At 37.1% G+C, this 461,373-nt stretch carries 436 protein-coding genes, 7 tRNA genes, 3 rRNA genes, 9 pseudogenes, 4 riboswitches and 1 other annotated feature (2 of these 460 only partly in view); of the genes and pseudogenes, 327 read left to right on the top strand and 128 right to left on the bottom strand.

The annotated features are described in order from the left end of the window. The 7 genes from mnmG to MUA88_RS10845 form a co-directional block, all read left to right on the top strand. Positions 1-1,044 carry the 3' portion of a tRNA uridine-5-carboxymethylaminomethyl(34) synthesis enzyme MnmG gene (gene mnmG / locus MUA88_RS10870; protein WP_262605575.1) on the top strand. Its footprint begins 831 nt before the window's first position, so 1,044 of the gene's 1,875 nt are visible here — the last part of the coding sequence; its start codon lies off the left edge, out of view; it ends in the stop codon at positions 1,042-1,044. Next, positions 1,045-1,764 (top strand): 16S rRNA (guanine(527)-N(7))-methyltransferase RsmG, encoded by a 720-nt coding sequence (gene rsmG / locus MUA88_RS10865; protein WP_262605574.1) that lies wholly within the window; start codon positions 1,045-1,047, stop codon positions 1,762-1,764. A 27-nt stretch (positions 1,765-1,791) separates the two neighbouring features. Further along, a complete protein-coding gene (locus MUA88_RS10860) occupies positions 1,792-2,643 on the top strand; it encodes a ParB/RepB/Spo0J family partition protein (RefSeq protein WP_262605573.1) in 852 nt (283 codons plus the stop codon). 294 nt (positions 2,644-2,937) lie between these two features. Next, complete coding sequence (locus MUA88_RS10970; protein WP_481906581.1) at positions 2,938-3,000, top strand: type I toxin-antitoxin system Fst family toxin; 63 nt, start codon at positions 2,938-2,940, stop codon at positions 2,998-3,000. A 366-nt stretch (positions 3,001-3,366) separates the two neighbouring features. Continuing rightward, positions 3,367-3,558: an AbrB/MazE/SpoVT family DNA-binding domain-containing protein gene (locus MUA88_RS10855; protein WP_262605572.1), complete on the top strand. Its 192-nt coding sequence runs from the start codon at positions 3,367-3,369 to the stop codon at positions 3,556-3,558. A 27-nt stretch (positions 3,559-3,585) separates the two neighbouring features. Continuing rightward, positions 3,586-3,807, top strand: a complete 222-nt coding sequence (locus MUA88_RS10850; protein WP_262604159.1) for a hypothetical protein — start codon at positions 3,586-3,588, stop codon at positions 3,805-3,807. Between the two features lie 28 nt (positions 3,808-3,835). Next, entirely contained in the window at positions 3,836-3,994 is a 159-nt protein-coding gene (locus MUA88_RS10845; RefSeq protein ID WP_262605571.1) for a hypothetical protein, read from the top strand. Positions 3,995-4,064: 70 nt separating this feature from the next. Here MUA88_RS10845 and MUA88_RS10840 read toward each other — a convergent pair whose 3' ends face one another. Then, positions 4,065-5,462: an aminotransferase-like domain-containing protein gene (locus MUA88_RS10840; protein ID WP_262604157.1), complete on the bottom strand. Its 1,398-nt coding sequence runs from the start codon at positions 5,460-5,462 to the stop codon at positions 4,065-4,067. Between the two features lie 101 nt (positions 5,463-5,563). Here MUA88_RS10840 and MUA88_RS10835 point away from each other — a divergent pair, with 101 nt between their 5' ends. Further along, complete coding sequence (locus MUA88_RS10835; RefSeq protein WP_262604156.1) at positions 5,564-6,451, top strand: DMT family transporter; 888 nt, start codon at positions 5,564-5,566, stop codon at positions 6,449-6,451. A gap of 53 nt (positions 6,452-6,504) precedes the next feature. On the opposite strand, the gene MUA88_RS10830 is transcribed toward MUA88_RS10835, so the two are convergent. Genes MUA88_RS10830 through MUA88_RS10810 form a run of 5 tightly spaced genes read right to left on the bottom strand, consistent with a single transcriptional unit; the run spans position 6,505 to position 13,578 of the window. Next, positions 6,505-7,251 carry a cyclase family protein gene (locus tag MUA88_RS10830; RefSeq protein ID WP_262605570.1) on the bottom strand — a complete coding sequence of 249 codons (747 nt, stop codon included), beginning with the start codon at positions 7,249-7,251 and terminating at the stop codon, positions 6,505-6,507. A 31-nt stretch (positions 7,252-7,282) separates the two neighbouring features. Continuing rightward, complete coding sequence (gene metE / locus MUA88_RS10825; protein ID WP_262605963.1) at positions 7,283-9,511, bottom strand: 5-methyltetrahydropteroyltriglutamate--homocysteine S-methyltransferase; 2,229 nt, start codon at positions 9,509-9,511, stop codon at positions 7,283-7,285. Continuing rightward, entirely contained in the window at positions 9,505-11,349 is a 1,845-nt protein-coding gene (locus MUA88_RS10820; protein ID WP_262604154.1) for a bifunctional homocysteine S-methyltransferase/methylenetetrahydrofolate reductase, read from the bottom strand. Before MUA88_RS10820 ends, metE begins: the two co-directional genes overlap by 7 nt. Continuing rightward, complete coding sequence (gene metC / locus MUA88_RS10815) at positions 11,303-12,478, bottom strand: cystathionine beta-lyase MetC (RefSeq protein WP_262604153.1); 1,176 nt, start codon at positions 12,476-12,478, stop codon at positions 11,303-11,305. Before metC ends, MUA88_RS10820 begins: the two co-directional genes overlap by 47 nt. Beyond that, positions 12,475-13,578, bottom strand: coding sequence for an aminotransferase class I/II-fold pyridoxal phosphate-dependent enzyme (locus MUA88_RS10810; protein ID WP_262605569.1), 1,104 nt, complete (start codon positions 13,576-13,578; stop codon positions 12,475-12,477). The genes metC and MUA88_RS10810 overlap by 4 nt, the downstream gene beginning before the upstream one ends. A gap of 69 nt (positions 13,579-13,647) precedes the next feature. Continuing rightward, positions 13,648-13,962, bottom strand: a binding site (T-box leader). A 188-nt stretch (positions 13,963-14,150) separates the two neighbouring features. Between MUA88_RS10810 and MUA88_RS10805 the strand changes: the two genes are divergently transcribed. From MUA88_RS10805 to MUA88_RS10770, 8 genes and pseudogenes are all read left to right on the top strand, one after another. Next, the gene (locus tag MUA88_RS10805; RefSeq protein ID WP_262605568.1) at positions 14,151-14,963 is read left to right on the top strand and encodes a ParB/RepB/Spo0J family partition protein; all 813 of its coding nucleotides are present in this window, start codon (positions 14,151-14,153) and stop codon (positions 14,961-14,963) included. A gap of 24 nt (positions 14,964-14,987) precedes the next feature. Beyond that, positions 14,988-15,875 carry a mechanosensitive ion channel family protein gene (locus MUA88_RS10800; protein WP_262605567.1) on the top strand — a complete coding sequence of 296 codons (888 nt, stop codon included), beginning with the start codon at positions 14,988-14,990 and terminating at the stop codon, positions 15,873-15,875. Positions 15,876-15,896: 21 nt separating this feature from the next. Next, positions 15,897-16,109 (top strand): DUF951 domain-containing protein, encoded by a 213-nt coding sequence (locus MUA88_RS10795; protein ID WP_262604149.1) that lies wholly within the window; start codon positions 15,897-15,899, stop codon positions 16,107-16,109. Next, positions 16,109-17,206, top strand: coding sequence for a redox-regulated ATPase YchF (gene ychF / locus MUA88_RS10790; protein WP_262604148.1), 1,098 nt, complete (start codon positions 16,109-16,111; stop codon positions 17,204-17,206). Before MUA88_RS10795 ends, ychF begins: the two co-directional genes overlap by 1 nt. 302 nt (positions 17,207-17,508) lie before the next feature. Continuing rightward, positions 17,509-17,805 carry a 30S ribosomal protein S6 gene (gene rpsF, locus MUA88_RS10785; RefSeq protein WP_262604147.1) on the top strand — a complete coding sequence of 99 codons (297 nt, stop codon included), beginning with the start codon at positions 17,509-17,511 and terminating at the stop codon, positions 17,803-17,805. 25 nt (positions 17,806-17,830) lie between these two features. Continuing rightward, on the top strand, positions 17,831-18,340 hold the full coding sequence (gene ssb, locus MUA88_RS10780; RefSeq protein ID WP_262604146.1) for a single-stranded DNA-binding protein: 510 nt from the start codon (positions 17,831-17,833) through the stop codon (positions 18,338-18,340). Positions 18,341-18,389: 49 nt separating this feature from the next. Then, positions 18,390-18,632: a 30S ribosomal protein S18 gene (gene rpsR, locus MUA88_RS10775; RefSeq protein ID WP_014614919.1), complete on the top strand. Its 243-nt coding sequence runs from the start codon at positions 18,390-18,392 to the stop codon at positions 18,630-18,632. Between the two features lie 502 nt (positions 18,633-19,134). Continuing rightward, positions 19,135-20,525, top strand: a pseudogene (locus tag MUA88_RS10770) (MFS transporter). 47 nt (positions 20,526-20,572) lie between these two features. Here MUA88_RS10770 and MUA88_RS10765 read toward each other — a convergent pair. The 6 genes from MUA88_RS10765 to MUA88_RS10740 form a co-directional block, all read right to left on the bottom strand. Further along, a complete protein-coding gene (locus MUA88_RS10765) occupies positions 20,573-21,748 on the bottom strand; it encodes a M20 family metallopeptidase (protein ID WP_262604145.1) in 1,176 nt (391 codons plus the stop codon). Between the two features lie 14 nt (positions 21,749-21,762). Then, a complete protein-coding gene (locus tag MUA88_RS10760; protein WP_262605566.1) occupies positions 21,763-23,154 on the bottom strand; it encodes an MFS transporter in 1,392 nt (463 codons plus the stop codon). A 184-nt stretch (positions 23,155-23,338) separates the two neighbouring features. Further along, complete coding sequence (aryK, locus tag MUA88_RS10755) at positions 23,339-25,612, bottom strand: transcriptional regulator AryK (protein ID WP_262605565.1); 2,274 nt, start codon at positions 25,610-25,612, stop codon at positions 23,339-23,341. A gap of 143 nt (positions 25,613-25,755) precedes the next feature. Continuing rightward, entirely contained in the window at positions 25,756-26,601 is an 846-nt protein-coding gene (gene gmpC / locus MUA88_RS10750) for a dipeptide ABC transporter glycylmethionine-binding lipoprotein (RefSeq protein WP_262604142.1), read from the bottom strand. Between the two features lie 19 nt (positions 26,602-26,620). Further along, positions 26,621-27,280: a methionine ABC transporter permease gene (locus MUA88_RS10745; protein ID WP_262604141.1), complete on the bottom strand. Its 660-nt coding sequence runs from the start codon at positions 27,278-27,280 to the stop codon at positions 26,621-26,623. Further along, positions 27,261-28,298, bottom strand: coding sequence for a methionine ABC transporter ATP-binding protein (locus tag MUA88_RS10740; RefSeq protein WP_262605564.1), 1,038 nt, complete (start codon positions 28,296-28,298; stop codon positions 27,261-27,263). The genes MUA88_RS10745 and MUA88_RS10740 overlap by 20 nt, the downstream gene beginning before the upstream one ends. Before the next feature lie 282 nt (positions 28,299-28,580). Here MUA88_RS10740 and bioB point away from each other — a divergent pair, with 282 nt between their 5' ends. Then, the gene (bioB, locus tag MUA88_RS10735; protein ID WP_262605563.1) at positions 28,581-29,558 is read left to right on the top strand and encodes a biotin synthase BioB; all 978 of its coding nucleotides are present in this window, start codon (positions 28,581-28,583) and stop codon (positions 29,556-29,558) included. A 197-nt stretch (positions 29,559-29,755) separates the two neighbouring features. Here the strand turns inward: bioB and MUA88_RS10730 are convergent, their stop codons facing one another. Further along, a complete protein-coding gene (locus MUA88_RS10730) occupies positions 29,756-30,583 on the bottom strand; it encodes a MetQ/NlpA family ABC transporter substrate-binding protein (RefSeq protein WP_262605562.1) in 828 nt (275 codons plus the stop codon). 170 nt (positions 30,584-30,753) lie between these two features. On the opposite strand from MUA88_RS10730, the gene MUA88_RS10725 reads away from it, so the two are divergent. After that, positions 30,754-31,704, top strand: a complete 951-nt coding sequence (locus tag MUA88_RS10725) for a DUF1002 domain-containing protein (protein ID WP_262604137.1) — start codon at positions 30,754-30,756, stop codon at positions 31,702-31,704. Positions 31,705-31,758: 54 nt separating this feature from the next. On the opposite strand, the gene ahpF is transcribed toward MUA88_RS10725, so the two are convergent. The 3 genes from ahpF to MUA88_RS10710 all read right to left on the bottom strand — a co-directional run bounded on the left by ahpF (position 31,759) and on the right by MUA88_RS10710 (position 35,252). Then, entirely contained in the window at positions 31,759-33,282 is a 1,524-nt protein-coding gene (gene ahpF / locus MUA88_RS10720) for an alkyl hydroperoxide reductase subunit F (RefSeq protein ID WP_262604136.1), read from the bottom strand. Between the two features lie 14 nt (positions 33,283-33,296). Beyond that, positions 33,297-33,866: an alkyl hydroperoxide reductase subunit C gene (gene ahpC, locus MUA88_RS10715; RefSeq protein ID WP_262604135.1), complete on the bottom strand. Its 570-nt coding sequence runs from the start codon at positions 33,864-33,866 to the stop codon at positions 33,297-33,299. A 609-nt stretch (positions 33,867-34,475) separates the two neighbouring features. Then, positions 34,476-35,252: a 2-keto-4-pentenoate hydratase gene (locus MUA88_RS10710; RefSeq protein WP_262604134.1), complete on the bottom strand. Its 777-nt coding sequence runs from the start codon at positions 35,250-35,252 to the stop codon at positions 34,476-34,478. Positions 35,253-35,385: 133 nt separating this feature from the next. Between MUA88_RS10710 and MUA88_RS10705 the strand changes: the two genes are divergently transcribed. Next, positions 35,386-36,141 (top strand): NADPH-dependent oxidoreductase, encoded by a 756-nt coding sequence (locus tag MUA88_RS10705; protein WP_262604133.1) that lies wholly within the window; start codon positions 35,386-35,388, stop codon positions 36,139-36,141. Positions 36,142-36,191: 50 nt separating this feature from the next. On the opposite strand, the gene MUA88_RS10700 is transcribed toward MUA88_RS10705, so the two are convergent. The 5 genes from MUA88_RS10700 to MUA88_RS10680 form a co-directional block, all read right to left on the bottom strand. Then, complete coding sequence (locus tag MUA88_RS10700) at positions 36,192-37,583, bottom strand: L-cystine transporter (protein ID WP_262605561.1); 1,392 nt, start codon at positions 37,581-37,583, stop codon at positions 36,192-36,194. Positions 37,584-37,665: 82 nt separating this feature from the next. Next, the gene (thiO, locus tag MUA88_RS10695) at positions 37,666-38,763 is read right to left on the bottom strand and encodes a glycine oxidase ThiO (RefSeq protein WP_262605560.1); all 1,098 of its coding nucleotides are present in this window, start codon (positions 38,761-38,763) and stop codon (positions 37,666-37,668) included. 114 nt (positions 38,764-38,877) lie between these two features. Then, positions 38,878-38,980, bottom strand: a riboswitch (TPP riboswitch). 81 nt (positions 38,981-39,061) lie between these two features. Further along, on the bottom strand, positions 39,062-39,661 hold the full coding sequence (locus MUA88_RS10690; RefSeq protein WP_262604130.1) for a DNA-binding protein: 600 nt from the start codon (positions 39,659-39,661) through the stop codon (positions 39,062-39,064). Between the two features lie 110 nt (positions 39,662-39,771). Then, positions 39,772-40,446 (bottom strand): hypothetical protein, encoded by a 675-nt coding sequence (locus MUA88_RS10685; RefSeq protein WP_262604129.1) that lies wholly within the window; start codon positions 40,444-40,446, stop codon positions 39,772-39,774. Between the two features lie 229 nt (positions 40,447-40,675). Then, entirely contained in the window at positions 40,676-41,086 is a 411-nt protein-coding gene (locus MUA88_RS10680) for a general stress protein (RefSeq protein ID WP_262604128.1), read from the bottom strand. Between the two features lie 179 nt (positions 41,087-41,265). Continuing rightward, a riboswitch (purine riboswitch) is annotated at positions 41,266-41,368 on the top strand. Positions 41,369-41,562: 194 nt separating this feature from the next. On the opposite strand from MUA88_RS10680, the gene xpt reads away from it, so the two are divergent. The 9 genes and pseudogenes from xpt (at position 41,563) to MUA88_RS10635 (ending at position 51,830) form a co-directional block, all read left to right on the top strand. Beyond that, positions 41,563-42,144: a xanthine phosphoribosyltransferase gene (xpt, locus tag MUA88_RS10675; protein WP_262604127.1), complete on the top strand. Its 582-nt coding sequence runs from the start codon at positions 41,563-41,565 to the stop codon at positions 42,142-42,144. Next, entirely contained in the window at positions 42,144-43,412 is a 1,269-nt protein-coding gene (gene pbuX, locus MUA88_RS10670) for a xanthine permease PbuX (protein ID WP_262605171.1), read from the top strand. Before xpt ends, pbuX begins: the two co-directional genes overlap by 1 nt. Before the next feature lie 34 nt (positions 43,413-43,446). Beyond that, a complete protein-coding gene (gene guaB / locus MUA88_RS10665; RefSeq protein ID WP_262605559.1) occupies positions 43,447-44,913 on the top strand; it encodes an IMP dehydrogenase in 1,467 nt (488 codons plus the stop codon). A gap of 20 nt (positions 44,914-44,933) precedes the next feature. Next, a complete protein-coding gene (gene guaA / locus MUA88_RS10660; protein ID WP_262605558.1) occupies positions 44,934-46,475 on the top strand; it encodes a glutamine-hydrolyzing GMP synthase in 1,542 nt (513 codons plus the stop codon). Positions 46,476-47,085: 610 nt separating this feature from the next. Next, positions 47,086-47,340, top strand: a complete 255-nt coding sequence (locus tag MUA88_RS10655) for a type II toxin-antitoxin system Phd/YefM family antitoxin (RefSeq protein WP_262604124.1) — start codon at positions 47,086-47,088, stop codon at positions 47,338-47,340. Next, positions 47,333-47,599: pseudogene (locus MUA88_RS10650) on the top strand (Txe/YoeB family addiction module toxin). The gene MUA88_RS10655 and the pseudogene MUA88_RS10650 overlap by 8 nt, the downstream one beginning before the upstream one ends. A 280-nt stretch (positions 47,600-47,879) precedes the next feature. Next, entirely contained in the window at positions 47,880-49,601 is a 1,722-nt protein-coding gene (locus MUA88_RS10645) for a trypsin-like serine protease (protein WP_262604123.1), read from the top strand. Positions 49,602-49,797: 196 nt separating this feature from the next. After that, positions 49,798-50,787, top strand: a complete 990-nt coding sequence (gene add, locus MUA88_RS10640; protein ID WP_262604122.1) for an adenosine deaminase — start codon at positions 49,798-49,800, stop codon at positions 50,785-50,787. A 224-nt stretch (positions 50,788-51,011) separates the two neighbouring features. After that, positions 51,012-51,830, top strand: a complete 819-nt coding sequence (locus tag MUA88_RS10635; protein WP_262605557.1) for an alpha/beta hydrolase — start codon at positions 51,012-51,014, stop codon at positions 51,828-51,830. Positions 51,831-51,883: 53 nt separating this feature from the next. Here MUA88_RS10635 and MUA88_RS10630 read toward each other — a convergent pair whose 3' ends face one another. Beyond that, positions 51,884-52,240: a cyclophilin-like fold protein gene (locus MUA88_RS10630; RefSeq protein WP_262604121.1), complete on the bottom strand. Its 357-nt coding sequence runs from the start codon at positions 52,238-52,240 to the stop codon at positions 51,884-51,886. Positions 52,241-52,527: 287 nt separating this feature from the next. Here MUA88_RS10630 and MUA88_RS10625 point away from each other — a divergent pair, with 287 nt between their 5' ends. Both MUA88_RS10625 and MUA88_RS10620 read left to right on the top strand, forming a co-directional pair. Beyond that, positions 52,528-52,710 carry a hypothetical protein gene (locus MUA88_RS10625; RefSeq protein WP_262604120.1) on the top strand — a complete coding sequence of 61 codons (183 nt, stop codon included), beginning with the start codon at positions 52,528-52,530 and terminating at the stop codon, positions 52,708-52,710. Positions 52,711-52,811: 101 nt separating this feature from the next. Beyond that, entirely contained in the window at positions 52,812-53,279 is a 468-nt protein-coding gene (locus tag MUA88_RS10620) for a 2-thiouracil desulfurase family protein (RefSeq protein WP_262604119.1), read from the top strand. Positions 53,280-53,301: 22 nt separating this feature from the next. Here the strand turns inward: MUA88_RS10620 and MUA88_RS10615 are convergent, their stop codons facing one another. After that, entirely contained in the window at positions 53,302-54,159 is an 858-nt protein-coding gene (locus MUA88_RS10615) for an oxidoreductase (RefSeq protein WP_262604118.1), read from the bottom strand. Between the two features lie 120 nt (positions 54,160-54,279). On the opposite strand from MUA88_RS10615, the gene panB reads away from it, so the two are divergent. The 5 genes from panB to MUA88_RS10590 all read left to right on the top strand — a co-directional run bounded on the left by panB (position 54,280) and on the right by MUA88_RS10590 (position 60,633). Beyond that, on the top strand, positions 54,280-55,092 hold the full coding sequence (gene panB / locus MUA88_RS10610) for a 3-methyl-2-oxobutanoate hydroxymethyltransferase (protein ID WP_262605556.1): 813 nt from the start codon (positions 54,280-54,282) through the stop codon (positions 55,090-55,092). A gap of 2 nt (positions 55,093-55,094) precedes the next feature. Next, a complete protein-coding gene (panC, locus tag MUA88_RS10605; protein WP_262604116.1) occupies positions 55,095-55,940 on the top strand; it encodes a pantoate--beta-alanine ligase in 846 nt (281 codons plus the stop codon). Positions 55,941-56,306: 366 nt separating this feature from the next. Then, positions 56,307-56,921, top strand: a complete 615-nt coding sequence (locus MUA88_RS10600) for a LysE/ArgO family amino acid transporter (protein WP_262605555.1) — start codon at positions 56,307-56,309, stop codon at positions 56,919-56,921. Between the two features lie 275 nt (positions 56,922-57,196). Then, positions 57,197-59,821: a pyruvate, phosphate dikinase gene (gene ppdK, locus MUA88_RS10595; RefSeq protein WP_262604115.1), complete on the top strand. Its 2,625-nt coding sequence runs from the start codon at positions 57,197-57,199 to the stop codon at positions 59,819-59,821. Then, entirely contained in the window at positions 59,818-60,633 is an 816-nt protein-coding gene (locus MUA88_RS10590) for a pyruvate, water dikinase regulatory protein (RefSeq protein WP_262605962.1), read from the top strand. Before ppdK ends, MUA88_RS10590 begins: the two co-directional genes overlap by 4 nt. A 71-nt stretch (positions 60,634-60,704) precedes the next feature. Here MUA88_RS10590 and MUA88_RS10585 read toward each other — a convergent pair whose 3' ends face one another. Further along, entirely contained in the window at positions 60,705-60,905 is a 201-nt protein-coding gene (locus MUA88_RS10585; protein ID WP_262605554.1) for a hypothetical protein, read from the bottom strand. Positions 60,906-61,088: 183 nt separating this feature from the next. Between MUA88_RS10585 and MUA88_RS10580 the strand changes: the two genes are divergently transcribed. Next, positions 61,089-62,417, top strand: coding sequence for a sodium-dependent transporter (locus MUA88_RS10580; protein ID WP_262604113.1), 1,329 nt, complete (start codon positions 61,089-61,091; stop codon positions 62,415-62,417). 59 nt (positions 62,418-62,476) lie between these two features. On the opposite strand, the gene MUA88_RS10575 is transcribed toward MUA88_RS10580, so the two are convergent. Further along, positions 62,477-63,817, bottom strand: coding sequence for a carboxylesterase family protein (locus MUA88_RS10575; RefSeq protein ID WP_262604112.1), 1,341 nt, complete (start codon positions 63,815-63,817; stop codon positions 62,477-62,479). A 152-nt stretch (positions 63,818-63,969) separates the two neighbouring features. Between MUA88_RS10575 and MUA88_RS10570 the strand changes: the two genes are divergently transcribed. From MUA88_RS10570 to MUA88_RS10560, 3 genes are all read left to right on the top strand, one after another. Then, positions 63,970-64,866 (top strand): PLP-dependent cysteine synthase family protein, encoded by an 897-nt coding sequence (locus MUA88_RS10570; protein ID WP_262604111.1) that lies wholly within the window; start codon positions 63,970-63,972, stop codon positions 64,864-64,866. A gap of 3 nt (positions 64,867-64,869) precedes the next feature. Beyond that, complete coding sequence (locus MUA88_RS10565; RefSeq protein WP_262604110.1) at positions 64,870-66,021, top strand: bifunctional cystathionine gamma-lyase/homocysteine desulfhydrase; 1,152 nt, start codon at positions 64,870-64,872, stop codon at positions 66,019-66,021. 395 nt (positions 66,022-66,416) lie between these two features. Then, the gene (locus MUA88_RS10560; RefSeq protein WP_262605553.1) at positions 66,417-67,622 is read left to right on the top strand and encodes a LysM peptidoglycan-binding domain-containing protein; all 1,206 of its coding nucleotides are present in this window, start codon (positions 66,417-66,419) and stop codon (positions 67,620-67,622) included. A gap of 49 nt (positions 67,623-67,671) precedes the next feature. Here MUA88_RS10560 and MUA88_RS10555 read toward each other — a convergent pair whose 3' ends face one another. Then, positions 67,672-67,944, bottom strand: coding sequence for a hypothetical protein (locus tag MUA88_RS10555; protein WP_262604108.1), 273 nt, complete (start codon positions 67,942-67,944; stop codon positions 67,672-67,674). A 293-nt stretch (positions 67,945-68,237) separates the two neighbouring features. Between MUA88_RS10555 and isaB the strand changes: the two genes are divergently transcribed. Then, positions 68,238-68,765: an immunodominant staphylococcal antigen IsaB family protein gene (gene isaB, locus MUA88_RS10550; RefSeq protein ID WP_262604107.1), complete on the top strand. Its 528-nt coding sequence runs from the start codon at positions 68,238-68,240 to the stop codon at positions 68,763-68,765. A 111-nt stretch (positions 68,766-68,876) separates the two neighbouring features. Here the strand turns inward: isaB and MUA88_RS10545 are convergent, their stop codons facing one another. Beyond that, complete coding sequence (locus MUA88_RS10545) at positions 68,877-69,686, bottom strand: YibE/F family protein (RefSeq protein WP_262604106.1); 810 nt, start codon at positions 69,684-69,686, stop codon at positions 68,877-68,879. Beyond that, a complete protein-coding gene (locus tag MUA88_RS10540) occupies positions 69,683-70,759 on the bottom strand; it encodes a YibE/F family protein (protein WP_481906597.1) in 1,077 nt (358 codons plus the stop codon). The genes MUA88_RS10545 and MUA88_RS10540 overlap by 4 nt, the downstream gene beginning before the upstream one ends. A gap of 209 nt (positions 70,760-70,968) precedes the next feature. Between MUA88_RS10540 and MUA88_RS10535 the strand changes: the two genes are divergently transcribed. The 3 genes from MUA88_RS10535 (at position 70,969) to MUA88_RS10525 (ending at position 73,464) form a co-directional block, all read left to right on the top strand. Continuing rightward, positions 70,969-71,061: transfer RNA gene (locus MUA88_RS10535), tRNA-Ser, on the top strand. Between the two features lie 524 nt (positions 71,062-71,585). After that, positions 71,586-73,214: a poly(glycerol-phosphate) alpha-glucosyltransferase gene (locus MUA88_RS10530; protein ID WP_262605960.1), complete on the top strand. Its 1,629-nt coding sequence runs from the start codon at positions 71,586-71,588 to the stop codon at positions 73,212-73,214. 13 nt (positions 73,215-73,227) lie between these two features. Continuing rightward, positions 73,228-73,464, top strand: a complete 237-nt coding sequence (locus MUA88_RS10525) for a hypothetical protein (protein ID WP_262604105.1) — start codon at positions 73,228-73,230, stop codon at positions 73,462-73,464. A gap of 168 nt (positions 73,465-73,632) precedes the next feature. Here the strand turns inward: MUA88_RS10525 and MUA88_RS10520 are convergent, their stop codons facing one another. Both MUA88_RS10520 and MUA88_RS10515 read right to left on the bottom strand, forming a co-directional pair. Next, positions 73,633-74,931, bottom strand: a complete 1,299-nt coding sequence (locus MUA88_RS10520) for an LLM class flavin-dependent oxidoreductase (protein ID WP_262605552.1) — start codon at positions 74,929-74,931, stop codon at positions 73,633-73,635. A 42-nt stretch (positions 74,932-74,973) separates the two neighbouring features. Further along, complete coding sequence (locus MUA88_RS10515; RefSeq protein WP_262604103.1) at positions 74,974-75,726, bottom strand: 3-oxoacyl-ACP reductase; 753 nt, start codon at positions 75,724-75,726, stop codon at positions 74,974-74,976. A gap of 225 nt (positions 75,727-75,951) precedes the next feature. Then, positions 75,952-76,052: riboswitch (TPP riboswitch) on the bottom strand. Positions 76,053-76,351: 299 nt separating this feature from the next. Here MUA88_RS10515 and nrdD point away from each other — a divergent pair. The 7 genes from nrdD to MUA88_RS10480 all read left to right on the top strand — a co-directional run bounded on the left by nrdD (position 76,352) and on the right by MUA88_RS10480 (position 87,288). Then, positions 76,352-78,202, top strand: coding sequence for an anaerobic ribonucleoside-triphosphate reductase (gene nrdD, locus MUA88_RS10510; protein WP_262605551.1), 1,851 nt, complete (start codon positions 76,352-76,354; stop codon positions 78,200-78,202). Continuing rightward, on the top strand, positions 78,199-78,738 hold the full coding sequence (gene nrdG / locus MUA88_RS10505; protein ID WP_262604102.1) for an anaerobic ribonucleoside-triphosphate reductase activating protein: 540 nt from the start codon (positions 78,199-78,201) through the stop codon (positions 78,736-78,738). Before nrdD ends, nrdG begins: the two co-directional genes overlap by 4 nt. Positions 78,739-78,853: 115 nt before the next feature. Further along, positions 78,854-78,952, top strand: a riboswitch (SAM riboswitch). Between the two features lie 109 nt (positions 78,953-79,061). Continuing rightward, on the top strand, positions 79,062-80,345 hold the full coding sequence (locus tag MUA88_RS10500) for an O-acetylhomoserine aminocarboxypropyltransferase/cysteine synthase family protein (protein ID WP_262605550.1): 1,284 nt from the start codon (positions 79,062-79,064) through the stop codon (positions 80,343-80,345). A 190-nt stretch (positions 80,346-80,535) separates the two neighbouring features. Next, complete coding sequence (gene adcA / locus MUA88_RS10495) at positions 80,536-82,152, top strand: zinc ABC transporter substrate-binding lipoprotein AdcA (RefSeq protein WP_262604101.1); 1,617 nt, start codon at positions 80,536-80,538, stop codon at positions 82,150-82,152. 374 nt (positions 82,153-82,526) lie between these two features. Continuing rightward, a complete protein-coding gene (locus MUA88_RS10490; RefSeq protein WP_262605549.1) occupies positions 82,527-84,359 on the top strand; it encodes an LTA synthase family protein in 1,833 nt (610 codons plus the stop codon). Between the two features lie 675 nt (positions 84,360-85,034). After that, positions 85,035-85,790, top strand: coding sequence for a 3-oxoacyl-ACP reductase FabG (fabG, locus tag MUA88_RS10485; protein WP_262604099.1), 756 nt, complete (start codon positions 85,035-85,037; stop codon positions 85,788-85,790). Between the two features lie 289 nt (positions 85,791-86,079). Further along, positions 86,080-87,288 carry an IS110 family RNA-guided transposase gene (locus MUA88_RS10480; protein ID WP_262604648.1) on the top strand — a complete coding sequence of 403 codons (1,209 nt, stop codon included), beginning with the start codon at positions 86,080-86,082 and terminating at the stop codon, positions 87,286-87,288. Between the two features lie 272 nt (positions 87,289-87,560). Here MUA88_RS10480 and MUA88_RS10475 read toward each other — a convergent pair whose 3' ends face one another. Together MUA88_RS10475 and MUA88_RS10470 are read right to left on the bottom strand one after the other, a co-directional pair. Further along, positions 87,561-88,496: a ketopantoate reductase family protein gene (locus MUA88_RS10475; RefSeq protein WP_262604098.1), complete on the bottom strand. Its 936-nt coding sequence runs from the start codon at positions 88,494-88,496 to the stop codon at positions 87,561-87,563. Between the two features lie 163 nt (positions 88,497-88,659). After that, on the bottom strand, positions 88,660-89,349 hold the full coding sequence (locus tag MUA88_RS10470; protein WP_262604097.1) for an SDR family oxidoreductase: 690 nt from the start codon (positions 89,347-89,349) through the stop codon (positions 88,660-88,662). Positions 89,350-89,633: 284 nt separating this feature from the next. On the opposite strand from MUA88_RS10470, the gene MUA88_RS10465 reads away from it, so the two are divergent. The 5 genes from MUA88_RS10465 (at position 89,634) to MUA88_RS10445 (ending at position 93,962) form a co-directional block, all read left to right on the top strand. Further along, the gene (locus tag MUA88_RS10465) at positions 89,634-90,935 is read left to right on the top strand and encodes an anaerobic C4-dicarboxylate transporter family protein (RefSeq protein ID WP_262604096.1); all 1,302 of its coding nucleotides are present in this window, start codon (positions 89,634-89,636) and stop codon (positions 90,933-90,935) included. 396 nt (positions 90,936-91,331) lie between these two features. Beyond that, positions 91,332-91,574, top strand: coding sequence for a hypothetical protein (locus MUA88_RS10460; RefSeq protein ID WP_262604095.1), 243 nt, complete (start codon positions 91,332-91,334; stop codon positions 91,572-91,574). Between the two features lie 43 nt (positions 91,575-91,617). Continuing rightward, positions 91,618-92,535 (top strand): ABC transporter ATP-binding protein, encoded by a 918-nt coding sequence (locus tag MUA88_RS10455; protein ID WP_262605548.1) that lies wholly within the window; start codon positions 91,618-91,620, stop codon positions 92,533-92,535. Further along, positions 92,528-93,256, top strand: a complete 729-nt coding sequence (locus MUA88_RS10450) for an ABC transporter permease (RefSeq protein ID WP_262604093.1) — start codon at positions 92,528-92,530, stop codon at positions 93,254-93,256. The genes MUA88_RS10455 and MUA88_RS10450 overlap by 8 nt, the downstream gene beginning before the upstream one ends. Positions 93,257-93,308: 52 nt before the next feature. Beyond that, positions 93,309-93,962 (top strand): hypothetical protein, encoded by a 654-nt coding sequence (locus MUA88_RS10445; protein ID WP_262605547.1) that lies wholly within the window; start codon positions 93,309-93,311, stop codon positions 93,960-93,962. 65 nt (positions 93,963-94,027) lie between these two features. On the opposite strand, the gene MUA88_RS10440 is transcribed toward MUA88_RS10445, so the two are convergent. Beyond that, positions 94,028-94,318 carry a helix-turn-helix domain-containing protein gene (locus MUA88_RS10440; protein WP_262604091.1) on the bottom strand — a complete coding sequence of 97 codons (291 nt, stop codon included), beginning with the start codon at positions 94,316-94,318 and terminating at the stop codon, positions 94,028-94,030. A 185-nt stretch (positions 94,319-94,503) separates the two neighbouring features. Next, positions 94,504-94,665, bottom strand: coding sequence for a hypothetical protein (locus tag MUA88_RS10435; RefSeq protein ID WP_262604090.1), 162 nt, complete (start codon positions 94,663-94,665; stop codon positions 94,504-94,506). Between the two features lie 614 nt (positions 94,666-95,279). Here MUA88_RS10435 and MUA88_RS10430 point away from each other — a divergent pair. The 3 genes from MUA88_RS10430 (at position 95,280) to MUA88_RS10420 (ending at position 97,012) form a co-directional block, all read left to right on the top strand. Then, positions 95,280-95,555, top strand: a complete 276-nt coding sequence (locus MUA88_RS10430) for a radical SAM protein (RefSeq protein WP_262604089.1) — start codon at positions 95,280-95,282, stop codon at positions 95,553-95,555. Between the two features lie 38 nt (positions 95,556-95,593). Beyond that, entirely contained in the window at positions 95,594-96,148 is a 555-nt protein-coding gene (locus MUA88_RS10425; RefSeq protein WP_262604088.1) for an SPASM domain-containing protein, read from the top strand. Between the two features lie 165 nt (positions 96,149-96,313). Beyond that, complete coding sequence (locus MUA88_RS10420) at positions 96,314-97,012, top strand: ATP-binding cassette domain-containing protein (RefSeq protein ID WP_262605546.1); 699 nt, start codon at positions 96,314-96,316, stop codon at positions 97,010-97,012. A 1,468-nt stretch (positions 97,013-98,480) separates the two neighbouring features. Here MUA88_RS10420 and MUA88_RS10415 read toward each other — a convergent pair. Then, complete coding sequence (locus MUA88_RS10415) at positions 98,481-99,422, bottom strand: nucleoside hydrolase (protein WP_262605545.1); 942 nt, start codon at positions 99,420-99,422, stop codon at positions 98,481-98,483. A gap of 158 nt (positions 99,423-99,580) precedes the next feature. Between MUA88_RS10415 and MUA88_RS10410 the strand changes: the two genes are divergently transcribed. From MUA88_RS10410 to MUA88_RS10400, 3 genes are all read left to right on the top strand, one after another. Beyond that, on the top strand, positions 99,581-100,342 hold the full coding sequence (locus MUA88_RS10410) for a class I SAM-dependent methyltransferase (RefSeq protein ID WP_262604084.1): 762 nt from the start codon (positions 99,581-99,583) through the stop codon (positions 100,340-100,342). A gap of 141 nt (positions 100,343-100,483) precedes the next feature. Next, positions 100,484-102,052 (top strand): MFS transporter, encoded by a 1,569-nt coding sequence (locus tag MUA88_RS10405; protein WP_262605544.1) that lies wholly within the window; start codon positions 100,484-100,486, stop codon positions 102,050-102,052. Positions 102,053-102,241: 189 nt separating this feature from the next. After that, on the top strand, positions 102,242-103,660 hold the full coding sequence (locus MUA88_RS10400) for an alkaline phosphatase (protein ID WP_262605543.1): 1,419 nt from the start codon (positions 102,242-102,244) through the stop codon (positions 103,658-103,660). 106 nt (positions 103,661-103,766) lie between these two features. On the opposite strand, the gene budA is transcribed toward MUA88_RS10400, so the two are convergent. After that, positions 103,767-104,471, bottom strand: a complete 705-nt coding sequence (gene budA / locus MUA88_RS10395; RefSeq protein ID WP_262604081.1) for an acetolactate decarboxylase — start codon at positions 104,469-104,471, stop codon at positions 103,767-103,769. 136 nt (positions 104,472-104,607) lie between these two features. Here budA and MUA88_RS10390 point away from each other — a divergent pair, with 136 nt between their 5' ends. Both MUA88_RS10390 and MUA88_RS10385 read left to right on the top strand, forming a co-directional pair. Further along, positions 104,608-105,306, top strand: coding sequence for an MOSC domain-containing protein (locus MUA88_RS10390; protein WP_262605542.1), 699 nt, complete (start codon positions 104,608-104,610; stop codon positions 105,304-105,306). 318 nt (positions 105,307-105,624) lie between these two features. Beyond that, entirely contained in the window at positions 105,625-107,232 is a 1,608-nt protein-coding gene (locus MUA88_RS10385) for a BCCT family transporter (RefSeq protein ID WP_262605165.1), read from the top strand. 36 nt (positions 107,233-107,268) lie between these two features. On the opposite strand, the gene cudC is transcribed toward MUA88_RS10385, so the two are convergent. Further along, positions 107,269-107,826: a choline uptake/conversion transcriptional regulator CudC gene (gene cudC, locus MUA88_RS10380; protein ID WP_262604079.1), complete on the bottom strand. Its 558-nt coding sequence runs from the start codon at positions 107,824-107,826 to the stop codon at positions 107,269-107,271. Positions 107,827-108,045: 219 nt separating this feature from the next. Between cudC and betB the strand changes: the two genes are divergently transcribed. The 3 genes from betB to MUA88_RS10365 all read left to right on the top strand — a co-directional run bounded on the left by betB (position 108,046) and on the right by MUA88_RS10365 (position 112,437). Then, a complete protein-coding gene (gene betB, locus MUA88_RS10375) occupies positions 108,046-109,542 on the top strand; it encodes a betaine-aldehyde dehydrogenase (RefSeq protein ID WP_262605541.1) in 1,497 nt (498 codons plus the stop codon). Positions 109,543-109,591: 49 nt separating this feature from the next. Further along, positions 109,592-111,298 (top strand): choline dehydrogenase, encoded by a 1,707-nt coding sequence (gene betA / locus MUA88_RS10370; protein WP_262605540.1) that lies wholly within the window; start codon positions 109,592-109,594, stop codon positions 111,296-111,298. A gap of 206 nt (positions 111,299-111,504) precedes the next feature. Further along, positions 111,505-112,437, top strand: coding sequence for an Abi family protein (locus tag MUA88_RS10365; protein ID WP_262604076.1), 933 nt, complete (start codon positions 111,505-111,507; stop codon positions 112,435-112,437). Between the two features lie 59 nt (positions 112,438-112,496). Here MUA88_RS10365 and hisIE read toward each other — a convergent pair whose 3' ends face one another. Genes hisIE through MUA88_RS10320 form a run of 9 tightly spaced genes read right to left on the bottom strand, consistent with a single transcriptional unit; the run spans position 112,497 to position 119,409 of the window. After that, a complete protein-coding gene (hisIE, locus tag MUA88_RS10360; RefSeq protein ID WP_262604075.1) occupies positions 112,497-113,126 on the bottom strand; it encodes a bifunctional phosphoribosyl-AMP cyclohydrolase/phosphoribosyl-ATP diphosphatase HisIE in 630 nt (209 codons plus the stop codon). Further along, positions 113,117-113,881 (bottom strand): imidazole glycerol phosphate synthase subunit HisF, encoded by a 765-nt coding sequence (gene hisF, locus MUA88_RS10355; protein WP_262605539.1) that lies wholly within the window; start codon positions 113,879-113,881, stop codon positions 113,117-113,119. Before hisF ends, hisIE begins: the two co-directional genes overlap by 10 nt. Then, on the bottom strand, positions 113,881-114,582 hold the full coding sequence (gene hisA, locus MUA88_RS10350; protein WP_262605538.1) for a 1-(5-phosphoribosyl)-5-((5-phosphoribosylamino)methylideneamino)imidazole-4-carboxamide isomerase: 702 nt from the start codon (positions 114,580-114,582) through the stop codon (positions 113,881-113,883). Before hisA ends, hisF begins: the two co-directional genes overlap by 1 nt. After that, on the bottom strand, positions 114,575-115,150 hold the full coding sequence (gene hisH, locus MUA88_RS10345) for an imidazole glycerol phosphate synthase subunit HisH (protein WP_262604072.1): 576 nt from the start codon (positions 115,148-115,150) through the stop codon (positions 114,575-114,577). The genes hisA and hisH overlap by 8 nt, the downstream gene beginning before the upstream one ends. Beyond that, positions 115,147-115,728 carry an imidazoleglycerol-phosphate dehydratase HisB gene (gene hisB / locus MUA88_RS10340; RefSeq protein ID WP_095117996.1) on the bottom strand — a complete coding sequence of 194 codons (582 nt, stop codon included), beginning with the start codon at positions 115,726-115,728 and terminating at the stop codon, positions 115,147-115,149. Before hisB ends, hisH begins: the two co-directional genes overlap by 4 nt. Further along, positions 115,712-116,722 carry a pyridoxal phosphate-dependent aminotransferase gene (locus MUA88_RS10335; RefSeq protein ID WP_262604071.1) on the bottom strand — a complete coding sequence of 337 codons (1,011 nt, stop codon included), beginning with the start codon at positions 116,720-116,722 and terminating at the stop codon, positions 115,712-115,714. Before MUA88_RS10335 ends, hisB begins: the two co-directional genes overlap by 17 nt. Continuing rightward, the gene (hisD, locus tag MUA88_RS10330) at positions 116,715-117,977 is read right to left on the bottom strand and encodes a histidinol dehydrogenase (protein ID WP_262605537.1); all 1,263 of its coding nucleotides are present in this window, start codon (positions 117,975-117,977) and stop codon (positions 116,715-116,717) included. Before hisD ends, MUA88_RS10335 begins: the two co-directional genes overlap by 8 nt. Beyond that, positions 117,967-118,581: an ATP phosphoribosyltransferase gene (gene hisG, locus MUA88_RS10325; RefSeq protein WP_262604069.1), complete on the bottom strand. Its 615-nt coding sequence runs from the start codon at positions 118,579-118,581 to the stop codon at positions 117,967-117,969. The genes hisD and hisG overlap by 11 nt, the downstream gene beginning before the upstream one ends. A gap of 21 nt (positions 118,582-118,602) precedes the next feature. After that, complete coding sequence (locus tag MUA88_RS10320; RefSeq protein ID WP_262605536.1) at positions 118,603-119,409, bottom strand: ATP phosphoribosyltransferase regulatory subunit; 807 nt, start codon at positions 119,407-119,409, stop codon at positions 118,603-118,605. A 378-nt stretch (positions 119,410-119,787) separates the two neighbouring features. Here MUA88_RS10320 and deoC point away from each other — a divergent pair, with 378 nt between their 5' ends. Together deoC and deoB are read left to right on the top strand one after the other, a co-directional pair. Next, a complete protein-coding gene (gene deoC / locus MUA88_RS10315) occupies positions 119,788-120,450 on the top strand; it encodes a deoxyribose-phosphate aldolase (RefSeq protein ID WP_262604067.1) in 663 nt (220 codons plus the stop codon). Between the two features lie 28 nt (positions 120,451-120,478). After that, complete coding sequence (gene deoB / locus MUA88_RS10310) at positions 120,479-121,657, top strand: phosphopentomutase (RefSeq protein ID WP_262604066.1); 1,179 nt, start codon at positions 120,479-120,481, stop codon at positions 121,655-121,657. Between the two features lie 70 nt (positions 121,658-121,727). Here the strand turns inward: deoB and yidC are convergent, their stop codons facing one another. Further along, positions 121,728-122,576, bottom strand: coding sequence for a membrane protein insertase YidC (yidC, locus tag MUA88_RS10305; RefSeq protein WP_262605535.1), 849 nt, complete (start codon positions 122,574-122,576; stop codon positions 121,728-121,730). Positions 122,577-122,831: 255 nt separating this feature from the next. On the opposite strand from yidC, the gene dhaK reads away from it, so the two are divergent. From dhaK to dhaM, 3 genes are read left to right on the top strand one after another with little or no spacing between them, the layout of a single operon-like run. Beyond that, positions 122,832-123,797, top strand: a complete 966-nt coding sequence (gene dhaK, locus MUA88_RS10300) for a dihydroxyacetone kinase subunit DhaK (RefSeq protein WP_262604064.1) — start codon at positions 122,832-122,834, stop codon at positions 123,795-123,797. Positions 123,798-123,809: 12 nt separating this feature from the next. Beyond that, positions 123,810-124,385 (top strand): dihydroxyacetone kinase subunit DhaL, encoded by a 576-nt coding sequence (dhaL, locus tag MUA88_RS10295; protein ID WP_262604063.1) that lies wholly within the window; start codon positions 123,810-123,812, stop codon positions 124,383-124,385. A 1-nt stretch (position 124,386) separates the two neighbouring features. Continuing rightward, positions 124,387-124,746, top strand: a complete 360-nt coding sequence (gene dhaM, locus MUA88_RS10290) for a dihydroxyacetone kinase phosphoryl donor subunit DhaM (RefSeq protein WP_262604062.1) — start codon at positions 124,387-124,389, stop codon at positions 124,744-124,746. A gap of 59 nt (positions 124,747-124,805) precedes the next feature. Here the strand turns inward: dhaM and MUA88_RS10285 are convergent, their stop codons facing one another. Continuing rightward, positions 124,806-125,156 (bottom strand): zinc ribbon domain-containing protein YjdM, encoded by a 351-nt coding sequence (locus MUA88_RS10285; protein WP_262604061.1) that lies wholly within the window; start codon positions 125,154-125,156, stop codon positions 124,806-124,808. Positions 125,157-125,322: 166 nt separating this feature from the next. Between MUA88_RS10285 and MUA88_RS10280 the strand changes: the two genes are divergently transcribed. The 3 genes from MUA88_RS10280 to MUA88_RS10270 all read left to right on the top strand — a co-directional run bounded on the left by MUA88_RS10280 (position 125,323) and on the right by MUA88_RS10270 (position 127,036). After that, positions 125,323-126,285 (top strand): alpha/beta fold hydrolase, encoded by a 963-nt coding sequence (locus tag MUA88_RS10280; protein ID WP_262604060.1) that lies wholly within the window; start codon positions 125,323-125,325, stop codon positions 126,283-126,285. Between the two features lie 32 nt (positions 126,286-126,317). Next, positions 126,318-126,587, top strand: a complete 270-nt coding sequence (locus tag MUA88_RS10275; protein WP_262604059.1) for a MerR family transcriptional regulator — start codon at positions 126,318-126,320, stop codon at positions 126,585-126,587. An 83-nt stretch (positions 126,588-126,670) separates the two neighbouring features. Then, positions 126,671-127,036 carry a hypothetical protein gene (locus MUA88_RS10270; RefSeq protein ID WP_262605534.1) on the top strand — a complete coding sequence of 122 codons (366 nt, stop codon included), beginning with the start codon at positions 126,671-126,673 and terminating at the stop codon, positions 127,034-127,036. A 127-nt stretch (positions 127,037-127,163) separates the two neighbouring features. On the opposite strand, the gene MUA88_RS10265 is transcribed toward MUA88_RS10270, so the two are convergent. Both MUA88_RS10265 and MUA88_RS10260 read right to left on the bottom strand, forming a co-directional pair. Next, on the bottom strand, positions 127,164-127,559 hold the full coding sequence (locus MUA88_RS10265; protein WP_262605533.1) for a type II toxin-antitoxin system HicB family antitoxin: 396 nt from the start codon (positions 127,557-127,559) through the stop codon (positions 127,164-127,166). A gap of 208 nt (positions 127,560-127,767) precedes the next feature. Further along, the gene (locus MUA88_RS10260) at positions 127,768-129,801 is read right to left on the bottom strand and encodes an amidase domain-containing protein (RefSeq protein WP_262604056.1); all 2,034 of its coding nucleotides are present in this window, start codon (positions 129,799-129,801) and stop codon (positions 127,768-127,770) included. A 190-nt stretch (positions 129,802-129,991) separates the two neighbouring features. Between MUA88_RS10260 and MUA88_RS10255 the strand changes: the two genes are divergently transcribed. From MUA88_RS10255 to MUA88_RS10245, 3 genes are all read left to right on the top strand, one after another. Next, positions 129,992-133,054, top strand: a complete 3,063-nt coding sequence (locus tag MUA88_RS10255) for a YhgE/Pip domain-containing protein (protein WP_262605532.1) — start codon at positions 129,992-129,994, stop codon at positions 133,052-133,054. Positions 133,055-133,316: 262 nt separating this feature from the next. Further along, complete coding sequence (locus MUA88_RS10250) at positions 133,317-133,535, top strand: YozE family protein (protein ID WP_262604054.1); 219 nt, start codon at positions 133,317-133,319, stop codon at positions 133,533-133,535. 113 nt (positions 133,536-133,648) lie between these two features. Then, on the top strand, positions 133,649-134,377 hold the full coding sequence (locus MUA88_RS10245) for an epoxyqueuosine reductase QueH (protein ID WP_262604053.1): 729 nt from the start codon (positions 133,649-133,651) through the stop codon (positions 134,375-134,377). Between the two features lie 53 nt (positions 134,378-134,430). On the opposite strand, the gene MUA88_RS10240 is transcribed toward MUA88_RS10245, so the two are convergent. Further along, a complete protein-coding gene (locus MUA88_RS10240) occupies positions 134,431-134,871 on the bottom strand; it encodes an Rrf2 family transcriptional regulator (RefSeq protein ID WP_262605531.1) in 441 nt (146 codons plus the stop codon). A 172-nt stretch (positions 134,872-135,043) separates the two neighbouring features. Between MUA88_RS10240 and MUA88_RS10235 the strand changes: the two genes are divergently transcribed. Together MUA88_RS10235 and MUA88_RS10230 are read left to right on the top strand one after the other, a co-directional pair. Further along, entirely contained in the window at positions 135,044-135,682 is a 639-nt protein-coding gene (locus MUA88_RS10235) for an NAD(P)-dependent oxidoreductase (RefSeq protein ID WP_262605530.1), read from the top strand. A gap of 278 nt (positions 135,683-135,960) precedes the next feature. Further along, on the top strand, positions 135,961-136,884 hold the full coding sequence (locus MUA88_RS10230; RefSeq protein WP_262605529.1) for an NAD-dependent epimerase/dehydratase family protein: 924 nt from the start codon (positions 135,961-135,963) through the stop codon (positions 136,882-136,884). A gap of 199 nt (positions 136,885-137,083) precedes the next feature. Here the strand turns inward: MUA88_RS10230 and MUA88_RS10225 are convergent, their stop codons facing one another. From MUA88_RS10225 to MUA88_RS10210, 4 genes are all read right to left on the bottom strand, one after another. Continuing rightward, the gene (locus tag MUA88_RS10225) at positions 137,084-138,727 is read right to left on the bottom strand and encodes a phospho-sugar mutase (RefSeq protein WP_262604049.1); all 1,644 of its coding nucleotides are present in this window, start codon (positions 138,725-138,727) and stop codon (positions 137,084-137,086) included. 17 nt (positions 138,728-138,744) lie between these two features. Next, complete coding sequence (gene galU, locus MUA88_RS10220) at positions 138,745-139,608, bottom strand: UTP--glucose-1-phosphate uridylyltransferase GalU (protein WP_262604048.1); 864 nt, start codon at positions 139,606-139,608, stop codon at positions 138,745-138,747. 225 nt (positions 139,609-139,833) lie between these two features. Further along, positions 139,834-141,291, bottom strand: coding sequence for an N-acetylglucosamine-specific PTS transporter subunit IIBC (gene nagE, locus MUA88_RS10215; RefSeq protein WP_262604047.1), 1,458 nt, complete (start codon positions 141,289-141,291; stop codon positions 139,834-139,836). A 171-nt stretch (positions 141,292-141,462) separates the two neighbouring features. Further along, positions 141,463-141,648, bottom strand: a complete 186-nt coding sequence (locus MUA88_RS10210) for a VraH family peptide resistance protein (protein ID WP_262604046.1) — start codon at positions 141,646-141,648, stop codon at positions 141,463-141,465. A 190-nt stretch (positions 141,649-141,838) separates the two neighbouring features. On the opposite strand from MUA88_RS10210, the gene lip reads away from it, so the two are divergent. Further along, positions 141,839-143,680 (top strand): YSIRK-targeted triacylglycerol lipase, encoded by a 1,842-nt coding sequence (lip, locus tag MUA88_RS10205; protein ID WP_262605528.1) that lies wholly within the window; start codon positions 141,839-141,841, stop codon positions 143,678-143,680. Positions 143,681-143,943: 263 nt separating this feature from the next. Here the strand turns inward: lip and MUA88_RS10200 are convergent, their stop codons facing one another. Further along, complete coding sequence (locus tag MUA88_RS10200) at positions 143,944-144,606, bottom strand: NAD(P)H-dependent oxidoreductase (protein ID WP_262605527.1); 663 nt, start codon at positions 144,604-144,606, stop codon at positions 143,944-143,946. 132 nt (positions 144,607-144,738) lie between these two features. Here MUA88_RS10200 and MUA88_RS10195 point away from each other — a divergent pair, with 132 nt between their 5' ends. Together MUA88_RS10195 and MUA88_RS10190 are read left to right on the top strand one after the other, a co-directional pair. After that, a complete protein-coding gene (locus MUA88_RS10195) occupies positions 144,739-145,602 on the top strand; it encodes a fructosamine kinase family protein (protein ID WP_262604042.1) in 864 nt (287 codons plus the stop codon). Continuing rightward, a complete protein-coding gene (locus MUA88_RS10190) occupies positions 145,589-146,041 on the top strand; it encodes a DUF1648 domain-containing protein (RefSeq protein WP_262604041.1) in 453 nt (150 codons plus the stop codon). The genes MUA88_RS10195 and MUA88_RS10190 overlap by 14 nt, the downstream gene beginning before the upstream one ends. A 314-nt stretch (positions 146,042-146,355) precedes the next feature. On the opposite strand, the gene MUA88_RS10185 is transcribed toward MUA88_RS10190, so the two are convergent. Further along, positions 146,356-146,967: a YIP1 family protein gene (locus MUA88_RS10185; RefSeq protein ID WP_262605526.1), complete on the bottom strand. Its 612-nt coding sequence runs from the start codon at positions 146,965-146,967 to the stop codon at positions 146,356-146,358. 180 nt (positions 146,968-147,147) lie between these two features. Here MUA88_RS10185 and MUA88_RS10180 point away from each other — a divergent pair, with 180 nt between their 5' ends. The 4 genes from MUA88_RS10180 (at position 147,148) to MUA88_RS10165 (ending at position 151,173) form a co-directional block, all read left to right on the top strand. Then, positions 147,148-148,206: an efflux RND transporter periplasmic adaptor subunit gene (locus MUA88_RS10180; protein ID WP_262604039.1), complete on the top strand. Its 1,059-nt coding sequence runs from the start codon at positions 147,148-147,150 to the stop codon at positions 148,204-148,206. Next, positions 148,203-148,889 carry an ABC transporter ATP-binding protein gene (locus MUA88_RS10175; RefSeq protein WP_262605525.1) on the top strand — a complete coding sequence of 229 codons (687 nt, stop codon included), beginning with the start codon at positions 148,203-148,205 and terminating at the stop codon, positions 148,887-148,889. Before MUA88_RS10180 ends, MUA88_RS10175 begins: the two co-directional genes overlap by 4 nt. Continuing rightward, a complete protein-coding gene (locus tag MUA88_RS10170; protein ID WP_262605524.1) occupies positions 148,882-150,057 on the top strand; it encodes an ABC transporter permease in 1,176 nt (391 codons plus the stop codon). Before MUA88_RS10175 ends, MUA88_RS10170 begins: the two co-directional genes overlap by 8 nt. Positions 150,058-150,228: 171 nt before the next feature. After that, a complete protein-coding gene (locus tag MUA88_RS10165) occupies positions 150,229-151,173 on the top strand; it encodes a cation diffusion facilitator family transporter (RefSeq protein WP_262605523.1) in 945 nt (314 codons plus the stop codon). 56 nt (positions 151,174-151,229) lie between these two features. Here the strand turns inward: MUA88_RS10165 and MUA88_RS10160 are convergent, their stop codons facing one another. Then, the gene (locus MUA88_RS10160; RefSeq protein ID WP_262605522.1) at positions 151,230-152,471 is read right to left on the bottom strand and encodes an aminoacyltransferase; all 1,242 of its coding nucleotides are present in this window, start codon (positions 152,469-152,471) and stop codon (positions 151,230-151,232) included. A gap of 222 nt (positions 152,472-152,693) precedes the next feature. Between MUA88_RS10160 and MUA88_RS10155 the strand changes: the two genes are divergently transcribed. Then, on the top strand, positions 152,694-153,116 hold the full coding sequence (locus MUA88_RS10155) for a universal stress protein (RefSeq protein WP_262605521.1): 423 nt from the start codon (positions 152,694-152,696) through the stop codon (positions 153,114-153,116). Between the two features lie 42 nt (positions 153,117-153,158). Here the strand turns inward: MUA88_RS10155 and MUA88_RS10150 are convergent, their stop codons facing one another. After that, complete coding sequence (locus MUA88_RS10150) at positions 153,159-153,533, bottom strand: DUF488 domain-containing protein (RefSeq protein ID WP_262605520.1); 375 nt, start codon at positions 153,531-153,533, stop codon at positions 153,159-153,161. A gap of 96 nt (positions 153,534-153,629) precedes the next feature. On the opposite strand from MUA88_RS10150, the gene cidR reads away from it, so the two are divergent. From cidR to MUA88_RS10095, 11 genes and pseudogenes are all read left to right on the top strand, one after another. Further along, positions 153,630-154,544 (top strand): cidABC operon transcriptional activator CidR, encoded by a 915-nt coding sequence (cidR, locus tag MUA88_RS10145; RefSeq protein ID WP_262605519.1) that lies wholly within the window; start codon positions 153,630-153,632, stop codon positions 154,542-154,544. A gap of 93 nt (positions 154,545-154,637) precedes the next feature. Further along, entirely contained in the window at positions 154,638-155,030 is a 393-nt protein-coding gene (locus MUA88_RS10140; protein ID WP_262605959.1) for a CidA/LrgA family protein, read from the top strand. Then, entirely contained in the window at positions 155,027-155,713 is a 687-nt protein-coding gene (locus MUA88_RS10135; RefSeq protein ID WP_262604029.1) for an LrgB family protein, read from the top strand. Before MUA88_RS10140 ends, MUA88_RS10135 begins: the two co-directional genes overlap by 4 nt. A gap of 232 nt (positions 155,714-155,945) precedes the next feature. Continuing rightward, positions 155,946-156,113 carry a hypothetical protein gene (locus MUA88_RS10130; RefSeq protein WP_262604028.1) on the top strand — a complete coding sequence of 56 codons (168 nt, stop codon included), beginning with the start codon at positions 155,946-155,948 and terminating at the stop codon, positions 156,111-156,113. Between the two features lie 271 nt (positions 156,114-156,384). After that, complete coding sequence (locus tag MUA88_RS10125) at positions 156,385-157,353, top strand: ABC transporter permease (protein ID WP_262605518.1); 969 nt, start codon at positions 156,385-156,387, stop codon at positions 157,351-157,353. Then, positions 157,343-158,302 (top strand): iron chelate uptake ABC transporter family permease subunit, encoded by a 960-nt coding sequence (locus tag MUA88_RS10120; RefSeq protein ID WP_262605516.1) that lies wholly within the window; start codon positions 157,343-157,345, stop codon positions 158,300-158,302. Before MUA88_RS10125 ends, MUA88_RS10120 begins: the two co-directional genes overlap by 11 nt. Further along, positions 158,299-159,120 (top strand): iron ABC transporter ATP-binding protein, encoded by an 822-nt coding sequence (locus MUA88_RS10115; protein ID WP_262604025.1) that lies wholly within the window; start codon positions 158,299-158,301, stop codon positions 159,118-159,120. The genes MUA88_RS10120 and MUA88_RS10115 overlap by 4 nt, the downstream gene beginning before the upstream one ends. Then, positions 159,120-160,160, top strand: coding sequence for a ferrated catecholamine ABC transporter substrate-binding lipoprotein SstD (locus MUA88_RS10110; RefSeq protein WP_262604024.1), 1,041 nt, complete (start codon positions 159,120-159,122; stop codon positions 160,158-160,160). The genes MUA88_RS10115 and MUA88_RS10110 overlap by 1 nt, the downstream gene beginning before the upstream one ends. A 157-nt stretch (positions 160,161-160,317) precedes the next feature. Next, positions 160,318-161,241 (top strand): hypothetical protein, encoded by a 924-nt coding sequence (locus MUA88_RS10105; protein ID WP_262605515.1) that lies wholly within the window; start codon positions 160,318-160,320, stop codon positions 161,239-161,241. 189 nt (positions 161,242-161,430) lie between these two features. Continuing rightward, a complete protein-coding gene (locus MUA88_RS10100; RefSeq protein ID WP_262605514.1) occupies positions 161,431-162,060 on the top strand; it encodes a nitroreductase family protein in 630 nt (209 codons plus the stop codon). Positions 162,061-162,195: 135 nt separating this feature from the next. Beyond that, positions 162,196-162,893, top strand: a pseudogene (locus MUA88_RS10095) (GTP pyrophosphokinase). 49 nt (positions 162,894-162,942) lie between these two features. Here MUA88_RS10095 and MUA88_RS10090 read toward each other — a convergent pair. The 3 genes from MUA88_RS10090 to MUA88_RS10080 form a co-directional block, all read right to left on the bottom strand. Beyond that, positions 162,943-163,407, bottom strand: a complete 465-nt coding sequence (locus MUA88_RS10090; RefSeq protein WP_262605513.1) for a M23 family metallopeptidase — start codon at positions 163,405-163,407, stop codon at positions 162,943-162,945. 366 nt (positions 163,408-163,773) lie between these two features. Then, positions 163,774-164,664 carry a CHAP domain-containing protein gene (locus MUA88_RS10085; RefSeq protein ID WP_262604021.1) on the bottom strand — a complete coding sequence of 297 codons (891 nt, stop codon included), beginning with the start codon at positions 164,662-164,664 and terminating at the stop codon, positions 163,774-163,776. A gap of 324 nt (positions 164,665-164,988) precedes the next feature. Continuing rightward, the gene (locus MUA88_RS10080; protein WP_262605512.1) at positions 164,989-165,729 is read right to left on the bottom strand and encodes a transglycosylase SLT domain-containing protein; all 741 of its coding nucleotides are present in this window, start codon (positions 165,727-165,729) and stop codon (positions 164,989-164,991) included. Between the two features lie 472 nt (positions 165,730-166,201). Between MUA88_RS10080 and MUA88_RS10075 the strand changes: the two genes are divergently transcribed. The 4 genes from MUA88_RS10075 (at position 166,202) to MUA88_RS10060 (ending at position 170,658) form a co-directional block, all read left to right on the top strand. Then, positions 166,202-167,620, top strand: a complete 1,419-nt coding sequence (locus MUA88_RS10075; RefSeq protein ID WP_262604019.1) for a phosphate--AMP phosphotransferase — start codon at positions 166,202-166,204, stop codon at positions 167,618-167,620. A gap of 107 nt (positions 167,621-167,727) precedes the next feature. Next, complete coding sequence (locus MUA88_RS10070; protein WP_262604018.1) at positions 167,728-168,603, top strand: alpha/beta fold hydrolase; 876 nt, start codon at positions 167,728-167,730, stop codon at positions 168,601-168,603. 191 nt (positions 168,604-168,794) lie between these two features. Then, entirely contained in the window at positions 168,795-169,409 is a 615-nt protein-coding gene (locus MUA88_RS10065; RefSeq protein WP_262605511.1) for a cyclase family protein, read from the top strand. A 40-nt stretch (positions 169,410-169,449) separates the two neighbouring features. Then, entirely contained in the window at positions 169,450-170,658 is a 1,209-nt protein-coding gene (locus MUA88_RS10060; protein ID WP_262605510.1) for a Bcr/CflA family efflux MFS transporter, read from the top strand. A gap of 48 nt (positions 170,659-170,706) precedes the next feature. On the opposite strand, the gene MUA88_RS10055 is transcribed toward MUA88_RS10060, so the two are convergent. Next, positions 170,707-170,913, bottom strand: coding sequence for a hypothetical protein (locus tag MUA88_RS10055; protein ID WP_262604015.1), 207 nt, complete (start codon positions 170,911-170,913; stop codon positions 170,707-170,709). A 479-nt stretch (positions 170,914-171,392) separates the two neighbouring features. Here MUA88_RS10055 and MUA88_RS10050 point away from each other — a divergent pair, with 479 nt between their 5' ends. The 4 genes from MUA88_RS10050 (at position 171,393) to MUA88_RS10035 (ending at position 175,275) form a co-directional block, all read left to right on the top strand. Continuing rightward, complete coding sequence (locus MUA88_RS10050) at positions 171,393-172,541, top strand: dicarboxylate/amino acid:cation symporter (RefSeq protein ID WP_262604014.1); 1,149 nt, start codon at positions 171,393-171,395, stop codon at positions 172,539-172,541. 93 nt (positions 172,542-172,634) lie between these two features. Further along, on the top strand, positions 172,635-173,516 hold the full coding sequence (locus tag MUA88_RS10045; protein ID WP_262604013.1) for an SDR family oxidoreductase: 882 nt from the start codon (positions 172,635-172,637) through the stop codon (positions 173,514-173,516). A 160-nt stretch (positions 173,517-173,676) separates the two neighbouring features. Next, on the top strand, positions 173,677-174,834 hold the full coding sequence (locus MUA88_RS10040) for an FAD/NAD(P)-binding protein (protein WP_346014887.1): 1,158 nt from the start codon (positions 173,677-173,679) through the stop codon (positions 174,832-174,834). Positions 174,835-174,888: 54 nt separating this feature from the next. Then, positions 174,889-175,275, top strand: a complete 387-nt coding sequence (locus tag MUA88_RS10035; protein WP_262604012.1) for an NUDIX hydrolase — start codon at positions 174,889-174,891, stop codon at positions 175,273-175,275. Between the two features lie 57 nt (positions 175,276-175,332). Here the strand turns inward: MUA88_RS10035 and MUA88_RS10030 are convergent, their stop codons facing one another. Further along, a complete protein-coding gene (locus tag MUA88_RS10030; protein ID WP_262604011.1) occupies positions 175,333-175,725 on the bottom strand; it encodes a hypothetical protein in 393 nt (130 codons plus the stop codon). 454 nt (positions 175,726-176,179) lie between these two features. Then, positions 176,180-177,307: a CdaR family transcriptional regulator gene (locus MUA88_RS10025; protein WP_262605509.1), complete on the bottom strand. Its 1,128-nt coding sequence runs from the start codon at positions 177,305-177,307 to the stop codon at positions 176,180-176,182. 454 nt (positions 177,308-177,761) lie between these two features. Between MUA88_RS10025 and MUA88_RS10020 the strand changes: the two genes are divergently transcribed. Next, positions 177,762-185,996, top strand: a complete 8,235-nt coding sequence (locus MUA88_RS10020) for a Rib/alpha-like domain-containing protein (RefSeq protein ID WP_262605508.1) — start codon at positions 177,762-177,764, stop codon at positions 185,994-185,996. A 243-nt stretch (positions 185,997-186,239) separates the two neighbouring features. Further along, positions 186,240-187,283, top strand: a complete 1,044-nt coding sequence (locus MUA88_RS10015; RefSeq protein WP_262604008.1) for a 2,3-butanediol dehydrogenase — start codon at positions 186,240-186,242, stop codon at positions 187,281-187,283. 47 nt (positions 187,284-187,330) lie between these two features. On the opposite strand, the gene MUA88_RS10010 is transcribed toward MUA88_RS10015, so the two are convergent. Then, on the bottom strand, positions 187,331-188,311 hold the full coding sequence (locus tag MUA88_RS10010) for a YeiH family protein (RefSeq protein WP_262605507.1): 981 nt from the start codon (positions 188,309-188,311) through the stop codon (positions 187,331-187,333). 605 nt (positions 188,312-188,916) lie between these two features. Between MUA88_RS10010 and MUA88_RS10005 the strand changes: the two genes are divergently transcribed. From MUA88_RS10005 to trpA, 7 genes are read left to right on the top strand one after another with little or no spacing between them, the layout of a single operon-like run. Further along, positions 188,917-190,320 carry an anthranilate synthase component I gene (locus tag MUA88_RS10005; protein WP_262605506.1) on the top strand — a complete coding sequence of 468 codons (1,404 nt, stop codon included), beginning with the start codon at positions 188,917-188,919 and terminating at the stop codon, positions 190,318-190,320. Next, positions 190,317-190,898: an anthranilate synthase component II gene (locus MUA88_RS10000; protein ID WP_262605505.1), complete on the top strand. Its 582-nt coding sequence runs from the start codon at positions 190,317-190,319 to the stop codon at positions 190,896-190,898. Before MUA88_RS10005 ends, MUA88_RS10000 begins: the two co-directional genes overlap by 4 nt. Next, the gene (trpD, locus tag MUA88_RS09995; RefSeq protein ID WP_262604004.1) at positions 190,885-191,889 is read left to right on the top strand and encodes an anthranilate phosphoribosyltransferase; all 1,005 of its coding nucleotides are present in this window, start codon (positions 190,885-190,887) and stop codon (positions 191,887-191,889) included. Before MUA88_RS10000 ends, trpD begins: the two co-directional genes overlap by 14 nt. Next, entirely contained in the window at positions 191,886-192,668 is a 783-nt protein-coding gene (gene trpC / locus MUA88_RS09990) for an indole-3-glycerol phosphate synthase TrpC (protein WP_262604003.1), read from the top strand. Before trpD ends, trpC begins: the two co-directional genes overlap by 4 nt. Then, positions 192,669-193,295 (top strand): phosphoribosylanthranilate isomerase, encoded by a 627-nt coding sequence (locus MUA88_RS09985; RefSeq protein ID WP_262605504.1) that lies wholly within the window; start codon positions 192,669-192,671, stop codon positions 193,293-193,295. A gap of 1 nt (position 193,296) precedes the next feature. Continuing rightward, on the top strand, positions 193,297-194,514 hold the full coding sequence (gene trpB, locus MUA88_RS09980) for a tryptophan synthase subunit beta (protein WP_262605503.1): 1,218 nt from the start codon (positions 193,297-193,299) through the stop codon (positions 194,512-194,514). Beyond that, the gene (trpA, locus tag MUA88_RS09975; RefSeq protein ID WP_262605502.1) at positions 194,507-195,238 is read left to right on the top strand and encodes a tryptophan synthase subunit alpha; all 732 of its coding nucleotides are present in this window, start codon (positions 194,507-194,509) and stop codon (positions 195,236-195,238) included. Before trpB ends, trpA begins: the two co-directional genes overlap by 8 nt. Before the next feature lie 66 nt (positions 195,239-195,304). On the opposite strand, the gene MUA88_RS09970 is transcribed toward trpA, so the two are convergent. Then, positions 195,305-195,730: a 6-pyruvoyl trahydropterin synthase family protein gene (locus tag MUA88_RS09970; RefSeq protein ID WP_262603999.1), complete on the bottom strand. Its 426-nt coding sequence runs from the start codon at positions 195,728-195,730 to the stop codon at positions 195,305-195,307. Between the two features lie 230 nt (positions 195,731-195,960). Here MUA88_RS09970 and MUA88_RS09965 point away from each other — a divergent pair, with 230 nt between their 5' ends. Together MUA88_RS09965 and MUA88_RS09960 are read left to right on the top strand one after the other, a co-directional pair. Continuing rightward, the gene (locus MUA88_RS09965) at positions 195,961-197,751 is read left to right on the top strand and encodes an ABC transporter ATP-binding protein (protein WP_262603998.1); all 1,791 of its coding nucleotides are present in this window, start codon (positions 195,961-195,963) and stop codon (positions 197,749-197,751) included. Further along, positions 197,735-199,522: an ABC transporter ATP-binding protein gene (locus MUA88_RS09960; protein ID WP_262605501.1), complete on the top strand. Its 1,788-nt coding sequence runs from the start codon at positions 197,735-197,737 to the stop codon at positions 199,520-199,522. Before MUA88_RS09965 ends, MUA88_RS09960 begins: the two co-directional genes overlap by 17 nt. Positions 199,523-199,593: 71 nt before the next feature. Here MUA88_RS09960 and MUA88_RS09955 read toward each other — a convergent pair whose 3' ends face one another. Next, on the bottom strand, positions 199,594-200,979 hold the full coding sequence (locus MUA88_RS09955; RefSeq protein ID WP_262603996.1) for an alanine/glycine:cation symporter family protein: 1,386 nt from the start codon (positions 200,977-200,979) through the stop codon (positions 199,594-199,596). Positions 200,980-201,470: 491 nt separating this feature from the next. Then, positions 201,471-203,426 (bottom strand): fructose-1,6-bisphosphatase, encoded by a 1,956-nt coding sequence (locus MUA88_RS09950; RefSeq protein WP_262603995.1) that lies wholly within the window; start codon positions 203,424-203,426, stop codon positions 201,471-201,473. 473 nt (positions 203,427-203,899) lie between these two features. Here MUA88_RS09950 and MUA88_RS09945 point away from each other — a divergent pair, with 473 nt between their 5' ends. The 5 genes from MUA88_RS09945 (at position 203,900) to MUA88_RS09925 (ending at position 209,161) form a co-directional block, all read left to right on the top strand. After that, the gene (locus tag MUA88_RS09945) at positions 203,900-205,171 is read left to right on the top strand and encodes a pyruvate MFS transporter (protein ID WP_262603994.1); all 1,272 of its coding nucleotides are present in this window, start codon (positions 203,900-203,902) and stop codon (positions 205,169-205,171) included. Positions 205,172-205,322: 151 nt separating this feature from the next. Continuing rightward, positions 205,323-206,531, top strand: a complete 1,209-nt coding sequence (locus MUA88_RS09940) for an MFS transporter (protein ID WP_262605500.1) — start codon at positions 205,323-205,325, stop codon at positions 206,529-206,531. Positions 206,532-206,720: 189 nt separating this feature from the next. After that, positions 206,721-207,314 (top strand): class A sortase SrtA, encoded by a 594-nt coding sequence (gene srtA / locus MUA88_RS09935; RefSeq protein WP_481906579.1) that lies wholly within the window; start codon positions 206,721-206,723, stop codon positions 207,312-207,314. Positions 207,315-207,447: 133 nt separating this feature from the next. Beyond that, positions 207,448-208,590, top strand: a complete 1,143-nt coding sequence (locus tag MUA88_RS09930; RefSeq protein WP_262605499.1) for a glycerate kinase family protein — start codon at positions 207,448-207,450, stop codon at positions 208,588-208,590. Between the two features lie 16 nt (positions 208,591-208,606). Further along, a complete protein-coding gene (locus tag MUA88_RS09925; RefSeq protein WP_262603990.1) occupies positions 208,607-209,161 on the top strand; it encodes an LURP-one-related family protein in 555 nt (184 codons plus the stop codon). 54 nt (positions 209,162-209,215) lie between these two features. Here the strand turns inward: MUA88_RS09925 and scdA are convergent, their stop codons facing one another. The 5 genes and pseudogenes from scdA to MUA88_RS09900 form a co-directional block, all read right to left on the bottom strand. Then, positions 209,216-209,890, bottom strand: a complete 675-nt coding sequence (gene scdA, locus MUA88_RS09920; protein WP_262603989.1) for an iron-sulfur cluster repair di-iron protein ScdA — start codon at positions 209,888-209,890, stop codon at positions 209,216-209,218. 300 nt (positions 209,891-210,190) lie between these two features. Next, positions 210,191-210,880: an amino acid ABC transporter permease gene (locus MUA88_RS09915; protein ID WP_262603988.1), complete on the bottom strand. Its 690-nt coding sequence runs from the start codon at positions 210,878-210,880 to the stop codon at positions 210,191-210,193. A gap of 13 nt (positions 210,881-210,893) precedes the next feature. After that, the gene (locus tag MUA88_RS09910; RefSeq protein ID WP_262603987.1) at positions 210,894-211,574 is read right to left on the bottom strand and encodes an amino acid ABC transporter permease; all 681 of its coding nucleotides are present in this window, start codon (positions 211,572-211,574) and stop codon (positions 210,894-210,896) included. After that, positions 211,564-212,421 (bottom strand): amino acid ABC transporter substrate-binding protein, encoded by an 858-nt coding sequence (locus MUA88_RS09905; RefSeq protein WP_262603986.1) that lies wholly within the window; start codon positions 212,419-212,421, stop codon positions 211,564-211,566. Before MUA88_RS09905 ends, MUA88_RS09910 begins: the two co-directional genes overlap by 11 nt. Next, positions 212,418-213,166, bottom strand: a pseudogene (locus tag MUA88_RS09900) (amino acid ABC transporter ATP-binding protein). The gene MUA88_RS09905 and the pseudogene MUA88_RS09900 overlap by 4 nt, the downstream one beginning before the upstream one ends. A gap of 170 nt (positions 213,167-213,336) precedes the next feature. Here MUA88_RS09900 and MUA88_RS09895 point away from each other — a divergent pair. After that, positions 213,337-214,407: a PTS sugar transporter subunit IIC gene (locus tag MUA88_RS09895; protein WP_262605498.1), complete on the top strand. Its 1,071-nt coding sequence runs from the start codon at positions 213,337-213,339 to the stop codon at positions 214,405-214,407. An 86-nt stretch (positions 214,408-214,493) separates the two neighbouring features. On the opposite strand, the gene pflA is transcribed toward MUA88_RS09895, so the two are convergent. Together pflA and pflB are read right to left on the bottom strand one after the other, a co-directional pair. Further along, positions 214,494-215,255, bottom strand: a complete 762-nt coding sequence (gene pflA / locus MUA88_RS09890; protein WP_262605497.1) for a pyruvate formate-lyase-activating protein — start codon at positions 215,253-215,255, stop codon at positions 214,494-214,496. A 458-nt stretch (positions 215,256-215,713) separates the two neighbouring features. After that, positions 215,714-217,963, bottom strand: coding sequence for a formate C-acetyltransferase (gene pflB, locus MUA88_RS09885; protein ID WP_262605496.1), 2,250 nt, complete (start codon positions 217,961-217,963; stop codon positions 215,714-215,716). A gap of 332 nt (positions 217,964-218,295) precedes the next feature. On the opposite strand from pflB, the gene MUA88_RS09880 reads away from it, so the two are divergent. Beyond that, positions 218,296-219,438 (top strand): hypothetical protein, encoded by a 1,143-nt coding sequence (locus MUA88_RS09880; protein ID WP_262605495.1) that lies wholly within the window; start codon positions 218,296-218,298, stop codon positions 219,436-219,438. 469 nt (positions 219,439-219,907) lie between these two features. Here MUA88_RS09880 and MUA88_RS09875 read toward each other — a convergent pair whose 3' ends face one another. Then, the gene (locus tag MUA88_RS09875) at positions 219,908-221,434 is read right to left on the bottom strand and encodes an SLC13 family permease (protein WP_262605494.1); all 1,527 of its coding nucleotides are present in this window, start codon (positions 221,432-221,434) and stop codon (positions 219,908-219,910) included. 485 nt (positions 221,435-221,919) lie between these two features. On the opposite strand from MUA88_RS09875, the gene MUA88_RS09870 reads away from it, so the two are divergent. Further along, complete coding sequence (locus MUA88_RS09870; RefSeq protein WP_262603980.1) at positions 221,920-222,102, top strand: hypothetical protein; 183 nt, start codon at positions 221,920-221,922, stop codon at positions 222,100-222,102. Positions 222,103-222,162: 60 nt separating this feature from the next. On the opposite strand, the pseudogene MUA88_RS09865 reads toward MUA88_RS09870, so the two are convergent. Beyond that, a pseudogene (locus MUA88_RS09865) lies at positions 222,163-222,981 on the bottom strand (formate/nitrite transporter family protein). Between the two features lie 158 nt (positions 222,982-223,139). On the opposite strand from MUA88_RS09865, the gene MUA88_RS09860 reads away from it, so the two are divergent. The 15 genes from MUA88_RS09860 to MUA88_RS09790 all read left to right on the top strand — a co-directional run bounded on the left by MUA88_RS09860 (position 223,140) and on the right by MUA88_RS09790 (position 241,420). Then, complete coding sequence (locus tag MUA88_RS09860; protein ID WP_262603979.1) at positions 223,140-223,685, top strand: GNAT family N-acetyltransferase; 546 nt, start codon at positions 223,140-223,142, stop codon at positions 223,683-223,685. 162 nt (positions 223,686-223,847) lie between these two features. Beyond that, positions 223,848-224,597, top strand: coding sequence for a sirohydrochlorin chelatase (locus MUA88_RS09855; protein WP_262605493.1), 750 nt, complete (start codon positions 223,848-223,850; stop codon positions 224,595-224,597). Continuing rightward, on the top strand, positions 224,569-225,030 hold the full coding sequence (locus tag MUA88_RS09850) for a precorrin-2 dehydrogenase/sirohydrochlorin ferrochelatase family protein (protein WP_262603977.1): 462 nt from the start codon (positions 224,569-224,571) through the stop codon (positions 225,028-225,030). Before MUA88_RS09855 ends, MUA88_RS09850 begins: the two co-directional genes overlap by 29 nt. Further along, positions 225,023-227,428 (top strand): nitrite reductase large subunit NirB, encoded by a 2,406-nt coding sequence (gene nirB / locus MUA88_RS09845; RefSeq protein WP_262603976.1) that lies wholly within the window; start codon positions 225,023-225,025, stop codon positions 227,426-227,428. Before MUA88_RS09850 ends, nirB begins: the two co-directional genes overlap by 8 nt. Before the next feature lie 5 nt (positions 227,429-227,433). Then, positions 227,434-227,742, top strand: coding sequence for a nitrite reductase small subunit NirD (gene nirD / locus MUA88_RS09840; protein WP_095117799.1), 309 nt, complete (start codon positions 227,434-227,436; stop codon positions 227,740-227,742). After that, complete coding sequence (gene cobA / locus MUA88_RS09835) at positions 227,733-228,677, top strand: uroporphyrinogen-III C-methyltransferase (RefSeq protein WP_262603975.1); 945 nt, start codon at positions 227,733-227,735, stop codon at positions 228,675-228,677. Before nirD ends, cobA begins: the two co-directional genes overlap by 10 nt. Before the next feature lie 176 nt (positions 228,678-228,853). Next, a complete protein-coding gene (locus MUA88_RS09830; protein ID WP_276580968.1) occupies positions 228,854-231,136 on the top strand; it encodes a 5'-nucleotidase C-terminal domain-containing protein in 2,283 nt (760 codons plus the stop codon). 250 nt (positions 231,137-231,386) lie between these two features. Beyond that, complete coding sequence (locus MUA88_RS09825) at positions 231,387-235,058, top strand: nitrate reductase subunit alpha (protein WP_262605492.1); 3,672 nt, start codon at positions 231,387-231,389, stop codon at positions 235,056-235,058. After that, positions 235,048-236,604 carry a nitrate reductase subunit beta gene (narH, locus tag MUA88_RS09820; protein WP_262603973.1) on the top strand — a complete coding sequence of 519 codons (1,557 nt, stop codon included), beginning with the start codon at positions 235,048-235,050 and terminating at the stop codon, positions 236,602-236,604. The genes MUA88_RS09825 and narH overlap by 11 nt, the downstream gene beginning before the upstream one ends. Beyond that, the gene (narJ, locus tag MUA88_RS09815) at positions 236,597-237,172 is read left to right on the top strand and encodes a nitrate reductase molybdenum cofactor assembly chaperone (RefSeq protein WP_262603972.1); all 576 of its coding nucleotides are present in this window, start codon (positions 236,597-236,599) and stop codon (positions 237,170-237,172) included. The genes narH and narJ overlap by 8 nt, the downstream gene beginning before the upstream one ends. Continuing rightward, the gene (narI, locus tag MUA88_RS09810; protein ID WP_262603971.1) at positions 237,165-237,842 is read left to right on the top strand and encodes a respiratory nitrate reductase subunit gamma; all 678 of its coding nucleotides are present in this window, start codon (positions 237,165-237,167) and stop codon (positions 237,840-237,842) included. Before narJ ends, narI begins: the two co-directional genes overlap by 8 nt. A gap of 15 nt (positions 237,843-237,857) precedes the next feature. Beyond that, entirely contained in the window at positions 237,858-238,322 is a 465-nt protein-coding gene (gene nreA / locus MUA88_RS09805) for a nitrate respiration regulation accessory nitrate sensor NreA (protein WP_262603970.1), read from the top strand. After that, on the top strand, positions 238,319-239,368 hold the full coding sequence (locus tag MUA88_RS09800; RefSeq protein ID WP_262605491.1) for a sensor histidine kinase: 1,050 nt from the start codon (positions 238,319-238,321) through the stop codon (positions 239,366-239,368). The genes nreA and MUA88_RS09800 overlap by 4 nt, the downstream gene beginning before the upstream one ends. Positions 239,369-239,379: 11 nt before the next feature. After that, positions 239,380-240,030, top strand: a complete 651-nt coding sequence (gene nreC / locus MUA88_RS09795; RefSeq protein ID WP_262605490.1) for a nitrate respiration regulation response regulator NreC — start codon at positions 239,380-239,382, stop codon at positions 240,028-240,030. Positions 240,031-240,253: 223 nt separating this feature from the next. Then, complete coding sequence (locus tag MUA88_RS09790) at positions 240,254-241,420, top strand: nitrate/nitrite transporter (RefSeq protein ID WP_262603968.1); 1,167 nt, start codon at positions 240,254-240,256, stop codon at positions 241,418-241,420. A gap of 55 nt (positions 241,421-241,475) precedes the next feature. Here MUA88_RS09790 and MUA88_RS09785 read toward each other — a convergent pair whose 3' ends face one another. Next, the gene (locus MUA88_RS09785) at positions 241,476-243,095 is read right to left on the bottom strand and encodes a M20/M25/M40 family metallo-hydrolase (protein ID WP_262605489.1); all 1,620 of its coding nucleotides are present in this window, start codon (positions 243,093-243,095) and stop codon (positions 241,476-241,478) included. Between the two features lie 165 nt (positions 243,096-243,260). Here MUA88_RS09785 and MUA88_RS09780 point away from each other — a divergent pair, with 165 nt between their 5' ends. The 3 genes from MUA88_RS09780 (at position 243,261) to MUA88_RS09770 (ending at position 245,882) form a co-directional block, all read left to right on the top strand. Beyond that, on the top strand, positions 243,261-243,617 hold the full coding sequence (locus MUA88_RS09780; RefSeq protein ID WP_262603966.1) for a DUF3139 domain-containing protein: 357 nt from the start codon (positions 243,261-243,263) through the stop codon (positions 243,615-243,617). Between the two features lie 138 nt (positions 243,618-243,755). Then, positions 243,756-244,829, top strand: a complete 1,074-nt coding sequence (locus tag MUA88_RS09775) for a M42 family metallopeptidase (protein ID WP_262603965.1) — start codon at positions 243,756-243,758, stop codon at positions 244,827-244,829. A 150-nt stretch (positions 244,830-244,979) separates the two neighbouring features. Beyond that, positions 244,980-245,882, top strand: coding sequence for an EamA family transporter (locus MUA88_RS09770; protein WP_262605488.1), 903 nt, complete (start codon positions 244,980-244,982; stop codon positions 245,880-245,882). A 72-nt stretch (positions 245,883-245,954) separates the two neighbouring features. On the opposite strand, the gene MUA88_RS09765 is transcribed toward MUA88_RS09770, so the two are convergent. Further along, positions 245,955-246,314 carry a DUF4889 domain-containing protein gene (locus MUA88_RS09765; protein ID WP_262603963.1) on the bottom strand — a complete coding sequence of 120 codons (360 nt, stop codon included), beginning with the start codon at positions 246,312-246,314 and terminating at the stop codon, positions 245,955-245,957. Positions 246,315-246,567: 253 nt separating this feature from the next. On the opposite strand from MUA88_RS09765, the gene MUA88_RS09760 reads away from it, so the two are divergent. Continuing rightward, positions 246,568-247,770, top strand: coding sequence for a CynX/NimT family MFS transporter (locus MUA88_RS09760; RefSeq protein ID WP_262605487.1), 1,203 nt, complete (start codon positions 246,568-246,570; stop codon positions 247,768-247,770). 260 nt (positions 247,771-248,030) lie between these two features. Here MUA88_RS09760 and MUA88_RS09755 read toward each other — a convergent pair whose 3' ends face one another. Continuing rightward, positions 248,031-250,145 carry a helix-turn-helix domain-containing protein gene (locus MUA88_RS09755; protein ID WP_262605486.1) on the bottom strand — a complete coding sequence of 705 codons (2,115 nt, stop codon included), beginning with the start codon at positions 250,143-250,145 and terminating at the stop codon, positions 248,031-248,033. 558 nt (positions 250,146-250,703) lie between these two features. Here MUA88_RS09755 and MUA88_RS09750 point away from each other — a divergent pair. Beyond that, the gene (locus MUA88_RS09750) at positions 250,704-252,152 is read left to right on the top strand and encodes a sucrose-specific PTS transporter subunit IIBC (protein ID WP_262605485.1); all 1,449 of its coding nucleotides are present in this window, start codon (positions 250,704-250,706) and stop codon (positions 252,150-252,152) included. A gap of 63 nt (positions 252,153-252,215) precedes the next feature. Here the strand turns inward: MUA88_RS09750 and MUA88_RS09745 are convergent, their stop codons facing one another. Continuing rightward, on the bottom strand, positions 252,216-253,154 hold the full coding sequence (locus tag MUA88_RS09745; RefSeq protein WP_262603959.1) for a magnesium transporter CorA family protein: 939 nt from the start codon (positions 253,152-253,154) through the stop codon (positions 252,216-252,218). 244 nt (positions 253,155-253,398) lie between these two features. Here MUA88_RS09745 and MUA88_RS09740 point away from each other — a divergent pair, with 244 nt between their 5' ends. From MUA88_RS09740 to MUA88_RS09725, 4 genes are all read left to right on the top strand, one after another. After that, on the top strand, positions 253,399-255,057 hold the full coding sequence (locus MUA88_RS09740) for a Na/Pi cotransporter family protein (RefSeq protein WP_262605958.1): 1,659 nt from the start codon (positions 253,399-253,401) through the stop codon (positions 255,055-255,057). Positions 255,058-255,257: 200 nt separating this feature from the next. Next, the gene (locus MUA88_RS09735) at positions 255,258-256,505 is read left to right on the top strand and encodes a copper resistance CopC/CopD family protein (protein ID WP_262605484.1); all 1,248 of its coding nucleotides are present in this window, start codon (positions 255,258-255,260) and stop codon (positions 256,503-256,505) included. Between the two features lie 19 nt (positions 256,506-256,524). Beyond that, positions 256,525-257,121, top strand: coding sequence for a YcnI family protein (locus MUA88_RS09730; protein WP_481906550.1), 597 nt, complete (start codon positions 256,525-256,527; stop codon positions 257,119-257,121). Between the two features lie 119 nt (positions 257,122-257,240). Further along, positions 257,241-257,660 carry a DUF2871 domain-containing protein gene (locus MUA88_RS09725; protein WP_262603957.1) on the top strand — a complete coding sequence of 140 codons (420 nt, stop codon included), beginning with the start codon at positions 257,241-257,243 and terminating at the stop codon, positions 257,658-257,660. 43 nt (positions 257,661-257,703) lie between these two features. Here the strand turns inward: MUA88_RS09725 and MUA88_RS09720 are convergent, their stop codons facing one another. Then, positions 257,704-258,732 (bottom strand): NAD(P)/FAD-dependent oxidoreductase, encoded by a 1,029-nt coding sequence (locus MUA88_RS09720; RefSeq protein WP_262603956.1) that lies wholly within the window; start codon positions 258,730-258,732, stop codon positions 257,704-257,706. A 95-nt stretch (positions 258,733-258,827) separates the two neighbouring features. After that, positions 258,828-259,823, bottom strand: a complete 996-nt coding sequence (locus MUA88_RS09715) for an oxidoreductase (protein ID WP_262605483.1) — start codon at positions 259,821-259,823, stop codon at positions 258,828-258,830. Positions 259,824-259,984: 161 nt separating this feature from the next. On the opposite strand from MUA88_RS09715, the gene MUA88_RS09710 reads away from it, so the two are divergent. From MUA88_RS09710 to MUA88_RS09700, 3 genes are all read left to right on the top strand, one after another. Continuing rightward, a complete protein-coding gene (locus MUA88_RS09710) occupies positions 259,985-260,521 on the top strand; it encodes a GNAT family N-acetyltransferase (protein ID WP_262603954.1) in 537 nt (178 codons plus the stop codon). 94 nt (positions 260,522-260,615) lie between these two features. Further along, the gene (locus tag MUA88_RS09705; RefSeq protein WP_262605482.1) at positions 260,616-261,266 is read left to right on the top strand and encodes a hypothetical protein; all 651 of its coding nucleotides are present in this window, start codon (positions 260,616-260,618) and stop codon (positions 261,264-261,266) included. Positions 261,267-261,617: 351 nt separating this feature from the next. Next, entirely contained in the window at positions 261,618-263,222 is a 1,605-nt protein-coding gene (locus tag MUA88_RS09700; protein ID WP_262603952.1) for an L-lactate permease, read from the top strand. A gap of 67 nt (positions 263,223-263,289) precedes the next feature. Here MUA88_RS09700 and MUA88_RS09695 read toward each other — a convergent pair whose 3' ends face one another. Beyond that, complete coding sequence (locus MUA88_RS09695; RefSeq protein ID WP_262605481.1) at positions 263,290-264,495, bottom strand: glycosyltransferase family 4 protein; 1,206 nt, start codon at positions 264,493-264,495, stop codon at positions 263,290-263,292. A 418-nt stretch (positions 264,496-264,913) separates the two neighbouring features. Here MUA88_RS09695 and mqo point away from each other — a divergent pair, with 418 nt between their 5' ends. Next, complete coding sequence (mqo, locus tag MUA88_RS09690) at positions 264,914-266,407, top strand: malate dehydrogenase (quinone) (RefSeq protein WP_262605480.1); 1,494 nt, start codon at positions 264,914-264,916, stop codon at positions 266,405-266,407. A 66-nt stretch (positions 266,408-266,473) separates the two neighbouring features. Here mqo and MUA88_RS09685 read toward each other — a convergent pair whose 3' ends face one another. Continuing rightward, positions 266,474-267,841 carry a sensor histidine kinase gene (locus tag MUA88_RS09685; RefSeq protein ID WP_262603949.1) on the bottom strand — a complete coding sequence of 456 codons (1,368 nt, stop codon included), beginning with the start codon at positions 267,839-267,841 and terminating at the stop codon, positions 266,474-266,476. Then, entirely contained in the window at positions 267,834-268,511 is a 678-nt protein-coding gene (locus MUA88_RS09680; protein WP_262605479.1) for a response regulator transcription factor, read from the bottom strand. The genes MUA88_RS09685 and MUA88_RS09680 overlap by 8 nt, the downstream gene beginning before the upstream one ends. 250 nt (positions 268,512-268,761) lie before the next feature. On the opposite strand from MUA88_RS09680, the gene MUA88_RS09675 reads away from it, so the two are divergent. Then, positions 268,762-269,826: an ABC transporter permease gene (locus MUA88_RS09675; protein WP_262605478.1), complete on the top strand. Its 1,065-nt coding sequence runs from the start codon at positions 268,762-268,764 to the stop codon at positions 269,824-269,826. Continuing rightward, complete coding sequence (locus tag MUA88_RS09670) at positions 269,823-270,494, top strand: ABC transporter ATP-binding protein (protein WP_262605477.1); 672 nt, start codon at positions 269,823-269,825, stop codon at positions 270,492-270,494. Before MUA88_RS09675 ends, MUA88_RS09670 begins: the two co-directional genes overlap by 4 nt. A gap of 47 nt (positions 270,495-270,541) precedes the next feature. Here MUA88_RS09670 and MUA88_RS09665 read toward each other — a convergent pair whose 3' ends face one another. Continuing rightward, positions 270,542-271,477 carry a YdcF family protein gene (locus tag MUA88_RS09665; RefSeq protein ID WP_262603945.1) on the bottom strand — a complete coding sequence of 312 codons (936 nt, stop codon included), beginning with the start codon at positions 271,475-271,477 and terminating at the stop codon, positions 270,542-270,544. A gap of 132 nt (positions 271,478-271,609) precedes the next feature. Between MUA88_RS09665 and tcaR the strand changes: the two genes are divergently transcribed. From tcaR to tenA, 3 genes are all read left to right on the top strand, one after another. Then, positions 271,610-272,083, top strand: coding sequence for a MarR family transcriptional regulator TcaR (gene tcaR / locus MUA88_RS09660; RefSeq protein ID WP_262603944.1), 474 nt, complete (start codon positions 271,610-271,612; stop codon positions 272,081-272,083). Between the two features lie 152 nt (positions 272,084-272,235). Next, entirely contained in the window at positions 272,236-273,591 is a 1,356-nt protein-coding gene (gene tcaA, locus MUA88_RS09655; protein ID WP_262605476.1) for a membrane-associated protein TcaA, read from the top strand. Between the two features lie 107 nt (positions 273,592-273,698). After that, on the top strand, positions 273,699-274,385 hold the full coding sequence (gene tenA / locus MUA88_RS09650; RefSeq protein WP_262603942.1) for a thiaminase II: 687 nt from the start codon (positions 273,699-273,701) through the stop codon (positions 274,383-274,385). A gap of 539 nt (positions 274,386-274,924) precedes the next feature. Here the strand turns inward: tenA and MUA88_RS09645 are convergent. Together MUA88_RS09645 and MUA88_RS09640 are read right to left on the bottom strand one after the other, a co-directional pair. Further along, positions 274,925-276,133 (bottom strand): IS110 family RNA-guided transposase, encoded by a 1,209-nt coding sequence (locus tag MUA88_RS09645; protein WP_262604648.1) that lies wholly within the window; start codon positions 276,131-276,133, stop codon positions 274,925-274,927. A 290-nt stretch (positions 276,134-276,423) separates the two neighbouring features. Continuing rightward, positions 276,424-277,032, bottom strand: coding sequence for a hypothetical protein (locus MUA88_RS09640; protein ID WP_262603941.1), 609 nt, complete (start codon positions 277,030-277,032; stop codon positions 276,424-276,426). Between the two features lie 263 nt (positions 277,033-277,295). Between MUA88_RS09640 and MUA88_RS09635 the strand changes: the two genes are divergently transcribed. From MUA88_RS09635 to MUA88_RS09605, 6 genes are all read left to right on the top strand, one after another. Next, positions 277,296-278,198: an alpha/beta hydrolase fold domain-containing protein gene (locus MUA88_RS09635; RefSeq protein WP_262605475.1), complete on the top strand. Its 903-nt coding sequence runs from the start codon at positions 277,296-277,298 to the stop codon at positions 278,196-278,198. Between the two features lie 392 nt (positions 278,199-278,590). Beyond that, positions 278,591-279,829 (top strand): MFS transporter, encoded by a 1,239-nt coding sequence (locus MUA88_RS09630; RefSeq protein ID WP_262603939.1) that lies wholly within the window; start codon positions 278,591-278,593, stop codon positions 279,827-279,829. Between the two features lie 566 nt (positions 279,830-280,395). Beyond that, the gene (locus tag MUA88_RS09620) at positions 280,396-281,427 is read left to right on the top strand and encodes a PTS sugar transporter subunit IIC (protein ID WP_481906549.1); all 1,032 of its coding nucleotides are present in this window, start codon (positions 280,396-280,398) and stop codon (positions 281,425-281,427) included. Positions 281,428-281,554: 127 nt separating this feature from the next. Next, entirely contained in the window at positions 281,555-281,770 is a 216-nt protein-coding gene (locus MUA88_RS09615; RefSeq protein ID WP_346014885.1) for a hypothetical protein, read from the top strand. Positions 281,771-282,011: 241 nt separating this feature from the next. Continuing rightward, positions 282,012-283,220, top strand: a complete 1,209-nt coding sequence (locus tag MUA88_RS09610) for an IS110 family RNA-guided transposase (protein ID WP_262604648.1) — start codon at positions 282,012-282,014, stop codon at positions 283,218-283,220. Between the two features lie 97 nt (positions 283,221-283,317). Beyond that, the gene (locus MUA88_RS09605) at positions 283,318-284,088 is read left to right on the top strand and encodes a lactate/malate family dehydrogenase (RefSeq protein ID WP_262603936.1); all 771 of its coding nucleotides are present in this window, start codon (positions 283,318-283,320) and stop codon (positions 284,086-284,088) included. Positions 284,089-284,184: 96 nt separating this feature from the next. Here MUA88_RS09605 and MUA88_RS09600 read toward each other — a convergent pair whose 3' ends face one another. Further along, entirely contained in the window at positions 284,185-284,661 is a 477-nt protein-coding gene (locus tag MUA88_RS09600) for a thioesterase family protein (protein WP_262605474.1), read from the bottom strand. 141 nt (positions 284,662-284,802) lie between these two features. Here MUA88_RS09600 and MUA88_RS09595 point away from each other — a divergent pair, with 141 nt between their 5' ends. Beyond that, positions 284,803-286,011: a GTP-binding protein gene (locus tag MUA88_RS09595; RefSeq protein ID WP_262603934.1), complete on the top strand. Its 1,209-nt coding sequence runs from the start codon at positions 284,803-284,805 to the stop codon at positions 286,009-286,011. 47 nt (positions 286,012-286,058) lie between these two features. On the opposite strand, the gene gltS is transcribed toward MUA88_RS09595, so the two are convergent. After that, positions 286,059-287,270 (bottom strand): sodium/glutamate symporter, encoded by a 1,212-nt coding sequence (gltS, locus tag MUA88_RS09590; RefSeq protein WP_262605473.1) that lies wholly within the window; start codon positions 287,268-287,270, stop codon positions 286,059-286,061. Between the two features lie 184 nt (positions 287,271-287,454). Then, positions 287,455-288,294: an AraC family transcriptional regulator gene (locus tag MUA88_RS09585; protein WP_262605472.1), complete on the bottom strand. Its 840-nt coding sequence runs from the start codon at positions 288,292-288,294 to the stop codon at positions 287,455-287,457. Between the two features lie 143 nt (positions 288,295-288,437). On the opposite strand from MUA88_RS09585, the gene MUA88_RS09580 reads away from it, so the two are divergent. The 4 genes from MUA88_RS09580 (at position 288,438) to MUA88_RS09565 (ending at position 291,115) form a co-directional block, all read left to right on the top strand. Beyond that, positions 288,438-289,139, top strand: coding sequence for a hypothetical protein (locus MUA88_RS09580; RefSeq protein WP_262605471.1), 702 nt, complete (start codon positions 288,438-288,440; stop codon positions 289,137-289,139). 286 nt (positions 289,140-289,425) lie between these two features. Beyond that, positions 289,426-289,746, top strand: coding sequence for a PadR family transcriptional regulator (locus MUA88_RS09575; protein WP_262603930.1), 321 nt, complete (start codon positions 289,426-289,428; stop codon positions 289,744-289,746). Continuing rightward, on the top strand, positions 289,743-290,303 hold the full coding sequence (locus tag MUA88_RS09570) for an HAAS signaling domain-containing protein (protein ID WP_262603929.1): 561 nt from the start codon (positions 289,743-289,745) through the stop codon (positions 290,301-290,303). Before MUA88_RS09575 ends, MUA88_RS09570 begins: the two co-directional genes overlap by 4 nt. Then, entirely contained in the window at positions 290,300-291,115 is an 816-nt protein-coding gene (locus tag MUA88_RS09565; protein ID WP_262605470.1) for a DUF4097 family beta strand repeat-containing protein, read from the top strand. Before MUA88_RS09570 ends, MUA88_RS09565 begins: the two co-directional genes overlap by 4 nt. A gap of 169 nt (positions 291,116-291,284) precedes the next feature. On the opposite strand, the gene MUA88_RS09560 is transcribed toward MUA88_RS09565, so the two are convergent. Continuing rightward, positions 291,285-291,893: a DNA-3-methyladenine glycosylase gene (locus tag MUA88_RS09560; protein WP_262603927.1), complete on the bottom strand. Its 609-nt coding sequence runs from the start codon at positions 291,891-291,893 to the stop codon at positions 291,285-291,287. A gap of 191 nt (positions 291,894-292,084) precedes the next feature. Between MUA88_RS09560 and MUA88_RS09555 the strand changes: the two genes are divergently transcribed. The 10 genes from MUA88_RS09555 (at position 292,085) to rpiA (ending at position 299,094) form a co-directional block, all read left to right on the top strand. Next, positions 292,085-292,777, top strand: a complete 693-nt coding sequence (locus tag MUA88_RS09555) for a DUF805 domain-containing protein (RefSeq protein ID WP_262605469.1) — start codon at positions 292,085-292,087, stop codon at positions 292,775-292,777. A gap of 170 nt (positions 292,778-292,947) precedes the next feature. Then, on the top strand, positions 292,948-293,148 hold the full coding sequence (locus tag MUA88_RS09550; protein ID WP_262603925.1) for a helix-turn-helix transcriptional regulator: 201 nt from the start codon (positions 292,948-292,950) through the stop codon (positions 293,146-293,148). Between the two features lies 1 nt (position 293,149). Further along, positions 293,150-293,656 carry a hypothetical protein gene (locus tag MUA88_RS09545; RefSeq protein WP_262605468.1) on the top strand — a complete coding sequence of 169 codons (507 nt, stop codon included), beginning with the start codon at positions 293,150-293,152 and terminating at the stop codon, positions 293,654-293,656. Beyond that, positions 293,646-294,161: a hypothetical protein gene (locus tag MUA88_RS09540; RefSeq protein WP_262603923.1), complete on the top strand. Its 516-nt coding sequence runs from the start codon at positions 293,646-293,648 to the stop codon at positions 294,159-294,161. Before MUA88_RS09545 ends, MUA88_RS09540 begins: the two co-directional genes overlap by 11 nt. A gap of 83 nt (positions 294,162-294,244) precedes the next feature. Continuing rightward, a complete protein-coding gene (locus MUA88_RS09535; protein ID WP_262605467.1) occupies positions 294,245-295,144 on the top strand; it encodes an ABC transporter ATP-binding protein in 900 nt (299 codons plus the stop codon). Continuing rightward, positions 295,137-296,399: an ABC transporter permease gene (locus MUA88_RS09530; RefSeq protein WP_262603921.1), complete on the top strand. Its 1,263-nt coding sequence runs from the start codon at positions 295,137-295,139 to the stop codon at positions 296,397-296,399. Before MUA88_RS09535 ends, MUA88_RS09530 begins: the two co-directional genes overlap by 8 nt. A 207-nt stretch (positions 296,400-296,606) precedes the next feature. After that, complete coding sequence (locus tag MUA88_RS09525; protein WP_262603920.1) at positions 296,607-296,939, top strand: YnfA family protein; 333 nt, start codon at positions 296,607-296,609, stop codon at positions 296,937-296,939. A gap of 25 nt (positions 296,940-296,964) precedes the next feature. Beyond that, positions 296,965-297,975, top strand: coding sequence for an aldose epimerase family protein (locus MUA88_RS09520; RefSeq protein WP_262603919.1), 1,011 nt, complete (start codon positions 296,965-296,967; stop codon positions 297,973-297,975). A 50-nt stretch (positions 297,976-298,025) separates the two neighbouring features. Continuing rightward, positions 298,026-298,232, top strand: a complete 207-nt coding sequence (locus tag MUA88_RS09515) for a helix-turn-helix transcriptional regulator (RefSeq protein WP_262603918.1) — start codon at positions 298,026-298,028, stop codon at positions 298,230-298,232. 178 nt (positions 298,233-298,410) lie between these two features. Further along, on the top strand, positions 298,411-299,094 hold the full coding sequence (gene rpiA / locus MUA88_RS09510) for a ribose 5-phosphate isomerase A (RefSeq protein ID WP_262603917.1): 684 nt from the start codon (positions 298,411-298,413) through the stop codon (positions 299,092-299,094). 57 nt (positions 299,095-299,151) lie between these two features. Here the strand turns inward: rpiA and sdpC are convergent, their stop codons facing one another. Beyond that, a complete protein-coding gene (gene sdpC, locus MUA88_RS09505) occupies positions 299,152-300,072 on the bottom strand; it encodes a peptidoglycan release complex CPBP-like subunit SdpC (RefSeq protein WP_262603916.1) in 921 nt (306 codons plus the stop codon). Positions 300,073-300,465: 393 nt separating this feature from the next. Here sdpC and hutG point away from each other — a divergent pair, with 393 nt between their 5' ends. Next, complete coding sequence (gene hutG, locus MUA88_RS09500) at positions 300,466-301,395, top strand: formimidoylglutamase (protein ID WP_262603914.1); 930 nt, start codon at positions 300,466-300,468, stop codon at positions 301,393-301,395. A gap of 48 nt (positions 301,396-301,443) precedes the next feature. On the opposite strand, the gene MUA88_RS09495 is transcribed toward hutG, so the two are convergent. Then, the gene (locus MUA88_RS09495; protein ID WP_262605466.1) at positions 301,444-302,316 is read right to left on the bottom strand and encodes a LysR family transcriptional regulator; all 873 of its coding nucleotides are present in this window, start codon (positions 302,314-302,316) and stop codon (positions 301,444-301,446) included. A 229-nt stretch (positions 302,317-302,545) separates the two neighbouring features. On the opposite strand from MUA88_RS09495, the gene MUA88_RS09490 reads away from it, so the two are divergent. The 7 genes from MUA88_RS09490 to MUA88_RS09460 all read left to right on the top strand — a co-directional run bounded on the left by MUA88_RS09490 (position 302,546) and on the right by MUA88_RS09460 (position 311,232). Then, positions 302,546-303,871 (top strand): YjiH family protein, encoded by a 1,326-nt coding sequence (locus MUA88_RS09490; protein WP_262605465.1) that lies wholly within the window; start codon positions 302,546-302,548, stop codon positions 303,869-303,871. 19 nt (positions 303,872-303,890) lie between these two features. Next, on the top strand, positions 303,891-305,558 hold the full coding sequence (gene hutU / locus MUA88_RS09485; RefSeq protein WP_346658229.1) for a urocanate hydratase: 1,668 nt from the start codon (positions 303,891-303,893) through the stop codon (positions 305,556-305,558). Then, on the top strand, positions 305,558-306,793 hold the full coding sequence (hutI, locus tag MUA88_RS09480) for an imidazolonepropionase (protein ID WP_262603911.1): 1,236 nt from the start codon (positions 305,558-305,560) through the stop codon (positions 306,791-306,793). Before hutU ends, hutI begins: the two co-directional genes overlap by 1 nt. Before the next feature lie 136 nt (positions 306,794-306,929). Beyond that, complete coding sequence (locus tag MUA88_RS09475; RefSeq protein ID WP_262605464.1) at positions 306,930-308,102, top strand: SulP family inorganic anion transporter; 1,173 nt, start codon at positions 306,930-306,932, stop codon at positions 308,100-308,102. Continuing rightward, positions 308,090-309,217 carry an amidohydrolase gene (locus MUA88_RS09470; RefSeq protein ID WP_262605463.1) on the top strand — a complete coding sequence of 376 codons (1,128 nt, stop codon included), beginning with the start codon at positions 308,090-308,092 and terminating at the stop codon, positions 309,215-309,217. Before MUA88_RS09475 ends, MUA88_RS09470 begins: the two co-directional genes overlap by 13 nt. Before the next feature lie 132 nt (positions 309,218-309,349). Continuing rightward, positions 309,350-310,660, top strand: a complete 1,311-nt coding sequence (locus tag MUA88_RS09465; RefSeq protein WP_262603908.1) for a Na+/H+ antiporter NhaC family protein — start codon at positions 309,350-309,352, stop codon at positions 310,658-310,660. A gap of 83 nt (positions 310,661-310,743) precedes the next feature. Then, positions 310,744-311,232 (top strand): SRPBCC family protein, encoded by a 489-nt coding sequence (locus MUA88_RS09460; protein ID WP_346014883.1) that lies wholly within the window; start codon positions 310,744-310,746, stop codon positions 311,230-311,232. 42 nt (positions 311,233-311,274) lie between these two features. Here MUA88_RS09460 and MUA88_RS09455 read toward each other — a convergent pair whose 3' ends face one another. Further along, complete coding sequence (locus MUA88_RS09455; RefSeq protein ID WP_262603907.1) at positions 311,275-311,799, bottom strand: hypothetical protein; 525 nt, start codon at positions 311,797-311,799, stop codon at positions 311,275-311,277. A 237-nt stretch (positions 311,800-312,036) separates the two neighbouring features. Between MUA88_RS09455 and MUA88_RS09450 the strand changes: the two genes are divergently transcribed. The 5 genes from MUA88_RS09450 (at position 312,037) to MUA88_RS09430 (ending at position 315,323) form a co-directional block, all read left to right on the top strand. Continuing rightward, positions 312,037-313,005: a bile acid:sodium symporter family protein gene (locus MUA88_RS09450; protein WP_262605462.1), complete on the top strand. Its 969-nt coding sequence runs from the start codon at positions 312,037-312,039 to the stop codon at positions 313,003-313,005. A gap of 161 nt (positions 313,006-313,166) precedes the next feature. Beyond that, the gene (locus MUA88_RS09445) at positions 313,167-313,439 is read left to right on the top strand and encodes a hypothetical protein (protein ID WP_262603905.1); all 273 of its coding nucleotides are present in this window, start codon (positions 313,167-313,169) and stop codon (positions 313,437-313,439) included. Between the two features lie 30 nt (positions 313,440-313,469). Then, positions 313,470-314,327 (top strand): VOC family protein, encoded by an 858-nt coding sequence (locus MUA88_RS09440; protein WP_262605461.1) that lies wholly within the window; start codon positions 313,470-313,472, stop codon positions 314,325-314,327. A gap of 175 nt (positions 314,328-314,502) precedes the next feature. Next, positions 314,503-315,147 (top strand): HAD family hydrolase, encoded by a 645-nt coding sequence (locus MUA88_RS09435; RefSeq protein WP_262605460.1) that lies wholly within the window; start codon positions 314,503-314,505, stop codon positions 315,145-315,147. Beyond that, a complete protein-coding gene (locus MUA88_RS09430) occupies positions 315,144-315,323 on the top strand; it encodes a hypothetical protein (protein ID WP_262603902.1) in 180 nt (59 codons plus the stop codon). The genes MUA88_RS09435 and MUA88_RS09430 overlap by 4 nt, the downstream gene beginning before the upstream one ends. 50 nt (positions 315,324-315,373) lie before the next feature. Here MUA88_RS09430 and MUA88_RS09425 read toward each other — a convergent pair whose 3' ends face one another. Genes MUA88_RS09425 through MUA88_RS09415 form a run of 3 tightly spaced genes read right to left on the bottom strand, consistent with a single transcriptional unit; the run spans position 315,374 to position 316,793 of the window. Continuing rightward, complete coding sequence (locus MUA88_RS09425; protein ID WP_262603901.1) at positions 315,374-315,550, bottom strand: hypothetical protein; 177 nt, start codon at positions 315,548-315,550, stop codon at positions 315,374-315,376. Position 315,551: 1 nt separating this feature from the next. Continuing rightward, positions 315,552-315,884 (bottom strand): hypothetical protein, encoded by a 333-nt coding sequence (locus tag MUA88_RS09420; RefSeq protein ID WP_262605459.1) that lies wholly within the window; start codon positions 315,882-315,884, stop codon positions 315,552-315,554. Positions 315,885-315,938: 54 nt separating this feature from the next. Then, the gene (locus tag MUA88_RS09415) at positions 315,939-316,793 is read right to left on the bottom strand and encodes a formate/nitrite transporter family protein (protein ID WP_262603899.1); all 855 of its coding nucleotides are present in this window, start codon (positions 316,791-316,793) and stop codon (positions 315,939-315,941) included. 477 nt (positions 316,794-317,270) lie between these two features. Between MUA88_RS09415 and MUA88_RS09410 the strand changes: the two genes are divergently transcribed. Further along, entirely contained in the window at positions 317,271-318,659 is a 1,389-nt protein-coding gene (locus MUA88_RS09410) for an amino acid permease (protein WP_262603898.1), read from the top strand. A gap of 73 nt (positions 318,660-318,732) precedes the next feature. Here the strand turns inward: MUA88_RS09410 and MUA88_RS09405 are convergent, their stop codons facing one another. Further along, the gene (locus tag MUA88_RS09405) at positions 318,733-319,089 is read right to left on the bottom strand and encodes a hypothetical protein (protein WP_262605458.1); all 357 of its coding nucleotides are present in this window, start codon (positions 319,087-319,089) and stop codon (positions 318,733-318,735) included. Between the two features lie 161 nt (positions 319,090-319,250). Between MUA88_RS09405 and MUA88_RS09400 the strand changes: the two genes are divergently transcribed. The 9 genes from MUA88_RS09400 (at position 319,251) to MUA88_RS09360 (ending at position 328,989) form a co-directional block, all read left to right on the top strand. Continuing rightward, on the top strand, positions 319,251-319,982 hold the full coding sequence (locus MUA88_RS09400; RefSeq protein WP_262605457.1) for a CPBP family intramembrane glutamic endopeptidase: 732 nt from the start codon (positions 319,251-319,253) through the stop codon (positions 319,980-319,982). Positions 319,983-320,321: 339 nt separating this feature from the next. After that, the gene (locus MUA88_RS09395; RefSeq protein WP_262603895.1) at positions 320,322-321,008 is read left to right on the top strand and encodes a helix-turn-helix transcriptional regulator; all 687 of its coding nucleotides are present in this window, start codon (positions 320,322-320,324) and stop codon (positions 321,006-321,008) included. A 112-nt stretch (positions 321,009-321,120) separates the two neighbouring features. After that, on the top strand, positions 321,121-321,915 hold the full coding sequence (locus tag MUA88_RS09390; protein WP_481906602.1) for an inositol monophosphatase family protein: 795 nt from the start codon (positions 321,121-321,123) through the stop codon (positions 321,913-321,915). Between the two features lie 145 nt (positions 321,916-322,060). Further along, positions 322,061-322,966 (top strand): LCP family glycopolymer transferase, encoded by a 906-nt coding sequence (locus MUA88_RS09385; protein ID WP_262605956.1) that lies wholly within the window; start codon positions 322,061-322,063, stop codon positions 322,964-322,966. A 220-nt stretch (positions 322,967-323,186) separates the two neighbouring features. Continuing rightward, entirely contained in the window at positions 323,187-326,123 is a 2,937-nt protein-coding gene (gene fdhF / locus MUA88_RS09380; protein WP_262605456.1) for a formate dehydrogenase subunit alpha, read from the top strand. After that, positions 326,123-326,587, top strand: a complete 465-nt coding sequence (locus MUA88_RS09375) for a helical membrane plugin domain-containing protein (RefSeq protein ID WP_262603893.1) — start codon at positions 326,123-326,125, stop codon at positions 326,585-326,587. Before fdhF ends, MUA88_RS09375 begins: the two co-directional genes overlap by 1 nt. Positions 326,588-326,743: 156 nt before the next feature. Beyond that, positions 326,744-326,992, top strand: a complete 249-nt coding sequence (locus MUA88_RS09370) for a hypothetical protein (protein ID WP_262605455.1) — start codon at positions 326,744-326,746, stop codon at positions 326,990-326,992. Positions 326,993-327,016: 24 nt separating this feature from the next. Next, positions 327,017-327,793: an N-acetylglucosaminidase gene (locus MUA88_RS09365; RefSeq protein WP_262605454.1), complete on the top strand. Its 777-nt coding sequence runs from the start codon at positions 327,017-327,019 to the stop codon at positions 327,791-327,793. Between the two features lie 68 nt (positions 327,794-327,861). Beyond that, the gene (locus MUA88_RS09360; RefSeq protein WP_262603890.1) at positions 327,862-328,989 is read left to right on the top strand and encodes an FAD-dependent monooxygenase; all 1,128 of its coding nucleotides are present in this window, start codon (positions 327,862-327,864) and stop codon (positions 328,987-328,989) included. Positions 328,990-329,296: 307 nt separating this feature from the next. On the opposite strand, the gene MUA88_RS09355 is transcribed toward MUA88_RS09360, so the two are convergent. Further along, complete coding sequence (locus MUA88_RS09355; RefSeq protein ID WP_262603889.1) at positions 329,297-330,250, bottom strand: NAD(P)-dependent oxidoreductase; 954 nt, start codon at positions 330,248-330,250, stop codon at positions 329,297-329,299. A gap of 196 nt (positions 330,251-330,446) precedes the next feature. Beyond that, positions 330,447-330,812, bottom strand: a complete 366-nt coding sequence (locus tag MUA88_RS09350; protein WP_262603888.1) for a DUF4870 domain-containing protein — start codon at positions 330,810-330,812, stop codon at positions 330,447-330,449. Between the two features lie 212 nt (positions 330,813-331,024). Here MUA88_RS09350 and MUA88_RS09345 point away from each other — a divergent pair, with 212 nt between their 5' ends. The 8 genes and pseudogenes from MUA88_RS09345 to MUA88_RS09310 all read left to right on the top strand — a co-directional run bounded on the left by MUA88_RS09345 (position 331,025) and on the right by MUA88_RS09310 (position 337,866). Beyond that, positions 331,025-332,101: an NAD/NADP-dependent octopine/nopaline dehydrogenase family protein gene (locus MUA88_RS09345; RefSeq protein ID WP_262605453.1), complete on the top strand. Its 1,077-nt coding sequence runs from the start codon at positions 331,025-331,027 to the stop codon at positions 332,099-332,101. 146 nt (positions 332,102-332,247) lie between these two features. After that, positions 332,248-332,586 carry a PH domain-containing protein gene (locus tag MUA88_RS09340; RefSeq protein ID WP_262605452.1) on the top strand — a complete coding sequence of 113 codons (339 nt, stop codon included), beginning with the start codon at positions 332,248-332,250 and terminating at the stop codon, positions 332,584-332,586. Between the two features lie 150 nt (positions 332,587-332,736). After that, positions 332,737-333,804 (top strand): LLM class flavin-dependent oxidoreductase, encoded by a 1,068-nt coding sequence (locus tag MUA88_RS09335; RefSeq protein WP_262603885.1) that lies wholly within the window; start codon positions 332,737-332,739, stop codon positions 333,802-333,804. Between the two features lies 1 nt (position 333,805). Next, positions 333,806-334,159: a DoxX family protein gene (locus MUA88_RS09330; protein WP_262605451.1), complete on the top strand. Its 354-nt coding sequence runs from the start codon at positions 333,806-333,808 to the stop codon at positions 334,157-334,159. A 350-nt stretch (positions 334,160-334,509) separates the two neighbouring features. After that, a pseudogene (locus MUA88_RS09325) lies at positions 334,510-334,856 on the top strand (transcriptional regulator, SarA/Rot family). 264 nt (positions 334,857-335,120) lie between these two features. After that, entirely contained in the window at positions 335,121-336,281 is a 1,161-nt protein-coding gene (locus MUA88_RS09320; protein WP_262603882.1) for an acyl-CoA dehydrogenase family protein, read from the top strand. A gap of 128 nt (positions 336,282-336,409) precedes the next feature. Then, positions 336,410-336,787, top strand: a complete 378-nt coding sequence (locus MUA88_RS09315) for a YbaN family protein (protein WP_262603881.1) — start codon at positions 336,410-336,412, stop codon at positions 336,785-336,787. 161 nt (positions 336,788-336,948) lie between these two features. Continuing rightward, the gene (locus tag MUA88_RS09310) at positions 336,949-337,866 is read left to right on the top strand and encodes an ABC transporter substrate-binding protein (protein WP_262603880.1); all 918 of its coding nucleotides are present in this window, start codon (positions 336,949-336,951) and stop codon (positions 337,864-337,866) included. Positions 337,867-337,900: 34 nt separating this feature from the next. Here MUA88_RS09310 and MUA88_RS09305 read toward each other — a convergent pair whose 3' ends face one another. Together MUA88_RS09305 and MUA88_RS09300 are read right to left on the bottom strand one after the other, a co-directional pair. Further along, entirely contained in the window at positions 337,901-339,421 is a 1,521-nt protein-coding gene (locus tag MUA88_RS09305) for a sodium:solute symporter family protein (RefSeq protein WP_262605450.1), read from the bottom strand. 180 nt (positions 339,422-339,601) lie between these two features. Next, on the bottom strand, positions 339,602-340,483 hold the full coding sequence (locus MUA88_RS09300) for an N-acetylneuraminate lyase (RefSeq protein ID WP_262603878.1): 882 nt from the start codon (positions 340,481-340,483) through the stop codon (positions 339,602-339,604). Between the two features lie 333 nt (positions 340,484-340,816). Between MUA88_RS09300 and MUA88_RS09295 the strand changes: the two genes are divergently transcribed. The 9 genes from MUA88_RS09295 to MUA88_RS09255 all read left to right on the top strand — a co-directional run bounded on the left by MUA88_RS09295 (position 340,817) and on the right by MUA88_RS09255 (position 348,480). Next, positions 340,817-341,500 (top strand): FadR/GntR family transcriptional regulator, encoded by a 684-nt coding sequence (locus tag MUA88_RS09295; RefSeq protein WP_262605449.1) that lies wholly within the window; start codon positions 340,817-340,819, stop codon positions 341,498-341,500. Continuing rightward, positions 341,481-342,344 carry an ROK family protein gene (locus MUA88_RS09290; protein ID WP_262605448.1) on the top strand — a complete coding sequence of 288 codons (864 nt, stop codon included), beginning with the start codon at positions 341,481-341,483 and terminating at the stop codon, positions 342,342-342,344. The genes MUA88_RS09295 and MUA88_RS09290 overlap by 20 nt, the downstream gene beginning before the upstream one ends. 101 nt (positions 342,345-342,445) lie before the next feature. Further along, the gene (locus tag MUA88_RS09285; protein ID WP_262603875.1) at positions 342,446-343,006 is read left to right on the top strand and encodes a biotin transporter BioY; all 561 of its coding nucleotides are present in this window, start codon (positions 342,446-342,448) and stop codon (positions 343,004-343,006) included. A 22-nt stretch (positions 343,007-343,028) separates the two neighbouring features. Beyond that, positions 343,029-343,781 (top strand): GNAT family N-acetyltransferase, encoded by a 753-nt coding sequence (locus tag MUA88_RS09280; protein ID WP_262603874.1) that lies wholly within the window; start codon positions 343,029-343,031, stop codon positions 343,779-343,781. 429 nt (positions 343,782-344,210) lie between these two features. Next, complete coding sequence (locus tag MUA88_RS09275) at positions 344,211-344,978, top strand: hypothetical protein (protein ID WP_262605447.1); 768 nt, start codon at positions 344,211-344,213, stop codon at positions 344,976-344,978. 78 nt (positions 344,979-345,056) lie between these two features. Continuing rightward, positions 345,057-345,488: an Rrf2 family transcriptional regulator gene (locus MUA88_RS09270; protein ID WP_262603871.1), complete on the top strand. Its 432-nt coding sequence runs from the start codon at positions 345,057-345,059 to the stop codon at positions 345,486-345,488. A gap of 76 nt (positions 345,489-345,564) precedes the next feature. Next, positions 345,565-346,401, top strand: coding sequence for an alpha/beta fold hydrolase (locus MUA88_RS09265; RefSeq protein WP_262605446.1), 837 nt, complete (start codon positions 345,565-345,567; stop codon positions 346,399-346,401). Between the two features lie 4 nt (positions 346,402-346,405). Then, positions 346,406-347,272, top strand: coding sequence for an SDR family NAD(P)-dependent oxidoreductase (locus tag MUA88_RS09260; RefSeq protein WP_262603869.1), 867 nt, complete (start codon positions 346,406-346,408; stop codon positions 347,270-347,272). Then, positions 347,269-348,480, top strand: coding sequence for an NADH:flavin oxidoreductase/NADH oxidase family protein (locus MUA88_RS09255; RefSeq protein ID WP_262603868.1), 1,212 nt, complete (start codon positions 347,269-347,271; stop codon positions 348,478-348,480). Before MUA88_RS09260 ends, MUA88_RS09255 begins: the two co-directional genes overlap by 4 nt. Positions 348,481-348,638: 158 nt before the next feature. Here the strand turns inward: MUA88_RS09255 and fdhD are convergent, their stop codons facing one another. Next, on the bottom strand, positions 348,639-349,466 hold the full coding sequence (gene fdhD / locus MUA88_RS09250) for a formate dehydrogenase accessory sulfurtransferase FdhD (protein WP_262605445.1): 828 nt from the start codon (positions 349,464-349,466) through the stop codon (positions 348,639-348,641). Positions 349,467-349,643: 177 nt separating this feature from the next. On the opposite strand from fdhD, the gene modA reads away from it, so the two are divergent. From modA to MUA88_RS09225, 5 genes are all read left to right on the top strand, one after another. Beyond that, positions 349,644-350,408, top strand: a complete 765-nt coding sequence (gene modA, locus MUA88_RS09245) for a molybdate ABC transporter substrate-binding protein (RefSeq protein ID WP_262605444.1) — start codon at positions 349,644-349,646, stop codon at positions 350,406-350,408. Positions 350,409-350,419: 11 nt separating this feature from the next. After that, complete coding sequence (gene modB / locus MUA88_RS09240) at positions 350,420-351,091, top strand: molybdate ABC transporter permease subunit (RefSeq protein ID WP_262603865.1); 672 nt, start codon at positions 350,420-350,422, stop codon at positions 351,089-351,091. Continuing rightward, on the top strand, positions 351,092-351,697 hold the full coding sequence (locus MUA88_RS09235; RefSeq protein WP_262609150.1) for an ATP-binding cassette domain-containing protein: 606 nt from the start codon (positions 351,092-351,094) through the stop codon (positions 351,695-351,697). It abuts the gene before it with no gap. Positions 351,698-351,952: 255 nt separating this feature from the next. Continuing rightward, on the top strand, positions 351,953-352,957 hold the full coding sequence (locus MUA88_RS09230) for a ThiF family adenylyltransferase (protein WP_262603863.1): 1,005 nt from the start codon (positions 351,953-351,955) through the stop codon (positions 352,955-352,957). Between the two features lie 21 nt (positions 352,958-352,978). Continuing rightward, positions 352,979-353,479, top strand: a complete 501-nt coding sequence (locus MUA88_RS09225; protein WP_262603862.1) for a MogA/MoaB family molybdenum cofactor biosynthesis protein — start codon at positions 352,979-352,981, stop codon at positions 353,477-353,479. A 253-nt stretch (positions 353,480-353,732) separates the two neighbouring features. Here MUA88_RS09225 and moaC read toward each other — a convergent pair whose 3' ends face one another. Next, entirely contained in the window at positions 353,733-354,209 is a 477-nt protein-coding gene (moaC, locus tag MUA88_RS09220; RefSeq protein ID WP_262605442.1) for a cyclic pyranopterin monophosphate synthase MoaC, read from the bottom strand. Positions 354,210-354,278: 69 nt separating this feature from the next. On the opposite strand from moaC, the gene MUA88_RS09215 reads away from it, so the two are divergent. From MUA88_RS09215 to MUA88_RS09170, 10 genes are all read left to right on the top strand, one after another. Then, positions 354,279-355,538, top strand: a complete 1,260-nt coding sequence (locus MUA88_RS09215) for a molybdopterin molybdotransferase MoeA (RefSeq protein ID WP_262603860.1) — start codon at positions 354,279-354,281, stop codon at positions 355,536-355,538. Continuing rightward, a complete protein-coding gene (mobB, locus tag MUA88_RS09210) occupies positions 355,535-356,020 on the top strand; it encodes a molybdopterin-guanine dinucleotide biosynthesis protein B (RefSeq protein ID WP_262603859.1) in 486 nt (161 codons plus the stop codon). The genes MUA88_RS09215 and mobB overlap by 4 nt, the downstream gene beginning before the upstream one ends. Further along, on the top strand, positions 356,017-356,475 hold the full coding sequence (locus MUA88_RS09205) for a molybdenum cofactor biosynthesis protein MoaE (protein ID WP_262603858.1): 459 nt from the start codon (positions 356,017-356,019) through the stop codon (positions 356,473-356,475). The genes mobB and MUA88_RS09205 overlap by 4 nt, the downstream gene beginning before the upstream one ends. Then, positions 356,472-356,705, top strand: a complete 234-nt coding sequence (gene moaD / locus MUA88_RS09200) for a molybdopterin converting factor subunit 1 (RefSeq protein ID WP_262603857.1) — start codon at positions 356,472-356,474, stop codon at positions 356,703-356,705. The genes MUA88_RS09205 and moaD overlap by 4 nt, the downstream gene beginning before the upstream one ends. A 9-nt stretch (positions 356,706-356,714) precedes the next feature. Next, positions 356,715-357,317, top strand: coding sequence for a molybdenum cofactor guanylyltransferase MobA (mobA, locus tag MUA88_RS09195; protein ID WP_262605441.1), 603 nt, complete (start codon positions 356,715-356,717; stop codon positions 357,315-357,317). Between the two features lie 24 nt (positions 357,318-357,341). Further along, a complete protein-coding gene (gene moaA / locus MUA88_RS09190; protein ID WP_262603855.1) occupies positions 357,342-358,364 on the top strand; it encodes a GTP 3',8-cyclase MoaA in 1,023 nt (340 codons plus the stop codon). Between the two features lie 157 nt (positions 358,365-358,521). Next, complete coding sequence (locus MUA88_RS09185; RefSeq protein ID WP_262603854.1) at positions 358,522-359,289, top strand: VOC family protein; 768 nt, start codon at positions 358,522-358,524, stop codon at positions 359,287-359,289. Between the two features lie 76 nt (positions 359,290-359,365). Beyond that, positions 359,366-360,625, top strand: a complete 1,260-nt coding sequence (locus MUA88_RS09180) for a lipid II:glycine glycyltransferase FemX (RefSeq protein ID WP_262605440.1) — start codon at positions 359,366-359,368, stop codon at positions 360,623-360,625. 137 nt (positions 360,626-360,762) lie between these two features. After that, positions 360,763-363,891: an efflux RND transporter permease subunit gene (locus tag MUA88_RS09175; RefSeq protein ID WP_262605439.1), complete on the top strand. Its 3,129-nt coding sequence runs from the start codon at positions 360,763-360,765 to the stop codon at positions 363,889-363,891. A 101-nt stretch (positions 363,892-363,992) separates the two neighbouring features. Then, complete coding sequence (locus tag MUA88_RS09170; protein WP_262603851.1) at positions 363,993-365,147, top strand: aminotransferase class I/II-fold pyridoxal phosphate-dependent enzyme; 1,155 nt, start codon at positions 363,993-363,995, stop codon at positions 365,145-365,147. A gap of 184 nt (positions 365,148-365,331) precedes the next feature. On the opposite strand, the gene mspA is transcribed toward MUA88_RS09170, so the two are convergent. Both mspA and MUA88_RS09160 read right to left on the bottom strand, forming a co-directional pair. Beyond that, positions 365,332-365,649, bottom strand: coding sequence for a membrane stabilizing protein MspA (gene mspA, locus MUA88_RS09165; RefSeq protein ID WP_262605438.1), 318 nt, complete (start codon positions 365,647-365,649; stop codon positions 365,332-365,334). Between the two features lie 130 nt (positions 365,650-365,779). Then, a complete protein-coding gene (locus MUA88_RS09160) occupies positions 365,780-365,944 on the bottom strand; it encodes an SE1832 family protein (RefSeq protein WP_262603849.1) in 165 nt (54 codons plus the stop codon). Positions 365,945-366,056: 112 nt separating this feature from the next. Between MUA88_RS09160 and MUA88_RS09155 the strand changes: the two are divergent. Then, positions 366,057-366,966: pseudogene (locus MUA88_RS09155) on the top strand (AEC family transporter). Between the two features lie 81 nt (positions 366,967-367,047). Here MUA88_RS09155 and MUA88_RS09150 read toward each other — a convergent pair. Next, entirely contained in the window at positions 367,048-367,908 is an 861-nt protein-coding gene (locus tag MUA88_RS09150) for a GNAT family N-acetyltransferase (protein ID WP_262605437.1), read from the bottom strand. A 360-nt stretch (positions 367,909-368,268) separates the two neighbouring features. Between MUA88_RS09150 and MUA88_RS09145 the strand changes: the two genes are divergently transcribed. Together MUA88_RS09145 and MUA88_RS09140 are read left to right on the top strand one after the other, a co-directional pair. After that, the gene (locus tag MUA88_RS09145) at positions 368,269-370,401 is read left to right on the top strand and encodes a DNA topoisomerase III (protein WP_262605436.1); all 2,133 of its coding nucleotides are present in this window, start codon (positions 368,269-368,271) and stop codon (positions 370,399-370,401) included. Between the two features lie 117 nt (positions 370,402-370,518). Beyond that, positions 370,519-371,853: an NCS2 family permease gene (locus MUA88_RS09140; RefSeq protein ID WP_262605435.1), complete on the top strand. Its 1,335-nt coding sequence runs from the start codon at positions 370,519-370,521 to the stop codon at positions 371,851-371,853. Between the two features lie 105 nt (positions 371,854-371,958). Here the strand turns inward: MUA88_RS09140 and MUA88_RS09135 are convergent, their stop codons facing one another. Beyond that, entirely contained in the window at positions 371,959-372,342 is a 384-nt protein-coding gene (locus MUA88_RS09135; protein WP_262603844.1) for a hypothetical protein, read from the bottom strand. Between the two features lie 343 nt (positions 372,343-372,685). On the opposite strand from MUA88_RS09135, the gene rpsJ reads away from it, so the two are divergent. The 35 genes from rpsJ to rpsI all read left to right on the top strand — a co-directional run bounded on the left by rpsJ (position 372,686) and on the right by rpsI (position 391,333). Beyond that, complete coding sequence (gene rpsJ / locus MUA88_RS09130) at positions 372,686-372,994, top strand: 30S ribosomal protein S10 (protein WP_001118667.1); 309 nt, start codon at positions 372,686-372,688, stop codon at positions 372,992-372,994. A 28-nt stretch (positions 372,995-373,022) separates the two neighbouring features. Next, positions 373,023-373,682 carry a 50S ribosomal protein L3 gene (gene rplC / locus MUA88_RS09125; protein ID WP_262603843.1) on the top strand — a complete coding sequence of 220 codons (660 nt, stop codon included), beginning with the start codon at positions 373,023-373,025 and terminating at the stop codon, positions 373,680-373,682. 26 nt (positions 373,683-373,708) lie between these two features. Then, positions 373,709-374,329 carry a 50S ribosomal protein L4 gene (gene rplD, locus MUA88_RS09120; RefSeq protein WP_262603842.1) on the top strand — a complete coding sequence of 207 codons (621 nt, stop codon included), beginning with the start codon at positions 373,709-373,711 and terminating at the stop codon, positions 374,327-374,329. Next, positions 374,329-374,604 carry a 50S ribosomal protein L23 gene (gene rplW, locus MUA88_RS09115; protein ID WP_095117618.1) on the top strand — a complete coding sequence of 92 codons (276 nt, stop codon included), beginning with the start codon at positions 374,329-374,331 and terminating at the stop codon, positions 374,602-374,604. Before rplD ends, rplW begins: the two co-directional genes overlap by 1 nt. A gap of 32 nt (positions 374,605-374,636) precedes the next feature. Then, positions 374,637-375,470, top strand: coding sequence for a 50S ribosomal protein L2 (rplB, locus tag MUA88_RS09110; RefSeq protein ID WP_262603841.1), 834 nt, complete (start codon positions 374,637-374,639; stop codon positions 375,468-375,470). A 64-nt stretch (positions 375,471-375,534) separates the two neighbouring features. Beyond that, on the top strand, positions 375,535-375,813 hold the full coding sequence (gene rpsS / locus MUA88_RS09105; protein ID WP_262603840.1) for a 30S ribosomal protein S19: 279 nt from the start codon (positions 375,535-375,537) through the stop codon (positions 375,811-375,813). Positions 375,814-375,845: 32 nt separating this feature from the next. Beyond that, the gene (gene rplV, locus MUA88_RS09100; RefSeq protein ID WP_037574789.1) at positions 375,846-376,199 is read left to right on the top strand and encodes a 50S ribosomal protein L22; all 354 of its coding nucleotides are present in this window, start codon (positions 375,846-375,848) and stop codon (positions 376,197-376,199) included. Positions 376,200-376,223: 24 nt separating this feature from the next. Beyond that, positions 376,224-376,877: a 30S ribosomal protein S3 gene (gene rpsC / locus MUA88_RS09095; protein WP_262603839.1), complete on the top strand. Its 654-nt coding sequence runs from the start codon at positions 376,224-376,226 to the stop codon at positions 376,875-376,877. Between the two features lie 2 nt (positions 376,878-376,879). Beyond that, complete coding sequence (rplP, locus tag MUA88_RS09090; protein WP_044359570.1) at positions 376,880-377,314, top strand: 50S ribosomal protein L16; 435 nt, start codon at positions 376,880-376,882, stop codon at positions 377,312-377,314. After that, complete coding sequence (gene rpmC, locus MUA88_RS09085; protein ID WP_014613220.1) at positions 377,304-377,513, top strand: 50S ribosomal protein L29; 210 nt, start codon at positions 377,304-377,306, stop codon at positions 377,511-377,513. Before rplP ends, rpmC begins: the two co-directional genes overlap by 11 nt. A 24-nt stretch (positions 377,514-377,537) precedes the next feature. After that, positions 377,538-377,801: a 30S ribosomal protein S17 gene (gene rpsQ, locus MUA88_RS09080; RefSeq protein WP_000004086.1), complete on the top strand. Its 264-nt coding sequence runs from the start codon at positions 377,538-377,540 to the stop codon at positions 377,799-377,801. 30 nt (positions 377,802-377,831) lie between these two features. Next, positions 377,832-378,200 carry a 50S ribosomal protein L14 gene (gene rplN, locus MUA88_RS09075; RefSeq protein WP_014613222.1) on the top strand — a complete coding sequence of 123 codons (369 nt, stop codon included), beginning with the start codon at positions 377,832-377,834 and terminating at the stop codon, positions 378,198-378,200. Between the two features lie 39 nt (positions 378,201-378,239). Next, complete coding sequence (gene rplX / locus MUA88_RS09070; RefSeq protein WP_095117614.1) at positions 378,240-378,557, top strand: 50S ribosomal protein L24; 318 nt, start codon at positions 378,240-378,242, stop codon at positions 378,555-378,557. 24 nt (positions 378,558-378,581) lie between these two features. Beyond that, on the top strand, positions 378,582-379,121 hold the full coding sequence (gene rplE, locus MUA88_RS09065) for a 50S ribosomal protein L5 (protein WP_262603837.1): 540 nt from the start codon (positions 378,582-378,584) through the stop codon (positions 379,119-379,121). A 21-nt stretch (positions 379,122-379,142) separates the two neighbouring features. Continuing rightward, on the top strand, positions 379,143-379,328 hold the full coding sequence (locus tag MUA88_RS09060) for a type Z 30S ribosomal protein S14 (protein WP_095117613.1): 186 nt from the start codon (positions 379,143-379,145) through the stop codon (positions 379,326-379,328). Between the two features lie 32 nt (positions 379,329-379,360). Beyond that, entirely contained in the window at positions 379,361-379,759 is a 399-nt protein-coding gene (gene rpsH, locus MUA88_RS09055; protein ID WP_262603836.1) for a 30S ribosomal protein S8, read from the top strand. Between the two features lie 28 nt (positions 379,760-379,787). Beyond that, on the top strand, positions 379,788-380,324 hold the full coding sequence (rplF, locus tag MUA88_RS09050) for a 50S ribosomal protein L6 (protein WP_262605433.1): 537 nt from the start codon (positions 379,788-379,790) through the stop codon (positions 380,322-380,324). A 30-nt stretch (positions 380,325-380,354) separates the two neighbouring features. After that, a complete protein-coding gene (rplR, locus tag MUA88_RS09045) occupies positions 380,355-380,714 on the top strand; it encodes a 50S ribosomal protein L18 (RefSeq protein ID WP_095117610.1) in 360 nt (119 codons plus the stop codon). A gap of 20 nt (positions 380,715-380,734) precedes the next feature. Next, positions 380,735-381,235 carry a 30S ribosomal protein S5 gene (gene rpsE / locus MUA88_RS09040; protein ID WP_095117609.1) on the top strand — a complete coding sequence of 167 codons (501 nt, stop codon included), beginning with the start codon at positions 380,735-380,737 and terminating at the stop codon, positions 381,233-381,235. Between the two features lie 15 nt (positions 381,236-381,250). Next, the gene (rpmD, locus tag MUA88_RS09035) at positions 381,251-381,430 is read left to right on the top strand and encodes a 50S ribosomal protein L30 (RefSeq protein WP_262605431.1); all 180 of its coding nucleotides are present in this window, start codon (positions 381,251-381,253) and stop codon (positions 381,428-381,430) included. A gap of 16 nt (positions 381,431-381,446) precedes the next feature. Then, complete coding sequence (rplO, locus tag MUA88_RS09030) at positions 381,447-381,887, top strand: 50S ribosomal protein L15 (protein WP_262605430.1); 441 nt, start codon at positions 381,447-381,449, stop codon at positions 381,885-381,887. After that, a complete protein-coding gene (gene secY, locus MUA88_RS09025) occupies positions 381,887-383,179 on the top strand; it encodes a preprotein translocase subunit SecY (protein ID WP_262605429.1) in 1,293 nt (430 codons plus the stop codon). Before rplO ends, secY begins: the two co-directional genes overlap by 1 nt. A gap of 18 nt (positions 383,180-383,197) precedes the next feature. Beyond that, positions 383,198-383,848: an adenylate kinase gene (locus MUA88_RS09020; protein ID WP_262603831.1), complete on the top strand. Its 651-nt coding sequence runs from the start codon at positions 383,198-383,200 to the stop codon at positions 383,846-383,848. Positions 383,849-384,010: 162 nt separating this feature from the next. Further along, positions 384,011-384,229, top strand: a complete 219-nt coding sequence (infA, locus tag MUA88_RS09015) for a translation initiation factor IF-1 (protein WP_001118443.1) — start codon at positions 384,011-384,013, stop codon at positions 384,227-384,229. A 32-nt stretch (positions 384,230-384,261) separates the two neighbouring features. Then, the gene (gene rpmJ / locus MUA88_RS09010; protein WP_002509257.1) at positions 384,262-384,375 is read left to right on the top strand and encodes a 50S ribosomal protein L36; all 114 of its coding nucleotides are present in this window, start codon (positions 384,262-384,264) and stop codon (positions 384,373-384,375) included. A gap of 22 nt (positions 384,376-384,397) precedes the next feature. After that, a complete protein-coding gene (gene rpsM, locus MUA88_RS09005; RefSeq protein WP_262603830.1) occupies positions 384,398-384,763 on the top strand; it encodes a 30S ribosomal protein S13 in 366 nt (121 codons plus the stop codon). Positions 384,764-384,787: 24 nt separating this feature from the next. Beyond that, the gene (rpsK, locus tag MUA88_RS09000) at positions 384,788-385,177 is read left to right on the top strand and encodes a 30S ribosomal protein S11 (RefSeq protein WP_014613235.1); all 390 of its coding nucleotides are present in this window, start codon (positions 384,788-384,790) and stop codon (positions 385,175-385,177) included. A gap of 75 nt (positions 385,178-385,252) precedes the next feature. Beyond that, positions 385,253-386,197, top strand: a complete 945-nt coding sequence (locus MUA88_RS08995; RefSeq protein ID WP_262603829.1) for a DNA-directed RNA polymerase subunit alpha — start codon at positions 385,253-385,255, stop codon at positions 386,195-386,197. A gap of 16 nt (positions 386,198-386,213) precedes the next feature. Beyond that, entirely contained in the window at positions 386,214-386,582 is a 369-nt protein-coding gene (gene rplQ / locus MUA88_RS08990; RefSeq protein WP_037567144.1) for a 50S ribosomal protein L17, read from the top strand. 408 nt (positions 386,583-386,990) lie between these two features. Next, the gene (locus MUA88_RS08985) at positions 386,991-387,800 is read left to right on the top strand and encodes an energy-coupling factor transporter ATPase (RefSeq protein WP_262605428.1); all 810 of its coding nucleotides are present in this window, start codon (positions 386,991-386,993) and stop codon (positions 387,798-387,800) included. Further along, the gene (locus MUA88_RS08980) at positions 387,797-388,663 is read left to right on the top strand and encodes an energy-coupling factor transporter ATPase (protein WP_262603827.1); all 867 of its coding nucleotides are present in this window, start codon (positions 387,797-387,799) and stop codon (positions 388,661-388,663) included. The genes MUA88_RS08985 and MUA88_RS08980 overlap by 4 nt, the downstream gene beginning before the upstream one ends. Continuing rightward, entirely contained in the window at positions 388,653-389,456 is an 804-nt protein-coding gene (locus MUA88_RS08975; protein WP_262603826.1) for an energy-coupling factor transporter transmembrane component T family protein, read from the top strand. The genes MUA88_RS08980 and MUA88_RS08975 overlap by 11 nt, the downstream gene beginning before the upstream one ends. 15 nt (positions 389,457-389,471) lie before the next feature. Further along, positions 389,472-390,278: a tRNA pseudouridine(38-40) synthase TruA gene (gene truA / locus MUA88_RS08970; protein ID WP_262603825.1), complete on the top strand. Its 807-nt coding sequence runs from the start codon at positions 389,472-389,474 to the stop codon at positions 390,276-390,278. Positions 390,279-390,483: 205 nt separating this feature from the next. Beyond that, the gene (rplM, locus tag MUA88_RS08965; protein WP_095117598.1) at positions 390,484-390,921 is read left to right on the top strand and encodes a 50S ribosomal protein L13; all 438 of its coding nucleotides are present in this window, start codon (positions 390,484-390,486) and stop codon (positions 390,919-390,921) included. A gap of 19 nt (positions 390,922-390,940) precedes the next feature. After that, positions 390,941-391,333: a 30S ribosomal protein S9 gene (rpsI, locus tag MUA88_RS08960; protein ID WP_229709397.1), complete on the top strand. Its 393-nt coding sequence runs from the start codon at positions 390,941-390,943 to the stop codon at positions 391,331-391,333. 204 nt (positions 391,334-391,537) lie between these two features. On the opposite strand, the gene MUA88_RS08955 is transcribed toward rpsI, so the two are convergent. After that, the gene (locus MUA88_RS08955; protein ID WP_262605427.1) at positions 391,538-391,765 is read right to left on the bottom strand and encodes a helix-turn-helix domain-containing protein; all 228 of its coding nucleotides are present in this window, start codon (positions 391,763-391,765) and stop codon (positions 391,538-391,540) included. Positions 391,766-392,659: 894 nt separating this feature from the next. On the opposite strand from MUA88_RS08955, the gene MUA88_RS08950 reads away from it, so the two are divergent. The 3 genes from MUA88_RS08950 to MUA88_RS08940 all read left to right on the top strand — a co-directional run bounded on the left by MUA88_RS08950 (position 392,660) and on the right by MUA88_RS08940 (position 394,680). Next, a complete protein-coding gene (locus MUA88_RS08950) occupies positions 392,660-393,046 on the top strand; it encodes a hypothetical protein (RefSeq protein ID WP_262603823.1) in 387 nt (128 codons plus the stop codon). A 429-nt stretch (positions 393,047-393,475) separates the two neighbouring features. Next, entirely contained in the window at positions 393,476-394,258 is a 783-nt protein-coding gene (locus MUA88_RS08945; RefSeq protein WP_262605426.1) for a hypothetical protein, read from the top strand. Between the two features lie 293 nt (positions 394,259-394,551). Then, the gene (locus MUA88_RS08940; protein WP_262603821.1) at positions 394,552-394,680 is read left to right on the top strand and encodes a hypothetical protein; all 129 of its coding nucleotides are present in this window, start codon (positions 394,552-394,554) and stop codon (positions 394,678-394,680) included. Positions 394,681-395,558: 878 nt separating this feature from the next. Here the strand turns inward: MUA88_RS08940 and MUA88_RS08935 are convergent. Then, positions 395,559-396,140: a TetR/AcrR family transcriptional regulator gene (locus MUA88_RS08935; RefSeq protein WP_262605425.1), complete on the bottom strand. Its 582-nt coding sequence runs from the start codon at positions 396,138-396,140 to the stop codon at positions 395,559-395,561. A 120-nt stretch (positions 396,141-396,260) separates the two neighbouring features. On the opposite strand from MUA88_RS08935, the gene MUA88_RS08930 reads away from it, so the two are divergent. The 10 genes from MUA88_RS08930 (at position 396,261) to MUA88_RS08885 (ending at position 405,268) form a co-directional block, all read left to right on the top strand. Continuing rightward, positions 396,261-397,256, top strand: a complete 996-nt coding sequence (locus MUA88_RS08930) for an NAD(P)H-dependent flavin oxidoreductase (protein ID WP_262603819.1) — start codon at positions 396,261-396,263, stop codon at positions 397,254-397,256. Positions 397,257-397,336: 80 nt separating this feature from the next. Next, the gene (locus MUA88_RS08925) at positions 397,337-397,693 is read left to right on the top strand and encodes an MmcQ/YjbR family DNA-binding protein (protein WP_262605424.1); all 357 of its coding nucleotides are present in this window, start codon (positions 397,337-397,339) and stop codon (positions 397,691-397,693) included. Between the two features lie 109 nt (positions 397,694-397,802). After that, positions 397,803-398,585, top strand: coding sequence for an amino acid ABC transporter substrate-binding protein (locus MUA88_RS08920; RefSeq protein ID WP_262603817.1), 783 nt, complete (start codon positions 397,803-397,805; stop codon positions 398,583-398,585). Further along, positions 398,566-399,285 carry an amino acid ABC transporter permease gene (locus MUA88_RS08915; RefSeq protein WP_262603816.1) on the top strand — a complete coding sequence of 240 codons (720 nt, stop codon included), beginning with the start codon at positions 398,566-398,568 and terminating at the stop codon, positions 399,283-399,285. The genes MUA88_RS08920 and MUA88_RS08915 overlap by 20 nt, the downstream gene beginning before the upstream one ends. Further along, positions 399,282-400,010, top strand: a complete 729-nt coding sequence (locus tag MUA88_RS08910; RefSeq protein ID WP_262605423.1) for an amino acid ABC transporter ATP-binding protein — start codon at positions 399,282-399,284, stop codon at positions 400,008-400,010. The genes MUA88_RS08915 and MUA88_RS08910 overlap by 4 nt, the downstream gene beginning before the upstream one ends. 157 nt (positions 400,011-400,167) lie before the next feature. Then, positions 400,168-401,343, top strand: coding sequence for a glycerate kinase family protein (locus MUA88_RS08905; protein ID WP_262603813.1), 1,176 nt, complete (start codon positions 400,168-400,170; stop codon positions 401,341-401,343). Next, positions 401,333-402,706, top strand: coding sequence for an SLC13 family permease (locus tag MUA88_RS08900; RefSeq protein WP_262603812.1), 1,374 nt, complete (start codon positions 401,333-401,335; stop codon positions 402,704-402,706). Before MUA88_RS08905 ends, MUA88_RS08900 begins: the two co-directional genes overlap by 11 nt. A 10-nt stretch (positions 402,707-402,716) precedes the next feature. Next, the gene (locus tag MUA88_RS08895) at positions 402,717-403,400 is read left to right on the top strand and encodes a response regulator transcription factor (protein ID WP_262605422.1); all 684 of its coding nucleotides are present in this window, start codon (positions 402,717-402,719) and stop codon (positions 403,398-403,400) included. Further along, a complete protein-coding gene (locus tag MUA88_RS08890) occupies positions 403,390-404,751 on the top strand; it encodes a sensor histidine kinase (RefSeq protein WP_262605421.1) in 1,362 nt (453 codons plus the stop codon). Before MUA88_RS08895 ends, MUA88_RS08890 begins: the two co-directional genes overlap by 11 nt. Continuing rightward, on the top strand, positions 404,744-405,268 hold the full coding sequence (locus MUA88_RS08885; RefSeq protein WP_262603809.1) for a hypothetical protein: 525 nt from the start codon (positions 404,744-404,746) through the stop codon (positions 405,266-405,268). Before MUA88_RS08890 ends, MUA88_RS08885 begins: the two co-directional genes overlap by 8 nt. Positions 405,269-405,361: 93 nt before the next feature. On the opposite strand, the gene MUA88_RS08880 is transcribed toward MUA88_RS08885, so the two are convergent. The 4 genes from MUA88_RS08880 to MUA88_RS08865 form a co-directional block, all read right to left on the bottom strand. Beyond that, positions 405,362-406,390 (bottom strand): sensor histidine kinase, encoded by a 1,029-nt coding sequence (locus tag MUA88_RS08880; protein ID WP_262605420.1) that lies wholly within the window; start codon positions 406,388-406,390, stop codon positions 405,362-405,364. Then, positions 406,391-407,074 carry a response regulator transcription factor gene (locus MUA88_RS08875; protein ID WP_262603807.1) on the bottom strand — a complete coding sequence of 228 codons (684 nt, stop codon included), beginning with the start codon at positions 407,072-407,074 and terminating at the stop codon, positions 406,391-406,393. Then, complete coding sequence (locus MUA88_RS08870; RefSeq protein WP_262603806.1) at positions 407,049-407,510, bottom strand: DoxX family membrane protein; 462 nt, start codon at positions 407,508-407,510, stop codon at positions 407,049-407,051. The genes MUA88_RS08875 and MUA88_RS08870 overlap by 26 nt, the downstream gene beginning before the upstream one ends. 110 nt (positions 407,511-407,620) lie before the next feature. Next, positions 407,621-408,082, bottom strand: a complete 462-nt coding sequence (locus MUA88_RS08865; RefSeq protein WP_262605419.1) for a DM13 domain-containing protein — start codon at positions 408,080-408,082, stop codon at positions 407,621-407,623. A 250-nt stretch (positions 408,083-408,332) separates the two neighbouring features. On the opposite strand from MUA88_RS08865, the gene hchA reads away from it, so the two are divergent. The 7 genes from hchA (at position 408,333) to arsC (ending at position 412,936) form a co-directional block, all read left to right on the top strand. After that, positions 408,333-409,199, top strand: a complete 867-nt coding sequence (gene hchA, locus MUA88_RS08860; RefSeq protein WP_262605418.1) for a glyoxalase III HchA — start codon at positions 408,333-408,335, stop codon at positions 409,197-409,199. A 246-nt stretch (positions 409,200-409,445) separates the two neighbouring features. Then, positions 409,446-409,988: an alkaline shock response membrane anchor protein AmaP gene (gene amaP / locus MUA88_RS08855; RefSeq protein ID WP_262603803.1), complete on the top strand. Its 543-nt coding sequence runs from the start codon at positions 409,446-409,448 to the stop codon at positions 409,986-409,988. A gap of 12 nt (positions 409,989-410,000) precedes the next feature. Next, a complete protein-coding gene (locus MUA88_RS08850; RefSeq protein WP_262603802.1) occupies positions 410,001-410,246 on the top strand; it encodes a DUF2273 domain-containing protein in 246 nt (81 codons plus the stop codon). A 71-nt stretch (positions 410,247-410,317) separates the two neighbouring features. Continuing rightward, positions 410,318-410,803 (top strand): Asp23/Gls24 family envelope stress response protein, encoded by a 486-nt coding sequence (locus MUA88_RS08845; protein ID WP_262603801.1) that lies wholly within the window; start codon positions 410,318-410,320, stop codon positions 410,801-410,803. Positions 410,804-410,921: 118 nt separating this feature from the next. Then, positions 410,922-411,239 carry an ArsR/SmtB family transcription factor gene (locus MUA88_RS08840; RefSeq protein WP_262603800.1) on the top strand — a complete coding sequence of 106 codons (318 nt, stop codon included), beginning with the start codon at positions 410,922-410,924 and terminating at the stop codon, positions 411,237-411,239. Continuing rightward, on the top strand, positions 411,236-412,525 hold the full coding sequence (gene arsB, locus MUA88_RS08835; RefSeq protein WP_262605417.1) for an arsenite efflux transporter membrane subunit ArsB: 1,290 nt from the start codon (positions 411,236-411,238) through the stop codon (positions 412,523-412,525). Before MUA88_RS08840 ends, arsB begins: the two co-directional genes overlap by 4 nt. A gap of 15 nt (positions 412,526-412,540) precedes the next feature. Further along, entirely contained in the window at positions 412,541-412,936 is a 396-nt protein-coding gene (gene arsC / locus MUA88_RS08830; protein WP_262603798.1) for an arsenate reductase (thioredoxin), read from the top strand. A gap of 55 nt (positions 412,937-412,991) precedes the next feature. Here the strand turns inward: arsC and MUA88_RS08825 are convergent, their stop codons facing one another. Both MUA88_RS08825 and MUA88_RS08820 read right to left on the bottom strand, forming a co-directional pair. Beyond that, the gene (locus tag MUA88_RS08825) at positions 412,992-414,167 is read right to left on the bottom strand and encodes an MFS transporter (RefSeq protein WP_262603797.1); all 1,176 of its coding nucleotides are present in this window, start codon (positions 414,165-414,167) and stop codon (positions 412,992-412,994) included. Between the two features lie 464 nt (positions 414,168-414,631). Continuing rightward, positions 414,632-416,590 carry an IucA/IucC family protein gene (locus tag MUA88_RS08820; protein WP_262605416.1) on the bottom strand — a complete coding sequence of 653 codons (1,959 nt, stop codon included), beginning with the start codon at positions 416,588-416,590 and terminating at the stop codon, positions 414,632-414,634. A 110-nt stretch (positions 416,591-416,700) separates the two neighbouring features. Here MUA88_RS08820 and MUA88_RS08815 point away from each other — a divergent pair, with 110 nt between their 5' ends. The 7 genes from MUA88_RS08815 (at position 416,701) to MUA88_RS08785 (ending at position 425,298) form a co-directional block, all read left to right on the top strand. Further along, the gene (locus MUA88_RS08815) at positions 416,701-417,870 is read left to right on the top strand and encodes an MFS transporter (RefSeq protein ID WP_262603795.1); all 1,170 of its coding nucleotides are present in this window, start codon (positions 416,701-416,703) and stop codon (positions 417,868-417,870) included. Next, a complete protein-coding gene (locus tag MUA88_RS08810) occupies positions 417,867-419,636 on the top strand; it encodes an IucA/IucC family protein (RefSeq protein WP_262603794.1) in 1,770 nt (589 codons plus the stop codon). The genes MUA88_RS08815 and MUA88_RS08810 overlap by 4 nt, the downstream gene beginning before the upstream one ends. After that, complete coding sequence (locus MUA88_RS08805; RefSeq protein WP_262603793.1) at positions 419,636-420,709, top strand: alanine racemase; 1,074 nt, start codon at positions 419,636-419,638, stop codon at positions 420,707-420,709. Before MUA88_RS08810 ends, MUA88_RS08805 begins: the two co-directional genes overlap by 1 nt. A gap of 102 nt (positions 420,710-420,811) precedes the next feature. Continuing rightward, entirely contained in the window at positions 420,812-421,759 is a 948-nt protein-coding gene (locus MUA88_RS08800) for an ABC transporter substrate-binding protein (RefSeq protein WP_481906578.1), read from the top strand. Positions 421,760-421,787: 28 nt separating this feature from the next. Next, the gene (locus MUA88_RS08795; RefSeq protein WP_481906601.1) at positions 421,788-422,819 is read left to right on the top strand and encodes a FecCD family ABC transporter permease; all 1,032 of its coding nucleotides are present in this window, start codon (positions 421,788-421,790) and stop codon (positions 422,817-422,819) included. Beyond that, on the top strand, positions 422,816-423,778 hold the full coding sequence (locus MUA88_RS08790) for a FecCD family ABC transporter permease (RefSeq protein WP_262605414.1): 963 nt from the start codon (positions 422,816-422,818) through the stop codon (positions 423,776-423,778). Before MUA88_RS08795 ends, MUA88_RS08790 begins: the two co-directional genes overlap by 4 nt. Positions 423,779-423,927: 149 nt before the next feature. Beyond that, entirely contained in the window at positions 423,928-425,298 is a 1,371-nt protein-coding gene (locus MUA88_RS08785; RefSeq protein ID WP_262605413.1) for a YjiH family protein, read from the top strand. Between the two features lie 112 nt (positions 425,299-425,410). Here the strand turns inward: MUA88_RS08785 and MUA88_RS08780 are convergent, their stop codons facing one another. Further along, entirely contained in the window at positions 425,411-425,671 is a 261-nt protein-coding gene (locus MUA88_RS08780; RefSeq protein WP_262603788.1) for a SunI/YnzG family protein, read from the bottom strand. 188 nt (positions 425,672-425,859) lie between these two features. Between MUA88_RS08780 and MUA88_RS08775 the strand changes: the two genes are divergently transcribed. From MUA88_RS08775 to MUA88_RS08700, 16 genes are all read left to right on the top strand, one after another. Next, positions 425,860-426,372 (top strand): metal-dependent hydrolase, encoded by a 513-nt coding sequence (locus MUA88_RS08775; protein WP_262605412.1) that lies wholly within the window; start codon positions 425,860-425,862, stop codon positions 426,370-426,372. A gap of 70 nt (positions 426,373-426,442) precedes the next feature. Continuing rightward, complete coding sequence (locus MUA88_RS08770) at positions 426,443-427,633, top strand: UTP--glucose-1-phosphate uridylyltransferase (RefSeq protein ID WP_262605157.1); 1,191 nt, start codon at positions 426,443-426,445, stop codon at positions 427,631-427,633. Between the two features lie 8 nt (positions 427,634-427,641). After that, entirely contained in the window at positions 427,642-428,340 is a 699-nt protein-coding gene (gene trhA / locus MUA88_RS08765) for a PAQR family membrane homeostasis protein TrhA (protein ID WP_262603786.1), read from the top strand. 118 nt (positions 428,341-428,458) lie between these two features. Further along, positions 428,459-429,784, top strand: coding sequence for a multidrug efflux MFS transporter SdrM (sdrM, locus tag MUA88_RS08760; RefSeq protein WP_262603785.1), 1,326 nt, complete (start codon positions 428,459-428,461; stop codon positions 429,782-429,784). Positions 429,785-429,814: 30 nt separating this feature from the next. Continuing rightward, positions 429,815-430,270, top strand: a complete 456-nt coding sequence (locus tag MUA88_RS08755) for a SepA family multidrug efflux transporter (RefSeq protein WP_262603784.1) — start codon at positions 429,815-429,817, stop codon at positions 430,268-430,270. An 80-nt stretch (positions 430,271-430,350) separates the two neighbouring features. Next, positions 430,351-431,826: an MDR family MFS transporter gene (locus MUA88_RS08750; protein ID WP_262603783.1), complete on the top strand. Its 1,476-nt coding sequence runs from the start codon at positions 430,351-430,353 to the stop codon at positions 431,824-431,826. A gap of 214 nt (positions 431,827-432,040) precedes the next feature. Continuing rightward, a complete protein-coding gene (salA, locus tag MUA88_RS08745) occupies positions 432,041-433,105 on the top strand; it encodes an iron-sulfur carrier protein/transcriptional regulator SalA (RefSeq protein WP_262605411.1) in 1,065 nt (354 codons plus the stop codon). Positions 433,106-433,640: 535 nt separating this feature from the next. Next, positions 433,641-435,191: ribosomal RNA gene (locus MUA88_RS08740) — 16S ribosomal RNA — on the top strand. Positions 435,192-435,550: 359 nt separating this feature from the next. Then, positions 435,551-438,475, top strand: a 23S ribosomal RNA gene (locus MUA88_RS08735). Positions 438,476-438,548: 73 nt separating this feature from the next. After that, a 5S ribosomal RNA gene (gene rrf / locus MUA88_RS08730) occupies positions 438,549-438,663 on the top strand. Together the 16S, 23S and 5S rRNA genes with 6 tRNA genes alongside form the textbook arrangement of a ribosomal RNA operon. A gap of 11 nt (positions 438,664-438,674) precedes the next feature. Then, positions 438,675-438,749 (top strand) — tRNA-Asn (locus tag MUA88_RS08725). A gap of 4 nt (positions 438,750-438,753) precedes the next feature. After that, a tRNA-Glu gene (locus MUA88_RS08720) sits at positions 438,754-438,825 on the top strand. 7 nt (positions 438,826-438,832) lie between these two features. Continuing rightward, positions 438,833-438,908 (top strand) — tRNA-Val (locus tag MUA88_RS08715). A gap of 16 nt (positions 438,909-438,924) precedes the next feature. Further along, a tRNA-Tyr gene (locus MUA88_RS08710) sits at positions 438,925-439,008 on the top strand. 4 nt (positions 439,009-439,012) lie between these two features. Beyond that, a tRNA-Gln gene (locus MUA88_RS08705) sits at positions 439,013-439,087 on the top strand. Positions 439,088-439,090: 3 nt separating this feature from the next. After that, positions 439,091-439,163, top strand: a tRNA-Lys gene (locus MUA88_RS08700). Between the two features lie 243 nt (positions 439,164-439,406). On the opposite strand, the gene MUA88_RS08695 is transcribed toward MUA88_RS08700, so the two are convergent. The 3 genes and pseudogenes from MUA88_RS08695 to MUA88_RS08685 form a co-directional block, all read right to left on the bottom strand. Continuing rightward, positions 439,407-439,769, bottom strand: coding sequence for a hypothetical protein (locus MUA88_RS08695; protein WP_262603781.1), 363 nt, complete (start codon positions 439,767-439,769; stop codon positions 439,407-439,409). Positions 439,770-439,787: 18 nt separating this feature from the next. Beyond that, a pseudogene (locus MUA88_RS10980) lies at positions 439,788-440,281 on the bottom strand (YqxI family protein). Between the two features lie 861 nt (positions 440,282-441,142). Then, a pseudogene (locus MUA88_RS08685) lies at positions 441,143-442,072 on the bottom strand (protein rep). Between the two features lie 483 nt (positions 442,073-442,555). Here MUA88_RS08685 and rocF point away from each other — a divergent pair. The 4 genes from rocF to glmM all read left to right on the top strand — a co-directional run bounded on the left by rocF (position 442,556) and on the right by glmM (position 446,653). Beyond that, positions 442,556-443,461, top strand: coding sequence for an arginase (rocF, locus tag MUA88_RS08680; RefSeq protein WP_262605410.1), 906 nt, complete (start codon positions 442,556-442,558; stop codon positions 443,459-443,461). Positions 443,462-443,538: 77 nt separating this feature from the next. Then, positions 443,539-444,345, top strand: coding sequence for a diadenylate cyclase CdaA (gene cdaA, locus MUA88_RS08675; RefSeq protein WP_262603778.1), 807 nt, complete (start codon positions 443,539-443,541; stop codon positions 444,343-444,345). Then, positions 444,346-445,278, top strand: a complete 933-nt coding sequence (locus MUA88_RS08670) for a CdaR family protein (protein WP_262603777.1) — start codon at positions 444,346-444,348, stop codon at positions 445,276-445,278. Positions 445,279-445,303: 25 nt separating this feature from the next. Beyond that, on the top strand, positions 445,304-446,653 hold the full coding sequence (gene glmM / locus MUA88_RS08665; protein ID WP_262605409.1) for a phosphoglucosamine mutase: 1,350 nt from the start codon (positions 445,304-445,306) through the stop codon (positions 446,651-446,653). Positions 446,654-446,700: 47 nt separating this feature from the next. On the opposite strand, the gene MUA88_RS08660 is transcribed toward glmM, so the two are convergent. The 4 genes from MUA88_RS08660 to MUA88_RS08645 form a co-directional block, all read right to left on the bottom strand. Continuing rightward, positions 446,701-447,804, bottom strand: coding sequence for a mannitol-1-phosphate 5-dehydrogenase (locus MUA88_RS08660; protein WP_262603775.1), 1,104 nt, complete (start codon positions 447,802-447,804; stop codon positions 446,701-446,703). After that, positions 447,804-448,238, bottom strand: a complete 435-nt coding sequence (locus tag MUA88_RS08655) for a PTS mannitol transporter subunit IIA (protein ID WP_262603774.1) — start codon at positions 448,236-448,238, stop codon at positions 447,804-447,806. The genes MUA88_RS08660 and MUA88_RS08655 overlap by 1 nt, the downstream gene beginning before the upstream one ends. A gap of 13 nt (positions 448,239-448,251) precedes the next feature. After that, complete coding sequence (locus MUA88_RS08650) at positions 448,252-450,294, bottom strand: BglG family transcription antiterminator (protein WP_262605408.1); 2,043 nt, start codon at positions 450,292-450,294, stop codon at positions 448,252-448,254. Positions 450,295-450,419: 125 nt separating this feature from the next. Further along, positions 450,420-451,940, bottom strand: a complete 1,521-nt coding sequence (locus tag MUA88_RS08645; RefSeq protein WP_262605407.1) for a PTS mannitol transporter subunit IIBC — start codon at positions 451,938-451,940, stop codon at positions 450,420-450,422. Positions 451,941-452,532: 592 nt separating this feature from the next. Between MUA88_RS08645 and glmS the strand changes: the two genes are divergently transcribed. From glmS to MUA88_RS08625, 4 genes are all read left to right on the top strand, one after another. Further along, positions 452,533-454,335, top strand: coding sequence for a glutamine--fructose-6-phosphate transaminase (isomerizing) (gene glmS, locus MUA88_RS08640; RefSeq protein WP_262605406.1), 1,803 nt, complete (start codon positions 452,533-452,535; stop codon positions 454,333-454,335). Between the two features lie 114 nt (positions 454,336-454,449). Then, positions 454,450-454,983 (top strand): ABC transporter ATP-binding protein, encoded by a 534-nt coding sequence (locus MUA88_RS08635; protein WP_262605405.1) that lies wholly within the window; start codon positions 454,450-454,452, stop codon positions 454,981-454,983. Next, entirely contained in the window at positions 454,980-455,210 is a 231-nt protein-coding gene (locus tag MUA88_RS08630) for an ATP-binding cassette domain-containing protein (protein WP_262605404.1), read from the top strand. Before MUA88_RS08635 ends, MUA88_RS08630 begins: the two co-directional genes overlap by 4 nt. 76 nt (positions 455,211-455,286) lie before the next feature. Next, positions 455,287-456,144: an HAD family hydrolase gene (locus tag MUA88_RS08625; protein ID WP_262603768.1), complete on the top strand. Its 858-nt coding sequence runs from the start codon at positions 455,287-455,289 to the stop codon at positions 456,142-456,144. A gap of 54 nt (positions 456,145-456,198) precedes the next feature. Here the strand turns inward: MUA88_RS08625 and MUA88_RS08620 are convergent, their stop codons facing one another. Then, the gene (locus tag MUA88_RS08620) at positions 456,199-457,065 is read right to left on the bottom strand and encodes a lytic transglycosylase (protein ID WP_262603767.1); all 867 of its coding nucleotides are present in this window, start codon (positions 457,063-457,065) and stop codon (positions 456,199-456,201) included. Positions 457,066-457,370: 305 nt separating this feature from the next. On the opposite strand from MUA88_RS08620, the gene MUA88_RS08615 reads away from it, so the two are divergent. The 4 genes from MUA88_RS08615 to nhaC all read left to right on the top strand — a co-directional run. Then, positions 457,371-458,069: a FadR/GntR family transcriptional regulator gene (locus MUA88_RS08615; RefSeq protein ID WP_262603766.1), complete on the top strand. Its 699-nt coding sequence runs from the start codon at positions 457,371-457,373 to the stop codon at positions 458,067-458,069. A 36-nt stretch (positions 458,070-458,105) separates the two neighbouring features. Further along, positions 458,106-458,339, top strand: coding sequence for a hypothetical protein (locus MUA88_RS08610; RefSeq protein WP_262605403.1), 234 nt, complete (start codon positions 458,106-458,108; stop codon positions 458,337-458,339). A 128-nt stretch (positions 458,340-458,467) separates the two neighbouring features. Beyond that, entirely contained in the window at positions 458,468-459,832 is a 1,365-nt protein-coding gene (locus MUA88_RS08605) for an EVE domain-containing protein (protein WP_262603764.1), read from the top strand. A 162-nt stretch (positions 459,833-459,994) separates the two neighbouring features. After that, positions 459,995-461,373, top strand: the 5' portion of a protein-coding gene (gene nhaC / locus MUA88_RS08600; protein ID WP_262605156.1) for a Na+/H+ antiporter NhaC. 49 nt of this gene lie beyond the right edge of the window; 1,379 of the gene's 1,428 nt are visible here — the first part of the coding sequence; it begins with the start codon at positions 459,995-459,997; the stop codon falls past the right edge of the window.

Below are 461,373 nucleotides of genomic sequence, written 5' to 3'. Positions count from 1 at the left end.
GAAGATAAGTTTGTCCGTTTCAATGATAAACCACGTCATCAGTTGTTCTTAGAGCCAGAAGGTCGTAATACGAATGAAGTATATGTTCAAGGATTGTCTACAAGCTTACCTGAAGCGGTTCAACGTCAAATGCTTGCGACAATTCCAGGGCTTGAGAAAGCAGACATGATGCGTGCAGGATACGCAATTGAATATGATGCGATTGTTCCTACACAACTTTGGCCAACACTTGAAACGAAAATGATCAAGAATCTTTATACAGCAGGACAAATTAACGGAACATCTGGATATGAAGAAGCGGCAGGACAAGGCCTAATGGCGGGTATTAATGCAGCCGGACGTGTTCTAGGTAAGGAAGAGAAAATCTTACGTCGTTCAGATGCGTATATTGGTGTATTAATTGATGACCTTGTAACGAAAGGGACAAATGAACCTTATCGTTTATTAACATCTCGTGCAGAATATCGTTTATTATTACGTCATGATAATGCAGACTTACGTTTAACAGATATCGGTCATGAACTTGGCTTAATTTCTGAAGAACGTTATGCCCGTTTTAATGAAAAACGTGAACAGATCAAAGATGAATTAGCACGTTTAGCAGGCATACGTATTAAGCCATCAGAACGTGTTCAAGCGATTATTGAACGTGAAGGTGGTTCTCGCTTGAAAGATGGTATCTTAGCGAATGAATTATTACGTCGTCCAGAGATGACATATGAGAAAGTCTTAGAAATTTTAGAAGAAGAACATGTGTTATCAGCAGATGTTGAAGAACAAATTGAAATTCAAACAAAATATGAAGGTTATATCAATAAATCCTTACAACAAGTTGATAAAGTAAAACGTATGGAGCAAAAGAAAATTCCAGAGGATCTAGATTATTCTAAGATTGATAGTTTGGCATCTGAAGCACGTGAAAAATTATCAGAAGTCAAACCATTAAATATTGCGCAAGCTTCACGTATTTCAGGGGTAAACCCAGCCGATATCTCAATCTTGTTGGTTTATCTGGAACAAGGGAAAATACAAAGGGTGAAATAAATGAGTGTAGAATGGTTAGCAAAACAATTAGATGAACATGGTATGACATTGTCAGACAAGCAGAAGCAACAATTTGAAACGTATTATGATATGCTTGTAACGTGGAATGATAAAATCAATCTGACAAGTATTACAGAGAAACATGAAGTTTATTTGAAACATTTTTATGACTCGATTACACTCAGTTTTTACTGTGACTTGAATGAACCATTACACATTTGTGATGTGGGAGCAGGTGCTGGTTTCCCAAGTATCCCACTAAAAATTGTATTCCCGCATTTACATGTGACGATTGTTGACTCATTGAATAAACGTATCCAGTTTTTAAACCAATTGGCGGATGCTTTAGAATTGGAAGGGGTCAGCTTTGTACATGATCGTGCAGAAACATTTGGTAAGAATGAAGACTACCGGGCGTCTTTCGATATTGTCACAGCACGTGCAGTAGCGAGATTGTCAGTATTGAGTGAACTGTGCTTACCACTCGTAAAAAAACATGGACTTTTCATGGCATTGAAGTCTTCAAAAGGGCAAGAAGAATTAGATGAAGCACGTTTTGCGATTGGTATCTTAGGTGGCCGTGTTGAAGATGTATATAGCTTTACATTGCCTGAAGAAGCAGGAGAACGACAAATCATTAAAATTCAGAAACGTAGTCAGACACCAAAGAAATATCCACGAAAACCAGGAACACCGAATAAAGCACCGCTCGTAGAATAGCAGCAGCTGAAAGTGAGAGATGCGCATATGAAGAAGCCTTTTTCTAAGTTGTTTGGACTTAAAAATAAAGATGCGTTGATGGAAGTATCGGAAACGGAACGACAAGGTGTTGAGACGATTCGTATAGAACGAATTGTGCCGAACCGCTATCAACCACGTCAGACATTTGATCGTGCACGAATTGAGGAACTTGCCGAATCGATTCGTGAACATGGTTTGCTACAACCAATTGTTGTACGTCCAATTGAAGAAAATATGTATGAAATCATCGCAGGAGAACGTCGTTTTCGTGCCTTACAGATGAATCAGATGACTGAAGCAGAAGTGTTAGTACGTCATCTTGATGATGAAGAGACAGCAGTTGTCGCATTGATTGAAAATATTCAACGTGAAAACTTGTCGGCAGTGGAAGAAGCTGAAGCGTATAAGAAACTCTTGGCATTTGAAGGCATTACGCAGGCCGAACTTGCGAAAAGTGTTGGTAAGAGTCAAAGCTTTATTGCGAACAAGTTACGCTTATTAAAGTTGACACCGTGTGTCTTACAAGCAATTCGTGACCACCAAATTACGGAACGTCATGGTAGAGCACTTGTTGGCTTGTCAGCTGAACGTCAAGAAGAGATGTTAGCATTGATTGTGAAACAACAATTGAACGTCAAACAAACTGAAGACAAGCTGAAAGAAACGGCTAAGTCAGAAGTTGTGGTAACAGGAGACAATGACGAAACAACACCAGAAATGGTATATGATATTTCTACAGCGCGTGACATTATCGCTGATAGCTTGTTAGAGATTCGTGCAAACGGAATTAAGTTTGAACAAAAAGAACAAGATCATGATGATTACTATGAGATTCGTGTGAAAATATATCGAAAATAAATATAACGGACAGTAGGGGTTGAGACATAATAAATTTGTGCTCTGGGAAACCGATTGTCAGTGTTCGAGAAGCAGAATTTTCGACAGAATTTCACGATTCGATAAAATCAAAAAGCGATTTTACTCATCGCTCGAATTCTGCTCAAATTCTAAGCGCTTCTCTCACAACCTCGTTTCAAACGGTGTCCCAAAAGTAGGATTTTCGGCAGAACTGCCACGATTTCGGCAAAATTTGAAAAGCAATTTTGCTCATCGTTCGGTTCTGCTTAAATCCTAAGCACTTTTGTTCCAACCTTGTTACTGTCCGTTTTTGTTGCGCTTTTTTCGCATTGGCTTCGAAAACGCGATGAAAAGTAAAAATAGGTGACTAAGCCATACTAAAAAATCCCCTTACTATTGCAATAGTAAGGGGATTTGGTGCTTAAAATGCAAGTATTCTTGTTACTTGTAGTGTAACATAAGTTGATGAAAAAGTACAAAAATAGTAAATTGAAGGACATAAAGTTAACAGGAAGTCTACACACTATTCATATAGTGTCGTGAGTATAAATAGAGACTGCGCTATTTAATAAGTGAGTGATACTACCCGTTTTTATAGATGTAGGGGTAGAACGTCATCACTTCTGTCTAGTGTGTTAATAAAGATACACAATTAAAAAAAGACTATGTCAATCAATATAAAAGATATTAGTAATAAAATGGAATGTATGGAGGTTGATTATTATGAATGTGCTTCTTCGTAAAAATGGGAACAGTGCAGTGATTACAATCCCCAATAAAATAAAAGAAATTCTTGGTGCCGAAATAGATGAAGAAATTGAGTTTGTTACTTCTAGAGATACTGTCGTAATCAAAAAAGCTGAGCCTAAATTTGATTTTGATAAAGAATTGGAAAAAGTCTATGGGACAATATGATGACCTTTTAAAAGCTTTGGTTGATAAATGAAATATTTATCAGTAGAAGAAATTATTAAAATCAATGTAATAGTCATAGGGGATTATTCTTCTATGGAGCGAGTGGGTATTGCTAATGTGAGTAGCCTTCAAATGATTGTTAATCAACCTAAGCGAGAAGTTTTTGGTAGAAAGTTATATCCCGATATTTATAGTAAAGCTGCTATCTTATGGATTAATATTATAAAAAAATCTGTTTTACAATGCTAATAAACGTACAGCAATCTTAGCGATGAATATGTTTTTGGCTTTAAATGGTTATCAATCTAACATTGATATGGAAGACGGATTGAATATGACGATGCAGATTGTTGAATACCAAGAGGACTTCGAAATACTTAAAGATATTGTTGTTGCTTTTTTTAAAGTGAAAGAGAGAATTTATGAAATTGAATAAAGCATAATGATATGTATTGAAAAGTAGGGGGAGGCATAGTTAACATGCTGGAACCCTACTTTTTATATTATTACAAGTATTGACGTATCTTTTTCAATACGAAAGAAATATTTTCAATACTTTCGAAAGCGTATGAAAGGCGTACGGTGTTCTCTTGACTACCATATATAAAACCAGGATTGATAAGTATCTTTTCTTTATCAATAAGTGTTGCAAAGAGTTGTTTGATATTTATATTGTTTGTAAAAGTGAGCCATACAAAGAAACCACCTTCTGGAATTTTCCATGTTGCAATATCCGTATAATACTGGTCTAAAGTTTTTAACATTGCGTCACGCTTTATTTTTAAGACATCACGCAGTTTTTGTAAGTGTTGATCGTAGTCACCATTTTTTAACATTTCATAGATGACCATTTGCGATAATATACTTGAGCCATAGTCGTTCTGCATACGAATATCCGCTAATTGTTCAATTATTTTTTCTGATGCAACTATCCAACCGATGCGAAGGGCGGGAGCAATAGATTTTGAAAAACTACTAATATGAAGCACAGTACCATGCTGATCTAGTAATTTCATGGGTGTATTTTCTGAGTGTTTAAACCAAATGTCTCGATAGATATCATCTTCAATAATAGGAATATGATGGCATTCACAATATTTAACGACTGCTTCTTTTGTGTGTTGTGAAAGTGACTGACCTGTTGGATTATTGAATGCTGGTTGAATATAGAGTGCTTTGTCTTGGTGACTGGGGAGTTGTTCAATCATACGATGAAAATGATGGAAGGTATTGTACGGTATCTTGATGTTTTTAGAGTGAAGGCTGCTAAACAGAGATGTGGAATCAATATATGAAGGCGAATGAGATAAGATGACCGTATGACGACTTAAAAAACCGGTTGTAATCAGTTGAATAGCGTGTAAGGCACCGGGTGTAATGAGCACGTTATCTTGTGTAACATTTATTCCTTGGTTACATAAACGTTGAGCAATCAATGCTCTTAGTTGGTCATAACCATAGCCGTTATAGTAGCCAAATGATAAGTCACCAATATAATGAGATACTGTTGTCATAGCTTTTTTCAATGCAATGTGCGGTATTAAATCTTTGCCGAGTTCTCCTTTACTAATGTGAAGATAGGTTGTATCTGTTTCTAATTTATTAATAAGCTGCACGGTATACTGATTTCTTGCACTTAATGACCACACCATCATGTCAGACCATTTTTGTGTAATAGCATCTTCGTTGAGATAGTCATTGACGTAAGTCCCACTTCCTTGTTTCGTATAAATAAATCCTTCTGCTTCTAATAGTTCAATACTTTTGATAATCGTAACTCTGTTGACGTGGAATTGCTTGGCTAATTGTCTTTGAGAAGGAATTTTCATACCATAAAACCAATTACCACTGATGATTTTGTCACGAATGTATGTTGCAATGTCTTTATATTTGATAGTTAGCACCTCCTTGAATATTGGTTGGGTAAACTTCCAGTTAATTGGTTGTACTCATTATAAAACACCTTCATTAATATGAGAACATACTATTTTAAGGATGTGTTCGTATGAATAATATGAAGAATAAATATCAGTATGATTGGACGATATATCTTGCATTTGGAGTGACGATTACATTATGGGCATCTGCTTTTCCAGTCATTAAGGTGGCGTTACAAGATTTTGAAGCGATACATTTGTCGACCCTCCGATTAGTAATTGCTAGTATTATGATGTTACTGATAGTTAGTATTAAAAAGATACCATTCCCAGATGTAAAAGATGTCCCACTTATCTTATTTCTCGGTGTTTGTGGTTTTGTAGTATATCATATGACGTTAAGCATCGGTGAATACTATGTTAGTGCAGGAATAGCAAGTTTACTTGTATCAACAACACCTATTTTCTCAGCGATACTAGCGGTATGTCTTCTAAAAGATTCATTTCCTAAAGTTGCTTGGATAGGATCTATCATCTCATTTCTAGGTGTTGCGTTAATCTCTTTGGCAAACGATACATCATTAACAAGTAGTGTGTGTGGTATTTTGTTAATTTTAATTGCTTCGTTCAGTGAAAGTATTTACTTTACATTTCAGAAATCATTGCTTGAAAAGTACGGGTTTATCCCTTTGACAATATATACAATGATTGCTGGAGGTTTGTGTATGTTGGTATGGCTACCAGGAAGTCTCAATGACTTACAACAGGCACATATCAATACTGTGATAGCGCTTTGTTATTTAGGTGTTGGTCCAACGGTGGTACCATATATTGCATTGGCATATACGATTCAAAGAGTTGGCGTGTCTGACGCAACACTTTCACTATACTTAACACCAGTTGTCGCATTAATTATCTCTTATATGCTTTTAAGAGAAATCCCAGCGTTTTTTGAGATAGTAGGCGGTATTATTACATTAATAGGTGTTGTCATGACGGCCTTTCGAACATCTTAATATAAGAAAAACAAGGTACACAGCGGGGAATGTGTACCTTGTTTGTGTATGTTTTATGATTGAGGGGCAATGGCGAAACTACGAACGGGGAAGCCGGGTGCGTGATCGGGTTTCGGGGCAATATTGTAAATCACGGCACCACGTGCTGGCAGTTGATCTAGGTTGGTTAAGAGTTCGATTTGGTATCGATCTTGACCAAGAACGTAGCGTTCACCAATAATGTCTCCATGCTTGGCGATGTCAACAGAAGCATCCGTATCAAATGTTTCATGACCTATCGCTTTCACATGGCGTTCTTCTAAGAGATATTTGAGGGCATCAAGTGACCAACCTGGTAAGTGTTGGTTACCGTCTGAATCTTTATTTTCAAATACTTCGTGATCTGGCCAGCGTTTGGACCAATCGCTGCGAAAAGCGACAAAGGTATCGGGTTCAATGATGCCATTTTCCGCTTCCCATTGTTCGATATGAGCACGTGTGAGTCGGAAGTCTGCATCCTTGGCTACTTCATCTGAAAAATCTAATACAATCAGGGGGAGAGCAAGTTCTTTCAGTTGAAGTTCATGCAAGTAGCGTTGATTTTCCACAAAATGTATCGGTGCATCGATGTGCGTCCCGTACTGTGTGACAAATGACCACTCTTGAACGAAAAAGCCGTCTTTTTCAACAGTGAAAGGTGTTTCAACACGTGCCCCTTCAAATGCGGAGAAGTGAGGGGAGTCCGCATTGAAGGTATGTGTTAAATCAATCCAACGTGCATCTTTGAGTGTTTGAAGCTGATGCCATAGTGCGTTTGTCATAGGCAAGCCTCCTTTCATAAGTCAATCATCATTATGCATTGCGAAGTTTTTTAGCGCTGTCTACAAGAACAGTTAAAGCTGCTTTTACTTCGTCTTCTTTACGTGTTTTCAAACCGCAGTCTGGGTTGACCCAGAAGAGTGAGCGATCGATTTGTTGTAAGGCACGATTAATCGCTGTTGTGACTTCATCTTCTGTTGGGATACGTGGGCTATGGATGTCATAAACACCAAGACCAATACCGAGATCATAGTTGATATCTTCAAAGTCCTGAATCAAGTCACCATGACTGCGTGATGTTTCAATTGAGATAACATCCGCATCCAATTCATGAATGGCATGGATGATTTGACCGAACTGTGAGTAACACATATGCGTATGAATTTGCGTATGATCTTCCACTGATGATGTCGCTAGCTTGAAGCTATGCACTGCGTTGCGTAAGTAATCTTCATGGAATTCTTTACGAAGCGGTAAGCCTTCACGCAATGCAGGTTCGTCTACTTGAATGACTTTGATACCTGCTTCTTCAAGTGCTAATACTTCTTCATTAATCGCAAGTGCAATTTGATTTTGAACTGTTTCACGTGGAATGTCGACACGTTCAAATGACCAGTTTAAGATTGTAACAGGACCTGTGAGCATACCTTTAACAGGCTTGTCAGTCAGACTTTGTGCATAAACTGTTTCTTTTACTGTTAATGGCGCTGTCCATTTTACATCACCATAAATGATTGGTGGTTTTACAGCACGTGAACCGTATGATTGTACCCATCCGAACTTCGTTACTAAGAAACCTTGTAGCTTTTCACCGAAGAACTCGACCATGTCATTACGTTCGAACTCACCATGTACAAAAACATCAAGACCAATGTCTTCTTGAATATCAATCCAACGTTTAATTTCATCTTTTAAGAATGTGTCATACGCTTCGTCTGTAATGCGTTGATTTTTCCAATCAGCACGGTATTTACGTACTTCAGGTGATTGTGGGAATGAGCCAATTGTTGTTGTCGGTAAGTCTGGTAAGTTCAGTCGTTCTTGTTGTGCTGCTTTACGCACTTCAAATGCTGAGGCACGTTGTGAACGCACACTGTCGAAATCATAGTCTAAATTTTTGAAATCTTGTTGTTGGAAACGGGCATATTGTTCAGCTAACTTATCAAATTTTGTTGTGTCATCTTGATTGAATAAGCGTTTCAATGCATCCAGTTCGTTTAACTTTTCAGTCGCGAAGCTTAAACCATCACGAATATCGCTATCTAACGTTTCATCGTCTAATGAGACTGGTACGTGTAATAATGAAGATGATGGATTGATATAAAGATCATCTGTATATTGTGTAAGTGTTTCAATCAATGCTTTTTTCGCTTCAATATCTGCTGCCCATACGTTACGGCCATCGATAATACCAGCAAATAAAGTTTTTGAAGCATCAAAATCGCCATTTTTAATTTGTTCTAAGTTATGCCCACGATCATGTACAAAGTCTAAACCGAGACCTTTTACAGGCAGGCTACTTAAAAACTTCACGTTTGCACGTTCAAAGTATGTTTGGATAATTAACTTGTCAGCGAGTTCCGCATCAGCGAACGCTTTATAAGCATCTTGAGTGACCGCTTCAAGTTCTGAACCTTTATCTGTTGCTAAAATGGGTTCATCCACTTGAATTAATTCTGCACCTGCTTGAACAAGTGATTCGAATACTTCGATATAAAGTGGTAATAATGTGCGCACTTTTTCTTCAAAAGATTGGTCGCCACCTTTTGATAAAGCCACGAACGTAATTGGACCAACAATGACTGGGTGTGCAGGAATATTAAGTGATTTTGCATAGTTGAAGCGTTCAAGTAATGTATTTTTGCTGACTTTCGGTGTCACATTGTTCCATTCAGGTACGATGTAGTGGTAGTTCGTATTGAACCATTTGATGAGTGCACTTGCGACGTGTTCTTTATTACCACGTGCGATATCGAATAATAGATCATCATCTACGTCACGTCCTTGAAAACGTTCAGGAATAATGTTGAATAAGAGTGATGTATCGAGAATGTGGTCGTAAAGTGAGAAGTCACCTACTGGCACACTGTCGAGTTGATGGTGTTTTTGTAATAAAAGATTTTCGCGATGTAAATCTTGAAGTGTTTCATCAAGTTCTGTTTTTGTGATTTTACCGTTCCAATAACCTTCAATTGCTTTTTTCCATTCACGTTTACGTCCAAGTCTTGGGAATCCTAAGTTAGTTGTTTTAATTGTCATAATATAGCCTCCTGATTTTGGTTTGTAATAGATTTTGAGTATTCTGCGAGTGCGAGTGAATAATCGACCCGCTCAAATGGTGTGATGAGATACAGTCCATTGAAATAGTGATGAACTTCATCGATTAATGATTTGCAGAGTGACAAGCTAAGTTCATATGTTGCCTCTTTGTCATCTGCGACAGCTTCAAACTGTGCGAGTACATCTTCTGACATCTTGATACCAGGCACCTCGTTATGTAAGAATAAGGCGTTTTTGTAGCTGGTGATTGGCATGATACCTATAAAGATAGGGACATCCAGATGTTTTGTTGCTTCATAAATTTCAGTAATTTTCTCTTTAGTAAATACAGGTTGTGTAATAAAGTAATGCATGCCACTTTCAATTTTTGTTTCCATTTTACGAACAGCGGCTTTAATATTTCGAACATGTGGATCGAATCCACCCGCGATGTTAAAGTGTGTTTCTGTCTTTAGCGCATCGCCGTTAGAATTAATCCCCCTGTTAAAGCGCAATGCTAATTCTGTTAATCCTTTTGAGTTCACATCGTATACATTGGTTGCACCTGGGAGATGACCTACTTTTGAAGGGTCTCCAGTGATGGCTAATATTTCATGAATGCCGAGTAATGATAAGCCGAGCAGATGAGACTGTAAGCCAATCAAGTTGCGATCTCGACAGGTAATGTGTACGAGTGGTTCAATATTAAATTGTTGTTTGATAAGACTAGCGGCCGCAATATTTGAGACACGCACGGTTGCTAGTGAATTGTCCGCCAACGTTACAGCATCAATTTTCGCTTCATCAAGAGCTTTGATATTGTCGAAGAACCGTGTTGTATCTAAGTGTTTTGGTGTATCTAGTTCAACGATAATCGTTGGACGTTGACGTACGCGTTCTGCAAGAGTTAGTCGTTGAGACGTTTTTTTCTTTCTTTCACGCTGTTTATGAATTGGAATGACTTTCTTTTCATTAATTGGTTTCAGTGATGCGACGGATGCTTTAATGTGTCGAATGTGTTCGGGTGTCGTCCCACAGCAACCACCGATGAGTCGAACACCTTCTTGAATGAGCTGTTCGGCTGTATCACCAAAGTATTGTGCATTGTTACTATATTTGATTGTGTCATTATCAATATCTAATAAGCTGGCATTTGGATAGCAGGAAAGATAAGCACTTTCAGGTAAAGCAATATGGCTAAATGAATTTTTCATATGCATTGGGCCATGATGACAATTGAGACCGACAATGTTGGCGCCAGCTGCAGTGACTTGTTGAAGTGCATCGTTAATCTCTGTTCCGTTGATTAGATAATTCGTATTTGAAGCGGTCAACTGTGCAATGATTGGAATATCGGTAAATCGTGCACGTGTTGCTTTGATCACTTTAAGTAATTCTTCTAGGTCGTAATACGTTTCGAATAACAGACCATCGACACCGGCGTGGACGAGTGCATCCACTTGAATTTCGGTATGGTAGAGGATGGCTGAGAGTGAAAGTTCGCCTTGTTTAACACCTCGGAATCCGCCGACTGTTCCGAGGATAAAGGTATCATCGTTAGCAGCTCGTTTCGCGATATCAACGGCAGCTTCATGAATGGCTTTCACTTTATGCTCTAGGCCAAATTGTTTTAACTTTTCAAAGTTGGCACCATACGTATTAGTTTGAATGACATCGGCCCCGGCTTGAATGTATGAACGATGAATCTGTTCGATTTTTTCAGGGTGTGTCAGGTTATAAGCTTCTGGGCAGGTATCTAATCCTTCAGAATAGAGGATGGTTCCCATGGCCCCGTCAGCCACTAGAACTTTGTGCTTCAATGTGTTTAATAAGCGACTCATCGTATACCTCCTTTAATGCATGGTCTAAGTCTGAGATGAGGTCATTGACATTTTCCAAGCCTACACTTAATCGGAAAAGGCCAAATGTAATCCCACGGGCTTCACGGATATTTTGTGGAATGGCTGCGTGTGACATTGTGTTTGGATGCGATAAAATGGTTTCAACACCACCTAAGCTGACTGAAACAAGTGGGATAGACAGTGCATCGACAAATTGTTGGGCTTTTGTTTCATCCGATAAGCGAAAACCGAGTACCGCTCCACCGTGATGGGCTTGTTGTAAATGTGTGTCACTATTTCCTGGGTAATACACTTCAGCAACAGCAGGATGTTCTGCTAGGAATGCTTGTATTTGAGCTGTACTTTCCACTGATTGTTTAAAACGAACATCAAGTGTTTTGAGATGTTGTGTGAGTGTCCAACTATCATATACAGATAGTGCAGTCCCTGTTCCGTTTTGAATGAGATAAAGCGATTCTGCAATGGCATCATCATTTGTGATAACCGCACCTGCAATGACATCGCTATGGCCACTTAAAAATTTTGTTGCGCTATGAATGACGATGTCGGCACCTAAGTCTAATGGCTGTTGTCCAAGTGGTGTCATAAATGTATTGTCTACAGCAACACGCAATTGATGACGTCTTGCAATATTGACTACTGCGCGAATATCAGTAATTTTAAATAGCGGATTTGAAGGTGTTTCAATGTATATCAACTGTGTGTTTGGTTGAATGGCCCGTTCAATCTCAGATGGCTTTTCAGCGTTCACTGTTGTAAATGAAATATTGAATTTTGATAGTATCTGTTCAGTTAAGCGAAATGTACCACCATAGACATCATCAGGTAAGATGACGTGATCGCCAGACTTTAGTGTAAGAAAGACGGCTGTAATGGCTGTGATGCCTGAGTTGAAAGCAAAGCCGTGTTTCGCATTTTCTAACTGAGCTAGTTTTGTTTCGAGATTTTCACGGTTGGGATTGCCGCTCCGTGCATAGTCATAATGCGCGTTACCACCCAGTTTTGTTTGACGATAAGTAGATGAGTAATAGAGTGGTTGATTCGCACTCTGATATGTCGGATCATGTTTGCTGTCATGAATTAATTGTGTTTGCTTTGTTAAAGTCATACAGTCACATCCTCTCTTGATTTTGATAATGCTTGAATCAGATCATTTTCAATGTCTTCGTAGTCTTCAATACCGATGGAGAGTCGAATGAGTTGTGCATCAATGCCACGCTTGTTCTTTTCGATATCTGGCATGTCAACATGTGTTTGTGTGTAAGGGAATGTAATGAATGTTTCTGTCCCCCCTAAACTTTCAGCGAATCGACAAACTTCAATGTGTTTGAGTAAGGCGCTAACAGAATAGCCAGTTGCCAGTCTCAAACTCAACATACCGGTTTGGCCGCTATAGAGTACTTCGTCAATTTCGTCTAACGTTCTACATCGTTCGGCGAGTCGTTGTGCATTACTTTCTGAGCGTTCCACACGTAAATGCAAAGTTTTGAGTCCGCGTTGTAATAAATAACTATCGAATGGTGATAGGGTTGCAACGATCATGTTGTGCAAGATACCTAACTGTTCAGCGAGGTTCTCAGCTTTTACCGTTACCACACCTGCAAGAACGTCGTTATGTCCACCGATATATTTTGTTGCAGAGTGTAAAACGATGTCTGCACCATCTTTAAGCGGTGTCGATAAGTAAGGTGTTAAGAATGTATTATCAACAATCGTTAAAATATTGTGTTGTTGTGCAAGTGTGTAATACGGTTCTAAGTCAATCGCAATCATCAATGGATTGGAGATCGGTTCGATAAAAAATGCGCGAGTGTTCTCATTGATATGTGCTGCAACATCATTAATATCTTCAAAGTGGACATATTTAAATGTCACACCATATTGTTGTTCGTAATATTGGAATAAGCGAAACGTTCCACCGTACAAGTCATATGATACGAGTATTTCATCTTCTGGTTTGAATAAACTGCAAATTAATTGAATACTTGCCATGCCGCTCGCTGTTGCGAAAGAGGCGATGCCGCCTTCAATCTTTGCGAATGCTTCTTCAAAAGCATTGCGTGTTGGATTCTTCGTTCGCGAGTAATCGTAACCTGTCGATGTTCCGAGCTCGGGATGCGCATAAGCAGTTGAAAGATAAATAGGATTTGCGATTGCACCCGTACAATCATCTGTCAGTGCAATTTGTGCCAATTCAGTTGCTTTCATCGTGATATAACCTCCTCAAACAAAATAAAAAAAGCTTCCGTCCTTTATAGCCGATGCATTGATCGGAATATAAAGGACGAAAGCTTTGTTCGCGGTACCACCTTTGTTCGTTACTTCATCACTAAAGCAACCTCTTCCAGTACGCCAAGTTGTATGAAGTACTATAGAGTATGCGTATACGTGAGGGTGTATACGTGGAATTCCAGTACGCCATTTAACAACATGTTAATACTGTATCGCTATAACGGGCGAACCCGGTGATACCTCATATTGGCATCAACACTCCAAGGCCATTTTCAAACGTGCTTTCAATATCTTCTCTCAGCAAATGAAGACTCTCTGTAATCGCAGGGGACGTTCTACTTTCCTTTTTACAGTGTTTCGAATATTGTGTGATTTGTTTTGGTAAATCACACTTTACACGACCACAAAAATAATGTCAATACATTTTTCAGAAAATTATGATTAGACGGTCATTTTAGTGTTTTATAATGTGACGGCTATCCCTTGTCTATCTAGGGAGCAACCAGTAAAATAGAGGAGTCAAATTTTTTTGAGAGCAGGTGAATGAAATGTCAGATGTGACATCTGAGTCAGGTAGTGAACAAGTCAAAATGTTATCACTGACAGAAATACGCCCGAATCCATATCAACCACGAAAAAATTTCGACCGCGACAAGTTATTAGAACTCTCTCAATCTATTGTCGAACATGGTGTGTTACAACCTATTGTCGTCACACCATCCATTCAAGGTTATTACATTGTGGCAGGAGAGCGCCGTTATCGAGCAAGTGAACAAGCGGGATTAACACACATTCCAGCAATTGTTAGAGAAATGACAGATCACGAGATGAGAGAACTTGCAATTATTGAGAATTTACAACGTGAGAATTTGAATCCCGTTGAGGAAGCAGAAAGTTATCAACAGCTGATGGAGGCACATCATATGACGCAACACGCAGTGGCCGAACGACTTGGTAAGTCACGTCCGTACATCGCGAATATGTTGCGTTTGTTAAAGCTCCCAACGTCCATTCGACAGTTAATAAGAGAAGGCACATTATCAGGTGGACATGGGCGGACATTATTAGGCTTGAGAGACCCTAAAAAGATGCAACAATATGCAGATTTAGCCGTCCGGGAGTCTTGGAGTGTACGCTATTTAGAACAACGTGTCGCTGAGGCACAACCATCTTCTACAACTAAGACGCCATCAGCTTCAACTAAGAAACCACAACTTATTCGACAACATGAACAGCAACTGAGCGAAAAGTATGGGACATCGGTAGACATTGCGACAAAACGTAACAAAGGGCGAGTGACATTTACATTTCATTCAGAAGCGGATTATCGACGACTGATTCAGTTGTTGAAAAAACAGTAGTAAATTCAAAGAAAGGGAAGGATTATGCAAAAATTTGAGTCGATTATTAAAGGAATGGTTCAACCATTTCTTGAACCTGAAACGTATTCAAACCTTTTAACACAATTAGTCATTGTTGGAATATACGTATTAGCTGCATTTATCGTGATACGTATCTTGAATAAAGTGATTGAACAATTCTTCAAAGTGAATAGTAAAGCAGATAGAACAAGTCGTGCTAAGCGTTCTCATACATTAATTACACTTGTTCAAAACGCAGCAGGATACCTTGTCTGGTTTATTACACTAACAACCATTTTAAGTAAGTTTGGTATCAGTGTAGAAAGTATCTTAGCCGGTGCCGGTGTTGTTGGTTTAGCGATTGGTTTCGGTGCACAAACTTTAGTTAAAGACGTTATTACAGGTTTCTTTATTATTTTTGAGAACCAGTTTGATGTTGGAGATTATGTCAGCATTAAGAACAGTGGTGCACCTATCGCAGAGGGTACAGTAAAGTCGATTGGTTTGCGTTCAACACGTATTTTATCAATTACAGGTGAGCTTTCTACGATCCCAAATGGTACAATGAGTGAAGTGACGAACTACTCTGTAACGAACGGGGTAGCAATTATTAATATCCCAGTATCTATTGATGAAAATCTTGAATTAGTAGAGAAAAAAATGAATCAATTTCTTAAAAAAATCCCAGAGAAGTATGATTTATTTTTAGAGGCACCGGAAGTCTTGGGTGTAGATGCGGTGAACGCATATGAAGTCAGCATTCGTATTGCTGGTGAGACGTTGCCGGGCGAGAACTTTACAGGTGCACGTATTTTACGCCGTGAACTGAAAGACTTTTTCCAAGTAGAAGGCATTAAAGCACCAGCACCTACACTTGTTCAAATGTACCAACAAAATAATGAGCAACCATAATTGAAAGGTGGCGTGACGAACGTGTCTGCAAAATACGGTTTAAATGATATAGTAGAGATGAAGAAACAGCATGCATGTGGCACAAATCGCTTTAAGATTATTCGCATGGGCGCGGACATTCGTATTAAGTGTGAAGCATGTCAAAGAAGTATCATGTTGCCACGTCAAACATTTAATAAAAAATTAAAAAACGTACTTGAATATGCAAGTACGCAGGATAAGGAGAATGAATAATGGCTTTAACAGCGGGTATTGTAGGTTTACCAAACGTAGGGAAGTCTACGCTATTTAACGCAATCACGAAGGCAGGGGCATTAGCAGCGAATTACCCATTCGCCACAATCGATCCAAACGTAGGAATTGTAGAAGTACCGGATAAACGTCTGGATAAATTAGCAGAAATTGTAAATCCAAAGAAAACATTACCAACAACTTTTGAATTTACGGATATTGCAGGTATCGTAAAAGGTGCCTCAAAAGGTGAAGGACTTGGAAATAAATTCTTGTCACATATTCGCGAAGTAGATGCAATTTGCCAAGTGGTACGTGCATTTGATGACGACAACGTAACACATGTTGCAGGTCGTGTGAATCCAATTGAAGACATTGAAGTTATTAATATGGAACTTGTTTTAGCAGACCTTGAGTCAGTTGAAAAACGTTTACCACGTATTGAAAAAATGGCGCGTCAAAAAGATAAAACTGCAATGAATGAAGTGCGTATTTTAAGCAAAATTAAAGAAGCGCTTGAAGATGGTAAACCAGTGCGTAGTCTTGAATTCAACGATGAAGATCAAAAGTACGTCAACCAAGCACATTTATTAACATCTAAATCAATGCTTTACATTGCCAACGTTGGTGAAGATGAAGTCAATGATGCAGAAAATGATAAAGTACAAGCGATTCGTGAGTATGCAGCAAAAGAAGATTCAGAAGTTATCGTGATCAGTGCCAAAATTGAAGAAGAAATTGCGACACTTGATGATGAAGATAAAGAAATGTTCTTAGAAGAATTAGGCATTGAAGAGCCAGGCTTACACCGTCTGATTCGCAAAACATACGACTTACTTGGACTTGCGACATACTTCACAGCAGGTGTGCAAGAAGTACGTGCTTGGACATTTAAAGAAGGCATGACAGCACCACAATGTGCGGGTATTATCCACACTGACTTTGAACGTGGTTTCATTCGTGCAGAAGTAACAAGCTATGATGATTTCGTTAATAATAACGGTGAACAAGGCGCGAAAGAAGCGGGTAAAATGCGTCTTGAAGGTAAAGAATATATCATGCAAGATGGCGATGTCGTGCATTTCCGCTTTAACGTATAATTATTTTATCCATCAAGCACTGCCTTTCGATATGATGAGAGGTAGTGTTTTTTTAGTTGAGTAATTTAACGAGAAGATACGTGTTAAAAAGTATCAACTGAAAAAGGCATATCGGCTATGCGAAACTAAAATTGAAACGTCATTCTAGGATGTACATAGTATATTTCAAAAAATAAGAGGTTGATGATTGTCAAAAGGCAAGGCGTATGATATAATTTTGAAATGTGAGTAATGAAAATTATTCCTTGCTTGTTGCAAAAGCGTAACAAGCCGCATAGACCACAAGGAGGTGCAAATATACAATGAGAAAATATGAAGTAATGTACATCGTTCGTCCTAACATCGAGGAAGATGCACGTAAAGCAGTTGTTGAACGTTTCAACGGAATTTTAGCTTCTGACGGTTCTGAAGTATTAGAAACTAAAGACTGGGGTAAACGTCGCTTAGCTTACGAAATTGAAGATTTCAAAGATGGTTACTACTACATCGTACGTATCCAAACTAAAAACAACACAGCGACTGACGAATTCCAACGTTTAGCAAAAATCAATGACGATATCATTCGTTACATTGTTGTTCGTGAAGACGAAGAAAAGTAATAGAATTTTAATGGGGGCGTGAAGCATGATTAATAGAGTTGTATTAGTAGGTCGATTAACTAAAGATCCTGAATACAGAACGACACCCTCAGGCGTAAGTGTAGCGACTTTTACTCTTGCAGTGAATCGTACGTTTACGAATGCGCAAGGAGAACGTGAAGCGGACTTTATTAACTGCGTTGTTTTCCGTAAACAAGCTGAGAATGTTAATAATTTCTTATTCAAAGGTAGCCTTGCAGGTGTTGATGGTCGCTTACAGTCACGCAGTTACGAAAACCAAGAAGGCCGACGCGTATATGTTACCGAAGTTGTTTGCGATAGTGTTCAATTCCTTGAACCAAAATCAGCAAATCAACGACATGCACAAGGCAGTCCTAACAATGGAAATGACTTCCAAAGTTATGGACAAAGTTTCGGTGGACAACAACAAGGCCAAAATTCGTCATATCAAAACAATCAACCACCACGTAATGACAACCCATTTGCAAATGCGAACGGGCCAATAGACATTAGTGATGATGATTTACCATTCTAAAATTACGAACTGAACAATAAAACATTTAACAAGAAGGGAGGCACACATCATGGCAGGTGGACCAAGAAGAGGTGGTCGTCGTCGTAAAAAAGTTTGCTACTTCACAGCAAATGGTATTACACACATCGACTACAAAGACACTGAATTATTAAAACGTTTCATTTCTGAACGTGGTAAAATTTTGCCTCGTCGTGTGACAGGTACTTCAGCTAAATATCAACGTATGTTGACTACAGCTATCAAACGCGCACGTCATATGGCATTATTACCATTCGTTAAAGACGAAGCTTAAGTTATATAAAACCTTACAGCTCATTAGAGTTGTGAGGTTTTTTCGTTTTTTAGAGAGATATTGAATTGAACCTTTTTAAAACTCTTAACCTTTTATGATGGGATGGCACGCATGCTGTTCCACTTTTTTATTATGTTTAAAATCCTCCCTTATATAATGAATACGTTTTCAGAATAGTATTTGTTCCTATATACTACAAAGATGTGCTAAAGTATTATTCATAAATAAGCTTGCACGATAAATAGAGACAAGGCGGTATGCCCTTATGTGCTATAAGGTTGCATATCTTAATCCTTCTAATATTAGTTGAATAGACTAACGTTATGTGGATGCATAGTGATACATAACAGCTATTTTCATAAATCAATATAAGGAGTGTTTAAGATATATAAGTTGTTGAGACGAGATGACGTCATGGTATCAACTTAAGTATTTCCCTTCGTCTAAATGAACATTAGCAACCGATCCATATATCTTATGGAAAACTTAGGAGGAATTAAGTATGGTTCAAGAAGAAAAGACACAAGTATATCAAGGGGATAATAAGTTAATACTGGGGATTGTCCTCGGTGTCATCACATTCTGGCTTTTTGCACAATCTCTATTGAATGTGGTACCTGATTTGCAGAGGACATATCACAGTGATCTTGGAATGATTAGTATTGCTGTGAGTATTACCGCACTCTTTTCTGGCATGTTTGTAGTAGGAGCGGGGAGTTTAGCGGATAAGGTCGGACGTGTGAAAATCACGTATATTGGTTTATGGTTAAGTGTTATAGGATCACTTATTATTATTGCCAGCAATATACCTGCATTTCTTATTTTAGGTCGTGTGATTCAAGGTTTTTCGGCTGCAGCTATTATGCCATTCACACTAGCAATTATGAAAACATATTACCATGGTAAAGACAGACAGCGTGCATTGAGTTACTGGTCTATTGGTTCATGGGGGGTTCTGGCGTTGCTTCTCTATTTGGTGGTGTCATCGCCACTTCTTTCGGTTGGGGCTTGATTTTTATTATATATATTATTGTCGCACTTACATCGATGATTTTAATAAAAGGAACACCGGAGACAAAAGCAACACACGAATCGGAATATCATTTTGACGTACGCGGGCTGATTTTATTTGTGTTGATGATGTTAAGTATTAATATTGTGATTACACAAAGTGGAACTTTTGGTATACTATCGCCAATTATTTTAAGTTTGATTTTAATGTTTCTTGTAACGACTTTTCTTTTTATCCAAGTCGAAAAACATCAAGATTCACCCTTAATTGACTTCAAACTATTTCAGTCTAAATCATACACAGGTGCAACCCTCTCCAATTTCTTGTTAAATGGTGTGGCAGGGACATTATTAGTTTCGAATACATTTGTACAACAAGGACTTGGTTTTAATGGTACGCAAGCAGGCATGTTGTCTATTACATATCTTGTTACTGTACTTACCATGATTCGAGTGGGAGAGAAAGTGTTACAGCATGTAGGACCTAGAAAACCAATGTTAATTGGTGCCGTTTCTAATATGATGGGTGTTATCCTTATCTCACTCACTTTTTTACCAAGTACAATGTATGTGATTGTCTGTGTTATCGGCTACTTGCTATATGGATTCGGATTAGGCTTTTATGCGACACCATCAACAGATACAGCTATTGCCAATTCGCCTTATGACAAAGCTGGTGCGGCATCTGGTATCTATAAAATGGCTTCTTCATTGGGTGGTGCGTTTGGAATCGCATTATCAGGTGCTGTTTATAGCGCAGTGACGACTGCAACAAATATTCAAGTGGGTGCTATGGCAGGACTTGGATTGAATGTTGTATTGGGATTACTTGCATTTGTCATTATTTTTATTACCATTCCTAAGTCAGAAAAACATGTATAAAAAATGAGAACCCCTATTTCTAATATTTTCAGAAATAGGGGTTTATCTTATGCTAAATATTTTAATACTGTAATGCCAACTGCTTCTGCCGCAACACGTAATGATTTTTCACTAATATCAAATTTTGGATGATGATGTGGATAATGCTCGCTCTCTTCAGGTGCCGCCCCTGCATAAATAAATGTGCTTGGCAGAGCTTTTGCGTAATAAGCAAAGTCTTCTGATGGTGGCTGTGGTTCACAACGCTCAATACCCTGGAGGGCATCTGTATCAGCATCTTCAATAGCTGATACAACGAATTGTGTGAATTCGGGATCGTTATAAAGTGCTGGGTAGTCATCATGGTAGTCTAAGTCACAAGTCACGCCATACATTGCTTCCAGACCATCTGATAGGCGTGTAATCTCTTTTTTGATTGTTTGTTTTGTGGCATCTGTTAAGGCACGTACATCCCCAGCGATTTCAACACTATCTTGGATAATATTGAATTGACCTTTACCATCAAAGGAACCAATCGTCACAACCCCTGTTTCAAATGGATTCAGACGTCTTGAAACCACTGTTTGAAGCGCTGTGACAAAGTAAGATCCTGCTACAATACTATCGTTGGCAGTATGTGGTGATGAACCATGTCCACCTTTACCATGAATTTTCAAGTTAAAGAAATCTCTGCCTGTTTGCACGTTACCTTCACGATAATAAATGTGTCCAACAGGCATGTGACTCATAACGTGAACCCCTAATACATGATCCACACCGTCTAGCACGCCGTCTTTAATCATTGCTTGAGCGCCACCTGGTGGTACTTCTTCTGCTGGTTGATGAATAACAATGACTTTACCATTGAATTGGTCTTTCATTTCAATCAAAGTCTCTGCCAAGATTAGCATATAGGCAGTATGTGCATCATGACCACATGCATGCATCACACCTTCATTTTTAGAGGCAAAAGGTAAACCGGTGTCTTCTTGAATAGGCAGTGCATCAAAATCAGCACGGATGGCAATCGTCTTGCCAGGTTTTCCACTATCAATCGTTACTTTTAAGCCATTTGGTCCGATATTTGTTTCTACCTGACAATCTTTACCTTTGTAAAAATCTGCAATATATTTTGGTGTTTCTTTTTCATGAAATGATAACTCTGGATATTGATGCAAATGACGACGGATATCGACCATGCGAGATTCCTTTTCTTTTAATGTATGAATGAGTGTTTGTAGCATCACGAGTCCTCCTTTTATGCCTCTTTTTTAAATGATGGCACAGTGATTAAGATAATAATGAATGATAAGAGTGCCATCATAACGTTAAGGCCTAAACCAGCCATTGCGCCGACTTGAACACTTGTTGCATTTGCTACTGCACCATATAGGGCACCTGACAATGCGATACCGAAAGCACCACCTAATGATGACGCCATTTTATAGATACCTGATGCAGCTCCGACTTTATCCTCAGGTGAGTTAGAGATAGCCATATCTGTTGATGGTGTTGCGTAAAATCCTAAGCCTAAACCATATAATAAGTAACCAACAATACATACAACAATATAAATGGCACTTGGTAAAAATGTGAGTGAAATTAATATGATACCAATCATATTGATGAAAGTACCAAGTAACATAGGTTTTTTAGCTCCTACTTTTTGTAACACTTTTTCACCAACACGAATCATCACTAATACAGCGATTAAATATGTGATAGAAAGAAGACCTGTTTGAGATTCATTAAATCCTAAACCTTGTTGTACGAATGTATTTGCGACAATAAGTACACCTGCCACACTGTTTAATAGGAAATTTGATAATGTTGCACCAGTGTATGGTTTGGATTGAAAAAGTTTAAAGTCAATTAATGGATTGGTATGGTTTTTTTCAAATTTAATAAATGTCACTGTTGCGATAATAAAGATAGCAATCAATCCTAAAATGAATGGCGACATTAGTCCGAGTGTGCTTGTTTGCGTAATGATAATATTGATACTTAACATCATCAATACGAGAAGTATCAAACCAGGAACATCAAACTTTGATTGTGTATTGCTGATTGATTTTGTTTCAGGTGTTCCTTTAATTAATAACATTGAAGCAATGGCAACAATGATTGAAATGATGAAAATCCAGCGCCAGCCAAAGTTGGTTGCGACAACACCACCAAATAATGATGCAAGTCCAGAACCGCCCCATGAACCGATAGACCAGAAACTCAATGCACGTTGTCGTTCTTCTCCTTCATAATAGGTTTTCACAATTGCCAATGTAGATGGCATAATCGCTGCAGCTGATAAACCTTGAATTATACGACCTAAAATTAATAAAGCAGGTAAGTTGCTTGAGATGATTAGTAGTGATCCGATGATACTGAGCCATAAACCGATATAAGTTGTTTTTACACGTCCAAATCTATCCGCAAAACTTCCTGCACCTACAACGAACATACCGGAAAAGAGAGCGGTAATACTTACGGCCGTACTGATTGTTCCGATATTACTATCGAATGTATTTTGTAGTGTTGGTACAACGTTGAGTAATGATTGCGCGAATAACCAGAATGTAATAACACCCAGTACAATACCGAGTATTAACTTATTATCTCCTTTATAAGGTTGTGTGTGTTGTTGTTGAACCATATAGACTCCTCCTAAGTAATGTATTTTTTATACGTATCTTTTTATTTACACTACTTATTTTAAAGAGGAGGGACTTTTCTCAATATCGTATTTCTGATATTTTACTATCTTATTTATCACTTAAAACACCTCAAAACTTAAAATGACAAAATAGTTATATCTATTTTTGTCTTTCTTTTAATCGTTATGATTCAATATATTTTTTGAATTCAATAATATGAACGGCATTAGTTAATAATTTGATATGGTATGTGAGCCCCTGTAACACTTCTACTTCACTAATTTCTAACTTAGGATAAGAGATACGATTGACATAGGAGATGGTTTCTTCGTCCATCCCATGTCGTGTATTGTACTGTTGCCACACTTTATAAAGTGCGCAATGGTTTTTATCTAATATATGGTGTTTCACTTTATATTTTCCAGGCGCTACATCCTCTATGTTAAGCTGATACTCTTTATGACTATGAATGCTTGAATGGGTATTTAAAATGAAGTATGGATTGTAATGTTCCGCATCCCAAATCACAACTTGAAAATGATGCGGTTCACCTAATACAATACAATGATCATTACGATATAAAATGTGTGTGAATAATTTATTGAAGAACATACTGGCAAAGAAGGCAGGACGCTTACCATCGAATTGATGATATAGATCAATACCGCTAAGTTGTGTCACAGCTCCGGCATGATTGTATTGTTGATGAATTTCATAATTCAACCAGTACCCAACTGTATCAATACGTTGGTTCATCTCAATTAATTGTTCAAAAATAATCCCTGCTCTAAAATATTCACCATTTGTTAAGTTTGTATCACCTGTTAGTGTATTCCAATTCAATAAAGTAAAAGGAAGTAACTTATCATTATTTAATGCCAACCAATCCATTAATTTTGTCAGTTGTAACGTGATATGTTTTTTAGCTTGGTCATATTGATCTTGTTCTATCGATTTAAAATCAATAATGTCGTTTTGATTTGCATAAAAGGCAATCGCATCAATTTGTGTTAATAATGATTTGGCAAGATTTGCTTCTTCAGGATGATTAATATCGACATTTAATACAATTGTTGTATTCACAAAGTAATACTTAAATAACGAAACGATTTTTTGGAAAGTTGATGGATTCAAGCAGTCGAGATAGACGACAAGTTTCAATTGTTTGTTATTTGGGACGATATTGTACATATGTTCCAATAAATACGTGAGTTTTGTAATATATGGTTTCAAATTTACTTGCGATTGTGGTGGATGGATTTCCATACCCAAGCCAATATCATAATTTAATAGGAAACTAAGACATTCATCTATTTTCATATATGGATGTACGTTTGGAATCATTTCATCACTTTCGATATTTTCACTAATAAGTCGATGTGTCTGTATCGGATCTTTGGTCAACACATGTCCTAAACCAAGGACATTTTTAATTTCAATGAGTTGTTTTCTGAACCTTTGGACGAGTAAAGTGTCTAAATTACCAATTTGTATGACATGGTTATAATGTGAGAGTTGTTCGTTTCGTTCATTGAATGTCATATTCAGAACTTTTTGTGCATCAGGCGATTGCATGACTGTTTCCATATTTGAATTGATAAATTGTGATAGATAGTATAAGTACGTTTGATGCGATACTTTTTGTTGTGTTTTAACTGATTGATTGGTCATGTTCTGTTTGTAGCGCTGTCGATATTCAGTCGGTGTTAGTTGCGTGTCTTGTTTGAAGTGTTTCAACAGCATATTAGAACTCGTAAAACCATGTTTATAGGCAATATGAGTAATCGGCTCATCGGTATCAATTAAGTCAGCTTTACAGTGTTCCAAACGGATTTGATTCACGTAATGATTGAAACCCGTGCCCATTTGTTTGCTAAATAACTTTGATAAGTATGCAGGACTTAAGTGAACCATATCAGCAACAGTCGTTAATGTGATAGGCTCTGCATAATGCGTTTCAATATAATGACATACCACTTCTAGACGTTGATCTTGAGACTTTTCTTGGTATGGTTGTGTTTGTTCAGTTGAGAGATAACGTCCTAAAATAAACATCAGATCCATCAGTTTTTGTTCAATATATAATCGATGAAATGCACCATGTCGAATATGAACAATACCAATATCGGCAATGGCATTTACCATCTGTTTATAAATGACTTCTTGCAAGGTTTCTTTCTTTAGAACGAAATATTTGTGAAAAGTGTCAGGAATATAGTGTTTTAAGTAGTGTGCATTTAACTGAATCGCAATGTAAAGTGTCTCTTCATTGACGGAACATCGATAGGTTTCATGGTGGTTGATCAAGAATAACTCTCCAGATTGATAGGACTGTTCTTGATTGTGTTTAAATACTTGCATGGCACCTTTTAGGACTAAGAAAATCTTTAAACCTTCATTTATTTTGAATTGTTCGGTGCTCTGATGATTGAGTTCAATAGTATATAAATTTTTCATAAGCTACCCCTCATCATAATAGTTTGCTGTCTTTTTATTTTATTTTAACAGTTGTGTGGTCAATGCGCTTATATGGAGAGGGGACAGGTATAACATGAAAGAAGCGGTACCATCACGTTTGGAAGGTACCGCTTTTTACGATATTATTTTAAACTGTCTTCAATTTCTTTAATTTCTGATGGTTTTAAGTCGATAACAATTTCACCGTCTTTTGTATCTTCTTTCAAAGCTTCTTTGGCTTCTTTAGAATGGTAAAGTTCAGCGATACGTTGGTATGTTTTGTTATCTTTATCTTTCGTATTTACCGCAATCAAGTTAATGAATGGTTTCGTTGTTTCACCTTTTGAATCTTCAAGGAAAATAGGGTCTTTCTTAGCGTCTAACCCTGCTTTTGTTGCAACACCATTATTTACAACAGAAATATCTACATCTGATAAAGCACGTGCTGTTTGTTGTGCATCTACAGCAGTGAATTCTAAGTTCTTAGGATTGTTTTTGATATCTTTAAGTGAGCTAGAGAGACCGAAGTCATCGTTTAACTCAAGCAAGCCAGCTTTTTCAAGTAACTTTAAAGAACGTGCTTGGTTTGAAACGTCATTTGGGATGGCGACTTTAGCACCATCTTTGACATCTTTAACGTCTTTTACTTTTTCCGAATAAATACCTAAAGGTGCGAGAACAGACGTACGAATTGGTGTGATCTCTGTGCCTTTATTTTCCTTTTTGAATGTGTCAAGGAAAGCAAAGTGTTGGAAAGCGTTCATATCGATATCCCCATCGCTTAGCGCTTTGTTTGGTACGTTATAATCAGAGAATTGTTTGATCTCTAAATCAATATCTTCTTCCTTAGCGAGTTCTTTAACTTTCTCCCATGCTTTAGAATCATTTGATGCGATTCCGATTGTTACTTTTTTGTGGCTGTCTGAATTTTGGCCACATGCAGCTAATACAAAAATAGCTGCGAGTAATACAGTGATTAATTTTTTCATATTTAAAATCCCCCTAAGATTAATTTCTTCTTACTTTTCGAGCGAGTACGTTACCGAGTGACTGAATTAGTTGCACAATGATGACTAAGACAACAACAGTGATCAGAATGACAAGTGTATCAAAGCGTTGATAACCATATACAAGTGCCATATCACCAATACCGCCGCCACCAACAGCACCAGCCATAGCAGTTGCCCCGATCAAGCCGATAATGGCAGTCGTAATAGATAAGATCAGTGAGCCAAGTGCTTCTGGCAATAAGAAGTAGCGAATAATTTGAACAGGTGAGGCACCCATAGCATTTGCTGCTTCAATAATACCGTCATCTACTTCTAAGAGAGAGTTCTCAACGAGTCTTGCGATGTACGGTGCAACGTAAACAGTTAGCGGCACAATCGCAGCTGTTGTCCCAATTGATGTACCTACTAATAACTTTGTAAATGGTACGATGGCAATTAATAAGATGATAAATGGTACAGATCTTAAAATATTGATAATTGTATTTAAGACATGGTGAATCACTGCGTTAGGCCAGATGCCATTTGGACGTGTGACAACGAGTAAAATGCCTAGTGGAATCCCAATCAATGCACCGATGACTAGAGAGACAGTTACCATATAAAGTGTTTGATAAAGTGCTTCAAGTAGTTGTGATGAATCAATGGATGAACCGAGCATCTGATGACACCTCCTCAAATTGAATGTGTTGCGTTGTTAAGTGAGTTTGAATGGCTTGTTGTTGGGTATGGTCTCCAATGACTTGTAACCATAGGTAGCCCACTGTGTCTGTTTGAATTTCTGCCATGAAAGCATGTATGATATTCACTTTTACTTGGAATTGTGCAATTAAATCATGCACAATCGCATGTGAAATTTGATCACTTTCGATGAATAATCGGTACACTTCTGCGTTATCTTCATGCGAAAGTTGTTTAATCACTTGTTCTGATGGTTCCGTATTAATAACTGTAGAAACGAAACGTTTGGCAGTTTCTGTTTTTGGATGACTAAAAACATTTTTTACGGAGTCTAGCTCAATAACACGACCTTGTTCCATTACTGCCACGCGATTACAGATTTTTTGAATAACACTCATTTCATGTGTAATAACAAGAATTGTAACGCCAAAAGTTTCATTCGTTTTCTTCAATAGATCGAGAATGGCATCTGTTGTTGCTGGGTCAAGGGCACTGGTTGCTTCATCACATAACAAAATTTTAGGGTTTGTGACAAGTGCACGAGCAATTGCGACACGCTGTTTTTGTCCCCCAGAGAGTTCGCTAGGATATTGTTGTGCTTTTCCTTCTAATCCTACGAAAGCAATCATTTCATCAACGCGCTTTTTAATTTCTGATGAACTCATGTTGCTGAGGATAAGTGGCATTGCAACATTTTTAAAAACTGTTTTTGAGTTGAGGAGATTAAAATGTTGGAAAATCATACCGATATCTTTTTTGACTTTGCGCAAGTCTGTTTGCGAATATGTATTTAAGTGATGATTATCCACATAGACATCACCGGATGTTTGTTTTTCGAGCTGATTCACGAGTCTTACTAATGTACTTTTACCGGCACCGCTATAGCCAATGACGCCAAAAATGTCGCCTTTGTCAATGGTGAAGCTAACATCATTTAACGCATGTACAGTTGTGTTCTTTTTACTGAATGTTTTGCTGACATTCTGAAACGTAATCATATGTGCCTCCTTAATTCCGACTTAATTGGTAATGATTGTTATTGTAGGTCACTTTTCACGTTACGTCAACACAATATTGATTATTTTCTGAAAATAAATGCTAAAATTTTGTAGAACTAATAAACAATGAGGTAAAAGTACTGGAATGTGTTCATTTTACTTTGTTAAAAATTAGATTTATATATGATTGAGTTAGTAATCTATCTCAATCATAAATTGTAAACTTATTTTATAAAAAGGTTACAATTATGCTATAATGCCTCTAGATGGGGAGGGATTGATGTGACAATTGCATCTCAAATACTTAAAGGAAATGAACTAACACGTCAAAAAGCTTTAGAATTATTTACAGATGAATCCTATGACACAATGTCATTGGTTTATGAAGCGTACCAACTTAGAAAGCATTATTATGGCCATAAAATAAAACTGAATATGATATTAAATGCCAAAAGTGGTATTTGTCCGGAAGACTGCGGTTACTGCGGGCAGTCTAGAGAAATGAAAGAAAAGCAACGCTATGCATTGATTTCAGAAAATCAAATTACGGAAGGGGCAAAGGTGGCAGCAGAGCATGAGATTGGTACATATTGTATTGTCATGAGTGGTCGAGGACCGAGTGATAAAGAAATTGACCATATTACAGCATCTGTTGAACAGATTAAAGCGGCACATCCCCAATTAAAAGTTTGTGCTTGTTTGGGATTAACAAACGATGATCAAGCAGCTAGATTAAAAGCAGCGGGTGTTGATCGATACAATCATAATTTGAATACAAGTGAAAGGTACCATGATGAAGTTGTTACCACACATACGTACCAAGATCGAGTTGATACGATAGAAACAATGAAAGCCCATCACATATCACCATGTTCAGGCGTGATATGTGGCATGGGTGAAACGGATGAAGATCTTGTGAATATGGCATTTGCATTGAAAGACATTGATGCAGACAGTATTCCTGTAAACTTCTTACATCCAATTAAAGGGACAAAATTTGGAGAGATGGCAGAATTAACACCTATGCGTTGTCTACGTATTTTGGCATTATTTCGCCTGGTTAATCCATCAAAGGAAATACGTATTGCAGGTGGTCGTGAAGTGAATTTACGTTCATTACAAGCAACAGCATTAATGGTCGCAAACTCTATTTTTGTAGGTGATTATCTCATTACAGGTGGTCAACCGAATCAATTGGACTATGACATGATTAAAGATCTCGGTTATGAAATTGATTATGGGGAAACAATGACTGTATGATTATCAAAATAAATAAGACCTGTGGCGCTCATTTGAGCACACAGGTCTTATTTACTACCAGTCTTACAATCTCGAGATGTCAGTGCTCAAGAAGCAGAATTTTCGACAGAATTTCGCGATTCGATAAAATCAAAAAGCGATTTTCCTCATTACTCTAGTTCTGCTCAAATTCTAAGCGCTTCTTTCACAACATCGTTCTAACATTCTGTTGGTTCGATATAGCCACTATATTCTTTATGGTCACGGAACCATTTTTTGAATTCTGGGTCATTATATGTGTCGCGTAGTGCTTTTGCCCACTCTTTATCTTTGTCTGATTCATTAATGCTTAACATCACTTTATGTTCATCAGGTGTTTTTTCTACAACGAGTGCATCACTGATTTTTTGGCCACTGTCAGCAATGTAGTTTCCGTTCACGACACCGTAATCAACATCTTCTAATGAACGAAGCACTTGTGGCGCTGCGACTTCGCTGAATTTTAAGTCATACTTACCAGGTTGAACGCTAGAAAGCTTAAAGTTAACACCTGTTGTTTTATTGTCTAATTTAATCCAACCAAGGTCCTCTAAAATTCTTAAAGCACGTTCTTGGTTAACTGGATCATTAGGAACTGCAATTGTTTGGCCGTCTTTTACATCATCAAGAGATTCGTGTTTTTTTGACCATAATGATTGTGGGGCAGTTGGGACATCATTGTTTTTGATCATTTTAGCATCGATTTTATCATTGATACTGTTCATATATGCTGTGCTTTGGAAGATAGACGCTTGAATATCGCCATCTTTCATAGCAGGATTGATTTGATCTGTTTGAGAGAAAGTTTTAATTTTCACATCGTAACCTTTCTTCTCTAAGATAGTCAATGCACCTTCACGGAAGATTTCTTCATATGTTCCCGGTCCAAAACCGACTGTAAATGATTTATTGTCTGATTGCTTACTGTCTTTTCCGTTGTCGCTGTTACCACACGCAACAAGTAAAAGTGCAAGCGCAAAAATAATACTGAATTTTAAGTATTTCATTGTAGTCCTCCTATAACCTAGTTATATGATAAGAATTAAAAGAATTATATCACAGATAGGGGGTTTTGGCGAGATGCTTTTTCAGAAATTTGAGAGTGCGTCTAAGGATTGATACGTAAATCTGTATCTCGTGTTAAAATAAGGTAAAGTGTGTATAAGGAAGTGAGTAAATGTACAAGAAATTATTAATCAGTGGTGTGGCAGCCTCTGTATTATTTGTAGGTGTTGCGCAAAATATCTATGCGGCGAACGACTTTAAGCCTAAAGAGGAGATCTTTCTTCAAGGGGCTGACTTGAATGAGAATCAATTAGAAGCAACCAAAGATAAGCTGGGTGTTGGCAAGAGCGTAACAACGTATCAAGTAACGAATACAGATGTCATTCGTTATACAGGGACGGAGTATGACTATATTCACTCAAGTGCACTGATTAAACCGAAACGATTTGGTCACGGGGTGGATGTCAAGATTGAAACACCTGAGAATATCACACGTATCACGAAAGAGCAGTATATGAATGCAGCCATTACATCTGGAATTCAAGATGCTACGATTCGAATTGCGTCTATTGATCAAGTGACAGGTGAAGGTGCACTGACAGGTATATACAAAGCCTACGAGTCACAAGGGAATGCTTTAAACAGTCAGGACATTCAAAACGCACATAGTGAATTGAATGACTTGGCACGCATTAGCGAAAATAATGCGGACAAAGAGGGTTATTCAGATGAAGCATTGAATGAAGCGATTGCGGATATGAAGTCACAAATTGCAGAAGCGAAGGCCTCTAATCAACAAATCAATGACGTGACGATTAATAATATTGTCAATCAAACGTTGAATGTACGTGGATTAGATAATGTATTGAGCAATAATGAGATTGCCGTGATTCAAAATATGATGATGAATGTTGCGCAATCAGAAGTATTAAATCAAGACCCAGAAGCATATCAAAAACAAGCGAATGAGTTGAAAGATACGATTCAAAAAACAGCAGGTGACAAATTAGAAGCGTTGAAATCATTAGATAATGAAGAGACACGTAACTTCTTGCAGAGATTATGGGATGAATTCGTTTCATTTATTACAAAAATCTGGCACTGGCTTGTATCATTCGTATAAAAGGGCATAAGAAAAGAAGGAGTTGAGGCATAGTACTCAGCTCCTTCTTTCTTATTAGTTACGGATAAGGTAATCAAAAGCAGATAATGCTGCTGTTGCGCCTGATCCCATAGAGATAATAATTTGTTTGTAGCGTTGGTCTGTACAGTCTCCGGCAGCAAAGATACCTGGGACATTCGTAGCACCTAAACGGTCAACTTCGATTTCACCCATTCTGTTGCGGTTAACTGTGTCACCTAACCATTCTGTATTAGGCGAAAGACCGATTTGAACGAAGACACCATCTAATTCAAGATGTTGCTGTTCTTTAGATTGTGTATCTTCATAAGTTAAACCATTCACACGCTCATCGCCAGTAATTTCTTTTGTCGCAGCGTTTGTAATGACTGTTGTGTTTGATAATGAGTTTAAGCGTTCTTGTAAGACTTTGTCTGCACGCATCTCAGCACCAAACTCAAGTAATGTCACGCTCTTACAGATACCTGCAAGATCGATGGCTGCTTCTACACCAGAGTTACCACCGCCGACAACAGCAACATGCTTGTCTTCGAATAATGGACCGTCACAGTGTGGGCAATATGCCACACCTTTGTTTGCAAGCTCTTGCTCACCTGGTACACCAAGTTGTCTCCAACGTGCACCTGTTGAAACGATCAATGTTTTTGTGTGAAGTACGGCACCATTATCTAATGTAAGATCAATGCTTTCGTCTGTCTTGTTTACAGATTCAGCACGAACACCTTTCATCACATCGATGTTATATTCGTTAATGTGTTCTTCAAGGTTAACAGCAAGTGCTGTTCCCGTTGTTTTCTTCACGCTGATTAAGTTTTCGATGTCTTGTGTATCGTTAACTTGACCACCGATACGATCTGCAACAATACCTGTACGTAAACCTTTACGTGCAGCGTAAATAGCAGAACTTGCACTTGCAGGACCACCGCCGACAACGAGGACATCGAATGTCTCTTTGCCTTCGAATTCTGAAGCATCAGGGCCTTGGCCAAGTGCGCTTAAAATATCAGTGACAGTCATACGACCACTACCGAATTGTTCACCATTTAAGAAGATAGATGGTACAGCCATGATATCTTCAGCTTCTTCTTTGAATGTTGCACCGTCAATCATTGTGTGTGTGATATTTGGGTTAAGGACACTCATTAAGTTTAATGCTTGAACAACATCCGGACATTTTTGACATGTTAAGCTGATATATGTTTCAAAGTTTAATGGTTTATCAATTGCTTTGATTTGATCGATTACAGATTGCTCTTCTTTTGGTGCGCGACCACTCACTTGTAGAAGTGCTAAAACGAAAGAGTTAAACTCATGACCAAGAGGAACACCGGCGAAAGTAACGCCAGTGTCCTCTCCGGGTCTATTCACGCTAAAGCTAGGTGAACGTTTTAAGTCTGCTTTTTCTACTGTAATGCGTGATGACATGTCTGCTACTTCATTCACAAGATCTTCCATTTTTTGAGATGATTCATCAGATCCTGTGCTTAGTTTGAAGACAACGTCACCTTCCATCAAATCAAGAAGTTGTGCAAGTTGATTCTTTAACTCTTGATTAAGCATTCAGTAATGCCTCCTTAAATTTTACCTACTAAGTCTAATCCTGGTGTTAATGTTTCGCCGCCTTCTTCCCATTTCGCTGGGCAAACTTCACCTGGATTTTGACGTACGTATTGAGCTGCTTTAATTTTGTGTACTAATGTGCTTGCGTCACGGCCGATACCGTCAGCATTAATTTCAGCTGCTTGAACAACACCATCAGGGTCAACGATGAATGTACCACGTTGTGCAAGACCAGCTTCTTCATCTAATACATCGAATAAACGTGTGATTTGTTGTGATGGGTCACCGATCATTGTGTATTTTAATGTGCTGATGGCATCTGAGTGATCGTGCCAAGCTTTGTGTACGAAGTGTGTGTCTGTTGATACAGAGAATACGTTTGTACCAAGTTCTTGTAATTTCTCATAATGGCTTTGAACATCTTGTAATTCTGTTGGGCATACGAAAGAGAAGTCTGCTGGGTAGAATACAACAACACTCCAGTTACCTTTTAAATCTTCTTGTGTTACCTCAACGAATTCGTCTGTTTTTGCATTGTACGCTTGTGCTGTGAATTCTCCAATTTGTTTACCGATTAATGACATGTTGAATAGCCTCCTAGGAATGTATATTAATTATTATTAGATTAGAATTAACGCAAAGCCTTCTTTGTTATAATTCCTTTTTAATAATAATTCTAATCTTAAGTGTTATTATGGCATGGAACGATACATACGTCAATTATTAAGCAGTAATAATTGAACATCAACTTTCATCATGCGAAATGACGCAATTGAATTGGTATAGAAAGTAGTTTTAAATGCAGTTCCTGCCTATCCTTATCATATCATTGATGGGGTCCAATTCTCAATTAATGACATCTTTATTGAAAATATATGAGCTCCCAGAGTGTCTACAGGCAATATCAAAAGAAGAGGGATATTCACCATTCATATACTCGGGAGCTGTGTTATGTGCGAGAGAAGTAGGGCGCAATGTCTAGGGGTTGAGACATAATAAATTTGCGCTCTGGGAAACCGATTGATTGTCAGTGTTTGAGAAGCAGAATTTTCAACAGAATTTCGCGATTCCGGCAAAATTTGAAAAGTAAGTTTGCTCATTGTTCGGTTCTGCTCAAATCCTAGGTGCTTTTGTCCCAACCTGATTTATTGCTGTTTAAATTTTAATGACTTCTCTACACATGGTTATATGCTTTATTCAAATGTTACAGTGACTTGACCCACATCTTTGTAGTCAACTGTGTAAGTGCCTTTTTCTGCCTTGATAGGTGGGATGAAAGTACCAGACGAGATGACATCGCCTTTTTTAAGTGACTTACCATGGCTTGCTAACTTTTGACTGAGCCATTGTACGGCTTTAACAGGGTTACCTAATACTTCAGATGCGACACCTGTTTTGACTTCTGAACCATTGTGTTTCAATGACATTGTGACTGCACCAAGTTTGTCATAATCTAGTTGTGCGACAGGTTCTCCAACAACGACAAGTCCAGTTGCTGTGTTATCGGATAATAAGTCACCTAATGTAAAGTTTGGAAACCAATCTTCATAGCGCGCATCAGGGACTTCAATAGCTGGTGCTAACTGTGAATGATTGAGGACATCCTCAACGCTTGGGTCAGAAGGCAAGTCTTCTGTAACGACAAATACCAATTCGGGCTCGATTAATGGCGCAAACATCTCTCCTAATTTGACAGTTGCACCGCTTTGTTTAATGACTGTTTTAAGTAATGTACCATAGGCAGGTTCATGTGTATTTGCATATGCTTGTGTTTCTGCACTTGTCATACTTACTTTATATCCTGCCACATCTGTCTGATGATGTTCTTTTAATTGTGCAATAAGTGCATCCTGTGTTTGATAGCCTAAAACCTCATCTACATTTTCTTCAGGATTGAGAAAAGGGATAGGTTGATGTGTTTTATAAGCTTGAAAAACTTGCTCTGCTAATTGTTGCGATGTTTGAGTCATAAAGACACTCCTTTGTCAGAAAATTGATACTTTTATGATAAAGGTTTGTGATTCAAGAATCAAGTGTGCAGTGTACATGCGTTTTAAGGTGTCATTTGATAACATAAAAATAAAGAATAGGGGAGTGAAACGAATGTCAGATTATGTATATCATTTAGCAAAGCAACATCACTCAGTGAGAAAGTTTAAAGCGGAAACATTAACGCGTGAAACAGTCGCAAAGTTGATTGAGGCAGGTCAGATGGCATCAACATCAAGCTATCTGCAAACGACGTCTGTGATTGGTGTAGAAGATGTTGAAAAGAAAATGGCTTTAAAAGAAGTATCGGGACAACCGCATGTGTTAGATAATGGCTACTTGTTAGTATTCGTCATTGACTACAATAGACATGATCTTGTGAGTGAACAACAAGGAAAGAACATGTCGACAAGTTTTGAATCTGCGGAAGGCTTGTTAGTTGGGACGGTGGATGCGTCATTGATGGCTCAAAATATTGCGTTAACAGCAGAGGATATGGGCTACGGCATTGTTTACTTAGGATCACTACGCAATGATGTGGCACGTGTTCGTGAAATTTTAGACTTACCTGAGCATACTTTCCCAATATTTGGTATGGCAATAGGTGTACCGGCAGATGATGAGAATGGCTCGCCTAAACCACGATTGCCATTAGAGCATGTCTTTCATGTGGATACGTATAACAATGATCGTGATGAGGCACGCCAACATTTAGCAGCATATGATCAAACGGTATCTGATTATTATAAAGAAAGAACGGATGGACGCCGAACAGAAACATGGTCAGAACAAGTCGCGAACTTTATGAGTAGTAAACAGCGCTTAGAGATGAGAGATTGGTTGCAAGAGTCAGGATTCAATAAAATATAGCCAAAAAAATACCACATGCGCAAGAGTGCGTATGTGGTGTTTTTGGATGATTAATGACTTGTTGTTAGCTCGTCATATTGATTGTCATTGAAGACATCTTCATCCAATTGTTTTGTTAATTTTGCTGTACCTGTTCCGGCTAATATTGAGTCATTAACATTTAATGCTGTACGTCCCATATCAATTAAAGGTTCGACTGAAATAAGAACACCTGCAAGACCGACTGGTAAGTTTAATGCAGAAAGTACGAGGATAGATGCAAATGTTGCACCACCACCGACACCTGCTACACCAAATGAACTGATGATCACAACGATGATAAGTGTTGCGATGAACTGTAGGTCAATCTCAACACCTGCAACTGGTGCTACCATGATGGCAAGCATTGCAGGGTAAATACCGGCACAACCATTTTGACCGATAGATAAACCGAAAGAACCTGAGAAGTTTGCAATCGCTTGTGGAACGCCTAAACGATTCGTTTGTGTTTGAATGTTAAGTGGTAATGTACCTGCGCTTGAACGTGAAGTGAAGGCAAATAGCATCACTTCTGCTGTTTTCTTCACATATTGGATTGTGTTAACACCTAAAACCAATAAGATGAGCAAGTGAATAATATACATTGTGATTAATGCAGCATAAGATGCGATAACAAATTTACCGAGTGTCCAAATCGCTGCAAAGTCACTTGTTGCCAATGTGTTTAACATAATCGCTAAGATCCCATAAGGTGTTAAGCGTAATACAAAAGTTACGATGGCCATAACAAGTGAGTACACGGCATCAATACCGCGTTTTAATACATGGCCATTTTCAGGTTGTTTACGTGCAACACGTAAATAAGCAAAACCAATAAACGCAGCAAAAATAACGACTGCGATTGTTGAAGTCGCACGCGCCCCTGTAAAGTCTAAGAATGGATTTGCAGGGAGTAATTCTAAAATTTGTGCTGGCAATGTCGTTGCTGTTAAGTCTTTTGCCGTTTGTGTAATTTCTGAACTACGTGCATTTTCAGCTTGGCCTAAATCAATCGTTGATGCATCTAGGCCAAATAACATCGCATAGGCAATTCCGACAATGGCTGAAACGGCAACAGTACCGATTAAAAACATGAAGATGTAACCGCCCATTTTGGCAAACTTCTCACCAAGGTCGATTTTTGTAAATGCTGCAATAATTGAAATAAATACTAATGGAATAACGATCATTTTTAAGAGGGAAATATATCCATTACCAATGATACCAATCCATTCAGTTGTTTGTGTTGTTATTTTGCTGTCTGCACCGTAAAGGAGTTGTACGACAATCCCGAGTACGATACCAAGACCGAGGGCAACAAAGACACGTGTTGGGAATTTAACGTGTTTCTTCGCCATCACCCATAGTCCAATCATGAACCCAGCAAAGATAATTAAATTAAGTATGATTAAAAATAAAGACATTTTGACGCTCCCTTCTAATTCCGACTTGTATTATAAGGATAATGGCAAGTGCTGTTAAAATCAACCCTTGTGCATGAAATTCTTATTTTATAGGGGAGAAAGGTCTTAATTGAGTTGCTGCCCTAGCATCTCCATCAATAAGCTGTGCCATACGTTCGCCAACAATAGGGGAGAGCAGGATACCATTTCGATAATGTCCGGTAGAGATGTAAAGATTATCGCGAAGTGCCCCCATAATCGGTACTTCATTCGATGTGATTGGTCGAATGCCTGTCCAAGTTTTAATGACATGATGTTCTCGCAGTTGTGGAATCATCAGTTGGCTTTCGCGATCTAACCATTGCAGGTTTTCCTCTTTATTCTGGGTACTCCAATTATCTCGTTCTGAAGTTGCCCCAATAAGATAGCGATTTGGTTTTTTAGGAACGATATAGCAACCATTCATATTAAAAATAGTTTCCTTCAGTCCTTTATAAGAAGAGGCGATTAGTTTTACGTCTCCTTTGACAGGGTGTGTCGGAAGGTGAATATCAAGTTGATGTAACAATTCCCCACTCCAAGCACCAGCTGCAATAATTAATTCATCTGCATTAAATGTTCCCTTAGAAGTTGTGATTTGATAATGTGATGCCTGTTGCGTGATATGTAACACTTCTGTATGTAAGTGTAGATCAATATGCGCACGTTTTGAGACAGATTGTAACAAAGCTTGCGTATATAGGTTGGCATTGATTTGACCGTCATCATGTATTTTGAACGCAGCGCAAGACGCCGTATCACAATAAGGGAAACGTTGACGTAATTGTTCAGGTGTTAATTGATAAATCTCATGGTCTTGTTGTGCTAGGAAAGCAAATTGTTTTTCAACTGCTGGAATGTCTTGTGGTGTCGTCGCCACTTTGATTAGCCCGTGAGATTGTAATTCAATATCCATATTTGTTTCTTTTAAAAGTTGTTGTGCTGTTGCTGGCATCATGGCACGACTTTCCATAGCCAAATGGTACAAAGGTGTATCTTCAAAAAACTCATTTTGTGCCCCCAACATACCACCAGCCGCGTAAGATGCATTCATACGTGGTGTGGAGCGATCGATGATATGAATGTGCCGATTTTGAGGGTTCAGTTGTCTGGCAATAGATAGCCCCATGACACCAGCTCCGATAATAACTGTCTGTAACATAAAAAAACCTCCTGCATGTGGGATGCAGGAAGTTGACATGTATGATTGAAATTGAGTCACATAAAATGCGAGCGTCAATGATATGATAGAACGTTGTATTTGCGTTGTGAAACGCGTGACAGATCATTGCTTCCCTTCGATGGTATTAACCATATCAGGTTCAAAGAGTTAAGAGTCAATCTTTCTCAGCTCACTTCGAGCACCCCTAGCATGTTATTTAATTTTAAGAGAGCGAGACAAAGGTTGGGAGCGTATTTATTGGCTCCCAACACAAAATTGATGTCTTATCTCTATTGTTCTAACCGCCGAACAAGCGTTGTAAAAAGCCTTTTTTCTCATTGCGTTCAATTGTATGTGCTAACGCTTTTTGTCCTTCGATTTGTGATTCAATATGTTTTTGTGTTGTACCAAGTTGTTCAGTTTGTTGTTTTTGTGCTTCTGTCAATGCTTCCATTGATGCACTATTTGATTTAAGTTGTTCTTCTAACTTGTTGTGTAATTGAGAGAGTGCTTCTTGTTGTTGATGTACTTGTGTCACCATTTGACCAAGAATTTGGCGTTCTTCACGCATTTGATTGATTTCATTATGCAACTCATTGAACAAGTTAGAAAGTTGTTGATCAGCAGGAAGTTGTTGTGAGTCTTCCTTTACAATCACTTGTAAAAAGTCTTTTTCCTTCTCAAGTTCTTCAAATGCAAGCTCGTAACTATTTGTTTGTCCAACACGCTCTGCAATCTCTTGGAAAAGTTCAATATCTTCTTCTTTGAAGTCAGTCGCTTCACGTCCACGGTATTCTGTTTTACCTAAATGGTAACCACGTTCTTCAAGATGCTGAACAATTTTTCGGACTTGCTTTTCGCTTAAGCCAGACTTTTGTGCGAATTCTTTTGTTAGCATATCATCGGATCCTTTCTCCTACAATTTAGACGACTGTCAGTGTTCGTTCAGTGACCCTTCAGTCTTACCTCCTCTTTATTGTAGCGACTTTATGGACCGATTTCAAGAGCTTATGCACTCGGTTCTTTTCGTAGGTCCATCTTCACAAGCAACGGATAGATCACTTTGCGTGGCAGTCTATTTGCGAAGACATACTTGAGGATATAGCAAGATTTGATGCTTGCTCCATAGATATCTTTTGTTAAAGGAATATTTGTCTTGATATATAAATCTAATGGGACAGGTTTTCCATTGCGGTTAAGTGATGGTTGTATATATGAAAGCTTCGTTTGCTTTTCAAATCCTTGCTGCGTTAAGAAACGTCTACGAAATGCAATGTCGTCTGCTGTTTTTGAATCTACATCTGGTGATTCAAAAGTAGATTCGAACATAAAGAAGTTAACATCACGACCATGAAGTTGTTGAGCCAGAGCGTTGATGTTTGTCTCAGTTTGATGAAGTGTTGCTTCAAGATACGATTCGCGTTGAGGGCCTTCCTCTGCAAGTAAATAAATAATAAAGCCAGCATTTGTCGTTGCTTCATAATGTGCAGTGGCAAAGCTAACAACACGGTCATCTTCAATACCGACTAAGAAGACGTAATCATTTTTCGTCTTTTCCGTTTTGAGTGATTGAACAAAGACGGACTCATCTTCAGTGACAAGATCGTCTAACTTTCCTAAATAAAAGTCTAATGTAGGTTGATACCATTGATCTTGTGTTGATTTAATTTGAATAAATTCCATAGTCTATCACCTCTTTGTAATGGCTTTAGTATAGCATAATCAATTCTACTAAATATATATGAGAAACCATATAAAAACATTCGAGCAGCATGTACGGCTCGAGTGTGATAGAACATATTCAAAAGTTTTTATGACAGTTGATGTTGCTTAAAAATGTAACTACAAAAGAATACGGCAATATTTAAAGCACTATTTCAATCGCATAGCGTACCTATCTTTTTAAATGAGCTTATTCAATGTCGCCTTTATGTTCAGATGGATGATGTTTAAATTCTTGTGTTTCGTATGAGCTATTTGTTTGTGATACTTCACTGTGGTTACCTGATTCAAAATGGCTCACAAGAATAACAATATCTCCATCAAGTACAGCTTGTTTGAGTTGCGCTTTATCGTTGTCAGCAAGATTGAAGCGTGTGAATGCTGCTTCTTCTGAATCTTCTCCAATAAAGAAGCGCATGAATTTATCGCTAATTGTGCCTGCTGTTGGCGTCTGTTTAACTTCTGAATCGTTAAAACGGTCTGTTGAGAGACGGTCTTTACTGATGATCGTAATTTCATGTTCTTTATAACCGTCACCTAATAATGTATTGACTGCTTCGATTGCAGCTTCTTCAGATTTTACTACTTTAAAATGAGTCATAGTGAATCCCCTCCGTCAAATCATTACTTATTTTGTCACTTACCCTTTAAATGAAAAGTTAAACGTTTACACCTATATTATGCTATGTGAATATAATGGTTGTAAAGTAGCTACAGTATTTCGGAAACTGTCCGATTTTCACACCAGTATTGCGAAAAAACGTCAAATTTGCTATTATCAGTTAATAATTTATATAGACTCATATAATCTGAAGAATATGGCTTTAGAAGTTTCTACCACGTCGCCTTAAACGATGTGACTATGAGTAATGACGGCATCAGTAATATGCGACTTTTGTTTTGTTCTACGTGATTGTGCTAGACTTGCACCGCAAATATCACGCATTCACGACACAGGACAGGATGACTGACAAAAGAACGTCCTTTACAACTGTATGACGATTACTCAAACACCTGAAACGATATTCTTTAGTTTTGGGTTTTTTTCATATCTTGAACTATCTAGGAGGAGTCGTTTTGGACGCATTAAAAAGAAAAGTCATCGAAGACGGTGTTGTGATTGATGAATCGATTTTAAAGGTGGATGGATTTTTAAATCACCAGATTGATGCAGGTTTAATGCATGAGATCGGTGAAGTATACCATTCACAATTTGGAGATCAAGGTGTTACAAAAGTACTAACAATCGAGGCATCAGGTATTGCGCCGGCGATTATGGTTGCGCATCGTTTTAATGTACCTTGTCTATTCGCAAAAAAAGCAAAGCCAAACACGTTGAATGAAGGATATTATCAGACAGATGTTCATTCATTTACGAAAAACAATACCAATCGTGTCATTGTTTCAACAGAATTTTTGTCAGACAAAGATAGAGTGCTTATCATTGATGACTTCTTAGCAAATGGTGAAGCGGCGCTCGGTTTACATCGATTGGCACAACAAGCAGGTGCAGAAACAGTTGGTGTAGGTATTTTAGTAGAGAAAAGCTTTCAGCCAGGACGTGCGCGCTTGGAAGAAGCAGGCTTAACAGTCTCATCACTGTGCCAAGTTGCATCGTTAAAAGGCAATAAGGTCACATTGCTAGGAGAAGATCAATGATCAAACGATTCTTGCTGAGTTTACAACACTTATTAGCCATGTATGCCGGAGCGATTTTAGTCCCTATCATTGTCGCAACAAGTTTAGATTTTACAGCGGAACAAACCGCTTATCTTGTAACAGTGGATATTTTTATGTGTGGGGTTGCTACCTTTTTACAAGTCTATAAAGGCATTGGTATTGGACTGCCGGTTGTCTTAGGATGTACGTTCACTGCAGTTGCACCCATGATTTTAATCGGTCAGACGAAGGGCATCGATGTCTTGTATGGTTCTCTATTTTTATCTGGACTGCTCGTTATTGTTATCGCACCATTCTTTGCTTCTCTTGTTAAGTTGTTCCCGCCTGTGGTAACAGGTAGTGTTGTAACAATTATCGGGATTACGCTTATGCCGGTCGCGATGAATTATCTTGCAGGTGGTCAAGGGGCTAAAGATTATGGGGATCCGAAACATCTTTTATTAGGTAGCGTGACACTGTTGATTATTTTACTTTTACAACGTTTTGCACGTGGATTTTTAAAGGCGATTGCCATTTTGCTAGGCTTGATTATTGGTACTATTTTTGCTGGCTTTTTAGGTGTGATCGATGCAGGAGAGGTTGCTTCAGCGCATTGGTTTGAACTGCCAAGACCGTTCCGTTTTACGGGGTTTGCTTTTGACTTTGGCGCAACGATTGTATTTTTCATTGTTGCATTGATCAGCTTAATTGAATCAACAGGTGTTTATCACGCTTTAAGTGAGATTACGGGTAAGACATTAACGCGTAAAGATTTCCGTAAAGGTTACATGGCTGAAGGGATTGCGATTACGCTAGGATCGATTTTTAATGCTTTTCCATATACAGCCTATTCTCAGAACGTTGGACTTGTGTCACTATCAGGCGCGAAAAAGAACGACGTCATCTACGGAATGGTTATTTTACTGATCATTTGTGGATGTATTCCTAAGTTAGGTGCATTGGCAAATATCATTCCACTATCTGTGTTGGGTGGAGCGATGCTTGCGATGTTCGGTATGGTGATGGCATATGGCATGCGTATTCTTAACGACATCAACTTCAAGAATCAAAATAACTTAATTATTATTGCTGTTTCGGTAGGTCTCGGTGCAGGGATTACAGCAGTGCCTGAAGCGTTCCAAGGATTGGGTGATCAGTTTTCTTGGTTAACGCAAAATGGGATTGTGTTAGGAACGATTTCAGCAATTGTATTAAATTTATTTTTTAATGGTCTAAACTATCAACAAAATCAAGAAAATGTGAAATAATGTAACTAATAATTTGAATGGAGGCTGTATAGAAATGTGGGAAAACAAGTTTGTAAAAGAAGCGCTAACGTTTGATGATGTATTACTTATTCCAGCTGAATCAAATGTATTACCAAAAGAGGTCGACTTAAGTGTGTCACTCTCAGATAAAATTAAGTTGAACATCCCGATTGTATCAGCAGGTATGGATACAGTAACAGAATCAAAAATGGCGATTGCGATGGCACGTCAAGGTGGTCTTGGTGTTATTCATAAAAACATGAGCATTGAAGATCAAGCAGATGAAGTACAAAAGGTAAAACGTTCAGAAAATGGCGTTATCACAGATCCATTTTATTTAACGCCTGAAGAAAGTGTCTATGAAGCAGAAGCATTAATGGGTAAATATCGTATTTCAGGTGTGCCTATTGTTGACAGCAAAGAGACGCGTAAACTTGTCGGCATTCTTACAAATCGTGACTTGAGATTTATTGAAGACTTCTCTATTAAAATTTCAGACGTTATGACAAAAGAAGACTTGATTACAGCTCCAGTTGGTACAACTTTAGAAGAAGCAGAAAAAATTCTTCAAACACATCGTATTGAAAAGTTACCATTAGTTAAAGATGGTGTTTTAGAAGGACTTATCACAATTAAAGATATTGAAAAAGTACATGAGTATCCTTATTCAGCAAAAGATGAGCACGGACGTTTACTTGTTGCAGCAGCAATTGGTATTGCGAAAGATACACCAATTCGTGCGAAAAAACTTGTAGAAGCAGGCGTAGATGCACTTGTTATTGATACAGCACATGGTCATTCACAAGGTGTTATTGATCAAGTGAGATTTATTAAAGAAACATACCCTGAGATTACAGTCATTGCTGGTAACGTTGCGACAGCTTCAGGTACAAACGCATTATTTGAAGCGGGTGCGGATGTTGTCAAAGTAGGTATTGGACCAGGTTCAATCTGTACAACACGTGTTGTTGCAGGTGTTGGTGTCCCTCAAATCACAGCAGTTTATGACTGTGCAACAGAAGCACGTAAACACGGTAAAGCGATTATTGCAGATGGTGGTATTAAATTCTCAGGAGATATCGTTAAAGCACTTGCTGCAGGTGGTCATGCAGTTATGCTTGGTAGCTTATTAGCAGGTACAAAAGAAAGCCCTGGAGAAGTTGAAATGTTCCAAGGTCGTCAATATAAAGTATATCGTGGCATGGGATCACTTGGTGCGATGGCAAGCGGTTCAAATGACCGTTATTTCCAAGAAGATAAAACACCTAAAAAATACGTGCCAGAAGGTGTAGAAGGTCGTATCGACTATAAAGGGCCATTACAAGAAACAATTTACCAATTAATTGGTGGTGTGAAGAGTGGTATGGGTTACACAGGTTCACACAACTTACAACAATTACGTGATGAAGCACAATTCACGAAGATGAGTGCAGCCGGCTTAGCAGAAAGTCACCCACATGATGTTCAAATCACTAAAGAATCACCTAACTACTCATTCTAAAATTAAAGGAGTACAACAGTATGGAAATGGCAAAAGAACAAGAACTGATTCTTGTCCTCGATTTTGGTAGTCAATACAATCAGCTGATTACACGTCGCATTCGTGAAATGGGCGTGTACAGCGAACTGCATGATCATGAGATTTCATTAGATGAGATTAAAAAAATGAATCCAAAAGGGATCATTTTATCAGGTGGACCAAACTCTGTTTATGAAGATGATGCGTTCACAATCGATCCAGCAATTTATGATTTAGGTGTGCCGGTATTAGGTATTTGTTACGGTATGCAATTAACAACAAAACTTTTAGGTGGTAAAGTAGAACGCGCCAATGAACGTGAATACGGTAAAGCCATCATTAAAGCGAAGTCTGACGAATTATTCCACGGCTTGCCAGAAGAGCAAACGGTATGGATGAGTCATTCAGACAAAGTCATTGAAATTCCAGAAGGCTTTGAAGTGATTGCAGATAGCCCAAGTACACAATACGCAGCAATTGAAGATAAAAAACGTCGTATCTATGGTGTGCAATTCCACCCAGAAGTACGCCATACAGAGTTTGGTAACGACTTGTTAGAAAACTTTGTACGTCGTGTTTGTGATTGTACAGGTCAATGGACGATGGAAAACTTCATCGACATTGAAGTACAAAAAATTCGTGAACAAGTGGGTGACCGTAAAGTCTTATGTGCCATGAGTGGTGGCGTAGACTCATCAGTGGTTGCGGTACTTTTACACAAAGCCATTGGTTATCAATTGACATGTATCTTTGTTGACCATGGTCTATTACGTAAAGGTGAAGGCGATATGGTGATGGAGCAGTTCGGTGAAGGATTCAACATGAACATTATTCGTGTGAATGCGAAAGAACGCTTCATGTCAAAACTTGAAGGTGTCTCAGATCCAGAGAAGAAACGTAAAATCATCGGTAATGAGTTTGTATACGTATTCGACGATGAAGCTTCTAAATTGGAAGGCGTTGACTTCTTAGCTCAAGGTACGCTATATACAGACGTGATCGAGTCTGGTACGAAGACAGCACAAACAATCAAATCGCACCATAACGTAGGTGGCTTGCCAGAAGATATGGAATTCGAATTGATAGAACCAATCAACACACTTTTCAAAGATGAAGTGCGTGCATTAGGTATCGAATTGGGTATTCCAGAACACCTCGTTTGGCGTCAACCATTCCCAGGACCAGGTCTTGGTATTCGTGTCCTTGGTGAAATTACAGAAGATAAACTAGAAATCGTTCGTGAATCAGATGCGATTTTACGTGAAGTGATTCGTGAAGAAGGTTTAGAACGTGAAATCTGGCAATACTTTACAGTGTTACCAGACATTCGCTCAGTCGGCGTCATGGGAGACTATCGTACGTACGACTACACGGTGGGTGTTCGTGCAGTAACATCTATCGACGGTATGACAAGTGACTTCGCGCGTATCGATTGGGAAGTATTACAAAAGATCTCAACACGTATCGTGAATGAAGTAGACCACGTTAACCGCGTTGTGTATGATATTACATCTAAGCCACCAAGTACCATAGAATGGGAATAAGCTTAAATAGATAAAATAAGACCTTGCAGCCAATGATGGTGTGCAGGGTCTTGTTTTTTGAGAAAATATAATTTTCTGTGGATACTTCAAAAATCTGAAAATCCATATTTACGCTACATATTGATATTTTATGATAAAGATATTATTGGATAAGGGGAGAAATATAAGTAGAACAGTTGCTATCGTTCTTTAGTAAGATACTGCTAAAAGAACTGTACTATTTGAATGATGTGAATGGTCTTATTTATAGTTTTACAAGAGGGAAAAAGGTTTTGAGGATGTTATAAAACTTTTTCTTTATGATTACTAATCAGTAAAGTGAATCCATATATAGTATTTTAGAGAGGTTTGGGTATGAATTTAGTGATATATTATAGATAGTGATTCAGCCTAGTCAGATACGTCTGGCAGGCGTTTTTTTACAAAAAGGTAGTGACGAAAGTGTCAGAGAAGGTTTATAGAACGGATGAAGTATGAATTGCTGTGGTGATTCTGTTGCAAAGATAATTTTATATTATAATTTCAGCAAAAAGAACGAGGGTTCTATCTTATTCACTAATTGTACAACGTACTGTACAATAGGTATAAGTTAATAAAGGAGGCTGTATTTATGACTGTACTAACTTATTCAAATGCACGTAAAAACTTTAGACGCTTAATAGATAAAGTAAATGAAGATAGTGATACGGTAACCATTACTACCAATAATAAAAATGCTGTATTAATGAGTGAAGCAGACTATAATTCAATTATGGAGACGCTTTACTTACAACAGTCCCCTGTCAATGCTAAACACCTTTCTCAATCAATTGCTGAAGCTGAGAATAAAAATATAGTAGATGTAGATATAGATTCATATGAGTAAGTTAAATATTACTTTCACACCTACAGCTTTTGAGGATTATGAATATTGATTAAAACAGGATAAGAAGTTATTAAGGGAGATCAACAGCTTGATAAAAAGGATACAACGTGATGGTCTTTTAGAAGGTGAGGGTAAGCCTGAACCTTTGAAAGGTAACTTAAGAGGATATTGTAGTAGAAGAATTAACCACGAACATAGATTAGTTTATGCGATTAAAGACAATCAAATGATAATCATTGCGTGCAGATACCACTATTAAAAAAAGAGCTCTAGGTTTATTTAAAATGGACCCTATAGATTAGATACTAAAAAAGTGTCAGTCTGTAGGGTCTATTTTAATGCATAATCATAATAACTAATCTAACAGCAGTTTTACGTCCTAATCTATTCTCTGTCTACCATGATATGTATATTGATATGACATAAAATTTAATGTTTTCCTAATTCCCCCTCGCATAAATTTTAGGTTAACCTAACAAATAAATTGATTTAAAATAAAAATATGGCTATACTACATGGGTAAAGAGAGGAGAATGACAATGCGTAAATTAAATTACATAAAGATTCCACTGGTTTTAACAGGTTTATATTTTGTTTATCCAACACAAGTGGCACATGCTGATGAGTTGGCAGAACCATCTCATCAAAATTCAATACTTCAAGAAGGTAGTCAGACATCACAGACAGGTGAACAAGAACAGGTTGATGCAGTGTCTCGTCATTCAAATGAAACGCAGACATCAACATTGGAAACGAATCAGCAAAATAAGGCAGATACATATGATACACAAGATGATGAAGCAGAGAATCAAGAAGCTAATGAAGTAGAAGAAAATAAGGGTTATGATACGTCACAGGATCCAAATTTTGATACTGATGGAGATCTGATTGATAATCGTCGAAAATTAACAGGTAATGAAGTAAAACCCGAAACGGCGGTTGTGCATACGGATAATGCAAATTATACGGGACAAATAGAAAGTCTGAAAGGTGGAGATGGAACGGGTGCTGTTATTGGTAAAAATTTAGTACTAACAGCCGGGCATGTATTATATAACAACAATTCACCGAGAGATTACATGACGGGCGGTTATGTCATCCCAGGTAAAGATGGCGATAAAGAGCCTTATGGTCGCTTTAAAATTAAGGCGATGCATGTACCTGAACGTTATGAAGAAACACCTTGGAGAAAGTACGATATGGGAATTATTGAATTAGAGCCGAATGAAAAAGGACAATCAATTGGTGATTTAATTCCACCTTATCGTATTAAGCAGTTTGATCGAAGTATGATTGGCCAGAAAGTGTATAGCCAAGGTTATCCGGCTGATAAGAATCCAGTTAAACAAAATCAATGGCATGCGGATGGTAAAATTATTCAAGTTCAAGATCAAGGAACAATTGAATATTCAATGCATAATTCAGAAGGACAGTCAGGAGGGCCGGTTCTATTAGATAAAACACGTGAGATCATAGCGGTACATACGTATGGGACACTTGGTAATCAGTACGGTACATTAGGAACGCCTATCACATCTGAATTATATGACTGGATTTCAAGTTTTATAGATAAAGAGGGACCCATCAAGTCTACAGAAGAGACTGAACCACAGCAGGCGAATTCTTCTCAAGAACAGAGTGAAACAAATCAAGAAGATCACTCTGGTGAAGTAGCAACTCCTGAAAAGAAAGTAGAAAATGCAGATGACGATATACATGCAGTAGCGCCAACTCAAGATAAAACTGAAGAAAACCATATATCTGGTGGTGTGACATCCTCTGAACAACAGGAAGAAAAAACGCAAGATGATGCATTTGTGCCAGAAAAATCATCTGAACATCAAAAAGAAAAAACTAAAGATAACAGAGAATTATCTAAGGTACAAGATAAAATATTGAAAACTGAGTCACAACAAACAGAAAATAACGTGCTATCTTCTGTTCAGGTAGCTAATGCATCTGACGTGGCTGTTAAGACAGTTCCTTTAAAACCTGTTCATGTTGTTGATTCTAATATGAAGCCAGTGACAACAGAATCGATGCCTCAATTTAAGCCAAAGATGATGCAGATATCATATCAAGCCTCACATATGTCAAGTATGCAAGGGGCACATATTACGAGCCATCATGATAAGACAACGGTCAAACAATTACCTCAAACAGGTGAGACGAATACAAGTCATTCCTTCTTGGCTGGCTTTTCTATAACGATTTTAGGTTTTATGTTGTTGCGATTTAGAAGAAAAATAAAAAACTTGTAGATGATCAAAGCTAGAATTTCCTAATAAGGATTTTCTAGCTTTTTTGAATATAATAGCATCATAAAATTTCAAAATTTATCCAATAATTAATGGTTAAGATGTGATAGAAATGTGGTATTCTAGTAAAAATATATTCTGTGGGACTGGAGATAGAAAGGCATTATTTCTTATTTTAACCCCGACGAAAGGAAAATATATGAATAAGACGATTAAAGAAATACCTAAAATAGAGTTACACTGTCATTTAGATGGCTCTGTCAGTCCAACCTATATACAAACGCAAGCAAAAGAGCAGAATATCGCGATTGACATGACAAAAATTTCAGCTAACGCTCAGTGTCAAAGTTTGGATGAGTATTTAAGGTGTTTTGATGAGATTTTGAAAGTGATGCAAACCTCTAAAAGTTTGTCAGATAGTGTTATAGATGTAGTTTCTCAAGCGCATCATGATGGTGTTAAATACATTGAACTAAGATTTGCGCCTAAATTTCATATGGATCAAGGATTATCATTATCAGAAGTGCTAAATGCAGTTGTACAAGGTGCTGTGCAAGCAGAGCATCAATATCCAGTCATAGTACGTTTATTAGTATGTGGGATGAAACACCATAGTAATGCGGAAAACATCGAAGTTTTTAAACAGATTCATACACAGCCGTCGATTCAAAAATATATTGTCGGTGTTGATTTAGCTGGTGGTGAAGAAGATGAGGCGATGATGCAATTTGCGGAATGTATCGAATATGCTCAAACACATAATATGAACTTAACTTTACATGCTGGAGAATGTGGTTGTAATAAAAATGTATATGATGCGATCAAATTGGGAGCGCAACGCATTGGTCATGGTGTGTCATCAATCAAAGATGTACAGTTGCTTGAAACATTAAAAACAGAAGATGTCTTATTAGAAATCTGCCCTTGCAGTAACCTACAGACAAAAGCGATTCGCCATATTTCAGAAATTGATCTACCGTTATTGAAAAAATTAGACGTTCCATTTTTAATCAATACTGATAATAGAGGTGTGACACAAACTAATTTAATTAAAGAATACACATTATTATTGGAAAATGAGTTATTAACAATGGAAGATATTGCGATAATTAATCGCAAGGCTTTGAAATATGCTTTTGTTGAATCTGAGGTAAAAGTGCAATTGATGAATCGTTACTTTAATGAATGAGTAAAAGAGATCTGAGGCATCATAAAATGAGTAAGGTTTTCGACATAATATCGTAATTCCTCAAAAAAGCTATTTTGAGAATTGCGACGTTCTGTTTGACCTAAATAGTTTCTTTCATGGCCGTGTTCCCTTCAATTTTAAGTAAGTATATGAAATGACAAATTCTAAAATATTCATTAACATTAAATGAAAGCGCTACACATTTTATTTGAGAGGTGGATATGATGAATTACATTAAACATTTAACATCTGAAGACGGTACGCAAATTTATACAAAAGTGAATGATATTGTCGGTGAACCAGCGAAAGCCAATGTGATTATTGTGCATGGTTTGGCAGAGTCGTTAGAGCGTTACGATGAAATTACGATCTATCTGAATGCGAATCAATTCAATGTCATTCGCTATGATCAACGTGGTCATGGTCGCTCTGGAGGAGAACAAACATTTTATAGTCGCATTGATGAAATTGTTGAAGATTTATCAGCAGTTGTGAACTATGTGAAAGAGACGTTCGAAGGGAAAGTGTATTTGCTAGGTCATAGTATGGGTGGATATACGGTAACGCTATTTGGTACGAAATACCCAAATACTGTGGATGGAATCATTACATCGGGTGCGTTGACACGCTACCAAAAAGAGTTGTTTGGATATCCAGATCGCAGTATTTCACCTGAAACATATGTGGATAATGAATTAGGGCAGGGTGTTTGTTCGGACCCGGACGTCATGAAAAAATATGAGCTCGATGATTTAAATGCGAAGCGTATTTCAATGGGGCTGATTTTCACGCTTTTAGATGGTGTGGAATACTTAAAATCACACGCTGAAAAGTTAACGGATAATATTCTTATCTTGCACGGTAAAGAAGATGGATTAGTAAGTTACAAAGATTCTTTACAATTATTTGATGAAATCGGATCAGAGCATAAATCAATTCATATCTATGATGGCTTACAACATGAAATCCTAAATGAAAGTTCATATAACCAAAATATCTTTGCGGAAATTGTGGCTTGGTTAGAAAATGAATTGAGAAGATAAAAGTGATATAGACATAAAAAGCTAGGACCCCATGGTGAGGTGCTAGCTTTTTGTTACTCAGCTTGTGCAATTGTTACGGTCACATCGCCATGTCCGAGTGTTTCACGTAGACCGTGATCATCTATCAAATGCCCTAATCGTGTGTAAGTATAAGGGGTCGAAAAGCTTTCATAAAACAAGACAATTGTATCAGAACCATATAACATCAAGTCACCGGATTGAATAGTTTCAACAGCTTCATGTTGTGTGGGCAATGATGTATCAAGTGTATGATATTTTTCATTGTGATGAAAATCTGACATAGAAATAGTGAGTGGCAATAATGTTAAAAGTCTTTGTGTGGCAGCATTGTCTAAGAGGGAAGCATGATATGTCTTATCTTTGATTGTTAGCGAAATATTCGTCATCATTTATCGCTTCTTTCGTTAAGTTTATATATATATTTTAAAGTTTAAAGGTAGATGGCTCAAAGAATTTGTATTCATTTACAATTATTGAAACAGAAGTCTTCAAAAAGGGTGTCGAGTATGTTAGAGTAATCGATGGACTTAATAACGGAAGCGTGTCAGCAACGACTGAATTGTCTCTTACAACCCCAAGTGAGATGAGTACGCATGATGCGCCATATATAAAATTGACGTGTAAACGCCTGAGATATAGAGTGGGCGTTTTTCATTTTGTAGTAGGAGGGAAAATAATGAAGATGTTTATCACTTTTTTAGTGACATCATTGCTTAGCTTCGTAGGTTTTGCAGTTGCAGGGTTTGTAGCAAGTGACGTGCAATGGGTACACATTACAGCGATGTCATTGTTAGTTGGTTTATTGATTACTTGGACATTCAATCCAATTGCGCCATTTAACTTTAAAAAACAGCATTAGTAGCCGATTTATCCTAAAGTCACCCATGATCTGGGTGGCTTTTTTATGTGGTATTGAGTATGCTAACATGAAAAGGAATTGAGAAGAATGGAAGTGATGGGATGATTGGGATTAGTGCATGTTTAATTGGAGAAGCGGTACGTTATGATGGCGGTCATAAACGACAAAATGACTTGAAGCGAATGATTGAGCGTGGAGAGGCAATCGCGATTTGCCCAGAAGTACTTGGTGGATTGTCCGTCCCACGCGAACCTTCCGAAATGGTTAGAGGGGATGGATTGTCTGTTTGGAGTGGACAAAGCGAAGTGGAGACGCGATCTGGTAGAAATGTGACGCATGCTTTTAAAAAGGGTGCACAAGAGGCATTAAACATTTTGAAAGAATATGATATTGATACAGTCATTTTGAAAGATGGCAGTCCATCTTGTGGCAGTACGGAAATCTATGATGGCCAATTTAACGGCACTAAAATGACAGGAGTGGGTGTCACGACAGCGTTACTTCAACAGTACGGGATTCGTGTTTATCATGAACATAATTGGCGAGAGATAAATCAAAATAAGGCATGAGCTCACAAGCTCATGCCTTTTGTTATCTTGTTGTATCAAGTTTTTTCAAATCTTGGTAACATCGATCAAGTGTCGGGGTGTGAAGCTGATGAAGTTGTGATTGGCGAGAAATATAGCCTTGTATCGCTTCCACTTCTAGTGGCTGTTTGTTTTTTACATCATAATACATACTTGTGCCCATATCATCAGGATACCCTACATAAATTTGCATAATATCATCTACAGTTGTTTCTGGGAATGTGATACCACATGATTGAGCGACAAGAAGCCCTTCAGTTAGAAGTTGACGGCATAGTTCATTCATATCTGAACGTTTAAGTACACGTGCAGTATCTTGAGTGAGTGCTGTCACAGTATTAATCCCTAAATTGACTAAGAGCTTGTACCAAATAGGCTGTTCAATATCATCTTCAAGAATCAATTCTAACTTAGACTGTGCGAGTTGTTGTATGAGTTGTTCCGTATTTGAATCACGTTGAATATGTATACGGCGATCACGAAAATGTGTGACGTGTTGTTTTTGTTTTTCACCACTAATATAAACGACGCCTTGATATGCGTGATAGTCTGTCAATAAGTCCAACTGTCCATAACCATTTTGCGCTAAGATAATACAGGTATTGGCGTGTGTGATCCGTCTTAAATATGGAATGACTGCTGCGAGTTGATGTGTTTTAACGGCGATAAAAATGACGTCAAATACATCTTGATGTGTGTTGAGTGGTTGCACATCAATTGTCGTTTGTGATTGTGTTTCTCGATCATTGTAAATACGTATCTCTTGCTGGCGTCCGAGAAGTGTGACAGAAGTGGTCGGTTGTATGAACATAGCGATAGATGTTCCAACTGCACCTGCCCCAATTACAGCAATATTTGTCATAATATCGCTCCTTTGCGTGTATTTATATTCACTATAGCGAGCGTTTAGGATAAAATCAAAGTAAATACAAATTAATTTTGTAAGCGCTTATTTTAAAATAAAAAATAAGAGGTGTCACAATTGAAAAGTTTAAGAGATTTACATCAAATGAAAGCGGCAAGCAAAAAGATTTCAATGGTCACAGCATATGATTATCCAAGTGCTAAGCAAGTAGAAGCAGCAGCAATTGATATGATTCTAGTTGGCGACTCACTCGGTATGACAGTCCTTGGTTATGAAAGTACGGTCGATGTCACACTGGATGATATGTTACATCATGCTAAAGCAGTGAGACGTGGTGCCCCGGATACGTATGTAGTCGTGGATATGCCGTTTGGTTCGGTAGGTATTGATTTACCGATTGACTTACAAAATGCAACAAAACTTTATCAACAAAGTGGTGCGAATGCGGTTAAAGTAGAAGGCGGACACTTAACATCATTCATTGAACAAGCAACATATATGGGCGTGCCGGTGGTCTCACACTTAGGATTAACACCACAAAGTGTGGGTGTAATGGGCTATCGTATGCAAGGTGCGACAAAAGCAGCAGCTGAAAAGTTAATTGCAGATGCCAAAGCGGTTGAACAAGCAGGTGCTGTTGTCCTTGTACTTGAAGCCGTACCAAGTGATCTCGCAGCGCATATTAGTGAACAACTAGATATACCAGTTATCGGTATCGGTGCAGGCAATGGAACGGATGGTCAAGTGCTTGTTTATCACGATATGTTAGCTTATGGCGTGGAACGTACAGCAAAATTCGTTAAACAGTATGGAGACTTTTCAACAGGTATTGAGGTGTTGAAACAATATGATGTGGAAGTTAAAAATAGCACATTCCCATCAGAAGAATATACGTATCAAAAACAAATTATGGATGAGGTGGACAAATAGTCATGACACAAGTCATTACTGAAGTTAAAGAAATGCAAGCGTTGATGAAAAAACAGAAACGTAAAGGAGTTCGTATTGGTTTCGTTCCAACGATGGGGGCATTGCATGATGGACATTTATCTATGATGCGCCGTTCGGTTAGAAACAATGACATGACGGTTGTAAGTGTTTTTGTGAATCCTTTACAGTTTGGACCGAATGAAGATTTTGATGCGTATCCAAGACAAATAGAGCAGGATGTGGCAGCGGTTGAAGCGGTCGGTGTAGATTATGTGTTTTATCCGAGTGTTGAGGAAATGTATCCAGATACGTTGGGCATCAATGTGACGGTCGGACGTCTCGCGGAAGTCTTAGAAGGCGCACAACGTCCAGGACATTTTGATGGCGTAGTCACAGTCGTAAATAAATTATTCAATATTGTACAACCAGACTTTGCATATTTTGGTAAAAAAGACGCCCAGCAGTTAGCAATTGTTGAAAAAATGGTTGCGGACTTTAATCATACAGTCAAAGTCATCGGTGTTGATATTGTACGTGAAGAAGATGGTTTGGCGAAAAGTTCACGCAATGTCTATTTAACAGAGGAAGAACGCCAAGAGGCACCATATCTTTATCAAAGCTTATTGTTAGCACAGGCGCTTTACGACAAAGGTGAACGTTCGAGTGATCAATTGGTGTCAGTGATACGTGAATATTTAGAATCAAATACATCTGGTCGTATAGAAGAAGTTGCAGTGTATAGCTATCCAGAACTAGAACCATGTGACACGATTGATGGTAGAGTCTTTGTTTCATTGGCCGTAAAATTTTCTAAAGCGCGATTAATTGATAATATTATTATTGAATAAATAGAGACACCTCAAAAGATAGGCAGAAAACCTTACTTTTGAGGTGTTTTTTGATGTGCTTAATTTTTAGGGACTACGGTGTATTTCCCCTTTATCAATGTAAGCATATGAAAGGCACATACTATTATTTGCTTGCGTATTCTATATTTTAATAAGTTGATTGTGATAACGCGTTGAAATAGCTTTACCTTGTTTATATGGATTGCCTAAAGTTTATCAGGGGATGTTTTCATGGTATGCATAATGTAGTATTCTTAAAAAGTAATTGAAGACTGTACTTTGTTTTTGATTATGGAAGATACTATCGAATTTTTCATATCACTATAGGTGCTTATGGATATTTCGATAACTAGGGGTGTGAGAGTTATGTTTCAAGCAATGTTACATGGTTTTTTACTAGCATTGGGTTTGATACTGCCTTTAGGTGCGCAAAATGTTTTTGTGTTTAACCAAGGTGCGAATCATAAAAGTTTGAAAAAAGTAATACCTGTGATTTTAACAGCAGGTCTATGTGATACACTACTTATTTTATTAGCTGTACTAGGCGTTTCTTTATTGTTAAATCAATATCCGTCCTTACAACTTGCTATCTATATCATTGGACTGCTGTTCCTGTTATACATGGCTTGGTCATTATGGACAGAGAAACCCGGAGATGCAACAGATCAACCCTCTATGTCAGCGCGTAAACAAATTGGTTTTGCTTTGTCGGTATCGCTCCTCAATCCTCATGCGATTATGGATACAATTGGTGTGATTGGAACGAGTGCATCGGTTTATATGGGAGAGGAGAAACTGGCGTTTACTTGTGCAACGATTGCAGTATCTTGGGTTTGGTTTATTGGTTTAGCAGTTATCGGCAAACAATTGGGACGCCTGGATGCGTCTGGAAAGTATATTGTGATACTCAACAAGGTCTCAAGCCTTATTATTTTAGCTGTAGCAGGTATTGTTATAAAAAATATGTGGACATTAATTTGAATGTGACATACAGAAAAAAGATGTGATACTTTTATAGAGAAGTATGACATCTTTTTTTATTGAAATAAGTTGTTCAAATATCTTTTTAAAATAGCGTGATGGGGACGCTTAGAGAATGTTCAAACACCTAACATTTCTCTAGTACCTCTATTTTATTTATGCCGAAATCCATAATTTTTAAGTTTAATTTATGTTTTTTATTGTCATTTTTCTATTAATATGCCATACTTTTTATTATTAGTATGACATATTAAACAGATGAGGTGACAGACAGTATGGCAAAATTAGTATACGCATTTGATGAAGGGCACAAGGACTTGAAAGATTTGTTGGGTGGTAAAGGGGCCAACTTATCTGAGATGAAGCGCTTAGGATTACCTGTACCTGATGGTTTTACGATTACAACAGAAGCATGTATCGACTATCTTCAACGTGGTCAAGCGTTATCTGATGAAGTGAAGACACAACTAGCAGAACAGTTACAGGCTTTTTCAGAACGTACGGGTAAGGCATTTTCTTCAGACGATCATTTATTACTCGTGTCTGTGCGTAGTGGTGCTAAGATTTCAATGCCAGGTATGATGGATACAATCTTAAACTTAGGATTGAATGATGAGAATGTTGAAAAATTAGCTGAGAAAACAAATGACGCACGATTTGCGTATGATTGTTATCGTCGTTTACTCCAAATGTTTGGTGAAGTTGTTTACAACATCCCAATGACAGCTTTTGATACATATTTTGATGGCTACAAAAAAGAACATGGCTATGTTAATGATGCAGATATTCCTGCAGAAGGTTTAAAGGAGATTTGTCAGCACTATAAAGAAGTGTATGTTGAAAATGTATACAAACCATTCCCTCAAGAACCGTTGAACCAACTGTTAGAGGCAGTTGAAGCGGTCTTCAAATCATGGGATAACGACCGTGCACGTGTTTATCGTGACTTGAACGATATTCCACACGATATTGGTACAGCAGTAAACGTACAAGAAATGGTATTCGGTAACAGTGGTCCGAAGAGTGGAACGGGTGTTGCTTTCACACGTAACCCAGCAACTGGTGAAGCAAAATTATTTGGTGAATATTTATTAAATGCCCAAGGTGAAGATGTTGTGGCAGGTATTCGTACGCCACAAGATATTGATACATTAAAAGAACAATTACCAGATGTCCATGCAGCATTTGTAAAAGTGACAGAACAACTTGAAGCACATTATAAAGATATGCAAGATATTGAGTTTACTATCGAAAATGAACAGCTTTATATTTTACAAACACGTAATGGTAAACGTACAGCGACTGCTGCAATCCAAATAGCGGTTGATTTGGTTGAAGAAGGGGTTCTGACAAAAGAAGAAGCTGTTACAAAAGTAGATGTAAAATCGATTGATACATTATTACATCCAACGTTCAAAGAAGAGGCGTTGGAAGCAGCAGAAGTCATTTCTAAAGCAGGTTTACCAGCGAGTCCAGGGGCATCAACAGGTCGTGTGGTATTCTCAGCAGAAGATGCAAAGTTGCGCGCTGAACAAGGGGAGAAAGTCATTTTAATGCGTCCTGAAACGTCTCCAGAAGATATTGAAGGAATGGTTGCCAGTGAAGCGATTGTGACAACACATGGCGGTATGACATCTCACGCAGCCGTTGTGGCACGTGGTATGGGTAAATGCTGTGTGACAGGCTGTTCAGACTTAGACATTGATACGGTGAATAAAACAGTGACATATGCTGGTGGTTTGATTCATGAACTTGATGAAGTATCTGTAGACGGTTCAAATGGTGATCTCTACGTAGGTGCTGTTGAAACAACAAGTGCAGAACATAGCGAGGCTTTCGATCTATTTATGTCATGGGCGAAAGAAGTAGCACGCTTAGATGTCCGTATGAATGCAGAAACAAAACCAGACATTGAAGCGGGTTATCAATTTGATGCAGTTGGTATTGGACTTGTACGTACGGAGCATATGTTCTTTGGTGCTGAGCGTCTAGTAGAAATGCGTCGATTCATTCTGTCATCAGATCATGAAACACGTATCCAAGCGTTAAACAAAATCCGCGACTACCAAACAGAAGACTTTGAACAAATCTTCCGTTTATCTGGGGAACGTCCAACGATTGTCCGTTTATTAGATCCACCATTGCATGAGTTCCTACCAAAAGCGGGTGATGAAGTACGCAATGTTGCACAACAACTTAATATTTCTGAACAACAATTGAATAAGCGTATTGCGGAATTACACGAAACAAACCCAATGTTAGGTCACCGTGGTTGTCGTTTAGCAATTACGTATCCAGAATTGTATGTGATGCAAGCTGAAGCGATTATGGGAAGTGTGGCACGTTTACAAGAAGAAGGCATTCATTGTAAGCCAGAAATTATGATCCCACTTGTATCAACAGTAGAAGAATTTAAGTTATTAAAAGAACAAATTGTAGCATGTATCGATAAACTTGCAGAAGAAACAGGTCAATCATTAACGTACTTAATTGGTACAATGATTGAAACACCACGTGCATGTATGGTAGCAGGTGCCTTGGCAGAGGAATGTGACTTCTTCAGCTTTGGTACAAACGATTTAACACAATTGACATATGGTTTCTCTCGTGATGATGCGGGTAAATTTATTAATGAGTATGTGACGAATCAAATTTTAGCGGTAGATCCATTCCAAACAATTGATAAAGAAGGTGTAGGTGCGTTAATTGATGTTGCAGTTACACAAGCAAAAGCAGTGAAACCAAGTATTAAAATCGGTGTCTGTGGTGAATTAGGTGGCGATCCGAAATCAATTGGTTACTTCAACGACTTAGCGATTGATTATGTATCATGCTCACCATTCCGTGTGCCAGGTGCGATTCTAGCCACAGCACAGAGTGAGGCTGAGAGAGGAAGATAAGAGTGAGTAAGCAGCAGTTAACTATTTTTATCGTGTCTGATGCGCTGGGTGAAACTGCTCAACGCATGACACAAGCAGTGATGGGACAATTTCCGGATGTCAAACAAGTACAGATTAAAAAGTTCCCCTTTATTAAGAGTGAAGATGATTTGCGAACAATTTTGGCGCTAGCAGTGGAAAAAGAGGCCATTGTTGTGACAACGATTGTTTCACGCAAATACAATGAAATGGCTAAGGCGTATGCTGAGGAACACCATATTCAGTATGTGGACTATATGACAGACTTCATGAATATGGTTCAAGAGAAAACGGGTATCGAACCCGTGTCGGAAACAGGAATGATTCATAAGCTAGATGATGATTATTTCAAACGTATCGAAGCAATCGAATACTCTGTAAAATATGATGATGGTAAGCATTTTACAGATATTGGTGAAGCGGATGCTTTGATATTAGGCGTGTCACGTACGTCTAAAACGCCACTTAGTATGTACTTAGCGAATAAAGGCTATAAAATCGCAAATATTCCATTAGTACCAGAAGTCGGTATTCCAGATGAAGTATTTAAACAAAAAAATCTGAAAGTATTCGGTCTTACAGCGAGTCCAGAATATATTATGAATATCCGTACAGAACGCGTGAAGGTACTCGGCATCTCAGGAAAGGCAACATACAATGACTTATCACGTATTAAAAAAGAATTGGCTTATGCTGAAGAAATGTTTGCGCGACTCAATGCAACAGTGATCAATACAGAATATCGTTCTATTGAAGAATCGGCTTTTTACATCGAGAAATTTTTACAAAAATAATAGGTGATTCCATAGGAAAAACGAAAAAACAGCGTGTTGTCCATTGTAGGAAACACGCTGTTTTTATGCTGTTACTTAATGCGTCTACCACGTTTGTCCGTTGTTGGTACTACAAAATATAGGACTGCGAATGTGACGACGGAGATAAATGTGACTGTAGCAGTAATCGCAGGATTTAGACTAAATAGTACAGAAGACAAGGCGCAAAGTGTACTGATAATAATCGCTATAAGATAGCAAAGTTCTTTTAATTTTTGAGTCATCTGATTCATCACCTCTTTATTCAACTTAATCATACCAAATGAAATGAAATATTCAACGCTTACATAAAATTTTCGTAATAATTTTCAGAAAAAAGAGTGATCGTATATTGCCGGGATTTTTATAGTATGTTATAGTTCTATAGATTACGTTAAAAAATACTTTATCGCTTTAACGCAGAAAGGGTGTAAAGGATGCCAAAAGAGTCGCAATGGAAAACATCAACAGGTTTTATATTGGCAAGTGCCGGTTCAGCGATAGGCTTAGGTGCGATGTGGAAGTTTCCGTATATGGCAGGTATGTACGGTGGCGGTGCGTTTTTGCTTATGTTTTTATTATTTACAATATTAGTTGGCCTACCACTCCTTGTTATGGAGTTCGTTGTAGGTAAAGCAGGTCGTACTTATACAACTGAAATATATGGTAAATTGACAAATAAAAAATGGCTGAACATCATAGGATGGAACGGTAATATTGCTGTTTTTGTATTATTTGGTTTTTACAGTGTTATCGGTGGTTGGATTGTCATCTATATCGGGATCGTTCTGATGCAACTGCTACACGTATTACCAACAGGTCTAACGGATATTACATTTGAATCAATTATTAGCAATCCTGTTTACACGATTATGGGACAATTTATTTTTATTGGGTTAACATGTGCCATTGTGATGTTAGGTGTAGAAAAAGGACTTGAGAAAGCATCTAAAATTATGATGCCGTTACTATTCATCTTTTTACTGATTATTGTAGCGAAGTCTATGTCATTAGAAGGTGCTGCAGAAGGTGTCCGTTTCTTATTCCAACCGCGTATTTCAGACATTACAATGGAATCGATGTTGTTTGCGTTAGGTCAATCGTTCTTCGCATTATCACTTGGGACGACAGGGATGATTACATATGCAAGTTATGCGTCTAAAGAAATGACGGTAAAATCATCTGCGTTATCGATTGTGATCATGAATATTTTCATCTCTATTTTGGCTGGTTTGGCAATTTTCCCAGCGCTACAAGCATTTGGTTATGAACCAACAGAAGGCCCAGGCTTATTATTCAAAGTATTACCACTCGTGTTCGATAAAATGCAATATGGGACATTATTCTATGTGATTTTCTTAATCTTATTCTTATTCGCTGCGTTAACGTCATCTATTTCATTGCTGGAATTGAATGTTTCAAACTTAACGCGCAACGATAACTCAAAACGTTCACGTGTTGCACTATTAACAAGTATTGGGGTATTAATGATTAGTATTCCGGCTATGTTATCATTTGGTACATTAAGTGATGTACAATTTGGAGCGGGAACAATTTTTGATAATATGGACTTCTTAGTTTCTAATATTTTAATGCCACTCGGTGCATTAGCAACCACATTAGTTGTCGGTCAATTATTAGATAAAGATTTACTCAAAGAAGGATTTGGAAAAGATCGTTTTAAATTCTTCTATCCATGGTATGCATTAGTGAAGTTTGTTTTACCATTCGTTATTTTAGCAGTATTTATTTTACAATTAGTCTAATAGATATACAGAAAAACACTTTCGTTACGGTCTCTTTAAAACCGCAGCGAAAGTGTTTTTTATTGATATTGATAATATTTTTGTGGCAGTTGACTGGTATAAGCAAAAGTATATAAATCATGAATCATTTGTTGACTTAACTGTTCTTCGTGCTGAGTCACCATTGCACCCTGTGCTTTGATGATGTCAAGACGCCCAAACCAAAATAACACGTCTAATATATGATAAGCACTATGGTATAAAGGATGTGCTGAATGCGACCAGTCAAATAAATATGTGTAGACATCAGTATGTGGCTTCAATAATTTAACATAATGATGAAAAGGGCTATGAAAGTAATGTTGGGTAATATAGTCACGCTGTTGCTGGGCTGTCTCAATCTCATGGACGTCTGGTAAAGGGAGACCAGCACGTGAAATGACTTTTTGAAATTGAATGGGTGCTAACACTTTTTGTGCATTTTTAATATAAATATCGCCTTCTGATGTTGTGATACCCATCCATATGGGACATGGTAAAGGCGCATTTTGATGTATCGGCATTTGATTCGTTGTAACGGGTTGATAAAGGAGTTCAAGTCCTTTTGATTTGCCATATTGTGCTTGGTGCTGCCCCATAAGGTCTAGGATTGTCTCGGATGATAGTTCTTCCCAAGGTGTATCAGGTGCGACCTGTAACTTTAATGATTGAAATTCTTGTGCTTTTTGTTGTGCATGTTCAGCAGTATCCGGTTGTAGAATGCCGCTCATCAGTACGGCGTTACGTACCAGTGGTTGCACTTGTGGGAGTTGTAATAATGCTTGAATACTCATTGCCCCGGCAGACTGCCCTACCAATGTAATGTGGGTCGGATCCCCACCGAATGCAGCAATGTGTTCATACACCCATTGTAAGGCACATATTTGATCGGATAGTCCGTTATTACTGTCCCATGTCTGATTGAGAGCAGACCAGTCTAAAAATCCCAATGCACCTAAGCGATAATTACATGTGACAACAATAACGGGTTCCTGCTTGACGATTGCTTCGGGTTGATAGAGGTCTTGTGCGCTGTGCCCGTTCACAAAGCTGCCACCATAAAAGTAGAGCAAGACAGGTAATGGCCTTTGATGGCGACTTGAATTTGGACGCCAAATATTGAGCGTGAGACAGTCTTCATTCTGTTCATAAGATGATTGATTGGCAGAGAAAAACGCTTCTAATGTGTTGGGTGGTTGGACGGGGACAGCACCAAAGGCACGTGCATCACGAGTCCCTTCCCAACGTTGGGTCCAAAGTTCGGCATGGCGAAAGCGCCGTTTACCAATAGGAGGAACTGCATAAGGAATGCCTTTGAAGACATCGAAGTCTTTGTTATGTATACCGTGAAGTTGTCCGAGTGATGTTTGAACAATGACCATAAGATTTACACCTTCCTATCATTAAAAAATGCGTTCATTTTGCTTATAAATAGTGTAACTGATATTTGCTATGAAGTTTATAGATTGAAATATTTAAAAACATCACATATAATTCTTATTGTTCAACTAGGTTTTATAAAGGAGTCCATGATGTGAATACGATAGATTTAATTGGTCAAACACCGTTAGTACAATTAAAACATTATAGTACAGAAGACGTCCGTATTTTTGCGAAGTTAGAGATGCACAATCCTGGAGGTAGCATTAAGGATAGGCTTGGTAAGTATTTAATTGAGCAGGCAATCACGCGTGGTGACTTACAACGTGGTGGTCGATTAGTAGAGGCTACAGCGGGTAATACGGGTATCGGTTTAGCACTTGTTGCGACACAGTATGATATTGAATGTGTGATTTTTGCGCCAGAAGGTTTTTCTGAAGAGAAGATTGAAATTATGCGTGCGATGGGTGCAACGATATATCGTACACCTCGATCAGAAGGCATGCTTGGTGCACGTCAAGCAGCACAAGACTACGCGCAAACAGAAGGTGCCTATTACACAAATCAATTTGAAACATTAGATAACCCAGCAGCGTATAGAGATACATTAGCGCAAGAATTGTTGGTGGCTTTACCATCAATGGATTACTTTGTAGCGGGTGCGGGATCAGGTGGTACGTTTTCAGGTGTGTCAGAAATACTTCAAAAACAAGGTGTCAAATCTGTAGTCGTTGAACCAGAGGGCTCTATTTTAAGTGGTGGCAAGAAAGGAAAACATGATACAGAAGGCATCGGTGTCGAAGTATGGCCGCCTTTCTTGGATGCATCGTGGATTGATCGAGTAGAAGTTGTATCCGATGAATTGGCCTTTCGTCATGTTCGCGAATTAGCTAAAAATGAAGGATTACTTGTAGGGAGCTCTTCAGGTGCTGCCTTAGAAGGTGCATTGCGTGTGGCTAAGCGCATAGAAAAAGGAGATATCGTTGTTGTATTTCCAGACGGTAGCGACCGTTATATGTCAAAACAAATATTTCAATATGGAGGCGTTTAAGCTATGAATAAAAAAACATTACTCATTCACGGAGGTAAGACAACAGATCCTTACACAGGAGCCGTGACAACACCAATTTATCAAACAAGTACATACGAGCAAGATGGCATTGGCTCTCTTCGTCAAGGCTATGAATATTCACGTACGGCCAACCCAACACGTACAGCATTAGAATCTGTGATTGCTGATTTAGAACATGGGAAACACGGCTTTGCATTTGGATCAGGCATTGCGGCAATTAGTGCAGTGATGATGCTATTAGATCAAGGAGATCATGTGATTGTAGGTTCAGATGTCTATGGTGGTACATACCGTGCGATGACAAAAGTATTTGAACGTTATGGTATTTCATTCGACTTTGTGAATACGACAGATGTACAAAACATTGCAGATAAAATTCAAGACAATACAAAAATGGTATTTATTGAAACACCATCTAACCCGTTATTACGTATTACAGATATCCGTGCAGTCAGCGAATTAGCACATAAGCATGAATTGCTTACAGTTGTAGATAACACATTTATGACACCTTATTTCCAAACACCATTAACATTAGGTGCAGATATTGTATTACACTCTGCAACGAAATACTTAGGTGGCCATAGTGATGTTGTAGCAGGGCTTGTCGCTGTTTCAGATGATGCGCTTGCAGAACGCATTGGTTTCATTCAAAACTCTACAGGTGGTGTTTTAGGACCACAAGATAGCTATTTAGTTGTACGTGGTATGAAGACGCTTGGTTTACGATTAGACCAAATTGAAAAAAATGCACTTGCTGTCGTGTCTATGTTAGAAGAACATCCAAATGTAGCGAAAGTATATCATCCAAGTCAAAAAGATCACTTGAACTACGATGTGCATCAAGCACAAGCAGAAGGGACGCCAGGTGTTGTCTCATTTGAAGTGGCAGATGTCGAACAAGCGAAACAATTAGTGACAGATACACGCTACTTTACATTGGCGGAAAGCCTTGGTGCGGTAGAAAGTCTTATCTCTGTTCCAAGCTTAATGACACACGCGTCTATTCCTGCAGATATCCGTGCAAAAGAAGGTATTGCGGATGGATTGGTTCGTTTATCTTTAGGTATTGAAGATACAGAAGATTTAGTAGCAGACTTGAAACAAGCATTAGATGCATTAACAGCGAAATAATGATTGAATACAAAGTTGAGGAGCACAGGTTAAAGATGCTTCTCAACTTTTTTGTGCTGTGTCATTTGTTATTGCTACATAGTGAAAAATATAAATGATATCGTGTGGATATATTTTGGGGAAATAGTGGTGAGGCGTTTAGGAGACTGACGCATAATAATGATTTATTGACATGTTTTATAAAAGTTTTTTACGTCTAGTCTACTTGGTTAGAGGGTGAGAGTGCTTATGATCAAGAAACTGCTAATGGGTGTTTAATTGCTGCACACCTTCCTTGTTACAAATAAGTCAACAGTATTTTGTAATATGAATGTCATATAACTGGTATGTATTTTGACATATGTGACGTGTATAATGTAAAAATGTAAAAAGTTATCGTTAAGGAGAGAGAGAGCGTGCGAAAAAAATTAATTGCAGCCGTTATCGGTACATCAGCAATTTCAACAGTGGCTGCAGTGAGTGATGCAGAAGCAGCAACTTATCGTGTGCAAGCAGGCGACTCACTATGGTCTATTGCTACCAAACACCAAATCAGCATTGCGCAGTTGAAGTCATACAATAATTTGAACTCAAACTTGATCTTCCCTAATCAAGTGTTAAAAATTTCGGGTGGCAGCACAACAGTTCGTCAGACAAACCAAACGAACAATGTAACATCTAATACATATACTGTTCGCAGTGGAGATTCACTAGCAGCAATTGCTGCACGATATGGTACAACATATCAAAATATTATGCGATTGAATGGATTGAACAATTTTTGGATTTATCCTGGGCAGCAACTTCGTGTAAGTGGTACAGCTACGACAAATCAAACAACATCAAGTCAAAACACTGCTAATACAGCTTCAAATTCATCATATTATACGGTACAACCAGGAGATTCACTAGGATTGATTGCGTCAAAATATGGTACGACATATCAAAATATTATGAACTTAAATGGTTTAAATAGCTTTTTAATCCATCCTGGTCAAAAACTACGTGTAAGTGGGACGGCAACAACAAACCAAGCAACTTCAAATCAAAATGCCAACACTGCTAACACAACTTCAAATTCATCGTATTATACGGTACAGCCAGGGGATTCATTAGGATTGATTGCGTCAAAATATGGCACGACATACCAAAACATTATGAACTTGAATGGTTTGAGTGGATTCTTAATTTTTCCTGGTCAAAAATTAAAAGTGACAGGTACAGGAATGGGTGCACAAACGCAAACACCAACAACTGCGACGACAACATATGGTTCAACATCAACATTCAATCATAGTAATTTATATGATTGGGGACAATGTACATGGCATGTGTTTAATAAACGCCAAGCAGCAGGACGTGGCATTAGTACATATTGGTGGAATGCCAATGTATGGGATGATAATGCGGTGAGAGACGGATATACAGTCAATTATCAACCAGCTGTTGGTGCGATTTTACAATCAGATCTTGGGTATTATGGGCATGTAGCATATGTGGAACGCATCAACGGAGATGGCAGTGTTCTCGTATCAGAAATGAACTATAGTGCAGGTCCGGGTGTATTGACATATCGTACAATTCCAAGCTATAGCGCAAATTCATTTAAATATATTCATTAAAACAAAAAGCAGTAAATCCTTAAAATGAGTGGATTTACTGCTTTTAACGTTATTGGTTCTTAATTGCCTTGTATTTCTCAGCTTGTGCGCGTAATTGACGACTAAGTGAAAATAATGACCAAGCTTTAACAGCCTTGTTCTTAGCACCGAATGAAAGATAGAAGTCGATTAACATATCAGCGGCACCAAGTCCTAATGACAAGTAACTTAATTGTTTGTTTTTTGAGCGGTAAACATAACGATTATAACCGTCTAATGCGATTGTTGCACCAGATAATACTGTAGACAGGATACTTAATCCTTTTTGAGATTTTTTAGCCATTTTAATGACACTCCTTATCCGTAATCTTGAATATATTATAATATATATCCTTTTTTCAACATTGTACACATAGATGCTACAATTTTTACTATAAAACGACTGTTTATGACGTTAGCTATTGAATTGCGTGTATTATAATAGTGAGTTTGTTACTATTGAGATAGGCGTTGGAGACAATATGTTTAATCAGAATGATTTCTTGAGATAGTATATCGTCAGTGATATGATGGGAAATGCATTTTAATAACTTAATGCATCAAATCAAATTTAAAGTAAGAAAAGGAGTGATTCAAATGAATAAATATATGAAAGTACTTGTTGCGACAGGTGTTTCAGCAGGATTGTTATTAGGTGGTGTTACACTTTCGGATGTGACAGACCAGACTGCACAAGCTGCGAAAGAAGAATCACAAAAGCCATATTATAATTATAAAGGGACATTCAACCATAAAGAAAATGATGCTTTGAAAGATAAATATTTCTATCAAGCACTTGCTGCAGATAATTTTAAATATGAAGGTTTAAAAGTAGGCCAATCAACAAAAGCTGATATGGATAAAGTGTTGGGTAAAAATGTGAAAATGATTGGCACGGAAGCTGGTATCTCATATTATGAAACAAATGATGTGATTCTAGGCTTTGATAACAACCAAAAACTTGTAGATTTGGTTCTTAAAGTTGAAAAAATTAAAGACAGCCAAAAAGATATTCAAGAACATGTTGATAGACAAGAATTTTATGATGCAGATACAACACAAGTAGCCTTCTTCCCAGATGAAGTGATAGCAATTACTGCAAAAGATCGTGTTGTGACAGAATAAATATATGAATAAAGATCACATTGAGATTGAGACAAAAGCTTGTTTTTAGGACACGACATATCGGTTTCCTAGAATACAAATTGAAGATGTCTGAATCCCTATGTGATCTTTTTATTTGTCATTTTTTGTGTGTTGCGCTATAGCCGATTGAGTAGGTTGATTCATAAATGGTGTGCGGTGCTTAAGTAGCCACGCTGTAATAAAGGCAGTAATAGGAATACATATTGCAATAGCAATGCCGCCAAGTGCGATAGTAATCACTTCTTGACTGAAAAGTTTTGTGTTAATTAAATGGCCTAAACGATAATCTAAGTTGAAAAACCAAAATAGTAATGTTAAAGAACCACCTAGAAAAGCAAGGTAGATGGTATTAGCTGAAGTTGCTAAAATTTCTCGACCCACACGCATACCTGAAACAAATAGTTGTCGTTGTGTTAATGACGAATTGGTTAGATGTAATTCATAAACAGGTGAACTGATAGTGATCGCCAAATCAATGACCGCAGCAATAACTGCTAATATGACGGTAAATATCATAAACTGAGTCATATTGATGCCGATATTTAAGGAATAAACATAGGTTTCATCTTGTTCTTCAGGTGTAAAGCCTTGCAAATGACCAACTTGCACAGAAAAATAAATAGCGCCTAGCATGAGTAGTGCCGTTATAATACTGGCAATAAAGGCGGCAATGGTTTTGATATTGACACCATTGAGCAAGAAAAGGTTCACTGCTGCAATCAAAAGGCTAAAGATTAGGCTCATCATATAAATGGGTGCACCAAAGACGATGAATAATAATGTTATAAACAAAATAATAAAGTTTAAAAAGAGTGTTAAAAAAGAAACAACCCCTGTTTTTCCACCAAAAAGACTCATTAATATGAATAGGATGACCATGAGTATAAAGATAGCATTCATGAGATACGTCCTCCTTTCCAGTGGTACCAAATTTGCATTAAGAGAATTGTAAGTGGCACAGTCAGTACGATACCAATCCCTCCTATAATGGCACGACATATTTCAAGTGACCAATTCATGGAAATACTATATGTTAATGTATTGCCATTTTTTAAAAATAATAACAACATGGGTAAACTTCCAGCTAGATAAGAAAAAAGTAAAATATTTGTCATCGTCCCCATGATATCTTTACCAATATTTTGTCCTGCCTTGATCCAACGTTGTGTTTGAATGTTGGGTGTGCGCTGTAAGATTTCATACATGCCACTAGAAATCGTGATGGCTACATCCATAACAGCACCGAGTGTCCCCACAAGAACAGAGGTTAGAAAAATCATTTTAGGTTGGACTGTTAAAAAACTCATTGTTTCGTATTTTATTCCCTGACTATTGGTGGAGGTAATCACAAGCCATGCGATGGCTACGCATATGAATGTACCAAGTAATGTGCTGACAATGGTGACAATTGTACGTGATTGCCAACCAGTGACGAGTGTGAGTGTTAAAATGGTTGCAAGCACGATAGCAAAACTCATTAAAAGAAACAAATTTAAGTTAGGGTACTTGTTATATATCCAGACAGCGACAAGGATAGCGCCTGTATTCATAGCGAGTGAAAGGACAGATTGGAAACCAATTCTTTGACCAATAATCAGTAAAGATAGTATGAATACACTCAATATCGTTACAACAAGGGTATCTCGTTTTTTCTCTACAATATAAGCTTCTTTTGTTGAGGGATTGATGTGCAGTAGCAGACGGTCTCCTGTGTGATAGGGTTGCGCCTCGGTGTGAGAGCCATTATATTGATGTTCGACTTTGACAGTCGTCCCTTTTTGATTTGTGTTCAACAATTTGATAGATAGCTGATCTGTGTAGTGCATATCTTTATTATGTTGGGCATTTAACGTTTTTTTACTCTGATGTGAGTTGATTTTTGTCACTTCTCCAATAGGAACTTGATAAAACGAAGCATTATAATATGTGAAACTAATCAGCGCGATTGTTAGTGCAAGGCAGACGCCAATCATAACATGCCATGGATTTTGGAGTAATCGCTGAATCAATAGAAGTCTCTCCTTTTGTGAATGAAATACGATAGAATAAAATAAGCGTAGCCTAGTGAGCAATGAATCGCAACCGCTAAGGGGTAAGGGGAGAGAAATTTCGAAAAAACTTTTAAATTTATGTTGACATTAGATAAGGTATATTATATTATGGTTCTTGTGTTCGATGACATGGAGGAATACCCAAGTCCGGCTGAAGGGATCGGTCTTGAAAACCGACAGGGGCTTAACGGCTCGCGGGGGTTCGAATCCCTCTTCCTCCGCCATTAAAAGTAAAATCCAAGACTAATAGATAAAAGAACTGGATGATTCCAGAACAAAAAAAGAAGTTTCTCATAATGATATGAGAAACTTCTTTTTTTGGATTCTTTACCTTTTGTGGTGGGATGGGGCTGAGACATAGTGCTCAGCGTGTTCCTTTTAAATATGGAAATCAGTATCATGTAGTAGATGTCTGAAGTAAAAAACATTTTTAAAAACTTCTAGTGACCTTGCAGGAGTGGGATGACGAAATCTTTATAGTGACAAAGATTTCTGTCCCACTCCCTTTTTTGATTGGAAGCAAAAAACTGTATAGATAACAAACTATTTTGAAATACTAAAAATAACCTCCTTATAAATATTTATTATCAAATTATTAAAATAGAAAATAATGATATATATTCAATTTAATGCTTAATAAAGGAGTTGAATATTTAGGTTTCTATTTGTCTTCTGCTTATTATTAATAATTGCAGAAATCTTAAAATACTTGTAAAGTATAGTAAATGGGTTTAAAAGGAGAAAAAGTATAACGTTAGAAAATAATATTCGAGAACTTGTTGAGAAGATTGAACAAGAAGGGCTAGCCTATGATTATGTTTTTATTAGCTTAGGGGTCCCTGATACAAAAGCCCAAGTCAATCTTTTTAAAAATCGTCGTTATCTTGATCGAGATATTTATAAGTTCTGTCAAAAATTTAGAGCAAAAGTGGGTAAGTTTCCGCAATGGATCAAAGTGGACATTGTTACAGAAACTAAAGAAGTGTTGTTCGATGACGTTGTAGAAGAACTGGTTAAAACGCGTCGAAACTACGTAGATTTTGGTATTGCATTAGATAAAAATTGGCATTTAACGTTCTTGCCAGAAGAAATCAATGCCAATGCATTTGTTCGTCCTGCAAAAGGAACTTCAAATATGTATTTCTCGGAAGAAAATGTTAATAATTATTTGAAGAAATATACGGGACATCATAGAAAGTTCAGAATGGCAGACTATAAAGGCCAAATGATTACAAAATTTTATGCGCGGGGATTTATTTTCGATGGAGAGGGTGTTTATGCACTTCACAACAAAGGTTATCAAAAGAATTTACGTCAAATAGATGATTTGAATGAAGAGATGGATCGTTTAATTGTGCATAGCACGAAATTTTTAAATAGCATGTTGGAACCTAATGGCCGATATATTTATGGCTATTTCCCACATTTTGATAATAAGATTAACTTCTATAATATGTTGCGTCATTTGTCATCAACGTATTCATTGATAGAGGGATTGTCTTATTTAGGAGAAGATTTCTCACCTGCTGAACGTGCGATTGAATATGTCATTGATCACTATATGATGACAGATGAGACAGGTGCTCAATTTGTCTTTGATGATACGGAACAAATCAATGAGATTAAGTTGGGACAAAATGCTGCGTTTATTTTTGCAATATGTGAATATCTAAAACACGGTGGCAAAAATACGCACTATTTAAAACACGCACAAGGTGTTGCGGAAGGTATATTAAAGATGATTGATGCATCAACAGGGGAAACGGTACATATTTTGAATTATCCAGATCTCTCGGTTAAAGAAAAGTATCGTATCGTTTACTATGATGGAGAAGCAGCACTTGGGTTATTGCGCCTATATCAACAGGATCATGATGAACGTTGGCTCAAAACTGTTCAAATATTGTTTGAGCATTTCATCAAAAATGACTATTGGAAATATCATGACCATTGGCTTGGCTATTGTACGAATGAATTGGTTCAAATTGTACCGGAAGAGAAATATTTTAGATTTGGTATCCAAAACGTCAGCTCACATTTGGATTATATGAAACAACGAGAGACGACATTCCCAACATTTTTAGAGATGTTAATGGCAACCTATCATCTTGTAGAAAAGGCGAAAACATCAGGGTATCAATATTTAGTTGATGAATTATTGGATGAAACAAAATTCATAGACAAGATTCACACACGTGCCGATTATGAGCGTACGGGCTTTTTCTATCCTGAAATTGCAATGTATTTTAAAAAGCCGAGTCGCATTGTGAATAGCTTTTTCATCAAACACCATGGTTATCGCGTAAGAATTGATGATATTCAACATTATTTGTCAGGATATATTCAATACCAACATGTGTTTAAGAAAGAAGGATAGGGAGATCATTGATATGCAAGATGAAGTGAAAAAAACAGATGTTGTCTCTAATGAACATGAAGATATTAATAAAGAGATTGAAGCGGAGTTATTAGCCTATTTGGAAAATGGTGAAGAGGAACAGAAGGAAGAAAAGAAAAAATATAAATCTGCGTTGTTTATTACAATGTTGATCATGCTTATTTTGTACTTAGTGAGACTCAGCAATAAAATATTTTTTATTTATGCAGGATTATTTTTACTGAGATGAAGGACCGTGTATTGAGGTTTGGGAATAAATAGCAATGAATCTATAAATGAGTCTTTTCTGATGTATTTTGATTTATACTAAAATGCAAAAATGAAGATTTTTAATATGATATGCACCCCTAAAAGTGATGTTTACAATCTCGATTTTAGGGGTGCGTTATTTTAATATTTAAAGGTTTAAATGTCCACGGAATGTTTGACTCGTGTACCTTTCACGATAAAGACCGCGACGTTGTAGTTCGGGTACTACAAGTTCAATAAAATCTTCAAGACTATGAGGAAGTGTAGGTGGCATCAAATTAAAACCATCTGCCACACCTTCATCAAACCATTGTGCCATTGTATCCACAATATCTTCAGGTGTTCCAATAAGTGTAAGATGGCCACCTCCTGCATTTAGATAGCCGAGTAATTCACGCACTGTTGGATCTTTGTCTCTGATAATTGTCAGGATGGTTTCGTATCGCCCAATAGGTCCCGTGAAATCTTCAATCGGTGGTAACTCAGGCACTTTATCATCAATATCCCATGCAAAACAATCTTGTTGGACGAAGGAGCTAAGCTGTTCCAAAGCTGTCTCAATAGGTAATGCGTGGTCTAAAGCGTGTTTTTTGGCCATTGCTTCTTCGCGTGTTTTCGCAACATATGTCACAAGACCTGGAAAGATTTTGATATGACGTTTTTCACCATTTTTAGCAAGTTGTTTGTCAAGTCGTTGGCGAAATTGTCGTGCTTGTTGAATATTCCAAGATACAGAATAAATGGCTTCTGCATATTTTGTAGCTAATGCAATGCCTTGAGGTGAAGCACCTGCCTGCATGGCGACTGGTTTCCCTTGTGGACTAGCAGGTGTCGTTGAAGGTCCCTTCACGTTAAAGTGCGTGCCGTGATGATGAAATGGTTGAATCATATCTGAATGAATAACTTGATTGTCGTCGCGTGAGTGGATGAAAGCTTTAGTATGCCAAGATGTGAAGAGTTGATTCATCACTTTGGCAAATTCATCTGCTTTAGCATAACGTGATTCATGATTAGGTAAAGCAGATATACTGTGATTTTGAGCTTCTAAATCAGTCATAGATGTCACAAGATTCCAACCAACACGACCACCTGTGACATGATCTAAACTCAGAAGTTGTCGAGCAGCTGTGAATGGGTTAGAAAAAGTACTTGAGATTGTTGAGACTAAGCCGATGTGTGCTGTCACTTGTGATATTGCGGTCAAATTGACAATAGGATCAAACCAAAAGGCTGGCAGTGCTGTATCTGTTTTGGCAGGGAAAGATTGGTTATCGGCAAAGAAGACAGCATCAAGTAAACCGCGTTCAGCAAGTTGTGCTAATGATTGATAGTAGCGTTTATCGCCGAGTCGTTTGATTGATGAATCTGGCATACGCCAAGCAGCTTGATGATGACCACATCCATAAATTAAGACACCTATATTCATTTGTTTGACTTTTGTTGTCATGAGTAAAAGAGGTCTCCTTTCGCTAATGATTGTGTATCTGTATTAATTCATTGTAAGTCCACCATCAACAGTAATATTTTGGCCGGTAATACCACGTGCTTGTTCGGAAGCAAGAAATGCAACCATATTTGCCACATCTTGAGGTGTTGTTACTTTGCGTAAAGGCGTTGTTTGAGTAATTAAGTCAAACACTTCTGGTGTTGTCACTGCGCTTGCATCCGTTGTCTTCAACAATCCACCAGACACTACATTGGCATTGATGCCGTACTGACCAAGTTCTGCTGAAATATTACGTGTAAAGCCAATCAACGCAGCTTTTGCGGTTGTATATTCATGATAAGGGACTACGGGATTTTGGTATAAATTTGTACCGATGCTAATAATCGTGCCGTTTTGACGTTCAATCATTTGCGGAATGACACTTTGTGTTGTGTTAAAAGCCCCTTTCAATGTGCCATCAATCTGCCCTTGATAGTCTGACCAATCTAACTCCCGAAATGGTTTTTGTGTTGTTGGATCAAATTTAAAATTAACTAATGCATTATTGATGACTACATCAATTTGCCCGAAGTACTCTGTGCCTTTAGCAACAAGTTCATCTACTTGTTTACGCTCTGTAATATCAGCTTGAATAACGAGTGCGCGGTTATCACCAATATCCTTTGCAACTTGCTCTGCTGCAGACTGATTTTTATGATAGTTAATAATGACATTGTATCCTTGTGCGCCAAGGGTACGTGCTATGGTTGCGCCAAGACCTCGACTTGCTCCAGTGATTAATGCAGTTTTTGCCATAAAAAACACTCCTTTTAGGGTTAAAATGTATAAAAAAATACGCAACTCTAGTAAGGAAAGTTGCGCTTCACATTTTATGAAAGGTAGTGATTATTTTGAGGGTAGAATTTGGTGACTGAAAAAGAAGCATGGCGATTATAAGATGAATTAAAATATACGTTAACGTACATACTCTTTATAAATGGAGTATGGTTACCCCAATGCCATCTCTTCTATATACCTATCTTAAATTAGCTAACACTTTCCTACGCTAGTATGACCTAGTTCAGGTACAAAGGGTTTGAGGTCGCCCTCATCTCAGTTCGTGAACACCCCTAGTGCGATTCTTTTATATACTTCAATGTATCGAACCTGATGTATATCGTCAAGTGAAGACAGGCTAGGGTACAGTTGTCTTATGGTCAAATCGAGGCTGAGTACCCCTGCAAAGATGATGAGATGTGTGACAAAGATTTCTGTCCCACGCCCACATCATAAAGAAGTTAAAATTGTTCAAAACACAAAGTTCACATAACGTTCTTAAAGAAATGACAAATCAGTTAACGGCTTTGTTTTGAGTTGAAAATACTATATATAGTATCTAACATAATTTATAGACACTATATATAGAAAGAGGAGTGAAATGATGAATCAATTAGAAAAAGATCTTGAAGGATTGATGACGAAAGATCCGACAATTGTGAATGAGAATGCGAACAAAGATAGCCAAACATTTGCGACAATGCGTGACCTGACAGCAGGTGTTTTATCGAAGTCTTATGGGTTAACGCACATATTACCACAACATGTTGCTTTGGCACATCAAGCTGGAGAGATTCACTTTCATGATCTGGACTATCATCCTTTTCAACCGCTTACGAATTGTTGCTTAATTGATGCGAAAGACATGTTGGAAAATGGTTTTCAAATCGGAAATGCGCATGTTACATCACCTAAATCCATTCAAACAGCAGCTGCACAACTTGTTCAAATTATTGCTAACGTCTCTAGTAGTCAATATGGTGGCTGTACGATTGACCGTATTGACGAGGTACTAGGTGTGTATGCTATACATAATGAACGAAAACACCGTGCGACAGCGAAGAAATATGTTCGTGAAGAAGATGTTGAGCGCTATGTAGATGAACAAGTCACACAAGATATTTTTGAAGCGATTGAGAGTCTGGAGTATGAAGTGAACACACTTTATACATCTAATGGGCAAACGCCATTTGTGACATTTGGTTTTGGATTAGGGACGGATGAGATGAGTCGAAAAATTCAACAAGCGATCCTACAAACACGTATTAAAGGATTGGGAAAAGATCGTATTACAGCTATTTTCCCAAAACTTGTTTTTTCTATTAAAAAGGGTGTGAATTTTGCCCCAACAGATCCAAACTATGATGTGAAACAATTGGCGTTAGAATGTTCGATGAAACGGATGTATCCGGATATTTTGAATTATGATAAAACGGTTGAACTTTTAGGGGACTTTAAAGCGCCAATGGGATGTCGATCATTCTTACCCGCTTGGCAAAATGAACAAGGAGAATATGAGAATAGTGGTCGTTGTAACTTAGGGGTTGTCACGTTGAATTTACCACGTATTGCGCTTGAATCGAAGGGTGACAAGGACCGTTTCTGGACCATTTTTAATGAGCGCATGGCGGTGTTACATGATGCGCTTGCATTTCGTATTGAACGTGTGAAACAAGCAGAACCGAATAATGCACCAATATTATATAAGCATGGCGCATTTAAATATCGTTTGGAAGAACAGGATGAGGTATTTACGCTTTTTAAGCATCAACGTGCAACGATTTCTATGGGGTATATTGGACTTTATGAAGTGGCGACTGTTTTCTATGGACCTGATTGGGAGACGAATCCAGAGGCCAAAGCATTTACAATTGATATTTTAAAGGCGATGCGTGACTATCAACATGTTTGGACAGAAAAGCATGACGTTTGGTTTAGTATTTACAGTACACCGAGTGAATCATTGACCGATCGCTTTTGCCGTATTGATCACGAGAAATTTGGGTCAATTCCAGATGTAACGGAAAAAGGTTATTATCAAAATTCTTTCCATTATGATGTGCGTAAAGATGTGACGCCTTTTGAAAAATTGGACTTTGAACAAGACTATCCGCATTATGCGAGTGGCGGTTATATCCATTATTGTGAATATCCGAAGTTGGACCATAATAAAAAGGCGTTGGAAGCGGTATGGGACTATTCATATGATCGTGTGAGCTATTTAGGAACGAATATTCCAATTGATCACTGTTATGACTGTGGCTTTGAAGGTGACTTTGATACGACAGATACGGGTTATCGCTGCCCAAATTGTGGCAATCAGAATCCCGAAACAGTGGATGTTGTGAAGAGAACGTGTGGCTACCTTGGAAACCCGGTACAGCGCCCAACGATTGAAGGACGCCATAAAGAAATTTGTGCACGTGTCAAACATATGAAGGTGCCCAAGTCATGAAGCTGGGATCAGTCATTCAAGGGTCTGGTTATATCGCAAAAATAGAAACGCATAGTTTTGTGGATGGAGAAGGGGTTCGCTGTAGCTTGTATGTATCGGGCTGCCCTTTTCACTGTCCAGGCTGTTATAATGTCGCAGCCCAACATTTTCGCTATGGTGAACCTTTTACGGATGAAATTATATCCGAAGTAATGGAAGCATGTACCCCATCGTATATCTCAGGATTGAGTATACTCGGCGGTGAACCATTTTGTAACTTAGCTGTCATTGCACCGCTGATTCGGGCGTTCCGTGAATGTTTTGGTCGTACGAAAGATATTTGGGTATGGACAGGTTATCAACTGGAATATTTATGGCATCAAAATGATGAACGCACAGCCCTTTTACAAGAAGTTGATGTCCTTGTAGATGGGATGTTTGTTCAGAAATTATATCGTCCAAATCTTGCATATCGAGGATCACTCAATCAACGAGTCATTCATATTCCGACGTATGCTGAAACGCAATCTATGAGTCACGCGATATATGTGGAATGATTTTCGGTTTAAAAGTGGAAGAGATTGATCAGAAATTAAGTGTCACCGGTTGACTTTCGAAATTTTCTGATATATTATAGCTTTACACTTAAAAGCAACACATTACAATGAATATTTCTTATCAAGATTGGTGAAGGGACAGGCCCTATGAAACCAGGCAACCTATTTAGTTAGGTGCTAATTCCTGCAGGTACATAAACCTGAGAGATAAGGCTTTATGGTTTGATCAAATAAAGATTATATCTATAGATGCACACAGGGATATCTTGATACACGTTGAGATGTCTCTGTGTGCTTTTTATTTTATTGAGGAGGGAATAAGAATGACAGAATCATTTGAGTTTGAAACATTACAATTACATGCAGGACAAGAGGTGGATGCGACGACTCATTCACGTGCATTACCCATTTATCAAACGACATCATTTACATTTGACGATACAGGACATGCGGGACGCCTCTTTGGTTTAGAAGAAGTTGGGAACATTTATACACGATTAACGAACCCAACGACTGCTGTGTTAGAAACACGTGTTGCTGAATTAGAAGGTGGTGTGGCAGGTGTCGCTGTGGCATCAGGTATGGCCGCTATTACATATGCAATTCAAGCTGTTGCACAAAACGGAGATCATATCGTTGCGAGTGATAAGTTATATGGTGGAACACATACGTTATTCAGTCATACACTTCCTAAGTTTGGTATCGAAGTGACATTAGTTGATACAACAAAAACGGAGAATATTGAAGCGGCGATTCGTCCGAATACAAAAGGTCTTTTTGTAGAAACAATCGGTAATCCAGAGGGTAACATTGATGACTTTGATGCCCTAGCGTCTGTGACAAAACAACATGGTATTGTGTTAATCGTGGATAATACATTTGCCTCTCCTTATTTATTCCGTCCAATTGAACATGGTGCGAATATTGTTGTCCACTCCGCTACAAAATTTATTGGTGGACATGGCACGTCTATGGGTGGTGTTATTGTAGATGCCGGTAACTTTGACTGGGATAATGGCAAGTTCCCAGGATTAACAGAACCAGATCCGTCATACCACGGTCTTGTATTCAAAGATGCTTTTGGTGAAGCGGCGTTAGCTTTCAAAATCCGTACAACACTCTTACGTGATACAGGTGCAGCCTTGTCACCGTTCAATGCCTTTTTATTAACACAAGGATTGGAGACGTTATCACTTCGCCTTGAACGCCATGTTGAAAATGCTGAAAAAGTAGCGCGTTACTTAGAGGCGCATGATCAAGTTGCATGGGTAAAATACGCTGGCTTAGAATCAAATGAATACTATGAAAATAAACAACGTTATTTACCAAAAGGGGCAGGGTCTATCTTTACATTTGGCGTTAAAGGTGGTTATGAAGCGGGTAAACAGTTCATCGAAGGTTTAGAACTCTTCTCATTACTCGCAAATGTAGGAGATGCGAAGTCACTAGTGATTCATCCAGCATCTACAACACATCAACAATTAACAGAAGAAGAACAACGTGCAGCAGGTATTGAGCCAGAAACAATACGCTTGTCTATCGGAATAGAACATATCAATGATATTATTGCTGACTTAGAACGTGGTTTTGAAGCCATTCAAAAATAATATCAATAATATATATATATGGGTCACTTTGGAGTCATTTCCTATACAGGATTTCTAAAGTGACTCTATTTTTTTATCTTATTGCTATAAAATAAGTTGACAAATTAATAAAAACGTCATTGCACATTTGTCTAGTCTCATGTATAATTTTAATCGTAATGATTACTATTTGAAGGAAGGCGTCCAATAAATGAAGAAAAGTTTAAAAGTAGTAGCGACGGCAGCACTTGCAAGCTCGTTATTAGTAGCATGTGGTCAGTCTGATGACAATAAAGATAATAAATCAGCTTCAGGCTCAGGCGACAAAATGAAAGTAACAACAACAGTTTATCCACTTCAATCATTTGTTGAACAAATTGGTGGGGAACACGTTGATGTAAAATCTATTTACCCTAAAGGTACGGACTTACATAGTTTCGAACCATCACAAAAAGATATTATTAACGCAAGTAAATCAGATGTATTCGTATACACAGGCGATAATTTAGACCCAGTCGCTAAAAAAGTAGCTGGCGCAATTAAAAAAGATGACCACAAGTTATCTCTTGAGGAGTCACTTGATAAGTCAGAATTATTAACAGACCAACATGAACATGGAGATGAAGGCGAAGAGCATGATCACGACCATGAAGGTGAAGATCACGATCATGAAGCAGAAGGACATGATCATGAGTCAGATGAGCACGGTCATGCACATCATCACCATGGTGGTTACGATCCACACGTATGGTTAGATCCAAATATGGATGAAGAATTTGTAAAAGCAATCCGTGATGACTTAAGTAAACGTGACCCAGAAAACAAAAAAGAATACAAAGAAAATGCTGACAAGTTATTAAAAGATTTAGACAAGCTTGATAACAAAATGGAAAAAGCAACAGAAGGTCATGATGGTCATGCAGTATTCGTATCACACGAATCTCTTGGTTACTTAGCAGATCGCTATGGTTTCGTTCAAAAAGGTGTTCAAAGCTTGAATGCTGAAGATCCATCACAAAAAGAATTAACTAAAATTGTAGATGAAATCAATGAAACTGGTGCGAAATACATCTTATACGAAGAAAATGTTGCGAACAAAGTAACAGACACAATCCGTAAAGAAACAGATGCAAAACCATTGAAATTCAACAACATGGAATCTGTATCTAAAGATCAAGCGAAAGATGCAACTTACCAAACATTAATGGAAGAAAACATCAAAAACATTGAAAAAGCATTAAACGATAAGATCAAAGTTGAAGATGAAAAAGCTGCTGACAAACACTCAAAAGCAATTCAAGACGGTTACTTCAAAGATAGCCAAGTGAAAGACCGTGAGTTATCAGACTACGCAGGTGAATGGCAATCAGTATACCCATTATTAAAAGATGGTACATTAGATGAAGTATTCGAACATAAAGCTGAAGAAAAAGGTGACAAATCAGCAAAAGAATATAAAGAGTACTATGATGTTGGTTACAAAACAGACATTGAAAACATCAAAATTACAGATGACACAATTACATTCACAAGAAATGGTAAATCTGTAACAGGTACGTACAAATATGATGGTAAAGATATCTTAGACTATGAAGGTGGTAACCGTGGTGTTCGTTACACATTCAAGTTAGACGGTGAAGCTTCTAAAGACTTACCGAAATATGTACAATTCAGTGACCACAACATTGCACCGGTTAAAACAGGTCATTACCATATCTTTATGGGTAACGACCGTGATAAAGTCTTAAAAGAATTAGACAACTGGCCAACATACTACCCTGCTGACCTTTCTAAAGAAGAAGTAAAAGATGAAATGTTAGCACACTAATATTGAAATGAGAACACCCCTGATAGGCGACTATTAGGGGTGTTTTTTATGGGGTTCTCGCTGTAAATTATTTGGATATAAAAAATGCTCATGCCTCTATCATTTTAAGTGACCAAACAAAAAATCGAGAGGAGACATGATGCGCCTATGTACTATGATATATAAAATCCACTAAAAATAAAGGCTAATTGCTTTTGAGAGAGCAATGTCAATGAAGCTCAAACCTTCAAAAATGATCAGAATAGACTGTTTTTCTTTTTGAGAAATATCGGAATGTTTTACTTAATTATTTTGTTATAAAAGTAAGTGACAAGATGGAGAAGACAACGTAAAATAAAAATGATTATTTAGACAACAGGAGGTATTCACATTACATGCAGTGGGTTATTTATCTTTTAGTAGGGGGACTCGTAACGGTTATGGATGTATTGCTTTTAAAGCAGCAACAATCACTACGACACCTCTTTTTTAAACTTATTTTTTATGTGATCACAATTAATATCATATCACTTGGCATATTCGTATTTTTACTACGACGTCCCGATAGCGTAGGAAGTGCAACGTATACAACCATATTTGCTGTCTATTATATCGGCGTGGCATTACTCGTTGGGATTGTATGGTTGTGTATAAAATATTTTATACAGCGCCAAACGTTGATTCAATTTCGTGAAACAGGTGTCAAACGTCAAAAGCTTGATGTCGTATTTAAAGTCTTCACGATGCTACTTGCATTAATAGGCTTACTAACTGTCTTTTTTGCAAATTGGTTTATCGGATATTTTGGTAATATTACCCCTGAGCAGTTCTTATTCAATCTCAAGTCACCAATCAAAGGGACGTCGGACGGGATGGTTGATGAAATCATTCGTACCCCAATCTTAACAGCATTATGTTTGGTAATACCGTTATTCATTTTAGTTGTGTATAACCGTTATGATATGATCAGTCAGAACCAACGCACTCTGCTGAAACGTACGACAATGAGAGCTCTATTATTAGTCGTTGCTGTTGTTGTTTTAATATCAGGTGTGACGTATGGTACACAAAAACTACGCTTAGTCGAAGTATATGAAGCATATGCGAAAGATTCACAATACATTAAGAAAAATTATGTGGCACCTACAGCTGAACAGTATCAATTCCCTGAAAAGAAACGAAACTTAGTGCATATCTATTTAGAATCTGTTGAGAACTCTTATTTATCAAAAGACTTAGGTGGCCATATGGATGAAAACCTTATGCCTGAGTTAACGTCATTGTCAAAAGAAGGTGTTCATTTTTCTGATTCAAACGATCCATTTGGTGGTCCACATCAATACGGTTCAAGCTGGTCTGTAGCTGGAATGGTAAATATGGGGATGGGTCTCCCACTCAAAATTCCAATGAATGGAAATAGTTATGGTAAGTCGGGTTACTTCTTACCAGGTGCTCGTGGTATAGGCGATATTCTGCATGAGGAAGGATATGAACAAACGATTATGTTTGGTGCCAATGCTGACTTCGGAGGTCTGACAACTTACTTCAAATCACATGGAGATTTTAATATTTGGGATTGGAAATACGCGCGTGAGAACGGCTATATTCCAAAAGACTACAAAGTTTGGTGGGGCTTTGAAGATGATAAGCTGTATGACTTTGCGAAACAAGAAATTACACGGTTGTCACAAACAGGGAAGCCATTCAACTTTACAATGGAAACAGCGGACACACATTTCCCGGATGGTTATGTATCTAAAAATACGCCAACACCACGAGACAATCAATATGCAAATGTCATTGCGTATTCGACGTCTGAAGCTGTAGAGTTTGTACGCTGGTTGCAACAACACCCTTACTATGAAAATACGACAATTGTGATTACTGGGGATCACCTGAGCATGGATAAGAAGTTCTTTAAGCATTTTGATCCAGATTACAAACGTGATATTTTCAATTTAATTATCAACCCTGCAAATGAACCTAAAAAAGTGCAGAATCGCCAATTCGCACCATTAGATATGTTCCCAACGATTCTATCGAGTATGGGCGTAGAGATTAAAGGAGATCGTCTTGGATTAGGAACAGATTTATTCTCAGATACGCCGACACTGATAGAGCGAGATGGACTCAAAAAATTTGACCATGAAATCAGCGTAAACAGCAACTACTATACGAAACAGTTTGTTGACGAACGTGGTTCTGGCAAGCAAAAAGTTGAACAATAATCAAATTGATACATGTTTTAAAACGAGAAAATAGGTAGTGAATACTGGTTAATGTTCAGAATGAAGAAGGGTAGAAAACGTTATTACAACATAGTTATTGACTTAAAATCTATTTTCCCGTTATACTGTAATTGTGTAATATATGATATATATCACAGTTACAATCAAAGACGTGATGCCATCTACTAGTGCGGCAAGTTAATAGTCATCAACGCTTGCGACTACTTAATCAATACTTGTAAGTCGCGAGAGCTATACCAACGATAATTGGTGCGAGCAGCGTATATTACGATTGTAGTCAAACATCTCCTATCCTGTCAGATTACAATAGTTGACATGTTGGCGATAAAATAATTATTTCGTGATAGTAGTATGGAGAGAATGATGTAGAAAAACAGGAGTTGAGACATGGTGCTCAGCTCCTGTTTTCGATGTGGAAATAAGTATAGCGTCAGTAGATGTCTGAAGTGAAAATATGTTTTTAAAAACTTTGAGAATACTATAGAAATCATAAACATTTACAATCAATGATTTTATTGTAGTTCCTCTTTAAAGATAATTTGTCACAGGATACTTTTTAAATGTTTCGTCATCGAATTGTCGTTATTTTCTTGTCTAACTTTTAAATTTTAGGGGATAAGATAAATAAGAACATTTAGAAAGGTGGACATTTTTATGATTCAATTATCAGATCAAGTAGCATTTGTTACAGGTGGCGCAAATGGAATTGGTAAAGGGATTGTAGAAGCACTCGCACAAGCAGGTGCCAAGGTCGTGATTGGTGATATTGATAGTGAGGCAGGCGAACAGACGGCTGAGACCGTGAACGGTGAGTTTTACCAGTTAGATGTGACAGATAAGTCTGGTGTAGAAACAGTTGTAAAGGAAATTGTTGAAAAGCACGGACGTATTGATATCTTAGCTGCAAATACAGGTGTCTACCCACAAATAGCGATTGAAAAGATGACAGAGGATGATTGGGACTACATTCAAAATGTGAACTTAAAAGGGACATTCCTTGTGACACAAGCGGTACTTTCTATAATGAAAGAACAAGGCTATGGTCGTGTGGTATTAACGTCTTCTGTGACAGGTCCAATCACAGGCTATCCAGGTTGGGCGCATTATGGAGCAACAAAAGCAGGGCAACTAGGCTTTATGCGCAGTGCTGCTTTGGAATATGCGAAGTATGGTGTCACAATTAATGCGGTACAGCCGGGCAATGTGTTAACTGATGGATTGAAGGCGCAAGGTGAAGCGTATTTGGAAGGTACACGTAAAATTATTCCAACACATGAACTAGGAGAGCCTGTGGATATTGGATATGCCGTAGCATTTTTCGCTAGTCCACTTGCGAAGTTTATAACAGGACAAAGTCTGGTTATTGATGGTGGACAAATCTTACCAGAAGAACCAGATGCGATTATTTAAAAAAAACATACTAAGATTAGTGGTGAAGAAATCTACGACGGTAGGTAACTTCACTACTTTTTTATTTACTAAAATTTGCCAATAGCGCATTATTTGAGTTTATGGAATAGTAGTAGAGAGAAGTACTCCGAACAGCTCCGAGGGTCAACGAATCCGTATAAAAAACTGGAGAACTTCACTCTCCTTATTAATTCGATTTTAGTATGTTGGGTCCAGTGAGATCGTGTATGGGAAAGTGAAAAAAATAAGGGTCAGTGAAGTTAAAGCTTCTTAGATAAAAAGAATAGGAGTGATTTATATCGAATATTTTGGTATCGATGTAGGGAAAGGGAAAAGCTTTATTGCACATTATTCAAACGAAACTTTTATAGACGAGTTTGAATTAATTCATAATAAAAGCGGCTTTGAAAATCTATTGAATTATGTAAAACAATATGCAGGGATTTATATCCTTCTTGAATCAACAGGTATATATTCCAAACCGCTAGAAAGATTCTGTAATGAAAATTACATCCCTTACAGTATAGTGAATCCGTTAGAGTCTAAGTTAATGACAAATACACTTAGAACATGGAAAACAGATAAATCAGATGCTCATAAGTTGGCAAATCTTGCGAAGCATTATAATAAGCAACCATCTCAAAATATGATAAAAGATATTCACATCAAAATAAGAGAAGTGACAAGATATTATGAAGAACTTTCTAATCAAATGACATACTTAAAAAGTACATTGATTCAGTTATTAGATATGACCTTTCCAGAACTACAAATTTTATTTAAAGACAGATACTCTAAAATCGCGTTGAGAGTTGCGAAGCTATTTCCACATCCAGATTATGTAGATGTTAATAATGTATCAAAATTGAAAGAGCTAATCGCTAATAGTACTAATAAACGATTGTCAGACAAAAAGGTAAATTCATATGTGGAGAAGTTAGTTTCTTATACGAATGAAAGTTATCCATCAGTACCCGCTGATTCATTCTTCGTAGATAAACTCATCTACACAATTGATGATTTACTTAATTCAATGGAAAGACAATTAGCCATTCAAACTCAACTTATTGACTTAGCTCAAACACTTGATGAATTTAAAATATTAACATCTATTCCAGGTATTGGAGAGTTAACTGCAGCTATGGTAATTGGAGAACTAGGTGATATACGTGCTTTCACTTCTCATAAACAGCTGAATGCTTATATTGGTATTGATATAAAAAGATATCAATCAGGAAAAACACATTACAAAGACAAAATAAATAAGCGAGGAAATAAACGTGCAAGGTCATTATTTTACATCATTGTACAAAACATGTTGAAAGTACAAAGACTATATGCCAACCACATTGTTGATTACTATTATAAATTAAAAGAACAGCCTTATGGAAAAGGCCATAAGACTGCAGTTATTGCTTGTGTGAACAAGCTGTTAAAAACTATTCATCACTTAGTTATTAACAATAAAGAATACGATTATCGAATGTCACCGCACTGATAACCTATCTACCATCATAATAACACATTCCAAAAATTTTTTACTAACATAGGTTTATTTAGTGATGCCTTTTTTAGCACTCACTTAAATAAAGTGCTTGACTAATCGTAGGAATGGAGCTGGGACATAGTGCTCAGCTCCTTCCTTTTGAATGTAGAAATAAGTTTAGTGGCAGTAAGTGTCTGAAGTGAAAATGCGTTTTTGAAAACTTTGGGAGCACTACAAAAATCATAAACATTTATAAATATTTCGTCGTCCCACTCTCATTTTTGCTATTTTACATATGTCATTTCTAATTGGTGAATTAAGTGCGTTAACATATCGTTATTCGGTGTTGGAATATTGGCTTCACGACCATATTTGCTGATTTGTCCATTTAAATAGTCTACTTCTGTGTAGCGACCATTGTATAAATCTTGGTGCATAGATGGATAGTGTAAGCCTTGTGTTTCTTTAGGGTAGGCAGCTTCAATTTTTTCAAGCAATGCGTTGCCATCAAGTTCAATACCACGTGCTTTCGCAACGGCAACAATTTCATCAATGACAGGGATAACCATATCACGAGCGTTTTCGTAACTACCGAATTCATAAATCGTTTTATTCAAAATACTACACAGTGGATTTAACACACTGTTTAAGGTTGCTTTAGACCAGATAGATTGGAATACATTGTCGCTGATCTTCGCATTCAGCCCTGCATCGTTAAAAATTTTGTTGATGCTTTCAGTACGCTCATCTGCCTGACCATCTGCACGTTGTAGTTCGATACTCCCTTGTCCTTCAAGTAAGATTTGTCCAGGGCCACGCATACCAGCTGTCCACATCGTTACAGCTAAAAAGACTTGTTCATGTGGGACAATTTTAGCGAATCGTTCATCATGTCCGAGACCATTCATCATTGTGAGAATTGCAGTGTCTTGATGAATAGCGCCTTTGTCTTTCAATTGGTGAATCATTTCTTCAGATTGCATAGATTTTGTAAGAATTACGATTAAATCAAATGTGTCTGTGACATCTGTTGGTAAAACAGCAGGAATGTCTACAGTATATGTATCCGTTTCTGTTTGGATTTCTAATCCTTTTTCATTAATAGCTTGAACATGATCTGGCCACGTATCAATCAGTGTGACATCATATCCCGCACGTTTGATGTAACTACCAATACGACTTCCCATCGCACCTGCTCCAGCAATAGCAATTTTCGTCATTTGACATCCTCCTTGTTTTAAAACCGTTTTAAAATAATTCTAGAATTTTCTGAAAGATATGTCAATTGTGTGAGAACAAAAAAATGGTGAGAGAAGTTGAGTGATCTACTCTTTCTTCTCAAACACCATATGATATACGACGGTATTTTGCGACCAAACTATTTTAGACAGGGCGCACTGTTATTTCATTTACATTGACATGTGCAGGTTGTGTGAGTGCGTAGAGTACCGCATCGGCAATATTTTGAGCCTCAAGCATTTTACGATCACCAAAGTCGTAGCCTTCATTGAGTGGTGTGTCTACCATACCTGGTGAAATACTTGTTGAGCGAATGCCTGTACGTGCTAACTCTTTTTCAAGGCCTTGCGTAATGGCATGAACAGCAGCTTTTGTTGCGCTGTAAAGTGTACTTACTTTTGTTACTTCAAATCCTGAGATAGAAGAAATATTGACAATATGACCACTTGATTGTGCTTGAAGATGTGGCATGACTGCGTTGATTGCATAGAGTGTCCCTTTAACATTTACATCGATCATTGCATCCCAGCCAGTCACATCGCCTTTTGTAATCGCTGAAGAAGTCATTAAGCCAGCACTGTTGATAAGAAAGTCAACTTGTCCAAAGTGTGCCATCGTATGTTCAATAGCTTGTTCAACCGCTTTACGATCTGTGACATCTGTTGGAATCATTAAAGCATCTGTAAAATCTTCTGCAATGTCATTCATTTTATCTTCATTACGTGAGAGTAAAGCAATCTTGACACCATTGTCATTCAGTTTTTGTGCGATGGCTGCACCGATTCCGCTACTTGCTCCCGTAATGACTGCGACTTTATCTTTTAAAATTTCCATGTTGTTTCCACCTTTCGAGAATGAAGCATCGTGTGATGTGTGTTTAACAAATTTATGAGGCATACTTCTTTAATATGGTTCAGTATCCCTCTTATTACTTCAATATCATGTTTTAATCACGTTCATAACCTAACATATCCCCAAAAGATAAGAAAATAAACTGCTCTTGTTAAAGTACTGAGATGTTAACAAATATGTCAAAAAGCGTATAAAAATGACATTATCAAGTAGATAGTATTATGTTAAAATATTCACATTATAAAGTGGAAAGAGGAAGAAAAAGAATGCTTCTTTTTAGTATAGAAATCATAATTATGGTCCTTGCAATTGTTCTTGGGTTGCGTACAGCAGGCGCCCTTGGTTGCGGGATCTTTGCGATTGTCGCACAGCTTGTGATGATATTTGGTTTTGGTTTATCACCCGGTTCAGCACCAGTAACAGCCGTGTTGATTATCCTTTCAATTGGGATTGCAGGTGGTACACTTCAAGCAACAGGTGGGATTGACTACCTTGTTCATTTAGCCTCTAAAGTCATTGAACGTTTCCCAAAATCAATTATCTTCATTGCGCCGATGATCGTCTTTTTATTTGTGTTTGGTATTGGGACAGCCAATATTGCACTTTCATTAGAGCCGATTATTGCGAAAACAGCTTTAAAAGCACGTATTAAACCGAAAAAGCCACTGACTGCATCGGTATTAACAGCTAACATTGCATTGTTATGTAGTCCGGCAGCCTCAGCGACAGCATATATGATTTCAGAATTTGCAGGATTAGGTATTACGATGGGCCGATATTTATCGATTGTCTTACCAACTGCATTGATTAGTATGGTCATCTTAAGTATCTTTATCACATTTGTTGGAGAAACAAAAATGGATGAGCGTCAAGCACAGACCATGTTACAAAAAATTGTAGAAGATGACACAGCAAAAACTTATTCAACACGTGTGAAGTTAGGCGTATTATCATTCATCGTTGCAGTGGGATGTATTTTAACATTTGGTATTTTCCCTGAGTTAGGCCCTTCATTTAAAATTGATGGTGAGATTGTGAAGTTACAGATGACGGATCTCGTACAACTCTTTATGTATATGAGTGCAATGATTAACTTATTATTGATTAAAATTCAGCCAAATGAAATATTAAATTCACACATCACACAGGCTGCAATTGGTGCATTATTTGCGGTATTAGGACCTGGTTGGTTAGGTGCAACGATTTTTAGTGCACCATCTAACCGCGATATTATGGAAACGCAAATCGGTGGACTCGTGGAACAAGCACCATGGCTTCTTATTTTATTTGTTGGCCTTGTATCGATGGTCGTGATTTCACAATCAGCAACAGCTTCTATCATGGTGCCGATTGTGATGACACTAGGCATTCCGCCAACATTCTTCCTAGCAATCGTACAAACATTGAATGTTAACTTTGTGATTCCAGCGCAACCAACTATTCTCTTTGCGGTTGATGTCGATGAAACGCGTTCAACAAAAACAACAAGCTTCCTATTACCAGGTTTCTTCTTAATTGCGACAACCGTCTGCGTTGGTTTATTGATTAAAACAATTTTAGGTGTTTGATAGATAGCTAATCACAAAACAAGTAGGTAGATGATGTGTTCTACTTGCTTGTTTTTTTATAGGCAAAATACTGGAATTGAGACAATATCTTTATGATATAATCTTAGAACATTAGTAAAAAAACATTCAATTTCTTGGACAAAATTGTATAATTTTAATATTAAATTGTGTTATAATAAAATTACAGTGTTAATTATTTTCATATTTTTAATTCTTTTGGCCTACGTTCTCCCCATAGTAACGTGGGCTTTTTTGTGTGTAATTTTATGTGCTAAATAGGTATTTTAGTATTTCAATTAACGAATATGTCTAAAATGTGAATAAAAAAATGAAAAAGGGTATACAGATGATGAAAACATTATTCATATGTATATCGATTTAAAGGAGATGAAGCAAATGGGTAGAAAAGTTTTAGGAGTTATTTTAGGGATTATAACGTTAATTACCGCATGGAGTATGATCAATATGTTTGTTGCACTCGCGCATGTGGACAATCACTTAATTTTAAGCTATGCGCCACTACCAATAGAGCTCACAAATCCAAATAGTACAGTCATCATTGTTTCAGCAGTTATTTATACGATTATTACGATTGGATTCGCTTTAATCACACTTAGATTATTCCAATCCAAACATTAATTAATGGCATATGATTATTGTTAATGACTGAGGAGGAAGTATATTGAATGTAGTTGAAACACAAAATGTGAGTAAGAGATTTGGAGATTTTCAAGCAGTTCAAGGTTTGAATATTCATATTCCGGAAGGGAAGATATGTGGCTTTTTAGGACCAAATGGTTCAGGGAAGACAACGACAATTAGAATGTTGTTGGGATTAGCCAAACCAACAGAAGGACACGTTCAAATATTTGATATGCCACTTGAAGACTATAAACAAGAAATTTTAAATCAAGTGGGTGCACTTGTAGACTCCCCATCTTTTTATGATCATTTAACAGGGTATGAAAACTTAAAAATTATGCAATATATTCATCATAATAGTGAAAAAGCGATTGAAGAAGTTTTAGAAACCGTTGAAATGACACATGCTGCACATAAAAAGGTTAAAGATTATTCGCTTGGTATGAAGCAACGATTAGGTATTGCCATTGCACTAATGAATAACCCGAAGTTGATTATATTGGATGAACCAACGAATGGCTTGGATCCAAGTGGCATTAAAAAGATGAGAGAATTATTAATAAAACTTGTAGAAGAACGTGGAATTAGTATTATCGTTTCGAGTCATAATCTATTTGAAATTGAACAGATGTGTCGCTATGTATGCGTGATTAATAAAGGGCAGTTATTATACCAAGGTGATATGCGTACATTATTAGAAAAATATAAACATGATTATATTTATTTCGTGACAGATGATAATGCCAAAGCACAATCATTATTAGAAGACATCGATACTGAGGTAGAAGATCAACGTCTAACTGTGAAAGCACATCGTGATGATATTCCTAAAATCAACAAAACACTCGTGAATCATGATATTAATGTATATGAAATTTATCATGAAAAGTCCTCTTTAGAAGATATCTTTTTGAAATTAACTAATCATGCCGATGAAAGAGATTTTGCTGATGAATAATTTAATGAAAGCAGAACTATTTAAGTTATCAAAAGTTTACTTTTTGATGGCGATGGTGATGACTGTTATGATCTCAGAAATTTTAGCATTCGGCTTATATATGTATAATATGCATTTTTCAAATATTGAGGGCTCATCTTTACACTATTTAGTTTATGCCATTGCATGGTTCACGCCAGCATTTTATTTATTATATGGTATTTTTAGTGCAAAAATCATATCGACAGAATACGAAAATAATATGTGGTCTGTGCTGCTTGTCAGTCAGAAGAGTAAAAATTCGATTATCTTTGCAAAATGGATGGTACTATTCATTTTAATGTGCTTAACAACACTCATCTTTATGTTGCTACATACGATCACAAGCATTTTTGTAACGAATGAATTACCACAATTGATACCACTCCTTTACATCATGATGGCATTCTTTATCGGTACATTGGCCATGCAAGCTATCCAGTTTTTGATTGCACTGATCATTGAAAATAGGGTTTATGTCATGGGACTTGGTATCTTATTTACACTATTGAGTTTACTGATGTCATCAGATACAATGCCATTTAAAATCCCCGAACATATCATCAACGCAAAACATATACTAGATCATGATCAACTGATGTACTTTGACACATCATTTTTTGTATATAGTGGCTATAGTATTTTTATTTTTGTATTCGTACTCATGATTTCGAGTGTTTATATTAAACGAAAGGAATTTTAGAATTATGTCATTTCTGAAAAGCCAATTTTTAAAAATGAAACATACTTCCATTATGCCAATTATGATTGTTTTCCCAATTCTGACGGTTGCGATGTTTTCATGTCTTGGATTGTTTGCCAAACAGACCGATGCACAAATCTTTCGTATTACAGCACTACAAATATTTTTAGAAATCGTTTTTCCGTTGACGATCACCTTAATTATTGGATTGATGTTTCGTATTGAAAGAAGACATCATGCATTTCAAAATACACTCATCTATTTTAAAAGTCTTAGATCTTATTACATGATTCATTTTGTATTTTATGTTTTTGTGGGCATATTAATGTTGTTATTTGCTTATGTAACGTATATTATGGGGTATTTTATATTCACGCAAAATGTGGAATTAGATAGCTTGTATCTGCTGTTTGTGTGGGTTGTCGTGTTATTACCAGTTGTAAGTTTTGTTTATATGCTGAATCATCTATTTCAAGGATTTGTTCTACCTGCTGTGATGAGCTTATTGTTAACGATCGGTAACTTCTTTGTGGGTGTTATGGGTATATATGCAAGTCATCTTTACTTTTATTCATTTTTAGTTTTTACATTATATAACGGTTATAACATATTTATTTTAATGCTGATTTCGTTATTATTGAGTATTGTCTTCTTGATGATAGGTTACTTTAAATTCTTAAAATCTATGGAAAAAGGGATATTATAATTTATAAGAAACTCTAATAGGATACTGCCTGTTAGGGTTTTTAAATAGTAATAATGAGAAATATATCAAAAAGTCTTACATATATAATTATTACAGTTTTCGCAAGGGATTAATTTTTTAATTTCCTCAATGGCATATATTTTTATGAATTGAGAAGAGGTATCTAAAATATTTTTATCTTTTAAATGTTTCATAATTCTTGCAACATTTTCTCTAGTTGTTCCGCAACATTGAGCAAGTTCTTCTTGTGTAATTTTTAATCTAATTATTACTACACCATTTTTCATTTCTCCAAATGTATTAGATAATCTAACTAGAATAGATAGTAAGCTACAGAATTTATCTTTAGTTAGCATATCTCGAATAAACATATCTTTTTTTATACTTTAAAAAGTGAGTAACTCTGTGTATCTGTTAAAAAGTTCTTTATTATTTTTGATGATATTGACAGGTAGTTTGTAGAATGTAACGTCTGACTTCCCACGAAAATATTTTGAGTTATTGCATAGAAATAAATTTTTGGGGCTTACAATTTTATATATTAAGGTTGTACCATCAGCGCTATCTTGTTGTACATATAAAACACCTGCATCAACAAAATATAAATAATTTTCAAAAGTTTCCTTAAAGTATTGTCTCTTACGTAAATTGATTTTTTTCCATTTTTCTTAATAAAATCTTTAATTATTAAAAAATTATCCATTAACTCGATCCTCCTCGAAAAAATTATAACATTTATGTCTTATTTTGTGATATATGTTACATGATTTTTTGTTTTTGATTGTTAAAATGAATTTGTAGTTCAAATTAATAATTAAGGAGGAATTTTTAATGGAAAAAGGGGATTTATAAATGGATAAATACATATATTTTAATGACAATTCTCGATTACATCAGTTACCTAATGGAGGAGTAATTGAGGTAAAAAAATGGTAATGTAGAAGATGAAATATTTGATTTCGAATATTTAGATCTTAATTCTTCTGCCTTTGAAGCGTGTACAAATTTTGATGGATCCCAAAAGGCTCTAGATATTTTAAATAGTATGTGCATCAAATATAATTGTGATGTAAGTGAGCATATAGAATGGTATTCAAATTTAGTTAATGAATTATATAGAAAAGGCCTTATTGATGTATCTGACTATCCAACTAAAAGAAGAATGAATATTAGTGGTTCAACAGACTACATTACTCCATTGCATGCTGTTTTTGAAATTACACATAAATGTAATTTAAAGTGTGAACATTGCTATTTGGAAAGCTCACCTTTTGTTCAAGATACACTTTCATTAGGAGAGTTTAAAATATTGCAGATATGATGTATGAAAATGGTGTGTTAACATGTGAAATTACTGGTGGCGAGGTATTTGTACATCCAAATGCAAAAGAAATATTAGAATTTGCTCTTAAAAAGTTTAAAAAAGTCGGGATACTCACTAACGGGACATTACTCAAGAAAGATATTCTTGAATTGTTGATTAATTATAAAGAAAAGATAGTAATAGGAATTTCATTGGACAGTATTAATTCTGAGAAACATGATAATTTTCGTGGCAAAAAAATACATTTAACCAAACTTGTAAAACTATAAAAAAACTTTCGGATAATGGCATTTTTGTAAGAGTGGGAATGTCTATTTATGAAGATAATATGTGGGAAATTGCCGAAATGGCCGAATTAGTAAGAAACTTAGGCGCTTCAGCTTTTTCATACAATTGGATAGATGATTTTGGTAGAGGAAAAGAAATGGATCAGCTTAAGTTGAATAAAATAGGTAATGTATCTTTTGCTGAATTTGAAGTAGAAGTTGTGAAAAATAATTCTGATATTATACCTTTAGTTCCAATAAATAAAAATAAAGCCGATAATTGTGGAGCAGGTTGGCGTTCAATAGTAATGGACCCTAATGGGAACATTAGACCGTGTGCGCTGTTCCCAAAAGAATTTGTAATAGGTAACTTAAAAAAACAATCTTACGAAGAAGTTTTTTCCTCAGAAATAGTAAATCATTTGTATTCATTACAATCTCCTCAAAAAAGCAGTTTTTGTAGTGATGAGTGTAGTTTTAAGGAATACTGTGCTGGGTGTTATCTAAAGGGTCTTAACACTAATAAGAGTTCTCGAAAGAATCACTGTGGTTGGATTAAAGGAGAAACTTTAGGGGAACTAGTAGAAAAAATATAAGTAGAGGGAAAGATATGAGTAGAAATACTATAACATTAATAATAGGTTTTATCTTTTTAATATCAGGAATAGTATTTGGATTTAAGCAAGAGTGGGTATTTGCATCTATATTCATTTTAATAGGTATTCTTTATCTATTGAAAAAATTTAGAAGAGATAAATCTAATGACGATAGTTCATTTAAATAATTTGAATATTTGGTACGAGCCACAGAATTTAATAATTAAAGATGCAAATTTAAATTTACAGCAAGGAAAAATTTATGGGTTGTTGGGTAAAAATGGATCGGGTAAAACGACTTTAATAAATACAATATGTGGTATTATCTCAACTTTTTCAGGTGATATTAAAATAAAAAAATTGGATATAGTGAAATCCAATTATGAAGCAAGGCTAGAAAGATTTTACGTACCAGATAATCCTCCAATTATCTCTCAAATGACAAGTCAACAATATATATTTTTTATTTTAAGTTCTTATGGACAATCTTTTGATAAAGACCAGTTAATAAACATTTCTCAAAAGTATAATTTTGAGAAATATTTAGATATAAAAATGAACAATCTTTCATTGGGAAACCAGAAAAAAGCTACTTTAATTTGTTCAATACTATTAGATGTGCCTCTCAAAATATTTGACGAGCCCTTAAATGGGTTGGATATAGAAGCAGTAGATATATTTATTCAGGATCTTTTTGAAATGATAAAGAGAGATACATGTGTAATTATTTCATCTCACTTATTAGATATTATAAAAAATTTAACGAAACATATTATTTATATAAATAATAATCAATGTCACCATTTTACGCTTGATGAAGAAAGTGATATAAGAAAGGTTTTATCTGAATATGATAAAAAATAATGGGTATCCCAAATTACTTTTTTCTTATTATGGAAGTAAATCCAGGAAAGGTATTATTTTTAGAAATTTAATCGGTATTATTATTTTATTAATTTTCGAGTTCTATATAATAGGAAGATATTCAGATAGTGTTAATATACTAACCTCTAATTATTTTAGATTTGCTATCATAATACCTTCAATTTTATTAACTAATATCTATTGGAATTCATTTCGTAAAAGTGATATATATAGACTTTTTAGTTATATACCTATTGAAAACAAGAAAGTTTTGACAACATTAAATATATATATTCGTTAATATAACAGGTAAAAGACTTATTTATTTATTTGTGTTACCTATATATGCTTATCTAATAGATAGTATTAGTTTATTTGAAAGTGTGTTAATGGTCTTAGTATTTATGGTTTTGATTATTATTTCTCAACACATTTGTATCTTACTGTATGAATATCAAAGAAAGTATATGGCACTTTTATTATTGATAACATTAATTTTAAGTATCTTTTTTTATCAAATAGCAAGTAATGTAATACTGTTTTTTATTTTAATAAGTACTTCTGCATTAATTAATGGTATCACCTTCAATAAGAACGGACAGAGGATAGTTCGAATAGTTAAAAAAAGAAAAATATCAATTTTTAAATGGGAGATTAAAAAGTTTTTTTCGGAAAAACCAAATATAATTGGAATAATAGGTATGTTAATCTTTCTTAATATCATAAATTACAATATAGAAATTATGAATGAAATTAATATAGAATTTGGAATAAAGTACTTTTTGTTATTATTAATTATATCTTCAATAAGTCCATTGAATCTCTTGTTTTCTTCGGATAAAGAATTACAAAGATTGGCAGGCTATATGCCATTTGTAAAGAGAAGAATCTTCATTTTTAAATTTTTATTTATGACGATAATATCACAGGTTCTACTAATCAGTATTGTGGTAACAAGTACGTTGTTATTTCAAGAAGAATTAGACCTATTACTTATTAAGCTAATTGTTATATTATCAATTGTGAACTTTATTAGATTGAGATTTGATATGATATTCCCTCGATTAAAAGTTCCTACAAAGCAACAAATACTACTAACACTTTTGATAAATGTGTTAGTATATGGAATTTTTATTAGTGTAGTATCGGAATTTAGGTTAAAAATTTCGCTTTACGAGTTCTTACCTATATCAATTGTATTTATAGTCACTTCTTACTTCATGCTATACAAATTCTTTAAACAGAAAATAAATCAAAAAATTCTAAGGTTATTAGTGCCTACTATTTTTCCAATTATAATTTTGATATATGTTAAGAGAGAGGTGGTCATATTTTTCCTCATACAGAATCTTATATTTTGGGTTATTAGTGTTTTACTAAAAAGGAAATGCAAAAAGGAAATTGCATAAAATTATATAAATAAAAATGGATTGTTGACATTACAGAATCAACAATCCATTTTTTTGTCTTAATCACGTGCTTTTTTAGCAAGATCAGTAATGTATGAGAAAAAGACATCGTGGTCAACATGATAGACGAGATTAAGTGGGCGTCCGTTTTCTTCGTCTAAATACGTACGTCCTTGACTAGGACCATGTGTGATCACAGAAGCATGAACCGTTTTTTGACGGACAAGGTCTGGTTTGCCGGTATAAGCTGTTGTCAGTACATCCCATAAGAAATATGTTGAGTTTGTTTGGAAGTGTGTTAATGGTGGAACTGCTGCATAACTTACACCTAAAAAGTCGACACCTGTATGTTCACGTTGGTCAGCCCAATACTGACGAATGGCTGTTGTGAGTGGCACTTGGTTAGTGCTTTCCAAAGCAACCATATCAATTGGGATATCTGTTTCAAAAACACGTGCGACAGCTTCTGGATCCCAGAAAGCATTCCATTCAGCGGTACCGTCATGTTCAGGTTCTTCCACATTGCCTCTTTCTAAAAATGTACCACCCATCCATACAAGACGTTCAATATTGTTTGCAATGTCTGATGCGACATCTAAAGCTTTTACAAGGTCAGTTAATGGTCCAGTGAATAACAATGTAACGGGTTGTTGAGATGATTGTACTTTTTGAATGATATCTTCATAAGCATGATTTTTTAGTGCTTGTGATTGGATAGGGTATCTTTCATTGATAATTGGTAAGGCATCCATAAAGAAGGCGTGCATGCGCCAATCTTTTGGGAATTGGTTTTTACCACGTTCATAAGAAGTTGCGACATCAATCGGATAATGGCTGAAGCGATTGATGATTTTGCGAGAGGCACTTTCAGCGGGCTCGACATAGCAGTCGGCCCCAATGGCACTAACGCCAATCACTTCGACATTCTCCATATGTAATAGTAAGAAGAGTGAGATTAAGTCATCTACGCCACCGTCATGGTTAAAGTAAACAGGTTTCATAAGTTAGCTCCTTTATTCGTAATACTTCTATCATAAGTGACTTGTTTCAAAAAATCACGAATTCATACGTTCATAAATTCGCCATAAAATAAGTAGGACAGATATTTTTTAGGCATGGTATAATAATGATAATCATTATCAATTAAGAGGGTGGTACGATGAGAAAAGAAGCAGGTCACACATTTTTAGCGAAACTTGGTAAAACAAGATTACGTCCAGGTGGAAAATTAGCGACAGATTGGTTAATTGATAAAGGACAGTTTACTTCAGAGAAAAAGGTGTTGGAAGTCGCATGTAACATGTGTACAACATCGATTCATTTAGCAAAGACATATGGATGCCAAATTGAAGGAATCGACTTGAATAAAACAGCATTGGCACAAGGTGAAAAGAATGTAGCGGCAGCAGGGTTGTCAGATAAGATTCATCTACAACAGGCAAATGCGATGAACTTGCCATTTGATGACAATAGTTTTGATATTGTATTGAATGAAGCCATGTTGACAATGTTGCCTGTTAAGGCGAAGCAGCAAGCGCTGAATGAATACTATCGTGTCTTAAAGCCTGGCGGTGTATTGCTAACACATGATATTGTTATTCAAGTCCCTTCTAAAGAAACAGAAATCATCAATGACTTGTCAGAAGCAATCAATGTGAATGTATCACCACAATTAAAAGAAAAATGGCATGAACTCTATACGCAAGCTGGTTTTAACAATATTGAAACACAACACGGACCGATGACATTAATGACGCCAAAAGGGATGATTTATGATGAAGGTGTCAAAGGGACATTGAAGATTGTTAAAAATGCACTTAAAAAAGAAAATAGACCGATGTTTATGCGCATGTTCAAAACATTTAAGCGTCACAAAGATGGCTTGAATTATATTGTACACGCAGCACATAAAGTACAATAGAAAATCCATAGTTCTATTTTAGAATGACTACGTTATCGTCGCAGGTGAAGCGGTGAAGAATGTAGTCATTTTATATATGTCTGTTCACAATACTATCGCAAAGTAGTAGTATTAAGACAAATGATGCGGGAGGATAGTCGAGTGGAATCAGTTAAAGAAACTAAGTTTAATTTTGTAGCACTACTATTACTTATCGGTGTATTTATGGCTGCACTGGATAACGGGATTATTAGTGCAGCGTTAACGAAGATTAATCAGTCGTTTGAAATACAACCTCAGATGGGGGCATGGGGGATTGCCATTTACACATTAGGGATGGCAGTCGCAACACCGATTGCCGGTAAGTTGGCGGATATGTATGGACGTAAGAAGGTCTATATTATTGAAGTGGCCCTATTCGGAGTAGGTTCACTACTTGTCGCGTTAAGCCCTAACTATACATTTTTCATTATCGCTCGTCTTATTCAATCACTCGGTGGAGGTGGCCTCTTCGTGATTGCGAGTGCCCACTTCATTTCAACCTATGATCGTACTAAGCAAGGAACGATGTTAGGGGCATTAGGTGCGATGAATGGAATTGCTTCTGTTCTTGGTCCGAACTTAGGAAGTTTACTTATCAAGCTAACAGGAACATGGCACTGGCTGTTCTTGATTAATGTGCCAATCGCAGTGTTTATTACAATATTTGTGATGTTGAAAATGACGGAAACACAACGCCCTGTACAAAAGAAAATGGATACCTATGCGATTATCATGTTCTCACTTTCTACATTATTCGTGATGTTCGGTATTTATAATATTCGAGCAGCAAGTGCGATGAGTAGTACAATGCGTTGGTCTGTTGTTGCTTTCTTCGTATTAGCTATTCTTGGATATGCCGTGATGATTTGGATTGAAAAACGTAATGAAGGTAAAAATGTCGATGCGTTTCTACCATACACATTATTACGTAACCCAACATTTTCAGCGATTCTCGTCATGGGTATTTGTTCAGGAATGTTGATTGGTGCCATTATCTTTATTCCATCCTTTGTAGAAAATGTTCTACATGTCAGTGCGGCAGACAGTGGCTTTTGGCTCACACCACTTGCACTTGCTTCTGGTGTTGGTGCATCGATGGGTGGCCGTATGGTCGATAAAAAAGGTCCCGTCTTTGCATTGGTGGTTGCCAGTCTGATTAGTATTTTAGGCTACGGTGGTCTAGCGCTACTCACAACAGGTGTTATGACATTCCTTATCTTTTCCATCATAGCAGGGTTAGGATTTGGTTTTACAATCGGTGCACCGATGACGGTATTAGCGACACGGACGGCAGGTTATGGTGATGATCGTAATAGTACAGTCATTGCGACGTTATCTGTTTCACGACAAATGGGGATTACCATCGCACCAACACTTTTTGCGACACTTATTCAATTAGGATTTAGTCAAACGGTGTTAAAAGTGACAGAAGCGTTAAAAGAACGACATCTATCACAACAAGATGTTCCGCAACAATGGATGTCTCAAGTGGAACAAGTGAATGGTAGTACGTATGCTTTGTGGCAGAAACTTGAAACAATGCCGAATACTCCAGTTCGTCAAGCGTTGATGCAAGGTTTAGATGCTGTGGCTACAACTGCATTTATGCCGGTATTTTTAACTGCTGCATTAGCTTCGGTTGTGATATTAATATTAACCATTATTTTTAGACGTTCATTTAGTGAATAACACATCATGAGGGGAGGCTACCGTCATAGAGCGGGGAGTCTTCCTTTTTGTATGGCTAGCTATAAATGTTTCATGTGGAACGTTATAGCAGCGCCGTCTTAACAAAATCTTTATATTTACTTCAAAGTTTCTTCAAATTATTTGATTACAATGACGTTGAATCTAATATTTGAAAAGGGGTTTTGAAGCATGAAGTTACGTTCAACTTTGAGTCATATCATGATTGCAAGTTCATTGGTGAGCGCATCAATCGTAGGAGCAGCACCTGAAGCGCAAGCCAATACGCAACAGAAAGATCAAGTACAGGTTTATGGTGATAAAGAAAATCCTAAGAATATTATATTTTTAGTTGGAGATGGCATGGGGCCGTCATACCAAACAGCTTATCGATATTTTGCTGATAATCCTGATACAGAAGAGATGGAAGAAACCGCTTTTGATGATTATTTAGTAGGAAGTCAACGTACATATTCTGCAGATGAAAAAGACAATGTGACAGATTCAGCTGCAGCAGGGACAGCAATTAGTTCTGGACATAAAACATATAACGGAGCAATTGGTGTCGATGCTAATAAGCAAAAAGTAGAGACCGTATTAGAACGTGCAAAGTCTATCGGTAAATCAACAGGATTAGTAAAGACAGCAGAGTTGACTGATGCAACACCTGCTGCCTATGCATCACATGTGGCAGATCGAGATCAAAAAAATGATATTGCCAAACAGTTTTATGATCAACGTATTCAAGGTGAACATAAAGTAGACGTACTACTGGGTGGTGGTGCGAAATATTTTGGAAAAGAAAATGGAAATTTGGATAAACAGTTTGAAAAAGATGGCTATGATGTCGTAACAAATAAGGAAAGCCTCGCTGAATCAGACAGTGAACAAGTGCTAGGTATTTTTGCAGATGAGAATATGCCACTACAAATTGATGCGCCAGATGATGATCCGAGCTTAGCAGAGATGCAAAAATCTGCGTTGGACCGTTTATCTAAAGATGGCGATGGCTTTTTCTTAATGGTAGAAGGTGCGTCTATTGATAAACAAGGACATACACATGATGTGACAGGTGTGATGTCAGAAATGTCAGGTTTTGAAAAGGCATTTGAAGATGCAATGGCTTATGCAAAATCGAATCCTGATACACTCGTTGTAGCGACAGCTGATCATTCAACAGGCGGATTGTCAGTAGGGAAAGACGGCGAATATGCATGGGATGCAGAGCCGATACGCAACATGAAACATTCAGCACAATGGATGACAGAACAGATTGCGGCAGGGGAATCAATAGAAGACACAGTGAAAGCTGGATACGGATTTGATGTAGATACAAAAGCGATTGAAAAAATGAAACAAGCAGCAGATAGACTTAGTAAATTGGACAAAAAGAAAGATGAAGAGGAATACGAACAACAGTATCAAGCATTACAAGATGCTATTCAACAGCCAATTAACGATGCTTCGAAAACAGGCTGGACATCATCTGGACATACAGGTGTAGATACGAATACGTATGCTTATGGACCGGGTGCTGAAGCTTTTCGCGGGAATATGAATAATGTAGAGAATGCACAACATATCTTTAGTTTTTACGAAAAAGAATCGTGAAACAAAGCCCATTCACACGTAATGAATGGGCTTTTGTTTATGAGGATATTGAAAGGGAATTGCTTAGGTTCTGCTTAACCCCAAACGCCTCCTTTCATAACCACGTTTATTCTGCTTGGCGGATGTCTTCGGCGATATCTTGATAGTCGAATGTTTTATTGAGGAAGCTTGGTTCGGTTGAGAGGTGTTGTTCAAAGGTTGCACAGTTTTGAATTTGGACGGTACCTTCCGCGAGATCAAAACCAAGAATATGTCCTACAAATGTTTGGTCTTCTGAGATAAAGTGTGCATGGAAGCCGGCAGCGCCAATACCGTGGAAGACTTCTGGCGTGTAAACTGCAACAATCGTACCTGAAATATGTTGACGATGATATTCAGGTTGCGCTTGAGCAGAGGTGATCAAACGCGTATATGGTGGATCTTGTTTTGGCATGATACGTACATGCATATGGCTAAATGTCCCTTTAATTTTAATCATTGCAAATAAGTTTTCACTGAGCATGCGTTCACGAATTTGTTGATATAAGGTTTCGTGATTTGAGGCAGTTGCTTCAAATGTCGTGTCTGCCGAGAATTTTGAGACAGATGCGTAAGGTGTGAGTGTGTCACCTGAAAGTAAATGTACGTTGTCATCCGTTGTTGTCGCGTGGAATGCTTGTCCATCCACAAAAATCACTTCTCCATCGGAACCGGTTAATGTCGCAATGCCATGATCACCATGTTGAAGTAGTGTGTCGATAGAGCACGTTCCTTCAAGTGCACCTGCCATTAAGGTGCCTAATGTGCCATGTTGATATAATGTGTGTTTCATAAGTTGTTGCCACCTTTAAATGTATTCGTTAATAATAGTGTATAAGGCATCTAAGTTGTATACAAGTTTTAAGTTTGTGAGATAATAGAGATATTCATGGTCTATTAAATTGAAAAGCAAAGGGAAGGTGATGTTGATGACACGTCAAATTCAAAAGCTTTATGTTGGAGGAGTAAAGGAACATGGGGACGCAAATGCGACAGATTTGATGTCGCAAAAATGGGTAACAGCGGCTTTTAAAGAAGCAACATCTGAACCAGTATGGCTTGGTAAAGAAGGACTTCAAGGTGACGCCGTTGGAGATACGCGTTATCATGGCGGCGTAGAAAAAGCCTTGTTTGCGTATGCAGAAGAACATTATGCTAGGTTTAGCACACAATATGAACAAGAGATTTCGGTTGGTAGTAATGGCGAAAACATCTCAGTGATTGGGATGAATGAAGATACTGTTTGCATCGATGATATTTATCAAGTTGGAGAAGCAGTCATACAAGTTTCTCAACCGCGACGCCCATGTTGGAAAACGAGTCGACGTTTAGGTATTCTTGAGTTTGCAAAAATGTTAGAAGAAACTGGGAAGACAGGCTGGTACTATCGTGTGTTGCAAGAAGGGTATATCCAAGCTGGTGATGCATTAGTACTGCAAGAACGTCCATACCCTGATTGGTCGATCCAACGCATGAATGATACGTTACAAGGTAAGGCGGATAAAGCCGATATAAAAGCATTACAAGAAGCGGAATTCACACCTGAAAGTTGGCAGAGTAGCTTAGAAAAACAATTGGCTGGTACACCGATTGATGACACTTCAAGATTATATGGCCCAAATATTTAAATATATACGCATATACCTACTTTTCTTAAACGCTGAGAAAAGTAGTTTTTTTTACAAATTTAAAATAAATAAATATTAGTGATTCATGAATAAAAATACGTTGTTAAGTTTTTTATTAACGTTATTAACCTACTTTGCACCGTTGTTTTACCAATGATTAAATAGTGTTTTAGTTATATATATTCATAATGAAATATGTATGTTATTGAATCTAATTTGCATTAAAATGTAAAGTTCGTTAGTCTTAAGCAGAAGTTATCTCAGATCATGCTACAGATTAATGAAGGGGGATTCACTGTGCATAAGGATAATAAATTAATGGATTGGATCGTCTTTTGCGGTGCAGCGTTTGTATTGTTACTCGCTGTTATACCGATGATGGTATTTCCAAAACAAAGCCGTTCCGTCGTTGTAGCGATGAATGATTTTGTTACAACAAATTTAGGTGCGACGTATCTCGTGTTAGGTCTCACCATTTTTTGTTTTGTATTATATATTGCGTTCGGTAAATATGGTTCGGTTACATTGGGACGTGCAAGCGATCGACCAGAATTTAGCGATTTCGCATGGGCATCTATGCTTTTTTGTGCCGGTATTGGTTCAGATATTTTATATTGGGGTGTCATCGAGTGGGCGTATTATTATCAAGGGCCGCCACAAGGTGCGGAACCCATGAGTGATACAGCGTTAAGCTATGCCACAATGTATGGCATGTTCCATTGGGGGCCGATTGCATGGGCGATTTATGTTTTGCCTGCGCTACCCATTGGTTATTTAGTCTTTGTTAAAAAACAACCGATTTTCAAAATTAGCCAAGCATGCCGTCCGATTTTAAAAGGACAAACAGATGGTTTTATTGGCAAGCTCGTTGATATTTTATTTATTTTTGGTTTAATCGGTGGGACTGCCACATCACTGGCACTCGGTGTCCCTATGATTTCTGCAGGACTAGAGAAATTGACTGGTGTCGATGGTTCCAGCATGGTTGTGAAGAGCTGTGTATTAATTGGAATTACGATTGTTTTTGCATATAGTTCGTATCGTGGACTGAAAAAAGGTATTCAAGTACTCAGTGACTTAAATGTATGGCTATCATTCCTATTACTTGGTTTTATTTTTATTATTGGACCGACAATTTTTATTATGGAAACAACGGTCACAAGTTTTGGTAATATGATTAAAAACTTCTTCCAAATGGCAACATGGTTGGAACCATTTGGCGGTGTGGGTGGTCGTGAAGAGACGAACTTCCCACAACAATGGACGATTTTCTATTGGGCTTGGTGGATTGTATATGCGCCATTTATTGGTCTATTCATTGCACGTATTTCCAGAGGGCGTACGTTGAAAGAAGTGATCCTTGGAACAATTGTCTATGGAACATTTGGCTGTGTACTATTCTTCGGTATTTTTGGGAACTACGCGACATATTTACAAATCACAGGTCAATTTGATGTTGTTTCATATTTAAATGCACATGGTACAGAAGCCACAATTATTGAAGTGGTCAATCATCTACCATTTGCGCCAGTATTGATTGCGTTATTCATTTTATCTGCATTTTTATTCTTAGTGACAACGTTTGACTCGGCTTCTTATATCGTAGCGGCAGCAACGCAATTGCGTGTCAAAGGAGAGCCACTTAAAATGAACCGCTTGTTCTGGGCGTTTGCATTGTGTTTATTACCATTCTCATTAATGCTTGTTGGTGGAGAGCGTGCGCTTGAAATCTTACAAACAGCTTCGATTGTCGCGGGTGTGCCACTCATCGTCATTTTCGTTATTATTATGATTTCGTTCATGATGATTTTATCTGGTGATCGCATTGCGCTACAAACACGTGCAGAACGCTTTAAGAAGATTGAGCGTCGTTCACTGCGTATTTTACAAGTGAGTGAAAAAGATGAGGAAGATAATAATTTATAACAAAAAAAGTCTGACATTCACCATGTCAGACTTTTTTTAAGCATCTTTGTTTTCATCTGGTATTGGAAAATACTTAAATATTTCTCCTGATTTAATGGCGTCACTGATTGAGTTGAGCCATTGATAATACAATCGTGAGTGTGTCATGTGTGCTTTGACTTCTTGGGCTTCTTGTCGCACATCATCTTCTACATCATCAGCTGCTATAATTGTATCAATCATTGCCTCTGCTTCTTGTAAGGCAGCCATATTGATTTTGATTTCACGATACCACTTTTGTGTGAAGAAATTGCTGAAAAAAGCAAAGAAATCTTTTTCAGCTTCAAAGTGTTGCTTACGACTCCCACGTGTAAAGCGTTGTTTGACCACAGCAAATTCCTGTAATTTTTTAACCCCTGCGCTCATACTTGGTTTACTCATCTGTAGTTCACTGCGCATCTCGTCTAGTGTCATGCTGTCTTCAAATAACATGGTGCCATATAAATTACCTGTACTACGGTTAATACCGTATAAATCCATTGTTTCTGCAATAGAGTTAATAACAATATCTTTTGCTGCTTCTAGTTGTGCTGCGTAACCTGTCCCATATTTCATTTTATGGTCACCTCCCTTAAGAAACCTATCGGCTAAATTGTACGACTCTTTTTAGCAGAAACACAAGTTTTTCCGAAAAAAATTAAAATTTTGAAATAACGCGTAAGCAATAAACAGTACTTATTAGGGAAAGTTGACACTATTTTAAAATCTGTGTTAGAGTTAACTTTGTGAGATTCGTTAAATATAAACTTAACAAACTTAACAGAGGTGTACAGGATGGAATCAATTAAAAATTTATCACACCGTCAATTTATCGATGGTGAGTGGGTTGAAAGTAGCAATCAAAATACACGCGATATTATTAATCCATATAATCAAGAAGTTATTTTAACTGTTGCTGAAGGTACAACAGAAGATGTAGAACGTGCCATTCTAGCCGCACGTCGTTCATTTGATGAAGGAGAATATGCACAAGCAACAGCTGAATATAAAGGTCAAAAAGTCCGTGAACTTGCTGACAAAATTAAAGAAAATCGTGAAAACTTAGCACAGTTAGAGACATTGGACACAGGTAAGACGTTAGAAGAGTCTCGCGCCGATATGGACGATATCCATAATGTGTTCATGTACTTTGCTGGTTTAGCAGATAAAGAAGGTGGCGAATTAATCGCATCACCTATCCCAAATACAGAGAGTAAGGTTGTGAAAGAGCCGATTGGTGTTGTGACACAAATCACACCTTGGAATTATCCATTGCTTCAAGCATCATGGAAGATTGCACCAGCGCTAGCAACAGGTTGTTCACTTGTGATGAAGCCAAGTGAAATCACACCATTAACAACAATTCGCGTATTTGAATTGATGGAAGAAGTTGGTTTCCCGAAAGGCGTTATCAACCTTGTATTAGGTGCCGGTTCTGAAATTGGGGACATCATGTCAACACATCCAGAAGTGGACCTCGTGTCATTTACAGGTGGTATCAAAACAGGAAAACGCATTATGAAACAAGCAGCTAACAATGTCACAAAAGTGGCATTAGAGCTAGGTGGTAAGAATCCAAATGTTGTGTTTGATGATGCAGACTTTGACTTAGCGGTTGACCAAGCATTAAATGGTGCGTATTTCCATGCAGGTCAAGTATGTTCAGCAGGTTCTCGTTTAATCGTTCATAATGCGATCAAAGATGAGTTTGAAGCGGCATTAATTGACCGTGTGAAACATATTAAAATGGGCAATGGCTTTGACGATACAACAGAAATGGGACCACTGATTTCAGCGGAACATCGTGAAAAAGTTGAAAGCTATATGGACGTTGCTAAAGAAGAAGGCGCAACAATTGCGATTGGTGGTAAACGCCCTGACCGTGAAGACTTACAAGATGGCTTTTTCTTTGAACCAACAGTGATTACAAACTGTGATACATCCATGCGTATCGTTCAAGAAGAAGTATTCGGACCTGTTGTAACAATTGAAGGATTCGATACAGAAGAAGAAGCCATTCGTCTCGCTAACAATTCAAACTATGGTCTTGCAGGCGGTGTATTCTCAAAAGATGTTGGCAAAGCACAGCGTGTCGCAAACAAGCTACGTATGGGAACGGTATGGATTAATGACTTCCATCCATACTTTGCACAAGCGCCGTGGGGTGGCTACAAACAATCAGGTATCGGTCGTGAACTCGGTTCTGCCGGTTTAGAAGAATATCTTGAAATGAAACATATTTTAACAAATACAAATCCAGAACCAGTCAATTGGTTTAAAAAAGATAAGTAGGTTTCACTGGAAAACAATCACTTAAAGTTAAATTTTAGGAGGATGTTCGATGGGTAAAGCATACGATAAAATGTACGACTATATTATTATTGGTGGCGGTAGTGCCGGATCAGTTTTAGGTGCACGCTTGAGTGAAGATAAAGATAAAAAGGTGTTAGTGCTGGAAGCGGGTCGCAGTGACTACCCTTGGGACTTATTCATTCAAATGCCTGCAGCACTCATGTATCCATCAGGTAATCGTTTTTATGATTGGAAATATGAGACAGATGGCGAGCCACATATGGGTGGACGTAAAGTCTTCCATACACGTGGGAAAGTACTTGGTGGATCAAGTTCAATTAACGGTATGATCTATCAGCGTGGGAATCCATTAGACTATGAAAAATGGGGAAGCCCTAAAGGTATGGAAACATGGGATTATGCACACTGTCTGCCATACTTTAAACGCTTAGAAACAGCATTCGGTGCAACACCAAATGATTCGATTCGTGGTTTAAATGGTCCAATCAAACTACGTCGTGGACCAGCCGACAATCCACTGTTCCATTCATTCTTTGATGCAGCAGTAGAAGCGGGTTACAAAAAGACACAAGATGTAAATGGTTACCGTCAAGAAGGCTTTGGCCCATTCGACAGTCAAATTCATAACGGCCAACGTGTATCAGCATCACGTGCCTATTTACGTCCAGCTATGAAGCGTAAAAATTTAACAGTGAAAACACGTGCATTTGTAGAAAAACTACATTTTGATGGAAATACAGTGACAGGCGTGACATATAAACGCAATGGTCGTTTGCATAAAGTATTGGCACGCGAAGTAATCTTATCAGGTGGGGCATTTAATACACCGCAATTACTACAACTTTCAGGTATTGGTGATACAGAATACTTAAAAACTTTAGGTATCGAACCACGCTTACATTTACCAGGTGTGGGTGAAAACTTTGAAGATCATCTTGAAGTATACATTCAACATACTTGTAAAGAACCAGTTTCAATGCAACCAAGCTTGAACAAGTTGAAAATGCCATTCATCGGTTTAGAATGGATAACACGCCGTACAGGTGCTGCATCAAGTAACCACTTTGAAGGGGGCGGATTTGTCCGTTCAAATGAGGATGTTGCATATCCAAACTTAATGTTCCATTTCTTGCCACTTGCAGTACGCTATGATGGACAAAAAGCAGAAACAGCACATGGCTATCAAGTTCATGTTGGCCCAATGTATTCAAACTCACGTGGTAGCTTAAAAATCACATCAACAAACCCATATGTGAAACCGAAATTTGTCTTCAACTACTTATCTACAGAAGAAGACAAGCGTGAATGGGTAGAAGCGATTCGTGTTGCACGTAACATCTTAAATCAACCAGCCATGGATCGTTATAACGGTGGAGAAATTTCTCCAGGACCAAGCGTTCAAACTGATGAAGAGATTTTAGACTGGGTACGTCGCGATGCAGAAACAGCCTTGCACCCATCATGTAGTGCAAAAATGGGACCTGCCTCAGACCCAATGGCAGTTGTGGACCCATTAACAATGAAAGTACACGGCATGGAAAACCTACGTGTTGTTGACGCATCAGTTATGCCAACAACAACAAACGGAAACATCCATTCACCAGTACTCATGTTAGCTGAAAAAGCAGCAGATATTATCAAAGGTGTCAAACCATTAGAGCCTGAACATGTGGATTACTATGTTCACGGTAAAAACGACCCAGAAGATGGCGCTGTAACATCATATCGTATTTAAAATTATAAAGCCTTTAACGGCACGCAGGATATGTGTCGTTAAAGGCTTTTTTGAGTTGTTAAATAAAAGAGAATAGGACATGATTGCTATTCGTATTATTATTGACTTTGTATCATACATAGATTATTATACAAATATAACGACAACGCCCCCACACCTTTTAGGCAGACATGTTCTGAGGTGGGGGTATTTTTTTGAGGTGAGACATGAATCCTAAACCATTAACATTTAAAGAACAGTTGCAGTTATTTAAGAAGCGTGGCATGATTATTGACAATGAAACACGAGCTATAGAAAAGTTAGAAAATATAGGCTATTATAAATTGAAAGAATTTGCATATCCTTTATCTAAAGTTGTTGAAAACGAGAATAAAGAACAGATGAGAGTTTACGAAAATGTGAATTTCAACGATGTTATTACTCGTTATTATCAAGATAAGAATTTAAGGCTAGGTTTATTACATGCAATAGAGAAAATAGAAGTTTCTCTAAAAACAAAAATATCTTACGTTCTTGGAGAATCTTATGGTGCCTTTGGATATTTAGATTTTTCTAAATGGTGTAACAAAGAGGAATACTGCAAACATTATCTGAATTATCAGCAAAATAGATTTAAAAAAGAGTTATTTACTAAAATAAAACTTTCAAGAAGCTTAGATTTGAAAGAAGAGAAGAACCTTAATTATCAAGGTTATCCAAGTGTTTGGTTAATGGTTGATGTTTTGATGTTTGGAGATATTGTTCATTTACTTACATTGATGTCACGTAAAAACTTGCAGAGAATCTCTGATTATTATAATTGTAGTAACAAAGAATTATTATCTTGGCTTAAATGCCTTAACTTTATGAGAAATATATGTGCTCATAATTCCAATATAGTCGATATTAAATTGACTACGGCCCCTGTAGTCAATGATAATTGGAAAAGTGATATATATCGATTTAAAGATGGTAATTATTCTAATAGGTTGGCAATTGTACTTTATATTATTCATCATTTTGTTAGACGCACTAATTCCAAATACCAGATTTATAAAGTGTCTCTCGCTATCGAAAAAATTGTTGGTAAAAATAAAAGGAGAATAAATCAACTGGGATTTATTTCGGAAGAATCGATTAATAAATTGAGAAATTTATAATGAATACTTAAAGACCCCCTCATGTTAGTAAATGTGAGGGGGTCGTTCCATGACGATTATCACCAGTTCTCGATATCTTGGCGTTCGCCTTTAAAGTTATTTTGTGTATTATGACGTTCACTGAGCAATGATTCAACCTCATTAATCGTTACGCCTTGTTCGTGCAAGAGGACAAACAGGTGATAGAGTAGATCGGCACTTTCTGCGATGAGTTCGGAACGGTCATTTTTCATAGCTGCAATCACGACTTCGAATGCTTCTTCACCAAATTTCTTAGTGATTTTTTCTTTACCTTCTGTCAGTAAATATTGCGTGTAAGACTTATCTGACTGCTCGCTTGCACGTTGTTGAATGGTTGTTTCGAGTTGTTGTAGTTGATAGGGCACTGGTGTGTTGAAACAACTTTGGGAGCCGGTGTGACATGTTGGTCCCTGTGGATTTACAAATAATAAAATTGTATCATCATCACAGTCCAGACGTATGTCGACAACTTGTTGTGTATGTTCAGATGTTTCCCCCTTCTTCCATAAGCGCTGCTTTGAGCGTGAATAGAACCATGCGACACCGTCATTGACCGTACGTTCAAATGCTTCTTCATTCATGTAGCCTAACATCAATACTTGTTGTGTTGTGGCATCTTGTAAAATTGCAGGTAAGAGTCCTTTGGAAAAGTCTGGTTTTAGTGCCATCTGACTGGAATCCCTCCTTGATCAAGTGTTGTTTTTATTTCTTTAACTGTAGTTTCTTTATCATGTAAAATACTTGCGGCAAGTCCAGCAGAGACGGGTGTTTCATTGAATAGTTCTACAAAGTGGTCAGCATTGCCGCCACCAACTGAAGCGATGATTGGGATATTCACCCGTTGTGCAATCCCGTTTAAGTGATCAAGATCAAAGCCGTTTTTCATGCCGTCATAGGCCATACTTGTCACGAGTAATTCACCTGCACCGAGTGCCTCTACTTCTTGAACCCACTCATACACACGCTTGTCTGTACGTTGCTTACCACCGTGTGTACAGCAGTAGTAATCATCTGTTTCAGGATCATATTGGCTATCAATCGCAATACAGATACATTGGCGCCCGAACTTTTCACTTGCTTGGCGAATAAGTTCGGGATTTTTGAGTGCAGCTGAGTTAAGCGATACTTTGTCTGCACCATGTCTGAGCAGCTGAGAAATATCATCAAGTGTTGAAATGCCGCCACCGACTGTTAATGGAATAAACAGTTGAGATGCTGTCTTTTCAATGATATCTAATGTTAGATCATGACCTTGTTCTGTCTTAGAAATGTCTAGAAAAACCAGTTCATCGGCACCGCTGTCGTTATAATACATCGCGAGTGCGACGGGATCACCAATATCGCGCAACCCTTTGAACTGAATCCCTTTAACCACACGTCCATCTTTAACGTCGAGGCAGGGGATGATACGTTTTTTAATCATCATAATCCCTCCCAGAATTCAGGTTGGTTTGCGGCTTTTCCTACAATAGCTGCTGCGACACCTGTCTCTTCAAGTTGGTGCAAATCTGCTTGATGACGAATCCCGCCTGATGCGATAACAGGAAGTTGGGTATGGGCTGCCAGTTGTGCTGTCCGTTCAAAGTTTGGACCTTGTAACTTTCCGTCTTTCGAGATGTCGGTATAAATCACACCGCCAAGTGGTAAGTGTTCAATAGCAGATACATAGTCAAATAAGTTCAGTTGCGCATCTTCTAACCAACCATTTATTTTGATATCTGTATCATATGCATCCACGGATACATACAGTTTCCCGGGAAATAATGTGGCCGTTTCTGTTAACCAGTCGATATCTTGAATGGCTTTCGTTCCGACAATACAGTAATCTACGCCATGTGAGAGATAGTTACGAATGGTATCCACATCACGGATGCCACCACCCACTTCAATCGGTTTCGTACTACTATTGATGAGTTGGCGAATGTAGTCCATTTCGACTGCGCGTTGTGACTTAGCACCGATTAAATCAATAATGTGAATACGATCAACACATTCAAACTGCTGATAAAATTGAATGCTGTCCTCTGCTGAACGTGTCATTGCCTCTGATGTATCATAATCTCCCTCTGTTAAGCGCACGCTTTGTCCTTCAATAAGGTCAATTGCTGGCCATAATTTAAGCATGTTGCCATCCTCCTTTGAGTGCTTGTGCAAGTATATTCAAACCACTTTCACCACTTTTTTCTGGATGAAATTGAATGCCGATATACGATTCGTGTTGCACAATACCTGGAATATCTGTGCCATATTCTGCATAAGCGATTACATCTTCATTCATGGGTGCTTGATAGCTATGAACGAAGTAAACATCTTGTGTTAAGTCAGCTTTCGATGAGATTAAATTATTCCAACCGAGATGTGGGACGGTGTAGGGTGTTTCTATTTCTGTAATACGTCCTTTGAGAAGCCCTAGTCCAGAAACATGACCTTCTTCACTCGCTTCATACATTAACTGCATGCCAAGACAAATGCCGATGATGGGTTTGTCGTATTGTTGCAGTATCTGATCAAGGTTATACTGACGTATTGCTGTCATCGCATCTTTAAAGTGTCCGACACCGGGTAAAATGAGTTGATCTGCGGCATGGATGGTTGCTGGATTGCGTGATAAAACAACTTCGTAACCTAAGTGTTCCACAGCACGTTTAACATTATGAATATTTCCTAGTCCATAGTCTACAATGACAATCATGATTCAATCACACCTTTGGATGAGGGGATACGTTGCGAGTCAGCAGGTGCAAGTGCTTGTTTTAACGCACGTGCAAAGGCTTTGAAAATCGCTTCAATCTCGTGGTGTGTATTGCCTTGGTGTAATAAATCAATGTGCACCGTTAAACGTGCATTGATGACAAATGCTCGGAAAAATTCTTCTACTAGTTCTGTATCAAACTGACCGACTTTCTCCTTACTGAATGTCGCATTAAAGTGAAGGTATGGACGACCACTAATGTCTACAACGGCACGTGCTAATGTTTCATCCATCGGTAAATATTGTTGACCATAACGTTCATAGTAAGGATTTTCTTGTGTGAGTTGTAAGAGCAATTGCCCTAAAACGATACCGATATCTTCTGTTGTATGGTGGTCGTCTACCCATGTGTCGCCTTGAACATCAATATTTAAAGTAAGCCCGCTGTGAAAGCTAAACAGTGTGAGCATATGATCTAAAAATCCGACGCCTGTTTGAATGTTACTTTCTTGATTGGATTGTGAGAGACGAATATCAATTTTCGTCTCTTTTGTTTCACGTTTAATTTGAAAGGTCATGTTGTTCACTCCATTCTTTCACAATACTTTCGAAACGGTCTAGATCTTCTTCTGTCGCAATAGAGTAGCGGACACAATCACTCATAGGCTGTTCAGTGATAGGGTCATAGAATCTTGGTTTAAATCCGCGATCATAGACATATTCACCCAGTGACACGGCATAAGAGCCTGCTGTTAAAATAAAGTTGGTTTCACTCGGATATAATTTGATTTTGTCACTTACGTAGCGTGAAAATATGTTTTTCAGACGGTCACTTAAGGCACGCTGTTGTGCAACGAATACTTTTGTTGAGTCTGGATGTTCAAATAAATATGTCGCAATGCGCAGAGATAAAATATTAAGTGGATATGGGTGTTCAATACGACGTACACGGTCGATGGTTGGCTCTGTTCCGATTAAGACACCGACACGTAAACCGGCAAGTCCAAATGCTTTTGATAAAGTGTGCATTACGACAATATGATCTTCCAATGTAATATCAAGTGGTGTTGAAAAGTCGATATATGCTTCATCAATCACAAGATAGCCACCCAGTGCTTTCATTTTATCTGCAATTTGTAAGAGATAAGTTTCATCAAAGCGTTGACCAGTTGGATTGTGTGGATTACTTAAAATAAAGAAACTAGGTTTGACTTCATCGATACGTGTTAATACAGCTTCAATTGGAAATTGTAAGTCTGTTGTTGCATCTACAAATTCAATAGGACGACCCACCTGTTCAGCAAATGCTTGATACATAAAGAAGTCAGGATTTAATGTCAGACAAGGTCCTTCCGGCATAATAAACATCAGCTTTTGAATGAGTTCATCTGAACCGTTTGCGGCACAAAATTGATCCTTTGTAAAACCACCAAAATAGTTCGCATATGCTGTACGGAAGCGGTCATAATCATCATCGTGGTAGAAGTTATAATCTTGCGCATTCAGTATTTCAAAATAGGTTTCCGGTGATAAAGGTGTTCCAGCACTTTCATTTTTATCCATTCTAATCATTTTGTTCCCCTCGCATTCTGACAGTTAAAGATTGTTGGTGATTGTATAATTGTTCATCCTGTGCAATCGTAGCGGCTGCACGATATGTTTGTTGGTACGTCTCCTGTGATAATTGAATAACAGTATGTTTTGTTAGAAAATCATTGACCGATAAACCATGTTGGAAACGGGCAGTACGATTGGTTGGCAGGACGTGACTCGGACCTGCAATATAGTCACCAATCGCTTCTGGTGCATATCCCCCTAAAAACAGACTGCCTACATAGTGAATATGTGGCACAAATTGTTCTGGTTGCTCCGTTTGTATGGATGCATGTTCTGGTGCAATTTCATTCATTAATTGGCAGCATTCATGAAAGTCTTCTGCATGAATTGCATAGTGATAATCGCGTAAACTCGCTGCAACAATTTCTTGGCGTTCGGATGTTGTAGTGAGTGCTTCCAAGCGGTTTTCCAATTGTTCCAGTAATGATTGATCCGTTGAAATCACATAAGTACGCGCCATTTCATCATGCTCGGCTTGTGCCAGTACATCGTAGGCAACGGCTTCTACATCACATGTCTTGTCGATAATAAGCGCAATTTCACTTGGTCCGGCAATCTGATCGATACCGACTTCGCCATATACATACTTTTTCGCATAGGCAACGTACTGGTTACCAGGACCGACAATTTTATCTACTTTTGAAATGCTTTCTGTACCATAAGCTAATGCAGCAATACTTTGTGCACCGCCCACTTGATAGACGTGATCGACACCCACAATATGACAGGCAGCTAATACACTTTGTGCAACGCCATTTTCTTGTGGAGGTGTCACGACAACAATGTCTTTCACGCCTGCCACTTTTGCGAGTGTTGCAGTCATTAATACAGTAGAAGGGTAGCTTGCTTTGCCACCAGGAACATAGACACCCACACGTTCGATCGGATGATACACTTCATACATTTCTTTATTGCTCTGCTGATTTTGATAGCGAATACTTGCTTGGTAGTCACGAATTCGTGTGTAACTGAGTTCTAAAGCTTGGCGTAAATCATCATCTAATGTGTCATACGCTTGTTGTAATTGAGCTTGTGGGACTTCAAGTGTTTCTACTGTGACACGATCAAACTGTTCATTATATTGATATAACGCACGGTCACCTTGTTGCTTAACAGTTTCACAAATGGTCGCAATTTGCTCATGCAATCGAGTATCTAATTTGGTTGTTGCTTGATATTGGTCAAAAAATTGTTGTGTATTATAAATCAATGAGCGACACTCCTAACATCTTAATAAAGGCATCAATCTCTGCTGACGCTGTAAAAAAGCTTTGTCGGTTTGTAATGAGTTGTGCTTGAACATCTGTAATAAATTCCTTCTCTACAAGGCCATTTGAGCGTAATGTATTTCCTGTTTGAACGATATCAACAATTCCATCCACCATGCCGATAACACAAGCAAGTTCAATCGATCCAGATAGTTCTATTAATGATACATCTCGACCCGTTTCTTGAAAGTACCGCTGTGCTGTTTTAGGAAAAGACGTCGCAATTTTACGGTATTCTGTCGTGTCTTCAAAGGCAGCTACTGAGAAATGGCAAGCACCAAATGGCAGGCGAATCAACTGGTTCACGTCATAAGATTGTTCGGCTAAAATATCGCTACCCGTAATGCCAATGTCTGCAATCCCTTGCTCTACATAAATCGGTACATCGTTGCCTTTCACAAATAGGAAGTGATACTGTTCTGTTTGAATTTGAAGTTGCCGATCGCGTGACTCGATCAATTGAACTAATTCATCTTCACCTTGTTGCTTCAAATAAGCGATAAAACTTTTTAATAATCGTCCCTTGGCTAATGCAATCGTAAGCATGCCAGAACCCCCTTTGTATCGTTATAAAGTCAGACCAAGTCCAAACCCTTCAAGCACGCCTTTGTAGTAACCACCATTTAATGTTGTTTGACGTTCTTTTAGCACCGCATTGATAAAAATCCCTTTGTAGTATGAGCGTGGTGGTTGAGGCGTTATGTCTAAATGGATTTTATTAATTCCGAGAGAACGGAAGAAACGATCCCAATGATTGAGTGTTGCCACAATTTGATGACTCGAATCAAAACGTGTATTGAGTTGCTGTAGTTGTTCGTGTGTAGGCGTTAACAACAACTGTACGAGTGGATGATCAACACCGAGTTCTGATTTCAAAGCAGAAATATTTCGTTGTGTAATCCAAGTCATGACGTCTTGTGTTTGTTGATCGCCTAATAATAAATGAACCAGTTCATAATGACCGATCACCACATAATCGATGTCATCAATTAATGTGTCACGAATATAGTCGTAGAATGTCGTGAAAGCTTGATGCATCGCTTGAATTGTCGGTTGATAACATTCGACCCCGAGTTGTGTGGAAACTTTTTGATGTCGAACAATGGGTCCAGAGTAAGCGACCGACTGATGTCGACGATCATACTGCTGATAGTAGCGTACAAGTTGATCTGTAAAGTCATTGCGTAGTGCAAACAGCTTCTCATGATCTTGCCACACACTCCGTTCTTGCATTTGTTTTGAATCATCGGAAGTTAACGTCTCCCAATTCAACGTTTCGATAAACGATGTATCAATGAGCTGAAAACCACGTTGCTCCGCTAAACGTAAAAAGTCAACTTCATTTAACTTCGACGTAATCAAAGCATTTTCCATTTTGCCAACCTCACTTTCACTCTCTACCAAACTAAAGTGTTTTTTATAATATGAATATCGTAGCACACAGCAATTGAGTTTTCAACAGAATAATCAGAAAAATATTTCAATTCTGTCTTGTAAGAGGTTAAATTTTGATTCGAGTTATGGAATGTTATAGTAAAAGTATTAATATAATCAAAAAGGGAAATAAGTATAGGTGACTGAATATCGTTTATTAGGTGGTGGAAAAGAAGTCTAAGGATTAAGAAAAAGATAGTGTAAATAAAATAAGCAAAATTCAGCTTGTAGAATTGTCCGATATACTCAATCAATCGGCTTTTACCATACACAATGTTATAATTGAAATATCAAATAGAGAAATAGGAGTAGGATAACATGAACTACGAAAAATATATTGATCACACATTATTAAAACCAGAATCAACACGTCAACAAATTGACAAGATTATTGAAGAAGCGAAAGAATACAACTTCAAATCAGTTTGTGTCAACCCAACACACGTGACATATTCAGCAGAAAAACTAGCAGATTCAGATGTACTTGTTTGTACAGTGATTGGTTTCCCACTCGGTGCCTCAACGTCTGAAGTAAAAGCATGTGAAACGAAAGACGCCATTTCTAAAGGCGCAGACGAAATCGACATGGTTATTAATATCGGCGCATTGAAAGATGGTCGTTATGATGATGTTCAAGCAGACATCGCGGCAGTTATGGAAGCGTCTGGCGACAAAACAGTCAAAGTGATTATTGAAACAGTGTTATTGACAGACGAAGAAAAAGTGAAAGCTTGTGAATTATCAAAAGCAGCGGGCGCAGACTTCGTGAAGACATCAACAGGTTTCGCAGGCGGTGGCGCAACATCGGAAGATGTGAAGTTAATGAAAGATACAGTAGGTGACGCACTTGAAGTGAAAGCATCAGGTGGTGTACGTAACTTAGCGGACTTCCAAGCGATGTTAGAAGCAGGCGCAACACGTGTCGGCGCAAGTGCAGGCGTACAAATTATGCAAGGATTAGAAGCAGACACAGATTATTAAGATTGAACACGAATAAGGAGTGATTGTGATGACAGCACCATTTCAACGTGTCCATTTAATCGTTATGGACTCTGTCGGTATCGGGGAAGCGCCTGATGCGAAAGCGTTCAACGATGAAGGATCACATACGTTAAAACATACATTAGAAGGCTTTGATCAAAAGTTACCAAACTTAGAACGTCTCGGTCTTGGAAACATTGATGACTTACCAGTCGTTGGGCGTGTCGATGCCCCATCTGCATACTACACAAAAATGAGTGAAGCATCCGTTGGGAAAGATACGATGACAGGTCATTGGGAAATCATGGGCTTAAACATTAATGAACCATTCAAAGTGTATCCAAACGGCTTCCCAGATGAACTTGTTGAGGAAATTGAACGCCTGACAGGACGTAAAGTTGTTGCGAACCGCCCGGCATCAGGAACACAAATCATTGACGAGTGGGGTGCGCATCAGATGGAAACGGGCGACTTGATTGTCTATACATCTGCAGACCCTGTGTTACAAATCGCAGCCCATGAAGACATTATTCCACTTGAAGAACTGTATGATATTTGTGAGAAAGTTCGTGAATTAACGAAAGATCCGAAGTACTTAATCGGACGTATCATTGCCCGTCCATATGTGGGTGAACCAGGTAATTTCACACGTACAAGTAATCGTCATGACTATGCATTGAAACCATTCGGTCGTACCGTGATGAACACATTGAAAGATACCGATCATGATGTCATTGCGATTGGTAAAATCAATGATATTTATGATGGAGAAGGTGTGACAGAAGCCATCCGTACGAAGAGCAACATGGACGGTATGGATCAATTAATGAACGTCGTGAAGAAAGACTTCAAAGGCTTAAGCTTCTTAAACCTTGTAGACTTCGATGCATTATATGGTCATCGTCGTGATAAACCAGGTTACGCACAAGCGTTGAAAGACTTTGACGAACGTTTGCCTGAACTATTAGACAATATGCGTGAAGATGACTTATTAATTATCACTGCTGACCACGGTAATGACCCAACAGCAGATGGGACAGACCATACACGTGAATATATTCCGGTATTGTTCTACAGCCCGAAATTCAAAGGTGCTGCAGCCCTTGAAGGCGACACAACATTTAGCTCAATCGGGGCAACAATCGCTGATAACTTCGGTGTTGAATTACCAGAATTTGGACGTAGCTATTTGAATGAATTGAAATAATATCAAGAAAACCTCTATCACTGTACGTACAGGATAGAGGTTTTTTGAATTTTAGCTGTCTAAAGAATAACTATTTTCTTTTTTTCTTAACAGTTTTTACAGGTTTATGGGTTGCATCATTTTTAGAGATTTTAACTTTAAGTTGATCTACCTTTTCATCAGCTAAATTAGAATAATATTGATTTGAAAGATACATCTGAATCACTAAGAAAAGTGCACTGACTGACCAATATAAGCCGAGTGCAGAGGCAGAAGTCAATGTGATAAATATAATAAATGCAGGAGACATAATCATTAACATATAACCCATTTGTCTTTGTTCTGGAGGCATATTCCCTAAACTCACAAGAGATTGTAAGAAATACAACACAGCAGCAATGATTGTTATGACAATATCAGGATGTGATAATTGAAACCATAAAAAATCAGGATACGTATTAATATGGTTGTAAATAGGCCATTTAAGTGCTGCATACAATCCAAATAAAATTGGCATTTGAACAATCATAGGTAAACAACCTAACATGTTCTTCATAGGATTAATGTGATATTTTTTATATACTTCCATCATTTCTTGATTTGCTTTTATGCGATCTTCTTGCGTTTTGGCATGTTTTACTTTTTCTTGAATAGGTGCAAGTTCTGGTTTAAGTAAAACAAGCGCTCTTTTCATAAATTGACTTTGTTTTGTTTGTGAGAGCATAAAAGGAAGCATAAGAATTCTAATTGTTAAAACCACGAGTATAATTGCTAAACCATAATTGTGGTTTAAATGTGTACCAAGCCAATCGAGTAATAAATCCATTGGTTTTGCAAATGTATTATAGAAAAAGCCACTTCTATTATCTGGATCGGCATAATTGCATCCCGATAGAATGACTGATAATAATACAATAAAGCCTAAGTGTTTTATCTTCATAAATTAATTCCTTTCCCCATAGCATTCAAAATGAAAGTGCAACGAGTGAAGTTGCCCAATAAAATCATTTAGTTAAATTATACAAAAGTTTGAGAATTATTGAAATAATACTCAAAAAAAAACGAAATTCACCAAAGCGTTTTCTATATATAAATGGTTTTAATTTCACTTTTAACTACAAACGTATTTGTGAAATATTATTCAAATTCAAAAGAAAGCGTTATACTAAAGAGGAAAAAAGAAAGGGTGACGTACATGAAAAAGTTAATCCAAGATAAAACATATTTTTTGAAGGACATGCTTGAAGGTATGAAATTAACGAACCCAGATGTAGATGTGATTGAGGATACAGTTGTTGTTCGTGCCGAGAAAAAACAAAAAGGTGTGGCACTGGTATCTGGTGGTGGCAGTGGCCATGAACCTGCCCATGCTGGATATGTAGCACAAGGTATGTTAGATGCTGCAGTATGTGGTGAAGTATTCACATCACCAACACCTGACAAAGTATTAGCAGCGATTAAGGCAGTTGATAATGGTGACGGTGTCTTATTAATTGTTAAAAATTATGCTGGAGATGTCATGAACTTTGAAATGGCACAAGAGATGGTGCAGATGGAAGACATCTCTGTAGAAATGGTTGTTGTCGCAGATGATATTGCGATTGAAGATGTTGATAAACGCCGTGGTGTTGCGGGTACAGTACTCGTACATAAATATGCAGGATACTTATCTGAACAAGGTGTACCATTGTCTGATTTGAAAGAGAAAGTAGCGTCATTATTAACGGGTATTCGCTCAATTGGTATGGCATTAACACCGCCACTTGTACCAACAACAGGTAAATATGGTTTTGATATCGAAGCAGATGAGATGGAAATTGGTATTGGTATTCACGGTGAGCGTGGTATTACACGAACGACTGTTGAAAGTGCAGAAAATATTGCACAGCGTTTGGTTACACGTTTAGTAGCAGAAGTGGAAGCAACAGAAGTCGTTGTGATGTTGAATGGCATGGGTGGTACGCCACTCTCTGAATTACAAATCATGACGAAGTATGTATCTGAACAATTGACTGCACAAGGCAAGAAAGTAACACATTGGCTTGTTGGCGACTATATGACAGCATTAGATATGCAAGGATTTTCAATCACACTTGCACCACATGATGATAGTTTGTTAACAGCAATTAAAGCAGATACGGAAAGCCGTTACTTCAACTAAGGAGAGATCATGATGAATACAGAGACATTAAAAGAACGTTTATTGGCATTAAGAGAAACATTTAAAGCAGAAGAAGAAACATTGACGGACTTAGACCGTGCTATTGGTGATGGTGACCATGGTGTGAATATGTTACGTGGTTTCGAAGCTTTACCAGATAAGTTGGATGATAGTTCAATGGCGAACTTATTAAAATCAACAGGAATGACACTTATGTCAAATGTAGGTGGTGCTTCTGGCCCGTTATATGGTTTCAGCTTTGTGAAGATGTCTCAAGTAGCACAAGATGAGATGGATCGTGAACAGTTAGGTGAGTTACTGAATGCGTTTGCGGAGGCTGTGGCGCAACGTGGGAAAGTAACACGTGGCGAAAAGACGATGTTTGATGTGATAGACCGTGCGCGTGAAGCCGTTCAAAATGGTGACAAAGTAACGTTAGAAACATTACAAGGTTATGCAGAAGATACGAAAGCATTAGAAGCAACAAAGGGACGTGCAGCTTACTTTAAAGCAGACTCTATTGGCCATATGGATCCAGGTGCACAAAGTAGTGTCTATATCTTGAATGCCTTGATTGGAGATGAATAGTATGACACAGATTGTACTAGTGAGTCATAGCGAAAAAATTGCACAAGGTACAAAAGAATTGCTTGAACAAATGGCACCGGGCGTATCAGTTATTGCGATAGGTGGATATGACGGTGGTATTGGGACATCTTTTGATACAATCTTTGCTACTATTGAAAGTTTAGAAGATGACGCGGTTTGTTTCTTTGATATTGGCTCATCTGAAATGAACTTAGATATGGCGCTTGAAATGTATGCAGGCAGTCAGCGAGTGGAAAAAGTAACAGCACCGATTGTAGAGGGAAGTTTTATCGCAGCAGTATCTATTTCAACAGGAAATGATATGGATACAGTCATTCAAGCAGTTAAAACAGAATTTTAAAAGTATAAAAAAGACATTGGTAAAATCGAAAGGACTGAATACCAATGTCTTTTTGCATATTAGTTTATCTTCTTTACAACTTCTGATTTTAAACCAATTTGGCCAAAACCAGGAATTTTACAATCGATGTCATGACCATCTTCTGGATCTACAAGTTTGATGTTTTTCACTTTTGTTCCTTGTTTAATTGTGTTTGAACTTCCTTTAACTTTCAAGTCACGAATAACTGTAACGGTATCGCCATCTTGCAGAACGTTACCATTCGCATCGCGTACAATCGCAGCTTCTTCTGCTTCAGCAACAGATTCAGCTGTCCATTCGTGTGCACACATTGGACATACATATAAAGCACCATCTTCGTATGTATATTCAGAGTCACAACTTGGGCAGTTTGGTAAAGCTGTCGTCATAATTTACTGAGACCTACTTTCATCATTTGATACTACTAATCTAGCATAATCATAGTGAAAGTACTAGTGTCTATATGACGAAATATAAATGCGAGATAATTTTGGAGCATAGATACGCATCATGTCGACCGCTATACCTTATAATAGAAGTGAATGGGGTGATGACATGAAGCGATATTCTGAACAAGATGGTAAACGTATATTAAAACAATATTTGACGATTAATGGTGTAAAGCAAGGGATTATTATTGAAACGCGTGACTTTTCGAATCCTATTCTATTCGTGATACATGGTGGACCAGGTTTCCCCCTTTATCCATTTTTTCGGGCACACGATATTGATTTAACACAATGGTTTACAGTTGTTTTCTGGGATCAGCGTGGGACAGGAATGTCTTATACCAAGCAGCCAGTTAAGATGGAGGAAGTCATTCAAGACGCAGAATGGCTCATTCAGTATCTATGTTATCACTATCATAAAGCACAAGTTTATGTCATGTGTCACTCTTTTGGAACAATTATCGGGGCGATGTTGGCACATAGACGTCCGTCTTGGATTACGGCCTATATTGGTGTGGGTCAGCTCGGAGATGTTTATCGTAATGAACGTGTGATTCTGGAGAGACTGCGAGAGTATGCACAGCGAGAAGACAATAAACGTGCCATACAAGCGCTACAAAAAGTCAATTTGGGTCGTTACTTTAATAAAGATAAGTATTATGACAAGGTGAGGATGCGTTATACAGAGCGATATAAAAGTGGATTTTCTCGAAAAGGATACTCCGCACTGAAAATGTTTAGAGCGATGATGTCCACACCTTATTACACTTGGAAAGAACGCTTGAATATTGTGAGAGGGAGTCTATCATCATTCGAACAATTAACGACAGAAATGGTTGAGACAAACTTGATGACAATTGCCCGGGAAATAACCATTCCATTTTATTTAATACAAGGTGAGTATGATCTACAAACAACAGATGTGGATAGTAAAGCGCTCTTTGAAAGTGTTGCATCACAGGATAAACGTTATTATTCTTTTAAGCAGAGTGCACATGCGCCTTTTATTGATGAACGTGAGAAATTTTTAAAAATTATGCGTGAAATTCTTGACCATCACGCGGCGTGATAGTTTATAACGAAGGTAGGAGGTGAAGATCCATGACAACCTATTCAATCGGTGATTTGGCACGCATGTTTGATGTTTCTACACGGACTTTACAATACTATGATGAGAAGGGTGTCTTGTCTCCTGCATATGTAAATGAGAACCACTATAGAGTCTATACGGAAATAGAAGTGGAAAAATTGAAGCTCATACAGATTATGAAAGCTTTGGGTATGCAGTTGAAGGAAATCAAAACATTATTTGCCACAGAAGGAACACTTGATACGGTACGATTAATTTTAGACCAAAAAATAAGACATTAGAAGAAAGTATCCAGAAACAACAAGCGCAACAAAAACAGATTCGCGCGATGCAAAGGATGATTCATGAAACCTCTCAGTCACCGGTGACTAAATTACAAGTGATGGATCGTATGCTTATGAAACATGAAAACCTTAAACCTTTAAGAATGAAAATGATGGTACTTGGAAGTGTGGGCACATTAAGTTTATGGTCAGGTATAGGGATGGGAACCAAGACCAATCAATGGTTATATCCTGCTTTGGGCGTTAGCGCAAGCATCGGTGTTGCAAGTTACTTAACACACACGTACTACCATCAAGTGCAGTATATGTGTCCCACTTGCCAACATGTATTTATTCCGAGTATGAAAGAAATGATATTTGCGTCACATACACCGTCAACACGTTATTTAACATGTCCAGCATGTCGATCTACAGGGCATTGCGTTGAAGTGTATGCACCACATTAGATATAGAAGAAGAGCGTACTATTGTGAAATCAATGTCAGTTGATATGATTTCCGTAGTACGCTCTAAGCTTTTAAATACATCTTCACTGTGATATGACGATGCTACTTTCATTCAGTATCTATCTGTTTACAAATGTAGTTCATCTTTTAAAGCACGTTGCAATGTTTGGCTAAAGTTAATATTCTTTTCCTTACCAAGTTTCACCAAGTATTGTGGGAGACTGACCATCTTATTAACAGTTTTATTGGCTTCTCTAAGTCTTACAATATGTGTATGAGCAGGAATTAATTGCAGTTGCTCATGGCTTTGGCATTGTACAGAGAGCGTCTGGAAGTCAGAAGGTTTAGGAATGGTATCATGATCGTCTTCCATTACCAACAAGTGTCCCTCTAATGCATCTTGTGCCATATCAAGCGCATCTTCAATATTATTTGCATAAGTAAAAATACCAGGTAAGTCTGGGAAGTAAATATTGTAAGCTGTACCTTCTTTTTGTAGGACAGCATAAAAATGATAAGTCATAAAAACCCCTCCAATCAATGGATTGTGTGCGAGTAGGGGCAGAGGTTATAAAGTTGAAATCGTATATTTGATGTCACAAGTGTAAGAGGTTTAAAACTTAAATTATAATATAGACTTAAAATTAAGAAATATAAAGCTTTTTCATAACAACAAAGGGTTGGAAGTCACTGCTTCCAACCCTTAAAACATAGATGTGTTTATAATTTATTTAGCGTACGATATAGTCTAAAGATTGTGCACTTGTCGCATCAATTGTACGATATGAAATCACACCGAGTCCTTTGACATTTGATTCAGAAATCACGATAGAGCCATCACTTCGTACGTCTTCTACAAAGGCAACATGTCCGTAATAACTATCTGCACCAAGTTGGCCAGGGCCAAATACGACAGCGCTATGCTTGGTCGGCTGATTTGTCACTTTATAGCCATTAGCATGTGCAGAGTTTGTCCATTCGCCACCATTTCCCATCGTACCTGAAATGGATTTACCAAATTGTGCCATGCGGTGGTAGACGTACCAAGTACACTGACCGTGTGGATATGGAGAGCTACCAGTAGTATGGAATGTTTTAAAGTCTTTGCTACTTGCATCTTTCGCGTCAGATACAATTTGAGATTCTAATAATTTAGGCATTTTTTTCTGATCGAAACGTGTTAAGTCATATGTCTGAATAAGTTGTTTCAGTTTCGTATCATAGTTAGGATCCGTCGCATATGTACCTACAAGTTTTGACGTAGCGGTACGATAGCTGCTACTTTCACTTTTCCACACACCTTTATAAATGTTAGGGTTGCCATCAATGCCACCTTTTATGAGTTTGGCATAATCTTCGAGAGAGGCTTTTTTATTTGGATATTTTCGGAAGTCGGCATGAATTTGATACATATGACTTCCATTGGATTCCAATGTGTTAAAACCAACTTTTTCTCCGTGATAGGCACCTTTCATACCAAATAAATTATAGTTCGGTGACTGAGCCAAGTCACTGCGACCAGAATCTGATTCTAAAATAGCCTGTGCAATCATGATAGAGGCGTAAAGGTCATTTTCTTGTCCAATACGGTGTGCATCTTCGGCAATATCATTAATAAATTTACGTGTTGACTGATTTGGGGCAACACGTATATCAGAAGGTGAACTTGCCTGATTTCCACTTAGCGCATACTCTTGGAACCAAGTTGTTTGACGCGTTTTAGAATGGTTCGGTAAGTCATCAAATGATTGTGCAGGTGCTTGTTCACGCCCTCCAGTGTAAGTTTCTTTTGGTGGAATTTGTGGATTGTTAGATGTTTGTTTTGAACTTTGTGATTTTTGTTGTTCTGTTTGTGTTTTTTTAGATTTATCACTATATTCATCTAATAATGCTTCAATCATAATGTCATCTTTCATAGATGTTTTGCCTTCTTGTGTTGCAGCATTTGTATCGTCTGTTGGCGTATTTGTCCCATTATCTTCATCATCTGTATTGGATGTCTCACTATCATTGTCGGGTGTGACTTTCTGTTCTTCTGTTTGTTCATCTTGTGTTGTATCAAGATCGTCCGTTTCATCTGTTGTATCTAATTGTCTCTCATCTAATGTTTCTTCCTCATCAGAGGTTTCATCATCATGTGTTTGTGTTCCTTGATCCATTGTGTCTTGTGAAAGACCATCAGCGGACTCGTCTTCTGAATTGAAATCCTCTGATGAAACAAGATCGTCAAATGGTGTTTCTTCATTTAGAATGGCATTTAGGTTATCAAAGAAGTCACGTTCATCCGTAGATAGGTTAGGTGATGGCGTCTGCGTTACTTCACTTTGTCCTGTATTATCCTGCACTTCTACACCTGTATTTTGCGTTGTTTCTTCTGGTGATTCTGGTACAGCAATGTCATGACCAGCTGTACTTGAGCTACCTATAGCTGTATTGTAGAGCCATTGGTCAAAGGGATCCATAAGTGATGAGTGAAGGTCATTTTGATCCTCTTTAGTAGAAGTTTTAATAGCATCTTTATTTTTTTCACTACGTTCTTTCTTAGATGGATTTGCTTTCTCTTTTGGTGTGACATCATCTGTTTCTTCTTCTGGTACGATATCGAAAGGATCTTCTGTTAATACATCTTCTGATTGTTTTGTAAGATCTTGTTCAAGTGCTGCTTGTGTCTTTTGGCTTGCAGCTTCAGCAAAGCTACTTGTTGTAGGAGATGCAACAAGCGCTGTGGATAATAGAGCGGTATAAAATACTTTCCTTTTCATCATGCTAGCCTCCTGAAGTTAACTATATTCCCATAATTTTTTATAAATGGTCTGAGTGTACAAATAAGATGTGAAATTGTATACTATGTTAGGTTACCTAGTTAGTTGATAAGTGTCAACTAAAATTCACTATAAAATAGAGATGTATTTTTAGAATAAATGATAAGATTGAAGATGAATAGAGGTGTAAAAAATGAAACAAGCATTCAAGCTGTTTTTAACGGATTTGAAAGGGATCGGTAAAGCACCTGGTGCATTGATATTATTAGCAGGGCTTGCTATTTTACCTTCATTTTACGCATGGTTCAATCTTGAAGCGACATGGGATCCATATTCTAATACAGGCAATATTAAAATTGCTGTGGTCAATGAAGACGAAGGGGATATGGTGCGTGATGATAAGATTAATGTTGGGAATAAGATTGAGGAAACGCTACATAAAGATGATCATTTTGACTGGCAGTTTGTGAGTCGTGATGAGGCAGATAAAGGCTTATATAAAGGGAAGTATTATGCAGCTATGTATATCCCAAAACAATTTTCACATCAAATTACAGGAACGTTAAGAAAAGACCCGCAGCAAGCGAAAGTCACTTATAAAGTGAATCAAAAGTTGAATGCGATCGCACCTAAGATGACCGATGCAGGTACGAGTGAAATTGTTAAAAAAGCAAATGAAAGCTTCGATAAAGTTGTGACGAAAGTATTGTTAGAAGAAGCGAACCGATTGGGTATTAAGCTTGAAGAACAAGTACCAACGTATGAAAAAATTCGTGATGGTGTGGATGCAGCATATCAAGCACTACCTAAAATCGAAAAGTTTCGTAAAGCAATTATTTATGTCGATGATAATCAAGGTAAGATTGATCAATATGCCGATGAGTTCCGAAACTTAGGCAATTATAAAGATGAAGCAGTCACTGCTGCGGAAAAACTGAACCAATTGAATGCGAGTATTCCGGCAATTAATGAACGTGCGAAGTTAGTGTTGAAATTGAACGACTATATGCCAGAGATTGAACGTGCTTTGCAAGTGGCGAGTGGTGTTCCGGAATATTTCCCACGTATTAATCAAGGCGTGGATACAGCAATTGCGGGTACGGAAAAAGGATTGCAAACACTTGATACAGCAAGTCAATTATTGCCAACGATTGAACAGCGTGTGAATCTTTATGAACAAGGTATCAATCAAGTACGTGATGTGAATCAAGGTTTCTCCGATCGTTTGACACAAAGCCAAGCACAAGGGAACCAGTCCATATCACAACAAAATGGTGGAAATCTTATTAATAATGGGGCAAATGTGCCATCATTAAATCAATCGACAGATCAGAATGGGCTTGTCAATCAAGCAGGACAAGCAGTCAATAATGCTATTCAAAATGGTGTAAATAACCCAAATAATATCCAAAATGGCATGAATAACCAAATTAACTTGCAAAATGGCATGAACAATCAGAACAATGTTCAAACAGCACCACAAAGTACACAAACAACACATTATCAAACGATGCAACTTAGTACGCAAACAGATAATCAGATGATGCCGTTACCAGATGGACAAGTCATTACAGAGAATGAAGCGGAACAAATGGGGACGGATTATGAACATGCTTTAAGTAGCGTGAATGATATGATGGCATCACAACTGGAAGCGACACAACAAGACCTTGATGCAGCGAAAAATATGAGTTTTGGTATTTTGAGTAGTAATCAACCGGATACATTTGAGCAGCCTCTAGCACATTTGATTGCACGTATGAATCATGCAAGTAAGACGTTGCGTGACTATCGCGATTGGTTGACAGAAGTGGAACAAGCAGAAGGCATTGATTTAACGAAAGAGCAAGAGCAGTTGAAAAATACGCAACAAGACATCAAAGCGATGACGAAACGCTTGAATGCTTTGCAAGATGCGATTACTGCTGGAAATACAGGTAAAGCAGAGGCTCAAGATGTGATTGATGCACTGGATTCATTACACAAACGTTTGGCTGACGTGAATGGAACAGTGAAAAATGATATTGCTAAAGCGTTATTAGATGTTTCAACACGTGTTGGATCAGCACTTGATAAAGGATCAGCCACAATAGATACCGTTCAAGAAAAATTACAGACAACAAAAGAAATCGTACGTAAAGGACAAGTGATTCTTTCCGATGCGAATACACGATTAGTACAGTTGCGAGATGTGTTGCCAACTGTAGAAGCGAAATATAATAAAGCCATGTCTATTGCCCAACAGTATTATCCAGAGTTTAAGCAAGGTGTGGCACGTGCAGCTGACTTTGTACGCAATGATTTACCGGAAGTAGAGGCCAATATTGCGAAGGCGACAGATACAGTGAATGCGAAGTTACCGGAAGCATTTGAGAAGTATGATACATTGAATGCGTTATTAGATCAAAATCAACCAAAAGCGAAACGTGTGTTATCTAATCTTGCAGACTTCGCACGCAATGATTTGCCACAAGTAGAACAAGACTTAGTTAAAGCTGAGAAAGTTTTTAATGAATTAGAAGAGGAAAATACGCTAGAAGATCTCATTAACTTATTGCGTAATGACTTGAAAAAACAAGCAGGTGTGATTGCGCATCCAATTGAAATTGATCAACATAATGTTTTCCCAGTGAAAGATTATGGTTCTGCAAGTACACCGTTCTACACAGCACTTGCGATATGGGTAGGAACATTGTTGTTAGTGAGCATGTTAACGGTACACAATAAACATGAAAAACTTAAACCATATTTAACCATTCGTGAAACATACTTAGGTAAAATGGGCCTCTTCATGATGATGAACATGATTCAAGCCTTTATCGTTTCAGTTGGTGATATTGTGATTCTGAAGGCATCTGTTGAATCTGCACCACTGTTCATTGCTATTAGTGTCTATTCAGCTGTTATTTTTACGACAATTGTTTATACACTCGTATCTGTATTAGGAAACCCAGGTAAAGCACTTGCGATTATTATCTTAGTCTTACAAATTGCAGGTGGTGGTGGGACATTCCCGATTGAAGTCACACCTGAGTTTTTCCAAAAATTACACCCGTTCTTACCATTCTCTTATAGTATTGATGCATTAAGAGAGGCAGTCGGTGGACCTGTTACTGAAATATTGGTACACAAGCTCATGATGCTGACGGTATTTGGTATTGTGTTCTTCTTAATCGGTATCATTGGTAAGCCATACTTGAACCCAGTTGTACACAAACTGGCTGAACGTGCAGAGAAGAGTAATCTTTTTGAATAGAAAATTTTCTGCTATAACAATAAAAGCCCTGTCGGATTATGTGTCCGATAGGGCTTTCGATATATCAATTAATAGAAATTGTGAGTCTGTTCAGTTTGTTGATCGCCTTCAATTTCTGACGACTGTTGTTGTGATGTTTATTGAATTAGTATCTAGGGAGATTTCTTCAAAATTTCATTGTTAAAATAGTAAAAAAATAGGCGAGTCTTTTAATATGATTATGATATAATATGAAATAGCTCGTAAATGAGGTGAAGTTAACTTGAGCTTTTATGAATATATGCAAATTTACATTGGTGATGATACCCCATTAGGTGATTTGGCGAGAAGCATTCATTTAGATTCTAAATTTCCTAAGGAGCTTCATAATTCCGATGAGATATTAGCTTGGTTTCGTGAAGGCTCTCGTCTTGGTCAATTGAATTTAGCAGACATTAAACGAGCGATTGCAATTTATATGCAATTTGGTGGTGCTAAGTGACGACCCAGCATAATCACATATAGTGAACATGTGTCACCTTTATAAGGCGTCTCCTACTACTCAAGTTGGGAGGCGTCGTATTTTAATGATCACACATAATAGGTGGAAATAAAATGATTCAAGCAGATACAATATTAGAAAAAATGAAGAATCAAAAAATCAATTATGATAAAGTTTTGCGTAAAATGATCGTTAACTGGACACAAAATGAAGAACGTCCAAGTATTTTGTTACATAGTTGTTGTGCGCCCTGTAGTACATATACGTTAGAATTTTTAACAGAACATGCAGATGTAGCTATTTACTTTGAGAATCCAAATATCCATCCAAAAAATGAATATTTGCGTCGTGCACGTGTACAAGAGCAGTTTGTAAAAGATTTCAATGAACGTACTGGGGCAAATGTAAAATATATTGAGGCACCATATAAGCCCCATGAATTTATGAAGATGGCTAAAACACGTGGCCTAACTGATGCGCCAGAGGGTGGCGAACGATGCTCAGCTTGCTTTGGGATGCGTCTTGAAATGGTAGCAGAAGCCGCTGTTGAGTTAGGTTACGATTACTTCGGCAGTGCGATTACATTATCTCCCAAGAAAAATGCACAGTTGATCAATGAGATTGGCTTAGATGTGCAACAACTTTACGATGTGAATTACTTACCGAGTGATTTTAAAAAGAATAAAGGTTATGAGCGTTCTATTACGATGTGCAATGACTATCATATTTTTCGTCAATGCTATTGTGGTTGTGTATTTGCAGCACAGCAACAAGGTATCGACTTTAAAGAAGTAAACCAACAAGCAAAAGCATTTTTAGATGCACTTGCAGAAAAACGATGAAATAAGTAAAACACCTCTCTCACGATCATGTGAAAAGAGGTGTTTTTTAGGTTTTAGCTTAATTGTTGTTTTTCACGAGATTCAACATCTTTGATAATCGCATCAATTGTCACGTTCTCAAGTACTTGTTCTAAAGCGTTTTGAGCGATATGAAAAATGGGTTCAATGGTCACTTGAATATTTCTTCCAACTTCGCAATTAGGGTTAGGGTTTTCATGTATGTTAAACAATTCATCGTCTTTCACAGCATCCACTGCTTTATAAATATCTAATAAAGTAATATCCGTTAAATTCTTAGAAAGTTGTGCACCAGCCACGCCAGGACGCACATCGATTAAACCCGCTTTTTTCAACATTCCCATAATTTTTCGTATCATCGCTGGGTTCGCATTGACACTACCAGCAATATATTCTGATGAAGCAACCTCATCTTTGGTCGTCTCTATTAACGTTAAGATATGAATACCAATAGAAAATCGACTACTAATCGACATAAAGAACCTCCTTTCATATGCCAACATGTAATGTTTTTAGTTACAAGAACAGTATAGCGTAAAGAATAAAAGAATACACTCAATTAAAATAATTGACAGTAAAGTTTCCTGTAACTATAATGATTACAAGTAAATGAATTGATTACAGGTTAAAATAAGGAGGAAATTTAAAATGAAATTAGGTATTATTGGAGCGACTGGGAAATTAGGTCAATTAATTACGAAAGAAGCGGTAGACAGAGGTTTTGACGTTACAGCAATTGTACGTAACAAAGCAAAAGTAACAAATTCTGATGTGGCTGTACTAGAAAAAGATCTTTTTGACTTAACACAAAATGATCTTAAAGATTTTGATGTAGTCGTGAATGCATTTGGTGCGCCTTTAGGTGAAGAACAAATCCACGTGGATGCAGGAAATGTTTTGATTGAAGCAGTGAAAGGGACAGATGTACTTTTAATCGTAGTAGGCGGTGCGGGCAGCCTATTCGTTGATGAAGAAAAAACAACACGCTTACTTGAGACACCTGAGTTTCCAGAAATTTTCAAGCCAACAGCAGTAGGATCACTACGCAACCTAGAAATTCTTGAAAAAACAACAGATGTTACATGGACATTCTTAAGTCCTGCAGCTGACTTTGACTATGAAGGAAAACGTACAGGTGCATACCAATTAGGAAAAGATCATGTGATTGTGAATACAAAAGGAGACAGCTATATTAGCTATGCTGACTACGCTATTGCCATTGTAGATGAAGTTGAGCAAGGTCAATTTATCAACACACGTTTCACAGTCGTTGGAGAAGTGGAATAAGATAGTAGAAAACATGATAATCATAGTAAAGGCTACTTATTTTCTATAAAGGAAAGGTAAGTAGTCTTTTTATATTTGTCTCCTTAAAGATTTCTTTATTCGTTATAATAATGATAAAATAAATGGGTATATAATTTGGAAAGATGAAGTGATGATAGAGGAGTATGTAAGTACTATAAATATGTGATACAGATTACTATTTAATAAAAGATGATATGATACATAGACCATATATAGTAAAAACATCATTTCAAAATATATTTAAAGGATTGAAGAATATGAAGATATTAATTACAGGTGGAGCTGGATTTATTGGCTCACATATTGCGAATTATTATAATGAAGAAGGACATGAAGTATTTGTATTAGACAATTTAGCATCTGGCTATAGAGAAAACATCTCTTTTATAGATGAATCACACTTTTTTAATGTGGATGTATGTGATAAAGAAAAAGTTGAAACATTGGTGAAAACACATCAATTCAATGTGGTGATTCACCTTGCTGCGGTAGTGAGTGTTGTTGACACGGTTAATGATCCAATATACTCAAATAAAGTAAACATTGATGCAACGCTGAATATGTTAGAGGTGAATCGTCAATATAATACGCAATTGAAAAAATTTATCTTTGCTTCTTCTGCTGCAGTATATGGCAATGATCCACAATTACCGAAAAACACACAAAGTTTAGTACAGCCAGAATCTCCTTATGCAATACAGAAGTATGCTGGTGAACAATATACAAAAATGTATCATCATCTCTATGATTTACCGACAACGGCATTACGCTTTTTTAATGTTTATGGTCCAAAACAAGATCCAAACTCACCATATTCTGGTGTCATTTCTATTATGAAACGTCAGTTTGACAATGATGCATCATTTACATTCTACGGTGATGGTGAACAGACAAGAGACTTCGTTTACATTAAAGACTTAGTTAATGCAATCACTCGTGTCGTAGAAAATGAAGCTACTCATGGTCAAGTGCTTAATGTTGGTACAGGTAACAAAACATCAGTTAAAGATATTTTTAATGCGTTTGAAAAAAGCTATCATAAATCATTGGCACATCAGTTTGAACCAGCACGAAAAGGTGATGTAAGACATTCTGTTGCTGATATTACACCGTTGAAAGAGATTGGATATACGCCACAATATACGATTAATAGTGGTTTAGAAGAATATTTAAATAGTTAAAAGGTAAGATGAGAGGGAAAGATAACAAGACATTACATTGTATTTTATGAACAGAAGTCTGGATTAAAAATAGTTTAAAAAAGTGTAGTGCATTTTTTATGACTTTTACTATCAATTGTATTACTTAAACAAATCCCTATCATATTTTAGAATATATATCAAAAAACGCCCGTAGCGCTTATGCTATGGGCGTTTTACGTTATAAATTAAATTTTCCACAAAAGCTATCAATGATCTGGTCTAAGTTATCTACATTTAATGAGAAATATAGCTTCATCTTTGGTTCGGTACCGGATGGTCGTACAGCGATAAAACCTTCTTCAAAAATGAATTTAATCAAATCTGTTTGAGGTAAATCGATCGGTGTTTTTTCACCAGTATGAATATTTAATGACTCTCTTGAACTGTAGTTCTCAATAAATAGAGGTGTTAAGTGCGCTATCTCAATGGTATCGAGTGCTTTAAGATGTGTCATCGTGTCTTCAATTTTTTGACGGCCTTCCACACCTGCAAATGTAGGAGAAAGCGTCCGATCTTGATAGTAACCATGTTGCTGATAAATGTCTGTCAAAACATCTTGGAACGTTTTATGCTCTTGAGCCAGGCGTTCTTTATACTGAATCAACAGTGGTGCAATCTGTATGGCATCTTTATCTCTAGAAAAGTCTTTGACTAAGTAGCCATGACTTTCTTCATAGGCTAAGACAAGCTGTGAAGGTTGTTCAGACATATTTTTAAGCTGTGCTGAAATGTATTTAAATCCAGTGAGTACATTTAGAATACTGATATTGAGTGGTGATGCAAGTTTTTCACTCAGTGCGCTGGTGACTACAGACTTAATCATATATAAATGATGATGATGTTGTAGCTGTTTGTGTCTCAAGGTCATTAATAATAAGCCGATTTCATTGCCATTAAAGTAACGTGTTGAGCCATCGTCATATCTTTCGACAATACCAATTCTATCTGCATCTGGATCGGTAGCAATAATCAATTGCGCATTTTCTTGTTCTGCTAAATCTTTCCCAACATCAAATGTGTCTTCGGATTCTGGATTAGCAATATTCACTGTTGGAAAATTTCCATCAGGTTGAGATTGTTCCTGTGCGATAACAAAGTTTGTATAAGATAATTCTGTTAAAATATCTGCCAATAAAGGAAGACTTGTGCCATGAAGGCTTGTCAGAATCGTTTTTGTTGTCGATGTTTGAATCGGGCCAGATAAAACTTTAACGGACTGTTTATATGCTTCTGTGACAGTCTCATCTAATGGTATGATCATGTTTTGAGCTTGTAATGTATCGAAGTCAATGGCTGGAATGTTGAGTATATCTGTGACAGCATGAATGTCATGACTAAGTGCCATGGAAGGTTCGGTTAACAATTGACCACCATCAGGACCATATACTTTAATACCATTATAATTTTTAGGGTTATGACTTGCGGTAATCATGACACCAGCTGTTGTTTTTAAGTATCGAACAGCAAAAGACAGCTCGGGTGTTGATTTGATTGTGTGAGGGAGGATGACTTTAATGCCATTTGTCCCCAATACCTTTGCAATTTCAATCGCGAAACCTTTAGATAAATGCCTTGTATCATAATGAATTACGACAGTAGGTGAGTCGGTGATTTTTAGTAAATATTTTGAAAAGCCCTGGGCAAACATTTGAATGGTGAACTTGTTTAAACGGCCAGGCCCTAAGCCGAAAGTACTTCTTATCCCGGCAGTACCAAAAGATAAAGAATCTGAAAAGCCATCGTTAATTTCTTGTTCTGATTGCGTCTTGTAGAAGGATTCTACAAGACTCTCAGATAGTTTTTCTTCCCATTGTGCTCTCAAAATACGGACCTCCTCATTTATAGATTTAGTGATTGAATATATTTTTTTATTTGTTCACGTGTCTCTTCATTTTTTAAAGCATATTCTATCGTAGTTTTGACGAATCCTACTTTTTCACCTACGTCATATCGTGTTCCTTCAAAGTCATAAGCATACACTTTATCATCTTTGTTTAATCGTTCAATGGCATCTGTTAGTTGAATTTCGCCACCGCTTCCTTCTGTCTGCGTTGCAAGATAGTCAAAAATCTTAGGAGAGAGTACATATCTTCCCATAATTGCGAGACTAGATGGGGCAGTGCCTTGTGCTGGTTTTTCAACAAACTTAGCCACATCATATAATCGTCCTTCTTGTGCTTGTGGTGCTATGATGCCGTAACGGTGTGTTTCTGAATCTGGGACAGTTTGAACGCCGATAACAGATTTACCAGTTGTTTCGTATTGTTCCATTAATTGTTGTATAGCAGGTGTTTCTGAATCTACAATATCATCACCTAATAATACCGCAAATGGTTCATCACCTATGAATTGCTTAGCGGTATAAATCGCATGTCCTAATCCTTTTTGTTCTTTTTGTCTGACATAAAAAATATTAGAAAGGTCTGTTGGGTACTGTACTCTTTCAAGTAAGTCTGATTTTCCTTTTTCTTGAAGTGTCATTTCCAGTTCTTTTTGCGTGTCAAAGTGATCTTCAATGGCACGTTTGTGCTTTCCAGTAACGATAATAATATCTTCAATGCCTGCTTTCGCTGCCTCTTCAACAATATATTGAATCGTTGGTTTGTCTAGTATCGGTAACATTTCTTTAGGCATTGCTTTAGTAGCAGGTAAAAATCGTGTACCCAAACCAGCGGCAGGTATAATTGCTTTTCGTATCGTCATTTTATTCACCTTTCTATATCAATGAAATCAGTTATAGGTTTTATGTATGGAAGTGACTGATAAGTAGCTAGTGTTTGAGCGCATCAATGGATGATGTTTATTTTTAGCCACTACTATCAGTTAAGTTATTCTATGTATGACTTACTATAAAAAATCAAAGGTCATCACTCATATACTATCATAGATGTGTATGTGATGACCTTGATTCATAATAAAATTTGAAATTTAATTTTCTAATTGGCGTTCCATTTCATCAGCAACTTGTTGTACATGTGTACCGATAATAATTTGTGCAGCGTGTTGTCCATTTTTTAGAACACCTGCAGCACCTGCTGATTTAATTTGTGCTTCATTTAACTTTGTATTGTCTGCGAGTTCTAAACGTAAACGTGTTGCACAGTTTGTTAAAGAAGTAATGTTTTCTTTACCACCAAGACCGTCAATGATTGTTGTGGCAGTTTGTGAATACTTACTTGTTGTTGCGTCTGTCGTCGCATCTGTATCTGTAACTTGTGATGTTGGAATATTTGTTCCACGTCCAGGTGTATTTAAGTTTAACTTAACAATAAGGAAGCGGAAAATCACATAATACAGTACAAAGAAGACAAGACCTTGAACAATCAACATCAGTGGATGGTTCGCAAATGGATTGATGAGTGATAGGACAAAGTCAATTAATCCTGCACTGAATGCAAATCCTGCAGTCCAGTGGAACAATGCTGCAATGAAAAGGGATAACCCTGTTAATAATGCATGCACGACATACAATAATGGTGCAACAAACATAAAGACGAATTCGATTGGTTCCGTAATCCCAACGATAAATGCTGAAATGGCACCTGCAAACATAATACTACCAATTTGTTTTTGGTATTTTGTTTGCGCAGTATGGTACATTGCGAGTGCAGCTGCAGGGATACCAAACATCATGATTGGGAAGAATCCTGCCATATAGCGACCTGTGATACCTTTTGTACCCGTTTGTGATTGGAAGTTTGCAACGTCATTGATACCAGCAATATCAAACCAGAATACAGCATTCAGTGCATGGTGAAGACCAAGTGGAATCAGTAAACGGTTGGCAACACCATAAATGCCGGCACCGATTGCACCTAAGTCGATAATACTCTTACCGAATGCAACAAGTGCGCTGTATACGAATGGCCAGATGAAAAGTAAAACAAATGCAAAAATAACTGAGAATAATGCTGTCATAATCGGAACAAGACGTTTACCACTGAAGAAGGCAAACGCATCTGGTAACTCAACAGATGAGAACTTGTTGTACGAATGTGCGGCGATAAGACCGACAGCGATACCAACAAAGACGTTACCAAAGCCGATATTCATAAAACCTGGGTTAACAGCTTTTTCAGCAATACCTAGGTAAACTGCAACGTTTTCTGGTTCGAGCATTTTATCAACCACTAAAAAGCCGACAATTGCTGCAAGTGCTGTGGCACCATCATTTTTCTTAGCCATACCGATTGCGACACCAATCGCAAAGAGCAGACCAAGATTTTCAAGAACACCCATTCCGGCATTAAAGAAAAAAGCATAAGCGGCGTTTTGTCCAATTGTCGCAGCGATAATGTTTGCAATAGCAACGAGAATCGCAGCAGCAGGTAGGACAGCGACGGGTAACATCAGAGACCGACCGATGCGTTGTAAATAATTAAGCATAAAATGACCTCATTTCATAGAAATTTCCGTGTGACGTAGCTGTGCTATTATATAATAATATTATGAACCATTTGATAAGTATTTGAAAGTGTTTACAAAGTGTTTATTTTAATAAATAAAGAAACCTACAAAAACTTAATTTAAATTTAAGTCTATGTAGGTTTCATTTTTTTAGTTATTTAGTTTGTTTTCAATGAGCCAGCCAGAGAATAGCAAGCCTACTGGAATACCTAATAGAGGTGTCATGATTGAGCTTGCAAAAAATGTAATCAAAGTAGTAATGATGACGTTTTTTGCATTGATTTTCATGTTTAATAGGTCATGATAAGCACTAGAAAGTATATCTTTTAAACGCATAGAGATCACTCCTTTGATAGTTATCTTAACTTCTATTATAGAGACATATATTGGTAATATCGTCAGTCCTCAGATTGATTTAAAACAGTTAGGCACTGAAAACGAACAGTTACGACATGGTGCACGCATTTAAGAACGTATTTGCTATAGTAGGAGTAAACGATTGATCCAAAAGTTGGGAGATGAATTTATGAAAAAACAAGATAATCGCTTTTCCATTAGAAAGTCTGTGTATGGCGCAGTATCTGTTGTGGTCGCAACATGCTTTTTTGTCATTGGCGCACCTCAAGTCCAAGCGGAAGAAACAGTACAAGCAGATGCATTGTCACAACACGTACAAGTGGAAAATATTTCACAACAAGATCAAACGCAACAGATTCAAGAGCAAGTGGCGTCACCTGTCATAGAAAATAAGGCACCGATAGATCACAAACAACTTGATCATATAGATGAAAAGGGAACGATGGAAGAAAGTCCATTTGAAGAGCAACAAATTCAAAAGAATATAGAAAAAACCACTCAGCACAACCATGTTGCATTGATAGAAGAAAACAAGCAAACATCAGATAAGAATGTTCAGCAATCGGATAGTGAAGTTGTACCTAGTCCTGAGAGCAAAGAAAAACAATCAGCAGTTGATCATCAATCAGAACCTATTCCAACGCCAGTGGATGATTCAGCAGATATACATAAAGAGATACAAGTCAAAAATACTGTGACAGATGTACCACGATTGGAAGAAAAGGATCAAGAGAAAGTTGCTTCTTTGGATGCGGTAAAGACATCAGAAGCTAAAGAAAATACTAAGCAAATTGATCAAGCACGTGTATTAAGAAAAGCAGAAACAGCTGTTCAAACAGCAAATCCAGAACAACCACAAAACCAACATCCATTTGTCTTTGTACATGGATTTATGGGATTGGTCGGAGATGTTGCACCTAAAGGAATGAACTATTGGGGTGGGACAAAAGCTAACTTACAAGAGTACTTACGTAACAAAGGCTATGAAACATATGAGGCGAGTGTGAGTGCCTTGGCAAGTAATCATGAGCGTATTGTTGATCTGTATCATTATATTGTAGGCGGCCGTGCAGACTATGGTGCAGCACATGCGGAGAAATATGGACATGAACGTTATGGTAAGACGTACAAAGGCATTCTACCTAACTGGCAACCTGGTCAACCGATTCATTTAGTGGGTCATAGTATGGGTGGACAAACCATTCGCTTATTAGAACATTATTTGCGTAATGGTAATCAAGATGAAATTGCGTATCAGCAGCAACATGGCGGTACATTAAGTCCGCTATATCAAGGTGGTCATGAAAATATGATTACATCCATTACAACAATTGCCACACCACATAATGGCACACATGCTGCAGATCAACTTGGAAATACACCATTCATTCGTCACTTGTTATATGGCTTTACTCGTACATTTGGGAATCATTTAGGCGATCTTGATTTAGGAATGTATCATTGGGGATTCAAACAGCGTGAAGGCGAGTCGCTGGTTGATTACGGCAAACGTGTCGCTAAAAGTAACCTTTGGGATTCCGAGGATACAGCACTTTATGATCTGACAACGACAGGTGCTGAAAAGTTGAATCAACAAACAACGGTAAACCCAGATATTTACTACAAGACATTTAACGGTCAAGCAACACATAAAACGCTATCTGGCAAGCATATGATTGATTTTGGTATGGCTTTTGCCCATGTGTTGACAGGGAATTTAATTGGGTCAGTGAAGGATGATATATGGCGACCGAATGATGGTTTAGTATCAGTTGTTTCAGCACAACATCCAACAGGAGAGGCGCATGTTGATGTGACTGCCACTTCTCCAATAAGAAAAGGAATTTGGCAGGTCATGCCGACAATGCTGGGATGGGATCATAGTGATTTTACAGGCAATGATGCCATTGATACAAAACATACTACAAAACAATTAACTGATTTTTATGATGAGATTACAACGTATCTGATGCGTATTGAAGCGGAGGAATCCAAAGCTCAAACAGCTTAAATAGCTTAAATAGCTATAAAAATAACCCCATTCATATATAGAATCGCTTCTAAGTATGAATGGGGCATATTGTTTTGATGATTAGAGGGGGCTAGGTTCTACTCAAATCCTAAGCACTCTTATCACAACCTCGAGATGTCAGTATTCGAGAAGTAGAATTTTCGACAGAACTTCGCAATTCGACAAAATCAAAAAGCGATTTTTCTCATTGCGCTCGTTCTGCTCAAATTCTAAGCGCTTCTCTCATAACCTCGTGGGTGTGATTAAATCCATTGGATGACTTCTTCGGCAGGACGACGTGTTTTCTCACGTTTTGGTTCTGCATCACGATAACCGAATGCAACCATCACTGATGGCCAGAATTCATCTGTATCAAGATAACCTTTGTCAGCTAATACTTTTGCGACATTTTCGTATTGGAAGCCTTCAATTGGACATGAATCAATGCCTAAGTATGCAGCAGCTGTCATCATATTACCAAGTGGGATATAAGTTTGTTTACTTGCCCAGTCCCATAACGCACGGTCGTTTTCATAGACGCGAAGATTGTCTCGTTGGAAGTTCGCTGTTTTCTCTACCATAGCTGAAACCATTTCTTCAGACATATGTCTAATTTCACGTACATGGTATTGGAAATAAGGTGATTCAGGACGAACATTTTTACGTGCTAACAGGATAACGAAATGGCTCGCTGTATCCAATTGTCCTTGTGCGCCCCAGCTGATTGGTTTCAATGCTTGGCGTAATTCAGGGTCTTGTACTACGAGGAACTTCCAAGGCTCTAAACCAAGAGAACTTGGTGATAGACGACCTGTTTCTAAGATCGTTTCAAAGTCTTTATCGTCAATTTTTTTGTTAGGGTCAAAGCGTTTTGATGCGAAGCGATAGTGGAATGTGTCTAATAATTGTTGACGTTTATTTGTCATAAAGAGCACTCCTTTACTAGTTATCTTTTACAAAATAAGTATAGCGAATCACATATGACTTTCAAACCAATCTGATTGCTCAGTGATAGAGTAGGGTATGGTTTTTTAAGAAGTCTTAAGGAGGAATCGTATATGGAACAGCAATGGTATGAAGCATTACCACTTGAAAATATGACAACCATCACACCAGTGAGCGGTGGGGATGTGAATCAAGCTTATCGTGTTGAAACAGTGAAAGAAACGTATTTTTTGCTTGTACAAGCACAGCAATCAGCTGACTTTTATGCGGCAGAAATAGCGGGCTTGAAAGCATTTGAACAAGCAGGAATTACAGCACCTAGAGTTATCGCAAATGGCTGTATTGATGGAGATGCATACTTATTACTAAGTTATTTAGAAGAAGGTATCACAGGAAGTCAAAAGGTATTAGGAAGATGTGTTGCACAACTTCACCAGGTCATGAGTCCCAATGGTCAGTTTGGCTTTGAACAGCCTTATCGAGGCAGTGCGATAAGTTTTGACAATCATTGGCAAACATCATGGCATGACTTGTTTCTCCATCAACGCATACAACCGTTAATACAACGTGTGGAAGCAGAAGCGTTGTGGTCTACAAGAGATGCATCAAACTTTGAACAAGTGTACGACATCATGAGTCAAACGTTGAAGGCGCACAAGAGCGAGCCATCGCTGTTACATGGTGACCTTTGGGCAGGGAATTATATGTTTTTGACAGATGGCACACCTGCACTTTTTGATCCCTCTCCGTTATATGGAGATCGTGAGTTTGACTTAGGTGCCACTAAAGTGTTTGGTGGCTTTGATCGAGATTTTTATACGGCTTATGATAAAACTTACCCTCTCCAAGAAGGGGCCGCATTTCGGATCCGATTTTATGAATTGTATCTATTACTCGTTCATCTTGTGAAATTTGGAACGGTGTATCTACCTGCAGTAAGAGAAAAAATGGAGGGGATTATCAATGAAAAAAGTTAACTTATGTATACCAATTTTATGGTTAGTAGCTGTGATTTATTTAACAGTTGTCTACGGGAATATCCCAAATCAAGTGGGAACACATTATGGTTATCAAGGGATGCCTGACCGATACGGTGCAAAGTCATTTTTATGGAGTTTGCCACTGATTTTCATGTTAGTTTGGGTGCTTATTACAACGCTACTTCATTACTTACCACGTCTTGAACGTAACATGAAAGGAAAGAATGAATCACAAACAACTTCCCACGCGACAGAGGTGCTCACTACGTTAATCATTGTTGAAGTGGGTGCTTGGATTATCTTTGTGACAAACGTCTATTATTTATCACAAGGTAAGAGCTATTTGCCACCATATCTATTAACGGGTATGCTCAGTATATTATTAATCTATTTTATCTGGCTATTCGTGAAGCGTCTTATGCGTGCACGAAATTAAAAAATTAGGGGAGTGGGGCAGAAATCTTTTTCTCTATAAAAGATTTCGTCGTCCCACCCCGGCAAGGGTGACTAGAAGTTTTGCAGTAGCTGATTGATATGTGACTACGTTTGCTTAATAAACTTGTCACACATCTAATCATCTTTGCAGGGGCACTACGACAAAATCATTATAAATGTTTATGATTTTTGTAGTGCTCCCAAAGTTTTCAAAAACGCATTTTCACTTCAGACACCTACTGCCACTATCCTTATTTCTATATTTAAAAGGTAGGAGCTGAGCACTATGTCTCAGCCCCCTCTTATGCAAATATATTAAACGAGCGCGAAAATAAGGGGTAGTCCCATGAATAATACAAGGTAAATGATTGTAATAATCCAAGACCAACGTTTGTTAATATGCATCGTTGAATGTAAGACCACACCAAGTAACCATGCAGATACGAGTGTTTTTAGGCTGATGGCACCTAAAGCTTGATTACCAGGGTCGAACACATTCAATGATGTGATTGAATATTGCATAAGATCTAACCCGACAATCCATTGAATCGTTGCTGCGACAAGTTGGATCAGTTGAATAACGATCGCACGTAAGAGCACAGATGCAAAGATACTTTTTGGTCGTGTTTCAGATTTGAAAATTTTATCAATGATGAATAGAACGAGGAACATAAAGCCAAGTGCAAACAATGCGCCGATAACGCTACCTATCAAGGCACCATATTTTGAAAAGGCTGCCATTTGTTCAGCATCAGCACCTTGAACGCTACCTTGTTCTGAAATGAGTGCGCTGAAGTCAACTGCAAATGCAGAAACAACTGTACTCAACGCAATAACAATAAGGAATATGACTAACTTGAGCCCTACTTTAGGTTCAAAACGCTCTTTCGTAAAACTTTCAATATGTAGTGGTTTTGAATAATCCATTAATTAAACACCCCTTTTAAAGAATAATAACATTATAACATAACAAAAATTCTTAAAAATATTTGTAATCGTATACAAATGTACGATATAAATGAAAAGGGGATAATAGCGCAATTGTTTATTTTAGATGTTAAAGTACTTATAGAATGATATTCAAATAATATTCAGGAGGTTTTTTCATTGAAGAAACGTACGTTAATCATTTTGGCAGTCGCCGGTTTTGTCTTACTGTTAGGCGTTGCTTTGGCAGTCAAGGCATTTGGTGGTGACAAGACAGAGAAAGACGGTTACGATACATATCAAGTGAAGGAGGACAATCCTATTCGTGTAACGGGTAAGGTTTCGCCTCATACCATTAAAACATATCAAAATAATAGTCAGTTAGGTGATTTTGTGAGTGTACAAGTAGAAGATGGCCAAAAGGTTCAACAAGGTACGCCATTAATCAATTATGCGATTGATGGGGCACAACGCCAATCACTCGTCGACCAAGTGAATCAAGCAGAATCCAAAGGGGATCAAAATGCGATTGATAAGGCATGGCGTCAGTTAAATCGTTATGATGGCCAAGTGAATAATAGTATTTATGCGACATTCCCTGGTACGGTATCACTAAAAAATACAGAAAACGTTGGGGATGGAGAACCGATTTTACAATTGATTGCAGAGAATCCTGAAATTAAAACAACTGTTTCAGAATATGACTTAGATAAAATTAAAGTAGGCGATAAAGTCAATGTTGAAGTGAACAGTACAGGTAAAAAAGGAACGGGTAAAATTGTTAAAATCAGTGAACTCCCAACAAGCTACCAACAACAAGAGGGTGGCGCTGGACAAGCAAGTGGTGCAAGTGCGCAACCCGCTGGTGAAGAAGGCGAAGAAGGTGGTACGTCACTCACAACAAATAATCCAGTTCAAAATAGTCCATCTGGTGGTAGTGCAAATGAAACTTCTAAATACGAAGTGATCGTTGGTGACCTAGACTTTAAAGTACGCAATGGTTACTCAGTCGAAGCGAAAATTCCACAAGAAACATTGAAATTACCAAAATCAGTTTTAACAAAAGATGACCACGTGTATGTTGTAGACAAACAAGGTAAAGCACGCAAAGTGAAAGTAGAATATGATGAAGAAAATGACACACTGATTGTGAAAAAAGGTGTGAAGAAAGGTGACAAGCTCATTAAAAATCCTGATAACAAAGTGAAAGATGGCAAAAAAGTTGAGGTGTCGGAATGATAGAATTGGTAGATGTTAACCGTCATTTTAAAAACGGTAACGAAACAAATCACATTTTGAAAGATATCAACTTACGTATAGAGGCAGGAGAGTTTGTGGCAATTATGGGGCCTTCTGGATCTGGGAAGAGTACCTTGATCAATATCCTTGGCTTTATCGATCGAGGATATGAGGGTGATTATTTATTTGGTGGATCGAATTATAAGGAGAAGTCAGATAACGCATTGGCTGAGATTCGAAATGAAACAGTCGGGTTCGTCTTTCAAAACTTCAAATTGATTCAAAACAACACCATTTTAGAGAATGTCAGTATTCCATTGTTATACGCGGGTTTAGGTGCCCGTCAAAGAAAACAACGTGTCATTGATGTACTACATCAGGTCGGATTATATGATAAGGAAAATCTCGTACCCAACAAGCTCTCTGGTGGCCAACAGCAACGTGTAGCGATCGCCCGTGCAATTATCAACCAACCAAAATTCATTATAGCCGATGAACCTACGGGTGCATTGGACTCTAAAACATCTCAAGATATTATGGATTTATTCTTACAGTTGAATAAGGAACGTGGAACAACAATGATTGTGGTGACACATGACCCAAGGGTGGCAGAACAAGCAGACCGTGTGATTCACATTCTAGATGGTCGTATTCAACGAGAAGAGGTGAATCACCATGAATAGTTTAGCAAATATCATTCATGTCTCACTATTGTCTATTATGAAAAATAAGCGCCGTAACATTTTTACCATGATTGGGATTATTATCGGAATTGCTGCGGTAATTACGATCATGTCATTGGGGAATGGTTTCAAGAAGACGGCGAATGAAGAGTTCAGTAATGCAGGTGCTTCTAAAGGAGCCGCATTGATTAATTATTTTGCCAAAGATCCTAATGCACCGAATCGTGACCCCTTTACGGATAGTGATATTGAGTTAGCACGTCAAGTCAAAGGTGTGAAGGATGCACATGTAAAGGAAGATGATACTTTTGGTCTTTCCTCTAAAGCGAGTACTGAGAAAAAGGAAACAGATATCGCTGTCGTAAAGAAAAAATCTGTAGAAAGCCCTGATGAAGGGAAAGGTTTTACAGAAGATGACAATATCATGGAAAGCCGTGTTGCGACCATCTCATCAAATGTTGCCGATGAGTTGTTTAAAGGTAAAGCAATTGGTAAAACTATCTATATCGATGGTATGGGTTTTGAAGTGGTAGGTATTCAAAACAATGGACAAATACAAAATGCAGTAAGTATTCCGACACGAACAGTGCAACACTACTTACCGAATCTTAAACCAGACGCGCCACAGTTAGAAATACAATTTGGTGAAAAGCAAAACAAGAAAAAAATAGCGAATCAAGTGGCTGAAAAACTGAATCGAAGCGGTTCGGCAGCTGGTTTGGGTGAATACCAATATACCGACTTAGAAGAAATGATGAAGAGTATCGGTAAGATCTTTGATTCCATCACATACTTTGTGGCAGCTGTTGCAGGTATCTCACTCTTTATTGCCGGTATTGGTGTCATGAATGTTATGTATATCTCTGTTGCAGAACGTACAGAGGAAATTGCGATTCGACGTGCATTCGGTGCAAAAAGTCGACATATCGAGTTCCAATTCCTCATTGAAAGTGTCATTCTCTGTCTGATCGGTGGATTAGTCGGTCTTATCTTAGGTATTTTGATTGCCTCATTAGTCGATGCTGTGACGCCAGAGTACATTAAGAGTGCGGTAAGTCTTGGTTCTATCTTATTAGCAGTGGGTGTTTCAACATTGATTGGTGTTGTTTTCGGTTGGATTCCAGCACGATCAGCATCTAAAAAAGAACTAATAGACATTATTAAATAAATTGTATGAGAAGAAAGTGGACTGATTTCATAGGTTCACTTTCTTTTTTAGGGTTAAATAAAAGGATGAGAATGTTTTTCGACACACGATTTTCAGTATTTCCCGAGCGAGTACCATCATCAACGCCTCTTTTTTATAGTATAGTAGAGAGTAATAAAAGGAGATGATGATATGGCAAGACATCAATATTTTCATCATGTCGAGCATCGAAAACAGCAATCACATTCTAAGTCAACATTATGGCTTTCTCTGATCATTACGCTCATATTTACGATCGTTGAATTCGTCGGTGGACTTGTTTCTAATTCACTTGCTTTACTATCCGATTCATTTCACATGTTAAGTGATGTCGCAGCATTGGGCTTATCCATGGTAGCCATTTATTTTGCGAGTCGTCCACCAACATCTCGCTATACATTCGGATCTTTACGTTTGGAAATACTTGCCGCTTTTCTGAATGGGTTAGCCTTAGTACTCATTTCATTATGGATATTTTACGAAGCCATTGAAAGAATGATTCACCCAAAACCAATCGATAGCCAGTTAATGTTAGGTGTTGCGCTTATCGGTTTATTGGTTAATATTATTTTGACGTATATTCTTGTACGCTCATTAAAAGCAGAAAATAATATTAATATTCAAAGTGCACTTTGGCATTTTATAGGAGATTTATTGAATTCAGTAGGCGTGATTGTAGCAGTTGTATTGATTCACTTTACAGGTATTCAGTTGATCGACCCAATCTTAAGTATCATTATCGCCCTCGTTATTTTGCGTGGTGGATACAAGATAATGCGCAATACTTGGCAAATCTTGATGGAGGCTGTACCAGAAGGACTAGATATTGATGATATTATGAACACGATGACTTCGGTTGAAGGCGTTTTGGATGTTCATGAATTCCATTTATGGTCTATTACAACCGAACATCATTCATTAAGTGCGCATGTGGTTTTAGAAAGCAGTAACAGTGTCGATGCTTATGAAACGATTAATGCGTTAGAACAGTTGTTGAAAGAGAAATATCAATTAGCCCATACGACGTTGCAAGTAGAGCATCTAGATATTAATCACTTGGATGGACAGTACTTTGATCATGTACGGACGAATCAATAATATGAGTGTAAAATAAAGAGAACAACAGGTGAAACATCCTGCTGTTCTCTTATTATTTAGCGTGATCTTAATTTATATAAGCGATAAAGCAACGGATGAACCGGTTTGATAAAGTCGCCCACTAACTCTTCAATATAGCCACCGAACCCTTTTTTGAAGTTGAGTACACCATAATCTGCAGAGTCTTCTGTGAAATCACCTGTTACACCATAAAAGTTATAGCGTGATAACCCTTGTTGTTTTGCATATTGAATCATTTCCCATTGTAGTGAATAACTCCCCATGTAACGATTGAATTCTGGATTCGAGCCACTATACATATAGACAAGTTCATGTGCATTCTCTACAAAAATAGATGCAGCAAGGTGAAGAATATTGCCATGTTTATCTTGGAGAGCTTCTGCGATTGCTTGACGTTTTTTAATACTCTTACAAATAGTTTCTTGATTTTCAAGACGCACACGGCGCTTTTTAGAGTTAGGTGTCTCATCCATATCCTTTTGAAATTGGATGCGTTGCTGTTCGGCTTGTTCAAGTTCTGCTTGTAAACCAGCCAAATGCTGGTCTAGATCAAGATATGCTAACTTCATCATACTTGTAGAAGCATACGTATCTAGGAAGCGACCGATATCTGCTTTTGAAAATGTTGAGAAGCCATGTTTTTCTTCTGCCATTTGATAGAGTGAATGGAAATCATCCAACTCATCACGTGTAAAATCACGTATTTGCACACCCATTTCGCGAGATTTTTTAATATTGCGAGCTGTGTTTCGATCTATTGCTTTTAATAAATCTGGCACCGTTTTATGTTCTAATGGTAGAACGGATAACCAACGTGCCTGGCTTAAGTTACTATAGCCAGTTGTAAAGCCTTGATGTTGATAGCCCAGTGCTTCGAGTTGGGATGTCCAATGACTGTTATCATAGCTTTCTAGCACATCGCCTTTGTGATCGCGTTTATTTTCGATAATATATGGATCAATCAATGCAAAAATACAGCGACGACGGCGAAGATATTTCGTTAATGATTTGAAGAAATAAGCAACCAAAGCTGTATTATGATAGTCCATAACAGGACCACGATGACTGTATACATAGTTGAAAAAACGGAAAAGGGGTGCAGCTGTAAAAAGACCTGCAGCAATAACATTTCCTTGATTATCTTTTACACCAAGTAAATAGACAGTTTTACTATGTTCTTTACGATAACGATAATGTTCAATAGACTGTGTGAATTGACTAAAATGTTGTGTAATAAATTGATGATATTCGTGTTCATTTAGTTCAGTAAAATGCAATAACAACACACCTTTATATGATTAAATTTTTGGATTTTATAGTACATAAATTATTATAAATGATTTAAAACTTATTTAATAGCGGAATCTTGTACTGGGAGGCAATTTGTGAAAGTGTTTTCAAAATGTTACAATAGTATTGAAGAGATGAACGCAATAAAAATTCAATCGTTCGCTAGCACTTTGAATATGAGCGTATGAAACATTTAAGGAGGAATTGCTATGTATAACAACATCCTTGTACCCTATGACTTTGGAAATAGCTTTAACAATGTACCGGAACAACTTGTGAACTTGACACAAGGGAATGAAAATAGTAACATTGTCATCTTCAATGTTATTTCTGAAACAGAACTTGCAAATTATGTACGTTATCAAGGCAAGCATTTTGAAGAAGTTGTTAAAGAAAAAGAAGAAGAACTTAAGCCTTTCTTAGAGAAGCTCGATGAATTGAACTTATCATACTCAGTTAAGTTCACAACAGGTGCCGCGACAAAAGAAATTGTCGTTGAAGTTGAAAAAGGTGACTATGACCTTGTTGTAATGAGTAACAAACGTTCAGAAGTAGATATTAAACACGTACTTGGACATGTGACACATAAGATTGCAAAACGTGTGAATATTCCAGTACTCATTGTAAAATAGGAAATTGAATGAATAAAACGCAGTAGACCTTGTATCAAGTGTCTACTGCGTTTTTATCGTGCCTTTTTCCAAACAGTCACGTAATATGATTGCGTGGTTGTAGGTCGTATCTTTTGCTGCATAAAGCAAAATGATTTTTTTATCAGTATCTGCAGCGATATCGGCAAGTTGCTGGTATGACTCATGTTGTGATGCGTTATTTTGAAGTTCTGCGATGTATTTTTCTTTAAAAGACTCAAACTTTTCTGGATCATGATCAAACCATTGTCTTAATTTTTTTGTAGGACCTACTTCTTTGAGCCAATGATCAAGTTGTGCATCTTTTTTTGCAACACCACGTGGCCATACACGATCGACTAAAATGCGTAAACCAGAACTGGGTTGTTTATCGTAAATACGTTCTATTTTGATTGTCATTATAAAGCCCTCCTTTAACAAAATAAATGACATCAATCATAAGATACCCTTATTATAAAATAATTAATGTAAAATGTTTAAAAGTGAGGTGGAAATATGGACATTAAACAAATGACTTACTTTGTAGAAGTTGTGAAACAAGGTGGCATGACACGTGCAGCAGAAACACTGTATATCGCACAACCAACGATAAGTAAGGCAATTAAAGAATTAGAGGCTGAATTAGGAGAGCCGTTGTTTGATCGAACGAAACGCCAATTGAGTTTGACGGATGTTGGGCATGTATTTTTCGACAAAGCATCTGAAATTTTATTGCTGTATGAAAATTTACCGAATGCTATTCAGAGTGTGTTAGGTATTAAGACGGGACATATTTCAATTGCGCTGTCTGCTATTATGGATATGCCGCGTTTTACAGAAGTTTTGGGGTTATTTCATCAAAAATACCCAAATGTTACATTCAGTCTTGTAGAAAATGGTGGGAAGACCATCGAAGCGAAAGTTTTCAATGGTGATATTAGCCTTGGCGTTACATCATTACCTGTCGATAGTACACGATTTGATGCATTCCCATTATACGCAGAACAATTCGAAGTGGTGGTACATCGATCACATCACTTAGCACAACGAGAATCCGTCACTTTGTCTGATTTGCGAAATGAAGATTTTATTCTTTTCAATGAAGATTTTTACTTGAATGACCGTATTATTGCAGCGACACGTAAATCGGGATTTGTACCGAACATCGTATCCCGTATTTCACAATGGCATTTTATAGAACATTTATTAACTGCAAAAATGGGCATTAGTATCTTACCAGAGACGATTTGTCGTATTATTCGTCAAAATGAAGATGTACGTGTGATTCAGTTGCAAGATGAGACATTGCATTGGGAGATGGGTGTCATTTGGAAGAAAGATACGCCACTTAACCATGCAGCTAAAATGTTTTTAGATTACTTGAATATTCACCTCCCTTTAATCGAAGCAGCACATAAAGATGATGTATAGATAAAAGTAATAGTTCGTATGAATAAGATGTATTTTTATAATGGATAACTCCGGTCTATAATGAATATATCGAAACGAAGAGAGGTGAGTTGGATGACTGCATTGAAATATCTGAATGTGATATGGCAAATTTCCCTGATTTACGGTATCACACGTTTAGGTAACTGGATTCAATCATTTTTCCACATTCCTCTTGCAGGAAGTATTGTAGGACTTATCTTGTTCTATACTTTGCTGCAACTCAAAATTGTACGCATCACGTGGGTTAAAGATGGTGCAAACTTCCTACTTGCGACAATGGTGTTTTTCTTCGTTCCATCTGTGATAGGTGTGATGGACGTTATCACTGAGATTGATTTGAACTTTATTATCTTTTTCTCATTAGTTGTCATCGGTACATTGCTCGTCGCATTAACTTCAGGAATAGTGGCTGAAAAAATGACGATGGGTAAAGTTTTCGATAAAGGACCCCATCGACACGTATGACATCATTACAGACAATAACAATGATTGCGCTCACAATTGTTATGTATATGGTGGCGAAAAAGCTTTATAACAAGTTCAAAACACCAATCCTGAACCCCGCATTGGTGGCATCACTCGGTGTGATAGCGATACTTCTTCTATTCCATATTGACTATCATACCTACATGGTTGGAGGTAAGTGGATTAACCACTTACTGAGTTGTACTGTGGTGTGCTTAGCATACCCCTTGTATGTAAACAGACATAAGATCGTAAAAAACCTTAAAACAATCCTGATGAGCGTGGTAACTGCTGTAATATTGAACTTTTCCCTGATTTTTTTCTCACTCAAATTACTCGGTTATCATCGTGAAGAAATCGTGACACTACTACCCCGTTCGATTACCGCTGCAGTCGGTATTCAAGTGTCACATCAACTAGGCGGTGAAGATACTATCACCATTATGTTTATCATCGCAACAGGATTACTTGGAAGTATGTTAGGTGCTTTTCTAATCCGTATGACGCATTTTAAATCTGCCATTGCGCGTGGTATGACTTTTGGAAATGCTTCTCATGCCTTTGGGACTGCCCGAGCCCTAGAGATGGATTTAGAATCTGGCGCATTCAGCTCTATCGGTATGATACTCTCTGCCGTATTGAGTTCAGTCATGCTCCCCGTATTATTAATGTTGTTTTATTAAATTGATTCGCATCACCATGGCAATCCCCCAAATTGCTGTGGTGATTTTTTATTTGAAGCAAATTTATGGATATAAACGAAATTGTCACAATTTATACATATTTTAAGTAAATAATATCATTTATTTCATAGAGAGAAGATCATTTGGGTGTTGCGTTTATCAGTCCCAATACTTATATATTTGTGGTAAGATAAGCAAGTAAAATGTGGAGAATGAGGAGTGTGTTGATGGCATGTCAGTGTTATTAATCGTGTTAGCCATTGCTGTGATCATCAGTTGGATCATTGCAGTTCGCTCATTAGTGAAAGCGACAAAAGGCAACAATTCAACAAACTTAGTGATTATTGCAGCTGTTCTAACAACAATATATTTGATGTTGTTATTTATTGGTAGAGGTTAAAAATAAAAGAAAATTATGTGTGAAATGGCGTACAGAAGATATTAAAAATGTACGTGATTTCACACTTTTTTTATTGCTATGAAAACGTTAAAAAAGTCAATATTATATTTGGATAAATTTAAAAATAAATTTTCGCAAAATAAGAAACTTAATGATTAATAATCAAAAAATACGATTGCGAATTATGGATAATGGTGGTAAAATTGAACTGATAATGATTTTCATTTACATTGTCATTATCATTGATTGTTTGTTAAAAGGAGACAGAGTGATGCGTAATTTAATGAATGGCTATGTGTTGTTTGCAGTACTCTGTGTTCTGACTGTGTGTTCTTTGTTTATTGGTGTGAGTAGTGTGCCAATCCGTGCACTATTTACGTTCAATGAGCATCAACTTAATATCTTGTTCGCAAGTCGAATTCCTCGTACGGTGAGTATTTTAATCTCAGGAAGTACATTGGCACTCTCAGGCTTAATTATGCAACAGATGATGCAAAATAAGTTTGTGAGTCCAACGACAGCCGGCACAATGGAATGGGCAAAGTTAGGGGTTCTTATTTCTCTACTCTTCTTCCCATCGCAACATATTCTGATAAAACTTGCTTTTGCAGTTGTATGTAGCGTAGGCGGTACTTTCTTATTTGTTCAAATGATTCAGCGCATTAAGTTCAAAGATGTTATCTTTGTTCCGCTGATCGGTATTATGTTGGGTGGCATTGTCTCAAGTTTTTCAACATTTTTAGCATTGCGTACCAATGCCGTCCAAAGTCTTGGAAACTGGTTAAACGGTAACTTTGCTGTGATTACAAGTGGACGTTATGAGATTTTATATCTCAGTATACCGCTATTGATCCTTACATATTTATTTGCCAACCAATTTACCATCGCTGGTATGGGACGTGATTTCAGTAAAAACTTAGGACTGAATTACGATCTTATTATGAATATTGGCTTGTTTATTACTGCGACGATTACAGCGTTAGTGCTTGTAACAGTAGGGACATTGCCATTTTTAGGCTTAATTGTGCCAAACATTGTTTCAATATTCCGAGGCGATCATTTGAAAAACGTATTGCCACATACAGCAATGCTCGGAGCTATTTTTGTACTCATCTCAGATATTTTAGGTCGTGTCATCGTGTATCCATACGAAATTAACATCGGCTTAACGATTGGTGTCTTTGGAACATTTATCTTTATCATTATGTTGATAAGGGGGCGACGTCATTATGTCCAATAAACCATTACAGAAGCTGTTGATATTAGCTGTGGTTACATTGATTGTTGCGGCGTGCTATTTGTTCATCGGTATTGACTATGAAATATTTGAATATCAAGTGATGAGTCGTTTGCGTAAGTTTATTCTGATTATCCTTGTCGGTGCAGCAATTGCAGCATCAACCGTTGTATTCCAAGCGATTACAGTGAACCGTTTATTAACGCCTTCGATCATGGGGTTAGATGCCGTTTATCTGTTTAGTAAAGTATTGATATTATTTGTCTTTGGTGCAGGTTCTATCTTTATTACAAACTTCTATTTAAACTTTACAATTTCGCTTGTTGCAATGGTGATTTTTGCACTTATTCTATTTGAAGGGATATTCAGAGTCGGGCAATTTTCCGTTTATTTTATTCTCTTGATTGGTGTTATACTCGGGACATTCTTCCGTAGTATTACAGGATTCTTTGAGTTATTAATTAACCCGGAAGATTTCCTTGTTGTACAGAGCGCCATGTTTGCTAATTTTGATGCATCGAATCCAAAACTTGTGACAATTTGTGGTGTGATTTTAGTTGTACTATTAATTGTAACTTTCGTGATGATGCCATACATGGACGTCCTATTACTCGGCCGTGCGCAAGCGATTAATTTAGGAATTTCATACAGCAACTTAACACGCTTTTTATTAATTATTGTGGCGTTAATGGTTGCGATTGCTACAGCTTTAGTGGGTCCTATTACATTTCTTGGGCTGCTAACAGTGAACTTGGCACATGAGTTGATGAAAACATTTGAACACAAATATATGTTACCGGCAACGATATTCATTAGCTGGATTAGCTTATTTATTGCACAGTGGATCGTAGAGAATCTCTTTGAAGCAACGACGCAAATTAGTATTTTAATTAATTTAATTGGCGGTATTTACTTTATTTATCTATTGATGAGAAGGAGGACAACAGCATGATAAGCATTCGTGGATTGAATCAATCAATTGACAATAAACAGATATTGACGGATATCAATGTCGATGTTCATAAAGGTAGACTCACTTCACTCATCGGACCCAATGGAGCAGGTAAAAGCACATTGTTATCAGCCATTAGTCGATTGAATGATTATGATTCAGGTGAGATCACAATTGAAGATAAACGCTTAGAAGATTATGGTGATAATGTCTTAGCGAAACAACTTTCAATTTTGAAACAAACGAATCATACAGAATTAAATATTACGGTGGAACAACTGGTAAACTTTGGGCGCTTCCCTTATTCAAAAGGTTATTTGAAGAAAGAAGATAAAGAAAAAGTGGATGAAGCTATTTCGTTGCTCAAGTTGGATGAGATTCGCCATCGATACTTGAAGACGCTATCAGGTGGACAGCGTCAACGTGCTTACATTGCGATGACGATTGCACAAGATACAGATTATATCTTACTCGACGAACCGTTGAATAATCTAGATATGAAACACTCTGTACAAATCATGCAGACGTTACGTGAATTGGCAGCTTTCCATGATAAAACGATTGTCGTTGTTTTACATGACATTAACTTTGCATCTGTTTATTCTGATGACATTGTGGCGTTAAAAGATGGAAAAATCGTCAAAGCAGCAGATAAACGAGATGTCATTAATTCGTCTGTTTTAAGAGAATTATATGAAATGGACGTTAAAATCGAAACAATTCGGGGACAACAAATTTGTATTTATTTTGATGAACTACCATGTATGTATCATCAAATCCAAAATAAGAATTTAGTTGAGCTAACAGGAGGAAAATGATGAAAAAGTTAGGTTTATTAGTTGTATTCGCAATGATGCTTGTATTAGTAGCATGCGGTAATAATAGTAGCAGTGATGAAAAAACAGAAAGCAAAGATAGTAATGAACAAAAAACAGTAGAAGTTAAAAATGACTTCATGATTGCTGGCGAAGCTGAAGACGGTAGTGAAGACAAAGAATATAAAGATACAGTAAAAGTTCCAGTGAACCCTAAGAAAGCGGTTGTATTTGATTACGGTACAGCAGATACAATGAAAGAACTTGGTTTACAAAGCAGCATTGCAGCATTACCAAAAGGGGAAGATGGTTCATCATTACCTGACTTTTTATCAGAATTTAAAGATGAGAAATATGAAAACGTGGGTACTTTAAAAGAAGTAAACTACGATGCAGTAGCAAAAGTAAAACCTGACGTTATCTTCTTATCATCACGTACAGCAAATCAACAAACAATTGATGAGTTGAAAAAAGCAGCACCAAAAGCAGCACTAGTATACATGGGTGCAGACTACAGCAAATATGTAGACTCAATGAAAATGAACGCTGAAACACTTGGTAAAATTTACGACAAAGCAGATGAAACGAAAAAATTAAACGAAGACATGGATAAGAAAATTGCTGAAATGAAAAAACATACAAAAGACTTAGATAAAAAAGCAATGTACTTATTAGTGAACGAAGGCGAGTTATCAACTTATGGTGCTGGTGACCGTTTTGGTGGTTTCGTATTTGATACATTAGGTTTCAAACCTGCAGACGACAACGTTAAATCAAGTGGTCATGGTCAAAATGTAACAAACGAATATGTAAGTGAGAAAAATCCTGATATCATCTTCGCAATGGACCGCGGTCAAGCAATCGGTGGTAAATCAACAGCAAAACAAGTACTTGGCAACGATGTTATCAAAGATGTTAATGCAATTAAAAATGGTGAAGTTGTAGAAGTAGATCCTAAATTATGGTACTTCGCATCAGGTTCAGTAACAACAACAGTGAAACAAGTTGATGAACTTGAAAAAGGTTTAAAATTAGATAAATAATGATCTAAAGGCTAGAGCGATATCGTTCTAGCCTTTTTGAATATTGGAATTTCTAAACATATAAGTTTATTTTTATTTAAATACCTTATATGTTTAAAGGACACTTTTATGTTTATTTAGCAGCTTATTTGAGAGTGTACTTTTAAATTTTGTTATAATGATGGTAATCAACCGATTAAATGAGAGTGTGAGTGAAATGGTAAAAGTATTAGTTTTAACAGATGGTCGTGCGTATACAGATCGTTATGTCAATGCGTTACTTGCAGATAGTCATGATGTCTATGTACAAGTCGCACCTGGTGTGACACAAGCTACACAGGGGAAAACGAAGGTCATTGATTTATTTAATGTGGCTGAAATTCAACACGCATTAACAGATATTGCATTTGTGGCTATCATCGGGGAACCTATACAGTCCTACACAGATTTAACACAGGCCAATCAACAAGATAGACGACAGTTAATCTATGAAAATATTGCAAGTGCAGTCAGCCAATCCTCAGTAAAACATCTGCTTGTGATACAATCAAAGCCAGTGAAGGTACTAAAAGAGATCGTTACAGCGTATGATTTGCCAGTGACTTATGAAACACGTCATACAAAACATTTGCGACAAGGTGGTAGTGTCTTATCACAAGTGACACGAGATATTCATACAGTTCGCTCAATACAAGGTTTAACGATACCAGAAGGCATTACAATGGAAGGGGCCTTATCGTTTTACGGTCGTTTCTTAAGAACTTTGAATGGACGACTCGTTAATGGTGTCTATGATGGTGAAAACTTTACTGTTGTATTAGCACCTTTTAGAATTCCTTTAATACGAATGAAGCATGCTGAACATAGTGATCGAATGAATGGTATCGTCATGAATATTACTGGTGGCTTACTCATAGGAGCAAGTGCACGTCAAGCGCGATTTGAAATACGCCGTTTTCGATATGATGCAACACAGTGCCTTATCGGATTGCATGATTTTGTACCACGTCTACCTTGGAATATCTATAGATTAACCCAAGCGCCCATTCATGTAGTTGTATCACTCTTATTCAGAAAATATTGGGAGAAGTTCCAACAATAATAGAAAACGTATTGGATATGAGATGATGAAATCTTTCGTAATAAGGAAGATTTTAATCCCAATTCCGATGCGTTTTTATTTTTAAATGTCGAGTGATTGTGTAAGCTTTTAAGTTTGAATGTAACGACTTGATAAAATATAATAATAGAGGACTTAAAACACGAGATATAAATAAAAGGAGTTATCATGATGACAGTAAGAAATGACTTTGAAGATATATTGATGGGGCGACGTTCTGTGAAAGTATTCGACCCAGAAGTTAAAATTCCACATGAGGAAATGGATGAAATCCTTCAAAAAGCAACGAAAGCACCCTCTTCAATTAATATGCAGCCATGGCGCTTTGTCGTTGTTGAATCTGAAGAAGGTAAAGATAAGTTACGACCACTTGTTCAGTTTAATACACGCCAAAATGATTCATCTGCAGCGATGATTGTTATTTTTGGTGATATGTTAAATTATGAATATGCAGAAGACATCTATGGTTCTGCAGTAGAACAAGGCTTTATGCCAGAAGAAATTAAAGATGAGCTTGTAGGCCGCTTTGTAGATATGTATAAACAACTTACACCAGCACAAATGAATGATATTGTTAAAGTGGATAGCAGTTTAGCAGCCATGCAGTTAATGCTTGTAGCACGTCAATATGGCTATGATACCAATCCAATTGGTGGTTTTGATCATGCACATATTGCAGAAACATTTAGCCTAGATCCAGAACGCTACGTACCTGTTGTGATTGTTGCAATCGGTAAAGGTGTTGAAGAAGGTAAACGTTCATCACGTTTACCAGTAGATAAGATTCGTACCTATCATTAGGTTATAAATCATATGAAGAGTCATTAGCGTATTGAGCGTTAATGGCTTTTTGTTTAGCAAAGTTGTACTTACTTTCATCTTTGTAAAATACATAGTAAGCTAAAGAAGAATATATTAAAGTTTGGAGTGAATGTCATGTTTGTTGAGAAAACAGCACCCCTGAATATAGAAAACTTAAAGAAATAGCAGCATATACAAATCAAAGTTTAGATATGACAGATAGTTTTGAACAAGTATTACAATTTGTAGAGTTAGAACATATATATGGTGCTGCTTTAGAAGAAATTAGTACGAAACTTCGTATTTTAGATGAAGATTTCCAATTGAAAACAGCGCATAACCCAATTCATCATATGGAACGTCGTGTAAAAAAATTACCGAGTCTCATCCAAAAGTTAAAACGTAAAGGATTAGCACTCAATGCAGATACTGCGAAAGATACGATTTATGACATAGCAGGTATACGTGTGATCTGTAATTATTTAGATGATATCTATACAGTGGAGAAACTTTTATTACAGCAATCAGATATTAAACTGTTAAAGCGTAAAGATTATGTTGCATCACCTAAAGAGAATGGTTATAAAAGTTTACATCTTGTTGTAACAGTACCTCTATTTTTAACAGATGGTGTTGTAGAGACACCAGTAGAGATTCAACTACGTACGATTGGTATGGATATGTGGGCAAGCTTAGAACATAAGTTACATTACAAGTCATTTAAAGATACAGGAAGCTACCGTCATTTATTAAAAGAATGTGCTGATGAAATCGCAAGTGTAGAAGATAAAATGCAACGTGTACATATGGATATTCAACAAGATGATTATTAATCATATCAATCAAAAACCCTCTTCAGTTCAAGGCTGGAGAGGGTTTTAGTTATTCAATACGAAAAAGACTATATTGTTTATCTGGTAGTGTTTCTACATAAGGTTCCGGGTCAATAGCATAATCATTACCAATCCCACCGTCCATGCGTTGAAAGTGTAGATGTGGACCTGTTGTAAACTCACCTGTATTTCCTGATTTTCCGATGACATCACCTTGATGTACAACTTGACCTTCTTTAACTGCAAAGGCATTAAGGTGTCCATACCATTGATAATGTGTCCCATTGGTTTCTTGTAGTTCAATCATTTTTCCACCGTACTTGTCGTTCATTGTTCTTGTAATCGTCCCATCTGAGGCGGCAAGGATAGGTGTATTCTCTGGTAAATAATAATCAACACCGTAGTGACGTGTATTTCCATTAAATGAAAGACCATTTTTGTAATGACCAAATGGTTGTGTTTGTCGATCAGGCTTTAGCATATGACGTCCCGTTTCTTCATACCAATCAGTCACGGGTTTAAAGAGTGTTTCATGATGTTTATAAACCCAGAGGCATACAGAAGAAATGAGCAGTATATAGAAACACGAAATAATAAAACGTTTCATAGATGTTTCCTTTATAAAGCGTTGTAATAAGATATGCGTTTCATTGTATAGGTATTCTCTGCTCATGGCAATTAAATCGCTTATAGCAGGGGAGATTGAGTAGAATGGATGAATGAAAACAATGTTTTGTCACCATTCATTTTAGCATCTTATTTTATTATATATATGAAAGAAACACCTTAATCCTTAAGAAAGTGCAGTATAAGGTGTGAGAGAAGACCAAAAAAGAGGCGAGACATCTGTCTCACCTCTTAGAATATTCTATGTTATGAATTAGTGAATGAAGTTATGTGAAGCTGCTTGGCTTGCTGATAAAGTACGTGTGCTTACTTGACCAACACCAGTGTAGTTCATTTCAGAAACTGTTACTGAACCGTTTGAACCTACATTTTCAACGTAAGCAACGTGACCGTAACCACCAGCTGTTGTTTGCATGATTGCACCAACTGCAGGTGTGTTGTTTACAGTGTAACCAGCTGAACGTGCTGCGTTAGCCCAGTTGTTTGCATTGCCCCAAAGTGAACCAACACGGCCACCTGAACGTTCGTATGCATAGTAAGTACATTGACCAGCTGTGTAAAGGTTACCTTGACCACCTTTACCATAAGTTAAACCAGTTGCTGCAGGAGCATTAGTAGCTGCTGGCGCTGTAGTTGTAGTAGTAGTCGTTGTTGTAGTTGTGTAGTTATATCCAGCGTTGTTTGCAGGAGCTGCTGCTGGTTGTTGTGTATAGTTAGCGTTTGAAGTTGTGTAAGGAACAGCTTCAACATAGTTTGCTGATTGTGCATTATAGTTGTAGTCAGCGTTATCAACACTTGTTGTGTTTTCAAATACTGGTGTAGCTACTGAAGTGTTTTCAGTTGCGTAGTCATAATCAGCATTTTCACTTGAATAATAGTAGTAGTTGTATGCACCGTTTTCGTCAACAACGTAGAATTTGAATTCGCCGTTATTGAACATTGATGGGTTCCAGTTACCATCTAAAGTGTGGTGTTTGTTACCATTCGCATCTACAGTTACGTAGTCACCTGTAGATTGAGAGTATGTAGTTGTATATTGATCGTTTGTGTTAAGTTGTTCAGCTGCTGATGCGTCATCTGCTGTAGCAGCACCGAATGTAACTAAGCCTAAAGTAGCGATTGTAGCAGTAGTTAATTTTTTCATGATTAAAAAGTCTCCTCTGTCGTTTCTTTTTCATATTGTCTGAAAGCATCATAGCATATAATATTTCCGAATTGAACACTTGTAAACATTTTTATGTCTGAATGTAACATAACTGAAACAAAAGAAAAAATACTGAATCATTTCATATTCAGAGTGTCATATAGCTATTTGATACTGTGATTTCGTAGTGCATAAGTGGCATAATAAAGTATCATAAAAGTGTTTTGTTCGTTTTATGATGAATAATATCTCGATTGAGTAGGGTTAAAACCCATAAAAAAAGAGCCTCTATCTCGAGACTCTTTTTAAGTTGTTAAAAGTTGCTTAGAAGCCCCAAGCACTTAAACCTTGCGCGTTGTAAGCTTTTGTAGCAGCAGCGATTTGTTGTTCATAAGAACCAGTTGGACCCCAACCTGGCATAGTTTGGAATAAACCTGAAGCACCTGATGGGTTGTAAGCATTTAATTGACCGTTAGATTCACGAGCAATGATTGCTTCCCAAGTTGATGCTGAAACGCCTGTACGTGAAGCCATTTCTTGTGCAGCACGTGATCCAACAGAACCAGCAGTGTTACCATTTGCTAATCTTACGTTAGAAGTTTGAGCTGTGTTGTAGTTGTAAGATGATGATGCAGGTGCTGATGTTTGAGTTGTTGGTGCAGCTTGTGCAGCTGGCTCATATGAATATGATTGTTGTTGTGTTTGAACATATGATGCATCGTTAGATTCTGATTGTGTCATTGCAACGTTACTTACGTCAGCAATTTCAGCAGGTTGTGCCATTGAAGTTGTTCCTTCAAATGTATCGTATGCACTGTATTCATAACCGAAGTATACACCATCTGACCAGAAGTGGTAGTTTACACCGTCTAAAGTGAATTTGTAGTCGTACGCACCAGCGTGGATAGCTTGTTCACTTAATGATGGGTCGTTATTTAAAGCTAATTGTGCTAATTCTGCTTTGTTAATTTGTTCTTCAGCTGCGTGTGCATCTGTTGTATGTGTAGCAACGCCTGTTGCTCCGATTGCTAATGCTAATGATGAAGCTAATAATGTTTTTTTCATAATAAATAAGTCCTCCAATAAATAGTTGCTTATTTTCATTTTCAAAAAGTTATGTGTAAAAAATTCAACAACCACACTCTACCAAGCAAAAAAGCTTTTGTAAATGGCTGTCTAGTAACAAAACATTACAAAAAGATTTCATTCAGAGCGATTGTAATCTGTATGTTATAAGATTTATAGTGAAAAAAGTAAACAGAATGAGTTTTAAAAGTTGGTATTAAAGGCTTTTTAGTAAAAAGTCGGAAATATCTGATATATTACGAATGTTACAAAGAAAAGTGGAATTGTAATGTAAAAATTCTTCATTTAAATAGCGAAATGATAAATTTTCTCTGGAATTTTAAATATAATTCGCATTTTTCAAGGAGGTTTTTAATGTAAAAACACCAATGATCAGTCATAAATGAAACTGGATTCGTCATTGCTAAGGAGATTTTTCTTTCAGTATAATAGAAGTAATAGGGGTGATAATATGAACGAAAAAATTGAACGATTACAATTGAAAGCAGCAGAATTAACACGAAAAACGCATGCATTAGGGATTCCAGTGATGATTGTTTTTGAAGGCGTACCAGCATCTGGAAAGACACGATTAGCCAATGAATTACTTCTCACATTAGATGCTAAATACACACATTTTATTGCAACAAAGACACCCTCTGACGAAGATTTGCGTTATCAGTTTTTACAGAAGTTTTGGGAGACATTGCCTTCTAAAGGAGATATTAATATCTATTTTCGTAGTTGGTATGCACAGTATATCGACTATAAAGTACATGGTATTAAACAATCCGTTCTAAAAAACTATGATCATTTGTATCATGATATCGAATCTTTTGAGAAGATGCTGATTGAAGATCATCATGAATTAATAAAATTTTACATCAATATAGATGAAGAAAAGCGTCAAGAACATATTACTCAAATGAAAGAAAATCCTTTGACGAATTGGAAAGCACAAGAATTTGAGCGTGTTATACCATCTAATGTCTATCGAGATACGTTTAAGCCATTGTTGAATGATGATTGGAAAATGATTGATTATACAGAACGTGAAAGTGCCATTGAACAGATGTATAATCATTTGATTAAGCGTTTGGAACGTGCAATCAAAGCTTATGAAAAGCGCGAACGTGTCGTTGAAGCTGATTTTACAGAAGGTTTTCAAACGGATATGTTCAATCCAGCAACAACCAAAGTTAAAAAACGAACATACGAGTCAGTGATTGAAGCATTACAAAAACGATTGAGAGAGTTACAATTCGCCTTATACGAACGAAAGATTCCACTTGTCTTAGTATATGAAGGTATGGATGCTGCTGGAAAAGGTGGAAACATTAAACGTGTACGCCAGTTGCTTGATCCGACTGGCTATGAAGTGAATACAACAAGTGCCCCAACAGATGTAGAATTGAATCATCATTATTTATGGCGTTTTGCTAAAGCGATGCCAAAGAGTGGACATATCAGTATTTTTGATCGTAGTTGGTATGGACGTGTATTGGTAGAACGTGTGGAAGGATTTGCCACTCAAAATGAATGGTCTCGTGCGTATGATGAAATTAATGAATTTGAAAAAATGTGGACGCATGATGGTGCTATTATATTGAAGTTCTTCTTGTCACTAGATAAAGATGAACAGTTGAAGCGCTTTGAAGATCGTCAAAAAAATCCAGATAAACAATGGAAGATTACAGATGAAGATTGGCGTAACCGTGAGAAATGGGATATGTACTTGGAAGCGAGTCATGATATGATTGTCAAAACGAATACAGCACATGCACCATGGCTTGTGGTACCGGCAGATCATAAGAAAACCGCACGTATTCAAGTATTGAAATATATCATTCAAAAATGTGAAGAAAAGCTTTGGGGTGTCAAACAATATTAAGAATTAAGTCTTTAGCAGCATTATCAAAATGACGAGTATCTACTATAATATATAAGTATTATATTTATTGAAAACAAATCATATTTTAAAGAGTAAGAGGATAGATTATGTCACTAAACAATTATGAACAAACAGTTATGACATTAAAAGATCATGACGATGCACAGTTAGAAATTGTGACGATGGGGAATACAGAGTCAGATAAAGCAGTCGTATTAATCCATGGTGCTGTGATGAATTACAAGATTATGACTGTATTTTCCAAGTACATACATGATGTACGTTTAATTTTTATTAATTGTCCAGGTCGTGGTGAGAGTAGTGAATTGGCACGTGCTTCACATAGCTTAGTCGACTATGCCACACGTATCAATGAAGCATTGGTATCTATTGTGAGTGAAGCAAAAATTCAAGAATTAGCGATTATTGGCTATTCAATGGGAGGACTCATCGCAACAAAACTGGCAGGTTATAATACATTACCGATTAAGCAACTGGTCTATCTGAATAGTGCTGCTAAGATTGATATTAAGGAATTGCGCATTTCTAAGCTGCTTTTAGAACTCGTTAAAGATATGAAGTCAGATAATCAAGATGGGATGGTTAAAAGTATTCCAGAGCTGGTGTTGGATCAAGGTATCTCTAAAAAACATGAAAATACGACAAACTTTACAGATTATTTTGCGCCAGTCGATGCCATGGTAACCGATTTGTTGTATACACTCGGCTCAGATTATTTGGCAGATATTGATAAAATTGTGCATATGCCAGATGTGTTGTTCTTATTAGGAGAGGATGATGTCATATTCCCGAACAAAGACTCTGCAGAAATACTTGAAAAGTTTGAATCATTGGGGGCCAGTGTGCGCAGTGTAATATATCCGGAAGTAGGGCATTTGGACTTTTTGCGTGTGCTCGATAAAACGCATGATGGTGCGTTACAAAGTATTGAATCAAATATTAATGAGTGGTTAAGCAACTAGTTCATAAGTTACGAATATAGAAAAGGAAAAGAGACGTGTTACAATAAAGTCTTTGAGTGAGAACAAAGATTTTTGTAGCACGTCTTTTGTCATATATAAAAATTTTAAACTTTTATTAAAATTTATGTTGTCAATATAGCTTTAGGCGTTTACTCTTATACATAAGATATTTTGGAAAAGAGGTGATGATCATGTGGGTGGATATTACACATACATTAGAAGAAACGATTGCACCATGGCCTGGAGACCCTGCTTTTAAGCTGCACTATTTTACAACGAAAGCAGAAAATGGCAGTGCCAATATCGCTGAAATCAAGGGCAGTAACCATATTGGGACACATATTGATGCCGCAAAACATGTCTCCGATGAAGGTTGGACTGTTGATCAAATAGATGTGCAACGTTTAATAGGTGATGCAACATTACTATCATTTACGGATAGGACGTTCATTACCCGGGAAGATTTGGTACAACAACAGATTGAAGGTACCATTCTATTGTTGAAAACACGCACAGTATCTGATCCGACTACTTTTCCATCTGTCATTACAACGTTATCGGGAGAGGCGATTGACTATTTAGCAGAAATTGGGATACAAGTGATTGGGGTTGATATCCCTTCAGTTGATACGCTAGATTCCGAAACATTAGACAATCATCATCGTTTAGCAAGTCATCAAATGTACCATATCGAAAATTTACGATTAGATGATGTAACAGCAGGACAGTATCGCTTTATCGGCTTACCACTGAAGATTAAAGATGGGAATGCCGCCTATTTGCGTGCAGTTGTTCAGAAAAAGTAAAATAGCATTTAGAGATTAAGAAAGATATGGGGAACTTTATATGATGAAATCAAAGATTAATTTATCACACTTATCATTTATTGTATTATTAGGGGCGATGACAGCATTCGGGCCAATGTTGTCAGATATGTATAGCCCTGCATTGCCACTTGTTCAGCAAGATATGGGGACATCAACGTCACAAGTGCAGTTAACTTTATCGATTGCAATGATCGGTATTGCATTTGGCCAATTTATATTCGGTGTCATTGCAGACCGTGTACCTCGAAAACCACTTATTTTAACGATCTTGTCGCTAGTCATTATTGCTTCATTAGCAAGTGCAGTTAGTAGTAGTGTGACGTTATTTATAGCAGCTCGTTTAGTACAAGGTTTAGCAGGTGGTGGTGCCATTGTGATTGCGCGTGCAACAGTGGCAGAACTGTATCACGGTGAAATTTTGAGCCGATTCTTTACCGCATTAATGGTCGTTAATGGTATTATTTCTATTTTAGCACCATTAGTGAGCGCACTTATTTTAACAGTAGCTGAATGGAGAGCTATCTTTGTTGCACTGGCAGTAATTGGTGCTGTTATGTTCTTAGTGGTATTAACGCATCCTAAGATGAAAACATTGAATACAACGCATGAAGCACACGACAATTTTGGTGACATTTTTAAAGATTTTGGTCGTTTATTGAAGACGCCACACTTCCTTGTACCGATGTTTTTACAAGGTGTGACGTATATTATGATCTTTAGCTACGGGGCAGGTGCACCATTCATTACACAAAATGTATATGGTTTATCACCGCAAAATTTTAGTATGTTAATGGTCTTAACAGGTATCGGTTTAATTATTTCGAGCCAAGTTGCTAATATTTTATTGCGTTTTTATGATCAATTAAACGTACTTGCAGGATTTATTGTTATTCAGGTGATAGGAGCAGCACTTGTGATCACAGTATTATTACTTCATTTACCTTTAATACTACTTATTGTTGGATTTATGCTATGTGTCGCACCAGTAACAGCGATTGGACCACTTGCTTATTCACTCGCTATGCAAGCAAGAACAGGTGGAAGTGGAAGTGCTTCAAGTTTACTTGGACTTTTCCAATTCGTACTTGGTAGTTCGGTCGCCCCATTAATTGGTGTGCAAGGTCCAGAAAGTGTGATACCTTACAGCATTGTCCTTGGTACAACGATTATTTTACTACTCGTATTAATGGTTTTAACGCGTGTTTTATTAAAACCAGCATTAAAATAGAAAAAATCCATACATTTTGAAATATCAAAGTGTGCGGATTTTTTTAATTTAAAATAAATCGGAAGGCATCACGTCGTCTAGTTCGAAGTTTTGAATATCTTGTATCGCCTTGCTATTTAAGAATTGTTGTATCGGTTCCTGTGATAGTAAGACATCTTTTGTTTCTGCTAATGCAATGGGATTGTCATCCGCTAGATAATTGGCAATTAAGAAAAGAATGCCAATAGCTAATACAGCTCTGATGATGACACGCATAAAGGTCAACTCCTTTTATGAATAATATGCTTCTATTTTACAAGGTGTGCCATACAGATACATTAGTCTTTAGTAGCGACAAGGACTCCAACTTTGGATGTATGATGGTGTGGTGGGAAGGTATATCGTGTAAAAGAGGTAATATTATAAAAGTGTCCCAATATTTTATGAATATAATATTAAAGGTAAGAATCATATAAATCGTGAAGCATTTTGAGACGCTATAAAGTATGTAGTTGTCCGCACCACGAGTACAATGGTTATCATGTTGTAAAAAGACCCTTATAAAATAATATTTCTAACCTCTGGAATGATACTCCTCGTGTTTTTGTCATGTGTACTAAAAATATAAATAAAATTAAAATAAATTCAAATAATATATTGATTTTTCAAACAATTTAATGCAATATATAACAAAAGCACATATATTTAAAGTGTATTTTAATTACATAGACAAGGTTATGGAGGGAGACAAACCGATGAAGCTAATTGGGAAGTTATTATTAGGGATTGTGGCAGGTATTTTAATTGGGATGTTAGATATTGAAATTCTCAATAAAATTCTTGTAACAGTAAAAGGTGTCTTTGGACAAATCATTAACTATATGATTCCATTGATTATCTTTTTCTTTATTGCTTCTGGTATTACATCGCTAGGCAAAGGGTCAGGACGACTTGTAGGTATGACAGTAGGTGTGGCTTATACATCAACAATTTTAGCAGGATTAATGGCACTAACAGTTGCATATAATTTAATGCCAATCATCGCATCAAGTGGTAAAGTGCCGGGGGAAGCACCTGAAATTGAAGCGTTCTTCTCATTTGAATTTGATCCATTAATGGGTGTATTAACAGCATTGATTACAGCATTTGCATTTGGTATTATTGCGCACAAAGTTGAAGCTTTCACGATGATTAAGTTAATCGATGAAGGTCAACGCATTGTAGAAGTATTAATTGAAAAGATTATCATTCCATTCTTACCATTCTACATTGCGACAATCTTTGCAGAGATGACAGCACAAGGGACAGTAATGAGTATCCTAAAAGTCTTTGGTATCGTATTAATTATTGCGATTATCATGCACTGGGTATGGTTAACAGTATTATATGTTGTGGCAGGTGTACTGAATAAGAAAAGTCCACTGGTACTCTTAAAAACAATGTTACCATCTTATTTCACAGCATTAGGTACAATGAGTAGTGCGGCAACGATTCCAGTGACATTGAGACAAGCGAAGAAAAATGATGTGACACCAGCAGTAGCGGACTTCAGTGTGCCGTTACTGGCAACAATTCACTTATCAGGTTCTACGATTACATTAGTCAGCTGTTCAGTAGCAGCAATGGTCGTACTACCTAGCTTATCATTAGTAAGTGTTCCAACAATGATTGGATTTATCTTTATGCTTGGTATTATTATGATTGCAGCACCAGGTGTTCCAGGTGGCTCAGTGATGGCAGCAAGTGGTATTTTAGGTTCAATCCTAGGCTTTAATGAAGCGGCCATTGGTTTAATGATTGCATTGTATATGGCACAAGATAGCTTTGGTACAGCAACTAACGTAACAGGTGATGGTGCAATTTCAGCTATTGTCGATCGTTTAGGTAAAAAGTACACAGAATAAGCGAGTATTCCACTCGGAAAAGCAAGTTGTTTTGCTTTTCTGAGTTTTTTTGATACTTTGAAAGAGAACATAATAGGAAAAGAGGTTTTTATCATGTCTAGCCAAAATCCATTAACACAATATTTTCACGATACGTACGAACAACAACCACAACCTTATCCAGGTATTCAACGCGAGATGACACCCGTTCCTGATTGTGGGGAAACATCTTATCGCGGTGCTGAAAAATTAGTCGGTAAAAAAGCACTTGTCACAGGTGGCGACTCAGGTATTGGACGTGCCGCAGCGATTGCATATGCAAAAGAAGGCGCAGATGTTGCGATTGCATATCATCCAGATGAGCAAGCAGATGCCGAAGATGTGAAAGAAGTGATCGAGGCAGCAGGACAAAAAGCAGTCTTATTACCAGGTGACTTACGTGATGCAGACTATGCACGTCAAATGGTAAAAGATGCCCATGAACAATTAGGCGGTCTAGATATTCTCGTATTGAATGCTGGTATGCAACAATTCGAATATGACATTCAAAAGTTAGATCCTAAACAATTGACTGATACATTTGAAGTCAATGTATTCTCAACTGTTTACTCAATTCAAGAGGCGTTGAACTATCTTGAACCAGGTGCGAGCATTATCTTAACATCATCTATCCAAGCGGTGAAACCAAGTCCGCATCTATTGGATTATGCGATGACAAAATCTTGTAACGTATCATTAGCTAAAGGATTAGCTACGCAATTAGGGCCTAAAGGTATTCGTGTAAACGCTGTCGCACCAGGTCCTGTTTGGACACCATTACAAATCTGTGGTGGACAACCACAAGAGCGTATTCCAAACTTTGGTAAAAACCAACCATTACAACGTGCGGGACAACCTGTTGAATTAGCAGATGTATATGTCTTACTTGCATCTGAAAGTGGTAGCTTTATTACTGGCCAAGTATATGGTATTACAGGTGGCGCACCAATCGTCTAATAACGTAACAAAAATCTTTATTCTTTTTGAGTCGTTTACTGAATGAATCGGTAAACGGCTTTTTTAGTAGAAAATTTCTCTTATAAACTTACTTGTCATATTAATTGATATCCATTATCATAAAACGTAATTATTGCGATTTAGAGAGAGGGTTATCATTATGTATGAATGGCTTATTATAGGTGGAGGCGTCCATGCCACAACGATTGGCTTACAATTACGCTATTTAGGTTTGCCTGTTGAACAATTAGCAATGATTGATCCACATGAAAAATTGATGGGGAACTTTAAGATGCAAACGTCTCGTCTCAGTATGCCGTACTTAAGATCACCACTAGTACATCATTGTCATCCTGAACCCTTTGATCTTAAAAAGTTTGCGAAACAACAACAGTATGCACAAGCGATGATTGGACAGTACCAACGTCCAAGACTGGATATGTTTTTTGATCATACAGACAAATGGGTAGAGGCGTATACATTGGAAGATACGCATATTCATCAAGAGGCTGTAGATATAGAACAAAAGGATAATCATTGGGAAGTGACATTAGATAATGGGCAGATAATGAAAGCGTGTCATGTTGTACTTGCAATGGGGACACATCGCACACCTTACTTACCAGATATGTATATAAATCAACCAGATGTGCAACATATTCACCAAAGAAATTTTGATGACCAAAAAATGGCTTCTCATGTCATTGGTAGTGGCATTTCAGCTGCACATTTAGTCATTAAATTATTAGGTGAAAAACGTGCTGAACCGATTCATTTATGGGTGAAAAAGTCATTAGAAGTTTTTGATTTTGATGCCGATCCAGGCTGGTTAGGCCCTAAGAATATGCGCGGTTTTCAATGTGAGAAAGACTTGTCTAAACGCGCCGAAATTAACTGCCAAGAACGTCATAAAGGATCAATGCCAAAAGAAATTTATATGAAACTCATGCATGCTCAAGATGCTGGGGAGTTAATCATACATGAAACACCGATTACTAAAATAGAAAATCATCAAATTCATACAGAGGATACATCTGTCGCTTATGATGGTATTTATTTAGCAACTGGGTTTAAGATGGACTTGATGCAACAACCATTGATTCAATCAATTATGAAACGTGATGATGCACAGATAATGGCTGGCTTCCCAGTATTAACGACATCACTTGAATGGGTGCCAAATATCTATGTGTCAGGCATGTTGGCAGACTTAGAACTCGGGCCATTTGCGCGCAATATTATGGGTGGACGTATGGCAGCACAACGTATTGGCGAAGTTTTCGTACAAGAACAAAAGAATATGAAAAAAGCAATGTAAGATCGTTATGTTATGCTATATATGTCATTAAAATATTGGATGGGAGTGTAACAAATGATTCGTTGTGTCTGTTTAGTCGAAAGAAAAGGGGACTACTTGCGATTAGTACAAGTGAGAAATAGAGAAAAGCTGTACTTTCCAGGCGGTAAAATAGAACAAGGAGAATCACTCGAAACAGCACTTGTTCGTGAGTTAAAAGAAGAGTTACAGTTGATATTGTTGGAAGATCAGTTGGAATATATTGGGACTGTCGTTGGTCCTGCCTATCCACAAGAAGGTGAATTAACGGAGCTAAATGGTTTTCGGACACATGTTCCTATTGATTGGTCACGTATCCATATTGATGCTGAAATTACGAATATTGATTGGGTGCATATTGCAGATCATACAAGAATTGCGCCTGCTGTTCGTAAATGGATTGATACCTTTGAAACTGTATAATATAAAAAGACTGAAATGAAAGCCTTCTGATAGGTCTTCATTTCAGTTTTTCAATGGCTATTCAATGTGATATAGGTTTGGATGCATTCCAAACTTTGGTGCATCAAAGCCAATCGTATATACTTTAACTTTCTGGCCTTCGCGTAGTGATTGTTGGATATCTTTGCTATTGAATTTGCCATGTAATAAGATATCATTATTTTCAATTGTTGTTTTCGTTTGTCCTTGCTGAATAACAATATAGCGTGTTGTACCAGTGGTCATCGTATGATTTTTAGCGTATTTTTCAACAATCTTTCCTTCATAGACGTGGCGATTCAATTCAGGAATAATAGTTCCCATCGCTAAGAATAGGACAAGAATAATACCACTTATCGCAAAAATGATTTTCATCACATGTGTTCCGACACGTTGAAATAAATTGTAAATGAACTCGTTTAGTTTTCTCATATTATCGCTCCTAATAAGTCGTATTATAACGAAAAAAGGAGAAGAATGATAAAATTTAAGAGATTTGATGATCATAGCGAAAAAGCATGTTTAAACCTTAACCTTTAATTACATATTACAATCCTTTTGTGCAGATGACTAAAATGAGAAAAATAGCACAAATTAGTGAAACTTTTAAAAGCCTTGAAAATAAAGTTTTTAAACTATTGTATTGTGCACTATATATAATTTTTGCATTCATATAAAAAATAGTTGGATAATCGTCTAAGTGTGGAATAATACTCATTGGTGTAGGCGTTATGGCAAAGCATATATTGATCAGTAGGAAGTGAATGCTTTGTTCATTGAGTATCAACGCATAAGGCTATATCTGCATATTACTGCTCGATAATTAGTAAAGAATTAATCATAGAGAAAACCGAGACCCTTCGTAAAGTGTCTCGGTTTCAACTTGCTATCGTCTTTTATAGAGATATTGTGCCATGCGCAATAACACGATGCCATCAATCGTATTGGGATCCCAACCTGTGATTTCATGGATTTTTTTTATGCGATAATTGAGCGTGTTACGATGTATAAAAAGGTCATTGGCTGTTTTCACAAGCTTACCATGATTTTTAAAGTAGGCTTCTACAGTTTTATTCAGATATTTGTCGCCACCAAAAGAAACAAGCTTATGATAATTGGCGATAAGCGATGTCTCCATATCTGGTGTGTAATGCTTAATATTTTGACCAATAAGTTCCAATTCATACTCTTTATAAATATATAATCCTTCAGTTTGATTCGATGACACTATCAAATTCTTAAGTGCTTTTGCCTCTTTATAGGATTGGATTAACCCTTTAATACCTGTATTAAAATCTCCCAGCGTAATCACAGTACGTTCAAATAAATCATCTTCCATTGACTTCTGAATAAAGCGTTTAAGTTCTTCCAGTGTGTTTCCACGGTTGGTATTAGCTTTAAAGACGAATACAAGTTCTTGTGGTGTGAGTTCGAGTAAATCATCATCGTGGAGTTGCCAGTTGTCCAGTATACTTTTCAATGCTTGTAGCTTAGACTTACTTGTACTATTAATAGAAATCGTCGCCACAGCAAGTCTACTATTTAAACCAAGCGATTCCACAATTTGTTTGCGATTATAACTATGTACGGTATTTTCTGTATTAAATAAAATATTCGAGAGTGTTTGTATTCGGGACATTTCATTTTTGAATCGAGTAGCACGTTCAAATTCTTGTTCAAGAATAAATTCTGCAGAGATTTTAAGGATATGAGCGTACTCCCTTATCTCTTCAGGTGGCCCGGAAATAATCAGTGCACCATATGTTTTATCATGATATTCGAAAGGCAGAATAATACCTGGTGCTTTCACTTTCCAAAAGTTTAAATCTTGCTCCTCAATCTCAATCGGTAAATGACGCTGAATAGAATGCAAGGCGGCATGATGAATTTCACCAAGACGTTTAGAATTGGTTGTCGCAATAATTTGCCCACTTCGATTTGTAACTTGAACGTTCTTCTTAATAATTGTTGCTACTTTTTTTACAACTTTTTGTGCCCAATGTTGGTTTACCATTACAAGCTAGCTCCCCCTAGAAATTAGTTATCGCTATGATAGTGTATCGCAATGATGAATTAATCCTAATGTGATATTTTTATATTTTCTTCATATTATATATCTATATGGTTTAAACCTTATAATAAATCTCACTCAATTTATAACACACGATAAACTTAATATAAATGTTAATTATATTTTGTTCACTCTAGTTGTGCATATGAACAAAGATACATACCCCAAAATGACATTTTAGCGCATTAAAGTGAAACGCTACCAATCCAATAGACACGCAACTTTTAGGGTCTATAATATTTGAAAATACCAATATTTAAATAAAATTCAAATTACTAAGATACTAAAAGATAATTTAGATTATAAATTGTATGTTAACATTTGAAGTGTAGTGCTCAATCTATCTATTTTTAACTTATTGTATTGAGCAAAGATTACATTAAAAGGGAGTAATGAAATGGCGAACAAAAAAACAAAAAGCTCAACGCGTTTCGACTTTTTGCCTAACAAGCAAAACAAATACTCGATTCGTAAATTCACAGTCGGCACAGCCTCAATCTTAGTAGGGGCAACACTTGTATTCGGCGCATATAATGATGCACAAGCGGCTGAATTAGATGAAAAAACTGCAGAATCTGCAGCTGCAACAGATGATGAAGTAGCTAAAGAGGAAGCAACTGCAACAGAAGAGGTAGCAGCAGAAGAAACTGCAGCAACTGAAGAAACTGCGGCAGATAGCACATCTGAAGAAGCGGTAGCCGAAGAAGCACCAGCAACAGAAGAAGCGGCAACAACAGCTGAAGAAGCTGAACCAACTGCAACAGAAGAAGCAGCAGTCGCTGAAAAACCAGCAAACGTAATAAAAGCAGCAGACACAGCAGAAGAAACTGTTACACCTGAAGCAACACCTGTATCTGAAGAAGCAACATCAGCTCCAGAAACAACAACTCCAGCTCCAGCAGTAGAAGCAACACCTGCAACTACGCCAGAAACAACAACTCCAGCTCCAGCAGTAGAAGCAACACCTGCAACTACGCCAGAAACAACTTCTAACACATCTACAGAAGTACCTGCAACTGACATTCAAACTGTAAAAGATCAAACATCAGCAGCAGACTATTTAGCAGCTGAAAAGAACATTTCTACAGAAGAAGCGAATAAAATTGCAAGTAACTTAAATGCAAACTTATCAGAAGTAACACCTGAAGCATTACAACAAGCAATTGTTGATTATTTAGCTAATGAGCAAAATAAATACAATGTTGATGGTACATTAGCTGCAGTTCGTGAAGAAACAGCATTAACAAATGAAGATGTTGTGACTGAACAACCAGTAGCAGGAACAATGTTACGTTCAGCAGCTACAACTGCAACTCGTGCGGCAGATGCAGAAGAAGCAATTTATGTACCAGGTGCAAATGATCAAGTTTATACTTACAAAGGTAAAGCATGGATTTATGATGCAGATTCTATGACAAGTGCAGCGGATAAAGTGATGCCAGCTACTAAAGTATATTTACAATGGGTAGATGGAAAAGGTGTTGTTTCACCAGTATTCTATACAACCACTAATCCTGATGGTACATTCGCATTTAATTTCTTGAATCCAGATTGGGACGGTAAAGATGTTGCTGATAAAGGATATCAAGTAAAAGATGAAGATGGCAATGTCGTGACTAAATGGCAAATTGCCGGCGATGGAGGTTTTGCTGTAAAAACATGGGTGGACAATCCAGATCCAGCAAAATACAACGTCATTAAATCAGGTGATAAAGTAACTGGATTCCACAGTCGATTAAACCGTACGAATGAATCTTGGAACTTTACTACAGGTGTAAATGTTGTTGAAAATTCACAAGTTATCTTACAAGAAAAACCAAACAGTAGTGATATGTTATTAGGATCTGAGGAAAACTGGACAACTTCACCGTCTCCAGATGGTATTTGGCCGAACACAGGAAACTACGGTATTGTTTCTGGTAAAGCTTGGTATGAAGCAGGGGATATTGCTGGTAGTCCGAACCATGTATACTACGGAACTGGTCGAGACGTATGGGCAGCTGGTACTAAAGTAGCAGCATCATATGTTAATGACGAAGTGACACGTAGATTCGATGCATGGAAAAATGATCCAGCAAATGCTAAATATACAAAAGAACAATTTAAAGAAGCACAAGCAAAAATCATTTCAGAGTATGAAGCTGAATTTGGTAAAGGCTCACATATTGCTGAAACAGTTGTTGCGACAGTAGACAATAATGGAGATTTTTATATTCCATTTAAAGGTTTATATGGTTATAGTGCATATAAACAAAACTTAGGGTTACCAATTTCTCATAAAGTTTCAGATGAAGAATATGGAACGCTTGTAAAAGACGAAGAAGTTAACCATAATCAGCTATTATGGGGATCTAATATTGGTCAAAAACATCGTCATATCAATACAGACTATGTTTATATGACTACATTAGTTGAAGACTATCCAGTTTGGTCAAATGCATATCAAGGTAATATGTTTGAATCAATCACTGATGACGATGCACAATCAGCAACAGCTGGATTGAGTAACTATGCTGTATTCTTTGCACTTATCGCAGATACACCTGAACATGACATTTTAACATATGATTCTGTTAATAATACTGCGACGGTAGGAGATACAGCTGAATCTAAAACATCAGGATTAATTCCTAACCAAGAATATCAAGTACAATGGTTTAAAGATGGCGAAGCTATTGGTGAACCGACTACTGTTACTTCAGATCAAAATGGTGTTGCACAAAGTGTGCCATTGACTGTACCAGAAGATATTACTGGTAAAACAGTTTATACTTCAGCAGTATTCTGGCAAGGTGAATCAACAAAATCTTTAACAACAGCACTTGCGATTGATTCATTTACAGCATATCCTCCACAAAATGAAGATACAGAACCAGCATATACTGACGAACAAGCTAAACCAGGAGTTGAATCAACTTCTACACCAACATTCACTAATAATGATGGTGAAAAAGTAGATTTAGCAGATGTACCGTTGTCAGATACTGAGCCTTTCAAAATTACTGGCGAAGCGATTCCAGGTGTTACAATTGATCCACTAACAGGTGAGATTAAGTTCAAGCCAACACCAGAACAAGCTAATAGTACAGTAGAGGTACCAGTTACTGTAACTTATGAAGATGGTACGACAGATACAGTAACAGCAAAATTCACTGTAGGACCATCACAAGCAGATGAAAACGATCCAACAGCTACAGAAGAAGTAGTAGAAAAAGGTGGAGAAGTTGATTTATCAGACAACGTTGATACAACTGACTTACCAGAAGGAACTAAAGTAACAGATGTAACACCAGCTGGAACAATTGATACAAATGTACCTGGAGAATACACAGGAACAGTAGAAGTAACATATCCAGATGGATCAAAAGATACAGTAGAAGTACCAGTAACAGTAAAACCATCACAAGCAGATGAAAACGATCCAACAGCTACAGAAGAAGTAGTAGAAAAAGGTGGAGAAGTTGACTTATCAGACAACGTTGATACAACTGACTTACCAGAAGGAACTAAAGTAACAGATGTAACACCAGCTGGAACAATTGATACAAATGTACCTGGAGAATACACAGGAACAGTAGAAGTAACATATCCAGATGGATCAAAAGATACAGTAGAAGTACCGGTAAAAGTAAAACCATCACAAGCAGATGAAAATGAACCAACTGCTACAGAAGAAGTAGTAGAAAAAGGTGGAAAAGTTGATTTATCAGACAACGTTGATACAACTGACTTACCAGAAGGAACTAAAGTAACAGATGTAACACCAGCTGGAACAATTGATACAAATGTACCTGGAGAATACACAGGAACAGTAGAAGTAACATATCCAGATGGATCAAAAGATACAGTAGAAGTACCGGTAAAAGTAAAACCATCACAAGCAGATGAAAATGAACCAACTGCTACAGAAGAAGTAGTAGAAAAAGGTGGAAAAGTTGATTTATCAGACAACGTTGATACAACTGATTTACCAGAAGGAACTACAGTAACGGATGTAACACCAACTGGAACAATTGATACAAATACACCTGGAGAATACACAGGAACAGTAGAAGTAACATATCCAGATGGATCAAAAGATACAGTAGAAGTACCAGTTAAAGTTGTAGACAAATTAACGGATGCTGATCAAAACGATCCAAAAGTTACAGAAGAAGTAGTAGAAAAAGGTGGAAAAGTTGATTTATCAGACAACGTTGATACAACTGATTTACCAGAAGGAACTACAGTAACGGATGTAACACCAGCTGGAACAATTGATACAAATACACCTGGAGAGTACACAGGAACAGTAGAAGTAACATATCCAGATGGATCAAAAGATACAGTAGAAGTACCAGTAACAGTAAAACCATCACAAGCAGATGAAAACGATCCAACAGCTACAGAAGAAGTAGTAGAAAAAGGTGGAGAAGTTGACTTATCAGACAACGTTGATACAACTGACTTACCAGAAGGAACTAAAGTAACAGATGTAACACCAGCTGGAACAATTGATACAAATGTACCTGGAGAATACACAGGAACAGTAGAAGTAACATATCCAGATGGATCAAAAGATACAGTAGAAGTACCGGTAAAAGTAAAACCATCACAAGCAGATGAAAATGAACCAACTGCTACAGAAGAAGTAGTAGAAAAAGGTGGAAAAGTTGATTTATCAGACAACGTTGATACAACTGACTTACCAGAAGGAACTAAAGTAACAGATGTAACACCAGCTGGAACAATTGATACAAATGTACCTGGAGAATACACAGGAACAGTAGAAGTAACATATCCAGATGGATCAAAAGATACAGTAGAAGTACCGGTAAAAGTAAAACCATCACAAGCAGATGAAAATGAACCAACTGCTACAGAAGAAGTAGTAGAAAAAGGTGGAAAAGTTGATTTATCAGACAACGTTGATACAACTGATTTACCAGAAGGAACTACAGTAACGGATGTAACACCAACTGGAACAATTGATACAAATACACCTGGAGAATACACAGGAACAGTAGAAGTAACATATCCAGATGGATCAAAAGATACAGTAGAAGTACCAGTTAAAGTTGTAGACAAATTAACGGATGCTGATCAAAACGATCCAAAAGTTACAGAAGAAGTAGTAGAAAAAGGTGGAAAAGTTGATTTATCAGACAACGTTGATACAACTGATTTACCAGAAGGAACTACAGTAACGGATGTAACACCAGCTGGAACAATTGATACAAATACACCTGGAGAGTACACAGGAACAGTAGAAGTAACATATCCAGATGGATCAAAAGATACAGTAGAAGTACCAGTAACAGTAAAACCATCACAAGCAGATGAAAACGATCCAACAGCTACAGAAGAAGTAGTAGAAAAAGGTGGAGAAGTTGACTTATCAGACAACGTTGATACAACTGACTTACCAGAAGGAACTAAAGTAACAGATGTAACACCAGCTGGAACAATTGATACAAATGTACCTGGAGAATACACAGGAACAGTAGAAGTAACATATCCAGATGGATCAAAAGATACAGTAGAAGTACCGGTAAAAGTAAAACCATCACAAGCAGATGAAAATGAACCAACTGCTACAGAAGAAGTAGTAGAAAAAGGTGGAAAAGTTGATTTATCAGACAACGTTGATACAACTGACTTACCAGAAGGAACTAAAGTAACAGATGTAACACCAGCTGGAACAATTGATACAAATGTACCTGGAGAATACACAGGAACAGTAGAAGTAACATATCCAGATGGATCAAAAGATACAGTAGAAGTACCGGTAAAAGTAAAACCATCACAAGCAGATGAAAATGAACCAACTGCTACAGAAGAAGTAGTAGAAAAAGGTGGAAAAGTTGATTTATCAGACAACGTTGATACAACTGATTTACCAGAAGGAACTACAGTAACGGATGTAACACCAACTGGAACAATTGATACAAATACACCTGGAGAATACACAGGAACAGTAGAAGTAACATATCCAGATGGATCAAAAGATACAGTAGAAGTACCAGTTAAAGTTGTAGACAAATTAACGGATGCTGATCAAAACGATCCAAAAGTTACAGAAGAAGTAGTAGAAAAAGGTGGAAAAGTTGATTTATCAGACAACGTTGATACAACTGATTTACCAGAAGGAACTACAGTAACGGATGTAACACCAGCTGGAACAATTGATACAAATACACCTGGAGAGTACACAGGAACAGTAGAAGTAACATATCCAGATGGATCAAAAGATACAGTAGAAGTACCAGTTAAAGTTGTAGACAAATTAACGGATGCTGATCAAAACGATCCAACAGTTACAGAAGAAGTAGTAGAAAAAGGTGGAGAAGTTGATTTAACAGATAACGTTGATCCAACTGACTTACCAGAAGGAACTACAGTAACAGACGTAACACCAGCTGGAACAATTGATACGAATACACCTGGAGAATACACAGGAACAGTAGAAGTAACATATCCAGATGGATCAAAAGATACAGTAGAAGTACCAGTTAAAGTTGTAGACAAATTAACGGATGCTGATCAAAACGATCCAACAGTTACAGAAGAAGTAGTAGAAAAAGGTGGAGAAGTTGATTTAACAGATAACGTTGATACAACTGACTTACCAGAAGGAACTACAGTAACAGACGTAACACCAGCTGGAACAATTGATACGAATGCACCTGGAGAATACACAGGAACAGTAGAAGTAACATATCCAGATGGATCAAAAGATACAGTAGAAGTACCAGTTAAAGTACAAGATACTACAGCACCAGATGCACCGAAAGTGAATACACCACAACCAGGTGGAAAAGAAATTACAGGTAAATCTGAGCCGAACGGCACAGTAGATGTAACATTACCAAACGGTGACGTTATCAAAGATGTACCAGTAGATGCAGATGGAAACTACAAAGTAGACGTACCAGAAGGTGTAGAGCTTAAAGAAGGCGACAAAGTTACAGTTGTAGCGAAAGATGGTAACGGAAACACATCAACACCAACAGAAGCAACAGTAACTGACACGGTAGCACCAGATGCACCAACAGTAACGAATCCACAACCTGGAGACAAAACAATCACAGGTACAGCTGAACCAAACGGAACAGTAGACGTAACATTACCAAACGGTGACGTTATTAAAGATGTACCAGTAGATGCAGATGGAAACTACAAAGTAGATGTACCAGAAGGTGTAGAGCTTAAAGAAGGCGACAAAGTTACAGTTGTAGCGAAAGATGGTAACGGAAACACGTCAACACCAACAGAAGTAACAGTAACAGACACAGTAGCACCAGATGCACCAAAAGTGAATACACCACAACCAGGTGGAAAAGAAATTACAGGTAAATCTGAGCCGAACGGCACAGTAGATGTAACATTACCAAACGGTGACGTTATCAAAGATGTACCAGTAGATGCAGATGGAAACTACAAAGTAGACGTACCAGAAGGTGTAGAGCTTAAAGAAGGCGACAAAGTTACAGTTGTAGCGAAAGATGGTAACGGAAACACATCAACACCAACAGAAGCAACAGTAACTGACACGGTAGCACCAGATGCACCAACAGTAACGAATCCACAACCTGGAGACAAAACAATCACAGGTACAGCTGAACCAAACGGAACAGTAGACGTAACATTACCAAACGGTGACGTTATTAAAGATGTACCAGTTGACGAAAATGGTAACTGGTCAGTAGATGTACCAAAAGATGTAGAGCTTAAAGAAGGTGACAAAGTTACAGTTGTAGCGAAAGATGGTAACGGAAACACGTCAACACCAACAGAAGCAACAGTAACAGACACAGTAGCACCAGACGCACCAACTGTTGACCCAGTTAAAGCTGGCGATAAAGAGGTAACTGGTAAAGGTGAACCAGGAACTACAATCACTGTTAAATTCCCAGACGGAAAAGAAGGAACAGCAACAGTAGATGAAAATGGTAACTGGACTGTGAAAGTACCAGATGGTACAGAAATTAAACCAGGTGATAAACTGATTGTGACAGCTACAGACAAAGCTGGTAACAAATCTGAAGTCACTAAAGTGAAAGTACCAGCTGATAAAGACACAGTTGCACCTGAAAAACCAGAAGTGAACCCTGTACAACCAGGCGACACAGAAGTAACTGGTAAAGGTGAACCAGGATCAGAAATCACTGTTAAGTTCCCAGATGGTAAAGAAGGAACAACAACAGTAGATAAAGATGGTAACTGGACTGTGAAAGTACCAGAAGGCACTACAATCAAACCAGGAGATAAACTGATTGTGACAGCTACAGATGAAGCTGGAAACACATCAGAACCAACAGTAGTTGTCGTTCCAGATGAAAAATCTGACGATAACACTGGTAAATCAGGTAACACTGGTAATACTGATAACACTGGTATGACTGGTAAAACAGGCAACACTTCTAACACTGATAACAGCAATGCTGGCGACATGGGTAACATGGATGCTACGCCTGCAGTGAAAGGTGATATGAGTGAAGCTAAAGACATGAACAACAACGGCAAAGAAGTGAATGAATTACCAGAAACTGGTAACGAATCAACAAATGCGCCATTGTTCGGTAGCTTAATCGCTGCACTTGGTTCATTGTTCTTACTTGGCAGACGCCGTAAAGAAAATGAAGAAAAATAATAAACGATGATTCGTTTAAAAGAGGGACTCGAGTTTAACTCGGGTCCTTTCTTTATGCGTTTTTTAGCTTTGGTCGGATGGTGAGAAATGCTGTCCTGCTTTTTTATATTTTTAAATATTTTTAAATCATTGCTAAAAGGAATTATTTTAATAAATAATTTGAATAGAATAATAAGTCATATTTCTTGAATAATATTCTGAAAAGTCATAATATTAAATTGTTAATAAAAGGAGGTTACATCTATGAAAGCAGCAGTATGGTATGGACAAAAAGACGTACGCGTTGAAGAAAGAGAACCAAAAGTATTGAAGGATAATGAAGTGAAAGTTAAAGTGACTTGGGCAGGTATTTGTGGGACAGACTTACATGAATACTTAGAGGGACCTATTTTCATTTCTACTGATAAACCAGATCCATTTTTAGGGCAAACAGCACCTGTGACATTAGGACATGAATTTGCAGGGGTTGTTGAAGAAGTAGGGTCAGATGTGACGAAGTTTAAAAAAGGAGACAGAGTGGTAGTGAATCCAACTGTTTCTAATGGTGAAAAAGAAGAAAATATTGACTTATATGATGGGTATTCATTTATCGGTTTAGGTGCAGATGGTGGTTTTGCTGAATTTACAAACGCACCTGAAGGCAATGTATATCGATTACCAGATAATGTATCAGATAAAGAAGGCGCCTTAGTGGAACCTACAGCAGTAGCCGTACAAGCGATTAAAGAAGGAGAAGTGTTATTCGGTGATACGGTAGCAGTCTTTGGTGCAGGTCCAATTGGCTTATTAACTGTTATTGCAGCAAAAGCAGCTGGCGCAAGTAAGATTTTTGTGTTTGACTTATCTGAGGAACGATTAGCGAAAGCAAAAGAACTTGGTGCAACATTTGCTGTAAACTCTGGTAAAGAAGATCCAAAAGAAGTGATTGCGAAACATACAAATGGTGGTGTAGATGTAACATTTGAAGTAGCAGGTGTTGCACCAACATTAGCAGCATCAATTGATGTCACAAGACCACGTGGTACGGTTGTCATTGTATCAATCTTTGGTCATCCAATTGAATGGCACCCAATGCAATTAACAAATACAGGTGTGAAATTAACATCAACCATTGCTTATACACCAACAACATTCCAACAAACGATCGACTTGATCAATGAAGGAAATTTAGATGTTAAAGGTGTTGTCACAGATGAAATCGAGCTTGATGACATTGTTGAAGCCGGTTTCGAGCAACTTGTAAACGATAAATCACAAGCGAAAATTCTTGTGAAATTACAAGGATAATCCATGCATAAAGATAGCTCCTCATGAACGCATGAGGAGCTATTATTTTACGATAACATGAAGTTTAAAACAATAAGGCTGACGATTGTAAGGCCACTCCATAAGAGGAGGCCGAATAATACAGGTTTAAAGCCAGCTTGTTTAAAGTGACGGAACTTTACAGTTAAGCCAACACCTGCTAAGGCAATGGTAATTAAGAAATGTGCGAGTTGACGGAATATCGTGATGATATTGTCTGAGAAGTTAAAGATAGAACTAATAGCCGCTGCCACTAAAAACCATAGAATAAAGTTTGGAATGGCTTGATACCACGGTTTACGTGATTGTTCTGAAGCTGTCTGCTGTTTAGCCATCCACAATGCAAGTCCAAGTGTGATAGGGATGATAAACAGTGTCCGTGTCAGCTTAACAATTGTCGCTACTTCTAACGCTTGTTGCCCATACACAGCACTGGCAGCCACAACACTAGAAGTATCATTGATGGCTGTTCCGGCAAAGAAACCAAATGTTTCCTGACTCATATGAAAGAAATGACCAAGTGGTGGGAATACAATCACACCGACAAGGTTGAATAAAAATACCGTAGATAAGCTGAGCGCAATCATTTCTTCTTTTGCTTTAATCACTGGGCTCGTTGCTGCGATGGCAGAACCACCACATATAGAAGTCCCGACGCCGATAAGTATGCCGAGAGATGTCTCTATTTTTAATAGTTTGATTAATAATATGCTCGCAATACCACAAAAAAGTAAAGTGACGATCAGAATCGGTAAAGATTTTAAACCGATAGTCCCAATCGCATGAAAGCTAAGTGTGAAGCCGAGCACTATGATACTATAATGTAACACTTTTTTACTACTATATTGAATACCAGGTTTGAATGAGTTGGATAATTGGATCATATTGTTGATAATCATCCCAATGACGATTGCAAAGACAGCACTACCCACAAGTGGGAATATGCGCCCTAAACCTGTCGCGACCAATGCAATGCTAATGGTGAGAATCAGTCCCTTAATTCGTGACATAGAAAGACCCCTTTTTAAAGATGTTAGCTCAAGTATAAGCGTCTCTATGGCGTTGTGCAATATGTCGCATTAAAACACTTTAAACGATGCAATGAATATTTTTACTTAAAAGTGTTGACATACTCATGAGATGCCTGTATAGTATGAATTATCAAAAAATAACGCGATTGATAAGTAGTATTTGCAATGTGTAGCATACAGAAAACTAACGGTAGATGTAAGTTAGTACACAGCAAAGATGAATTGGGCAATCGTTGGGAACAGAAGCATATTTAATGTCAAAGTGAACATGTAATCATGTTAATTAAGGTGGCACCACGGTAACGCGTCCTTAACAATGCGTTTTCTGTGGTGTTTTTTATTTGTTGTTAATTACTGTGAGGATAAAGGAAGTAGTCATTGGTCTTGGTAGTGTCAGAAAGTGAACGGGTGATGTGAGTTCGCACCAACCAATGATGAACTGGGTTTATCTGGAAGCAGCCAATAGTATATTTTTTGAGTGGGTAGCTGATAATAGCTGCCAAAAGAGGTGGTACCGCGTGTGAACGTCCTTTTATAGGGTGTGACATGCGGTTTTTATTTTGTAATGAAAAGGGATGATAAAGATGGAGATCTATTATCGAGTGATAGATGCACCGGTCAATCCGGAGACGTTAGCGCGTCATAAGCAACATAAAATATTATTTGAAAGTGCGACAACGAATCAAACGAAAGGGCGTTATTCTATTTTAGCGTTTGATGTTTGTGGTGAGATCGTTTTAACGGATAAAGCGTTAACGGTAAAAACACCACAGAAGACGGAAGTGATTGAACAATCGCCACTGGAGGCATTAAAAGCATATGTGGCGAAGAAGAAGGTAGACGTGACAGATGAATCATTGTCAGCGTTGCCATTTATCTCAGGCTTTATGGGTGCGTTTAGCTTTGACTTTGTTCGACATGCCTATCCAGTGTTGCAACAGTATCCTATTGAAGGTTCAGGGGCTGATGTGCATCTCTACATGGTAGAACAAGTGTATGTATTTGATCATTTCAAAGAATGTGTGTATGTGGTTGCGACAAATTTATTTTCAAATGTTTCAAGAGAAGTGCTGGAATCTCGTGTTACAGCGATGATAGAGGAGTTTCAACAAGTAGAGTTATTTGAACCACCACTTCAGAAACAATTACCTGCAAAAGAAATTAAAACGTCTGTAGATGATGAGACGTTTAAACAATATGTATCAGATTTTAAAGATTACATTTGCCAGGGAGATATGTTTCAGGCTGTACCATCACGTATTTATCACTATGAGCATCACTTTGAAGAACAACGTGATCGCTTGACGTTTCGATTATTTCAAAGACTTAAACGCAACAATCCAAGCCCATACTTATTCTATGTCAATATGGGGCAAGATATTTTAGTGGGAAGCTCACCTGAAAGCTTTGTGAAGGTTAAAGGATTGGAAGTGATGACCAACCCGATTGCAGGAACGATTCGTCGTGGTAAAGATGTTGATGAAGATACAAAGTTAGCAGAAACATTGTTAGCTGATGAAAAGGAATTAAGTGAACATCGCATGCTTGTCGATCTCGGACGTAATGATATTCTGAGAATTGCCGAACATGGATCACTTAAAATACCACAGCTAATGACGATTGAACGTTATGAACATGTCATGCATATTGTGAGTGAAGTCACAGGGCAATTGCCTCAAGATTATTCACCGATTGATGTCATTGCAAGTCTATTACCAACTGGAACAGTATCGGGTGCACCGAAGTTACGTGCCATTCAACGTATATACGAGCAACAACCTGTAAGACGTGGTGTCTACAGTGGTGGTGTTGGTTATATTAACTGTAATCATGATCTTGATTTGGCATTGGCCATTCGTACAATGGTCATTGACGAAACAAATGTCCGAGTTGAAGCGGGATGTGGTGTGGTATATGACTCTATTCCTGAAAAAGAATTAGAAGAAACACGCTTGAAAGCAAAGAGTTTATTGGAGGTGGAATTATGATTCTGATGATTGATAACTATGATTCCTTTACATACAATTTGGTTGATTTACTCAGTGCACATGATGAAGTGAAAGTGTGCTACCCAGATGATCCAAATGTATTGGACTATAAACCATCCGCAATTGTTTTATCACCTGGACCAGGGTACCCGAATGATAATGACTTATTACGACGCATCATAGACCATTACCATAATCTCCCAATATTAGGGATTTGTCTTGGTGCACAAGCATTGTATGACTACTATGGGGGTGTCGTTGACGTCGGTGAACGAATTGTACATGGAAAATTAGATCAGCTTGAGTTTGAAGCACCATCGATTTTATACAAAGATATATCAGAATATTCAGAAATAATGCGTTATCATTCGCTTATTTGTAAACGGGAGACATTGCCTCATGACTTAATTGTAACAGGACGTACAGAGGATAGTATTCAATCATTTGAACATCGCATACATCGACACTTTGGTGTTCAATATCATCCAGAATCATTTGCTAGTCCAGATGTAGCCCAAATTGTGACCAACTTCATCAATATCGCAAAACAGGAGGGGAAGAAAGATGACATTACTTAATCATTTGATGCACTATCATCCATTAAATACAACGCAAATCAATCAATTCACTGCGACATTATTATCGGAAAGCACCGAACTCTCTGAAAAACTTGCGTTACTCAACGCATTTACGATGAAAGGGGCAACTGCGGAAGAACTCTATGATCTTAGTCGTGTGATGATAGAGACGATGTATCCAGAACAGCCGCGTTTACAAGACAGTATTTGTGTATGTGGAACAGGAGGAGATGGTTCAAATAGTTTTAATATCTCAACAACAGTCGCATTCGTGACGGCTGCAGCTGGCGCAAAAGTAGTGAAGCATGGGAATAAAAGTGTGACATCACAGTCTGGTAGTGTGGATATTTTACAAGCCTTGGATGTACCGATTACACAAGTGGAAGATGTGGAACGACAAGTTACATTCAATAATCTTTCCTTCTTAAGTGCGACGAATACGTATCCGATTATGCGTCATCTACAACCGGTACGTCAGCAATTGCCGGTACCTACTGTGTTTAACTTACTTGGACCTATTATTAATCCATTTGCGCTGGATTATCAAGTCATGGGTGTATATGACAAAACGAAAATGCAAGATATTGCAGAGACGCTTTATAAGCTTGGGCGTAAACGTGCATTGGTCGTACATGGTGCCAATGGTATGGATGAAGCAACCCTGTCAGGAGATAACATCATTGTCGAGGTAAACCAAGATACAGGGATTCGTACTTATACGTTAAATGCACAAGAAGTTGGCTTACGTTATGCCGAGGATACGGAACTAGTAGGCGGCACACCTGAACAAAATAGAGATATTACGCTAAGCATTTTAAAAGGAGAAGATACATCTTGCCGTCGAGATGTGGTATTGCTGAATGCAGGCTTAGCACTTTATGCATCAAAACGTGTCGATACGATTGAAGATGGTATTTCACTCGCACGTCAAACGATTGATGAAGGCCGTGCATATGAACAGTATGAAAAGAGTAGGAGTGTAGCAGTATGACGATATTAGATGACATTGTTGTATATAAAAGGAAGTTATTAGCGTCAGGATATTATGAAAAGCTACAAGAACAGTTACCACATATTGATGTACGTCATAAACCGACATTATCATCACTGATTGCCCAAGATGAACAGATGGCTGTCATTGCGGAAGTAAAGTCGAAAAGTCCATCGGTATCAGATATCCCACCTCGCAATTTGGAAGATCAAGTGGCAACTTATACAGAAGCTGGCGCATCAGCTATTTCTATTTTGACGGATGAACAGTATTTTGGCGGAAGCTTTGAACGCTTAGTGACATTGACACAACAAACCTCTTTACCTGTGCTATGTAAAGATTTCATGATTGATAAGAAACAAATTGATGTGGCACATCAAGCAGGTGCTTCGATTATATTATTGATTGTTAATATTCTATCTGATACTGAACTTGCGTCACTTCATGAATATGCACAAAGTAAGGGACTCGAAGTGCTTGTAGAAGTACATGATCGAGAAGAATTAGCAAGAGCTTTGAAAATACAACCAACTTTTGTAGGTGTCAATAATAGAGATTTAAGAACATTTAAGACGGATGTAAAACATACAGCAGATATTTTAACATCACATCAACCAGGGATTCATTATATTTCAGAAAGTGGCATACGTACCGCAGAAGATGTATCTCAAGTAGCACGTGTCGGTGCAGAGGGAATATTGGTCGGTGAAACCTTGATGAAGGCAGATGATGTAGGTGAAACGTTGCGTAGCTTGAAAGTACTGAAGGGAGTGCATTAGATGTATGTGAAGTACTGTGGATTTACGCGTCAACAAGATGTTCAAGTAGCTTGTGACTGTGAAGTCGATGCGATTGGCTTTATCATGTATCCACCGAGTGCACGTTATGTAGATTTGACAACGATCAAGCAGCTTACCGAAAGCGTACCTGAATCCATCGATCGTGTCGCAGTGACAGTAAATATGCCACTTTATATGATAGAGAAGCTATTGAATGAAACACGTATCAATACAGTACAATTGCACGGTAATGAACCTGTTTCATACATCAAGTATTTAAAGGCAAAGTATCCACACATTCAGATTTTCAAAGCACTTCAAGGAACTGAGTCACTCAAACAACAATTTTTAAAATTTGAACCATATGTCGACAAATTATTAGTGGATACACCGACTGAAGCATATGGTGGTGCAGGGACAACATTTGATTGGCGTGTATTAACGGGAGTGCCATTAGATAAAGTCCTTATTGCAGGGGGATTGAATCAAGAGACACTATCCGCACTACTTAAACAAGTACCTCACGTGAATGGGATAGATATCGCCAGTGGTATTGAAAGTGAACGAAAAGGATATAAATCAAAAGATAAAATGATTGCGATTAAACACTTAATAGGGGGCATTTAGGATGACAAAAATACAATTACATGCAGACGAACAAGGATTTTTTGGTCAATATGGTGGACGTTATGTACCAGAAACATTGATGCCAGCAATTTTAGAATTAAAAGCAGCATATGAAGAAGCTAAAGAGGATAAAGAATTTCAAGCAGAATATCATCGTTATTTAAAAGAATATGTTGGGCGTGAGTCCCCATTGACATATGCAGCCTCATTGACTGAGAAATTAGGCGGTGCAAAAATCTATTTAAAACGTGAGGATCTCAATCATACTGGTGCGCATAAAATTAATAATGCACTTGGACAAGCGTTACTGGCACGACGCATGGGTAAGAAGAAGCTCGTTGCTGAGACGGGTGCAGGTCAACATGGTGTCGCAAGTGCCACTGTTGCGGCATTGTTTGATATGGAATTGATTGTATTTATGGGTGAGGAAGATATTAAACGTCAGCAGTTAAATGTTTTTCGTATGGAGTTACTTGGCGCAAAAGTGGTTTCTGTAACGGATGGCCAAGGCACGTTATCTGATGCAGTGAACAAGGCATTGCAATACTGGGTGGCACATGTCGATGATACACATTACTTGTTAGGTTCGGCACTTGGACCGGATCCATTTCCAACGATGGTACGTGACTTTCAACGTGTCATTGGTGATGAAATTAAAACAGCAGTATTAGAACGAGAAGGACGTTTACCAGACGCGGTGGTTGCATGTATCGGAGGTGGCTCTAATGCGATTGGCACATTCTACCCATTCATTGAAGATGAGGATGTAAAACTGTATGGTGTAGAAGCGGCTGGAGAAGGGGCTGAAACCAATCGTCATGCACTTGCTTTGAACTGTGGAGATGTCGGCGTATTACACGGTTCAAAGATGTATATCATTCAAGATGACAATCAACAAATCGCACAAGCACATTCTATCTCAGCTGGGTTAGACTACCCTGGTGTGGGACCTGAACATAGTTATTACCATGAAATTGGGCGTGTCGATTATGTGCATGCGACAGACGATGAAGCGATGCAAGCACTGATTCGTTTCTCACAAGCAGAAGGCATTATTCCTGCAATTGAAAGTGCACATGCAATTAGCTACGTAGAAAAACTTGCACCACAAATGTCAAAAGACGAGATAATTGTAGTGACGGTGTCTGGACGTGGGGATAAAGATATGGAAACTATTCGCTCATATATCAAAGAACAAGAGGGGGATACGCATGCCTAAACAATTTGTAGCCTATATTATGGGAGACCAACACTTTATTGAAAACTTAAAAACATTAGAGCGTACGGGTGCTGATTTTGTCGAAATTGGGATTCCATTCTCTGACCCAGTTGCAGATGGTCCAGTGATTATGGCGGCAGGTCAACATGCAATTCAACAAGGGATGACAGCGCAACGCATATTAGAAATGTTAAAAGCACATCAAAATGAATTACAAGTAAAGTATTTATTGATGACTTATATGCATACGGTGGAAGCATATGGTGAGGCAGACTTTATTCGTGATGCAGAAGCAGCGGGGGTATATGGCTTGATTATTCCTGATATGCCAGCAGAATATATTTCAGCAATGAAGGAACGTTACCCAGAACGAAAGGTGAAGTTGATTTCATTAATTGCCATGACAGCCAATACTAAGCGCATTGAAAGTATTGCGCGTCAGGCAGAAGGCTTTATTTATACGGTAACGATGAATCAAATTACTGGGCAGAATGGAGAATTTCATCCAGAGTTACGAGAAAAGTTAGCGTTAATTCAACAAAATAGTACAGTGCCTGTCTTCACAGGATTTGGAATTCGAACACCAGAGCAGGTGAAGCAGTTAAGTACGGTGGCAGATGGTATTATTATCGGCAGTGAAATTGTAAAACGCTTTGATTCGGAGGGGCAGGCGGAAGTAGAAGCTTATTTAACAAGTATCCGACGGGCACTGGATGAAGCTTAATATAGCAAGTTGTAAAGAGACCTTAAAACGGGATAACAGGGTGTTTTAAGGTCTCTTTGATATGTGTTAAGTGAGTAGATCATGTGTGAGTTTGATGCCTTGTTCGGGTGTTTCTTTTAAAACGAGTGTATGTAACATGACATCACTTGGCAGAACAGCCGTTAGTTGCTGCCATATCCAATAGGCAATATTTTCCGCTGTTGTACTCATCTCTGGAAGCGTGTCATTTAGTAGTTGCCCGTCAAGGTAAGGCGCTAAATGCGTGCGATAAAGTTTGTCAATCTCATGGAAGTCGACGGCGATACCTTGTGTGTTCGTGGTTGCTTGAAATGCAAGTTCTAATTGATACGTATGGTTCGGCAGGTTGATATATGCCTGATTTGTAAAATAAATACGATTATCACATGTGAATTGGTAATGTTTTAGCACGTGTACAGGTGACTGATGGAATGCGAATGTCTTGGGTGCTTGTAGATGATCAAATTGAGACATTTGGATACTCCTTTTCAGCTTTTTTTCAAGTTTAGCACAAACAACTATGCAATTCATTTTTGGAGAAATGTGTCATGGATATCTGCTATAATCATTGAACTGCGTAAAATTTAAAGCACCAATTACTTTTTCTAGGGAAATATTTTGTATATGATAGTATATAAAGGTTATTTTTTGTAACTTTACATAAAAGTTGAAAATAACGATGTATATCATGGGGGTGGTCAGTTTTGAAAGTATTTAGAGATTTAAGCTGGTTTTTTAAACAGGAGAGAAAGCGATATGTTATCGCATTGGTCGCAATGATTATTACGACTTTTTGTAGTTTAGTACCACCAAGAATGATTGGTTTTGTAATTGACCATATTACAGAAGGGACATTGACACCAAGATTATTAACGATATGTCTACTGATTATGATGGGGTTAGGGGTACTGATCTATTTATTACGCTTTGTGTCACGTATGCAATTATTTGGTGCTAGTGCAAAGTTAGGACGTATTTTACGTGAACGTCTGTATGAAAAATATACGCGTATGAGTCCCTCTTTTTACCAACAATATCGAACAGGGGATTTGATGGCACACGCCACAAACGATATTCGTGCGGTACAAAGTTCAGCAGGGATTGGGGTCTTAACGATTAGTGATGCACTGATCACAGGGGGCATGACACTCGCGATGATGGCAATCACAGTAAGTCCCAAATTGACACTGATCGCAATCTTACCGCTGCCTATTCTCGTGTTGGCTACAAACTATTATGGCCGTTTATTACATGAGACATTCAAGAAAGCACAGGCTGCCTTCAGTCAATTGAATGATAAAACGCAGGAAAGTATTTCGGGTATTAAAGTCACGAAGTCCTTTGGCTATGAAGATGATGATGAAGCGGATTTCCGTGAGTTAAGTGATGAAGTTGTTGGAAAAAATATGCGTGTTGCAAAAATAGATGCGCTTTTTGATCCAACCATTCAACTTGTGCTTGGTGCGAGTTACTTACTCAGTATGGTGTTTGGTGCCATCATGACACTCAATGGCGAAATCTCAATTGGTGAATTAGTCACATTCACAACATACTTAAATATGCTTGTTTGGCCGCTATTAGCACTTGGTTTCTTTTTTAATATTGTACAGCGTGGTCACGCCTCATATGATCGTATACGTCAAATAGAAAGTGTTGAGAATGATGTGAAAATGGTGGCCGATACACAGGCTGCACCATCGGGGGATATTGTGTTCAAGTTAGATCATTTCCAATTTCCTGATGAACAGTCGCCAAGACTACATGATGTTCACTTTACATTAAAAGAGGGCATGACATTAGGGATTGTCGGCAGCACTGGTTCTGGAAAAAGTCTGCTGTTACGCCTCTTATTACGTGAATTTGATACAGAGGGAGCAGAGGATATTCAATATGGTGGGCGTGCGATTCGTCATTATGACATTGATGAACTACGCGCACGATTTGGTTATGTTCCACAAGAACACTTTTTATTTTCAACAACAATACGTGGCAATATCGCCTTTAGTCAACCGGATATATCAGATGAAGTATTGTATCATGCTAGTCAGATGAGTCATATTCACCGTGATATTATGGCGCTACCAGACGGATACGATACAGTTGTTGGTGAGCGTGGTGTGTCATTATCTGGTGGACAGAAACAACGTATTTCTATTGCACGTGCATTGATCAAAGCACCGGATGTACTCATTTTAGATGATGCGTTATCTGCTGTAGATGCTGAGACGGAAGCAGCCATACTGCATAACTTAAAAGAGACACGTCAAGGCAAGACAAATATTATTACAGCACATCGTATGAGTGCAGTGATGCATGCGGATATGATTCTCGTAATGCGCGAAGGAACTATTGTTGAGCGCGGTACACATGATGAACTCCTTGCACAAGATGGCTGGTATGCGGAAACGTTTCATGCACAAGCAATGCAAGCCCGCTACAAAGAAGATTTAACACAGCAAGTAGAAAGGGGTGGTCAAGATGGCGAGACAGACTAAAGAAGTCGTACAATTATCTGCAAAAGAACAATGGCAAGTCCTTTTAAGACTTCTGAAATATACATTGCCATTTAAAAAATTGATTGCCCTAGCTTTAGTGACACTCAGTATTTCGATTGCTGCGAGTATGAGTATTCCATATATTGTGAAGGTTTTTATTGATGAATATTTATTACAATCAAGATTGTCGAATCAACAAGTGATTGGCCTTCTGATTGCTTTTATCGTTATACAAATCGTTGGGGCTATTACAACATATTTAAGTGTGTATTACTTACAATATCTTGCACTTAAAGTTATTCAGCAGCTACGTATTGATGCTTTCCATGACATTACACGATTGGGTATGGCATTTTTTGATAAAACGCCAAGTGGTAGTATTGTTTCAAGATTAACGAATGATACGGAAGCCATTATTGAAATGCTTACAGGTGTGTTGACGTCATTTTTACAAGCATTCCTAATGATTATAGCAAGTTTTGTCATGATGTTTGTACTAGATATTCGAGTGGCATTTTTTGCCCTAATATTTGTTCCAATCATTGTGGTGATACTCGCACTGTATCGTAAGTTTGCATCTGTGTACTTCAATGAAACACGTCAGCGTTTATCTGACTTGAATGCGAAGTTAGCAGAATCTATTGAAGGCATTAAAATCATTCAAGTATTCAATCAGCAACAACGTTTACGAGAAGAATTCGGTGCGATTAATGAATCACATTATGAAAAATCAATGAAGACAATTCAATTGGATAGCTTGATGTTACGTCCGGCTATGACGATGTTGGCGACCTTTGCAACGGTCATGATATTAGGTTACTTCGGTGTTTTGAGCTTTAGTGAAACAGTCACTGCTGGTGTGATTTATGCATTTATTCAATATATGCAACGCTTTTTTGAACCGATTAACCAAGTGAGTCAGAACTTGAATATCTTTCAACAAGCGATTGTTTCTGCAAGTCGTGTTTTCAAGATGATGGATAATGAAACACTTGCACCCGTACAAAAAGAAGAACATAATAAAGCAATTCAACAAGGGCGTATTGAATTTAAAAATGTGAGCTTTAGTTATGATGGTACAAATGATGTGCTATATAACATTTCATTCACAGCAGAACCTGGTCAAACAGTCGCATTAGTGGGACATACAGGATCAGGGAAAAGTACGATTGCAAACTTATTTATGCGGTTCTATGAGTTTGAACGTGGAGATATTTTAATCGATGGTGTATCGATTAAATCATATACGCAGAAGACGTTGAAACAAAGTATCGGGTTGGTATTACAAGATCCATTTATCTTTTATGGCACGGTTGCATCGAACATTCGACTATATCATCCAACCATGACATTTGAACAAGTAGAAGCAGCAGCGAAGTTTGTACATGCGCATGACTTTATTATGCAGTTGTCGGATGGTTATGATCATCAAGTAATTGAACAAGGACGTGCGTTTTCAAGTGGTCAGCGTCAATTGATTGCTTTTGCGCGTACGATGGCGATGGATCCTAAGATTTTATTATTGGATGAAGCTACAGCGAATATTGATTCTGAAACAGAGGAAGCGATTCAGGAATCCTTAGCTAAAATGCGTCATGGCCGAACAACATTAGCGATTGCTCACCGTCTCTCTACTATTCAAGATGCAGATCAAATCCTCGTATTGAATAAAGGTGTGATTGCTGAAAGAGGGACTCACGATGAATTGATTGCACAACGGGGGATTTACTACAACTTATATCAACTGCAACTAAGAGGAGAACTACTATAGTAAGAAAAAATGGGAGTGGGACGACGAAATCTTTTATAGAGAAAAAGATTTCTGTCCCACTCCCATTTATATTATGATGCTTTACGCAAAGATGGTTTGAAGTAATCTTCTGTTTCTTGTTTGATCACTTTGTATAAAAGTAAGATACCAATTAAGTTTGGAATCATCATCAATGCATTGGCAACATCGGCGAAAAGCCATACCGTACGTAAATCTGCAACAGTTCCTAAGAAAGTAGCTGCTACATAAACAACGCCGTATAACATGACGTATTTGACACCGAATAAGTATTCGAAACATTTCGCACCGTATACGAACCATGCAATAATTGTTGAGAAACCAAAGAAGATAACAGATAGTGAAACAACATATTCACCAACGACACCAAGACTAGAACCAAAGGCTACACTTGTTAAAGCACCTGCTTCTAATTTTGGATCATGTGTAACACCTGATAACAAGCCACCACTTGGATCCCAGTAACCTGTTACAAGTAATACAAGAGCAGTCATCGTGCATACAACGATTGTTACGATGAATGTACCTGTCATCGCTACAAGTGCTTGAATAGCAGGATGACCTGACTTCGCGTTACCTGAGATTAACGCCACAGTACCTAAACCAGCTTCGTTTGAGAAAATCCCTTTTGATACACCGTTTTGAACGGCTTGCATTACCATAATACCTGTAAAGCCCCCTGCAGCTGATACAGGTGTGAATGCATATTCAAAGATTAAACCAAATGCTGGGATGATTTTGTCATAATTAATCAAAATAATTGTGACAGCAGCACCGATATAGAAGATGGCCATCATCGGTACAAAGACTCCCGCTACGTTACTAATACGTTTTAGTCCGCCAAAGATAATTAATGAGATAAGAATGGCTAAAATAATCCCCGTAATAAAGCCACTCACATTAAATGAATTTGTCATGACGTCAGCAATCGTATTAGATTGTACGCTGTTACCAATACCTAATGCAGCAAAAGCGCCAAACATCGCAAAGGCAACTGCTAAAAATTTGAAACGAGAACCAAGGCCCTTTTCAATGTAGTACATTGGTCCACTTGAATATTCGCCATTGGCATTTTGCTCACGATATTTCATGGCCAATAAAGCTTCGGCATACTTTGTTGTCATACCGAGTAAACCTACAACCCACATCCAGAATACAGCACCTGGTCCACCAAGTGTAACGGCAGTCGCGACCCCTGCGATATTACCGTTCCCGATCATTCCGGCAAGTGATGTCATTAAAGCTTTAAAGTTACTAATGTCTCCTTCGCTTTCCTCTTGGCTTTTATCCGGTATAAAAGCAAGTTTGAAAGCATGTAGTAACTTTGTGAACTGCATGCCTTTTAAGACGAAAGTCAAAAATAGACCTGTCCCAGATAGTAAAATTAAACTTGGTGCCCCCCATAAGACACCACTAATTTTCTCTAGGATTTCTACCATGCATAACCCCTCCAGTATATTCACTTCATAAGTAAACGCTTTCATTATTATAGTATATATGAGTTCAAAATGTAAAATATGAGTGGTAAGTTGAGAAATGATTTATGAATCATCATATTTAAATAGGTAAGTTGATGAATTTCTCAACATAAGCATTCAATGATAAAGATCGTCTCATTATGAAATGGTACAACTTATTTTTTGAATTGCACTATAAAATTTTAACTCTTTCATGTTTAAAAATCTACTTAAAACTGAAAAAGAATAATGTGTATTTACAAATGATAAAAAGCTTGTCATTTCTTTTATATAAAAGAAATCACTGAGGCGTATATGAATCAAGGCCTTGAATATGTTGACACAATTTGATTTTTAGGTGCATTGAAATGGGGATTGTTTGTGTATATGCACTATCATAACGATTCAAAAAATAAAAAATAGACAATGAAATACTGTTATGAAAATAGTGTTTCATTGTCTGGAAAAGAGGGTTATTTCATATAGCGATATGTCATCAGTTCTTTTAACATATCAATCTCTTTTTGTAATTCAACGCCCTTATTTGTATCTTTAATCATTTTTCGTTCGAGTTCTTCATCAACAACACGACGAATAGATAATTCATCCTCACCGGTTTCGAGGACATTTTCTTTCGAGTTGAATTGTTGATGGGCTACAAGTTGCATACCAAATGAATTATAGAGCAATGTGTAGCCGGCAATCCCTGTTGTAGATTGGTAAGCTTTTGAGAAGCCACCATCAATAACAAGCATCTTACCGTTGGCTTTAATTGGATCCTCGCCATCACGCTCTTTGACAGGTGTATGGCCATTGATAATACGACCTTGTTCAGGGTCCATATCAAATTCTTTTAACATTGACTTCACATAAGATTCCTGCTCACGTAAATGATAGTAAGGATTTTTTTCTTCCTTATGTGTCGATTTATCTTTAATGAAGTAACGTTCAAATGTTGTCATGGCACGTTTACCAAAGAGTGATGAATATTTCCCGGTCCATAAGTACCATACTAAGTCTGTAGAAATATCATCTTGTTCATCTAAGTGTTCATAAGCATGGCGTACATGTGTTTCAAAAGCATCAATCAGTTCACGACCTGAGGCATATTGTCCATCAATGACCATGCCTTCCATTTCGCCAGACTCATCCACAGGAATACAACCATGAATGAGGAGGTTGCCGTTATAACGCAAGTAAAGATTCCCTTTTTTCATTAAGAAGTCGATATGACGGCGTAACTTTTCTGACTCTTGGAAAGCAATAATCAAGCGATCCATCACTTCTTGTTCTTCTTCTAAAAGTGCCGTCGGATTGCGTGGGTCAACCGTTTTGAAACATGTATTTTCTAATGGATAGACAGTACCGTTCAATTCAAGTGTTTGTTCACGATAGTTGACTTTGTCTAGTAACAGACGGGAATCCATATCAAATTCAGGGCGACGTTTAATGATCGGTCCTTCAAGTTTAAATTGAATCATTGCAATTGCTTGATGAATCTTAGTAATTTGTAGTTGTTCAGATGCCGATGGTGTTTTTTCAGGATGCTTTTTTGGACGGAAGGCAGGGTTATCATCATAGTATTTTTCTGCCAATGTAAGTAATGGTCGCAAGTTAATGCCATATGCATCCTCAATAATATCTAAGTTGTCATAACGTGCGCAGATACGCAATAAGTTAGCAAGACATACTTTAGAACCGGCATAGGCCCCCATCCATAAAACATCGTGGTTCCCCCATTGAATATCGACAGAATGATAGTCAATCAACGTGTCCATAATTTTGCCCGGGTGAGGCCCACGGTCATAAATATCTCCGACCACATGTAGGTGATCGACGACAAGTCTTTGAATCGTATTAGCAAGGCCAATGATCAACTTGTCTGCCTGATTTAATTCAATGACTTGGTGAATAATTGTTGAGTAATAGTTACTCTTATTGTTGTAGCGGTTTGTTTTATACAACAATTCTTCAATAATAAAGACGAATTGCTTTGGTAAAGCTTTTCTCAATTTTGAGCGTGTATATTTTGAAGAAGTGAATGTCACTAATTCTAATAATAAGTGAATTGTACGTTCATACCACTCGTTACGTGCTTCTTTAGAGTCAAAGTTAGCTTTAATTAATTTAATTTTATCTTCGGGATAGTAAACTAAAGCAATCAACTCATTGATGTCATCTTCAGAAAGACGTTCTTCAAAAATGTCGTGTATTTTTGATTGGATGTTACCAGAACCATTGCGTAACACGTGTTGGAATGCATGATATTCCCCGTGTAAGTCGCTGACAAAGTGTTCTGTCCCTTTAGGTAACTCTAAAATAGACGCTAAACTAATCAACTCAGTTGCGACTTTTTCTTCTGAATCATATTTTTCAGCAAGTAAGTCGAGATATTGCTTCTTGAGTTCTTCTTCTTTAGTTGAATACATGTGATAGACACCTCTTACTCAATCATTAATTTATTTTAAGCGCTTCCAACTATATTAAACCATATTATTTAAATTACGTTAATAAACAACATTTGAACTTTTTCACAATGATTGAGAGAGGATTGATTGGTTTATCCAAGTGAGAATATTAAGAGAGGGATTGAATGAAATTGGGGATGGAAGGCATTTTTTACAAATACAACACTAAAATAATGAAAAAACAGTCAAAGACACCACACTCTTTTATACTATTTCGTAATAATAAAAATTCTTCAGATATTCTTAATTTATAAGGACTTTTAAATAGGACAATGATGGTTTATGAAACTACTTTATTTGTGATAAAATGCACAAACTGGAACCGGTTACTTCACACTTAAAAATTTTCTTGTAAACGTTTTCGACCTGTGGTATATTCATATTGCTAATTTGATAAGGTCATCAGATGACCTAATGAAAGCGGGGTAAAAATTATGACAGGAAAGAGAACAAATGTCCGTTGGATGTTTGCAGGGCTTTTCTTCCTAATCGGGGTTATCGCTTATATGGACAGAGCGAACATCTCATATATCGCTGTTCCGATGATGGAAGATTTACATTTAACAAAGACGCAATTCGGGTTCTTAGCGTCATTCTTCTCACTTGGTTATGCATTAATGCAAGTACCTTCAGGGTTATTAGCTGAGAAGTTCGGACCGAAAAAAATGATTTCGGTTGCATTGATCTGGTGGAGCGCATTCACAATCTTAACAGGATTAGTGAAAAACCACGGTTTACTATACTTAGTACGTTTCTTATTCGGTGTTGGGGAAGCGCCGATGTACCCATCAAACGCTGTGTTCAACACACATTGGTTTGGTAAGAACGAAAAAGGTCGTGCATCAAGTGCATTATTAGCAGGTTCATACTTTGGACCAGTATTAGCACCATTCGTGACAGTGGCAATCTATACTACTTTTGGCTGGCAAGCTGTATTCTACATTTTTGGTGCAATTGGTTTCTTAATTGCCTTATTATGGATGATTATTGCAAAAGACTTACCTGAACATCACAAAATGGTAAGTGAAGCTGAAAAACAATTCATTATGGAAAACCGTGATGTTGTAACAACTGAAAAATCTTCAGCACCATGGGGAATCTTTTTCAAACGTTTTAGCTTCTATGCAATTGCAGCACAATACTTTATCGTACAATTCGCAATCACATTGTTCTTAATGTGGTTACCAACATACTTAATGGAAACATTCCATATTGATAACTTAACAATGAGTAAGATTGCGGGTATTCCATGGTTCGTCATGTTTATTTTAATTTTATCTGGTGGTGTGATTTCAGATAAGATTTTAAGTGCAGGTAAGTCACGTTTCGTAGCACGTGCAACAATCGCAATTGCTGGTTTCGTTGTCTTCGGTGTGGCATTAAACTTTGCTGTAAGCGCACAAACATTAACGATGAATATTTTCTGGATGTCACTATGTTTAGGTGGTATTGGACTTTCAATGGTTATGAGCTGGGCGTCAGCAACTGACTTAGGTCGTAACTTTGCTGGTACAGTATCAGGTTGGATGAACTTATGGGGTAACATTGGTGCGATGTTAAGTCCAATTCTTGCAGGTTACCTTGCAACAATTATGGGCTGGCCTACTACATTACGCTTAATGCTTATTTTAGTAGTGATCGCGATCATCTTATGGTTCTTCGTTAAACCAGACCACCCATTAATCAAAGATGAATCAGAAGCTTAATACAAATTTTATATATTGAAATCAAAGTCAGGATACGTGCAATATCCTGGCTTTTTTATGTGCTTCTCTTTTTAGGTTAAAACGATATTGAGTGTCTCAATGATTTATCATACAATTTTAGTGTATATTTATTTAAATTAAGGGGGACTATATGTATAAATTATCTAATAACTTCAAGCATTTATACTATAGTCAATTGTTTTCAAACATAGGGGATATTATCTATATTGTTGCACTTATTGCTTATGTGTATCAGTTAACGGGAGAAGCACGGTATGCTTCACTCATTCCAATTTGTGTGACCACCTTTTTGTTTTTAAGTGGCTTAATTGCAAATTATTGGTATATCAAATTTAATGAGCTAAATGTGATGCGTGTATCACAGCTACTTAAAACGCTTGTAATGACAGGAATACTATTTATTGTGGCTTTTAATATGAATATGATGCTGTTATTTTTATGTATTTGTATCAATTCTTTCTTAGATGGACTGATTAACCCTGTCAAAAATGCGATGATTCCAATGATTGAAGATAAGCAGCATATCGTACTGGCTAATTCCAAAATGAACGTCATGTATAATACGATACAAGTTATTTCTTGGGCTTTAGGTGGTATATTGATTGCGTCAATTGGCTATAGAAATGTGGTACTTGTGACAATTTTGACATATGTATTATCAGTGTATTTCATTTCTAAAATTAACATTCATAAGATACCGGATAGAGTGGCAGACAATCCATTCAAAGCTTTTTCTGATATGATTCATTTTAATCGTAGTAATAGACATAGTATTTATTTAAATGCGACAACAATTGTGGAATCATTGGCGCATAGTGCGTGGATTTCGGCGATACTTTTAGTGTTTGTGAGAGTGGTCTTAAAACGTGAAGAATATATGTTTGGTATGATCAATTCAGTCTTTTTTGCAGGTATTATACTTGCGGGGCTGATCGTATCGAAATACAGCAATGTTATTGAAGAAAAGGCGAAGGTCATTCTTATATACGGAGCGATGGTATGTGCCGTTTTAAATGTGCTATTTGGAGTTAATAATTGGGTACCTATCGTACTCTTAATTTCATTTGTATATGGTTTCTTTGATCAATTAAGAGCGATAATCATGCACTCAACGATACAAGTGAATTTAGAAGAAGTACATATCGTTAAGGTTTATACACTCAATAATATGGTCTATTCAGTAGGCTTTTGTATAGGTACATTATTTATTTCTTATATAGCTGACAAAATTGGTGTGACAACTGTTTATTTTGTAGCAGGTTTTGCTTATGTAGTTAGTGCATTTATTTCTATGTATTACATGAAGGGAAAAGATGGCTCATCAGAGGACATGGTGTAATAAGTTTGTCTACTGAGAATACAATAAACAATGTCTCAACCTCGCGATGTCAGTGTTCAAGGAGCAGGGATTTCGACAGGACCCACACTGCTCCTTTCCTACGATCCCATGTTCAATCAATTCATATAGGTATTTTTCAAGCAATGTGGTAGAATAGGTCTACATATTTAAGAGTGAAAGAGGAAACGAATCATGAAATTGAAGAATATTTTATTCCCACTACTTGGGGTTGTATTAATCTTAGGGGGATTATATTTAGTATTTAAGCCTAAAGTTGATAGCTATTTTGCGCAACGTGAGACAGAAGAAAAGATTGAACAATATGAGTCTAAACCAACTAAGGCGCAGAAAAAACAAGAAATACCGAAAGATAAATCTCAGGTTGTTGGTATTTTAAGCATTCCTTCAGTGGATATTAAGGAAGCAGTGTACCCAGGCGCTGCAACACCGGAACAGTTACAACGTGGATTAGCATTTGCAGAAGAAGATGAGTCGTTGACAGATCAAAACATTTCTATTGCGGGTCATACAGATTATAACTTATATAATCAGTTTACAGACTTACATAAAGCAAAGAAGGGTGACAAAGTAACGTTCAAAATAGGGGATGAGGAACGTAAGTATAAGATTACCTCTATTAAAGATGTCGATCCGACACAAGTGGAAGTATTGGAAGAAATGCAAAAAGATAAAGACCAGTTAACATTGATTACATGTGATGACTATGATCCAAATACAGGTCAATGGTTGAAACGTAGTATCTATGTGGCTGAAGCAGCATAAAGTTAATGGTGATATACGGCTTATGAGCAGGAAAACTGTTGATAAGTCGTTTTTTTGTCGTTTATCAGATAAATGATGTAGCAATTTTAGCGATATAATAGTACTAAAAGATAAATAAATGAGGTGTGACAACATGAAACGATTAGTAATTGCGCCCGATTCATTTAAAGGGTGTATGACAGCGATGGAGGCAGCGCAAGCCATTGAAACAGGTTGCCGTTCAGTAATGGGAGATATATGGTCTTATGATAAAGTCCCTATGGCAGACGGAGGAGAAGGATCAACACAATCATTGCATGACGCGCTGAATGGTGTATGGAAAACAGCAGACGTGACGGGACCATTGGGTCAGACAGTTCGTGCTGTATACAGCCTTGCATTTGGAGGGACAACAGCTGTGATTGAAATGGCTGCGGCATCTGGTTTAGACTTGTTAACACCAGATACATTGGACCCACTAAAAGCAACCACATATGGGACAGGTGAGATGATAAGAGATGCTCTAGATCAAGGCGTATCACGTATTATTTTAGGCATTGGAGGTAGTGCAACGAATGATGGTGGTGCAGGTTTATTACAAGCGCTAGGTGTACAACTTTTAGATAATCATGGTGCACCTATAGAACGTGGTGGTGCAGCGTTACAAAATTTAGCACATATTGACTTAACAGAGATGGATTCAAGATTGTCAGATGTGACGATTGAAGTAGCATGTGATGTAACAAATCCACTACTTGGAGAGACAGGTGCTACGGCCGTCTATGGTGCGCAGAAAGGTGTCACAGAAGAAACATTTCCAATTCTTGAGCAGGCACTTACGCAATATCATCAAGTGATACAGCGAGATTTACAAAAAGATGTTGCAAACATTCCGGGAGCCGGTGCTGCAGGGGGATTAGGCGCAGGATTACTGGCGTGCTTACCTGTTACATTGCGTAGTGGTGTGGATATTGTTTTGGGTGTGACGAACTTCAAACATCATGCATTGAATGCGGACTTGGTGATTACAGGAGAAGGTCGTATTGATGGACAAACAGCTTTTGGAAAAACGCCCGTCGGTGTGGCCCAAGCTGCTAAAAAGTATCATAAGCCAGTGATCGCTGTAGCGGGTAGTATTGGAACAGGTTATGAAGCGGTGTTTGAACAAGGTATTGATGCGGTATATAGTTTATCATCAGGACCTAATACATTAGAAGTGGCGTTAGCAGAAGGTCCAGCTTCATTACAGCGTTGGGCGGAGAATATGGCACGTTTTTATCAAATTGCACATACTTAATAAGGGGGAAAGTGCTATGACAACCTATCATTATAAAGAAAATTTTTGGGATGGTTCGACAAAAGAAATACCTGTCTATAATGAACAAGATACACAAGTAATGTCGTTACGCATTTTGCACAAAAAGAAGAAAAGTAAGATGTCGGCTTGGTTAAGTTCAATGAAACAAGAGTATGAGATTACAGACGGAAATGATTTATATACAGTACATCGTGAGAAATCGTTGCGCACATTATTTTTTCCAGAGTGGCAAGTGTCCCATAATGGAAAAACAATCGGCACGCTCAAAGTACGTTTTAGTTGGTTGAAACCGAAGATGCATTATACGGATATACACGGGAATGAATTTAAGATACAAACAGGATTGTTATCACATGGTATCGTCATAAAAGATGAACGTGAATCAGAATTATTAAAGTCTAAATCAAGTTACTTTAAAATTAGAACAGAGCATCATGTGACAATCAATACGGATCAGTACCCATCATTATTGATGATGTTACTTTTCCAAGTGGCATTTGAATATTTTGAAGTTATGCGAGAAAGTGCCTCATCAAGTGGTGCAAGTTAAATAAGAAAGCACAAAAATAAGACTGGCAAACGCCAGTCTTATTTTATATCGCAATTATGCACTTACTTTTGGGAAAAGTACGTGGTTTTCAAGGTGAACATGCGCGTGTGTTTCTGATTCTAATGCTTCTAAACGGTTGTAAACAAGACGCCATGTACCACATGCTTCTGCTGGTGGTTGGTAACCATTTGTCAGTTCGCGCATTTTTTCAAGTAATGCACCTGTACCAGTGTGATCGTCAACAAGTGATTGTACTGCTTCTTCAAGGTCAGGTACTTCTTCACCATTGTGTGCTTTGATTAATTTAGGGAATGTTTCTTTATCTTCTTCATCAGTGTGTGTTAACATACCTGATTTGTATGTGTCGTAAAGGTCTTTTAATTCCAATAAGTATGGATGGCTTGGACCGTGAACACGTGCTAATTTTGTCACGTAAGGTGTTAATTGTTTTAACTCCTCACGTAATGTTTCGTGATAACGTGCTTCGATATATTGAATAAGTGAAGGTACATCTAAGTAACTTGGGTTGATACCTTCTGCTTGGATTTTGCTTGCTTCTTCTAATTCTGGTAATAATGTATCTACTTCAGCGCGTTTGCTATTTGCAGCTGCTTCATCGATTGAGATTTGACCACCACAACAAAAGTCGATGCCATACTTACGGAAAACATCAGCCGTTTTTGGATATTTTGTAACTACATCTGCTACTTTTTCTGTTGATTGTATCATTTTGGAACATCCTTTCCCTATATGAGTGATAACTCTAGTATACGCCTATTGTGATAAAATGAACATTAGGGAAAAGGCTAAGTTTGTGACGGGAAAATGACTAATTGATTATCATTCTCAAAAAATAATTGCGAAAGTAAGGAGAATTGCCCTAAACAAGAGCCTTTATATTTCAAAGGTTTACAAGCATGACATAGGGAGAAAAGAAATAATCTAAATGAGAATATATCTAAAAAAGATGACCAGGATGTGAAAATAACGATGGCTTTCACATCTTGGTCTATATTTATTAAATAGGAATTATGCGCGTAGGTAACGTGTGGTACGTCCTTCGATTCGGTGGAAAAGATATTCTAATACAATGGCTAATGCCCAATAGAAAATGACAGCAATCGTATACACCTCAACAAAGCGATAACCTTCATTGGCAATCACAGCACTCACACCCATAATTTCTGGAATTTGGATGGCGAATGCGAGAGAAGTCCCCTTAATCAGTGCGATAAATTGGTTTTCGATATTTGGAAGCGCATAGCCATAAGCTTGTGGTAAGACAATGCGTGTATAGAGATGCCACTTGCTTAGTCCGATTGTTTGTGCAGCTTCATACTGGTCTTGAGATACGGCTAATAAGCCCCCTTTAATACTTTCTGACAAATAAGCTACTGCATGTAATGAAAAGGCGATGAGCGCAATCATAAGCGGATGAAACATATCCGGGTTGAGCTGCCAGTTAAAGCGTGCGTTAAGTCCAAGTATCAGTGCAGGTAAGCCATAATAAAAAATAAATAATTGTACAATCAGTGGTGTACTGCGCATGAATGAATTATATACAACGATGATCTGTGACAGTACAGGTACACGTTGAAATTGTATCAATGCAAAAAGGCTTCCAATCAACAAGCCGGCAATCATCGCAACGACTGCGACCGCAATAGTATAAGGAACGCCTTTTAAGACTTCTGTAAATGCTTCTATCATAAATGACATGTTTATTTCCTCCTTATACTTGGTATGGGCGACTTGAACGATGTGAAACAAATGACAATACACCTTGAACAATTAATGCAAGAGCCCAATAAATAATTGAGATGACAATATAGACTTCTAACATGCCCAGCCCATAGTTATTGCCGATAATCAGTTGAACTTGTCCCATCATATCGATAATACCAATTGTAAAAGCAAGAGAAGTATCTTTGATGAGTTCGATAATTTGTGTCGTTAAGTTCGGTAAACTATTGCGTAAAGCTTGTGGTACGATAATACGTCGAATAATTTGTGGGTAGGAAAGACCTACAGTTAAACCAGCTTCTACTTGTGCATATGGAACGGATTGATATCCTGCACGAATGACTTCTGACAAATAAGCACCCGAATGCAACGTAAATGCTAAAATCGCAAAAAAGATTCGGCTCCATTGGTTGATATCAATACCAATAAAAAGTAGCACTTGTGGCAATGCAAAGTACACTAGGAAAAGTTGCAACACAAGTGGCGTACTACGGCTGAATGACAAGAAAACACGTACGATTGGATTCAGAATTGGCGTACGTCGAATGCGTATCACGGCAAGAATCAACCCAAGAATCAGTGCGAAAAAGAGTGCAGTGACAATCATGACGAGTGTGATAGGTAATTGTTGTAGTACTTGTTGGAACAAACTTGGCCAATTAATATTCATGTTGCTGCACCTCCAATGCGTCAACATGTTGGTTGATCGTTTCTAAGTCTTGGTATACATCGATATCAAAGTAACGGTGTGAAAGTTCTTTTAACTTGCCTTCCTCTTTCAATTCTTTTGTGGCACGATCGATATCATCGTGTAATTGTTTGTTTTCTTTGTTATAAACAATGTGTAATGGTTCTTTGGTAACGATGCCACCGATTTTAACATCTTGATTTAATTCTTTTTGAATCGCTGTATACGTATTCCAGTTGATAAACATTGCGTCACGGCGACCTTGTGATACCATTTTTAAGTTATCCCCATTAGAAGGCGAATGGATCGTATCGATATCAATTTGTGCATCATGTGATTCGTTGTAGCGAGATAGAATAGAATACAGACCGCCACTTGGTGCCATTGGTGTGAGGCGGTGGTTTGTCATATCATCTAAACTATGAATCGTGTCATTATCTTTATGTACTGTCAGCATAGTGAGTGAGTAGCTATACGGTTCATTTTGATAGAGGAACTTTTCTTCACGCTCAGGTGTTTTAAAGAACCAATTAATGGCCATATCGAACTTACCTGCTCCTAGTCCAACTAAATTTGCTTCTTCTTCACCTACCTCATATTGAAAGTCATATTGTGGCAGTTTCTTTTCTAGTAGTTTCATGTAATCCATATCTAATCCAATAAAGTTGTTATTTTTATCTGTATATAAATAAGGTGGATTGACTTCAGCCGAGACCGCTACTTTTACCACTTTCTTCTCTTTAGATTGAGAAGAGGTTTCTGATTGACAGCTTGCAAGCAGTGTGGCGAGTCCCACAACTAAAAAAAGCTGAAACAGGCGTTTAATCATACAATCACCTGCTTCGTATCAACACGGTCTAAGAATTGTTTGAGACGTGGGTGTTCACGATCATGCAAAACTTGTTCAGGTGAGCCTTGTGCAATGATTTTCCCTTCATCAATAAAGATGATTTGATCGGCTACAGCTTCAGCAAATTGAATCTCATGTGTAACAAGTGTCATTGTCATCCCTTGTTGTGCAATCTTTTGGATAAGTGCAAGAATGCCACTGACTGATTCCGGGTCAAGTGCTGAGGTAGGTTCATCTAATAAAAGTAGCTTTGGATTAAGTGCGAGTGCACGTACAATACCAATACGCTGACTTTGCCCACCAGAAAGTTGAATCGGATAATGGTGTGCATGCTGACGTAAGTTGACTTCATCAAGCAAATCATAAGCGATCTTCTCGCATCTGCTTTGGAATATTTTTGACCATATATTAAGCCTTCAGTAATATTTTCTAATGCTGTTTTATTACTGAAGAGATTGTAATTTTGAAAGACCATCGCGGATTGATTGCGAAGGTGTTTAATATCTTGTTTTGATTTATGTTCAAAGTCTACTGTAGCATCACCGATTGAAATCTGTCCTTTTTCAGGTTGAACAAGTGCATTCAACGTACGTAAAAGTGTTGTTTTACCTGAACCACTTGGCCCGATGATGGCAGTAACTGTACCTTGTGGTTGTGAAAATGATACATCATGAAGAACCGTTTTTTCATGATATTTTTGATGTAAATTTTTAACTTCTAACATGTGGTTCCCCTCCCTGAAAATAAAAATACCACATAATATCTTATCGTTAAAGTCGGGATTAAAAATAATTCCACTTTTTAGTTATTTTTGTCAAAATCTTCTAAAAAAATAAATGCGTTTAGCGTATAATAGCAAAAAAAGAGATGTACAAAATAGTAGGAGGAAAGTATATGGAAAAAGCTCAAAGTGAGAAAATGACATTTAAAAAATTTACTTTTAACGTATTAAATGGTTTAGCAGTTGCCATTGTTGTTGGATTGATTCCAAACGCTGTATTAGGAGGATTGTTTCAATATCTAGGACAATCTATTCCTGTATTTGAAACATTACATCATGTCGTTTTAGGTATTCAATTTGCATTACCTTTAATGGTAGGGGTACTGATTGCATTTCAATTTAAGTTAAATCCAATGGAAACAGCTGTTGTTGGCGCCGCAGCATATGTTGGGTCAGGGGCCGCTCAAGCGACAGAAGCAGGTTGGCAAATTGTCGGTATCGGTGACCTGATCAATACGATGTTAACAGCTTCAATCGCAGTGCTAATGGTCCTTTGGTTGAGTGGACGTTTAGGCAGCCTAACGATTATTCTATTACCTATATTAGTAGGTGGGATTCCAGGATTCATTGGTCTCCTAACATTGCCGTATGTCAGCAAAATCACGCTCGCGATTGGCGATGTTGTTAATACACTGACAACATTACAACCACTCTTGATGTGTATGTTAATTGCCATCTTGTTCTCATTTATTATCGTATCTCCTGTCTCAACAATTGCAGTTGGCTTGGCGATTGGAATTTCAGGTCTTGCAGCAGGCGCCGCAGCGATTGGTGTTGCAGCTGCAGCGGTCGTATTATTTATTGGGACTCTCCGTGTTAATAAACTCGGTGTACCTGTGGCGATTATATTAGGTGGTATGAAGATGATGATGCCGAATATTATTCGTTATCCTATCCTTTTATCACCAATTGGTGTGACGGCAGGAATTACAGGTATCGTTGGTTCAATTGTTGGGATTGAAGGGACAAAAGAATCAGCAGGTTTTGGTATCGTTGGATTAGTGGGTCCGATTAAGGCATTAGAATTTTTAACACAAGATCCGTTGATAAATGTATTATTGGTAGGATTTGTATTTATCGGTGTCCCATTTATTGTTGGATTTATCGTTAATACATTGTTCTGTAAAGTATTGAAATTATATAAACCAGATATTTATCGCTTTACCGCAAATGAAGAAGGATAATAGAAAAATGAAAGCGACACGCACAGGGGAATGCGTGTCGCTTTTTTACGATATTCTTATATAGGTAGGAGTATGTTTTTTAATGGTTATCCGACTGGTGTTAAGGGGGTTACACCGTTAAAGTTAACCAATTGATATGCTTTTTCTACGTCTTCATCTGTTGGAGGGGAGACGTTTTCAAGTTCGTATGGGATACCTAGTGCTTCCCATTTGTGAACACCTAGCTGATGATATGGAAGGAGTTCAAATTTTTCAACATTGCCTAACTGATTAATAAATTCACCGAGTGCACGGAGGTCTTCTGGGGCGTCAGTGAGACCTGGTACAAGAACGTGGCGTATCCAGATAGGTTGTTTTTTATCAGCTAAGTATTGAATATATTTTAATATATGGGTGTTTGGTTTTCCTGTTAAGCGTTTATGCTTTTCATTATCAATATGCTTAATATCGACCATTAATAAATCAGTATGAGGGAGTAGTTGGTCGAAATGTTTGCGAAAAGCTTCGGAGTCATTCGCACAGCCTAGTGATGTATCAATGCATGTGTGAATGCCGTGTGCTTGTAATTTCTCAAAAAGTTCTTCAATAAATGGCATTTGGAGAAGCGGTTCTCCACCACTTACGGTCACACCGCCTCCAGATGCTTGGAAATAAGGGAGATACGGTGTAATATCAGCTACAAGTTCATCAGATGTTGCGGTTCTTGACGGTTCATTTACTTTCCATGTATCAGGGTTATGGCAGTATAAGCAACGCAACAAGCAACCTTGTGTAAAGATGATATAGCGTAGACCAGGGCCGTCTACAGTACCTAAACTCTCTATTGAATGAATGTGTCCTTTTAACATCGTATATCCCTCTATTCCCTTTCATTATTTAGTGTTTAAATAGTGATTGGCAATCATAAGTTAAATGGGGTCTATTTAATCTTATCTATGCCTTTCACAACCTCGTGATGTCAGTGTTCAAGGAGCAGGGTTTTCGACAGAATAGGGAGCACTACAGAAAAATATAAAGTTTTCGTCGTAGTGCCCCTGTAAAGGTGATTAGATATGTGACAAGTCTTAAAAGACGCAGGCACATGTCAATCAACTACTACACGCAATTCGATAAAATCAAAAAGCGATTTTACCTCATTGCTCTGATTCTGCTCAAACCCAAAGCGCTCCTTTCACAACCTCGTGATGTCAGTGTTCGAGAAGCAGAATTCTCGACAGAACTCAGTCATTTTGCAAAATCAAAAAGCAATTTTGAAAATGACTTTTGTTCTGCTCAAGTTCTAAGCGCTTCTCTCACAACCTCGTTGCTACATTGATTCGTGGAATGTGCGTGAGATGACATCCAGTTGTTGTTCGCGTGTCAACTTGATGAAGTTTACAGCATAACCTGATACACGAACTGTTAATTGTGGATATTCTTCAGGGTGTTCCATCGCATCTAATAATGTTTCACGATTGAATACGTTGATGTTTAGATGGTGACCGTGTTGCATTGCGTATCCATCTAAAATACTTACTAAGTTTTGTTCTTGTGTATGTTCTTCTTTACCTAATGATTTTGGTACGATACTGAATGTATTTGAGATACCATCTTTACAGCAATCATATGGTAATTTTGCAACAGATGATAGTGATGCTAAGGCACCATTTTCATCGCGACCATGCATTGGGTTCGCACCTGGTGCAAATGGTTCGCCTGCTTTACGTCCGTCTGGTGTGTTACCCGTTTTCTTACCGTACACAACGTTAGAAGTGATTATTAAGACACTCATTGTATGTTCAGAGTCACGGTAAGTTTTGTGTTTGCGTAGTTTTCTCATAAAGCTTTCAACCAATTGAACGGCGATGTCGTCTACGCGTGGATCGTTGTTACCGTATTTAGGGAAGTCGCCTGTTGTTTCAAAGTCTACCACTAGACCATTTTCATCACGGACTGGACGTACTTCTGCGTATTTGATGGCAGATAATGAGTCAGCTGCAACAGACAGTCCGGCAATACCTGTTGCCATTGTACGGTGAACATCTGTATCATGTAATGCCATTTCAATACGTTCATAACTGTACTTGTCATGCATGTAGTGGATGACATTTAATGAGTTGACATAAACACCTGCAAGCCATTCCATCATCTCATCAAATTGTGCATATACTTCATCGTAATCTAAGATGTCAGAGTTGATTGGTGCAAATTTTGGTGCAATTTGGTCGCCAGATTTTTCATCTTTACCACCGTTAATCGCATATAATAATGTTTTCGCTAAGTTAGCACGTGCACCGAAGAATTGCATTTGTTTACCAATCTTCATTGCAGATACACAGCAAGCAATACCATAGTCGTCGCCATAACTTTCACGCATTAAGTCGTCATTTTCATATTGAATTGAGCTTGTTTTGATACTCATCTTCGTACAATAGCGTTTGAAGTTTTCTGGTAAGCGTGTAGACCATAAAACCGTTAAGTTTGGTTCTGGTGCAGGACCTAAGTTGTCTAATGAATGTAAGAAACGGAATGAGTTTTTCGTTACCATTGGACGTCCATCGATACCCACACCACCGATAGATTCTGTTACCCAAGTTGGGTCGCCAGAGAATAATGCGTTGTAATCAGGTGTACGAGCGAATTTCACAAGGCGTAACTTCATGATAAAGTGGTCGATAATTTCTTGAACTTCTGATTCTGTAATCGTACCTGCTTGTAGGTCACGTTCAGCATAGATATCTAAGAAAGTAGACGTACGACCAAGACTCATTGCAGCACCATTTTGTTCTTTAATTGCTGCAAGATAAGCTAAGTATAACCATTGAACTGCTTCTTTAAAGTTCTCAGCCGGGCGACTTAAGTCAAAGCCATAGCGTTCACCAAGTTCTTTTAATTCTTTCAATGAACGGTATTGTTCAGACACTTCTTCACGCAAACGAATGACATCTTCAGACATTGTAGAAGAAATGGCATTGAAGTCACGTTGTTTTTCTGCCATTAAGAAATCCACGCCGTATAAAGCAACACGACGATAGTCACCGATAATACGGCCACGACCATATGCATCCGGAAGACCTGTGACAATACCTGCTTTACGACAAGCTAACATTTCTTTAGAGTAGGCATCGAATACACCTTGGTTATGTGTTTTACGATAGTCAGTGAAGATACGCTCAGTTTCTTCGTCTAATTCATAACCATATGCTTCACATGCTGCTTTTGCCATACGAATACCACCGAATGGTTGCATTGAGCGTTTGAATGGTTTATCTGTTTGAACACCAACAATTTGTTCTAATTCTTGGTTGAGGTAACCTGCATCATGAGAAAGGATTGTTGAAACAACTTTTGTATCCATATCCCACATGCCACCGCGCTCACGTTCTTCTTTAGAGAGTTGCATCACTTGATCCCACAACTTTGATGTTGCTTCAGTAGGACCTTCTAAGAAACTATCGTCACCTTGATAGCCTGTGAAGTTGAGTTGGATGAATTCGCGCACGTCTACGTTACGCGTCCAACCTCCTGTTTTAAAGCCTGACCATGCATTGTTTTGTTTCTTTGGTTCTTTAATCATGTGAATACCTCCTAGTTAGGTTTTGTTCATCATTTCACAAAGAAGTATAGCAACACTTGTGAAATAAATCGCGATAAAATATGAAAGCGTTTTATCGTTGTCATAATTTAGATTTTATTTGGATATAATTTGGACATAAATATTAATATGATTTACATGAAATTATTTGACAAATGACTGAGTTGTCAGTATTTTTTTAATGCAATATATGTTTTTGTGTATAGGATTTGAACAAATATAATAGGAAATAACTTATTTCGATAAAAAGGCTTTCGTTAAGGAAATGAACTCTGTACAATGAAAGTATCATGATCATGAATGGGTGAGAAAAAATGGTAAGAGATTTTGAAGGGATGTCAGATTTATTATCTGGTTTAACTGATGATGAGAGAGCGCAGTTTGAAGAAGCGATGATGAAGCAAGGGGTTTTACCTGAGCAACCAAATTCAATCGTCGAGCTTATGTCAGACTTAACGCTTGGAGATATTAAAAGATTGTGTAAAGCACATGACATCAAAGGTTACTCTAGCATGAAGAAAGATGAAATGCTGGTTCATTTTATACAAGAGCTTGCTACAGAGTCATATATTAAAGAAGAAGTAAGTAAGATGAGTCGTGATCAACGTTTTGCATTTGCATTAACACATCACTACAGTAAGGAAATGTTGCCGTTTATTTCATCAATTACATTCCCAGATTCCTACCTCGTCTTTAACGTGGACGAAGAAGATAATGGGTTATCAGTGTTGGAGATTCCTGCAGAGATTGCAACACAAGTCGGTGAATATATCGAAAAAGAAGATGAAGAACTACAAGCATTGATTCTGAAGTATCGTGTGTTTGAAGCGACAACGAATTTATATGGCTTATATTCATATACGCAATTACAAAATGTATTTAAAAAATATTTAGATGAAGAGAATACATTAATTGATATTCAACGTTTCGTTAAGCGTTGTGAACGCATTGCACCAGAAAATGTAAACTATCGATTGGTCAATGGTGCGATTGTTTCTTTAGGCCTACAATTGGAAGAAGATGAGTTTTCACACTTCTTAAAAGACGCACATTACTACATGCCGGAAACAATTGAAGACATGTTATATTTCGAGAAAAATGTCTTTAACTTACCGGATGAAGATATGATTGATTTCTTATCTTGGTTAGACCGTAGTGTGAGAAAAGATAATAACTTTAACGCAACGGCAGATCAATTGAATATCGAATTGTTAACAATGATGAAGCATGCCATCTCTTATGATATGGTGGCAGATGTTTTATTATCAATGGTGAACGATGGCATTCTTCGTAAACGTGTGACAGAAACGCATCAAAACAAAGTGAAACCTGTCTACATGAAGATGCGTAACTGGATTTTCCACGGATATACATTTGATGAGTATATGCAAATCTTAGACAAAGAATATAAATATGATGGTTCGAAAATTATTGATATCAATGACCATAGAGAATAAAAAGTAAAAATAGGACAGTAGCACGTCATAGTGGCGTGTTGCTGTCCTATTTTTGTTATGGTATGTTTATTGGAAAAATGACAAAGGTTTATTGACTTTTGCCATTCAATTTGAAAAACATATGATGATGGTTCTTCATAGCCAGCAGCTATCTGCTAGTAATTCCCTTCAATTTCATCTCAGACGTAAGACGTAGTTAAAGTTCAACCTCCTGTCTGATGTGGCATTGTACAAAACAAGATATGATATAGACAGAGGTTAGGACATGTAGATGTCACCTCAAATATCAGTAATACTTGGAGAACAGACAAGTGTGCTGAAGAATAGAAAAAGATTCTATTCCCATATGGATCAAATGAAAGCAGATAAAACAATCCCTAAACCTTATACCCAAAACACCTCCTAACTGAGATGTTAAAAGAAAAATGCCTGAGAATGTTTCCCCCATTCTCAGGCATTTTTTCGATTTCTATAAAAGACCAAGCCATTGCCAGTACGTCATACTGAAAATGATGACGAGAATGTATCCGACAACAGTCAGTGGTAAACCGATTTTTAAGTAGTCTTTTGCAGTAAAGGTTTCAGTTCCGTATGCCAACATACCTTGTGGCGAGCTGACTGGAAGTAAGAAACCAAAACTAATCACGAATTGTTGAATCAATACAAAGCCGATAGCGTGATCGCCAAGGCTGAGTGTAGATGCAAGTGAAATAAACACTGGGATTAATGCTGATGATAAACTTGTTGCGCTAGCAAATCCTAAGTGAATGAGAATATTAAACAATGAAATCAACGCAATTGTTGCGATGAGTGGCATGTTTTCTAATCCCATCAAGCCGAATGTTTTATCACTTAACCATTGTGCCGCTGTTGTTTGTAGCAATACGTTCCCTAATGAGATACCTACACCGAAGACGATGATGGTACCCCAAGGAATCTTACTCTCTGCTTCTTTCCAGCTCATGATACCAATTTTTGGTGTCAACATGATAGCTAAAGCGAGTAATGTGATTGATGAAGAATCAATCGGGTGTAATACTTTTTCAGTAGACCAGAGTACAAGTAAAGCGATAGAGATGATGATGAGTCGCCATTCTTTTGGTGTGATAGGACCGAGGTCTGCCAGTTGCTGTTTCACTAAGCTGCTTCCGCCTTCGATTTCATCTTTTTCAGTTGGAATGACTTTTAAAGCGACAAAGTAAAGAACGACTGACATGATGATAGACCATGGTGCGGCGTATAAGAACCATTCACCCCATGAAACATCATGACCGAGTTGGTTATTAATAAAGTTAACGGCTACGATATTTTGAGCGGCCGCTGTTTTAATACCTACGTTCCAAATCGATACAGCTTGTACGGCTGTAATTACGAGAAGAGCTGCTAAACGACTATTTTTACTTGCGCCAAATGCTGCAACCATACCGAGTAAAATGGGTACAACAGCACCAGTACGGGCTGTTGCTGACGGTACGAAGAATGCTAGAATAATCGCTACGACAATTGCACCGACAACGATACTTCTTGTTTTATTGCCAACAAGTGATAATACCCAAAGTGCTAAGCGTTTATGCAAGTTTGTAATTTGCATCGCTGTTGCTAAAAATAACGCAGCTGCAACTAAGGCAACAGCACTAGATGAAAAACCACTGAAAGCGAGTTTTAAGGCATTACTTGTACCAAATGCTGTATCACCAGTAATTGGATCACCATTTGCTTTTGGATTGCCAAGTGACTCTGCTAAGTTTTGGACTGGACTAAATCCAAGTAAGAGGATAATGAGTCCAATGATGATGGCAGCTGATACTGGGTAGCTGACTGCTTCAGTCACCCATAAGATAACGGCAAACGCGAGAATTGCGAGTGCGCCTTTACCCATGATAGGTAAGCTTGCAGGCGTTGGAATGAGTAATATGACGATCAGTGCAACAAACGCCAGAATGAACCATGCTGGTTTAAAATTACCTGAGACTTGCTTTTTTTGTGAAGTGCTCATAGTAAATCGTCCCTTCTATTTGTAAGTGGTTTTATTGTAACAATCATTAAATGAAAACATAATTATATTCTCGGGATTTTCACAAAATAGACATATTTTATAACAAAAGAATTTTTTGCATAAATGAACTGCTATATCACTTGAGAAAAGTCTAAGAACTAGTGAAATGATGAAGCGTTAGGACGGAGTGGATTTAGGCTCTGAGAACTTTATGATTAGTTTTCAAAAAGAGGGATTTCAAAATTAATAGTTGATGTCCAATTTTTAAATGACGATTTATATAAGTTATTATTTACGGTAGGTTAATGTATGACGTACAAGTTAAAGTACATAGCAATTATTTTAATCATTCAATAAATTGTCAGAATTGAATAGGTCTCATCAATATCAGACGGTGGTACAATGAGGATGATGTATGTAAACGTTTCACCGTTCAGATCATACAAATAGTATTACATATCATTCAATTATGAGGAGATGTTTATATGAATAAACGTTATGTTAAAGTATTAGGATTATATGTTGCAAGTACTGCAGTACCAGTATTATTAAACAAGGTCTGTAAGTTGGATGGATTACTGAAGTGGACGGTACAAACAGGATTAGGATACGGCATTTTTGCATATGGCTTAAAAGTCATGACACGACGCAAAAAAGCTGCACAATAAATAGAAAAAGCGATTTGGACATTATTAAATGCTCAAATCGCTTTTTTGCGTATATCAAGATTATTGTTGTTTAGGCGTACCATTTAAGTAAGCATATAGTAATCCGATCATTAAGCCACCACCGATATAGTTACCAATAAAGGCGAAAACAATATTTTTCAGAACACCAATCCAGCTTAATGCATCTAAATTATAGAACAACATACCGACAAATAAGCCAGCATTGTAAACAACGTGTTCATAACCCATAAATACGAAAATAATTACGCCAATTGCAATGAAGAGTGTTTTTGTTAAGCCTTCTTTGAACATAAGTGATACGTAAATACCAATGTTGATAAAGAAGTTAGCAAAAATCGCTTTTACTAAAATAGCGTGCCAAGTCGGCTCGACTGTTTTAGCAGCAACTGTTTTTGTGAGTGCTTCAATCATTTCTGGTGTCATAACTTGTGTAAAAATCAATAGACCGAACAATACGAAAGCACCTAAAATATTTCCTAGGAAACAAACTGCAAACAACCACATTGATTTTGCGATTGAGATTGTGCGGTAATACATTCCGATTGTTAGGAACATGAAATTACTTGTTAATAACTCTTAGTGTGTCAATACGATGAATACTAAGGCAATACTAAATGCCATTGCACCCATAAGATTGACAACACCTGGTAAGGCGCCGGCCATTTGTGTTTTCATGGTTAACATAAAAATAGTAACAATTGCGAGTAAGAATCCAGACATCATCGATTTTAAAATGTAGCGCGGCATTGTACGATCCAACATGATTTCTTTCATTGCAACGCTGTGAATAATACCTTCAACAATAGAGCGCGATGCGTAGGTGTCTTGGACCGATTTGTTTGGTTTTTCAATAGACACTTTAAACTCCTCCATTTATGTGATTTTCTTAACAATTATATTTTACTGTATTCACAATTAAATAAATAGGGGTATTTTTAAATATTGAGCCAACTGTTACAGATTATGCACGATATTCTGATAAAATAGCGAAAAAAGTATAGAAAGGATGTGTCACGATGACACAACAATTTCGACTGGCAACGCTTGAAGATACAGAAGCACTACATCAATTGATGTATCGTTCTTTTACCCCATTGCGTGAAGTGGGAATTAACTGGCCGTCTGTCAATGCAACGCCAGAAATGATTGCAGATAATATTCGAGATAATGCTTGTTATGTTTTAGAAGTCGATGGTCGTATTGTATCGACATTGTCAATTCGCTTTCCATGGGAGTCTGAAACACCTGTCTCAAAATATCCATTTATTTGGTGGTTAGCGACAGAACCAGATGTGGGTGGACAAGGCTATGGTAGCCAAATGATGCGTTATGTTGAAGAAAACATTTTGAGAGATACAGTAAAAGCACCGGCTGTTGTGCTTGGAACATCTGCACGCAAAATGGCATGGCTTGAAGATGTCTATAAAAAACGTGGTTATGAAACATTTTTTGAAATGGAAGATGAAGAGACTGGCGATAAAGGTGTCATGATGGTGAAAGTGCTTATTCCAGAGCGCTACAATGCAGAGCTATTAGCACCACCACCATGGGGCGAAGAATAACCATATTTAAACATTGAATAGGGTTTATAAATAAATAGAAAGAGATGATAGGGAATCCCCTTGCGAACAGGCTAGGGGGTTCCCTATTTCTGTATTTAGTTGTGAATGGAATCACAAAATGTATGTGAATTATATTACAATATAAGGGAGGGGGTGAAGCAGTTGCAGAAAACGATTTTAATTGTACACGGTATGCGTAAAGGTAAGTTGAATGAAATACTAGAACAATTTGTGCATGACTTGTTTGACCATACTTCAATTGATTATGATGTGGCATTTTTGGAATCTGAAGAGCGATCTTTAGAAACAGTTGTAGCGGCAACAGTGCGACAAGGGTATCAAGCAGTGAATTTGGTTCCGTTGCTACTTTTTACAGCATCACACTATTATGAAAATATTGCAGATCAAATGAAGGTGTGGACAGATCAATATCCGCAAGTACAGTTTATGTTAGCAGAACCACTTGGAACACATCCAGCAATGACAGAGTGGATATCAAAACAGTTATCCCGCTATGAACATGAGATTGATCATACAACAGGTGTTGTGATTTTAGCGCATGGCAATGCACGTTTTGATGAACCTGATGTGGCGCTGACACGATTGGCGAAACAACATTCGAATGATCAGTTTCAGTGCTATCCAAGTATGGTCTACGGTAAGTTGAAGTTCAAAAATACATTGCTACCACTCGCAGAACAGTATGATAAGTTGCTCATCATTCCATTTTTCTTTTACGACGGTTATCTCGTCAATAAAACAAAGCGACGAATCTCGGAAATGATGTTACCAACAGAAATTGTATACACGACTGCAATTAACTTTGACCCAGTATTAAAAACGATTATTTTAGCGCGTATCGCATCTTGTGAGGAGGCACGTCATGTATCCAATACAGCTGAACTTGTGTAATAAACACGTGGTGATAGTTGGCGGGGGGAAGATCGCATGGAGAAAGTTCCAAGGATTAATCGATGAAGCGTGTCGGATTGATGTGATCAGTCCACAATTTTATGAAGGGTTTACTTCTACGCAATGGCCAGCAACGATTAGATTATTACAAAAAGAATATGAAACGGGTGACATTGCAGAGGCAGATTTAATCATCATTGCGACAGACCGTGCTGACGTCAATGATCGTGTGGTTCGTGATGCGACAGATCATCAATGGGTGAATCATACGGGAGACAGACACCAGTCGGACTTTTTCAATACTTTGAATGTCAGACATGATGATATGACGATTAGTATCAGTTCGTCAGGGCAGTCCATTCGAAAGACGCAGGCATACGCAAGGAAAATAAAGGCATATTTACAAACGTTAGAGGAGGATATCCATGAGTAAAACGAAATTATTAATGATTGGTAACGGTATGGCGGGGGTCCGTACAATTGAAGAAATCTTGGAACGTGATCCAGATAAGTTTGATATTACAATTATCGGTAAAGAACCATATCCAAACTACAACCGTATTATGTTATCAAACATCTTACAAAACAAAATGACAGTCGAAGAGACAATCATGAACCCATATGAATGGTATGAAGAGCGCAACATTCAATTAATCACAGGAGATAAAGTGATTAAAATCAACCGTGAAGAACAAAATGTTGAAACAGAAAGCGGTCGCGTTGTTGGATACGATCAAATGATCATCGCAACAGGTTCTGATTCATTCATTTTACCAATCGACGGTTCACGTTTAGATGGTGTTGTTGGTTTCCGTACAATTGATGATACAGAAAAAATGCTTGAAACAGCGAAAACGAAGAAAAAAGCAATCGTTATCGGTGGTGGCTTGTTAGGTCTAGAATGTGCGCGTGGTCTTGTGGATCAAGGTATGGACGTAACCGTTGTACATTTAGCAGAATGGTTAATGGAAGTACAATTAGACCGTAAAGCGGGTGGTTTATTGAAAGCGGACCTTGAAAAACAAGGTATCAAGTTTGAATTACAAGCAAACACTCAAGAAATCATTGGTGAAAGTCATGTAGAAGGTATTCGTTTATCAGATGGTCGTGTATTAGATGCAGATATGGTTGTAATGGCTGTAGGTATCCGTCCAGTAACGAAAGAAGCACGTGCAGCTGGCCTAGAAATTGGTCGCGGTATCGTAGTAGATGACTTCATGAAAACAAGCGACCCTAACATTTATGCAGTTGGGGAATGTGCGGAACACCGTTCTAAAGTATACGGTCTTGTTGCGCCACTTTATGACCAAGGTAAAGTATTGGCAGACCACATTACGGGTCAACCAACAGAAGGTTACCAAGGTTCTACAACATTCACATCATTAAAAGTATCAGGTTGTGACTTATTCAGTGCAGGTCGCATTACTGAAAATGAAGATGTACGTGGTATCGAAACATTTAACGGTGTAGATAACATTTACAAAAAAATCTTTGTTCAAGATAAAAAAATTGTGGGTGCGGTCCTTTACGGTGATACAGAAGAAGGTAACCGTTTCTACAATATGATGAAGAAAGGCGATACAATCGACGAATACACACTTGTATCTATCTTGCATAAAGCAGGTGAAGTAGATGCGATTAGTGTTGCTGACATGGATGATGACGAAACAATCTGTGGTTGTAACGGTATCTCTAAAGGTGTGATCGTTAACGCGATTAAAGAACATGGCTTAACATCAGTTGCAGACGTAACAAGAGTGACAAAAGCAGGTAACTCTTGTGGTAAATGTAAAGGTCAAATCGGTGAGTTATTAGAGCATACATTAGGTGGAGACTTTGTTGAAAGTGGTCCAACAGGTATTTGTGAATGTACAGACTTATCACGTGACCAAATCGTTACGCAAATCCGTGCAAAAGGTCTAAAAACATCTAAAGAAGTACGTCACGTATTAGACTTTAAAAACAAAGGCGGTTGTCCGAAGTGTCGTCCGGCAATCAACTACTACTTAAACATGGTATATCCACATGATCATGAAGATGAAAGAGCATCACGTTTTGCCAACGAACGTTACCATGCGAATATCCAAAACGATGGTACATTCTCTGTTATCCCACAAATGCGTGCAGGTGTAACAGATGCGGATCAATTAATCCGTCTTGGTGAAGTGGCTAAGAAATATGATGTACCACTTGTTAAAGTAACAGGTTCACAACGTATCGGTTTATACGGTGTTAAAAAAGAAGAATTACCACAAGTATGGGAAGATCTAGGCATGCGCTCAGCATCTGCTTATGCGAAGAAAACACGTTCAGTTAAGAGCTGTGTAGGTAAAGAGTTCTGCCGTTTCGGTACGCAATATACTACAAAACTTGGTATTCGTCTTGAAGAAACATTCGAATACATCGACACACCACACAAATTCAAAATGGGTGTATCTGGATGTCCACGTAGCTGTGTAGAATCAGGCGTAAAAGACTTCGGTATCATCGGTGTTGAAAATGGCTTCCAAATCTACGTTGGTGGTAACGGTGGTACAGATGTTGTGAAAGCTGAATTCTTAACAACAGTAGAAACAGAAGACGAAGTAATCAAATTATGTGGTGCATACATGCAGTACTACCGTGAAACAGGTGTTTATGCAGAACGTACAGCACCATGGTTAAAACGCATGGGCTTTGATCAAGTGAAATCAGTTGTATTAGACCCAGAAAAACAAGAAGAACTGTATAACCGTATCATGGAAGCGAAAGCAGCAATTCCTGAAGAACCATGGAACGATATTACAAGTGATGATATGAAACGTAAAATTTTCGAAGTGGAGAAGGTGTAAGACAAATGGCAGAAAAAGTAAAAGTGGCACACATGTCAGAAATTGAACCATTAATTGGTAAGAAAGTCATTGTTGGAGACAAACAAATCGGATTATTCTTAACGGAAGATGGCGAACTTAAAGCAATTAACAACGTTTGTCCACATAAACAAGGGCCATTATCTGAAGGGACAGTCAGCGGTCATTATGTCTTCTGTCCACTTCACGATCAAAAAATTGATTTGAATACTGGTGAAGTTCAAGAGCCAGATGAAGGCTGCGTTGAAACATATGAAGTAGAAATTATCGATGATGAGGTATATTTATGTCTGTAACAGGCAACCCCTCAAAAGTGTATTTAGTAGGAGCAGGTCCGGGTAATCCGTGCCTGCTTTCTAAAAAAGCGGAAAGATGTATCCAACAAGCAGACGTCATTTTGTATGATCAGCTCGTACATCCATTTATCTTGCAACTGTCACGTCCAGATGCAGAATGGATTCATGTTGGTAAAACACCTTACACACGTTACATCAAACAAGAACGCATCAATGAGTTACTTGTTGAAAAAGCACATGACTATCAACGTGTTGTTCGTTTAAAAGGTGGCGATCCTGCGATTTTTGGTCGTGTAACTGAAGAAGTTGATACACTTCGTGAACATGGGATTGATTTTGAAATCATACCCGGTATTACAGCAGCCAGTGCCGCTATCAGTCAATTGGGTCGTGGTTTAACAGAACGACAAGTATCAACAAACATTACATTTACAACGGGTCATTTTAAAGATGATGTTGAAAATGAAATTGATATTACCACACTTGAAAATGGTGGTACTTTAGCAATCTATATGGGTGTTAAGCGCCTACCATTATTAATGGATGAAATTATGACGAAAGTGGGCATTGATTACCCAGTAGCCGTCATTTTCAATGCGACACGTCCAAACCAACAAGTGATTGGTGGTACTGTGACAACAATCGCTGAGAAGATTGCACAATTGCCAGAACGTCCAGGGCCTGGTGTGACGATTGTTGGTGAAGTAGTACGTGATGTTGAAGAAATTAAACCAGAAGAAAATATGGAACCAGAAATGGTCTTATTAACTGGAGAACGCACACGTTGTATTGATGTCGCATATGATATTTTTGAAAAAGGTGGTGCGGCATTAATTGATGACCGTGAAGTGTCAGAGTTACATCCAAGCCAACATGAAATTATGACAGCATGGCTCGAAAATTATGACTTCACATCAGAACAAGTCATTGAATAATAACTAATAAGCATCGTACAAGGGATGAATTGACAAATTCTCTCGCTGTGCGATGTTTTTTTGTAACGCTTACAATTTTTGGAATTTGTTAATAAAATTATTAGAAAATTAATAAAATACTTAATTTGTTTGTGCTACGATAGAGGTGTAAGTCTCAATTAAAAAGGAGGGTCCAAATGAAGCAAACAGTTTTTCGATGGATCGCAGCATTTACGTTGATCCTAGGTTTTTGCGGTATTTTCACACTGAATACGGTTCATGCAGAAACAACAGGTGTGACAGATTCTGAATCGAACCAAGCAGTCGAAATGGTTGGGGATACAGCAGAGAATGTAACACCAACAGTTGATGATCAATCCACATCCACTGACGTGACGAATGGTGACATGTCTAATCATGATGCTGTGACAGAGCAACAGGATCAAGCTGTGGAGGATGTTGCGACGACAGATGCACAACCTGAAGCGGTCGTTGAATCGACAGCTAAGAATGAACAGCAACAGGCAATGCAAGAATCAGTAGCGAATCAAGATGCTGATAAACAGCAAGCAGCACAACCAAAGACACATACGATCTTACATACGAACGATATTCATGGCCGTATGATTGAAGAGAATGACCGTGTCATTGGAATGGCAAAGTTGAAAACACTGAAGGAACAGCAACAACCCGACTTAATGGTGGATGCAGGTGATGCATTCCAAGGATTGCCAGTTTCTAACTTGTCAAAAGGCGAAGAAATGGCGAAAGCGATGAATAAAGTGGGTTATGATGCAATGGCGGTTGGAAATCATGAGTTTGACTTTGGATATGACCAACTGAAGAAGTTAGAAGGTATTTTGAACTTCCCATTATTGAGTGCCAATGTTTACAAAGATGGCAATTTAGCGTTTAAGCCTTCAACCGTCGTGAATAAAAACGGTTTGAATTACGGGATTATTGGCGTGACAACACCTGAAACTGCGACAAAAACGAGTCCAGAGGGGATTGTCTGTGTATCATTTTCAGATTCACTGGAAGCGGTAAAACGTGAAATGACAAAGTTGAATGATCAAGTAGATGCTTTCTTAGTACTATCACATTTAGGTATTGATCCATCGACACAACAAAAGATACGTGGTGATTACTTAACAGAACAATTAAGTGCGATGAAAGAATTCAAACATCCAATGATTGTGATTGATGGTCATTCGCATACGGTATTGGAACAGGGCCAAACATTTGGTAAAGATGCATTAGCGCAAACTGGAACAGCTTTAGCAAATGTAGGTAAAGTGACATTTGATGTTGAAAAGGGTCAATTAAGCAACGTGAAAGCGACATTGATCAATGTGAAAGATGTAGCAGATGTAACACCGAATGCTGCATTGAAGGCGCAGTTAGATAAAGCAAATGCTGAATATTTAGAAGCGACTTCTGAAGTGATTATTCCAAATAATAAGGTAGATTTCAAAGGTGAACGTGATGATGTGCGTACACAAGAAACGAACCTAGGTAATGCAGTAGCAGATGCAATGGAAGCATATGGTCAGCACGGTTTCAGTACACCATCAGACTTCGCTGTGACAAATTCAGGTGGTATTCGTGCCTCTATCGCACCAGGTACAGTGAAATTGAGTGATATCATTACAGTATTGCCATTTGGTAACACAATTGCTCAAATCAAAGTGACAGGTGACAATGTATTAAAAGCATTTGAACATAGCTTGAGCGCACCAACACAAACGGTTGACGGTAAAACACAATTTACAGCCAATGGTGGTTTATTGCAGATTTCGAATAGTGTTCGTGTTTACTACGATATCAACAAAGAACCTGGACAACGTGTAAATGAAGTACAAGTGTTAAATAAAAAGACAGGTCAATATGAACCACTTGATTTAAAATGCGTGTACAACGTGGCAACGAACGACTTTACAGCATCAGGTGGCGATGGTTTTGATATGTTTGGTGGCCCACGTGAAGAAGGTGTATCACTAGATAAGGTTATGGCAGATTACTTAAAAACAGCTGACTTATTACAATATGATACAACGGAACCACAACGTATGATTATGGGACAACCGGATGCAACACCAACACAACCTGGAACGGTTAAACCAAGTGATTCAACACAAGCATCTAAACCAACAATACCAGGTAAAGTAGTACCATTCCCAACGCCATCGAAACAACCGGCTGCTACGGGGGAAAATGGTAACGTTGCTGTTGGAAACAATGGTGACAACATGATGAAAACATCAACAGAAACAATGATGACATCAACTAAGTCAGCTGAGTTATCACATCAGAATGTAGTACCAATGACAGGACAATCTGTAGAGATGCAAAATATGGCACAAAGTCATCATGAAGACATGTTACCTCACACAGGTAATACTTCAGGAGGAACACTTGCATTTGGATACTTATGTATCGGTGCAGGCTTGTATATGATGAGACGTAAACAAGCAATGTAATATCAATTTCAACAACAAATAATAAATGGACAGTACTTCTTGAAGAGAGGTTGCTGTCCATTTTCACAATTCAAGCGCAAAGTGAGAAACATTATCAACTAGGCGTAGCAAGGGATACAAGAGTTTGTGAAAAAATAAACAACTAGGGAAAACAGAAATAGAAATAGGTAATTCCCTAGTATCGTGAAAAAAATAGCAAAGGTACAATGGACATAATAAGGAAAGCCTATGTCTATTGAGGAGGATGAATATGGCAAAATTTGGATTAAACTTTTTTAAGCCGACTGAAAAGTTCAATGGTAATTGGTCAGTTTTGGAACACAAAAGCCGTGAATGGGAAAAGATGTACAGAGAAAGATGGAGTCATGACAAAGTCGTACGTACAACACATGGTGTTAACTGTACGGGATCATGCTCATGGAAAGTGTTTGTAAAGAATGGTGTCATCACTTGGGAGAACCAACAAATTGACTATCCAAGTTGTGGACCAGATATGCCAGAATTCGAACCTCGTGGCTGTCCACGTGGTGCGTCGTTCTCATGGTATGAATACAGCCCACTACGTATTAAATATCCATACGTAAGAGGTAAATTATGGGAACTATGGAAACAAGCATTAAGTGAACATGAAGATCCGATTAAAGCATGGGCGTCTATCGTTGAAGATGAGAAGAAAACACGTATTTATAAATCAGCACGTGGTAAAGGTGGCCATGTGCGTGCAAACTGGAGAGACGTAGCGCAACTTATTTCAGCACAATTAATCTACACAATTAAGAAAGATGGTCCAGACCGTATCGCAGGATTCACACCAATTCCAGCGATGTCTATGATCAGTTATGCAGCTGGTGCACGTTTCATCTCATTACTTGGTGGAGAAATGTTAAGTTTCTACGACTGGTATGCGGATTTACCACCAGCATCTCCACAAATCTGGGGTGAACAAACAGACGTACCAGAATCAAGTGACTGGTATAATGCAGCATACATTATGATGTGGGGTTCTAACGTACCATTAACACGTACACCAGATGCCCACTTCATGACAGAAGTTCGTTATAAAGGTGCAAAAGTTGTTTCAGTAGCACCTGACTATGCAGAAAACGTTAAGTTTGCGGATAACTGGTTAGCGCCAAACCCTGGTACTGACGCAGCGATCGCACAAGCTATGACACACGTTATCATGCAAGAATTCTATGAAGATGAACCATCTGAAATGTTCATCAACTATGCAAAACAATATTCAGATATGCCTTTCGTGATTCGTTTGGATAAAGATGCGAATGGCTACAAAGCTGGTCGTTTCTTACGTTCAAGTGACTTCGGTAGCACTTCTGAAAACAGTGAATGGAAACCAGTCGTATTCGATACGTTAACAGATACAATTCAAGTGCCAAACGGTACAATGGGTCAACGTTGGGAAGAAGGCAAGCAATGGAACCTTAAGTTAGAAAATGAACAAGGTGAAAAAATCGATCCAGCTATGACAGTAGCAACAGGTGAATATGCGCTTGCAACAATTCAATTCCCTTACTTCGACAATGCAGGTAACGGTGTATTCGAACGTCCAATTCCAGTGCGTAAAATGACATTGGCAAATGGAGAAGAAACACTTGTTACAACAATTTATGACTTAATGGCATCACAATATGGTGTGAAACGTTTCGGTCATGAATTAGAAGCTAAAGGCTTTGAAGATGCAGCATCATTCTACACACCTGCATGGCAAGAAAAAGTAACAGGCGTAAAAGCAGACGTTGTAACACAAGTTGCACGTGAATTTGCTCAAAACGCAATTGATACAGGCGGCCGCTCAATGATCATCATGGGTGCAGGTATCAACCACTGGTTTAACTCTGATACGATTTATCGTGCAATCCTTAACCTTGTTGTGTTATGTGGTTGTCAAGGTGTTAACGGTGGTGGTTGGGCTCACTACGTTGGACAAGAAAAATGTCGTCCAATTGAAGGTTGGAGCACAATTGCATTCGCGAAAGACTGGCAAGGTCCACCGCGTTTACAAAACGGTACAAGCTGGTTCTACTTCGCAACAGATCAATGGAAATATGAAGAATCTGGCGTAGATCGTCTTGCATCACCACTTGCAGAAAACATCAAGTTACAACACCCTGCAGACTACAATGTTCTTGCAGCGCGTAACGGATGGTTATCATCATACCCACAATTCGATCGCAACAGCTTATTATGGGGTGAAGAAGCACGTGACGCAGGTGAATTTACAAACGAAGCGATCTTGGCTCGTGCGTTAGAAGACGTGAAATCACGTAAGACGAAATTTGCGGTTGAAAACCCAGGTTTACGTAAAAACCATCCGAAATCATTATTCGTATGGCGTTCAAACTTAATCTCAAGTTCAGCTAAAGGTCAAGAGTACTTCATGAAACACTTATTAGGTACGAAGTCTGCATTAATGGCTGAACCGAACGAAAGAGAAAAACCAGAAGAAATCGAATGGAGCGAAGACACAGTTGGTAAGTTAGACTTACTTGTTTCTTTAGACTTCCGTATGACTGCAACACCATTGTACTCAGACGTTGTCTTACCAGCTGCAACTTGGTATGAAAAGCATGACATTTCATCAACTGACATGCACCCATTCATTCACCCATTCAATCCAGCGATCGATCCATTATGGGAATCACGTTCTGACTGGGATATCTTCAAGACATTGAGTAAAACATTCTCAGATATGTCACGTATCCACTTAACAGGAACATACAAAGACGTTGTGACAGCACCATTAGCGCATGACTCTAAACAAGAAATCTCATTATCATATGGTGAAATTAAAGACTGGACAAAAGGTGAAGTTGAACCAATCCCAGGTAAAACAATGCCAGGATTTGCTGTTGTAGATCGTACTTACACAGACGTACATGACAAGTTCATCTCAGTAGGACCATTACTAGAGAACGGTAAAGTTGGTGCACATGGTGTCAGCTTCTCAGTTAAAGAAGAATACGATGAGTTACGCAGCATGGTTGGTAAATGGGAAGACGATACAGTTAAGAACGACAAACCTCGTATCGATACTGCGCGTAAAGTAGCAGACGTTATCTTAAACGTATCATCTGCATCAAATGGTCGCGTATCACAAAAATCATACGAAGATCTCGAACAACAAACAGGTATGGAATTGAAAGATATTTCTGCAGAACGTGCATCAGAAAAGATTACGTTCTTGAATATCACATCACAACCACGTGAAGTTATTCCAACTGCAGTGTTCCCAGGCTCTAACAAACAAGGTCGTCGTTACTCACCATTCACAACAAACATCGAACGTCTCGTGCCATTTAGAACATTGACAGGTCGTCAAAGTTACTACATTGACCATGAGGTATTCCAACAGTTCGGTGAAGCATTACCAGTATACAAACCAACATTACCGCCAATGGTATTTGGTACGAAAGATAAAGAAGTAAAAGGTGGCGTTGATGCACTTGTATTACGCTACTTAACACCACACGGTAAGTGGAACATCCACTCAACATATCAAGATAACCAACATATGTTGACATTATTCCGTGGTGGTCCAACAGTTTGGATCTCAAACGAAGATGCAGCACAACATGGCATTGATGACAACGACTGGTTAGAAGTTTATAACCGAAATGGTGTTGTAACAGCACGTGCGGTTGTATCACACCGTATGCCACGCGGCACAATGTTCATGTACCATGCACAAGATAAGCATATTCAAACACCAGGATCTGAAATTTCTGGTACACGTGGTGGTTCACACAACGCACCAACACGTATCCACCTAAAACCGACACAATTAATGGGTGGTTATGCACAAATTAGTTATTCATTTAACTATTACGGACCAATCGGAAACCAACGTGACATATACGTTGCCGTTAGAAAAATGAAAGAGGTGGATTGGCTTGAAGATTAAAGCACAAGTAGCAATGGTATTAAACTTAGATAAATGTATCGGATGTCATACATGTAGTGTGACATGTAAGAGCACATGGACAAACCGCCCAGGTGCAGAATATATGTGGTTCAACAACGTAGAAACAAAACCAGGTATTGGTTATCCAAAACGTTGGGAAGACCAAGAGCACTATAAAGGTGGTTGGACACTTAACAAGAACGGTAAGTTAGAATTGAAATCAGGGACTCGTATTAACAAAATCGCCCTTGGTAAAATTTTCTACAACCCAAATATGCCAGTGATCAAAGATTACTATGAGCCATGGACATACAACTATGAGCACTTAACAAATGCGAAAGACTCAGAACACACACCTGTTGCGAAAGCACACTCAGTAATGACAGGTGAACGTATGGACATCGACTGGGGTCCAAACTGGGAAGATGACTTAGCTGGTGGTCACATCACTGGTCCTCAAGACCCTAACATCCAAAAAATCGAAGAAGAAATCAAATTCAACTTCGACCAAACATTCATGATGTACTTACCACGTTTATGTGAACACTGCTTGAACCCAAGCTGTGTGGCATCATGTCCATCAGGTGCAATGTACAAACGTGATGAAGACGGTATCGTACTTGTTGACCAAGACGCATGTCGTGGATGGCGCTACTGTATGACTGGTTGCCCATACAAAAAAGTTTACTTCAACTGGAAAACAAACAAAGCTGAAAAATGTACTTTCTGTTTCCCACGTGTTGAAGCTGGTCTACCAACAGTATGTTCTGAAACATGTACTGGTCGTATGCGTTACTTAGGTGTATTACTTTATGACGCTGACCGTGTACAAGAAGCAGCATCAACTGAAAACGAACAAGACTTATACGAAAAACAATTAGAATTATTCTTAAACCCATTTGATGAAGCTGTTATCGAACAAGCTGAAAAAGATGGTATTGCGCAAGAGTGGATTGAAGCAGCACAAAACTCACCAATCTACAAATTGGCAATCGAATACAAATTGGCATTCCCATTACACCCAGAATATCGTACAATGCCAATGGTTTGGTACTGCCCACCACTTAGCCCAATCATGAACTACTTTGAAGGTAAAAACTCTGCGAACAACCCAGACGCAATCTTCCCGGCAATCGAAGAAATGCGTTTACCAGTTCAATACTTAGCAGAGTTATTCACAGCAGGCGATACAACAGCTGTGAAAGGATCATTACAACGTATGGCAATGATGAGAAGTTACATGCGTGCTGAAAACACAGGTCGTGAGTTCGATATGTCTCGCTTAGAACGTGTTGGCTTAACTGAACGTCAAGCGAAAGATATGTATCGTTTACTTGCAATCGCAAAACACGAAGATCGTTTCGTAATTCCAACATCTCATAAAGAACAATACATGGACACTTACGCAGCTCAAGGTGGACAAGGTTACGGTGGTGAATACTTCGGTGCAAACTGTGACGGTTGTGGCGTACCTGTAGGTGCAAGCGACAAGTCAGGTCAAGAAATCTACAACGAAAGTTTCTATGGAGGGATTTTCCGTGATTAATCTTGAAATGCTGAAATATTATAAAGACACATTAGGATTTATGAGTCAGCAATTAAGTTTCCCGGAGAAGTTAACATTCCACCCAAAAACATTTGAAGACGTCTTTAATGAAGAACATCCAGCGTATACGCATGTTATGAAATATCGTGAATTAATGTATGAAAAAAGCTTGTCAGAAATTCAATCACTGTACACGGATACATTTGACTTTAATGAAAAAACAACGCTCTATATGACATTCAACAAGTTTGAAACACAAAAAGAGCGTGGTCAAATGTTGGCAAAACTCAAGGTCTTATACGAAATGTTTGGCCTTGAGATGCCATCTAATGAACTTTCAGATTATTTGCCACTAATATTAGAATTTTTATACGCGGCAAATATTGATGGAGATAGTCGTGCACAAGAAAACATGCAACTGCTTGTGATGATTATTGAGGATGGCACATATCCAATCATGAAAACATTAGAAGAACAAGGAAATCCATACAGTCATTTAATTCGTGGTCTACGTGAAACATTGAAGCGCTGTATAGTAAAAGACGATGAGGTGAAGCATCATGTTTAATCAATTTTTATGGGTTATCTTCCCATACCTTTGCCTTGCCATCTTTGTAATTGGTCACATTGCACGTTATAAGTTTGATCAGTTTTCATGGACGGCAAAGTCGAGTGAATTTATCGAAAAGAAGCAGCTTAAGTGGGGTAGTCTTTTGTTCCACTTAGGGATTATTCCAGTATTCTTTGGTCATGTTGTTGGGCTATTAATTCCAGCACATTGGCTAGAAAGTGTTGGCGTTAACAATCATCTATACCACATTGGTGCTGTTTATATCGGTAGTATTTTTGGTATAATCACGTTGATAGGTATGTTCCTATTAACAGCAAGACGTGTGACGAAACAAAACGTTCGCCGTCTAAGTTCAGCATCAGATATTTTTGTAAACTTTCTATTATTAACGATTGTCTTTGTTGGTTGTTACGCAACATTAGTTACAAATGCAACAGTACCAGACTTTGATTACCGTCAAACAATCTCAATCTGGTTCAGAGGGTTATTTATGCTTAGCCCAGATGCAAGCTTAATGGTTGATGTACCACTTGCATTCAAATTACACGTATTACTTGGCTTTTCTATTATGGCATGTTGGCCTTTCACACGACTTGTTCACGTGTGGAGTGTTCCGTTGACATATGCAAGCCGTAGTTATATCATTTATCGTAAACACAAAAATTAATATGGAGTGATGACCGTGAACCAGATTGATTTTTCACAACATGATTATCAAGATGAGTTAGACAGATTACGTCACAAATATCAATTTGACTTTGCCGGAATCGCACTACCTACTGAAGATCATGTTGGCACAAAAATCAAATGGAGATACGTGTCAGGTAACTTGAACGAAAGATATCAACGCATCGAATTGCGCTATGGCCGAGGTGTTGCCGGTAACGTTATGAAAACGGGCAAACCAATGATGATTCATGATGCAAATGACGAACAGATTCAAGTTGCACTGTTCAATTATCCTATCTTGATAAGCGAACAACTCACTTCAATGATTGCAATACCGCTTTGGCACAATCATCGTGTCAAAGGGGTGTTGTTATTTGGTCAACGTGATAATGTTCCACTCCCAAAAGTCGTGAGAAATGTCTCAGAGATTAACGGGATTGGTGGCTTAACAAGCGAGGATAGAGTGGTGCGATCATGATAAAACAACAAAACAATACAAAAGAACTTTCATCTTTTTTAAGCGCTTATTATCATCAAACATCAGAAATGATCATTTTTATAGATGGTGAGGGAAAAGTAATCTATATGAATGAAGCGGCTGAACGTGTGATATCACCAGAGAATGACTTAAGTGGGGTATCTAATACGATTTGTGGTCGTTGTGAAGGATATACGAATGAACATGCATTACGGACATGTTATAACTGTTTCCTTAAATCTGAAGACTTAGGGAACACAGCTTTCCAAGTGTTTATGAAGACGACTGACAACAAGGTAGAGCCGTTCACTGCAACGTATCAAACCATTGATGAAGAGAATGATATTAAAGCCTTCACATTACAAAATGTGACGCCACAGATTCAACGACAAGAAAAATTATACCAACGTAACATGATTCAAAAGACAATCGCAGCACAAGAGAATGAACGCAAACGTATCTCACGTGAATTGCATGACGGTGTCGTGCAAGAGCTCATCAACGTGAGTGTCGAGTTGCGTCTTTTGAAGTATCAACAAGAAATGGGTTCTTTACTCGATGGTGCGAAAAACATCGAGGGCTTAATGACTAAGCTGATTGATGATATTCGTAACTTATCTTTAGAGCTCAGACCCTCTTCATTAGACGATCTTGGATTGGATGCGGCATTCAAGTCTTATTTTAAACAGCTTGAATTAAACTATGGATTGGTTGTGAACTATCAATTTGATATGATGCCACAACGTTTTGATAGTGAAATAGAAACAGTCGTGTATCGTGTCGTACAAGAAGCTGTATTTAATGCCATGAAATATGCTGGTGTGGATTCAGTGGATGTATTCGTTAGAAGAACCGAAGACACGTTATACGCAGAAGTATCCGATCAAGGACAAGGTTTTGAACCAAGTGATTCGCCAAAAGGTTCAGGACTTGGATTGTATGGCATGAATGAACGTGCTGAACTGGTTAATGGGCACCTAGATATTGAAACACAAAAAGGTAAAGGTACGATTGTGTCACTTGATGTACCAATTAACCAAAAGTGAGGGGAACAAGCATGAAAATCGTAATTGCAGATGATCACGCGGTAGTACGTACAGGCTTTTCGATGATTTTAAATTTCCAAGAAGATATGGAAGTTGTCGGAACTGCTGCAGATGGGGTTGAAGCGTACCAAAAAGTCATGGAACATGAGCCAGACGTACTTATCATGGATTTGAGCATGCCACCGGGTGAGTCTGGATTGATTGCAACAAGTAAGATACTCGATAGTTTTCCAAATACAAAGATATTAATTCTCACGATGTTTGATGATGAAGAATATCTATTTCATGTCTTAAGAAATGGTGCGAGTGGTTATATTTTAAAAAATGCACCAGATGAGCAACTTTTATTAGCAATTAGAACTGTATATAAAGGTCAAACTTATATTGATCCTAAAATGACAACATCATTGGTGAAAGAGTTTGTACAGTCTTCAAATGATGATGCTTACTCCAATGATCCATTTAAGATACTTTCTAAGCGAGAACTTGAAATTTTACCATTGATTGCGAAAGGGTATGGTAATAAGGATATTGCTGAAAAACTTTTTGTATCTGTTAAAACGGTAGAAGCGCATAAGACACGTATTATGGATAAACTCGATTTAAAATCGAAACCAGAACTTGTTGAATATGCATTGAAGAAGAAACTGCTTGATTTTTAAGCGTCATATAAAGCAATTTTGTCTGTGGTTACACAAACGAGATTGCTTTTTTATTTGTGTCATTTTTGTGTTAGGGGATACCCCGTTAAGAGTATAGGGGAAGTCCTTATGTTATACATTTCACAATAACGGTACACTGAGAGTGAACAAGCGTATCTAAAGCAAAAAGCAGCAAAACTCTTTTTGATACAAGAGATATATTAAAGAAAAAGGTGAGTCAATTATGGATAAGTCAAAAGCTGGTTTGCAGTTAGGGCTTCAAACGCTCAGCTTAGTTGCTGGGTTCATGGCATGGACAATCATTGCGCCATTAATGCCATTTATTTCCCAGGACATTGAAATAACAAGTGGTCAATTATCAATTATCTTAGCCATCCCTGTTATTTTAGGTTCTGTATTACGTGTACCATTCGGTTATTTAACAAATATCGTGGGTGCCAAATGGGTATTCTTTACAAGTTTCGTTGTATTATTAGTCCCAATTTTCTTATTAAGCCAAGCGTCAACGCCAGGTAACTTAATGTTTGCTGGTTTCTTCCTAGGTGTAGGGGGCGCGATCTTCTCAGTAGGTGTTACATCAATTCCTAAATACTTCGCTAAAGACAAAGTCGGTCTTGCAAATGGTATTTACGGTATGGGTAACTTAGGTACAGCGGTGTCAGCATTCTTAGCACCACCAATTGCAGGTATTATCGGTTGGCAAAACACAGTAATGAGCTATTTAGCAGTGATGGTTGTATTTGCATTGATTATGTTCTTCTTAGGTGACGGAAATGAGCCTAAAGTAAAAGTACCTTTAGTAGAACAATCACGTATTTTATTGAAAAACTACAAATTGTACTATTTAAGCTTCTGGTACTTCATCACATTCGGTGCATTCGTAGCATTCGGTCTTTTCTTACCGAACTTCTTAGTAGAACATTTCGGTGTAGACAAAGTAGACGCAGGTATTCGTACAGGTGTATTCATCGCTATCGCAACATTACTTCGTCCAATCGGTGGTATGTTAGGAGATAAATTTGATGCGGTTACAATGTTAAAAGCATTCTTCACAATCATGATTGTGGGCGCCTTAATCATTGGTTTATCAGATGGTATCTTCTTATTCACAGTTGGATGTTTAACAGTCAGTGTTTGTGCCGGTATCGGTAATGGTCTTATCTTCAAACTTGTACCACACTACTTCTCAAAAGAAGCAGGTGTTGCAAATGGTATCGTGTCAATGATGGGTGGTCTTGGCGGATTCTTCCCACCACTTGTTATTTCAGCAGTATCATCAATGACAGGCAGCAGCAACTTAGCATTTATCTTACTTGCTATTTTCGGTGTTGTAGCATTATTAACAATGTTCAACTTATCTAAACGCGAAAAAACAGCAGGTGTTCAATAATAATTAAGAAGCACCGTATTTAACAGATTTTGTTAAATACGGTGCTTTTTTCAATTTATGAATTTAAAAAGTGTTTTTGAATAATTGTTGATAAAACAATCGGCAATTCTTCAAATGCACTTTGTTGATGAATGCGTTCTGTGACTTTATGAGCGTCTTTACCAATAGGACCACAATTTAACAAGGGTGCTTGAATTTTTTCAATAGACTGGAATGGAATAGAATACGTTTTATTGAAGACCGGTGTATTCTCTTCATATGATTCAAATCCTGCCCCATTTGGTGATGGTGCGACATAACTTAAATCACTAATTCCGTTGAAGTAGTGGATGCGTTTAGATGCACGTTCAAACTGTGTGCGTAAAGTTGTATCAATCGTTTCGCTAATTGCTTCAGTTAATGGATGATACGATGTGTTTGTCGCTGGATAATAAGGGGGTGCAAAGAACGTCACGACAGTTGGTCCTAACTCACGACATAAGTTCATCATCGCATCTACAATCGCAATTGATTGTAAATGTGGCTCTGTTTCAGTCGCAATCTGTGTATCAATGAGTTGGTCCACCGTTTCTTGTCCATATTGCTGAACAGCGTATTGTAACAAGTCGTGATATGTCATCAGTTGTATATTCAATGATTCAACATCTGTATCAGCAATGCGTTGTTGATACTCTGAAATGGCTTTATTCATTCCTTGCTTAACAGCTTCATTGAATTGTTCAAAGAGTTCATTCGCATGCCGTTTGAATAAGAACATATTGAAAAGCCCAACAGAACGGAAAGGTGTCTGAACATCATAGTGTTGCTTAATATCTGTCACACGCAGACTCACTGGTAATGGTGTTTCCTCTATTTCAAATTGTTCTTTAAAGCGTGCGTGGTATTCTATTTCTTGTTGAATATAACTCAATATAAAGTTAGAGCTTAGACCATTTGCAGATGTCCCCACGTGTGTTTCGCGTCCATAAACGAGGACACTTGGCATGATTTTACCGATAGAACCTGTGTAATGATAATGATTGGTATCATGATGTGCTTGTTGGAATGTTGGTTCACTGTTTAAATGTAAGGCAATGGATAAGTCATGTTGTGTACATAGCTCATCCAAATATGCAACAGCTGCATGCATACCTTTAGATGTCACTTCTTCATCAGGTACTGTCATCAAGATAAGATTGACATCCCATTCTTCTAATATCGCTTGTTCAATGAGTGACATATGGAGCATGAGGCCTGGTTTCATATCCATAGCGCCTCTGCCAAATAGATATTGGCCAGATAATAGGTCTTCCTTACTCATATCATCTAAGTAGCGCATGTCTTCTTGGAAAGTTTTAGTAAGTTGATCCATGTCAAAAGCATATTTTTGATATGGGCCATAGTCGTCGATACCGACTGTGTCAAAGTGACTAATTAAAGTGACTGTTTGCGTAGCCTTTGCAGAATGGTATCGTGCAATTACTGCATGGCGATCGTCAACAGTAGGGACTTGATGTATGTATTCTGGATGCTGTTGAAAATAGGGAAGAGACATCAGCAAATCTTGAACAAAATCTGGAAAAGTAGTTTCTCCTTTTGAATGTGTCACACTTGAATGTGCAACAAGTTGTTTCAATAAAGCTGAGCGTCCCTCGGGTGTTTGCCAATTTGCGTCTATAATAAAATCTCCCTTCATAAAAAGTGCCGGCAGTTCTATTGTAAGGGTTTTCTTATTGGATATTCAAACTTTTTTTGAAAAGGTTGCTTTCTGACGATTATGTGACGGGGTGTATGGTTTATGATGAGAAATAGACGAATTGTGATAAGATATATCATATAGACTATTTGGGAGGCGCGTTATATGGCGAAAAAAATTCTAGGCTTTATACTAGCTGCAATCGTACTGTTCATTTTAGTAGGTGCAGGATTTTTTGGATATAAAGGATATCAAAAGAGCCAGAACTTAAAGCTTATCGACCAATATTTAACAGAACAACACTTGGATAAGAAGGTTATTAAAGAAAAAGAAGAGTATGATCCACGTAAAGGTATTTTTTATAAAGAACTGACATTAGAAGGGGACACAAAAAATACGTATATTGCCCAGCCGATTCATTTAAAACGTGGCCTGTTCTTACAAGGATTTAACACTGAAACGAAAAAGCATGATAAAAAAGCAAAATATAATTTCTTTGATGAAAATTACAAAATGAAGTAAATAAAAAATCTTGGCAGAGTAATGTTTTAGATACATTTCTTTGCTAAGATTTTTATTTTATAAACAAAGAATATACAAAATATTGTGTCTTTTGGTATGATGGTGAATAGAAAGAGAATAAAGGTGAGTGTATATACTATGTCAGAAACAAAAAAATTATTAAAACACTTAACAGATTTGGATGGCATTGCAGGACATGAGTATGATGTGAAAAAAGCCATGAAAGAATTACTTGAGCCAAATAGTGATGAAATGATTTATGATAATCTAGGTGGTGTGTTTGGGAAGAAGGCTTCTCAAAAGGGGAAACGCACGCTAATGATCGCAGGACACTTAGATGAAATTGGTTTCATCGTTACTAAAATTGATGATGACGGTTTTATTAAGTTCACGCCAATTGGTGGATGGTGGAATCAAGTAATGCTGTCACAAAAAGTAACGATTACAACAGAAGAAGGTAAAAAAATCCGAGGCATCATCGGTTCAAAACCACCGCATGTTCTTGAAAGTGATGAACGTCAAAAGCCTGTAGATATTAAGAAAATGTTTATCGATATTGGGGTACGTAGTAAAGAAGAAGTAGAAGCGGCAGGTATCGATATTGGGGATATGATTACACCATATTCAGAGTTTGAAACATTGTTAAATGACGATTATATGACAGCGAAAGCATTCGATAACCGTTATGGTTGCGCATTAGCTGTGGATGTTTTACGCGCATTAAAAGATGAATCTGTAGATATTCATGTCGTTTCAGGTGCGAATGTACAAGAAGAGGTTGGTTTACGTGGTGCACAAGTTGCAGCACATAAAATCAAGCCAGACCTCGCCATTGCTGTGGATGTCGGTGTTGCATATGATACGCCAGGTATGACGAATGATGGCGATACAAAATTGGGCGATGGACCACTCGTTATCAATATGGATGCAAGTAACATTGGACATGTTGGTATGATTCGCCATATTAAAAAAGTAGCGAAAGAAAAAGGTATTGAACTACAATGGGATTCCTTACCAGGTGGCGGAACAGATGCTGGTAGTATTCATAAATCATTAGATGGTATTCCATCTATCGCATTATCAGTACCGCTTCGTTACATGCACTCTAACGTGTCTGTAATGAGTCAATCTGACTATGAACAAGCTGTAAAACTTGTTGTTGAATTCGTAAAATCATTAAATGATGATGTTGTAGATAACATTATTTGGTAATACATGATATTCGATAAAAACCTTGCTGATATGCTGTGTAAGTATAGCGCAGTAAGGTTTTTTCTATGGCTACACATCAAAACAGGGATTGCGACGGATAAAAGAAACATGTTAGATTAGGAGAAATAGTGTTGAATAAGGGGAAGTCATATGACACAACAACATGAAAAACGCTGGATTGGATATTTAATCGTCATCATCGGGGCCTCATTTTGGGGGATTGGTGGTACCGTTTCTCAATGGTTGTTTCAACACGCCAATCTTGAAGTCTCGTGGTTTGTGGCAGTACGGCTTACCATTTCTGGATTACTCTTAATTATCATCGCCTTTATGACACAAGGCGTTAAAGTTTTCGTCATATGGTGGGATAAACGTGCAGCAATACAGATGATTATCTATGGTATTTTTGGGATGCTTGCTGTACAGTTTACATTTATGTCGTCAATTAGTCATGGTAACGCAGCTGTTGCGACATTACTACAATATTTAGGGCCTATTTTTATTATTTTTTATTTAGTCATGACGAAAGTCACAAAATTTGGAGTAAAAGAGGCATTAGCGATATTATTGGCATTATCAGGAACATATTTACTCCTGACAAATGGTCATATCGAGAACTTACAAGTGCCTAAACTTGCCATTATTTGGGGGCTTTTATCAGCGTTAGTACTCGCTTTTTATACTGTCTATCCAGTACGACTTTTAGCGCGTTGGGGATCATTGAATGTCGTTGGATGGGGCATGTTCATTGGCGTTATTGCATTAAGCTTTGTACATCCGCCATGGCAAGTTGCATTATCTGATTGGACGCTGCAAACACATCTACTCTTTTGGTTTGCGATCATTTTTGGAACAATGCTTGCGTTCTGGTTTTATATTGACAGTTTACATTATTTATTCCCACACGAAGCGGGTCTATTAGGCACGATTGAACCATTGACTGCGCTCCTCACTTCAGTTGTTTGGCTGAATGTTTCTTTTGGAGCATGGCAATTATTAGGTATCGTTTTTATTATTTTAATGGTTGTTGTTCTCTCAGTGGTAAAAAAATAGTGATTCCTACATAAGTATATATAAATAAACAAGCGCCGATTGACGTATCAGCGCTTGTTTATTTATGTAAAATTAGTGATGATGTGAATGTGAATCCATGTGCATATCATGAATCTTCATCATAAGACCATGTGGAATATCATCATGTTCAACAACTTCTTGTTTTACGAATTCATGATCGCTTCCTTTTTTAGCAATCAACTTAACGAAGTCGCCTTTTTGTGGTTTGAACTGATCGTCAGTTTCTAAAGTGACATTTTCTTCGACTTCATTATTTGAGGCATTGACGATTTTTTCAGCTGTTGTATCATCCATCATGTAGCCGTAGTATGTTTCTTTTTGAGTAGACATCATAATTGCAATGACAATGCCAGCTGTGATCACTAACATCGCAACAATAATGACGATACCAAGTGTTTGTTTTTGTTTCATCTTGTATTGACTCCTTTATGTAAGATAGACCTATTGTATCGAAAGAAAACGGATACAGAAAGTGATAACTTACAATTCTATTGTGACAAAATTGTGAAGTTGCGTATTTTTAATGTGTATTTTATAGGGAATTCCCTTTAATCAAGTACGATACTGATAATGTGTTGGTAACGATTTAATTTTGGTGATTATCAACAAAATTCTTGTTTAATTATGATAAGATTAACATAAATCATAGTAGGAGGATTTATGAATGACTAACCAATTGAAAGGGAAACGTATCCAAGACCAATGGCTGGTTGTTATTGGAATTGTCTTAATAGCAGGCACACTTAGAGCACCTTTGACAGCTGTTGGTCCTATTCTCAATCAAATTAAAGAGGATTTACATATTAACAATGGTATTGCAGGTCTGATTACAACGATACCATTAATTATATTTGGAATTGTTTCACCAATTGTATCAAAGGTGTTAACACGATTTTCAATGTCACATGTATTATTTTATGCGATATTACTTTTGATCGTAGGTTTGGTGGTACGTGTGAGCGGAGGCATCCTTTCTTTCTTTATTGGTACAGTTATTATAGGAATTGCAATTGCTTTTAGTAATGTGACATTGCCGGCATACGGTAAATGGCGTTTCCCATTACAGATTGGTCTGATTACTGGCATTTACAGTGTGACCATTAATTTCAGTGCTGGTTTAGGTGGAGGACTAAGTTATCCATTTTCAACAATGACGCCATTATCTTATCGTTTTTCATTGGTATTTTGGGGATTAATAGCGATATGTGCGATTTTAGTATGGTTGCCACAATTGAGAAAAACGAATGACAGTATAGACGATGTTGATATGGACACAGAAGGCGATCAAAAGGCTCTTAAAATTTATCGTTCTAAATTAGCATGGGCCGTTGCACTTTTAATGGCATTTCAATCCATGATGTTTTTTAGTATGGTGACATGGTATCCATCGATTTTGGTTAGTAAAGGGATTGCACCAGAATCAGCAGGATATTTTTTAATGCTTAATCAGTTTGCACAGTTGCCGATGACTTTTACATTTCCTATCATAGCAGCCAAAATGCAAAGTCAACGCAATCTTGTTTTTATCATTGTTGGATTAATGGGAGCTGGATTTAGTCTTTTATTCACAGAGAGCTACTGGTTATTAATTCTTGCAATGATTTTAACAGGTATGGGAATTGGGGCATGTTTTAGCTTATGTATGACGCTGTTCTCAATCCGTACAAAAACGACACGTGTCAGCATGGCACTCTCAGGATTTGGCCAATCAGTTGGTTATTGGGTAGCAGCCATTGGACCATTTTTAATCGGTGTTGTATACGATATGATGCATACATGGTCAATTGTGATTGTCCTATTATTAATGATGAATGCCATGGTATTAATAGTTGGATCGTATGCCACAAAAAATGAATATATAGGTTAAAAGAAGATGTAAAAGAAGCGTTCAGGAGTTGAACAGAACTAGAACAGCGAACAAAATTGATTTCCAAATTTTGGAGAGCTGTGAAGTTCTGATGAAAGCCCTGCTTCTGAAACACGGACAAAAAAGAAGATGTGAAAGAAGTTTTTAGAATTCGAGCAGAATCAGAGCAATGAGAGAAAAACGCTTCATATATAGAAAGCCAGACTAAGTCAATGGAGACATTTAGTCTGGCTTTTATCGTTCATGTTTTTTAATAGTATTCAAATCATTTGTTGACACTTTGTTGCTTGAGATTTATAAATCTTAATAAGTTTTACTTGATGACGTGTCAAATTAATATGAAGTACTTTGTTGTAAAAGTCATGAACCGCAATATGTGGTTGTAACTGAAAAGCTTGATGTGCATGCTTTATATCTTGTAGAGGTAAGTAATACGTTTCTACTTCTTGCGTAATACCACGCGTTACATTGGAAAATCTATCATCATACGTATAAGTAACAACGAGCTGATGTGTTAATATATCTGATGCAGTAATTTGATAATGTTGTTGGTAAGAGCTGCCATTATTCCCAAATACATATGGGTTTGCTAGAAGCATGAAATAAGCTTCGTCTGTTTCATGAAGTAAGTAGTGTGCTTGTTCAATATTAAGTTTTCCAGCAAAACATTGATAGAGTTGATACATATAGCTATATGGTAAATGATGGCCATGTGAATTAAAATAGGCAATTGGTTGCTGTCTTGTTGAAATGAGTGGGATACTAATACCTAAAATATTCGTAGGGAATTGTAATAGTAATGCCAAAAATTGATTTGGAGATGACATCATATCTGACGGCCATATATGATTTAAATTTTGACTTGATACACCAGTCAAAACAAAGGGTATATCACAATCACTGAAAGGTAGTTTCAATGTACTTAACATATGATCAAAACCTACCTTCTTTTTGTGTGCTGACATAGATGGTATTAAGGTATCAAATGGAACACAACAAAAATCCACTTGTATATCATGATTTTTAAATGATTCTAAAAATGGCTGATTCATAGTGTCAACAGGTGACGACAATTGTATGGCAAACTGACAATGTGACAGATACTTATGAATCCGTTGTTGGATGAATTTGATTTCATGAACATTAAAAGATTGTGATGTAAAGACGATTGATAATTTCAGGTCTTCTGGCTCTATGATCGATGGATAAGCAGTCATAATTCGGATTAATGGTTGCAAAAATAATTTATCAAATGTCTCAAAATCCATCATATTATTAAGACAGAATGCAAAATGACAATGGTTTGTCTTAATTAAGTGACAAAAATGATTCAAGTCACTTGTAGCTGTAAATTTCATATTTTCAGTAGACAATGTTTGGAAAAATAATGTCATATGCATTGATACCAACGTGCGATTTGTTTGATGGGCAACTTGCTTTACCGTGTCATAAATATGACAATTAGAAATTTCAAGGAATAGATGTCTTTTAGGTGTGTAAGAAGGCTGCTGAAAGTCATTGATATCAATTGAAATATTTATAGATGTTTTTACAGTACTTTCTTGATTAAGGTATTCATTAAAATAGTCACGGTCATAAGGATGAATCAAAACAATATTGTTAGGTTGTTCAGGTTGATTGCGATAATCTGCTGGGCTGACACCAAGATACATCTTGAATAATTTAGAGTAGCTGCTGTAATTAGAAAAACCGTGCTGTACAGCAATATTTTGAATGGTATCTGTTGTTGTCATGAGTGGTCTTAATGACAAACCAAGTCTCAAAGTAGTAGAAAACATCTTAAAACTAAAATCTAAATATTTCGTAAATAAAACTGAAATATATGACTGTGATACAAAGAAATTGTCACTCAAAATTTTAAGAGAGATACGATGGTCCAAATAATCATAGGTATACTGTAAAATATCTGTAAGTAAACGATTAGAGATATTGATTGCAGGTAAGTAATGCGATGTGGTTGTAACAAATGCTTCATCATAAAGTAATTTCAAAATATCATATATTAAAATGATATTTTGTTTTTTTGATTGATGATAGACCATACTTTTTAGCAAGGTAACAACATGCTCATGAGATGTGAAGGAATCTTGATTGAAATAACCTAAGTAATAATCAGCGGTATGTTTTGAGAAAAAGTGCATAGGAATACAAATTTTGATGAGTGCTTGTGCATGACAAATTTTAATCATATCTAAGTTATTCGCGATCAAGATATGATTATAATATTGCTTTTTTGTACCATTTAATTGTGCTTCAAGGACACCATCTAATGATACGAATAGTTGCACTTCATCAAGTAGACGGTAGGTTTCAGATTGATATTGTGTCAATAATTCAATGGTAATGCCTCGCATAGTTTCCCTCATCCATTCTAAATAGATGTAATAAATATTTTTCATTATATAGTTGTATAATAGCCGGTCTCAATGCGTTAGAGAGAACAGTGTATATTTGTCATAAATTAGAAAATATAGACATATAAAGTGATAGGAAGACAATGGTAAGTGGAAACATAGTTAAAGAAATGAAATAAATGATTGAAGTAAGGTAGTTAAAAAATAGATGAAAGTAAAAAAATAGAGATATTAAAGTTAAAAAATAACATTCATTGTGAGAGGTGTTTCATTTTATTAAGCAAAGCATATTGCGTAAATAAATGTTCTAAAAGTTTCAAAATAGAGTGTATATACTATAACACGGAACAAATGTTCTGTAAACAAGAATGCACATTCGCTTTATGACTAATTTTTTAACAATAATTAAAAAATTCACTAATTCAAAAAAATAGGATTGATTATATAGTCGTTATTGATTAAAATGAGGTTAAGAAGTTTTGGCACCGGTTCCATTGTTGAAATGACGGTCATTAACTAAAATATTTATGCAGATTATTTATATATAGGAGGGATCATATGGCGTATGAAAAAGAATCCAAAATTATCTTAGATGCCATTGGTGGCAAAGATAATATTGAAGAGATGGGACATTGTTCAACGCGTTTAAGATTATCTTTAAAAGATGAGAGTATTGTAGATGAGAAGACGTTAAATGATTTAGATGTTGTAAAAGGAACTTTCTCGACATCAGATCAATACCAAATTATTATTGGATCAGGAACAGTCAATCAAGTTTACGCACAAATTAATCAATTAACAGGTGGCACTTCTCAAGCAGACGAGCAGAAAGATACAAGTGCAAAAAAAGAGAAAAAGAAAGGGAACCCATTACAAAGATTCGTTAAAATGTTATCTGACATCTTTGTACCAATCATTCCTGCCATCGTAGCAGGCGGTTTATTGATGGGTCTAAACAATATCTTTACAGCAGAAGGGATTTTTGCAGAAGGCCAATCTTTAGTGGATATGTATCCGCAGTTTGCACAATTTGCGAATATGATTAACATTTTTGCAAGTGCACCTTTCGCATTATTACCTATCTTGATTGGATTTAGTGCAGCAAAACGCTTTGGTGGTAATGCCTTCTTAGGTGCAGCATTAGGTGCCATCATGGTACACCCTGATTTAATGAACGGTTATGCTTACCCAGAAGCGATTGCCAATGGTGATCCGATTCCGAAATGGGAATTCTTAGGTTTATCAATTGCTCAAGTAGGTTATCAAGGACAAGTATTGCCAATTCTTGTATCAGCATATATTTTAGCAATGTTAGAGCGCGGATTACGTCGTATTATTCCAACAGTATTAGACAACTTATTAACACCATTATTTGCGATTCTTATTACAGCATTTGCAACATTCTTATTCGTAGGACCAATTACACGTACAATGGGTTATTGGTTAACAGACGGATTAACATTCTTGTATGAAGCGGGCGGCGCTGTTGGTGGTTTCATCTTCGGATTATTCTATGCACCAATAGTTATTACAGGTATGCACCATAGCTTTATTGCTGTTGAAACATCATTAATTGCAGAACAAGCAAAAACAGGTGGTTCATTCATCTTCCCAATCGCTGCGATGTCAAATATGGCACAAGGTGGCGCGGCGTTAGCAGCATTCTTATTAATTAAGCAAAACAAAAAATTAAAAGGTGTTGCATCTGCAGCAGGTGTATCAGCCGTATTAGGTATTACTGAACCGGCGATGTTCGGGGTTAACTTGAAGTTACGCTACCCATTCATTGGTGCTATGGTTGGATCAGCACTTGGTGCAGGATATGTAGCATTCTTCAAAGTAAAAGCAACAGCATTAGGTGCAGCAGGTATCCCAGGTGTTATCTCAATTGCACCAGGTTCTTGGACACATTACATCATCGGTATGGTGATTGCATTTGTCGGAAGTATCATTGTGACACTTGTTTTATCTAAGCAAAAGAAATATCGTAACGCAGAAGAATTATAAAAGTAGATATATAAAGAAGCGAGTAAAATCACAAAGGTTTTACTCGCTTTTATTAATTTTGTACTATAACTTGTTACTACGCCATAATAGGGTAGATGTAATCAATACAAGTGTGAAAGATATGACAATGATCACAATCCATGAAAGCGCGCTATGGTCATCGATTGGCAATGGCACATTCATACCAAAGAAACTAAAAACGAGCGTTGGTAACGTTAATAAAACGGTAAAAATCGTTAAAGTTTTCATCGTCGTATTCAGCTGGTTAGAGAGTAGTGAAGCGTATGAATTCGACATACTCTCAACAATACGTAAATAAAGTTCTGTTGTTTCTACTGCCTGTTGATGTTCATTCTGTAAATCTTCCAGAAGTTCTTCATCTTCATCAAAACGTTTGATCGCAGGAAGGCGGAAGAGCTGTCGAATCGTTGAAGAGTTTGTTTTGAGTGAAGCGAGAAAATAGACCAAACTTTTTTCAATTTCACTTAATAAATAAAGACGTGTATTTGTGACGCGTTGTTGTAAGTTATGCTCCACTTGGCGACGTTCTTTGTTTAGAAGACGTAAACTACGATTGTATTGTGCTGCCATATCATACATTAACTTTAAGGCAAACTGACTTCTATATTTTAAGTTAATAGGCTTTTGTGTGATGTGCTCTAAGTAAGGGAATGGTTTTGCACACACAGTCACAATCAAGCCTTTGCCGATAATAATACCGAGTGGCAATGTGGTAAAACTTTTAAGTTTATATTTGCCAGTTTTAGTAATGGGTAGGTCACTGATAATGAGTGAGTAGCCACTTTCATCATCATATTCAATACGTGAACTTTCTTCGCTGTCGAGCGCATCTTCAAGGAAGTCTTTTGGAAAACCATATGTTTGAATTAAGGATTGCACTTCTTCTTGTGTCGGTTTGACCACATTCAGCCACTGAGCATCTTGCCATGAATCAGCTGTAATGACTTCAAGTGCATCATTGTTTCGATATGCTGTAATCATAAATTATCTCCTTTGTTTCAAATGAATACTACTATCATACGCTTTTTTGGTCATAAAAAATACAAAACCCTCAAAATAAATACTATAGAATCTCAACTTGATATGCATAAAGATTAAATTAAAATAAAATTCACATCATCTTAACATTAAATTTACAATTATCCGTCATACTTTGAGATGTAATAAATATGAAGAAATTGTTAAAAATTTAAAAGACATAAATTTTAGAGGTGAAATCATGGAAATGTCAATTACACAAGTCATCTTCTCATTTTTAGGAGGACTTGGTATTTTCCTTTATGGGTTGAAGGTAATGGGAGACGGTTTACAAGCTTCTGCTGGAGATCGTTTACGTGACATCTTAAATAAGTTTACATCTAATCCATTGCTAGGTGTATTAGCAGGGATGATCGTTACAATTTTAATACAAAGTAGTTCAGGGACAACTGTCATAACAATTGGTCTTGTAACAGCAGGATTCATGACATTAAAACAAGCGATTGGTGTGATCATGGGGGCGAATATCGGGACAACTGTGACAGCCTTCATTATCGGTATTGACCTAGGTGAATATGCGATGCCAATCTTAGCAATTGGTGCCTTTTTAATCTTCTTCTTTAAGAAGTCTAAAATTCAAAATATCGGACGTATTCTATTTGGTTTCGGTTCACTTTTCTTTGGTCTAGAGTACATGGGTGGTGCCGTAAAACCATTAGCTGAATTAGATGGTTTTAGACAGATTATGCTTGATATGTCTGCAAACCCAGTATACGGTATTTTAGCAGGTGTTGGATTGACAGCGCTTGTACAAAGTTCAAGTGCGACAATCGGGATCCTTCAAGAGTTCTATGGTCAAGGTTTAATAGAACTTCAAGGTGCGATTCCAGTCTTATTAGGAGACAATATTGGGACGACGATTACAGCTGTCTTAGCAAGTTTGGCAGGTTCATTAGCAGCGAAACGTGCGGCATTTGTACACGTTATTTTCAACGTAATCGGTGTAATTATCTTCTCACTCTTCTTGCCATTGGTGATTCACGCAGTTGACTTTATACAAGAGGCGTGGAATTTAAAACCAGCCATGGCAATCGCCTTTGCGCACGGTGCATTTAACGTAACGAATACATTGATTCAATTGCCATTTGTAGGCGTACTTGCATGGATCGTAACGAAAATTGTACCAGGAAAAGACATTACTGAAGAATATAAACCGCAACACTTGAATCATGACCTTGTATATCATGCACCAAGTGTAGCATTACAAGAAACACAAAAAGAATTACAGAATGTTGGGCGTATCGTTCAAACAATGTTAGATGACGTTCATCATACAGATGCAATTGATAAGAAGTTTTTAAAACAAATTGAACAAAAACATCAAGCGGTTGAGACGATTACGGATAGTATTAGAAGTTATCTTGTTCGTATTTCAACAAAAGATGTTAATAAAAAAGATGTTGAGCGTTTAGCTGTTATGTTAGATGTTAATCGTACAGTCTTAAAAGTATCAAATCGTATTAAAGAATATATCGACCTCATTGATCGTCAGAAGCAGAAAGATATCAATCTGACAGAAGATGCACAAAAGGGTATTGATAAGCTATTTACATTCGTTGAGGAATCATTTGATAAAGCCTTAGAAACACTTGATGTTTATGATACGACGAAGAAGGATGAAGTGGCAGCACGTAGCCAAGAAGCCTTTACAATTGAACATAAGTTACGTAAAGACCATATCAAACGTCTTAACCGTGGTGTATGTTCAACAGATGGTGGTTTACTATATGTTGATATGATCGGCGTATTAGAACGTATCGGATACAACTCACGTAATATTTCAGAAGCGATGGTTGGATTGAATGATGACGTAGTTGTAGATGAAGAAGAAACAGTGACAACTTAATACCAGTGTGAGAAAACACCTTTCAACAAACCAAGTGTTTGGCTGAAAGGTGTTTTTATGTTGAGCATGTTCAATAGTGAGTACGTTGTATATTGCGTTTGATATTATAATTCTATTACTTTTTTCAAGATTTATTGTTTTTATTATCAGCTTTGGTAGAATCGTATAAGTAATAAATGATGCAATGAAGTAGGAAAGTGATGAATATAGCAAGACGTACATTAACGATATGGGGTGTACTGCTCGCCACTTTCATTATCATCGGTGGATGTTTTAATAGCGCATCTTCACATGTGTCTTTAGAGAATCATCAACCATCAAAAGATGAAGTGGTATCAACAGCACCCAGTGAGATTAAGTTGAAGTTTAGTGAACCAGTGAATGTACGCTATGCTGGCGTTAAGCTCTATAATGATAAAGGACATCAAGTGGCGCAACTTCACTCAGACGAAAAAGGGTATTCAGATACAGTCACTTTTCAAACGAAAGAACAAGATGAAGGAACATACGCAGTCAAATGGCAAGCTGTTTCTCCAGATGGTCATGAAGTTTCAGGCCAGTATCATTTCTCGATTGGAACGCAAACGACAAAGCATATTGATGTTTCAAAACCATTCTATGCAGATGCCTATTGGTGGTTCGGAGTATTGCGCTTTTTGATGCAAAGCAGTGTCTTACTGTTGACTGGATTATACATAGTGAATCGTATTATGGGACATGCGGGTGCACCAACTTTTGATGTGATACCTAAACATCGCAGTATCGCATGGCTGTTAATCATGTTGATTGGAATCACGACACTTGTTTATATGATGACATTATCAAGTAGTGCCATTCAACAAATACTTTGCCTTGATTTAACAACATGGCTGTCGTTTCCGTTTCTTCTTGCGATGTGTGCATTGGCGATTACAATCGTATTATTTACACTTAAGCAGATGGAGTCGATTTGGTATGATGCAATGCCTGTTTTTATCTTTATCAGTTTAGCGGGTTCTGGTCATGTTTGGGCGCAAGATATCCCTTTATATGCCTTGTTATTACGAGCGTTACACTTAGCATCAATTGCGTTATGGTTAGGCAGCTTTATCTATCTTTTTGCATATATACGTTCACGTCAACAACATTCATATGTGCTGATTCTAAGAGATGTCTTATTTAAAACAAATTTAGGTGCAGTGATCGTGATTATTGTAACAGGTATTTTGATGTCGATTGATGCAACATCGATTCATGCAATTGTGACACAGCAGACAACGTATAGTGGCTTATGGTTTGGAAAAATCATATTAACGATTATCCTCATGTTGTTAGGTGCTGCGCAAACCTTTTGGGCAATGAATAAACAACGTCGTATTCATGAGCCATTGTTATATTTCGAAGTACTAATGGGACTTTTACTTATTTTAGCAGGGGTTATTATGAGTCAAATCGCAACACCATTATAAAAGAATAGGGAGCAAAATAATGAAGTTAAATAAATTGATCGCAAGTCTTGCATTTGTAACTATGACAACAGTTGGAACGATGCATGTCGCAGAAGCACATGTGACGTTGAATCCACAAGTGAGTGAACCGGGTTCATATGAGGAATATAGTGTACGTGTACCTGTAGAACGTGAGGACCAAACAGTAAAGTTAGAGCTAGAAGTACCTCGAGGTGTGTCATTATCAACGGTTGCACCCGTACAAGGTTTTAAACATGAATTCCAAAAGGATAAGCAAGGCAATATTGAAAAAGTAACATGGACGGCAACAGACAAAGGGATCGGACCAAATGAACATGTAGACTTTCCTATTGTTGTTGCAAACCCAGATGAAGCGGGTAAATTCAAATGGAAAGCCATTCAAACATATAAAGATGGGACAGTTGTGAAATGGACGGACGAGAATGAAGATAGTGAAACACCTGCACCGATTACTGAAGTGAAACCGATCGATACTGAAAAAGAAGCACCATCAACAGGTGGTCAAACGGCATTATGGATCGTTTCAATTCTTGCATTAATTGTGTCGACAGTGGCATTATTTAAACATCGAAATCTTACGAAAACTGACAAGTAATTGACATTGACAGTGTCTGGATAAATAAGGATAATGATACGTGAAATCACACAGGAGATTGGGACGCTTTTTAACATTGATGTTCCAGATCCCTTGTATAATATGGAGTGTGTTACCACATGAAAAGAATTCTATATGCCTTTATGTTTTATACAGTACTTGGCTTGTTTAGTGGCTTTGGTTATCGAGAATTGACGTTACATTATAACTTTACAGGCGACACACAAATGAGTGTCATGCATACACACTTATTGACTCTAGGAATGTTTGTGTTCTTAATACTCATTTCTATTGAAAAGCTATTCAAAATTAGTAGCTACTATTTATTCAATTGGTTTTATATTATTTATAACCTTGGTGTCATTGTAACAGTGAGTATGCAATTTGCTAAAGGTTTCATGCAAATTTCAGGTCAAGAGGTACCAGCATCATTCTCAGGTTTTGCTGGAATCGGCCATGTGATTATAACAGCAGGATTCCTACTGTTATTCTTCTTATTACGTCAAGCTATTCTAAAAGAACCACGAGATGCAGAATAATAAAAATGTGTGACATCCCAATTCGGAGGATGTCACACATTTTTTATGATGGTAAATATTTTTTGTTTGCTTCTCTAAATACTTCATTATGACTTGAGACAAAGCCATCTTTAGGTGCTTCAGGATCAATATATTGTTTAGCACTATTTGCAGCATGTGCACCATCGCTAATAGCACTTGCGATAAGATGTACTTTTGCAGGGTGTTGAACGATATCCCCACAAGCAAAAACACCAGGAACAGTTGTAGAAGAATTTCCTTGACCTGCAATAAAGTATTCATCGATTAAATCGATATCCAAATCAACATCATACAGTAGGCTCAAGTCTCTTTCAAAGCCATGGCTAATAATCACTTCATCCACTTTGATAGCAGTATTTGCCCCGGACTCAGTGTTTTCTAATACGACTTCATCAATCGTATTTTGATCGTCATCTGTATTATTAAGTTGGATAATCTTATGGTTTGGCATTTTCTTCACATCAAGTGATTGAAGAATGTCGTCCATCGCTTCATGACCTGAAATATCTTTTTTTCGATAGACGAGCGTCACACTTTTCGCATAGTTAGATAAGTCTCTCGCCCAGTCCAATGCCGCATTTCCAGCACCAGAAATAAGAATATCTTTATTTTTGAAGTGTTCATACTTTTGTACGACGTAATGCAAGTTCGTTAATTCAAAGCGTTCAGCACCAGCAATATTAAGAGATTGCGGTTTGATAATGCCGCCACCGATAGCGAGGATGACTGATCGAGAGGTAAAGGAAGTGCCATCTTCTGTGATAATTTCAAAGTGTTGTTCATCAAGTTTTTTAATATCAACAACTTTTGTATTGAGACAAACTTCTGGATTAAAGTGAAGACCTTGTTGAATCATATCTTGAATAATCTCGTAGCTCGTTTTAGGTGCGATGCCACCGATATCCCAAATAATTTTTTCAGGATAGAGTTGCATTTTACCACAGAGACGAGGTTGAACATCAATCAAACGGACAGACATGCCGCGTAACCCAGCGTAAAAGCTTGCGAAGAGACCAGATGGGCCGCCACCAATGATCGTTAAATCTTTCATAACTAGACACCTCTCACATCATTATTACATTCATTATCTTACAAATGATAATGAATATCAATGAGTACCCTTTAAATCGATATAAAAGTGATATTCTATTTGTGCGATCCACTCATATCAATGACAATACGGCCGTGATGTGTTGGTTCTTTGAAAGCTTCAATAGCTTCTGGAAGTTTATCAAAAGGCACAACATGTTTCATTTCATGAAGGTGGTTAGGTTTTAAATCCGTTGATAGTCGATGCCAAATTTCTTGACGGTCAGACATGGGTGTATAGACAGAGTCGATGCCAATCAGACGAACCCCACGTAAAATAAATGGAAAAACAGAACCATCAAAGGTAGCTCCACTGGCATTTCCGCTCACGGCAACGGCACCTGAAGGGTGAACACGCTTGAGTACTTCAGCAAGAGAAGCGCCACCCACTGGGTCAATGGCACCTTGCCATTCTGTTTTATGCAGTGCCTTTAGTGTGACATCGTCAATGCGTGATATGATCTGATCGGCGCCAAGCATTTTAAGTGTATCCACATATGTCTTATTACCAGAACTTGCGACAATCTCATAACCACGGCGTTGTAACATCATGATTGCCATGCTACCGACACCACCAGAAGCCCCACGCACTAAGATGGGTCCTTTTTCTGGTGTTGATCCATTTTGTTCGAGTGCATTGACAGATAGGGCAGCCGTGTATCCCGCTGTTCCAATAATCATGGCTTCTTCAAGTGTTAGGCCATCTGGTAATGGCACGAGCCAATCACCTTTAACACGTGCGACTTCGCTAAAGCCACCATCATGAGCAACGCCGATATCATAGCCTGTTGCCAATACCTGATCTCCTTTTTGGAAACGGGGATGTTGGGAATCAATCACTGTGCCTGAAAAGTCGATACCGGGAATTCTTGGATATTGACGAATAATTTTATTATGTGGTTGTGTTGCGAGCATATCTTTATAGTTGATGCTTGAATAATGAACACGTACGATCACATCGCCTTCAGATAAGTCTTCCGTTGTTAAAGTTTGATAAGCAGGTGTCAGACCTTCTTCGGTTTCTGTTAAAACAAATGATTTAAAAGTAGTCATTGTCAAAACCTCCTTGTTATTTTTAGGAGCTATCTTATTTATTGTTGTATTTTAAAATAAAGTCTCACTGTACGACTTCACTATATCAGCGTTTTAAAGATTGTTGCAAATAAAGGGGTGATTAGGTTATAACTAAAGTGACAGGGCCAGGAGGGATTGAGATGGACTATCGTTTTGAACGCGTAACACCAGATGATGTACATCTACTGCGTCGTGTGAGTTTAGAAACGTTTGAAGATGCATATCGTGAAGGAATGGAAGACGACCAATACTTTCAAGATTATTGTGATTCAGCATTTTCTAACGATACATTAACTCAAGAAATCAAAAACCCAGAATCACAATTTTATCTGCTTGTTGTAGAGGGTAAAGTGGCTGGATATTTTAAAGTGAATGTAGGAAAGGCACAAACGGTTGATAAAGGTGATCAGTATGCTGAAATTCAGCGCATTTATCTATATGAAACCTACCACGGTCAACGTCTAGGACAGTTAATGTTTGATCAAGCACTAAAGATTGCCAGAGACCAAGGGAAGACAGCCATTTGGTTAGGTGTATGGCCAGAGAATCGTCAAGCCATTCATTTTTACCGTAAACAAGGCATGACAAAAACAGGGACAGTAGATTTTGTTATGGGAGATTTGATTGAAGAAGATGATCTAATGGAGATGCCAATTCTAGGAGATAATGATTCATAGTTAGTTGACCTAGTAGAAAGATCGTTGGTTATGTCACTGAAAAAGTGTAAGATAAAGATAAGTAATGCATATAAATAACTTGGAGGTAATATTTATGAAAAGATTATTCGCCAGCTTTTTTGCATTTGCACTTGTATTAGCAGCATGTTCAAACGATGATAGTTCCAGTGATTCAAACAACAAAGAGAAGCAACAAGAAACGAAAATGGAACAGAAACAAGAAAAAACAGCAAAGAATAATGACAAATCAGCAACATCAAAAGAAAAAGAAAATCAGTCAGCTGAAGGGCAAAAAGAGGACGCCACGACTGAGCAAGAGAATGCTGAAACACAACAAGCATCCGAACAGGCTACACAGACAAATGAACAAGTCACAGATAATACGGTGGCTCAAGGTAGCAATCAGCAGGCAGAACAACAAACAGCAGTAACAAATAGTACGGCACCTTATCAAGGTCAGAATGTTGTGCCAGTCGCACAAAATCTTGTACGTCAGCCATTGAATGACCAACAAGCACAACAGTTATTACCAGATTTTCAAGTTGCTTTACAAAATGCCACTGCCGAAGTGAATCAATTCAATGGGTATGATAATCCATATAATGATTACGCTGTAGAAGGTGAAGATGGTTATTATATGTATGTGTTTAGCTTTTTGAATCAAGAGAATCCAGGAACATACATGATTGTAACAGTCGATAAAACAGGACAAGCCAAAGTTGTAGATCCGGCATATCGTCAATAATAATAAAGAGAGGTTTGGGCATGATACCTAAACCTCTCTTTCATTTTGCAATTAATGATTTAGGACATCAAACTAGAATATTGCTATTTTTCAAAAACAATGAAATTTTAGAAACTTAACATGAAAAATTCCCATTGTTGTATTCAATAAAAATATTGTAGAATAAATAACCTGACCCCAAAACATTTACTTATATAAGTTTTATAAATAAGAAAAATTTTTATTTATTATAAAAAAATCGCGTTAACGTATTGATTTATTAAAGTGGACGTGGTATATTCTTCATGTGAAATAAATCACAAGAAAGTTTATTTCAAGTAAGTAAAAAAATATTAAAGGTAGATGAAAGAGATGTTAGTACATTCATTTGATCCATTCCAAAATCTTGCACTATCTGCATTAGTAGCAAGTATCCCAATCTTTTTATTTTTACTCTGTTTAACAGTGTTTAAGATGAAGGGGATTTATGCAGCGTTAACCACTCTAGTAGTAACAATCGTCGTTGCATTATTCGTGTTTAAACTACCAGTAGGTGTAGCAACTGGTGGGGTAATAGAAGGTTTTTATCAAGGTATTTTACCTATCGGCTTTATCGTTATGATGGCTGTATGGTTGTATAAAGTAACCGTTGCAACTGGTCAATTCTCAGTTATTCAAGATAGTATTACTACAATTTCTGAAGACCAACGAATTCAATTATTATTAATAGGTTTCTGTTTCAACGCTTTCTTAGAAGGGGTTGCAGGATTTGGTGTACCAATTGCAATCTGTGCGGTATTACTTGCTCAATTAGGTTTTGAACCATTAAAAGCTGCAATGCTTTGTCTTGTAGCAAACGGTGCTGCAGGTGCATATGGTGCCATTGGTTTACCAGTAGCTGTTATTGATACATTAAGCTTGCACGGTAACATCACAGCATTAGATGTTGCACGTTCATTAAACTATAGCTTACCAATCCTTTCAATCTTTGTACCATTCTTATTAATCTTTATCTTAGATGGTTTTAAAGGAATTCGTGAAACATTACCAGCAATTATTGCAACAATCGTTCCTTTCGTTGTATTACAAATTCTTTTAAGTTACGTTCAAGGTCCGGAATTAATCGATATCTTACCACCATTAGCATCTATGGCTACATTGGCATTAGTATCTAAGAAATTCCAACCTAAAAATATCTTCCGCTTAAATGCTGATGAACCAACTGTAGAAGTAAAACATCACAGTGCGAAAGAAGTTTTATATGCTTGGAGCCCATTCGGTATCCTTACAGTACTTGTACTTATCTGGAGTACAAAAGCGTTCAAAGGTTTATTCATGGAAGGTGGCGCTTTAGAATTCTTAACAGTTAAGATTCCACTTGCGTTCTCAATGAATGATGTTTCAAATGAACCGATTACACTATTGTTCAACTTATTGAATCAAACAGGAACAGCATTATTAATTACTGGTATTATCACAGTACTTTTAGCTAAATCAGTTAATTTCAAACGTGCAGGTGAATTACTTGCAGAAGCATTTAAAGAATTATGGTTACCAATTTTAACAATCTGTATGATTTTAGCAATTGCGAAGTTAACAACTTATGGTGGTTTAACAGCAGCAATGGGTGAAGGTGTTTCTAAAACAGGCGCAATCTTCCCATTCTTATCACCTATCTTAGGTTGGATTGGTGTATTTATGACAGGATCTGTTGTAAATAACAACGCACTTTTCGCACCAATTCAAGCATCTGTAGCACCTCAAGTAGGTACAAGTGGTGCACTTCTAGTTGGTGCTAACACAGCAGGTGGTGCGATTGCGAAATTGATTTCCCCTCAATCAATTGCGATTGCAACAGCAGCCGTAAAAGAAGTTGGTAAAGAATCACAATTATTAAAAATGACATTAAAATATAGTGCTGGTTTATTAGTTATCTGGTGTATTTGGACATTCATCCTTTCATTATTGATTAGCTAATAAATAGCAAACCAATAAAGCGTCCGTCTTTCTCTAAATAAATAGGAGAGATGGACGCTATTTTTGATTAGAATGATTGATCAAGGGTATCAATGATATGTTTAAACTGTTTATAAATCTTTTCGGGCGCATGTGCTGCAACGGTATCATAGCCAGCTATTCTAACCTCTTTAAGAAGCCGACCATGTAAGTTTTGTAGTACATCTAACAATTGTAGACTCAGTTTTTCCGCATCTCCATATGGTACAAGGAAACCATTTTTAGCATGGTTAATGAGTGTGGAAGGACCGACATTCCCATCAAAACTTACCGTAATACTCCCTTGGTTCATCGCTTCTAAAATCGTCATACCAAAACCTTCGTTACGAGATGGAATACAGGTCACTTTACTTTCAGCGATATATGTACTCAACTGTTGTGTAGTAGGACGAAGGAAAATGATATCTTGTAGCTGTAGATAATTAATTGTTTGGTTGAGTGCTTCCTTTTCTTTACCATCTCCAAATATTTGAACGGTATAGCCCTCTTCTCTCAAATCTCTTTGAATGTAATAAATGGCTTCGATTAACAAATCAAATCCTTTTTCGTATTCAAAGCGACCTGCTGCGATAATTTGATTTTTCTTCATCATATTATAACGTTTATCGGAAATCATATTAGGGATTACAAAGATAGGTGTTTCGGGTAATGCATGTTGATATGTTGATTGATCTTGTGATGTGAGTGTTGTCAGTGCGTCTAAGTGGACATAGTTTTGTAATATTTCCTGACGATAGTCATCCTCATATGCGGTGAAGTTCATATGTTCCATACCAATATGATATTGATGTGGATTGGCGTATCTGGAAATGAAAATATTTAAACTTGCCCGTGTCCCCACGATAACGTCAGATGTATCTTGATGTAAGGCACGGAATAGCTTACGTTCGATATAGCTCGAGTAATGTTTATAATCTGGCTCAAATTTTGTGAGATATTTTGGTTTTAATAAAGGTGTGCATGTACGAATATATTTGGTAGATAAAGATATTAGATTACGTATTTTTAATTGATCGTTGATGAGTGAGACAGTTTTAATACGGTGGTCTAATTCAAAATAAGGTTGCTTATTAGATTGGAAGATGGAAATGATTTTTACAGGATGACCTTGTCGTACAAGCTCGTTAGCGATATTGCTAATTGCTTTGACGGCACCATCCATAGCATACATATTATGCACTAAGAATGTAACAGACTTCATGATGCATCCCTCAATATCGTTCTTTTTGCTCATTATAGCACAAGATATGTGAGTATATCTGTACTGAGAAGTATGTGAGAGATATTCACTTATTATAAAAATACGATAATTAAGTGGGCTGATTGAAGTGTCTAGTTATTTTCAAAGGAATTAGTATACAAGATGTTTGCACATTTCCTTTATCTACAAATACATTAAATATAAATTTTAGAAGTAAGCGCTTTTTTCTTATGGTTTTTAGGGGTATAATTAGATTATTAAGTATTTAAATATTCATTGCACTATAGGTGATAGAGACAAGAACCACGTTGTCATCTATAAAGTATGTGAAGCAGCAGATTGTGAAAATGGGATATACCTATTTTTGCCAGGGAGACAATCAAACTTTGAACAGCGATGGTTTTTGTGTCACGATAAAAAATGAACAAACGAAAAGGGGGACTGGATTGTTATGAACAATTTGCATAACAAGACAGATGTTGTGCTCATCGGTGGCGGTGTTATGAGTGCGACGTTAGGTATGTTGTTAAAAGAAGTACAACCAGATTGGGAGATTAGTGTGTTTGAGCGCCTTGATAAGTGTGCTGAGGAAAGTTCAAATGCATGGAACAACGCAGGAACAGGGCATTCTGCATTGTGTGAACTCAACTATACAAAAGAACAAGCGGATGGGTCAGTTGACATTACAAAAGCCATCCATATCAACGAACAATTCCAAGTATCTAAACAATTTTGGGCACATCTTGTAAAAACAGGACAACTGCCTGAACCTGAAAAGTTTATTCGTTCTGTTCCACACATGAGCTTTGTGATGGGAACAGATAATGTACGATTTTTGAAAGCACGTGTAGAAGCACTTAAAAATAACAATCTATTCAAAAATATGACGATTTCTGATGAACCTGAAACTTTGAAAAAATGGGTACCTCTTATGATGGAAGGGCGTCAAAATCAAACAACACCAATTGCAGCAACTCGTGACCATTCAGGGACAGATGTGAACTTTGGTTCGTTAACAAGCCAATTGCTGACACGTATAGAAGAACGTGGTGGCGGTGTGTATTATGAACATGAAGTATTAGACTTGAAACAGAATAATGATAAGACTTGGACAGTTAAGATTCGTGACATTCAAGAAGATAAGGTATTCACGGTCGTTTCTAAATTCGTGTTCATCGGTGCAGGTGGCGCGAGTTTACCACTTTTACAAAAGACAGGTATCCCAGAGTCAAAACATGTCGGTGGTTTCCCAGTCAGTGGCTTATTCCTTGTTTGTAAAAATCCAGAAGTTGTTGAAAAACATCATGCGAAAGTATACGGGAAAGCCAAAGTCGGTGCCCCACCAATGTCAGTACCTCATTTAGATACGCGTTACATTGATGGAGAACGTACATTATTATTTGGACCGTTCGCTGGTTTCTCACCAAAATTCTTAAAACAAGGTTCATATTTCGACCTTATCAAGTCAGTGAAACCAAACAACCTACTAACAATGCTTGCAGCAGGTGCCAAAGAAATGCCACTTACAAAATATTTAGTGCAACAACTCATGTTATCTAATGATGAACGTATGGATGATTTACGTGAGTTTGTGCCAAATGCGAAAAATGAAGACTGGCGTGTTGTCGTTGCAGGTCAACGTGTTCAAGTTATTAAAGACACTGCCAAAGGAAAAGGGACATTGCAATTCGGTACAGAAGTGATTGCATCTAAAGATGGTACATTAGCAGCGTTACTTGGTGCGTCACCAGGTGCATCAACAGCAGTACCTGTTATGTTAGATGTGATGCAACGTGCTTTTGGTAAGTCATTCCCTGATTGGCAACCAAAAATTAAAGAAATGGTCCCATCATTCGGTACAAAACTAAGTGATGATGATGCATTATATGAAAAAGTGAATAAAGACGTTGTAAAATATTTACAACTCGATTCTGAAGCGAAATAATAATAAAAGCCATTGGCATACGAAAGTATCGGTGATTCCGACATCTTTCAGCCAATGGCTTTTTTTCTATGGAATGGGTAATGTCATCGTAAATGTGGTCCCTAATTCTGGTGTACTTTGCACTTTAATGGTCCCGTGATGACGTTCAATAATCGATTGTGAAATCGCTAAACCAAGGCCATTACTATCAGTATGTGATGAAGCTTTATAGAAACGTTCAAAAATATGTGATACCGTTTCTTCATCCATTCCAGGACCATCATCTTCAACAGTAATCACGATTTGATCCGTCTGTTGTGATAACGTGATGTCAATCATGCCATACTCGGGTGTATATTTAATCGCATTGCGAATGATATTTCCAATCGCTTGTGTAAGAAGCCGTTGATTTCCTTGATAAGAGACATCAGCCAGTTCATAGATCATACTGAGTGACTTTTGTTCAATGGTATAACGCTCATTAGATACAATATCTTTGATAAGTGTATCTAATTGGAATGATTCATCAAATTGCAAATGGCCACCATTATCCATCTCTGATAAAAGCAAGAGCTGTTGTGTTAACTGGCTCAAACGGTGTGTTTCGTTATAAATACGTTCAATATATTGATTTTGACTTTCTTTATTCGATTCATTTTGCAGCTGATTCAGCAAGTGATGAATATGTGTTAAAGGTGTTTTAAATTCATGAGATACATTTTGAACGAAGTGCTGGCGCATGTCGTCCAACTGTTTGAGCGACACACGCATCGTATCGAAATGTTGTTGTAACGTTCCAATCTCATCTGTACGTGTCACTTGGATAGGTGTTGTAAAATCGCCGGCCATCATGCGTTCTGTAGCTGTTTTCAATGCTTTGACAGGTTTCACCAAAGCGTAAGTAGACCAAATAACCAGTAAGATTGAGAAAATCACGAGAAGTATTAACAATACAACTAAGAAATAGCGAAATTCTCCTAGTAAATAATTAATATCTGGACGTATAAAAACAGCGTAGTTTCCAGAAGTCGTTTGAAATCGTGTTCCAACCGTATTACGTGATTCATTGTCAAAAAAGCCAGTAATCGCAGGGTTAAAGGGACGTTCACGAATCCCATGATAATCTTCTCCTGCAAGGACACGATCAATTGTTTGAGGACTTAAATTATATTTTCGGAATGATGCACCATAATGTTTAACATGATGTTGTTCATCGACAGCAATCACTTGATAATTTAAGTCGCCGAGTAAGCTTAAATATTGAGAAAAAGATGCTTCATTATGCACATTATCAGTACTATTTGCACGTTGTAACGTTGTCATGACTTTGACGTCATTCTGTTCTTTAAGGACAAAGTGATAGTACACATTCGTGATAAGAAAACTTGCCAGCGCACTAATCAACATAACGGTCAATGTGTAGAAAGCAAGGCGATAATAGAGTGATTTAAACATGATCTGTCACCCGATAACCAACACCACGCAATGTTTCAATGTGAATCGTTGCACCGAGCTTTTTTAAGCGTTGGCGCAAACGTTTAACATGCACATCCACCGTCCGCGTATCCCCTTCGTAGTCAAATCCCCAAATCTTAGTAATGAGTGTTTCACGTTCAAAAACTTGTTCGGGGTATGAAATAAGTAAATTCAGCAATTCAAACTCCTTGTTCGGGAGTACGAGTACTTTAGACTCTATCTTTGTTGTCCGTTCTACTTGATTAATGATGACATTGCCCAGTTGAATTTGAGTGTTTGTCTGGATTTGATAACGTCGTAGAACTGCTTTGATGCGAAACATTAATTCTGCCACTTCAAATGGCTTTGTGACATAGTCATCTGTCCCTGCTAAAAAGGCACGTTCTTTATCACTCAGTGCATCTCGAGCAGTGAGCATAATAACGGGATAGTTATAATCATATTTCAATGTCTGGCATAGATCGAATCCATTCATACCATCCATCATCACGTCAACAATCGCAATATCAATGGCGTGATCTGCGACATAGTCAAGCGCAGACTCTGCATTGGGCTGTGTTACAGCATGATAACCTTCGCGTGTCACATGTGTCTCTACATATGACAGAATATCGGGGTCATCATCAACAATTAAACAAGTTACAGCCATACATACACCTCTTTCTTCTTTATATACATACAGCCATTCTATCACAGCAAATATCAAGTCACATAATCTGGTATGTTTCCTGGGAAATATTAAAAGAGTAGCCTACATGATCATTTTAAAAAGCATATATTCCATCCACATAGCATCTTAATCTTCTGCTTATTTCAAAAAATGTCAGAGTGTTCATATTGAGTTCATATAAGACTCGTATAGTTAAGACATGATCAGAACGAGAAGGGAGATATGAACGATGAAATTAGCGATATCAGAATTAACTTTTTATAAGTTTCGATATGCACTGATATTATTTATTGTTGTTTTATTAGCAAGCATGGTGTTATTTATTACAGGCCTTGCGCAAGGATTAGCGCGAGAAAATGTTTCGATGTTGAATGGCTTCCAATCAGAGCGTTATGTTATTCAAAAAGATTCAGAGGACTTATTGGAAAAGTCACGCTTCACACCTGAAACACAGTCAGAGATAGAAAAAGTCACTGGTGAGAAACCAATTAAAATAGCGCAAGTATCTACAAAGTTTAAAGACTACAAAGAAGACATGTTGTTCACCAATATTCCTAAAAAGGAACAACCCAAATTAAAGAAAGGGCATTACCCTCAAAGTGAACAAGAGGTTGTGTTGAACAGCAAGTTGAGTGGTGAAGGTATTCATGTTGGCGATTGGATCAAAGTACCAGAAAAAGATAAAAAATTGCAGGTAGTGGGGTTCTTTGATCATACGATGCATTCACATGCCAATGTGGCGATGATGACAGATGAAGGTCTCACAAAAGTTGCAGGAAAACAAGTAGCAACAGCGATGTATCCATTACATGATGCAAGTGATCGCACAATCAAAGATTTAGAAACTATTGATGGCGTGAAAGTTGCTTCTAAAGATGACTTAAAAGCAGCCATTCCAAGTTACCAAGCAGAACAATTACCACTGAATATGATGGTAGTCAGTCTGTTTCTAATTACAGCAATTGTATTAGCAGCCTTTTTCTATGTGATGACCATTCAAAAAACGCCAGAAATTGGTATTTTAAAGGCCGTGGGTATTAAGACCGGTCACTTATTATGGGCATTAATTCTTCAGATTTTATTTGTAACGATGCTCGGTGTATTCATCGGTATTGGATTAATTGTTGGGTTATCCATGTTTTTACCAGCAACGATGCCGTTTGTCGTAACGCCAAATATTATTATGTTGACCATTCTTATTTTTATTGTGGTCACGTTAGTCGGTGCGTTATTATCCTTTATTCACGTATATAAGATTGATCCGATAGAAGCAATAGGAGGTGGCGTTGCATGAGTTTAAAAGTTGAAAACCTCATCAAAACATTTGGACAAGGTGATACAGAAACGACCGTATTAAAAGGGTTGAATTTTGAAGTACAGCCAGGAGAATTTGTGATATTAAATGGTGCATCAGGTTCTGGGAAATCTACATTATTGACGATTCTCGGAGGGTTATTAACCCCAACTGAAGGTGCCGTCATCATTGATGATCAAGACCTTACACAAATGTCGTCAAAAGAAAGAACGGACAAACGTTTGAAAGATATTGGGTTTATATTCCAAGCATCTCATTTGTTACCGTATCTGAAAGTAAAAGAGCAATTGATTTTAGTAGGACAGGAAGCGGGGATGTCTAAAAAAGATGCAGATACCCGTGCAACGACTTTGTTGAAACAAATTGGTTTAGGTCATCGTTTAGACGCTTATCCACATATGTTATCCGGTGGTGAAAAACAACGTGTGGCAATTATGCGTGCTTGGATGAATCAACCGAAATTGTTATTGGCAGATGAGCCTACAGCTAGCTTGGATGCAAAACGTGCGATAGAAGTGGTGGATATGATTAAAGCACAAGTTCGTGATGAGCAAGCCATTGGTATCATGGTAACGCATGATGAGCGTTTGTTTGAATATGCAGATCATATCTTTTACTTAGATAGTGGCGAAATGATTCAGAAATAATATTAAAAAGGACTGTACAAATGTGGCTAGGCATTTGTATAGTCCTTTTACAATATAGAAAATAAAATGTGTATCAAGACAAAGACAAGCCATGCATATGGATAATGCAATAATACGCCACAATAATCATGAAGATAAGAACGTGCACGATATCGAAGCGGAGAGATAGCACCATAGCCATCAGCTGAAAGTTTAAAGCGCTGTGCGATACGCAATGCACGGAGCAGATGGAAGTCACTCGTCACAATCGTACAATATGCATGGGAAGGAATGGATGGCTGGCTATATTTAATGTTTTCTTGTGTATTCGTTGACTGGTCTTCTAGGGTAATCTGCTCACTTGGAATACCTAGTTGTATTAAGTAATGCTGCATCGCCAGTGCCTCTGAGATAGGTTCATCAGCCCCTTGTCCACCACTCACAATCCAGTTTGTCTTATTATGAGAAATCTTGAATGCGGCATCCAAACGTGCTCGAAGTAATGGAGAAACACTTTCTGTGACAATACCTGCCCCTAATACGAGTAGTATATCAGGTGATTTTTGAGGTTTTGTCTGTCGTAAATACCAAGAAAAGTACAGATAGTAAGGCAAAGTTAATAAAAATACGAGTGATAAAGCGTATAGTAGTTTAAACCAAAAACTGATTACTGGTGGCATGAGCGTGATGAGTAAAAAGCTTCCGAAACATAAACTTGTAACCGCCATGATATAGCAGCTTAGTCGCCATATAAAATGTCGACCGTCTGGGTGTGTCCATAAGGTTTTACGTTGCTTGATGAATAGATATCCTAAAACAAGGAATGCCATAAAAAGACTTGGTAAAGGTAATGAATGTGTTGTAACACTAAGTAATGTAGCTAACATATTGAGCAGTAAAAAAGCTTGGAAATAAGGTAATGATTGATGTCTGTATGGGATATACATCGCCATACTTATTAGAATCAGATATAATAATGTCATAATTGAATGTATGAGTCCCATATCGAACCTCCTTTATGAAATCTATCATACTAGAGTTTTTAGATATAATGGTAGAAATGGGTGGTTTATTTATTAAAAAATGATTGCTAAGATATTGGGGATATGGATATGAAAAACAGAGGAGTGCAAGCCATGTCAAAACATGACATTATGAATCAACACATTCGCTTTATGGGTGAATTTCTAACAAACGTAAATGCTTTAACAGCCGGGGTGTTAAAAGATTTACGTATACAGTATGCGATATCGAATGAACAATCAAGCGTATTATTAATGCTGTCACATGAGAAGGCATTAACTTTAACAGAGATTACAATTAGACAAGGGGTTAACAAAGCGGCAGTGAGCAGACGAGTGAAGAAATTATTAGAATTGGAACTCGTTAAGTTTGCTTATATGAGTGATGATGCAGACAGACGTCTCAAATATATTGAACTGACAAAATATGGCTGGGATTTTGTACATGATTCACGCAATTTAATTACAAATTTAGCGACAGAAGTATTATCCGATATTCCATTAGATGAAATAGAAGAAACACGTGCTGTTCTAGAAAAAATAGATACGCGTTTAAAAGGTCTCGTACAAAAAAGTACATCTTCATAATAGATCATATCGTGGGATTTGCGCGTTTACTTGCAAGGATAAGTCACTGCGAAGAACATCTAATTAGTAGTCAAATTCAATTGATAGATGTTATGATTGTCAATCAGTAATGTACAATCGTGGCTATGTATCAATTAAGAGGAGGTAGACTGATGAAGCAATGTCCATATTGTCACAATCAATTGAATAAACAACAATGTTTGGATTGTGGCGTACAAGTGCATTTCTCTGCAGATCCACCTTCTAAAGAAAGTTCACAAGCGGATAATAAGAAATCAATTAAAAAATGGATTCCATTGATGATTATTGGTTTTCTTAGTGTCTTGTTAGTCATTTTATTTTTATTATTACGAAATTTTAATTCACCTGAAGCACAGGCGAAAATTTTAGTGAATGCGGTTAATAATCATGATACTGCTAAAGTGTCCAACCTGATCAGTACGAAACAAAATAAAGTGGGTCGCCAAGAAGCGGAACGTTATATTACTTTTATTAAGGAAGAAATGGGGATGACATCTTTCGAGAAGAAGGTATTTCACCAGGTGGCACAATTTGATGATAATTCACCCGTTTCATATGTCGTGAAGACGGATAAGGATCAAGATGTTTTACGTATTAGTAAAAATGGTCGACGTTACTTAATTTTTGACAATCTTAGCTTTCAAGCGCCTATGAAAAAAGCAGTGCTTCAGACAGATGCAACAGCGAGTTATGAATTCCAGGCTAATGAAAGTAAGAAGAAAGTCATGGGTAAACAAGGAGAATCTATTGATATTGGCCAATATATCCCGGGAAATTATGTATTAGATACGACTAAGACGACATCACGTGGTACATATCAAGGTAAGTTGAAGTTTAATACAGCATCGAGTGACCATGATACAGTTAAGGTAGAAGAGGATTTTGAAGAAGCACGTATAAAAGTCAATTTAAAAAACGATGCTGCATTAGAGCAAGCATCACGTAAAGTGCAAATCAATGGTGAAACTTTAGATTTAAGAGAAGATGGCACGTATGGTCCATTCCCATTAAATAAAGCTTTAACCATCACAGCTGAAGGTAAATCTAAAGGGAAATCATTCAAGGCAACAACCGCTACGATTGCTGAAGGTGATGTGAAGCAATCCAATGAAGTAACAGTAGAATTTGATGCACAGGAGATTGAAAAGCATAATAAAGCAAAAGAAAAAGATGTTAAAGATAAAATCACGGACTTTATTAAAAAATACACATCGGCACGTAATAAAGCAGGAGAAAATAATAGTATCGTGACTATTAAACCCTATTTATTAGAAAATACAACATTCTATCAATCATTGCAGTCAAGCGTACCGAAACAACAGCAACAGCAAAATCCCAAAGTGACTGATGTGAATCGATCACAAGACTTTTACTCTGTTACTGTTGAATCAGAAACGGGTGAAGGTGATGCTGTTCAAGCGCACTACTTATTACAAGGCGATGATAACGGCAAAAATTTAAAAATCGTTAACTATGAGGCTTATTAAGCAGCATAGTTAACGGTTTTTTATATTGTCATGTTTAAGTTTCTGCTTGCAATTTGATGCGACTTTTGAGATGTTGACATTAATGAAGGAAGGGGTTGGACAGGAAAATGACATTTACAGAAAGATTGTATCAGCGTGTTGCACCGATTTGGGATAGTTATTTAGATCATCCATTTGTGAAAGGGATTGGTAATGGCACCTTAGATAAGGAAAAATTTAAACATTGGCTAAAGCAAGACTACGTATACTTAGTTGACTATACGAGATTATTCGCATTGGGTGTTGCAAAAGCCCGTGATTTAAAGACGATGACATTATTTGGCACATTGGTCCATGAAACGTTACATACTGAGATGCAGTTACATAGAAATTATGCTGCAAAGTTTGGTATTTCTGAACAAGAATTGGAAGAAACATTAGCTGCAAGTACGACAATCGGTTATACGAGTTATATGTTGGATCAAGCACAGCGTGGAGATATTGCGCATGTGGTTGCTGCAGTACTTACATGTACATGGAGTTATAATTATATCGGTCGTGCATTGAATGAAATTGAAGGCGCATCGGAACATCCATTTTATGGTGAGTGGATTGACATGTATAGCTCAAACGACTTTACACAATTATCGGACGCATTGATTGCTATGATGGATGAAATTGCAGAAGGTAAAAGTGAAGCAGAGTTACAGGTGTTAGAAGATATTGTTATACGCACAAGTTATTATGAATATATGTTTTGGGATATGGCAGAAAAGCAGGAAATGTGGTCGATACCAGACCATTTAGGTAAATAAAAAAGGAGTGGGAGAGAGGTTGTGAGAGAAGCGCTTAGAATTTGAGCAGAATTCGAGCGATGAGTAAAATCGCTTTTTGATTTTATCGAATCGCAAAATTCTGTCGAAAATTCTGCTTCTCGAACACTGACAATCGGTTTCCCAGAGCACAAATTTATTATGTCTCAACCCCGTCGTCCCACCCCGGCAAGAGTGACTAGAAGTTTTGCAGTAGCTGATTGATATGTGACTACGTTTATTCAATAAACTTGTCACACATCTAATCATCTTTGCAGGGGAACTACGACAAAATCATTATAAATTTTTATGATTTTTGTAGTGCTCCCAAAGTTTTCAAAAAACGCATTTTCACTTCAGACACCTACTGCCACTATCCTTATTTCTATATTTAAAAGAAAGGAGCTGAGCACTATGTCTCAGCTCCTTTCCTACGATTAGTCAAGCACTTTATTTAAGTGAGTGCTAAAAAAGGCATCACTAAATAAACCTATGTTAGTAAAAAATTTTTGGAATGTGTTATTATGATGGTAGATAGGTTATCAGTGCGGTGACATTCGATAATCGTATTCTTTATTGTTAATAACTAAGTGATGAATAGTTTTTAACAGCTTGTTCACACAAGCAATAACTGCAGTCTTATGGCCTTTTCCATAAGGCTGTTCTTTTAATTTATAATAGTAATCAACAATGTGGTTGGCATATAGTCTTTGTACTTTCAACATGTTTTGTACAATGATGTAAAATAATGACCTTGCACGTTTATTTCCTCGCTTATTTATTTTGTCTTTGTAATGTGTTTTTCCTGATTGATATCTTTTTATATCAATACCAATATAAGCATTCAGCTGTTTATGAGAAGTGAAAGCACGTATATCACCTAGTTCTCCAATTACCATAGCTGCAGTTAACTCTCCAATACCTGGAATAGATGTTAATATTTTAAATTCATCAAGTGTTTGAGCTAAGTCAATAAGTTGAGTTTGAATGGCTAATTGTCTTTCCATTGAATTAAGTAAATCATCAATTGTGTAGATGAGTTTATCTACGAAGAATGAATCAGCGGGTACTGATGGATAACTTTCATTCGTATAAGAAACTAACTTCTCCACATATGAATTTACCTTTTTGTCTGACAATCGTTTATTAGTACTATTAGCGATTAGCTCTTTCAATTTTGATACATTATTAACATCTACATAATCTGGATGTGGAAATAGCTTCGCAACTCTCAACGCGATTTTAGAGTATCTGTCTTTAAATAAAATTTGTAGTTCTGGAAAGGTCATATCTAATAACTGAATCAATGTACTTTTTAAGTATGTCATTTGATTAGAAAGTTCTTCATAATATCTTGTCACTTCTCTTATTTTGATGTGAATATCTTTTATCATATTTTGAGATGGTTGCTTATTATAATGCTTCGCAAGATTTGCCAACTTATGAGCATCTGATTTATCTGTTTTCCATGTTCTAAGTGTATTTGTCATTAACTTAGACTCTAACGGATTCACTATACTGTAAGGGATGTAATTTTCATTACAGAATCTTTCTAGCGGTTTGGAATATATACCTGTTGATTCAAGAAGGATATAAATCCCTGCATATTGTTTTACATAATTCAATAGATTTTCAAAGCCGCTTTTATTATGAATTAATTCAAACTCGTCTATAAAAGTTTCGTTTGAATAATGTGCAATAAAGCTTTTCCCTTTCCCTACATCGATACCAAAATATTCGATATAAATCACTCCTATTCTTTTTATCTAAGAAGCTTTAACTTCACTGACCCTTATTTTTTTCACTTTCCCATACACGATCTCACTGGACCCAACATACTAAAATCGAATTAATAAGGAGAGTGAAGTTCTCCAGTTTTTTATACGGATTCGTTGACCCTCGGAGCTGTTCGGAGCACTTCTCTCTACTACTATTCCATAAACTCAAATAATGCGCTATTGGCAAATTTTAGTAAATAAAAAAGTAGTGAAGTTACCTACCGTCGTAGATTTCTTCACCACTAATCTTAGTATGTTTATACTTATAAACGCATACCGACTTTTCGATTGCGGAAGAATAAGCTGATTAAATAAAGGAACGCAGCAATACCAGTAAAAATAATGGCATTGTGTACGGCGTTTGATTCGGCAAGTAACGATGTCGCCTCAATATTTCCAATGATTGCTTCCAGCGGTGCCAGTGATTCAGACAATTGCGTTGCTGCATTACGAATGATGAATAAAAGACCGACTGGAATGAAAAATACAACTAATGAGATAAGAAAATTAAAAATCTTGAGCAATGTCCGATTAAATACAAGCGTCAAAATAGCTAAAACAATATTAACAAAACATAAAATATAGAAGAGGTTAATAATCCATAATAGGCGTGATAGCTCCTCTTCAAAATTGGATAAGTCCACAAAAGCTTGGCTACTCAATTGTTGTGTAAATTGCTGGAATTGATGATAGTTCACATCTTGATTTAGCAAGTGAGACGTAAACAAAGGATCGCGATACATACTGTAAGCAGCGATAGCAGTGAGTACCATTGCGATTAAAGTTAAAATAAAGCTCACCCAAGAGCGTTGTTTTCTAGTGCGTCGGGCATGATAAACAACTTGTGTATCATGATGCGTCGGTTGGTTCATAAATATCCTCTTTTCTGTATCTAGTCATAGTCAACTTGTCACAATAATGATTTATTATATTATAAGATAACGCAGTTTCAAAGTTATTGTATACGCATATATTAAAATGATGTTCCGTTATGATAAACTGGACAAGATTGAAATCATTATATTCATCAAAGCGGTTATAGAAATCATGAAATTCTATCGACATGCTCTTTCAATTATAGAATGGGCTCATTATAATGGATTTATGATAAAAATTTAAAAAGTGAGGGATCGTATTGAAACGAAATATTATGAGTAAGTTAATGGGGCGTTATTTGTCTCATCAACGACACATGAAGTTTAAGACAGAACCAGAGATACAGGCTTTTTTAGACAAACGTCGCGTGTTGAATGAAGAAAAGCATAAGCAACCAGATCAAATTAATGTTAAATCTAATCTCGTCAAGGACACATTTGATGAGATGCAAGTATTTCGTTTTAATTTCGGTCATCACATTAAAAATAAAATTTTATATATTTATGGTGGTACGTTCGTATTGCAACCTTCTGCTTTCCATTGGCGCTTTATGGACAAGTTGGCATATGAAACTTTACATGAAGTGGTCATGCCAATTTATCCGAAAGCACCTGCCAATACTTATCGTGAAACGCATGCGGCAATTGAAGAAGCGTATCGTCGTCTATTGAAAGAAACAGAACCAGAAAACATTGTGATTATGGGTGATGCATCTGGTGGTAACATGGGCTTGAGCTTTGTTCAAAGTTTATTGAAGCAAGATGAGTTGCCATTGCCTGGAAAACTTTATTTAATTTCACCTTGGTTAGATTTATCACTTTCAAACCCAGATATTACAGAACAAGTACAAAAACAAGATCCAATTCAAAATATCTTTACATTACAAGAAGTTGCAAAAGTATGGGCAGACGACTTGGAACGTAAAGATCCACGAATTTCGCCAATGTACGGTAGTGTACGTGGTTTACCACCTGTTTATATGTTCGGTGGTACAAGTGAAATCTTCTATCCGGATATGTGCCGTTTGAGTAATTATTTTGATGCGGAACAACAACCATTACATTTCTATGAATATAAAGATATGGTAACAGCTTTCCCATTATATCCAATTGTAGAATCGCATAAAGTATTAAAACAAATCCGTAAAACGATTGATCAATAGGTTTAAATAAAGAGCCAACAACAAATCTGAGATTGTTGTGGCTCTTTTATCTTTAAAGGAGAGACTATAAAGATTTCACGAAACAAAAGAGAATTTGGGCTACATCAACAACTCAATTAATAGAAATTACAATTATTATTTCTATTTCTTTATAAATAAATCACAGAAAATATCGACAATCCAAAAATGTAAGCGCTATACTAAATTTAGTGATTTAAATTTAAAGTACTAAATAAAAATTAAAGAGGTGTTTTTATGAAGATAATTAAAAACAAACCACAAGACCAAAATACTAATTTCTCAGTAATGTACAGTGCTAAAAGAACGAATTAAAAATTTTATTGAATGATTGATAGAAAGAGCTTCTTGTTTTTAGCCAAGGCGCTTTCACAATGTCTATCAAGCAAAAATCTAAGGGGGATATTAACATTTTTGCAACATTAAATAAGTATCGGTCTGCGAGAACTTTTTTGATTTTTAGTATATTTTTCTATCTTTCTATGTATGTTTCTAAAACAGTTCATGCACTTTGGTTTGATGAAAATAACGCTTTAGCTTTTTTTGGTTTTTCATATACTATGATGGCTGTTGCAGGATCCCTTTCTTTTTTTACAGGCAAGATAGGAGATATTGTTTCACCTAATTTTGCATTAAAGATAGGGGTCATATTTTATTCAGTAGGATTATTTTTAAGGATTTTCACTCAATCTATGTTAATAGCTGGACTTTCAGGGTTCATTGCAGGATTGGGAGCATCATTAGTTATTATTTCAATGAAATTTTGGATATTATCCATTGGTACAGAAGAAGATAGACCGGCTGTTGCGTCTATTAAAGAAATAAGTTCAAGTATTGGATCTACTATTGGAACGACGGTTTCTGGTATATTAGTTGCTCTTTTAGCATATTTTTTTAGTTCACCTTTATTATGTGTATTAATACTTTCTTCTGTATTTTGTCTTTTTACAGCTTTATTGATTCCTAAGTTCCCTAAAAAAGAGGATAAAGAAAATGGTGAAAATAATAATTCAGAAATAAAATCTAAATTAAAATATAAACCACTTATAGTAAGAACGATTATCTTTGGAGTGGTAGCAGGTTTGTCTATTAGTTTGATTAACCCTTTTGTTCCTATTATCTTGAAAAATCAAGGTATATCAATTTCATTAATTGGATTTTTTATGGCTGTAATAAGTGTAACAGCAATTTTTGCAACACCACTGTTTGGTAACAAAAGTGTAAATAAGCATAAGCGTTGGATATTTTTTGTCTGTGAGCTATTAACAGGGTTAACCATTTTACTCTTTTTACAGAAACATTTAGCTGTGATTGTTTTGGTTATTTTGATTTTAAGAGCGACATTTCAAACTGGATCAATTATTACTCAAGAATTGATGGAGTTAGAAATTTATCCTAAAGAATATCTAGGGTTTTTATTCGGTATTTCTCAATCAGCATTTTTTATAGGAGATGCTTTAGGGGGTGTCATGGGAGGCTATGTGTATGATTTAAATATTAAATATGCTTTAATCATTTGTTCTTCCTTTTTTATTTTGAATTCTATAGCATTCCCCATTTTTTATAAATATATCTTGATTAAAAATAAGGAGAGGGGAAATGTATTACAGTGATTTATCTAGAGAACTCATATGATTAGCTTTTGATAAAATGATATCCCTATTTTCTTCAAGGATAATAATATTGTACTAGAGGAAAAAGTGATTTAATCTTTTGAAGTGGACTTGATTACCTGTATTTCATTCCTGTATTTCATTAAGACGTAGTCCTTTTTTTCTTATAATAAATATGAGGGTATTTTAATTTGTTGAATGCTCATGGCGTACTAAAGTGTATTTGTATCAAAAAAAACTCATGTAACTTTGGATGGTTCACATGAGACAATGGCGTATAGAGTAAGTTATATTTCACCAATGCTTATTACTTTTAGTCGATTGCTGGTCGGAGTAATCGGCTATTTTTTTATATTTATATTAAATTTTCAAAAAATTCCCGTGCAATTAATTAAAGTTTTTAGTAAAATAACTCTTATATATAAATTTTAAAAATAAAGTAGATGTACGGTGGAAAGATTGTCAAAGGATATTTTCACTTTAGTTACAAGTTGTGATGGTGTAATTGATACATAGTTGACGTTGCTAAGCTATCACAAATTTTTAATACTAAGAGGAGAGATTCCATGGATTTATTGATCGGTACGTTATTTTTGGTTTTAGTTCTTGTGATTTTTACTTTATTCACTTACAAAGCACCAAATGGGATGCGCGCAATGGGGGCGTTGGCTAACGCTGCAATTGCGACTTTTTTAGTTGAAGCATTCAATAAATATGTCGGAGGCGAAGTGTTAGGTATCAAGTTTTTAGGTGAACTTGGGGATGCTGCTGGTGGTCTTGGTGGTGTAGCCGCTGCCGGGTTAACAGCACTTGCGATCGGTGTATCACCTGTATACGCACTTGTAATTGCTGCGGCATGCGGTGGTATGGATTTATTACCTGGTTTCTTTGCAGGTTATATGATTGGTTACTTAATGAAATATACAGAAAGATATGTACCAGATGGTGTGGACTTAATTGGTGCAGTACTTATCGTTGCACCGCTTGCACGTTTGATAGCAGCTGGTTCAACACCAGTCGTGAATAATACACTTTTGAAAATTGGAGATATTATTCAAAGTTCAACAGATACCAATCCAATTGTGATGGGAATTATTCTTGGTGGTATCATTACCGTTGTAGGTACAGCACCACTAAGTTCAATGGCATTAACAGCATTACTTGGCTTAACAGGAGTACCTATGGCAATTGGTGCAATGGCTGCCTTTAGCTCAGCATTTATGAACGGTACACTATTCCATCGTTTACGTCTTGGTGACCGAAAAGATACTATTTCTGTAAGTATTGAGCCATTATCACAAGCTGATATTGTATCAGCGAACCCAATTCCAGTTTATTTAACAAACTTTGTGGGTGGTGCAGCAGCTGGGCTTGTTATTGCATTGTCAGGTATGATTAATGATGCAACAGGAACAGCAACACCGATTGCAGGTTTTCTCGTGATGTTTGGTTTTAATGACTGGACGACAGTTGTCATGTATGGTGTCGTTATGGCAATCATAGGACTTATTTCAGGATTTTTAGGTTCTATCGTCTTTAAAAATTATCCGATTGTGACGAAAAAAGACATGATTGCGCGTGGCGCGGCAGATGCATAAAAATATTAAAAAGTCGATTGCATGAGCGATCGGCTTTTTTGGAATATAAATGAACACTTGTATTAAGTAAAAAGATTGATATAGTGTTAATTAATACAATCTTAAAAGTATGAAGGGGATGTTAAAGATGAAGTTAGGATTGATTGGTATTGGAAGAGTAGGGAGTCAGATTTTAACAGATGTACAATATTTAAATTTATTTTCAGATATCGTTGTGATTGATACGAATGAATCACTGGCGAGAGGCGAAGTGTTGGATCATCAGCATGCACAAGGTTTAAAATCTACGAATCATATTAAACATACTAAGATTAGTGGTGAAGAAATCTACGACGGTAGGTAACTTCACTACTTTTTTATTTACTAAAATTTGCCAATAGCGCATTATTTGAGTTTATGGAATAGTAGTAGAGAGAAGTGCTCCGAACAGCTCCGAGGGTCAACGAATCCGTATAAAAAACTGGAGAACTTCACTCTCCTTATTAATTCGATTTTAGTATGTTGGGTCCAGTGAGATCGTGTATGGGAAAGTGAAAAAAATAAGGGTCAGTGAAGTTAAAGCTTCTTAGATAAAAAGAATAGGAGTGATTTATATCGAATATTTTGGTATCGATGTAGGGAAAGGGAAAAGCTTTATTGCACATTATTCAAACGAAACTTTTATAGACGAGTTTGAATTAATTCATAATAAAAGCGGCTTTGAAAATCTATTGAATTATGTAAAACAATATGCAGGGATTTATATCCTTCTTGAATCAACAGGTATATATTCCAAACCGCTAGAAAGATTCTGTAATGAAAATTACATCCCTTACAGTATAGTGAATCCGTTAGAGTCTAAGTTAATGACAAATACACTTAGAACATGGAAAACAGATAAATCAGATGCTCATAAGTTGGCAAATCTTGCGAAGCATTATAATAAGCAACCATCTCAAAATATGATAAAAGATATTCACATCAAAATAAGAGAAGTGACAAGATATTATGAAGAACTTTCTAATCAAATGACATACTTAAAAAGTACATTGATTCAGTTATTAGATATGACCTTTCCAGAACTACAAATTTTATTTAAAGACAGATACTCTAAAATCGCGTTGAGAGTTGCGAAGCTATTTCCACATCCAGATTATGTAGATGTTAATAATGTATCAAAATTGAAAGAGCTAATCGCTAATAGTACTAATAAACGATTGTCAGACAAAAAGGTAAATTCATATGTGGAGAAGTTAGTTTCTTATACGAATGAAAGTTATCCATCAGTACCCGCTGATTCATTCTTCGTAGATAAACTCATCTACACAATTGATGATTTACTTAATTCAATGGAAAGACAATTAGCCATTCAAACTCAACTTATTGACTTAGCTCAAACACTTGATGAATTTAAAATATTAACATCTATTCCAGGTATTGGAGAGTTAACTGCAGCTATGGTAATTGGAGAACTAGGTGATATACGTGCTTTCACTTCTCATAAACAGCTGAATGCTTATATTGGTATTGATATAAAAAGATATCAATCAGGAAAAACACATTACAAAGACAAAATAAATAAGCGAGGAAATAAACGTGCAAGGTCATTATTTTACATCATTGTACAAAACATGTTGAAAGTACAAAGACTATATGCCAACCACATTGTTGATTACTATTATAAATTAAAAGAACAGCCTTATGGAAAAGGCCATAAGACTGCAGTTATTGCTTGTGTGAACAAGCTGTTAAAAACTATTCATCACTTAGTTATTAACAATAAAGAATACGATTATCGAATGTCACCGCACTGATAACCTATCTACCATCATAATAACACATTCCAAAAATTTTTTACTAACATAGGTTTATTTAGTGATGCCTTTTTTAGCACTCACTTAAATAAAGTGCTTGACTAATCGTAGGAATCTGAGCTGTGGTGATTATTCAGATTTAGTCGATGCGGATGTGGTGGTTGTCACAGCAAGTGTTGAGACGGATCCCAATATGCCGGATAGAACGGCACTAACAAAAGGAAATGTGGCAGTTGTCACGGACATTATGAATCGCATTCATGCTGTGACACAGCAACCACTCATTGTTTTTGTATCAAATCCGGTAGATACGATGACCTATATCGCAACACAAGTGAATGATTATCCGAATGAGAAAATTATGGGAACAGGTACTTTACTAGAAAGTGCACGTTTTAGAACATTGATTGCAAACCATTATGGCATTGATCCAAAAAGTGTGGAGGCCTTTGTAATTGGGGAGCATGGGCAACATGCTGTTCCTGTATGGAGTAAGACGACCATCGCGGGTATGCCATTAGATGAGTTTGAGTCATTGTCAAATAAACCTAAAATTGACCGTACCCATATTACACAGCAGATTGATAAAGTTTCTTTTGATGTCTTTTATGATAAAGGATGGACGAATGCAGCTATTTCAAAGACGACTGTAGAATTAGTGAAAAGCTTGGTATTTGATGAAAAATCTATTTTACCACTTTCTTCTATTGTATCAAGCGGGCGTTTAGCAGTCAGCTTGCCGACACTTGTCACACGTCAAGGTGTGGAACAAGTCTTTGAAATTGCGTTGGATGCAACAGAACAGGAACAATTTGATCAGGCGCAAGACTACATTCAGCAAACAATTGACACACATTTTAAACATTAATATGAAAACACCGAATGAGGGTAGTGATGATAGCATGCATGAATTCCAAAAGCAGCTATTGATCATCGTACGTCCTGTTCGGTGTTTCTTTATAGGTTATTTTCGTGGAATGCCAATTTGATGACCTTGTTGTGTAGGCCATGTTTGTTCCCCTTGAGCGTTGTAATAATGTGCTAATTGTTGATAGATGTCTTCTGGATAGGGGGCTGAGCGACGTGTGTCATAATCAATACCCATCATCATCGTTTCACCAGTCGCACATAATGTATCTGTTTCCGTATCGTATAGTTCCATAAAGAAATGCGTTCTTTTGTGATCATAGTCATAAATGCGAACCTTTACATCAATGGTATGATCTTGTTCAACTTCTCGTATATAAGTAATGTGTGTTTCAAGTGTGAAGACTGTATAGTGTCGTGCCTTTCGTTCAGCTGTTGATAGACCGATTTGATCATGGAAGTGGTCGATAGCAAGACTAAAAACACGTGCATATTCGGCATCATTCATATGACCATTGCGATCAATCCAACTAGGATCTACATGAGTTTGATCTATAAAAGGATAATTAAGCATAAAGAGATCACTCCTTTTCATTTAATCTATTTCCAATATAGCATGAAGTAAATTGAAAAACACTTAGGGTTGCGTAATGGAGGAACGGTGTTATATACTTTAAAACGTAATTATTACGATTTAAAAAGGTGGGGCTATATCATGATAGAGAAAAAAGTACCAGTCACAGTATTAAGTGGTTATTTAGGTTCTGGTAAAACAACGTTATTGAATCATATTTTGAATCACCGTGAAGGACGACGCATTGCTGTGATTGTTAATGATATGAGTGAAGTAAATATCGATAAAGACTTAATTGCTGATGGTGGCGGTTTATCACGTACAGATGAAAAGCTTGTTGAATTATCGAATGGTTGTATTTGCTGTACGTTGCGTGAAGACTTATTACGAGAAGTAAAAGCAATCGCAGAACGTGGCGGTATTGATCAAATTGTGATTGAATCAACAGGTATTTCTGAACCAGTTCCTGTGGCACAAACTTTCTCTTATATTGATGAGGAAATTGGTATTGATTTAACAGAGTTATGCCAATTGGATACGATGGTAACAGTAGTGGATGCACATCGCTTTATGAGAGATTATCAATCTGAAGACTTATTGTTAGATCGAGATCAAGCAGTAGGTGAAGAAGATGAACGGACGATTGCAGACTTACTTATCGATCAAATTGAATTCTGTGATGTGCTAATACTGAATAAAACAGACTTAGTTTCTGAAGATGAAATGAATCGATTAGAAGCAATGTTAAGAAAGTTACAACCAACAGCTAAAGTCATTCGAACAGTTAAAGGACAAGTCGACTTAGATGAAGTTTTAGATACAGGCCTCTTTAACTTTGACAAGGCAAGTCAGTCTGCGGGTTGGATTCAAGAATTAGAAGCAGGCGGTCATGAAAACCATACACCAGAAACAGAAGAATATGGTATTTCTTCTTTCGTCTACAAACGACGTCTACCATTCCATGCAGAACGCTTTAATGATTGGTTGGAAAATATGTCTAAAAACATCGTACGTGCAAAAGGTATTGCATGGTTAGCCCAATATAATGAAGTCGCATGTCTCGTATCACAAGCAGGAAGTGTGGTAGATATTCATCCTGTTACTTACTGGGTGGCAGCGATGCCAAAAGCTGAACGAGGCGCTATCCTTCAAGAACGTGAAGATGTTCGTGAAGATTGGGATCCAGAATATGGAGACCGTCAAACACAGCTTGTGGTTATTGGTATAGATTTAGACGAAGCAGCTATTACAAAAGAGCTTGATGATTGCTTATTGAAAGCACATGAAATCGATGCAGATTGGTCACAATTAAAAGATCCATACGGTTGGCAAATTAGACGCCAAGCATAACAGAAAAGCACGATGCCAGTTTTAAAGTGGCATCGTGCTTTTTAACTTTATGGTCTGAATGATTCAATGAATAGTGTAATAATCGGTACACCGAGTAAGTCAACAAGGAAGGCACCTACGATAGGTACAACCAAGTATGCACGCGGTGAGTTACCAAACTTTTTCGTAATGGCATCTAAGTTTGCCATCGCATTTGGTGTTGCACCAAGTCCGTGACCAATGAAACCACCAATCATTACGGCTGCATCGTAGTCTTTGCCGAGTAAACGGAAGACAACGAAAATAGAGAACAATGTAACGAAAAGAATTTGGAATAACACGATAACTACAAGTGGTAAAGCAAGGTTATAAATTTCAGTTAACTGAATACTCATTAATGCAAGTGATAAGAACACACTTAGTGAAATATCACCAATTTGGTTTGTTAATTTCAAATCAACAAGGTTCAAGTTGAAAAGTTCTGAAATATTTCGAATGATTACAGCAATAAACATAGATGCAACATATAATGGAATGTTAAATCCAGTCGCTGCACTGAACTGTTCACCGAGGTATGTACCTAATCCAATACAGAATAAAATAATTGCCATTTGGATAAAGAATACTTCGTTTAGTGAGAAGTGTTTATGCAAACGTTTGTTGATATCAATTTCTGAGTAGTCTTTTTGAACAGCATCAACATTGCTAGGTGCTAAATCATACTTTTTGATGAGATAGCGTACAACGGGTCCCCCTAATAGACCACCAGCAACAAGACCTAATGTTGCAGCCGCAAGTGCAGCTGTGACAGCTGAATCAATGCCATAGTTTTGGATTGTTTGACCGTATGCTGCAGCGTTACCGTGTCCACCTTCCATTGACATGGCACCAGCTGTTAAGCCAAGAAGTGGATCAATATTTAATAATTTTGCAGCAGATACACCAATGATGTTTTGGAAAGTTGCAAGTACACCACATAAAATCCAGTAAACGATGAGTACTTTTCCACCTAGTTTTAATAATTTAAATGAAGCGCCAAGACCGATTGTTGTAAAGAATGCTAACATGAAGAAGTCTTGGAAAAATTTACCATCTAGTTTAATTGTAAGAACACCTGTTGACGATAAAATTGCCGAGATAATCGCAAAAATTAAGCCACCAATAACAGGTGCTGGGATGCTTAAACGATTGAAGATCTCAACCTTATTGATGATTGCTTGTCCGATGATGAGTAAAAGACAGGCGATAAACAAAGTCGTGATACTATTGAGTTCGATCATAGTATGTATTCCCCCTTAATTGTAAATTGAGAAAAGGCTTACAATGCCATACCATACAATTATACTTTTTAACGAATAAAAAATCTATATTTAATTGAATTTTTGATATAAGAATGTAATTTGTAAAGTTATATAATTTTTAATATTTCAAAATGATGAAGGTGTTTTGCTAGTACACAATCTATCATGATATCGTGTGAGCCGTATGACCTTTACGATATGCGGTAGGGGTCACACCGAAGAATTTTTTGAATGCTTTAGAGAACATAAGTGGTTCTTGATAGTCGACACGCGCAGCAATCTCCTGACTTTGCAGTGATGTTTCTTGTAGTAACTTGGCCGCTTGAGACATGCGAAGTTGTATTAAATAACTTTGTGGGGACTGATTTAAGTTCTGCTTGAATAGCTTGTAGAGATAACTGCGACTCATATTAACATGTTGCGCAACTTGCTCAATTGTAATGGTCTGCATATAAGAGTGATTCATAAAGCGAATGGCTTCTTGAACACTTTCATAAATACTTGTTTCGGGGCGTTCATGGTTCTTGGGCGATATTTGATACAATGCGTAAAGTAATTGGTACAGGTCGCTCATATGTTGAATATCGTCTGACTGCTCAATCGTATAACTTTGTGCTGTATAACACATGCGTTCTACCAATTTAGAAATCATAGTGGTATCAGATTTTCTAATAACAGGATTGTCAATGAGTTGTGTGCGTTTTAAGTAATCTGTTACAAGTTGTCCACTAAACCCGACCCAGTAATAGATCCAAGGATGATCTATAGAGGCGGCATAATGAACTTGCATGCCACGTTGTAACAAAAAGATATCACCTGTCTCTAATGGGTGCGTTTCTCCATTGTAACTAAATGATCCCTTTCCAGACATGACAACATGAAGTACTGCTTCCTTACTTACCTCATAACGATAACTAGTATGAGGCGTTCCTACCTCAATGCCACACTCATCTATATTTGCTTCGATATGGCGCTTTTTAAATTTTTTCCATAATAATTGCATGTTACTTACCATCCTGATTGCTACATAATATGGAAACATTTTAGCATATATTTTCATTATAATTGAATATAACTTTTATTTTTTATGTGCTAAATTTCTATAGTAAAAAAATAATTACATATGAATAATTAGGAGAAGAATTAATGATAGCAAGATGTGAAGAAATAATAGTACAAAGAGAAATAGAGAATAGTATTAAGGGGTATCGTCTGCCTTATATCAGTCATCACGAGTATTTTGAATATAAAGGAAAACATGAATTGCATGCTATCACAGTATTGGATGGAGGCTGGGAAGTGAAGGGGTCTCAGTTTGAAGAAACAGTATTTTATACAAAAACTTTTAGTATTCAAGACTATGATATAAGCAAAGATTATTTGATCGATGTACAGAAGTTAAAAAAAGAGTTGACTGTATGGATCAATGGAGAAGAATTAGCACATTTGGATCATGGAATATGTCAAATAACACATATGATACGACCTGAAAACAATCTAATAATCGTTCACACGCAGTCTTATGATGATATAGTAGAGATACGTCAACAATTGAATGGACTGATGATTATTGAGCGAGCAAACGATCGAATTGATGACTTTGAAGTACAGAGTAAATATATGTTTAGGAATCAAGAATTATATATTCAATTGAAGATTACTGATATTGAGGGTGCCCCGATACCGACATATACTGTTATGTGTTCGGAAGGTAATATCATTGCAACAGGAGATATTCATTTAGATGAAGTGAATGAAATGATTTGTCCTCAGCGTTCGGAATTTGAAAGAGGATATCTTCTTTTTATAGATACGGAAGATGAAACACTAGTTCATACCATTGCATAACAGATAAGGGGCTGAGACATAGTGCTCAGCTCCTTCCTTTAAATATAGAAATAAGGATAGTGGCAGTAGGTGTCTGAAGTGAAAATGCGTTTTTGAAAACTTTTTTCACTTCTAGTCACCCTTGCCGGGGTGGGACGACGAAATCTTTTATAGAGAAAAAGATTTCTGTCCCACTCCCTTTTTTATAACACAGTACCTTGCAATACATAGTAGTAGGTGTTATACTTTGATTAAGATAACTACTATACATTGTTTAGTACCAATCAATACACACTGAGGTGAAGTTATGAATGTACAATTTAAAAAGGGTGCGTTAGAGATGATTGTCTTACTCATTATCAAGCGTGAACCACAATATGGTTATTCACTGGTGCAAAATATTTCAAGACATATGTCGATTGCAGAAGGTACGGTGTATCCGATTTTAAGAAGATTGGTCAAAGAAGGTTACTTATCAACTTATTATCAGGCATCAACGGAAGGACCAGCACGAAAGTATTATCAAATGACACAAGATGGTCTGGAACGTCTAAAGGAATTGCGTCTACAATGGGAAGAATTTGCAGATGTGGTATCAGTATTTATCAAGGAGAGTGAGGAACAGTGACGAAAAAAGATTATTTAAATACCCTTTATTATCATTTGAAAAGACTGCCAGAACAAGAAAAACAAGATATTGTCGCGGAGTATGACAATCATTTTATTGAAGGAATGCAAGATGGCAAAACAGAAGAAGAAATTATTGCGACATTAGGAGATCCAAAAGTGATTGCAAAAGAATTAGTTGCAGATTCAGCGGTGAGTCAAGTAGAAGAAACATCAAGTCCACGTAATATGCTTGCAGCTATCTTATCAGTGATTGCATTAAGTTTTCTCAACTTTGTCATTGTGTTAGGGCCTGTATTAATGGTGTTAGGATTTTTAGTTGGCTTGGCAATTGCGAGTATCGTGATGATTGGATTGCCTGTGTTTTTACTCTGGGCCAACCATTTCTATGACCATATTCAATTGATCACACCAGATTGGTTTGCAGCTTTTGGATATTTCGGTTTAGGGTTAATATTGTATGTTTTATGTTTCTACCTAACGAAATGGACATTTATTTTATTAATTAGATATTTGAAATTTAATGTTAATCTTGTGAAAAGGAGTGCACGAGGATGAAAAAATTCAATTTTGTTATTTTAATTGTAGGAATCGTATTCGCACTCGTTGGAACAATAGGCGCATTCTATTATTCTAAAATTGATAATAAATATAAAGAACAAACCGTTAATGTATCACATACATTTAATGCAAAAACGATAAAAAATATTGATATTAACTTGAAGAAAACAAATCTAAACGTCGTTGCTGGAGATGAGTTGAAGCTAGAAGGGCATGGCGATGGTAAGAAACCAGCTATCACTGAAGAGGTAGATACACTCACACTTGGATTAGAAGGGGAAAATAACCCACAAGCGAATGTGAACGTCAATCCGTTTCATATTAATAAAGGTGCCCATTACACATTAACAATGCCTCGGTCTGAATTATCTCGTTTGAACATAACGAGTGAATGGGGAGCTGTCGATGTTGAACAACTTAATACGAAACAACTGGTAGTTAAAATGAACAAAGGTGCATTTGATATAGAGGACAGTCGAATTGGTCAATTAAAGGGACAATTGACATATGGTGCCTTTGACTTAAGCGGCTCACAAGTGGAAGAAGTAATGATGAAGGTACGTAAAGGTGACGCGACGCTTGATGATGTACCCGCTGATATTCCAATGACATTGGATAATCAATTGGGAAATATCGATGTAACATTTGCAAAAGCACTTCAAAATATCAGTATCACAACGAAAAATATTGATGGTACTGTAGACTTAGAAGACCTTACTCATTGCACATCAATCATGCAGCAAAGTGAAGAACAAAGTAATGTCATCAAAATTATCAACAATAAAGGTACTGTTACGTTATTAGATTAAGAATGAAGAGAGAATAGAAATCTAGCAAAGGTGACTGAGGTGGAAAGTTTTAAATATACTTTCACTTCAGTCACCTTTTTCCTTAAGATGTACTTCACTAAATGGCTTGTAGTGGCATCTTCTTCCGTTCTGCTCAAGCCCAAACCGCTTCTCTCACAACCTCTTGGGTTTAACGCCATGTTTCATCGGGATTTTGACGATCACGTACGCGCATATGTGATACGAAAGGGTTGCCTTTGACGGTAAAGCGTAAAGGGGCTTTTGTCCACTCACCTTTATTAGGAATACCAATACGTGGGCTCTCAACAATTTCTCGTGGGAATTTACGATTTTTTGTATCAATCTTTAGTCGACCTTCGTTAAGGCGTGTACCATCAATTGTGCGTGGAATCGTCATGGCTGTCGTGAATTTACCTGGACCATTCGTCACGTCATAGCCTTTTTTACCTCGATTGCGCATCATGGCTTCTAATCCTTCATCCGGTTCGATTGCTCGGATTAAGACACCTTCTGGAACGCCCTCAGGTTGTGTGACGAAGTTAATAAGCAAGTAGCGATGCATCATATGACCGTATATCGTCCCACCTTCACGATAGAGAGAATTGACTCGAGGTGTGTGTTTTCCTTGATAACTATGAGCAGCTTGATCAATGGTACCAAGATAAGCCTCTGTTTCAACAATGTAACCTGAATAGATTTGTGTCGGGGTCTCATAAATAAGTTTAACGCCGAGTAAAGCTTTAGCAATATCTGTAGTTGGTCGTGTAATAAAGTCCATCATTAACTCCTTTGATTCATGATTATGTATTGGTACAGAAACGTCATTTGTTTTTTTAATAAGATACTAACCGTTATTATTTCATTTTATGCTACCAATCATGCCTATTATTTTAAAATACCCGATTTCATTATTGGCTACTACATAAAGTATGATAAGATTTAAAATGTGAAGGAAAGGAGGAAAATATCATGTATGAATATCCACAAGTAGGATTTGTAGAAGCATTTAAGCTTTTTTGGACGAACTACGTAAATTTTAAAGGGCGCAGTCGACGTAGTGAATATTGGTGGATGCAGTTATGGCATGTGTTGATTACTGTTTCAGCATCAGTCATTGCAGTTATTACGCTTTTCGTCCCGGTTGTTGGTCCGATTATTTCAGTCATTTTATGGCTTTTAATTGCCGTGTATAGTCTTGCAGTTATTATTCCTAACTTAGCGTTACTTGTACGACGATTTCATGATCGCAGTAAGACAATGTTTTTACCTATTTTTAGCTTTGTGTTATCTATCATTTACAATACTGTCTACTTCATTGCGCTATTTGATTCGGGGGATCTGTTATCTGATAAGCCGTTAGATGAATCAGCATCAATGTTTTCAGCAGATTCATCACCTTGGTTTATAGTTGCGGGTGTCATTATGATTGTTATAGCAATTGTACAGCTGATTATTTTCATTTTTACACTATTAGATAGTAAAGAAGAAACGAATCAATATGGCCCTTCACCGAAATATACAGAACAACCAAATCAGCAACATGTTCCGCAAACACAAGTAAAAAGCGAAACTTCTGTAACAGAAGAGAGTAAAGCATTATCTGATTTGGATGATTTAGAAGAACAATATAGAAAAAAACAAGATGACCCATATAAATATTAAAATAAGTTTATTAGATTTCAGGCCCGCTACAGCAGATTTTAAATGTAGTGTTTGGCCTGTTTTTTTGGTTTGGTGTGTCGGGTATATTTGACATAAATGGTGAATGTCGGGTATATTTGACACAAGGGAAGTATTTTACTCATTGTTTATAACAGAATTGGGAGGTCATCATGACACAAGTGAATAGAGTAAAAGCATATCGTGTGGCAAAGGGCGTATCTCAGTTGGAACTCGCACGGCGTGTAGGTGTATCGCGACAAACGATTAATATGATTGAGAACGATAAATATAATCCAACCTTGAACTTATGTATTCGAATTGCGGAAACATTAGATGTGACGTTAAACGACTTATTCTGGGAGGAGAGATAATATGGGTATGTATAAAAAATTTGCAGGTTTGACATCAGAACCAGATGAATATCAAAAAAGTAAAATTGATGAAACACTCGCATTGGCTAATATTATCGGAATGGTTGGCTTAGGACTGTTAACCCTACTTTCATTTACGATTGATATGGAGACAAATCAAATTTCCGCTTTCACAATTGGAGGCCCTATATTATTGATAGTTATTGGGATGCGTAGTCTGACATTGTTGAAAGACTATACAGATCATAAATACTATGTTGATACAGAGGAAGAGGCACAACGATTGAAACGTCATTTGAAGCGAAAATACTTTATTTATATGATTTTATTATTGCTGTATTTAATTATTTCTCTGAATGTAATAGCACCTATATTAACGGGACAATTGCCATATTGGCACAGCACTGAATCAATTTACGTACTTTTATTGATTGTCCCCAATATTATATTGGCTTCTTCAATAAAAAATCGAGTTCAAGTGAGAGAGGATGAGGACGATGAGGTTTAAACAAGAATTGTTAAATACATTTAATGGTGAACAAGTTAAAGATGAGTATGAAATCCAACATTCTCGACATGTGCAAGCAGGAAACTTTGTCTGGTTTTTCTGGGGACTCATTATTCTTCTTAACATCTCTATTTGGATAAAGATTTTCTTGCAACAAGTATTTGTGATAGAAGTATTGGGATTGTTGTTATTTATTGGATTGTCATTATGGATAGAGCTCAATTTGAAAAAATATCGTGCAAATCGAACAGAAGTGGATGATGCACAAAGTTATGAACAAATGATCAGTCAGTTACGTCGTAGTGCTGTATTGTTTGGAGCGGCCATGTTTGCAACATCTATTGTAGTGAATGTAGCGCTTCGTTTTGCGCTAGAAGCAGAACCACCATCAATGGGGCGTATTATTTTTATCTTTTCAGTATGGGTCATTTGCGCTGTATTGAGTGGTGTTGCTATCTATATTCTTGGGAAAAAGAAAATTGATCGTACGTATAAAGATAAGTAAAAACTGTCCTTTCGACAAATGAATTTGTCAAAAGGACGATTTTAATGTACAATAAAATTAATCATATACAGGGAGGGGTAACAATGTCTTTAAATATTTCACATGTATCAAAGAAGTTTCGGGATTTTACAGCTGTTGATGATATCAATTTGACATTAGAAAAAGGGAAGATGTTAGGTTTTCTTGGACGTAATGGTGCAGGTAAGACTACAAGCTTCCGAATGATTTTAGGGTTAATGGAGCCAACAGAAGGAGAAGTTACATATAATGGCAAACCGATTACGTCAGATATGTATGATGTGATTGGGTATTTACCAGAAGAGCGTGGCTTACATCCGAAATTAACGGTGAATGAAGAACTCACTTATTTGGCTACATTAAAAGGAATGAAACCGAATGAAATTAAAAAAGCGATTGATGCTTGGCTGACACGCTTTGAAATTACAGAAAATAAGAATAAGAAAATTGAAGCTTTATCAAAGGGGAATCAGCAAAAGGTACAGTTATTAGCGAGTATTTTACATGAACCAGAATTACTTATTTTAGATGAACCTTTTAGTGGTTTGGACCCGGTTAATGTAGAGCTACTAAAAGGGGCGGTAAAAGAGTTGAATGCGAATGGTTCAACGATTATTTTCAGTTCACACCGTATGGAACATGTAGAAGAACTATGTGATGATATCTGCATTATGAACGCTGGTAAAATGGTCGTTCAAGGACCGATACATGAAGTGAAAGAAGCATTTGGTTATAAACGTGTCGCGATTGAAGCGGATTATGATTTAACGGAGCTAGCGACATGGCCTGGTGTTGTGAAGTATGAACAACTGGGCGAAACAATCCATTTAACGATTGATGATGTCGCTGTAGCAGAATCCTTGTTTACATATGTGCAACAGCATGGATTTGTTCGTCGCTTCCAAGTATTAGAGCCAACAATCAATGAAATATTTATTCAAAAGGTAGGTGAGCAACATGTCTAAATTTTTGGCAACTTTCCGACTCACATATGCAAATAAAATCAAAGCAAAGTCTTTCATTATAACGACACTTCTGATGATGTTATTGATTGTCGGTGGTGCGAATATTGATAAGATTATGGGCTTGTTTAATGGCGATGATCATGGAGAACAAGTGGCGATTGTGACACAAAATGATAGTGTGTATGACGCGATTCGTGCACAAGGAAAGCTCATCGATAAAAATATAGAATATCAACATTTGTCTAAAGAACAAGCAACGAAGGCATTGAAAAAAGATAAAGTGGACTATGTTGTGGAAGTGACACAAACTGAGCAAAAGCAGTTAAAAGGAACAATTATTGATACGGAACATGTCTCTGATAAATATAAAGCGACATGGCAAGCGACGCTCTCTCAAATTCAAAAAAGTATGGTGGCACAAGGATTAGATTTATCACCAACAGAGTTACAACAGTTACAAGCTGAAACTCAAGTGACCGATAAGATGATAGGTGAAAGTGGAAAAGATGGGGATCAAGACGTATCAGAAATGGAAGAAGTTATATCTAGTGTGATGGTAAGTATCTTGAATGTATTAATGTTCTTTATTGTCGTAAACTACGCGAACCAAGTGGCAATGGAAGTAGCAACTGAGAAGACATCGCGTGTATCTGAAATGATTATTACAAGTGTGAAACCAGTGGTCCATATTGCTGCAAAAGTGTTAAGTGTGATTGCAGTTTCTTTAACGCAATTGCTTGTTATCATCGTAACAGGGATTGTGAGCTATTATGCATTTAACTTAAGTGAAAAACTGGGTAAAATTGATTTTGAATGGACAGCCCATTTAAAACGCTTGTTAACATTTGGTATTGCCTTCTTTATCATCAGTATCATCTCATTCATCATATTGGCTGCGATACTGGGTAATATGACAGCACGTATTGAAGATATTTCGCAATCATTAATGCCGGTAACACTCTTAATGATTGGTGCATTTTATGCGGGGACTTTCGGTGCAATGAATCCAGAACATATCATTGTACGCATATTAAGCTATGTACCATTCTTCTCGCCATTTGTGACGTTAACGAGGTTATCACTACCAGGCACACCAACGATGGAAGGCATCATTGCAATTGTGATTCATATCGTATTAATTGTTGTTCTTGCATGGCTTGCTGCGAAAACATATAAAAATGCGGTATTAACATTTGAAAAAGGTATCGTTGCCTCATTCAAACGTGTCTTCCAAAAAGAAACGTCTAAATCATAAAACAGCAGAAGTCGATATCGGATAAAGAGATGAATCATGTTTCAAAATCCAAGGTCCCTATGATGTGACAAAATTGATTGTTCATTATAGGGACTTCTTAAGACGGTCTCATATTAATCATACTTTATCATCGACTTTGAGTTATTTCAGGATATTACAAATCTATAGAAGCTGATATAATAGGGATAAAGAATATGAGGTGATGAGATGAATTTTGTATATGCAACAGCGATATTTATTTTAGCGGGCTTATGCGAAATTGGTGGTGGTTATCTCATATGGTTATGGCTGCGTGCGGATAAACCGATGTGGTTAGGTTTCTTGGGGGGCGTTGCATTAATCCTATATGGCATTGTTGCAACACTGCAAACTTTTCCAACATTCGGTCGTGTTTATGCAGCATATGGTGGTGTGTTTATCGTATTAAGCCTGATGTGGGCGTATTGGATTGACAAAGAACCACCTGATAAGTTTGACATCATTGGTGGCATCATCTGTGTCATTGGTGTACTAGTGATGGTTTTGCCATCGAGGGGCTGAGGAGCAAAAAGGAGCACGAGGCAGAATGCATGTAATTATTGAACAACAAACGAACGGAATAGAATTAATTAAAATTAGTACACAAAGAACAAAAGTGACCTTTTCTAACTATGGTGCGAGTATTGTAAGTTGGAAGGTAGACGATAATAATATTGTATTAGGCAATGCTGTTGAAGCGGATCAGTTTTATCCAAGTCATCCTTTCTTTTTTGGTGCAACAGTTGGCCGATATGCAGGACGTATTGAAAATGGGCAATTTACGTTGAATGATACACAATATTGTGTGGAACAAAATGATACACCGCATCATCTGCATGGAGGCAGTGAAGGGCTTTGGCAACATCTTTTTGAATATGACGTTCATGAAGATGATGATCAAGTACAAGTGATTTTTACTGCAAAATTACAAAGTATGAGAGATCATTTCCCGGGTGATATTGATGTGAAAATTGTGTATACATATGACACAACGGATACATGGACGATTGAATATTTTGCAGAATCAACGGAAGATACGTTGTTTAATCCAACAAATCATGTCTATTTCAACTTGAATAGAGATAATAATGTGGTGGACAATCATACGTTAATGAGTGAAAAGTTGCAGATGTTTCCATTAGATGAAGTCGGTATGCCAAATCGAGAGGTCATTGACCTGAAACAACAGTTTGGTGCAGAACCTATTTCACTGGATTCAATATTTAGTGCGGAAGACGCCTTACTTGCTGAACAAGTTGCGAAGGTAGGCGGTTTGGACCATCCGTTTGAGGTACATCAAGGTGAACTGGTTGTAGCTAATCAAGATTGTGAATTACATGTGAAAACAGATATGCCACAAATGGTACTATACACGTTCAATGATCCGACTACTTGGGACAGCTCAATGAATATATATAAATCGCATTCCGGTATTACGATTGAAACACAAAGCTTACCGAATGATATCAATATATTTGGAGAGGAAGCTGTTTCACTTTTACGTGCACATACGCCTTTTTATTCAAAAACATCTTATCAGCTTGTAGCGAAGTCATAGTAGTTAATTTAGAAAAGGGAATAGGATTTACCTAGAAAGAGGTGACATAGATGCGTAACAGACTTAAAGAATTGCGAGCGAGGGATGGCTATAATCAGACACAACTTGCGCAAAAAGTAGGCGTTTCTCGTCAAACGATCTCATTAATAGAACGCAATGTCTTTGAGCCATCTATTGTGACAGCGATAAAAATTGCACGAACTTTTAAAGAACCTGTAGAAAGCGTATTTATATATGAAGAAGAATCATCGTCATAGAAATAAACGTGTGTCGGTGATATGAAGCGTGAAGGTCAGTGATTGTTCATTTGCGTTGGACTTTACGATAGTCTAAATCTATTAATATGATTGAAGAAAGTGGTAGTTGAATGGGTAGCCATATTCGGTTCATTCGTTACTATGCCACGCCTTTTATTCAAATAAACAGGAGGGTGTCATGGATACAAAACAATTAAAGTTAATGACATTGGAAGAAGCAGTTTCGCGTATTGAAGATGGTATGGTACTTGGGATTGGTACGGGTAGTACAATTGAGCTACTTGTACCGGGAATTGGAAAACTTGTTAATGACAAAGGTTACAAGTTGACGGGTGTTTGTACATCTAAAAGAACAGAATCACAGGCGACAGCTTTAAATATCCCTGTGATACATGTGAATGATGCGACACATATTGACCTCGCTATTGATGGGGCGGATGAGATTGATCCGCAATTAAACTTAATCAAAGGTGGCGGCGCAGCACTGTTCCGTGAAAAAGTCATTGATGAAATGGCTGAGCAGTTTGTTGTGCTTGCAGATGAAACAAAAATTGTAGATTATCTTGGCCAAACGTTCAAATTACCTGTTGAAGTTGATTGTTTTAATTGGCGTCTCGTCATGCGTCACATTGAAGGTTACATCAAAGGAGAAGTCTCTCTACGTATGGCAGATGAACAACCGCTCATTACGGATAATGGCAATTATATATTAGATGTTCATTTAACAGAAAAAGTAGATCCATATGAATTTCATGAATTCTTGATCCACTTAACAGGTGTTTTAGAAACGGGCTATTTCTTAGATTTAGCAACTGAAGCGATTGTTGGAACGCAACTCGGTGTAAAAATATTACAACGATAAATGAGAAAGAAGGAATTGAGACATAGTGCTCAGTTCCTTCTTTTTCATTTTTACATATTATGTTGTCTTGTTTGTTGTTTCATTTGAATTTGTTTCGATATCTTGAACATCTGTTGTTTCAGGTTTTGATGTCTGAACGTCTTCTTTCGTTGTAACGGGTGTCTCAGATGTCTTTTCCGCTTTAGCTGCTTGACGTCGACGGCGGAAGAAATTAAAGATACTGAATAATACACCAAGTGTCACAACAACGACAGCAATCCCACCTGTTGCATAGGCAAGTACTTTCATTGAGAATACATCACCGAGCTCTTCACTGAAGAAGAAGATTTTTGCAAAGCTCATTGCTGCATGGAAGATCGTTACGATATAAATCGCACGCCCACCTGTACCACGGATCAATTCGCCAATAATCATTGAAAATGAGAAGACATAAATGGCACTATACATGGTGTAAGGCATACCAAAAGCAGTATTCACTTCCCAAATTAAATATAAAATACTGACAAAAACATTAGCAAAGAAGTGAGGCATTTTTGATTCCACTAAGTTAAATAAGTAGATACGGAATCCAAATTCAATAAAAAATGCCATTACTAAATGACCAATTAAAATTGTCCAAATTGTTTCTGATAAATCTTCGGCTTGTAAGAGAATGAAACTATCTGCATAGGTATTGAATGCGTACATGCCGATAATAAAAATAACTAAAGGAATCGTAATAGCGAGCAATAGTCGTTCGATTACTTTAAAATTAATTGTTATTTTAAACCCGAATAATTGTTCGCGTTTATGTTTGAAAATAAGTAGGCAGACAATGGCTGCGATAAAAGGACCTAAGCTGTTAAGCGCAAATACGAATGGCTTAAAGCCGGACGCTTTTTGGAAGTCTTGTAAAATCAGTGGACTTGCGTAGGCTAATACAAAAAATAGGAAAATAGACATTGCCCACTGGAAGCCTGAAATACGCGATTGATTCATATTTAATCCTCCGTTTAAAGGTTCACTCATATTGATAAGAACGAGTCATGATGTCATAGATTAGGCATTTTTAAAACAGTTTTGTCGTTACGATGGTGAGGTATGAACAATGGTGTACGCACCTTCAAAAATAACATCAAATTTTATAAATAGTATACGACAAAGCCAATCATTTCTCGATAATAATCTATGCACCATTATAACCATAACGAAACAATAAATAAATTGTTTCATAATATTTATCATCTAATTGTAATGAAATGGTAGTCAGGTTGATATACAATTTATTAACAAAATGAATAGATAGAATACAGAAACTAAAAAATGATGACATTGAAATGAGTACCTCAAGACACGTATACTAGAAGTGAGAAAAAAGAGGGGGGATAAAACATGTATCAACAACCAGATCAAACGATATGGACAGGTCGTTTAGATAGCGAAATAGATCGCACAGCGCTTCGCCATTTTCAAACAGTTACATTTGGTGACTTGTCATCAGATATTCAATCGAATAATGGGGTAGCATTACTTGGATATGCTATCGATGAAGGGGTTAAATTAAACAAAGGTCGACCAGGTGCAAAGGAGGGTCCTGATGCCATTCGCCGTTCATTTTCAGGATTACCAACCATGTCAGAGATATCTATTACAGATTATGGAAACGTCTCTCATGAAGCAGAGACTTTGTATGAAACACAACAAGCATTTGGAGAGTATGTCTCAAAGCTATTAAAACATCATTCGCGTACTTTTTTATTAGGGGGTGGGCATGATATTGCATATGCCCAATATTTGGGAGTACGTGCGGCGAATCCTGGAAAATCAATTGGTGTGATCAATATCGATGCACATTTTGATAATAGAGAAGCAGAATATTCGACATCTGGTACAAGTTTTCGTCAGATGTTAGAGCAAGATGAGCAACTGGATTATTTTGTCTTGGGTATTCAACGTGCGGGAAACACGCAAAGCTTGTTTGATTATGCAGATGAAAGTCAAACAGAATATGTACTTGCTGATGAGCTAAAAGGACGTATTGATCCACGTTTACGAAATAAAATTGAGAACTTTATACATGAACATGATGTGATTTTATTTACAATTTGTATGGATGTGATTGATAGTGCCTACGCGCCTGGAGTCAGTGCGCCGGCAGTCTTAGGTTTAATGCCAGGTGTTGTCTTAGAATTAGCCAAACGTATTTTACAATCAGATAAGGTGACATCATTAAGTATTGCAGAGATGAATCCAACATATGATATTGATAACCGAACAGCTAAGTTGATTGCACATATGTTGACGTATTTAATACATGACTAGCAAGAAACACAGATGCCTCTTTCCAAGGTATCTGTGTTTCTGTTTATATTATAAATTTCCCCAATAATTTTGGCAGGCTGTGACGAGGTCCCTGACATGTGCACTATATTGACGATGACGTGCATAGTTAATATAGATCGTACGTTTGATAGTGGGGCGAATTTTGATAGCACTCAAGTGTTGCGTACGGTGTGATTGATAGTAAACTCTTGGAATAACGGCATATCCCATATCTTGATGTACGAAGTTTGTCGCCGCTTCAAAACGTTCCACTTCCATTACAATATTTGGTCGTTCTTCCAAATGTGTAAAGTAATCATCAATGTGTTTGCGTACTTGATAAGGTCTGTTAGGCAAAATCAGTGGAAGTTTTTTGATAGAAATAGAACTTTTTTCTGGGAATCGATCGTTAGGTGCCAATAATACATAATCTTCTTCATACAATGGAATCGATACGACATCTTCATGGCGAATTTGATCATTCGAGATACCGAGATGTAATTCGAAATTAGTTAACTTCTGTGCTAATACTTCAGGATTCAGAATTTCAGTGATTTGGTAATGTTGATCTGGATGCTTTTGATGATGTCGTTGGACTACCATGGAAACCCAATAAGCAGTCGATTCAATAATAGACATTTTAATCTTAGGTGTTTGGCTTAATTTTAAGTCATACATCCGTTCCATCGTTTGATGATATTGTTGTACGAGATTCACTGCATGATTGTAGAACTGAATCCCCTTTTCAGTAATTGTAATTTCTTTCGTACTGCGTTTTAACAATTGATAACCTAAATCTTGTTCCATTTTTTTAATGGTGGTCGTGAGTGAAGGCTGACTGATGTGTAATGCTTGTGCAGCTTTGGTAAAACTATTGCGGTTGACGACTTCAATAAAGTATTCCAACTGTAATATTTTCATGTGCAACCTCCTATTTATAGTTTGAAGCTATTAATAATTAGTTTATTGATATTAGTTATTTATAGAATAGCATATTACAATGTGAGTGAGGACAAAAATATGTCGTATAACAGCCAAAAGCATTAAAAAGAAAATATGTAGATACTAAAGTCAGATTATTTTGAACATAAGGAGGACAGAATGATTAGGTGCTTGAAGTCACAAAGAGAATATACAAAGGGGTGATGTGATGAATAAACACCAACGACAGTCACAGAAAGAAGGCATAAAGGGGAAACAAATGTGGCAGTTTTGGGTGTATAGCGGATTGGGGATTATCTGCTTTTTTATCCCAATACAATTAGGGGGCAATGAAACGATTCTTGTGGATCATGCCCATTTGAGTTTTAGAGCATTGATGGGGAATGCGATGCCATACTTAGCCCTATTCATGATACTGGTAGGTGCATTGCTTCCATTAAAAAGAAAAGATTATCAAAAGTCAGTCACGGATGCTGTACTTGTCGTATTCAAAGTCTTAGGTGCCATCATTGGTGTGATGTACGTCTTTAAGATTGGACCTGCTATTTTATTTAATGAAAATTATGGCCCATTCTTATTCGATAAATTAATGATGCCACTGAGTGTGTTAATTCCAATTGGTGCCGTGGCGCTTTCATTACTTGTTGGTTATGGCTTATTAGAATTTATCGGCGTACTTATGCAACCGATTATGCGACCTATTTTTAAAACACCTGGTAAGTCAGCGATTGATGCCGTAGCGTCATTCGTAGGGAGTTACTCTTTAGGGTTATTAATTACGAATCGTGTATACAAAGATGGGATGTACAACAAAAAGGAAGCAGTCATTATTGCGACTGGTTTTTCAACGGTATCAGCAACATTCATGGTCATTGTGGCGCGTGCGCTTGATTTAATGAATCACTGGAACTTGTATTTCTGGTTGTGTTTGATTATTACATTTATAGTGACAGCTATTTCTGCACATTTACCACCGATTTCTAGAGAGTCGGAAGCATATTATGAAGGTCAGCAAGGAGAACAGGAAGAAGAAGTGGTTGGGAGCCGTTTTGTAGCAGCATGGCAAGAAGCTAAGAAACAATCTCATCAATCACTCCCATTATTAAAAAATATATGGGTGAATATTAAAGATGGTTTAGAGATGACGATTGCGATATTGCCGTCCATTCTATCCATTGGGTTTATCGGATTATTACTAGCTGATTATACACCCGTGATTGATTGGTTAAGCTATATTTTTTATCCAATTGTTTATCTGTTTCCGATACCAGACCAAGCGTTATTGGCAAAAGCATCAGCCATATCGATTATTGAAATGTTTCTGCCATCGTTAATTGCCGCTAAAGCAGCGTTGGAAGTTAGATTTGTTGTCGCAATCACAAGTGTTTCTGCCATTATTTTCTTCTCAGCACTGGTGCCATGTATTTTAGCCACTGAGATTAAAATTCCTGTTTGGAAACTTGTGGCAATCTGGTTTATTCTTGTGGTACTGACATTATTAATTGCGATTCCAATCAGTTTATTGATTTTCTAAAACAAAGGAGAGATGTTATATGTCTAGAGAAATTAAAGCGAAAAAAGGGATAGATATTGAATGTAAAGGATGGGAACAAGAAGCGGTATTACGCATGTTATACAATAACTTAGATCCCGAGGTAGCAGAACATCCAGATAAACTTGTCGTGTATGGGGGAATTGGTAAAGCGGCACGTAACTGGGAATCATTCGATGCGATTGTTGAAACATTGCGCCGCTTAGAAAGTGATGAGACAATGCTCGTACAATCTGGGAAACCAGTGGCTGTCTTTAAGACGCATGAAGAAGCGCCACGTGTGTTACTTTCTAACTCTGTACTCGTGCCTAAATGGGCAAACTGGGAACATTTCCATGAATTAGACCGTAAAGGCTTAATGATGTATGGTCAAATGACAGCTGGAAGTTGGATTTACATTGGATCTCAAGGGATTGTACAAGGAACGTACGAAACATTTGCTGAGTTAGCAAATCAACACTTTGACGGTTCATTAAAAGGAACTATTACTTTAACAGCCGGCCTTGGTGGTATGGGTGGTGCACAACCACTGGCAGTTACAATGAATGAAGGGGTTGTTATTGGTGTAGATGTGGATCCATCACGCATTGAAAAACGTATTGAGACACGTTATTGTGACATGATTACTTACTCATTAGATGAAGCACTAGAACGTGCACAAGAAGCAAAAGAAAAAGGAGAAGCCATTGCCATTGGTTTAGTGGGGAATGCGGCAGAAGTACATCACGAAATTTTAAAACGTGGCTTCAAGATTAATATTGTAACGGACCAAACTTCTGCACACGATCCATTGAATGGCTATGTGCCTGAAGGATATACGTTAGAAGAAGCAAATACGTTGCGTGAGTCAGACCCAGATCGTTATGTGACATTATCTAAACAATCGATGAAAAAACATGTGGAAGCCATGTTAGCATTCCAAAAACAAGGTGCCGTGGCATTTGATTATGGTAATAACATTCGCCAAGTAGCCTTTGATGAAGGATTAGAAAATGCTTTTGACTTCCCTGGTTTTGTACCAGCATATATTCGTCCACTTTTCTGTGAAGGGAAAGGACCTTTCCGTTTTGCTGCGTTATCAGGTGATCCAAAAGATATCGAACGTGCAGATGAATTGATGCGTGAGTTATTCCCAGAAGATGAAAAACTGATGCGTTGGCTAGATATGGCAACTGAAAAAATTGCGTTCCAAGGCTTGCCATCACGAATTGCTTGGCTTGGATATGTAGATCGTGCCAAGATGGGACTGGCGTTGAATGAACTTGTACGTAAAGGTGAGATTTCAGCACCGATTGTGATTGGTCGTGACCATTTAGATGCGGGTTCTGTAGCATCTCCTAACCGTGAGACGGAATCAATGAAAGATGGTTCTGATGCAGTAGGTGACTGGGCCATCTTAAATGCGCTAGTTAATACAGCGGCAGGCGGCTCATGGATTTCTGTCCATCACGGTGGTGGTGTGGGTATGGGTTACTCATTACATGCCGGTATGGTAGTTGTGGCTGATGGATCAGAGCGTGCAGAGCGTAGATTGAAACGTGTCTTAACAACAGATCCAGGTATGGGTGTTGTGAGACATGCAGATGCAGGTTATGATATTGCCATTGAGACTGCGAAACAGAAAGATGTTGATATGCCAATGATTACACGTAAAGGTGAGGATAAATAATGAATGATTTAATCATCCAAAATATCAAACAATTGATTTTACCAAAATCGACGGATCGTCCATTAAAAGGGAAAGAACTGGACGAATTGAATATTGTTGAAAATGGCACAGTTGTTGTGAAAGATGGGAAAATTGTCTATTCTGGTCCATATACTGAGGAGTATGAAGCACAAGAAGTCATTGATGCCTCAAATCATGTGGTGTCACCTGCACTTGTAGATGCACATACACATTTGGTGCATGGCGGATCTCGTGAACATGAAATGTCATTGAAACGTCAAGGCTTATCTTACCTTGAAATTTTAGAACGTGGTGGTGGCATTTTATCTACAGTAGAAGCCACAAGAACGGCGACGGAAGATGAACTATTCAAAAAAGCGGAACATGATTTATTAACGATGATTCATCATGGTGTATTAGCTGTTGAGAGTAAGAGTGGTTATGGTTTAGATAAAGAAAATGAGTTAAAACAACTGTACGTGTCACGCCGTTTACAAGAGAAGTATGGTATTGATATGCGTCATACATTTTTAGGACCTCATGCTGTACCGAAAGAAGCGGCATCTAATGAGGCATTCTTACAAGAAATGATTGACTTATTACCTGAAGTGAAAGAATTAGCAGACTTTGCAGATATTTTCTGTGAAACAGGTGTCTTCTCAATTGAGGATTCAAGACGCTATATTCAAGCAGCGAAAGAACAAGGATTCCGCGTGAAAATTCATGCGGATGAGATTGATCCGTTAGGTGGATTGGGATTAGCCATTGATGAAGAGGCGATTTCTGCAGACCACTTAGTTGCAGCGAGTGACGAAGACAAGAAGAAGTTAGCTGATACAGATACAGTAGCTGTATTATTACCAGGTACAACGTTCTATCTTGGCAAAAATGACTATGCAGATGCACGTGGTATGTTAGAAAACAATGGCGCGATTGCAATTGCGACGGACTTCAACCCGGGTAGTTGTGTAACGAATAACTTACAAATGGTGATGGCGATTGCTGCGTTGAAGTTAAAGTTATCTCCAAATGAAGTATGGAATGCAGTGACGGTAAATGCGGCGAAAGCAATGGATGTTGATGCCGGCACAATTAATACAGGCGATAAAGCGAATATTGTCATTTGGCATGCACCGAACCATGAATACATTCCATATCATTATGGTATTAACCATGTTGATACGGTTATTCATGAAGGACGTACGATTGTGAAAAAAGAATTAAATTTAAAATAGAATAAATCACTTAAACACGTATGTACGGATGGGGGTACATGCGTGTTTTATTTTACGAAACAGGCATATGTTACACTTTACATTTATTTGATAGAATAGAACATAACCTACATAGATAGACAAAGGGGATGAATCTATGCAAGCATGGTGGGAAGATTATCGTGCGTCATGGTTAGGGAATTACTATCAAAATATTCTTGCAGGTGTACTGGTAGCTTTAGCGATGTTACCAGGTGCCATAGCATATAGTTTTATCGCTGGGGTTAGCCCGACAACGAGTATGATTAGTACATCAATGATGATGGTGTACATTAGTTTTTTAGGGGCACGGACACTCATGGTATCGGCACCAAGTAGTGGTGTATCTCTCATTGTTGTTATGATTACCGCGTCATATAGCTTAGATATGTTAGCCGCTTCAATTATTGTCATGGGAGTCATACAGATCATATTTGGTTACTGTCATGTATCTAAAGTAATTAAATTGATTCCAGTACCTGTTGTTATTGGCTTTATGAATGCACTTTGTTATTTACTATTTGCAGCACAACTCAAACATATTTTTGGTCATAATTTGACGACTTACATATATGCGATTTTAAGTTTATTGGTGATTTGGCTCGTGCCAAGATGGACGACTAAAATACCTGCTGCTTTATTATCCATTATCGTTTTTACTTGTGTATCCTTTTTCACGCATGCCGATTTAAAACATGTGTCTGATTATGCAGATATTCATGTGAAAATTCCAAGTATGCAATTGCCGCATCTCGATTGGCAAATGGATACGATTTTGCAAGTCGTGGTGTTTGGTTTGATGTTGGCAACAGTTGCAACCATTCAAACAAGTCTGATTGCACAAATGATGGATGATTTGACACAAACACCCAGTGATAAAGATAAAGAATCACGTGGTCAAGGTGTTTCAAACTTACTGATTGGTTTATTCGGTGGTTTGGCAGGAAGTGGTCTTGTAGGACAGTCCAAGTTCGTTTATTTCAGTGGTGCTACTTCAAGATTATCTATGTTGGTCATTGGTGTTGTGATGGGCTTATTTGTATTTGTGCTAGGGCCTATCGTGGGTCAAATTCCAATGGTCGTATTAGCGACAGTATTGATTAAAATCGCACTAAAAGCATTCGATCCAAAAACGAAAATATTAATTGTTAAAAGACGCTATGCAGATTTTATGATTATGTTGTTAACAGTTGGTCTAACCATTTATACCAAAAACTTAGCTTTGGGCGTACTTGCTGGAACAGCTTGTTATTATTTATATAAGGGAGTTGAAAAAGTATGGCAGAATTAACAGAACAATTGATTGCTTGGAGACGTGCATTTCATCAAGCACCAGAATATGCACATACAGAGGTTGAAACAACACGACGATTGCGTAAAATATTACAAGATCATGAAATAAATATATTAGAAACACCACTTGAAACAGGTTTGATTGCAGAAATTGGACAAGGTGAACCATTCATTGCTGTCCGTTCAGATATTGATGCGTTACCAATCTTTGAACAAACAGGTTTATCATACGCATCAGAAAATAAAGGTGTGATGCATGCTTGTGGTCATGATATCCACATGGCAGCGATTCTCGGAACAGCTATCCTATTGAAAGAACGTGAGGCAGACTTACCGGGACGTGTACGCTTTATTTTTCAAGCGGCTGAAGAAGTAAGTCAAGGCGCAGATGCTATTGTTAAAACAGGGATGTTAGATGGTGCAAAAGCAATTGTTGGTTTTCACAATGATCCGACACTGCCAGTTGGAGCATGGCGAGCAAAAACAGGTTATATCACAGCCAACGTAGACCGCTTCAAAATTGATGTGACAGGTGTGGGTGCGCATGCAGCTATGCCTCAAGACGGAGTAGACCCACATATTATTCTGAGTCAGCTCATCAGCGGTATTCAAACGATTGTCAGTCGAAATGTAGCACCTTATGAAGAAGCAGTTGTGACGATTGGCCAAGTACACAGTGGTGAAACATGGAACGTAATTCCAAGTCAAGGTATGATTGAAGGAACCGTGCGAACACTGACACCAGAAGTGCGTGATCTGGTAGAAACACGTATGCAACAATTATGCGATGGGCTGGCATTACAGTATCAAGCTGATGTTGTACTCGATTATCAACGATTAACTGATGGTGTTTATAATGATGCAGAATTACAAACACTTGCTTGTCAAATAGCTGAAGAAACTGGATATGATGTGCAAGAGCAACCGCGTGCACAAATGATTGGGGAAGATTTTGCGAGCTATCAACAAATCGCACCCGTTCATTTTGCGATGATTGGTTCAGATAGTGTGTATCCATTACATCATCCACAATACAATCCAAATGAAGCAATACTCGACAAAGTACCATATTATTTTGTAAACTTTGTAGAGCGTCTATTTGAAAGAGTGTAATCAAACGTCTAATAGCGTGATGTTATTCATATGGATATCATCACAGCCTGTTAGATTATAATAGAGCAAAACAGCGATGGGGTCACGTTGGTAAGACGTACCCCTTGCTTATTTTATGAAGGAGTTTCAACAATGCAAAGAGAAGAAAGAGAAAGTGCGTGGGCCCTCATCCCTCTAGTCGTCTTTATTGGACTATTTTTAGGTGCAGGTATTCTCACAAAAGATTTTACATTTTTACCCCTTAATGTAGCAGCACTGATTGGTGTGATTGTCGCACTACTCATCAATCCAAAAGAAAAATTCACACACAAAGTGGAAGTGTTTGCGAGAAAAGCAGGACACCCGAATATCATTTTAATGATGTTGGTATTCGTTTTGGCAGGCGCTTTTTCACAAACAGCTGAAGCAATGGGTGGTGTTTCATCGATCGTTAATTTAGGACTATCCCTTATTCCACAACACTACTTGATTGTAGGCATTTTTATTATATGTATGTTTATATCTATTTCAATGGGAACATCTGTCGGAACAGTGGCAGCGATTGCACCTGTTGGTTTTGGCATTAGCGAGGCAACAGATATTCCGGCAGCACTTGCCATGGCAACAGTGGTGGGTGGTGCGATGTTTGGTGATAATTTATCAATGATTTCTGATACTACGATTGCGGCTGTCCGTACACAGAATACACGCATGGCTGATAAATTTAAAGTGAACTTCAGAATTGTTGTACCAGGCGCTTTGGTAACACTTGTCATTTTATGGTGGTTGACACATGGTAATCAAGTTGATCAATCAGCGAACTACGATTATGACATGATAAAAGTGATTCCATATTTATTTGTACTGATATTGGCAATCGTTGGTGTAAATGTTGTGATTGTCTTGATGGGGGGTATTTTACTATCAGGGATCATTGGCTGGATTGATGGTTCGTTTGGCATGAAAGGTTTTTTAACTGCTGCATCAGAAGGTGTTATTGCGATGGAAGATATTGCAATGATCGCATTGCTTATTGGTGGAATGATTGGCTTAGTTGAACACTATGGTGGTGTGACGTGGCTTCTAAATTATGTAAAACGACGTATTCATTCACGACGTGGTGCAGAACTCGGAATTGCAGGATTAGTGAGTATGGCTGATATTGCTACAGCGAACAATACGATTTCGATTATCATGGCAGGCCCTCTTGCTAAAGATATTGCTGATGAATATGAGATTGATCCACGTAAATCAGCGAGTATTTTAGATATATTTGGGAGTGCTTTTCAAGGAATTTTACCGTACAGTCCACAGTTAATTGCTGCAGCTGGTGTTGCAGGGATTTCTCCGATTATGTTGCTACCGTATTCCGTTTATCCAATGATGTTAGCAATATGTGGTCTTGTGGCGATTGTTTTTAACTTACCCCGCTTAAAGTCACGTCCCGATAAATCAGCTCAATAGGCAACTAGTGAAATGATTGGGCAAATGTATAAAATACAGTACAATAGAATTAATAGAACATCCAAAGTAAGAATGGAAGTGAAATGATGCAAAATGAAGCCGTTGAAGTAGAGCTTGTACGTTTGATGAAGACGACACCGGAAAATGCGTATCAGGCATGGATCGTACCTGTCCACATGAAAAATTGGTGGATGACTTCACCAACGACCAATACAGCCATCCACAGTGATGCGGTAGAGGGTGGCACATACGAAATTCGAGATAGAGTACGAGACAAGGAACGTGTCGTCAAAGGAACATTTGAGCAACTCATCCCTCATGAACATGTTCAATTGACAATACAAATGCCAGCAGTCAGTGAAGAATCAGACTTCATTGATGTTCATTTTGAAGAACGCAGTCCGGGTATTACACAGATGACTTTCCGTTATCAGACTGTGTTTGAAAAACCACGCCATATGTCTAATCTCGTTTACAAGCAGGAAAAGAAAGCATATCACGACCATACAGCACATGCTTTTGAATTAATGTTCGATACATTACAAGCATATTTAGAACGTGACAATGACTAATATTTAAGCACCTTGGCCCAAACTAACGGCCGAGGTGCTTTTTTAAGATATATGGGATTGATGATGTGCACGTTGTGGTAGGCTGGCATAGTAAATGTCAATATGTCTTGTAGCAAGTGTACGAATCAATGTCATCATGCCTGTTGGTGTTGTTGACACTCTTAAACGCTGGCGTGAAAAACTGTATAGGATATGTTCTGATGGAAAGTTTGATAACACATCAATCACTTTATCTTTAATGAACGGATCTGTCAGGCCATCAATCATCAGCTCATAATGTTGTTCATTCTGTGAGAGGTGTTGAATAGGTGTTAAAGTGTGTGCCTCTTGTGTAAGAACAAGTTGATAAATAGAAAAGTTATGAAAGCTTAGTAAACCAACAAAATAAGGGAGTACTTGTTTTGGTAGATGAATACGTAGGAAGTAGCATTGTTTTAATTTTATGAATTGATATTGAACAGGTGCTTGAAATGTAATGTTTTCCAGTAATTTACTTAAACGACGGCGCTCTGCACGACGGTCAAGGTGGTTGATGTTCAGTGTATAAGATTCTATTTTATCAATCATTGTTTATAGGCCTCATTTGAAAGTATTTATTGTTTATATTTTAGCATGCAGATACATTGAATTCAGTAGGACTTCAGTAGTAAATCTGATGACTATGTTTGGAATTTAAGAGTGGAAAATACTTAAAAGTGTAAAAGTGCTAGAAAAATATTGGGAATAAGGTTGTCGAAGGTGATTTATTATGCTAATATTCTGACTATTAAAACAATTAAGAAAAGAAATTAAGGAGTGTTGCCAATGTTACAGCGTATCGGCCATTTTGCATCAAAAACATTTTTATTATGGGTCTTGCTGGTTAGTGTGATTGCATTCACAATGCCAAGTCTATTTTCAGGACTGGGGGCAATTATTCCTTACTTATTAGGTATTGTTATGTTAGGGATGGGTTTAACAATTAAGGTAAGTGATTTCAAATTAATCTTTAAATATCCGAAACCCGTCTTGATAGGGGTTGCTTTACAATATATAGTCATGCCAGTGTTAGCGTATTTAATTGCAAAAGCCTTTCAATTACCACCAGATATCGCAATCGGTGTTATCCTTGTTGGATGTTGCCCTGGAGGTACGACAAGTAATGTAATGAGCTATATCGCAAAAGCCAATGTTGCATTATCTGTTACGATCACTTCAGTATCTACAATGTTAGCACCTGTATTAACACCAAGCTTTATGTATTTATTTGCAAGAGAATGGATGGAAGTTTCATTCGCAAGTATGTTCATGTCAGTCACACAAGTCGTGTTAGTCCCAATCTTAATCGGTTTAGTTGTACAAAGATTCTTCAGAGGCTTTTCTGAAAAAAGTGAAGATGTATTACCACTTGTATCAGTCGTAGCCATTTCATTAATCTTAGGTACAGTTGTTGCGGGAAGTCGTGAATTAATCATTGAAACTGGATTATTAATCTTTACAGTTGTCGTTCTCCATAATGTGTTAGGATATGCGACAGGTTACGTATTAGCCAACGTCTTTAAATTAGATTATCCAGATAAAAAGGCTGTTTCTATCGAAGTAGGAATGCAGAACTCTGGATTAGCTGTATCCCTTGCAATTGTTCACTTCAATCCACTTGCAGCTGTATCAGGAGCCGTATTTAGCTTCGTACACTGTGTGACAGGACCATTGCTTGCAAGATTTTGGGCAAAACGAGCAGAACGTGCAGAACAAGAAAATCGAGTAGAAACATCACATGGTAGTCTTGCATAATTGATAAAACATGGCGCAGGAGTCTTGAGTTTATAAGATTTCTGCGCTTACTTTTTTGTTTACTTTTACAAAATCATTAGGTTGTGCGAAAATAATATTTAACTAAGGTTAAGTACATTTTTAATCTCACAATGTATTTGATAACAAAGGACGTGATGTTGATGGTTAGAGTATTACAACGCTATATGATTACATGTATGCTCTTCGTAACGATGGTCATCCTATCATCAGGATTTTTGACACACTATGAAAATGGAGCTCAGGTATTTCTTATTCTGATGTTAAGTGTGATTGCATTCAGTGTGATACTAGAAACATGGTTAGCACGTACAGAGTTATCCTCTCGTAAAGTGCGTTTCATTCAAACATTGGCCTTTCCTGGTGCTATAATTATCATAGGTTTTGTATGTATATACCTTTTTCCAATGGTATGATAGTTAGATAAGGGTAGACATGCATAGTAAATGGAGATGAATAGAGTGACAGTTGTTTTAACGCATCATCACATATCGATGTATACAAAAAATAAAGAAGAAAACAAACACTTTTATACAGAAGTTCTTGGGTTGAAATTGGTTAAAGAGACCGTCAATCAAGATAATGAAGACATGGTTCATTTATTTTATGGTGACAATGAAGGAGTAGTAGGGACATTACTGACCTTCTTTGAATTGCCGAATGCAGGGCAGATGCGTAAAGGCACAAATATGATTGCGCGTATCGGCTTGCTTGTTGAAGGAGAAGAGAGTCTTAATTATTTTGAGCAACGTCTTCGCCAAGCAGGCATTGCGGTGACACAGGGAACTTATTTAGGACATAATGCGCGTTTTTTTGATGATCCGGAGCAGTTGTCATTTGTATTGATTGATAATGAACAACGAAAAGTACCGGGTAGTTGGCGAAACCCAGTCGATAATGATGTTCCAGAACAATATCAAATTTTAGGGTTAGGACCGATTGAACTTCACGTACAAGAAAAAGAAAAGACCGTTGCCTATTTGAAAGATCAATTGGGCTATGAAGCATATGAAGTGGCAGAAGGGACTCTGTTGTCATTAGACACAACAGGCCATTACACAGATCTTCTCGTCATTGAGAAGTCAGGACCGGTTGTACGTCCTGGACGAGGTTATGTTCATCATCATGCGATCGGTGTAGCGAGTCATAAGTCTTTAGAACAGGTCGCGATGTTACATGATGCGATGAAAGTGAAGCATACTGGGATTATTGACCGTAAATGGTTTGAATCATTGTATTATACACAAAATGGTATTACATATGAATTTGCGACAATAGATGTTACGAATGATTTTGTAGATTAATAAAAAGTCACGCATACCTTTAGTAAAATGAAAAGCGTATGCGTGTTTATTTTTGAAGTGAATACATGCTTTGAGAAACAAATAAAAGAGGACGTGATTTTGGACCTCGACAATTATGAATTGTCATGATGTATTTGTTACACTAAATGCATAAGCTTTTGAGGAGGAATAAAGAATGTATCGAGCAGTGATATTCGACTTTGATGGTACGATGATAGATACAGAGCAACATCTGTATGAGGTTATTAATAAATATTTAAAAGCAGAAGGACATGAGCCTGTCAGTTTAGCGTTTTATCGCGAAAACATTGGTGGACGTGCGCTAGCGTTACATGAACATATTGTTTCGCTATTAGGAGAGGAAAAGGTTACAGAACTTTACCGTGAACATCATGACAGTGCTGCCCATTTACCATTGAGACCAGGTATTGAGACGTTTATGAAACAATTAAAACAACGTCATATTCCAATGGCCATTGCGACAAGCAGTGCACGTCAAGATATTATGCCACTCTTTGAAACACTAGGATTGAATGATTATGTGTCAGCGATTGTTGGTAGAGAAGATGTAGAAGAAGTAAAACCAGAACCTGATTTGTATTTAACAGCGGTACAAGCATTAAACCATAATCCAGCGTATTGTTTGGCAATTGAGGATTCAGTCAGAGGGGCAACTGCTGCAATTCGTGCCGGCTTGGATGTTATCGTAAATACCAATCAAATGACAGAAACAGGCGATTTTAGTGAACTGCCACTGACAGATAAAGATACAGACTTAACAACACTTATTGAACGTTATTTTGAAGGGAAAAGACTATGAATTTTGAACAACTCATGTTTTTTATTGTCATACCGTTATGTTTTATTGCTGGTAACTTAGTGATTGCACCGAGAAGACAACGCCATATTCCAATGCGTATACATGTATTGTCATGTGTCGTTGGCTTAGTTATTTATGCGATTGGCATGATTATTTTATATCAATTCTTCTTATAAAAATAACCGGTCCTAACAAGTTTGAATTTCTTGTTAGGACCAGTTTTGTATTATGTCAAAAAGAATAGTGCTGCTACAATTAAGATGACAAGCATGGCATCAATGCCCACCATTAATTTGACGCGTGGGTTGACGTTGCCTGCTTTGTTTGACTTATATAGCACATAGGCATTTGGAATGAAGCTAATGATTAATAGGATAATCAGAATAATAGCAAGTGTTGACATCTTATCGCACTCCTTTGATACGGCCATACAGGTAGCCTACGATTAAAGCAATGGCAATACCGACTAACGTACAAATAATCGGCTGTTCTAACTTTGTACCAATTAATGCACCGAGTGCGACGCCAATCACTAATGGCACACCGTATTGGATACGACGCTCTTCAGAATCAAGTAAAGTGAATGTGAGCATATAGAGTACGCCGAATATTATTGCGACAAGTAAAGATTTAATAATAATCATACTGAGTGGTGCGGTATGAGACATGAAATTGACAACAAAAAAGATGATGCCAAGAAAGAGTGAAATAACCAGTGCTTTATGTGTATGTTTCATGATGGCCTCCATCTATTAAATAATTATAGCCAGTATAACATACATGTTTAAAAGCTACTTATTAAGTCGTTGTATCTTATTAGCCTTTTTAATTGTCTCAAATTGGCCGTGATCATTAAGATAAGCATAAAATAAGCCAATGATAAGCCCACCGCCAATATAGTTCCCGACAAACGCTGCTACAATATTTTTCAACATGCCTATCACATGTACAGCAGAGAAATCATAAAATAATTGACCGACAAATAGCGTGGCATTATATACAACGTGTTCAAAGCCCATAAAAGCAAAAATTGTGACACCAAACATCATGACAAACATTTTGGCATAAACATCATCAATTTGCATGGCAATGACAAGTGCAATATTGATAAAGAAGTTCGCAAAGATAGCGCGAACAAGGATATTTTGAAAGTTATATACTTCTGTTTTGGTGTGTATCATTTGATTCAACATCGCAACCATATCTGCCGACATCACATCACTACAGCGTAATATAGCGAAGAAGATAAACGCCCCGGCAATATTACCGAAAAAGCAAAGCATAAATATTTTTAATACACGCATTGGCTGTATTAAATGATAATAAAGTCCTACCGTAAAATACATAAAATTACTGGTAAGCAGTTCGGAGTTTGTGAATAAGATCAGAACAAGTGCAAAGCTAAATGTAATTGAACCAATCATATTGACAACACCTAAAGGAACGTCAGGTGCAAATGTTGTTTTAACCATGAGTACAAATACGGAGATAATGCTAATAATAAAACCCGCCATCATCGCACGCATTAAGTAGCGCTTCATATAGAAGCTGTGTAGTACATCTTTCTTTTGAATGGTTTCGATAATATTTGAAACCCACTTACGACCATAAAATATCGTATCCCATTTAATATTCGTATCATTCATACGACAAATTTCCTTTCCATTTGTAATAAAGACTAGTATAACTTGTTGAAATCATTATGTGAATATGTTCACATAATATTTTATGGCGATAAAATGACATTTATATTTTATGTGCAGATGAATAATAATAATGATTATATGATATTGAAATGATGTTGAAAATTTTCACGATGTAGAAAAATTATATATTAATAGAATTTATATCGAGATAAAAACACTTTTCAAAAACCTTTGAAAACGCTGTCATATCAACGTTTTGAAAATTAGTAGACTAATAGAAAATTCCAAAACTATATAGAAATATCTTATAAATAAGCTGAAAATATTATTATAGAAGTGACAACAAAAAATTTTGAGTATGAGGAAAAAATGACAATTTCAAAATACGCTTTATACATTAATAAAATATAGTATAATAACGATGAAAAGTTTACATACTTTTAAAAATCAGGGGTTTCAAGGAGAGGGTAGATTGTCATGGAAGATAATCAATTACACAGAGGGTTAAGCTCTCGTCAAATTCAAATGATTGCGCTTGGGGGCACAATCGGTGTTGGTTTGTTTATGGGAGCATCAAGCACAATTGCTTGGACCGGACCATCCGTTATCTTTGCATACTTATTAGCAGGGCTATTTTTATTCTTAGTCATGCGTGCAATGGGTGAGATGGTTTACTTATATCCTACTACAGGATCATTTGCGAACTATGCGACAGATTATTTACATCCAGTTGCAGGCTACATTACAGCTTGGGCAAACATCTTTCAATGGATCGTTGTAGGGATGTCAGAAGTGATTGCCGTTGGTGCATATATGCAGTTCTGGTGGCCAGAATTACCAACATGGATTCCAGGTATTATCGTAATCGTAACTTTAGCAGCGGCGAATATGATTTCTGTTAAAGCATTTGGTGAATTTGAATTCTGGTTCGCTATGATCAAGATTGTAACAATTATCTTGATGATTATTGCAGGATTTGGACTTATTTTCTTTGGTATTGGTAATGGCGGAGAGCCAATTGGACTTGGTAACTTAACTGAGCATGGTGGCTTTTTACCAAACGGCTGGTTAGGCTTTTTCTTTGCATTATCAATTGTTATCGGTTCATATCAGGGTGTTGAACTGATTGGTATTACAGCAGGTGAAACAAAAGATCCACAAAAGAATATTAAAAAGGCTGTCAACGGGGTTATTTGGCGTATTTTAATCTTCTATATTGGTGCGATCTTTGTTATTGTGACTGTATATCCATGGAATGACTTGCAAGATCTTGGTTCACCATTTGTTGCGACATTTGCAAAAGTGGGTATTACAATTGCAGCAGGTTTAATCAACTTTGTTGTTATTACAGCAGCAATGTCTGGATGTAACTCAGGTATCTTTAGTTCAAGTCGTATGATTTATACATTGGCACAACACGGACAATTGCCAAAATCATTTACAAAAGTAATGAAGAATGGCGTTCCGTTCTATGCAGTATTAGCGGTATCAATCGGTATTTTTGTTGGTGTTATCTTAAACGTCGTACTTCCTTTAATTATTCAAGGATCTGAAAATATTTTCGTATACGTTTATAGTGCGTCTATTTTACCAGGTATGGTACCATGGTTTATGATTTTATTCAGTCACATTCAATTCCGTAAAAAGTTCCCTGAGAAGGTAAAAGACCATCCATTCAAAATGCCATTTGCACCATTCTCAAACTACTTAACAATTGCTTTCTTAGTACTTGTATTAGTAGGTATGTTAATCAATGGTGAAACACGCGTTTCTGTTATTATTGGTTTCTTATTCTTAGGATTCATGGGATTATTCTTCTTCATGCGTGGTTATCATAAACGAGACAAAGAAGAATTTAAATTGTAATTAAAACACATACACAATAAAGAGGTTGCGGCATTTAGAATTTCTCTAAATGTTGCAACCTCTTTTTTCGTGATTAGGTTCTTAATGTAAATGCTTGTAAATGTTGCATTGCACGTAAAATTACCTCGATATATCCAGCATTGACCTTTTCTTGACTCCCTATTTCAATGTGAGTCAATGGGTTTTGATGTAACTGGCGCAAGCAGTAATAGTAAACGTCATAATTTTGAAAGGGGAAAATAGGTGTTTCATCTGGATGAGAAAGGTCTAAAATGTAGTTGGCCACACAATCTTCTAATATTTTCAAGCGTTCTTCAATGAGAGGGTTCTGTTTTTTTGAACGTGCTAAGTCATAATGATCGACAAGTGTTAAAAGATTTTGTAACTGATGATAGGCTGTTGTGAGTGTAAGATTTTTAGAGAGATTCATAACAAACTCCTTTTTAGTATAATATATAAGAAAGTAAGGGGTTTTGAGATGGAGTAGGAGTTGGTGCATCATAAATTTGCGTTTTAGGAGACCGATATATGGTGTCTTGAAATTAGCAATTCCACCAACTTCTTCACTCCGCTACATCGAGGAGGAATACAATGACAAAGTATCAATGGAAAGATATTGCATGGCGTGATTTATGGTTATTGCCTATTTTGGTAATTGCAGAGTTAGTTCTAGGATTGATAATCGGAATAGTATTATTGATATTAAAGGATACCAACCAACTCCAATGGCTAACGTCACTGGACTATTTTGACATAGTAGATTCAATTACTGGTGCTGCGAGTTATATTCTAGTTATTCTCTGCTTTTGGCTGCTACATAAACGTGAAATGCCTAACCGCTTTCGAATAGGGTTGCAAGGGATTCGTCAATATTGGATATGGATTATTGTTGTTTATGTGCTTACGTATATTTCATGGCAAGTGTATGATTATTTAACGCAATTTATCCCTGAACAGTATCAATATGAGACAACACAGAATGAAGCAATGTTAGATAGTTTAACGCAATGGAATGTGCTATTGCCTATTAACTTGTTGTTTATTGTAGTGATAGGACCGATTGTAGAAGAAATTATATTCCGGAATATTCTAATTGGAGAGTTAGGGAAGAAGTTTAATGTTTATGTGATGGGTGTTATTTCAGCCATTTTATTTGCAGGTATGCATGTGACCTCTGCAGAATCACCATTTGAAATGATAGACTACTTACTGTTAGCGATTCCGATTGTGTGGTTGTACATTAAAAGTGGTTGTAATTTAGGTGTCTCCATAGCATTCCATATCCTGAATAACTTCATATCAACTTTGCTTGATTTTATTTAATCAGATGATGATATAAAGAAACCGGACGGTGCATATGCACTGTCCGGATAGAAAGGAAAGTAAGTAATAAATATTGAAGATGTTCAATCTAGTATAGAACAAGTACATCATGTTTCAAACTTTACTATTGACGAAATAGTTACCCCTCATTTGAAATATGCGTTTGTACCCATCCCCCCTCTAGTAGCTAAATAAAATATTATCACAGATTAGCCACAATTGTAAGCGTTTTCTTAAGAGTTTTTGAGTAAATTTTACACTTTTATATCTATTTTCTTACCTATATAACAGCATGCTATAATAAAAATAAGATGCTTTTGGAATCAAGGGGTGATATGTATGAAAAAAGATACACGTCAGCAAAAATTAATTGAATTGATTCAAGAAATGAAACATGTTACGGCAGATACATTGGCACAAAAATTAGGTGTGTCAAAGCGTACTGTCTTGAGGGATGTTCAAGAACTTGAGGCAAAGGGTGTGCATTTACAAACGCATGCAGGACAAAAAGGTGGCTATCGCATGCAATCAGAGATGAATCATAATGCATTGACTTTTTCCGATAATGAAGTGCAAGCCCTCTACTTAATATTGAAAGAAAGTATGACTCAGACAAGTTTGCCATATGATCAAGAGATTGAATCTGTCATAGCTAAGTTATTACGTCATCCAAATGTAACAGTGCGTCAAAGCTTACAACATATGAATGACACGATTCGTTTTGAAGCGGATCAACCTGTTCGGTTACCGCGATTACTTCATGCAATCTTAGTATACTGCCATGAACGAAAGGTAATGGCTATTGAACACCATCGTACGGATTTAGAACAATCCGTTGTAGAAAATGTTGTGTTTATTGGTGTGTTGTGTGAAAGTGGCGTTTGGCGTGCGGTCGTCTATCATATTGGTGGTGGCTACACAAAAACGATTGATATTGAACATATTCAAGACGTATCTTATTCATTTTATAAATCAATAAAAACACAAGATATTACATTAGATAACTACCAGAACTTTTTACAGTAATAAAATGTTTTTGTGAAAATCATTTTATTGTTCTTGAGGTATTAATGAATGAGTTTGAAACACTTCATTGAAGATAATGAATGGATAAATAATTAAAGAGGTGAATGTAATTGTGAATACAGCAGCGTTGAAACAGATTGATGAACGCATCATCCAATGGCTCGACCAAGTTCGAACGATGTTGCCAGCTATGATCAAAGAGATGGATTTACAAACGAAAGCCAATCGCTTTGATTTGGTGACGAATGTGGACAAATCGATTGAACAAAGTTTTGAGGAAATGTTAACTAAGGAATTTCCAGAGCATCAATTATATGGAGAAGAAGCACATCATGATACAGATAGATTGCGAGAGGGTTATACATGGGTGTTGGATCCAATTGACGGCACTGCTAATCTTGTGAAACAACAAGATGATTTTTGTTTAATTTTGGGCCTATTTTATAATGGCGAGCCTGTACTATCTTATATTGATGAATTTCCACGTCAAAAGCGTTTTAAAGCGATTAAAGGGGAAGGCGTTTACTTGAATGATGAACGCTTATCACCACCACCAGAGCGCCCGTTGAAAGACTGTTTGATTTCATTCAATAATAAGGGGCTAAATGATGAAACGATGCATGATTTGTTGGACGCGTCATTTGGTTATCGTTTAATCGGTGCTTGTGGTCTCGATTCTGCGAAAGTATTTACAGGTCAATTTGGCGTACATATTCATACAAATGCAAAACCATGGGATATTGGGGCGCAGTTTTTATTTGCTGACATGCTGGGATTAAAGATGACGAACTTTCAACAAGGACCGATTGATTTTATTAAGGGTGGTCCATTCATCATTAGCAATAAAGGATGCTATGAAGAAATGTTAGAGATATTACTACAAAAAGGTGGCTATCAAAAGGCATAGTGCGACTATGGATGTATTGTGCATTTGCATATGTCAGTTATAATCAACATAATGAATAAACTTTGATATGACAAAGAAGAGAAATGGAGTGAGTATTTTGACATACACACGGTCTAAAAAACAAAAAAATCCTGTTATCAAATGGATGATACGAATTGTTGCTGTACTACTTATTTTGGCTATCTTAGCAATTGGGTATTTAGCATATAAACTTTTTGCTGTAGGAGGTGCCATTCACAACCCATTAAACCGTGATCATTCAGAATTGAGATCAGGTAGTGTGGATCTTAGTAAAGGTGATCCTTTTACAATTGCATTATTCGGGGTAGATTCTAACGCTGAACGTGCAAGTAATGGTGGCGGCGAACGTAGCGATACCATTATGTTACTCTCAATTAATCCTCAAAAGAAAACAACTGAAATGGTCAGCATTCCTCGTGACACACAAGCAGAAATTGTAGGGCAAGGTACAACTGAAAAAATTAACCATGCTTATGCTTATGGTGGCCCTGACATGGCGGTTAAGACACTTGAAAAATTAATGGATGTACCAGTGGATCATTATGCAACGGTAGATATGGATGGTTTGCAAGATACCATTGATACGGTTGGTGGTATTAATGTGGTAAGTAACGCAACATTTTCAGCACAAGGTTACCAATTCCAAAAAGGTGTGAAAGAACATTTAGATGGTGAAGCGGCAATGGCATTTATTCGTAGCCGTAAAGAAGACGGTGCAGGTGGAGACTTCGGACGACAAGAACGTCAACAACTTGTACTTCAAGGTTTAGCGAATAAGTTAACAAGTGTGTCTTCACTTACAAACTTGAATGGCATTATGAATCAGTTGGGAGATAACGTGCAGACAGACTTGAGTTTATCAGAACTGAACCAAGTGAGAAGTAATTATTCTGATGCTAATGACAATGTGAACCGTTATCAACTTGAAGGTTCAGATGGTATTCAATCTGATGGTTTATACTACTTTATACCAGATGAAGGTAGCAAAGCAGAAATTTCACAATTATTACGTGCCAATTTAGGCCTTTAATTAAATATAGAAGAAAGAGTGGGGCAGAAAAAACTGGCTCACTTTTTTATAGGTCACACTTTATAAAGAGTGAATACACTCTTTAAAGGTAATATGATATGACATTTCAATAATTGTAATACGATATATATAGAAAACGTTAACATTTTGATGTAAAAAGGGTAGAATAGAAGTACTAAGTGTGTGGGGCATCTTAGACGAAATTTTTAGGAGGGATATTATGCAAGAACATCTTGTTTTAACATTAGATGGTAAAGAGTATTTGGTTGAACCGGGCACCAATTTACTACACTTTATCAAAGCACAACAAACATTTGTACCTTCTATTTGCTATAACGAAGCTTTAGGGCCAATAGAAACATGTGATACATGTGCCGTTGAAATTGACGGTAAAATCGAACGTGCATGTAGCACAGTGGTTGATCGACCTATGGTTGTCAATACACAAAACGACCGCGTACAAGCGAGTCAAAAGGAAGCGTTAGATCGCATTCTTGAAAAACATCAATTGTATTGTACAGTGTGTGATTATAACAACGGAAACTGTGAAATCCATAATACGATGGACCAATGGGGGTTGGAACATCAAACATATGAATATAAGCCAAAGCCATATGAAGTAGACTTTGGACCATTCTATCGCTATGATCCAAACCAATGTATCCTATGTGGTCGTTGTGTTGAAGTATGTCAAGACGTGCAAGTCAATGAAACATTATCAATTGACTGGGATCGCGATCAACCGCGTGTTATTTGGGACAATGATGTTGCGATTAATGAATCATCATGTGTTGGCTGTGGTCAATGTTCAACAGTATGTCCATGTAACGCAATGATGGAAAATAACATGGTAGGTAAAGCTGGTTACATGACAGATATCGAACCAGGTTCACTTGCTTCAATGATTGATTTAACGAAAAAAGCAGAAACAGGCTACGGTCCGTTATTTGCTATTTCAGATTCTGAAGCGGCAATGCGTGAAGAGCGTATTAAAAAGACAAAAACAGTATGTACTTACTGTGGTGTTGGTTGTAGCTTCGAAGTTTGGACAAAAGATCGTGAAATCTTAAAAGTTCAACCTTCTCAAGATTCACCAGCAAATAAAATTTCATCTTGCGTAAAAGGTAAATTTGGTTGGGACTATGTTAACTCTGAAGAACGTCTTACAAAACCATTAATCCGTCGAGATGGACAATTTGAAGAAGTGGAATGGGATGAAGCAATTCCATATGTGGCGAAACGCATGCAAGAAATCAAAGACAAGTTTGGTCCGAATGCATTAACGTTCATTTCTTCATCTAAAGCGACAAACGAAGAATCTTACTTAATGCAAAAACTTGCACGTCAAGTAATTGGTACGAACAATATTGATAACTGTTCACGTTACTGCCAAGCACCTGCAACGAAAGGTTTATTCCGTACAGTAGGACACGGTGGTGACTCAGGTTCTATCGATGATATCGGTAATGCTGAAATGGTTATCACAGTAGGTACAAACACAGCAGAAGCACACCCAGTTATTGCATCACGTATTAAACGTGCACATAAATTGTTCGGTCAAAAGCTTCATGTGTTTGATATTCGTAAACATGAAATGGCGCAACGTGCAGATGAATTCTATCAACCACACCCAGGTACAGACTTAGTATGGTTATCTGCCGTAACAAAATATATCATTGATAACGACCTTCACGATCGTGCATTTATCGATCAATGGGTAGATCATTTTGATACGTACTATGAATCATTAAAACCTTATACAATGGAATTTGCTGAAGAAACAACAGGTATTTCAAAAGACCGTCTTGTGAAGTTAGCACATGAAATTGTAAGTGTGAACAGCGTGTCTATTTGTTGGGCAATGGGTGTAACACAACAAGAAACAGGTTCTGACACAAGTACAGCGATTTCTAACTTATTACTTGTAACAGGAAACTACATGAAACCAGGTGCAGGTTCATACCCATTACGTGGTCACAACAACGTACAAGGTTGCTCTGACTTCGGTAGTATGCCGGATAAGTTACCAGGTTACTTAGGTGTACAAGATGACGAAGCACGCGGTTGGTTTGAAAAAGCGTGGGGTGTTGAATTACCAAAAGAACCAGGTTTCGACAACCACCAAATGATGGATCACATCCATGCTGGAGACGTACACAGTATGTTCATTCTAGGTGAAGATACAGGTATTACAGACTCTAACATCAACTACGTACAAGCTGCTTTAGAAAAAGTAGACTTCTTAGTTGTTCAGGATGAGTTCTTAACATTCACTGCTGAATATGCAGATGTCATCTTACCAGCTTCTCCTTCTCTAGAAAAAGAAGGTACGTTTACAAATACAGAGCGTCGTTTCCAACGTTTATACCAAGTTTTAGAACCACTTGGCGATTCAAAACCTGACTGGCAGATCACACAAATGATCGCAAAAGAAATGGGTTACGACTGGGGTTACACACATCCATCAGAAATCATGGATGAAGCTTCAGACTTAACACCAATGTTTGCAGGTGTGAAATACCACCGTTTAGAAGGCTATAACAGCTTACAATGGCCTGTAAATGCAGATGGTACAGATACACCATTACTCTTCACAGAAGGTTTCAACTTTGACAACGGTAAAGCGAAGTTATTTGCATTAGACTTCAATAACTTCTACAAAACAAATGAAACATATGACTTACACGTGAACAATGGCCGTGTGTTAGAGCACTTCCATGAAGGTAACATGACATACAAAGTGCCTGGTCTGAAATATAAAATGCCATCAGCGTTCATTGAAATTTCACCAGAATTAGCGGCTGACCGTGATATTCATGAAGGTGCTGCTGTGAAGTTAATTTCTGAAACAGGTGAAGCGACAGGTCACGTGCATATTACAGACCGCGTAAAAGGAAAACAAATCTTCTTACCGCAAAATGATAATAATGAAGCAGCAATTAACTATTTAACAAGCAGTGTGACAGATCCAGAAACACATACACCAGCATACAAATCAACATGTTGCCGTATGGAAGTATTGAGTAAACGTGGTAAATCACCACTTAACCCAACAAACTTCCGTAACCAACATCGCAATCCGCAGTATAGTGTGCGCGTGGACAAAAAATGGGAGCGTCCAGACTATGTCTTCCCAGGGGATCAGGTGATGAAATAATGGCAGAAAGAATTACAAAAATTAAACGTATTCAGAAGTCAGAAGCAGAAATCAAAGCAGAGAACCTTGCAGAAGTAACAGACAAGATTGCTGAAAACAAAGAGAGTATCTTGAAAGTCATTGATCTTGTGAAAAACTTGGATGATGCCAAAATTTTAGATGCGCTAAATGGAGCAGTAAAACAACGTGGTGTCATTACTGAAAAAATTGTCACTGAGTTAAATAAAGACCAATATGCAGGCTTTTTGCATAACATCGGTCAAATGGTATTCATCTTAGGAGATCTTGATACAGATGAGTTACGCGTCTTATTAAACAAAGTCAACAAAGGTGTTCGTGTGGCGAACCAAGCAAGTCCAAGTGCCCGCACATCTGTGAAAGGCTTGATGGGCGTACTTAAAGATGACGAAATGAATAAGAGCTTAACGTATTTCTTAAATATGTTAAAAGGTATGTCTCGTTAATGTGAAGAGGTATCTCAAAAAGGAGTAGCTGTTGCTGCTCCTTTTTTGTGCGATTTAATAGTGAAGAGGGTATATGTTACTAAGAATTGAGACTCACCACAACACGACCACGTAAATCATGATAAAATGATAATGTATCAAAAGGAGGAGGCATTTATGCATCGCGAACAAAAAATATTATTGCTTGCAGCGATATCTAATATCATACTCATAGCGGGCATTGTCATGTTGATTTACGTAGGTCCCATCTGGGCATTAGCATGCTTTTTAATCACTTTAACTATCACATTAGTTTTATTTAACATGCTGTTCAAAGAAAAACCCAAATTACGTTGTATCGCAAATGTCATTTATGCCATTGTGATTTTATTTATTGTATTTTTAATGTGGCATTACTTTGCATAAGAGAGAAAAAAGAGAGGTTGAAATATGAAGCACTGGTTGAAGTCACATCCATCTGTCATCTTTTTAATTGTGATACTTGCTGTGTTTGTCGGGTTATTAATTGTGAATGAAACATCTTTGTTTAAGCAACATAAGATGTATACATTTGAAGAAGCTTATGACAGACAACTTCAAGATGGTATATTACATACAAAATCAAGTGAATCTGGTTTTGTAGAAGCTTCAGAAAAAGAAGTGAAAGAAGAGATGGCGATAAAACGTAGCGACTCTGACATCATGTATCTGGATTTGTCGAAAACAGTGAATTTATCTGAAGAAGAAGTGAATGATATGCTAAAAGGAAAAGGCATCCTTGAAGGGAAAGTCTTTCTAGAGGCACAGGAACGTCATCATGTGAATGTTATCTACTTGGTTAGTCATGCACAGCTTGAAACAGGCCAAGGTAAGTCTGAGCTGGCAAAAGGGATTAAAAAAGGCAAACAAAGATACTATAACTTTTTCGGTGTGGGTGCATTTGACAGTAACGCTGTTAAAACAGGCACGAGCTATGCTGTGAAGGCGAAATGGACATCACCGGATAAGTCGATTGTCGGAGGTGCAGCATTTGTTAGACAACAATACTTTGAAAATGGACAATTGTCGTTATACCAAATGCGTTGGAATCCTCAAGAACCAGGAACAAATCAATATGCTAGTGACATCGACTGGGCATCTAAAATTGCGGAACAGATGGAACATTATTATCAAGAATATGGGATCAAACAAGACCGAGTTCGTAAACATCATTATGCTAAAAAGTAGATGATATTAACGGTGTTAAGCAATTTGGCATAGTAGGCAGAATGACTTAAATCGGAGAGGTGAATGAAATGAAAATAGGTATTGTAGGTGCAGGGATTGGTGGATTAACATTAGCGGCATTATTACGTGAACAAAAGCATGACGTACATATTTTTGAACGACAAGATGCGATTAAAGAAGTAGGTGCAGGTATCGGTATTGGCAGGAATGTGATCGAGAAGCTTGGCGATCATGACTTAGCAAAAGGAATCAAGAACATCGGTCATCTGTTGAAAACGACACGTATGCTTGATGAACAAGGTGAAGTTATTAGTGAAATGCCTTTTGATGAAAAAACAACGAATGTCACAGTTTTACGTCAAACGTTGGTAGAAACCATTGCAAGCTACGTCTCAGAGGATATGCTTCATTTCAACCATGAAGTCACTGCCGTAGAAGGCAACGAAACAATGGCACGTCTCCATTTTCGTCAACAGGATAGTCAGACATTTGACTTAGTCATTGGTGCTGACGGGATCCATTCAATCGTACGTCAAACGGTACAACCAAAAGCAAAAGTACAATATCAAGGTTATACATGCTTTAGAGTTCTGGTAGAGGATGTGCCGGAAATTGGACAAACGGCTGATGAGTATTGGGGGAGCAAAGGACGTTTTGGGATTGTCCCATTACTTGATGGTAAAGCGTATTGGTTTGCGGCAATCAATGCCAAAGAGAATGATATAGAATATAAACGCTATAATAAACCATATCTACAAGCGTATTTTAATCAATATCCAGAACCAGTACGTCATATTTTAGACCGTCAACCAGAAACAGGGATTTTACATCATGATATTTATGATTTAAAACCATTGAATACATTTGTGTATCAATCACGTATTGTGTTGTTGGGAGATGCAGCACATGCGACAACGCCTAATATGGGCCAAGGTGCCGGTCAAGCAATGGAAGATGCCATTGTTCTTGCCAATGTACTCGGTGAGTATGAGACATTGACTGAGGCCTTAAAACGCTATGACAAGCTCCGTGTAAAACATACAGCGAAAGTCATTAAGCGTTCACGTAAAATAGGGCGTATTGCTCAAAAACAAGGTGGTTTAACGATACGCTTACGCAATGGTATTGCACGTAAGTTGCCAAAATGGGTTATCTCAAGACAGCTAAGATTTTTATATAAAACGAAAAGTCATTAATAAAAGATAAAAGGCGTAGAGGATTCATTTCGTCCTCTACGCCTTTCTTAGTTCATCATTCAATCAAAATAAGGGTTGTGATTAGCCCTTATTTTTGTCCTTACACATATATTCTATAAAACTATAAACGATAAGACTCAAAAATATAATGATTGCTACGGGAATAATCATATCATTCAAAATAAAATAAATCGCTATTATGAATGCAAATATAAACCAAATCAACTTTAAAAGTGCTTGCATAAAAACACAACTTTTAAATTATGTTATCAATCTACTTAGATGCCAATTATCTTTACTTGTATGATTAGTTGACGATATAGTCAGGTGTTTCACCTTGTGCTTGTTTGATTAAGTTTTGTGCAACGATTTTTGCCATCATATCACGTGCTTCAAATGTGGCATTGCCAATATGTGGTGTAATCACGACATTGTCTAATGATTTAAGCCCTTCAGTAAACGCTGGTTCAAACTCGTATACATCTAAAGCGGCACCTTCAATTGTTTTATTTTGCAATGCTTCTAATAATGCTTCTTCATGAACAATTGGTCCACGTGCGGCATTAACGAGATATGCAGTTGGTTTCATCAATGCAAGTTGTTCTGCATCAATCATATGGTGTAATGCTGGGCTGTACGCGGCATTGATTACAACGAAATCGGCTTCTGCTAATAATGTATCTAAGTCAACATATTTCGCATCTAGCTCTTTTTCACATTCTTCTTTACGGTTAGGACCTGTGTACAGGATAGACATGTCGAATCCTTTTGCACGACGTGCCACTGCACTACCAATTTCACCTAAACCAATAATACCGATTGTTTTACCAGACACTTCACGTCCTCTAAAGAAGAGTGGTGCCCATCCATCAAAGCCTTTATGACGCATGAGTTGGTCCCCTTCAGGAATACGACGTGCGACAGCTAATAAAATACCCATTGTTAGTTCAGCTGTAGCATTGGTAGAAGCTTTTGGTGTGTTCGATACAGAAATACCTTGTTTTCTTGCATATTCAACATCGACATTGTTAAAGCCAGCACCGTAGTTGGCAATGAATTCAAGATCTTTTGCACTTTCAATCACTTCTTGATCTACTTCTGTGGATAGTAAACTTACGAGGCCGAATGCATCAGCCACCCCTTTTTTTAATGTTTCCTTATCAATGATACCTTGACCTTCATAGATATCCACTTCAAAATGTTCTTGCAATAATTCTAATCCAGCATCTGGAATAGGTCCTGCAACAAATACTTTTTTCATCGTAAATCCCACCTTTCCCCTTAAGTATAGAAAACCATACGTGAGAATACAAGGTGTGGGAATTGCATAGTAGCGATACGCCATAAATTTATACTCTGAGAAACTGTTAAACTGTATCGCAACTTCTATCGTCTTACATAAAAAATACAATAATAACACGGCGATATACCGGTTATTATTGTATCAGTGCGTTCTATTATTTAAAGAAGCGGATAGAGAGCGGTGGTAGGTAATCTTCCCCTTGATATGCTTTAATCAGCGCCACAATTTGAAAGACGAAAGCTAAAACTGCAAGGACTGCTAAAACAACAAAGCCAATCAATACAAAGAGTAATATTGTGCCAATAATACCCCAGATTGTGTATGACAGAATAAAGTTTAAATAGTTTTTTCCTGTTGTATCAACAAATTTTGAATCATCACGTTTGAGTAACCAAATGATTAATGGACCGATAATGGTTGTGAAAAAAGATGTGGCATATATCAAAACAGCCATTAACTTTTCATCATCAGATGGTTCTAACGGATAGTTATTGTGTTGGGGTGCTTCATATGTTTCCATAAAATGCCTCCTTTTTATGATTATCTTTAATGATAGTTTACAGGAGAATGATAAAAAAGCACAATCAATTACATGAATAAATGTGATAGAGGGTATACATATATTAAATGGTAAAAAACAATTTCTTTTCTGATGACATTTTGTTACTATTCTGATGAACACAGTAGAAGATTTGTGTTAATTAAAAATGAGATATAGAAAGAAGGGTATATATGAAAATAGCAGTTGTAGGATCAGGGAATGGGGCTGTGACAGCAGCGATTGATATGGTGGATCAAGGACATGATGTGGAGTTGTATTGTCGTAATCAATCAATTGATAAATTTGACAAAGCGTTGGCGCAAGGAGGCTTTCATTACAATAATGAAGGTAAAGAAAGCTTTGTAGAATTTACAGCAGTAAGTGACAACATGGCATATGTTCTTGAAGGTGCAGAAATTGTTATGGTTGTCATTCCATCATCACATATTGAATATTATGCTGAATTAATGGCGCATCATGTGACTGAAGATCAGATTGTTTTCTTTAATATGGCGGCTGCGATGGGGTCAGCACGTTTTATTAAAGTATTAAATGAATACAAGATTGATACACGTCCTGTGTTTGCTGAGGCGAATACGCTAACTTATGGTACACGTGTGAACTTTGATGAGGCAAGAGTTGACTTATCATTAAAAGTTCGTAAAGTGTATTTCTCAACATTTGAAGAAGAAGATTTAATTGATGCATACCATAAAGTAGAACAAGTTTATCCACATATTGTTAAAGAAGAATCATTATGGCGCACGAACCTTGAAAACGGAAACCCAGAGGTACATCCGGGACCTGTTCTGTTAAATGTTGGGCGTATTGATTATAGTGATCACTTTGCATTATACAAAGAAGGGATCACACGACATACTGTTCGCTTATTACATGCGGTAGAACAAGAGCGTCTGTCATTAGGACGTAAGCTTGGTTTTGAACTTGAAACAGCAAAAGAAGCACGTATTGAACGTGGTTATTTAGAGCGAGAAATGGAAGATGAGCCATTGAATAAAATCTTTAACCATAGTCCAGTATTTTCTCAAATTCCAGGGCCACATAAGGTGAATAACCGTTATTTAACAGAGGATATCGCTTATGGGCTTGTGTTATGGTCTAGTTTAGGACGAGAGATTGGTGTACCAACACCGAATATCGATGCCATTATTACGATTGCATCTACAATTTTAGATCGAGATTTATATAACGAAGGTTTAACCATCGATTATTTAGGACGAGACAATGTTGGCTTAATCTCGTACTAATGGCTAAAAGTGAGCTATCATGTCAGCGTCAAGTCTGTTTACGATAGGGGAATTGTTCTATTCATAACTTATGGCGAAACTTTTAACCATCCAATGGCTTTCGTACGTCGATATAAGTTTAAAAAATGAACAAAAGGAGACAAATCATGATTTTAGATAGAGTGAATCCAGAAGATTTATTTCCAACTGAGAAGACGGGCCCTTCTGTTTTGGGGAAAATTGAGTACACGGTGAATAGTCAGCGTGAATTTGAAGGGGCGTACATTGCGACAAATGAACGTTTGATTATGAATGTTGATATGAATGGCCAATTTTATTACCGCAATATTCCATATAATGAAATATCAAGTATCTCATTTGAAGATGATACGTTATGGATGGGGTTTGAAGTTGGTAAAGTAGCAATGAGACATATTCAAAATGAGCAGATAGATGATTTTATTAATTATGTACAACAACAAATCAATAAATATGCGGGTGCATAACTGAATCAGTGAATGTGCGATATTCCATGAAGTTTGTGGGGTATCGCACTTTTTATATGTATGTTGAACTAAGATATTGACAGGACTGAAATAGGGGCCTATAATCTAGGTATAAAAAATATACTTAAATAGAAAGTGAGGGATACACACGTGACAAAAGTAGAAATTGGTTTAACATCATTTGGTGATAATCAAGATATTTATACAGAAAATGGGCATACACCCGCTATTTCAAATGATGAACGTATTCGAAATATTGTAGAGGAAATTAAACTTGCCGATGAAGTTGGCTTGGATGTCTATGGATTAGGAGAACATCATCGACCTGATTATGCTGTGTCAGATCCTGGGACGGTACTTGCTGCGGCAGCGGTAGTAACAGATCATATTAAATTATCATCAGCCGTAACAGTTTTATCATCTGATGATCCTGTACGTGTATATCAACAATTTGCAACGATTGATGGCCTTTCCAATGGACGTGCGGAAATAATGGCAGGGCGAGGCTCATTTATTGAATCATTTCCGCTTTTTGGTTATGATTTAAATCATTACCAACAACTCTTCGATGAGAAGTTAGAGTTGTTGATGATGATTAATAAGCAAGCAGTGATTCATTGGGACGGTCAGCTACGTCCGAGTATCGATGGACGAGGTGTCTATCCACGTGCTGTGCAAAAAGAGCTACCTATTTGGTTGGCGACAGGTGGGACACCAGAATCGTCGTTAAAAGCAGGACGCTTAGGTCTACCGATTACTTATGCAATTATTGGAGGGAATCCAAGACGTTTTGCGCGAAATGTTGCGATGTATAGAGCAGCAGCTGAATCAGCAGGTTTTGATGCGAATCAATTACAAGTGGCAACACATTCATGGGGTTACATTGCTGAAACAGATGAACAAGCGCAACGTGAGTTTTACCGACCAACAGAACAGCATCATAATGTTTTAGCAAAAGAACGTGGATGGCCACCTTTTACAATGGAACACTATCAAAGAGAAGTCGGTCCAGAAGGTGCGATGTATGTCGGAAGTCCTGAAACAGTCGCACAAAAAATTATTGATACGGTGGAAGCATTAGGCATTACGCGTTTTATGCTACACTTGCCAATCGGATCTATGCCTCATGAACGTACGATGAATGCCATTCGCTTATTGGGTGAAGAGGTAAAACCAATGGTAGATCAATATTTTTTAGATAAAGAAGGAGAGAAATAATATGATTACAAGATATGCAACAAACTTAAAAGTAGCAAAAGAAATGTTCGATGCAGCACAACCTAAGTTAAAAGGTGACGAAGGGATGAAACAAGCATTTGAACAATTTAACTTACAATCAGAATTAGTAAAAGTAGTAGGGGCTGCGGAAGCGGCTGCCGCAGGTTTACTAGGTTTAAGTATTTTTAGTAAACGTTTCTCACAACTTGGTTCAATCATCACTTTAGGTGTGATGGGCGTTGCGATTACGAAACATTTACAAGCAGGTCATGGTAAAGAAGGCGCTCAACATGCAATTGATGTTGCACAACTTGCTGGTTTGAGCTTAGTAGATACATTCACTTCAAAAAAATAATGAATCATAGGAAAGGCGCTGAGCCACAGTGTTTAGCTCCTAAATAGAGTAGGATGGAAATCTTTTAAAGCAAAAAGGTTTCTATCCTGCTCTATTTTTTGTTTGTACTGAAAAAGCAATAATACATAAAAACAAGTGTCTAAAATAGAAAATTATAACTCTAAATTTAATAAATGTGAAGTGAAATTTAAGATGAAAATAAACTGAAAATTAAAAGGCGAAATATTGATAATCAAGTGAATTAAATTTAAAATATAGTAACAAAACATTTAAACTTATATGTTTATATAGTTTGTAATTGTATTTAATATACCTTTCTTCAACTTAAAGGTATATATGGGGGGAACAATATGGAAAAATACGCTGTTAAAGATATGAAAGATTTGATGATCATTAGTTACACGTCTAAAAATTTACAATCAGCAATCAAGCGTCAATTTAATTTGACATATGAAGAGTTATTCATTTTGACATTTATTCATGAGAATCGTGCGGCTTCATACAACGTCAAAGACATCATACGCGCTTCGGAATTCAAACCATATTACATTACAAAAGCACTTCAAAAGTTAAAAGAATTAGGATTTTATCGAAAAAAAGAAATGAACAAGATGAACGTACAGTTATTGTAGAGGTCAATAAAACGCAATACCGAAAAATGGATGCATTGTTTGAAAAAATTGAGGCATTATTTTAATAGTATTTAAATACTTCAAAGATTTATAGGAACTGAGGTAAAAGAGCTGAGGTTGAGACATGATCAATGAGTACGCCAAGAAACTAATAAATGGCGATCTAAAGGTAGGATTTTGTCCCAATCTCAGGTTTTCTTTTTGATACCTCAGTTTTTTATTTTGTATTTGTGTCAATCATATGGCTTTTAAGAGAGGGATAGGAATTCCGAGTAAAATGTATTATAATGTTGAGTGAATAACTAAGAATAAAGGTTGTGAATGTAATAATGAAATCGGTATTAGTTCAAACAGAAATACAACGCGAGTGGATTCAAAAGTTAGAGCAACAACGCGAGAAATTTCAGTCATATGCACAATCAAATGACGAACAAAGTCGCTTTCCATATGAGAACATTCAATGGCTTGTTGACTCAGGATACACGCAATTGACATTACCAAAAGAATATGGTGGTGCAGGTGCAACACTCGAAGATATGGTCGTTTTACAAACAGTCCTAGGATCTATGGATGGTGCAACAGCACTTTCAATTGGGTGGCACGTAGGACTTGTTGGTGAACTCTTTGAAAGACAATTATGGGATAAAGAAGTATTAGATGAATTTGCAGAGGCTGTTAAAACAGGTGCTTTAATTAACCGTGCAGTGAGTGAAGCGGAAACAGGTAGTCCAACACGTGGTGGTAGACCAAGTACACATGCTACATTAGAGGGTGACACGTATACATTGAATGGTGTTAAAACATTCACATCGATGAGCCTTGGTTTAACACATGTGATCGTTGCAGCTTATATTCCTCATAAAGAAAAAGTTGGTTTCTTCTATATTCCAAAAGAAGCAGAAGGACTGGAAGTAGCAGATAACTGGAATGTTGTAGGTATGAGAGCAACTGAAAGCCATGACTTAATCTTAAATGATGTGAAAGTTCACGAAAAATATTTGGTGGAAATTAAAGGAGAAGGACCTAAGTATCAAAATGGTTGGCTATTGCACATTCCAAGTACTTATTTAGGTATTGCCCAAGCAGCACGTGATTATGCAGTTGATTTCAGCTTAACGCATAGCCCGAATAGTATTGAGGGTACCATTAGTGATTTACCTGTTGTACAACAAAACTTAGGTAAAATGGAAACAAAACTCATTGCTGCACGCCATATGTTATGGAGTACAGCTCGCGCGTATCAAAATTTAGGTGAGAATGATAATATTGCAGCTGAAACATCAGCGAGCAAAATCATCGTTATGAATGAAGGATTAGATGTTGTGGACATCGCAATGCGTATTGTTGGTGCAAAGAGTCTTGAAATGGACAGACCTTTACAACGCTATTACCGTGACATGCGTGCTGGATTGCATAACCCGCCTATGGAAGATATGGCGTATACGAATATTGCACGTGGTGTCTTAGAAGAACGACGTGAACAACATTAAAAATAGTTGAAATAATGTGTTAGTAACTGGTATGTGAACACAATAAGAGACGTCCAATCATAAGGATGAGATTGAAAGTTACTATAACCATCTATATAATGAAGGTATTCTATTAAAGGAGAATATCTATGCGGTTATTATTAGTACCGGTTGGCGTCATTTTTACACTACTCGGATTTGCTGGAGCCGTATTACCTCTATTACCAACAACACCATTTTTATTGGTTGCAGTGATCTGTTTTGCCAAAAGTTCAGATCGTCTGCATGATTGGTTAGTGAAAACACGTCTATATCAAGCGTATGTAGAAGATTTCCGTAAATATAGGGGCTATACTATGCGCAAAAAGATACAGTTATTGCTTAGTGTGTACCTCGTTGTCGGCTTTTCTATTTGGATGGTAGATATCTTATGGGTGCGTATCGGTTTGGTGATTATGTTGGCAATCCAAACAATCGCACTATTTACATGGGTGAGAACGCTCCCAGAAAGTCATGACAATCGTTAACATCAGTTGCTGAAGAACATTTATTATATAGAACAGATAGTGAAGGGGTATCCCTCTTTTAGCTATCTGTTATTTTTTTGAAAAAATGATTGCAATAAACAATAAAACAAAATATAATAACAATGATAATCATTATCAATTAAATGACGGGAGATGTATTGATGAAAAGATTACTATTTTCTTTACTAGCGCTTGTTTTTGTTCTTGCTGCATGTGGCCAAAGTGGTGACGGTGAGAAGTCTAAGGCGGATATGAAAGCACTTGAATTAAAAACAGCAGATGGTTCACAAAAAGTAGATATTCCTAAAGATCCAAAACGTATTGTTGTATTAGCACCAACATATGCGGGTGGACTTAAATATTTAGATGCCAATGTTAAAGGCGTTGTTGAAAGTGTTGATCAAAGCCCAGTATTAGAAAAACACTTTAAAAATGTAGAAAAAATTGGCGCAGAAGATGTTGAAAAAGTAGCAACATTAAAACCAGACTTAATCTTAACTTATAACACAGATAAAAATGTTAAAAAGTTAGAGAAAATTGCACCAACACTTGCGATTGATTATGGTCAATATAACTATGTTGAACAACAAGAATTACTTGGTAAAATTGTTGGCAAAGAAGATAAAGTGAAAGAATGGAAAGCGGATTGGGAAAAACAAACACAAAAAGATGGTAAAGATATCAAGAAACATCTTGGTGAAGATACAACCGTTTCAATCTTTGAAGACTTCGATAAAAAAATCTATGCTTACGGTAAAAACTGGGGTCGTGGAAGCGAAGTTATTTATCAAGCATTTGGTTTAAAAATGCCTACTGAATTAGAAAAAGCGACAGAAAAAGATGGATGGAAAGAAATCTCTAAAGAAGAAGTTTCAAAATATGCGGGAGACGTTGTTGTCAGTGCTCAAGCAAAAGGTTCAGCTGAACCAGAATTCCAACAAACAGATATGTGGAAAAACTTACCTGCTGTTAAAAATGACCGTGTCATCAAAGTAGATTCAAATGTTTACTGGTATAACGATCCGTACACATTGGATATCATGCGCAAAGGCTTAAAAGAACAATTAATGAATAAATAAAAAAGAGGCGATTGCCTCTTTTTTTTATTCAATTTTAATGCTGTTTTGATCGATAAGTTACTTCACCATGTTTGTCGAAAATAGTAAGACCAGAAATATCTTTCTTAGGTTGTGGAATAATAAGACTTGCTACATAAGCCACTACAAACGCAATCACAAATGCTAAAATCGATACGTAGAATGGTGAACCTGCACCACCGATACCTTGTAAGAAGTAGCTTGCGATCACTGCTACGATGATACCGATAATAACACCCACACCGTGTGTACGTTTTGTGAAGATACCTACTGCAAAAATACCCGCAATCGGTACACCAAACAGTCCAGTAATCAATAAGAATAAGTCCCAAACATCATTTGAGTCTGCTGCAATAAGATAAAGTGAAATAAGCATACCAATTAAACCAACGGCAACTGTTGCAAAACGTGCAAAGCGTACTTCTGCTTTTTTACTCTTCTTACCGAAAAAGCGCTGTTTAATATCGACAGACAGACAAGCTGCAATCGAGTTTAAACTTGAAGAAATGGTTGATTGTGCTGCTGCAAAGATGGCTGCAATGAGCAAACCAGCAACAAATGGTGGCATTTCAGTTAAGATGAAATACGGTACGATAGATGATGTATTAAAGTTTTCTGGCAATGTTTGATGTTGTGCATAGAAAACATATAGCACAGTTCCCATACCGTAAAAGAGTGGTGCTGAAATGATCGCTAAAAGTCCATTTGTCCAAATAGATTGTGATGTTTCTTTAAGTGATTCAGATGCTTGATAGCGTTGAACAACATCTTGGCTAGCAGTGTATTGTTGTAAGTTGTTGAATATACTTCCTAAGAAAATGATTGGAATTGCAGCAGCTGTTGCATTCATTTTCCAGTTGTCCATACTGATTAATTTTTTATTTTCTACTGCATCACTGATAACAGAAGAGAATCCACCGTCAATATGTGTAATACCAATGATGATAATAACAAGTGCACCACCTAATAAGATGATACCTTGGATAAAGTCACTCCATACAACCCCTTCAAAACCACCAAGGAATGTATAAAGAATACATAAGAGACCTACTAAGCTTGCAACAACATATGGATTAATATCTGATACAGATGTAATCGCAAGTGTTGGTAAGTAAATAACAATCGCAATACGTCCTAAATGGAAAAGGACGAAAAGTAAAGAACCAATCACACGAACGGCAGGATTAAAACGTGCTTCTAAATATTCATACGCTGATGTTACACGTAACTTTTTAAAGAATGGAATGTAGAAATAAATGAGTAAAGGAATAATCGCGACAATTGCCACATTACCCGCAATATAAGACCAATCTGTTAGGAATGATTTCTCTGGTGTGGACATAAATGTAATCGCACTTAATGTTGTAGCATAAATAGAGAAACCGACAACCCAAGCTGGCAAACGACCACTCGCTGTAAAGAAGCTGTCTGTATCTTTACCGGCACGCTTTGTAAAGAACGCACCAATACATAATATAAGTAATAAGTAGAGAACTAGCGCAACCCAGTTCCAAAAACCAAAACCAATTGTTTCCAAAGTAAAAACCCCTTTCATAAAGCAGCTTAATAAGCAATGAATGTAAGCGTTAACATATAAAGTTAGTAAAAAGGAAAGAGATAAGGCAAATATTCAGAAGTATGTTGTGTATACTTATATGCTATCTCTTTCCGAATAGACAATCAGAAATATTAAAAAATCATTTTTTATAGCTGTATTTTATAGATTGTATTTAGCAATTAAATCTTTAAGGACTGGACGATGTTTTTCATCAAATGGGTGGAATGGTGCTTTCGGTAAGCCTGTATCAATTCCTTTTTCAGATAAAAATGCTTTAAGTGTTGGATAAAGTCCCATTGCGATCACTGATTCAATAATATCGTTTGTTTCATGTTGTAGTTCGTATGCGCGTGCCACATCGCCGTTTTGCGCAGCTTCAAATGTTTCACGAGCGCGCACACCATTGATGTTGTACGTTGAACCAATCGCACCATCAACCCCGGAAATAGCAGCTTGTACAAGCATTTCATCAAATCCTGAGAAGATAAGTTTGTCAGGGAATGCTTTGCGTAAACGTTCTAATAAATAGAAGTCAGGTGCTGTGTATTTTACACCGATGATATGTTCATTTTCGAATAAAGATTCAAATTGCTGAATTGAAATATTCACACCAGTAAGGCCTGGAATAGAATAAATGATCATATTGTTTTGTGTTGCTTCGATAATTTTGAAGTAATAATCACGAATTTCTTCAAATGTAAATGGATAATAGAACGGTGTGACAGCAGAGAGTGCATCATAACCTAACTCTGTTGCATATTTACCAAGTTCAATTGCTTCATTTAGATCTAATGAACCGACTTGTGCAATAAGGCGAATCGCATCTTTTGCCTCATCTTTTGCGATTCGGAAAACTTCTTTCTTTTGTTCTGTATTCATTAAGAAGTTTTCTCCAGAACTTCCGTTAACGTATAAACCATCTAATTTTTGAACATCAATTGCATTTCTAACGATTTGGCGGAGTCCAGCTTCTTTCAATTGTCCAGCTTCATCAAATGGTACGAGTAATGCTGCATATAAACCTTTTAATTCATTATTCACAAAAAGCCCTCCAAAAATTTTTATTTGCCACATTGGTCTGACCAATTTATAATTTAATTGTAAGCGTTAACAAACTGTAGGTCAACATAAAAGATAAAAAATAATCAAGTAATGCATAAACAGAGATTATGAAAGGAGCGATTTCGGTTTGAGTAGAATCAGAGCGATGAAGTTCTACCAAGAATTCTGCTTGTCGAACACTGACACCACGAGCTTGTAAGAGCAGTGATTAGAATTTAAGTTGAACAAATTCTATTTGCAAAAATGTGATTGCTTGTTACGATCGTAGGTATATAAGTGAAATAAATCATTCAAAATATGATTGAAAGAGGAATGGGTAAAGTGGAATCTATCGATAAGATAACGTCACGTCAGAGTTTGAAACAAATTGTAGTTGAAAAAATTAAAGATTATATTATTAAGGAAAATTTGCAAGTAGGGGATAAGTTGCCTACTGAACGTCGACTTGCTGAAGATTATCAAGTGAGTCGCTCTGTCATTAGAGAGGCATTAAGTTATCTTGAAAATACAGGTGTGACAGAAAGTGTACAAGGTCGTGGAACATTAGTTAAAGAACAAGATATTCGACCATTAATAGAAGGGTTTTTGTTTAGTTTTCAAGTGTCACAAGGGAATTTAAAAGACTTGATGATGTTGCGTCTTACATTTGAACTTGCTGCGATAGACGTGATTGAAAGAGAACAAGCATCTATTGAAGGTATTGCACAAACATTGATTGATGATGTTGAACAATTTGATAGTGAAGCTGATCGAGCATTTCATGCACAAATATTAATGGCAGTCGATTCAGAACTGTTTAAGCAAATGAGTGCCGTTGTACATGCTTATTTTTATCGTACACCGATTGAAACATCAGAGGCACAAAATTTAAAAAGTATGCTGGAACATCAACAAATATATGAAGCATTAGAAATGAAAGATTACCTTAAAGCGAAAGCATTACTGACAGATCATCTTATGAAAGGGGCAGAATACTATGACGAACATCGCATTTGATATCGGTGGAACTTACATTAAATCAGCTATTGTAGCAAAGGACGGTTCGCTTTCTCACTATCAAAAAGTACGTACGCCAGTAAATCAGGATGATGCGATTATAAAAGAAGTAAAAAAACAATTAGAGGCATTTAAGCACCAACATCAATTGGAAAATATTCGAGTAGGCATTTCAACAGCAGGTGCTGTAAACCGTGAACAACGTAAAATCGCATATGCTAATCCCAATATTTTAGATTATACAGGTACGGATTTTGAAGCGCACTTATCACCTTATGTAGAGGAACTACATGTCTATAATGATGTAGATGCAGCATTACTCGGTGAACGAACAGTACGCTCAGATGATATAGAGAGCATGTTTTGTTTAACCTTAGGCACAGGGATTGGTGGAAGTTACTATCATAAAGCATTTGGATTAATGACAGGGGCACGTCATCGACCAAATCAAATTGGGAATTTACTTTATGATCCTGAAACAGATACCAACTATGAGCAACGTGCGTCAACAAACGGCTTAAAGCGGCAGTTAACTGATAATGGGTATCCGTATCTCCCTATTCCAGATTGGTTTGAAATGGCGAGTGCTGGTGATGCAAGTGCACAAAATGAGTTAAAGCAGTGGGCTGCAGAAGTCGCGCGTGGTATTGCAGAAATTCAAATTATGTATGATCCCCAAGAGATTATTATTGGTGGTGGTATTTCTGCACAAGGAGATCGATTACTAAATCTGATTGTGCCACAAGTAAAGAAATATTTGCCAAAAGATTATGGGCACGCTGAAATCAGTGTAGCGCAATTACAAAATAATGCCGCACTATTAGGTGCAGTTTCTCAATTGTAAACTTTTATAGACTTAAAGTTTACTATGGTGGTATAATACGGCATAGAATCTTAAAGCAAAATGGCAGGTTCTGATTTTCGTATATACTGGAGGAACTCTTATTGAATACAAAATATTTAGTTTACGCAGCCTTAATGACAGCCATCATTGCAGTAATGGGGCTTGTTCCAGCGATTCCATTGCCGTTTATCCCTGTACCAATTGTGTTACAAAATGTGGGTGTCTTTTTAGCAGGAATTATACTCGGACGTAAGTATGGCGTATTAAGTGTTATTGTCTTTTTATTACTTGTGATGGCTGGCGCGCCTTTATTATCAGGAGGACGTGGTGGTTTTGGTGTATTTTTAGGACCATCAGCAGGCTATCTAGGCATGTATGTTATTGTTGCATTTTTAATCGGATGGGCGCGTGATCACCACTATGATAAACTAAACTTTGGACGCACACTTGCTATCATCGTGATATATGGTGTGATTCTCCTTGATGCAGTAGGTGGAATTGTGATGGCGCTCATCATTCATATGCCAATTGACAAAGCATTATTACTGTCATTGACGTTTATTCCTGGTGATTTAATTAAGGCAGTGATTGCAAGTTTGATTGCAGTTGCATTATATCGTAATCCAGTGACAGCGCGTATCATGAGACAACTATCTGCATAATCATAACAAAGCAGGTGATAAAATGAATGTCACAATGGGGCACATATATACAGATGGTTTATTAGTCAAAGAAGATGACAGAGTGAAGTATTATCGAACACCAGATAGGCCGCTTAAATTTGATGCTAATAAGTGGTGCTATAAGAAAATGCCAGATTTATTAACTTTTAAAAATGATATAATTCAGCAAGGTGAGGCACATCAAGCACAGGGATCCACACATCTCAACTTTGACTTTCCTCAAGATATTAAACCATCCATAGATATGTTGCAGTATTTACGTGCAGAAGGTTTTTCATTAGGGTGTGTCGAGCTTTATATGATTGAAGCGGCACAGTTAAGAAAGTTAGCACAGGAACCAATTCGCTTAGAACGTATGACTACTGAAGAAAGCGTAGATGATTATTTTTCTGTTTTCACACCTTTAAGTATCGAGTATGGCGAAGCGTATATTGAAGAATGTCGTCGCCATATGAAAGATATTTTGTCAGATATATCGCATCCAATCCATTATTATATTGCTTATGAAACGAATAAGCCGATTGGTATTATCAATGTGATACAGAGTGAACACTTTGTAGAAATTGATGGTTTTGCAGTTCTAACAGAATATCGCTATAAAGGTATTGGTTCTCGTATACAGGCAGCAGTAGGAGGAATGGCAGGAGAAAAACCAGTAATACTCGTGGCAGATGCTGAAGACACAGCAAAAGATATGTATGTAAAGCAAGGCTATACATATATGGGATTTCAATATTCCGCACTTAAAGAATAAAAGTCAGTGATATATATCAGGGAGTGGGACAGAAATCTTTATTACTATAAAAGATTTCGTCGTCTCACCCCGGCAAGGGTGACTAGAAGTTTTGCAGTAGCTGATTGATATGTGACTACGTTTACTTAATAAACTTGTCACACATCTAATCATCTTTGCAGGGGCACTACGACAAAATCATTATAAATGTTTATGATTTTTGTAGTGCTCCCAAAGTTTTCAAAAACGCATTTTCACTTTAGACACCTACTGCCACTAATCTTATATCTATATTCAAAAGGAAGGAACCGGGTACTATGTCCCAGATTCATTCTTTTTTAGATGTCATTTAACAATTATTTAAATAAATGTCTTGCAAAATAAATTTCTATCAACTAAACTTGTTCTTGTATCAGATACGAATACAAATTTAATTATAGGATTGATAATATGCCAAAAAATTATGATAAACGATTTTCACTTTCAATTTTGTTATGGATGCGACAAGATAAAGCTCGTCAGGAAGGAATGGACTATTGGCGAGGAGGACATGCACAAATAATTGCAGCTTCTCCGGGTCTTTTAGAATATCGACAGCAACATTTAAGTGAAACAGAACACGGTTTCTGGCCGAAGATAGATGATTTGGAGACGCACATACCTGAAGATCGTCGTATCGATGGAATAGCAGAAGTGACATATAATAAATTACTTGCTCCTATTGGTGGTCGTCGTCAAACAGCATTAGCATTTGAAGATGAGATTAATGTTTTTCGCAGAACGTTAATGCACATGGGGGTACCATACTCATCACGTTGGTATCATACAAATAATGTTTATTCTGAAACTAAAGTGAGAGATGTTTTTTATATTCGCAGAAAAGATAATGTAAGTCGTGCTAAGTTCAAAAACTTTGTTAATGAAAAGTTAGCTAGTCAAATGGCGGAAATAACTGGTGTGACTGAAGTACGTTCACAAGTATATCTCCCATGGAATAAGGTGACATGGAATACGCGGAATGTTGCACATGACAATCCTAAGGAAGCGCACTTACACGCCTCAATCATTATAGGGTTCTCAGATGAAGTAGCTAGACAAGAATTTTATGATCGTCATGCCTTCAACTTTAACAGCGAACTGATAGATTATGCGTCAGCAATGCACGCTTATCGTATTGATGAAACTTTACCGTTTGTTTTAGATGGTAAGAGACTATAAAACAAAAGACTTGTTATCACGTATAGAACATGATAAACTTGTTCTTGTATCAAATACAAGTTGATTGAGGGGACACATATGGACACTAAATTTACAGTGGCTTTGCATATTTTAGCTATGATTAGTGAGAGTGAAGAAACGTTGAGTTCTCAGACTTTAGCAGAGAGTGTTGGAACAAATCCGAGTTATATTCGTAAAGTAATCGTCCTTTTGAAAAATGCAGCGCTTATTCAATCGCAACAAGGACGCTCTGGATATCAATTAAGCAAGTCGCCAGAACAGATGTCTTTACTTGAGATATACTTTGCCACTCAAGAAATTAACAAGATTACACTTTTTGAAATTCCACAAAATATTAATCAAAATTGTCCAGTTGGTCAGCACATGGAGGGGGCAATAAAGCCTATCTTTTCAAATATTGAGCAACAGTTGGAAGAAGAACTATCTCGTCAGACACTTGACGATGTGATTGATAATCTTTATAAAACAGCCAAAAGACCACGAATCTGACTTGTCAGTAAGTCAGATTTTAATTCAAATAACATGTTCTTGTATCGAATACAAGAACAATAAAAGGAGAAATATTATGTCATATATTACAACAAAAAATAGTTATATCACTGTTAATGGGAATCAGATTGCTTATCGTGAAGTAGGGAAGGGTAAGTCAGACTTACCGATTGTGATGCTCGTTCATCTTGCTGCAACACTTGATAACTGGGATCCTAAGTTATTAGATTTAATTTCTGAAAAACATCATGTTATTGTGCTTGACTTGCCAGGTGTGGGAGCCAGTGAAGGTAAGGTAGCAGATACAATTCCAGGTATGGCTGTGCAGACAATCGAAATCATTCGAGCGTTGGGATACGACAAGATTAATTTACTTGGATTATCTATGGGTGGCATGATTGCCCAGGAAATAATCAGAGCGAACAGTCAACTGGTTCATCGTTTGATTCTAGCTGATACAGCACCACGTGGTGGCATGGAAGTGGATAAGGTCACTGGTAAAACATTTAAATTTATGATCAAAGCTGCTATTAAGAAAGTAGATCCGAAACGTTATATTTTCTACAACCATGATGAAGAAGGTGGACGAGAAGCTGATAAAGTCCTTAATCGTATGGGAGAACGTTCTAAAGCATTCACTGATAAAGAGATGAATGTACCTGGTTTCTTAACACAATTAAAAGCCATTAAACGTTGGGGTAAGTCTGAAAAGGATGATTTACAGTATATTACACAGCCTACTTTAATTGTTAATGGAGATCACGATATGCAAGTGCCAACAGTCAATTCATATCATATGAACGATAAGATTAAGGATAGTAGTGTCATTATCTACCCTAATACAGGACATGGCTCAATTTTTCAATATGCAGAAGCATTTTCACAAGAATTGATTAATTTTTTAGGAGAATAAAGAAATGAAGACGATTATTATAACTGGTTCAACAGATGGAATTGGTAAGCATTTAGCTAAAAAACTTGCAGCAGAGGGTCATCAATTGATTATTCACGGTAGAAACCCTAAGAAATTGGAAGCAACTTTATCTGAGATTAAGGCATTATCTCCCCAAGGTACTGTGACTGCTTATCGCGCTGATTTTTCTAAAATGGATGAAGTATATGACTTTGTTAATCATATTAAAAATGACTTTGACAAGATTGATGTACTCTTTAACAATGCCGGGCTTTATGCAGGAACTGAACGTACGGCGACGGCTGAGAATATCGAATTGACATTTATGTTGTCAGTACAAGTTCCATATATTTTAGCTACAGAACTTCGTCCGTTATTAGAGAATGCATCAACAGGTCGTATTATTAACACATCCTCATATATGCATCATTTTGCAAAGGTAAGAGATTTGGACTTTGGATTTGAAAAGAAATATAGTCCAGGTCTTGCTTATAACAATGCGAAGCTCTACACGATCTGGTTAACGCGTTACCTTGCACAACAGTTTCAGAGAGAGGGTTCAAATATTACGGTGAATACGTACCATCCAGGTCTTATTTCTACTAATCTTGGCATGGACTCTAGTGATCAAAAAGTACAGAAATCATTTTTTGGTCGATTTATGAAAGCCATGTCTAAAGATGTAGACCAAGGCATTGAAACGGGATACTATTTGGCTTTATCAGAAAAAGTTTCATCGATAACAGGTGCATATTTTGATGGTAAAAAGTTAAAACGTGTTTCTAACAAAGGCTATAACGACGTTAAAGCAAAGAAATTAATAGATTACTGTGATCAGGTGATTGCAGCTTATCGGAAGGGATTACTATGAACAAAACATTATTAGAAGAATTGGTCTTGCCGAATGGTGCACAATTAAAAAATCGCTTTTTCAAATCAGCAATGAGTGAAACGATGGGAGATAAAGAGAACAATCCGAGTGATGAGTTGATTGCTTTATATAAACATTGGTCTAAACAGTCAATCGGTGTCATAGTAAGTGGAAATATCATGGTCGACAGACGTTATTTAGCAGAGCCGGGCAATATCGTATTGGATGACCAATCAGACATATCAGCATTTTCAAAATTGGCTGAGGCAGGGAAAACACAAGGCGTACCTATGTGGCTCCAACTCAATCATCCAGGAAAACAGATGTATCGATCTATGAATCAGGTACCGATTGCACCAAGTGCAGTTCCTATTTCTGGAAGTGCCAAGTCTGCTTTTCGACCACCTCGTCGAATGAGTACATTTGAAATTAAAGAAACGATTAAAAAATTTGTTTCAGCAGGAATTAAGGCGAAGGAAGCAGGATTTACAGGGGTTCAAATTCATGCGGCTCATGGATATCTTGTGAACCAATTCTTATCGCCAGCAGATAATCAACGTACAGACCGCTATGGTGGTAGTTTAGAAAATCGTATGCGTTTTTTAATTGAAATCTATCAAGGTTTACGAGAAAATTTAGGGTCAGATTTCACAATTGCATTAAAGCTAAATGCTTCTGATTTCAAAGAAACTGGTTTTGGCTTTGAAGATTGTCAACAAGTCGTTAAAACAATGTCTGAGTTAGGCATTGATTTAATTGAAATTTCTGGTGGGAACTATGAGGCACCAGTATTTGGAAGTGAACATGAAAATGGTGCAAGCTTTTTAAGTTATGCTGTTGCTTTATCGGAGTTAACGAATGTGCCAATCGTTTCAACAGGAGGCTTTCGTAAAAAAGACCAAATGGAAGAAGCAATTGAGAGTGGTGTCTCAATGATTGGCTTGGCAAGACCTTTTGTTCTACAATCAGACTTAGTCGAAGTTTATCGAAAAACTGGAAATATAAACTTGTCAACACCACGATTAACGACTAAAATCCCTCAGATTGATCAAGTGCTGGGCGTAATCATTGGTGTCAGTTACTATGAGGCGCAGATGAAAAGAATAGGGCGTCAAAGAGATGTTAAGATAAGCACCAATGCATGGCCATATTTATTACAGACTATCAAAGCACATGGATTAACAGCATTGAAACCGAGAAGACGATAAGCAATCGGCTTTGAACAGGTAAGAAGGTTGGGATGCCAGTTATCAGCTTCCAACCGCATAAATTTAATATATTTCAGATCCATCTATGTACAAAAATACACCCCGAAAAATTGAATTCATCATTCAATTTTTCGGGGTGTATTTCATTATGCTTGACGTTATGTACGACATTGCTGTGATGCCGGAAGTTGCTTCGGTGCACCGTCAACGCGTTCTGGATGGCTGTAAATATTGAAGTGACCTTCTCTTACGAAACCAATAGCTGTAATATTTAAATCCTGTGCGAGTTGGACAGCCAGTGTTGTTGGTGCTGACTTAGAAATAATCATACCTACACCGATTTTTGCTGCTTTAATTAATATTTCAGAAGAGATACGGCCACTAAAAATTAAGATTTTATCACGTACAGAAATATGACGTTTAATGCAGTAACCGTATAGTTTATCGAGTGCATTATGACGCCCGATATCTTGGCGGTGAACATAGAATGCGTTGCCATCACTAATGGCTGCGTTATGTAGACCACCTGTTGCAATGAATGTCTTACTGTGTGCTTGTAGTTGCGCCATCATGTGAAGTATTTGCGATGGTGATAATTGTATTGTAGACATAGATGTTTTTGCGATAGCCGCATCATTTTGGAAGTAGAACTCTCTACTTTTACCACAACAGGAAGCGACCATTCTCTTGGTTGAAAGATAGTTTGCCTTTTCAATATCTGTTGTAACTTTTACATGTGCATAGCCACGCTGATCATCTAATTCTAGTTGCAACAAATCTTCACGTTTGAAAATCACGCCTTCTGAGGCTAAAAAACCTAACACAAGTTCTTCTAAGTTATTTGGACTACAAATAATGGTCGCAAACTCATGTCCATTTACGATGACTGTCAACGGGAACTCTGTTACATAGTCATCAGTTGTTTCGATAAGTTCACCATCTTGGTAGCGTATCATTGTTTGATTATAGCGAATATCGTGATCCATGTATAAGCCCCCTTTTCTCGATCGGTTTAACCGTTTTCTATTACTATTAGTTTAAGTGTTTTTCTATAAATTTGAAAGGCTTTAAGAAATAATATGCAATAAAAAATAGCCTTTTTAATAGGGCATTTGCTAAAATGATGAATAAGAGATGGCTACGTTTAAAAGGAGTTGTTAACATTGAAATCTAAATTCATCTGGATCATGTGTATATCACTTGCCTTTCTGTTGGCAGCGTGTAGCTCGTCACCATCTGAGAGCAAAGATAAAACCGCAGAAAGTCAAATTACTGTTTCCGCAGCAGCAAGTTTAACAGATGTGACAAAAGAGTTAGAAACGGCTTTTCATAAACAGCATAAAGATATTGATGTAGCATTTAACTATGGTGGTTCAGGCGCACTCAGACAACAAATTGAAAAAGGTGCGCCTTCAGATATATTGATGTCTGCCAATACAAAAGATATCGATGTATTGGAAAATCAAGGGAAAGTGACAGATACATATGATTATGCAACAAATAAGTTAGTATTGATCAAGCAACAGGGTAGTAAGCTTAAAAGTGTTGAAGATTTACAGGAGACAGATCAGTTGGCGTTAGGTGAAGTAGAATCTGTGCCAGCTGGTAAATATGCCAAACAATATTTAGAAGATCATAGGTTATGGGACACTGTTGCCTCAAAAATTGTCTATGCGAAAGATGTTCGTGAAGTACTCAATTATGTAGATAAGGGAAATGCTCAACTGGGGTTTGTTTATCAGACAGATTTATATGTAGGGGATAAACAACAAAAAGGTGTCGAAAAAGTGATGGATGCAGATTTACAACAGCCAATTACCTACCGTATGGGTCTTGTGACAGAGAATCAAGCTGCAAAAGAATGGATGACATTTATGCAGTCAGATGAAGCGAAACAAATTTTAAAAAAATATCATTTTGAAGTCTAGGTGACACATTTATGTCAGAACTTACACCGTTTTGGATTTCATTACGCGTGGCAATGATCAGTACAGTTATTGTAGTGGTCCTTGCCACATTACTAGCAAAAATTTTATATAACAAACAAGGACGCTTGATTAAATTTTGTGAGAGTCTTGTGCTCTTACCAATTGTATTGCCACCAACAGTGATGGGGTTCTTACTCCTTATTTTATTTTCTGTAAATGGACCAGTGGGCTATTTTTTAACAGAGGTATTAGGGATTAAAGTTGTGTTTACATTGACAGGTGCTGTTATTGCATCAGTAATTGTGAGCTTTCCATTAATGTATCAACATGCTGTACAAGGTTTTCGTAGTATTGATGATAAGATGTTGAATACAGCTCGAACAATGGGGGCCACTGAACGTAAAATATTCTATCGTTTGATTTTACCTTTATCAAAACGAGCGCTTATTTCAGGGACGATGATGGCATTTGCGCGTGCAATCGGTGAATTCGGTGCGACACTCATGATTGCAGGATATATTCCAGGTAAAACCAATACATTACCTTTAGAGATTTATTTCCTCGTTCAACAAGGACGTGAGCAACAAGCATGGCTATGGGTGCTGATTCTTGTTGCCTTTGCAGTAACGGTGATGGGAACGATGAATATGCTCAATAGAGACCGATATCGTGAGGTGAGATAGGTGCTAGACATTCATTTGGAAAAGAATATCAATGATAAAGACATTGCATTTCAAATAGCAACAGATACACCTAAGATTTATGCGTTAAGAGGCGTATCAGGTATCGGTAAAACAACGTGTCTCAATATGATTGCGGGCATTCAATCACCAGATAAAGGTTGGGTACGTATCAATGGAAGAACCGTTTTAGATATGGAACAGGGAGAAAATATTCCTATTAGAGAACGCCATATTGGTTATCTCTTTCAAGATTATCAATTGTTTCCACATATGACGATACGACAAAATATTACGTTTATGACGGAGTTTAACGCACATATTGAAACATTAGTTGAAGCGCTTAAAATCAGTCATATTTTAGATGCGTATCCTTCGAGGTGTTCAGGTGGAGAGAAGCAACGTGCAGCATTGGCGAGAGCTTTGAGTACAAAACCTGATTTATTATTGTTAGATGAACCTTTTTCTAGTTTAGATGATGTGTCTAAACAAGAGAGCATGATGCTCGTTCAACATATTTTTGATACTTGGCAAATACCGATTATTTTTGTTACACACTCTCAACGAGAAGCACAACACCTCGCACATGAGATTATTCAAATTGGATAAATATGGTTGAGGCACATGTTGCATGACGCGCATGTGTCTTATTTTTATGTATATCGAATTAGACCAGCCATCATGTATTTTGAATGATGAAAAGATTAAGCAAAGTGTATCTTGAGAAACTTAGGGAAAACTCCTAATGAATGTATTGAAATGCCTAATTGTCGGTGGAGAATGTATACGTTTTAATTGATTGAGAGTATAGATGTAACAACGTATAATGAGAATTGACTACTAAAGTAAGAAAGGTTTAAAGCCATGACACATAATCGTTATTCACGACAAATACTGTTTGATGGTATTGGTCAAGACGGACAGGAGAAAATCAACCACAAGTCTGTATTGATTATAGGAATGGGTGCGTTAGGTACGCATCTTGCTGAAGGACTTGTACGTGCAGGAATTGGAAAACTTCATATCGTGGATCGCGATTATATTGAGTATTCGAACTTACAACGTCAAACACTCTTTACAGAAGATGATGCACGTCAACAAATGCCAAAAGTAATTGCGGCAAAAAATGCATTACAGGCCATTCGTGAAGATGTTGAAATTGTAACATATATTGATCACGTAGATGGTGTCTTTCTAAATGATTTGGTCCCACAAGTCGACCTTGTATTAGATGCGACCGATAACTTTGAAACGCGCATGATGGTCAATGATGTTGCCTTTGCATGCCAAAAACCATGGATATATGGTGGGGTGGTGCGCAGTACATATGTAGAAGCACCGTTTATTCCCGGACAAACACCATGTTTCCAATGTTTAGTCCCACAGATTCCGGCCATGAATCTGACATGCGATACAGTTGGCGTCATCCAACCTGCCGTTACAATGACGACAAGCTTACAATTGAGAGATGCTTTAAAAATTTTAACGGAAACACCGATCGAACCTAAGTTAACATATGGTGATATATGGGATGGATCGCACTATGTGTTCGGTTTTGGACGAATGCAGCGTCAGACGTGTACGACTTGTGGAGAACATCCCGAGTATCCATATTTAAATCATTCAGTGACACAATATGCAGCAATGTGCGGTCGTGATACAGTACAATATCAACATGAAGGCTTAACTTATGAGCAATTAGTTGAGTATTTAACAACGCGTCATATTTCATTTCATTCAAATGGCTATTTGTTACAATTTGAATATGATGGTTACCGTATTGTTGCTTTTCAAAATGGTCGCTTATTAATACACGGTATGAAAGAAGTCAAACAAGCGAAGAAGTTGATTCATCAATTATTTGGTTAAGATTAATGAGGAGGTTGTCACATGCATACAAATGTAAAGTTAGATAGAGATATACGCTGTGCTGTATTAACAGTATCAGATACACGTACAGTTGAAACAGATAAAGGCGGACAATTGGTTAAATCATTATTAGAAACGATTAATACAGAGATTCAACCTGATCATTACGCTATCGTGAAAGATGATAAAGGTGAGATTCGAGCACAACTTGATAAATGGTTAGCAGAAGATGTTGAAGTGATTGTTACAACAGGTGGCACAGGTATCGCACCACGTGACGTGACGATTGAAACAGTCGCACCTATGCTGACTAAGGAAATAGAAGGTTTTGGCGAACTGTTTAGATATTTGAGCTACGTAGAAGATGTGGGAACACGTGCCTTATTATCTCGTGCAGTTGGCGGTACGATTGATAATAAGCTTATCTTCTGTTTACCAGGTTCTACAGGTGCTGTAAAACTTGGTTTAAATAAATTAATATTGCCAGAATTAAATCATCTCATCCATGAAATGAATAAATAATTATTTAAGAGGTTGTGAAAAAGCGTTTAGAATTTGAGCAGAACCTTAAGCAATTCTCAAAATAACTCTTTAATTTTGGGGAATTACAGAGTTCTGTCGAAAACCCTGCTTTTGGGACACTGACAGATCGAGGTTGTAAGAGAAGCGTTTGATGATTGGACGGAAGATAATAAAAAAAGACTGAAACAGAACCATACTTTGAAGCGGTTTTGTTTCAGTCTAAATATCATTATGGCTTACGAGAATCGTTTGTTTAACGTTGGAAGTCAGACTTGCCGCCCGTCTTTTTGACAAGGTATGTTTCGCCAATGATCATGCCTTTATCGACAGCTTTACACATGTCGTAAATAGTTAGGGCTGTAGCAGAAGCGGCTGTTAATGCTTCCATTTCAACGCCGGTACGTCCAGTTGTTGAAACAGTTGTTTCGATTTGAAGAATAAATTGATCATCTGAGTTATCCCAATCAAAAGCAACGTCAACACCTGATATTGGAAGTGGATGACACATTGGAATGATAGATGAAGTATTTTTAGCAGCCATAATACCCGCTATTTGAGCAGTGTTTAGGACATTTCCTTTTTTATTTGTATTTTCTGCAATCTGTTGATAGATCGTATGATTGACAGTAATGCTTGAACGTGCAATCGCAGTTCTTTTCGTAATAGACTTATCAGAAACATCTACCATTTTAGCATTTCCTTGTTTATTAATATGAGTAAATTCAGACATGTTATTCCTCCTTTAATATGCAAGGTAAGTATAGCACGATTTAAAAAATTTGTTAGGAGTGAATGGGTTATGCCAGTCGAAAAGAGACACCCAATTCCAGTGAAAGAAGCAATTCATCGCGTATTACAACAAGATATTTATACAACATCTGAACGTATGAGTTTATATGAGTGTGAAGGGTATATACTTGCTGAAGATATCGTTGCTACGTATGATATCCCACGTTTCGATAAATCACCTTATGATGGTTTTGCAATTCGTAGTGAAGATTCACAAGGAGCAAGTCAAGATCAGCGTATTGCATTTCAAGTCATCGATCATATTGGTGCGGGGACGGTTTCCTCAAAAACGTTACAACCAGGGCAAGCTGTACGCATTATGACTGGGGCACAAATTCCAGGTGGTGCAGATGCAGTTGTGATGCTTGAACAAACAGTTGAAACAGAAGATGGATTTATGTTACGTAAGTCTTTCGAGCATTTGGAAAATATCTCACTGAAAGGTGAAGAGACAGCAACAGGAGACATTGTGTTACACAAAGGACAACGCATCAATGCGGGGGCAGTCGCGGTACTAGCAACATTTGGCTATTCAGAAGTACCTGTTTTTCGTAAACCAACTGCTGCAATTATCGCAACAGGCAGCGAATTATTAGAAGTAGAAGACGAATTAGAACCAGGGAAAATTCGTAATTCAAATGGTCCGATGATTGCCGCATTATTACAAAAAGAAGGCGTACAAGTAGAACGCTATCGCATACAAATTGATGACTATGAGAGTAGTCTAGCAGTGGTTAAATCAGCACTTGAGCAACATGACATGGTGATTACAACGGGTGGTGTATCGGTAGGTGATTTTGACTACTTACCTGATATTTATCGTGCGCTTGAAGCGGAAGTGTTGTTTAACAAAGTAGCTATGAGACCGGGAAGTGTCACAACAGTTGCTGTTGCACAAGGAAAATATTTATTTGGACTTTCAGGTAACCCTTCTGCTTGTTATTCAGGCTTTGAGTTATTCACGAAACCAGCCATTTATCATATGATGGGTGCCACACGCTATTATCCAGCAATTGTCCGTGCAACATTGATGGCTGACTTCAAGAAAGCCAATCCATTTACACGTTTTGTACGTGCAGATGTCACAATGACAGGCAGAGAAATGACTGTGAAACCATCAGGATTTAATAAGTCTGGTGCCGTAGTATCCATTGCACATAGTAATGGTATGATGATGCTGCCAGGTGGTACGAGAGGCTATCAAGTTGGGCATGAAGTAGACGTACTATTAACATCACCAGAGACGTATCAACAGGAGCTGTATTTATGATTTTGCAAATTGTGGGCTATAAAAACAGTGGTAAAACGACGTTAATGGGCCATACCGTTCAACAATTAAAAAATTGGGGACACTCAGTTGTGACAGTAAAGCATCATGGGCATATCGGTGAAGAGATTACGTTGCCTGATGCGTCAGTTGATCACATGCGCCATTTTGAAGCAGGGGCAGATCAAAGCATTGTTCAAGGACATGACTATGTTGAAACGATTCAACGCAATCATTATCCAACAATTGAGACTTTGTTGTCTGAGTGTGTTACGATGGACGACAGTATTATTTTAATTGAAGGCTATAAACAGGCAACCTATCCCAAAGTGATTGTCTATCAAAATAAAGAAGATTTAACTGCATTACGCCAATTAGAAAATGTACAATTTTCAATGCAATGGCAGTCAGACGGATTCGATTATGCAAGCTATGATACATGGCTGAAAGCATGGATTCGAGAAGGTGAAGGAGAGATAAGATGAAACAATTTGAAGTGACAACTGCCCCGATTGAACCAGAACAATATCGTCAGTGGACATTGAATGAAAAGCAAGGTGCTGTTGTCGTATTTACAGGGCATGTCCGTGAGTGGACGAAGGGCATTCGTACAGAACATCTTGAATACGAGGCATACGTCCCAATGGCAGAGAAGAAGCTCGCGCAAATTGGTGATGAAATTAGTGAGCGCTGGCCTGGTACAGTGACTGCTATCGTTCATCGTATTGGCGCACTAGAAATATCTGATATAGCAGTGTGTATTAGTGTGTCTTCACCTCATCGAAAAGATGCCTATGCAGCGAATGAATACGCAATAGAGCGTATTAAAGAAGTGGTGCCTATCTGGAAGAAAGAAATCTGGGAAGATGGTGCTGAATGGCAAGGGCATCAGCGTGGCTATCACGAAGATGTGGTCAAGAAAGGAGATACGCCATCATGAAAATATTGTATTTTGCAGAGATAAAAGAAAAGTTAGATCGTGCAGAAGATACATTTCATTTTGATTATGAAATAAGCGTAACTGAATTAAAAAAACATTTATATGAGACATATCCTGTGATTCAAGGGAAGTCTTTCCAAGTGGCAATTAATGAAGAATTTGTACAAGGAGATGCGGTTGTCCGACCGAATGATATTGTCGCATTAATTCCACCGGTCAGCGGAGGTTAAACGACAACAATGAAAGCCATTATATTAGCGGGCGGCCAATCAACACGATTTGGCACTCCAAAAGCATTTGCAGCGATTCAAGGAGAGGTTTTTTACAAGCGACTGATTCGTACGCTGCAATCAACGAATATATTCAGTGAGATTATCATCAGTAGTAATGCACAATTAGCAGAACAATTTGAAGATGTGCGTGTTGTGATTGATGAAACATCACAGAAAGATAAAGGACCACTTGCTGGGATATACAGTGTGATGCAGCAAGATGATGAAGACCTCTATTTTGTTATTTCAGTAGATACACCGATGGTCAGTCAGAAAGCCATCAGCCACCTGTATCAATTTATGGTCGCAAACTTGATTGAATCACACCTTGATATTGCTGGTTTTGCGTCGGATGGCTATCCTATTCCAACGATTGCTTTTTATCATCGACGTGTTCAACCTATCATTGATGACGTGTTACAAACAGATGATTTGAGCATGAAACATGTGTATGAACAAGTATCATCTGAATGGTTAGATGTCAGTGAAATTGACAGTCCAGCTTACTGGTATCGCAATGTGAATACCCCAGATGATTTAAATAGACTAGAACAAGAGCTGACAGAATAAGAGTGAGAAGGAAGGAGGCGCAAGATGACAACACAAATATTAGATAAATTAGGTCGACCGATACGTGATTTGCGCATTTCCGTTACGGACCGTTGTAACTTCCGCTGTGATTACTGTATGCCTAAAGAAATCTTCGGTGATGACTATGCCTTTTTACCTAAAAATGAATTGCTAACTTTTGAAGAAATGGTCCGAGTAACACGCATTTATGCAGAACTCGGTGTTAAAAAAGTTAGAATTACAGGTGGGGAACCATTGTTACGACGTGATTTGGATCAATTGATTGCGCAAATCAATGACATTGAGGGCATTGAAGATATTGGTTTGACAACAAATGGTTTATTGTTAAAAAAACATGGTCAGAAGTTATATGATGCAGGGTTACGACGTATTAACGTCAGTCTAGATGCGATTGATGATGAACTCTTCCAATCGATCAATAATCGAAACATCAAAGCTTCTACCATTATCGATCAGATTGATTATGCGGTTAGTATTGGCTTTGAAGTCAAAGTAAACGTCGTTGTTCAAAAAGGTGTGAATGATGATCAAATCGTACCAATGGTTGCTTTCTTTAAAGATAGAGATGTGACAATTCGTTTTATTGAATTTATGGACGTAGGTAATGATAACGGTTGGGACTTTAGTAAAGTAGTCACAAAAGATGAAATGTTGTCCATGATACAAGAAGCCTTTGAAATAGAGCCGGTTGCACCAAGATACTATGGAGAAGTAGCGAAGTATTATCGCCATGTTGGTGCGAAGTCGAAATTTGGTTTGATCACAAGTGTTTCAGAATCATTTTGTTCAACATGTACGAGAGCGCGGTTATCATCTGATGGTAAGTTTTATGGTTGCTTATTTAGTTCGGTTGAAGGGTATGATGTCAGAGGTTTATTGAGAAGTGAAGCATCTGATGAAGCTGTGAAAGAGGAATTAAAAGGTTTATGGCATATTAGAGAAGATCGCTATTCTGATGAAAGAACAGAACAGACGGTGAAAAATAGACGTAAAAAGAAAATTAATATGAATTATATTGGTGGTTAATCCTGAAATGCACTTTGCATGATGATAGTCAACGCTATCCTGCAAGGTGCATTTTTTAAAGGTGATATGATACATATACGAATTGTTACTTGAATCGAGCGACAACAGATAATTTTTGATAAAATAGAAACAAATAATTGCCGTGAGGAGTGATGAAATGGTCGATATCGAATTTGATCATATGATTCATTATATAGATGGTTTGGCACACTTTGAATTTCCTGGGAAATATTTAGAAATTCAAAAAGGGGGTCGCCATGAAAATTTAGGGACATTTAACCGACTTGTTCATATTAATTTGAGCTATATAGAATTGATCGATATTTTTGATCAAGGTAAGATTAAACGCCAATCCAAAACACAGGAAGGGAAGTACTCTTTTGCGACATCTCTTATTGAAAATGGCTATAAACAAGGCTTTAAAAAGATATGTTTTAGAACACACGATATTCATAAACTAAAAGAAGACTTTTTAGCGCGTGGTCTTGAGGTTGTAGGCCCTGTAGATATGACGCGTCAAAATAAAAAAGGCAATGAAATTCATTGGCAATTACTTTATGTAAATAATCATGATTTTGATGTGATGATGCCGTTCTTTATTCAATGGGGAAAAACAGATGAAGAAAGAGAAGCAGATCTGAGAGATACCTTCCAAACACAGTTAGAAATTGATATGATAGAGTTTCACTCACATCAACGTCAAACGATGAGTGAGAATTGGCAAAAATGGTTTGATATGGAAGTTGTTGAAAAAACGGGTAAGTATACGATTCTTGAAAGTCCAGCGAAGAAAGTGAAGTTCAAGATTGTAGAAGGAAAAGATGACCGTATTGAAGGGGTTCATTTCCTAGATTCAACAATTTCAGCACCTGTTTTAATTAGAACACGAGGTGCAAGTTATCACTTCCAACAAAAACTAGGATAAACATATCGTAGCTTATTGAACATTAGGGAATTAATAGAAATGGATGAAGATAGAAAAGTTAAAGGAGCTTTAAATCATGAAATTGATGAACATTACGGATCAAGCGCATGATGCGTTTGTAAAGGCGCACCCAAATGGAGATCTGTTACAGTTAACGCAATGGGGCGAAACAAAAAAATTAACAGGCTGGTATACGAAGCGTATTGCAGTTGGAGAAAATGGTAACATTCACGGTGTTGCACAGTTGTTATTCAAAAAGATTCCACGCACACCTTTTACGTTGTGCTACGCATCAAGAGGATTTGTCGTAGATTATTCTGATCAACGTGCGGTTAAAACATTACTAGTTGAAGCGATTAAACTAGCAAAACAGGAAAAATCTTACACAATTAAAATCGATCCGGATGTTGAAGTAGAACAAGGCATGACAACTGTTCAAGATTTAAAAGCATTAGGATTTAAGCATAAAGGTTTTAAAGATGGTCTATCAAAAGATTATATTCAACCACGTATGACAATGATTACACCGATTGATAAGTCAGATGATGAACTCATCAAAAGTTTCCAAACAAACAACCGTACCAAAGTACGTGCATCTATGAAACGTGGTACAACAGTTGAAATTGCTGGACGTGATCAATTAAGCATTTTTGCTGATTTGATGAAAGAGACAGGTGAACGTGATGGCTTTTTAACGCGTGATGTGTCATACTTTGAAACAATTTATGATGCACTTCATCCAGATGGTGATGCAGAGCTATTTCTTGTTAAGCTTGATCCTAAACATGTATTGGAAGTGTTGAATGCAGAAAAGGCAGAGTTGAAGGCTGAAGAAGCAGCACTTTTAGAAAAGAATCAAGAAAATAAAAAAGTCCGTAACAAATTGAAAGAAGTACAACGTAATCTACCAAAGAAACAAGAAGCTATTTCTGAGATGGAAGCGTTGGCTGAGAAACACCCAGATGGACTCTATTTATCAGGGGCATTACTTATGTTCTGTGGTAAAAAAGCATATTATTTATACGGTGCTTCATCTAATCAATACCGTAAATTCATGCCAAACCATCACATGCAGATTTCAATGATGCAATATGCACGTGAGAAAGGTGCAACAACGTATGACTTTGGTGGTACAGATAATGCACCTGATAAAGATTCGGATCACTATGGTTTATGGGAATTCAAACGTATGTGGGGAACATACCTCAGTGAAAAAATTGGAGAGTTCGACTATGTGTTGAACCCAATCCTTTATCGTATGATTGAACAATTCAAACCACAATTAACACAATTAAAAATCAAAGTCGTTCGTAAAATTAAAGAGCGCAAAAAATAATTGACTAAAATGTGTCCACCTCATAAGAGATCAACGACAGAGTGATGATGGGGTGGACTTTTTTATAGCATATGAATGTTAAAATAAGTAAAATGTACAATGTTGTATGAAATAAAGATTGGGAGGCGTAAGCACACGTGGTTAAAAAACTCATTGATTTTTCATTATCTAATAAGTTTGCCATTACACTGATGGTATTGCTTGTGATATTAGGTGGCGTTTTTGCAAGCTATAAAATGAAACTAGAATTATTGCCAGATACAGAACCACCTATGTTGACGATCACAACAGCTATGCCAGGTGCCACACCTGAAACAGTGATGAAAGAAGTGAGCGATCCGATAGACGAAGCGGTTCGTGGGATGGCAGATGTATCAAGTGTTAAAACAGAATCCCTTGCGAATGCATCATTGATAACTGTTAACTTCAACGAACAAACAGATATGGACAAAGCAGAGCAAGAGATTGATAAAACATTAAAAAAATTAGAATTTGACGAGGGCGTTGAAAAGCCAGAAATTCAACGTAACTCATTTTATGCATTCCCAGTGGTTGCATATTCAATTTTGCACGAAAATAATGACATCGAGAAGAGTACGAAAGAGGTAGAAAATAATCTCATTCCAAAACTTCAGGAAATTGATGGTGTCCAACGTGCGACTGTAAATGGTCAAACAAGTCGTCAAGTGAATGTTGAATTTGATGATAAGAAGTTAGGTGCTGCAGGATTAAATCAAAAGCAGGTTATTGATTATATTGAAGCGGCAACCAAAGAAGTACCACTTGGCCTTTTCCAATTTGGCGATACGGAAAAATCAATCGTTATTAATGGTCAATTTGCTTCAGTAGAGGCATTAGAAAATATGGAAATTCCACTCGCTATTGCACAACAGCAAGGTGGAGAAGGTCAAAGTGCACCTTCAGCAAGTCAAGCACCATCAAGTAATAATGCACAACAAGCGTCAGTGACATTAAAAGATGTCGCAAAAGTATCATTGGTCAGTGAACGTGAATCCGTATCACGTACCAATGGCAAGGATGCTGTAGATATTCAAGTGGTGAAGGCGCAAGATGCGAATACAGTTGCAGTAGCGAAAGAAGTCGACAAAACAATCGATCGTTTTGTGAAACAGCATCCAGAATTAAAATCAATTCAAATTATGGATACAGCAAAACCAATTCAAGATGCTTTGAATACAATGATCGAAAAAGCATTGATAGGCTCTATCGTAGCAGTGATCGTGATTATGCTATTCTTACGTAATTTCCGTATGACAGCGATCTCAGTGGTCTCAATTCCATTGTCGATTTTAATCGCCATGATCGCATTGAAACTGACAGATGTTTCACTTAATATTCTAACGTTAGGTGCCTTAACAGTAGCCATTGGTCGTGTGATTGATGACTCGATTGTTGTTATTGAAAATATATATCGACGACTGACAAGATCGGATGAACGTTTGAGTGGAGATGGACTGATCGTCTCAGCAACGAAAGAAGTATTTATTCCAATCATGTCATCAACAATTGTAACGATTGTTGTGTTTGCACCGTTAGCCTTTGTAACCGGTATGGTTGGAGAAATGTTCCGTCCATTTGCTTACGCCGTTACGTTTAGTTTATTAGCATCATTGCTTGTATCTATTACAATTGTGCCTGTCTTAGGTTCTGTATTTTTCAAACGTGGGTTATCAAATAAAAAGACAGAACATGTTGGCACAGTGGGTCGCTATTATAAGCGTATTCTGGGTTGGAGTTTAGATCATAAATGGATTGTAATGCTTGTAAGCACACTACTATTAGTAGGTAGTATCGGTTTAGGTGCGATGAAAGTAGGGACAAGCTTCATCTCAACAGGTGAAGATAAATTTATGGCACTTACGTATTCTCCAAAACCAGGCGAAACAGAAGAAAGTGTACTGAAACATGCAGAAGAAGTAGAACGTTACTTACAAAAAAATAAATATGTAGAAAATGTTCAATACTCTGTAGGTGGTGCTTCACCCGTAGACCCAACAGGTAGCACTAACAGTATGGCATTGATGGTCAAATATGATACAAAAACGCCTAAGTTTGATGAAGAACCACAGCGTGTATTAAAGCATATTTCAACTTATAAACATCCAGGTGATTGGAAAAACTTAGATATGAGTACAGGTGTTTCTTCTAATGAGGTCACTGTACAAGTGACAGGACCTTCGCCAGAACGTATAGAAGGTACCGTTGCTAAAGTTGAAAAAGAAATGCAAAAAGTGAATGGCTTAACGAATGTGAAGTCTGACCTTGCTAAAACATATGAACAGTTTAAAGTGAAAGTAGATTCTAAAAAGGCTGGGGAATATGGTATCACAGCCGGTCAATTAGCGATGATGTTGAATGAAAATGTACCGGATACAACAGTCACTAAGGTGAAAGAAGAGAAGCAAACTTATGATGTTGTTGTCAAACAAGAGAAAGAAACAGAGTGGACACAACAGAAACTTGAAGAAACACCATTGCCATCTGCAACAGGAGACACTCTGAAACTAAGTGATATTGCAACACTTGAGAAAGCAACAACACCAAATAAATTGATCAAAGAAAGTGGCGACTATTCAACAACGGTAACAGGTAAAATTACCAATGATGACGTCGGAGCAGTTTCTCAAGATGTAATGAAGATGTTGGATAAAATTGAACAGCCAGATGATGTGAAAACATCAATGGGTGGTACAAATGAAGATATTGAGTCAGCATTTACACAATTAGGTTTGGCAATGCTTGCAGCGATTATGATTGTATATCTTGTCCTTGTATTAACATTTAAAGGTGGCTTAGCACCATTTACCATCTTATTCTCACTTCCATATACAGTAATTGGTGTGGTATTAGCACTAATTGCGACAGGAGAAACATTATCTGTACCAAGTATGATCGGGATGTTGATGTTAATTGGTATTGTCGTAACAAATGCCATCGTACTCATTGATCGTGTGATTAATAACGAAGCAGCTGGTATGCCAATGAAAGAGGCATTATTAGAAGCGGGAGGCACAAGGATTCGTCCGATCTTAATGACAGCCATTGCCACAATCGGAGCGTTATTACCAATGTTATTTGGACAAGACAGTTCTGTACTGATTTCTAAAGGTTTAGCAGCAACTGTTATTGGTGGTTTGTTATCATCAACACTTTTAACATTAGTCGTTGTACCAGTTATTTATGAAGTACTCTTTACGATTAAAAATAAGTTAACAAAAAAGTCTGAAAACATTGACGTACGTTAATTCCTTATGTAAGATGAAAATATTATAAAATCTCGAGTCGTGAGATGGAGAAGCTGAGGCATAAGTTTGTCTCAGCTTCTCATTACATATGGGGGGATTACATGGCTTATACAAGTATATTAAATCAAATTCCAGACAGTTATTTCGGTAAGACGATGGGACGTAAAGTCACACACGGGCCATTACCGTTAATTAATTTAGCAGTAGGAATACCCGATGCTGATACACCACAACGCATATTAGATGCGCTGTCAGAAGCAATTGTTAAACCTGAAAATCAAAAGTATTTAGCATTTCAAGGGAGAGATTATTTTAAACAAGCAATCGTCGACTTTTACCAACGTCACTTTAATGTCACTTTAGATCCAGATAAAGAGGTGTGCCTATTTTATGGTACAAAGAATGGGCTTGTGGCATTGCCGACGTGCGTGATTGAACCAGGAGATGAAGTTTTGTTACCTGATCCAGGATATACTGATTATGAAGCGGGTGTTTATCTTGCTCATGGTAAACCGAAACGCCTTAAGTTATCACCAGAACAACACTACTTACCACAATGGGATCACGTTGATACAACACAGACGAAGTTAATTTACTTAACATATCCTAATAATCCGACTGGTTCTGTGGCAACACCTGAATTTTTCCAAGAGACCATTGATCGATTTAAAGGTACCCAAACAAAAATTGTACATGATTTTGCTTATCAAGCATTTGGATTTGATGCACCGAATCCGAGTATATTAGCAGCAGAAGGGGCGAAAGATGTTGCAGTAGAAGTATTCTCATTTTCAAAAGGATATAATATGTCTGGATATCGTGTCGGATTTGCTGTGGGAAATGCAGAAATCATTGCGAACTTGCAGAAGTACCACACACATACACAGGCGGGAATGTACGGTGCGTTACAAGACGCGTGTACGGTTGCTTTAAATGAATGTGATGACGTATTACAAGCACAAAAAGAAGTCTTTCGTAAACGTCGAGATATCATTGAAGAAAAACTCACAAAACATCGAATACCACACGAACCGATCAAAGGTGGCATTTTCTTATGGTTAGAATGCCCGCCAAATATGACAAGTGATGCATTCATCGCATATTTATTAGAAGAACTATCTATTTTAGCGGCCCCTGGTCATCCATTTGGTGAAGAAGGGGAAGGGTATGTCCGTGTTTCATTCGCGATTGATGAGGCACAGCTTTTGGAAGCATTGGAACGACTCGGAACATTAGAAACACGCTATCATTCATAAATATTGAAAAGATAGGTAGGGGAACACTCTTGGAATGAGGTTATGTGAGATGTGCTGAGAATTCAACTTTTCAAACACTGACAATTGATCGCATCTTGGTCCTACAATAAACGGAAACATAAATAATAAGGCCCTTATTCGAGATACGTCTGTGTATCTGATAAGGGCTTTTCTATGTACTGATTTATAAGACGATAATGGTAACAGCAATATAGACGACTAAGATGAGTAGTGTCATCATATTCAAAATTTGAACACCTTTTGCATCTCTTTTATGATGCTTAAATGCTGTAATTTCTACGTTACCAATCAACATGAGTAAGACTGCTACTAACCACCATACCTGTGATGGATAATATAAAAGTGATGTTGTAACGACGATAATGAGTAAAATTGCCATCAAAAATCGTAAAATCTTAGGCAATAGCATCTCTAATTTGAAGATGCTGATATATGCTACGATGAGATACATCAATGGCAAGAGAATAAGATAAGTGATCATTAGGATACATCCTTTCTAAAAACGAGCCTAATATAAGTGCGTTGACGGATAAGATCTATAATATGAGTGTGTATGTCTAGTATTTGTTGTACAAGATCATTTATCAGGACAGTTGTGCTTAAGCATGGGCTTATTGCTGTAACTTTGCACGCACTTCAGCAATTTGTTGTTCGATTGACTCGAGTTGTTTAATCAGCGGATCAACTTGTTGTGCTGTTGATTCTCGTTTTTCCAAATCACCTTGTAAGCGGACGTAATCCATTTTAAGTTCTTGTAGTTGTTGTTCTAAGTCCATACAGCATCCTCCTTATATCAATTATAATAATTATATCATGTTACCATTGTAATATTAAAACGTTTTACTGTACTATATGAGCTGTAGTCTTTAAGAGAAAAGGGGAAGAGGCATGACTGCGAACTTTGTTATCATCTTAACTTTAATTGCATTGGGATATATTAAAACGTATGAGATATATCTCGGGGAAAGATAGTCGTGTCATTTCAACGATTGTATTGAATGTGACATTACCATCAGTCGTCATCGTTAATTTAAATGATGTGACACTCACACCCTCATTATCTGTGTTACCAGTCATGATGATTCTATATGGTATGATTACCAAGATCCTCGTTGTAATGTTGTTTCTCAAATACAACAATGAGGTGCGAGGAACTGTTGCAATTATGATGGGCAGTCTCAATATTGGGATTTTTGCGTATCCATTGGTGCAACAGATTTGGCCGGATGTCGGGCTAATCTATTTTGGAATGGCTGATATTGGCGGTGCGGTTGTCATGTTTGGTATGACTTACTTTGCAGCGACTTATTTTAAAAATATGAGTGGTGGGCTAAACCCTAAATACATATTAAAAAATCTAGTTAAGTCTATTCCGTTAATGACTTATGTTTTTATGTTATTACTTAATTTATTTCATTTAAGTCTCCCACAACAAGTGTTACGCTTTTTTGATGTATTAGGTGCTGCGAATTTGCCGCTTTCTATGTTGCTACTAGGTGTATTGATTGATTTTAAGTTAGACAGACGTTATTTACCAATTACGTTGAAATACCTTGGATTGCATTATGGGTTAGGTGTATTGTTTGGTACGCTTGTCTACTTCTTCTTACCTGTGTCAGACGATATGATCAAAACAACATTACAACTTATTTGGCTAATGCCAGTAGGTGTTGCAGCATTGTCTTACGCTGTGCAATTTCGTTATCGAACACTTCCAGTCATTGCGATGGCAAGTAATATCACAATTGTCATTAGTATCATGATTCTCTATGTATACCAATACTTATTTGTTTCTTAATATGATTGAATTTATAAATAAAGCTCCTTTCTTATCCTGATATTTGGAATAAGGAAGGAGCCTTTTTATGTTGTGTTTTTATTAGAAATGGCATTTGAACTTATCGTAGGTTTCTTTGATATGAAAACCGAGTGTATCAAATCGAGAAACAAGTTGATGATTCTTACTTCTGATTTTAAAGTGAACGGTTTGAATTTCACCGTCTTTACAAGCGTGATGAATGGCATGTTGAATTAAATCAAAAGCAATACCGTTTAATCGATAGTCTTTATGAGATGAAAAATATTTAATTTCTGCGCGTTGCGCTCGGTTATCTGAGACGAGGTATAAATAACCTTTTAAAATGCCTTCTGCGACATACAAGAATAAAACATGGTTATCATCTAGTTCGTTTGTAATTTCTTTGGCAGTCATAGCGGAATGCGTAAATGTCTTTTCATGCAGTTTTTTAAAATAACGATAATAAACAGGTTGATAATTCATGATGAGATGATCATTTTCTGATGCGCCTAAGTCATGTGTCGCTTCTAGATGATAGTCGGTAAATGTATAAGCAGCACCAATAGATTTCATATAAGACTTAATGGCAGGGTGTGCAGTTGAAAATGAAAAGTAATAGGTAGAAGGTCGATGATGTTGAGCCGTAGCCTCTTCAAATAGTTCTTTAAGGTCTGATTCTGTAAAAGAGGTATCCTGGCGAAAAATAGGACCAATCACTTGGTATTTATGTTCAGCATAAGGTGTGCAAATGAGGACCATTTTAATACCTGTATCATCTTGTGTCGTGAACAGGCGATGATGGCGATCTGCATTTGATAAATATGTTTGTAATTGCTCATCAGAATTCATAGGAAGATTATGTACATAGGACTGATCCATAGATAAATTGTTTCGAATAAACGATGCAATGTGAGAATAATCTTGTTTATAGTTCGTTTTCATAGTCAGACCTCCAATGATAGTATGTTACTTTTATTATAAATGGTTTAGTCCACAAATCAAACGACGTCAATTCTATCAACCATTTCGTTACTTCTAAGTGTAGCATGTTACAATAGAATCAATGAAAACTGAAACATATTGAATGAGTTTGTGAGAGGAATATTTAGTCTCCAATAGAATGAGAACAACGACTAAAATTTTTATCGCATTGCGAAGTTCAGTCAAAAACTCTGTTTATGTAACGCTGATAGAATAAGGTTGTGATATGAGCGTTGAGAGATTGAATGAGGAGACTATTTCCAAAGGTAACTCATGGGTCTGTTTCAATATGATGAGGTAGTTAAAGAGGAGAAAATATATATGAAAGCATTAATTTTAGCTGAGAAACCATCAGTAGGCCGCGATATTGCTAAGGCGCTACAAGTCAATGCAACAAAACAAGGATACTTTGAGAATGATCATTATATTGTTACATGGGCACTCGGGCATCTGGTTACCAATGCGACACCAGAACAATATGATAAATCATTGCAACAATGGCGTATGGATGACTTACCAATCATACCGAAATATATGAAAACCGTTATTATTAATAAAACGAGAAAGCAATTTAATACTGTACAAAAGTTGATGCAGAGAGACGATGTAAAGCAAATTATTATTGCCACGGATGCTGGTCGAGAAGGGGAGCTTGTGGCACGCCTTATTATTGATAAAGCACGTATTAAGAAACCCATTAAACGTTTATGGATCAGTTCTGTAACGACAAAGGCTATTCGAGATGGGTTTAAAAATCTTAAAGATGGATCGCAATATCATAATTTGTATCAAGCCGCTTTAGCTAGAAGTGAAGCGGACTGGATTGTAGGGATCAATGCTACGCGTGCACTGACAACGAAATATGATGCACAACTTTCATTAGGACGTGTACAAACGCCAACGATTCAATTGATTCATTCGCGTCAAGAAGAGATAAAACACTTTAAGCCGCAAGATTATTTCACGTTATCGATTCAGTTAAATGGTATTCAATTTGATTATCAACAAGAACGTCGCATGATGGAACGTGCGCCGTTAGAGTCGCTTGTGAAACAATTAGAGAATGAAAATGCTGAGATTATTTTAGTTGAGGAGAAACATAAGAAGTCATATCCACACCCGCTATTTAATTTAACTGATTTACAACAAGCAGCGTATCAGCGATATCATTTAGGTGCTAAACAAACATTAAATACGTTACAACAATTGTATGAACGCCATAAACTTGTGACGTATCCTCGAACAGATTCTAATTATTTAACGACGGATATGGTTGCTACATTAAAGGAACGTTTACAAGCAACGATGGGGACAGATTATCGTGATGTGGCAAAATCATTAATGCAACAGAAGTTCGATGGGAAAGCGAGATATATCAACAATCAAAAAGTATCAGATCACCATGCGATTATTCCGACTGAAGTTCGCCCCAACATGGCTGATTTATCACCGAACGAACAAAAGGTTTATTTATTGATTGTTCAGCGTTTCTTAGAAGTCTTATCACCACCGTATCGTTACGTAGAGAGAAAAGTGGTTGCTAAAGCAGGGAAAGCGACATTTATCAATCAAATGCATCAACCCATTGAATTAGGATTTAAACAACTTCAATCAAATACACAACAACAGGGAAAAACAGTTGCATTTGAGAAAGGGAGTCATCTAAAGATAAAAGATGCGACAATTCATGCGCATCAAACAACACCACCGCCTTATTTTAATGAGGGAACTTTATTGAAAGCGATGGAACGTCCTGATAAGTTCTTTGAATTGAAAGATAAGAAATCAGCGCAAACACTTAAAGTAACAGGTGGTATTGGGACAGTCGCAACACGTGCAGATATCATTGATAAATTGTACAGTATGAATGCGATAGAAAATCAAAACGGTAGCATTAAGGTAACGTCTAAAGGACGACAAATATTAGATTTGGCTCCTGAAGCACTTACATCTCCATTACTGACAGCTAAATGGGAAGATAAGCTATTGCGTATCGAAAAAGGACAATTAAAACGACAACAATTTATTGGAGAAATGAAGCAATTCACCCAACAAATTATTGAAGATATTAAACAGAGTGAGCAGAAGTATAAGCATGATAACTTAACATCTGCAGAATGTCCGACGTGCGGTAAGTTTATGCTGAGAGTAAAAACGAAAAATGGATCTATGCTTGTTTGCCAAGATCCAAGTTGCAAGACGAAAAAGGATGTTAAGACACAAACAAAAGCACGCTGTCCACAATGTAAGAAACGTCTAACTAAGTTTGGTGTTGGTAAAAAGGCGACGTACCGATGCAGTTGTGGTTTTACTGAAACGCAGGAACAAATGGATAAGCGTTTTAAAAATAAAGGGAAAGATAAAGTTTCTAAACGCGATATGAAAAAATACATGAAAGATGATTCATTGGAAAACAATCCGTTCAAAGAGGCGTTAAAAGATTTGAAAGGATAAACGTCTAAAAATCGAACGAAATTATTAAATTTTGAAAGAAAGTTCGTATTTGTTATTGAAATTCTGCAATCCCCGTATTAGAATAAATGAGTATTTTAAATAAAGGAGCAAATAACAGTGAGACGATATTTCCGATTTGACGAGCACCAAACCAATTACAAACGAGAAATTCTCGGTGGTCTTACAACATTCTTATCGATGGCATATATTCTTGCCGTCAACCCACAAGTTTTAAGCCTAGCAGGTATAGATGGCGTACCAGCTGATCAAAAAATGGATCAAGGCGCTGTCTTTGTAGCAACAGCACTTGCAGCATTTGTAGGTTGTTTATTCATGGGGCTTATAGCCCGTTACCCAATTGCACTTGCACCAGGTATGGGATTGAATGCATTCTTTGCATTTACAGTTATCTTAACAATGGGGATTCCATGGCAAGTCGGTTTAACAGGGGTATTCTTTTCAGGGTTTATTTTTGCAATTCTAACAGCAACAGGTCTACGAGAAACCATTATTAACGCAATTCCATATGAAATGAAACTGGCAGTATCTTCGGGGATTGGATTGTTTATTACTTTTGTCGGACTACAAAGTTCTGGAATTATCGTAAAAAATGACGCGACATTAGTGACATTAGGGAAGATTACAGATCCTCCCGTGTTATTAGCAGTATTCGGTATTATTATTACAGTTATTCTTTATACTAAAAAAGTGCCAGGCGCTATATTCTTAGGGATGGTTTTAACAGCTATTGCAGGTCTTGTAACACAACAAATTGCACCGCCAACAAGCGTTGTAGGGAAGGTCCCAAGCATCGCACCAACATTCGGGGCAGCTTTTGAAGCATTTCAAGACCCTGCACAATTATTTACGATTCAATTTTTAATCGTTATTTTAACATTTTTATTTATCGACTTTTTTGATACTGCAGGTACAATTGTAGCAGTTGCCTCTCAAGCAGGATTTATGAAAGACAATAAGTTACCGCGTGCAGGACGTGCATTATTTGCTGACTCTTTAGCAACAATGACCGGTGCTATTTTTGGTACAACTACAACAACATCTTATATTGAATCAACTTCTGGTGTTGCAGTAGGTGCGCGTACTGGACTAGCGAGTATCGTAACAGGTATTTGTTTCTTATTAGCATTATTCTTTAGCCCGTTAATGGCAGTCGTAACATCAGCAGTAACAACACCAGCACTTGTTGTGGTGGGGGTATTAATGGCTTCTAATTTAGCGGACATTAGTTGGAAGAAATTTGAAGTTGCAGTACCAGCATTTGTAACAATTATTATGATGCCTTTATCTTATTCAATTGCAACAGGTATTGCTTGTGGCTTTATCTTCTATCCGATTACAATGTTATTAACAAAACGTCACAAAGAAGTACACCCAATCATGTATGCATTGATGATTATCTTCATCTTATATTTTGTATTTGTACATGGCTAAAATAGGAAGAAATTAAAAATAGCACCTTTTCCGTCAGGAGAGGTGCTATTTTTAATGAGATTATAGATTAATGATTAACCGAAACAACTATTGAATATATAACAATTATTTACGTGTTGTCTGATCATCATAAATAACACGAGCATGTGCATTGGATAGGTATGTTGGCGTTGCATATAAAATAAACAACATGAACATTAAAAGAATTAACATGATCCAATGTAAGATCATACCTATGACAGGAATCACAGCGACACAATTTAGAATTGCACCTGCCAAAGGAATCAATACCATAGGGCGAATTGTATTCTGCTTATCAAATATAAGTACGAGAACCATTACAATATAAATGAAGATATTAAATGCGAGTGGCTGCCAACCAAGTGCTAGAACATACCAACCACCAATAAAAGGAAATCCAGCGATAAATTCTGAAACCATTGCAATTAAAGTGAATACGATTAACAACGTCTTAATTTTTTTAGTCATAGACAATACCTCATATCTTTATATTTATCTTTCATACTTGTTCACTATTATAATCAATTTATCATTAAGAAACAAAAACTAAAAGAGTGAAAAAATTTTATGTAAATGGTTGAACTCAATGAATATTTACAGTAAAATGACATGGTATGTGATTAGATATAAAAAATCCCAAGAAACTATTGCCAAACGGCTAACTTTCTTGTAAAATATCTAATGTTGGACTTTTTAATGCGATGAAGCGAAAGGTTACTGACACACCCGGCCGCTTTGCCATGGCGTTGTGTGAGATAGTTTTCGTGGAGAAGTCTATCACTTATATGAAGACGAATAAGGAGGGTAAATAATGGCAAAACAAAAAATCAGAATCAGATTAAAAGCTTATGACCACCGTGTCATCGATCAATCAGCAGAGAAAATCGTTGAAACTGCTAAACGTTCTGGAGCGGACGTATCAGGTCCAATCCCATTACCAACTGAAAAATCAGTGTACACAATCATCAGAGCGGTGCATAAGTACAAAGATTCACGTGAGCAATTCGAACAACGTACACACAAACGTTTAATCGATATTGTTAACCCTACACCAAAAACAGTTGACGCTTTAATGGGCTTAAACTTACCATCAGGTGTAGACATCGAAATCAAATTATAATTAAAAATTTTTAGGAGGTGGACTTTCGATGACCAAAGGAATCTTAGGAAGAAAAATTGGTATGACACAAGTATTCGGTGAAAACGGGGACTTAATTCCTGTAACAGTAATCGAAGCAAAAGAAAACGTAGTATTACAAAAGAAAACTGAAGAAGTGGATGGCTACAATGCAATCCAAATCGGTTTTGAAAACAAAGAAGCATATAAAAAAGGTAGCAAAACTAACAAATATGCAACTAAACCAGCTGAAGGTCACGCTAAAAAAGCAGGCACAGCACCTAAGCGCTTCATTCGTGAATTCAGAAACGTTAATGTTGACGAATACGAAGTAGGTCAAGAAGTCTCAGTTGATACATTCGAAGTTGGAGACGTAATTGACGTAACAGGAACTTCAAAAGGTAAAGGTTTCCAAGGCGCAATCAAACGTCACAACCAAGCACGTGGACCAATGTCACACGGTTCTCATTTCCACAGAGCGCCAGGTTCTGTAGGTATGGCGTCAGACGCATCACGTGTATTTAAAGGACAAAAATTACCAGGCCGCATGGGTGGTAACACAGTAACTGTTCAAAACTTAGAAGTTGTTCAAGTAGATACGGAAAACAGCGTAATTTTAGTAAAAGGTAACGTACCTGGTCCTAAAAAAGGTTTTGTACAAATCCAATCAGCTATCAAAGCTAGTAAATAATTAGTAGTGAAAGGAGGAAATGCATAATGGCAAATTATGATGTATTAAAAGTTGACGGATCTAAAGCTGGTTCAGTAGAACTTAGCGATGCAGTATTCGCAATCGAACCAAATAACGATGTTTTATTTGAAGCAATTCAATTACAACGCGCTTCATTACGCCAAGGAACACACGCGGTTAAAAACCGTTCAGCAGTTCGTGGCGGTGGACGTAAACCATGGAGACAAAAAGGTACAGGACGTGCGCGTCAAGGTACAATCCGTGCTCCACAATGGCGTGGCGGTGGTGTGGTATTCGGACCAACACCAAGAAGCTACTCATACAAAATGCCTAAGAAAATGCGTCGCTTAGCGTTGAAATCAGCACTTTCATTTAAAGTACAAGAAAATGAATTCAAAATCGTTGACAGCTTCAACTTAGAAGCACCAAAAACAAAAGAATTCAAAGCAACATTAACTAACTTAGAATTACCTAAAAAAGTTCTTGTTGTTACTCTTGGCGATGTAAATGTTGAATTATCAGCACGTAACATTCCAGGTGTACAATTCACTACACCAGAAGGCTTAAACGTATTAGAATTAACACACGCTGACAGTGTTTTAATCACTGAAGAAGCAGCTAAAAAAGTTGAGGAGGTGCTCGGATAATGGAAGCAAGAGATATTCTAAAGCGCCCCGTAATCACAGAAAAATCATCTGAAGCAATGGCTGAAGATAAATACACTTTTGACGTTGATGTTCGTGCAAACAAAACACAAGTCAAAACAGCTGTAGAACAAATCTTTGATGTTAAAGTTGACAAAGTCAACATCATCAACTACAAACCTAAGAAAAAACGTGTAGGCCGTTACCAAGGTTACACAAACAAACGTCGTAAAGCGATCGTTACATTAAAAGAAGGTCAAATCGACTTATTCAACTAAAATTCTAATTACCATTAAGGAGGTAAACGACAATGGCTCTTAAACATTATAAGCCAATTACTAATGGTCGTCGTAATATGACTACATTAGATTTCTCTGAAATTACAGAGTCAAAACCTGAAAAGTCATTATTACAACCGCTACCGAAAAAAGCGGGTCGTAACAACCAAGGTAAATTGACAGTACGCCATCACGGTGGTGGACACAAACGTCAATACCGTGTGATTGATTTCAAACGTAATAAAGACGGAATCGCTGGTAAAGTAGATTCTATTCAATACGATCCAAACAGATCAGCAAACATTGCTTTAATCGTATATGCAGATGGTGAAAAACGTTACATCATCGCACCTAAAGGATTAGAAGTAGGTCAAGTAATTGAAAGTGGTTCAGAAGCTGACATCAAAGTTGGTAACGCACTACAATTAAAAGACATTCCTGTAGGTACAGTTATTCATAACATCGAATTAAAACCAGGCCGTGGTGGCCAAATCGCACGTTCTGCTGGTGCAAGTGCACAAGTATTAGGTAAAGAAGGTAAATACGTTCTTGTAAGACTTCGTTCTGGTGAAGTTCGTATGATTCTTTCAACTTGCCGTGCTACAGTAGGACAAGTTGGTAACCTCCAACACGAACTTGTAAACGTCGGTAAAGCCGGTAAATCAAGATGGTTAGGTAAAAGACCAACAGTTCGTGGTTCTGTAATGAACCCTAACGATCACCCACACGGTGGTGGTGAAGGCCGTGCGCCAATCGGACGTCCATCTCCAATGTCACCATGGGGTAAACCAACTCTTGGTAAGAAAACACGTCGTGGTAAGAAACGTTCAGACAAACTTATCGTACGTGGACGTAAGAAAAAATAAAAATAGCTTATTTGGGTGTGCGGCGTAATCGCTGCACGCACATAATAAGAAAGGAGGCGCCATTATGGCTCGTAGTATTAAAAAGGGACCTTTCGCCGATGAGCATTTAATGAAAAAGGTTGAAGCTCAAGGTGATAGTCAAAAGAAACAAGTAATCAAAACTTGGTCACGTCGTTCAACAATTTTCCCAAACTTTATTGGACACACATTCGCAGTATACGATGGACGTAAACACGTACCTGTATATGTAACTGAAGATATGGTTGGTCACAAATTAGGTGAATTTGCTCCAACACGTACTTTCAAAGGACATGCTGCAGACGACAAGAAAACAAGAAGATAAATCATTTCTAATAAGTAGAGGAGGAAATACGAATGGAAGCAAAAGCGGTTGCTAGAACTATCAGAATCGCACCTCGTAAAGTTCGATTAGTATTAGACCTAATCAGAGGTAAAGACGTAAGAGAAGCAGTAGCTATTTTAAAATTAACTAACAAAGCTTCTTCTCCAGTAGTAGAAAAATTATTAATGTCCGCTTTAGCTAATGCTGAGCACAACTATGGTATGAATACTGACGAATTAGTTGTTAAAGAAGCATATGCTAACGAAGGACCAACTTTAAAACGTTTCCGTCCACGTGCTCAAGGACGTGCAAGTGCAATTAACAAAAGAACAAGCCATATCACTATCGTAGTAAGTGATGGTAAAGAAGAAGCTAAAGAAGCTTAATTAAATCATTAAGGAGGGAACATTGTGGGTCAAAAAATTAATCCAATCGGACTTCGTGTTGGTGTAATTCGTGACTGGGAAGCTAAATGGTATGCTGAGAAAGACTTCGCATCACTTTTACACGAAGACTTAAAAATTCGTAAATTTATTGATAATGCATTAAAAGACGCATCAGTATCTCACGTTGAGATCGAGCGTGCTGCTAACCGCATCAACATTGCAATTCACACTGGTAAACCAGGTATGGTTATTGGTAAAGGCGGTTCAGAAATCGAAAAACTTCGTAACAAATTAAATCAATTGACTGATAAAAAAGTTCACATCAACGTTGTTGAAATCAAGAAAGTTGATCTTGATGCACGTTTAGTTGCTGAGAACATTGCACGTCAATTAGAAAACCGTGCTTCATTCCGTCGTGTTCAAAAACAAGCTATCGGAAGAGCAATGAAACTTGGTGCTAAAGGTATCAAAACTCAAGTATCAGGTCGTTTAGGTGGCGCTGACATCGCGCGTGCTGAACAATATTCAGAAGGAACTGTACCACTTCATACATTACGTGCTGACATCGATTATGCACATGCAGAAGCAGACACTACTTACGGTAAGTTAGGTGTTAAAGTATGGATTTATCGTGGTGAAGTTCTTCCTACTAAGAAAAATAGTGAAGGAGGAAAATAATTATGTTACTACCAAAGCGTGTAAAATATCGTCGTCAACATCGTCCTGACACAAAAGGTCGTTCAAAAGGCGGTAACTTTGTAACATTCGGTGAGTTTGGTCTTCAAGCAACTACAACTTCTTGGATCACATCTCGTCAAATCGAATCAGCTCGTATCGCTATGACACGTTACATGAAACGTGGCGGGAAAGTTTGGATTAAAATCTTCCCTCATACACCATATACACAAAAACCTTTAGAAGTACGTATGGGTGCTGGTAAAGGTGCGGTTGAAGGCTGGATCGCAGTTGTTAAACCAGGTAGAGTATTATTTGAAGTAGCAGGCGTATCTGAAGAAGTTGCGCGTGAAGCACTACGTTTAGCTAGCCACAAACTTCCAGTTAAAACGAAGTTTGTAAAACGTGAAGAATTGGGTGGTGAATCAAATGAAAGCTAAGGAAATTAGAGACTTAACCACTTCAGAAATCGAAGAACAAATCAAATCTTCAAAAGAAGAGCTTTTTAACCTACGCTTTCAATTAGCTACAGGTCAATTAGAAGAGACTGCTCGTATCAAGACTGTAAGAAAAACGATCGCGCGTCTAAAAACTGTTGCACGTGAAAGAGAATTAGAACAAGGTAAAGCAAACCAATAATAGTTGAAAGAGGAGGTTACTAAAGTGAGCGAAAGAAATGATCGTAAAGTTTACGTTGGTAAAGTTGTTTCAGATAAAATGGACAAAACAATCACTGTTTTAGTTGAAACTTACAAAACACACAAACTATATGGTAAACGTGTTAAATACTCAAAAAAATATAAAACGCATGATGAAAACAATTCAGCTAAATTAGGAGATATCGTTAAGATTCAAGAAACGCGTCCTTTATCAGCGACAAAACGTTTCCGTTTAGTAGAAATTGTCGAAGAATCAGTAATTATTTAATGACTATTTAGAGATAAGGGAGGTATAATCATGATCCAACAAGAAACACGCTTAAAAGTAGCAGATAACTCTGGTGCTCGTGAAGTTCTTACAATCAAAGTATTAGGTGGATCTGGCCGTAAAACAGCTAACATCGGTGATGTCATCGTAGCAACTGTTAAAAATGCTACACCTGGTGGCGTTGTTAAGAAGGGTGATGTTGTTAAAGCTGTTGTTGTACGTACTAAATCAGGTGTACGCCGTAAAGACGGTTCATACATCAAATTTGACGAAAATGCATGTGTTATAATTCGTGATGACAAAGGCCCACGTGGTACACGTATTTTTGGACCTGTTGCACGTGAATTACGTGAAGGAAACTTTATGAAAATCGTTTCCCTTGCACCAGAAGTACTTTAATTAGCGAAATAATATAAACAAATTCAAGGAGGTGCCCACATGCATATTAAAAAAGGTGACAACGTTATCGTTATTGCAGGTAAAGACAAAGGTAAAACTGGTAAAGTTGTAGAAACTCAACCTAAAAAAGACCGCGTTGTTGTTGAAGGTGTTAACATGATTAAAAAACACCAAAAACCTACGCAATTCAATCCTGAAGGTGGAATCTTAGAAACAGAAGCTGCTATTCATGTTTCTAACGTACAAGTATTAGACCCTAAAACAAACGAACCTACTCGTGTAGGCTACAAATTTGTTGACGGTAAAAAAGTTCGTATCGCAAAAAAATCAGGCGAAGAAATCAAGTCTAATAAATAATAATTGTTGAAAGGAGGATCCACTTTGAATCGTTTAAAAGAAAAATTTAACTCAGAAGTTGCTGAGAACTTAGTTAAAAAATTCAATTACAGTTCAGTAATGCAAGTACCTAAAATTGACAAAATCGTTGTGAATATGGGTGTTGGTGACGCTGTTCAAAACTCTAAAGTATTGGACACAGCTGTTGAAGAATTAACAGCCATCACTGGTCAAAAACCATTAATCACAAAAGCAAAAAAATCAGTTGCGACATTCCGTTTACGTGAAGGTATGCCAATTGGTGCCAAAGTAACATTACGTGGTGAAAGAATGTATGAATTCTTAGATAAATTAATTTCTGTTTCACTTCCACGTGTACGTGACTTCCGCGGTGTTTCAAAAAATGCATTTGACGGTCGCGGTAACTACACATTAGGTGTTAAAGAGCAATTAATTTTCCCTGAGATTGACTATGATAAAGTATCAAAAGTACGTGGAATGGATATCGTTATCGTAACGACTGCTAACACTGACGAGGAAGCTCGTGAATTGTTAACACAATTCGGTATGCCATTTCAAAAATAATCTCTGAAGGAGGCTAATTAAGTGGCTAAAAAATCAATGGTTGCTAAGCAACAACGTAAACAAAAATTCCAAGTCCGTGAATATACACGCTGTGAACGCTGTGGTCGTCCACACTCAGTATATCGTAAATTTAAACTTTGCCGTATTTGTTTCCGTGAATTAGCTTACAAAGGTCATATCCCTGGCGTACGTAAAGCTAGCTGGTAAAATATTAAACTCTTGAAAGGAGGCAACAAACTATGACATTGTCAGATCCAATTGCAGATATGTTAACTCGCGTGAGAAACGCAAATATGGTTCGCCATGAAAAATTAGAGTTACCTGCATCAAACATTAAAAAAGAAATTGCTGAAATCCTTAAAAGTGAAGGTTTCATCAAAAATGTAGAGTATATCGAAGATGATAAACAAGGTGTTATCCGTGTCTTCTTAAAATATGGTTCAAACAACGAGCGTGTTATTACAGGCTTAAAACGTATTTCAAAACCAGGTTTACGTGTATACGCTAAAGCTAGCGAAATGCCAAAAGTATTAAATGGTCTTGGTATCGCTTTAGTATCTACTTCTGAAGGTGTAATCACTGACAGAGAAGCTAGAAAACGTAATGTTGGTGGAGAAGTATTAGCTTACATTTGGTAATATAAAATAAATAAGGAGGTGCCATAACATGAGCCGTGTTGGTAAAAAAATTATCGAGATCCCTAGCGACGTTACTGTAACTATCGATGGTAGTACAGTTTCTGTTAAAGGACCTAAAGGTGAATTATCACGAACTTTAAACCCAGAAATGACTTATAAACAAGAAGAAAACACACTTGAAGTTGTAAGACCATCAGATTCTAAAGAACACAGAACTGTTCATGGTACAACTCGTGCGTTAATCAATAATATGGTGCAAGGTGTATCTAAAGGATACGAAAAAACATTAGAACTTATCGGTGTTGGTTACCGTGCACAAGTACAAGGTTCTAAACTTGTATTAAACGTTGGTTATTCTCACCCAGTTGAATTCGAAGCTGCTGAAGGTATTACTTTCTCAGTAGAAAAAAATACGACTGTCAAAGTCGAAGGTATCGACAAAGAATTAGTAGGTGCAACAGCATCAAAAATTCGTGACGTTCGTCCACCAGAACCTTATAAAGGTAAAGGCATTCGTTACCAAGGTGAATATGTTCGCCGTAAAGAAGGTAAAACTGGTAAATAATAAATAAACTCTATAGAAAGGAGTATTGACATGATCAGCAAAATTGATAAAAACAAAGTACGTTTAAAAAGACATGCACGTGTTCGTACGAAATTGTCAGGTACTAGCGAAAGACCACGTCTTAACGTATATCGTTCTAACAAACATATCTATGCACAAATCATTGATGACACTAAAGGCGTAACATTAGCGCAAGCGTCTTCTAAAGACAGTGGCGTAGACGCATCAGCAACTAAAGTTGAATTAGCAACTCAAGTTGGTGAAGCAATCGCTAAAAAAGCGACTGAAAAAGGAATCGAAGCAGTTGTATTTGATCGTGGAGGATACTTATTCCACGGACGTGTAAAAGCATTAGCAGATGCAGCTCGCGAAAATGGACTTCAATTTTAATTTAAAGGAGGGACAACTCAATGGCTCGTAGAGAAGAAGAAGTTAAAGAATTTGAAGAACGCGTTGTTACGATCAACCGTGTTGCGAAAGTTGTTAAAGGTGGACGTCGTTTCCGTTTCACAGCATTAGTAGTAGTAGGTGACAAAAATGGTCGCGTTGGTTTCGGTACTGGTAAAGCACAAGAGGTACCTGAAGCAATCAAAAAAGCAGTTGAAGCTGCGAAAAAGAACCTTATCACAGTTCACCGTGTTGACGGAACTACTCCTCACACAATCACTGGACGTTTCGGTTCAGGAAGCGTATTAATGAAACCAGCTGCACCTGGTACAGGTGTTATCGCAGGTGGACCAGTTCGTGCCGTACTTGAGCTTGCAGGTATCACTGATATCTTAAGTAAGTCATTAGGTTCTAATACACCAATTAACATGGTACGTGCTACAATCGACGGTTTACAAAACTTAAAAAATGCTGAAGATGTTGCCCGTTTACGTGGTAAATCAGTAGAAGAATTATACAATTAAGGAGGGAACAGATAAATGGCTAAAATTCAAATTACCCTCACTCGAAGTGTTATCGGTCGTCCTGAAACACAACGTAAAACAGTTGAAGCATTAGGTCTTAAAAAAATGCATTCTTCTGTAGTTGTTGAAGACAATGATGCAATTCGTGGACAAATCAGCAAAGTAAGTCACTTAGTAACAGTAGAAGAAAAATAATCAAGGAGGTGCCGAAATGAAATTACATGAATTAAAACCATCAGAAAGTTCACGTAAAGTACGTAACCGCGTAGGTCGTGGTGCTGGTACTGGTAACGGTAAAACTAGTGGTCGCGGTCAAAAAGGTCAAAAAGCCCGTTCAGGTGGTGGCGTAAGACCAGGTTTCGAAGGTGGTCAATTACCATTATTCCGTCGTATTCCAAAACGTGGTTTCACTAACATTAACCGCAAAGAATACGCAATCGTTAACTTAGATCAACTTAACAAATTCGAAGATGGTACTGAGGTAACACCTGAGTTATTAATCGAAACAGGCGTTGTTAAAAACGAAAAATCTGGTATTAAAGTTTTAGGTAATGGTTCATTAGAAAAAAAATTAACTGTAAAAGCACATAAATTCTCAGCTGCAGCCAAAGAAGCAATTGAAGCGAAAGGCGGAGCACACGAGGTGATCTAATGTTTCATACGCTTGTAAACTTCTTTAAAACTAAAGAAGTCAGAAACAAGATACTTTTTACTCTTGCAATGTTAGTAATTTTCAAAATAGGTACGTATATTCCAGCACCTGGTGTAGATCCAGCAGCTTTTGATAATCAACGAGGTTCTCAAGGCGTCACTGACTTGTTAAACACGTTTGGTGGCGGTGCCTTGAAGAACTTTTCTATCTTTGCTATGGGTATTATGCCTTACATTACGGCTTCTATCGTTATGCAATTGTTACAAATGGATATAGTACCTAAGTTTACAGAATGGGCAAAACAAGGTGAAACTGGACGTAAAAAGTTAAGTACTTTCACACGTTACTTCACAATTATTCTTGCATTCATTCAATCGATTGGTATGTCATTCCAATTCAATACGTATTTGGATGGCGCATTGATCAAGAACCAAAACGTTTGGTCATATCTATTAATTGCAATTGTTTTAACAACAGGAACTGCATTCTTAATGTGGTTAGGTGAACAAATTACGCAATATGGTGTGGGTAATGGTATTTCTATCATTATCTTTGCAGGTATCTTATCTTCACTACCATCTGCTTTGATTCAATTCTATCAAAAAGAATTTATTGGGCAAGATGATGTGACATTAGCTTGGTTAAAAGTAGCAGGCCTTGTTATTGGAATGATTCTTTTAACTGTGGGTGCTGTTTACGTTTTACAAGCTATTCGTAAAATACCGATTCAATATGCAAAAAAACAATCCAAAATGCAACTTGGTTCACAAGCAACGTATTTACCTTTGAAAGTAAACTCTGCAGGTGTTATTCCAGTCATTTTCGCAATGGCATTCTTCTTGTTACCAAGAACTTTGACATTGTTCTTCCCTAAAGCAGAATGGGCGAAGACAGTTGCAACATATGCTGATCCATCTCACAATATTGGTATGATTGTATATGTTATTTTGATCATTGCATTTACTTATTTCTATGCATTTGTTCAAGTTAACCCTGAGAAGATGGCAGATAACCTGAAGAAACAAGGTAGTTATGTTCCGGGTATTAGACCGGGCGTTAATACTAAAAAATATATTACAAAAGTCTTGTATCGTTTAACGTTTGTAGGTTCAATTTTCTTAGCAGTCATTGCAATCTTGCCAATTATTGCAACGAAATTTATGAACTTACCACAGTCCATTCAAGTGGGTGGTACAAGCTTACTCATTGTTATCGGTGTTGCCATTGAAACGATGAAGAGCTTAGAAGCACAAGTGAGTGAACGAAAATATACAGGCTTTGGTAGACGTTAATTTTTAGGAGGGCATAGTATGAACATTATTTTAATGGGATTACCTGGTGCTGGTAAAGGGACACAAGCGAGTGAAATAGTTAAAAAATATCCAATCCCTCACATTTCAACAGGGGATATGTTCAGAAAAGCAATTAAAGACGAAACTGAACTAGGTAAAGAAGCTAAATCATATATGGATCGCGGAGAACTTGTACCAGATGAAGTTACAGTAGGAATTGTAAAAGAACGCATTTCAGAAGATGATGCTAAAAAAGGATTCTTACTAGATGGATTTCCTCGAACAATTGAACAAGCTGAAGCGCTTAATTCAATTTTAGAAGAACTAGGTAGAGAAATCGACGCAGTTGTTAACATCGAGGTTCCAGAAGAAGAATTGATGAATCGTCTTACTGGTCGTCGCATTTGTGAAACATGTGGGACAACTTATCATCTTGTTTTCAATCCTCCTAAGGTTGAAGGTGTTTGTGATCTTGATGGCGGTAAATTATACCAACGTGAAGATGACAACCCAGAAACAGTTGCAAATCGTTTGAATGTTAATATTAAACAATCTAAGCCAATCTTAGACTTCTACAGTAAAGAAGGCGTATTGAAAAATATTGATGGTTCAAAACAAATTGACGCTGTTTCAGAGGATGTAATCCAAATTTTAGAATCACTTAAATAGAACGACTTGGATGCAATTCGCTTTTAAGAAGTCGTTAGTAATAAATTAGTTGAAACAAATTATGTGACATTAATGATAATGATGATTTTGAAGTGAAATCCAGGCTACTATAATCGAGTTGATATTCTATAATCCTTACAACTGAAAAGGAGGAGTTAATCAATGGCGAAACAAGACGTAATCGAACTTGAAGGTACAGTACTTGATACTTTACCAAATGCAATGTTTAAAGTAGAATTAGAAAATGGCCATGAGATTTTAGCACATGTTAGTGGTAAAATTCGCATGAACTATATTCGTATTCTACCTGGCGATAAAGTAACAGTTGAAATGTCTCCGTATGATTTAACACGCGGCAGAATCACATATCGTTATAAATAATTGTCACTCCATCATTGAAGGAGGTATAAAAAATGAAAGTTAGACCATCAGTGAAACCTATTTGCGAAAAATGTAAAGTCATTAAACGTAAAGGTAAAGTAATGGTAATTTGTGAAAACCCTAAACACAAACAAAAACAAGGTTAATTAAAAGAGAGGTGTAAATATAATGGCACGTATTGCAGGAATTGATATCCCACGCGATAAGCGCGTAGTAATTTCATTAACATATGTTTATGGTATCGGTAAAGCAACAGCAAAACAAATTCTTTCAGAAGCGAACGTTTCAGAAGATACACGTGTAAAAGATTTAACTGATGATGAGTTAGGTCGTATTCGTGAAGTTGTTGATGGTTATAAAGTTGAAGGTGACTTACGCCGTGAAACAAACTTAAACATCAAACGTTTAATGGAAATCTCATCTTACCGTGGTATCCGCCACCGTCGTGGTTTACCAGTAAATGGTCAAAAAACAAAAAACAATGCGCGTACGCGTAAAGGCCCAGTTAAAACTGTTGCTAACAAGAAAAAATAATAGGTAAAGGAGGCAAATAGTACTATGGCACGTAAACAAGTATCACGTAAACGTAGAGTGAAAAAGAATATTGAAAATGGTGTAGCACATATCCGTTCTACATTTAACAATACAATTGTAACTATTACAGATGAATTCGGTAATGCTTTATCATGGTCATCTGCAGGTGCGCTTGGTTTTAAAGGTTCTAAAAAATCTACACCATTCGCAGCACAAATGGCTTCAGAAACAGCTTCTAAAGCTGCAATGGAACACGGTTTAAAATCAGTTGAAGTAACTGTTAAAGGACCTGGACCAGGTCGTGAATCAGCGATCCGTGCGTTACAATCAGCTGGTTTAGAAGTAACAGCGATTAAAGACGTTACTCCAGTACCTCACAATGGTTGCCGTCCACCAAAACGTCGTCGCGTATAATTTTAAAATTACTTTGTCACATGGTTAAAGAATTTATAATTTATACAAATCGACGTATTTAAGGAGGATATGTAAATGATTGAAATTGAGAAACCTAGAATTGAAACAATTGAAGTTAGTGATGATGCTAAGTTCGGTAAGTTCGTTGTTGAACCACTAGAACGTGGTTACGGTACTACACTAGGAAACTCCTTACGTCGTATCCTACTATCATCATTACCAGGAGCGGCTGTGAAATACATCGAAATTGAAGGTGTTCTACACGAATTCTCTGCAATCGATAATGTTGTAGAAGATGTTTCTACAATCGTTATGAATATCAAAAAGCTAGCGCTTAAGATTTATTCAGACGAAGAGAAAACACTAGAAATCGATGTTAAAGAAGAAGGCGAAGTCACTGCAAAAGATATTACACATGACAGTGATGTTGAGATCTTAAATCCAGACCTTAAAATTGCGACAGTATCTAAAGGTGGTCACTTCAAACTACGTTTAGTTGCAAACAAAGGCCGTGGTTATGCATTAGCTGATCAAAATAACTCAAGTGATATGCCAATTGGTGTTATCCCTGTTGATTCATTGTACTCACCTGTTGAGCGCGTGAACTACACAGTTGAAAACACACGTGTTGGTCAAAGCTCAGACTTTGATAAATTGACATTAGATGTTTGGACAGATGGTTCAATCACACCACAAGAGTCTGTTTCTTTAGCTGCAAAAATTATGACTGAGCATTTAAATATCTTTGTTGGTTTAACTGATGAAGCGCAAAATGCTGAAATCATGATTGAAAAAGAAGAAGATCAAAAAGAAAAAGTACTTGAAATGTCTATTGAAGAATTAGACTTATCTGTACGTTCATACAACTGTCTGAAACGTGCTGGTATTAACTCAGTACAAGAACTCGCTGATAAATCAGAGGCTGATATGATGAAAGTTCGTAACTTAGGTCGAAAGTCTCTTGAAGAAGTAAAACACAAATTAGAAGACTTAGGTTTAGGCCTAAGAAAAGAAGATTGATAAAGGAGGTTAACTCATGGGTTACAGAAAATTAGGTCGTACGTCAGATCAACGTAAAGCAATGTTACGCGATTTAGCAACTTCATTAATCGTTAACGAACGTATCGAAACTACTGAAGCGCGTGCGAAAGAACTTCGCAGTGTTGTTGAAAAATTAATTACTTTAGGTAAAAAAGGTGATTTAGCTTCTCGTCGTAATGCAGCTAAAACATTACGTAACGTTGAAATCTTAAACGAAGATGAAACAACACAAACAGCTTTACAAAAATTATTCGGTGAAATCGCTGAACGTTACCAAGAACGTCAAGGTGGTTACACTCGTATCGTTAAAGTTGCACCTCGTAAAGGTGACGGCGCATTAACAGTTATTATTGAATTAGTATAATTAATACACACTACTACATTTAAAGCAAATGAGTGCAACGATAATGTCTGCCACATACAGATATTGTCTAGCTCAGAGCATCCCATCCAACTAAATATTGATGATATAGCGTGATCTCAATAGGATGGGGTGCGCGCTTTTTTATGCAAATACTTAGTATCATCGTTTAAGGCCTACGGATATGTAGGTCTTATTTGTTTTGTAGCGGATTCTTAGGTTGTACAGGGGCAATATTTTAGGTAAAATGAAATGGTATGCTATTGTAACTTTTATGTCACAAATTTTGGTTAAAACATAAGGCTTATCTATTATTATTAAAGAGAAATAGATCTTTATTTTTCTTTTTGACAACACCATGACATGTGTCCATAGAACTATAAAGTATTATTAATTAGAGGAGTCAATCGTATGTCTAAGGAACCTTTATTACAGATTCAAAATGTCTCATTTCGATACGACGAAGATGCTGAAGATATACTCAAAGATGTCAACTTTACAGTCAATAAGGGTGAATGGGTATCTATTGTCGGTCATAATGGCTCTGGTAAGTCAACATTGGCTAAACTTATTGCAGGTGTCGAAAGTGATTTTGATGGAGATATCAAAATTGATAATGAATCCATTAAAAATATTCCATTAACCGCGTTTCATCACCATATTGGATTCGTCTTTCAAAATCCTGATAATCAGTTTGTTGGTTCTACGGTGAAGTATGATGTTGCATTTGGATTAGAAAATAGACGCCTCCCATATGAAGAGATGCATCGTATTGTCCCACAAGTCCTAGAAGATGTAGATATGAAGGATAAACAGAATTATGAACCGACAGCATTGTCAGGTGGACAAAAACAGCGTGTTGCGATTGCAGGTGTACTCGCTTTACAGCCAAAACTAATTATTTTAGATGAAGCGACATCGATGTTAGACCCTGAAGGCAAGAAAGAGATTATGTCTATGATCCAGTACCTCAATAAAGAAGAGGGTATGACTGTATTATGTATTACACATGATTTATCTGAAGTTGTGATGTCAGATAGGGTTATTGTCTTAAATAAAGGGCTTGTAGCATTATCGGGATCTGTAGATGATATATTTGCCCATGCGGATATGTTGGTTGTATATGGGCTTGATATGCCTTTTGAGATGCGTATGGCACGATTGTTAGGTCTGAAGAAGGGCTTTATATTATATGAAGAGTTATTGGAGTGTTTGACATGATAGAATTTGAAGATGTTTCGTATACGTATCAACAGCGCACCCCATATGAATATCAGGCACTCAATCTTGTGACAACGCATTTTGAAGAAGGACGTTACTATGCTGTTATTGGGAAGACTGGCTCAGGAAAATCGACACTGATTCAGCACATCAATGGATTGTTGAAACCAAGTCGTGGCAAATTGAAAATTATCGATGTATCTGTCACACGAAAAACAAAAGACAAAGTCCTGCAAAAAGTGAGAAAACGCATTGGGATGGTCTTTCAATTTCCAGAATCACAATTATTTGAACAAACTGTGGAACATGAAGTGTTATTTGGTCCTAAAAACTTTGGAATGGATTTAACAAAAGCACGACACAAAGCAGTAGTTTTACTAGAGAAACTAGGACTCGATGCCGAATCTATTATGGAGCAATCGCCCTTTTTACTATCAGGGGGACAAATGCGTAAAGTCGCCATCGTTGCGATACTTGCAATGGATCCGGATATTCTTGTTTTAGATGAACCAACGGCTGGATTAGATCCAAAGAGTAAAAAACAAGTAATGCAATTATTCAAAGACATACAACAGAAAGAGCAAAAAACAATTATTCTTGTCTCTCATGATATGAATGATGTAGCGTCCTATGCAGATGAAGTGAAAGTCATGGCAAAAGGACGTGTCATAAGTAGTCAGACACCAGAACAGTTGTTTAGAGATACAGAGTATGTGCAATCATTACATCTTGATTTACCGGATATCGTGCAATTACAAAGAGATATAGAAGAAAGGTTAAATATGCGTTTTGATCGACTCGCGATGACTGAAGTTCAATTCGCTGAGATGTATAAAGCATGGAGGCAACAGCATGAAGGATAAGTTAATTATTGGTCGCTATCTCCCTTTAGACTCCGTGTTACATCATCTTGATCCACGTAGCAAGTTTTTATTTGTATTCTTATTTATCATTGTTATTTTCTTTAGTCATGCGTGGCTTTCATATATTTGGTTAGGCATTGTGCTGTATACGTTGTTGAAGTTAGGACGTATTCCTTTATGGTTTTTATTAAAAGGACTCATGCCGTTGTTCTTCTTTTTAAGTTTAACACTATTCATGCACCTCTTTTTAACAAAAGGTGGTACACGCTTGTTTGAGTGGGGGATTATCTCCATTGACTCACATGGTTTGCAAGAAGGGGTATTGATTGTGTTAAGGTTATCCTATATTATGATTGTCTCTACAATCTTAACATTAAAAACAAGTCCACTCGATTTAACGGATGCATTTGATCGATTGCTTAAACCTTTGAGATACTTGAAGATACCTGTCTCTGCTTTAAGTATGATGATGGCTATTGCATTGCGTTTTATTCCAACATTAATGGAAGAACTAGATAAAATTATTAATGCACAAAAATCAAGAGGTGCAGCATTTGCAAGTGGTTCTTTAATGTCACGAGTTAAGGCGTTTGTGCCATTGTTTATTCCATTATTTATCTCGGCATTTCAACGTGCAGAGGAACTAGCTATTGCGATGGAAGTGAGAGGGTATGATGCCAATGCAGAGCGTACGAGCTATCGACGTTTGGAGTGGAGAGCACAAGATACCATTGCATTATTATGCATCATCCCAATTGCAGTCGTTTCATTGGCAATTCGTTATATTATATAGAGAGGATTTAAAGAGATGCCACGAGTTTTAGTGAAAATCAGTTATCATGGAGGACAGTTTTTAGGCTTCCAAATACAAAATCAAGGTCGTACCGTCCAAGGTTATTTCGAGAAAATACTAAAGCGGATGCATAAACATCCTGTGCGTATTCATCCGTCGAGTCGGACAGATCGTGGTGTTCATGCAAAAGCACAATATTTTCATTTTGATACAGAATTGAATATTGAGCCCGCAAAATGGCAGTATGCGATGAATAGAAGCTTACCAGATGATATATATGTGCATGAGGTACAATTTGTTGATGAGGACTTCCATTGTCGCTACGATTGTGTGGGTAAAACGTATCGCTATTCAGTGTATCAAGCAGAACATCGCAATCCTTTCTTAGCACAACTGAAGACATTTGAATCAAGTGAATTGGATGTTGTGGCGATGAATAAAGCTGCACAACATTTCATTGGTACACACGACTTCACTTCGTTTTGTTCACAAAAAACAGAAGTGGAGAGCAAAGAACGTACCATTTATGAAAGCCGTGTAGAACAGACGACGGAAGGGCTAGACTTTGTGATTACAGGATCAGGCTTCTTATACAATATGGTGCGTGTGATTATGGCGTATTTATTGGAAGTCGGTAAGGGGAAAAGAGATGCAGATGATGTTCCAAAACTACTTGAAGCCAAAGATCGTAACCTAGTTCCTCATACAGCTCCAGCAGAAGGACTTTATTTAGAAAAGGTCTATTTGAGTCCAGAGGTGCTACAGTCGGATTTTGGAGAAGAAATTAAAATTCACTATAAAAAATCAACGCAAAATTCTTAAAAGCAATTGACAATTTGGGTTATAAATTATATCATAGTTAACGGTATTGTTTTATATCCACCCCACGATAAGCCCCGGAAACTTATTGTGTTACAAGATATAGAAGCAGGAAGAGAACGGTTAACGGAATCAATAATCGTTTGCGGTTGTATTGTACAACTGATTGAAATCAAAAAGAAACATCTATTTTTAGGAGGACTCAATTATGCGTCAAACTTTCATGGCTAACGAATCAAACATTGAACGCAAATGGTACGTTATTGATGCTGAAGGACAAACATTAGGTCGTTTATCATCAGAAGTAGCGTCTATCTTACGCGGTAAAAATAAAGTAACTTACACACCACACGTTGATACAGGTGACTATGTTATCATCATCAACGCTTCAAAAATCCAATTCACTGGTAAAAAAGAAACTGACAAAATTTACTACCGTCACTCAAATCACCCAGGTGGTTTAAAATCAATCACTGCTGGTGAATTAAGAGCAACTAACCCAGAGCGTTTATTAGAAAAATCAATCAAAGGTATGTTACCAAGTTCACGTTTAGGTGAAAAACAAGGTAAAAAATTATTTGTATATGGTGGCGCTGAACATCCACACGCTGCACAACAACCAGAAAACTACGAGTTACGTGGTTAATTAGAAGGAGGAAATTACATTGGCACAAGTTGAATATAAAGGCACAGGCCGTCGTAAACACTCAGTAGCACGTGTACGTTTAGTACCAGGTGAAGGTAATATCACAGTTAACGGTAAAGATGTACGTGACTACTTACCATTCGAATCATTAATTTTAGACTTAAACCAACCATTCGACGTTACAGAAACTAAAGGTAACTATGACGTTTTAGTTAACGTTCACGGTGGTGGCTTCACTGGACAAGCACAAGCTATCCGTCACGGTATCGCACGTGCATTATTAGAAGCAGATCCTGAGTACAGAGGTTCATTAAAACGCGCTGGTCTCTTAACACGTGACCCACGTATGAAAGAACGTAAAAAACCAGGTCTTAAAGCTGCACGTCGTTCACCACAATTCTCAAAACGTTAATATCGTTTATACAAGCACTTTCCAATGTTATGTTGGAGAGTGCTTTTTTGTATTTTTAAAACACAAAAAGAGTGTGATAGTATTTCATGCCATCACACCATAAAATGATATGTCACCATATCTCTTTTCATTTTAGATGTCCGGTGAACTGAGAGCATATCACACAAAGGTTGAGTACCATATTATTATCTTTTTTCGATAAAGTTATTGACCTGGTAAAGAAAAAATTTTTGCTTCATATTCATAGACTTTATATTGATATTTTTGTCGTTTAATTTGACGTGTTGTTCCTCGATGAATTTTGTGATTGATAGTTTGAGGTGCACGTCCTAATTCACGTGCTATTGCACGATTTGAAATAACTAAATTTTTAAGTGTTTCTATTTGAACACGTTCTTCATAACTTAAGTTTGTTACTTTATGGTATGTCATGTTAAAATAAGTATACATCATGTGAATTCATTTCTTTATTGGTTTGATTTGGCAATCTCAATAATAATGTGAAATTCACACGGCGTTTTTTGTTTACAGGTGGTTAAGTTGATTATAAAATCCACCTATTTATTATTATGTGTGACAGACTAAATATGGTAAATATTTCGCTATAATAATTGTTATTCAATATTCAAATGGAAATAACATATAGTCAAATTTCAGGGGGATTATATCATAAACTTCATTCGTGGACTTATTATATTTTTGGTTAACGTTCTAATATTTATTGTGTTGTCAAAAATTTATAAATTATCTTTAATATATTTTCATTTTGAAGATATATACCTCGTTATATTTATAGTGTTTATAATATATTTTATAATTTCCATACGTCTGAATATGATGTTAATAAAGAAAAAAATACTAAAAATTAATAAAAAGAATGTAAAAGTGATTATTGATCAGATATTATACGTTACATCTATCATACTAGCATTTATGATTATATTTTCTAAAAATGATAAGAATATAGACACAGTATTAAATGGTCATATTTTTACTATTATTTTCTATTTATTACCATTAAAATGTGCACTAGAAATAATTAGTAGTAAAGAAGAGGTTAATAAATGAATTATCTGGAATATTTAATTTCAATACTAGATATGAGTTATTTTGAAAAAAAATTGGATTTTCTTACATTATGCATCTATACGTTCATCACAGTTATTATCACGTGTTTTTTTTATAATTTTTAAAATAAAACCATGGTTAGAATTTTCTAGTAAGCAAAATAGATTTTTTTGTATAATATTCGAATCAATTATTAAAAATTTTTTAATATTATCGATAATGGTTTTTTTTGTTAGAAACCCTAGGGAATACAATAGCATGTCTGATGCTATAAAAAATAGAGAAAATGATTTACTTGATAAAAAGTTATTCTTTTCATCAAGTATAAATTATGAACACTTCTTCATTTTACTTATAATTGTATTAGTATTATTATCAATAAATAATACCAAAATTATTCAAAAGCATGATAATTATAAATTTATTTACCCTGATAAAAAACATATAAAATTACATAGAGTATATATAGAGATAAGTTTATTAATTTTTACAACAATAACTTCTATGATTATATTTTTTTATGAAGGATACGAATTACCTGTAAATTATACGAAAAGTAGCTTAAATATTGTTTGGGCGTATAATATAGCTTTTATTTTAATACCAATTTATAATGCCTATAAATATTTAGAAGAAAAGGAATAATCGTAAAAACTAGTACTGTTAAATACCTAACCACCGGCTAGCAGTTTTTTAGTTACCCCTGAATGAAATTTGATGCAATTCTATGCAATCGTAAAAATTAGAAATCCTACAATATCTAGGCTTGTGACACTCTATATAACTGTAAGAAATCCTAAAGTTTTTTGAACGTAAAAAACTAGGCCTTAAAGCTGTACGTCGTTCACCACAATTCTCACAACCTTAATATCATTGTTATATCAACATTTACAGCACTTCTCAAAAATACTCGAAAGATGCTTTTTATAGGGGTTTAGCATGGAAATCCCCCTCATCATAAATTAGTAGCTAATTCTTTTACAATAAAAAATATCATGAAACGAAATTAGAAAAAAATATTCGCTTGATAAATTTGTTTCTATACAAATACTTTTATAAAATGAGGAGATAAAAATGAGTTACTATATAATATGGCATCCAATGAGGAAAGCATATAAATTTGATAATAAAATATACTTTAGTGATCCTATAAATAAGAAAAACAATCAAGACCCTTACGTATGGAATAAAAATATATTGTGGAGTTATTGTCAGTTAAATAAATATGTGATGCAAATAGGTGGTCGTAACTCACCAAAAAGTAAATTAATAGATGTTCTGGAAGAAGGTGATATTGTATTTTTTGTTACATCTAATCAAAGTACTGATAGTATATATTTAGAAAGTTTAAAGGAATTTAAAGAAAATATATATTGCGATTTAGTGTTTAAAGTCGAAAGTATAATAAATTGGAATAAAATTGTTAACAAGAACCCAAAAAATTTTTATAATTATATAAAAAATTCTATGACAGGTGACTATTTATTGCAAGATCATTTGGGGTGGATGTACCAGCATCCTAATATTAAAAATCATAAAACATTTATTGCTGACAAATATTCATTTCAACCTCAAATTTATAATAATTTAGCTGAAATTAAAAATTTATTATCTAAATTGAATTATGATACCAGTGGTAAAAAATTACTTTTAAAGTGGTCTAATGGGTTACGACCAATAGAATTAAGCGAAGAAAATGGAAAAAAATTATTTGATGAATTAGGGGAATATGAAAATATTTATGGGGATAAGTTTTATGAGGAAAGAAACAAAAAAGACAATGCTAAGTATTTTGGTAAATGTAAATATTCTAAAGAAACACTAGAGAAGCATTTAATGAAACTAGAAAATAAATAATAAAAAAACAGGATTTAAAATTTTATTTATAAATTTTAGTTTGTTTTTGTGCCCCGGCATGGGTAATAACTTGACGGTGAAAGTCCTTTACAGGCTTGGTAGTAGTAACTGTTAGCAAAAGAAAAGAGTGTCCATTGCGAAGTGGAATCTGAAGGAAGTCGGACGCGAACACTCGCACTGACGAACAGAAATATCATATAAGGCTATGTGGAATGGACGAGTCTGCAAAACAAGACAAAGTCTGATACTACCCGAGTTCTATATAGTAAATGATGCAGTGATGTGAGTGGAAAATGATTACGCTTACCCGGGGAGGTCTCATCAGCGACTTAACAGTCGTAGTAACAACGAATGATGAGAAGTCAGCAGAGGTCATAGTAGGTAGAAATACTGAAGGACTGAACAATATTCATACAAAGTAAAGAATGGAGTTTATAGATTTACAATGTACAGAAAACGGTAGAAACCGGTAACTTATAGAAAGATAAGTAGTGGAACGAAAAAGGATATATAAGTGTGTACAGTAAATCTTAAGTGAAATGAAAGAAATGTATCGTGAGTCTCCAACACTAATGGAGCTTGTCGTAAGGCCAAATAAGATTGAAAAAGCAATTAGTATTAAAACTTTGCTCTGATGAATACTTTACTGTTAATCAAATCTCAAGTATTTTGGGGTGTACTGAAAACCATATAAGACAAAAAATAGTACAGCCACTGGTTTTGGAAGGAAAATTAGAATTGAAATATCCTAATAACCTACGCATAGCAAACAAGCATATAAGCTAAAAGCTAAGCTTATATGCTTAGCTTTTAGCTTATATGTTTAAATATTCTAAGTGTTTTTGAAATTTCATTTAAGTCTTATGAAAGATGATCTAATTATTTTGAGTATAAGTAAATACTATGAGATAAGTATTTCATATGATAGTTAAGATAGATGAAAAGCAGCAATAAAGTTTATCTCATCAATAGTTTAAGAGCTTTCGAGTACAATACAATGAACAACACGGAGCAAGAAATACTTTTAGTTCTAGATATTAAATGAGTATTAATTGTATATCGATCTATAATAGCTACATTGTTTACAAGATGTCAATATGCCATTAATTCCTGGGTTTCTAAGAGTTTAATATATACGAAATCAATTTATAATAATTTATTTACTAACGGGATCTGGAGTTATGATATCGGTACTGGTCGTGGTTACGTCGACATTTGTAAAAAAGAATTATAAAAAAGAAAACGAATAATCATACTAAAAGCACTCATTTCATAAAGAGAAGTGAGTGCTTTGCTATATCTATAACGTTTTTGTAAAGGTAGACATCGTGTGGATATGAACCTGATGGAGTACTTTCTTTGCTGCTTCATCTGTAATGTCATCATTGCTGAGCCATTCAAAAATAAATCCAGTGACACTTGAAGAAAGGTACGCTGCAAATAGCTTTCTTGTCGTTAGATCTTCATGTTGAGAAAGAGAAGAAGTTTCATGATAAACAGTTGACTCTATATTTTTGTTGAATTGTTTAAAGAAAGAGCCGTCATCGTTTTTTATAAATACAGTGAGCACCCGTTTATTTTCGATGACACTATTGATGATTGCTTCATTATAAGAGATGTAGTGTTTTGTACTAATTTGACGAGCATGTTCAACATGAGACATAAAGGCACTTGCCATCTTTTGTAGTAAGGCTGTCACCATTGATTCATGCAAATGATCTTTAGATGTGTAATGTAGATAAAATGTATTACGACTACATAGTGCTTGTTCACATATTTTAGTGATTGTAATCTCTTTATCGGGCATTTTTTCTAATAAAGTTAAGTAGCTGTTGTATAAATTTAATTCAGTTTTTCGATAACGTAAATCATTTTTATTCATTGCAACCACCTTTTTTTAAAGATATAGGACATTATACCATGTTGCTGTTAAATAAATAACATTGTTATCTTGAATAACCATTGTTTTGTGATTTAATGCACAATAAAATGACCTTATTAAATGACTGAGGAAAAGGTGATTATTTTGAAAAACCGTGTAACTGAAGTATTAGGAATTGAAAAACCGATTATCCAAGGACCAATGTTTTGGTTAACAAGTGGTAAGTTTGTTGGTGCCATTAGTAAAGCAGGGGCTTTAGGCGTATTAGGATTTAATGCAGGACAAACTGAAACAGCAGAAACGCTAGAGAAATCAGTTGAAAATATGCGTAAAGAGATTGAAATTGCGAGATCAATCACAAGTAATCCAATTGGAATGAACGTGAGTCCATCTCCAGAAGTGGAAGAAGTTTCAAAAGCAATGTTTGATCTTATGGTAGAAACAGGGATTGAAGTTGCGGTTATGGTAGGTTCTTTTGATAAAGAATGGACGAAACGTTATCATGAACAAGGTATTAAAGTGGTATTCCGTCCACATACACCATCAGTAGAAAATGTAGAAGAAGCGATTCAAGGTGGGGCAGATGTCATTGTTGCGACTGGATTTGATGAAGGTGGTACAGTCCCTGACCGTGTCATTGGAACATTCTCAATCATTCCACTTATTGTAGATGCTGTAAAAGGACGTGTGCCAGTCATTGGTGCAGGCGGTATTGCTGATGAACGTACAGCAAAAGCAGCTATGGTACTTGGCGCAGAAGGTATTTATGTAGGAAGTGCCTTCTTGATGGCAGAAGAATCTAATATGGCTCAAAATATTAAAGAACAAGTTAAAAATGTTGATGCCACGGATATGTTAATGTATAACGACTACAGTTCTTATTATCGTTCAATTCCAGGTGAGTTGCCAAATGAACTACAAGAAATGAGCGATAAAGGTGCCACAAAACAAGAAATTTTTGATAAACACTACGGCTATAAAGGGATGCGTAATGGTATGGTATTTGGTGATTTATCAAAAGGTTATGCATCATTTGGTCTCGGTATCTCATTTATGAATGAAATTGAGCCAGCATCAGCAATTGTTGATCGTCTCATGCGTGGGATTGAATCATAAATGTATCAGCACTTTCCAGTTCAGTTGATTGGAAGGTGCTTTTTTTAGCACTATAATAAGGAGAAATAGGAGATGATTTGATGATAACACGTGAACAAGTTTTGTCATATGTTCAACAACAATATGGTGTGATACCTGACTATCCCTGGGAGAAATATCCTAATTATGTTGCTTTAAGGCATCAAAAGAATGGTAAATGGTTTGCACTTATTATGGATATTACAGCAGATAAACTAGGCATAGACAGCGATAAAGTCATTGATGTTGTAAATGTCAAAGTAGAGAAAGAATTCATAGGTTCATTGAGACAAAAACAAGGTGTATATGAGGCTTATCATATGAATAAAGCGAACTGGGTGACATTGTATTTGGAAGAATTACGATCAATAGATGAATTAATTGAATTTATTGAAGCCAGTTATCAGTTAACAAAATAATAGAAATTGAAAAATAGATAGGTTTGAGCTTTTCTGATTGACAGAGAAAGTGATTGCGACTAAAATATATTTATTCCGATTGAGAAACTATGAATAGAGGGACAATTTAATGAAAAGAATTTTATTTTTAATGGTTGCCTTTGCGATTGTACTCGCAGCATGTGGCAATAATAACGATTCAAAAGATAGCAGTAGCAAGAATGAAGATAAAAAGATTGTCGTAGGAACTGAAGGAACATACGCACCATTCACATTCCATGATAAAAATGACAAGTTAACAGGTTACGATGTAGAAGTAACAAAAGCAGTTGCAAAAGAAATGGGTTATGAAGTTGAATTCAAAGAAACACAATGGGATTCAATGTTTGCAGGTCTTGATGCAGGTCGTTTTGACGTTGTTGCTAACCAAGTTGGTATTAACGATGAACGAAAAGCAAAATATAAATTCTCAGACCCATACACATATTCAAATGGTGTATTAGTCGTTGCGGAAGATAACAATGATATTAAATCATTTGATGATGTGAAAGATAGAAAACTTGCACAAACATTAACATCAAACTACGGTAAGCTTGCAGAATCTAAAGGTGCAGAGATTACAAAAGTAGACGGCTTCAACCAAGCAATGGATTTATTACAATCTAATCGTGTTGAAGGTACTTTCAATGACAATATCTCATATTTAGATTACAAAAAACAAAAACCAAATGCGAAAATTAAAGCAATTGAAGGTGATGCAGAACAAAGTCAATCAGCATTTGCATTCAGCAAGAAAACAGATGACAAAGTTGTAGAAGACTTCAATAAAGGTTTGAAAAAATTAAAAGATAATGGTGAATTAGAAAAAATTAGTAAGAAATGGTTCGGCGAAAATGTTTCAGAACCTAAATAATGAACAGATTCACGCATTAGAAGCTGCGAAACAAGCTTTTTTACCTATGTTAGAAGGCTTAGTTAAGTACTCTATACCAATAACAATTGTTACATTTGTTATTGGTTTAATTTTAGCCTTATTTACTGCATTAATGCGTATTTCAAGCAGTAAAGTTTTAAGAGGAATTGCACGTTTTTATGTATCGATTATTCGAGGTACACCGATGATCGTACAATTATTCATTATCTTTTACGGTATTCCTGAAATAGGTAGACTTGCGACCGGCAATGCGGACAATCAGCTCACTTTAACACCCGTTGTAGCGGCGATTATTGGTCTGTCACTCAACGTAGGGGCATATGCTTCTGAAATTTTAAGAGGAGGCATCATGTCTATTCCAAAAGGGCAGACTGAAGCGGCATATTCAATAGGGATGAGCTATAAGCAAACAGTCCAACGTATTATTTTACCTCAGGCAATCAGAGTATCTATTCCAGCTTTAGGTAATACATTCTTAAGCTTAGTGAAAGATACATCCTTATTAGGCTTTATCCTTGTGGCAGAGATGTTCAGAAAAGCACAAGAAGTGGCATCAACAACATATGAATTCTTAACCATCTACTTACTTGTAGCCTTGTTATATTGGATTACATGTTTTATCATTTCTGTGATTCAATCATATTATGAATCTTATATTGAAAGAGGGTATCGCGCATGATTGAACTTCAAAATATTAAAAAGTCATTTAATGATAAAGAAGTCATCAAAGGGATTAATCTTTCAGTAGCGCAAGGTGAAGTGATCACATTAATTGGTAAGTCGGGTTCTGGTAAGACGACGCTCTTGCGCATGATCAATGCATTAGAATTACCAACTGAAGGGACTGTATATGTTAATGGTGAAACATATACGAATGATGACAAAAAGTCTCAAATTACGGTAAGAAAACAATCTGGTATGGTCTTCCAAAGTTATAATCTTTTTCCGCATAAGACAGCTATTGAAAATGTGATGGAAGGTCTTGTGACAGTGAAGAAGATGAACAAGCAACAAGCGTACGAAGAAGCTTTACAACTGCTTAGAAAAGTTGGCTTAGAAAGTGTGAAAGATCAAAGACCTCATGCTTTGTCAGGTGGTCAACAACAACGTGTGGCGATTGCGCGTGCCTTAGCCATGAATCCAAAAGTCATGTTATTTGATGAACCGACATCTGCATTAGACCCAGAGTTAGTCAATGACGTACTCAAGGTGATTAAAGATTTAGCGAATGAAGGTATGACAATGGTCATTGTGACTCATGAAATGCGTTTTGCACGTGAAGTGTCCGACCGTGTGATCTTCATTAACGAAGGGTTAATCGGTGAAGAAGGTAAGCCAGAAATACTATTCAATCAACCACAAACAGAAGAATTGAAGAAATTCTTTAATGTCATAGATATTTAGATAAAGTAGCTGTATCAAGTTTTATATCACTTGGTATGGCTATTTTTTTGTTGGACATAGACTTTCTAATCATATTTTAATTTTTGATTAAGTAATGTCCAATAATCACGCGCTATATTAATGTCAATGAATCATAGACGTTAAGGAGTGGCGAGATTTGAATATAGTAGTAATTCCCTCTGGTTTTAAAGAGAGTTTAAGTGCAGAAGAAGTTGGAATGGCGATTCATAAAGGCATTGATAAAGTGGATCATACGCATGATGTAACAGTGATCCCCATGGTTGATGGCGGTGAAGGTTTTGCTAAGACGATTGTAAAGTTGAAATCAGGTGAAATCATCCACCATGCAGTAACCGGTCCAATAGGTGAAAAAATAGATGCGTATTATGGCATGTTTTATGAAGATGGCTTACAAACTGCGGTGATTGAGATGGCGGTTATTGCAGGATTAAAAAATGTGCCGAAACATTTGAGAAATCCAATGAAAACAACGACGTATGGTGTCGGAGAAATGATTTTAAAGGCCGTTGAAGATGGGGCAGAGCGTATTTTAATTGGCTGTGGGGACTCTGGTACGAATGATGGTGGTATTGGAATGGCGCAAGCGTTGGGTGTTCGCTGTTTAGATGCTTCTGGGCATCCCATTAAAATAGTTGGGGGTGGAGAGATTCATCTTATTCATCAGCTAGATTACAGTGGTCTGAATGAAGAAGTGATACATACACCTATTGATGTTGCTGTGAATCGGGACAATGTTCTTTGTGGCGAATCTGGTGTTGCAAAAGTTTACGGTCCACAAAAGGGGGCGACGCCAGAACAAGTTGTATTGCTATCTCATAACTTAGAATACTTAGCAGATTTATATGGAGAAATTTCAAAGGAAGACTTGAAGTATGGCCAAGGTACAGGTGCTTCAGGTGGGCTAGGTGCAGGACTTGTTGCCATTTGTGGTGCAAGATTGCATCCAAGATTTGAAATTATCATGAAGTATATTCAGATTTCAGATGCAATTCAAAACGCGGACTTAGTTTTTACAGCAGAAGGTTGTTTAGATTATCAAACACCACATGGGAAAATACCATCAGAAGTTGCAAGGATTGCCAAGCTATACCATAAACCGGTTATCGCATTGGCAGGAACAATTGGTAAAGATGCAAAAATTAATTATGACAATGGTATCGATGCATATGTCAGTATTATTCCACAACCAGCAACATTAGAAGATGCCATGATGGATGCGAGTAGATGGCTCAAAAATTGTGCAGAGAACGCGATGCGTAAAGTCATGATTGGTATTATTATTGGAAAAGCGATGAAGTCACATGTCGTTTAATCAATCTAACCGAACGTTGCTGGTGACTATCTTTTGTTTATTGTTCGCCATTATGATTTTTGCACTAAGCGATTTTAGCTATTTTGGTAAACTCAGCATTATTTTATTTGTCGTATCACTAGTACTCTTTGTGATGACATCACTACCACCAACACTTGTCGCATTGTTGTTACTTACAACAGGAATTGTACTCGGCTTGCCGAAAACATTGTTATTCAATTCATTTAACCAAGATATTATCTGGCTAATGATCGGTGCATTCATGATCAGTGGTGTGCTAGAACAAAGTGGCTTGATACAACGCATGACCACTTGGGTGATGAATCAGGGGCAGACACGTAAAATGAATCGATTAATCTTTGTGCTTGTACAAGTGGTCAGTATCGTGATTCCGTCGACATCTTCTCGAGCGGTTATCTTATTACCACTCTATCAACAAATTGTTGCAAAGTTACCACAATATAAGACGTTTTATAGTTTATTATTTCCTGTACTGATATTAATGGGATCTAATCTGACACTGTTAGGTGCAGGAAGTCATCTCATAGGCATGGGGTTACTGCAAGCGCAAAACAAAGATGCACTGAGTTACTTTGAGTTTTTATATTTAGCAGCACCCTTTGGTATCGTGATAGCGATCGTATCGGTATGGGTGATTTATCGGTATACACATATGTCAAATACCTCAATTGATGTGGATGAACAGTCAAATATAAGTCAACCCTATACGAATCATGAGAAAAAGACGTTATTACTTCTGTTCATTACTATCATTTTTTGGTTAACAGAATGGCTTCATCATATCGATATTGCTGTCATTACGCTTTTCATTGCATTAATGATGACATTACCTATTTTTAATATGATGACTTTTAAAGATAGTTTAAAGTTTATTAATTGGAATTTGATTTTATTTGTAGCAGCAGCAAGTGCATTAGGTACCATACTGGTAGAATATAAGGTCATCGATCAACTACAAAAGTCATTGTTTTCAAAATTAACAACGATGACTCATATTCATGACGGTATCATACTCATATTAATTTGTATCGTTACTGTATTATCACACCTCATCATTACAAGTCATACTACGAGAGCTATCGTTCTGATACCTAGCTTTTTAGTCTTGTCAGAGTTATATCAGTTAAATGCAACGTCTGTTGTGTTTATTGCACTCATTGGCATGAACTATTGTTTAACATTTCCAGTGAGCTCTAAAGCGCTTTTGGTATTTTTTGAAGGTAACGCAGGATTTAGTTCTAAACAGCTTATGCAGCTGAGTTTGATTTTAACGCCCGTTTATATTATGTTGATGGTGCTATTCTATTATTGTTATTGGCAACCGATTGGACTAACACTTTAAGAGGTGAACTATGGCGCATATTTTGATTATTGAAGATGATGAAAAAATTGCACGTGTGATTGAATTGGAACTGGAGTTTGCAGGATATCAGGTGACAAAGGCATATACAGGAAGACAGGGATTAAACTTATATGAAACTGAGAAGGTTGATTTGATTTTGCTGGATGTCATGATTCCTGAGTTAAATGGTCTGGAAGTACTACGCCGTATCAGAATGACAGATACAGAGACACGCATTATTATGCTCACAGCACGAGATACGGTGATGGATAAAGTAGGTGGCCTGGATAGTGGTGCCAATGATTACATGACAAAGCCTTTTGAAATTGAAGAGTTATTAGCGCGCATACGTGTGCATTTGAAAGATCAACAGCAAGATACAGCACAAGACATACTCACGTTTAAAAATTTACAAATATATACAAATGTACGAGAAGTTTATGCGGATGAAACTTATATTTCTTTAACGCAAAGAGAGTACGACTTGTTATATTATTTTGTTTGTAATAAAAATCAAGTTCTAGCAAGGGAACAGATTATTGCGGAAGTATGGGGATTTGATTATGTGGGAGATACAAATATTGTCGATGTTTATGTGCGGTATATCCGAAAAAAGTTAGGCCCATCACATGACTACATTACCAGTGTGCGAGGCATTGGCTATGTGTTGAAGGATACGTCGTATGAAGCTTAGAACAAAGATTCAAATGTATACGACAATGATGATCGTCATTACTTTAATTATTGTAAATGTCTTTGTGTATATGACATTTAAAAAGAATGCGATTGATAGTGAAGTGCATCAAATAGAAAACAGAGCGGTTAATATAATTAAAGAATTAGAAAAATCACAGAATCATAGTGGCGATAATGAAAGGATTATTGTAAATCATTTATTATCAGATGGTTCGATTGCGATCATAGACCATAACAATAAACGAAAAATCCAGATTATGACAAATAAAGATTATGATTCATTAGTCTCTAAGTATTCCGATAAACAGATGGATCGTTATGTTGAACATAAAGGGCATTATTTTGTCATGGTATCTGTGCCGGTCTTATGGGAGAACGATGAAACGGTCAATTTACAGATCTATGAAAATGTCGACATGAAACACGAATCATTTGAAACACTCAAGTGGATATTGATAGGTTCGACGGTGATGTTGACGCTGATTATCTTTATATTAAATATGATCATTACACATAATATTTTAAAACCTATTCATTTACTCATTGATAAAATGTCTAATATTAATAAAACAAAAGGATATCGAAAAGTGGAAAAGTTGGAACGTAGCACTAAAGAACTGGATGATTTGACTGATACCTTCAATTTGATGATGCAACGATTAAGTGAACAAGAAGAGAAAGAACAAAGTTTCATCGCGAACGCATCCCATGAGCTTAAAACACCGATTACCGTTATTCATAGTTATAGTGACATGTTGAAACGATTTGGCAAGCAAAAGCCGGAATTGCTCGATGAAGGCTTAGATGTCATTCATGAAGAAGCGAAGCGGATGAAAAGTTTAACAAATCAGATGTTACAAATCACGTCGTTTCAACAGAAGAAACAACAATCAGAAATGGACATATTTGATGTGACACAAGTGTTGCGACAATTGACTAAAAAGTTCATGTTGACTTATGACCGAGATATTATTATCAAAGGTGAAGAGAAGCCCATATATATAAGTGCAAGTCAGGAGCAGTTGATCCAACTTTTCACGATATTTATTGATAATGCCATGAAGTATAGTGATGAAGTGATTGTGATTCAAATAGGGCGTGTGAACCAAGTGATTCATATTCAAATCATCGATAAAGGTGAAGGTATTCCTAAAGAGAGTTTAAATAAAATTTTCGATCGCTTTTATCGTGTGGATAAGGCACGTACAAGACAAAGTGGTGGCAGTGGCCTTGGTCTATATATTGCTAAAGAAATTGCCCAACAAAATCAGGTGGATATTTCTATGGCATCAACAGTCGGAGAGGGAACGACGATAACACTTAATATAAAGGAGCATGTGATTGAATAATTTATTAAAACCCATTTTATATATGATTATCTTCGTGCTTATTTTAGTGTTGGGAATGATGATATTTCAGAGTAATAAGTCATTATTGAGTGCCGAAGAAGGAAAAGCAATGGTGAAGGAGCGTTACGCTGGAGAAATCAAAACCTTTAACACGACTGAAGATAAACGGTATTTTAAAGTAACTGTTGAAGATAAACAGAAACTTTTTCGCTTTCAGATTGATCGCCAGTCAGAAAAAATATCTCAGTTAAAGGTGATTAAGCGGAAGGTTGAAAAACAAGAAAAACCAAAGAAAAAGCGTGTGCAACAGTCAAAAGAGAAACAAATAGGGGATCAAACATCTAAACAACGAAATGTGCAGCAGCAATCACCATCACAGACACAATCAGCAACAACACCGCCAGTGGAAGATCCATCAGTAACACAACAGTCTGATTCACAAACGAATTTACAAGTTCAGCCGAATCCATATTATTATTATTCAGATGATGATGATTATGAAGTTGATGATGACTAATGATGGGATGACGATTATTTGAAACGAAGAGATATCATATAAAAGGCAGTTACAACATGGAAATGGTTTCCAGTCGTAACTGCCTTTGTATCGTTAAATAGGGAAATGTAATGTGACCGTTGTGCCTTTACCATAAGTGCTCTGGATATCGATATGTCCACCAATCTGATGTGCAAGTGTTTGTGCAATATATAAACCAAGTCCTGAACCGCCACGATTGAGATTACGAGAAGGTTCTACACGGAACGTTCGTTCAAAGACCCGACTCAAATATTTAGATTCAATACCAGTCCCTTCATCTCTGACAGAAATTGCTAACTCTTGATTGCTTGTTTGTTGAAAAGAGACATGAATGGGTGTCCCTACTTCCGAAAACTTCAAGGCATTGTCTAAAAAGTTTGAGACAATCCGTTCAATGGCTATCTTATCCTGTGTGAAACGAGGGATGGATGGTGAGACGTCTACATTGAGTGTTCGCTGTTCTTGTTCAAGTTGCTGCTGATAAGGATCTAATATCGATATTAATAATTGATCGACTTGGAGTGAGACTTTGTCTTGCGCATGCGTTGTCACACTTACCATGGAAGTTAAGTCGTCAAACATATTACTTAATCGATCTGCTTGGTTAATCAAGACATTGTACGCATGTTGTTGTGAAGTGCCTTCTTGCACGACACCATCACGTAACGCTTCTGAATAGGACTTGATACTTGCAAGTGGTGTCTTTAAGTCATGCGCTAAATTTTGGACCATGTACATTTTTTCAGCTTCTTCATCTTTGATCTGTGCCATTTGTTGTTCGACACGTCTGACCATCACTGTGAAAGATTCATTGAGTTCTTTTAGCTCTAGAGGGGATGAAATATCAATCGAATCAATATTGAAGTCTCCGTCCGCTACTTTTTGTGTTTCCTTATTTAGACGTTCGATTTTATGAATGGTTGGTACGATAAAAGTGAGTGCAATCATCATCGTCATCATACTTGAAATCATTGAAAAGAGTGTGAGAAATAACGTTTGTTGTCCATCAAACCACATGAACTTATAAAGCACAAATAAGAAGATTGTTGTAATGATGACAGAAGTGACAAAGGATAGAAAGAGTTGTTTGCGAAATGTCATCTAATGCCTCCTCTGGAACTTATAACCAAGTCCCCATACTGTTGTAATTGCATAGTCATTGTATTGATGCTGTTCAAGTTTTTCACGCAGGCGATGAATATGAACATTCAACGTATTCATATCCTCGTAATAATCATAGCCCCACACTTGTTCTAGCAAATCGGTCTTAGATAGTGCGACATTTTCGTGCGTGGCGAAATACCATAATAATTCGAATTCCTTCACTCTCAGACTCACTGTTTTATTATGAATTGTGACGGTTTTTGTCAGGTTATCTAAAGAGAGGGAACCGAATGTTAAAGTATCTTGAGCAATAGGATTTTGTTTCACGCGTTTTAAAATATTTTTGGCACGTATCACTAATTCGCGTGGGCTGAAAGGTTTTTTGACATAGTCATCTGCGCCAAGCATAAGCCCATATATCGCATCTGACTCTGTTGTTTTAGCTGTAAGATAAATATATGGAATATCTAATTGCTGTGCGTGCATTTCTTTTACCACCGCATAGCCATCTTTATCGGGCATCATAATATCTAAAATCATCAAGTCGATGGATGCGTCTAACTTATCTAATGCCTCTTGTCCGTTTGTCGCTGTTGATACGGCATAGCCTTCGAATTCAAAATATGTTTTACATATATCACGGATATCAGGCTCGTCATCCACTATAAGTATGTGTTCCATGTGCATCATTCCCTAGTTTTTTTCTTTTAAAGAAGTGTAATAGACTGATTGATTCTAATGTTTTTTTGTTCATTAATAATATTATAAAGAAAAATAATTGTATTGGATACGTAAAAATCATATCTGCCAATATATAATTCAACATAACAAAGACGCCAAAGAAACTCGCTGTATAGGATAACACACCAAAAATAAGTCCGAGACCAATTGCTATCTCACCGAGTGGAATCATCCATTGGATAAGATCTAATTGCTGATTCACGACATGGCTGAAAAAAGCTTTATACCAATCTGGAATATCTGAGCTTTTTTGAACAACAGGAACTAAGCCACTAATCGCAAAACCACCTGTTAACTTTTCAAAACCTTGCATCAGCATCATGATGCCACTCCCCATTCTGATGAGCAAAAGAATAACTTTCCAAATTGTAGACATAGTGAAACCTCCTTAATTTTGATAAAAAAGAGATAGAATCCTCCAAATACGGTAGAATTCTATCTCACTGAAGTCATTTAAGATCTATAATATGCTGTGAGGTTGGAAAATTATTTTAACATGGCATTACCGAATACAACGTGTGCTTTGTCGCAGTAGATTGTGACTGTATCGTAATCTTCAACGTTAGCACCTTTAAGGTCAAAAGTTTGTTCCATTTCATCGTATTTCACTTTATCAATTTTCAAGCCTTTTTCAACATCACCATTTTTAGTGAGGTAAACGTGTAAGTCTGGACCTTTGTCAGATTTGAAATCAGTCAGCATTAATTTACCGTCTTTGATCATCGCCTTACCTTCAACCATTTGATCATTTTCGCCTTTGAACATGCCTTCTTTCATCATCATGTCTTTGTTAGCCATTTTTTTATCATCCATCTTTTTGTCTTCCATTTTACTTTCCATCATCTTGTCGTCTTTTTTCATTTCTTTGTCATCATCCATGTTACCGCATGCGCCTAAAAGTAATGTTGTTGCAACTGTAGTAGATAATAAGATTGATTTGATTTTCATGATCATTTCCCACTTTCGTTTTGGTTTATTGTTTTGACACTTTGTATACTACAGCTTAAATATCTTAATTCACATTAACTCATCATTAACAATTCTTAACTAAATCTTAAATCGTAGAACGAGATTGTGGGAGAAGTGGTTTGAATTTGAACAGAACCGAAGTAATTGATGATTACAAGCAGATAGATTTACATCGTCTTTAATAAGGCATAAGATGTGATTCATAACAAAAGAGAAGGAAGTAATTCAAATGACAGAAAACAACTTAAGTAAACAACCTGTAGCAGATAGAGCGGAAGATAATGCATTTTTCCCGTCTGACTATTCGTTGTCATTATATACAGCACCAAAAACGAACTTTCAAGGTGTCGAACATCAAGGCGCTTATACAGAAGGTAAATGGAAAGTTTTAGTCATTGCTGCAGATGAAAGATATTTAATGCTACAAAATGGTAAGAAGTTTTCAACAGGGAATCATCCTATAGAAACATTGTTACCGTTACATCATATGATGGAAGCCGGATTTGATGTTGAGGTGGCAACACTCTCAGGTAATCCGGCTAAGATAGAGTATTGGGCAATGCCAACGGAAGATGAAGCAGTGATGGGTACTTATGAACAACTTAAAGCGAAGTTACAAGCACCTAAAAAATTATCAGAAGTTGTTGCCAATGAATTAGGTGCAGAGTCTGATTATTTATCTGTATTTATTCCGGGGGGACATGCCGCATTAAATGGCTTACCAGAAAGTGAAGATGTACAACAAATATTAGATTGGTCACTTGAATATCATCGATTTGTTGTGACATTATGTCATGGTCCAGCTGCATTACTCGCTGGCTCATTAAATCGTCAAACATCAGCATTTGCAGGCTATGAAGTATGTGTATTCCCTGATGCATTAGATGATGGAGCGAATATTGATATTGGTTATTTACCTGGAAAACTTCAATGGCTTGTTGCTGAAAGTTTAACGCAAGATGAGCTTCACGTTGTTAATAAAGAAATGACAGGTCAAGTTCATAAAGATCGTCAGTTGTTAACTGGAGATAGTCCTTTAGCATCAGATGCATTAGGTAAATTAGCAGTTAATGAAATGTTAGCGTATATTCAATAATCATAATAAGTGTAAGAGGCAGGCAATGAGATAAACATTGTCTGTTTTTTTATTGTCCTAGAAATAATTTCTGTATGTGTGTTTATAAGATAAAGTATAGGGTAAATTAAGACAGCTTATCATTCGACTAATTTATTAGGAAGTATTTTATGCCATATTTATTTTTTGAATTTATGTTTTTAGTATTTTGAATATGGGTATATTGAATGTAAGACATTTGACAACAAAATAGGAGGTGTACGTAAGGTGAGAAGACTAAAAAATTTCTGTCTAGGATTATTAATGGTAGTCATCGTTGGTTTCTTATTATTTATGTACTTAGATTATCAACCGATCAAACAATACCAAAATTATCTCTATCAATATAATTGGTTTGAACCATTATTGATTGGCTTATCTGCGTTCTTAATTTTATTAGGGTTTATTTTATTTTTTAGTGCGTTTAAACCAACACATCGCAAACCAGGTTTATACAAAGACTATCAAGATGGACATATTTACATTTCACGTAAATCTATTGAAAATACAGCGTTGGATACAATTAAAAAATATGATTCAATTCGTCAACCGAATGTTGTGGCGAAGTTATATAACAAAAAGAATAACAATTTTGTTGATATTAAAGCGGATTTCCTTGTACCAACGACAGCAGTTAACATTCAATCTTTAACTGAACAAGTGAGAGCAGATGTAAAAGAAAATGTTGAACGTTTTTCAGAAATGCCAGTAAGAAAGTTAGAAATCAATGTACGTGACCAACGCCAAAGTGGCGAAGCGCGTGTTGTGTAAAGGAGGGTTCCTATGGCTAATCAACATCAAAATGGTCAAGGTGAACAAGTGACGAATGAACAGATAATTGCCTTACTGCGCAGCTATAAATGGCGCATTATCGGGTTCTTCTCTTTCCTTCTCATTGCAATCTTGTTTTTAACACTTGGCTTTTGGAAGACAATTTTAATTATCTTTTTATGTTTAATCGGAGTTGGAGTTGGGTATATTAAAGACCGAACACAAGATTTCTTAAATTTACTAAATCGGTTAAGCTAGCATTGCATAGCAACATACAATTTTAAGAACAGTGTATTAAAAAATATTTCAGAATAAAGGAGTTTTTAATTATGACAGTAGATAACAATAAAGCAAAAGAAGCATACAACAATAACACAGGTGTAAACCAAAAAGAACAAGAAAAACGTCAAGACAACCAACCACAATTCTCAAACAGCTTAACATTCTCTGATGAAGTTGTTGAAAAAATCGCTGGTATCGCAGCACGTGAAGTAAAAGGTATCTTAGATATGAAAGGCGGCTTCGTTGATAGCATTAGTGGTTCTTTCTCAGGTGGTAACAACGTAACACAAGGTGTATCAGCTGAAGTTGGCGAAAAACAAGCAGCAATCGACTTAAAAGTTGTATTAGAATACGGTGAATCAGCACCAAAAATCTTCCGTAAAGTAACTGAACTTATTAAAGAACAAGTGAAACACATGACTGGTTTAGAAGTTGTTGAAGTGAACATGCAAGTTGACGATGTAATGACTCGTAAAGAATGGCAACAAAAAAATGAAAAAGGTAACAACAACGAGCAAAAAGGATTACAATAAGCCGTTCGTTGATACGATTAAGAACTGAGTATATAAGTACTCGGTTCTTTTTTTGCGTATGAATATAGACAATTAATTATATAGATGTTAGTCTATATTTTGTGAAGGAGGAGTGGCTATGTCATATCAAGAATTAGCATCACAGTTGAAAGTTCTATCTGATGCGAGTCGATTGGAAATTATCGATTTGTTATCCTGTGGAGAGTTATGTGCTTGTGACATACTTGCGCATTTTGATTTTTCGCAGCCTACTTTGAGTCATCATATGAAAGCACTGGTTGCATGTGGACTTGTGACAGCTCGTAAAGAAGGGACAAAGCGGATGTATCAGCTAAATGCTGAAAAATTTGAAGGCATCGATCATACTTTGAACTATTTACATACCAATAATGAAGTGTGTATTTGTAAAACGATGAAAGGTGGCACATGCTCATGATGCTTTTGGCAATTATGATATTTTTGATTACATTGCTTTTTGTCATTTGGCAACCTAAAGGATTAGATATAGGAATCACAGCTATTGTAGGAGCACTTGTGGCGATTATCACAGGTGTCGTCAGTTTGAGTGATGTCTGGGAAGTCACAGGGATTGTATGGAATGCGACACTCACTTTTGTGGCAGTGATACTTATTTCATTAATTTTAGATGAAATTGGTTTCTTTGAATGGTCAGCGATACATATGGCACGTGCCTCTAAAGGTAACGGCTTGAAGATGTTTGTTTATATTATATTATTAGGAGCCATTGTTGCAGCATTTTTTGCGAATGATGGTGCAGCACTGATATTAACACCGATTGTTTTAGCAATGGTGAGAAACCTAGGATTTAACGAAAAAGTGGTTTTTCCATTTATTATTGCAAGTGGTTTTATAGCAGATACAACATCATTACCACTTGTGGTGAGTAACTTAGTAAATATTGTTTCAGCAGATTATTTTAATATTGGCTTTTTAGAATATTTTGGACGTATGATCATTCCAAATATTTTTTCATTGATCGCAAGTATTGTTGTTTTATGGCTATATTTTAGAAAGGCGATTCCGAAGTCGTTTGATGCAACACATTTAGTAGCACCGCAATCAGTAATTAAAGACGAGAGACTCTTTAAAATATCATGGATTGTATTAGGGGTATTATTGATTGGTTATCTTGTGAGTGAATGGTTGAAAATTCCTGTGTCGTTCATTGCAGGAAGTATTGCATTTATCTTTGTTTTATTAGCGCGCAAGTCACCAGCAGTTCACACAGCACAGGTCATTAAAGGAGCACCATGGAATATTGTTGCCTTTTCAATTGGTATGTATTTGGTGGTATTTGGATTGAAAAATGCAGGGATTACGACACTACTTGCCGATGTGTTAGCTAATATCTCTCAATACGGTCTGTTTACGAGTGTGATGGGCATGGGATTCATCGCAGCATTTCTATCATCTGTTATGAACAACATGCCGACAGTTTTAATTGATGCGATTGCCATTCATCAATCAAATGTTTCGGGCATCCTTCAAGAAGGGATGATTTATGCCAATGTCATTGGTTCAGATTTAGGACCAAAAATCACACCGATTGGTTCGCTTGCAACACTATTATGGTTGCATGTCTTAACGCAAAAAGGTGTGAAGATTTCTTGGGGAACGTATTTTAAAACAGGTATTGTCATTACGATTCCAGTATTATTTGTAACACTACTAGGTTTATATCTTACATTGATCATTTTTTAATAAAAAGGAGAATTTATGGATAAAAAAGTCATTTACTTTATTTGTACAGGTAATGCCTGCCGTAGCCAAATGGCTGAAGGATGGGGCAAACAAATACTTGGGGAGGAATGGGATGTTTACTCAGCAGGTATTGAAACGCACGGTGTCAATCCAAATGCCATTAAAGCAATGGATGAAGTGGGCGTTGATATTCATACACACACTTCTGATTTGATAGATCCAAAGATATTAAATAAAGCAGATTTGGTTGTAACATTGTGTAGTGATGCAGATAAAAATTGTCCAGTCATGCCACCACATGTAAAGAAAGAGCACTGGGGGTTTGATGATCCAGCTGGCAAACCTTGGTCAGAATTCCAACGTGTCCGAGATGAAATAAAAGAAGCAATTGAAGATTTTAAAAATAGATAGAAAAGAAACGCTACTGACTCGTTTATGATATGCTGACGAGCGGTAGCGTTTTTCATTAATGTGATATATTCGTTGTTTTTTGTGGTTTCTGTAAGGTAGCAACGATAAAGAAGGCTAACAAACTTGTGATAGCAGCAATATAGACTGTTGCGTGAAGGTTAAGATGTGAAACAATCACACCGCCTAATAACGCACCTAGACCAATCCCAGCATTTAATGCAGACATATTCCAACTCATCACTTGACTATGATCGCCATCTACTTGACTAATTAACCCAGATTGTACGGCTGGATTCGTACTCCATTGAATGATATGCCAAGTGAATAATGTGATAAGTAATAGAGCAGATGTTGCCCATAACTGATTGAGTAATACTAAGATGACTGCAAAAGCAAAACTACTCATCAGTAGCCAAGTTTTAAAGGATAGTTTATCTGTAAAGAAACCACCCATTGATGTACCAAGCATACCAGCAACACCGATGACTAGGAGTGCAAGAGATACAAATTGCAATGTATGTCCACCTGAAAGAATCAATGGATTAATATAAATATACGCAATAGAATTTGCTGTCAGTAGAATAAAAGTTACTGCTAATAATTTAATGATTTCTTGTTTATTACGTACACGACTACCATTAGATGACTGGGTATGATCGTTATTAAGAATGATATTCATATTGAGCTCACGTGGTAAATACACGGTGAGCAAGGCAGCAACAATAAGTCCTACAAAGCTAATCATGCCAAATGTGAAACGCCAACCGAGCCAATCACCAATCAATGTCCCAATGGGTACGCCGAATACGTTAGAGGCACTGAACCCAGTGTAGACAATACCGAGCATACGACCTCTGATATGCGGTTCTGACAAAAAAGAGGTAATCGCTAATATTTTTACGACAATCAATGCGGCAGCTGCTGACGATAAAACACGTCCAATTACTAAAATAGTGAAGTTAGGGGACAATGCAATCATCATATTTCCTATAATAAAAACCATCATGGTTACTAATAAAACTGTTTTTGGTGCATAGCGTTCTGTCAGTTTGACTAGGATAGGGCCTGTGAGTGCAAATGTAAAAGCATATACAGTGACAAGTTGACCAATCCAAGCTTCTGAAATATGAAGGTCAGCACTCATTAAACTCATGATACCGGCAACAACCATTTCGACCATGCCCACAACAAAAATACTTAACATAAAAGTGAATGTGCGCATCACTGTCATGAATATCAGAACTCCTTTGAAAAAATAGTCTCTGCGCACTATTGTATACCATTTTTAGAAAGAATCACAGTCTTTGAGATGAAAGCTAGGTATTGAATAATGAATAAAAAATCAGGAGATATAAGAAATCGAATTGTTTCTCATATCTCCTGATATCAGTTTCAAAAAAGACTTTTGTTCTGCTCGAATTCTAAACGTTTCTCTCACAACCTCTTCTTGTCAGTGTTCAAGGAGCAGGATTTTCGTCAGAACGTCGCAATTCCCCAAAATAAAAAAGCTATTTTGAGAATTGCTTTAGTTCTGATCAAATCCAAACTACTCCTTTCACAACCTCTTCTTGTCAGTGTTCGGGAAGCAGAATTCTCAACAGAACTCAGTCATTTTACAAAATCAAAAAGCAATTTTCAAAATGCCTTTTGTTCTGCTCGAATTCTAAGCGCACCTCTCACAACCTCGTTGTCTATTTATTCAAGTGCTAATGGGTTGTCCACTTTTACATAAGTATAAGCATGTGCTTCATCGAGTAGGCGCATGGTTGTTACACATTTATAGTCGATGACAGGGTTGAAGAAAATGTCTTCAATTTTATGAAGTCTTTCTGCATCAAAATCATTTTCATAGAAAGCTTTGAATAAAGATTGAATGTGATGACGAACGATTTGCCATAAGTCCATTTCAAGTGAAGGCATATCATAATAATCACTCAGTGCGACTACAAGTTCACCAAGATGATTTTGGACAGTCGCATAAAAAGCTTTGTTAAAGACTGATTTTTGGCTATTTGTTAAAATACGAGATTTTTCATGGAAATGAGAAGTATCGTATCCCATTTTGTTAAGTTGCGCTTCATCAATACGCAAACCTTCGAAGTCACGAATATACATATGTTTGAGTAAACCATCTTCCTTATTAAAAACAGCAATCGTATTTTGTAAATGTGCTTCTAATGCAATGCCATATTTAATTAAGAGTGGCATCTCATAATCGATAAGTGCAGCAGCGTAACGCGAAAACCATTGTTGAATCGCTGTATGTTGGTCTAATTCCAAATGATGTTGACGATAACGTTCTACCAATTCAATGATTAAAGATGAATCTTGCTGTGGTGTACCTACAATTAAACTAGAAGGAATCAACGGTAAGTCAGTATCCTCAAGGTCGTGATAAATATTATGTCTAAGAAGTGTACCGAGTTGTTCGCTACGACGTTCTTGGGCATCCGTTTCATCATGAGTACTAAAGAAATGCACACCTGCTAACTCATCAACAGCACTCGCTGGTACTTGAGAAAACCATGTGTCATTCGTTGTAATATCTCGTAGAATTTGACTCATTAATGGACCGTTATGTGTCGTTTGTTCAGACAATGTACGTATTTCACCAGTAATATGCACATTTGTTGAAAGCTTAATATGTGGTAACTGTTTAGGCAGTTTTGGCATCAATGTACGGAATGACAGACCCGCATAATAGTCATATGTATATGATACAGGAATGATCACTTGATTTTGTAATTCTTCTACATAGTCTTCAGATAAGATATGGTCATATTGCCATGGATGTACCACCATGAGTTGATAATCATGGAGATTGCGTTGAGTCACTTCACCAGCATGTTGACATGCAGCTTCTAATCCATCAAAAGCTTCATATAATATCGTGTCTAATGATTTGTCGTTTTGTTGGACGCGCACATAATCTTTGTGTACCAATATAAAACGTAATGGCATCGCGTGTTCATACTCTGAAGAAAAAGCAATCGTTTCATCGGCAGTCATCCCTTTACGCAACTTGGCACCTGGATGAATTGGATGACCTTCCACAACTGCTTGTTCAGAAGCAAGGTAGGGATTTTGTTGTTGCTCGATAGCTGTTAAAAGTGTGTCTGACGTATTCTCATATTTTAATTGTTGATAACTTATTGCCAATGTCATATAACAAGCACTATTGCTTAAGTCATCTCTAAATTGTTCAGCAGCAGGGCCTTGATACTGTGCATCTTCAGCAATAATAACGTCCAATACGTCATTTGGATGAGAAATGCGTTCATATTGGTCATTATGGCGCCAATAAAATGGACCTGAAACATCTATGCGATTAAACGCATGACTTCCAGAAATTGGTGCACACAATACAGTTTGTGTGTTTAGAAATTGAATTTCAAGTACAGCTACATGGTTAAGGGGTGATGTAGACAGTAAGGAATGGTCTACAGTTTGACTATTTGTATAGCCATTTACAAGATTTTCACGATAAATAGATGTGATGACTCTTGCAGTAACTAAATCACGACCTGTTGATAAAAGTTTCTGGAAAGACGCTGCCCAGTTTGGATTCTGTTTATAAAGCGTCTCGTAAGTTTCTTGTTCATCACGTGTCATGATTGTTGCTGATTCTTTCATTTGTTTTTGTTCAGCATTCATTTGAGCACCTCATTTAATACTTATCTTTTTTATTTACAAAAATTATATTAATTCGTATAATCCATAATATCGGAAATGAGAACGATTATCAATTAAAGGGAGTGGATAACATGGCGAAATGGTTCTATTCCGGTGCCTTTTTACTCTTTCTTGGTAATTGGATTGGACAAATTGCATTGAATTGGTATGCGTATCAGTTACATCATCGTGCATTTGATTTGGCATGGATTAACTTCTTTCGGCTAGCACCTGTCTTTTTATTGAGTATATGGGCGGGGGCTCTTGCAGATCGCTATCGACGATGTACACTGATTAAATTAAGTTTGGTCAGTTCACTGGTTATCACTGCCAGTTTAACCTCTGCAGTTGTTATTTTTGGACATGTCCCAATGTACTGTCTATACTTATACGCTTTGTTACGTGGTTGTATGAGTGCAATAGAAACACCTGTAAGACAAGCGGTATTACCAGATTTATCGGAAAGACTCTCTATATCAAAAGCAGTTTCGTATCAATCTTTTATACTGAACACATGCCGTTCAATAGGACCTGCTATTTCTGGCTTTCTCATTGCAGCATCAGGTGTTCAAAGTGCATTTATCGCACAAACTATTTGCTATTTGTTATCACTGATAATCAGCATCCCGCTTCGTTTTGATAAAACAGAACAAAGCAATCAAAAAGAGATGTCATTAGCGATTACATGGCAATATTTTAAAATACATACACAAGCACGACATATTTTTGTGACAGCATTATTGATCATGGCTACTGGTTATTGTTATGCAACACTTTTACCGATTTTAACAGATACCCATTACCCTGATAATGCGAAGTTATTTGGTATTGCAATGGCAATGAGTGCTGCAGGAGGAATCACAGCGACATTAATGATTCCGACAATATTACACCATATCTCGCCACAACGCCTTTATTATATCAGCTCTATGTTGTTTGGCGTAAGTTTAATGTGCATTTATCCCTTTGGTATTATAGGGCTATTACTCATGATCTTTTTTGTAGGGTTATTTGGACAAATTGCACGTACGTCCAATCGAATCTATTTTCAGAATGATGTAGATTCGGCGCATCGTGGTAAAATACTAAGTGTTGTCATGATGGATCGTGGCATGATTCCACTTGGCGCGCTACTCATGAGTTTGTTAGTAGAGTATATTGACATTGCAATGACATTTATGACCATGGGGATGGCAACTTTTGTAATAGCGATAAGCAGTTATTTTTTGATGATTAAGATTAATGGAGGCATCAGTCAATGACAATGACACATCAACAGAAAGCAGACCGACAGATACAATATCGTGTGCTACTCGCATGTATAAAGGAATCGTTATTCCCATCGACGACACATATTGAAATTACGGAAGACGATGTATTAGTGAAAAATCAAAATCATTTCCTTCGTGTGAATTACTTAACGAAAAGTGCATTTTATCAAATGACATTAGAGGGACCCATTACATATTCAATAGAAACAGAGACAAGAGAAGTACAACATTTACGCGAATTCATTGATATATTAATAGAACATTTTGATATCGTATTCCATGAGAGGTTGGTTGAGGAGTTAGAGCATAGTGTACTCGGATTATCATTAAGTTTTCGTCAGTATGCACATCGTGAAACAGCAATGCGTCATGCATCAAAATTTTCACGTATGCCAAGTGAGCTGAACTTTATTGCGTGGTTATCGCATATGGGTGAAGATTGTGATTTTTCGGCACTTGGTTATACAGAAGGCATGATATGGCATGGTCACCCGTCACATCCATTGACGAAAACCAAGCTTCCATTAACATCAACGGATATTCAAGTATATGCACCGGAGTTTATGCGTATCGTCCCTTTAAAAATTATTTTGTTACATAAAAATATTGTTCATGAAACATCGATGAATGAGGATATGAATTTTGTCATAAATCATGTGATTCCAGATATGAAGCGGCAATTACATCAATATATTGCACCTTATGACGCGGACTTATCAGACTATCGTGTTCTTTTTGTACACCCTTGGCAATATGAGCAAGTCATTGTGACACAATTTAGTGATCAGATTCGATCACATCAATTAATACCTACACCTTTTACTATTGATGCCAAACCTACACTGTCCTTTAGAACGATGTATTTGTTGGGGCGTCCTTATCACATTAAATTGCCAGTCAACGTTCAAGCAACAAGTGCGGTGAGAACAGTCTCTACAGTGACTACGGTAGATGGACCACGTTTGAGTCATCAGTTACAAGGTATGCTTTCACAATTCCCAAGTTTAAAAGTAGCGATGGAACCTTATGGTATGCACATTGATGCACCTATCGATTTGGCACGTCAATGTGCGATGATTGTACGTGAATCACCTGAACGTTGTGAACACGATGTGATACAAATGGTAACGGCATGTTTAATTGAACGAAATCCCGTTGATAAACTTATTGTGGTCGATAGTCTTATTGAATATTTATATAACGATATTAATGAAACAACGATTTCGACATTTATTCGTGCGTATAGTCAAGCATTGGTTACACCATTGATTGCGTATATTCAGCAATACGGCATTGCTTTAGAGGCACATCAACAAAACACCATTTTAGAAGTAGATAAAAATAATCAGACTTTATCATTTATTGTTAGAGACTTAGGTGGCGCACGTTTAGACTTAGCGTCACTACAACAGGCGATACCCAATGTCAAAGTGACGAATGCGAGTCTGATAGCAGAAGATATTGATGCGGTGATTGCGAAGTTTCAACATGCTGTGATTCAAAATCAATTAGGTACGCTGATTCACCACTTTAAACATCAACATCACTGTGATGAACAATCATTGTATGACATCATTCGTGAAGTATTACATGATGCGATTGATGAAACACGTCCACATGCCATTGCTTTAAAACGTGTATTATTTGATGAAGAAGTCGTTGTGAAAGCACTGTTAAATATGCGTATGAAACAACAGGCGAAAAAATATACGATGATTGCATTAGAGAATCCACTACATGAAAAGAGGGCATTTTAATGAGTCAGATTCATATTAACCTCAGTAAAATTAAATATAATGCCGTATTATTACAGCAGATGTTATACCAGCGTCGTATTCGTATGATCCCCGTTGCAAAGTGCATGGCAGATGATGAGAAAGTGCATCAATTGTTGAGAGACTTAGGGTTTGATTTAATCGCAGCATCTCGATTAAATCATATTCCTCAAACACAAACACTGCGCAAAGATTTCATGCTCATCAAAGGGAGTTTGCCGGAAGAAGCAACCCGTACCGTGGCGTTGACACGTATGAGTTTACAAACAGAGATGGAAACCATTCAGGCACTAAATGATGCAGCCTTAGAGCAGGGGACAACACATCAACTGTTGCTGATGGTGGATTGGAAAGATGGACGAGAAGGTGTCCTTACATATGAAGTCGTTCCATACATTAAGAAAATTAAACAGTTAAAAGGCATTGATTTTAAAGGTCTCGCTTTTAATTTTATGTGTTATAGACAAATGCCGCCTACTGAAGAAGATTTACCATATATCAATCGTTTTATTGAAGCGGTTGAAAGGGATACAGGCGTTCATCTACAGACGATATCAGGTGGAAACTCGAGTATGCTGATGTTAGCCATGTACCAAGATATGGGACGTATTAATGAATTGCGTGTTGGTGAAGCTATCTTTAGAGGCTATGAAACTTCCTATAATATGCGATTACCACAGCTATATGATCATGCAGTGACCCTGTCTGGAAGAATACTTGAAATTAAACCACGTTTAGATTTAAGAACGAGACAAACATATTTACAAGCAATTGTAGATATTGGTCAGTTAGATACTGCTGTGGATGATATTATGCCTTTTGATGATAAGTTATCTATAGTCGGTTATACGAGTGATGTCTTATTGCTTAATCTTGGCTTAGCAGATTATTATCAAGTGGGAGATTGCATTCCTTTTGAACTTGGCTATTCTGCGATCGCTCAGAGTATGCACAGTCGACAAATGGAGAAAAAATATATTGAAGACGTAGGTATTGAGGTACTTATTGAAGGATTTTTGGACAAGAAAAAAGAAAAATTTAGTGCATACCATTGACAGTGATAATCATTATCAATTATATTATTGATAAGGCTTACATTATCAAATACAAAGGAGCGCTAGATTGTGAACAAAAATAAATGGATAGGTTTAATCGCAATGATCGCTGTGATGCTACTTGTGGCAGCTTGTGGTAATGCGAATGACTCAAAAAAAGACAGTGAATCAAGTTCAAAAGGTAACGCCGTTGAAGTGAAACATGATGGCGGTACAACAAAAATAGAGAAAGAACCTAAAAAGGTTGTCGCACTTGAATATTCATTCGTGGATGCTTTAGTGGCATTAGGTGTGAAGCCTGTAGGTATTGCGGATGATGGCGATAAAGAAAATATCATCGATCCAATCCGTGATAAAGTGGGTGACTACAAGTCTGTCGGTGATCGTAAACAACCTAACTTAGAAGTAATCAGCCAATTAAAACCAGATTTAATTATTGCTGATAGCAACCGCCATAAAGGAAATTACGAACAGTTGAGCAAAATTGCTCCAACGATTTTATTACCAAGTTTAGACTCAGATTACAAACAAAACTTGGAAGCATTCAAAACAATCGGTAAAGCATTATCAAAAGAAGATGCAGCTGATAAACGACTTAAAGAACACAAAGAGAAAATTGAAAAGTATCAAAAAGACATTTCTATGGATAAAGATAAGAAAGTATTACCTGCAGTTATCTCTCAATCAGGTTTATTAGCACATTCTGATAAATCTTATGTAGGTCAATTCTTACATGAACTTGGTTTTAAAGAAGCATTGACGAAAGATGTTGCAGATCAGTTACCAGAATACTTAAATGCACCATACTTAAATATGAACTCTGAACAATTATCTGATGTGAATCCTGAGCGTATGTTCATTATGGTGAATGGCGAAGATGATCCATTTTACGTTAAAATGAAAGAAGATAAAGTTTGGAACGAATTAGATGCTGTGAAGAATGACCGTGTACACGTTGTAGATCGTTTAACATGGGCGAAGTTCCGTGGCTTAATTTCTTCTGAAGAAATCGCTAAAGAACTTGCGGAAATTTCTAAATCAGAAAAATAAGCAACTTGAATGACTTAAATAAAGGTGATTGACTATGACGAAACAAACAATGAAATCATATGATGGACATCACCAAAAGAAGCGCACCACGCTCGCATTTATTGTGAGCGTGTGCTTTCTTGTTTTTGCAATGTATTTAAACCTTGCAATCGGTTCATCCAAAATTAACTTTCAGTCGCTCTTGGATTATTTTTTCTCTGTAAAAGAAACGAAAGCAACATTTATTATACACAATGTACGCATGCCTCGAATGGTAGCTGCTATCCTAATCGGTGCCGCATTGGGTGTCGCAGGGGTTTTGATGCAGGCCATTACGCGTAACCCATTAGCATCGCCACAAATATTTGGGGTGAATGCAGGGGCTTCTTTTGTCGTCGTATTGATTACAGTATTAATTCCATCATTAGCGGCATATAATGTTATTTTTGCATTTGTTGGTGCATTTATAGGTGGTTTAACGGTCTATTTATTGGCAGATACAACAAAAGGAATGACACCGATTAAGTTAGCGCTTGCCGGAATGACGATCCATTTATTTTTTACAAGCTTAACGCAAGGGATTATTTTGTTACATGAAGACGCGACAACGACAGTGATGTTCTGGTTAGTTGGTGCACTACATACAATTAAATGGGTGCATATTGGGAAGGTTGCGCCATTCATAATTGCAGGATTGATTGGTGCACTTTTAATGGGGAAACAGCTTGCGGTATTAGATTTAGGAGATCAAATTGCGACTGGTTTGGGTCAGAATACACAAATCATTAGAGCCGTTGCAGGATTTTTAGTTGTGATTTTAGCAGGATCCTGTGTTGCGATTGCAGGTCCGGTTGGCTTTATCGGTTTGATTATTCCACATATCGTAAAACATTATCTTAACCGTAACTATTTTTTTATCATCTTGTTATCAATGGTGATGGGTGCGAACCTATTGCTTATCTCAGATGTATTGAGTCGACTCATTGCATTTCCATTTGAGTCACCTGTCGGAATTGTTACTTCATTCGTCGGTGCCTTTTACTTCTTATGGATTACTCTGAGAGGGGTGCGTACACGATGAGAAAAAATTTAAAACGACGTTACATTATTGTGTCACTACTGCTTCTAGTATTTGCTTGCCTCGGTTTGAGTGCGGGGGCTGTATGGATTCCAATAACGCAAGTACTGCAAGAAGTGTGGACAAGCAGTAACTTTATACTTGCAGAATATCGTATACCACGTATGTTGCTTGCTATATTAGTAGGAGCAGCGCTTGCTATTTCAGGTGCTGTGATTCAAGGTGTTGTTCGTAATCCATTAGCATCACCAGATGTTATTGGTATCACAAAGGGAGCAAGTTTGGCAGCAGTCATTGTTATCATTGTATTCCCTGCCGCACCATTATTTGTATTACCAATTGCTTCATTTGCTGGTGCCTTAGTAATTAGTATCATTTTATCGCTACTTATTAGTTATAAAAATGTTAAAGGCTCTCAACTCGCCTTAATTGGGATGGCGATTGGTGCTATTGCCATGGCAGTTGTGCAGTATTTATTAATCCGTCATCCAATGGAAGCAAATATTGCCCTTGTTTGGTTGACAGGTAGTTTATTCGGAAGATCTATGCAACATGTGATGACCATCTTACCATGGCTTCTTGTTGGCATTCCGGCCATTTTATATTACAGTCACAAACTGGATATTTTACATTTAGGTGATGAAGTCGCTACGGCACTCGGAACAGAAGTGAAACGTGTAAAAATGGTTCTATTACTTGCAGCTGTTATGTTAGCAGGTGCTGCTATCTCTGTAGTAGGTGGATTAAGCTTTCTTGGTCTCATTGCACCACACATTGCACGTAGCATTGTGGGTCATAAGCATTTTCACATTGTGATGATGTCTGGACTTATTGGTAGTTTATTAATGGTGATTGGCGACGCAGCAGCACGTATGATTGCACCACCCGTTGACATTCCGGTAGGTGTGTTAATTGCTATTATCGGTGCACCTTATTTCTTATTTGTTTTAAGAAAAATGTAATTTAATATGCATTATATTGTATCAATATTCAAATGTTTATTGCATCTCGTCTTTTTCCTATGTATAATTTATAAACAATAGGATAAAGGCGATTTTTTAGTTATTGAAATATTATTTGAGATGATCATTAAAAATAAAGGATGGATGAGATGAATCAATTAACAAAACAACAGAAAAAAGTTGGAAAATGGAAGTTTCTCTTATTGTCATTGATCGGTATTATTTTATTTTTAGTACCCGTACCCATTGTGGAAGATGGTCAACGTAAAACGACATTGCCAGTTGCATTTTTAGCAGGCATTTTTAAAGAAACAATTGGTGGTTTAATGCCTATTTTAATTATTGCTATTATTACCGTTTCTGGTATTTTAACAATTTTATATAGCATAGTTTGGCGCAATAAAAAAGACCTATCTGAATTTATGGTAAATATGTTTAAAGTGACATGGCCATGGGTGATTGTACGTTTATTTGCAATTGTTTTTGCTTGGTTGACATTTTTGCAAGTGGGACCAAAGTGGATTACATCTGAAGATACAGGTGCATTAATTTTTGCTGATTTACTACCAACATTAGTCGCAGTTTTCTTCTTTGCGGCAATCTTTTTACCATTATTATTAGAATACGGACTTCTCGAATTTTTAGGGCCCATCTTTAGACCAATTATGCGTCCATTATTTACGTTACCAGGAAGATCAACAGTCGATAACTTGGCATCATTTATTGGTGATGGAACGGTCGGAGTGATGATTACAAGTAAGCAATATGAACAAGGGTTCTATACACGAAGAGAAGCAACAGTTATCGCAACGACATTTAGTGTTGTATCATTAACTTTTGCGATTGTTATTGCTGAAACAATTGGTTTAATCGATTGCTTTGCTGCTTTTTATTTCACAGTGATCGTGGCTTGTTTTGTAGCTGCATTGATTATGCCACGTATTTGGCCATTACGTTCAGTAGAAGATAACTATGTAGATGGTGTTTCTGCAAAAGAACGTCCAGAAAAACGTTATTCATATAAGGAAGCATTAGCAAAAGGTTTTGAGGATGCTGTCGAAACAGGCTATCATGCACCAGGATTACGCAACTATTTCTATACAGCTGTGCGCACAGTGATGGATATGTGGTTGGTTGTGATTCCAGTTGTTATGGCAATTGGTACAGCAGCTACTATTCTTGCAACGTATACGCCAATCTTTGGAATCATCGGAAAACCATTCGTGCCATTCTTAGAAATCTTACAAGTCCCAGAAGCGGCTGCAGCATCTGAAACAATGATCATCGGTTTTGCAGATATGTTCTTACCTTCTATACTTATTGAAGGCGTTCAAAGTGATTTAACACGTTTCGTAGTAGGTGTACTGAGTGTCTGCCAATTGATTTACTTATCAGAAGTAGGTGGCGTTATCTTAGGATCTAAAATCCCAGTAAGTCTAGGAAAATTATTCTTGATTTTCTTAATCCGTACGATTATCACATTACCTGTAATTGTTTTATTCGCACATATCTTTTTCTAAAATACTCAAAAATAGAGGAGTGGCACACGGGCATTCCTCTATTTTTGACATCATCATACAAAAAGGCGACGTTCCCTCAAAGAGACGTCGCCTTTTATTATCGTTAAATCACTTATTTAGTGACTTCGTTGTAAACTTTTTTATCATTGAATGTGTAAATAATGTATTGATGATCTTCAGTATCAATAATGACACGGTTCGTTTTACCAAATGTTGAACCGATACGAGAAACGTGTTTGCTGTCTAACTCTGGTACTGCATGGATATCTTTATCCTCTGAAACATTTTTGATTGATTCATTAGGGATGCGAATATCTGCAACTCTCCATTGAATTTGTACTTCTTTTTCGTTTTTCTTAACTGTCATAGCCATTTGACTGACACATCCTTTAACTAATTTGTAAGTATATGATAACGCATTCATGATGAAAATGCAAGAGATTACACACAAATATGTGATACTTTTTAAATAAATGTGTTATACTAATAAAGGCGAAAATACGTTCGCATACAGAGGGGTTTTGTGCTATAATTTTTGTGATGATTGAAAGGAGTCCCCTCATGACTGGTAAAACACATGCTGCAGCTGGTTTGTTAGTCGGTACAGCAGTTGCAATACATTTTGAATTAGATATTTTTGAAACCGTCACAAGTATGGTGATAGCAGGCATTGCGAGTATATTTCCAGATATTTGTCATACACAAAGTAAAATAGGTCGTAAAGTTCGCCTTTTGAGTTGGATTATCAAACGTTTGTTTGGGCATCGAACATTAACACATTCCCTTTTATTTATCGGAATCATCTATGGATTACTCTATAGTATTCAAACACCGATATACTACATGATTTCTATAATCTGTGGTATGCTTTCACATATAATATTAGATATGTTAACCCCTAGAGGTGTACACCTATTATTTCCATTACCCATTAGAGTCAGATTCCCCGTTCAATTTAAAACTGGGGGATTTCTTGATTTATCTTTGGCAACGACATTTAGCATTTTAACGGTTTATATGCTATTTGATGAAGCATTCAAGCATGCGATTGATGTAATGCTTCATTATAAGTGATGGATACACAATACTTTTTCTCAGATGATGTAGATGAATGATTCATTCAAAAGGAGCGAAATATACAGTTATGTTAGATAAAAACAAATTAGAAAAGGTTAATCAAGCGCATTTGTGTGAATACGAAAAAATGATGAGCACAAATGAAAAAGAACGACTTAGTGATAAGATCGATTCATTAGATTTAGTAGAAATTCAAAAATTATACAATGACGTTTATGTCAATAGACAAGAAATAGAAGATGTCTCAGATGTACATGAAGTTGATTTTGAACAACGTGCATCATTCACAGACGAAACCATTGCAATGTATACAGAAGAAGGACTTTCAGCGATTCGAGAAGGCAAGTTTGCGGTACTCCTTTTAGCGGGTGGACAAGGAACACGTCTTGGTCATAAAGGGCCTAAAGGTACATTCACACTAGGCAATAAAAGCCTTTTTGAATTACAAGCAGACCAATTATTAAAACTTCACGAAGATACAGGTCATTATGTGGACTGGTATATTATGACAAGCGATATCAATGATGAAGAGACACGTGCTTTTTTTGAAACACAACGCTATTTCAATTACCCACAAGACCATATTTATTTCTATAAACAAGACAATATAGTGGCATTAAATGAAGCGGGTCAATTGATTTTTGATAAAAATGGTCAAATAATGGAAACACCAAATGGTAATGGTGGCGTGTTTAAATCATTGAAAAAAGCAGGTTACTTATCTCAAATGATTGAAGAAGGTAATGAGTATGTATTCATGAATAACATTGATAATGTGCTTGTACGTGTACTTGATCCGGTATTTGCTGGTTTTACAGTTCATCACCAAAAAGATGTGACATCAAAATCCATTGCGCCAAAACAAGGTGAGTCAGTTGGACGTCTTGTTGTGAAAGAAGGTAAAGATGCGGTCTTAGAATATTCTGAGTTAGCAGAAGGGGCAGCAGACAACTTTAACAATGCAAATATTGGTATTCACGCATTCCGCCTTGATTTTATTAATAGCGCTGTTGATAATGCTTTACCATATCATTTAGCGATTAAGCAACTTGAACAATTAGATGAAGATTTTGGTGTTGTAACGCGTCCAACATTAAAGTTTGAATTATTCTATTTTGATATTTTTCAATATGCAAATTCTTTCATCACATTACAAGTATCACGTGAAGAAGAGTTCAGTCCATTGAAGAATAAAGAAGGGAAAGATAGCGTTGAAACGGCAACTGTAGACTTGAGACGTTTAAATATTATAGAGTAGGTGATGAGATGTCGAAAGTAGGTACAGTGAATGGAAAGAAGGTTAAGCAAAAAACAGCCTTCGAAACATTCAAAGAAATAAACCCATTAAGTTTTGGGGAAGAAATAGGTAACTCAGTGTCACACGGTGTCGCGGCAATTCTGATGTTACTTGCGTTACCATATGCAGCTGTCTATAGTTACATTCATCACGGTGTATTGATGTCAGTCAGTGTTTCTATCTTTGTGATTAGTTTGTTTTTAATGTTTATGTCTTCAACGGTGTATCACTCAATGCAACAAAATTCACCACATAAGTATGTGATGCGTATTATTGATCACAGTATGATATATGTTGCCATTTCAGGAACATATACACCTGTATCACTGGTGTTAGTCGGTGGCTGGCTTGGCTGGACGATTATGGTTATCCTATGGGCAACAACAATATGGGGGATTTTGTATAAAGCCATTGCAACAAAAGTGAATCCCAAGTTAAGCCTCATGATTTATTTATTAATGGGATGGGTAGGTGTGATTTATGCACCTATTATCATCGGTAAAGGATTATGGTGGTTCTTAATATTTATTTTGCTTGGTGGTATTGCTTATACAATTGGTGCTTGGTTCTATGCACAAAAGAATCGACCATACTTCCATATGATTTGGCATATTTTCATTTTAATTGCATCACTATTCCATTTTGTAGGAATTCTTTACTTTATGTAGTAGTACGCACATAAATAAATAGTAGTATTTGTTGGCTAGGAATTCATTGTTACAGTGAACCCTAGCCTTTGTTGATGTATGATTATCATGGTTTACATATATTGAAAGGAGGGCTTTGATGAATTTTAAAAAAATGAGCATCATTATTTCGCTAGTTCTTATCATGTTTATGTCTGCAATTGAAACATCTATTGTCTCGTTAGCGTTGCCGACCATTCGTGATGATCTCAATGCAATGTTACCCATATCACTGGTGTTCACTGTTTACTTCATCGGAATTGTGATTGTGATTCCATTATTAAGTGAACTGATGTCGCGAATGAAAGTGATCTATGTCACGATTGCGGGATTGGTATTATTTATAGGAGGTAGTTTACTTTCGGGATTGAGCCCAAACTTTGAAGTGTTGATTATTGCACGCTTTATTCAAGGTATCGGTGCAGGTGTGAATATGTCACTAGCTCAAATCATTCCTAAGTTGGCTTTCGAAATTCCTTTCCGTTACAAAGTGATGGGAATTGTCGGAAGTGTTTGGGGGATTTCTAGTATTTTAGGACCATTCCTGGGAGGCTTTATATTAGAAGTTGCAACATGGCATTGGCTGTTCTATATTAATGTGCCAATTGGCTTCATTGCTTTTGTCTTTGTATTATATTCGTATCATTTTGAAAATGAAAAAATCGTACGACAAAAAGTGGATTATAAAGGACTGTCATTATTTTATGTCCTCATTCTATTATTAATTGGTGCAATGGTTATGCCAATCTCACTCTATGTATCATTAATAGGTATGATTCTAGTATTTGTATGCAGTGTGGTTCTGTTAAAGATATCACGACATCAGGACTCGCCATTTTTACCTATTCGTGAATTCCAACCTAAGATTGTACGTGCTTTCTTCACAGACTTCTTCGTTGCATTTGTTCTGATAGGTTTTAATGTATTTGTACCGACTTATTTACAAGATTATCTTCACTTAAGTCCATTACAAAGCGGATTAATTGTATTTCCGTTGACATTTGCTTGGTTGGTGATTAATTTTACATTAGACAAGATTGAAGCAAAGCTTTCTACCAAAGGCATTTACCTATTGGCATTTGTCATATTACTAGTGGGTAGCTTGAGTATGTTTATTGGTGCGTCACGTATTACTGTGATTGCCGTTGTAATGTTTGCCGCTGGATTAAGTTTTGGTATGCTTTATACAAAAGATAGCATTGTAGTTCAAGAAAGTGCGTCACAAAGTCATATGAAGAAAATGATGTCTTTATTTACCCTGACACGTAATATGGGAAATGCAACAGGATCAGCAGTTGTAGGAATGATTTATACATGGCAAGTTTCTTTCACATCTTGGCCAATTCAAAATGTGATGGCAACAAGTATGATTGTGGTGCTCATGCTGACGTTTATCTGGTCTTTATCAAATAAAAATGAGATGTAAATACAATAACTTTAAAATGGAGGGATGAACGTGAAAGGTAAAATTAATTTATTTTCCTTATTCGTCATACTCTCCATTTTTGTTGTTTCTGGTATGATATTTTTAACATTACTCGCATTTGGTTTATATGGTCTTAGCCGTATTTTGATTTTTTTACAGTTAGGTGAGTTTGAATATAACAAAGGCTTTTATGATAACTTAATTTATTATGGTAGCTATATTTTATTGAGTTATTTTGTTGTATTTAGTATTGAATATACGATGGATTTATTTAGAAAAAAGCTTTATGCAAGTCCTTATTTAAAAGGAATGACATTTCATCTCATTACATATACATTAATGGTGATTATGTTCTATTATACGATTCACATTTATTACACGAAAATCCATATTGATTATTGGGTCATTATGGTAATCATCGCATTTTTATATGTATGCAAAGAAGTGTTTTATCCAGACTCTGAAGATTTAAATCGTCCTCTTTAAATAGTTGAATGCATATCAGTTATTTGCCAAGTGTAAATGTTAGGCGTAGAATGTAATGGTTAAGAGAGGGGAGAATGTTTATGACATCTCATGTTCAAGTTAGTAGAGAGCAACGTAATATTATTGTTGCAGTCATGCTCATTAGTGCGTTTATCGCAATACTAAACCAGACTTTATTAAATACAGCCTTGCCTGCAATTATGCATGGATTAAATATTGATGAGAATACATCACAATGGCTTGTAACTGGTTTTATGTTAGTTAATGGAATTATGATTCCATTAACAGCCTATTTTATGGATCGCGTCCCTTCCCGCAAATTGTACATTATAGCGATGGGGATGTTTTTAATTGGTTCCATTACTGCAGCCTTAGCACCAAACTTTATAACATTGATGATTGCACGTGTGATACAAGCAATGGGTGCTGGGATTATTATGCCACTTAGTCAATTTACAATGTTTTCACTTTTTCCGAAAGATCGTCGTGGTTTTGCGATGGGACTTTCCGGGTTAGTCATTCAATTTGCTCCAGCTATCGGACCTACTTTATCGGGTTTACTTGTTGATCACTTCTCATGGCGCGCACCACTTTATGTTGTAGTTGTAGTAGCCATTATTGGTTATGTTTTTGGTATGAAGTACATGCGTAACTTTAGCGATACAAGACATGTCGTATTAGACAAGTTTTCTGTAGTACTTTCAACGTTTGGATTCGGATTAATGCTCTACTCATTTAGTATGGCAGGATCTCAAGGATTCCATCATCCGATTGTCTTTGTATCGTTAATCATCAGTTTTATTATTGTCGGTATTTTTATTGTCCGTCAGCTTAAAATTGATAATCCAATCTTGAATTTACATGCATTCGAAACACGTACTTTCACACTCACATCTATTGCGTCGATGATTGCATTTACTTCTATGGTAGGACCCGCATTGCTCATTCCATTATACGTCCAAAATTCATTGGGACTATCAGCAATGCTCTCCGGTTTAGTTGTACTACCAGGTGCAGTCATTAATGGCATTATGTCTGTTATCACAGGTCGCTTATATGATAAGTTAGGCGCTCGCGTACTTGTCATACCAGGATTTGCAATATTATTGATATCTACATTTATGATGACACGATTAACAGGTCACACAGCATACCTGTATGTTATCACTATGTATACAATTCGCCTATTCTCGATTTCATTAATTATGATGCCACTAAATACAGCAGGCATTAACTCACTTTCAAACGAGATGGTGTCACACGGTACTGCGATTATGAATACATTACGTACCATTGCAGGTTCTATGGGTACAGCCCTTATGGTTACATTAATGTCAATCGGTGCTGCACATTATATTGCACCAACAGGCATGTCATCAGCGATTATAAAAAGTGAAGCAATGGCAGCAGGTGTCAATCTCGCGTTTTATGTCACAACGGCACTTGTATTTATAGGATTTATCTTAAGTTTCTTCATCTATGACCGTGGTAAAAAAAGAAGAACACCAAAACCACGCAAACAGTGGCAACCAGAAGGCAATGTTTCTCAGTCTTAAATGTGTCCTCGTGTGATTTGAAGAAGCGGAAAAATTAAAAGTGAATAGATAGAAATACACTGGAAACTGACTGAAAAAGAGCTAAATGTAGACTTTTTTGGTCAGTTTTTTATGAATAGGGGACTTTTTGTGATAAATAAGGGCTTTACCCTTATGCAATCGCTTTATATTTTGTTAAACTGTATATAAACGTGTACAAAAGGAGAGATCATCCGTGTTAACAGTAGAAGAAGTCAAACAGATCGTTGGAGAAATCAATGATCCAATTATCCATGTGCCATTAAGCGAAACTGGTGGCGTAATAGATGTATCAGTTAAAGAAGAAAAAGAACATGTAAGTGTCAAAGTAGCGATGGCACAACTAGGTGGACAAACACAACTAGATCTACAAATGGAAATTGTAGAAAAGCTAAAAGAAAATGGTGCGAAAACAGTAGGTATTCGTTTTGAAGAATTACCAGAAGAAACTGTAGCAAAATATCGTGGCAGCCAAGAAGAAGAACAACAAACAATTGAACAGTTCATTGCACAAGGCAACGATCTTGAATTTATCGCAGTTGCATCAGGTAAAGGTGGCGTTGGTAAATCAACAGTTGCTGTGAACTTAGCTGTTTCATTGGCACGTGAAGGGAAACGTGTTGGTTTAATTGATGCAGATATCTATGGTTTTAGTGTTCCAGATATGATGGGTATTGACGAGAAACCAGGAATTGAAGGGAAAACAGTAGTACCGGTTGAACGACATGGTGTTAAAGTCATTTCAATGGCATTCTTTGTAGAAGAAAACGCACCTGTTATTTGGCGTGGACCAATGCTTGGAAAAATGTTAACGAACTTCTTCACAGAGGTTAAGTGGGGAGATTTAGATTACCTTATCTTAGACTTACCACCTGGTACAGGTGACGTCGCATTAGATGTGCATACAATGTTACCATCTAGTAAAGAAATTATTGTTACAACACCACACCCAACGGCAGCATTTGTTGCAGCACGTGCTGGTGCGATGGCAAAACATACAGAACACTCTATTTTAGGTGTTATCGAAAATATGTCTTACTTTGAAAGTAAAGAAACTGGTAATAAGGAATATGTATTCGGTCAAGGTGGCGGTCAAAAACTAGCAGATGAGCTACAAACTGACCTTCTTGGACAATTGCCGCTTGAACAACCATCATGGAAACCAGTGGACTTTGCTCCATCTATTTATCAACCAGAAGATAAACTAGGCGAAATTTATAGAGACATTGCAAGAAAAGTAATCGAAAAAACAGGTAAGTAATAACAAATAATGGCGACCAGAAAAGGGTGACATACCACTTTTCTAGTCGCTTTTTATATGCAATGTGTGTGAATAGAGAGGCGATTGTAGCGGCTGAATTGTAAGTGATCATAAAAATATAAAAAAATTAAAAAAGGGGCTTGATTTTTTATGCTAAAGCCAGTAGAATATTTTCTTGTGAGCGAGAGCTTATAACAATCTAAAATAAAAAATAAATTTTATTTTATGGTTGACAACAAAATGATTACTTGTTATGATGTTAAAGTCGCACTAACGAGTGACAAAAAGAAATCAACAAAAGCAAATCGATGGTGTAAAATTTACTATTGATAAAGATTCGAAAATGCTTTATGATTGATTAAGTCTTGAAAAACGAATCAACATTAAATGGAATGTTGATTTTTTAAAGACAAGATGAACATTGAAAACTGAATGACAATATGTCAACGTTAATTCCGATAATTTGAGTACTCAGAGTAGTACTTTCAAGAGTGATTGACTTAAACAATTAAACGAGCTAATCAAGCTTACTTCTTTTATGGAGAGTTTGATCCTGGCTCAGGATGAACGCTGGCGGCGTGCCTAATACATGCAAGTCGAGCGAACAGACGAGGTGCTTGCACCTCTGACGTTAGCGGCGGACGGGTGAGTAACACGTGGGTAACCTACCTATAAGACTGGAATAACTTCGGGAAACCGGAGCTAATACCGGATAACATATTGAACCGCATGGTTCAATAGTGAAAGACGGTCTTGCTGTCACTTATAGATGGACCCGCGCCGTATTAGCTAGTTGGTAAGGTAACGGCTTACCAAGGCGACGATACGTAGCCGACCTGAGAGGGTGATCGGCCACACTGGAACTGAGACACGGTCCAGACTCCTACGGGAGGCAGCAGTAGGGAATCTTCCGCAATGGGCGAAAGCCTGACGGAGCAACGCCGCGTGAGTGATGAAGGTCTTCGGATCGTAAAGCTCTGTTATTAGGGAAGAACAAACGTGTAAGTAACTGTGCACGTCTTGACGGTACCTAATCAGAAAGCCACGGCTAACTACGTGCCAGCAGCCGCGGTAATACGTAGGTGGCAAGCGTTATCCGGAATTATTGGGCGTAAAGCGCGCGTAGGCGGTTTTTTAAGTCTGATGTGAAAGCCCACGGCTCAACCGTGGAGGGTCATTGGAAACTGGAAAACTTGAGTGCAGAAGAGGAAAGTGGAATTCCATGTGTAGCGGTGAAATGCGCAGAGATATGGAGGAACACCAGTGGCGAAGGCGGCTTTCTGGTCTGCAACTGACGCTGATGTGCGAAAGCGTGGGGATCAAACAGGATTAGATACCCTGGTAGTCCACGCCGTAAACGATGAGTGCTAAGTGTTAGGGGGTTTCCGCCCCTTAGTGCTGCAGCTAACGCATTAAGCACTCCGCCTGGGGAGTACGGTCGCAAGACTGAAACTCAAAGGAATTGACGGGGACCCGCACAAGCGGTGGAGCATGTGGTTTAATTCGAAGCAACGCGAAGAACCTTACCAAATCTTGACATCCTTTGACCGTACTAGAGATAGTGTTTTCCTCTTCGGAGGACAAAGTGACAGGTGGTGCATGGTTGTCGTCAGCTCGTGTCGTGAGATGTTGGGTTAAGTCCCGCAACGAGCGCAACCCTTGAGCTTAGTTGCCATCATTAAGTTGGGCACTCTAAGTTGACTGCCGGTGACAAACCGGAGGAAGGTGGGGATGACGTCAAATCATCATGCCCCTTATGATTTGGGCTACACACGTGCTACAATGGACATTACAAAGGGCAGCAAAACCGCGAGGTCAAGCAAATCCCATAAAGATGTTCTCAGTTCGGATTGTAGTCTGCAACTCGACTACATGAAGCTGGAATCGCTAGTAATCGTAGATCAGCATGCTACGGTGAATACGTTCCCGGGTCTTGTACACACCGCCCGTCACACCACGAGAGTTTGTAACACCCGAAGCCGGTGGAGTAACCATTTGGAGCTAGCCGTCGAAGGTGGGACAAATGATTGGGGTGAAGTCGTAACAAGGTAGCCGTATCGGAAGGTGCGGCTGGATCACCTCCTTTCTAAGGATAATATACGGAATATCACCTTTAGGTGATAAGCGGATTAACGTGACATATTGTATTCAGTTTTGAATGCTCATTATTGAGGATTCAACTTATAATTAAAAATTAAATTGAAAGCATTTATCAGTCTATGAATTTCTTGATGAACGCAGCGAAGATTACTTAGCGTAACTGAGCAAGTGAAGAAAGAAATGAAGCAGAATGAAAAGGCTTGCCAATTTAATGACTTGTACATTGAAAACTAGATAAGTAAGTATAAAAGATTTTACCAAGCAAAAACCGAGTGAATAGCGAAAGCTTGAAACTAAAAATTATCGCTAGTCGTCAAATGACGACTCACATAATTAATAACTATAGATTAAGTTATTAAGGGCGCACGGTGAATACCTTGGCACTAGAAGCCGAAGAAGGACGTTACTAACGACGATATGCTTTGGGGAGCTGTAAGTAAGCTGTAATCCAGAGATTTCCAAATGGGGAAACCCAGCACGAGTTATGTCGTGTTATCTACATGTGAATACATAGCATGTAAGAAGGCAGACCCGGAGAACTGAAACATCTTAGTACCCGGAGGAAGAGAAAGAAAAATCGATTCCCTGAGTAGCGGCGAGCGAAACGGGAAGAGCCCAAACCAACAAGCTTGCTTGTTGGGGTTGTAGGACACTCTATACGGAGTTACAAAAGGACATGTTAGACGAATAATCTGGAAAGGTTAATCATAGAAGGTAATAATCCTGTAGTCGAAAACGTGACCTCTCTTGAGTGGATCCTGAGTACGGCGGAGCACGTGAAATTCCGTCGGAATCTGGGAGGACCATCTCCTAAGGCTAAATACTCTCTAGTGACCGATAGTGAACCAGTACCGTGAGGGAAAGGTGAAAAGTACCCCGGAAGGGGAGTGAAAGAGAACTTGAAACCGTGTGCTTACAAGTAGTCAGAGCCCGTTAATGGGTGATGGCGTGCCTTTTGTAGAATGAACCGGCGAGTTACGATCTGATGCAAGGTTAAGCAGAAAATGTGGAGCCGTAGCGAAAGCGAGTCTGAATAGGGCGAATGAGTATTTGGTCGTAGACCCGAAACCAGGTGATCTACCCTTGGTCAGGTTGAAGTTCAGGTAACACTGAATGGAGGACCGAACCGACTTACGTTGAAAAGTGAGCGGATGAACTGAGGGTAGCGGAGAAATTCCAATCGAACTTGGAGATAGCTGGTTCTCTCCGAAATAGCTTTAGGGCTAGCCTCAAGTGATGATTATTGGAGGTAGAGCACTGTTTGGACGAGGGGCCCCTCTCGGGTTACCGAATTCAGACAAACTCCGAATGCCAAATAATTTAACTTGGGAGTCAGAATGTGGGTGATAAGGTCCATATTCGAAAGGGAAACAGCCCAGACCACCAGCTAAGGTCCCAAAATATATGTTAAGTGGAAAAGGATGTGGCGTTGCCCAGACAACTAGGATGTTGGCTTAGAAGCAGCCATCATTTAAAGAGTGCGTAATAGCTCACTAGTCGAGTGACACTGCGCCGAAAATGTACCGGGGCTAAACATATTACCGAAGCTGTGGATTGTCCGTAGGACAATGGTAGGAGAGCGTTCTAAGGGCGTTGAAGCATGATCGCAAGGACATGTGGAGCGCTTAGAAGTGAGAATGCCGGTGTGAGTAGCGAAAGACGGGTGAGAATCCCGTCCACCGATTGACTAAGGTTTCCAGAGGAAGGCTCGTCCGCTCTGGGTTAGTCGGGTCCTAAGCTGAGGCCGAAAGGCGTAGGCGATGGATAACAGGTTGATATTCCTGTACCACCTAAATTCGTTTTAAGCGATGGGGGGACGCAGTAGGATAGGCGAAGCGTGCTGTTGGAGTGCACGTCTAAGCAGTGAGATTGAGTGTTAGGCAAATCCGGCACTCGTTAAGATTGAGCTGTGATGGGGAGAAGAAATACGTTTCTTCGAGTCGTTGATTTCACACTGCCGAGAAAAGCCTCTAGCTAGAAAATAGGTGCCCGTACCGCAAACCGACACAGGTAGTCAAGATGAGAATTCTAAGGTGAGCGAGCGAACTCTCGTTAAGGAACTCGGCAAAATGACCCCGTAACTTCGGGAGAAGGGGTGCTCTTTAGGGTTCACGCTCTGAAGAGCCGCAGTGAATAGGCCCAAGCGACTGTTTATCAAAAACACAGGTCTCTGCTAAACCGTAAGGTGACGTATAGGGGCTGACGCCTGCCCGGTGCTGGAAGGTTAAGAGGAGTGGTTAGCTTCTGCGAAGCTACGAATCGAAGCCCCAGTAAACGGCGGCCGTAACTATAACGGTCCTAAGGTAGCGAAATTCCTTGTCGGGTAAGTTCCGACCCGCACGAAAGGCGTAACGATTTGGGCACTGTCTCAACGAGAGACTCGGTGAAATCATAGTACCGGTGAAGATGCCGGTTACCCGCGACAGGACGGAAAGACCCCGTGGAGCTTTACTGTAGCCTGATATTGAAATTCGGTACAGTTTGTACAGGATAGGTAGGAGCCTTAGAAGCGTGAGCGCTAGCTTACGTGGAGGCATTGGTGGGATACTACCCTAATTGTATTGGATTTCTAACCCGCAGCACTTAGCGTGCTGGGAGACAGTGTCAGGCGGGCAGTTTGACTGGGGCGGTCGCCTCCTAAAGAGTAACGGAGGCGCTCAAAGGTTCCCTCAGAATGGTTGGAAATCATTCAAAGAGTGTAAAGGCATAAGGGAGCTTGACTGCGAGACCTACAAGTCGAGCAGGGTCGAAAGACGGACTTAGTGATCCGGTGGTTCCGCATGGAAGGGCCATCGCTCAACGGATAAAAGCTACCCCGGGGATAACAGGCTTATCTCCCCCAAGAGTTCACATCGACGGGGAGGTTTGGCACCTCGATGTCGGCTCATCGCATCCTGGGGCTGTAGTCGGTCCCAAGGGTTGGGCTGTTCGCCCATTAAAGCGGTACGCGAGCTGGGTTCAGAACGTCGTGAGACAGTTCGGTCCCTATCCGTCGTGGGCGTAGGAAATTTGAGAGGCGCTGTCCTTAGTACGAGAGGACCGGGATGGACATACCTCTGGTGTACCAGTTGTCGCGCCAGCGGCATAGCTGGGTAGCTATGTATGGACGGGATAAGTGCTGAAAGCATCTAAGCATGAAGCCCCCCTCGAGATGAGATTTCCCAACTTCGGTTATAAGATCCCTCAAAGATGATGAGGTTAATAGGTTCGAGGTGGAAGCGTAGTGATACGTGGAGCTGACGAATACTAATCGATCGAAGACTTAATCAAATTTTTTCACAAGGTTTTGTTTGTGTAACTGATATACTTACTATCTAGTTTTGAATGTATAACATTCATTTTATCTGGTGCCAATGGCAAAGAGGTCACACCTGTTCCCATGCCGAACACAGAAGTTAAGCTCTTTAGCGCCGATGGTAGTTGAACTGACGTTCCGCTAGAGTAGGAAGGTGCCAGGTAATCTTATTAATCCACAGTAGCTCAGTGGTAGAGCTATCGGCTGTTAACCGATCGGTCGTAGGTTCGAGTCCTACCTGTGGAGCCATTAAGGCCCCTTGGTCAAGCGGTTAAGACACCGCCCTTTCACGGCGGTAACACGGGTTCGAGTCCCGTAGGGGTCACTTTTTTGGAGAATTAGCTCAGCTGGGAGAGCATCTGCCTTACAAGCAGAGGGTCGGCGGTTCGAACCCGTCATTCTCCACCATTTTAATTTTATACGCGGAGGGGTAGCGAAGTGGCTAAACGCGGCGGACTGTAAATCCGCTCCTTCGGGTTCGGCAGTTCGAATCTGCCCCCCTCCACCATCTTTGGGCTATAGCCAAGCGGTAAGGCAACGGACTTTGACTCCGTCACTCGCTGGTTCGAATCCAGCTAGCCCAGCCATAAGAGCCATTAGCTCAGTTGGTAGAGCATCTGACTTTTAATCAGAGGGTCAGAGGTTCGAATCCTCTATGGCTCACTTTTAACCCTATCTCGATTGAGATAGGGTTTTTTGGTTTTTTATGTTTTAAAGGAACTTTTTTTTGTGCTTGAAGCCAGACATATCAATACTTTAAGGCCAATTACCCTTGCCGGCAATAGTTACCTTTATTATCAAGATAAGAAAAAACTCGTTTCACTCGTTCCAAAAAGAGCTTTGTACTAAAATGTACAAAGCTCCAAAAAAACTAAATTCATCTTGCTAATTTAAGTAAAAATACTACTAACTTAATAAACTGCCCATATCAGACTTTATGTCATTTGCTAATACTTGCAATTCAGGAAAATAATTATTAGCAAAACCAATTATTATTTTGTTTTTTACGAACGTATTAATCTCTCGATCTTCTGGAATAGTATTAGCTATTAAATCTAAAAGCTCACTATGATTTATATCCTCAATACTCACTGTGTTTAAATAATTTAAAATTGCTAAATATAGTTTATCAAATACATCATGTTCAAAATCAAAGTCTAATAATAATAAACTAACAGAATTAGTTTCTATCTGATTATCTCCAATTTTATCTGCAAGCTCTCGTATAGCTTGGTAAAGTAATCTAAAACTTTCTTTTTCTTTTAACATAATAAACTCCTTAAATTATTAAAATAGCCAATATATAGCTTCTTTTAAGCTCACTCCTAAAGTATGAGCTTGAGATTCTGATAAACCAGCTAAACGGTCCGCTCTAATTCCAGCATCTCTTACCGCATTAGCAGGAACTTCACTCTATTTCAACATAGGCTTTAACTCTTTTACTAATGGACTATAAGCTTTATTAAAAGCTTTAGCCGCCTTTTTACCACCTACTATTTCTACCACACCAACTGCTTTACTTTTATTATTAATTTAATAGCAGTCTTAACAACCTTTGTAGCTCCAATTCGGTTTTGAACCTCTGGATTCACTGGTAAATTCGGATTTCTATTTATTTTCACTCCATCTACCGTTACATATTTTGCTTGATTATTACTATTAGCTGTTGTTGTAGAAGACTCATTTTTAATATTACTTTCTTTGGCATCTGCAAATGGACTAATTGTTGATAATAAAACAGCACTCATCACTAATGTTCCAAATGATTTTTTTAGTTTCAAAATAAAAAAACTCCTTTTCTCTCCTTTCTCTAAATTTACTCCCAAATCTTTAAAAAACATTCCTAATATAAACATATCATAATATTGCTTTATTCCAATTGCTTTATTGACGTTGAGCCTCGGAACCTTTAACAATCCCAAAATATGTCGAATGGTCGGCTTAATAGCTCACGCTATGCCGACATTCGTATGCAAGTTTAGTTAAGGCTTCTTCTCAACATCAATAAATTTTCTCGGCATAAACGACAAATGAATTATGTAGTCGACTATACGTTGAACACCCCCTTTATTAAATTGTGATTTTATTCATATCTTAATCCATACGATAATTTCAAATATCCGAAAGAACTCGATATTTTGCAAACCCTTTTTCTCGTGACTATCTTAGTTAAACTTTAGTTTAATTAAGATTTTTTATTTTCTCGTTGTCCAAGGGCGCACTTACACACCTAAAAGGTATCGTGCTAAAACCAAATTATACGTGCGATAATCCAATATCCTTATTTCGCATTTTAAAGGGACATTAAGAACAATCTCCAAATTTTTATTACCTTCAAAACTTTTTCGTTGCTTAGAACGGAAATATGAGCCGTATAAGATACATCTATCTATACAGTTAACCTACATTTTTACTGGTTTTATAACTGCAAGAAAAGTATATGAAAAATGTACAGATAAATGTCATAAAAATACCGTGTTAATTTACTAATACAACTGTATTTTACAAATTTGCTTTGTTGCACTGTTTAAAAATTCTAGTCTGATTGGAACTCCCTAAAACTAATTAATATCAACCGATATTTTTTTAGTCCGTTTCTAAACTCAAAAAAACGCTAGCTTTTTAGCTAACGTAATTTATAATCATTGTTCTTCTTCAATTTCATCAATCATTCGATGATTAAGCTCTCTTTTTTCTTCTTCGGTTAAATCATGAAGTTCACTTGCTAAGTATTCTTTTTGTTTCCAAATATAGAAAATTTGATAGATATATTCAGTTGGATCAATTTCTTTTAAATAATCTAAAAACCCATTTTTTAATTTCTTTCTAGCCTCTTTAAATAATCCTGAATAAACTAACACCTGTTTACCTTTAAGTGATTTATAAAATGTATCAAAAAACCTTTTGATTTATTAAATAATCACTATCTTTACCAGAATACTTAGCCATTTCATATAACTCTTTATTATTATTTTGTCTTATTTTTTGAACTTGAACTTGTGTAATTTCTAAAATACCTGTTACATCACGCCATAAATCTAACCATTCTTGTTGACTAATATAATATCTTTTATCTGTAAAATATAATTTATTTACTGCAATTAATACATGAAAATGAGGATTATAATCATCTCGTTATTTATTGTATGTAATTTCTAATTTCCTTACATAACCTTTAATAACACTATTAACTTGTTTTCTTTTAATTAGTTTTCTAAAGGACTGATTATAATGCTTACTTTCATTTTCTAACTCATCTTTAGATACATTAGGTGTTGTTAAAGTTAAAAATATAAACTCTTTTTTATATTCTTTTTGTACATAACATACTGCATCATTAAAGATAAACCTAACGCATCTTTTCTTGCTTTACGCCATGCACAAACTGGGCAAAATCGATTTTTACAAGAATTAGTTTTATATAATTTCTGTTTCTCCAAAGTCTTATCAGCTACAAAAGACAGAAATGTATTATAATCTTTAACTAAATCCATTTGATTTTCTCCAATATGACGTTTAATAAATTTCTGAAATACTTGATTTCTTTGCTTTTTCTCAGTATACTTTTCCATGTTATAATAAATAAAAACAACTTAGTTGTCACAAACTAGGATAATAAAAAAAATTACTTTTTACCCCTTTCTATGTATGTTTTTTACTAGTCATTTAAAACGATACATTAATAGGTATGAAAAAGGGGGCTTAATCTTTTGTGGTGGGATGGCATGAAATGCTATCCCGCCTTTTTTATGTTTTTAATCATTTTAGATATAAAAAAAGCGCTCATGCCTCTATCATTTTAAGTGCCTAAACAAAAAATCAAGAGGAGACATGATGCGCCTATGTGTCATGATATATTAAAACTATAATAAATGAAAGTTGTCAGTTTTTAAAGTAAATCATGACACTTTCATTCTTTAATGAATTACTTTGGTAATCAAATATTAATTCCATTAAATACTTGATTTTATTAGTTTGATTGATTATTCTGACAATGGTGCGTTTGAGACATTAAAGGGGTTATCAAGCGCAATATAAACAAGGGGGAATAAAAAATGAATAAAAAAATTGAATTGATTGGTGCACCAGTATTATTTGGACAACAAAAGTTTGGGGTAGATTTTGGTCCAGATGCCATTCGCTATGCAGGTGTTGTTGAAAGACTAAAAAGAATTGGTCATGGAGTTATAGATAGTGGTAATATTCCTGTACCACCTGTTGATGTTGAGAAGGTGCAACAAGAAACTACAGGATTACGAAACTATGATGAATTACTCACTTATAATCAAACTTTAATGGATAAAGTTTCAGAAAGTGTGTCTCAAGGTCATTTTCCAGTCGTTTTAGGTGGTGACCATTCATTAGCAATCGGGTCTGTATCAGCTGTTAGTAAGCATTATGATAAGTTGGGTGTCATTTGGTATGATGCGCATGGTGATCTGAACATTCCAGAAGAATCGCCTTCAGGAAATGTTCATGGTATGTCATTACGTGTGCTTGCAGGGGATGGAGATGAACAGTTTGTACAGTTAGGTGGCTTTTCACCTAAAGTAACGCCAGACCGGATTGTTTTAATCGGCATGCGTGATTTGGATTATGGTGAGCGCCAATATATTAAAAAGCATGGCATTAAAACATATACTATGGCAGATATCGATGCTTTAGGTATTAAAACAGTGATACAAGAAACGATTTCTTATTTAGAAGAAAGAACGGATAGTGTTCATTTATCTTTAGATGTAGATGCGCTTGATCCTAATGAAACACCGGGAACAGGCACAAAAGTATCAGGTGGCTTAACTTATTGTGAAAGTCATTTTGCGTTAGAGTTATTACAACAATCTGGCCTAATCAAATCAATGGATTTAGTAGAAGTGAATCCATTACTAGATCAAGGAAATCATACTGCAGAACAAGCAGTTGCTTTGTTAGGATCTTTCTTTGGGGAAACCTTATTATAATCTAATTGATATATGACAAGTCGCTATCATACTTGTTATAATAAAGGTTATGGGAATAGATTACCGGAGGAGATGCTATGCAGATTTCAAATCTCTTTGAAAAATTTAGTACGCTTGAAGTTATCACTGGTGTTCTCGATTTACTAATTGTTTGGTACGTGATCTATTTACTAATTGCGGTCTTTAGAGGAACAAAGGCTATTCAATTATTAAAAGGGATTTTATTTATTCTGATTGGTAAAGCAGTTAGTGAATACTTACAGTTGACTACAACTTCAAGAATGTTTGATTTAGCGATGCAATGGGGTTTTCTAGCCATCATCGTTATTTTCCAGCCTGAAATCAGACGCGCGTTGGAGCAACTGGGGCGCGGCAGCTTCTTCAAACGCTATACGATGACATCCTATGAGGAAGTACCTAAGCTTGTCGAATCGGTTTCAAAAGCTGTTCAATACATGGCAAAACGTCGTATTGGGGCATTGATTGTTTTTGAAAAAGAAACTGGTTTGCAAGATTATATTGAAACGGGTATTCCGATGCATTCAGATATTTCACAAGAATTATTAACGAATGTATTTATTCCGAATACACCGCTACATGATGGTGCGATGATTATTCAAGGAGATAAAATTGCGACAGCAGCAAGCTACTTGCCGTTGTCGGATAGCCCAAAAATTGCTAAAAGCTTGGGAACACGTCACCGTGCAGCTGTGGGTATTTCTGAAGTATCTGATGCTTTTACTGTTATTGTATCAGAAGAAACAGGTTCTATATCTGTAACGTTCGATGGCAAGTTGCGCAAAGATATTTCAGTAGAAGTATTTGAAGAGTTATTGTCTGAACATTGGTTTGGAACACACTTTGCAAAGAAAGGTGTGAATTAGATGTTAGAGTCTAAATGGGGCTTGCGTTTTTTTGCACTGATTTTGGCATTATTATTGTTCTTATCAGTGAATAACGTGTTAGGTGATTCCTTTACAACAGATAATATTGCAAAGGATGGCCATAAAACGATTAAAAATGTACCTGTAGAAGTCATTAATAATAACAAAGACCTCTATGTATCAGGTGCGCCGGACACTGTAGATGTAGAACTGAGTGGTCCTCAATCTAAGGTGTTACAAGCAACAAAAGTAGAAGATTATAAAGTGACGTTAGATGCGACAAATGCAAGCACAGGTGAACAAACTATAGCTTACCAAGTGCGTGGATTAGACAAAGATATTAATTATCGTGTTTATCCAAAAGAGGCGACGCTTTCTGTAGAGAAGAAAGAGACACGGAAAGTCATTGTTGAGCCAAACATTAGTCGATATGCTGTAGATCCAAATTATCAGGTTTCTGAAGCAAAGGTTAACCATCATATGGTGAAGGTTGTAGGTGGGAAGGAACAATTGGATCGCATTGCTTTTGCAAAAGCTAGTCTAAGAGAAGATTTTCAAATCACTCAAAAAACGACTGCTAAAGCAAACGTTGCAGTTTTTGATAAAAATATGAATAAGTTAGATGTACAAGTGATACCATCTACTGTTGATTTAACTGTGAATGTCGAACCTTATCATAAAAAAGTGAAGATTGATTTAACGAAAAAAGGTTTCGCTGCTGATGGTTATAAAATCAGTGATGTAACATTAGATGAATCAACCATTGACCTTTATGGTAATCGTGAAGCCTTGGAAGATATCGACAAAATATCTGGTGAAGTTGACGTGAATGGCGTGAATAATACGACGACACGCACGGTTAAACTAGATTTACCAGATGAAGTATCCTATACAAAACCAACAGAAATCACAGCAACAATATCAGTTGAATGATGAATAAAAAGGAGATTTAAAGATTATGGGTAAATATTTTGGGACAGACGGTGTGAGAGGTGTGGCTAACCAAGAATTAACACCGGAGTTAGCTTTTAAATTAGGGAGATACGGTGGTTATGTTTTAGCACATAATGACGATACAGAACATCCACGTGTACTTGTGGGGAAAGATACACGTGTATCAGGTGAAATGTTAGAGAATGCATTAATCGCTGGACTTGTATCAATTGGTGCAGAAGTCATGCGATTAGGTGTGATTTCAACACCAGGTGTCGCATACTTAACTCGTGAAATGGAAGCAAACTTAGGTGTGATGATTTCAGCGTCACATAACCCAGTTGCGGACAATGGTATTAAGTTTTTCGGTTCTGATGGCTTTAAGCTTACAGATGCACAAGAACAAGAGATTGAAGCATTATTAGATGACGAAACAACAGAATTGCCACGTCCGACTGGATCTCAGATTGTACACACTTCTGATTACTTCGAAGGGGCACAAAAATATTTAAGCTTCTTGAAGTCAACGATCGAAGTGAACTTGGAAGGTCTAAAAATTGGGTTAGATGGTGCAAATGGTTCAACAGCATCACTCGCACCATTCTTATTCGGTGACCTTGAAGCAGATACTGTGACAATTGGTTGCAGCCCAGATGGATACAATATCAATGAAGGTGTTGGATCTACACACCCAGAACCTTTAGCAGAGAAAGTTGTAGAAGAAGGCTGTGATTTCGGTTTAGCATTCGATGGAGATGGAGACCGCTTAATTGCAGTTGACGAACAAGGAAATATTGTTGATGGTGACCAAATCATGTTTATCATCGGTCAAGAGATGGCAAAAAATCGGGAACTAAATGATAATATGATTGTTTCAACGGTGATGAGTAACTTAGGTTTCTACAAAGCTTTAGAAGCAGAAGGCATTCAATCAAACAAAACAAAAGTTGGAGATCGTTACGTTGTTGAAGAAATGCGTCGCGGTCATTACAACTTAGGTGGCGAACAGTCAGGTCATATCGTATTGATGGATTACAATACAACAGGTGATGGCTTATTAACGGGTGTACAACTTGCGGCTGTCGTTAAACGAACTGGTAAAAAGTTAAGTGAATTAGCAGCACAAATGAAGAAATACCCACAATCACTTGTAAATGTGCGAGTAACAGATAAATATGGCGTAGAAGATAATGTTGATGTTAAAGAAGTAATGGCACGTGTTGAAGCGGAGATGAATGGAGAAGGACGTATCTTAGTTCGCCCTTCTGGTACAGAACCACTTGTACGTGTCATGGTTGAAGCAAAAACTGACGAAGATGCGTTACGCTTTGCGCAAACAATTGCAGATGTTGTAGAAGAAAAAATGGGCTTATAATGCCAAGAAAACCGAGATCTTATTAACAGATCTCGGTTTTTTCGTATTTATAATGATGTGTAAACTTTGTTGATGTCTTCAGCTGTTTTCGTATCAAGTTGTGCATGTTGTTGAAGGAATGTCACAACACCATTTTCAGCAAGTTGCTTATCCTTGTCTACTGTTTCAGCATCTTGTGGATCTTGATATGAAAGGGAAAATGCTGCTAGTTGATTCAATGCATCATGTGATTGCCCAGCTTGTTCAAGTGCTTTTAATGGTTTGATAATACGGTCTTCTGGACCAAGTTTACGTAACACGCCACGACCTACACGAACGATATCATCTGATAGGTTTGGATTATAGAAACGTGCAATGATTTTTTTGCGATAGTTGGCTTGTGTCTCAGGATCTACTGAAAATTGTGTTTCAATATAATGACTTGTTTCAGTTAATACTTGTTCTAATCCTTCTGAAACACGTTGATCTTCAATCGCTTCTAAGATTGTTTTGTGTCCGTAATACTGACCTGCATAAGCAATATATGCGTGACCTGTATTGACAGTAAGTAGTTTACGTTCAATATAAGGTGCTAAGTTATGAACGTAAGTAACACCGTCTAATTGGTCGCCATACCATGATGTATCTTCAATGACCCATTCAAAAAATGGTTCAACTGTGACATCTAAAATATTATCATGTGATTGACCTGGAACAATACGGTCTACTGCCGCATTTGAAAAATGAACATGTTCAGGAAGTTCACCAACAATATCACGAATGGCAGCTGCAAGTTGATCTGTCGCGTTAATCGCATTCTCACAAGCCACTACGTTTACAGGTGTTGTACGTTCTTTTAAGATAGGTGCTAATGTTTTGGCAACAATTGGAAGTACGTTGACACCTACCGCAGTTGTGATTAAGTCGACAGATGCAATGGCTGACTCTAATTCTTTTTGGTCTTGAATGGAATGCAAGCCATCCACGTTTTTTACAGTTGTTGTTGTTTGTTCGGAGTCAGCAAGTGTGACACTGTATTGTTTTTCCGTTTTTAATGCGTTTACGAGTGTGTCATTCACGTCTGCAAACGTCACGTGATAATCATTGTTTGCTAAGATTAAGCCGATAAAGCCACGACCGATATTACCAGCACCAAAATGTAAAGCGTTCATTATACATCAGCCTCCTCAAGGATACGACGGATTTCATCTTTTGAATCAGCATTGACGATTTTGTCAATATTATCTTCATCACTGAAAGCAATAGCAATTTGAGATAACAGTTCTAAGTGTGTACCGTCTTTACCTGCAATACCGATTACTACTTTTACTTCTTCGCCATCCCAATCTAAACCACCAGGAATTTGTAAGAGTGCTAGGCTTGAGTCAAGCACAGCCGTTTTGGCATCGTCAGTACCATGTGGAATTGCTAGGAAATTACCCATATATGTTGATACAATCGTTTCACGTTCTAACATAGCTGGAATGTAGTCTTCTGTTACAGCACCACTTTGAACAAGTAGTTGTCCAGCGCGTTCAATTGCTTCAGCTTTTGTATTGAATGATTGATTTAATAAAATATTGTTGTCATGTAATAAATTTTCCATAATGTTTCAACTCCTATAATGTTTGTTTAATGAATAATAAAATTTGATACTTTAATGCTTGTTCAACTTCTGTTGGATTTGCCAACCATGTATCAATATTTTCCAGATGTTCTGTAATATAGCTATACAGCTGACTAATCAGTGGTTTTAATTGACTCGACTCAGGTAACATGGCACAAACCATATAACGAATTGTTGACTGATCTGTCGATGGAATAGGCTGTTCGAGTATCCCGATGCTAAAATATGGTTTTAAAATCAGTGGATCATTCAAATGTGGAATGATTACTGGATAAGGTGATAATGAAAAGCTTTGGACTTCATTGCGTTGTATTAAGCGCTCTGTAACAGTCTTTGTATCTTCAATCACATTTTGATCTGCAAGATGTTGTGCAAGAGAAGCATCAAAATCTTTAAGATTCATGTCTGAAACCATCAAGTTTTTGGAAAGCACCATACATTCATTGATGAGTTTAAATTTTTGATCGATATCATCTTCATTCTTTGGTATATCGGAGGTCGAATGCGTTGTATCTGATTGTTCCCTCACAACTTGTACTTGTTGCCACTTTGACGCGAGTTGTTCCTGTAAAAAACTGGTTGCCTGTGCGAGTTCATGCTCAGGTAACAATGGATTGACAACGAGATAGGGCAACTGAATATCTAATTCGATTGTTGAGAATATGGCATCATAAGCTTGTAAATCTTGAGTTTTTAACGTGCTCACAGATGCTTGTGTAATTTCATCAATCGAAGGGAACGACTCCTGCAATCGATTGGCTAATATCCGACTTGTGCCGATACCGCTACTACAAACAACCAGCACTTTTGTTGCTTGCTTATTTTTGGATAGAGCACCGCCGAAGTGTAAGACGAGAAAGGCGATTTCATAATCCGGAAAGGAAAGTGAAGGGAGTACCTTTTTAATGCTTTTCTCAATTGCCTCATAAATTGTCGGATAAGACGACCGAATGCGTTGTGTCATAGGGTTATACGTTTTTATGTTTGAACGTATTCGATTGATCGCAGGTGGTAAATGTAATAACAACCCTTCTTCTAACTCAGCGCGTGATTCAAAGTGATAACCTGTTTGAGCTTCTACATTGTCAATAAGGGAATGCACTAATGAAAGATTGTTATCCTCACTCGGCATGTCTTTATCATTACGACGTTTGGCACCACGCAAATGAATGGTCATAAAGGTGATTTCTGATTGATTAAAAGTGACTTGATAATGTTCGCTAAGCCGCTCAGCAATTTGTGTTGCGATTTGATACTCGAGGGTATCTTGAACTTCTGCAATAATGTTTTGCTCTACAGAAACAAATTGTTGATGCTTCATGCGTTCGATGCTTAGTACAATGTGAACGATAAGCGATAAATAACTAGATTCTGTTAGTGTGTAAGGTAACTGGTCTAAATCATCCATTAATAGACGTTCGACTTGAAAGACATCCTTCATATCTACCATAGGCAAGCGTTCTTGGTTTAAAGACTGAAAAACAAAGTGATTTTCAATGACAGAATAGACGCTCGTACTATTTAAACGCTCCATCATCAACTGACTTAATAAGGCACGTTTTTGCATTTCACTTCCAACAATGGAAACCCCTTCACCACGTTTACGAATAAGTTTGATATGAAATTGATTTAAGTCTAAAGATAAGTGATCTAACACCTTAGAAAGTTGTGGTGAAGAGGCCCCAATCTCTGAAGCAAGGCTTACTTGCTTAACAGGTTCGCCACTTTGAATTAATGCATATAATACAATGACTTTTTGTTCTTCAATGGTTAAGTCGACAATGTCCAATTCGTTTAATGACTCTGTTAATGCATTAAATGCTGCCTCATCACCTTTGAGTAAAATACCTTTACTCTTAATACGCTTTAATGTGATTTCAAAAGGTTCAAGTGTTGTATCTATGTTTTTAAGTTCTCGATGTACCGTGCGAGAGGAAACAGCAATTTGTTGTGCAATGTCAAAAAGCTTGATTGGATAACCTTTATTTTTCAGTAAAATGGATAAGATTTGTCTTTCTCTCGTACCCAAATACATAACGTCCATCCCCCTAAATATCACGTAATAATAGGAGAGGACAGAGTGGCCACTCGATTGAAGAAGCGTGTCTCTGTCCACTCTGACATCATTTCATATGTCTTAAGTTCATCTCATAAATAATGTTATTGTTGTTGGTCCTCTTTGATTTGCGTCATAAGTGCATCATAGCGAGGAGAGTTTAAGAAGTTATCAACTGATAAGTGAATCGCATTAGGTACTTGTTTGATCGCACGGTCTGTTAATTTTTTCTGAGTAATGACAAGTTGTGCATCATCTGTTAACTGGTTAATCGCTTTATTGATCACTGTTACGTTTTCAATACCTGCTTTTTCAAATTTCTTACGTAACATACTTGCACCCATGGCACTTGAACCCATACCAGCGTCACAAGCAAAGATGACTTGTGTAATATGGTCATATTTATGTGCGCTCACATTTTCAGTATCGTAACGATTTAACAATTGTTCTGCATCATTCTCGTCTGCAGTGGCTGTTGTTGTTGCTTCTGATTTATCAGTTAATGCACTGCTCACTGATGATTTTTTACCTTTTGTAGCTTCCATTTGCGCTGTTGCATCTGAAAGGCTCTTAGTAGGATTTTTTGTGAATTTCAAGATCAGACTTGCAACGATGAATGTCACAAGTGTTGATAAGAATACACCGAGTAACATAACAAGGTAACTACCTTTTGGTGTAACAGCCAAGTAGGCGAAAATAGAACCTGGTGAAGCTGGACTTGTTAAACCAAAGTTGAATAAGCTAAATGTTGCAACGCCTGTCATACCACCAGCAATGGCAGCTAAGATAAGCATTGGACGTGCTAATACATAAGGGAAGTAGATTTCATGAATACCACCCACAAAGTGGATAAACGCTGCTCCGTATGAAGTTGCTTTTTCAGTTCCTTTACCAAAGACCATGTATGCAAGTAAAATACCGAGACCAGGTCCAGGGTTAGATTCTAATGTGTACAGAATTGATTTACCTGCTTCAGTCACTTGATCAGCCGCTAATGGTGTTAAGACACCGTGGTTGATTGCGTTGTTTAAGAATACGATTTTTGCAGGTTCGATTAATACACTTACTAATGGCAATAAGTGTTTTCCGATTAAGAAGTCAACGCCCATACCTAATACTTGCATAAGACCAGATACAACTGGTGCAAGTGCTTTAAAACCAAGAATTGTCATAAAGAATGCTAAGAAACCAGCTGAGAAGTTGTTAACAAGCATTTCTAAACCGTTTGGTGTACGTGGTTGTAAGTATGCATCTACTTTTTTCATGAGCCAACCAACAAGAGGACCCATAATCATTGCACCGATTAACATAGGTGTTTCTGGGAATGCTGCGATAACCCCCATTGTTGCTGTTGCACCGACGATACCACCACGAAGAGCGTGAACAAGTCGTCCACCGCTAAATGCAATAAGTAGCGGGATTAAATATTTGATCATCGGGTCTACCATTGCGGCAAGTTCTTCATTTGGATACCATCCGTCTGGAATAAATAGTGCGGTAATTAAACCCCATGCGATAAAGGCGCCGATGTTTGGCATGATCATACTTGACAAGAATGAACCGAACGCTTGAACATTACGTTGAATGCGTGCTTTCATCGGCTGTTGATTTGTTGTCTTTGACATAGCTTTTACCTTCCTTTCATGTTGGAACATGTTTTTTAACTACTTTCAGCATAAAATGTAATCGCTTTACCTACAATGAATAGAAAATCTAGGTTTGGCACTTTGAAAATGACAAATCGTTATTAATGGATGAAAGTTGGACAAATCAAGAAATGTATTGAAAAATTGTGAAAGAAAATACATTTATATTTGCATTTAAAGTTTTTATCGGTGTAAAATGAGGTATAGTTTGAGCAAAAGGAGGGTAGTCAGGTTTAAATCAATTAAAGCGCCAGCACAAGTTGTGTAATACACTGCAGACAGATGGACTATACAGAGTCTATACAGAGGTGGACTTGCAGACTTGTAGACGAGGAGGATAGTGATCGAATTAGATCGGCGGATGCTATCCCGGATGTGGCTCATTCGTTAGCTTATTAGTTAAAACAGGAGGGTAACCTGCTGGACAAAGCTAGTAAGATCGCCAAAATTAAAATATTAAAACAAGAACAACGATGCAGGAGTGGCTGATGGTATCATGATGCATTAATCAGAATGCACAGATATGATGGTAACTTTCTGTAACGTTATTTTATGATGGAGGAAAATATTTATGTGCGGAATTGTAGGATATATTGGTTATGAGAAAGCGAAAGAAATTTTATTAAACGGGCTTGAAAAGTTAGAATACCGTGGATATGACTCTGCAGGTATTGCAACACGTGATGATAAAGATATCACAGTAACAAAAGCAAAAGGTCGTATTGCAGACCTACGTAAAGAAGCTGACAACGATATCGATGGTCAAGTAGGTATCGGTCATACACGTTGGGCAACACATGGGGTGCCTAGCTATGAAAACTCACACCCACATCAATCAACAAGTGAACGTTTTACACTTGTCCACAATGGTGTGATTGAAAACTATGAAGAGTTAAGAGACGAGTATCTTTCAGGTGTTACATTTGTTTCTGAAACAGATACAGAAGTTATCGTGCAATTAGTAGAATATTTTGCAAACCAAGGATTAACAACTGAAGAAGCATTTACAAAAGTTGTTTCATTATTACATGGTTCATATGCGTTAGGTTTATTAGACCGTGAAGATGATGACACAATCTATGTTGCGAAAAACAAATCTCCATTACTTGTTGGTATTGGTGACAACTTTAACGTCATTGCTTCTGATGCATTAGCAATGATTCAAATTACAAGTGAATATAAAGAATTAAAAGACCAAGAAATCGTATTAGTACAACGTGATCAAGTGACAATCAAAGACTTAGATGGAAATATCATTGAACGTGATAGCTACACAGCTGAAATTGATGCATCTGATGCTGAAAAAGGTGTTTATGCACACTATATGTTAAAAGAAATTCACGAACAACCAGCAGCAATGCGTCGTATTATTCAATCTTATCAAGATGAACAAGATAACTTAAAAATTGATCCAGAAATCGTCAAAGATGTTGAAAATGCAGATCGTATTTATATCATTGCAGCTGGTACAAGCTATCATGCAGGATTAGTTGGTAAAGAATACTTAGAAAAATGGGCAGGCGTGCCAACTGAAGTTCATGTCGCTTCTGAGTTTGTATACAATATGCCATTATTATCTGAGAACCCATTATTTATCTATATTTCACAATCAGGTGAAACAGCGGATAGCCGTGCTGTACTTGTAGAAACAACTAAATTAGGTCACCGTTCATTAACAGTTACAAACGTTGCAGGATCTACATTATCACGTGAAGCGGATCATACATTATTACTTCATGCTGGTCCAGAAATTGCCGTTGCTTCAACAAAAGCATATACTGCGCAAATTGCGGTATTATCTATTTTAGCGCAAGTAGTTGCAGAAGCACGTGGCCGTGAAACTGGTGTTGATTTATTACCAGAACTTGCAAAAGTAACTGCAGCAATTGAGACAATTGTTGATGACGCACCAAAAATGGAGGAAATCGCTGCTTCATATCTTGAAACAACACGCAATGCGTTCTTCATCGGTCGTACACTTGACTACCATGTCAGCTTAGAAGGTTCATTGAAATTAAAAGAGATTTCATACATTCAAGCAGAAGGTTTTGCTGGTGGTGAATTAAAACACGGTACAATTGCATTAATTGAAGACGGTACACCAGTGATTGCATTAGCAACACAAGAACACGTGAACTTATCAATTCGTGGTAATGTTCAAGAAGTCGTTGCACGTGGTGCACACCCATGCATCATCTCAATGGAAGGTCTTGAAAAAGAAGGAGACACATATGTGATTCCTCATGTTCATGAATTATTAACACCATTAGTATCAGTTGTTACATTACAATTGATTTCATACTACGCAGCACTTCACCGTGACTTAGACGTAGACAAACCACGTAACTTAGCAAAATCTGTAACAGTAGAGTAGGTTACAGTCTTATAAAATAAAAAGAAAAGTAACATCAAACGACTGATTTCATCACTTTTGTGAAGTCAGTCGTTTTTTTAACAAAGGGTGAGGTAAATGATTGAATTGAAACATATGTCAAAGATTAAAGGTGGCAGAACACTTCTCCGTAATATTTCATGGAAGATTCAACCGGGAGAAAAATGGTTAGTTTATGGCTTAAATGGTGCTGGTAAGAGTACCTTATTGAATGTCATCAATGCATACGATTTTGCGACGACAGGAGATATTTCTTTATTTGATATGAAACCGGGACATAAGGGCTATTCTGCCCATCATGTACGCGAACAAATTGGCTACATTTCTGGTGGCTTACGTGATCGTTTTGCGGAAGGTGAGTTGGTTAGAGATGTTGTCTTAAGTGGTCTGTACAAGTCAATAGGGGTATATCAGAAACCGACAGAAAATGATATTGAACGTGTGCATCAGATACTTCAACGTTTTAATATGATGCATTTTGAAGAAAGTTATTTTGGACAGCTGTCAACTGGAGAACAACAGCGTGTATTATTGGCACGTGCACTGGTGACACGTCCACGCTTATTATTCTTAGATGAGCCATGTAATGGACTTGATTATGTAGGACGTGAAAACAGTTATTGGATATGATTATGAATCTGCAAGATGACGATAGCGAAATGGCTGTTATCTATGTGACGCATGTCGTTGAAGAAGTGACAGCAGATTTTACCCATGCCCTTTTATTGAAGCAAGGAGAAGTTCAGGGCGTTGGTGAGATTCATGAGACATTGACCAGCCAAGCGCTCACAGCGTTATTTAATATGCCAGTACAATTACAATATCAAAAGGGAAGATATCAATTGATTCGACGATAAAAGGGTATTAATTGCTTTTAACATAAGAAGATGACACACTCTATATGAAAGAACAATCTGGAAAGGAAAGTTATAAATGGAACAAGTAAAAGCAGTATTTTTAGATATGGATGGAACGATTCTACGAGAAAATAACCGTTCTTCAGAATACACATCCGAGGTCATTGCCAAATTAAGAAATGCAGGTTATAAAGTCTTCTTAGCAACAGGACGTGCAAAAGAAGAAATATCACTATTAATTCCTGATTCGATGCATTTTGATGGGATTATTTCCTCAAATGGAACGAGTGGTCATATCGCAGAAAACGTATTATTTCAGCATGGTTTATCAGATGAGGGTGTACGTGCAATTGTTCAGCAGGCGCAAGATGCAGGGATTTATTATGAAGTTTTTCCATTTAATCAACCACGTTTTGCTTTTGAAGAAGATAAAGCATGGATGTTGCAACTTTTAGAAGGGGATAAACCAGATTCAGTTGGGTCGAGCGAATGGTTATCTCGTCATGAAGCCATCGCAGGTAAGTTAACATGGCGTGAGACCTTCCCAGAAGGATTGAACTACTCAAAAATTTATTTATTCCATCCAAACTTAGAAAAGATTGCAGCATTCCGACAAGCAATGAAGTCACAATTAGATAAATTAAAAATTGAGGTTTCACAATCTACACCGAATAATGTTGAAACAATGGCTTATCAAGTCAATAAAGGAACAGGCATTCAAGAAATGTGTAATCATTTCAATATCGATATTTCAAATACGCTGGTTATGGGTGATAGTGATAATGATCGTACGATGTTTGCAGTAGGTGGCATAACTGTTGCAATGAAGAATGCAGGTGCTGCCATTAAAGGATTAACGATGTATGAAACCAATCTAGATAATAATGAAGATGGTGCAGCACACTTCTTAGAACAAAATCTATTGAATAAATAACAAAAAAACGTAAGTGCGTTTAAAATAACGTCACTTACGTTTAATTATATGAACTTATCCGTTTTTACGACCTTGGCGATGAAAATACGTCACGATTGTACCAAAAATCATAAAGTAGATCGTATAACGGATAAAGAAGAATATCACACTGACAATAACAGTAATCACACCAGCAACATTTTGAGAAATATGTGCTTGGCTCATTTGAATACCGTAATAAACCGGACCTGCAAAAATAAGTAGAATAAGGTTTAGCAAGAAGAGTCCGATTAAGAATGGTAAAAATGTTTTTTGTCCATTTTTAATGCCATGCCATGCTGTTTTCATATTATCGCGGATTTTTGCTTCCGGATTTTTAATAAATGCGGTAATAAAATTAATCATAAATATTGCAATAAATAGTGTGTAAATACTAGAAATAATCGCAATAATGAATAATGCCATCATCTGAGAAAAATCATTGGATACAAATGACCCGAATAATTGACGTAATCCCATTGAGATGAAGTAGTCAATCACAACAAACACAACTAAGAATAGACATGTCATTAATCCTACTAAAAGGCTTTTACGCCACACTTTCCCTTTGAAAGTCTCAAATAATGTTGACCATTTAAGGGATGCTTGCTCAGTGATCGCACGATAGATTGAGCGAATACTTCCTGTGAAAAGTGGGAAAGTAATCATTAAGAAAATCAATACGATTAAGACGAGTGCACTAAGCGTCACTAAAATAAGCTTAGTCATATTGCCTTGTCCGGTAAATAGGGATACTGCCCATAAGTTAAAAATGAGCCCCAATGGAAGTGCTGATACACTTAATAGTAGTAACATCAATAAGAAATTGATTAAATTCATGCTGTATAATTTTTTGCGCTGTGATTTTGTATGTTCTAAAAATAAAGTTAAAAACTTAAACAAAAGTGAGCACTCCTTTCGACATATACTCCACCTTATCAAAAAAGCAGCTATTTGCAAATCAATATGGTAAATGATCATATGTTATGATTAAATTTTTTGGCTAAGAGGTTTTATCGCACAGATAGTCTAATTATGTTATAACAATAGTAAGAAATCTATTTGTGTACCATGACAAATAAAATTTTTAACAACGGATAAGAAATAACTTTAATTTTGATACATAACTTTAAATTGAGAGGTCGTCACATGGCTGTGCTACTTTCTCATCCATTACATTTAAAGAGATTGTTATGAGGAGGATAACGATGAAAATATCGCGCCCTAAAATTTATGAGGAAATTGCAAATAGATTGATTGAACAAATAGAGAGTGGTGTGTTAAAAGAAGGGGAACGTTTACCTTCCATTCAAAAATTGGCAGAAGATTTTGGTGTGAGTAATGCGTCTGTACGTGAGGCCTTAAATGCATTACGAATTATTGGTTTAATAGAGATGAAACACGGTTATGGCACGTTTGTTAAGCAGAAAACACCTCAGCTATTTGATTTTATTAACCAATCATTGACACCTAAAAGGGTTAAAGAAATTTTAGAGCTACGCGAAGTGGTTGAGTTGTCTACAGCAAAGTGTGCGGCTGAACGACGTACTGATGTGATGTTGAAAGAGATGCAACAGGCATTGGATGATATGAAAAACGCGATACATGCTGGTGAATCAGGTGAAGAAGCGGACTTACGTTTTCATCTATTAGTTGCTAAGGCAGCAGATAATCAATTGTTGTATGAGTTATTGCATAATATTTCTGATTTAATCCAACAAACGATGAAGGGGACTCGACATATCTACTTGTATAGTCGACAAAAGACGATGACGCGATTATTTCAAGAGCACACAGCTATTCTAGAAGCAATTGAGCATCAAGATGGTGATAGCGCCATGGAAAATATGGCTTCTCATCTTGCAGAAGTTCGTCAAACACTGATAGAACATTATATAGTAGATTAAAGTATTGAATAGATAGGTTTTAAGGGAGGTCATTTTTTGAAAATTGGCTTATATATTGCGCTTGTATGTGGTATTTTATCAGGTGCATGTATCTTTTTTAATGTGGCATTATTTCCATCATTAGTCTTTCCAGTCATTATTGGGATGATAGGGATTATTGCCACTTTATGGATATTACCGAACCCAGATATTAGTCATATGCTGAAATTGGGCGGTGTATTAATTAATATTTTCCCAGTAATTGCAGGATTGATCCAAATTCTTGGATAAATATGATCAAAGGATAGACATAAAAGATATTGATTTCTGTCTTGTACCTTTTGAAAAGCGGTTGTTTGTTAATTAATAAACACTTATAATGAACAAGATAAATATATGATGAAGGAGAATCATATGCCATGGCTGCAGAAACAAATTACTTTTGGCTAAATTGTGGTTATAACAGATGGAATCACAATGAACCGTTAGTAGGACAGACGACTGTCTTTGAATCAGGGGCACAATTTAACCCGACTCAAGGGTTTCGTGCGTTTAAACAAGCACAAGTAGGAGATAAAGTGATTTTTTATCAAGTACAAACAGACGCTGGATTGCTTGGTTGGGGTGAAATCACAAGTGTCACAACGGGTGCGCAAAATAAGATTCATGTACAGTTCAAGTTTAACGAGACATTTAAACCACTCACGACAGAATATTTAAAACGTAGTGAAGCGTTAGAATTTCGCATGAATAATATGAAAGAAACGCTTTTTAATAAAATATCATATGATGAGTTCGAACTCATTAAAGGACTTGGCACAGGTGATGTTACGATTCCACGATATTTCTTTATGGCTGAGACGGATACGTTTGAACCTGAAGCAACATATACCATTTATACGCATACACGTAATGGAATTAAACGCAATGGATACCACCACTATACGCAACTTGAGATTGGTGACCAAATCATTATTTATAATAAGTATATGAATCAATCTATTGTAGGGCGTGCAGAAGTGTCACATCATATACATACGCGTCCACCTGAAGCGGGTAGAACAAATAGTACAGCTATTGAAATACGTTATTTAGAAGATATTCATCCAATCAGTTTGATGACATTGAATAAGCATCCAAAACTTAAAAATCTGTATTTCTTACAAGAGAATGCTAAGCAAGCCATTGCAAGCTTAACACCAACGCAGTATCATGCGATGATGGAAATGAGTGAGAATGATGGCTTAAAAGGACAATTTGAGGCAGTGAAATCAGACTATGAATTGCCTAAGGAAGAAGATGTAAAGCCGTTTATTCTATTATTAGCTGACGACAAGGCTGAAGGACTAAAAGCGGCAGCATCACTTGTTGAGAAAGCAAATGCGACCCCTGTCATGACGGTGGGACATCCTGACTTTATGGAAGAAATGTTATACGGTAGATATTTACCGAATGAAGCGGGTGCACTCTATTATCGTGAAGGATTTATTACGGAATTGATGCCGAAGACGGATCGTCAATATTTGGTGATTGATCAATTTGAACGTATTGATCCGGATATATTCCAGACGTTCATCAATGTATTAGAAGGTTATGAAATGACATTACCACGTTATCAAAAAGATGGCAGTATGGTGAAATGGAGTCGTGAGAAAGATTCATTCTACCGCTTCAACCCAAACTGGCATATCGTGGGCGTGACTTATTTAACACCGCAAGAAGTAAAAGAAAAATATTCGACACAAATGCTAAAATACACACGTATTATTCAAGCCAAAAAATAATAGCAGACATATAGAAGTGGCGTTTTTTGAGTGATCAAGCGTCACTTCTTTTTTATACATTGATTAAAAATATTCAAAAAATTCTTGCGGGTCAATTAGAGTCATAGTATGATATTTGTAATCGCTTACATTTTAAGTGAAGGGGAGAGGTTAAAATTGAATATGAATAAACAACGCATTAAGAGAGATATTAATGTTTGGTATGCATTATTAACACTCGGCATCATGATTGGTGCCATGCTGTTTACAGTCGTTAAGCTAGAGCAGGCACCACACATTCCATTACTTATCGGAACAATGGTGGCGATCATTATTACGATGTGTCACGGTTATGAATGGGATGAAGTGGAAGAGATGATGTATAAGGGAATCAAACACGCTTTGCCGGCCGTGGTCATCATCATGCTTGTCGGTTTAATTATTGGTGCTTGGATAGGCAGTGGTATTGTTGCTGCTATGATTTATTACGGTCTTAAGCTGATTTCGCCAACCTATTTCTTAGCAGTTGTTGTTGTAATCTGTGGTATCGTCGCATTAGCTATCGGTAGTTCATGGTCAACAATGGCAACAGTAGGGGTTGCTTCGATGGGGATTGGTATCAGTATGGGATTATCACCAGGTATGGTAGCAGGTGCTGTTATTTCGGGGTCATATTTCGGTGATAAGATGAGTCCGTTGTCTGATACAACGAACTTAGCTTCCGGATTAACCAATGTCGATTTATTCGATCATATCAAGCATATGTTTTATACAACGATTCCTGGACTGGTCATTAGTTTAATTGCCTTTTTTATATTAGGACAAATGTACGGCAGTGATCACTTAAATCAAGGGCGTATTGATACCATTATGAATGCGATTAATGACTCATTTTTAATCACACCATGGTTATTAGTTGTACCATTAATTGTCATCATTGCAGTTGCGATGAAAGTACCTGCGATTCCAGCTATCGTATTAGGTGTCATTCTTGGCTTCTTTACACAAATATTTGTGCAAGGTGATTCATTAGCAACAGCAGTACAATCATTGCAAACGGGTTATGTTTTAGAGTCTGGTAACGATACGATTGATGAGTTATTCAACCGTGGTGGTTTAGAGTCTATGTTCTACACAATATCATTGACACTCGTTGCTATGACATTCGGTGGACTTCTAGAATATTCAGGTATGTTAAAAGCATTGATTGCTGTTATTTTGAAGTTTGCAAAGAATACAGGTACATTGATTGCCTCTGTTATTGTTTCATGTTTTGGAACAAACTTGTCATGTTCAGAGCAATATATTTCGATTATCGTACCATCACGTATGTATGTTTCAACATTTATAGACAAGGGATTACATCCGAAAAACTTATCTCGTGCACTTGAAGATGGTGGAACGTTAACATCTGTCTTTGTACCTTGGAATACATGTGGTGTGTTTATTTTAACAACATTAAATGTTCATGTGATAGAGTATGCACCATTTGCCATTTTAAATTATGTTGTACCTATCATTTCAATTATTTATGGCTTTATTGGCTTCAAGATTATTCAATT

The sequence above is a fragment of the Staphylococcus sp. IVB6240 genome (assembly GCF_025558425.1).
Classification (GTDB): Bacteria; Bacillota; Bacilli; order Staphylococcales; family Staphylococcaceae; genus Staphylococcus.
This window is presented reverse-complemented; position numbering and strand designations above follow the sequence as displayed.

Bases quoted from the DNA above. Each gene is read 5' to 3' on its own strand.
- rsmG (WP_262605574.1), top strand. From the start codon at position 1,045: ATGAGTGTAGAATGGTTAGCAAAACAATTAGATGAACATGGTATGACA.
- MUA88_RS10860 (WP_262605573.1), top strand. From the start codon at position 1,792: ATGAAGAAGCCTTTTTCTAAGTTGTTTGGACTTAAAAATAAAGATGCG.
- MUA88_RS10855 (WP_262605572.1), top strand. From the start codon at position 3,367: ATGAATGTGCTTCTTCGTAAAAATGGGAACAGTGCAGTGATTACAATC.
- MUA88_RS10850 (WP_262604159.1), top strand. From the start codon at position 3,586: ATGAAATATTTATCAGTAGAAGAAATTATTAAAATCAATGTAATAGTC.
- MUA88_RS10845 (WP_262605571.1), top strand. From the start codon at position 3,836: ATGTTTTTGGCTTTAAATGGTTATCAATCTAACATTGATATGGAAGAC.
- MUA88_RS10835 (WP_262604156.1), top strand. From the start codon at position 5,564: ATGAATAATATGAAGAATAAATATCAGTATGATTGGACGATATATCTT.
- MUA88_RS10830 (WP_262605570.1), bottom strand. From the start codon at position 7,251: ATGACAAACGCACTATGGCATCAGCTTCAAACACTCAAAGATGCACGT.
- MUA88_RS10820 (WP_262604154.1), bottom strand. From the start codon at position 11,349: ATGAGTCGCTTATTAAACACATTGAAGCACAAAGTTCTAGTGGCTGAC.
- metC (WP_262604153.1), bottom strand. From the start codon at position 12,478: ATGACTTTAACAAAGCAAACACAATTAATTCATGACAGCAAACATGAT.
- MUA88_RS10810 (WP_262605569.1), bottom strand. From the start codon at position 13,578: ATGAAAGCAACTGAATTGGCACAAATTGCACTGACAGATGATTGTACG.
- MUA88_RS10805 (WP_262605568.1), top strand. From the start codon at position 14,151: ATGTCAGATGTGACATCTGAGTCAGGTAGTGAACAAGTCAAAATGTTA.
- MUA88_RS10800 (WP_262605567.1), top strand. From the start codon at position 14,988: ATGCAAAAATTTGAGTCGATTATTAAAGGAATGGTTCAACCATTTCTT.
- ychF (WP_262604148.1), top strand. From the start codon at position 16,109: ATGGCTTTAACAGCGGGTATTGTAGGTTTACCAAACGTAGGGAAGTCT.
- rpsF (WP_262604147.1), top strand. From the start codon at position 17,509: ATGAGAAAATATGAAGTAATGTACATCGTTCGTCCTAACATCGAGGAA.
- ssb (WP_262604146.1), top strand. From the start codon at position 17,831: ATGATTAATAGAGTTGTATTAGTAGGTCGATTAACTAAAGATCCTGAA.
- rpsR (WP_014614919.1), top strand. From the start codon at position 18,390: ATGGCAGGTGGACCAAGAAGAGGTGGTCGTCGTCGTAAAAAAGTTTGC.
- MUA88_RS10765 (WP_262604145.1), bottom strand. From the start codon at position 21,748: ATGCTACAAACACTCATTCATACATTAAAAGAAAAGGAATCTCGCATG.
- MUA88_RS10760 (WP_262605566.1), bottom strand. From the start codon at position 23,154: ATGGTTCAACAACAACACACACAACCTTATAAAGGAGATAATAAGTTA.
- aryK (WP_262605565.1), bottom strand. From the start codon at position 25,612: ATGAAAAATTTATATACTATTGAACTCAATCATCAGAGCACCGAACAA.
- gmpC (WP_262604142.1), bottom strand. From the start codon at position 26,601: ATGAAAAAATTAATCACTGTATTACTCGCAGCTATTTTTGTATTAGCT.
- MUA88_RS10745 (WP_262604141.1), bottom strand. From the start codon at position 27,280: ATGCTCGGTTCATCCATTGATTCATCACAACTACTTGAAGCACTTTAT.
- MUA88_RS10740 (WP_262605564.1), bottom strand. From the start codon at position 28,298: ATGATTACGTTTCAGAATGTCAGCAAAACATTCAGTAAAAAGAACACA.
- MUA88_RS10730 (WP_262605562.1), bottom strand. From the start codon at position 30,583: ATGAAATACTTAAAATTCAGTATTATTTTTGCGCTTGCACTTTTACTT.
- MUA88_RS10725 (WP_262604137.1), top strand. From the start codon at position 30,754: ATGTACAAGAAATTATTAATCAGTGGTGTGGCAGCCTCTGTATTATTT.
- ahpF (WP_262604136.1), bottom strand. From the start codon at position 33,282: ATGCTTAATCAAGAGTTAAAGAATCAACTTGCACAACTTCTTGATTTG.
- ahpC (WP_262604135.1), bottom strand. From the start codon at position 33,866: ATGTCATTAATCGGTAAACAAATTGGAGAATTCACAGCACAAGCGTAC.
- MUA88_RS10710 (WP_262604134.1), bottom strand. From the start codon at position 35,252: ATGACTCAAACATCGCAACAATTAGCAGAGCAAGTTTTTCAAGCTTAT.
- MUA88_RS10705 (WP_262604133.1), top strand. From the start codon at position 35,386: ATGTCAGATTATGTATATCATTTAGCAAAGCAACATCACTCAGTGAGA.
- MUA88_RS10700 (WP_262605561.1), bottom strand. From the start codon at position 37,583: ATGTCTTTATTTTTAATCATACTTAATTTAATTATCTTTGCTGGGTTC.
- thiO (WP_262605560.1), bottom strand. From the start codon at position 38,763: ATGTTACAGACAGTTATTATCGGAGCTGGTGTCATGGGGCTATCTATT.
- MUA88_RS10690 (WP_262604130.1), bottom strand. From the start codon at position 39,661: ATGCTAACAAAAGAATTCGCACAAAAGTCTGGCTTAAGCGAAAAGCAA.
- MUA88_RS10685 (WP_262604129.1), bottom strand. From the start codon at position 40,446: ATGGAATTTATTCAAATTAAATCAACACAAGATCAATGGTATCAACCT.
- MUA88_RS10680 (WP_262604128.1), bottom strand. From the start codon at position 41,086: ATGACTCATTTTAAAGTAGTAAAATCTGAAGAAGCTGCAATCGAAGCA.
- guaB (WP_262605559.1), top strand. From the start codon at position 43,447: ATGTGGGAAAACAAGTTTGTAAAAGAAGCGCTAACGTTTGATGATGTA.
- guaA (WP_262605558.1), top strand. From the start codon at position 44,934: ATGGAAATGGCAAAAGAACAAGAACTGATTCTTGTCCTCGATTTTGGT.
- MUA88_RS10655 (WP_262604124.1), top strand. From the start codon at position 47,086: ATGACTGTACTAACTTATTCAAATGCACGTAAAAACTTTAGACGCTTA.
- MUA88_RS10645 (WP_262604123.1), top strand. From the start codon at position 47,880: ATGCGTAAATTAAATTACATAAAGATTCCACTGGTTTTAACAGGTTTA.
- add (WP_262604122.1), top strand. From the start codon at position 49,798: ATGAATAAGACGATTAAAGAAATACCTAAAATAGAGTTACACTGTCAT.
- MUA88_RS10635 (WP_262605557.1), top strand. From the start codon at position 51,012: ATGAATTACATTAAACATTTAACATCTGAAGACGGTACGCAAATTTAT.
- MUA88_RS10630 (WP_262604121.1), bottom strand. From the start codon at position 52,240: ATGATGACGAATATTTCGCTAACAATCAAAGATAAGACATATCATGCT.
- MUA88_RS10625 (WP_262604120.1), top strand. From the start codon at position 52,528: ATGAAGATGTTTATCACTTTTTTAGTGACATCATTGCTTAGCTTCGTA.
- MUA88_RS10620 (WP_262604119.1), top strand. From the start codon at position 52,812: ATGATTGGGATTAGTGCATGTTTAATTGGAGAAGCGGTACGTTATGAT.
- MUA88_RS10615 (WP_262604118.1), bottom strand. From the start codon at position 54,159: ATGACAAATATTGCTGTAATTGGGGCAGGTGCAGTTGGAACATCTATC.
- panC (WP_262604116.1), top strand. From the start codon at position 55,095: ATGACACAAGTCATTACTGAAGTTAAAGAAATGCAAGCGTTGATGAAA.
- MUA88_RS10600 (WP_262605555.1), top strand. From the start codon at position 56,307: ATGTTTCAAGCAATGTTACATGGTTTTTTACTAGCATTGGGTTTGATA.
- ppdK (WP_262604115.1), top strand. From the start codon at position 57,197: ATGGCAAAATTAGTATACGCATTTGATGAAGGGCACAAGGACTTGAAA.
- MUA88_RS10585 (WP_262605554.1), bottom strand. From the start codon at position 60,905: ATGAATCAGATGACTCAAAAATTAAAAGAACTTTGCTATCTTATAGCG.
- MUA88_RS10580 (WP_262604113.1), top strand. From the start codon at position 61,089: ATGCCAAAAGAGTCGCAATGGAAAACATCAACAGGTTTTATATTGGCA.
- MUA88_RS10575 (WP_262604112.1), bottom strand. From the start codon at position 63,817: ATGGTCATTGTTCAAACATCACTCGGACAACTTCACGGTATACATAAC.
- MUA88_RS10565 (WP_262604110.1), top strand. From the start codon at position 64,870: ATGAATAAAAAAACATTACTCATTCACGGAGGTAAGACAACAGATCCT.
- MUA88_RS10555 (WP_262604108.1), bottom strand. From the start codon at position 67,944: ATGGCTAAAAAATCTCAAAAAGGATTAAGTATCCTGTCTACAGTATTA.
- isaB (WP_262604107.1), top strand. From the start codon at position 68,238: ATGAATAAATATATGAAAGTACTTGTTGCGACAGGTGTTTCAGCAGGA.
- MUA88_RS10545 (WP_262604106.1), bottom strand. From the start codon at position 69,686: ATGAATGCTATCTTTATACTCATGGTCATCCTATTCATATTAATGAGT.
- MUA88_RS10540 (WP_481906597.1), bottom strand. From the start codon at position 70,759: ATGATTGGCGTCTGCCTTGCACTAACAATCGCGCTGATTAGTTTCACA.
- MUA88_RS10525 (WP_262604105.1), top strand. From the start codon at position 73,228: ATGCAAGATGAAGTGAAAAAAACAGATGTTGTCTCTAATGAACATGAA.
- MUA88_RS10520 (WP_262605552.1), bottom strand. From the start codon at position 74,931: ATGACAACAAAAGTCAAACAAATGAATATAGGTGTCTTAATTTATGGA.
- MUA88_RS10515 (WP_262604103.1), bottom strand. From the start codon at position 75,726: ATGGCAAAAACTGCATTAATCACTGGAGCAAGTCGAGGTCTTGGCGCA.
- nrdD (WP_262605551.1), top strand. From the start codon at position 76,352: ATGAATCAATTAGAAAAAGATCTTGAAGGATTGATGACGAAAGATCCG.
- nrdG (WP_262604102.1), top strand. From the start codon at position 78,199: ATGAAGCTGGGATCAGTCATTCAAGGGTCTGGTTATATCGCAAAAATA.
- MUA88_RS10500 (WP_262605550.1), top strand. From the start codon at position 79,062: ATGACAGAATCATTTGAGTTTGAAACATTACAATTACATGCAGGACAA.
- adcA (WP_262604101.1), top strand. From the start codon at position 80,536: ATGAAGAAAAGTTTAAAAGTAGTAGCGACGGCAGCACTTGCAAGCTCG.
- MUA88_RS10490 (WP_262605549.1), top strand. From the start codon at position 82,527: ATGCAGTGGGTTATTTATCTTTTAGTAGGGGGACTCGTAACGGTTATG.
- fabG (WP_262604099.1), top strand. From the start codon at position 85,035: ATGATTCAATTATCAGATCAAGTAGCATTTGTTACAGGTGGCGCAAAT.
- MUA88_RS10475 (WP_262604098.1), bottom strand. From the start codon at position 88,496: ATGACGAAAATTGCTATTGCTGGAGCAGGTGCGATGGGAAGTCGTATT.
- MUA88_RS10470 (WP_262604097.1), bottom strand. From the start codon at position 89,349: ATGGAAATTTTAAAAGATAAAGTCGCAGTCATTACGGGAGCAAGTAGC.
- MUA88_RS10465 (WP_262604096.1), top strand. From the start codon at position 89,634: ATGCTTCTTTTTAGTATAGAAATCATAATTATGGTCCTTGCAATTGTT.
- MUA88_RS10460 (WP_262604095.1), top strand. From the start codon at position 91,332: ATGGGTAGAAAAGTTTTAGGAGTTATTTTAGGGATTATAACGTTAATT.
- MUA88_RS10450 (WP_262604093.1), top strand. From the start codon at position 92,528: ATGAATAATTTAATGAAAGCAGAACTATTTAAGTTATCAAAAGTTTAC.
- MUA88_RS10445 (WP_262605547.1), top strand. From the start codon at position 93,309: ATGCCAATTATGATTGTTTTCCCAATTCTGACGGTTGCGATGTTTTCA.
- MUA88_RS10440 (WP_262604091.1), bottom strand. From the start codon at position 94,318: ATGCTAACTAAAGATAAATTCTGTAGCTTACTATCTATTCTAGTTAGA.
- MUA88_RS10435 (WP_262604090.1), bottom strand. From the start codon at position 94,665: ATGGATAATTTTTTAATAATTAAAGATTTTATTAAGAAAAATGGAAAA.
- MUA88_RS10430 (WP_262604089.1), top strand. From the start codon at position 95,280: ATGATGTATGAAAATGGTGTGTTAACATGTGAAATTACTGGTGGCGAG.
- MUA88_RS10425 (WP_262604088.1), top strand. From the start codon at position 95,594: ATGTCTATTTATGAAGATAATATGTGGGAAATTGCCGAAATGGCCGAA.
- MUA88_RS10420 (WP_262605546.1), top strand. From the start codon at position 96,314: ATGACGATAGTTCATTTAAATAATTTGAATATTTGGTACGAGCCACAG.
- MUA88_RS10415 (WP_262605545.1), bottom strand. From the start codon at position 99,422: ATGAAACCTGTTTACTTTAACCATGACGGTGGCGTAGATGACTTAATC.
- MUA88_RS10410 (WP_262604084.1), top strand. From the start codon at position 99,581: ATGAGAAAAGAAGCAGGTCACACATTTTTAGCGAAACTTGGTAAAACA.
- MUA88_RS10400 (WP_262605543.1), top strand. From the start codon at position 102,242: ATGAAGTTACGTTCAACTTTGAGTCATATCATGATTGCAAGTTCATTG.
- budA (WP_262604081.1), bottom strand. From the start codon at position 104,471: ATGAAACACACATTATATCAACATGGCACATTAGGCACCTTAATGGCA.
- MUA88_RS10390 (WP_262605542.1), top strand. From the start codon at position 104,608: ATGACACGTCAAATTCAAAAGCTTTATGTTGGAGGAGTAAAGGAACAT.
- MUA88_RS10385 (WP_262605165.1), top strand. From the start codon at position 105,625: ATGGATTGGATCGTCTTTTGCGGTGCAGCGTTTGTATTGTTACTCGCT.
- cudC (WP_262604079.1), bottom strand. From the start codon at position 107,826: ATGAAATATGGGACAGGTTACGCAGCACAACTAGAAGCAGCAAAAGAT.
- betB (WP_262605541.1), top strand. From the start codon at position 108,046: ATGGAATCAATTAAAAATTTATCACACCGTCAATTTATCGATGGTGAG.
- betA (WP_262605540.1), top strand. From the start codon at position 109,592: ATGGGTAAAGCATACGATAAAATGTACGACTATATTATTATTGGTGGC.
- MUA88_RS10365 (WP_262604076.1), top strand. From the start codon at position 111,505: ATGAATCCTAAACCATTAACATTTAAAGAACAGTTGCAGTTATTTAAG.
- hisIE (WP_262604075.1), bottom strand. From the start codon at position 113,126: ATGGCACTAAAACCAGACTTTTCCAAAGGACTCTTACCTGCAATTTTA.
- hisF (WP_262605539.1), bottom strand. From the start codon at position 113,881: ATGATTAAAAAACGTATCATCCCCTGCCTCGACGTTAAAGATGGACGT.
- hisA (WP_262605538.1), bottom strand. From the start codon at position 114,582: ATGCTTAAATTATGGCCAGCAATTGACCTTATTGAAGGACAAAGCGTG.
- hisH (WP_262604072.1), bottom strand. From the start codon at position 115,150: ATGATTGTCATTGTAGACTATGGACTAGGAAATATTCATAATGTTAAA.
- hisB (WP_095117996.1), bottom strand. From the start codon at position 115,728: ATGACCTTTCAAATTAAACGTGAAACAAAAGAGACGAAAATTGATATT.
- MUA88_RS10335 (WP_262604071.1), bottom strand. From the start codon at position 116,722: ATGATTAGAATGGATAAAAATGAAAGTGCTGGAACACCTTTATCACCG.
- hisG (WP_262604069.1), bottom strand. From the start codon at position 118,581: ATGCTTACGATTGCATTAGCCAAGGGACGATTATTAAAAAGTTTTATC.
- MUA88_RS10320 (WP_262605536.1), bottom strand. From the start codon at position 119,409: ATGGAAAATGCTTTGATTACGTCGAAGTTAAATGAAGTTGACTTTTTA.
- deoC (WP_262604067.1), top strand. From the start codon at position 119,788: ATGAACTACGAAAAATATATTGATCACACATTATTAAAACCAGAATCA.
- deoB (WP_262604066.1), top strand. From the start codon at position 120,479: ATGACAGCACCATTTCAACGTGTCCATTTAATCGTTATGGACTCTGTC.
- yidC (WP_262605535.1), bottom strand. From the start codon at position 122,576: ATGAAGATAAAACACTTAGGCTTTATTGTATTATTATCAGTCATTCTA.
- dhaK (WP_262604064.1), top strand. From the start codon at position 122,832: ATGAAAAAGTTAATCCAAGATAAAACATATTTTTTGAAGGACATGCTT.
- dhaL (WP_262604063.1), top strand. From the start codon at position 123,810: ATGAATACAGAGACATTAAAAGAACGTTTATTGGCATTAAGAGAAACA.
- dhaM (WP_262604062.1), top strand. From the start codon at position 124,387: ATGACACAGATTGTACTAGTGAGTCATAGCGAAAAAATTGCACAAGGT.
- MUA88_RS10285 (WP_262604061.1), bottom strand. From the start codon at position 125,156: ATGACGACAGCTTTACCAAACTGCCCAAGTTGTGACTCTGAATATACA.
- MUA88_RS10280 (WP_262604060.1), top strand. From the start codon at position 125,323: ATGAAGCGATATTCTGAACAAGATGGTAAACGTATATTAAAACAATAT.
- MUA88_RS10275 (WP_262604059.1), top strand. From the start codon at position 126,318: ATGACAACCTATTCAATCGGTGATTTGGCACGCATGTTTGATGTTTCT.
- MUA88_RS10265 (WP_262605533.1), bottom strand. From the start codon at position 127,559: ATGACTTATCATTTTTATGCTGTCCTACAAAAAGAAGGTACAGCTTAC.
- MUA88_RS10260 (WP_262604056.1), bottom strand. From the start codon at position 129,801: ATGATGAAAAGGAAAGTATTTTATACCGCTCTATTATCCACAGCGCTT.
- MUA88_RS10255 (WP_262605532.1), top strand. From the start codon at position 129,992: ATGAAACAAGCATTCAAGCTGTTTTTAACGGATTTGAAAGGGATCGGT.
- MUA88_RS10245 (WP_262604053.1), top strand. From the start codon at position 133,649: ATGATTCAAGCAGATACAATATTAGAAAAAATGAAGAATCAAAAAATC.
- MUA88_RS10240 (WP_262605531.1), bottom strand. From the start codon at position 134,871: ATGTCGATTAGTAGTCGATTTTCTATTGGTATTCATATCTTAACGTTA.
- MUA88_RS10235 (WP_262605530.1), top strand. From the start codon at position 135,044: ATGAAATTAGGTATTATTGGAGCGACTGGGAAATTAGGTCAATTAATT.
- MUA88_RS10230 (WP_262605529.1), top strand. From the start codon at position 135,961: ATGAAGATATTAATTACAGGTGGAGCTGGATTTATTGGCTCACATATT.
- galU (WP_262604048.1), bottom strand. From the start codon at position 139,608: ATGACGATACGAAAAGCAATTATACCTGCCGCTGGTTTGGGTACACGA.
- nagE (WP_262604047.1), bottom strand. From the start codon at position 141,291: ATGCTTAATTATTTACAACGCATCGGTCGGTCTCTGATGTTACCCGTC.
- MUA88_RS10210 (WP_262604046.1), bottom strand. From the start codon at position 141,648: ATGCGTTTAAAAGATATACTTTCTAGTGCTTATCATGACCTATTAAAC.
- lip (WP_262605528.1), top strand. From the start codon at position 141,839: ATGAAAAAACAAGATAATCGCTTTTCCATTAGAAAGTCTGTGTATGGC.
- MUA88_RS10200 (WP_262605527.1), bottom strand. From the start codon at position 144,606: ATGACAAATAAACGTCAACAATTATTAGACACATTCCACTATCGCTTC.
- MUA88_RS10195 (WP_262604042.1), top strand. From the start codon at position 144,739: ATGGAACAGCAATGGTATGAAGCATTACCACTTGAAAATATGACAACC.
- MUA88_RS10190 (WP_262604041.1), top strand. From the start codon at position 145,589: ATGAAAAAAGTTAACTTATGTATACCAATTTTATGGTTAGTAGCTGTG.
- MUA88_RS10185 (WP_262605526.1), bottom strand. From the start codon at position 146,967: ATGGATTATTCAAAACCACTACATATTGAAAGTTTTACGAAAGAGCGT.
- MUA88_RS10175 (WP_262605525.1), top strand. From the start codon at position 148,203: ATGATAGAATTGGTAGATGTTAACCGTCATTTTAAAAACGGTAACGAA.
- MUA88_RS10170 (WP_262605524.1), top strand. From the start codon at position 148,882: ATGAATAGTTTAGCAAATATCATTCATGTCTCACTATTGTCTATTATG.
- MUA88_RS10165 (WP_262605523.1), top strand. From the start codon at position 150,229: ATGGCAAGACATCAATATTTTCATCATGTCGAGCATCGAAAACAGCAA.
- MUA88_RS10155 (WP_262605521.1), top strand. From the start codon at position 152,694: ATGTATAACAACATCCTTGTACCCTATGACTTTGGAAATAGCTTTAAC.
- MUA88_RS10150 (WP_262605520.1), bottom strand. From the start codon at position 153,533: ATGACAATCAAAATAGAACGTATTTACGATAAACAACCCAGTTCTGGT.
- cidR (WP_262605519.1), top strand. From the start codon at position 153,630: ATGGACATTAAACAAATGACTTACTTTGTAGAAGTTGTGAAACAAGGT.
- MUA88_RS10140 (WP_262605959.1), top strand. From the start codon at position 154,638: ATGACTGCATTGAAATATCTGAATGTGATATGGCAAATTTCCCTGATT.
- MUA88_RS10135 (WP_262604029.1), top strand. From the start codon at position 155,027: ATGACATCATTACAGACAATAACAATGATTGCGCTCACAATTGTTATG.
- MUA88_RS10130 (WP_262604028.1), top strand. From the start codon at position 155,946: ATGTCAGTGTTATTAATCGTGTTAGCCATTGCTGTGATCATCAGTTGG.
- MUA88_RS10125 (WP_262605518.1), top strand. From the start codon at position 156,385: ATGCGTAATTTAATGAATGGCTATGTGTTGTTTGCAGTACTCTGTGTT.
- MUA88_RS10120 (WP_262605516.1), top strand. From the start codon at position 157,343: ATGTCCAATAAACCATTACAGAAGCTGTTGATATTAGCTGTGGTTACA.
- MUA88_RS10115 (WP_262604025.1), top strand. From the start codon at position 158,299: ATGATAAGCATTCGTGGATTGAATCAATCAATTGACAATAAACAGATA.
- MUA88_RS10110 (WP_262604024.1), top strand. From the start codon at position 159,120: ATGAAAAAGTTAGGTTTATTAGTTGTATTCGCAATGATGCTTGTATTA.
- MUA88_RS10105 (WP_262605515.1), top strand. From the start codon at position 160,318: ATGATGGTAATCAACCGATTAAATGAGAGTGTGAGTGAAATGGTAAAA.
- MUA88_RS10100 (WP_262605514.1), top strand. From the start codon at position 161,431: ATGACAGTAAGAAATGACTTTGAAGATATATTGATGGGGCGACGTTCT.
- MUA88_RS10085 (WP_262604021.1), bottom strand. From the start codon at position 164,664: ATGAAAAAATTAACTACTGCTACAATCGCTACTTTAGGCTTAGTTACA.
- MUA88_RS10080 (WP_262605512.1), bottom strand. From the start codon at position 165,729: ATGAAAAAAACATTATTAGCTTCATCATTAGCATTAGCAATCGGAGCA.
- MUA88_RS10075 (WP_262604019.1), top strand. From the start codon at position 166,202: ATGAACGAAAAAATTGAACGATTACAATTGAAAGCAGCAGAATTAACA.
- MUA88_RS10070 (WP_262604018.1), top strand. From the start codon at position 167,728: ATGTCACTAAACAATTATGAACAAACAGTTATGACATTAAAAGATCAT.
- MUA88_RS10065 (WP_262605511.1), top strand. From the start codon at position 168,795: ATGTGGGTGGATATTACACATACATTAGAAGAAACGATTGCACCATGG.
- MUA88_RS10060 (WP_262605510.1), top strand. From the start codon at position 169,450: ATGATGAAATCAAAGATTAATTTATCACACTTATCATTTATTGTATTA.
- MUA88_RS10055 (WP_262604015.1), bottom strand. From the start codon at position 170,913: ATGCGTGTCATCATCAGAGCTGTATTAGCTATTGGCATTCTTTTCTTA.
- MUA88_RS10050 (WP_262604014.1), top strand. From the start codon at position 171,393: ATGAAGCTAATTGGGAAGTTATTATTAGGGATTGTGGCAGGTATTTTA.
- MUA88_RS10045 (WP_262604013.1), top strand. From the start codon at position 172,635: ATGTCTAGCCAAAATCCATTAACACAATATTTTCACGATACGTACGAA.
- MUA88_RS10040 (WP_346014887.1), top strand. From the start codon at position 173,677: ATGTATGAATGGCTTATTATAGGTGGAGGCGTCCATGCCACAACGATT.
- MUA88_RS10035 (WP_262604012.1), top strand. From the start codon at position 174,889: ATGATTCGTTGTGTCTGTTTAGTCGAAAGAAAAGGGGACTACTTGCGA.
- MUA88_RS10030 (WP_262604011.1), bottom strand. From the start codon at position 175,725: ATGAGAAAACTAAACGAGTTCATTTACAATTTATTTCAACGTGTCGGA.
- MUA88_RS10025 (WP_262605509.1), bottom strand. From the start codon at position 177,307: ATGGTAAACCAACATTGGGCACAAAAAGTTGTAAAAAAAGTAGCAACA.
- MUA88_RS10020 (WP_262605508.1), top strand. From the start codon at position 177,762: ATGGCGAACAAAAAAACAAAAAGCTCAACGCGTTTCGACTTTTTGCCT.
- MUA88_RS10015 (WP_262604008.1), top strand. From the start codon at position 186,240: ATGAAAGCAGCAGTATGGTATGGACAAAAAGACGTACGCGTTGAAGAA.
- MUA88_RS10010 (WP_262605507.1), bottom strand. From the start codon at position 188,311: ATGTCACGAATTAAGGGACTGATTCTCACCATTAGCATTGCATTGGTC.
- MUA88_RS10005 (WP_262605506.1), top strand. From the start codon at position 188,917: ATGGAGATCTATTATCGAGTGATAGATGCACCGGTCAATCCGGAGACG.
- MUA88_RS10000 (WP_262605505.1), top strand. From the start codon at position 190,317: ATGATTCTGATGATTGATAACTATGATTCCTTTACATACAATTTGGTT.
- trpD (WP_262604004.1), top strand. From the start codon at position 190,885: ATGACATTACTTAATCATTTGATGCACTATCATCCATTAAATACAACG.
- trpC (WP_262604003.1), top strand. From the start codon at position 191,886: ATGACGATATTAGATGACATTGTTGTATATAAAAGGAAGTTATTAGCG.
- MUA88_RS09985 (WP_262605504.1), top strand. From the start codon at position 192,669: ATGTATGTGAAGTACTGTGGATTTACGCGTCAACAAGATGTTCAAGTA.
- trpB (WP_262605503.1), top strand. From the start codon at position 193,297: ATGACAAAAATACAATTACATGCAGACGAACAAGGATTTTTTGGTCAA.
- trpA (WP_262605502.1), top strand. From the start codon at position 194,507: ATGCCTAAACAATTTGTAGCCTATATTATGGGAGACCAACACTTTATT.
- MUA88_RS09970 (WP_262603999.1), bottom strand. From the start codon at position 195,730: ATGTCTCAATTTGATCATCTACAAGCACCCAAGACATTCGCATTCCAT.
- MUA88_RS09960 (WP_262605501.1), top strand. From the start codon at position 197,735: ATGGCGAGACAGACTAAAGAAGTCGTACAATTATCTGCAAAAGAACAA.
- MUA88_RS09955 (WP_262603996.1), bottom strand. From the start codon at position 200,979: ATGGTAGAAATCCTAGAGAAAATTAGTGGTGTCTTATGGGGGGCACCA.
- MUA88_RS09950 (WP_262603995.1), bottom strand. From the start codon at position 203,426: ATGTATTCAACTAAAGAAGAAGAACTCAAGAAGCAATATCTCGACTTA.
- MUA88_RS09945 (WP_262603994.1), top strand. From the start codon at position 203,900: ATGACAGGAAAGAGAACAAATGTCCGTTGGATGTTTGCAGGGCTTTTC.
- MUA88_RS09940 (WP_262605500.1), top strand. From the start codon at position 205,323: ATGTATAAATTATCTAATAACTTCAAGCATTTATACTATAGTCAATTG.
- MUA88_RS09930 (WP_262605499.1), top strand. From the start codon at position 207,448: ATGAAACGATTAGTAATTGCGCCCGATTCATTTAAAGGGTGTATGACA.
- MUA88_RS09925 (WP_262603990.1), top strand. From the start codon at position 208,607: ATGACAACCTATCATTATAAAGAAAATTTTTGGGATGGTTCGACAAAA.
- scdA (WP_262603989.1), bottom strand. From the start codon at position 209,890: ATGATACAATCAACAGAAAAAGTAGCAGATGTAGTTACAAAATATCCA.
- MUA88_RS09915 (WP_262603988.1), bottom strand. From the start codon at position 210,880: ATGTCATTTATGATAGAAGCATTTACAGAAGTCTTAAAAGGCGTTCCT.
- MUA88_RS09910 (WP_262603987.1), bottom strand. From the start codon at position 211,574: ATGAATATTAATTGGCCAAGTTTGTTCCAACAAGTACTACAACAATTA.
- MUA88_RS09905 (WP_262603986.1), bottom strand. From the start codon at position 212,421: ATGATTAAACGCCTGTTTCAGCTTTTTTTAGTTGTGGGACTCGCCACA.
- MUA88_RS09895 (WP_262605498.1), top strand. From the start codon at position 213,337: ATGGAAAAAGCTCAAAGTGAGAAAATGACATTTAAAAAATTTACTTTT.
- pflA (WP_262605497.1), bottom strand. From the start codon at position 215,255: ATGTTAAAAGGACACATTCATTCAATAGAGAGTTTAGGTACTGTAGAC.
- pflB (WP_262605496.1), bottom strand. From the start codon at position 217,963: ATGATTAAAGAACCAAAGAAACAAAACAATGCATGGTCAGGCTTTAAA.
- MUA88_RS09880 (WP_262605495.1), top strand. From the start codon at position 218,296: ATGGTAAGAGATTTTGAAGGGATGTCAGATTTATTATCTGGTTTAACT.
- MUA88_RS09875 (WP_262605494.1), bottom strand. From the start codon at position 221,434: ATGAGCACTTCACAAAAAAAGCAAGTCTCAGGTAATTTTAAACCAGCA.
- MUA88_RS09870 (WP_262603980.1), top strand. From the start codon at position 221,920: ATGAATAAACGTTATGTTAAAGTATTAGGATTATATGTTGCAAGTACT.
- MUA88_RS09860 (WP_262603979.1), top strand. From the start codon at position 223,140: ATGACACAACAATTTCGACTGGCAACGCTTGAAGATACAGAAGCACTA.
- MUA88_RS09850 (WP_262603977.1), top strand. From the start codon at position 224,569: ATGTATCCAATACAGCTGAACTTGTGTAATAAACACGTGGTGATAGTT.
- nirB (WP_262603976.1), top strand. From the start codon at position 225,023: ATGAGTAAAACGAAATTATTAATGATTGGTAACGGTATGGCGGGGGTC.
- nirD (WP_095117799.1), top strand. From the start codon at position 227,434: ATGGCAGAAAAAGTAAAAGTGGCACACATGTCAGAAATTGAACCATTA.
- cobA (WP_262603975.1), top strand. From the start codon at position 227,733: ATGTCTGTAACAGGCAACCCCTCAAAAGTGTATTTAGTAGGAGCAGGT.
- MUA88_RS09830 (WP_276580968.1), top strand. From the start codon at position 228,854: ATGAAGCAAACAGTTTTTCGATGGATCGCAGCATTTACGTTGATCCTA.
- MUA88_RS09825 (WP_262605492.1), top strand. From the start codon at position 231,387: ATGGCAAAATTTGGATTAAACTTTTTTAAGCCGACTGAAAAGTTCAAT.
- narI (WP_262603971.1), top strand. From the start codon at position 237,165: ATGTTTAATCAATTTTTATGGGTTATCTTCCCATACCTTTGCCTTGCC.
- MUA88_RS09800 (WP_262605491.1), top strand. From the start codon at position 238,319: ATGATAAAACAACAAAACAATACAAAAGAACTTTCATCTTTTTTAAGC.
- nreC (WP_262605490.1), top strand. From the start codon at position 239,380: ATGAAAATCGTAATTGCAGATGATCACGCGGTAGTACGTACAGGCTTT.
- MUA88_RS09790 (WP_262603968.1), top strand. From the start codon at position 240,254: ATGGATAAGTCAAAAGCTGGTTTGCAGTTAGGGCTTCAAACGCTCAGC.
- MUA88_RS09785 (WP_262605489.1), bottom strand. From the start codon at position 243,095: ATGAAGGGAGATTTTATTATAGACGCAAATTGGCAAACACCCGAGGGA.
- MUA88_RS09780 (WP_262603966.1), top strand. From the start codon at position 243,261: ATGGCGAAAAAAATTCTAGGCTTTATACTAGCTGCAATCGTACTGTTC.
- MUA88_RS09775 (WP_262603965.1), top strand. From the start codon at position 243,756: ATGTCAGAAACAAAAAAATTATTAAAACACTTAACAGATTTGGATGGC.
- MUA88_RS09770 (WP_262605488.1), top strand. From the start codon at position 244,980: ATGACACAACAACATGAAAAACGCTGGATTGGATATTTAATCGTCATC.
- MUA88_RS09765 (WP_262603963.1), bottom strand. From the start codon at position 246,314: ATGAAACAAAAACAAACACTTGGTATCGTCATTATTGTTGCGATGTTA.
- MUA88_RS09760 (WP_262605487.1), top strand. From the start codon at position 246,568: ATGACTAACCAATTGAAAGGGAAACGTATCCAAGACCAATGGCTGGTT.
- MUA88_RS09755 (WP_262605486.1), bottom strand. From the start codon at position 250,145: ATGCGAGGCATTACCATTGAATTATTGACACAATATCAATCTGAAACC.
- MUA88_RS09750 (WP_262605485.1), top strand. From the start codon at position 250,704: ATGGCGTATGAAAAAGAATCCAAAATTATCTTAGATGCCATTGGTGGC.
- MUA88_RS09745 (WP_262603959.1), bottom strand. From the start codon at position 253,154: ATGATTACAGCATATCGAAACAATGATGCACTTGAAGTCATTACAGCT.
- MUA88_RS09740 (WP_262605958.1), top strand. From the start codon at position 253,399: ATGTCAATTACACAAGTCATCTTCTCATTTTTAGGAGGACTTGGTATT.
- MUA88_RS09735 (WP_262605484.1), top strand. From the start codon at position 255,258: ATGAATATAGCAAGACGTACATTAACGATATGGGGTGTACTGCTCGCC.
- MUA88_RS09730 (WP_481906550.1), top strand. From the start codon at position 256,525: ATGAAGTTAAATAAATTGATCGCAAGTCTTGCATTTGTAACTATGACA.
- MUA88_RS09725 (WP_262603957.1), top strand. From the start codon at position 257,241: ATGAAAAGAATTCTATATGCCTTTATGTTTTATACAGTACTTGGCTTG.
- MUA88_RS09720 (WP_262603956.1), bottom strand. From the start codon at position 258,732: ATGAAAGATTTAACGATCATTGGTGGCGGCCCATCTGGTCTCTTCGCA.
- MUA88_RS09715 (WP_262605483.1), bottom strand. From the start codon at position 259,823: ATGACTACTTTTAAATCATTTGTTTTAACAGAAACCGAAGAAGGTCTG.
- MUA88_RS09710 (WP_262603954.1), top strand. From the start codon at position 259,985: ATGGACTATCGTTTTGAACGCGTAACACCAGATGATGTACATCTACTG.
- MUA88_RS09705 (WP_262605482.1), top strand. From the start codon at position 260,616: ATGAAAAGATTATTCGCCAGCTTTTTTGCATTTGCACTTGTATTAGCA.
- MUA88_RS09700 (WP_262603952.1), top strand. From the start codon at position 261,618: ATGTTAGTACATTCATTTGATCCATTCCAAAATCTTGCACTATCTGCA.
- MUA88_RS09695 (WP_262605481.1), bottom strand. From the start codon at position 264,495: ATGAGCAAAAAGAACGATATTGAGGGATGCATCATGAAGTCTGTTACA.
- mqo (WP_262605480.1), top strand. From the start codon at position 264,914: ATGAACAATTTGCATAACAAGACAGATGTTGTGCTCATCGGTGGCGGT.
- MUA88_RS09685 (WP_262603949.1), bottom strand. From the start codon at position 267,841: ATGTTTAAATCACTCTATTATCGCCTTGCTTTCTACACATTGACCGTT.
- MUA88_RS09680 (WP_262605479.1), bottom strand. From the start codon at position 268,511: ATGGCTGTAACTTGTTTAATTGTTGATGATGACCCCGATATTCTGTCA.
- MUA88_RS09675 (WP_262605478.1), top strand. From the start codon at position 268,762: ATGAAATTAGCGATATCAGAATTAACTTTTTATAAGTTTCGATATGCA.
- MUA88_RS09670 (WP_262605477.1), top strand. From the start codon at position 269,823: ATGAGTTTAAAAGTTGAAAACCTCATCAAAACATTTGGACAAGGTGAT.
- MUA88_RS09665 (WP_262603945.1), bottom strand. From the start codon at position 271,477: ATGGGACTCATACATTCAATTATGACATTATTATATCTGATTCTAATA.
- tcaR (WP_262603944.1), top strand. From the start codon at position 271,610: ATGTCAAAACATGACATTATGAATCAACACATTCGCTTTATGGGTGAA.
- tcaA (WP_262605476.1), top strand. From the start codon at position 272,236: ATGAAGCAATGTCCATATTGTCACAATCAATTGAATAAACAACAATGT.
- tenA (WP_262603942.1), top strand. From the start codon at position 273,699: ATGACATTTACAGAAAGATTGTATCAGCGTGTTGCACCGATTTGGGAT.
- MUA88_RS09640 (WP_262603941.1), bottom strand. From the start codon at position 277,032: ATGAACCAACCGACGCATCATGATACACAAGTTGTTTATCATGCCCGA.
- MUA88_RS09630 (WP_262603939.1), top strand. From the start codon at position 278,591: ATGTCTATCAAGCAAAAATCTAAGGGGGATATTAACATTTTTGCAACA.
- MUA88_RS09620 (WP_481906549.1), top strand. From the start codon at position 280,396: ATGGATTTATTGATCGGTACGTTATTTTTGGTTTTAGTTCTTGTGATT.
- MUA88_RS09615 (WP_346014885.1), top strand. From the start codon at position 281,555: ATGAAGTTAGGATTGATTGGTATTGGAAGAGTAGGGAGTCAGATTTTA.
- MUA88_RS09600 (WP_262605474.1), bottom strand. From the start codon at position 284,661: ATGCTTAATTATCCTTTTATAGATCAAACTCATGTAGATCCTAGTTGG.
- MUA88_RS09595 (WP_262603934.1), top strand. From the start codon at position 284,803: ATGATAGAGAAAAAAGTACCAGTCACAGTATTAAGTGGTTATTTAGGT.
- gltS (WP_262605473.1), bottom strand. From the start codon at position 287,270: ATGATCGAACTCAATAGTATCACGACTTTGTTTATCGCCTGTCTTTTA.
- MUA88_RS09585 (WP_262605472.1), bottom strand. From the start codon at position 288,294: ATGCAATTATTATGGAAAAAATTTAAAAAGCGCCATATCGAAGCAAAT.
- MUA88_RS09580 (WP_262605471.1), top strand. From the start codon at position 288,438: ATGATAGCAAGATGTGAAGAAATAATAGTACAAAGAGAAATAGAGAAT.
- MUA88_RS09575 (WP_262603930.1), top strand. From the start codon at position 289,426: ATGAATGTACAATTTAAAAAGGGTGCGTTAGAGATGATTGTCTTACTC.
- MUA88_RS09565 (WP_262605470.1), top strand. From the start codon at position 290,300: ATGAAAAAATTCAATTTTGTTATTTTAATTGTAGGAATCGTATTCGCA.
- MUA88_RS09560 (WP_262603927.1), bottom strand. From the start codon at position 291,893: ATGGACTTTATTACACGACCAACTACAGATATTGCTAAAGCTTTACTC.
- MUA88_RS09555 (WP_262605469.1), top strand. From the start codon at position 292,085: ATGTATGAATATCCACAAGTAGGATTTGTAGAAGCATTTAAGCTTTTT.
- MUA88_RS09550 (WP_262603925.1), top strand. From the start codon at position 292,948: ATGACACAAGTGAATAGAGTAAAAGCATATCGTGTGGCAAAGGGCGTA.
- MUA88_RS09545 (WP_262605468.1), top strand. From the start codon at position 293,150: ATGGGTATGTATAAAAAATTTGCAGGTTTGACATCAGAACCAGATGAA.
- MUA88_RS09540 (WP_262603923.1), top strand. From the start codon at position 293,646: ATGAGGTTTAAACAAGAATTGTTAAATACATTTAATGGTGAACAAGTT.
- MUA88_RS09535 (WP_262605467.1), top strand. From the start codon at position 294,245: ATGTCTTTAAATATTTCACATGTATCAAAGAAGTTTCGGGATTTTACA.
- MUA88_RS09530 (WP_262603921.1), top strand. From the start codon at position 295,137: ATGTCTAAATTTTTGGCAACTTTCCGACTCACATATGCAAATAAAATC.
- MUA88_RS09525 (WP_262603920.1), top strand. From the start codon at position 296,607: ATGAATTTTGTATATGCAACAGCGATATTTATTTTAGCGGGCTTATGC.
- MUA88_RS09520 (WP_262603919.1), top strand. From the start codon at position 296,965: ATGCATGTAATTATTGAACAACAAACGAACGGAATAGAATTAATTAAA.
- MUA88_RS09515 (WP_262603918.1), top strand. From the start codon at position 298,026: ATGCGTAACAGACTTAAAGAATTGCGAGCGAGGGATGGCTATAATCAG.
- rpiA (WP_262603917.1), top strand. From the start codon at position 298,411: ATGGATACAAAACAATTAAAGTTAATGACATTGGAAGAAGCAGTTTCG.
- sdpC (WP_262603916.1), bottom strand. From the start codon at position 300,072: ATGAATCAATCGCGTATTTCAGGCTTCCAGTGGGCAATGTCTATTTTC.
- hutG (WP_262603914.1), top strand. From the start codon at position 300,466: ATGTATCAACAACCAGATCAAACGATATGGACAGGTCGTTTAGATAGC.
- MUA88_RS09495 (WP_262605466.1), bottom strand. From the start codon at position 302,316: ATGAAAATATTACAGTTGGAATACTTTATTGAAGTCGTCAACCGCAAT.
- MUA88_RS09490 (WP_262605465.1), top strand. From the start codon at position 302,546: ATGAATAAACACCAACGACAGTCACAGAAAGAAGGCATAAAGGGGAAA.
- hutU (WP_346658229.1), top strand. From the start codon at position 303,891: ATGTCTAGAGAAATTAAAGCGAAAAAAGGGATAGATATTGAATGTAAA.
- hutI (WP_262603911.1), top strand. From the start codon at position 305,558: ATGAATGATTTAATCATCCAAAATATCAAACAATTGATTTTACCAAAA.
- MUA88_RS09475 (WP_262605464.1), top strand. From the start codon at position 306,930: ATGCAAGCATGGTGGGAAGATTATCGTGCGTCATGGTTAGGGAATTAC.
- MUA88_RS09470 (WP_262605463.1), top strand. From the start codon at position 308,090: ATGGCAGAATTAACAGAACAATTGATTGCTTGGAGACGTGCATTTCAT.
- MUA88_RS09465 (WP_262603908.1), top strand. From the start codon at position 309,350: ATGCAAAGAGAAGAAAGAGAAAGTGCGTGGGCCCTCATCCCTCTAGTC.
- MUA88_RS09460 (WP_346014883.1), top strand. From the start codon at position 310,744: ATGATGCAAAATGAAGCCGTTGAAGTAGAGCTTGTACGTTTGATGAAG.
- MUA88_RS09455 (WP_262603907.1), bottom strand. From the start codon at position 311,799: ATGATTGATAAAATAGAATCTTATACACTGAACATCAACCACCTTGAC.
- MUA88_RS09450 (WP_262605462.1), top strand. From the start codon at position 312,037: ATGTTACAGCGTATCGGCCATTTTGCATCAAAAACATTTTTATTATGG.
- MUA88_RS09445 (WP_262603905.1), top strand. From the start codon at position 313,167: ATGGTTAGAGTATTACAACGCTATATGATTACATGTATGCTCTTCGTA.
- MUA88_RS09440 (WP_262605461.1), top strand. From the start codon at position 313,470: ATGGAGATGAATAGAGTGACAGTTGTTTTAACGCATCATCACATATCG.
- MUA88_RS09435 (WP_262605460.1), top strand. From the start codon at position 314,503: ATGTATCGAGCAGTGATATTCGACTTTGATGGTACGATGATAGATACA.
- MUA88_RS09430 (WP_262603902.1), top strand. From the start codon at position 315,144: ATGAATTTTGAACAACTCATGTTTTTTATTGTCATACCGTTATGTTTT.
- MUA88_RS09425 (WP_262603901.1), bottom strand. From the start codon at position 315,550: ATGTCAACACTTGCTATTATTCTGATTATCCTATTAATCATTAGCTTC.
- MUA88_RS09420 (WP_262605459.1), bottom strand. From the start codon at position 315,884: ATGAAACATACACATAAAGCACTGGTTATTTCACTCTTTCTTGGCATC.
- MUA88_RS09415 (WP_262603899.1), bottom strand. From the start codon at position 316,793: ATGAATGATACGAATATTAAATGGGATACGATATTTTATGGTCGTAAG.
- MUA88_RS09410 (WP_262603898.1), top strand. From the start codon at position 317,271: ATGGAAGATAATCAATTACACAGAGGGTTAAGCTCTCGTCAAATTCAA.
- MUA88_RS09405 (WP_262605458.1), bottom strand. From the start codon at position 319,089: ATGAATCTCTCTAAAAATCTTACACTCACAACAGCCTATCATCAGTTA.
- MUA88_RS09400 (WP_262605457.1), top strand. From the start codon at position 319,251: ATGACAAAGTATCAATGGAAAGATATTGCATGGCGTGATTTATGGTTA.
- MUA88_RS09395 (WP_262603895.1), top strand. From the start codon at position 320,322: ATGAAAAAAGATACACGTCAGCAAAAATTAATTGAATTGATTCAAGAA.
- MUA88_RS09385 (WP_262605956.1), top strand. From the start codon at position 322,061: ATGATACGAATTGTTGCTGTACTACTTATTTTGGCTATCTTAGCAATT.
- fdhF (WP_262605456.1), top strand. From the start codon at position 323,187: ATGCAAGAACATCTTGTTTTAACATTAGATGGTAAAGAGTATTTGGTT.
- MUA88_RS09375 (WP_262603893.1), top strand. From the start codon at position 326,123: ATGGCAGAAAGAATTACAAAAATTAAACGTATTCAGAAGTCAGAAGCA.
- MUA88_RS09370 (WP_262605455.1), top strand. From the start codon at position 326,744: ATGCATCGCGAACAAAAAATATTATTGCTTGCAGCGATATCTAATATC.
- MUA88_RS09365 (WP_262605454.1), top strand. From the start codon at position 327,017: ATGAAGCACTGGTTGAAGTCACATCCATCTGTCATCTTTTTAATTGTG.
- MUA88_RS09360 (WP_262603890.1), top strand. From the start codon at position 327,862: ATGAAAATAGGTATTGTAGGTGCAGGGATTGGTGGATTAACATTAGCG.
- MUA88_RS09355 (WP_262603889.1), bottom strand. From the start codon at position 330,250: ATGAAAAAAGTATTTGTTGCAGGACCTATTCCAGATGCTGGATTAGAA.
- MUA88_RS09350 (WP_262603888.1), bottom strand. From the start codon at position 330,812: ATGGAAACATATGAAGCACCCCAACACAATAACTATCCGTTAGAACCA.
- MUA88_RS09345 (WP_262605453.1), top strand. From the start codon at position 331,025: ATGAAAATAGCAGTTGTAGGATCAGGGAATGGGGCTGTGACAGCAGCG.
- MUA88_RS09340 (WP_262605452.1), top strand. From the start codon at position 332,248: ATGATTTTAGATAGAGTGAATCCAGAAGATTTATTTCCAACTGAGAAG.
- MUA88_RS09330 (WP_262605451.1), top strand. From the start codon at position 333,806: ATGATTACAAGATATGCAACAAACTTAAAAGTAGCAAAAGAAATGTTC.
- MUA88_RS09320 (WP_262603882.1), top strand. From the start codon at position 335,121: ATGAAATCGGTATTAGTTCAAACAGAAATACAACGCGAGTGGATTCAA.
- MUA88_RS09315 (WP_262603881.1), top strand. From the start codon at position 336,410: ATGCGGTTATTATTAGTACCGGTTGGCGTCATTTTTACACTACTCGGA.
- MUA88_RS09310 (WP_262603880.1), top strand. From the start codon at position 336,949: ATGAAAAGATTACTATTTTCTTTACTAGCGCTTGTTTTTGTTCTTGCT.
- MUA88_RS09295 (WP_262605449.1), top strand. From the start codon at position 340,817: ATGGGTAAAGTGGAATCTATCGATAAGATAACGTCACGTCAGAGTTTG.
- MUA88_RS09290 (WP_262605448.1), top strand. From the start codon at position 341,481: ATGACGAACATCGCATTTGATATCGGTGGAACTTACATTAAATCAGCT.
- MUA88_RS09280 (WP_262603874.1), top strand. From the start codon at position 343,029: ATGAATGTCACAATGGGGCACATATATACAGATGGTTTATTAGTCAAA.
- MUA88_RS09275 (WP_262605447.1), top strand. From the start codon at position 344,211: ATGCCAAAAAATTATGATAAACGATTTTCACTTTCAATTTTGTTATGG.
- MUA88_RS09270 (WP_262603871.1), top strand. From the start codon at position 345,057: ATGGACACTAAATTTACAGTGGCTTTGCATATTTTAGCTATGATTAGT.
- MUA88_RS09265 (WP_262605446.1), top strand. From the start codon at position 345,565: ATGTCATATATTACAACAAAAAATAGTTATATCACTGTTAATGGGAAT.
- MUA88_RS09260 (WP_262603869.1), top strand. From the start codon at position 346,406: ATGAAGACGATTATTATAACTGGTTCAACAGATGGAATTGGTAAGCAT.
- MUA88_RS09255 (WP_262603868.1), top strand. From the start codon at position 347,269: ATGAACAAAACATTATTAGAAGAATTGGTCTTGCCGAATGGTGCACAA.
- fdhD (WP_262605445.1), bottom strand. From the start codon at position 349,466: ATGGATCACGATATTCGCTATAATCAAACAATGATACGCTACCAAGAT.
- modB (WP_262603865.1), top strand. From the start codon at position 350,420: ATGTCAGAACTTACACCGTTTTGGATTTCATTACGCGTGGCAATGATC.
- MUA88_RS09230 (WP_262603863.1), top strand. From the start codon at position 351,953: ATGACACATAATCGTTATTCACGACAAATACTGTTTGATGGTATTGGT.
- MUA88_RS09225 (WP_262603862.1), top strand. From the start codon at position 352,979: ATGCATACAAATGTAAAGTTAGATAGAGATATACGCTGTGCTGTATTA.
- moaC (WP_262605442.1), bottom strand. From the start codon at position 354,209: ATGTCTGAATTTACTCATATTAATAAACAAGGAAATGCTAAAATGGTA.
- MUA88_RS09215 (WP_262603860.1), top strand. From the start codon at position 354,279: ATGCCAGTCGAAAAGAGACACCCAATTCCAGTGAAAGAAGCAATTCAT.
- mobB (WP_262603859.1), top strand. From the start codon at position 355,535: ATGATTTTGCAAATTGTGGGCTATAAAAACAGTGGTAAAACGACGTTA.
- MUA88_RS09205 (WP_262603858.1), top strand. From the start codon at position 356,017: ATGAAACAATTTGAAGTGACAACTGCCCCGATTGAACCAGAACAATAT.
- moaD (WP_262603857.1), top strand. From the start codon at position 356,472: ATGAAAATATTGTATTTTGCAGAGATAAAAGAAAAGTTAGATCGTGCA.
- mobA (WP_262605441.1), top strand. From the start codon at position 356,715: ATGAAAGCCATTATATTAGCGGGCGGCCAATCAACACGATTTGGCACT.
- moaA (WP_262603855.1), top strand. From the start codon at position 357,342: ATGACAACACAAATATTAGATAAATTAGGTCGACCGATACGTGATTTG.
- MUA88_RS09185 (WP_262603854.1), top strand. From the start codon at position 358,522: ATGGTCGATATCGAATTTGATCATATGATTCATTATATAGATGGTTTG.
- MUA88_RS09180 (WP_262605440.1), top strand. From the start codon at position 359,366: ATGAAATTGATGAACATTACGGATCAAGCGCATGATGCGTTTGTAAAG.
- MUA88_RS09170 (WP_262603851.1), top strand. From the start codon at position 363,993: ATGGCTTATACAAGTATATTAAATCAAATTCCAGACAGTTATTTCGGT.
- mspA (WP_262605438.1), bottom strand. From the start codon at position 365,649: ATGATCACTTATCTTATTCTCTTGCCATTGATGTATCTCATCGTAGCA.
- MUA88_RS09160 (WP_262603849.1), bottom strand. From the start codon at position 365,944: ATGGACTTAGAACAACAACTACAAGAACTTAAAATGGATTACGTCCGC.
- MUA88_RS09150 (WP_262605437.1), bottom strand. From the start codon at position 367,908: ATGAAAACGAACTATAAACAAGATTATTCTCACATTGCATCGTTTATT.
- MUA88_RS09145 (WP_262605436.1), top strand. From the start codon at position 368,269: ATGAAAGCATTAATTTTAGCTGAGAAACCATCAGTAGGCCGCGATATT.
- MUA88_RS09135 (WP_262603844.1), bottom strand. From the start codon at position 372,342: ATGACTAAAAAAATTAAGACGTTGTTAATCGTATTCACTTTAATTGCA.
- rpsJ (WP_001118667.1), top strand. From the start codon at position 372,686: ATGGCAAAACAAAAAATCAGAATCAGATTAAAAGCTTATGACCACCGT.
- rplC (WP_262603843.1), top strand. From the start codon at position 373,023: ATGACCAAAGGAATCTTAGGAAGAAAAATTGGTATGACACAAGTATTC.
- rplD (WP_262603842.1), top strand. From the start codon at position 373,709: ATGGCAAATTATGATGTATTAAAAGTTGACGGATCTAAAGCTGGTTCA.
- rplW (WP_095117618.1), top strand. From the start codon at position 374,329: ATGGAAGCAAGAGATATTCTAAAGCGCCCCGTAATCACAGAAAAATCA.
- rplB (WP_262603841.1), top strand. From the start codon at position 374,637: ATGGCTCTTAAACATTATAAGCCAATTACTAATGGTCGTCGTAATATG.
- rpsS (WP_262603840.1), top strand. From the start codon at position 375,535: ATGGCTCGTAGTATTAAAAAGGGACCTTTCGCCGATGAGCATTTAATG.
- rplV (WP_037574789.1), top strand. From the start codon at position 375,846: ATGGAAGCAAAAGCGGTTGCTAGAACTATCAGAATCGCACCTCGTAAA.
- rplP (WP_044359570.1), top strand. From the start codon at position 376,880: ATGTTACTACCAAAGCGTGTAAAATATCGTCGTCAACATCGTCCTGAC.
- rpmC (WP_014613220.1), top strand. From the start codon at position 377,304: ATGAAAGCTAAGGAAATTAGAGACTTAACCACTTCAGAAATCGAAGAA.
- rplN (WP_014613222.1), top strand. From the start codon at position 377,832: ATGATCCAACAAGAAACACGCTTAAAAGTAGCAGATAACTCTGGTGCT.
- rplX (WP_095117614.1), top strand. From the start codon at position 378,240: ATGCATATTAAAAAAGGTGACAACGTTATCGTTATTGCAGGTAAAGAC.
- rpsH (WP_262603836.1), top strand. From the start codon at position 379,361: ATGACATTGTCAGATCCAATTGCAGATATGTTAACTCGCGTGAGAAAC.
- rplF (WP_262605433.1), top strand. From the start codon at position 379,788: ATGAGCCGTGTTGGTAAAAAAATTATCGAGATCCCTAGCGACGTTACT.
- rplR (WP_095117610.1), top strand. From the start codon at position 380,355: ATGATCAGCAAAATTGATAAAAACAAAGTACGTTTAAAAAGACATGCA.
- rpsE (WP_095117609.1), top strand. From the start codon at position 380,735: ATGGCTCGTAGAGAAGAAGAAGTTAAAGAATTTGAAGAACGCGTTGTT.
- rpmD (WP_262605431.1), top strand. From the start codon at position 381,251: ATGGCTAAAATTCAAATTACCCTCACTCGAAGTGTTATCGGTCGTCCT.
- rplO (WP_262605430.1), top strand. From the start codon at position 381,447: ATGAAATTACATGAATTAAAACCATCAGAAAGTTCACGTAAAGTACGT.
- secY (WP_262605429.1), top strand. From the start codon at position 381,887: ATGTTTCATACGCTTGTAAACTTCTTTAAAACTAAAGAAGTCAGAAAC.
- MUA88_RS09020 (WP_262603831.1), top strand. From the start codon at position 383,198: ATGAACATTATTTTAATGGGATTACCTGGTGCTGGTAAAGGGACACAA.
- infA (WP_001118443.1), top strand. From the start codon at position 384,011: ATGGCGAAACAAGACGTAATCGAACTTGAAGGTACAGTACTTGATACT.
- rpmJ (WP_002509257.1), top strand. From the start codon at position 384,262: ATGAAAGTTAGACCATCAGTGAAACCTATTTGCGAAAAATGTAAAGTC.
- rpsM (WP_262603830.1), top strand. From the start codon at position 384,398: ATGGCACGTATTGCAGGAATTGATATCCCACGCGATAAGCGCGTAGTA.
- rpsK (WP_014613235.1), top strand. From the start codon at position 384,788: ATGGCACGTAAACAAGTATCACGTAAACGTAGAGTGAAAAAGAATATT.
- MUA88_RS08995 (WP_262603829.1), top strand. From the start codon at position 385,253: ATGATTGAAATTGAGAAACCTAGAATTGAAACAATTGAAGTTAGTGAT.
- rplQ (WP_037567144.1), top strand. From the start codon at position 386,214: ATGGGTTACAGAAAATTAGGTCGTACGTCAGATCAACGTAAAGCAATG.
- MUA88_RS08985 (WP_262605428.1), top strand. From the start codon at position 386,991: ATGTCTAAGGAACCTTTATTACAGATTCAAAATGTCTCATTTCGATAC.
- MUA88_RS08980 (WP_262603827.1), top strand. From the start codon at position 387,797: ATGATAGAATTTGAAGATGTTTCGTATACGTATCAACAGCGCACCCCA.
- MUA88_RS08975 (WP_262603826.1), top strand. From the start codon at position 388,653: ATGAAGGATAAGTTAATTATTGGTCGCTATCTCCCTTTAGACTCCGTG.
- truA (WP_262603825.1), top strand. From the start codon at position 389,472: ATGCCACGAGTTTTAGTGAAAATCAGTTATCATGGAGGACAGTTTTTA.
- rplM (WP_095117598.1), top strand. From the start codon at position 390,484: ATGCGTCAAACTTTCATGGCTAACGAATCAAACATTGAACGCAAATGG.
- MUA88_RS08955 (WP_262605427.1), bottom strand. From the start codon at position 391,765: ATGACATACCATAAAGTAACAAACTTAAGTTATGAAGAACGTGTTCAA.
- MUA88_RS08950 (WP_262603823.1), top strand. From the start codon at position 392,660: ATGTCTGATGCTATAAAAAATAGAGAAAATGATTTACTTGATAAAAAG.
- MUA88_RS08945 (WP_262605426.1), top strand. From the start codon at position 393,476: ATGAGTTACTATATAATATGGCATCCAATGAGGAAAGCATATAAATTT.
- MUA88_RS08940 (WP_262603821.1), top strand. From the start codon at position 394,552: ATGATTACGCTTACCCGGGGAGGTCTCATCAGCGACTTAACAGTCGTA.
- MUA88_RS08935 (WP_262605425.1), bottom strand. From the start codon at position 396,140: ATGAATAAAAATGATTTACGTTATCGAAAAACTGAATTAAATTTATAC.
- MUA88_RS08930 (WP_262603819.1), top strand. From the start codon at position 396,261: ATGACTGAGGAAAAGGTGATTATTTTGAAAAACCGTGTAACTGAAGTA.
- MUA88_RS08925 (WP_262605424.1), top strand. From the start codon at position 397,337: ATGATAACACGTGAACAAGTTTTGTCATATGTTCAACAACAATATGGT.
- MUA88_RS08920 (WP_262603817.1), top strand. From the start codon at position 397,803: ATGAAAAGAATTTTATTTTTAATGGTTGCCTTTGCGATTGTACTCGCA.
- MUA88_RS08915 (WP_262603816.1), top strand. From the start codon at position 398,566: ATGTTTCAGAACCTAAATAATGAACAGATTCACGCATTAGAAGCTGCG.
- MUA88_RS08910 (WP_262605423.1), top strand. From the start codon at position 399,282: ATGATTGAACTTCAAAATATTAAAAAGTCATTTAATGATAAAGAAGTC.
- MUA88_RS08900 (WP_262603812.1), top strand. From the start codon at position 401,333: ATGTCGTTTAATCAATCTAACCGAACGTTGCTGGTGACTATCTTTTGT.
- MUA88_RS08895 (WP_262605422.1), top strand. From the start codon at position 402,717: ATGGCGCATATTTTGATTATTGAAGATGATGAAAAAATTGCACGTGTG.
- MUA88_RS08890 (WP_262605421.1), top strand. From the start codon at position 403,390: ATGAAGCTTAGAACAAAGATTCAAATGTATACGACAATGATGATCGTC.
- MUA88_RS08880 (WP_262605420.1), bottom strand. From the start codon at position 406,390: ATGACATTTCGCAAACAACTCTTTCTATCCTTTGTCACTTCTGTCATC.
- MUA88_RS08875 (WP_262603807.1), bottom strand. From the start codon at position 407,074: ATGGAACACATACTTATAGTGGATGACGAGCCTGATATCCGTGATATA.
- MUA88_RS08870 (WP_262603806.1), bottom strand. From the start codon at position 407,510: ATGTCTACAATTTGGAAAGTTATTCTTTTGCTCATCAGAATGGGGAGT.
- MUA88_RS08865 (WP_262605419.1), bottom strand. From the start codon at position 408,082: ATGAAAATCAAATCAATCTTATTATCTACTACAGTTGCAACAACATTA.
- hchA (WP_262605418.1), top strand. From the start codon at position 408,333: ATGACAGAAAACAACTTAAGTAAACAACCTGTAGCAGATAGAGCGGAA.
- MUA88_RS08850 (WP_262603802.1), top strand. From the start codon at position 410,001: ATGGCTAATCAACATCAAAATGGTCAAGGTGAACAAGTGACGAATGAA.
- MUA88_RS08845 (WP_262603801.1), top strand. From the start codon at position 410,318: ATGACAGTAGATAACAATAAAGCAAAAGAAGCATACAACAATAACACA.
- MUA88_RS08840 (WP_262603800.1), top strand. From the start codon at position 410,922: ATGTCATATCAAGAATTAGCATCACAGTTGAAAGTTCTATCTGATGCG.
- arsB (WP_262605417.1), top strand. From the start codon at position 411,236: ATGATGCTTTTGGCAATTATGATATTTTTGATTACATTGCTTTTTGTC.
- arsC (WP_262603798.1), top strand. From the start codon at position 412,541: ATGGATAAAAAAGTCATTTACTTTATTTGTACAGGTAATGCCTGCCGT.
- MUA88_RS08825 (WP_262603797.1), bottom strand. From the start codon at position 414,167: ATGACAGTGATGCGCACATTCACTTTTATGTTAAGTATTTTTGTTGTG.
- MUA88_RS08820 (WP_262605416.1), bottom strand. From the start codon at position 416,590: ATGAATGCTGAACAAAAACAAATGAAAGAATCAGCAACAATCATGACA.
- MUA88_RS08815 (WP_262603795.1), top strand. From the start codon at position 416,701: ATGGCGAAATGGTTCTATTCCGGTGCCTTTTTACTCTTTCTTGGTAAT.
- MUA88_RS08810 (WP_262603794.1), top strand. From the start codon at position 417,867: ATGACAATGACACATCAACAGAAAGCAGACCGACAGATACAATATCGT.
- MUA88_RS08805 (WP_262603793.1), top strand. From the start codon at position 419,636: ATGAGTCAGATTCATATTAACCTCAGTAAAATTAAATATAATGCCGTA.
- MUA88_RS08800 (WP_481906578.1), top strand. From the start codon at position 420,812: ATGATCGCTGTGATGCTACTTGTGGCAGCTTGTGGTAATGCGAATGAC.
- MUA88_RS08790 (WP_262605414.1), top strand. From the start codon at position 422,816: ATGAGAAAAAATTTAAAACGACGTTACATTATTGTGTCACTACTGCTT.
- MUA88_RS08785 (WP_262605413.1), top strand. From the start codon at position 423,928: ATGAATCAATTAACAAAACAACAGAAAAAAGTTGGAAAATGGAAGTTT.
- MUA88_RS08780 (WP_262603788.1), bottom strand. From the start codon at position 425,671: ATGGCTATGACAGTTAAGAAAAACGAAAAAGAAGTACAAATTCAATGG.
- MUA88_RS08775 (WP_262605412.1), top strand. From the start codon at position 425,860: ATGACTGGTAAAACACATGCTGCAGCTGGTTTGTTAGTCGGTACAGCA.
- MUA88_RS08770 (WP_262605157.1), top strand. From the start codon at position 426,443: ATGTTAGATAAAAACAAATTAGAAAAGGTTAATCAAGCGCATTTGTGT.
- trhA (WP_262603786.1), top strand. From the start codon at position 427,642: ATGTCGAAAGTAGGTACAGTGAATGGAAAGAAGGTTAAGCAAAAAACA.
- sdrM (WP_262603785.1), top strand. From the start codon at position 428,459: ATGAATTTTAAAAAAATGAGCATCATTATTTCGCTAGTTCTTATCATG.
- MUA88_RS08750 (WP_262603783.1), top strand. From the start codon at position 430,351: ATGACATCTCATGTTCAAGTTAGTAGAGAGCAACGTAATATTATTGTT.
- MUA88_RS08695 (WP_262603781.1), bottom strand. From the start codon at position 439,769: ATGTTAAAAGAAAAAGAAAGTTTTAGATTACTTTACCAAGCTATACGA.
- rocF (WP_262605410.1), top strand. From the start codon at position 442,556: ATGAATAAAAAAATTGAATTGATTGGTGCACCAGTATTATTTGGACAA.
- cdaA (WP_262603778.1), top strand. From the start codon at position 443,539: ATGCAGATTTCAAATCTCTTTGAAAAATTTAGTACGCTTGAAGTTATC.
- MUA88_RS08670 (WP_262603777.1), top strand. From the start codon at position 444,346: ATGTTAGAGTCTAAATGGGGCTTGCGTTTTTTTGCACTGATTTTGGCA.
- glmM (WP_262605409.1), top strand. From the start codon at position 445,304: ATGGGTAAATATTTTGGGACAGACGGTGTGAGAGGTGTGGCTAACCAA.
- MUA88_RS08660 (WP_262603775.1), bottom strand. From the start codon at position 447,804: ATGAACGCTTTACATTTTGGTGCTGGTAATATCGGTCGTGGCTTTATC.
- MUA88_RS08655 (WP_262603774.1), bottom strand. From the start codon at position 448,238: ATGGAAAATTTATTACATGACAACAATATTTTATTAAATCAATCATTC.
- MUA88_RS08650 (WP_262605408.1), bottom strand. From the start codon at position 450,294: ATGTATTTGGGTACGAGAGAAAGACAAATCTTATCCATTTTACTGAAA.
- MUA88_RS08645 (WP_262605407.1), bottom strand. From the start codon at position 451,940: ATGTCAAAGACAACAAATCAACAGCCGATGAAAGCACGCATTCAACGT.
- glmS (WP_262605406.1), top strand. From the start codon at position 452,533: ATGTGCGGAATTGTAGGATATATTGGTTATGAGAAAGCGAAAGAAATT.
- MUA88_RS08635 (WP_262605405.1), top strand. From the start codon at position 454,450: ATGTCAAAGATTAAAGGTGGCAGAACACTTCTCCGTAATATTTCATGG.
- MUA88_RS08630 (WP_262605404.1), top strand. From the start codon at position 454,980: ATGATTATGAATCTGCAAGATGACGATAGCGAAATGGCTGTTATCTAT.
- MUA88_RS08625 (WP_262603768.1), top strand. From the start codon at position 455,287: ATGGAACAAGTAAAAGCAGTATTTTTAGATATGGATGGAACGATTCTA.
- MUA88_RS08615 (WP_262603766.1), top strand. From the start codon at position 457,371: ATGAAAATATCGCGCCCTAAAATTTATGAGGAAATTGCAAATAGATTG.
- MUA88_RS08605 (WP_262603764.1), top strand. From the start codon at position 458,468: ATGGCTGCAGAAACAAATTACTTTTGGCTAAATTGTGGTTATAACAGA.